This is a genomic window from Xylanimonas protaetiae, assembly GCF_004135385.1.
GTDB lineage: Bacteria > Actinomycetota > Actinomycetes > Actinomycetales > Cellulomonadaceae > Xylanimonas > Xylanimonas protaetiae.
In genome coordinates this window covers 173,015-634,387 of the sequence record NZ_CP035493.1, presented here as the reverse complement: position 1 = coordinate 634,387, position 461,373 = coordinate 173,015, and the positions used below count along the sequence as shown (strand labels likewise).

Below are 461,373 nucleotides of genomic sequence, written 5' to 3'. Positions count from 1 at the left end.
GAGCGTGACAGTGACGGCGGTCCGGTTCCAGCCAGCGGCGTTCGGCATGGGCCAGACGCTCGCCGTCGTCACCGGCGCGGTACCGTCCGGCGGCAGGATGCGCGCCTGGTCTGCCGGCGTCAGCTCTCGCGGGACGGAGGTGACCATCGGCGGCGGCGTGTAGCCACCGGCGCCGATCGCGCCGCCCCGGAGTCTGACGTTGAGCCAGTCGTTGCATGGCTGCAGATCGGCCTGAGTGCCGTCGCCGTTGACATCGAAGGGCACCGTGGGCTTGTCTGCGACGCCGTCGGCGTCCCAGTCGATCGGTCCGGCGGCGTTGGCGACGTTCACGAACGCGCCCGACGCCCCTCCCACGCCAGGGACCCACTTGGCCGTCGCGTAGCCGATCGCGCCGGGACCGAGCCCGACCGTCTCGTTGAGCGCGGCCTCCTTGAGCAACGCGAGAGCGACTCGGGAGTAGTCGAGCACGAACACGCCGCCGCGACTGATCCCGGAGAACTGCCAGACGTAGTTCATGACACTCGGGTAGTTCGGCTTGTTGTTCACGCCGTCGGTGCCGCCGTGGTCGAGCCCGAGGTTGTGGCCGAGCTCGTGCATGAAGGTGCCAGCCGTCTGCATGTCGGTGACGCCTGCGAACGTGCCGAGGCTGACGATGAAGTCCGACCCCGGTTGCCGGCCGACGCCGCTGTTGCCGGCCGAGGCCAGCTGGTGCGCCGCGACCGCGTACCGGAAGATCGGCGCGCGGCCGGACTTCACGACGCCGCCCGTGCGGTTCTTGAGCTTGTCGAACTCGGTCCAGTCGTAGTCGACAAGGCCGTTGTCGGCGTCGACGGTCCCGGTGCCCAGCTGGGTGACCTCGCCGACCGCCGCCGCCCGGCTGAGTCCACCCCAGGTGGCTCCGGTTCCGAAGCTCATGATGCTGCTCGGGCCGGCGTCGACGTGCAGGTTGATGCCGACCGCGCCGTTACGGGCGATGTAGGGCGCCGCCGCGAAGGCGTCGACGACTAGCTTGATCGCCGCGTCGCTGGGTCGGTGTGAGTGGGTGCCGTCCTCCATCCAGTCCAGGTGGACGAACAGGTCGGGCTTGCCGACCGTGGCGCCCATCGCGGGCAGGTCGACGAACTGCGGGCCGACGCCACCGCCGGGGTCGATCGTCGCCCCGGCGGTCTTCCAGGCGTCGGGGATGCCGTCGCCGGTGGTCGAGGCGTCGGCCACGACCCAGTGCGCGGTGGAGTCGTTGCCGGCGCCGTCGCCGACACGCACCACGCTCACGACCGCGGGACCGCCCTGGTCGTAGTTGTTACTGCCCACGTAAGGGTTGTCCCAGTGGAACCGCACGAGACCGGTCGATCCCGGGATGTCGAGGCGGTACCAGACGGTGCCCTCGGTGCCCGTCATGACGCCGTCCGACTCCGCCACCCCCTGGCCGGTGGTGCCGGGCTCGATACGCGGCGGCAGCGCGGTGCCCCAGGTGCCGTGCTGGATGCTGTCGTGGTCGGTCAACAAGGCGACGTCGAAGTCGTTCTGGATCTTGATCGTGACACTGCGCGCAGCCATGGGTGCTCCTTGAACGGGCGGGCCAGGACGCCCGCGAGTGGAAGGAGCGGTGGCCCGCCCAGGTGATACCTGACACCCGTAGGGCCCGGGCGATCGGACGAGAGAGCGGAACCCCGAGGCGCGCACGCGGCCGGGTGCCCGGGTGAAGTCCGGGCGCAGTCCCGCACGCCGGCCCTGACCCGCGCCGTCCTGTCGGCGTCGTCTGCTACGTTCTGCGACCAGGTCACGAGCTCAGCCCGCACGCCTCCGGACGTGGGCTGACGGCAACCGCGTTCCCGACACGGTGCCTTCCGGAGAAGACCCGGGTCGACGTCGTCCGACGTCGGCCAAGCACGGGGCAGCACCTCGCAGCAACGCGGGGTGAGCCTTCCGACGACGGAGGGACGCATGACGAAGTACACCCCCGGGTCCAGGTACGACTACCGGGTGGGCGACCACCGGTACGACCCCCGCGTGGTCGACGTGGGCGGGTCTCGGCTGCGCAGCGACCAGGCCGACTGGGCAGCATTCATGTTCGACGACGCGGCGCTCGGACGTCAGGCCGCGGCTGACAGGGCTGCCCTGGAGGCCGTCGTCGTCGCGCGAGAGGAGCAGGTGCACCGGCTCGTCGTCTGGACGCGGCTCGAAGGCCGGCGCGTGTGCACCTGCGGTCTGGTCCTCCAGATGCCCGAGCGTCTCCACGCCAGGACCGGCCACCGCGATCACCGGTGGGAGCACCTGACCGTCTATGTCGCCCAGGACGACGACGGTGCACCGTACCTCGCCTCGTGCGGGTCGTGCGGCGTGGCCGCCGAGACCACCGACCTGACCGAGGCGCGCGCGTGGTGCGCCCACCACGACTGCCCCTCAGCGCCACCGAACGACACCCAGGCGTCCGCCGCCGACGTCAAGACCAGCCCGACCGAGAAGGGAGCACAGGCTGTGGCAGCACCGACCAAGATCGTCGACGAGCGCGAGGTCATCCGCTGGATCGAGGAGGGTCGCACCTACCGCTGGATCCAGGAGGAGTACCGGCGCAAGTACGGCATCGAGACCGGCCTGGCGATGTGGTCGAACGTCAGGCTCCGGCGCGGCCTCGAGCCCCGCATCGCCCGCGACGACCAGCTCATCCCGTGGGAGGTCGCGCTCCAGCACCGGTCGAACTACAACCTGGCGATGTTGCGCGTCGAGGCACGCCGGAGGGCCGGTCTCGACCTGCGCGAGACCGACCAGCGCCGTCTCGACAGCTGGCTCCGCCATGTCGCCGAGGTCAACGCCGTCGTGCTCTACGACCCGCAGACGCCGGACGGGTTCTCCCTCGTCCCGCGCGAGACGGGCGACGACGACCTGATCCGCCAGCCGACCGACGCGCGGCTGCGGACGAAGCGGCACCGCGCCGACTGAGGCCCGCCTCAGAAGGCCGTTGGCCAGGAGGAACGTCCTGGTCAGCGGCCTTCCGTGGGCCCGGAACCTCTCGAACGCGGGACCGACCCAGTCGCGCCGACGTCGTCGTCGTGCGTCATCCAGCGACACGCTCCGTGCACGATCCGCCACGCCGCTACGGTGTCCGACTGGAAGCCGAGGACAAGGAGTGGTGATGCGCTGTTTCGACTGTGCGAGCGAGGCGACGGCGATGGCCGATGCCGTGGCGGTGTGCTCCAGCTGCGGTGCCGGGATCTGCCTCGAGCACACGCTCTCGGGCCACCAGGCGGAGCCCGTGACGAGCCCGGGCAACCCCTCGACCAGGCGGCTGCCGGGTCGTCGCCTGTTCTGCCGGGCGTGTGCCGACGGGTACGTCGTGGACAACGGCTTCGCCGAGCGGGTCGACGCCGCGCTCGTGCCCGCTGTCTGACGCCCTGAGGACGACGTCCCCTCGGCGGCGCACCCGTACCGCGCCGTCAGGTCACCAGCCCGCGTCGGTACGCGTAGACGACCGCCTGCACCCGGTCGCGCAGCTGGAGCTTCGCCAGGATGCGCGAGACGTACGTCTTGACGGTCTCGGGGCTGATGACGAGCGCGTCCGCGATCTCCCTGTTGGACAGCCCCTCGGCCACGAGGCGCAGCACGTCGAGCTCGCGCGGGGTCAGGGCGTCGTCCGGCCCCGCCTCCGCCGGGCGGATGCGGGCGGCGTACCTGCCGACGAGCTGCCGGGTGACCTCGGGAGCCAGGAGCGCGGCACCGGTGGCGATCGTGCGGATGCCGTGGAGCAGTTGGTCGGTGGATGCGTCCTTGAGCAGGAAGCCGCTGGCCCCGGCGCGCAGGGCCTCGTAGACGTACTCGTCGAGGTTGAAGGTCGTCACGACCAGCACCTTGACGGGGTGCGCCACGCCGGCGCCCGCGAGCAGGCGGGTGGCCTGGATGCCGTCGAGCACGGGCATGCGGACGTCCATGACGACGACGTCCGGAGCGAGCCGGCGGGCGAGGTCGACCGCCGTGCGGCCGTCGCCGCACTCCCCGACGACCTCCAGGCCGGGCTGGGCGTCGATGATGGTGGCGAACCCGGTGCGGATGAGCGCCTGGTCGTCGCAGACCAGCACCCGGACGGCCGCGGTCACGAGCGGCTCGCCCGGGGGATGCGGGCCCGCACGACGAAGCCGCCGTCGGGCCGCCGGCCGGCCGAGAGCTCTCCCGCGAGCGCCTCCACCCGTTCGCGCAGCCCGGTCAGGCCGCGCCCGGCTCCGGCGGGTGCCGGGCTCGGGGCGGTGGCAGGGTCGGTGCCGACCTCCACGGTGATCTCCTCTTCGTGCTGGTGGACGACGACGACCGTGCGGCTGCCGTGGGCGTGCTTGAGGGCGTTGGTCAGGGCTTCCTGCACGACGCGGTAGGCGGCGAGCCCGGCGCTCCCTGCGGCCGTCGTGGCGCCGAGGTCCTGGGTCAGCTCGACCGGCTGCCCGGCCCGGCGTGCCTGGTCGACCAGGGCGCCGATGTCGTCGACCGATGGAGCCTTGCCCGCGCCGGCCGCGGCCGGGCGGTGCGGGTCCAGCACGTGGAGCAGGTCCCGCAGGTCGGTGGTGGCGAGCCGGCCGGTGTCCGCGATCGCGTCGAGCGCCTGCTGGAGCCGGTCGGGTGTCGCGGTGAGGTAGCGGGCGGCCTGGGCCTGCACCACCATCGCCGTCACGTGGTGGGTCACGACGTCGTGGAGCTCTCGGGCCAGGCGCGTCCGTTCCGCGGCGAGCGCGTCGTCGGCGACGTGCCGTCGCCGCTCGGCCTCTCCGGCGCGGGCCGCACGGAGCCAGGCTCCGCCGACCCAGGCGAGCACGCCGAGCAGGAAGAAGGTGACGAACCCCGTGACCCCCTCGTCGGAGCCTCGCAGCGTGAGCCCTGCTGCGAGGGCGAGGTACGCGGCGGTCGTGGCGGCGGCGGTCGCGCGACGGTGACGCTCCAGGTGCAGCCCGGTGCTCGCGAGCGACAGCGCCAGCGCGGCGCCCGTGACCAGGTGGTACGCGCGCAGCTGGTCGAGGGCGAAGCCGCCCGTCACCAGCGTGAGGCTCGCCAGTGGCCACCGCCGTCGCAGCGCCAGGGGCAGGCACTCCAGGGCGAGCGCGACCGCGGCCAGCGCGTCGAGCGGGCGCGTAGGCAGGTCGCCCAGCTGCATGCCGTGCGGCCGGAGCGCGGGCACCAGCGAGGCGACCAGGAGCGCCAGCCCTGGCGCGAGGTCTCGCACGACGACGGGGAGCCGGCGCCAACGGCGCCGGCTCTCGGCCAGAACGCTCACCGGGAGAGGGTAGCGGCCACGGCTCGACGCCGGGGGAGCCGCATCGGCACCAGACGGCCGCGTCGTCGGGCGACGACGAGGAGCGCGGCCGCTGCCGTTAGGCAGAGGACCACGGCGTAGAGGCTGGCCTCGGGCCCGAACTCGCCGCCGGTCACGAGGACCGGTCCCGAGATCGTCGCGTCGAGGAGGCCTGTGTGCGTGCCGTTGCCGGACACCTCGGTGCTGAAGATGCCGGACTCGGCGAAGTTCCAGCCGAGGTGGAGCCCGATCGGGAGCCACAGCCGCCGCGTCGCGACGTAGGCGGCGGTGAGCATGCCACCGGCCTCGACGGCGATGGCGATCGCGCCCGCGAGCGTGGCGTGGGGGTTGGACAGGTGGACGAGGCCGAAGACGAGCCCCGTCGCGACGAGCGCGACCCAGGTGCCGCACCAGCGTTCCACGTGCCGGAAGAGGACGCCGCGGAACAGCAGCTCTTCGGTCGCCGCGGCCATGGCCATGATCCCGACGAGCCCCAGCGCGCCGCTCGGCGAGCCCAGGCCGGAGACCCGGTAGTCGCCGAGCGCCGCGATGGCCGCGATGACCAGCGTGAACAGGGCGACGCCGGCGAGCGTGCCCCAGCCGAGCCCCGAGACGGCGCCGGACCGGCTCACCTCGGACGCGGGACGCCGCTCGGTGCGGCGCACCACCCAGCCGTAGCCGAGCACGGCGCCCACGGCCACCGCTACGCCGACGACGAGCGTGAGCCAGGCGCTGGAGGCCACGGCGCCGAGGGCCAGGCTTCCGACGAAGGAGATCGCCACGACGGCGAGGATCTGCGCGAGGAGTTTCATGTCCTCGACGCTAGGGACGGGCCGCTCTCGTCACATCGCCCTGGGGTGGACGATCCGCGGTAGCTCCGACGGGGGACAGGCGGCCCGGGTGGCGCGTCCAGGGCCTTGTCGCGGCCCACGGCCGGCGGATGCGAGACTGCCCCGCGTGGATCCCCTGACCTTCCGTGCCGCGACCCTCGCCGACGTCGACGAGCTCGTCGGCTTCTGGCTGCGGGCGGGCGAGAACGCGTCCCGGCCCTCGGACCGGCCCGACCTGGTCCGGCGGCTGGTCGCCCGGGACCCCGAGGCCGTCATCGTCGCGGAGCTCGACGGCAGGATCGTCGCCACGGTCGTCGCCGGCTGGGACGGTTGGCGTGCCAACCTCTACCGGCTCGCGGTGGAGCCGGGCCTGCGCGGGCGGGGCCTTGGGCGCCGCATGGTCCAGCTCGCCGAGGCCCGGTTCCGGGAGCTGGGCGCCGAGCGGTTCAGCGCGATGGTCCTCGACCACAACGAGCTGGGCCAGTCGCTGTGGAGTGCCGCGGGCTACGTGGCCCAGGACGACTGGAGCCGCTGGGTGAAGGCGGCCGACGCCTAGGGACGCGGCAGAGCCGGCCTGCTTCTGCGCGTCTTCGCCAGGTACGCACCCGTCGATCCTGGGCGGCTCCAGTCGAACGGTGCGAACGCGGCGCCGAGCGCCGCCTCGTGCCGCGGCGTGTGCCCCGGGACGCGGGTGAGGATGCGCTCCACGGCGAACAGGTCGAAGAACCCGTCAGCGAGGGCGAACAGCTCGCGCAGGTGCTCGGGCGTCTCGAACGCGGGCGCCAGGTCCAGCCGGAGCAGGCCCCAGGCGACGTCGTTCCACGTGTCGGCGGGCCGGCCGAACATCTCCAGCGTGCCGACTGCCGTGCCGCTCGTCCGGTCCACGACCGCGAACCGCAGGTACCGGTTCGCCTCTCCGTCGGTGAGCCAGAACGCGATCGCTTCCTGAACCTGCTCCGTGTTGACGCAGCGGAAGTCGGACGTGCAGTGGTCGGTGTTGAACAACGGCCAGGCCTCCGGGGCCGCGTAGCAGGCGAGCAGGTCCTCCGCGTCGTCTTCGCGGACCCGGCGGAGAGTGAAGCTCGCCGTCCGGAGGACGGGCGGCAGGGCGTACGGGTCGACGCCGGGCGACGTCGCGATGCTGGCGAGCAGCCTGGACCAGCCGCCACCGGGCTGGGACACGACGCAGAACTCGTTCTGCTCCGGATCGTGCATCACGACGAAACCATCGCCGTCCTCGTCGTAGAACTCGTCGAGCCGTGTCGCGCCGAGCGACTCCGCGCGGGCGACGCCCTGGGCCAGGTCGTCGACCTCGACGTCGAGGTGCAGCCGGTTCTTCGGGGAGTTCTTCGGCTCGGGCACCACCTGGAACAGCAGATGCGTGCTGCCGGCGTCCACGACGCCGCCGGGTGCAGGGCGCCAGCCCCATGGACGCTCCAGCAGGTTGCCCCAGAAGCACGCCAACGTGGCAGCGTTCCGGCAGTCGAAGGAGATCTCCTGGATGGTTGCGCCGCTCGTCATCCGCAGAGTGTTCCAGGGCGGTCGTCGCGACGGCGACCACCTGGCGCCCCCCGGGCTCGCTCTCACGCGAGCAGCGCCGCGAGCGCCCGCGCGACGGACGCGCTCGACTGCGGGTTCTGCCCGCTGACGAGCCTGCCGTCGACGACGTGGTGGTCGCTCCACGGGTCGGCGACGTCGACGTCCGCGCCGAGCTCCCGCAGCCGTGACTCGACGAGGAAGGGTGCGAAGTCGGCGAGGCCTGCCTGCTTCTCCTCCGCGTCGGAGAACGCCGTCAGGCGGCGTCCGGCGACGGCGGCGCTGCCGTCGGGGCGGGTCGCCGCGACGAGCGCCGCGGCGCCGTGGCACACGATGCCCAGCGGCACGTCCCCGTCCAGGGCCGCGACGAGGAGCCGTCCGGACGCGGCGTCCGACGAGAGGTCCTGCATGGGACCGTGCCCGCCCGGGTAGTAGAGCGCGTCGTAGTCGGCGATGTCGACGTCGGCGACGTCGAGCGGGGCGTCGAGGCCCGGGACGGCGGCGAGGCGCGAGCGCTCGGCCTTCGCGTCCGCGGCGGCGGGGGACAGGCTGGCCTCGTCGACCACCGGTGCCACGCCGCCCGGCGTCGCGAACGCGACGCGGTGGCCAGCGGCCGTGAGCAGGCGGTACGGGGTGAGCAGCTCCTCGGCCCAGAACCCGGTCGGGTGCTCGGTGCCGTCGCTCAGGGTCCAGGTACGCGCGCTGGTCACGACGAACAGGATGGTCGACATGGCTGACTCCTCGCTTGGTGGGGCGTGCACGGTGCCGCCCGGCAGCCAGGTCAACCGGGCGCCGGCGATCGCGCTTCCGTTACCCTGCCGATGTGAGCCATCAGGATTCCGATGGGCTGGGTGACCTCACCCTGTGGCGCAGCTTCGTCGCCGTCCACCGCGCCGGGTCGGTGTCCGCGGCCGCCCGGTCCCTGGGCACCGCGCAGCCCACCGTGACCGGGCACCTCCAGGCGCTCGAGCGCGCGCTGGGCGAGGTGCTGTTCGAGCGCGGCGCCCGCGGCGTCGTCCCGACGCCCCGCGCCGACGACCTCGCCGGGCGCCTCGCCGCGCCGTTCGACGCGCTCGGCGCCGTCCTCGCCACGGCCCACGACGGCGGTGCCGCGCGCGACGGCGTCGCGGCCGAGCGCCCGGTCCGCCTCGGCGGCCCGGCCGAGTTCCTCGCGCACGTGGCGCTGCCGGCCCTCGGCCCGGACGTGGCGGCCGGCGTCCGCGTGCACGTCACCCCCGGCGTCACGACCGACCTGCTCGACCTCCTGCGGTCCGGGCGCCTGGACCTCGTCGTCGCCACGTCACGGCCGCCCGGCCGGCGGCTGGTCGCCGAGCTGCTCGGCGACGAGGAGCTCGTGCTCGTCGCCGCACCCGGCGTCGTCGACGGCGCCGCGGTCGAGCGGGACGGGCCCGCGGCGCTGGACCCCGTCCCGCTGCTCGCCTACGCGACCGACCTGCCGATCACGCGCCGCTACTGGCGCCACGTCTTCGGGCAGCGCCTCGAACGCGAGCCCGCGCTCGTCTCCCCGGACCTGCGGTCCCTGCGCTCGGCGGCCTGCGCCGGCGCCGGCGTCACGGCTCTGCCGCGCTACCTGTGCGAGCGCGAGCTCGCCGACGGCCGCCTGGTCCTCCTCCTCGACCCGCCGGACCCGCCCGTCAGCACCACGTACCTGGTGCGCCGCCCCGCGTCGGACGACGGGTCGCCGGGGCGCGCGCACCCGGCGCGGGTGCGGCGGGCGCTGCTCGCCGCCACCGGCACGTGGCGGTGACGGCGGCGTGTCGCCCGCCCGGCGCGCCGCCGGGCCGCCATGCTCGGAACCCTCGCGGGCGTCGCGCCCTTGTGGGGCGGCATTGAATCGTTTTACTCTCCGCTTACCGACAGCGTTGTCGAAGGAGGCCGCATGGCGGCGAACGGCACCCCGCCGGTGCTGGAGCTCGTGGACATCCGCAAGGCGTTCGGCCCGGTCGTCGCGCTGAGGTCGGGGTCGCTGAGGGTCCACGCCGGGTCGATCCACGCCCTCGTCGGCGAGAACGGCGCCGGCAAGTCCACCCTGGTCAAGATCCTGTCCGGCCTCTACCGCCGCGACGCGGGCGAGCTCCGGCTGGACGGCCAGGACGTCGACTTCGCGACGACGGCCGAGTCCAAGGCCGCGGGCATCGCCGTGATCTACCAGGAGCCCACGCTGTTCCCGGACCTCAGCGTCATGGAGAACATCTTCATGGGCCGCCAGCCGCTGCGGTCCGGGCGCCGCATCGACCGGGCGGCGATGCGCGAGCAGTCGGCGGAGCTGTTCCGCCGCCTCGGCGTCCACCTCGACCCGCTGCGCCCCGCCGCGGGCCTCTCCATCGCCGACCAGCAGATCATCGAGATCGCCAAGGCCATCTCCCTCGAGGCGAACGTGCTCGTCATGGACGAGCCGACCGCGGCGCTCTCGGGCGTCGAGGTGCGCCGCCTCTTCCAGGTCGCCCGCGGCCTGCGCGACGAGGGCAAGGCCCTCGTCTTCATCTCGCACCGCCTCGACGAGGTGTTCGACCTGTGCGACACCGTCACGGTCATGCGCGACGGCGCCTACGTCAGCACGTCGCCCGTCGCCGACACGACGGTGGGGCAGGTGGTCACCCACATGGTGGGCCGCACCGTCGACGACCTGTTCCCCAAGACGCCCGCGCCCGTGGGCGACGTCGTGCTCGAGGTGCGCGGCCTGGAGCGGGCCGACGTCTTCCACGACGTGTCGTTCGACGTGCGCGCGGGCGAGATCGTCGCCCTCGCCGGGCTCGTCGGGGCGGGCCGCAGCGAGATCGCCCGCGCCGTCTTCGGCGTCGACCGGTACGACGCCGGGACGGTCCGGCTGCACGGCACGGACGTGCCACCCGGCAGCCCGCTCGCGGCCGTACGGGCGGGCATGGCGCTCGTGCCGGAGGACCGGCGCCAGCAGGGGCTGGTCACGGACGCGAGCGTCGCGCGCAACGTCACCGCCGTGGTGCGCTCGCGCATCGCGCGCTGGGGCCTGCTCACCTCGGCCCGGGAGTCCCGCGCCGCCGCGCCCTGGGCGGCGCGCCTCGACGTGAAGACCAACGCGCTCGACATGCACGGCTCGACGATGAGCGGCGGCAACCAGCAGAAGGTGGTCATCGCCAAGTGGCTGGCCACCGAGCCCACGCTGCTCATCATCGACGAGCCGACGCGCGGCATCGACGTCGGCACCAAGGCCGAGGTGCACCGGCTGCTGTCCGAGCTGGCCGGGAAGGGCATCGCCATCCTCATGATCTCGTCCGAGCTGCCGGAGGTGCTCGGGATGGCCGACCGGGTGCTCGTCGTCGCGGAAGGCCGCATCACCGCGGACGTGCCCCGCGACCAGGCCACCCCGGAGACCGTCATGCACGCCGCGACCGCGACCCTGGAGCACCAGCCGTGACCGAGCAGCTCGTCGCCCCCAGCCGGCTGTCGCCGGCCCGCCGTGCCGTGCGCACCGTGCTGCGCTCGCGCGAGCTCGCCATCGTCATCGTGCTGCTGCTGCTCGTCGCCGGGACGACCGTCCGGACCGACGCCTTCCTGTTCAGCGAGAACAGCTGGCGCGACCTGCTGCTGACGCCGTCGATCCTCATGCTGCTCGCCGTGGGCGAGGCGGTCGTCATCATCACGCGCAACGTCGACCTGTCGGTCGGGTCGGTGCTCGCGCTCACCGCCTACCTCACGGGGCGGCTCTTCATCGCCCAGCCCGGGCTGCCCGTCGTCGCCGTCTTCGTCGCCGGGCTGCTCGCCGGCGGGGCGCTCGGCCTCGTCAACGGGCTGCTCGTCTCGCTGGGCAGGGTGCCCGCGCTCGTCATCACGCTCGGCACGCTCTACGTCTACCGCGGCGTGGTGCTCACGTGGGCGGGCAGCGACCGCGTCAACGCGTCCGACCTGCCCGACGGGTTCCTCGCGCTCGGCACGAAGACCCTCGCCAGCATCCCGGTGCTGACGATGATCGCCGTCGTCGTGCTCGCGGCCGTCGGGTACCACCTCCACACGGCCCGGGGCGGGCGCGAGCTCTACGCCATCGGGTCCGACCCCGACGCCGCCCTGCTGTTCGGCCTCCCGGTGCGTCGGCGCGTGCTCGGCGCGTTCGTGCTGAGCGGCGCGCTCGCCGGGATGGCCGGGGTGTTCTACGCGGCCCGCTACGGCACCATCAGCTCGGGCGCCGGCCTCGGGCTCGAGCTCCAGGCGGTCGCGGCGGCCGTCATCGGCGGCGTCGCGATCTTCGGCGGCAGCGGCACCGTCTGGGGCGCCGCGCTCGGCGCCGTCCTGCTCGTGACCATCAACCGGGCGCTGCCGATCCTCGGCATCTCCGAGTTCTGGCAGCAGGCCGTCGTCGGCGTCCTGATCCTCGGCGCGATCGTGCTCGACCGCGTGCTCGCGGCCCGCACCGCCCGCAGGCTCGCCGACGCGAGGGAGGCCTGATGGCCCGCACCTACCCCGCCCACGCCCGGCCGCTGTGGCAGCGCGTGCTGCTGACGCGGGAGATGGCGGTCGTGGCCGTGCTCGCCGGCGTGGTCGTGTACTCGGTGGCCCGCGTGCCGAACTTCACGGGCCCGCTCACGCTGCCCTACCTGCTGCTCGACACCGCGCCGATCCTGCTCGTCGCGCTGCCGATGACGCTCGTCGTCGCGACGGGGGAGATCGACCTGTCGGTGGCGAGCGTCGTCGGGCTGAGCAGCGTGACGGTGGGCGTGCTCGTCGACGCCGGGTGGCCCGTCCCCGCGGCAGCCCTGGCCGCGCTCGGGGTCGGGGCGGTGTGCGGGGCGCTCAACGGCTACCTCGTCGCGTACGTCGGGCTGCCCTCGCTCGCGGTCACGATCGGCACGCTGGCCCTCTTCCGCGGCATCGCCGTCGGGCTGCTCGGCACCCGGGCCGTGACGGACTTCCCCGACCGGTGGACCGAGCTCGCGACGGCGCGCATCGGCCAGACCCAGCTGCCGCTCGTGGTGGTCCCGATCGTGGTGCTCGTCGCCGTCTTCGCGGTGCTCCTGCACCTCACCCCGTTCGGCCGCGGCATCTACGACATCGGCCTGAGCACCGACGCCGCCCACTTCTCGGGCGTCGCCGTCGCGCGCACCAAGCTCGTGCTGTTCGTCCTCACAGCGGCCGTCGCCGCGTTCGCCGGCGTCTTCTTCACGCTGCGCTACGGCACCGCGCGCGGCGACAACGCCACGGGCCTCGAGCTCCAGGTGGTCGCCGCGGTGCTGCTGGGCGGCGTGTCGATCTTCGGCGGGCGCGGCGCGCTGCACGGCGTCGTCGCCGGCGTCCTGCTCATCGGCGTCCTCTCCAGCGCGCTGCGGCTGGAGAACGTGACCGTCAACGTCATCAACATCATCATCGGCGCGCTGCTGGTGGCGTCGGTGCTCTCCACGAGCGTGCTCGGCTGGCTCGTCCGGCGCCGCCAGCACAGCCCCCTTGCTCCAGCACAGCCACAGCCAGGAAGGGAAGAACGATGAAGTTCACCATGAAGCGGTCTGTCGCTCCGGCCGCGGTCCTCGCCGTCGTGCTCGCCGCGGGCGCCTGCTCCTCGGGCAGCAACGCCAACAGCGGCGCGTCCGGCGGCGCCTCCGGCGGGGGCGGCGACGTCTCCGTCGTCATGCTGCCGAAGAACCTCGGCAACCCGTACTTCGACACGAGCACCAAGGGTGCCAAGGCGGCGACGTCCGAGTTCGGCGGCACGTTCTCCGAGGTGGGCCCCGACACCGGCTCGCCCGACGCGCAGGTGCCGTTCATCAACACCGCGGCGCAGCAGGGCACCAAGGCCCTCATCGTGTCCGCGAACGACCCGAAGGCCATCTGCGACGCCCTCGACGAGGCGCGTCAGGCCGGCACCAAGGTCGTCACGTTCGACTCCGACACCGACGCGTCGTGCCGTGACCTGTTCGTCAACCAGGCCACCGCCGAGGGCATCGCCAAGGTGCAGGTCGACATGATCGCGGAGCAGATCGGCGACGCCGGCGAGATCGCGATCCTCTCGGCCAGCGCGAACGCGACCAACCAGAACGCGTGGATCGAGATGATGAAGAAGGACCTCGCCGACCACCCGAACATCACGCTGGTCGACACCGTGTACGGCAACGACGACGACCAGACCTCGTTCGACAAGACCGCGGCGCTGCTCCAGTCGCACCCCGACCTCAAGGGCATCGTCTCGCCCACCACCGTGGGCATCGCCGCCGCGGCCCGCTACCTCTCGACGTCGTCGTCCCAGGGCAAGGTGGCCCTCACCGGCCTGGGCACGCCGAACCAGATGCGCGACTACGTGGCCGACGGCACCGTCACCGAGTTCGCCCTGTGGAACCCCGAGGACCTCGGCTACCTCGCGGCCTTTGCCGCGGACGCGCTGGTCAGCGGCAAGATCACGGGCAAGGAGGGCGGCACCTTCACGGCCGGCAAGCTCGGCGACTTCACGGTCGGGGCGGACGCCACCGTGCTGCTGGGCGACCCGTTCCGGTTCAACAAGGACAACATCGACCAGTTCAACTTCTGACGGCCCGGGCCTCCGGCCGGGCCCACCGGCCGGAGGCTCACCTGCCGGGCGCCGGGGCGGCGAGCGTCCACCACTCCTCGTCGACGACGTAGCCGAGCGCGCGGTTCGCGGCGAGGCTCCCCGCGTTGTCGGCGGACCCGCCGGTGCGGAACGTGGCGACGCCCTCGGCGACGAGCGCCAGGACCGACGCGGCCTTGACCGCCGTGGCCAGCCCGCGCCGGCGCGCGCTCGCCGCGACGACCGTGAAGTCCGTCTCCGCGTGGGTGCCCGCGACGTCGGCGAAGGTCATGGCGACGAGCGACTCCCCGTCGAACGCACCCCACGCGCGCCGGGCGCCGTCCGGGGTCGCGGTCGCGGGCGTGAGCGGCGCGTGCGCGCTGGCGACGTCACCCGGGTAGTCGTCCGCCGTGGCGGCGTCCAGCCGCAGGACGGCGTCGGCGTCGCCCGCGCCGAGCTCCCGGACGCCCGGGACCAGCGCCGCCCGGAACCGGGCGTCGTCGACGTCGGCGGCACGCAGGCCCGCGCCCCAGGACCGCGCGACCACGGACCACCCGTCCGTCAGGAGGGTCGCCGCGTCGGGGTGGTCGCTGCGCAGCACGCGCTTGCCAGGAGCCGTCACCCGCACAACCTGACGGGTGCGCCCGCGCGAGGTCAAGCCGGCGGCCCGCTGCGCCGCCCCGCGCACCGACCTACGCTGGCCGTGCGGCCTCGGGACGAGGGGCACGAGTCGGCGGGGAGGGACCCATGACGACAGACGCACCGCACAGCGCCCTGGCCCGGACGGCCGAGGGGCTCGAGCAGGACGCGCGCCTCGACGGGCTGCGGTCCTGGTACCGCCGGCTCGCCGGTTCCCTGCCACCCGGGCGGGTGCTCGACGAGCTCCGCGGGCGCTCGCTCGGCCACCCGCTGCACCCGCTGCTGACGGACCTGCCCCTCGGGCTGTGGCTGAGCTCCGCCGTCCTCGACCTCACCGGCGCGGGACGTCATGCCGACGCCGCGCAGCGGCTCGTCGGGGCGGGGTTCGTCGCCGCGATCCCGACGGCGCTGAGCGGGCTCGCCGACTGGGGCGGCCTGCGGTCCGTCGAGTCCAGCCGCGTCGGCGCGCTCCACGGGGTGATGAACGCGGCCGCGACATTCACGTACGGCGCCTCGTGGTGGCTGCGCCGGCGCGGGCACCACCGGGCGGGCGTCGCGGTGGCGCTCGCGGGCGGGGCGACCGTGACCGCGAGCGGCTACCTGGGCGGCCACCTGACGTTGCGTCGCGGCGAGCCCGCGGCGAGCGGCGCCACGGTCTGAGCCCCGAGCGGCGCCGGGAGCGCGCGGCCGACCATGAGCGAGGGTCTTGACCGGGCACTTGTTTTTGCAAGTGTGGACGTCGTTCGCTGCTGGAACCCTGGTGGAACCACGAGAGGGAGCACACGATGACCGCGATGTTCGTCAACCTGCCGGTGACCGACCTGGAGCGCGCGAAGGCGTTCTACACGGCGCTCGGCTTCACCATCAACCCGCTCTTCTCCGACCACAACGCCGCCTGCGTCGTCGTCGAGGAGGACCACAGCTACTTCATGATCCTGGTGCGCGAGTACTTCCAGACGTTCACGGAGCGGCCGATCGGCGACCCTGCCGTGACCGTCTCGGCGTCGACGGCGATCTTCCTCGACAGCCGCGCGGCGGTCGACGCCGCCGTCGCCGCGGGCGTGGCGGCGGGCGGTGCCGAGCCGGGCCCGGCCACGGACCTCGGCTTCATGTACCAGCGCCAGCTCACCGACCCCGACGGCAACGTCCTCGAGTTCGGCTACATGGAGCCGGCCGCCGCCGAGCACGGCCCCGAGGCCTTCGCGAACCAGCAGGCCTGAGGTCGATGGCCGCGCGCGACTACGGGCAGTACTGCGCGATCACGCGAGCCCTGGAGCTCGTGGGCGAGCGCTGGTCGCTGCTCATCGTCCGCGACCTGCTCGTCGGGCCGCGCCGCTACGGAGAGCTCGCCGCGGGGCTCCCGCGCATCCCGAGCAACATCCTGGCGGCGCGGCTCAAGGAGCTGCAGGCGGCCGGCGTCATCCGCCGGGTGCCCCACTCGCGCGTCATCGTCTACGAGCTGACGCCGTACGGGCGCGAGCTCGAGCCCGTCGTGCTCTCGCTCGGCGCGTGGGGCTTCAAGGCGCTGGGCGACCCCCGCGAGGAGCAGGTCATCACGCCGGACTCGATGACGATGGCGCTGCGCACCGCGTTCCGGCCGCAGGTCGCCGCGACGCTGCCCGCGACCGCCTACGCCGCCCGCGTGGGCTCCGCCGGGCTGCTCGTCCGGGTCGACGGCCCCGCGCTGGAGGTGACGCGCGGCGACGGGCCGGCCGACCTGGCCTTCGCCGCGGGCCCCGCCATCCACCGGGTCATCTCCGGCGACCTCACCCCGGACCGCGCGATCGCGACGGGCGTCGTCGAGGTCCTGCACGGGCCGGGCGACCTCCTGGGCCGCTTCGCGACCACGTTCCACCTCGCCGCCTGAGACGGCCGCCTGAGCCGGCGCCTGAGGGGCCCGATCCTCCCAGCAGACCTCCGACCGCGGCGCGCAGCGTCAGCGGGCGTACCGCAGGCGCTCTCGCAGCGCCGCGGCCGAGGCAGCGGCCGCGAAAGCCCGCACGGCGGCCGAGTCGCGGGCCGCGGCGTTGACGGCGAGGACCACGGGGACCGTGATCTCAGGGTCCACCAGCGGGAGCGTCCGCAGGCCGCCCGCCGGGCCGACGAGGGTGTGGGGCACGACGGTGGCCCACTGCCCGTCCCGGACCAGCGCCAGGAGCGAGGCCACGCTCCCGGTGACCACCTGCGGGTCGACCTCGAGGCCGTGGGCCGCGAAGGCCTCGTCGATCACCTGGCGCACGCGCGTCCGCTCGTTGAGGAGCACGAGGGGCGCGGCGGCGGCGTCCGGCCAGGTCGACTGCTCGGCGCCGTCCGGCACGAGGGCGGGCACCCCGGCGAGCACGTAGCGCTCCTCGTACAGGGCGCGGACGTCGAGCCCGGCCTGGTCGCCCGGCGCGAGGTACGCGATGCCCGCGTCGAGGTCGAAGTCGCGCAGGTGCTGGTGGATCTCCGCGGCGTTGAGGTGCTCGATCACCTGCACGCGCACGAGGGGGTGCCGTTCGCAGAAGGCGTGGACCAGCGGGACCGCCGCGGTCGCCGTCGTCGGCCCGACGCCGAGCCGCAGCGTGCCGCCGACGCCGTGCTGCATCGCGCTGACCTCCGCCTTGAGGGCGTCGTGCTCGGACAGGATGCGCCGCGCCCAGCCGAGCAGGCGCTCACCCTCCGGCGTCAGGCCCTCGAACGTGTGGACGCGGTGGATGAGCGCGACGCCGAGCTCGGCCTCGAGCTTGGCGATGCCGGCCGAGAGCGCCGGCTGGGACACGAAGCACCGCTCGGCAGCGCGCGCGAAGTGACGCTCGTCCGCGACGGCGACGAAGTACTCGAGCTGCCGGAGCTGCACCCCAGCGATCGTAGGTCGGGCCGGGCGCGCGCGTCAGGCGGGGCCGTCCGGCGGGGGAGAAGCCCACCCGGTGGCGTTGACGGGCAGGTGCAGCTCGTAGTCGACCTCGCCCACCCGTGTCGCCACGCGCACGTAGCGCGGCGAGCGCTCGTCGACGCCGTGGTCGCCCGCGACCGTCACCATGAGCGCAGGGGCGCCGTCCGTGTACGGCAGGAGCGCGAAGGACGGGTTGCCCACGCTGCCCTCGTCGAAGCGGGCGACGTAGCAGCCCTCCGGGACGTCGGCCGGGGCCCGGATGCCGAGCGCCTCGGGGCGTACGACGTACGAGACCACGGTCTCGCGCGCCGTCACGACGTCGTCCTGCGGTCCGGCCTCCTGCGGTCCGGTCGTCTCACGGTCCATGGCAGTGGCCTCCCTCGTCGGACCCGCTCCCCTGCCCTTCCATGGTCCGCAGCGGTGGGAGGACGTGTCCAAGCGGCATCTCCGATGGGCTGACAACCGTTGGCTATCAGCGTCACCCGAGCACGGTGATCCCCAGGTGCGCGGCCAGCGCCGGCGCCAGGTCCGCGAGCTGCTCCGGGCTGATCGCCGTCCCGGCGAGCGCGTCCAGGCCGCTCAGCTCCTCCAGCCCGGCGCCGCGCAGGTCGACGTGCCGCAGCGTGGCGCCCTGGACGTCGAGGCGCCGCACCCGCGTGCCCGCGAACGCGACGCGGGTGGCCGTCGCCTGGACCAGGTCGAGCTCGTCGACGATGCAGTCGGTGAACCGGACGTCGTCGAGCGTCGCGCCGCGCAGGTTGACATAGCCGAGCTTGCAGCCGACGACGTCGACGCCCCGCCACCGCGACTCGTACAGCTCGGCCGACCCGAGCCGCGCGGTGCGCAGGCTCACGCCGCGCCACGTGCTGCGCACGGCCCGCACGACGGGCACGTCGACGCCGTCGACGACCGTGTCGACGAGCGTCGCGCCCGTCAGGTCGAGCTCGCCCGCCCGCAGCCCGGCGAGGTGTGACTCGTGGACACCCGCCCGGGCGAGGTTGATCCGGTCCGCCACGACGTCGGCGAGCGCGACGCCCTCGAGGTCGGTGCCGGGGCAGAGGTCCGCCGGGTCCCCGGCGACGAGGTCCGTCAGGACGACCTCGTCGATCGCCGGGCGTTCGGGGAAGGGCTTGGTCCGCGCCATCTGGGCAGCGTAGCCACACCCGCCGACGCGGGCCGTTCCGGCGCTCTGCCGGGCGGGTCCGGCGCCGCCGGGCCGTCTCCTTCCTGCCCGCGTCCTCCACAACCTCCCTTTCGATGTCGTACTTCCTTGCGCTTCGGCGGCCGGAACGCAAGGAAGTACGACATCGAAAGGGAGGTGCCGTCGCCGCCCGGGCCGCCGCTACGCCGCCCGGGCCCCGTTCCCCGCCCGCGTCAGGTACAGGGCCTCCCGGTAGCCCGTCAGCCAGGGGAGGCGCGAGCGGCGGCGGTGGTGCTCCGTGTAGCCCAGCCGCGTGTAGAGGGCGCGGGCCCGCTCGTTGGTGTCCGTCACCTCGAGCACGAAGTCGTCGTATGGGAGCGCGTGGAGGTGGTCCATCAGCGTCGTCGCCACGCCCCGGCCGCGGGCCGCGGGGTCTGTCGCGACGCACTCCACGTAGCCCGTCGACGCCGGGTAGGGGAGCCGGTGGTGGAACGTCCGGCCCATGGCGAGGGAGGCGAACGTCCCGCGCACGACGCCGAGGTGGCGGCGCAGCGCCCGCGGGTCGAGCCGCAGGGCGCGCGTCGTCCCGTGGGAGCAGGCCGCCACGCCCACCACCGCGTCGCCGTCGAGCGCGACGAAGCAGACGTCGGCCACGAACGCCGGGGCGAGCGCGGCCGCCCACCGCTCGGTGTCGCGCGAGATCGTGGCAAGGTCCGTGGCGTAGGCGGCGGCGAAGACGCGCGCCACCTCGGCGCGACGGTCCGCGGGCAGCTCCGTCAGAGGGAGGACGACGACGTTCGGCATGCCTCGACTGTCCCCGCCGGGCCACGGCACGTCCAGCCGTCGCCTCGTCAGGTCGCGGCTCGTGGCGCACCGTCGGGACAGCCCCATCGGGTACGTGGGGACCACCGGGCCGTGCGGACCGCCGGGGGAGTCAGCGCAGCAGCGCCAGCACCCGTGGCGACGGGTCGACGCGCAGCTCGGTGCGCAGCCGGCGCCGGAACGAGTCGAACGTCCGGCGCGCCTCTACCACGGACCCCTCCGCGAGGTGGAGTGCGATGAGCAACGCCGCCGGCTCCTCGCGCAGCGGGTCGAGGTCGGCCGCGGCCTCGGCCGCGCTGATGGCCCAGGCGGTCTCGCCGAGCCGCTTGAGCTCGCGCGTCAGCCGTTCGAGCGCGTGCAGGCGCTGTCGCTGGAGCCGCCGCCGCTCGACGTCGACCCAGTCGTCGAACTCCCCGAGCAGCAGCTCCGGCCCGGTGATCGCGTGGAGCGCCTCCAGCGCCCGGCGCACGGTCAGGCGCACGGTCCCGGAGAGCACCGTCTCGCACTGGTGCCGGACCTCCCAGACGTCGACGTCGAGGCTCGGAGCGAGCCCGAGCGAACCCGGCCCGCCCACGACGAACCCGTCGGGCAGCACCTGCCGCAGGGTGCGCAGGGACTGCCGCAGCGACGCCCGGGCGCGGTCCTCGGGCGTCTCGGGCCAGAGCGTCCCGGCGATGTGGCCCCGTGGTCGGGAGCCCTGGAGCGCGAGCAGCGACACGAGCAGCCGCTCGCGTCGCAGCAGCGGGACGGGGGCGCCGTCGTGCAGGACGGCGGCGTCGCCGAGCAGGTTGAGCCGATATCCGACGACGGCCGGCGCGGCCTCGTCGACGGTCATGGTCATGGTCAGTTACCCCGAGTCGTCCATCGCTCCCTCGCGACGGGTCCCGTCGCGGAGGTCTCACCAGACAAGAGGGCGGAGGAGGCGATCCGTGACACCTCGGACATCAGCGACCGATCGTGACGCACCCCTACCCCGAACCCCGAGCTCGCTTCACGGTAGAGCCGCAGGCCCGGTCGCGGTCGCCCCGTCACGTGCGGATCACGCTCCGGTCACGGGGCCATGACGCCATCGTCACGCCGAGACGACGCCGGGGTCACGTCGCGCGGCCTACGTTCACCCCGTCCTTCACCTGAGAGGGGGTGACAACACATGAACGAGATCACGCTCCACGAGCTCGAGGGAGAGTCGACGGAGCTGCTCCCCGAGCGGGAGACGCTCTTCTTCAACCGGGCCAACTGGGCGGGTATCTACGCGTCCAACTCGTCTCTGGCGCTCAACGCTGCGTCGCTGTTCTCCACGGCGGCCAGCAGCGCTGTCCAGACCATCGTCGTCAGCCAGGGCTGACCGGACGATGCACCGGAACGCCCGGTGTCGTCGTGCCTTGCGTCCGTACGGCACGCCGGGAGCCTCCTTACCCCGAGGGCACGCGTGCCGTGCCCGCGGCCGGCGGCACCGGGCCTCCTGCAAGCCCATCGATCCGAGGAAGTGAGTCCCTGTGCACGACCTCATCACCGCACGCGAGCTGGCGGACCAGTCCGTCGAGCTCCTCCCGCCGCGCGAGACGCTGCTGTTCGCGCGACGCTTTTCTCCGGTCGTGATCAACGTCAGCCCGGTGGTCGCGGTCAACGTGGGCCTTGCCCTGAACGCCGCGACGATCGGGTCGACGGCGGCCAGCACGATCCTTCAGGGCCTGTCCCTCCACGGGTAACCGCCCGCACGTCCGTCCCGCCGCCGCCGGGCCGTATCTCCGGCGGCGGCGGGCCGGCCGGGAGCAACCATGAGCACCACCATCGGGGTAGACGAACATCGCTGGGCCCGTCCCGTCGGCACCACCCTGCTCGGGGAGGTCGCCGGGTCGGGCCTCAAGGCGCCCGCGTTCCTCGTGCGGCGCCCGGACGGCCAGGTCGTCCAGGTGTCCGCGCTGGTCAACACGGTCCTGGCCCGGCTCGACCCGCGGCGCACGCCCGCGCAGGTCGCCGACGCCGTCAGCGTGTCCTACGGGCGCACCCTCACCGTCGAGGGGCTCGACCTGCTCGTCTCGGTCAAGCTCGCACCCGTCGGCCTCGCCGACGACGCCGCGCACGACGCCGGTGCCGGTGCCCGCGGCCGGGCCCGCAAGGCGCCGACCGCCAACCCGCTGCTGAGCCTGACGATGCGCGGCACGCTCGTGCCCGCGGGCGTCGTGCGCCGCCTCGCGCGCGTGCTCGCCCCCACCTTCCGGCCCGTCGTCGTCGCGCTCGTGCTGGCCGCCTGGGTGGCCGTCGACGTCATGATCCTCGCGGACGCCCAGGTCATCGACGCCCTGGCCGTCGTGCTGCAGACCCCGGTCGTCATGGTCGGGATCTTCGCGCTGACGACCCTGTGCGCGCTGGTCCACGAGCTCGGCCACGCCGCCGCCTGCTCGTACGGCGGCGCGACGCCGGGGCGGATCGGCGTCGGTGTCTACCTCGTCGCGCCCGCGTTCTTCACCAACGTCACCGACTCCTACCGGCTCGGCCGGGGCGGGCGGCTGCGTACGGACCTCGGGGGCCTCTACTTCACGGTGTGGTGCCTGCTGGCCGTCGGGACCGCGCAGCTCGTCACCGACAGCCCCGTGCTGCTCGTCGTGCTCGTGCTCATGCACGTCGAGGCGTTCGAGCAGCTGCTGCCCGCGGTGCGCCTCGACGGCTACTTCGTGCTCACCGACCTGGCCGGGGTGCCCGACCTGTTCGCCCGCATCGGCCCCGTGCTGCGCAGCGTGGTGCCCGGCCGGCCCGTCGACCCGCGCGTCGCCGACATGCGCCCCGGCGCCCGGCGCGCCGTCACCGCCTGGGTGCTGTGCGTCGTGCCGCTGCTCGCGGCGGGCGTCGTCTGGCTGGTCCTCAACCTGCCCGCCCTGACGTCGACGGCCGTCGACGCCGTCACCCACCAGTGGTCGCTGCTGTCCGCCGCATGGTCCGCGCACGACGTCGCGGCCGTGCTCGTCGGGATCGTCTCGCTCGCCCTGCTGGCCGTGCCCGTGGCCGGCCTGGCGGCGCTCGCGGTCCGCACCCTGCAGTCGGGGGCGGCCCTCGGCCGCCGGCTGCTCACCGCCCGTCGACCGAGGAGGCAGATCATGGACTCGACCCTCACCCCCGGGACCGCCCCCGGGGCCCACGCCGCGCCCGCGGCGGGCCCCGGGGACGTGCCCGACCTGCCCGCGTCCGCGCAGGGCTTCGACCTGCTCGCGGCGCTGAGCCGGTCCGCGTCGGTGCTCCAGGCGCCGGCGCCGTGGGCACCCGCCGCGCCGGGGCTCAGTGCCGCCGCGCCAGGGCTCAACGCCGTCGCGGGCCTGGAGATCCCGCGGTACGTGCCGGAACCCGAGCCGGAGCTCGTGCGCGGGCCGGACCCCGCGCCCGCCGCCGGCAAGCCCGCTGCCGAGCCGCCCGCCGGGGAGGCCGCCGAGCCGCCCGCCGGGGAGGCCGCCGAGCCGCCCGCCGCCGACGTCTTCGACCCGACGCGCCTGTCGGGCCTCACCGCCGCCGAGCTCACCGACGAGACCGTCCTCGGCGCCCCGCGGCGCCTCGCCACGACGGGCTGGCGCAAGGCCGTCCGCACCGGCACCCACGGCGCCGTCGCCCTCGGCCCCGGGAGGTCCGAGGTCCGCCGCGACACCCTGCACGACCGCGTCCGCGCCCCCATCGACGGCACGCGCCGCGTCGTCGTCATGAGCCGCAAGGGCGGCGTCGGCAAGACGTCGGTCACCGTCGGGCTGGGCGCCACGTTCGCCACCCTGCGCGGCGACCGCGTCGTCGCCGTCGACGCCAACCCCGACGCCGGCAACCTCGCCAACCGCATCGCCGGCGACTGCGACCGCACCATCACCGACCTCATCCACGACGCCGGCGCCGTCGACTCGTTCGCGACGATGCGGCGCTACACCTCGCAGTGCCCCGAGTCGCGGCTCGAGGTCCTCGCGTCCGACGACGACGCCCGCATCACCCAGGCCCTCGACCGGGCCGCGTACCGCAAGGTGGTGGGCGTCCTCGACCACTTCTACAACCTCGTGCTGCTCGACACGGGCACCGGCATCCTCGACAGCGCCAACCAGGGCCTGCTCGCCGAGGCCGACGAGCTCGTCCTCGTGCTGCGGCCCGCCCTCGACGGCGCCCGCGCGGGCGCGCAGACCCTCGACTGGCTCGAGGAGCACGGGTACCCCGAGCTGGTCCGCACCGCCGTCGTCGTCCTCAACGGCGTGACCGAGGCGGCCGACCCGGCCGTCCACGTCATCCGCGACCACTTCGCGCAGCGGTGCGCCCACGTCGTCGTCGTCCCCTGGGACAAGACCCTCCAGGCGGGCGGGCACACCACGCTCGCCGCGCTGCAGCCGCGCACGCGCGAGGCGTTCATGGAGGTTGCGGCGGCGCTCGCGGACTCCTTCCACACGAGCCCGAGGGCCGTGCGGTGACCCGCGGCCGCCGCCGCGGGCGCACGACCCGTCCCGCGCCCGCACGCCGGGCGACGACCCGCACCACCCGTCCCACGACCTGGAGGACTGCCGCATGAACCTCACCCGCATCCCCGCCGCCCGTGCGGCCGCCGGCATCGTCGCCGGCGTCCTGCTGGTCGCGGGCGGCGTGTCGTCCCGCTCGCACTGGTCCACGAGCGCGTCCGACGTCGACCTCGTGACCGCCGCGCACGCCGACGTCGGCCGCACCGCCGTCGAGGACGCCCAGGCCCGCACCGTCGCTGTGGCCCGAGGCGGGCACGCGACGGCGACGGCGACGGCGTCGACGGTGTGCGACGGCTGCAGCGGCCGCGCTGCGACCGTCCAGGTGGCCTACGTGGCGCGCGGCGGCATCACCGCCGACAACGTCGCCGCCGCGTGGGCCACCGGCACGTCGGGCACCGCCACGTCGGCGTCCGTGCAGGTGGTGATCCAGCGGCCGGGCACCGACGTCGTCGCGACGAACCGGGCGCTCGCCGTCGGGACGGCGTGCAGCGCGTGCACCACGGACGCGACGGCGGTCCAGGTCGTGGTGCTCAGCCGCCGGGACCGCAAGGTCTCGGTCCAGGTGCAGGCGCTGCTCCAGCAGCTCGCCGACCTGCTGGGCACCCCGGTGCCGACCGGCCCCCGGCTGCGCGAGGCGGGGCACCACCACGGCGCCCGCCAGGCGTCGTACCCGCTCGGCGGCTCGGCGCCCGCGCTGGTGACGTCGGCGGCGCTGCTCGCGGCGGCCGACGCGACGAGCCCGGAGCAGCAGACCCTGGACGCGCTCGTCGCCCAGCTCCAGGCGGAGTTCGGCGCGGACGCGGTCACGGTGGACGTCGACACGTCGGCGGGCTGACCGCCGGGGCCGCTGCACGACGAAGCCCTCGCCGTTCCGGGGAGGACCGACGAGGGCTTGGCCGTGAACGGGTGGGCGGGTCAGCCCTTCACGGCTCCCGAGAGGCCGTTGACGATGTACTTCTGCATGGCGAGGAAGAAGATCAGCGCCGGGATGGCGGCGAGCGTCGTGAACGCCATGATCGAGGTCATCGACGAGGAGAACTGCGTCTGGAACATCTGCACGCCCAGCGGCAGGGTGTGGCGGTTGGAGCCCGCGCCGCCCGCGCCGAGGACGAACAGCGGCAGCATGAACGCGTTCCACGAGCCGACGAACGCGAGCACGCCCACCGTCACCATGCCGGGCCGCGCGAGCGGCAGCAGCATGCGGAAGAAGAACTTCACGCGGCCGGCGCCGTCGATCTCGGCGGCCTCCTCGATCTCGCGAGGGATGGCCTTGACGAACGGTGTCAGGATCACGACCGTCGTCGGGAGCGCGAACGCCACCTGCGGGATGATCACGCCCAGCGGGTTACCCACCAGGTTGAGCTCGCCCAGGATGACCCAGGTGGGCAGGATGCCGATCGTCGCCGGGAACATCAGGCCCGCGGCGAAGATCGCGAACAGCGCGCCGGTGCCGCGCATCGGGAAGCGGCCGATGGCGTAGGCCACGGACGTCCCCAGCACCACCACGAGGGCCGTGGTGCCGACGGCGATGATCGCCGACGTCATGACCTGGCCCCAGAAGCGGCTCGCGAACTGACCCCAGAGGATGTCCGCGTAGTTGCTCCAGTTCCACGGGTTCGGCAGGCCGGCCGGGTCGGTCAGGAACTGCGGGTTGGTCCGGGCGCCGCCCAGCACCACCCACAGCACCGGGCCGATGGCCACGGCGCACGTCACCAGGGCGACCAGGTAGACCCAGGGCTGGCTCCAGGACCAGACCTTCTTGTGCCGGAGCTCCTGCTTGGCGGCAGGCGCGGGGGCCGTGCCGACGGTCGTCGCAGCCATCTCAGGCCTCCTTTCCGACGTCGCGCTTGAGGATGAACCGCTGGTACACCAGGGCGACGATCAGCGTGATGACGAACAGCACGACGGCGATCGCCGAGCCGTAGCCGACGCGGTTGCGGTTCATGCCCATCTGCACCATGTAGGTGGCCATGGTGTCCATGCCGACGATGGTCGGGTTCTGACGGGTCAGGATCCAGATCATGTCGAACAGCTGGAACGAGCCGATGATCGACAGGAACGCCCAGATGCGCATGGTCGGGCCGAGCAGCGGCAGCGTGATCTTGCGCTGGATCTGCCACCAGCTGGCCCCGTCGATCGACGCCGCCTCGGTGAGCTCCTCAGGGATGCCCGAGAGGCCGGCGAGGAACAGGATGATCGCCAGGCCGATGTACTTCCAGGTCAGGACGAACATGGCGACCCAGAAGGTGATCGAACCCAGGCCGCCGTTGCCGATGTCGGCGAGCCACAGCGTGTCCGCGAGGCTGCCGAGGCCCAGACGCTCGAGCCAGACGGCCAGGGCGCCGTTGGGCAGCAGCATCATCGTGAACATGACACCCGTGATGACCTCGGACAGCACGTACGGCACGAAGATGAGCGTGCGCACGAGGCCGCGGGCCTTCATCGGACGGTTGAGCAGCAGCGCGACACCGATGGCGAGCGGGCCCTGCAGCACCAGCGACAGGATCGCGATCAGGAAGTTGTTGCGGACGGCGTCCCAGAAGAAGGGCATGCCGAAGGTGCGTCCGCCGGTGAAGATCTCGGCGAAGTTGTCGAACCCGACGAAGTTGCTGAAGGGCTGCACCCGGTTGCCGTCGAAGAACGCCATGACGACCGCGAAGGCTACCGGGACGAAGACGAAGGCCACGTAGACCAGCAGCGCGGGGGCCGTGAACCCGGCCACCTCGAACCACCGGACCTTGCGCCGCGTCTTGCGCGTGAGGGGGGACGAGCCCCTGGCGGTCACCGCCAGGGGCTCGTCGATCTCGACGTTGGTCGACATCGGAACGTCAGCCGAACAGCTCGGTCAGCGAGTCGACGACGTCCTGGGCCGAGCCCTGGCCGCTCATGAAGGCCACGATCGCGCCGTTGAAGGCGCCGTCGCCGAGGGCGGTGTCGAGCCACAGCTGGACGGACGAGGCGCTGGCGACGGCCGCCGCGGCGTCCGAGAGCGGGCCCTCGGGCATCGAGGCGGTGGCACCGGCGTCGACCGGGATGTTGCCCATGGCGGCGTAGCGCTTCTGGACGTCGGTCGAGACGATGAACGCGAGGAGCTCGGCGGCCTCGTCCGGGGCGTCGGCGTGGACGGAGAAGCCGTCGACGCCACCCATGATGGCGGCCGGGTCACCGGCGGCACCGGGGACCTGCGGGAACGGGAACCAGCGGAGGAACTTCGCGTGGTCCTGGGCGTCCTCGTCGAGGCCCTGGGCCTCGTTGTAGATGCCGCCCATGACGCCGTAGTCCCAGGTGCCCATGAGCTGCATGGCGGCCTGGCCCATCACGACCATGCCGGAGGCCGACGCGGCGCCCTCCTGGGCGACGGTCGCCTGCCAGCCCGGGTTGAAGGCGTTCTGGTCGAGGATCGTCTGGAGCAGGTCGGAGGCCTGGATCCAGCCCTCGTCCGTGAAGTCACCCTGGGTGATCGCGGCCTGCATGGCGTCCGGGGTCACCGAGCGCAGCGCGGTCCAGTACCACCAGTGGGCGGCCGGCCACTGGGCGCCGCCACCGACGGCCACCGGCACGATGCCGGCGTCCTTCAGGGTCTGCCAGCGGTCGAACAGGTCGTCGAGGGTCTCCGGGAAGTCGGCCTCGGTCAGGCCGGCCTGCTCCCAGAGGTTCATGTTGACCCAGAAGCCCGAGGGCAGGGTGGTGTAGGGCATGCCGTAGATGCCGTCACCGATGCGGAACGCCTCGGCGGCACCCTTGACGGCCTCGGGGAGGAAGGACGAGATGTCCTTGACCTGGCCGGCGTCGTGGTAGCGGGCGAGCTCGCCGCCGCCCCACGACTGGAAGACGTCCGGACCGGTGCCGCCGGCCATGGCGGTCGGCAGGACGGTGTCGCGAAGCTGCTCGTTCTGGAAGGCCTCGACGTTGACCGTGACGTGCGGGTTCGCAGCCTCGAAGTCGTCGGCGACCTCACGCCAGAAGGAGAGCAGGGGCTCGCCGGTGCCGTTGTGCCACCAGGTGAGCTCGACGGCGTCGCCCGCCGGCGCGGTCTCGGTGGGGTCCGGGGCAGCGCCCTCGTCGGCACCGCCGCCGCAGGCGGCAGCCACAAGGGCCACGGTCGTCGCCAGGGCGACGATGCCGCCGGCGCGAAGCTTGGTCTTCATGGGATTTCCAATCTGGATCGGAACGCAACCGCTCGTTCGGCCGCAGCCCCAATCTCGGTGAGCCCTGGAAGGTCACCGCACCGGAGTGCGTGAAAACACGCACTTCTGTCACTGGACCGTTGTCTGGTGGGCCGCGGGGCGCCATGCACCGGGGCGCCGGGCGCCACGGGCGCGTCGGCCCCTACGGGCCGCAAACGATTGCGAGAGATGCGGCACCGTCGTGCAGGTCCGCTGGTCTCGCTTTGGCAACGACCCTTGACACCTGGGCGGAAACGATTGCAGGATCGTCCAGGCCGGCAACGACGCAGGCCAGGCGGCTGCGGCCGCCGACGAACGGGAGTCGACGATGACGAGCGCTCACGCGGTGGCACGCCTGGCTGGGGTGTCCGTCTCGACCGTCTCGCGAGCGCTCACGTCCCCCGACCAGGTCGCCCCCGCCACGCGCGAGCGCGTGACCGCCGCGGCGGCGCAGCTCGACTACCGCCCCAACCCGACCGCCCGCAGCCTGCGCCTGGGTCGCACCGAGACCCTCGGCCTCGTGGTGCCCGACCTCGAGAACCCGTTCTTCACGTCGATCGTCAAGGCCGTCGAGGCGCGCGCCCGCTACGGCGGCTACTCGCTCATCGTGTCGGACTCCGAGGAGGAGCCCGAGAACGAGCCGGCGCTCGTGGCCACGATGCGCCAGCGCACCGACGGCATCGTGCTCGCGTCCCTGCGCAGCGACGACGACGTCGTGCGCGCCATGGTCGGCACCACCCCGGCCGTCATCGTCAACCGGTACGTCGAGGGCCTGCCCGCCGTCACGGCCGACGACGCCGACGGCGCCGCGCAGGTCTTCGCGCACCTGCGCGCGCTCGGCCACCGCCGCATCGCCGTGGCCGGCGGCCCGGAGAGCTCGCGCTCCGGCGTCGAGCGCCTGCGGGGGCTGCGGGCCGCCGCCGCGCGGCACGACGACGTCGAGCTCGTCGAGCTGGGGTCGTTCCCGCCCTACTACTCGGGCGGCGCCGCCGCCGCCGACCTCGCCGTCTCGATCGGCGCCACGGCCGTCGTCGCGCACAACGACGTCATGGCGGCCGGGATCATCGGCCGCGCGCGCGACCGCGGGATCCACGTCCCGGGCGACCTGTCCGTCGCCGGGTTCGACGACTCGTCCGTGGCGACCGTGCTGTCGCCCGCCCTCACGACGGTGCGCGTGCCGCGCACGCGGCTGGGCCGCCGCGCCGTCGACCTCCTGCTCGGGCAGCTCGACGGGCGCGAGCGCGCCGCGCCGCCCACCGGCCCCCAGATCCTTGCCGTCGACCTCGTCATCCGCGGGTCGTCGGCAGAGCCAGGGAGGCGTCCGGTGTCACCGGGCGCGGACTTCCCGGACAGCGAGTAGGTCAGCTAGTACGCCATGCCATCTGTCAGGACCCGGCACCGACGCCGGGAGGAAGTGCAGGTCAGCACCATGCGCATCATCCGTTCGCACCGCACGCGGCTCGCCGCCGCCGTCGGCGCGGTCAGCCTCGGGCTGACGCTCGCCGCGTGCGCCCCGCCGTCGTCCGGCAACGACGCCGCGCAGTCCCCGGCCGCCTCCGGCGGCTCCGACGTGCCGGACAAGCCGTCGGCCCCCGTCACGCTCAACATCCTCGACGTCGCCGGCAACCAGAAGCTCACCGGCGGCATGGTCGACGAGTTCGTCAAGAACCACCCGGACATCATCTCGTCCGTCACGTGGGAGACCGGCGGCGCCCCCGACGTCACGGGCGTCGTCAAGCCGCAGGTCGACTCCGGCAACCTCCAGGTGGACCTCGTCCTCACGGGCAACGACGGCCTCTCGGCCGGCATCGAGCAGAACCTGTGGATCCCGATCGTCGACGAGTTCGGCGACCGCCTGTCCAACATGAAGAACTACATCGACCCGGCCCAGAAGATGCAGGACCTCGCGGGCAGCGACGGCGTCGTCGTCACGTACTACCCGTCGGGCCCGCTCCTCCAGTACAACCCGGACGTCGTCAAGGACGTCCCGTCGACGCCGCAGGAGCTGCTGGACTGGGCCAAGGCCAACCCCGGCAAGTTCGGCTACGCGCGCCCGGCGAACTCGGGCCCGGGCCGCACGTTCCTCATGGGCCTGCCCTACATGCTGGGCGACAAGGACCCGAAGGACCCGGAGAACGGCTGGGACAAGACCTGGGCGTACCTCAAGGAGCTGGGCCAGTACGTCGACAACTACCCGACGGGCACCGGCCAGGTCATCACGAACATGGCTGACGGCACCTGGGCCATGATCCCCACCACCACCGGGTGGGACATGAACCCGCGCATCACCGGCACCGAGCCGAACACGATCCAGGCGGCCCACTTCGACGACTTCACGTGGGTCACCGACGCGCACTACGCGGCCATCCCCAAGGGCCAGTCGGCCGACAAGATCTCCGCGATCCTGCTGCTCCTGCAGGACATCCTCACGCCGGAGCAGAACGCCAAGGCGTATGACCAGGGCTACTTCTACCCGGGCCCGGCCATCGAGGGCGCGACGCTCGACAAGGCGCCGAAGGAGACCCGGGACGCGATCAAGCAGTACCAGCGCGACTGGTTCGACGACCTCATCGAGGAGATGCCGAAGGAGACCCCGCTGGCCCCGGCCGAGCTGGTCAAGGCCTTCGACATCTGGGACCGCGAGGTCGGCGCCGGCAAGTACGAGGCCAAGTAGCACGACGTCCCTGGGACGGGTGCCCGCGCGCCGCGCGGGCACCCGGACCGCAGACCTGAGGAGGTCTCAGCGATGGCGATCAGCGCCACCACCTTCGAGTCGCTCGAGCTGCGCGGAGTCGGTCGCAGCTTCGGCGAGCAGAACGCCCTGTCGGGGCTCGACCTGACGGTCAGGGCCGGCGAGTTCATCGCCCTGCTCGGGCCGTCCGGCTGCGGCAAGTCCACCGCGCTCAACTGCCTGGCGGGCCTGCTGCCCCTGACGCACGGGCAGATCCTGCTCGACGGCAGGCGCATCGACACCCTGCCGTCCGAGAAGCGCGGCTTCGGCATGGTGTTCCAGAACTACGCGCTCTTCCCGCACCTGACGGTGGAGAAGAACATCGCGTTCGGCCTGCAGATGCGCGGCGTCCCGCGCCCGCAGATCGCCGCCCGGGTCAAGGAGGCGATCGCGCTGGTCAAGCTCGAGCAGCACGCCAAGAAGCTGCCCGGCCAGCTCTCCGGCGGCCAGCAGCAGCGCGTGGCGATCGCCCGCGCCGTCGTGCTCGAGCCGTCGCTCGTGCTCATGGACGAGCCGCTGTCGAACCTCGACGCCAAGCTGCGCCTCGACATGCGCACCGAGATCCGCCGCCTGCACCAGTCGCTGGGCCTGACCACGATCTACGTCACCCACGACCAGGAGGAGGCGCTCTCGCTCGCCGACCGCCTCGTCGTCCTGCGCGAGGGCCAGGTGCAGCAGATCGGCACGCCCGACGACCTGTACGACCACCCGCGCAACTGGCACGTCGCCGACTTCATGGGCTACCGCAACCTGCTCCCGGGCACGGTCGCGTCGGTCTCCGGCGGGGTCGCCCGCGTCGACCTCGGCGGGTTCACGCTCACGGGCGTGCCCGTCGGCTCGCTCACGGCCGGCGCCGCCGTCCGCGTCGCCGTGCGTCCCGACGACCTCGTCGTCGCCGTCGACGGCCAGCTCCGCGACGGCAACGACGTCGAGGCCACCGTCGCGACCGTCGAGTACCACGGGCGCGAGTTCGCCGTCTCGGCCACCACGGCGGGCGGCCGCACCGTGCACGTGCGCTCCGCCGTCGCGCCCGAGGTCGGCGACCGCGTGGCGCTCACCGCCCGCGCCCAGCGCGTGCTCGTCTTCCCGGAGGAGCTCACGAACGCCTCCGACGACGCCGCGTCGTCGTCGCAGGCGAGCCGCGAAGAGGTGCCGGCATGACGACGACGACGGCGGGGCGCGCGAGGTCGACCGCGAGCCTGCGCCACCGCCTCGCCGAGCGGGGCATCGACCCGCTGCTGCTGCTCGTCCTGCCCGCGCTGCTGTTCACGCTCGCGCTGTTCGTCTACCCGTTCGCCTACGGCATCGGCCTGACCTTCCAGCCGACGGCCGCGACGCAGGCGCAGTGGGGCGGCGGGGTGCTCGCGAACTACGTCGCGTTCTTCGGCGACCCGTTCGTGCGCGACTCCATCTGGATCACGATGCGGCTCGCCGTCCCCGCGGCGCTGCTCAACGTGGTGCTCTCGGTGCCGGTCGCGATGGTGCTGCGCCGCAAGTTCCGCGGCAAGCGCCTCATGTCGTCGCTGCTCGTGCTGCCCATCACGCTCGGCACGGTGCTCACCGCGCAGGGCCTGCTGATCTTCGCCGGGCGCCAGGGCTGGATCAACCGGTTCTTCCTGACGATCGGGCTGATCGACGAGCCGCTCAAGCTCGTCAACAACTACCTCGGCGTGATGTTCTCCCTGATCATCACCGGGTTCCCGTTCGCGTTCCTGCTGGTCAGCTCGTACCTGTCGGGCATCGACCCGTCGCTCGAGTCGGCCGCCCGGACGCTGGGTGCCGGGTGGTGGCAGCGGTTCCGCAAGATCGTGCTGCCCCTGCTCGCCCCGGGCCTCGCGACGACGTTCATCCTCACCTTCGTGCTCGCGTTCTCGGTGTTCCCGTCCGCGCGGCTCGTCGGTGACCCGGGCGGCGAGACGCGCGTCATGGCGCTCATGGCCTACCGCTCCTTCGGCGAGCAGCTCGACTACCCGATGGCCTCGACCATCGCGCTCGTCATGGGCCTCGTCGAGCTGGTCGTGGTCGCGATCGTGTTCGCGTGGCGCTCGCTGCTGTACAAGGGCTCGACTGGAGGCAAGGGCTGATGGCCACCACCACCGTTGCAGGGCGCCGCAAGGCGCAGACCCTGCCCGGCGAGCGGTCGCTCGTCGCGTCCCCCTCGACGTGGTTCGTCTGGGCCGGCATGGCCGTGTTCCTGGTGTTCCTCGCCGGCATCATCGTCGCCGTCGTCGTCGACTCGTTCGGCAAGCAGTGGTTCGAGGGCTGGCTGCCCGCCGCGTGGTCGACCTCCTGGTACTCGAGCGCCTGGGAGCGGTTCGAGCTCGGCGAGGTCATCGGCGTGACGGTCGGCGTGGCCCTCGCCGTCGTCGTCATCTCGGTGCTCGTGGGCGTGCCCGCGTCGTACCTGCTGGCGCGGCGGAGCTTCCCGGGCAAGAAGGCCGTCACGGCCCTCTTCCTGCTGCCGATCCTCATGCCGCCCATCACGTACGGCATCCCGCTCGCGACGGTCATGTACGCGTTCGGGCTGGGGCGCACGGTCGTCGCCGTGATCCTGGTGAACCTCGTTCCGTCCATCCCGTTCGTGATCCTGACGATGACGCCGTTCATCGAGCAGATCAACCCGTCGATCGAGTCGGCCGCGCGCATGTGCGGGGCCTCGATCCGGCAGGTGTTCACGCGCGTGCTCGCGCCCCTGCTGGTGCCCGGCATCCTCGCGGCGGGCATCCTCGTGCTCGTCCGCACGGTCGGCATGTTCGAGCTGACGTTCCTCGTCTCCGGGCCGGGGTCGGACACGCTCGTGGTGTCGATCTACCGGGCGATGACGTCGGCGGGCGGCGGCGAGGCGCGCCAGCTCATCTCCGCCATGGCCGTGATGTACACGGTCACCATGCTCGTCATCCTCGTCGTCGCGCTGCGGTTCGTGAACCCGACCCAGCTCGTAGCCCGCGTCAAGGACGCCCGCGAGGACTGACCGCAGCCCGGCAGTTCGTCGTCGACCCGTGCGCCCGGGCGCACGGGTCGACGACGAACTGCCGGACAGAGGTGCCACGCCTACTGTGGAGCCGTGAGCAGGCTCGATGACGTGATGCGCGCCGTGGTGGACGAGGTCGACGGCGCGCTCGGCTGTGCCGTGGCTGACCTGCGGACGGGCGAGCTGCTGGGCGTCGCGCACGACATCGCCTACTTCAACCAGACCTACCTCGAGGCCGTCGCCGCGGCGTCGGTGCAGATGTTCCGCGGGGCGACCGTCACCCACGTCGAGGACCTCATCTCGGCGCGGCGCGGCGTGCCGTCGGAGCACCTCATCGAGGAGGTGCAGATGACCACGCGCCGCACCGTCCACTTCATGATGATCCTGCCCAACCACCCCGAGGCCCTCGTCGTACTCATCGCGGACCGGCGCACGAACGTCGGCATGGGGTGGGCGGCCACGCGGCGCTCCGTGCTCGCGGTGGAGCCGATCCTCGACGCTGCGGCCGCCGGCGCCGGGGCCTGAGGGGCCACCCGGTGACCACGGGGCAGCAGCACGCCGACGCCCTCGCCGCCGCGCCCGCCGACGGCCGGTACGACCGCGTGGTGCGCCTCGCCCAGGCGATCTTCGGCGCGCCGATCGCGGCGCTCAACCTGCTCGGCGAGCACGAGCAGCACACCGTCGCGGCGGTGGGCACGCCGCGCGCGAGCTCGCCGGTCTCGGAGTCGATCTGCCGGTTCACGATCGAGCAGGACGACGTCGTCGAGATCGCGGACCTGCGCGCCGACGAGCGCTTCCGGCAGTACCCGATCGTGGCCGGGCCGCCGCGCGTGCGCTTCTACGCGGGGGTGCCGCTGCACGCCGCGAGCGGGGCCAAGGTGGGCGTGCTGTGCATCCTCGACCTGGTGCCGCGCGACCTCGGCCCGACCCAGCGCGAGATGCTCGCCGACCTGGGCGCGATGCTCGAGCGCGAGCTGTCGGTCCAGGAGGAGATGGCGCGGGCCGGCGAGGTGCAGCGGCTGCTCCTGCCGAGCGAGCCGCCCGCCCTGGAGGGCCTCGAGGTCGCCGGGCGCGTGCTCCAGGCGCGCGAGGCCGGCGGGGACTTCTTCGACTGGCAGGTCCAGCCCGGGGAGGGCGGCGACGAGCTGCGCCTCCTGCTCGCCGACGTCATGGGCAAGGGCCTCGCCGCCTCGCTCATCGCCTCCGAGGTGCGCGCGGTGCTGCGCACGCACGCGCGCTACGTCGGCGTCGCGGAGGCCGTGCGGCGCTCCGCCGAGACGACCGCGCGCGACCTCGACAGCAACGGCCGCTTCGTGACGCTGTGGGCGGGCCGCGTCGACCCCCGCACGGGGGACGTCGAGTACGTCGACGCCGGCCACGGGCTCGGCGTCATCGCGTCCCCCCGTGGCGTCCGCCGGCTCACGCAGGACCAGCTGCCGCTCGGCATGCCCGTGGACACGACGTGGACGTCGGCGCACGACGTGCTCGCGGAGGACGAGCTGCTCGTCGTCGTCAGCGACGGCGTGTTCGACGTCTTCGGCAGCGTGGAGGCCGCGCTCGACGGCGTCGAGCGGCTGCTGGAGCCGCCCATGAGCTGCGCCGACGTGGTCGACCGGATCGTCGCGTACGCGGCGGCGCGCGGCACGTCCGACGACGTCACCGCCGTCGTCGTCCGACGCACGGGGAGCGCGCCCGGCGCCGGGGCCACCCGGCAGGAGGAGGAGCAGGTCTGATGGACTTCCAGGAGCTGGACGAGGACGGGTTCGTCGCGATCGTGCCGCGCGGCAGGCTCGACCTCATCACGGCGCCGCCCGTCAAGGCGCGCATCGACGACCTGGTGCGCGAGGGCCGGTCGCGCATCGTGGTGGACCTCGGCGAGGTGGACTCCGTGGACTCCTCGGGGCTCGGCGCGCTCGTCGGCGGCCTCAAGTCGGCCCGGCAGGCCGGCGGGGACCTGCGGATCGCCCAGGCCGGGCCGCAGGTGCTCGCCGTCCTGAAGCTCACGAACCTCGACCGGATCCTCGCGCCGTACGACACCGTCGAGGAGGCCGGCCGTGAGTGGTGAGTCGCGGTACGTGCTCGAGGGGTTCGCGGTGCCGGCCCAGCTCGAGAAGGTCCACCGGCTGCTCGAGCGCGCCGGCGCCGACCACCCCGACGTGGACCCGACCGACCTCATGCTGTTCGAGACGGCCGTCATCGAGATCGCCAACAACGTCGTCGAGCACGGACGACCCGCGGGCGAGGTGCGGTGGCGCCTCACGCTCAAGGTCAGCGACGCGCAGATCGAGGCGGAGCTGGACGACACCGGCCAGGAGTTCACGCCCGGCCTGGACGCCGTGATGCCGGGGGAGGACGCTGAGTCGGGGCGCGGGCTCGCGCTGGCCGGGGCGGTGCTCGACATGATCGAGCTCGAGCGGGCCGGCGGCGAGAACCACTGGCGGATGGTCCGCCGGCTGGCGCCGCCGCCCGGACGCTGACGGCGCGACGCCGGCTACGCGGCAGGCCGCCGGGTCACGGCGCTCGCCCACACCCACACGAAGCCCTCGCGGCCGTGCGGGTCGTCGTAGCGCACCTCGACCTGCCGGTCCGTCCACGCGACGGCGAGCCCGTCGGCCTCGAACGTGCCCGTCTGCCGCTGGGTGACCCAGACGCGGACGGGCAGCGGCGTCTCAGGGCGCGTCACCCGCGCGGCGTCGCGCTGCTGCCGAGGCGCCTGCTCCGGCGCGTCCCGTCCCGGCACCCTGTCCATGCCACCCAGGATAGAACAGATGTTCGAACACGTCTGTGTCTATCGACACGGGGCGCCAGGGTCCCGCTCGGTACACGCCGGGCGCCGGAGTACGCGAGGATGGTCGCGTGGAAGAGATCACGGTCCTCGTCCTGGTCGTCGGCACCGCCCTCGTCTTCGACTTCACGAACGGGTTCCACGACACGGGGAACGCGATGGCCACGTCGATCGCCACGGGGGCGCTGCCGCCGCGCGTGGCCGTCGGCCTGTCGGCGGTGCTCAACCTCGTCGGCGCGTTCCTGTCGATCGAGGTCGCCAAGACCGTGGGCGGCGACGTCGTCGACCTCTCCCACGCGCAGGGCGAAGACCTCATGCTCATCGTCTTCGCCGGGCTGGTGGGCGGCATCCTGTGGAACCTGTTCACCTGGTTGCTGGGGCTCCCGTCGTCGTCGTCGCACGCGCTGTTCGGCGGGCTCATCGGGGCCGCGTTCGTCTGGGGCCTGGTCAACGGCGAGAGCGGCGTGAAGTGGGCCGGCGTCATCGGCAAGGTCATGATCCCCGCGCTGCTCTCGCCCGTGATCGCGGCCCTGGTGGCCGCCGTCGGGACGCGGCTGATCTACCGGCTCACCGCCCGCGTGCCACGGCACACCGAGGACCGTGGGTTCCGCTGGGGCCAGATCGGCTCCGCGTCGCTGGTCTCCCTGGCGCACGGCACCAACGACGCGCAGAAGACCATGGGCGTGATCTTCCTCGCGCTCGTCGCGCACGAGGCGCTCACGCCCGACGACTCGATCCCGTTCTGGGTCAAGGCGGCGTGCGCGTTCGCGATCGCGCTCGGCACCTACCTGGGCGGCTGGCGCGTCATCCGCACGCTCGGCAAGGGCCTCGTCGAGATCGCGCCGCCGCAGGGCATGGCCGCCGAGGCGTCGTCGGCCGCGATCATCCTGACCTCGAGCCACCTGGGCCTGCCGCTGTCGACCACGCACGTGGCCACCGGATCGATCCTCGGCACGGGCCTGGGCCGCAAGGGCGCCGAGGTGCGCTGGAGCGTCGCCGGCCGCATGGCCGTCGCCTGGCTCATCACGCTGCCGTCGGCCGGCCTGGTCGGCGCCGCGTGCTGGGCCGTCGAGACCGCGCTCGGCGGCGTCTGGGGCGTGGTCCTCGTCTTCGTCCTCCTGGTCGTGCTGTCCGGGTGGATGTACCTGCACTCGCGCAAGACGGCAGTCTCGGCGCACAACGTCAACGACGAGTGGGCGCCCGACGCGGCGACCACCCGCTGAACGGAGGGCCCCATGGACATCGACTTCCGTGCGATCGGCACGTCGATCCTGCAGGTGCTCGTCGTCGGGCTGCTGCTCGGCGCGGGCCTGCCCGCGCTCTTCGCGCTCGGCATGCGCTCGCTCGCGAACGTGCCGCCCGGCCACCCGTTCGACCCCGAGTCCGACGAGCGCCCGCCGACGACGACGGCCGGGCGCGTGGGCGCGGTCGTGTGCTTCGGGCTGTGCGTCCTGGTGGCGGCCTTCGGGGTCGTCGTCATCGTGTTCGGCAAGCAGATGTTCGGGAAGTGAGGTCGCGATGACGACGCACGAGAACCGGATGCAGCGGATCCTGGGCTGGCTGCGGGGGGGCTACAACGAGGGCGTCCCGCACCAGGACTACATCCCGCTGCTCGAGGTGCTGCACCGCAGGCTCTCCGACGCGGAGGTCGACGCCGTCGTGGGGACGCTCATCGAGGACGAACCGGAGCCGCTGAGCCGCAGCGCGATCATCGACGCGATGAAGCGGCGCGTCCTCGAGCGCCCGACGGAGGAGGACGTCGCCCGGGTCGTCGCGCGCCTGGCGAGCGCCGGGTTCGCCGTCGGCGACGACGGCGACGACCCGTCGGGCCGGTTCGCCGTGCGCGAGGACTTCTGAGGTCGGCCTGTCGGCGAACCTCGTGGGTCCCGGTTCGGCGACGATCCGTGCACGGCGTGGCGAGGCCCTCCGCGGATGGGTGAGGATGGGCACGTGGATCTCCGTCAGGTACGACTCGTGCGTCGCGCGGTGGTCGCCACCCTCGCCCTCGCCCTGACGGCCGGGCTCGTGGGCTGCGCCCCGGAGCCCGACGTCCCCACCGCCTCCCCGTCGGGCGCGCCCGCCGTCGAGGTCCGTCAGCTCCAGGACCACACGACGACGCTGACCGCGGCCGACCCGGCGGAGCTCGCCCTCGACGCGAGCCGGCTCGTGTTCGAGCGCGCGCCCGTCGTCGTGCTGGCGTCGTTCGGCGACGAGGCCGCGGCCCCCGTGCTGTCCGCCGTCGCCACCGCGCTCGACGCCCCCGTGCTGTGGGCGGACGGACCCGCCGACCGCAGCGTGCAGAGCGAGGCGGAGCGGCTGGGCGCGCGCGGCGCCGTCGTCGTCGAGGACGACCGGCTGCCCGTCGACGGCGACGCCACCCCGTCGGCCGCGACCGCCGCCGCCGACGCCGCGGGCCTGAAGGTCGTGCACCTCGACCCCGACGCGGCCGTGACCGACGGACCCGACGGGGCGCCCGTCATGGAGCACGCGGCCCTGGAGGACCTGCGCCACGCGCTCGGCGACACCCTGCCGACGACGCCGGCGACCCGGCTCACCGAGGTGCTCGCGCTCGTCGACCCCACCGACGGGCAGGAGGCCGCGCTCGCCACGCTGCGGGCGGCCGGAGCCGTGACGGAGGTCGTCCCGGGCGGCGACCTGGGCGCGACGGCCGCGTCCGTCCGCACCGTCAACGACGCGCAGGCGCTCACCGTCGTCGGCGTCGGGCCGGGCTTCGCCGACGCCGACGCGTTCGCGTGGCAGGTCGCCGCCGCCGAGACCGGGCAGGTGCTCCCGAACGGCACCCAGCGCCTGGCCGGCGCGACCTTCGCCGCGACCGCCGCCCGCGTGAGCGACGCGCCCCAGCAGATGCTCGCCGCGACCGACGACGACCCGCCCTCGGCCCCCGCCGACCCGGCCGCCTCGACGACGCTGCCGACCCTCGTGCTGCGGGCCTCGGCACGCGTGCGCGAGGCCGGCACGGACCGCACGTACCTGCGCCCCGAGACGGTCGAGACGCTCACCCCGCTCGTCGAGGCCGCCCGCCGCAAGGGCCTCTACGTCGTGCTCGAGCTCGAGGGCGGCAGCGCCACCCTGCTCGACCAGGTGCGGGCGCTCGACCCGCTGCTGAGCACGGGCGGCGTCGGCGTCCTGGTGCACCCGGAGCAGCGCCGCTCGGGCGCCGGGCGCGAGCGCGGCGGGGCCGTCACGGTCGCCGAGCTCCAAGAGGTCGTGGACCACCTGGCCGCGCTGACGGCCGACCACGCCCTGCCGCAGGTGCTGCTCGCCGTGCACTCGCTCGGCACCGCCGTCGAGGGCGGCGACGCCCTCGCCGCCCGGCCGCAGGTCGCGGTCGTCGACTCCGGGGTCCTGGAAGGACTGTGATGACTGCTGCGTTCCCGCTGGTCCCGTGGCCGACGACCGTGGAGCCGGGGGAGGGGACGCTCGACGTCGCGCGCGTCGTCGTGGTCAGCGACCACCCGCTGCGCTGGACGCCGCTGGCCACCGAGCTGCTCGCGCCGCTCGGCGTCGAGGTGACGGGCGCAGGCCCGCAGGTGCTGGCGAAGCGCGGCAAGGCGCCCGCGGGCACCGTGGTGGAGCTGGTGCTGGAGCCCGGCGCCGACGACGAGTCCTACGCGCTCGACGTGCGCCCGGACGGCGTGACGGTCACCGCCCCCGCCGAGGTGGGCCTGCTGCACGGCCTGCGCACCCTGCGCCAGCTCGTCGGCCCGGAGCGCACCGCCCCCGTCGTCGCCGTGCGCGACGCCCCGCGGTTCGCGTGGCGGGGGCTGACATTCGACGTCGCACGCCACTGGTTCGGGCCCGCGGTGCTGCGCCGCGTCGTCGACCTCGCCGGGGCGTACAAGCTGCGCGTGCTGCACCTGCACCTCACCGACGACCAGGGCTGGCGTATCGAGGTGCCGTCCCGGCCGGCGCTCGCGGACGTCTCGGGACGCACGCAGTCCGGCGGCCTCGTGCCCGACGGCGAGCGCGGCTACCTCACCCTGGACGAGTACCGCGACCTCCAGGAGTACGCCGCCGCCCGGTTCGTCGAGATCGTGCCCGAGATCGACCTGCCCGGGCACACCAACGCCGCCACGCACGCGTGCGGCGAGCTACGGCCCGACGGCGTGCCCACGCCCGCGTACGGCGGCATGGAGGTGGGGTTCTCGCGGCTGTGGATCGACAACCCCGCCACCGGGCCGTGGGTCCGCGACGTGCTCGGCGACGTCGCCGCCGCCACGCTCGGGCGGTACGTGCACGTGGGCGGCGACGAGTGCCACACGCTCGACGAGCCCGAGTACGTGCAGCTCGTCGACCTCGCGCTCGACGCCGTGCGCGCCGCCGGGAAGACGCCCGTCGCCTGGCAGGAGGCCGCGCCCGCGGACGTCGCGGGCGCGATCCTCCAGTACTGGGACCCGCGCGTGGATCCCGCACCGTTCTTCAAGGCCGCCGCAGCCGGCGCCAGGTTCGTCATGTCACCCGCGTCGCACGCCTACGTCGACCAGAAGCCCGAGGCCGGCCACCCGATCGGCCAGGACTGGATCGGGCACGACGTCGACCTCCACGACTCCTACGAGTGGGAGCCGACGGCGACCATCCCCGGCCTGCCCGCCGAGGCCGTCGCCGGCGTCTCCGCCGCGCTGTGGACCGAGACGATCGAGACCGTCGACCACGTCTTCTCGATGCTGCTGCCGCGCGTGCCCGCCCTCGCCGAGGTGGCGTGGACGCCCGCGTCGTCGCGCGACTGGCAGTCGTTCCGGACGCGCGTCGTCGCGCACGCCCGCACCTGGGACGCCGAGGGCTGGGCCTGGCACCGCAGCAAGGACGCCGCCTGGGCGCCCGCCGTGGGGGCCTGAGCCTTCGCGGGTGTCGACCGACGCGATGTTCGCATCACGGTGACGGACGGACGAGGCCCCAGGTCGTGCGGTTGCTCTCCCAGAAGAGCCTGTCCTCGACCTCTGCGGCGTCGACCCACCTGAAGTCGGTGTGTTCTTCGGGGTTGACCGTGACCTCGGACTCGTCCGTGCACAGCCTGAACAGGGCCTTGTTCACGGACAGGTCCGAGCTGATGGGCACGAGGATGTCCCGAGCGACGAGATCGAGGTCCGAGGAGGAAGCGATGAGCCCGGTCTCCTCTCGCAGCTCGCGCACGGCGGCTTCGCGAACGTCTTCCTCTCCCTCGACGCCACCCGTGACGGGTTGCCAGAAGGCCGGGTGATCGCGTCCTGCGGCGACGCGAAGCAGAAGGACCCTGCCGGCGTTCTCGACCCACAGCTCGATGCTCTGGCGGATCATCCGTTCCTCTCCGGTTCGGGGTCCTGACGTGGACTTCTCGTCCATGGCGGCCACGGACGCCAGCATGCGTCTGCGACCTAGATCCAGTTGCGCAGCACCATGACGTGGCGCCAGAACTGGAACGGCACGGGCTGGGCCGTCCACAGCGGGTAGAAGATCGCGGACACGGCCAGGATCGCCGCGACGACGGCGGCGATGGCCCACACCACCTTGCGGCGCGCCGCGGGCCTGTTCTCGGTGTGCTCCAGCCCGATGACGCCCACGTACACGAGCGTGAGCACCACCCACGGGGCGAACGCGATCGTGTAGAAGGTGAACACGGTGCGCTGCGTGCTGTCGTACGTGACGACCCACGGCAGCCAGCCCGCGATGGTCCCGGAGAGCACCGCCAACGCGCGCCAGTCGCGGCGCGTGACGCCGAAGACGACGACGGCGACGATCGCGAGCGCCGCGAGCCACCACAGCAGCGGGTTGCCGAGCGACGTGATGGCCTGCGTCGTCTCGCCCTGCGGGTTCCAGTAGAACGAGGTGGGGCGCCACTGGATGATCCAGCCGATCGGGTTCGACCGGTAGCTGTGCTCCGTCGTCAGGCCTGTGTGGAAGTTCCACATCTGCACGTGGTACTGCACGAACGAGCGCAGGGCCTCGGGCAGCCAGGTGACGCCCTGGCCCGGGTTCTGCGCGGCCCACTGGCGGCCCCAGGCGCCGGGCGTCGCGAACCACGACCACCACGTCGCCACGTAGACCAGCACGGCCGTCGGCACGATCTGCAGGAACGCGGGCAGCCCGTCGACGACGAGCGCGTCCTCCCACCAGCGGCCGATGCCGGCCCGGCGGCGCGCCGACAGGTCCCACAGCACCGTGAGGAGCCCGAAGGCGGCGACGAAGTACAGCCCCGACCACTTGGAGCCGCAGGCCAGGCCGAGCGACACGCCCGCGGCCAGGCGCCACCAGCGGAACCCCAGCCGCGGCCCGTACCGGTCGACGCTCCCGCCCGCGCCGAGGATCGACGCCACCCGTCCGGCCAGCCGCCGTCGCGCCCACTCGCGGTCCATGACCAGGCAGCCGAACGCCACGAGCGCGAAGAACATGACGTACTGGTCGAGCAGCGCGACGCGTGAGTGCACGATCGCCGCGCCGTCGACGGCGAACAGCAGACCCGCGACCAGGCCCATCGGCGTCGACGCGAACAGGCGGCGCGCGATCCGGATGATCAGCAGCACCGCGAGGATGCCGACGACGGCGTTCGCGAGCCGCCACGCGGCACTGGACGTGGCCCCGCCGCCCAGGTCCATGCCCAGCGAGATGAGCCACTTGCCCACCTGCGGGTGGACCACGTAGGCGGCCGTGTGGAGGTACGTCTCGACGTTCCCGGCCTCGAACGCCGGGTTCGGGTCCGGGGGCCACTGCGCCTCGAAGCCCAGGCGCCCCAGCGTGAACGCGTCCTTGACGTAGTACGTCTCGTCGAACACGAGCGAGCCCGGGCGGCCCAGGTTCTGCAGGCGGGTCACGGCGGCCAGGACGACGATCAGGACCGTGCCCACCCAGTCGACCAGCCGCTCGCGCCGCCCCGTGCCGAGCGCGAGCCGCTGGCGGCCCAGCAGGGCGCGCAGCAGGCGGTCGTGCGTGGGCTCGTCGACGACGGCGGTCGCGGACGTGGGCTCGAACAGCCCGCGCTCGGCCCGCTGCTCCGTCAGCAGCCGCGCGCGCACCGGCGGCGGCGCGTCGACCAGCGGCGACTCGAACGTGGTCGGGGCCGGCTCGCCGGGGCGGGCGTCCTGGGGGTCGGTCACCGTCGCATCGTAGGGGGCGTGGGATCGTAGGGCCATGAGCCTCACGCCGGATGACGCGCCCGGGACCGGAGACGACGCCGCGGACGCCCGCGTCTCCGGCGTCCCGGCGCGCGAGGCCGGCTCGCTCGTCCTCGCCGCGACCCCGATCGGCAACTCCGAGGACGCCTCCGCGCGCCTGCGCCGCCTGCTGACGACGGCCGACGTCGTCGCCGCGGAGGACACCCGGCGGCTGCACGCGCTCGCCGACCGGCTGGGCGTGCGCGTGGGCGGCCGGGTCGTGTCGTTCTACGAGCACAACGAGGCGGCCCGCGCCGACGAGCTGCTCGACGTCGTCGACGGCGGCGGCACCGTCGTCGTCGTGACGGACGCCGGGATGCCCGCCGTGTCCGACCCCGGGTTCCGGGCGGTCGCGCGGGCCGTGGAGCGCGGCGTGCGGGTGACGGCGGCGCCCGGGCCGTCGGCGGTGCTGACGGCGCTGGCGCTGTCGGGGCTGCCCACGGACCGGTTCACGTTCGAGGGGTTCGCGCCCCGCAAGCCCGGCGACCGGTCGCGCACCTTCGCGGCGCTCGCCGCGGAGCCGCGCACGATGGTGTTCTTCGAGGCGCCGCACCGCATCGCGGCGACGCTCGCGGCGATGTCCGCGGTGTTCGGGGCCGACCGCCCGGCGGCCGTGTGCCGCGAGCTGACGAAGACCTACGAGGAGGTGCTGCGCGGCCCGCTGTCCGCGCTGGTCTCCGAGGTCGAGGCCCGCGAGGCGGACGGCGGCCCGGGCCTGCGCGGCGAGATCTGCGTCGTCGTCGGGGGAGCCCCGGCCGCGGAGACGCCGTCGCTGGAGGACCTGGTGGGCGAGGTCCTGGAAAGGGTGGCCGCGGGCGAACGCCTCAAGGAGGCGGCCGCCGCGGTGGCGGAGGCCTCGGGCGCGAGCCGCCGCGACCTCTACAACGCGGCCCTCGCGGCCCGCTGACGTTCAGCCGGCACCATCGCTCGTCAAGCCGGCACTCTGTCGTCAGACCGGCACCCCGGGCGCACGGTCTGACGACAGAGTGCCGGGCTGTCACCCCTCGCTGGGGGTGAGGGTGACACCGGCGGCCTTCAGGGTCGCCTCTGCCTCTGCGCCCTGCTCCGGCGACACCGGGATCGTCAGGTCTGTCAGGACCGTCGTCGGCCAGCCCAGGCGGGCCGCGTCGAGGGCCGTGTGCTTGACGCAGTGCGACAGCACCAGGCCGACGACGTCCACCGCGTCGACGTCCTCGTCGCGCAGGAGCTGCTCGAGCGTGCGGCCCGACGACTCCACGCCGTCGAAGCCCGAGTAGCCGGGGTCGAACTGGCCCTTCTTGATCGACGCGTCGAACGTCAGCCCGGCGAGCGCCGGGTGCAGCTCGGCGTGGGGCGTGCCCGCGACGCCGTGCGGCGGCCACGAGTCGACGAAGTCCGGGTGGTCGCTGAAGTGGGGGCCCGGGTCGACGTGCCAGTCCTGCGTGGTGACGACGACGGCGTACCGGTCGCGGTGCGCGCGCAGGTACGCCGCGACGTCGTCGGCGACGCGGTTGCCGCCGTCGACGGCGAGCTCACCGCCCTCGCAGAAGGTGGGCTGGACGTCGACGACGACGAGGGCGCGGCGGGAGGTCATGCCACCAGCCTGTCATCCCGTGCCACGGGTGGAGAGCCGCCGGCCGGGTCAGGCCGACGGCGGCGGGTATCCCGGGCCGGAACCGGTCGGGTCCGTGGGCGGCATCCCCGGGGCGCCGCCGACGCCGGGCATGCCCGTGCCGGGGATGCCGGTGCCGGTGCCACGCGGCCCGCCGCGGTCGAGGCGCTCGTCGATCTCGCCCTGCACCTTGTCGGCGATCGGCCGGGCGGCCGCGACGAGCCGGTCGTCGACCATGTCGTAGACGATCGTGCCGACCCACACGATGAGCGTCGCCCACACCCACGTCATGAAGCCCGAGATCCGCATCGGGGTCAGGAGCGTCGTGACGATGAGGGACAGCAGCACCGTCGCCAGGCCGATCACCCACGTGTAGCCGTGGACGCTCTTGCCGAGCGTCCGGGTCAGCACGGGGCGGATCAGTGTGATCGACAGCGTGAACAGGGCCCACGCGAGGAGTCCCGTCAGGAAGGGCACGTGCATCCGGGACAGGACGATGTCCGCGATCGTCAGCGTGATGCCGTAGGCGATGGCGGCGACGACGAAGCTCAGCACTCTGGGGTTCATGGATCCTCCTCGACCCGATGATTCCGCTTCTGGCCAGCGTAGGCGCCTGGCGGGCAGGTCGCCCTGGGATGCGCTCCGGAGGGCGGACCGGTCACGATGGGTCGATGAGGCCCGCAGGCGGAGGACGGCGGCGACGGCCGGGGCGCTCGCGGCCGACGGCGGTCGCGGCGGGGCTCGCCGTGCTCGTCGCCGCGGTGGCCGCGGGGTGCGACGCGGGCGTCCCCGCGCCGCCGGCCCCGGAGGCGTCCGCGCAGGTCAGCGGCAGCCCTGGGACGACCGCCGACGCCGACCGCCCCGTGCTCGGCTCCTCCGCGCCGGTCACGGCCGAGGTCACGACGGTCGCCACCGGTCTGCCTGCGCCGTGGGCCCTCGCCCCGCTGCCCGACGGGCGCCTCCTCGTCACGCTGCGCGACGAGGCCCGCGTCGTCGTCGTCGACCCCGACGACGGGGACGTCGTGCGGGTGCGCGGCGACGGCGCGGACCAGCTCGCGCGGGAGACGCGGCCCGGCGGAGAGGCCGGCCTGCTCGGTGCGGCCGTCGACGCGTCGGCCGGAGAGGGAGCCGTCACCGTGTTCCTCTACCGCACGGGCGCGGACGCCAACGCCGTCGTGCGCGGGAGCCTGACGCTCGGAGGCGAACCCGAGCTCGGCGGGCTCACCACGGTGCTCGACGGCATCCCGAAGGCCGGCAACCACGACGGCGGCCGCCTCAAGCTCGGGCCGGACGGCTACCTCTACGTCACCACGGGCGACGCCGGCGACCGGCCGGCCGCGCAGGACCCGGCGTCGCTCGGCGGCAAGATCCTGCGCATCACGCCCGACGGCGACCCCGCGCCGGGCAACCCGGACCCGGGGTCGCCCGTGTGGAGCCTGGGGCACCGCAACGTCCAGGGCATCGCGTGGGACGCGGACGGCCGGATGCTCGCGAGCGAGTTCGGGCAGGACACGTGGGACGAGCTCAACGAGATCCGGCCGGGCGCGAACTACGGCTGGCCCGAGGTCGAAGGTGCCGGCCCGGAGTCCGCCCCGGGCCCGGTCGGCGGCCCTGCCGTCGCGGACGGCTTCGCCCGCCCGCTGGCAACGTGGCGCACGCGCGACGCATCGCCGTCGGGCCTCGCGATCGCGGGCGGACCGATCGTCGGTTCGGGGTCGGATCGTCGATCCGAACCGACGATCAGTCCCCGAACCGACGATCAGCCTGGGGTGGGTGCGGCCGCCTACCTCGCGTCGCTGCGCGGGGAGCGGTTGTGGCGGGTGCCGCTCGGACCGGGTGCGGGCGGGGGTGTTGCCGTTGGGGTGCCGCAGGTGGTGGTCGACGGCGAGGGGCGGCTGCGCGACGTCGTCGCCGCCCCCGACGGGTCGCTGTGGGTGCTGACGAACAACACCGACGGGCGCGGGAGACCCCGCGACGGCGACGACCGGCTGCTCCACGTGGTGATCGCGCCGGACTGACCGCGCGCGACGCATCTACCATGGGGCGCATGCCCGCGAAGCCGTTCTACCTGACGACGCCGATCTACTACGTCAACGACGCCCCCCACATCGGGCACGCGTACACGACCGTGGCGGCGGACGTCGTCACGCGGTGGCACCGCCAGCGGCAGGAGGACGTCTGGTTCCTCACCGGCACCGACGAGCACGGCGAGAAGGTGCTGCGCACCGCCACCGCCCACGGCGTGAGCCCGCAGGAGTGGGCCGACCGGCTCGTCGAGACCGCGTGGAAGCCCGTGCTGCACACGCTCGACGCGCGCAACGACGACTTCATCCGCACCACCGAGGCCCGCCACGAGACCGCGGTGCAGACGTTCCTCACGGACCTGCACGACAAGGGCGAGATCTACGAGGGCAGCTACGAGGGCCCGTACTGCGTGGGCTGCGAGGAGTACAAGCTTCCCGGCGACCTCGTCGACGGCACCGGCGACTTCGAGGGCCAGAAGGTGTGCCCGATCCACCTCAAGCCGGTCGAGATGCTCGCCGAGCAGAACTACTTCTTCCGCATGAGCGCGTACGCCGACCGCCTGCTCGCGCTCTACGAGGAGCACCCCGAGTTCGTGCAGCCGGCGTCCGCCCGCAACGAGGTCATCGGGTTCGTCAAGCAAGGGCTCCAGGACCTGTCGATCTCCCGCTCCACGTTCGACTGGGGGTGCCGATCCCGTGGGACGACAAGCACGTCCTCTACGTGTGGTTCGACGCGCTGCTCAACTACGCGACCGCCGTCGGGTACGGCGCGGACCCCGAGCGGTTCGAGAAGGTGTGGCCCGCGAGCGTCCACCTGGTCGGCAAGGACATCCTGCGGTTCCACGCGGTCATCTGGCCCGCCATGCTCATGGCCGCGGGCCTGCCGCTGCCGCAGCAGGTGTTCGCGCACGGCTGGCTGCTCGTGGGCGGCGAGAAGATGTCGAAGTCGCGCCTGACGGGCATCGCGCCGAGCGACATCATCGACACGTTCGGCTCCGACGCGTTCCGGTACTACTTCATGCGGACCATCGCGTTCGGCGGCGACGGCTCGTTCTCCTGGGAGGACATGGTCGCGCGCTACAACGGCGAGCTCGCCAACGGGTTCGGCAACCTCGCCTCGCGCGTCGCGGCGATGGTCGGCAAGTACTTCGGCGGGGCGCTGCCCGCGCCGGGCGTGCTCACCGACCTGGAGACCGGCCTGGAGGCCGTGGCCGCGCAGGCCGTCGCCGACGCCGAGGCCGCGATCGACAGGCTCGCCATCCACGACGCGCTCGCCGCCGTGTGGACGCTCGTCGACGCCGCGAACCTCTACATCACCGAGACGCAGCCGTGGAAGGTGGCCAAGGAGCCGGGCGAGACCGACGCCGACGGCCACGGCGTGGACGGCGGCCGCCTGGCGACGTCGCTCGTCACGGCTGCCGAGGCGCTGCGGGCGCTCGCGGTGCTGCTGCACCCGGTGACGCCCAAGGCGGCCGCCGCGCTGTGGGAGGCGCTGGGCGCCGAGGCCGCGCTCGGGTCGCTCGCGGCGCAGCCGGTGAGCTCGGCGGCGTCGTTCGGCGCGCTGCCGGCCGGCACGACGGTCACGAAGGGCGCGGCGCTGTTCCCGCGCCTCGAGGAGAGCTGACCCCAGCGCTCGCGCGCGCCGCGGACCGACGCACGAAGGAGAACCGTGGCACGCCAGCGTGAGCGGGGGTTCCCCGCGGACCCCGAGCCGTTGCCCGTCGCCGTCGCGGACAACCACACGCACCTCGAGTCGATCGCGCACGTCCTGCCCGACGACGCCGCGGTGCCCACGGTCGCCGAGCACGTCGCCTGGGCCGCGGCCGCGGGCGTCGACCGGATCGTGCAGGTGGGCTGCGACCTGCTCTCGGCGCGGTGGACCGACGCGCTGCTGCGCGGCGAGCTGTCGCAGTCTCGCGATGCGGACGCCCCCGACGTCCGCCGTGCGCTCGTCGGGGCGATCGCGATCCACCCCAACGAAGCCGTCCTGCACGCCGACGCCCACGACGTCGGGCCGGACGGGCAGACGTACGAGCGCGAGCCGCACCACCACGTCCCGCTGGACGACGCCGTCGCGGAGATCGCCGCGCTCGCCAAGGCCAACGACCGCATCCGTGCCATCGGCGAGACCGGGCTCGACAACTTCCGTACAGGTCCGCGCGGCGCTGCTGTACAACGCGAGTCGTTCCGCGCCCACCTGGCCCTCGCCAAGGAGCTCGGGCTGCCCGTCCAGATCCACGACCGGGACGCGCACGCGCAGGTCGTCGAGGTCCTGCTCGCCGACGGCGCCCCCGAGCGCACGGTGTTCCACTCCTTCTCCGGCGACGTCGAGATGGCCCGACTCGCCGCGCGGCACGGATGGTTCCTCAGCTTCGCCGGGCCCGTGACGTACAAGGCGAACGGCCATCTGCGCGAGGCGCTGCGCGCGGTGCCGCTCGAGCTCGTGCTCGCCGAGACCGACGCGCCGTACCTCCCGCCGCACCCGTTCCGCGGCCAGCCCAACGCCCCGTACGTCGTCGCGCACACGGTGCGGGCCATGGCGGACGTGCTCGAACGTCCGCTCGACGAGGTGTGCGCCGCCCTCTCGGCCACCTCCGAGGCGGTCTACGGGCTTTGGTGACGGGCCCGGCGACCCGATAGCCTCTGGTGCTCGTGGCACGAAGGGCGCGCACGAGACACACCGGCCGCAAGGGCCGCCGGTTCGCCGAGCCCGCTCCGCGACCCGTCGCCCGGCTCTCGCGCCGCGCCTCCCACCCGCAGGGCGTCGCCCGCGTGCTCCTCCACGCCCTCGTCGTCGTCGGCCTCGCCGGGGCCTCCTACGGCCTGGTCGAGTCGCACAAGACCGTGACGATCGACGACGACGGCCAGATCCGCCGCGTCTCCGCCTACGGCCGCACCGTCGCGGACGTGCTCGCCTTCCAGGGCATCGAGGTCCGGCGCGGCGACGCCGTCACGCCCGGGTCCTCGCACCGCGTGACGGACGGCTCGACCATCGTGGTCCGCTCCGCGCGCCAGGTCACGCTCGAGGTGGACGGGCACTCCTCCACCTTCACGACGACGGCGCTCACGGTCGGCGACGTCATCGCGGCGCTCGGCGCGCGCGGCGACGGGGCGCTCGCGACGGCGTCGCGCTCCGACATGCTGGGCCGCGAGCCCGTCCGGGTGTCCACGATGAAGACCGTCGACGTGTCGGTCGACGGCCAGGTGCTGGCGCTGCACACCACGGAGGCCTCGGTGCGCGGCGTGCTGCGCGAGGCCGGCATCACGCTCGCCGACGGCGACGCGACGTCCGTGCCGCTCGGCGCCGCGGCCGTCGACGGCATGGTGGTGGTCGTCGCGCGCAGCTCGATGGGCGCGGACACCGTGACCGAGGTGCTGCCCTTCGCGACGCAGACCATCGAGGAGCCCGCGCTGCCGCAGGGCTACCGCCACGTGCGCACCGTGGGCCGCGCGGGCCAGGCCACGACGTCGTACGCCACGAGGTCGCTCAACGGCACGGAGGTGGAGCGCACCGTCGTCGCGCGCGTGGTGACGCGCGAGCCGCGCGACGAGGTCGTCGTCGTCGGCACGATGCCGCCCAGCGCGATCAAGGTGGACCCGGGCTCGGCCAGGGCGACCGCCCGGGCGCTCCTGGCCGAGCGCGGCTGGGGCGACGACCAGTTCGCGTGCCTCGACAAGCTGTGGACCAAGGAGTCGGGCTGGCGGGTCGACGCTGAGAACGCGTCGTCGGGCGCGTACGGCATCCCGCAGGCCCTGCCCGGCAGCAAGATGGCGTCGGTCGCCGCCGACTGGCGCACCAACCCGGCCACGCAGATCACGTGGGGCCTCGGCTACATCGCCGGCCGCTACGGCACGCCGTGCGCCGCGTGGGAGCACTCGATCGACTCCGGCTGGTACTGACCCGCACGTCCTAGGTACCACGCACGCGGCGCGCACCCGGCGCCGTCGCACCGGTCGCGGCGCCCCGCTGCGCTTGGCAGCCCGGGCCGCGATCTGGCTACGGTCGCTGCCGTTCGTGCCCGACGCCCCCGGATTCCGACCGTGGGCGGCGACCGTCTGGATCCTTGTGACCGAGAAGCCCGACCATCACCCCGAGACCGTCGAGATCGCGATCGCCGAGACCGCCGTCGCCGGCGAGCCGGCGCCCGTGACCCGCGCCGTCCAGCGCGTCGAGGTCCGCCGTCGCAGCCGCCGCCGCGGCCTGGCCGTCACGGCCGCCGTCACCGCCGTCGCGCTCGGCGCCGGGGCCGTCGTCCTCGCCGACGCGCACAAGACGGTCACGCTCGACGTCGACGGCGAGGTCGCGCGCGTGTCCACGTTCGCGGGGTCCGTCGAGGGGCTGCTGCGGGCCCGCGACGTCGAGGTCGGTGAGCACGACACCGTGACCCCCGGGCCCGGCGCCACGCTGCGCGACGGCGCCGACGTCGTCGTCCGGACCGCGCGGGAGCTGACGTTCGAGGCCGACGGCACGCAGCAGACCGGCTGGGTGGCCGCGCTCGACGCCGACGACGCCCTGCGGCACCTGGCCTCGCGCGGCGGCGAGGTGCGCCTCGTCGCGTCGCGGTCGGGCGCCCGGCCGGAGCTGCCGCTCCCGCTGCGCGCCGACGGCGGGCAGGTCGACGTCGTCGCCGACGGCGAGACGTCCACCCTCGACTACGACGGCGCGGGCCTGGGCCAGGTGCTCACGCGCGCCGGGGTGCGGGTCGCCCCGGACGACGTCGTCAGCGTCGTCCCGGCCTCCCGCTCGGGCGAGCGCCCCGGCGTGGTCACGGTCGTGGTCCAGCGCGTCGTCACCGAGGACGTCACCACGACGACGCCGCTGCCCTTCACTCGCACCGAGCGCCGCGACGCGCAGCGGTTCGAGGACCTGCGCCCGCGCGTCGAGCGGGCGGGCGTCGAGGGCGTCCGCACCGTCGTCGAGCGCGTGACGACGGTCGACGGCGTCGAGACCGAGCGCGTGCTCCTCTCCGAGGAGGAGGTCGCGGCGGTGAACGAGGTCGTGGCGGTCGGCACGCGACCTCGCCCCGCGCCGCAGCCCGCGGCCCCGGTCCAGAGCGGCGTCGGCGACGACGTCTGGGTGCGCCTCGCGCAGTGCGAGTCCGGTGGGCGGCCCCATGTCGTCTCGCCCGGCGGCCGGTTCCACGGGCTGTACCAGTTCTCGGTGGCGACGTGGCGCTCGGTGGGAGGCCAGGGCCTGCCGTCGCAGGCGTCGCCCGCCGAGCAGCGCATGCGCGCGCAGATGCTCCAGGCGCGTTCCGGCTGGGGCCAGTGGCCGGCCTGCGCCCGGCGCCTCGGGCTGCTGTAGCCGGGAAGATTCCCGGGCATACCGGGACGGAGCGGCCGCTCACGGTTGGCGCTCGGTCACGACGCGGTTACGGTCGCTGGGATCTGCACGAGTCCGTGCGGTCCTGACCCCGGGTCTGGCCCACGGCACGACCGGCAAGGACCAGCGTGACAGCACCCCACAGCACCCACGCTTCTGCCCCTGCGAGCGCCGCCCCGGTGGTGCTCCCGATCGACGACGACCCGCGGCCGCAGCCGGCGGGTCGTCGGCGTCGAAGGCTCCTCGCTGCCGGCGTGGCCGCCGTGGCGCTGCTCGCCGGCGGCGTCACGGGCGCGGTGGCGGACGCGCGCAAGACGGTCAGCCTCGACGTCGACGGCCGCGTCGTCCAGGTCTCCACGTTCGCCGGGTCCGTCGAGGGGCTGCTGCGCGCGCAGGGCGTGCGCCTGGGCGAGCACGACGTCGTCGCCCCCGACCCGGGGGCGCGCCTGCGCGACGGCGCGGACGTCGTCGTGCGCTTCGGGCGGCAGCTCACGCTCGACGCGGACGGGCAGCGCCGGCAGGTCTGGGTCGCCGCGCTCGACGCCGACGACGCCCTGCGCAGCCTCGCCGGGCGCGGCGACGACGTGCGGCTGGTGGCCTCGCGGTCCGGGGACCGGCTCTCGCTCCCGCTGCGGCTCGCGGCCGACGGCGGCGACGTCGCCGTGGTGGCCGACGGGCAGACCCGCACCGTCAGGGACCCGGGCACGGGCGTCGACGCGGTGCTGGCCGAGGCCGGCGTGAGCGTGGACGACGACGACCAGGTCGACGTGACGCCCGCGGGGGCGTCGGCGGGGGCGTCGGCGGGCGCGCAGGTGGTGCTCGCCGTGCGGCGCGTGCTGACGCAGGACGTCCCGACGGTGACGCCGCTGCCGTTCGCGCGCGTCGAGCGACCGGACCCGGGCCGGTACGCGGACCTCGACCCGGTGGTCGTGCAGGCCGGCGTGGCGGGCTCGCGCACGCGCGTCGAGCGCGTGACCACCGTGGACGGCGTCGAGACCGCCCGCACGCTCGTGTCCGAGCAGGACACGAGCGCGCCCGTGGACGAGGTGGTCGCTGTCGGGACGCGCGCCCGGCCGGTGGCGCCGCCGCCCGTGCGACCGGCGACACCCGCCACGCCGGCGACGCCGGACGCGCCGCAGGCCCCGTCGGGCGACGTCTGGGCGGCGCTCGCCCAGTGCGAGTCGGGCGGCAACCCGGCCGCCGTCTCGTCGAACGGGCTCTACCACGGCCTCTACCAGTTCACGGTGTCGACGTGGCGTGCGATGGGCGGCAGCGGCCTGCCGTCGGAGGCCTCGCCCGCGGAGCAGACGCAGCGCGCGCAGGCGCTCCAGGCGCGCTCCGGCTGGGGGCAGTGGCCGGCCTGCGCGCGCAAGCTCGGGCTCCTGTAGCGGGGCGCCGCCCGGCGCGCCCGGGTCGTCCGATACGCGCCAGACCTCCCGTGGCCTTCGCCACCTTCGGGTACTGGGGGTTTGGAAAACGATAACGACTCGGTTACGGTCGAGTGTCCTCACCGGGTTCCAGCCCGACATGTGCGATCGCAGCGCGATCGCCGGAGGCAGGCCCGGACGCCGGGCCGCGACCGCCGGATCGGCCGGTCGAGTCCGCAGGAGCGGCCCGCACGGGTCGTGAGCGCGCCCGTGCGGCGTGCGACGCGGAGGCCCGTCGAGGCCCGCAGCTCGGCCGCCCGTGCCCGGAGACCACGACGTCTGGACCCCCGTGACTCTCGTTGCACCTCAGACCTCCGACGAGGTCGACGCCACCACCGACAGCACCCCCACCCCCGCGCCGCGCCCGAGCCGGCGCGGCCGCCTGCCCCTCGTCGCCGGGCTCGTGGCCGCCTCGCTCGCCGTGTCCGGCGGCGCCTACGCGGTCAGCGACGCGCACAAGACCATCACGCTCGACGTCGACGGCCAGACCACGCAGGTCTCGACGTTCGCCGGCTCGGTCCAGAACCTGCTCGACGCCCAGGGCGTCCGCCTCTCCGCGCACGACCTCGTCTCGCCCGCCGCCGACGCCTCCCTGACCGACGGCGCCGACGTCGTGGTGCGGTTCGCCCGCGAGGTCACCGTCCAGGCCGGCGGCCAGGAGACCACCACCTGGGTGACCGCCCTCGACGCGCACGAGGCGCTCTCCGCCCTCGCCGCGCGCGGCGGCGACGTCGCCCTCGTGGCCTCGCGCTCCGGCGACCGCGCCTCCCTCGGGCTGCGCCTCGACGCCGACGGCCCCGTCGCGGTCGTCGCCGACGGCGCCACCCAGGTCGTCGACGCCGGGACCGGCGCCGTCGACGACGTGCTCCGGTCCGCCGGCATCACGCTCGGCGCGTCCGACACCGTCCGCGTCCTCAGCCTCGCCTCCGCGGGCGTCGACCCGGCCGCCGCGCCCGGCACCGACGTCGCCGTCGTCGTGCAGCGCGTCGCCGAGCAGGACGTCACCACGACCTTCCCGCTGGCGTTCGAGACGCAGGACCAGGACGACGCCGGGCTGTACAAGGGCGAGTCCAAGGTCCTCCAGGAGGGCGCCGACGGCGTCCGCACCGTCGTCGAGCACGTCACGACGGTCGACGGCCAGGAGACCTCGCGCACCGTCGTCTCCGACGAGGTGACCACGGCCCCCGTGGCCAAGATCGTCGCCCGCGGGACCAAGGACCGCCCCGTCGCGCCGAAGGCGCCCAGCACGTCCGCCGCGAGCGGCTCGACGAGCACCGGCGGCACGACCGGCCCGGTCATGTCGGGCTCGCCCCGTGCGATCGGCCAGGAGCTGGCCGCAGCACGCGGCTGGACCGGCAGCCAGTGGCAGTGCCTCGACTCCCTCTTCCAGAAGGAGTCCGGCTGGAACCCGTCCGCGCAGAACAAGTCCTCGGGCGCCTACGGCATCCCGCAGGCGCTGCCCGGCTCGAAGATGGGCTCGGTCGCGTCCGACTGGCGCACCAACCCCGCCACGCAGATCACGTGGGGCCTCAACTACATCGCCGGCCGCTACGGCACGCCGTGCGGCGCGTGGTCCCACTCGCAGTCGTCGGGCTGGTACTGAGAGCCAGCGCCGCTGCGCGGTGGGCCCGCCTCGGTAGGCTCACCACCATGACTGACACCCCCAACGCCCTGCTCGGCCCTGCGGAGATCCGCGAGCTGGCAGGGCGTCTGGGCGTCCGGCCCACGAAGACGCTCGGCCAGAACTTCGTGCACGACGCCGGGACGGTCCGCAAGATCGTCCGCGCGTCGGGCGTGCAGCCCGGGCAGCGCGTCGTCGAGGTGGGGCCGGGGCTCGGCTCCCTGACGCTCGGGCTGCTGGAGGCGGGGGCGTCCGTCGTCGCCGTCGAGATCGACCCCGTGCTCGCGGGCGAGATCGCGACCACGGTCGAGCGGCACATCCCGGGGGCTTCGTTCGAGGTCGTGCTGTCCGACGCGCTCGACGTGCATACCCTGCCCGGGCCGCCGCCCACGGCGCTCGTGGCGAACCTGCCGTACAACGTCGCGGTGCCCGTGCTGCTGACGATGCTCGAGCGGTTCCCGTCGCTCGAGTCGGTGCTCGTCATGGTCCAGGCCGAGGTCGCCGACCGCGTCGCCGCCGGGCCGGGGTCGAAGATCTACGGCGTGCCGTCGGTCAAGGCGGCCTGGTACGCGCGGGCGTGGCGCTCGCTCACCGTGTCCCGCACCGTGTTCTGGCCCGTGCCCAACGTGGACTCGGCCCTGGTGGCGCTGGAGCGCCGCGACCCGCCGCCCACCGCGGCGACGCGCGAGCAGGTGTTCGCCGTCGTCGACGCCGCGTTCGCGCAGCGGCGCAAGACGCTGCGGGCGGCCCTCGCCGGGCTGTTCGGCTCCGGCGCCGCGGCCGAGACGGCGCTGCGGGCCGCCGGCGTGGACCCGAGCGCCCGCGGCGAGACGCTCGACGTCGTCGCGTTCGCCCGCATCGCCGAGCAGTGGGGCGGAGCCGCGACGCAGGCGGACGCGGCGGAGCAAGTCCTGCCGGAGTCGCGGCGCAGCCGCGCTGCGACCAGCAAGCCCGAGCAGTGGGGCGGAGCCGCGACGCAGGCGGACGCGGCGGAGCAAGTCCTGCCGGAGTCGCGGCGCAGCCGCGCTGCGACCAGCAAGCCCGAGCAGTGGGGCGGAGCCGCGACGCCGGACGGTGTGCAGCCTCCGGCGCCCCCTGGCACGGTGGACGAGTGAACCGCCCCGGACCGACGCGCACCCCCCGCCTGACCGCCGCGCCGCCCCCGTCCGTGCGGGTCCGGGCTCCCGGCAAGGTCAACCTGTCGCTGCGCGTCGGCGCGCTCGACGTCGACGGCTACCACCCGCTGGTCAGCGTGTTCCAGGCGGTCGCGCTGTTCGAGGAGGTCACGGCCACGCAGGCCGCCGCGGGCTCCGGCGTCTCCCTCACGGTGGACGGGCCGCAGGCCGAGGCGGTGCCGCTCGACCGGTCGAACCTCGCCTGGAAGGCGGCCGAGCTGCTCGCCGCGCACACCGGCGTCGAGCCCGACGTCGCGCTGCACGTGCGCAAGGGAGTGCCGGTCGCGGGCGGCATGGCCGGCGGGTCCGCCGACGCCGCGGCCGCGCTCGTCGCGTGCGACGCCCTGTGGGAGACGGGCCTGCCGCGCCCCAGCCTCGTCGAGCTCGCGGCGGCGCTCGGCTCGGACGTGCCGTTCTGCCTGCTCGGGCACACCGCCGTCGGCACGGGGCGCGGGCACCTGCTCACGCCCGCGATGACGCGCGGCGAGTTCCACTGGGTGTTCGGCGCCTCCGCCCGGGGGCTGTCGACGCCCCGGGTCTTCGGGGCGTTCGACGAGCTGACGGGCGGCACCGCGCCGCCGCCCGAGCTCGACGACGACACCGCGCTCATGCAGGCCCTGCGTGCCGGCGACCCGACGGCGCTCGGCGCCGCGCTGCACAACGACCTCCAGGACGCGGCCCTGTCGCTGCGCCCCGACCTGGCCCGCACGCTCGAGATCGCCCAGGAGGCGCACGCGCTCGGCGCGATCGTCTCGGGGTCGGGCCCGACGGTCGCGGCCCTGGCCCGGTCTCGTCAGCACGCCCTGGCCATCGCCGCGACGTGGACGGCCGAGGGCGCGGCGGACAGCGTCTGGACGACCACGGGCCCCGCGGCGGGGGCGCGCGTCGTCGCGTCCTGAGCGGTCATCTGCTCAGGACGCGTGCGTGCGGAGCCAGGCGAGCTGCTCCGGGAAGCGGTACGCCTGGCCGCCCTCGTGGTCGTTGTACGGGTAGACGTCGATCTTCTTCGTCACCTCGGCGCCCGTCTCGGCGCCCCACGCGTTGTACGCCGCGTACACCGTCGACGGCGGGCACGTGACGTCCATGAGGGCCACCGAGAACAGCGCCGGCGACGCCGCGTGCCGCGCGAGGTTGGCGCCGTCGAGGTACGACAGCGTGTTCCAGACGGTGGCCTCGACGGCGGGGTCGCGCCGGACCGACAGGTACTGCGTGATCTCGCCGTAGGGGCGCGAGTCGACGATCTGCACGGCCCGGCGGAAGTGGCTCAGGAACGGCACGTTCGGCATGGCGGCCGCGACGTCGTCGCCCACCATGGACAGGACCGACGCGACGGCGACGCACCCGCCGCCGCCCTGGCTCACGCCCGTGACGGCGACACGCGCCGGGTCGAGCCCCGGGACCTGCCGCACGGCGTCGACGGCGCGCACGCCGTCGGTGTAGAAGCGGCGGTAGTAGTGGTCGTGCGGGTCGTCGATGCCGGCGGTCATGAACCCGGCGACGCCGGCGCTGCGGCCCACCGGGTCTCCGGTCTCGCCGCCGGAGCCCCAGTGCCCGCCCTGCCCGCGCGTGTCCATGACCAGGTGCGCGACGCCGGCCGCGGCCCACGTGAGGTGCTCGTGCGGCAGGCCTCGGCCGCCGCCGTAGCCGAGCATCTCGACGACGACGGGCAGCGGACCGTCGGCACGCGCCGGGCGGACGAGCCACGCCTTGACGGGGTGGCCGCCGAACCCGGGGAACGTCACGTCGTCGACGACGACCTCCGTCAGCCCGGTCTCGACGCGCGCCAGCACGGGCGCGTCGCCGGTCGCGCGGGCCTCGGCGACCGTCGTCGTCCAGAACTCGACGAGGTCGGCCGGGCGCTGGACGTCGGGGGAGTACTGCTGGAGCTGCTCGAGCGGCAGGTCGAACTGGGCCATGGGCTGACCGTATCGGTTCGAGAGGGCGGACCCGCCACGCTGCGCTGGACGCCGGGGAGGGTCCGTACCCTTGTCCGGTGGCACATCTCCTCGGGGCGGAAGCCCTGCACCTCGAGTACCCGACGCGCGTCGTCTTCGACTCGGTGACCCTCGGCATCGACGAGGGCGACCGGGTCGGCATCGTCGGCCGCAACGGCGACGGCAAGTCCTCGCTGCTGGGCATGCTCGCGGGGCGCATCGAGCCCGACGGCGGCCGCGTCACCCGCCGCGGCGGCGTGCGCGTGGGCGTGCTCGACCAGGCCGACACCCTCGACGACGACACGACGGTCGGCCACGCCGTCGTCGGCGACCGGCCGCACCACGAGTGGGCCGGCGACGCCGGGGTGCGCGACGTCATCAACGGGCTCATCGCGGACCTCGCGTGGGACGCCCGCGTCGGCACGCTGTCGGGCGGGCAGCGGCGGCGCGTGGCGCTCGCGGCCCTGCTGGTGGGCGAGTGGGACGTGCTCATGCTCGACGAGCCCACCAACCACCTCGACGTCGAGGGCATCGCCTGGCTGGCCACCCACCTGAAGACCCGCTGGCAGCGCAACCAGGGCGGGCTGCTGCTCGTCACGCACGACCGCTGGTTCCTCGACGAGGTCGCGACGGCGACCTGGGAGGTGCACGACCGCATCGTCGAGCCCTTCGAGGGCGGGTACGCGGCCTACATCCTCCAGCGCGTCGAGCGCGACCGGCAGGCGGCCGCCGTCGAGCAGAAGCGCCAGAACCTCATGAAGAAGGAGCTCGCCTGGCTGCGCCGCGGCGCGCCCGCCAGGACGTCGAAGCCCAAGTTCCGCATCGACGCCGCCAACGCGCTCATCGCGGACGTGCCGCCGCCGCGCGACTCGCTCCAGCTCAACCGGCTCGCCGTCGCGCGGCTGGGCAAGGACGTCGTCGACCTGCAGGACGCCGGGGTGGCCTTCGACGGGCGGCAGATCATCGAGGGCGTCGAGTGGCACATCGCCCCGGGCGAGCGCACCGCGATCCTCGGGGCGAACGGCGCCGGGAAGTCGACGCTGCTCTCGCTCGTCGCGGGCACGCTGGAGCCCACGAGCGGGCGGGTCAAGCGCGGCAAGACCGTCCGGCTCGGCGTGCTCGACCAGCAGTTCACGCACCTCGACGAGATCGCCGACGACCGCGTCCGCGAGGTGCTCGCCCGCACGAAGACCACCTACGAGATCGACGGCAAGGACCTCACCCCCGCCCAGCTCCTCGAACGGCTCGGGTTCGCGCGCGAGCACCTGTCCGCGCGCGTCCGCGAGCTGTCGGGCGGGCAGAAGCGGCGCCTCCAGCTCCTGCTGGTGCTGCTGTCCGAGCCCAACCTGCTGATCCTCGACGAGCCCTCCAACGACGTCGACACCGACATGCTCGCCGCGATGGAGGACCTGCTGGACTCGTGGCCCGGGACGCTCATCGTCGTCTCGCACGACCGCTACCTGCTGGAGCGCGCCACCGACCAGCAGTACGCGATCCTCGACGGGCGGCTGCGGCACCTGCCGGGCGGCGTGGACGAGTACCTCGCGCTGCGCGAGGCGCAGCCCGCCGGCCGACCCGCGACGGCGTCGCCGGCCGAGCCCGCCGCGACCACCCCGCCACCCACGGACGCGTACACCCAGGCCGAGGTGCGCCAGGCCCGCAAGGACCTCGCGCGCATCGAGCGCCGCCTGTCGCGCATCGCCGACGACGAGGCCACGCTCCACGGCAAGATCGCCGCGGACCCGACCAACTTCGACGCCGTCGCCGAGCACGACTCCCGCCTGCGCGACCTCGCCGACGAGAAGGAGTCGCTCGAGCTGGAGTGGCTGGAGGCGGCGGAGATCGCGGGCTGAGCCTCCTGCAAGGGGCGGCCTGTTCCCGCGGACGTCCCGCGGGGCTACCGTGCGTCCGTGGTGCATCACAGCGACGCTTCGCGGACCGTCAGGTTCGACCTCGACCCCCGCCCGAGGACGAGCGAGGCGACGCGCCGGGCCTCGCCCCCGAGACGCCGGAGCCGGCTCGGACCACCCGCGCCGTCCGGGCCGTCCGCGCCTGGCCGCGACGCCGCAAGGTCGTCGCCGTGGGCGCCGTCGTCGGCCTCGTGCTCGCGGGCTCCGGGATCGCCGCCGCCGTCGACGTCGTGCGCGGCCACGAGCTGCGCGACCGGCTCGTCACGGCGCCCGGCGGCGTCGTCGGACTCGCCGCCGCCCCGGCGGAACGGTGGCGGACCGCGCTCGACCACCCGCGGGCGCTCGCGATCATGGACGGCCTGCTCGTGGTCGCCGAGACGGTACCGAACCAGGCGTTCGGCCAGGTCGTGCTCGACGCCCTCGACCCCGACGACGGCGCCGTGCGGTGGTCCACGCGCATCGGGGACGCGCACGATTGCGGTGCCGCGCCCGGTCCGGTCGGCGGCTGGGCGCCGGGTGTCGGGACGGCCGACACCGTGGTCTGCCTGACCGGTCCGGGCGCGGACGGCGTCGTCGTCGTCGTCGGGGCGGGCGGCGCGATCGTCGCGGACCGCCAGCTCGCGGGGAGCGCCCCCGGCGAGTACGACCTCGCGGCTCCGGGGGCCGTGGTGCGCGTCAGCCGCGTCGGCCCGCCGGCCGTGGCGCCGCTGGCCGCCGACGGTGCGCTGACCGAGGACTTCACGACGCGCGACATGCTCGTCCGGCTCGAGGACGCCGTGACGGGCGCGGAGCGCTGGTCCACGACCGTGCCCGGGGCGACGGCCCCCGCGGGCACCCGGGTCGACCGGATGACGCCGTGCGTCACATGGTCCGGCTCGGGCACCCCGGAGGTGACGAGCGACGAGAACGGGCTCTCGTCCGACGTCGGCGCGCAGCACGCGACGCTGGAGGCCTGCGGCGTCAGCGTCACGCTCGACCTCGCCACGGGCGCGGTCATGCGGTCCGTCGACCACTTCGACCCCGACCAGGCGTGGGACCCGGACGTCCGCCCCCTCGACGGCGGCGGCTGGGCGACGGGCGTCCCGGCCGCGGCCGTCGCGGGCTGGACGACCCGGGTCCAGCGGGACGACGGGACGGTCGTCGGCGTCGTCGACGGGGCCGTGCGGGCCCCCCTCGCCACCGACGGCTCACCGGCGGACGTCCTCCTGACGGACACGCACGGCCTCACCGGCGTCGACCCCGCCGACACGTCCGAGCTGTGGAACCAGCCCGGCGCGCACCCGCAGCCCCTCGTGCGCGCGGACGGCGTCGTCGTGGTCGCCTTCGAGACGTCGGTCGTGGCGGTGGACGCGCGCACGGGGCGTGAGCTGTGGCGCAAGGACGCGTTCCTGGCGGACGTCCGCGGGGAGCTGCTCGCGACGGCCTTCACGGACGGTCGCCGCGCGGTGATCGCCGAGCAGGTCGGCGACCTGCCCGCCGACGGCGCCCCCGGCACGCTCCGGCTGCGCGCCCTCGACCTGGCGACGGGCGACGTCACGTGGTCGGAGGAGAAGACGGCACCCGTCCCGCAGGCGGTCGGCGGGCGGCTCTACGAGCTCTCCGACGACGCGGTGACCGCTCTCGGGTAGCCCGGGCGCGGCGCCGTCAGAACCAGCGGCCGAGCACCGTCGTCGCCTGGTCCTCGTACCCCAGGCGCTCGTAGAAGCCGCGCACCTGTGCGTTCGTGGTGCGGACCATGAGCTGCACCTTGCGGGCGCCCGCGGCGCGCAGCCAGTCCTCGCCCGCCGCGACGGCGGCCCTGCCGAGCCCGCCGCCCTGGAGCGCCGGGGCGACGGCGACGTAGTACAGCCAGCCGCGGTGGCCGTCGAGGCCCGCCAGGACGCTCGCGACGACCGCGCCGCCCTGGTGCGCGACCAGCACCGTGGACGTCGGACCGCGGCGGGCGTCCGCGATGTCCACCTGCGGGTCGTTCCACGGACGTGTGAGCCCGCACTCCTGCCACAGCGCGACGACGCCGGGGACGTCGTCGTCGGTGATCTCGGCGAAGTCGGCGATGTCGGTAAGGACGCTGGTCGCGCGGGCGGTCACTGCGGCAGGCTAGCGCGATGGCCGAGCACCCTGTCGAGCGCCCCGTCGAGCCCTTCGCCGGGCCCCGTGTCGAGGTCTACGACGGCGACCTGTCGCGCGTCGCCGTCGTGCTGCCGGGCACCGGGTACTCCGCCGAGCGGCCGGCGCTCGCCTTCCCGAGCCTCGCCCTGCGCGAGGCCGGGTGGAGCCTGCGGACCGTCGTCTGGGGCTCGCGGCCCGACGCCGCCACCGGGCGCGCCGCCTACGAGCGGGTGGTGCGCGAGGCGCTGGCCGACCGGCCCGACGCGCGGCACCTCGTGGTCGGCAAGTCGCTCGGCACCTTCGTGCTGCCGCTGTGCGCCGCGCTCGGCGTCCCCGGGGCCTGGCTCACGCCGCCGCTGACCGCCGTCGCCGCGGCCGCGCTCGGGGCGGACGACGTGCCCGGCGCCGTCGCGCGGCTCGCCGCTCCCGCGGTGCTCGTGGGCGGCACGGCCGACCCTTTCTGGGACCGCGACGTCGCCGCCCGCGGGGGCGCGGACGTCGTCGAGGTACCCGGCGCGGTGCACACGCTCGAGGTGCCCGGGGACTGGCGGGCGTCGCTCGCGGCCGCCGGCGCGGTGACGGCCGCGGTGCTCGCCCTCGCGGAGCGCATCACGGCGTGACGCCGCCGGGTGCCGCGGCCGCGCGGCCGGCGGTATCGTCCCGCCCGTGGCCCGCAGACGCGCCGACGACGACTCCTTCGCCTTCGACCTCGACCCCGACGACGCGCCGCCCGTCGCGGCCGGGACGTCGCGCGCTGGGGCGTCGCTGGACCAGGCGTGGCAGGACCGGGCGTCGCGGGACGGGCTGCCGCGGACGTCGCCGCGGGTCGGCACGTCCCGGGCTGGGCGGGCGTCGGCGGGCGGCCCGACGATCCGGTTCGACCTCGTGCCCGACGACGAGCTCCCGGGCGGCGACCTCGCGGGCGGCGACCTCCCCGGCGGCGAGGAGCTCCCGCCGTCGCGCCTCGCCCTGGCCGCGGCGGCGGTCGGCGCGCGCGTGCGGTCCTGGCCGCGCCGCCGCGTCGTCGCGGTCGCGACCGTCGTCGCCGTCCTGGCCGCGGGCACGGTGACCGCCGACGTGCTCGTCTCCCGGGCCCGGCAGCGCGCCTGGGCGCAGGTCGCCGCGACGACGTCGGGCGCCGTCCTCGACCTCGGCCACGCCCCCGTCGAGGCGGCGCGCGTCCCGGTGGACACGCCGTCGCCCGTCGCGCTCGTGGGCGGCACGCTCGTGGTCCAGGAGCGGCAGGGCAGCGGCGTCGCCCCGCTCGGCGCGGCGCCGACGCTGCACGGCATCGACGTCGCCACGGGCGAGCTGGTCTGGACCACGCAGGTCGCCACGGCCGACGTCCCCCAGGGCGTCGGCACGTGCACCGCGGGCGCGCCCGACCTGACGTGGACGTCGATCGTGGCGACCCGCGTGGCCCGGGCGGCGTTCGTCGTGTGCCTGTCCGACGACCTGCGCAGGGTCGTCGTCGTCGACGGCGCCGGCAGGATCCTGGCGGGCCGCGAGCTCGACGACCTCCCGCAGGACGAGCCGGTCGTCGCCCCGGGCCCCGGCGAGAGCGTCGTCCTCGACACCTCGCCGAGCGCCGCGCACCGCATCCTCGTGACCGCCGACGGCAGCCTCCTGCGCATCGACCGGCTCGGTACCCCGCTCGCGCCGGCACGCGTCAGCCCGCTCGCCACGACCGCCGCGAGCGACACGTCGGTCGGCTCCACCACGCTCCTCGACCCGCTCGTCACGCGCGACGTGCGGGTGCGCCTCGAGGACGCCGTGACCGGCCGCGTGCGCTGGGAGACGGTGCTCGACAGCGCGGACCTGCCCGCCGGGAGCACGCTCACCGGAGGCTCGATGTGCCAGGCGTGGACCGGGATGGCCCTCGACCAGGACGACCTCGTCGTCGAGACCGAGAACGCGTGGAGCGACAACGTCACGTCGCAGCGCCTGCGCACCGTCATGTGCGGGCTCGACGTCGCGCTCGACCTGCGCACGGGCGAGGTCGTCGAGCAGCAGGACGTCTCGGCGCCCGGCTACGCCCCGGCCTGGGGGCCGTCCATCGCGCTGCCCGACGGCGGCTGGGGCGAGCTCACCCTCGTCGAGGACCCGTCGGACGGGATCCAGGACGCGTCGATGCACATCCTGCGCGACGACGGCAGCGTCGTCGGCGACATCCCCGGCATCGTGCTGCCGCCCTTCGCGACGGACGGCCCGTCGTCGGCGATGCTCATCGCGTCGGACCTGGGCGTCGTCGCGGGCGGCGGGTCCGGCGTCGCCGCGTACGACGCCGACGACGCCACGCCGCTCTGGACGGCCAAGACCGTCACGAGCGCGCGGGTGCTGGTCCGGACGGCCGACGTCGTCGTCGTGTCGGACGGGCGGGTGGTCACGGGCCTCGACCGCGCGACGGGCGCGGTGCTGTGGACGCACGAGCCGCACGTGACCGGACAGCGGCCGGAGGGCTTCTCCGGCGTCCTCGACGCGCTCACGGACGGCCGCCGCGTCGTCGTCGTCTCCGCGGCGAGCGAGCAGGAGACCGTCGACCCGATCGATGGCAAGAAGGTCACGACGGCGCTGGACCTGCGCACCGGCGCCGTCGTGTGGACGACGACGGCGTCGAGCCGGACGCCCTACGCGGTCGCGGGGCGGCTCTTCCGGTTCGACGCCGACGCCGTGGTGCTGCTCAGGTAGCGGGCCGCGTCGCGACCGCCATCGTGACGCCCATGAGAGCGAGCACGCCCAGCACGCCCGCGAGCGGCACGGTCCAGCCGCCGCTCGCGCCGTGCAGCGCGCCGAGCGCCGTGGGGGCCAGGGCGGCGAACGCGTACCCGACGGTCTGCACAACGGCGGACGCCCGCCGGGCCGCCGCGACCGACGGCGCCCGCTGCGCGATGAGCATGAAGATGACCGTGAAGTTGCCGCCCTGCGCGACGCCGGCGAGCGAGACCCACAGCAGCGCGGCGCCCGGGGCGGCGAGCATCCCGGCGGGCAGCGCGACCCACAGCGCGACCAGGGTCAGGGAGACGACGCGCAGCGGCACCCGCCGCGCGAGCGCGAGGGGCGCCCCGAGGGACCCGAGCACGGCGCACAGCTGGAACGGGGCGGACAGCCCGCCCGCGGCGGCGGTGTCCACCCCGAGCCGCGCGTGCAGGATCTCCGGCAGCCACGCGGTGACGGCGTAGTACGACGACGACTGGCCCGCGAACGCGACGCACAGCAGCACGGTCAGGACCGTCATCGCGCGGCCGAGGTGCGGCGGCCCGTCGGCGCGCCGGGGCGACGTCGCGGCCGTCCGGGCGGCGGCGACGTCGGTGCTCCCGCGGACGGCGAGGCCCCATACGACGAACGCGACGACCGCCATCGCGGCCCACCCGGCGAGCGCCCACTGCCAGCCCCAGGCGACGGCCAGCGGCACGGTGAGCGTGGTCGCCAGGGCCGAGCCGACGTTCATCATCGCGGAGTACGCGCCCGTCACCACGGCGGAGCGCCGCTGGAAGTCGCGCGCGATGACGACGGGCACGGCGACGTTCCCGATGGTGATCCCGGCGCCCAGCACCGCGGTGCCCACGAGCGCGAGCGGCAGCGACGTCCCGGCGGAGCGGACCACCTGCCCGGCGAAGACGCCCACGACGGCCGCGAGCACGGCCCGCTCCGGCCCGGCCCGCGCGACGAGCACGGACGCCGGCGGGGTGAGCAGCGCGAAGCACAGCACGGGCACGCTGGTGAGCAGCCCGGCCTGCGCGGGCGTGAGCGACAGCGCCTCGGAGACCTGCCCGACGACGGGCGGCAGCGACGTCAGCGGCGCGCGCAGGTTGAGCGCGACGAGCAGCAGCGCCACCAGGACGAACCCCCCGGACCGCGCCGACACGAGCGGTCGGGACGACAGGGCGCGGGGCACCCGGTCACGGTACCCGCTGCGGCGGGCCCACCCGCCTGCGGCGAGACGGCGGGGTCTCAGTCGTCGATGCGCAGCACGTCGTCGACGGTCGCGGCCCGCGCCCCGAGCGCGCGCAGCGCCGGGTCGGCGAGCAGTGCCCGGACGATCTCGGCCGACCCGCCGACGGCGATCTCCTCGGTGTAGACGGGCGCCCCGACGAACCAGGCCCGGTCGTCGGGCCACACGAGCGACGGCGGGCTCGCGTGCTCGTGGGCGAGGGCGCCGGCGGACCGCCACGGTCCGGTCCACAGGTGGTAGCGGCGGCCGGGCAGCTCGAGCGGCGGCGCCGCGGGCCGCGGGACGCGGCGGCTGCGCAGCTCCGTGAGCGCCTCCGCCCGGGCGGAGGCCGCGAGCGGCGTGCTCGTCGGCGTCTCGGTGTTGAACGGGGTCCCGTCGGACGCCCACCCGAAGACCGCCATGCTGCCCGCGAGCGGGTCCTCGTCGGGGTCGTGCAGGAACCCCCAGCCCTCCCACAGCGCGCAGTGCACGTCCTGGTTGCCGGTCCACCGGGCCAGGACGCTGAGGACGTCCAGGAGGACCGACAGCGGCGTCGTCGCGGCGCAGCACCGCCCGGAGCGCGGGTCGCCGCCGGCGTCGTCGTCGGGCCGCGGGACGGGGACGACGGCGTAGGCCGCGTACCCGTGCGGCACGGCGTGGCCGACGCTCGGGCCGAAGGGACCGAGCCGGGCGGCGACCCAGTCGCCCGCGGCCGGGGAGCCGTCCCAGCGGGCTCCGACGGCGGCGAGCCGGTCAGGCACGGGACGCGTCGTCGAACTGCGCGATGAGGGCGCGCAGCAGGCCGGCGAGCTGGGGCCGGTGCGCGGCGGGCAGGTCGGCGAGCATGGCGGACTCGTGCGTGAGCAGGTCGGTGAACGCGGCGTCCACGCGCGTGCGCCCGGCGGTGGTGAGCCGCACGACGACGCCGCGGCGGTCGTCGGGGGAGCGGTGCCGCTCCACGAGGCCGCGCCCCTCGAGCCGGTCGATGCGGTTCGTCATGGTGCCGCTCGTGACGAGCGTGGCCGTCACGAGCGCCCCGGGGGAGAGCTCGTACGGCTCTCCGGCGCGGCGCAGCGCGGAGAGCACGTCGAACTCCCAGCTGTCGAGCTCGTGCGTGCTGAACGCGGTGCGGCGGGCCAGGTCCAGGTGCCGCGCCAGGCGCGTGACCCGCGAGAACACCTCGAGCGGCTCGACGTCGAGGTCGGGCCGCTCGCGCCGCCAGTCGGCGACGATGCGGTCGACCTCGTCGACGCGCGACTCCTGCGGCTCCGGCGACGCGGGGACGGCTGACTCCATGGACCGGAGACTACCGCCGATCTCTCGACGTCAAGACTCTTGACCAGAGGTTCGCCGGCCGCGTGGCCGAGTCAGGAGGCGCGCAGCGCGTCCCGCAGCTTGATGCGGGCACCGGTGCGCAGCACGGCGTTGGAGTAGATCTTGCCCGCCAGCCACACGAGCACCGGGATCACCGCGAGCGAGAGCGCCAGGGCCACGAGCAGCTCCCACTGCGGTGCCACGCCCAGCGCCTGGCGCATCGGCATGAGGAACGGGGCGAAGCCCGGCACGAACGACAGCGTCGTCGCGAGCTGGTTGTGCGGGTCCCAGGGCAGCACGGAGACGCCCAGCACGTACGGCAGCACCATGAACATGATCGCGGGCGTGATCACCGAGCCCACCTCCTCCTGCCGCGAGACCAGCGCGGCCAGGGCGGCGAGGACCAGCGCGAAGGTGGCGAACCCGACCAGGAACCAGACCAGCGCCCAGGCGACCGTCGGGCCGAGGCGCAGGGTGGAGGTGTCCAGCAGCCCGGTGGCCGTCGCCGCGACGGCCGCCGCGGCGACGGTGAGCGCCACCTGTCCCAGCCCGAGCAGGCCGATGCCCAGCACCTTGCCCGCCATGAGCTGCGACGGCTTGACCGTGGACAGCAGCAGCTCGACGACGCGCGAGGTCTTCTCCTCGACGACGCCCTGCGCGACGAGCTGCCCGCCGATGATCAGCGCCATGTACATGAGGATGCCGACGAAGTAGCCGGCGAACACCTGCGTGAGGTCGCGCTCCTCGGGCGGGTCGAGCGCGACCACGTCGGCGTGCGCGCCCGCGAGCGCGGTCGCGACCTGCGCCGGGTCGCCGCCGAGCGCGGTGACCTGCGCGGCCAGCGCCTGCTGCTGCGCGATCCCGGTGAGCACCGGCTGGAGCTGCGAGTCGAGCGACGCGACGACGTGCACGGTGAGCGCGCCGTCGCCCCCCGCCTCGACGACGGCGTCGAAGCCGTCGTCGCGCAGCGCCGTCTCGATGTCGGCGTCGCTCACCGTCGAGACGTCGGCGGTGATCCCGGCGGCCTCGGTGGCCTGCTGGAGCACCGACACCGTGGCACCGTCGGTGGCGCCGAGCCGGACGTCCGACGACGCGCTGCCCGAGAGGGCGTTGGCCACGAGGATGCCGGCGACGACGGCGACGACGAGCAGCGCGGTCGTGATGATGAACGACCGCTGCCGCAGGCGGGTCATGAGCTCGCGCTCGGCGATGAGCCAGATCGCGCGGAACGTCGTCGTGGGCCGGGCCGGGGCGAGCGTGGTCATCGGGAGGTCTCCTCGGTCGCGACGACGTGGCGGAACAGGTCGGTCAGGGACGGGCGGGACGGGCCGAACTCGTGGACGGCGCCCGCGGCGAGTGCCGCGCGCAGCACGTCCTGCCCGTCGCCGTCGAGGGTCTCGATGACGGTCCGGTCGCCGTCGCGCGACAGGACCCGGGCCCCCGGCAGGGCGGCGAGCCACCCCGGGTCGGTCGGGCCGACCACCTCCCAGCGCGGCCGGTCGGTATGACGCAGGTCCGCGATGGAGCCGGTCGCGACCATGCGGCCCGACTTGATGATGCCGACGCGGTCGCACAGCCGCTCGACGAGCTCGAGCTGGTGCGACGAGAAGATGACGGGCACTCCGGCGGCCGACCGCTCGCGCAGCACGCCGGACATGACGTCGACGGCCACGGGGTCCAGGCCGGAGAACGGCTCGTCGAGCACGAGGATCTCGGGCTCGTGCACGAGCGCCGCGGCGAGCTGGACGCGCTGCTGGTTGCCGAGCGAGAGCTTCTGCACCTCGTCGCCCAGCCGCTCGGCCACGCCGAGCGTCTCCGCCCAGCGGGCCGCCGCCGCGCGGGCCCCCGCGGTGGTCAGGCCGTGCAGGCGGGCCAGGTACTCGAGCTGGTCGCGCACGCGCATCTTCGGGTACAGGCCGCGCTCCTCGGGCATGTACCCGATGCGGCGGCGGTCGTCGAGCGTGATGGGGCGGCCGTCCCAGCGCACGTCGCCGGCGTCGGCCGCGAGCACGCCGAGCACGATGCGCATCGTCGTCGTCTTGCCGGCGCCGTTGGAGCCGACGAAGCCGAAGATCTCCCCGGCGCCGACGCGGAAGGTGGCGCCGTCGAGGGCTTTCCGCTCCCCGTAGGACTTGGTGAGGTTCTCGAGCTCGAGTGCGGTCACGTCGTCGATCCTGCCCGAGACGTGGTCTGACCGCGAGACGCTGGCGGAAGTTGCTCCCGCGGGGCGGCCGGCCGGACGGGCGGGCTCGCGTCAGGGGCGGGGCGGCCGCGGCTTGGTCAGCTCGGGCTTCTTCTCCATGCCCTTGAGCCCGTTCCAGGCCAGGTTGACCAGGTGCGCGGCCACCTCGGCCTTCTTCGGCGACCGGGCGTCGAGCCAGTACTGCCCCGTCAGGGCGATCATGCCGACGAGCATCTGCGCGTAGAGCGGCGCCGTGCGCGGGTCGAGCCCGTTCTGGCGGAACTGCGCCTCGAGCAGGTGCTGCACCTGCGTGGCCACGTCGCCGATCAGGGAGGAGAACGTGCCCGTCGCCTGCGCGACGGGGGAGTCGCGCACCAGGATGCGGAACCCGTCCTCGTTCGTCTCGATGTACTCCAGCAGGGCGAGGGACGCCCGCTCGACGAGCACCTTGGGGTGCGCGGTCTCGGCCAGCGACCCGATGAGCGCGCCCGTCAGCGCCTGCACCTCCCGGTCGACGACGACGGCGTAGATGCCCTCCTTGCCCCCGAAGTGCTCGTACACCACCGGCTTGGACACCTCGGCGCGCGCCGCGATCTCCTCGACGCTCGTGCCGTCGAACCCCTTCTCCGCGAACAGGCCCCGGCTCACGGCCACGAGCTGCTCGCGCCGCTGGCTCGCCGTCATCCGGGCGCGCGGTGCGCGTGCGGTCGCTCGGTGCGGCTCGCGGCTCTCATGAGACATGGGGACCATTCTGCCCGGTAGCGGCCATCGGGACGGCTACGGCTGGTCGTGGCGACCTGCGGCGGCGCACTGCCAGGCGGGGTGAGATCCCGGGTGAGGTTGCCGCGAAGCCCTTAAGCCTCGTGCGGTCGTGCACCTACGCTCGCCGCATGCCCCGAGCCTTCATCACCGGGATCACCGGACAAGACGGCCTCTACCTGAGCGAGCTGCTGCTGCGCAAGGGCTACGAGGTGTTCGGGCTCTTGCGTGGCCAGAACAACCCCAAGGCGCAGCTCGTCCGTGAGGCGGTTCCGGGCGTCAGGCTCCTCACCGGTGACCTTGCCGACCTGTCGAGCCTGCTGCGCGCGTTGCGCGCGGCGCAGCCGGACGAGATCTACAACCTGGGAGCGATCTCGTACGTCGCGTACTCCTGGGAGAACGCGGACCTCACGACGGACGTCACCGGCAAGGGCGTGCTCAACATGCTCGAGGCGGCGCGCCTGTACGCGGGCGACGACCTGTCCCGTGTCCGCTTCTACCAGGCGTCGAGCTCCGAGATGTTTGGCAAGGTGCAGGAAGTACCGCAGCGTGAGACGACGCTCCTGTGGCCTCGCTCGCCGTACGGGGTGGCGAAGGTCTACGGCCACTACATGACGATCAACTACCGCGAGTCGTACGGACTGCACGCCTCCAGCGGCATCCTCTTCAACCACGAGTCGCCGCGGCGCGGGCCCGAGTTCGTCACGCGCAAGGTGAGCCAGGCCGTCGCGCGGATCGCGCTGGGTCTGCAGGACGAGCTCGTGCTGGGCAACCTCGAGGCGAAGCGCGACTGGGGCTTCGCCGGCGACTACGTGGACGCGATGTGGCGGATGCTCCAGCAGCCGGAGGGTGACGAGTATGTCGTGGCCACGGGCCAGACCCACTCGATCCGCGACCTGCTGGACGTGGCGTTCGGGTACGTGGGCATCGACGACTGGTCCTCCCTCGTGTCCCAGGACGAGCAGTTCATGCGCCCCGCGGAGGTCGACCTGCTCCTCGGGGACGCGACCAAGGCGCGCGAGCGGTTGGGGTGGACGCCGACCGTCGCGTTTCCCGACCTCGTCGCGATGATGATCGAGTACGACCTCGCCGAGCAGCGCAAGCTCGCCGGGCTGTAGCAGCGTGACGCGCGTCCTCATCACTGGTGTCACAGGCCAGGACGGCTCGTACCTGGCTGAGCGCCTCGTGGCCGAAGGCCATGAGGTCCATGGTGTCGTGCTGCCGTCAGAGGTTGACGTGCCGCTCGCCGAGGGCGTCGAGCGGCACGTCGCGGACCTGGCCGAGATCGGTGCGGTCGGTGCGGTCGTGAGCCGTGCGCGGCCGGACGCCGTGTACAACCTGGCGGGGATCAGCTCGGTGGCGCTGTCCTGGCGCGAGCCCGAGCTGACGGCGCGGGTCACGGGTGGTGTCGTGGCCGAGCTGCTCGCCGCGGTCCGCGAGGTCGAGGAGGGCACGGGCCGGGAGGTGCGCTTCCTGCAGGCGTCCAGCGCCGAGATCTTCGGCGCCCCGGAGACCTGGCCGCAGACGGAGGCCACGCCGGTCGCACCCGTGACGCCGTACGGTGCGGCGAAGGCGTTCGCCCATCACCTTGTCCAGGTCTTCCGCGGCACAGGGATGCACGCCTCGAACGTGATCCTCTACAACCACGAGTCACCGCGCCGTCCGACCACGTTCGTGACCCGCAAGATCACGAGCAACGTCGCCCGCATCGCCGTCCGGGGAACAGGAACGCTCGCGCTGGGCAACCTCGCCGCCGTGCGCGACTGGGGCTGGGCACCCGACTACGTCGACGCGATGGTCCGAGCACTGGAGCACGACCTGCCAGGGGACTACGTCGTCGCCACGGGCGAGTCGCGCACGGTCGGCGACTTCGTGCGAACATCCTTCGAGCACGTCGGGATCCAGGACTGGGAGAGCCACGTGGTCGTCGATACCCGCCTCCTTCGTGCGGCGGATGCACCCACGCTCGTCGGCGACGCGACACGTGCCCATGATGTGCTGGGCTGGAAGCCCATGGTGGCGTTCGAGGACCTGGTGTGCCGGATGGTCGACGCCGACCTCGAACGAGTGCGCGCCGAGCATCGCGGCTGAGGCCTGCGGAGGACGTCGAGGCCGTCACAGCCCCACCGACCTGGCAGACTGTCCGCGGACGTGGGACGGTGGAGAACCACCGCGGACCGTCCGTTCCGCCTTGGTGTAATCGGCAGCACAGGGGTTTTTGGTGCCCTTGGTCCAGGTTCGAGTCCTGGGGGCGGAGCACGCACGCTCGCGTACGCAGGACGCGCCCCTCAGCAGGAAGGCTCCCTAGTGACCGGATCGACCGCGACCACGACGCCGGGACCCGCCGCCGTCGTCATCCTGGCGGCAGGCCAGGGCACCCGCATGAAGTCGGCGCTCCCCAAGGTGCTGCACGCCGTCGGCGGGCGCTCGCTGCTCGGGCACGCCATGGTCGCCGGGCGCGAGCTCGCCCCGGCGCACCTCGCCGTCGTCGTGCGGCACGGGCGCGACCTGGTCGCGGCCGAGGTGGCGCGGCTCGACGCCGCGGCGGTCGTGGTGGACCAGGACGACGTGCCGGGCACCGGCCGGGCCGCGCAGGTGGGCCTCGAGGGCCTCGACGCGATCGCGGGGGAGGTCGAGGGCGCCGTCGTCGTCACCGCCTCCGACGTGCCGCTGCTCGACGGCGCGACGCTCGGCCAGCTCGTGGCCGCGCACCGCGAGGACGGCAACGCCGTCACGATCCTCACCACCGTCGTCGCCGACGCGACCGGCTACGGGCGCATCGTGCGCGAGGACGGCACGGGCGACGTGCTCGCCATCGTCGAGCACAAGGACGCCACCGACGCGCAGCGCGAGATCCGCGAGATCAACACGTCGATCTTCGTGTTCGACGCCGACGTGCTGCGCCGCGGGCTGCGGTCGGTCACGCAGGACAACGCGCAGGGCGAGATGTACCTCACCGACGTCGTCGCGTTCGCGCGCGGCGAGGGCCGCACGGTCCGCGCCGTCATCACGGACGACCCCATGACGGTCGAGGGCACCAACGACCGCCTCGCGCTGTCGGTGCTGGGTGCCGAGCTCAACCGCCGCACGCTGGAGCAGTGGATGCTCGACGGCGTCACGATCGTCGACCCGGCCACCACGTGGATCGACGTCGACGTCGAGCTCGCCCCGGACGTGACGATCCTGCCCGGCACGCAGCTGCACGGCGCCACCAAGGTCGGGACCGGCGCGACGATCGGCCCGGACACCACGCTGACCGACGTCGAGGTGGGCGAGGGCGCGACGGTGACCCGCACGCACGGCTCGCTCGCCGTGATCGAGGCGGGCGCGACCGTGGGCCCGTTCTCCTACCTGCGCCCCGGCACGGTGCTCGGGGCCAAGGGCAAGATCGGCGCGTTCGTCGAGGTCAAGAACTCCCAGATCGGCGCCGGCTCGAAGGTGCCCCACCTGTCCTACGTGGGCGACGCCACCATCGGCGAGGGCACCAACCTGGGCGCCGCGACGATCGTCGCGAACTACGACGGCGTGGCCAAGCACCGCTCGGTCATCGGCTCGCACGTGCGCACCGGCTCGGACACCGTGCTGGTGGCCCCGATCACGGTCGGCGACGGCGCCTACACCGCCGCCGGGTCCGTCATCACGCAAGACGTGCCCCCCGGCGCGCTCGGCGTCGGGCGCGCCCACCAGCACAACTCGCCGGGCTGGGTGAGCCGCAAGCGGGCCGGCACCGCCGCCGACGAGGCGTCGGCGGCCGCCGACGCGGGTGCATCAGCGGCTGCCGCCGCCGGTGCACCGCCGGCCGGGACGCCGCAGAATGCCACCACCGACGACGCCGCGAGCGAAGGGCACAGCCACTGATGAACACCTCGATCCACGGCACGGGTGACCGCGAGCTCGTCCTGGCCGCGGGCCGCGCCCACCCGGAGCTGGCCGACGCCGTCGCGCGCGAGCTGGGCATCAAGCTGCTGCCCGTGTCCGCGTACGACTTCGCCAACTCCGAGACGTACGTGCGGTTCGGGGAGTCGATCCGCGGCACCGACATCTTCCTGCTCCAGTCGCACACGCAGCCGGTCAACCAGTGGCTCATGGAGCAGCTGCTCATGGTCGACGCCGCGAAGCGCGCCTCGGCCCGCACCATCACCGCCGTCGTGCCGTTCTACGCGTACGCGCGCCAGGACAAGAAGAGCCGAGGCCGCGAGCCGATCTCGGCCCGCCTCGTCGCCGACCTGCTGCGCACCGCCGGCGCCGACCGCATCATGAGCGTCGACCTGCACACCCCGCAGATCCAGGGCTTCTTCGACGGCCCCGTCGACCACCTGTGGGCCATGCCCGTGCTCACCGACTACGTCCGCACGCGCGTCGACCTCGAGAACGTCGCCGTCGTCTCGCCCGACGCCGGCCGCATCCGCGTCGCCGAGCAGTGGGCCGCCAAGCTCGGCGGGTGCCCGCTCGCGTTCGTGCACAAGACGCGCGACGTCACACAGCCCAACAAGTCGCACGCCAACCGCGTGGTCGGCGACGTCGCGGGCAAGGAGTGCGTGCTCGTCGACGACCTCATCGACACCGGCGGCACCATCGCCGAGGCCGTCAAGGTCACGCTCGACGCCGGCGCGAAGTCCGTCATCGTCGCGGCGACGCACGGCGTGCTCTCGCCGCCCGCCGCCCAGCGCCTGCACGAGTGCGGCGCCACCGAGGTGGTCATCACCGACACGCTCCCCATCGAGCCCGCCAAGCGGTTCGCCGAGCTCACGGTGCTGTCGATCGCCCCCTACCTGGCCCGCGCGATCCGCGAGGTGTTCGACGACGGCTCGGTCACGAGCCTGTTCGACGGCAACAGCTGAGACGCTCGCCACAGCGGTGCCGGGGCGCCGCCGGCCACGGGTCTCCCAGGCAGCCCGAGTAGCCTCGTCCCCTGAGCGTGCGACAGGACGACGAGATGCGAGGGAGCTCCGTGCCGGCCGGGCGCCGGCGCTCGACGGTGCCGACGCGAGCTGACAGGAGATCGAGTCCACCCGGGTGAGAAGCCGAGGTGTGCGTTGACCGGCTCGGCCGCACCGGGAAAGTGTGTGTCGAAGCCTGTGGGAGGTGCCGTGTCCGTCATCGTCGTCGTGCCGACGTTCAACGAAGGGCCGAATGTCGCCGAGCTGGTGCGCCGGTTGGCTGCCGCTCTGCCTGAGCACGCCTCGGTGCTGTTCGTCGACGACTCGACGGACGACACCCCCCACGTGATCGAGAGCGTCGCCCAGAAGTCTTCGATGGTCGTACGGCTCCTGCACCGGGACCGACCGGAGGGTGGCCTCAGCGGTGCCGTCGTCGAGGGCCTGCGGGCCGCGGAAGTCGCAGGCGCCCGCTGGGCCGTGGTCATGGACGGCGACCTGCAGCATCCGCCTGAGCTCGTCCCGGCTCTCCTCGCGCGCGGGGACGCGGATGCCGCGGACGTGGTCGTGGCCTCGCGCTACACCGGGTCGGGAGACGCAGGCGGCCTCGACGGCTGGAAGCGAAGGCTTGTCTCGAAGGCGTCCGGCCTGCTGGCACGCTCGATGTTCCCCGTGCGGCTGCGCAACGTGACGGATCCCATGACGGGGTTCTTCGCCGTCCGTACCGGCCGGGTCGACCTCGGCACGCTCCAGCCACGCGGCTTCAAGATCCTCCTGGAGCTTCTGGCCCGGACAAGGCTCGCCGTCGTCGAGGAGCCCTTTGTCTTCGGCGAGCGTTTCGCAGGCGAGTCGAAGGCTTCGTTCTCGAACGGCTTGCGCTATGTGCAGCAGCTCTGGGCGCTGCGCTTCGGACGGCTGTCGCCGTTCGCCCTCATCGGCGCGCTCGGTGCGGTGCTCAACCTGGCGATCCTCGCAGGGCTGCAAGCGCTGGGCTGGCACTACCTGACGGCTGTGATCGCCTCCAACCTGCTCACGATCGCCACGAACTTCCTGCTCCAGGAGCGCTTCGTCTTCGGCGACCTGCGCGGGGAGGCGGGTTCGAGCGCCTGGCGCCGCTTCACCCAGTCGTTCGCGTTCAACGGCACCGAGGCGCTGGTCCGCACCTTGCTCCTGTGGTGGATCGTCGAGCGGGCGGTGCCGCACCCCGAGCTGGTTCAGGCCGCGCTGATCCTCATCGCCTTCCTCCTTCGGTTCGTGTTTCACGCCCAGGTCGTCTACCGACCCCGACGCACGGCGCCTCAGCCCACGTTCGACGACGTGGCTCCCCTCAGGGGCCTCGTGCCCGACGGCGACGACGAGTAGCCGCCAGCGCCCCCTCGTGGGGCGTCGTCGTCCTCGTGGTCTGGTCGACGGGGGACGGCCTGCGTGCCTTGTCCCACCTCGTCGGCGCACGCATGTCGCGGCCGCCACGGATGTAGCGCGTGCTCCGGTGGGCCGGGTATAGTGTCCAGGTTGCCTCGGCGAGGGACGTCTGGTGGGCCGCGACCATTCCACTGAGTTTGGCCGCACTGCTCCGTAGGACTCCGTGATCGACTGGGCGGTTCGGCGTGGTGCTCCGCACTCCCGCCGCCGCGCCCTGCGCGTGTCTGTCACGCGTCCCGCGCCGACGCGACCGCCCACTTGATGCAGAACTTCCGCTGGTTGCCCCAGCGGCACCACCAGCGAACCGTCAGGAGTACACCCATGGCTGAGATCAAGCTCGTCGCCGAGGCCCGTTCCGACTTCGGCAAGGGCGCCGCCCGCCGCCTGCGCCGCGAGGGCCAGATCCCCGCGGTCCTCTACGGCCACGGCTCGGACCCGGTCCACGTCGCCCTGCCGGGTCACCAGACGTCGCTGGCCCTGCGCCAGGCGAACGCCCTGTTCTCGGTCGAGCTCGACGGCAAGGCCCAGCTCGCCGTGGTCAAGGACGTCCAGCGCGACGCCATCGGCACCGTCATCGAGCACATCGACCTGCTCATCGTGAAGAAGGGCGAGAAGATCTCGGTCGACGTGCCCGTGCACATCACCGGCGAGTCGGCCCCCGGCACCATCCACATCGTCGAGGCGCAGACCCTGTCGGTCGAGGCCGAGGCCACGCACCTGCCCGCCGCCATCGAGGTCTCCATCGAGGGCCTCGAGGCCGGTGCCGTCGTCACCGCCGCCGACATCGCGCTCCCCACGGGCGTCTCGCTGCTCACGGACGGCGAGCACGTCGTCACCACCGTGACCGAGCCGCGCGGCGAGGCCGCCGCCGCGGAGGGCGAGGTCGAGGCGTCCGCCGAGGCCGCCGCCGAGTGAGCCTGACGCTCACCCGCTGAACCAAGCCGCGAGGGCGCCCGGTACCGTCAGGTGCCGGGCGCCCTCGCGCATACCCCTCCCGCGCCGATCGGAGACCACCAGACATGACCGACTCGCCCTGGCTGATCGTCGGGCTCGGCAACCCCGGCGCGCAGTACGCCGGCAACCGGCACAACGTCGGGCAGATGGTGCTCGACCTGCTCGCCGAGCGGGCCGGCGTCCGCTACTCGCGGCACGCGCGCGCGCAGGCCGTCGTCGGCGAGGGGCGGCTCGGCACGCTGCCCGGCGGCCGGCCCGGACCCCGCGTCGTGCTCGCGAAGCCGACGACGTACATGAACACCTCGGGCGGGCCCATCGCCACCCTCGCGAAGTACTACGGCGTCGAGGCCGACCACGTCGTCGTCGTGCACGACGAGGTCGACATCCCCTTCGACACCGTCAAGCTCAAGATCGGCGGCGGCGAGGGCGGCCACAACGGCCTGCGCGACACGAGCAAGGCGCTCGGCACGCGCGACTACGTGCGGGTCCGGGTCGGCGTGGGTCGCCCGCCGGGGCGCATGGACACCGCGGACCACGTGCTGCGCGACTTCTCCGGCACCGAGAAGAAGGACCTGCCGATCCTCGTCGACGACGCGGCCGACGCCGTCGAGATGGTGCTCACCGACGGGCTGCTCGCCGCCCAGGGCAGGTTCCACGCGCCCTCGGAGCGTTAGCATCCGGTCATGAGCAGCGACCCGTTCGGCACCGCCCCGTCCGACCAGCCGACGCCCCCGGAGCCCTCGGCGCCGGGGGAACCCGGGCCAGTTCCCGGCCCGCAGCCGTACGACCCGGCTGCGGCCGGGCAGGCGCCGTACCCGCCCTACGGCCAGACGCCGCCCTACGGCCAGCCGCCGTACGGGCAGCCCTACGGCGACCCCGCCGCGCAGCACGCCTACGGCCCGTACCCTCAGCAGCAGCCGTACCCCTACGCGCAGCCGGGGTACGCGCAGCCCGGGTACCCGCAGGGGCCGGGCACCGACGGGCTCGCGATCGGCGCGATGATCAGCGGCATCGCCGGGCTCAGCTTCCTGCCCCTGGTCGCCTCCGTCGCCGCCATCGTGCTCGGCATCATGAGCCTGGGGCGGATCCGCGCGAGCGGGCAGGAAGGCCGCGGCATGGCGATCGCAGGCATCGTGATGGGCGCGATCGGGGTCGCGCTCCTGCTCGTGGCGATCATCGTCGTCATCATCGCCCTCACCTACGCGGGCGCGGCGCACGTGGAGCTCGGGCGGCCGGTCTAGGGGGTCCCCGCAGACCCCGTGGCAGACCGCTCGTCACCGGGTGACCGGTGCAGGGCGAACCTGCAGAGCCGAATGCTCACACGGCCTCCATAGCACCTTGACATCCGCTCTGACCAGGTATTTCACCCGGGTGAGGACATCCGATCCGGTCATGGGCGACCCCTTGTGACGTCTAGCCTGACATGACCGCAGCGTCATGGCGGCGGCACGGAGCACGGAGGGTCGGATGACGGACGGCGTCGTTCTCGCGCACGACTATGCGACCCAGCGGGGAGGCGCGGAACGCGTTGCCCTCGTCATGGCCAAGGCGTTTCCCGGGTCGGCCATGTACACCACGCTGTACGACCCCGACGGCACACATCCTGAGTTCGCGGACGTCGAGCTGCGTCCTGGCCCTCTTGACAAGGTCCGGATGCTGCGCCACAACCACCGCCTGGCGCTGCCCCTGCTGGCACCCGCCGTCGATGCCCAGCGCGTGCAGGGCGACGTGCTGCTGGCAGGGTCGAGCGGTTGGGCGCACGGGTATCGGGGCGCTCGTCGGACCGTTGTCTACTGCTATGCGCCGGCACGGTGGCTCTACCAGCCGGACCGCTACCTGGGCGGCGCCTCTGGCCAGGTGCCGCGCGGTCTGCGTACGCGCGCGACGGCCACCGCGCTGGGCCTGCTGAGCCCGTCGCTGCGGGCGTGGGACGAACGCGCCGCAGGGCGTGCTGACCGGTATCTGGTGGTCTCCACCGAGATCCAGCGCGCCGTCCGGCAGGTGTACGGCATCGACGCCGAGGTCCTGAGCCCGCCACCCGCCTGCCTCCCGGGCGGACCGGAGACTGCCATCGACGGGGTGGCGCCGGGGTTCCTGCTCTGCGTCGCACGGCTGCTGCCGTACAAGAACGTCGACGTCGTGATCGAGGCGGCCGGACTGCTCGGCCGCCGGCTCGTCGTGGTGGGTGGTGGCCCGGACCGCAGCCGTCTCGAAGCGCTGGCGGCGGCCAAGGCCCCGGGGCTGGTCACGCTCGCCGGCAGGATCGACGACGCCCAGGTGCGTTGGGCCTACCGCAACGCGTCCGTTCTCGTGGCCGCCTCGTTCGAGGACTTCGGCCTGACGCCGCTCGAGGCGGGGGCGTTCGGCGCTCCCACGGCGGCGCTGCGCGCAGGCGGCTTCCTCGACTCCGTCGTCGAAGGGGTGAACGGGACGTTCTTCGACCGGCCCGTGGCGGCCGACGTCGCCGGTGCGGTGGAGTCCGTGCTCGGGCGGCCCTGGGACGCCGACGTGCTGCGCTCGCACGTGGACCGGTTCGGAGAGGACCGCTTCGTCGAGCGCCTTCGGGATATCGTCGCTGCAGAGCTCGGCGCGGGTTCTGGGACGACGGGGGTACTGACATGACGTTCCGTGAGTTTCTCCACGCGATCTGGTCGGGCCGGTGGTTCGTCCTCGCGGGGGTGGTCCTCGCCGTGGTCGCTGTCGCGGTCTACACGAAGCAGGCGGTCACCGAGTATCAGGCCACGGCGACGGTCACGCTCGAGTCGGCCGAGGGCACGGGAGTGGGCAACACCCCGGTGGCGGCGGACTCGAACCCTGCCACGGTGCTCTCCTTGCCGGTGATCGACGCGGCCGCGACGGCGCTGGCCGAGACGCCGGCCGAGGTGGCCGGCACGCAGATCGATCCGGTCCTGAACGGCTCCGACCTGAGCATCGCGGTCACTGACGCATCCCCGAGGCGCGCGGCCGCCGTGGCCAACGCCTTGGCCAACGCCTACGTCGCGAACCTGCCCGCGCTCGTCCAGTCGCAGATCGACAGCATCGACGTGCAGATCAAGGCCATGAGCGACCTGGTCCGCACGTCGAACGCCACGCTCGAGGCCGACGCGAGCGATCCGACCGCCGCCGCCTTGCGCGACGCGGCGCAGACGAACCTCAGCGGCCTCGCGCAGCGCAAGACACAGTTCCTGTCCCTGGTCCCGCCCGGAGAGGTCACCGTCCCGGCACGTGGCGCCCAGCCGGTGGGCATGGACGCCACGACGATGTTCGGGATCGCGCTTCTCGCGGGCCTCGTCCTCGGCGTCGGGCTGGCGCTCGCCCGGCGCGGCCTCGACCCCCACGTTCGGACCTCCGAACAGGCGGAGGAGTCGGCCGACGCGCCCGTCCTCGCGGAGCTCAGCGCGGTCAAGGAGGCACTGCGCTCCGCGGCGGCGGACGGCATGCTCCCAGTAGCGAGCCGGGCTGCGACGCCGTTCACCGAGTCGATCCGTGAGCTGCGCACCGCCGTCCAAGCCGCCGTGGGAGGTGACGACTATGTCGTCGTCTTCACGGCTACCGACCCGCGCGCGCCGCGGTCGTTCGTCGCTGCGAACTTCGCGGCATCGGTCGCATTGTCGGGCCGTCGGACGATCGTCGTCTCGGGGGACATGCGCCGACCCCAGATCGACGAGCTGCTGCCCGAGCCGGCGGGCCACCAAGCGAACGGCGGTGGGACGCGTCCGACCACGGTCACGAACCTCTTCCTCCACCCGGTTCCGGACCAGCCGCTGGACCCAGCCGACTTCCTGGCGACGGCGCGCGCGAGGTCATTGTTCGAGGCGCTGCGCGGCGACGCGGACGTCGTCGTCATCGACGCCCCGCCGGTGCTCGCGGCGGCCGACGCCACAATCCTGGGCGGCTACGCCGACGGCGTCATCCTCGTCGCCACCCAGGGCAAGGCCGAGCGCAGCATCCTCGCGAGCGCGGCGGACCGCCTGCGCACCAACGGCGTCTCGCTCGCCGGGGTCGCGCTCGTCGGGATCCAGGCGAACCGCCAGTTCCGCTACGCCGCGTCGTTCGCCACCCCGTCGTCCGGCCGGTTCCTGCACCGCCGCGCGCGCCGCCACGCCAGTGCCGCAGCGCCGCCCGCCGATGACACCACAGAACCTGCGGCGCTCACGGTGCCGGTGCCGCGGCTCGCCCGGCCGAACACTGCGTGGAGCACGCCGGGCGCCGGTGCGACCTCCGAGCCGACCCCGAGGCAGGACGCCCGAGCGGCGGGCCTCATCGTCGTCGGGGCGGCCGACGGCCGCCGGGCGCGGGCCCGCGCCGTCGCGCCCCTGCACTCGCGACCGACGCGGTGACCCGCTCGCTCCGCGTCCTCGCCCTCGACCACAGCGCGGCGTTCGGCGGCGGGGAGCTGGCACTGTCCCGGGCGATCGAGGCGATCTCGCCGGGCGAGGTCTCGCCGCGCGTCCTGCTGTTCGAGCACGGCCCGCTGGTAGAGCGGCTCGGTGCGGCGGGCGTGCCGGTGGAGGTGCTTCCCCTCGGGCGCGCCGGCACCGTCGACCGCGTGCGCGCGGGACGTGCCGGCATGCTCGTGCTGGTGCCCTCGATGGCCGTGTTCGTGCTGCGGCTGGCGCGCCGCATCCGCGCGCTGCGCCCGGACGTGGTCCACACCAACACCCTGAAGGCCGACCTGCTCGGGTGGGCGGCAGCCCGCCTGGCCCGTGTCCCCGTCGTGTGGTGGGTGCACGACCGCATCGCGGACGACTACCTGCCCGCTCGGACGGCGTGGCTGTTCCGGTGGGCGGCCACGCACCTGCCCGACGCGGTGATCGCCAACTCGGAGGCGAGCGCGGCGACACTGACGAACCGGCGCGGCGCACGGCCCCCCGTGGCGTACCCCGGTTTCGCAGCCGGGCAGGTCCGAGCGGACGCCCTGCAACGCTCGGAGCCGATCGACCCGGTCGTCGGGCTGGTCGGACGGATCAGCCCCACCAAGGGCCAGGTCGAGTTCCTGGATGCGGCCGCGGTCGTGCGCGGGCGCTATCCACGCGCGCGGTTCGTCGTCGCGGGGGCGCCGCTGTTCGGTGCCGAGGACTACGCGGACCGGGTGCGTGCGCGGGTCGGGGAGCTCGGCCTCGACGAGGAGGTCGCGCTGACCGGCCACGTCGACGACGTCCCGGCGCTGCTCGACGGCCTGAGCGTGATGGTGCACGCCTCGCCGGTGCCCGAGCCGTTCGGGCAGGTGGTGGTCGAAGCGATGGTCCGCGGCGTGCCCGTCGTCGCGACCGACGCCGGCGGCGTCCCGGAGATCCTGGTCGACCCTGACAACGGACAGGCCCTCGGCGAGCTCGTGGCGCCGGGCGACGCCCGCGCGCTCGCGGAGGGGATCCTGCGGCTCCTGGACGATCCCCTGCGCGCGCAGGCCCAGGCTGCCCGCGCCTACCGCAGCGTCGAGAGCCGGTTCGCGGCGACGCAGACGGCGCGGGTGCTCACGGACGTGTGGCGGGGCGTGGCGCGAGACTGACCTCGCCCAGGACCTCCGCGAACAGGCCCGCCTGCCGGTCCCACGTCGGCAGGTCTGTCACAGTCTCCGGCAGCGTGGCGCCCTGGTCGCGGCCCGCCCCGTCCAGGGCGGAACGGACCGCCGCGGCGAAAGCGTCCGCCGGCACCGCCCGCACCAGGGAGTCGGCACTGTCCCGGAACCCGGCGACCGGCGTTGCCACGACGGGGCGGCGGGCCGCCCGGTACTCGTACAGCTTGAGCGGGTCCAGGCTGTCGGTGAACGCGTCGACCACGTGCGGGACCACGAGCACGTCCGCGTGCCGCAGGTAGGCGGGAACGGCGGTGAACGGCCGGGCGCCGAGCAGCACCGCGCCTGCGGACCTCAGCCGGGCGGCGTCGTCGGCGCCGAGCGCGACCGGGCCGACGAACACCAGCCGGGCGCTCGTCCCGAGGCTCGCCTGGACGCGGACGCACAGGTCGACGTCGAGCCGGTCGCGGTGCAGCGTGCCGACGTAGAGCACCACCGGCCCGGACGGGAGATCCGCCGGCCGGGCCGCGGGCCGCCGGTATCGCTCGACGTCGACGCCGTTGGTGACGAGCGTGACCGGACCGTTCGCCTCCTTGCGGGCCAGGAGTGCCGGCGAGCACACCGTCACGGCCGCCGCCCGTTCCAGCAGCAGCATCTCGCCGCGCACGAGCCGGTCGCGCTCCGCGGCGGGCCGGTCGGCGACGACCCAGTCGTCGGTGATGTCGTAGACGGCGGGCCACGGGGTGACGTCCAGCAGGCCGGCGACGCGCGGGTCGTTGATCCAGAGCACCGGGTCCGTCAGTCCCGCCCGCCGCGCGGCACGGGCGGTGGCGCGGGCCCGGCGGCGGTCCCCGCCCGGGTCGACCCGCCGGGGGAGCAGCTTGGTGGGCTCGTACAGCCACAGCCGACCCGGCTCGACGCCGGCGATCCCGGGGCCGGGTCGCAGCCCCTGCCCGGGCCGCAGCGTCGCGCGTCGGACGACGTCGTGGGCGAGGTCGACCGGGGGCTCGACGAACAGGACGCGCGTCGCGGGGTCACGGCGCAGCAACCCGGTCACCAGGTGTTGGTTGCGGCGCCAGACGTCGTCCCACGACTCCAGCGAGGCGAGCACGACGTCGCGCACGGCGCTCATACGAGCACGCTCCGGTACACGAGATCGGTCGCCGTCACCTGCTGGTCGAGCGAGAAGTGCGTGCGCTGGCGTACCTGCAGGCCCGCTCCGTACGCGTGGGCCGCGGCCGCGTCGGTCGCGAGATCGCGCAGGACGGTCCCGGCCCGGCCGGGGTCCTGGCTCGGGTACAGCCCGGCGGCGTCGGTGCCCAACGTCTCCAGGTGCCCACCCGAGCCGTCCGCGACGACGGGCAGCCCGGCCGCCATCGCCTCGAGGACGCTCAGGCCGAAGTGCTCGCCCGGGGTCGGGGCCAGGAAGACGTCGGCGCCCGCCATGAGGTCCGCGACGTCCGAGCGCCGCCCCAGCAGGGTGACGGCCGCGGCCAGGCCGAGCTCCGCGACCAGTGCCTCGACCGCGGGCCGTTCGGCGCCGTCGCCGGCGACGAGCAACCGCCAGCCGAGGTCCGCCAACCCGGAGGCGGCGAAGGCGCGCACGCCCAGGTCGGCCCGCTTCTCGGCCTCCAGACGTTGCGCCATGAGGACGACGCCCGGTCGGCTCGTCGGCGTGGTGCGGTCGGGGCGGGCGTCGACGCCCGCGAGCACCACGGTGCTGGGGCCGTCGATGCGTTCCGCGGTGTACTGCGCGATCGCGATCTGCGCGGCGATCACCCGCGCGACGACGGGCGCCGTCAGGCGGCCGAGGGTGGTCCGCCCCCGGTGCTGGGCGAAGTGCCGTGTGCTGACCAGCGGCACGCGGCCGGCCACGACGGGCCAGACCGTGCACGCGACCAGCTCGGCGGCCGTCATGTGGGCGTGCGCGACGTCGGCCCGGGCGGTCAGGCGTGCCAGCGCAGATCGTGCCGACCGGAGGGTGGCCCCGGGGACCACGCGGACATCGGGACCGGCGGCGTCCGCCATGCGCTCGACGTCGCCCCCGACGACGACGACCTGGTTGCCGGCCGCCGCCTGGGCCCGGGCCAGCCGGGAGACGTGCGCCTCGACGCCGGCGAACGCGGACGAGACGACGACGTGGACGATGCGCATGTGCTCAGGTCCCTTGCTGGGCGGGGGTGACGGAGGGTGACAGCGGGAGGGAGGGCTCCTCGGACCGGCGCCGCTCGGCGTACGCGGCCGCGCCGACGCACACGCCCAGCACCACGAACGGGATCGAGACGTGCGCGCCGACCCAGAACTGGTCGAACTGGCTCTGCACGATCCGCTGCACGGTCAGAGCCGCGGCGAGCGTGCCGAACTCGCGCGGCAGCCGCCAGGCGATGACGACCGCCCCGATCATCATGACGACGAAGCCGGCCAGCCCCACGACGCCCACCGACGAGAGGGTCTCGACCACCGCGTTCGGGGGCTGGAACCCTGGATAGCCCCGGTCCGCCACGAACCAGCGCAGGCCGGCCCCGAAGAGGGGGTTGTCGTGCCAGGCCTGCCAGCCGATGTCGAGGCCGACGGCGCGTTCCGTGGTCGAGTTGAAGCCGTCGGCGTCGGTGAGGTCGGCGTTCACGCTGCTCATGACGTACAACGCCACGGGCACGATGAGCATCAGGAGGACACCGGCGCCACGGGGCCGCTGGCGCCCGGGCCGCAGCGCGACGACGAGCATGCTGACGCCCAGGCCGACGAGCGACTGGCGCGACTGGATGAAGAACACCCCGAGGAGGCAGATCACGAACGCCGGGACGGCGAACCGAGCTTTCCAGCCCAGCCACGCCGGACGGGCGAAGGCGATCAGCGTGCCCACGGCAACGGTGGGCCCGGCAAAGTTCTTGTGCAGCGCGAACGGCCAGGACGGGTAGACGGCGTGCAGGGGCCACACACCGCCGGAGAGCTGGACGATGCCGCCCTGGATGGCGTTGATCGAGATGAGCACGCACATGCCGACGAACAGGCCGAGACCCCACCCCGCCTTGCCGGAGGCACCGATGGCCCAGCCCACGACGAGGGCGCCACCGGTGATGAGGAAAGCGTGGAACCACTCGATGGTGTTCTTGGGGTACACGTGCGCGATGACGGCGAACAGGCTGGCCACCTGGTAGACGGCGACGCACCACAGGAGGTTGCGCAGCGTCCGGGAGAACGGGCGGCGCCCGAAGAGCACCGCGACCCAGAACGAGCCGAACAGGAGGAAGTCGCTGACGCTCAGGTCGCCGATCCGGTCGGCGTCGACCAGCAGCGGCATCGCCACCACCGGGAGCACCACCGGGTTCCACACCACGACGCCCACCAGGGCGATCACGACGGCCACGACCAGAGCCAGCGTCGTCGAGCGCGGCAGGAGGTAGGCGACCGCCGCCGCCCCCGCGAACAGCCCGAGCCATACCGTCGCGAGGTCGGGCCGCCGGGCGTGGAACACGTCCCTCACGGGGTGACGCCCGTCAGCGCGGTCTCGACCGACCAGGGACCGCGCACGTACAGCCGGAGGCGGTCGAGCTCCGCCGTGCGTGCTGCGCCCGTGCGCACGACGGCGCGCACGCCTGCTCCCGCGATGACCGCGAGCCGGGCGGCCGTCCAGCCGGCCACGCCGAAGTGCTTGCGGTAGTACTTCTCCTGCGATGCGTGGAAGTGCGCCTCGCGGCGTACGGGGTCGGCGCTCGTGGCGGCTCCCGTGTGGTGCGCGAGGACCTGGTCGACGACCCGGTGGCGCCACGCACGCCGGTGCGCGCGGTAGGCCCAGTCGGTCTCCTCGGAGTAGAGGAAGAAGCGCTCGTCGAACCCGCCGACGTCGGCCAGGGCCTCGGCGCGCAGCAGCAGGACGGAGCCGATGACGAACGAGCGGTCTCCCCGGGTGGGGAGCCTGCCCAGTCCGGCGGCCTCCGCCCATGCGCGGCCCGGCGACGGGAACGGCCAGCCGACCCGGGCGGCCGCTCCGGCGTCGTCCACCTGACGCGGGCCGACGCTGGCGGTCCGGGGATCGGCGTGCAGGGCCTCCTGGAGCGCCAGGACGCCCTCGGCGGTGATCCGTGCGTCGGGGTTGAGCAGCAGGACGTCGGAGCCCGGCGTCTGGCGGTGCGCGAGCGCGTGGTTGACTCCCGCGGCGAAGCCGCCGTTGCTGCCCGGGTCGAGGTAGCGCGCGCCCGCGAGCTCAGCGGCCTCCCGTACCGCGGGCAGCGACGAGTTGTCGACGATGGTCAGGGGCAGCTTGCCCACGAGCGGCTCGAGCGCCGTGCGCACCAGCTCGGGGCTGCCGTAGGCCACCAGCACCACCTCGGGCGGGGCGGGCGCCGCGGGGGCGGTCCCGTGCACGGGTGCGGCCCCCAGCGCCCGCCGGTACAGCTCCTCGTACTGGGCGGCGACCGCCTCCCACGAGCAACGGGCGGCGACCTCCAGGCCACGCTCGCGCAGCGTCGCGGCGAGCACGGGGTCCGCGGTCACCCGGCGCAGCGCGTCCCCCAGGGCCGCGGAGTCGCCCTGGGGGACGAGGATCCCGGCGTCGCCGACGACGTCGGGCAGCGCGCCCGACCGGCTCGCGACGACGGGGGTGCCGCAGGCCATGGCCTCGACCGCGACCCGCCCGAACTGCTCCAGCCAGCCGGGCGTGTCCAGCGACGGCACGGCGAGCACGTCCAGGCCGCGGTAGAAGCTCACCAGGGCGTCGCCCGACAGCGAGCCGACGAACGTGATGCGGGCGCCTGCGGGTGCGGCGAGCGAACGGAGCTCGGCCTCGAGAGGTCCGGCGCCCGCCAGGCGCAGCTCCAGACCGTCGTCGGCGAGCACGGCCCGCACGAGCACGTCGACGCCCTTGTAGTCGACGAGGCGCCCGGCGTAGCCGACGACGGCCCGCGCACCTGGTGCACGCTCCGCCGCGCGGCCGCCGGGTGCCGGCGCGAACACGGCGAGGTCGACCCCGAGCGGGATGTTGGGGACCGCGCACGTCGCGCCCTTGCGCCGTGCGATGCCCGCGGTGGCGTCGTTGCACACGTGCACGCCACCCGCGCGCCGCAGGACGGCTCGCTCCACGAGGCCGAACGGGACCGGGTAGCGCTTGTAGATGTTCTGCGCGGAGTAGACGAGGTAGGGCGCTCGCGGTCCGGGTCGTCGGCCCCGCAGCCGGTCCCAGGCGCGGCGCGCCGCGCGCAGGGCGAGGATCTCGGCCGTCACGAGGGCGTAGGGCTCCTCGTGGAGGTCGAGGACGTCGTGCGGACGGCCGAGCGCGCGCCACAGCGTGCGCGGGTCGAACAGGAACAGGGCCGGGTGGGACCCGAGGGTCCGGGCGCCGACGACGGGCTCGCCGGCCCGGGGCTCGAGCGGGACCAGGCGCCCTCCCTCGTCCCAGACGCGGGCGGAGACCAGGTCGACCTCCAGGCCGCGCCGCCGCAGCGCGCGCTCGCGTTCCCGCCAGGCGTCCACGACCGCGCTGTGCGAGACACGCAGAACCTTCATGGCCCGATTCTCGCCATGCCGGTGGTCGAACCGGGGAGCCGGAAGGCACAATCACCCCCGAATCACCCGGGCGGCCATGAACTTCATCCGGATCCCGTCTGCTAGGGATGCAGCGCGGCACCTATCTTCGGTCACAGCCCGAGACGTGTGCCCCGGGTTTCCTTCCGTGCAGCCGAGGGGTGTGAGGTCGTGAGCGGAGCGGGCCCGGGCACCAGGAGGGACCGGGGCGACGGGACGAACGTGGCCTTGAACGCGCTGCGGTTCGGGGCCGCGCTGGTCGTCGTCGTGAGCCACGTCCGGCCCCTGCTCTACGTCGACTTCAGCCAGGCGCTGGACGCCGGGCCGGGCCCGCGCGCGATCTACGCGGTGACGACCCTGGGGCACCAGGCGGTCATCGTCTTCTTCGTCCTGAGCGGGTACTGGGTCGGCGGGAGCGTCCTGCGCGGCCTGCGTGAGCGCCGGTTCGACGTGGCGCGCTATGCGACGTCGCGCGCCGTCCGGCTGTGGATCGTCCTCCTGCCCGCGATGGTGCTGACGCAGGCCCTCGACCGCTCCGGGACCTGGTTCTTCCCCGACAGCGACGTCTACGCCGGGTCGACCGCTTATCACCTCGTGGTGCCGCAGGACGGGGCGCTGCACCGTCTCGGAGCCCTGACCACGCTCGGCAACGCGGTCTTCCTCCAGTCGCTGGCCGTGCCGCAGCTCGGCACGGACACGCCGCTGTGGTCCCTCGCCCTCGAGTTCTGGTACTACGTGATCTTCCCGGCCGTGCTGCTCGCCGTGTGGCGCGGCGTCGCGCGGCGCGTCCGGCTGGTCGCCGCGCTCGTCGGGGCGGTCGGCCTGGCAGTGCTCTGGTACGGCCACACGCAGGGCTCCCAGGGGCTGGTGCTGTTCCCCACGTGGCTCGTCGGTGCCGGTGTCGCATGGGCGCTCGAGCCGGTCGGCCGGGCCCTGGGGCGCGTGCCGGCATGGGCGCTGGGGCCGGTGCGCGCCGCGACCGTCGTCGCTGTCGTCGGGGTCGCCCTCGTGCACCACGCGCTCGGTGAGGGGTTCGCGCTCAGCCTGGTGCTCGCGTTGGTCGCGGGCCTGCTCGTGGCGCTGCTGACGACCGACGTCCGCGGGGTGGTCCGCCGCTTCTGGAACCCCTTCTCGTGGGGTGCGGAGTGGTCGTACTCGCTGTACGCGACCCACGTACCCGTGATCGCGTTCGTCACCGCGATCCTCGCGCCGGTCGCCGCGGGGCGTCGGCAGCTGACGTGGGCGACCTTGCCTGTCGGGCTGGGGGTGGCCGCCGTCGCGGTCCTCGTCGCGCTCGCGGTCTACGCCGTCGCCGAGCGGCACACGGGAGCGCTGCGCGCGGTCCTGCTGCGGGCGGTCCCGCGGCCACGGCTGTTCGCACCGGTGCCGGCCGACGCCGGGACGAGGGTGGCGAATCACCCACCCCGGGCGGGTTTCCACCCTCTCGACCACTGAGATCCGCGCGGACTCTCGGTAACGTCGTGCCGACCGACCATCCACGAAAGGCTCTGCCATGCGGGTTCTCGTCACCGGTGACCGAGGCTACATCGGCGCGGTTCTCGTGCCGTTCTTCCAGGCACGCGGGCACGACGTCGTCGGCCTCGACGCGGGGTGGTACGACGGCTGCGACTTCGGGCCCCAGCCCGGCGGCTACGAGCAGCGCACGGGCGACGTGCGTGACGCCCGCCCCGAGGACCTCGAGGGGTTCGACGCCGTCGTGCACCTCGCGGCCATCAGCAACGACCCGATCGGGCACCTCAACCCGCAGGCCACCTACGACGTGAACTGCTGGGGTGCCGTCCACATGGCGAAGGCGGCCAAGGCCGCCGGTGTCGGCAGGTTCCTGTTCTCCTCGTCGTGCTCGCTCTACGGTGCGGCGGGCGACGCGCCCGTCAGCGAGGCGAGCGCCTTCCACCCGGTGACGCCCTACGGCGAGAGCAAGGTCATGGCCGAGCAGGCGATCTCGCCGCTGGCGGACGACGGCTTCAGCCCCGTGTACCTGCGCAACGCGACCGCCTACGGCTCGAGCCCGCGACTGCGCGCCGACATCGTCGTCAACAACCTCACCGGGACCGCGTTCACGCGAGGTGAGGTGCGGCTGCAGTCGGACGGCTCGCCCTGGCGTCCGCTGGTGCACGTTCTCGACATCTCCAGCGCGTTCCTCGCGGCGCTCGAGGCGCCGCGCGACACTGTGCACGACCAGGCGTTCAACGTGGGCCGCGACGAGGACGTGGTGCAGATCCGCACCGTCGCCGAGCAGGTCGCGGAGCTCACGGGCATGCCTGTGACGTTCGCCGAGGGCGCCGGCGCCGACGCGCGCAACTACCGTGTCGACTTCACCAAGATCCGCACGCTGCTGCCCGCGGCCGATCCCCGGTGGACGGTTCGGGACGGGATCGAGGAGCTGTGGCGCGACATGCAGGCGCGTGGGCTGTCGGCCGACGACTTCGAGGGGCCCCGGTACGTGCGCCTCGCTCGGATCCGCGAGCTCGCCGACGCCGGTGCGCTCGACCTGACCGAGCTGCGGCTGGCGGTCTCCGCATGATGCCGACGTGCCGGCTGTGCGGGGCGGGCCTGAGGCGGACGTTCGTCGACCTGGGCATGTCCCCGCCGTGCGAGAGCTTCCTGCCGGCCGAACAGGCGGACGCAGGCGAGACGTTCTACCCGCTGCACGTGCGCGTGTGCGAGCAGTGCCTGCTCGTGCAGCTGCCCGCCTACGTGCGTGCCGAGGAGATCTTCGACGACTACGCGTACTTCTCGTCGTTCTCCGACTCCTGGGTCGAGCACGCACGCCGCTACGTCGAGGCGGCCAGCGACCGGCTCGGGCTGGCGCCGGACCGGTCGTTCGTCGTCGAGGTCGCCAGCAACGACGGCTACCTGCTCCAGCATGTCGTCGCCCGCGGCATCCGGTGTCTCGGCATCGAACCGTCGGGCAACGTCGCCGAGGCGGCCGTCGCCAAGGGCGTGCCGACGCTCGTCGAGTTCCTGGGCGAGGAGACCGGCGCGAAGGTGCGGGCCGAGCACGGCCCCGCCGACCTCGTCGTCGCCAACAACGTCTTCGCGCACGTGCCGGACATCGTGGACTTCGCCAAGGGGCTGCGCGCGCTCGTGGCCGACGACGGCCGGGTGACGATCGAGATCCCGCACCTGCTGCGCCTCATCGCCGGCAACGAGTACGACACGATCTACCACGAGCACTTCAGCTACCTGTCGCTGCTGACCACGCAGCGCGTCCTGGCCGCAGCCGGCCTGACGGTCGTCGACGTCGAAGAGCTGCCGAGCCACGGCGGGTCGCTGCGCACCTGGTCTGCTCCCACCGAGTCCGTCGAAGCCGGCATCGCGCCCGCGCCCTCGGACGCGGTGGCGCGCGTGCTCGCCGACGAGGCGGGCGCGGGCCTGCACACCGTCCAGGGGCACGACGGGTTCGCCGAGCAGGTGGCCCAGGTGCGCGACGATGCGCTGCGGTTCCTCCTGGACGCCCGGCGTGCGGGCAAGCGCGTGGTCGCCTACGGGGCTCCTGGCAAGGGCAACACGCTGCTCAACCACTGCGGCATCCGCGCCGACCTCGTCGAGTTCGCGGTCGACCGCAACCCGTACAAGCACGGCCGCGTCACGCCCGGCACCCACATCCCCATCCACCCGCCCGAGGCGCTCGACGCCGCCCGGCCGGACTACGTGGTGGTGATGCCCTGGAACCTGCGGCGGGAGATCTCCGCCCAGCTTGCGCACGTCGCGGAGTGGGGCGGGAAGCTCGTGACGTTCCTGCCGCGGTTCGAGGTCTTCGAGCCCGGGACGTGACGGCGGCGCAGGGAGCCTTCGCCGCCGTGGCGCCGCCCGTGCCCGCCTGGCGGTGTCGGTGGTGCGGTGGACCGGACGGCACGATCGTGCTCGACCTGGGCGAGCAGCCCGCGGCCGACCACTTCCCGCGCCCAGGCGACCCGCCCGACCCGCGCTACTCCTTGCGCATGGTGCTGTGCGCCGCGTGCGGGCTCGCCCAGCTCGAGGCCGACCCGACCGGCGCGGAGGAGCCGCGCGGTCTCGAGCCGGCCGCGCTCGTCGCGCAGACGGGCCAGGCCGTCGCCGACCTGGCCGCGGGCGGGTTCGCCCACCCGGGCGCCGTCGTGGACGAGCACCCCAGCCCGCACGGCGGCTCGTGGCTGCCGTCGCTCGCCGCGCGAGGCATGCTGCCGCGCGCCGACGGGCCGGTCGACCTGCTCGTGGACTCCCTCGGGATGATGCACGAGCCGGATCAGCGCACCGCGCTCGTGGCCAGGGCCAGCAGGCTCGCGCCGGCGGGCGTGCTCGCGCTGCACGTCCATCCGCTGTCGACGATCCTGCGCGACGGCACGTGGAACGCGCTGCGGCACGGCCACTTCGCCTACTACAGCGTGACCTGGCTGACGGCCGCCGCGCAGGACGCCGGGCTCGTGCCCGTCGGGCTGTGGCACTACGGCCTCTACGGCGGGACCGTCGTCCTCGCCTTCGCCCGCGCCGGGTCCACCCTCGCCGCGGGCGTGCCCGCCCAGGGTGTCCCGGGCCTGGCGGCCGAGCTCGCGGCGGAGGCTGCCGCGGGGGTCGCCGACCCGGCTTCGGTGCGCGCGCTGCAGCGACAGGTCTCGCGCTCGACGGCGGCACTGCGTGCATGGCTGGACGAGCACGGGGCCGGCACCATCGGCTACGGCGCGGCGTCTCGCGCCGTCGCCCTGCTGGCTGCGGCGGGGGTGACGCGGCGCGACCTGGCCGCCGTCGTCGACGCGTCGCCCGCCAAGGAGGGCCGCGCCATGCCGGGCGGGGAGCCGGGGGACCGGGTGCCGATCCTTGCGCCCTCACAGTTGGCAATGCTGCGCCCGGACCACGTGCTCTTGTTCGTCCCTGACCTGCTCGATGAAGTACGGCGCGCCTACCCGCAGGTGGAGGCACGTGGCGGCCGGTGGGTCATCGCCGAACCCGTCCCGGTCGACGCCGAACCCGACGCGTGATCGTCAGTCAGGCCGATGCCCGCGTGAGGCCAAATCAGGCCTGACTTCGGTCAGGTTCTCCACAGCCCGCGATCCGCAGTTCTCTGACCTGCGGTGATGGTCGTGGCTCTGTGGGTTAGTGTCCTCCTGGAGGCACTAAGTACGCTGCCGGGGTGGTGTGGGTTCGGCGGGTGAGGACGGCGTCGGGTGCGACGGCGGTCCAGATCGTCGAGTCCGTGAACGGGCGGCGGCGGATCGTGCGGCATGTCGGGTCGGCGCATGACGAGGTCGCGCTCGGCCTGTTGATGGATGAGGCGGCCGATCTGATCAAGGGTGACCAGCAGTTGGAGCTCGACCTTGGCCTGCAGGCCGTGTCGAGGTACGCCCCGTTGATTCCCGTCCCGCAGCCGCCGGCCCTGTTCGGGCAGACGCCCTCCCGTGCGCGTGGGTGGATGCCCGCGCCCCTGCTGCGGCGCTCGTTCTCCCGGATCCTGTACGACGCGATCGGGGGCGTGTTCGACGAGCTCGGTTTCGACATCGTCGGCGACGACACCTTCCGCGACCTGGTGATCGCGCGGATCGTGGAGCCGACCTCGCTGCTCGACGTCGACCGGGTCCTGTCCGACCTGGGCCGGGTCGCCGCGTCGCTGTCCACGCGGAAGCGGACGTTGAAGCGGGCGCAGGACGGCCGGTACCGGGACCTGATCGCGAAGGCGTGCTTCACGTTCGCGCAGGCCAGCGATGATGTGTCCCTCGTGCTGTATGACGTGACCACGCTCTACTTCGAAGCGGAGAAGGAAGACGACCTGCGCAAGGTCGGCTACTCCAAAGAACGTCGCGTCGACCCGCAGATCGTCGTCGGCCTCCTCGTAGACAGGACCGGGTTCCCCCTCGAGATCGGCTGCTTCGAGGGGAACAAGGCCGAAACGCTCACGATCCTGCCCGTCATCAAGTCCTTCCAAGCCAGGCACGGCATCGAGGGCATGGTCATCGTCGCGGACGCCGGCATGCTCTCCGGTGCGAACCTGCGCGAGCTCGACGACGCCGGGTTCTCCTTCATCGTCGGCTCCCGCCAGACCACCGCGCCCCTCGACCTGGCCTCGCACTACCGGTGGCACGGCACCGTGTTCACCGACGGGCAGATGATCGACACGATCACCCCCAAGCACCGCGGCGCGACGCCCGTCAATGACGTCAACGTCAAGGCCGAGCCCGTGTGGACGAAGACCGGGACCCCGGCGTCATGGCGGGCCGTGTGGGCCTACTCCGCGAAGAGGTTCGCGAGAGACAACCGGACCCTGACCGCGCAGGAGGACCGCGCCCGATCAGTCATCGACGGTGACAAGCCCGCCCGCGCCACCCGGTTCGTCAAGACCACCGGAACCGCCCGCACCCTCGACGAGACCGCCCTGGCCAGGGCGCGGAAGGTCGCCGGCCTCAAGGGCTACGTCACGAACATCCCCGCCACGGTCATGGCCCCAGGCGAGGTCATCTCCAGCTACCACGATCTGTGGCACGTCGAGCAGTCCTTCCGGATGTCGAAGACAGACCTGCAGGCCAGACCCTTCTTCGCGAGGACACGCGACGCGATCGAAGCCCACCTCACCATCGTCTTCACCGCGCTGGCCGTCTCCCGCACGATCCAGGACCGCACCGGACTGTCCATCCGGAAAGTCCTGCGCGAGCTACGACCACTGCGCTCCGCGACCATCGAGATCAACGGCGTCATCCGCGACGCCGAACCCGCCATCCCCGCCGACAAGCAGGCCATCCTCGACGCGATCAGGAAGCCCGCAAGGCACTAAGGCTCTTGACCCAAGTCAGGCCGAACCCGTCCCGGTCGACGCCGAACCCGACGCGTGATCGTCAGTCAGGCCGATGCCCGCGTGAGGCCAAATCAGGTGGCGGGTCAGTGCTCGTCTGGGTCTGGGTCTGGGTCTGGGTCTGGGTCTGGGTCTGGGTCTGGGTCCGCGGTCATGCGGAGCCGCGTGACGAGATCCTGCCAGGACCCTGCGACCCGGTCGCGTTCGCTCACCACTCCGATCGGTACGGGCCATGGGATCGCAAGGTCGCCGTCAAGGTGGTGGACGGAGATGTCCTCGGCGGGGTTATGCATCGCGTCGATGCGATAGCAGAAGTCGGCCGTCGACGTCAGCGTCTGGTGTCCGTGCAGGACACCGCGCGGGATGTAGAGCGACGTGAACGTCTCGTCGTCGAGGATGAACGTCTCCACCTCGCCGAACGTCGGCGAGTCCGGCCTGGCGTCTACGACGACGTCGAACACCGCGCCGTGCGAGACCCGCACGAGCTTCGCCTCACCGCGGCCGACGCGGCCGTGCAGCCCGCGGACTACGCCGCGGCGGGATCTCGACTGGCTGTCCTGGAGGAAGGAGCCGGGGTCGATTCCCGCCTCGCTTGCGACCGCGGTGTCGAAGGTTCGCGTGAAGAGCCCGCGTTCATCATGGTGCGGTTCCGGGATGAGGCGGAGGAGCCCGGGTAGACGCGTAGTGGTGACGTGCACATGGCTACCGTACGGACCGTGGTCACGACATCACGGGTGAAGTGGCGGCGGACCAGGGATGAAATCAGGCTCACAACGTTGGCCAGGTCTGTTGCTCGATCGACACTTGCAGGCGTTCGACGACTTCGAGACCTGAGGAGGTCCATCCGTGGACGTCGGCTCGCTGCGCTTCATCGCGTCGTTGCCGCGCCTGGACCGCGACCCGCTCGCTTGGCGCGACTCAGTACGCCGGGTTGAGGCGCACGGCTACGACGCGATAGCGGTGTCGGAGCACGTCTCCGGTGGATGGCAGATGGACGCCTGGACTGGCCTAGCGGTCGCGGCCGGATGCACGGAGTCGATCAGCCTGGTGACGCTGGTACTCAACAACGATCTGCACCGTCCCGCGTGGCTGGCCAAGGCTTCGGCGACCCTCGACGTGTTGAGCGGTGGACGCTTCGAGCTCGGGATCGGCGCCGGCTGGCTCGCCGCCGACTACTCGGCGAGCGGTGTAGCGCTCGACTCGCCTCGGACTCGCGTCGACCGGCTCGTCGAGGCCCTGGAGATCCTTCGTCTGTGGCGCGAAGGCGGTCATGTCGACTTTGCTGGAGCGCACTATCACGTCGATGCGCTCGAGGTCGTCCCGCCCCCGACCCGCCCGGAGGGCGTCCCGATCTGGCTGGGGGCGTCTCTGCCTCGCATGCTCCGGCTCGCCGGCGAACGCGCCAACGTCGTCAGCGTCCACCCTGCGATGGGGGATCACAGCACTCAGGCGATGGTCGCGGAGATCGCGCCGGAGACGATTCGCGCGAAGATCGCGATGGCGCGGGACGCTGCAGCGGCAGCGGGCAGACCTGCGCCGGAGATCCAGCTCACCGTCCATGACATTGAGATCGACGGCCTCGGCTCCCGGTCGGGCTGGGTGGCTGAGGCCGTTGATGCCGGCGTCCTGGGCAAGACGCCGGCGTCGATGCGCGGGACCGCGCAAGACGTGGCCGACCAGGTGGCGTTCTGGGCGTCGGAACTCGGCGTGTCGCGATGGCGGCTCGGAAGCGACTCGGACCTGGCGGCCCCGGTGATTGCGTTGCTCGGAAAAGGAACCCCGACCGGGGACGTCGAAGGAGGCCCTTCGTGAAGGTTGTGTTGTTCTGTGGTGGGCTCGGCATGCGTATGCGTACCGGATCGGACTCATTGCCCAAGCCGATGATGCCGATCGGGACTCGACCGGTGCTCTGGCACATCATGAAGTATTACGCTCACTTTGGGCACACCGAGTTCATCCTGTGCCTGGGGTACGGCGCCAACTCCGTCAAAGACTATTTCCTCAACTACCAAGAGACTCATTCGAACGACTTCGTCTTGACGAAGGGAGGGCAGGAGGTCGAGCTGCTTTCGAGCGACATCAGCGACTGGCGCATCACGTTCGTGGACACCGGAATGGATACGGCGATTGGCGAGCGCCTGCGTCGCGTGCGCAAGTACCTTGAAGACGACGATGTCTTCCTGGCAAACTACGGTGACGTACTCACCGACGCCCCGATGAACCAGATCATCGATGAGTTCCTCGCGACGAACGCAGTCGGCAGCCTAATGGCGGTATCCCCTCAGGACTCGTTCCACGTGGTGCGGTTCGACGACGGTGGATGGATGAAAGACATCGAGCCTGTCGCAGACATGAGCATGTGTATCAACGGTGGTTACTTCGTGCTCCGGCAGGGCATCTTTGACTACCTTGACGAGGGCGAGGACCTCGTCGGGGACGCCTGCATCCGGGCCGCGCGCGACGGTCGGTTCCGCGTCCACCCCCACACCGGTTTCTGGGCGCCGATGGATACGCTCAAGGAGCGATCGATGCTCGAAGAGATGAACCGCGTGGGCAACCGCCCGTGGGCGGTCTGGGACGAGGCCTCTCAGGGCGGGCCGCGACGGATGCCCGATGTCGACGTGCCCGAGGTGACCGTACGGTGATCGCCCTGGGCCTCCCGTACGGCGAGCTGTCCGTGTTGGCGATCGGGGCTCACCCGGACGACATCGAAATCGCGTGCGGCGGAACGCTCCTGACGCTCGCTGACCGAGGAAAGGTTCGCGCGACGTTCGCAACGATGACGGGCGAGCCGGCGCGCAAGGCGGAGGCGATGGCCGCCGCACAAGCGTTCGTGCCGGGGGCCCGATCGCTGTTCTGGGACCTTCCGGACGGGCGCCTTCCGGCGCACTGGAGCGACGTCAAGGAGGCGCTGGAGAGCCTCGGGAGCGAGCTTCGGCCCGACCTTATCCTCAGCCCGAGCCGGGACGACTCGCATCAGGACCATCGGCTGGTGGCAGAGCTCATCCCCACTGTGTGGCGTGACACACTCGTTCTTGAATACGAGATCCCCAAGTGGGACGGAGACCTGGGGTCCGTGTCGACCTATGTACCGGTGGGCGACGAGATGGCGCACCGTAAGGTGGAGCTGCTGACGAAGCATTACGCATCGCAGATTGGCCGGGACTGGTGGGACGATGAGATGTTCCTCGGCCTGATGAGGCTGCGGGGCGTTGAGTGCAGGCATCGATATGCCGAAGGGTTCGTAGTCCGGAAGGTGGCACTTGATGTCGGTCATTGAAGGACGGTCTCGCGAACGATGGCACGAGACCGTCGTCATCGTGCCCGTCCTGAATGGAGCGGCCACGGTCGAGGAGCAGCTCCGGGCGCTGCTCGGCCAGAGGCGTGACAGTGACTGGTGCGTGGTCGTCGCCGACAACGGCTCTTCGGACGGGACCCAGGAGGTTGTCCGGGAACTGGCGCTCAGCGACGAACGCCTCCGTCTGCTTGACGTGTCCGATCGCCGAGGAGCCGCGGCCGCGCGCAACCTCGCCGTGTTGCGGACCTCGAGCGAGTACGTGCTGTTCTGTGACTCCGACGATGTCGTCGGAGTCGACTGGATACCGCAGATGCGCGGGGCTCTCTCTCGCAGCGCGATCGTGGCCGGCAGGCTCGATGGCACCCGGTTGAACCCTGTCCGTAGGCAGCGCTGGCGGCACATCCCGCAGACCGATGGGCTCCAGCACGCTGCGGCCCCAGAGGGACTGATGTCGGCGAGCGCCCAGAATCTCGGCATTCGCCGGGACCTGTTCGCGAGCCTCCGAGGGTTCGACGAGCGCTACGTCACCTATGAGGACAGCGACCTGTGCGTGCGCGCGCAGCTTGCGGGTGAGTCGATCGCATTCGTCCCGGGTGCAGTGGTTCACCTGAGAGTTCGCGGGACCCTCACTTCCGGTCTGCGGCAGGCATATCGATATGGTCGCGGCAGGAGGACCCTGGCTACGGCTTACGGGTCCGGCGACCCGGGCCGGGAGAGGTTCTGGTCCCGGGTCTTGCGCACGGTGCGCCCCCTCCTTGGTGCCGCGAAGGTCTCGGTGCTCGATCGCGAAGGTGCTGCGTCGGCACTATGGTTCGCGGTGTTCACGTGGGGATGCGAGTTCGGGTCAGTGTTCCCCGGAGCAACGAGCCGGGGCGATGGGCGTGTTGGGAGCCGGAAGCAAGCGTGAGATCACCCTCCGCCCGCCCGGATTCACCCCGTGGCCTTGGGGCCCGTGCGCGACGGCGAACATACGCTTCCAGCGTCGTCGGTTGTGGGCACGGGAGGAAACGTGATGTCAAGGCGCCGTTCGCCACGTGTGAGGGCCGTTCGCGCCGTCGGCTGGGGGCTTGCGCTCGTCGTCGGCGCCGTGGGCGTAGGCGACGCGGTTGCCTCCGCCGACACCGGGTGCGGTGGTTCGTTGCACGTAGTCGCGCACGAGGACGACGACATCCTGTTCCAGAGTCCCGATCTGATCGGCGACGTCCGTTTGGGATCCTGCTCGCAGACGGTGTTTCTCACGGCGGGCGACGCAGGCCGAGGGCGGCCCTACTGGGACGGGCGCGAGATGGGTGCCCGCGCCGCATACGCACAGATGGCGGGGCAGACCACTCCTGTCTGGACTCGCTCTGTCGAGACGTTCGCCGGTCACTCCGTGACGCGCGATCATCTCGACGGCACAGGTGTCGATTTGCTGTTCCTCCGGCTGCCCGACGGGAACAGCCGCGGCCAGGGTTTCCCGGCGACAGGGAGCGAGTCGCTCTACGACCTGTGGAGTGGCGAGATCCCTCAGACCGTCACCGTCGACGGCCAGGGCACCTACACGCAGGAGGAGTTGATCGACACCCTCCATGACATCGTCTCGTCCTTCGATCCGTCGCTCGTGCGCCTTCAGGACGATACAGACGACGATCCTTCCGACCATTTCGACCACCGGTACGGAGCACGGTTCGTGCTCGCAGCGCTCCAAGGGGTCGACACGCAGATCGTTCGGTACTCCGGCTATGGAACGCTCTCGCAGCCGGAGAACGTGACCGGAGTCTCCCGTTATGACAAGGCCGCCGCCTACCTTGCTTATGCGGTTCATGACGACGACGTGTGTCCCGTGCTCGATCCGTGCACGCAGGAGTACGACGAATGGATCGGGCGGCAGTATCGAGTTCAGGGACCCGTAGTCTTCCCTACCCCGACACCGCCCGCACAACCCCAGCCTGAGGGTCCGACCGGCATCACTACGCCGCCAGGAAACCTCGCGGGGCAGGCCACGGTGACGGCGTCCTCCGAAGACACGGCTGAGGGCTCCTTTGCTTCGGCCGCGGCGGACGGGGTGCTCGGTGGATATCCGCTCGACGCGACCAAGGAATGGTCGAGTCGTCTCGGTGGCAACGGTGAGTGGATTGAGTACGACTGGGCGTCGCCGGTGTTGGTGGGGTCGGTGGCGTTGTTCGATCGTCCGAATGCTGATGACCAGGTTCTTGGTGGTCGGTTGGTGTTCTCGGATGGGTCGTCGGTGGTGGTGCCGGCGTTGCCGAATGATGGTTCGGCGTGGGTGGTGGCGTTCTCGGGGCGGCTGGTGTCGTCGTTGCGGTTCGAGGTGACGTCGGTGTCTGCCTCGACGGTGAACGTGGGGTTGTCTGAGCTGGAGGTCTACGGTCCGGGCGAGGGTCCGTCGCCGTCGCCTGATCCGTCGCCGTCGCCTGATCCGTCGCCGTCGCCTGATCCGTCGCCGTCGCCTGATCCGTCGCCGTCGCCTGATCCGTCGCCGTTGGGGAATGTGGCTGGGTCGGCGGTGGTGTCTGCGTCGTCGCAGACGCCGGAGTGGGGGCAGCAGGCGGGTAAGGCTGTAGATGGTGTGGTTGATGGGCTCGAGGGTGTCCCGGGTGACTACACGAAGGAGTGGGCGACGCAGGCTGAGGGTGCTGGTGCGTGGCTCCAGTTGGACTGGGCGTCGCCGGTGTTGGTGGGGTCGGTGGCGTTGTTCGATCGTCCGAATGCTGATGACCAGGTTCTTGGTGGTCGGTTGGTGTTCTCGGATGGGTCGTCGGTGGTGGTGCCGGCGTTGCCGAATGATGGTTCGGCGTGGGTGGTGGCGTTCTCGGGGCGGCTGGTGTCGTCGTTGCGGTTCGAGGTGACGTCGGTGTCTGCCTCGACGGTGAACGTGGGGTTGTCTGAGCTGGAGGTCTACGGTCCGGGCGAGGGTCCGTCGCCGTCGCCTGATCCGTCGCCGTCGCCTGATCCGTCGCCGTCGCCTGATCCGTCGCCGTCGCCTGATCCGTCGCCGTCGCCTGATCCGTCGCCGTCGCCTGATCCGTCGCCGTTGGGGAATGTGGCTGGGTCGGCGGTGGTGTCTGCGTCGTCGCAGACGCCGGAGTGGGGGCAGCAGGCGGGTAAGGCTGTAGATGGTGTGGTTGATGGGCTCGAGGGTGTCCCGGGTGACTACACGAAGGAGTGGGCGACGCAGGCTGAGGGTGCTGGTGCGTGGCTCCAGTTGGACTGGGCGTCGCCGGTGTTGGTGGGGTCGGTGGCGTTGTTCGATCGTCCGAATGCTGATGACCAGGTTCTTGGTGGTCGGTTGGTGTTCTCGGATGGGTCGTCGGTGGTGGTGCCGGCGTTGCCGAATGATGGTTCGGCGTGGGTGGTGGCGTTCTCGGGGCGGCTGGTGTCGTCGTTGCGGTTCGAGGTGACGTCGGTGTCTGCCTCGACGGTGAACGTGGGGTTGTCTGAGCTGGAGGTCTACGGTCCGGGCGAGGGTCCGTCGCCGTCGCCTGATCCGTCGCCGTCGCCTGATCCGTCGCCGTCGCCTGATCCGTCGCCGTCGCCTGATCCGTCGCCGTCGCCTGATCCGTCGCCGTCGCCTGATCCGTCGCCGTTGGGGAATGTGGCTGGGTCGGCGGTGGTGTCTGCGTCGTCGCAGACGCCGGAGTGGGGGCAGCAGGCGGGTAAGGCTGTAGATGGTGTGGTTGATGGGCTCGAGGGTGTCCCGGGTGACTACACGAAGGAGTGGGCGACGCAGGCTGAGGGTGCTGGTGCGTGGCTCCAGTTGGACTGGGCGTCGCCGGTGTTGGTGGGGTCGGTGGCGTTGTTCGATCGTCCGAATGCTGATGACCAGGTTCTTGGTGGTCGGTTGGTGTTCTCGGATGGGTCGTCGGTGGTGGTGCCGGCGTTGCCGAATGATGGTTCGGCGTGGGTGGTGGCGTTCTCGGGGCGGCTGGTGTCGTCGTTGCGGTTCGAGGTGACGTCGGTGTCTGCCTCGACGGTGAACGTGGGGTTGTCTGAGCTGGAGGTCTACGGTCCGGGCGAGGGTCCGTCGCCGTCGCCGTGAGGCGGCCCGAAATGGGATGTGGAGACTACATCGGAACAGCTCTAGCCATCGTCGGCACGGCCAAGGGCCATCTGCGCGTCGTGTCGGCTCGGCATGGTGGCTATGGGGACTGCTGCACGCCGTCGGTCAGCGGGGGCGGGAGCGTCGTCGCTGGCCGGGGGCCGACTTCTGGTCGTTCCCAGCGTTCCCGTTGGGCAATAGGGGTTCGAGGGTCTCGGCGGGTAAGTCGCCCGACCCTCTTTCTTTGGTGCGTAACGCGAACCCGTTCGAGCTAGGGCTAGCGCTTCCGGCCCCGACGTGCAGAGCGATAGAGGACGTCCTCGACCGCGTCCGTCATACGTTCGATGGAGTACGCCTGATTCACGAACAGGTGGCGGTGTCTGGCTGCCTCGGCGTTGGCATCCATGGTGAGCTGCCTCTTGATCGCGGCCGCGAGTTCCTCGGGGGAGTCCGGCTCCACGAGTACGCCCTGGTCGCGCACGGTCTCAGGAAGCCCGTCGGTCCTCGTTGCGATGACGGGGAGTCCTGTCGACAGTGCCTCTACTATGGCGAGCCCGAACGATTCGTGGCGAGAGGGCAGAACAGCGAGATCGGCAGCCTGCAGCGGCGTGAGCACGTCCGCCCTCGTCGGCAACCAATCGATCCCGGGGACGTTGCGTGCGATAAGAGCGTTCTGGTAGGCGGTTGTGGCTTCATCCCATTCCTGAGACACCCCGACGATCATGAGCCGGTGTGTCTCAGGCGGGAGCGCCAGTCGCTCCCATGCATCGACCAGAACGTCGACACCCTTCTCGGTTGATACGCGCCCGCAGTAGTTCACGATGAACGCGTCTGGGCGGATGCCAAGTCTCTCTCGGGCGGTCGTTCGGGCAGGGCCGTCGGTGACGGGAAAGTCTCGAGTGTTGATACCGTTCGGAATCACCTCGATCCTTCGTGGATCCACATTTCCCTTCGCCACCCACTCATCAGCCGTCGCTTGGGAGACAGAGATGAACGCCTTGACGCCGCGGCTCTTGAGTTCGATCCGCGTGTGTCCGGAGAAGTAGTGCCAGTGGCAGACGATGGGCACCCCGGTCAACATGTGAAGGGGAAGCGCGAACGAGAGGTCCTCGAACCTGTTCACATAAACGACGTCAGGCGCATGTCGGACACCAGCCAGCACGGCCGGCGCCATCCCGCGAACTGCTCTGAGCGGATGCTCGAGGCGTCCATCCAGGTCGTTCGAATGGGTCATCGACGCTGCGAACTCAGCGACCGGCCAGACGGCCTCACGATAGACGAGGTCAACGCGGTGTCCGCGAGCTGACAAGCGTCTGCCCATCTCGATGGACATTCGTTCGACGCCGCCCATGCCGCCGACGCGGTCGACGCTCATAAGTACTCGGAGTCTGCTTCTCGTCACCTAGGTTCCTTGGCCTTCGACGCAGTGGAGCTCGGAGCGCTCCGGGGAGCCTGGGCCCACCGGCGGCCCTTCCCTGACCCTAGTCCAGAGATCGTCACCGACTCCGCCCGCGCTCGGGTGAACTCGGCTTCTGTGTGTCGGCGACCCGCGCATTGCAGAGCCTTCGTTGTATCGGCATCTGCGTAGGATTGGTGTGGGTTCATCGACCAGGGAGAGAGATCATGGCGGAGCTAGAGCATGCCGCGGTTCCTCGAGTCTCGATCGTCGTTCAGGCGACGGATGGTGACGCGGGCTTGCGCAGGGCGCTCGCGTCCCTGCTCGACCAGACGATGGAGACTTGGGAAGCCATCGTCGTCGACGGTAGCCGTGGCGACGACCTCGCATGGGTCGGCGAGGTCGACCCAAGAGTTCGGGTGCTCGGGGAGCGGTCATCCAATCTCTACGGAGACGTCAATCGAGCGATTGCCCAGTCGCGCGCACCATGGGTGGCGTTCCTCAGGTCCGCTGACACGTGGTCGGCGGAGAAGCTCGAGGTCCAGCTTGAACGAGCTTCTGGCAAGGATGTCTCCGTCGTCTGCTCGGCGTTCATCGACCCCGGCAGTCTCATTCACAGGTATGCGGCTCGTCTGACGTATGAGCGTCTGCTGGACGGGGATGACCTCTGCATCTCGACGGTGCTCGCTCGTACGGACGTGCTCGTCGGGCACGCAGGCTTCTCGCGGCGTGCGGCCTCGGCGGAGCCACTGGATCTCTGGCTGGGGTTGCTGTCGCGGGGCGTGGCATTCGACGTCGTCGATGAACCACTCGTCATGACCAGTGCGGCTGCGAACCCGCTCTACAGAGAGGAGTTCCGTGCCGCGCGCGCTGTGCTATCCCGCCACCGCCGGCACTCACGTGTCTTCGGTCTCGGTGAGGCTGCGGCAGCCGCCCGGCGAGGGATCAGGCGCAGGCGCGTGACGGCGAGGGCGCATGCACTCCAACTGGCGAAGGAGGACCTGCGTGGCAGACGGCTGACGGCGATGACACATGCTGCCTGGTACGGCGTGTGGCGACTCAGGGCGGCTCGCGGACACGGCCGTCTCGCATAGGGCGCCGTGCTGACCGGATGGCGTGTTGCCGTCCTCCTGCCCTTCTTTGAGCCTCTGACGAGCGGGTGCATCAGCGTCGCTGACGTGTGTCCGTTCGCCATCGCGGCAAGCGGTGGCGAACCCACTCGAACGGTGCGGTCGGAGCAGCCCGCACGCTCCAGAGCAGCTCGCCGAGAGCAGCGAGAACGTGCCCACTCTTGGCGAGTCGCCGCGCCGCGCGGGCTGACGACCATGCCGTGAAGCGCGCGTTCGCCCGCAGGCTGATGTCATGGTCGGCGACGATGTCCAAGCGGCCCTTCTCAAGGGCGTTCCAACGGTGCAGCCGGATGACATGGTCGATGCTGCGGACGAGCTCACGGTGGCGGCTGGTGTTGTTCCCGCTGTGCGTCCGGTAGTCGACGAGCGTGTCGGGGACGAAGACGAAGTCGCCTTCAAGTGCGGCCTTCAGGACGAGATCGAGATCCTGTGCGCGCCTGAACGCCGGGTGGAAACCTCCGACGCGAACGAAGGCCGACCGTCTGATCATGATGTTGGGCAGGATGATGCCGGTCCTCCGCTGCAGAACCTCGTGCGCATCGGCCACCTGGAACTGGTCGGCCGCGACGAGTTCGCTGCCATGGGCGTCGATGCTCCGCATCCCACAGTACGAGAGGACGGCATCGGGGTTGGACAGGAGGGCGTCGACCTGACGTCGGATCCGGTCAGGATGCCAGCGGTCGTCGTCGTCGAGGAACACAAGCAGGTCGCCGGACGTCAATGCGACACCCGCGTTGCGGGCGACTGAGACGCCGGTATTGCGCTGGCGTACGAGTCGGACACGCGGTTCCCTAGCGACGATCGCGGCGATCGTCTCGGGGTCGCTCGCCCCGTCGTCGACGACGACGATCTCGATCCGCCCGTAGGTCTGGCCGACCGCCGAGTGCAGCGCCTCGGCCAGGAACGGGCCGCCTCGGTCGGTGGCGACGACGACAGAAACGAGCGGTTCGTCAGTGTCAGACACGTGTGCTCCGGGTGAATCGGCAGGTGAACTCGATGTCGGACATAGCCCGGTCGCCTCTGAGCGGGCATCCTTCAGTTGGCCATGATGTCCCAGTGGGCATCGACGACGAGAGCATTGCGAGGGGATTCACCCGTGTCCGAGGGCGATTCACCCGTGAGGTGGAGCGACGCCAGGGGGCCTCGCGCGACCCCCGTAGTGACGGTTGGCGTTCCCGTCTACAACGGCGAGCGGTATCTCGCGCAGGCTCTCGAAGCGTTGCGCGACCAAGACCTGAGGGATGTCGAGGTTCTCATTGGCGACAATGCTTCGACGGATGGTTCTGCCCAGATCGCTGAGTCGTTCGTGGCCTCCGACCCGAGGTTCCGGTTCCTGCGCAGCGATGTCAACCGCGGACTCCCGTGGAACTACAACCGTCTCCTCGCCCAGGCGCGTGCTCCGCTCTTCATGTGGAACGCCTCAGACGATGTCGTACGCCCCGGTCATCTTGCCGCTTGTCGTGACGCGCTCCTTGCCCATCCAGACGCGACGGTTGCCTTCTCCCGGGTGCAGTTGATCGACGCACGGGGTGAGACGGTGGGCGAGATGGACGACTGGGGTCTGGACTTCTTGACGTTGGCGCCAGCACGCCGCCTTGACCTCTTCCTCGCGAGGAGGGTGTGGCAGGCTATCGGGTTCGGCGGTGTGATCCGGACGGCGGAGCTGCGCGATATGGGTGGACTTGGCATGTTCTACGGCCAGGACATCGCGCTCGGCACGAAGATGGCGTTGCGGGCGCCCTGGGTCGAGGTTCCTCAACAGTCGTACATGTCGCGTCGCCACGACGCACAGATGAACAAGCTCCAGGGCGGTGACCCGGTGCAGCAGGTAAGGGTCTTCAATCCTGCACACTCTCGGCCGGTGGCGTTTCCGCAGTGGTACCTCAACTACCGCATCTTCGCCGAGGTCGCGGCCGCACCGATACCTCTCGCGGAGCGCGCACGCGCCATGCGGGCGGTCATCACCCGATGGACCGCCCCGAACTGGCGCTTCTTCCCCTTCGATGTGAAGCGAAACGCCATCCGTCTGGTTCGCGGCCGGTATGTCGGGGCCTATCACTCATCCTGAGCCAGTGCGGGCGGTGCGACGTCGATACCGAGTCGCCCGAGCTCGCGGTCGAGGGTGCTTCGCGCCCAGGCCCAGTCGTGTGCAACGGCATGAACCCGCGCGGCTGACCGCTGCCGTGCCAGAAGCCCTCGGTCCGTGGCAAGTGCGTCAAGCGCCTGTGCGAGCGCGTCCGCATCCCCAGGTGAGACGAGGATGCCTGCGTCGGCGACGATGTCGGGGATTCCGCCAGAGCGTGCCGCGACCATCGCGGCGCCGGACGCCATGCCCTCGAGCACTGTGAGGGGGCACGGGTCGGGCCAGCGCGAGGGGACCACGGCGACATCCGCGGAGCGAAGGATCTCGGCGACGTCGGCGCGTGCCTTGAAGGGAAGCCAGGTGACCCTGTCCCCGAGCGGCGCGGCTGCGCGGCGAAGCTCTCGCTCGTACTCGGACAGAGGTGCGTCGGGCGCGAAGTTGACGGTCCCGACGAGCGTGACGTGGATGTCCGGGCGATTGAGCCGCACGAGGGCGTCGATCAGGACGTCCGGAGCCTTCTCCCGGAGCATCCTGCCCACGAAGACGACCTCGACGGTCTCGTCTGCGACTCGTTCATCGGGCCTGAAGAGCGTCGCGTCCACGCCGTTGCCGACCACGGTGACTCGATCCCTGAGGCGAACGGGAAGCCGGCTCGCTGTTCGCTCGGCGATGTACCGGCTCACGCAGACGATGGCACCGGCCGGGTCGAGGACTCTTGCGGCCTCTCGCGTCGAGTAGGTCCGAAGCAGCTCGTTGTGGACGTACAGCACAGGTGCGTGACGCGCGGTGTCAACCAGGGGAACGAGCTGGGGCATGTTGTGACCTATGACCACCGACGCCGGCCAGGTCTCCTGACCGGTCAAGGTGGCGGCGAGCACGCGCCGAGCGCCCCGCCGGGACAGGCCCAGCCGCGCTGCTGCCGCGTCGGTGTGGCGGTCCAGGCGGCGTAGGCGCACCTGGTCGTACTCCAGCACGTCTGCGGACGGGTATCGGTCCTCGTACGTCCCGCGCGCCACCGCGACTCGGGTACGCGGAGCCCCGAGCGGGGTAGCGCTTGCCAGGCCGTGGACGACAGTGGGCACCGCGCTGCCAGTCGACGGCGAGAAGTGGTCGCCCGGCGTGATCACGTGGACGGCGGGAACTGCCATGGCAGGCAGCGTAGGCGGCCGCAGACGACTGATCCGGGTGAATCAGGCTCGCGGCCGGCTGAATTCGGCTTGCCCTGCGGTTGCGATCCCTCGTCTCCGGCGCCGCTCGAGCCGGGGTGAGCCATCGGGTGAAGTCTCCTGCGCGTACCTGAACGGCGGGGCATGTTCCCCATAATGACTGCGTGACCAACACCCTGAACCCGCAGGCGTCGACCGTGGGCGCGCCGGGCCGAGTGCCCGGGCGCGAGGCCGCGATCCGCGTGAGCGGCCTGGGCAAGTCGTACCGGGTCGGTCACAAGGGCTACCGCCCCAGCACCATCACCGAGGCGGTGATCGAGCGGGCGAAGCACCCGTTCCGGCGTGCCGAGTACGAGGAGTTCCTGGCGCTCGACGACGTCTCGTTCGAGGTGCCGTGGGGGGAGGCGGTGGGGATCGTCGGGCGCAACGGCGCCGGCAAGTCCACGCTGCTCAAGCTCCTGACCCGGGTCACGGCGCCGAGCAAGGGGCGCGTCGAGCTGCACGGTCGCATCGGCAGCCTCCTCGAGGTCGGGACGGGCTTCCACGGCGAGCTGACGGGCCGCGAGAACATCTTCCTGTCCGGCTCCCTGCTCGGGATGCGCCGCAAGGAGATCCGGCGGCAGTTCGACAGCATCGTCGACTTCTCCGGTGTCGAGAAGTTCCTCGACACGCCCGTGAAGCGGTACTCCTCGGGCATGTACGTCCGCCTGGCGTTCGCTGTGGCGGCGCACCTAGAGACCGAGATCCTCGCGATCGACGAGGTGCTCGCGGTCGGCGACGCCGAGTTCCAGGCCAAGTCGCTCGCCAAGATGCGTGACGTGGCCAAGGACGGGCGCACGGTGCTGTACGTCAGCCACCAGATGCAGACCGTCACGGCGCTGTGCACGTCGGCGATCTATCTCGAGCACGGGCGCATCGGCTACTACGGGACGGTCGAGGGCGCGCTGGAACGCTACCGCAAGAGCTTCGCCTCGTTCGCCGCGCGCAACGCCGACCCCGCCCGGCGCCCCGGGAACGGCGAGCTGCGCGCCACCGAGGTCCGGGTCTCGGAGGACGCGTTCGAGCCTGCAGCCGACAAGGTGATCGAGATCCGGGTCGGCGACAATCCTGAGCTCCTCGGGCAGTACTTCGTCTCGTGCCACGTCAACGACGAGAACGGCGTCGTCGTCGCGCAGTGCGACTCCCGGAACGTCGGCGTCTGGCTCGACCCCGCGGCGCCGCAGGAGATCGACCTCACGATCCGCAGCCTGTGGCTCAAGCCCGGCAAGTACACGGTCGACGTTTTCGTGTGCAAGACGGGAATCCTCGACGCGTGGGAGGGCGCCGCGCAGTTCGAGGTGCTGCCCACCTCGCCGTACCCCGAGCTCGCGGGCGAGGAAGCACTGACGCGAGGCCTCGTCTTCGCAGACTTCAGCTACGACAGCCGGACCGAGAGGCGTCCTTGATGGTGGACATCGACACTCCGCGGGCCCAGGCCGTCCCCGCGAACAGACCCGTCCCGGCGATCGTGATCGTGCCGCCAGGCCGTCTTGCGCTGCCTCGCTGGCGCGAGCTCTGGGAGGCGCGGGAGGTCGCCTACAGGTTCGCGCAGCGTGACATCGTCCTGCGCTACCGTCAGACGGTCGTCGGCGTCGCGTGGGTGATCCTGCAGCCGCTCGCCGGTGCGGGCATCATCTCGATCGTCTTCGGCTCGGTGGCTCAGCTCGACAGCGGCGGCGTGCCGTACTTCATCTTCTCCTACATGGGCATGCTCGGCTGGAACCTGTTCGCCAACGTGCTGGGCAGGGTCGCTCCTTCGATGGTCGCCAACGGAGGGCTGATCTCGAAGGTCTTCTTCCCCCGGATGGTCGTCCCGATGGCGACGGTGGCCTCGGTGCTGCTCGACTTCGTCGTGGCGCTCGCGCTCGGCGTCGTGCTGCTGTTCGTCTACGGCATCAACCCGGGATGGCCCGTGCTGCTCGTCCCGGTCTGGGTCGCGGCCACGGTGCTGCTGGCCGGTGGTGTCGGGATCGCGTGCGCGGCGCTGCAGGTCAAGTACCGGGACGTCCAGTACGTCCTGCCCTGGCTCACCCAGATCCTCATGTGGGCCTCCCCGGTGGCCTTCGCGATCACCGCGGTGCCCGCCCACCTGCGGGGGCTGTTCGAGGCCAACCCGCTGACGTGGATGCTCGGCGCGTTCCGGTGGTCGTTGCTCGGCACGGCGCAGCCCCCGTGGTGGCAGCTCGCCGGGCTCGGCGTCGCCGCGTTGGTGGTGTTCCTCGCCGGCACCGTGTTCTTCCAGTCCTGGGAGCGCCAGTTCGCCGACGTCATCTGACGCCGCGCGGACGCGCCCGTGGGCGACCACGGAGACGGTCCACACGGGTGAACTGGACGGTTCACCCAGGTGCTGCCCCGAGGGGGCAGCACCCCGCGGGTAGCCTGCACGTGTGCCGACCGCCTCCGATCTGGGCTCCGTCGAGAGCGCGTGACCACGGGAAGGGGACGACGTGAGACTGGGCGTCTCTGTGCTCGCTGGCGACGCCAGCCGTTCCGCCGAGAACCTGAGGTCGTACTACCCGCGGGCGGGGTGCACCGTTGCGTCCTCCGACCGCGGGTCGACGCCGGGAGGTCTGCCGGGCATGGTGCGGGACCAGGCCGTGCAGGATCGGCGCCGGGTCGGGTGGCCCGCATGACGTTCTCGGCGCGAGCCGTCGCCTTCTACCTGCCGCAGTTCCACCCGATCCCGGAGAACGACGAGTGGTGGGGCGCGGGGTTCACGGAGTGGACCAACACCGCGCGTGCCCGGCGTCTCTACCCGGGGCACCAGCAACCCACGCTGCCGGGCGAGCTGGGCTTCTACGACCTGCGCCTGCCCGAGTCTCGTGCGGCACAGGCGGAGCTGGCGCAAGAGTATGGCGTCGAGGCGTTCGCTTACTGGCACTACTGGTTCGGCCACGGCCGGCGGATCCTGGAGCGGCCGTTCGCCGAGGTCCTGGCGAGCGGCGCGCCGGGGATCTCGTTCTGCCTGGCCTGGGCGAACCAGACCTGGAGCGGCATCTGGCACGGCGATGCCGACCGGGTGCTGATGCGCCAGTCCTATCCCGGCGCCGACGACTACGTCGCCCACTTCGAGGCAGTGCTCCCGGCGTTCCGTGACGACCGGTATCTACGCGTCGGCGGGCGGCCGGTCTTCTACGTCTTCCGGCCGGAGGAGCTTCCGGACGCGGCGATGTTCGTCGATCTGTGGCAGGACCTCGCGCGCAAGGCCGGTCTGGAGGGCCTCTACCTGGTCGCCGAGATGAGCGACCTGCGCGGCGCCGGGGTGCGCTATGACGCGGTGAAGGAGGACGGCTTCGACGCCGGCGTCTACATGCGGATGCCCGCCGGGACGTCACGGACCGACATGTTCCGCATGCGCGCCTTCCGCAAGATCGCCGGGGGCCCGGAGATCCACCCGTACAGCGTCGACTGGACGGCCCAGAACCGGGTCGGCGACCTGGTCCAGCCGTGCGTCTACCCGAACTGGGACAACACCCCGCGCTCCGGCCGGGGTGGCGTCGTCCTGCACGGCGCGACGCCGGAGAGGTTCGCTACCAACGTGCGCCAGGCCGTCGCCTCGGTCGCGCACCGTCCCATGGACGAGCGGCTGCTGTGGGTCAAGTCCTGGAACGAGTGGGCCGAGGGCAACCACCTCGAACCCGACCTGCGTTATGGCCGGGCGTGGCTCGAGGCGCTGCGGGACGGCCTGCGGTGAGCGCGCCCCTTCGGATCGCGATGATCTCGTACTACCTGCCGAGCACCAGCAAGATGGGCATCGGCTACCAGGTCCACGAGCTCGCCACGGAGCTCACGCGGCGAGGCCACGACGTGACCGTGTTCAGCGACTGTCCGGCCGTGGACGGTGCCGCGTACCAGCACCACCACGTACGGATGACGGGATCGCTCCGCACCTTCCGCTTCGCCCTGGCCCTGCGCCGCCTCGACCTGTCCGGGTATGACGTCATCCACGCGCACGGCGACGACTACTGGATGTGGCGCCGCCGCGTCCCGTCGCACGTCCGGACGCTGCACGGATCGTGCTTCGAGGAGGCGCGCACGATCCGGGGTGTCAAGGAGAAGGCCCGCATGGTGGCGCTCGGCCTGTCGGAGGTGCTGGCGAGCGTCGTGGCGGACCGGACCGTCGCCGTCTCTCCGGACACGCTCCGCTGGTACCCCTGGGTCCGGGAGGTCGTCCCCAACGGCGTCGACGTCGGGCGCTTCCACCCCTCGGCAGCGGCACGCTCCGCCCACCCGGTCGTGCTCTTCGTCGGGACCTGGTCGGGGCGCAAGCGCGGCGAGGTCCTCGCCCGGCAGTTCCAGGAGACGGTGCTGCCCCAGCACCCCGACGCCGAGCTCTGGATGGTCTCGCGCGACGCGCCGGCCGACGCCGGGCCGGGCGTCCGCGTGCTCGGTGCGGTCTCCCACGCCGAGCTCACGGCGGCGTTCCAGAAGGCGTGGGTGTTCTGCCTGCCGAGCGACTACGAGGGTTTCGGCATCCCGTACGTCGAGGCGATGGCGAGCGGGGTGCCCGTCGTCGCGACGCCCAACCCCGGGGCCCGCTACGTGTCCGACGGCGGCCGGGCGGCCGTGCTGGCGCCGCTCGAGGATATCGGGGCCGCGCTCGCGCAGCTGCTCGGCGACGTCGCGCGGCGCGACGAGCTCGCCGCCGCCGGCCTCGCGCGGGCCGAGACGTTCTCGCTGCGACGTGTGGTGGATCGGTACGAGGAGCTCTACCGCCGCGCGCGCTGACGACGGCGACCGCGCGGGGCCACGGCCGCGAGACATCCGCACGTCACGACGCCGACGAGCAGCACCGACGCGACGACGTCGCTCGGTCGGTGCGCGAACCCGTGGACCGAGGACACGCACGCGGACGCGATCAGGACGCAACCCAGCGCGGACGCCTCGACCCACCGTCGGCGCTCCCAGAGGACGACGGCCGCGACGGTGAGCGCGGCCGCAACCGTCACGTGGTCCGACGGCAGCGTGTTGTGGGCGTACCCGGGTACGCCCAGCGCAGGGCGCCGGAGCCAGTGTTGGAGCGCGATGGAGGCGGCCGTGGAGGCGCCCACCACGACCGTCGCCACGGCGACCCGCCGTATGCCGCGACGGCGGACGGCTCGGGCGGCAAGCACGATGTTCACGCTGCCGAGCCCGACAGGGATGACCTTCCGCAGGTGCGGGGGCCAGAGACCGCGCTGGGCCCGCCCGAGCAGGTGTTCGTCGAGGCGCTGACCCGGCACCGTGTGCACGGCGCCGAGCAGGAGCGCGACGAAGAGCACGGCGATCACCGCCGCGGCCGTCCACCAGACGAGGCGGGGGACGCTGCCGGGGTTCGGCACTCCCGGGGGTGTGGCGGCGGCCGGCCGGCGGCCTTCGGCGTACGTCATGGGACCTGCGGCCTACGGCGTCCCCGCCGCGGAGGAGCCGGCGCTCTCACCCGGTCACCTCGGCAGGCCGGGCGGGCGGTGCCGTCGTCCACCGCGCGGCGGCGCGCTCGACCCAGCGCGGGGCGCGGCCGTACCGCCGGACCGCGTGCGCCGAGACCGCCATCGCCAGCAGCAGCGCCCGCCGCAGCCCCTCCGCACGACCCGCTCGCCACGCCTGGCCGACGCCGGGCACCACCCTGTGCCGTACCAGCCGCGCCGTGCGCACCAGGCCGTTGCCCGTCAGCCGCGAGAACAGCAGCGCGTTGCGCGCGTAGTAGAACGTACCGAGGTAGGAGTACGCCCCGACGAACGACGCCGACACCGCGTGCCGCACCACTGCTGCGGGCGCCACCTCGAGCCGCACCCCGGCCCGCCGGGCACGCAGGCTCCACTCCGAGTCCTCGAAGTTCAGGAAGAACCGTTCGTCGAACCCACCCACGGCACGCCACGTCGCGGCGCTCGCGGTGATGCAGCAGCCGGCCAGCAGGTCGGTCGCGTACGGCAGGGTCGGGTCGGGCCCGCGCAGCCGGGCGACGCCATCGTCGTCCAGGTGCCGGGGGAGCCCGTCGAACGGGTCGACGTCGCCGCCGCCGAACCACACCCGCTCGGCGTCCTCGTAGTGCACGAGCGGGCTCACGGCCACCGCCCCCGCCCGTGCCCTGCCGGCCAGCACGTCCATCGCGCCCGGGTCTACGACGGTGTCGTTGTTGAGGACGGTCACGACGTCGGCCCCGTGCTCCAGCGCCCGGGCTACGCCCCGGTTCATACCGCCTGCGAACCCCAGGTTCGTCCCGTTCTGCAGGGTGTCTACGGCTGGCCAGCGCTCGGCCACCGCCTCCAGCACGCCGTCGTCGGACCCGTTGTCGACCACCAGCACCCCGTGCTCGGGCGACCCGTCGACGAGGGAGGCGACGCAGTCGAGCGTGTCGTGCCGCCCCTGGTAGCTGAGCACGACGACGACGCTGCGGGGGCCTGTGAGGTCAGCCATCGGCGGTTGGGGCGAGGCGCGGCCACAGGCCGCGCGCGAAGGGGTGCACGTCGCGCAGCAGCCGCCACGTGACTGGCGACGGCCACCAGACCGTCCAGTAGTAGCGGCCGTACGCCGCGTCCTTGGCGTGCCCCCAGGACCGCATCTTGGTGCGGATCTCCGCGGGGCTACGGGCCCACGAGTTGTGCACGATCGCCTGCTCCGGGCGCAGCGCCGCCATCCGGTGCTCGCCCTCCTCCGCGGGCCGGACCACCTGGAGCGACCGGTCGTCGCCCTCGACCAGCAGGCGCAGGTACGGCTCAGCGACCCGCCGCGCCTCGGCGAGCGTCGTCCCGGCCCGGACGGCGACCGTGCCCGGGTACTCGTAGCGCGGGCGGCCGTCGGCGGCGACCACCTCCAGGACCGTCCGGCGGGTCCGACGGAACAGGACTCGCATCGGCAGCTCGACGGCGTTCAGGCCCAGGCTCTCGGCACGGTCGACGGCCGTGTCCAGAACCTGCGGGTCGGGCAGCAGCTCGTCGTTGTCGAGCTGCAGCACCCAGTCGACGCCGTCGCCCAGCGCGGCGATCGCGGCCTGCCGTTGCGCGGTGTCGGCCGAGAGCGGGTCAGCTGGTGCGGTCCACTGGCCCTCGAGCACCTGGAGGATGCCGCGGGTGTCGACGCGGCGGGCGATCGCGAGGCACTCGGCCGCCGGGATCGGCGCGCCCGTCCAGCCGCGCCCGTCGACCGGGACGGGCATCACCAGGCGGTCGAGCAGCGGGTAGTAGCGGCTCAGCGTGCGCTCCAGCCACGTCGGGTCGCCCGGCAGCACGTAGGCGCCGTATCGGCGTCGAGTCCTCACCCCGTCAGTATCACCGCGCGGCCGAAGCGGAGGACAGGACGAAATCGGGCGCGCAGACGGTCACCACGGGTGAAACCAGGTGTCGGCGTGCCGTTGGCGTGGGCCGCGTGTCAGCGCGTACGGGGCGCGAGCAGCGTGAACCCGTTGACGGTCGCGACGGCCTCGTACCGCTCATGCACGGCCGCCACGGTGCCGGGTGCCAGGTCGGCCGCGGTCAGGTCGGTGCCCGGGAACGTCGCGGTGGTCAGCACCACCAGTGCGATGCGACCCGAGCGCACGTCGGCGGCCAGCTCGGCGTCGACCTGGGGCGTCGTGTACACGGGGTCCAGGTAGTCGTAGCGCGTGGGGTTCGGCCGGCCCGTGAGCGGGTACAGCAGCGGCGACGTCGGCAGCACCAGGATCGGCGCCCCGGGCGCCGCGTGGGCGTCGACGGCGGCCAGCAGGGCGCCGACGTCCGCGGGGCTCGAGGCCGGGGGCGCGGCATCCTGGAACGGCAGCCCGCCCACCGACGCCACGACCTGCGGCACGGGGCCGCCTACCTGGTGGGACAGCGACCGGACCTGGCTCCACGCCGGGTAGAGCACGAGCCACCCGGCGGCGAGCAGGGCCACCGCCCGGCCGGGCCACCGCGTGCGGCTGCGGCCCCCGACCTCGGCTCCGCTGCCGGCATCGGTCTCGCCACCGGCCCCAGCGTCGGCGTCGAGCCCGCGGCGGCGCCCGAGCGCCCACAGCGCGAGCGCGAGCCCCGCGGTGATCGCGGGCGCCGACGCCGACGCGAGCTTGGCCTCGTCCACCGAGGCCAGCATCACGCGCAGCTGCAGCGCTGCGTAGACGGTGAGCACCACCGTCGTCAAGGGCAGCGGCACGTGCGCCCGGCGGCCGATGCCCGCGCGCCGCAGGTGCACGACGGCGGTCACGACGCTGCCCGCAGCGACGAGCAGGATCGCGGGGAACGGCAGCACCCAGAACGCCAGCACGTACAGCGCGCGCGGCGGGCTGGCCGCGAGGGCCGACTCGACCAGGCCTGAGACGTACGCCGTCGCCGAGCGCTCGGTGTACCCGGTGTTGGGGAAGACGAACGTCCAGTACAGCCACGCGCCGAGCGCTCCACGCACCAGCATCCAGACGACGAACGGCGCGATGGCGGCGGCCACACCGCCGGCGTAGGCGCAGAACGCGCGCCAGTCCAGGCGCCGGGCGGCCGGGAACGCGAGCGACGCCGCCCAGACGAGGGCGATGGCGAGGCAGATCCATGCGCCGGCGTCCTGGATCCACAGCAGCCCGACGCCGCCGGCCGCGCCTGCGCCGACCGCCCAGCGCCGACGCCCTGTGGCCTCGAAGCGGGTCAGCAGCAGCACCGAGACGAGCGCGGGCAGGGTGCGGACGGTGGCCGCGCCGAGCATGGCGAGTGCCAGCGGCACGAGCAGGGCGGCGACCCGTCGCCCGCTGAGCCGCGCGGCGATCGCGTAGGCGACCACGCAGACCGCGACCGACTCGAGCAGCGCCTGTCCGAAGTCGGCGGTGGTGACGGAGCCCGTGACTCGGTGCGCGAGCCCGGGCACCAGGTAGGTGAGCGGCCCGTAGAAGGCGAAGAAGTCGGTGTACGGCGTCTCGCCCGCGAGGATCCGCTCGCCGCCCGCGATGGCCGTACCGGTCTCGAACAGGTTGAGCGCCCGGCCGAGCACGGTGTGCGCCAGCCACAGGAGCGCAGGGATCGCCACCGCGACGGCCACCGGCCAGCGGGACGCCGCCCGTGCGTGCGTCGTCAGCTCGCGTGTGCCGCGTGTCGTTGTCGTGACCACCGTCGGCCCCTCTCCATGATCGGCCGTTCCAGGAACCGGTAGCTCGCCTCCGTCAGCGCCAGGCTCAGCGCGAGCGCGAGCACGCCGTTCGCCGACCGGGACAGCGGGACGTGCTCGGAGCTGAACGCGTAGTAGAGCGGCACGTGGTACAGGTACAGCCCGTACGAGCGTGTGCCGAGCCATCGCAGCGGCGCGACCGAGAGCAGCCGGTTGAGCGGCGTCGGGCCTCCTTGCGCCGCGTGGAGCACCAGGCTGCCTGCGAGCGTGATGCCTGCGACCGCCGTGGCCTGGGCGGCCGCTGCCGGCCAGCCCTGCCGCTGTGCCACGACGAGCACCGTCACGAGCGTGAGCCCGGTCAGGGCGAGCGGCACGCTGCTCGCCCGGCGGACGACGGCAGGCGCGCCGCGCGTGACGAGCACGGCCGCGAGGCATCCCGTCGCGAGGGCGGTCAGGTGCCCCGTCGGCAGGAAGTAGTTCTGGCCCACACCGAACCATCGGGCCCCCGCCTCCGCGAGGACCACCCCGACGATCCACAGCCCGGCGGTGAACCCGATCAGCGGCACCCGGCGGCGGAACGCGAGCAGCAGCACGGCCGGCCACACCAGGTAGAACTGCTCTTCCACCGACAACGACCACGTGTGCCCGTACGGCTCGCTCATCGGCAGGTAGCCCGCGCGCGCGAAGTCGGCGACATAGAACAGCACGGACCCCGAGCTGGCCAGTGCGCCCCCGGTCGTCCCGATGACCCACGCCACGACCGGTGCCACCACGAGCAGGAAGACGCCGAGCGCCGGCAGCAGCCGCGCGGCCCGGCGCCCGTAGAACGCGACGAGGTCGACGGCGCCGTGCCGCTCTCGCTCGCCCAGGATCATCCGGGTGATCAAGAAGGCGGACAGCACGAAGAAGACGTCGACGCCGATCGCGCCGCCGGGCGCGACCTCGATGACGAAGTGGAAGCCGAGGACGGCAAGGATCGCCAGGCCGCGCACGCCGTCGAGTGCCGCGACGTGGCTGTCGCGGGGCCTCGACGCGGCGGGATGCGCAGCCGGTGCCGCGGCGTCGGGGACGACGCTCCCGACGCCGGCCGCGCGTGTCGGCTTGCTCAGGGTGGCTCCTTCGGCTGGGACGGCGATCCCCGCCGGCCCGCGCTGGTCGTGACGTGCTCGTGAGTCGAGGATCCGGTGCGCTCGGCCGGGAGTCGAGGATGAAACCGCGCGGGTGACGGGGCCTCGCCGGGTGAATCTGCCTGCGCCCCGGTGCCGTCGGTGCGCCTGCGCGTATCGTCGCGGCCAGGGCGTAGACGACGCAGCAGCGGAGACGACACACAGGAGGCACGCGTGGCCAGAACGGTGCGCGACGCGCTCAAGGGCCTCGCACCTCAGCCGCTGGTCCGGCTGGTGCGGTGGCGCCGGGAGGTGTGGGAGGACCTGCGCCTGCGGCTGCTCACCGACCTGGGGCACGTCCCGTCGCACCGTGTGCGCAACTTCTTCTACCGGCGCGCGGGCCTGCGCCTGCCGCGCACGTCGAGCATCCACTGGCGGGCGGAGTTCTACGCCCCCGAACGGATCGTCGTCGGGCAGAACACCGTCATCGGCGACTCGGTGTTCCTCGACGGGCGGTCCGGGCTGACCATCGGCGACAGCGTGAACCTCGGCAGCCACGTCACCGTCTACACGCGCCAGCACGCGGTGGACTCGCCCGACTTCGCGGAGGTGGGTGCACCCGTGGTGATCGGCCGGCACGCCTGGGTGGCCAGCCACGCCATCGTGCTGCCGGGCGTCACCGTCGGGGAGGGCGCGGTGGTCGCCGCGGGAGCCGTCGTCACCAAGGACGTGCCGCCGTACGCGATGGTCGCGGGCAACCCCGCCCGGTTCGTGCGCGAGCGCAGCCGCGACCTGCGCTACGAGCTGCGATACGCCAAGCGCTTCGTCTGAGGTCGGCGGGCGCGGGCGGTGCTCGCACGACCCAGGGCGAGGCGTCGCCGGCCGCCCGTCGCGGTCGCCCCTACCTCGAGACGGCGACCTCGGCTACGGTCGGTCCCGTCCCGGCGACGGAGGAGGTCACGTGCCACGGCACACCACGATCGAGCAGGTCCCGCTCACCCAGGAGCTGCCCGCGGTCCCGCGGCACGCGGCACCAGGGGTGCACGTCCCGACTCCCGAGCGCACGGACGGCCCGTCGGTCGCGTCGTTCGTGACGGCCCTGGTCGGCCTGGTGGTCCCGCTGCTGAGCGTCGTCGCGATCCTCCTGGGCGGCATCGGCGTGGGGCGGGCCCGCCGCCGGGGCACGCGCGGGCGCGGGCTCGCGAAGGCGGGCATCACGCTCGGCGTCCTGGAGGTCGCGGCGACGCTGGTGGTCGCCGTCGTCCTGTCGTGGGCGTGGAGCCAGTACGGCGACGACCTGCGCGACGGCCTGCACGACGTCTCCCGCGTGTCCGCGCAGTACGCCGGCCTCTCGGAGCAGGTCGACCGGCTCGCCGACGGCGACCTCGGCGCCGCCTGGGACCTGGTGCGCGACCTCGGCCCGAGCGGCGTCGCGCAGCTCGCCTCCGACGCCGGGGAGCTGCGCGACCTGGCGACCACCTGCCAGGACGGCGACACCGCCGCGTGCACGACGCTGCTCGACCGGCTCCCCGAGGGTCTCGCCGCGACGGCAGGCTGAGCCGCCCGGCCCGCTGTCACAGGCCCCGGCGTACGCTGGTCGCCGAAGCCCGAACCCCCGTCCGCGGGGATCTCGGGCCGTTGTCGCGCGCCCACCACCGGAGTGACCATGAACCTCACCGGCATCGTCCCCGCCCTCCTCGCCGACCCCGGCGCCGCCGCCGCCCTCGAGGACGTGCGCGCGCGGGGGTTCGTCGACGTCGTCGGGCCGCAGGGCGTGCGCGCCCCGCTGCTGGTGGAGGCCGCGAAGCAGCGCCCGGTCGTCGTCGTCACGGCGACGGGCAGGCAGGCGGACGAGCTCGCCGCGTCGGTGCGGGCCTACCTGCCCGACGAGCAGGCCGACGAGGTCGCCGTGCTGCCCGCGTGGGAGACCCTGCCGCACGAGCGGCTCTCGCCGCGTGCGGACACGGTCGCGCGCCGCATCGCGGTGTTCCGCCGCCTCGCGCACCCGGCCGCCGACGGCCTCGCCGGGCCTGTCCGCGTCCTCGTCATGCCCACGCGCGCGCTGCTCCAGCCCGTGGTCGCGGGGCTCGGCGAGCTCGAGCCCGTCACCTTGCACGACGGCGACGTCGCGGACCTCACCGACGTCGCCGAGCGGCTCGTCGCGGCCGCCTACTCGCGCGTCGACATGGTGGAGCGCCGCGGCGAGTTCGCGGTGCGCGGCGGCATCCTCGACGTCTTCCCGCCCACGGAGGACCACCCGCTGCGCGTCGAGTTCTGGGGCGACGAGGTCAGCGAGATCCGCTGGTTCTCGATCGCCGACCAGCGGTCGCTCGAGATCGCGCAGCAGGGCCTCTGGGCTCCGCCGTGCCGCGAGATCCTGCTGACGGCGCCGGTGCGCGCCCGGGCCGCCGCGCTCGTCGAGCAGATGCCGGGCGCCGTCGAGATGCTCGACAAGCTCTCCGCGGGCGTCGCCGTCGAGGGCATGGAGTCGCTCGCGCCGGCGCTCGTGGACGCGATGGTCCCGGTGCTCGACCTCGTGCCCGACGACGCGCTGCTCGTCGTCGACGAGCCGGAGCGCGTGCGCCGCCGTGCGCACGACCTCGTGGCGACCACCGAGGAGTTCCTCGCCGCGGCCTGGACCGGCGCGGTCGCCGGGGGAGCGGCCCCGATCGACCTGTCCGCGGCGTCGTTCGCGAGCTTCGCCGACACGCGCGAGGTCGCCGCCCGCCGCGGCCTGGGCTGGTGGACGCTGTCGGCGTTCGGCCTCGACCCGGAGGCCGACGACGGTGCGCCGGCCGGCGACGACGTCACCACCCACACGATCCGCGCCCGCGACGTCGAGTCGTACCGCGGCGAGCTGGAGCGCGCCCTCGACGACGTGCGCCGGCTCCAGCGCGACCAGTGGCGGCTCGTGCTCACCACCGAGGGCCACGGCCCGGCCAAGCGCATGGTCGAGCAGCTCATGGCGGCCGACTGCCCGGCCCGCCTCGACGCCGTCCTCGACGACGTGCCGGACGCCGGCGTCGTCCACGTGGTGCCGTCGCTCGTCGGCAAAGGCTTCGTCGCCCCGGACCTCAGGCTCGCCGTCTTCGCCGAGTCGGACCTCACGGGCCGTACCGGCACGGGCACGCGCGACATGCGCAAGCTGCCCTCGCGGCGCCGCAACGTCGTCGACCCCCTGCAGCTGCGCGCGGGCGACTACGTGGTGCACGAGCAGCACGGCGTCGGCAAGTTCGTCGAGATGGTGCAGCGCACGCTCGGCGCGGGCGCCAACGCGGCAACGCGCGAGTACCTGGTGCTGGAGTACGCGTCGTCGAAGCGTGGTCAGCCCGGGGACCGGCTGTTCGTGCCGATGGACCAGCTCGACCAGGTCACCAAGTACGTCGGCGGCGAGTCGCCGAGCCTGTCCAAGATGGGCGGCGCCGACTGGAAGAACACCAAGGCCAAGGCCCGCAAGCACGTCCGCGAGATCGCGGGCGAGCTCATCCGCCTGTACAGCGCCCGCATGGCCACCGAGGGCTACGCCTTCGGCCCGGACACCCCGTGGCAGCGCGAGCTCGAGGACGCCTTCGCCTACGTCGAGACGCCCGACCAGCTCTCCACCATCGACGAGGTCAAGGCCGACATGGAGAAGTCGACGCCGATGGACCGCCTGATCTGCGGCGACGTCGGCTACGGCAAGACGGAGATCGCCATCCGCGCCGCGTTCAAGGCCGTGCAGGACGGCAAGCAGGTGGCCGTGCTCGTCCCGACGACGCTGCTCGTCCAGCAGCACTTCGAGACGTTCTCCGAGCGCTACCAGGGCTTCCCGGTCAAGGTCGCCGCGCTGTCCCGCTTCCAGAACGCGCGCGAGTCCGAGGAGACCATCAAGGGCCTCAAGGACGGTTCGGTCGACGTCGTCATCGGCACGCACCGCCTCATCACGGGCTCCGTGCAGTTCAAGGACCTCGGCCTGGTCATCATCGACGAGGAGCAGCGCTTCGGCGTCGAGCACAAGGAGACCCTCAAGCAGCTGCGCACCAACGTGGACGTGCTCGCCATGTCCGCGACCCCGATCCCGCGCACGCTCGAGATGGCCGTGACCGGCATCCGCGAGATGTCCACGCTCCAGACGCCGCCCGAGGAGCGCCACCCCGTGCTCACGTACGTGGGCGCCTACGAGGAGCGGCAGATCTCGGCCGCGATCCGCCGCGAGCTGCTGCGCGAGGGGCAGGTCTTCTACGTCCACAACCGCGTCGAGTCGATCGACCGGACGGCCCAGCGGCTGAACGAGCTGGTCCCCGAGGCCCGCGTCGGCGTCGCGCACGGCAAGATGAGCGAGACCCAGCTCGACCAGGTCATCCGCGGGTTCTGGGAGAAGGAGCTCGACGTCCTGGTGTGCACCACCATCGTCGAGACCGGGCTGGACATCTCCAACGCCAACACGCTCGTGCTCGAGCGCGCCGACGTGCTCGGGCTGTCCCAGCTCCACCAGCTGCGCGGCCGCGTGGGCCGCGGCCGCGAGCGCGCCTACGCGTACTTCCTGTACCCGCCCGAGAAGCCGCTCACCGAGCAGGCGCACGACCGCCTCGCCACGATGGCGGCGCACACCGACCTCGGCGCGGGCATGCAGATCGCCATGAAGGACCTGGAGATCCGCGGCGCGGGCAACCTGCTGGGCGGCGAGCAGTCCGGCCACATCCAGGGCGTCGGGTTCGACCTGTACGTGCGCATGGTGGGCGAGGCCGTGCAGGCGTTCCGCGGCGACGCGCCCGAGGAGGCCCCCGAAGTCACCATCGAGCTGCCCGTCGACGCGCACCTGCCCGAGTCGTACATCGCCACCGAGCGGCTGCGCCTGGAGGCGTACAAGAAGATCGCGGCCGCGACGGACGCGGCGATGCTCGCCGAGGTGCGCGCGGAGCTCACCGACCGCTACGGCGCCCTGCCCGAGGTCGCCTCCGCGTTGTTCGACGTCGCGGACTTCCGCAACCACGCGCGCCGGGCGGGGCTCTCGGACGTCACCGCGCAGGGCAAGCACGTGCGGTTCGCGCCGGTGGACCTGCCGGAGTCGGCGCAGCTGCGCCTCAAGCGGCTCTACCCGGGCGTCATCCTCAAGCCGGCGATCCGCGCGTTCCTCGTGCCGTTCCCGACGACGGCGCGCATCGGCGGCCGCCCGCTGCGCGGCGCGGAGGTGCTGACATGGGCGCGGCAGCTCGTCGACGCGGTCGTGCTGGGCGACGTCGCGGCCGCCGCGGCGGTGGGCACGCGCTGACGCCGGCGGATCCGGTACCAGACCGTCGTCGCGGCGTCTCGCGAAGGCGGCGTGGTTCGTCGCGTTCAAGCGCGCGCAAAGCGTCCGGGTCGCCGTGGGTAGTTGGTGCTGGCGGAACCCCCGGCAGCCCGCCTGCCGGAGGGTCGCCCGCATCGGCAGGAACGGGCATCCGCGATCGGAACGTGGCTTCGGGATCGGAACGTGCGTTGCGATGCACGTCCCGATCCCGAACCCACGTTCCGATCGGCACGCTCAGGCGCGTGCCAGCGCCGCGTCCACCTGCCGCTCCAGGTGTCTCGCGATCTCCAGCGACGCCGTCGCGGCGGGGGACGGGGCGTTGACCACGTGCACCTGACGGGGTCCCGTCACCACGAGGAAGTCGTCGACGAGCCGGCCGTCGCGTCCGAGCGCCTGGGCGCGCACGCCCGCCGGCGCGGGCACCAGGTCGGCGGCCGTGATCTCCGGGACGAGCCGCGCGAGGGACCGTGCGAAGACGCGCCGCGACGCCGAGCGCACCACCTCGCGGGCGCCCGTGCCGACGTTGCCCTGCGCGAGCCGCCACAGCCCAGGCCAGGTCAGCGCGTCGAGCACGTCGGCGGGCACGACGTCGCGCCACCGGTAGCCCTCCCGCGCCAGCGCGAGGACGGCGTTGGGCCCGGCGTGCGTGCCGCCGTGCACCATGCGCGTCAGGTGCACGCCGAGGAACGGGAACCGCGGGTCGGGCACCGGGTAGACGAGCCCGCGCACCAGCCCGGCCGCGCCGGGCGCGAGCTCGAAGTACTCGCCGCGGAACGGCACGATGCGCGCCTGCGGGTCGACGCCGGACGCGCGGGCGAACCGGTCCGCGTAGAGGCCCGCGCAGGCGACCAGGGCGTCGGCGCGCAGCGGCTCGCCGTCCTCGACCGTCAGCTCGACGCCGTCGGGCAGGTCGCGCGCGGCCCGCGCCCGCACGCCGAACCGCACCTCGCCGCCGGACTCGCGCACCTGCCGCGCGAGCACGTCGCACACCCCGCGGTAGTCGACGATGCCGGTGGCGGGCACGAACAGGGCCGCGGCGCAGGCGACGTGCGGCTCGATCTCGCGCGCCTGCTCCGGGGCGAGCAGCCGCAGCCCGTCGATGCCGTTGGCGGTGCCGCGCTCGTGCAGCGCGCGCAGGCGCAGCACCTCCTCCTCGGACGTGGCGACGACGAGCTTGCCGCACACGTCCACGGCGACACCGTGCTCGCGCGCGAACGCGACCATCGACCGCGATCCGGCCACGCCGAGCTGCGCCTTGAGCGAGCCGGGGGAGTAGTAGAGCCCCGAGTGGACCACCCCGGAGTTGCGTCCCGTCTGGTGGGCGGCGACGCCGTCCTCCTTGTCCACGACGACGACGTCGTCGCCGCGGGCGGCGAGCCGTGCCGCCGTCGCGAGCCCCACGATCCCGGCACCGACCACCACAACCTTGCTCACGTCCGTGACGGTAGCGAACGCCGGGGCCGCGGGAGGTGCCCGTACCGGGTGAGATCCGGGCGAACCGCCACCGACGAGCGCTGCCGCGCCTGAGCAGCGCGAACAGGCTCGCGCACACCAGCCGGACGACGGCTTCTGAAACGTTGTCGAAAAGGTTATCCACCCCTAGTCTCCGATGCGTGGGCGCACGGCCGCGCTCGTGTGCGGGCCGCCCGACGGGCGGTCCGCGAGTCGCAAGGGAGCGATGGATGGGGAACTTCCGGACGCGAGGCAGGCGCGGTCGCGCACTCCTCGCGGGACTGACGGCGACAGCGGTCGCCCTGACCGGCGCGGTCGCGGCGCTGGTCGCCACCGGCGCGCCGGCGGCCGCCGCCGACACGGTGGTGCTGAACAGCGACTTCGAGGGCAGCAGCGCTGCCCCGTGGGCGGGGCGCGGCGCGACGGTGTCGCTCGACGCCGACGCCCACACGGGCGCGCAGGCGCTCAAGGTCTCGGGCCGCACGGCGGCGTGGAACGGCGCGCAGCTGCCCGTCACCACGCTCTTCACCGCGGGTGACTACCACGTCACCGGCTGGGTCAAGCTCGTCGCGGGCCAGCCCGCCGCGAAGCTCAACTTCGGCGCGCACCAGGCGGGCGCCGCCAACGAGTACCCGTGGGTGGGCAGCCGCGTCGACGTCACCGACAGCGCGTGGGTCAAGCTCGACGGCACCTACTCCGTGCTGCCGGCGACGCCCGCCGACATCCTCTACGTCGAGTCCGACTCCGCCACCGCCGAGTTCCTGCTCGACGACGTCACGATCACCACGCCGTCCGACGACGTCGTCGTCGCGGGCGCGACGTTCGACGACCAGACGCTGGGCACGGGCCTGCAGCAGTCCGGCGGCGGCGCGGGCACGCTCACGTACGCCGCGCAGGACGCCGGCTACGCGCTCCAGGTCAACGACCGCGCGAACGACTTCACCGGCATCCAGACGGCGCCGGGACTGCTCGCGACGGGCACGACGTACTCGATCTCGGCCAAGGTGCGGCTCGCCGCGGGCGCCCCCGCCACGCAGATCCGCTGGGTCGCCTTCAGCAACGACGGCAGCGACCACTACACCTGGGTGGGCAACACGGACGTCACCGACGCCGCGTGGACCACGATCTCGGGGCAGTGGACGGTGCCCCCGGGCTCCGACCCGGCAAAGTCGAAGGTCTACATCGGCGCCGGAGGGTCGGGCACCTACACCTACCTCGTGGACGACGTCGAGATCACGACGCCCCGCGTCACGGGCGACGGCCCGGAGCCGGGCACCGTCGTCGTCGACACCGGCTTCGACGACCAGACCACGCAGGGCTGGGCCCCGCGCCAGCCGAACGACACGGCGCCGACGCTGTCGGTCGTCGCGGGCGGCGCGGACGGCACCGCCTACGCGGCGCAGGTCTCCGACCGCGACTCGGACGGCGACGGCCTGCAGTACGACGTCGCGGCCGCCGGGGTCGGCGGGGCGACGCTCGAGTTCGAGGCGTGGGTGCGGTTCGCCGAGGGGCAGCCCACGGGGCAGATCACCCTGTCGGCGCGCACCGTCCGCGGCGGCGTCGAGACGTTCTCGAACCTCGCCGCGATCACGACGGCCCGCAACGACGGCTGGGTCAAGGTGGGCGCCCAGTTCACGATGCCGGCCTACGACAGCGCCGCCCAGCTCTACTTCGAGACGAAGTACAACAGCGGCAACGTGTCCACGTTCCTCGTCGACGGGGTGCGCGTGTGGGTGCCGGAACCCCCGGTGGTCGACACGTCGCTGACCCCGCTCAAGGACTCCGTGGCCATCCCGGGCATGGGCGTCGCCATCGACTCGCGCGAGACGACGGGCAACGCGTCCGAGCTGGTGCTGCACCACTTCGACCAGATCACGGCCGAGAACTCGATGAAGGTCGAGTCCTGGTACGACGCGAACCACGTCTTCCGCCGCAACCCGGACGCGACGACGCTGCTGAACTACGCCCAGGCCAACCACCTGCGCGTGTACGGGCACGTGCTCGTGTGGCACAGCCAGACGCCGGCGTGGTTCTTCCAGCGTGACGACGGCACGCCGCTGACGTCGTCGGACGCCGACAAGGAGTTCCTGCGCCAGCGCCTGCACGACCACATCTTCAACATCGCCGCGTCGATCGCCGGCGACTACGGGCCGTTCGGCTCGGCCACCAACCCGATGGTCGGCTGGGACGTGGCCAACGAGGTCATCTCCGACAACGCGACGGACGACGGAATGCGCCGCAGCCCGTGGTACCAGGTGCTCGGCGAGGAGTACGTGTCGCTGGCCTTCCGGTACGCGGACGAGGCGTTCAACCAGCAGTACGCCGCCGCGGGGTCCGACCGCCCGGTCTCGCTGTTCATCAACGAGTACAACACCGAGACCGACGGCGCGAAGCTCGAGCGCTACCACGCCCTCGTGCAGCGGCTGCTGGCCGCGGGCGTCCCGGTCGACGGCGTGGGCCACCAGTTCCACTCGTCCCTGACGACGCCGGCCTCCGGCATGGACGCGGCCCTGACCCGGTTCGAGGACCTGCCCGTCACGCAGGCGGTCACGGAACTCGACGCGACCGTCGGGACGCCCGTGACCGAGGGCAACCTCATCAAGCAGGGCCACTGGTACCGCGACGCGTTCGACGTCTTCCGCAAGCACGCGGACGACCTGTTCTCGGTGACGCTGTGGGGCCTGACCGACGCCCGGTCGTGGCGCTCGGCGCAGGCGCCGCTGCTGTTCGACGGCGGCCTGCAGGCCAAGTACGCCTACTTCGGCGCCGTGGGCGACGACGCGGGTGTGCCGCCGCTGCTCACCGCGGCCAACGTGTTCGGCGGCGACGTGCCGCTCGACGCCTCCGCGGCGGACTCCGTCGACTGGCGCAACCAGCCAGCGCAGGAGCTCACCGGCGGCGCCGGGTCGTTCGTCCCGCGCTGGACGGCCGACCACCTCACGCTGCTCGTCACCGTGGCGTCGGACGCCTCCGACGCCGTCGAGGTCTCCTACGCGGGCCAGACGTACGGGATCACGAAGGCGGGCGCCACCTCCGGCGGGGCGTCGGGCGTCGTGCTCGACGACGCCGCGGCGGGCTGGCGGGCCGTCCTGCACGTCCCGCACAGCGGCGTCGCCCAGGGCGGCACCGCCCAGCTCGACGTGCGCGCGCTGGCCGGCTCCGGCGTCGTCGGCGCCTGGAACAGCCCCGGCTCGACGGGCACGCTGACGTTCCTCGAGGACCTCTCGACCGTGGACGTGGCCGAGGCCGCGGGCGACGCGCCCGTGGTCGACGGCGTCGTCGACGACGCGTGGGCCGCGGCGAACGTGGTGCACACGGGCACGAAGGTCGAGGGCGCCGCGGACGGCGCGCAGGCCGACGTGCGCACCCTGTGGAAGGGCGACGACACCCTCTACGTGCTGTACGAGGTGACCGACCCGGTCATCGACGTCTCGTCCAGCGACCCGTGGAACCGGGACTCCGTGGAGCTCTTCCTCGACCTCGGCAACGCCAAGGCCGGCGGCTACGGGCCGAACGACTCCCAGATGCGCATCTCGGTGGACAACCAGACGTCGTTCGGCACCGGTGACGCGACCGCTCAGGGCGCGCGCCTCACGTCGGCGACGGCACGCACCGCCACCGGCTACGTCGTCGAGCTCGCCGTCACGCTCACCGGCCAGTCCGGCGGGCAGGACGACGTGCCGTTCGGCGGCGCGGACACCTTCCAGGGCGTCGACTTCCAGGTCAACGACGGCCGCGCCGGAAGCCGCTACGCCGTCCACACCTGGGCCGAGCCCACGGGCACCGGCTACCAGACCACCGCCCGCTGGGGCGTGGGCCACCTGGTGGCGGCTCCTCCCGTCGTCGTGACCCCACCGCTCCCGGCGGACCAGCTCACGAAGACGAACCGCGGCAAGGTCACGGCCGACGACATCGTGCGGGCCGGCTCGCCGCTCGCGCTCAGCACCGGGGCCAAGAGCACCGACGTGGACGTGTGGCTGTACTCCGACCCGGTGCTGCTGGGCTCGGTGACGACGGGCAAGAACGGCAAGGTCACCGTCCCCGTCGGGGCCGACGTGGCGCCCGGCGCGCACAAGGTCGCGGTCTTCCGCACCGACGGCACGCTGGTGGGCTGGGACGACGTCACGGTCGTCGGCGGGACGGCGTCCGCGGTGCAGGTCGCGGCGCCGGAGATCTCGGGCAAGGCCGAGGTCGGCTCCACGCTCTCGGCGTCGAAGGGCACGTGGGCCTCGCCCGACACGCTGGCCTACCGCTACCAGTGGCAGCGGGACGGTCAGGACGTCGCCAAGGCGACCGGCTCGACCTACGCGGTGACCAAGGCCGACGTCGGGCACGCGCTCACGGTGACCGTGACGGTGACCGCGAAGGGCCACGACCCGGCGTCGGCGACGTCGGCGCCCGTCACGGCGAAGGCCAAGCCCGGCAAGCCCGCCCACCCGGGCCACGGCACGCCGGGCACGCCGTCCCACGGGGGCCACGGCACGCCGTCCCACGCGGACCACGGCCACGCGTCGTCGGGCCACCACGGCACGTTCCAGGGCATCTGGCACACGGTGTCGTGCTGGCTGCGCCGCTGAGCGACACCTCGCGAGGCTGACCGCCTCGCAACCACCCACGTGCGGCCCCCGGGACCTCGTCCCGGGGGCCGCACGGTCGTCCGGGAACGTGGGCGCGCCACCGTCGTCCGTGCCTGGTCGGAGGCCCTGCACCGCGGTGCGTGCACCGTGAGCCTGAGCCCGGGAACGCGGGTGTGACGCGTGTTATGGTCCGACCACTCGTGAGTACGCCGTCGTCCGCCTGTGCGCGGGCGCACCGCGCCGCGTCAGGGCTTCGGAACTACGCTGACTCACGACCGCAAAGGCACCCAGCCATCCATTCCCAGAGGAGTTCCCGTGGCTAGCATCGAAGCCGTTGGCGCCCGCGAGATTCTTGACTCGCGCGGCAACCCCACCGTCGAGGTCGAGGTCGTCCTGGACGACGGTACGTTCGCCCGCGCGGGCGTCCCGTCCGGCGCCTCGACCGGCGCCTTCGAGGCGGTCGAGCTGCGTGACGGCGACAAGAGCCGTTACCTGGGCAAGGGCGTGGAGCAGGCCGTCAACCACGTCATCGACGACATCGCCCCCGAGCTCATCGGCTACGACGCCGACGAGCAGCGCCTCATCGACCAGACGCTGATCGACCTCGACGGCACCCCGAACAAGGGCAAGCTCGGCGCGAACGCCATCCTCGGTGTCTCGCTCGCCGTCGCCAAGGCCGCCGCCAAGTCGGCCGGCCTGGACCTGTTCCGCTACGTTGGCGGCCCGAACGCCCACGTGCTGCCGGTCCCGATGATGAACATCCTCAACGGTGGCTCGCACGCCGACTCGACCGTGGACTTCCAGGAGTTCATGATCGCCCCGATCGGCGCGGGCACCTTCAAGGAGGCCCTGCGCTCGGGCGCCGAGGTCTACCACGCCCTCAAGGGCGTCCTCAAGGCCAAGGGCTTCGCGACCGGTCTCGGCGACGAGGGCGGCTTCGCCCCCGACCTGCCCTCGAACCGTGCCGCGCTCGAGCTCATCATGGAGGCGATCGAGAAGGCCGGCTTCACGCCGGGCTCCGACATCGCCATCGCGATGGACGTCGCCGCCACCGAGTTCTTCAAGGACGGCGCGTACCGCTTCAAGAACGGCGAGGTGCACTCGACCGAGGACATGATCGCCCTCTACGCCCAGATGGTCGCGGACTTCCCGATCGTCTCGATCGAGGACCCGCTGTCCGAGGACGAGTGGGCCGCGTGGACCTCCTTCGTCACCGAGGTCGGCGACAAGGTCCAGGTCGTCGGCGACGACCTGTTCGTCACCAACCCGGAGCGCCTCGCCCGTGGCATCGAGGAGAAGGCCGCCAACTCCCTCCTGGTCAAGCTGAACCAGATCGGCACCCTGACCGAGACGCTCGACGCCGTCACGCTGGCTCAGCGCAACGGCTTCACCACGATGACCTCGCACCGCTCCGGCGAGACCGAGGACGTCACCATCGCCGACCTGTCGGTGGCCACCAACGCCGGCCAGATCAAGACCGGCGCCCCGGCCCGTGGCGAGCGCATCAACAAGTACAACCAGCTCCTCCGCATCGAGGAGGCCCTGGACGAGGCGGGCGTGTACGCCGGCCGCAGCGCCTTCCCGCGCTTCAAGGGCTGAGCCCAGCGCACCACGACGGCGGGCCGTCCCTCTCCGGAGGGGCGGCCCGCCGCCGTCTTCCCCCCGTTTCGATGTCGTACCTCCTTGCGTTCTGGGCGCCGTTCCGCAACGAACGACGACATCGAAAGGGAGGGTTGCGGGCGCGCCGCGACACGTCCGCCCGCCCGGCCCTCCCGGTCGGCACAATCGGGGCGTGACCGCCCGCCGCCCCACCTCGCCCCCGCACCGCCCGGCCTCCCGGCCGGCGGCACGCGGCGGCGCGTCGGGCCGCTCGCAGTCCCGCCCGACGACGTCGCAGCCGCGGACGACGGGGCGCGGTGCCGCCGCCCGGCCCGCGGCGCCGAAGGTCCCGCCGAAGGGGACGGCCAAGGTCACCGCGAACGGCTCCGTGCCCGCCTCCGCCCGCGGCACAGGCGCCCGCGCCATCCTCAACCGCCCGGGGGGCCCGCGCGCGGCGACCGTCGTCGGGCCCACAACGGCCTGGTGCTGCCCGAGGTCGTGACGGTCCGCCTGCTGGTCCTGGCCGTCGTCGTGCTCATCTCCGCCGTGCTGCTGGTGCCGACCGTGCGCGCCGCGGTGCAGCAGTCGATGGAGCTGCACCAGCTCCGGGGCCGGGTCGAGGCCCGACAGGCCGAGGCCGACCGCCTCCAGCAGGAGCTGGACCGCTGGAGCGACGACGCGTTCGTCATGGGTCAGGCGCGCGACCGCCTGCTGTTCGTCATGCCCGGCGACCAGGTGTGGCGCACCGTCGGCGGCGACCGGGTGGTCGAGGACATCGACCCCGCCACGGGCAAGCCGGTCGAGGCCGGCGTCGTCGGCGGGAAGAGCGACGCCGGGACGCCCTGGTACACGACGCTGTGGGACTCGGTGCAGGTGGCCGACGGCCCGCACGGCGCGCCGGACGGGACCGCGCCGGCCGACGGGACCGAGCCGGCGGACCGGCCGGACGACACCGGCCCCGACGACGGCGGCGCGGTCGAGGACCCGTCTGACACAATCGGGCAGTGAGCTACGCCGTCCCTGAGAACCCCACCGACGTCACCCCGGCCGACCTCGAGGTGCTCGCCGAGCAGCTCCAGCGCAAGGCGCGCGGGGTCGTGGGCATCGCCGCCCGGTGCGTCTGCGGCCGCCCGCTCGTCGCCCGCACGCTGCCGCGCCTGCCCGACGGCACGCCGTTCCCGACGACGTACTACCTGACGCACCCGGGCGCGGTCGCCGCGGCGTCGACTCTCGAGACCCGCGGGGTCATGAAGGCCATGACCGACCGGCTCCAGGAGGACGAGGAACTGGCGGCGGCCTACCGCGCGGCGCACGAGTCCTACCTCGCCGACCGCGCGGAGCTCGGCCACGTCGACGAGATCGACGGCATCTCCGCCGGCGGCATGCCCACGCGCGTCAAGTGCCTGCACGTGCTCATGGCCCACGCCCTCGCCCGCCCGGGCGTCAACCCGCTGGGCGAGGAGACGCTGGCGCTCGCAGCCCCGATGTGGTCGCGGGACCGCTGCACCTGCTGACCGTTTCGGCGTAGTACTTCGTTGCGTTCTGGGCCCCTGAACGCAAGGAGGTACTACAGCGAAAGGGATCACACGGTGCCGGAGGGCCACCGGGCGCACCGCGTCGGCCGGTGGTGAGAAGGTTGTCCGCGTGACTTCGCCTGCTGCCTCCCGCCGCGTCGCCGCCGTCGACTGTGGCACCAACTCGCTCCGCCTCCTGGTCGCCGACGTCGCCGACGACGGCACGCTCACCGAGGTGGACCGGCGCACGACGATCGTCCGCCTGGGCCAGGGCGTGGACCGCACCGGCGAGCTCGCGCCCGACGCGCTCGAGCGCGCGTTCGCCGTCACGCGCGAGTACGCGCAGGTGATCAAGGACCTGGGGGTGGAGGCCACGCGCTTCGTCGCGACGTCAGCGACGCGCGACGCCCGCAACCGCGACGTGTTCTTCGACGGCATCCGCGCCGCCATCGGCGTCGAGGCCGAGGTGATCTCGGGCGACGAGGAGGCGCAGCTGTCCTTCCGCGGCGCGACGGGCCCCATGAGCGCCACGCACCCGGGGCCGTTCCTCGTCGTCGACCTGGGCGGCGGGTCCACCGAGCTGGTGCTCGGCGGGTCGACGCCCGAGGCGGCCGTCTCGATGGACGTCGGCTCCGTGCGCCTCACCGAACGTCACCTGCACACGAGCCCCCCGACGGCGGACGAGGTCGCCGCGGCCCGCGCCGACGTGCAGGCCGCCCTCGACGCTGCGACGACCGGGCCCGGGGGAGTGCCCTTGGGTCGCACCACCACGCTGGTCGGCCTCGCCGGCTCGGTCACGTCCGTGACGGCGTACGCGCTGGGCCTGCGCGAGTACGATCGCTCGCGCGTCGGGGGCGCGGTGCTCACGGTCGAGGAGACGCTCGGCGCGTGCGAGCGCCTGCTCGCGATGTCGCGCGACGAACGCCTGGCCCTCGGCTTCCTCCAGCCCTTGCGCGCCGACGTCGTCGGCGCCGGCGCGCTCGTCTGGGCCGAGGTGGTCCGCCGGGTGCGCGACGACGTCGCGGCCGCGGGCGGCGAGCTGACCCACGTCGTCACGAGCGAGCACGACATCCTGGACGGCATCGCGCTGTCGATCCGCTGAGACGCGGCGGCAGGTCACCCCTTGTACTCCTTCCTCGCGTGTCGCATCGCACGGTAGTGCGGGGTGCGCAGTAGTGTGCGATTCGCAAGGTTGTCGTCGGGAGGGACGCGATGGACATGACACAGCTGCTCAAGGGGGTGCTCGACGCGGCGGTGCTCGCCGTCGTCGAGCAGGAGGACGGGTACGGGTACGACGTCGTACGCCGCCTGAGGTCGCAGGGGCTCGACGACGTCGGCGACGCCTCGGTGTACGGCACGCTCCGCCGCCTGTACGCGGCGGGCGCGCTGACCAGCTACGTGCTGCCCTCGGAGGAGGGCCCGCACCGCAAGTACTACGGCATCACGCCGCTCGGGCGGCAGATGCTCACCACCCAGCGCAAGGAATGGCAGGAGTTCGCGGGCGCGCTCGGCGGCCTGCTCGGCACCGGACGGAACGAGGCGGCGTGATGGCTGGTCAGACGATGCTCGACGCGCACGTGCGGGGCTACGCCCAGGCCGTGCGGCTCCACCTGGCCGACCTCGGCCCCGACGCCGTCGAGGACCTCGCCGGCGGGCTCGAGGCCGACCTGGCCGACGCGGTCGCCGACCGCGCCCTGCTCGCCGCCGACGCCACCGACGCCGACGCGACCGACGACGTCGCCCTCGACCTCACCAAGGTCTTCGGGCCGCCCGCGCGGTACGCCGCCGAGCTGCGCGCCGCGGCCGGGTTCCCGGCCCCGGCGGTGGTCGCGCCACGCCGCGGGCGGTTGCGCTCGGTGCTGCGCTCCGCGCTGCGCGCCCGGCGCACGCGGGTCGCCGCGGCGTGGTGGCGCGCCTGGGAGCCGCTGACGGCCACGCCCGCCTGGCGGGCGGTGCGCGAGGTGCTCGTCGAGCTCACCCCGGTGTGGTGGGTGGCCCGCGGCTGGCTCGTCGGGGCGTTCCTCGCCTCGCTGTTCGGCGGCCGGGGGCGGTTCTCCGTCGTCCCGCTCGACGGCGGCGCCCTGGCGGTCGTCGCCGTCGTGGTCGTCGTGAGCGTGCAGTGGGGCCGCGGCCGCTGGATGCCGTGGCGCTGGGTCCCGACGCTCGCCGGGGTGGCCTCGGTCGTGGCGCTCGTCGCGCTGCTGCCGATGTCGTTCGCGACGCGCGACCAGGTGCGCGCCGGCGACGGGTCGCAGTGGAGCGCGGGCTACGCCTCGGGCCTGAGCGACGCGGGGAGCGGCGGCGCCGCGCAGGGCGGCCAGGTGTCGTGGGGCGCCGCCTCGCCGTCGGGCCAGGACGGCGTGTGGGTGGACGGCATGCAGGTGTCCAACCTCTTCGCCTACGACGCGAACGGCGACCCGCTGCGCGACGTCCAGCTCTTCGACGACCGCGGCCGCCCGGTCCGCACCGTCCCGGTCGACGCCGAGTGGCAGCGGTGGTCGGTGCCGGACGTCGAGGGCCGGTGGATCTTCCGCCCGGGCCTGGCGACGGACGGCCGCGCCCGCTGGAACGTCTTCCCGCTGTCTGCGCTGCCTGAGAAGGACGTGGTGGTCGACGACTCCGGGCAGATGAAGCCCGCCGTCGGCGCCCGCGCGCAGCAGCAGCCGTGGCCGTTCCTCAAGGCGCCCACGGTGATCGAGCAGAGCGCCCCGAAGCCGAGCGCCGGCGCGCCGACGGAGCCCGACGCCACGACGCAGGACCCGGACGCCCCGGCGACCGAGGCACCCGAGACGCCCGCGCCGACCGAGGCACCCGAGACGCCCGCGCCGACCGCCCCACCGGGGGTCGACGCGCCGACGACGCCCCCGCCGGCGGTCGCCCCGTCGGACGGCGACGGCGCGCCTCCGGCCGGCGTGACCTCGGCGGACGGCGCCTGACGCCCCGCGCCGACGCGTGGCCGCGGCGCGCCGGATCTCACGGTCCGGCAGGCCGCGGCCACCGCCGCGCGACGGGTCTGTACCGCGCTGGGCGCCCCCGTCCGCGCGGCGGCGCACGCCGCGCCACGACCCATCGCGGGAGCGCGCGCAGGTTGCCTGTCTCGTTGTGATCAGGTAAACGGGGACTTTGGCCTCTGCCGCCCGGTGCCCTGGGTAGACTCACTCCATGCCTCAGAACGACCTGACCTCGGTCACCCCTGCCCAGGATGCGGCGGGGAGCCACCGCACCCGCAAGGTCCCGCGCATCGTGGTGCTCGGTGGTGGTTCCGTCGGGCTCTACGTCGCACGCCGCCTGCGCAAGAAGCTGCGCAAGGCCGACGCCGCCATCGTCGTCGTCGACCCGCGTCCGTACATGACCTACGCGCCCTTCCTCCCGGAGGCCGGCGCGGGCTCGATCGACGGCCGCGACGTCGTCGCCCCGCACCGCTGGGCCCTCAAGGGCGTCGACGTGCTCCAGGGCAAGGTCGTCGCGATCGACCACGCCAGCAAGCGCGTCACGATCGAGCCGGAGGCCGGCGACGCCTACGACGTCACCTACGACGAGCTCGTCGTAGGCCTCGGCTCCGTCTCCCGCACGCTGCCCATCCCCGGGCTCGCGGAGACGGCCATCGGCTTCAAGAACGTGGAGGAGGCCATCGCCGTCCGCAACCACGTGCTCAACCGCATGGACGTCGCCTCGTCCACGTGGGACGCGGACCTGCGCCGGCGCATGCTCACGTTCACGTTCATCGGCGGCGGCTTCGCCGGCGTCGAGGCGATCGCCGAGATCGAGGACATGGCGCGCTACGCGACGCGCAACTACGCCACGATCGACCCCGAGGACCTGCGCTTCGTCATGATCGAGGGCTCGGGCCGCATCCTGCCCGAGGTCTCCGAGCCCATGGGCCTGTGGGCCATGGAGGAGATGAAGAAGCGCGGCATCGAGTTCCACCTGAACACGTTCCTGTCGTCGTGCGTGGACGGTCACGTCACGACGTCGACGGGCGTCGAGTTCGAGTCGGACACCATCGTGTGGACGGCCGGCGTCAAGGCGAACCCGGTGCTCAAGGAGGCCTCGGACCTCCCGGTCGACAAGCTGGGCCGCGTCATCGTGCTGCCGACGCTCGAGGTCGCGGACGAGGACGGCAACGTCGTCGCGGACGCGTGGGCCGCGGGCGACTGCGCCGCCGTGCCGGACGTGCTCAACCCGGGCAAGTTCTGCCCGCCGAACGCGCAGCACGCGATCCGCGAGGCCAAGCAGCTCGCCGACAACATCGTGACCAAGCGCGCCGGCCACGTGCCGCACGAGTACAAGCACAAGAGCGTCGGCGTGGTCGCCTCGCTCGGCCTGTACAAGGGCGTCGCGGAGCTGTTCGGCTTCCTCAAGCTGCGCGGCTTCCTCGCGTGGGCCGCGCACCGCAGCTACCACGTGCTGGCGATGCCGACGGGCAACCGCAAGATCCGCATCATCATCGGCTGGCTCGGCCAGTTCATCATGGGCCGCGAGATCGTCTCGCTCGGCTCCGTGCACGACCCGCGCGACGAGTTCCGCAAGGCCGCCGTGCCGCCCGCGCCGCTCGGCGCGAAGATCGAGCAGAAGGCGGAGTCGTCCGCCGAGACCGCGGCCGAGGGCCACCCCGTCGAGGCCCAGTGACGCCCGCCGTCTAGGCTTCGAGGAGCACCGCACGCCCGGCGTGCGGTGCTCCTGCCGTCTGCGGCCCCCGTGGTCCGACGACGGCGACTGGCCCCCGTAGCCCAACTGGCAGAGGCAGTCGGCTTAAACCCGACCCAGTCCGGGTTCGAACCCCGGCGGGGGCACCGGGGCGCACGCCCGGGACGACACAGGCCCGCCGGGAGCGATCCCGGCGGGCCTGTAGCGCGGCGGTCAGGCGTCGCGGCGCTTGAGCACGAGGGCCGCGAAGGCCACCAGCACCACGGTGTAGAGGCCCAGGACGCCGAAGCCCTGCCAGGCGTCGAAGAGCGGCAGGCTCGTCCCCGGGCCGCCGGGCCCGTTGACCGACGCGCCGGAGCCGACCTGGGTGATGATCCGCTCGCCCGCCGCGCTGGGCAGCCACTTGTTGAGGTTCTGCGCCCACGCCGCGTTCGTCACGCCGGCGATGGTGCCGATGATGCTGGGCACCAGGAAGAACATCCCGACGACGATGACGATCGTGCCGGGCGTGTTCCGTACGAGCGTCCCGACCGCGACGGCGAGCACCGCGACGACCATGACATACAGCGGCACGCCGATCAGCGAGCGCAGCTGCTCGCCGTCGCCGAGGTCCACGGTGATGTCGTGGTTGGCGAGGACGGGGTGGGTCACCAGGTAGGCGATGGCCGTCGAGACGGCGATCACCACGAACGACACGACGGCGATGACGGTGATCTTCGCCCACAGCACCGGCAGGCGGGTCGGGGCCGCCGAGAGCGTCGCGCGGATCATCCCGGTCGAGTGCTCGCCCGTCATCGCGATGGCTCCGAGCGACGCCGCGACGAGCGTGGCGAACTGGTAGCCGGCCGTGATGAACGTGGTGGGCGGGATGCCGCCTGCGGCGGCGATCTCGCCCTGCGCGTCGGCGTTGTCGGCGACGAAGCTGGTGAACGCGGCCGAGAAGATCAGCGCGAAGCCGATCATGATGACGACGGCGATGCCCAGCACCCACCAGGTGGACCGCAGGCTCCACAGCTTGCGCCACTCGGAGACGAGCAGGCGGGGGAAGGTCACCTTCGAGCCGGCGAACGGCGAGGTGAAGTCCGGGCGGGAGAGGGTGGCGGCGCTCATCGCTGGCCTCCGGTGGTGGTCGTGGCGGCGTCGACGTGGGAGACGTCCTCGGTGCGGTACTCGACGGAGTCCTTGGTCAGCTCCATGTACGCCTGCTCGAGCGTGGACACGACGGGCGTCAGCTCGTGCAGCGCGACGCCGGCCGTCAGGGCCAGCTCGCCGATCGTGGGGGCGTCGAGGCCGGTGACCTCGAGCGTCCCGGGGACGGCGGGCGCCGCGGCGAGGGCGTCGTCGGCGGCGTGCCGGCCGACCGACGCCTCGCCGTCGGCCGCGACGGCGGTGCCACCGGCACGCTCGATCGCCGCGGCCAGCGCGGCGGCACCCGGGGTGCTGACCCGCACGGTCTTGCGGGAGGCGCCCGCGGTGAAGTCCTTGACGGACGTGTCGGCGAGGATCTTGCCCTTGCCGATGACGATGACGTGGTCGGCCGTGAGGGCGACCTCGCTCATGAGGTGCGACGACAGGAACACGGTGCGGCCCTGGCTCGCGAGGTAGCGGGCGAGGTTGCGGACCCAGAGCACGCCTTCGGGGTCGAGGCCGTTGACCGGCTCGTCGAGGATGAGCGTGCTGGGGTCGCCGAGCAGCGCGGACGCGATGCCCAGGCGCTGGCCCATGCCGAGCGAGAAGCCGCCGACGCGCTTGCGGGCCACCGACTCGAGGCCGGTCAGCTCGATGACCTCGCCGACGCGGCGGTCGGGGAACCCGTGCGTCGCGGCGAGCACGCGCAGGTGCTGCTCGGCCGAGCGGCCCGGGTGCACGGCACGCGCCTCGAGCAGGGCGCCCACCTCGGTGAGCGGCGAGCGGTGGTGGGAGTAGGGGAGCCCGTTGACGGTCACCGCACCGGCCGTGGGCCGGTCGAGGCCCATGATCATGCGCATCGTCGTCGACTTGCCGGCGCCGTTCGGGCCGAGGAAGCCCGTGACGATGCCCGGTCGGACGGTGAAGGTGATGTCGTCGACGGCGGTCTTGGGGCCGTAACGCTTGGTCAGGCCATGTGCCTCGATCATGGTCCCGAGCCTAACGGGGCACCGCGTCCGCAGAACCCTGAGCGACCCTGACGCGAACCCTGAGTCTGTCCACGAGACGGGCCAGGGGGTGGCGCGTCCCGCACCCGTGCGGCGAGGATGGGAACTGCCCGCGCCCCCGCCGCGTTGCACCGGGAGACGGGGTGACGGACGTGACCCCGCCCGGGGCCAGACCAGGAGGAGCCCGTTGAGCAACCCTTACTTCTCGAACAGCGACGTCTTCGGCGAGCCGAAGCGCCAGGGGGCGCAGCGCCGCGGCGGCGTCGGCACCCAGCAGGCGCCGGGCGCGACGGCGACGCAGCCCGCCCCGCAGTACGGGCAGGCCGGCTCGTACGGCGCGCAGGCCACCGACACCGCCTCGCTGGAGTACCTCTACGGCGCCCCGTCGGCGACGACGGCGGACACCAAGCGCCTCACATACGACGACGTGATCATCAAGACGGGCGGGCTGCTGGCACTGCTGGTCGTGGTCGCGGCCGCCACGTGGAAGCTCGCGCCCGGGATCTGGCCGCTCGGCATGGTCGTTGGGCTCGTGCTGGGCCTCGTGAACTCGTTCAAGCGCAACCCGAGCCCGGTGCTGATCAGCCTGTACACGGTGGCTCAGGGAGTGTTCCTGGGCGGCATCTCGAAGGCGTTCGAGGGTGGCGCGGTCGGCGGGCAGCCGATCCCCGGCCTGGTCGTCCAGGCCGTGCTCGCCACGATGGTGACGTTCGGGGCGGCGCTGTTCCTCTACAAGTCGGGCCGCGTCCGCGTGACGCCCAAGTTCACGCGCTGGCTCATCATCGCCATGGTCGGCTTCCTCGCCTTCCAGTTCATCAACCTCGTCCTGGTGTGGACGAACGTGCTGGAAGGCGCCGGTGCGCGTGGTGGCGGCCTCGGCGTCGTCGTCGGCCTCGTGGCCGTCGGCCTGGCGGCAGCCTCGCTGATCATGGACTTCGACTCGATCAAGCGTGGCGTCGAGCAGGGCGTCCCCGCCCGGTTCGCGTGGTCCGCGGCCTTCGGCCTCATGGTCACGCTGATCTGGCTCTACCTGGAGTTCCTGCGTCTGATCGCGATCCTGCAGGGCCGCGACTGACCTTCCCGTGCCAGGCGCTCAGGGCGCGTGGTGGGCGGCCTCGAAACGGAACCGCTCGCCACGCGCCCTCTCTGCGCGGACGACGTGCATGACGGCGTTGATGAGCGCCAGGTGCGTGAACGCCTGCGGGAAGTTGCCCAGGTGCCGGCCCGTGGCCGTGTCGATCTGCTCGGCGTAGAGGCTGAGCGGGCTGGCGTACCCCAGCAGGCGCTCGCACAGCGCGCGGGCACGGTCGGTCTCGCCGATCTCGACGAGCGCCGAGACGAGCCAGAACGAGCAGATCGTGAAGGCGCCCTCGTGGGTCCGGAGGCCGTCGTCGGTCTCCTCGACGCGGTACCGCAGCACCAGCCCGTCCTCGGTGAGCTCGTCCGCGATCGCCCGTACGGTCGCGACGACGCGCTCGTCGTCGGGCGGCAGGAAGCGCAGCAGCGGCACGAGGAGCAGGGACGCGTCGAGGGCGTCGGAGCCGTAGCGTTGGACGAACACGCCGCGCTCGTCGACGCCGCGCGCGAGGATGTCCTCGCGGACCTCGTCGGCGACCTCCTGCCACTGCGCGGCGACATCAGGCGCGTCGTAGAGGCGGGCCAGGCGCGCGCCACGGTCGAGCGCCACCCAGCAGAAGAGCTTGCTCGACGTGAAGTGCTGCGGGTCGCCGCGCACCTCCCAGATGCCGCGGTCGGGCTCGTGCCAGTGCCGCGCGGCCTCCTCGACCTGGTGCTTGAGGATCGGCCAGACCGACTCGGGCAGCTGGTCGCGCGACTTCGCGTGCACCCACACGGAGTCCAGCACCGTGCCCCACACGTCGTGCTGGTCCTGCTGGTAGGCGGCGTTCCCGACGCGCACAGGCTGCGCGCCCTCGTAGCCGGACAGGTGCGCGAGCTCGGACTCGTCGAGCCGCTGCTCCCCGCCCACGCCGTACATGACCTGGAGCTGGTCGTGGGCGACGTCCTGGACGAACGCGAAGAAGTCGTTCGCCTCACGGTCCAGGCCCAGGGTGTACAGGCCCCACAGGGCGAAGGTCGAGTCCCGCACCCACGAGTACCGGTAGTCCCAGTTGCGCGGCCCCTGCGGGGTCTCGGGCAGGGACGTCGTCGCGGCCGCGAGCAGGGCGCCCGTGGGGGCGTACGTGAGGCCCTTGAGCGTGAGCGCCGAACGCTGGAGGTAGGTGCGCCAGGGATGGTCCGGGAACACGCCCTGCGTGATCCAGCCCCGCCAGAACTGCTCGGTGCGCCACATCGCGTCGGCGGCGTCGGACCACGTCCGCGGCAGGGACTCCTCGCCCCACGAGAGCGCGACGAAGTGCTGGTCTCCCTCGGTCATGCGGCTGCGCGCGTTCGCGCGGCCCTCGCCCAGGCCGATGCGCAGGCTCGAGGTGAGGCGCAGGTCGGGCGGCGCGGCGCCGTCGGCGGCCCGGTCTGCGCCGTCGGCGGCCGGGGCGGCGTCCGGGCGGCCCACGGCCGTGTCGTAGCCGTCGCCCTCGTACTCCCAGCGCGTGGCGTCGCGCCCGTAGCCGGGCCGCGGCTCGCACACGACCTCGAGGTCGACCGTGCCGGACACGCACCTCACGGTGCGCAGCAGGAGGTGCTCGGCGTCGTCGTCGGTGGGGGTGCGGCGGTGGGTGGGCGAGCGGTGCGCGGTGTGGTGCCACGGGCCGAGCACCAGGGCGTCGCGCACGACGAGCCAGCCGGTCGACGTCTGCCACGTCGTCTCGAGGACGAGCGTGCCGGGCAGGTAGCGGCGGGCGACGGGCACGCGCACCCCGTACGGGCCCACGCGGAACAGGCCGGCGCCGCGGTCGAGCAGGGCCGTGAAGACGCTCGGGGAGTCGGGCCGTGGGACGCACATCCACTCGACCGCGCCCGACGGCGCCACGAGGGCGTTCGTCTCGCAGTCGGACAGGAACCCGTAGTCCGCGATCGCCGGGAACGGGCTGCGGCTGTCCGGCGTCGTGCCGGCCGCGGACCCGGCCGGTGCGGACAGGTGCGGCGTGCTCGACCCTTCGGGCGCCATGCACCCAGCGTGCACACGCCGGCGGGGCGCGGGCCAGCGCGGCTGCGGCCACCCGGGGGCCGCCGCGGGTGAGGGCGCCCCGTTCCCCGTAGGCTGGGCGGGTTCGTTCCCCCCCACCCGAGAGGTGTCCGTCGTGACCACTCTGCCCACCGCGTCCGGCTCGTTCGGCGACAAGCCCGAGCTGACCTTCCCCGAGGGCGGCGCGCCGTCCGGCCTGCAGGTGCAGGTGCTCGAGGAGGGCACCGGCCCCGTCGTCGAGGCCGGCCGCACCATCGTCGTGAACTACCTGGGCCAGATCTGGGACGGGCACGTCTTCGACAACTCGTACGACCGCCGCTCGACGATCGACTTCCCGATCGGCGTCGGCATGGTCATCGGCGGCTGGGACAAGGGTCTCGTCGGCCGCAACGTGGGCGACCGCGTGCTGCTCTCGATCCCGCCGGAGCACGGCTACGGCATGCGTGGCGCCCCCCAGGCGGGCATCGGCGGCACGGACACGCTGGTGTTCGTCGTCGACGTCGTCGGCGTCCGCTGACGCCCTCCCGCAGCGCCGCAGAGGCGGCCCGGACCTCGGTCCGGGCCGCCTCTCGCACGTCGGGACCGGCCGCGGTCAGCGTCGGGACCGGCCGCGGTCAGCGCCGGGGCGGCGCCGTCGAGGCCCGGACGACGAGGTCGGACGGGAGGATGATGCGCGGCGTCGCCGGGATGCGGCCCTGCGCGAGGTCCATGAGCAGGCGCGTCGCGACGGCGCCCTGCGTCGCGAGCTTCTGGTCGATCGACGTCAGGGTGGGGGAGACCCACTCGACGACGGGCACGTCGTCGTAGCCGACGATCGACAGGTCGTGCGGGATGGAGACGCCGAGCTCGGCGGCGGCCCGCATGACGCCGAGGGCCTGCATGTCCGACCCGGCGAAGATGGCGGTCGGCCGCTCGTGCTCCGGCAGCGTGAGGAGCTCGCGGCCCGCCTGGTAGCCGGCGCCCACGTAGAAGTCGCCCGACCGCACCAGGCGCGGGTCGGCGACGAGCCCCGCCTCGGTGTGGGCGCTGCGGAAGCCGTCGAGCCGCGCGCGCACGCACAGCATGTCCGCCGGGCCGCCGATCGCGGCGATGCGCGTGTGCCCCAGCGCGATCAGGTGGCGGGTGGCCAGCAGCCCGCCGGACCAGTTGTCCGTGCCGACGGTCGCGACGTCCTCCGGGGGCTCCCCGTCGGTGTCGATGACGACGAACGGGATCGACCGCCGCGCGAGGCGCTCGCGCTGCTCGTCGGACAGGTGGGCCGCCACGAGCAGCACGCCGAGCGGCGGGCGCGCGAGCGTCGTCTCCACCCAGGCGTCCGGCGGGCGGTGCTTCCCGCCCAGCTCGGTGAGGATCACCGACGCGCGGTGCTCCGCTGCGGCGTGCTCGACGCCCTGGATGAGCTCCATGGACCACGGTGACCCGATGTTGTGGAACACGAGGTCGATGAGCCCGGTGCCCGCGGCGGGCGGGCCGCTGCGGCGACGTCGGTAGCCGAGCCTGTCGAGGGCCTCCTCGACCCGGGCGCGCGTCGCGTCGGCGACGTCGGTGCGCCCGTTGATGACCTTCGAGACCGTCGGCGCCGACACTCCGACGGCAGCGGCGATGTCGGTGATCGTCGGACGTGGTGAGGACATCGGCGGGCTCCGGGTCGAAGGGTGCGGCGAAACTTTCGCCGTGTCCCGAGCCTATACAGGCGCACCAGGCCGTAACCAATTCGTTGCCAACCCATCGCGCATCCCGCACCAAGGGGCGGTGCAGATTCGGCCACCCCCCGAGATCGGCCGCCCGCCCGTCGATCGCGTCCTTCTCGCAATGTTCACGGCTGGGCATCCGAAAACTTCGGGGGACACCAAGCGGACCTACCTCCCGGTGGGCCGCACCAGCCACAGACCAAGGGCACGGATGCCCGGAACTGGAGTGCAGGGTGGCGCAACAGATCGAGACGGCCTCGGCCGTCGCACTCGCGGGGGCGGTGAAACCACCGACTCGCCGTTCACGGCACCCACCGTGAACCGGAAGCGCTCGTTCAAGAAGGCGCTGCGCCGCGACTGGCAGCTCTACGTGCTGGCCCTCCCGGCCATGGTCCACCTCGTCCTCTTCGCGTACGTGCCGATGTTCGGCGCGATCATCGCGTTCCGCCGGTTCCGCCCCGGTGGCTCGCTGATCGGTGACGAGTGGGTGGGCTTCCACTTCTTCGAGCTCGCCTTCAGCCAGCCGCAGTTCTGGCAGGCGTTCTGGAACACGGTGATCCTCGGCGGCCTCTGGTTCGTCATCGGGTTCCCGCTCCCGATCATCCTGGCGCTGCTGCTGAACGAGGTGCGCGCGCGCAAGTTCAAGCGCTTCGTGCAGACGATCACGTACCTGCCGCACTTCCTGTCGATCGTCGTGGTCGCCGGCCTCGTGCTGCAGCTCACCACGCGTGACGGCACGGTCAACCAGATGCTCGGATGGTTCGGCGTCGACCCGATCATCTTCATGCAGCACGCCGAGTTCTTCCGGCCGATCTGGATCATCTCCGAGGCATGGCAGACGGTCGGCTGGGGCACGATCCTCTACCTGGCGGCGCTGACCACGGTCGACGAGCAGCTCTACGAGGCCGCCCGCATCGACGGCGCGAACCGCTGGCGCCAGACCTGGCACGTGACGCTCCCGGGCATCCGCCCCACGATCGTCGTCCTCATGGTGCTCAACATCGGCACCTTCATGGCCGTCGGCTTCGAGAAGGTCCTGCTCCTGCAGAACCCGCTCATCTACTCGACCGCCGACGTGCTCTCGACCTACCTGTTCCGCATCGGCATCGGTGCCTCGAACTTCTCGCTGGCCACCGCGATCGGCCTGTTCCAGTCGCTCATCGGCCTCGTCCTCATCGTCAGCGCGAACTTCGTGTCGCGGAAGCTTGTTGGGAGCTCGCTGTGGTGACCGAATCCGTCCGCCCGGACATCGCCGGTGTGCGCAACTCCCTGACGACCGTCAAGGACACCCGCGGCACCAAGGTGTTCCGCTGGTTCAACTACTCGTTCCTGACGCTCCTCGTGGTCGTCACGCTCTACCCGTTCGTCAACCTCATCGCGATGTCGTTCTCGTCGGACGGCGCCATCCGCGCCGGGCGCGTGAACCTGTGGCCCGTGGGCTTCAACACCACCACGATCCGCGCGGTCATGGGCGACCCGATGTTCTGGATCAACTACCGGAACACCGTGTTCTACACCGTCCTGTTCACGATCATCGCGATGGTCATCACGACCTGCTTCGCGTACGTGATCAGCCGCCAGCACCTGCCGGGGCGCAAGCTCATGATCGGCATGGCCACCTTCACGATGTTCTTCGGTGGCGGCCTGGTCCCGCACTTCGTGGTCGTCGGCCAGTGGTACGGCCTGCGCAACACGATCTGGGCGGTCGTCCTGCCCGGTGCGCTCAGCGTATTCAACCTGCTCGTCATGAAGTCCTTCTTCGAGAACTTCCCCGGCGAGCTCGAGGAGGCCGCGTCGATCGACGGCCTGAACACCTTCGGGACGTTCCTGCGGATCGTGCTGCCGCTGTCGAAGGCGCTCCTCGCGACGATGACGCTGTTCTACGCGGTGACGATGTGGAACGCCTGGTTCGGGTCCTTCCTGTTCCTCGGCGACCGCAACATGCACCCCGTGACGATGTACCTGCGCAACCTCATCGCGGGGTCGCTGAACACGCAGGAGATCGCCGACACGGCGGACGCCGCCCAGGTCGGCGCGAACATCCAGGCCGTGACGATGCTGCTCACGGTGCTGCCGATCATGTTCGTCTACCCGTTCGTCCAGAAGTTCTTCGTGTCGGGCGTGATGCTCGGCTCGGTCAAGGGCTGACCCCTGGGCCAACCCCGGCCCGCACTCCAAGCTCCACCCCCGAAAGCGTCGTACAACGGCGTACCCCAGAAGGAGAAGCAAGTGAGGATGACCCGTAAGGCCGCAGCAGGTGCTGCGACCGCCATCACCGTCGCGATGCTCGCGGCCGCCTGCGGCGGCGGCGGCAACGAGGCCGGCTCCGACGGCGCCACCGACGACCCCAGCGTCCTGATCCCGGACTCGGGCCGCGTCGGCGCCATGGAGAACTTCGAGGCGGGGACGACCTTCCGCGCCACGGAGCCCATCTCCCTGGAGCTGCTCTACCGCGTGCACCCGAACTACCCGATCATGGACGACTGGCTGATCAACCAGGCGTTCGAGGAGAACCAGAACGTCACGTTCAACCGTGAGGACGTCCTCATGGCTGACTGGGGCCAGCGCCGGTCCATCCTCATCGGCTCGGGCGACTTCCCGTCGATCGTCCCGGTCGTGTGGCCGGGCGAGGAGACCGCCTGGGTCGCCGGTGGCGCCCTGCTGCGCGTGTCGGACTTCTTCGACTACATGCCGAACCTCCAGCACTTCATGGAGGAGTGGGACCTCGAGGGTGACTTCGAGACCCGTCGCCAGGAGGACGGCGGCATCTACATCCTGCCGGGCATCCGCCAGTCGCCGAACATCGAGCACTCGTTCGCGATCAACGTGGACCTCTTCGAGGCCGCCGGCATCACCGAGGACCCGAAGACGTGGGACGAGTTCGCCGAGCAGCTCCAGGCTGTCGCCGACGCGACCGACGTCGACTACCCGCTCTCGGACCGCTGGAACAACGAGTCGTCGGGTCCGCTCGGCGCCACGCTGAACATGGCTGCCGCCAACTTCGGCACCACGGCCGGCTGGACCCGTAACGTCGCCGAGTTCGACACCGACGCCGGCGAGTTCGTGCCGCGCATCACGATGGACGGCTACCGCGAGCTCGTGCAGTTCTTCGCCGACCTGCGCGCCGACGGCCTGCTCGACCCGGAGATCACGCAGACCGACGAGGCCGCGATCGCCAAGTTCATCAACGGTCGTTCGGCCGCGATCTCGACGAACGCCCAGCAGATGGCCCAGGCCCTCGTCCAGGGCGCTGCCGACCTCGGCATCGAGCTCAACACCCGCATGATCGTCGTCCCCGAGGGCCCGGCCGGCTCGAACGTCCAGGGCGGCCGCCTTGGCCCGGGCTTCGTGCTCAACGCCAACCTCGCCCAGTCGCCGAACTTCCTCGCGACGCTCCAGTTCATCGACTGGATCCACTACTCGGAGGAGGGTCGCGAGTTCGCCCAGTGGGGTGTCCGCGGCACGACCTTCGACATCGACGCTGACGGCAACCGTCACTACATCGGCACCGTCCAGGGTGCCGGCCCGGTCAACGAGGGTGCCGACGGCAACACGCCGCTCAACGCCACCTTCGGCTTCCAGGACGGCGTCTGGATGAACACGTGGGGCGGCTCGGACGAGCTGACCCGTTCGGTCATGCTCCCGGAGCAGATCGAGTGGCTCGAGGCCATGATGGACGCCAAGACCATCCTCCCGGTCAACCCGCCGACGCCGTTCAGCGAGTCGGAGACCGAGTCGATGAACCTCGTCAACGAGGCCGTCCAGTCCGCCACCGAGTCCGGCGTCGCCGCGTTCATCGTGGGCACGCGCTCGATGACCGAGTGGGACGCGTTCGTCCAGGAGATCCTGTCGCTCGGTGCCCAGCAGGTCGCCGACACGCACAACACCGCGTACCAGCGGACCCGGGACTGACCAGCCCCGGACGCCGATGAGGTGACCTGACACCCACGGGGAACCTCGCCGGGACGCGCGAACGGCCGTCCGCCAGCTACCGCTGGCGGGCGGCCGTTCGCGCACCCCGGCTGCTCCACGACGCCCGCATCCCCGCCCGACGATAGGTTCTGAACCATGACCACGAACGAGCAGCCGGTCCCGGCGCGCAACCCCTTCGAGCCGCTCGAGAGGTCGCCGCACAAGCCGGTCCCCGGCGAGCCGACGGAGGGCTTCCTCAGCAAGGCGACCCGGGCGATCTACTGGTACATCGTCCTCACGGCGCTCCTGGTCGTGGCGTGCCTGCCCACCATCGTGCTCGGGATGTTCCTCCCGCCGGACCCGTCGAACATCCCGCTCATCGCGCTCACCGGCCTCTTCGTCGGCCCGGCCCTGTCGGCCGGCCTGTACACCGTCCGGGCGCGGTACACCGACCTGGACCTCGCGCCGGCCCGCGCGTTCTGGCGGGGCTACCGCCTCAACTGGGCGGACGTGCTCAAGCTGTGGGTCCCGGCCATGGTGGTCCTCGGCATCATCGGCTTCACGCTCGCGTTCGGGGCGGAGGCCGGGATCGGCCCGATGTACCGCATCGCCCTCCTGGTCATCGCCGTCGTCGGGCTGATCTGGGCGCTGCACGCCGTCGCGATCGCGACGTTCTTCAACTTCCGCACGGGCGACATCGCCCGGCTCGCGGTGTACTACATGGCGTTCTCTGTCAAGTCGACGTTCGGCGTGGTCGCCATGGCGATCGTGGCGATCGGCATCGTGGCCTGGGCGTCCGCGGCGCTCCTGGGCGTCGTCGGCGGCGTCTGGGTGTGGTTCTGGTACCAGATCGACAAGCCCTGCTTCGTCGACATCTGGAACCGCTTCACCGCCAAGGAGCCGGCCGAGTGACGCGCCGCGGCTGCGAACGTTTGCAGCCGCGTGATCACGCGGGGCGCGAACCCCGGGTACCCTGACTGCGAACGTTTGCATCGGCGTCGAAGGAGCCCCCTCTGTGACCAGTCAGTCCCCGCGTCTCGGCGCCGGAACCACCCTGCCCGCCGGCGTCGTCGCGCCCCCCGTCGTGCCCACCGGCGTCGGCATCGTGCACCTGGGCTGGGGCGCGTTCCACCGTGCCCACCAAGCCCTGTACACGCAGGAGGCCATGGCGGTGTCGGGCGACCTGAGCTGGGGCATCCTCGGCGACGTCGAGCGCACGCCCGTGCTGGTCCCCGCGCTGCGCGAGCAGGACGGCCGCTACACCGTGCTGTCCGTGGGCCTGGTCGACGGCGAGCTCGTCGAGGAGGCGACCGTCGTCGCCTCGGTGCTCGACACCGCCTACCCGGGCGACGAGACCCCGCGCCTGCTGGCCGCCATGGCCGCGCCGACGACCCACCTCATCACGCTGACCGTGACCGAGAAGGGCTACTGCCGTGACCGCGACGGCCACCTCGACCTCGCGCAGGCGCAGGGCGACGTCGACGCGTTCGTCGCCGAGCTGGGCGGTGCCACCGAGCAGGTCCCCGCCGCCACCGCGATGGGCCTCCTGGTGCGCGGCCTCGCCGCCCGCTTCCTGGGCGAGGGCACCCCGGTGACCGTGCTGAGCTGCGACAACATGGCGCACAACGGCAAGGTCCTCAAGCGGATCGTGGACGAGTTCATCGCCGCCGCCGGCCCCGCCGCGGACGAGTTCACCGCGTGGCTGGCCGCGAGCACCACCTGGCCGTCGTCGATGGTCGACCGCATCACCCCGGCCGTGACCCCCGCGACCCTGGACCGCGTCGAAGAGATCCTCGGCGCCCGCGACGAGGCCGCCATCTCCGGCGAGCCGTTCCGTCAGTGGGTCATCGAGGACTCGTTCGCCGCCCCGCGCCCGCCGTGGGAGCTGGTCGGTGCCGAGCTCACCGATGATGTGGCCCCCTGGGAGGAGGCCAAGCTGCGGATGCTCAACGGCACCCACTCGCTCATCGCCTACTCCGGCCGCCTGTTCGGCTACGCCACCATGGCCGAGGCCGTCGTCGCCCCCGAGATCGCCGAGCACGCCCGAGCGTACATGTTCGAGGACGCCCTGCCGTCCGTGACCCCGCCGGCCGGTGCCGACCTGCCCGCCTACGGCGAGGGCCTGCTCGAGCGCTTCGCCAACCCGGCCACGGGCCACTCGACCCGCCAGGTCTCGACCGACGGCACCCAGAAGATCCCGTTCCGCTGGGGCGGCGCCCTCCAGTTCGCGCTCGAGTCCGGCCGCGTGCCCCAGGGCATCGCGTTCGGCCTCGCCGCCTGGTCCGAGTTCGTGCGTCGCGCGGTGCGCGACGGCGTCGACCTGGGCGACCCCGCGGGCGCCGCGGAGCTCACCGCTGTCGTCACGGCGCAGCACAACGACGTCGAGGGCATCGCCCGCGCGCTGCTCGCCGTGCCCGGCGTGCTGCCCGGCGACGCCGGCACCCACCCGGAGCTGGTCGACGCCGTCGTCCAGCACGCCCGCGCGCTCGCCGCGGCGAGCACCGGCCTCCTCTGACCCGCCCCACCCGACGAAGGACGCAACTGCCATGAAGATGGGCTTCCGCTGGTACGGCGACGGCAACGACACCGTCTCGCTCGACGACATCCGCCAGATCCCCGGCGTCGAGACGATCGTGTGGTCGCTGCACCACAAGCAGGCGGGCGAGGAGTGGACCGAGGAGGAGATCGCGGCGGAGATCGCCACGATCGAGAACCTCACCGACGAGCACCGCGCGCGCGGCATCGAGAAGACGTTCCGCGCCGACGTCGTCGAGTCGGTCAACGTGCACGAGTCGATCAAGCTCGGCAAGACGGTCCTCGGCGTCGACCGCGACACCGCGATCGAGAACTACAAGCTGTGCATCGAGCGGCTGGGCCGCGCGGGCGTGAAGGTCATCTGCTACAACTTCATGCCCGTCTTCGACTGGCTGCGCACGGACATGTTCCACCCGCTGCCCGACGGCTCGACGGCCCTCTTCTACGAGAAGGCGATCGTCGACCAGCTCACGCCGGAGTCGCTGATCGCCTCGATGAACTTGGATGACGGTGGCATGACGCTCCCCGGCTGGGAGCCGGAGCGGCTGGCCTCGTTCCAGGAGCTCAAGGAGGCGTATGTCGGCGTCACGCGCGAGGACATGTACGCCAACTACAAGTACTTCCTCGACGCCGTCATCCCGACGTGCGAGGAGTTCGACGTCAAGCTCGGCGTGCACCCCGACGACCCGGCGTTCGACATCTTCGGCTGGCCGCGCGTCGTCTCCCGCAAGGAGGACCTGGCCCGCGTCCTGTCGCTCAACGAGAGCCCGTACAACGGCCTCACGCTGTGCCTCGGCTCGTTCGGCTCGAACCCGGACAGCGACCCCGTCGACGCCGTCAAGACGTTCATGGACCGCATCCACTTCAGCCACGTGCGCAACATCAAGCACTTCGACAACGGCGACTTCATCGAGGTCGGCCACCGCGCGTGCGAGGGCTCGATCGACACGACGGGCATCATGAAGGCCTACGCCGAGGCGGGCTACGAGGGGTACATCCGCCCCGACCACGGCCGCCACTTGTGGGACGAGAACCGCGGCAACACCCCGCGCCCGGGCTACGGCCTGTACGACCGGGCGCTGGGCATCCAGTACCTGCTGGGCGTCTGGGACGCGTACCGCTACCAGAAGTGATCATCGACAACCCGGTCCTCCCGGGGACGTACCCGGACCCGACCATCTGCCGTGTCGGCGACGACTACTGGCTGGTGACGTCGACGTTCGCGTACGTCCCCGGGCTGCCGGTCTTCCACAGCCGCGACCTGGTCCACTGGGAGCAGGTCGGGCACGTCGTGGACCGCGACGGGATGGTCGACCTCTCGGGCGCGACGACGTCGGGCGGCATGTACGCGCCGACGCTGCGGCACCACGACGGCGTCTTCTACCTCGTGTGCACGCTGGTCAGCAACGCCGGCGGGGCACGCGGGGGCAACTTCGTCGTCACGGCCACGGACCCGGCGGGCCCGTGGTCCGACCCGGTGTGGTGGGAGGGCGGCGGCATCGACCCGTCGCTCTTCTTCGACGACGACGGGCGCGTGTGGGCGCACGGCACGCGCCTGGCGGAGCACCCGGAGTGGGACTCGCAGACCGAGGTGTGGCTGCGCGCGCTCGACCCGGAGACGCTCCAGCTCACCGGCCCGGAGCACATCCTGTGGACGGGTGCGGTCCGGGGCGCGGTGTGGGCCGAGGGCCCGCACCTGTACACGAAGGACGGCACGTACTACCTCCTCGCCTCCGAGGGCGGCACCGACTTCCACCACGCGCTCTCCGTCGCACGGTCCGCCACGGTGGAGGGCCCGTACGAGGGCAACAAGGGCAACCCGGTGCTCACGCACCGGCACCTGGGCCGTGGCGAGCCGGTGGTCGGCGTCGGGCACGCCGACCTGGTCGAGGGGCCCGACGGCTCCTGGTGGGCCGTGCTGCTCGGCATGCGCACCTACGGCGGCTACCACTACAACCTCGGGCGCGAGACGTTCCTCGTGCCCGTGGAGTGGCAGGACGGCTGGCCGGTGTTCGCGCCGGGCCAGGGGCGCGTGCCGCAGCAGGTCGACGTGCCGTTCGCCTCGCCGGTCGCCGTCGGGGCGCCGCAGCACGTGACCGCGGGCGTCGTGCGGCCCGACGACGTGCGGTGGACCGCGATGCGCCGGCCGCCGTCGGCCGTGGCCTCCCCGTCGTCGGACGGCGCGGGCTGGGACCTGCGCGTGCAGCCCGCGACGCTCGCCGACCTCGGGACGCCTACGTTCCTGGGGGTGCGCCAGCAGCACCAGGACGTCGACGTGCGCGCCGTCGTCCAGGTGACGGGGCTTGCCGACGGCGAGACCGCCGGCGTCGTCGTGCGGCAGTCGGAGAAGGACCACGCCACGCTCGGCGTGACCCGCACGGGCGACGCGTACACCGTGCGGGCGGTCCACCGCCGGGGCGGCGTGGACACCGTGCTGGGCGAGGCCCCGGCCGGCGTCGTCGACGGCGCGGTGACGCTCGGCGTCAGCGCCCGCGGGCAGGACTACGCGCTGGTCGTCGAGACGCCCGGGGTGCCGGGGGCCGCGCGGACGGTCGCGGTCGCCGACGGGCGGACGCTCGACAGCGTCGCCGCGGGCGGCTTCACGGGCGTCTGGCTGGGCGTCTACGCCACGAGCCACGGGACGCCGTCGACGTCGGTCGTGACGGTCGGGTCGTTCGCGTACACGCCGTACTGACAGGTCAGTAAGCAAGGCGCTAGGTTCTGTGTCGTGCCCACGACGCCGTGGGCACGACACAGAACCGAGGAGCCAGTCAATGAAGACTCGCCACGTCGCGCCCGCGGGCGCGCTGGCGCTCGCTCTCGTCGCGAGCGGCAGCTGGGCACCAGCGTTCGGAGCCCCCAAGGCACCCCCGTCGGGAGACCCGGACTTCGGCCCGAACGTCACCTTCGTCGACCCGTCGTGGACGACGGAGCAGATCAACGCCCTGCTCGACTCGATCAACGACGAGGGCGAGTTCTCGCAGAACCGCCACCAGGTGTTCTTCGAGCCCGGCGTCTACGGCAGCGCGGCCGGGCAGGACGACCCCGCCACGGCGACCGGCATCGTCAACCAGACGGTCGGCTACTACGAATCCGTCGCGGGCCTCGGCGCCCAGCCGGGCGACGTGCTCGTCAACGGTGCGTTCCAGGTCAACCCCGTGGTGCGTTGCCCCGACACGCCCTGGGCGTGCCAGGACCCGGGCTCCCTCACGCGCTTCTGGCGCTCGCTGTCCAACCTGGCGATCAACCCCATCCAGACGTCGGTGGGCACCGACCGCGACTACCCGTTCCCCCGGGCGCGGTCGACGCGCACCAGATGCGGTGGGCCGTGTCGCAGGCCGCGCCCATGCGCCGCGTCGACATCCGCGGCGACCTGACCGTGTTCGGCCAGATGGGCGAGTACGCCTCGGGCGGCTACCTGGCCAACTCGCGCGTCACCGGCACCCTCCAGACCGGCTCGCAGCAGCAGTGGTACTCGCGCAACTCCGAGGTGGGCCGCTGGGACGGCGGCGTGTGGAACATGGTGTTCTCCGGCGTCGTCGGGGCACCGGCCACGGACTTCGGCCCGCTCGCCGCGGGCGGCGTCGGCAACAAGACCACGCTCGACGCGACCCCCGTGAGCCGCGAGACGCCCTTCCTCTACCGGGCCGCGTCCGGCGGGCTCGAGATCTTCGTCCCGAACGCGAAGCGCGACTCGGTGGGCGTCGACTGGTCGACGTCGGCCGACGCCGGGACCTCGATCCCCATGAGCGACGTCTACGTCGCGCAGGCCGGGCGGGACACCGCGCAGACCATCAACTCCCAGCTCGCGCGCGGCAAGAACCTCATCCTCACCCCGGGCGTCTACGCGCTCGACAAGCCGATCGCGGTCAAGCGGTCCGGCACGGTCGTGCTGGGCCTCGGCTACGCGTCGCTCACCCCGACGCGCGGCAACGCCGCCCTGGAGATCGCCGACGTCACGGGCGTCAAGGTCGCCGGCATCACCGTGGACGCAGGCGTCCCCGAGTCCGACGTGCTCGTCCAGGTGGGCCCGCGCAACGCCCACAAGTCCGACGCCGCCGACCCGACGACGCTCAGCGACGTGTTCGTCCGCGTCGGCGGCCCGTGGGCCGGCCAGGCCGTCACGTCGATCGAGGTCAACAGCGACGACGTGCTGCTCGACCACATCTGGGCCTGGCGTGCCGACCACGGCACCGGCGTCGCGTGGGACTCCAACACGGGCACGCACGGCGTCGTCGTCAACGGCGACGACGTCACGGCCACGGGCCTGTTCGTCGAGCACTACCAGGGCACCCAGGTGCAGTGGAACGGCGAGCGCGGCACCACGGTCTTCTACCAGTCCGAGCTGCCGTACGACGTGCCGTCGCAGGCCGCCTGGTCCGACGGCGCCCGCGCCGGCTACGCGTCGTACCGCGTCGCGGACGACGTCCGGACGCACACCGCGTACGGCCTGGGCGTGTACGCGTTCTTCAACCAGGGCGTCGACATCCGCGAGGCGGCCGGCATCCAGACGCCGTCCGGGCCGGGCATCACGTTCCGGTCGATGACGAGCGTGTTCCTCAACGGGTCCGGCGGCATCGAGCACGTCGTCAACGACGTGGGCGCCCCGGCGGTCGGCTCGTTCGCGAGCCCGCAGGTGGTGGCGTACCCGGCGCCGTGACGCGACCCGGTGGTCGAGCCCGCCGGGCTCGACCACCGGGTCGTCTCGGCCCAGCCGTCTCAGGGGAGGCGGAGGAAGCCGTCCGCCGCGACCGTCCACGACTCCGGGAACCCCGGCGCCGGGCGGTCCGGGGCGCCGTCCCAGCCGCCCGCCAGGAGGGCGACCGCCGTCAGCAGGCCGCCGTTGCCCGGCAGGTACGCGGGCAGCGCGGGCGTCTGGTAGTTGTGCCCGTTGGCCAGGTGCTCGTTCTTGCCCCGCTCCTGCAGCAGCCAGTCCACGGCCGCCTCCGGGCGGCCCAGGCGGGCCGCCGTCATCGCCCCCATGGGGTAGTCCCAGCCCCACGTGGACTCCCACTCCCAGTCGCCGACGACGTCGTCGAGCGTCGCTGCCATGACGTCGCGGTCGACGAGCCCGGTGTTGGGCACGACGCCGAGGGCGGCGACCATCGACGGGTGGTCGGTGCGGATCGTCCAGGGCGCGACGCCGATCGCCGGGTAGACGCCGTCGTGCGGCTCGGGGCGCCACATCCCCGCGGCGACCTCACGCCAGAGCGGCGGCACGTCCTCGCCGAGCCGCTCGGACCACGTCACGGCCACGCCCAGCGCCCACGCCCAGTACGCGAGCTCGAACGTCGGGTCCTGGGTGGCGGCCCGCTGCGGCGCGTACGACTCCTGTGACGGCACCAGGGGCGCAGGCAGGTGGAACCCGTCGTCCTGCGGCCACGCGAACGAGGCCATGAACTCGGCCGTCTCGCGGACCAGCGGTGCCCAGCGCCGCAGCGTCGCCGCGGTCGGGTCGGCACGGTAGAGCAGCTCGGCCAGGTACACCGGGTGCGGCTGCTGCCACACCAGGAACGTGCCGATGCTCGACGGGGTCTCCCGGCCGGACGGGTCGGTCTGCTTGGGCCAGCGCGCGCCCGCGAAGCCCTGGCGGGCGGCGGTCGCGCGGGCGGGCTCGAGGATCGTCTCGTACCAGGCGAGCGTCCGCTCCAGCAAGGCGGGTCGGCCCCACAGCGGGAAGTGCGCGGTGTGCCACCACGTCATCTCGAGGTGGAACTTGCCGCGCCACGAGTTGAGCATGAGCCCGGTCTCGGCGGGCGGTGTCGACCCTGCGCAGTTGACCGCCGTCAGGTACTGGGAGAGCACGACCCGGCGCTCGAGCTCGACGGCGCGGGGGTCGTCCGTGCCGTCGAAGGAGATGGCGGCGCCGTCGGCCCAGAAGCGGGTCCACCAGGCGGCGGCGTCGTGCACGACGCCCGGGGCGCCGCCCACCGGGTGGTCGCGGCCCGCCTCGACGGCGGACGACCTCGCTCCCGCCGTGGCCGGGCCGTGGCGGGTCGCGCCGACGGAGCCGTCGGTGGCCGGCCCGTCAGCGGCGGGGGCGAAGGCGATGCAGGCCTGCACGATGCTGCCGTCCGCCACGAACCGCACCCGGTGCGGCGCGGGCTCGTCGAGCGACACGGACCGCGCGGCGACCGACACCGTGTACCGGGTCGAGTCGAGCACGCGCTCGACGAGGAACCCGCCGTCCACCGGGGTCACCCTGGTCGTGTGCGCCTCGGGCCGGTCCCAGTCCTGCGCGTTGCCCCAGGACTGCGAGCCGTACGGGAACGCGAGCTCGAGGCCGAAGGGCTCCGCGTCGCCGCCCCCGGTGCGGGCGACCTGCACCGCGAGCTCGTCGCGCTCGGGGTGCACCGCCGTCGTCACGCGGAAGCGCTGCCCGCGCACCGTGAAGCGGGAGGTGAGCACGCCGTGGGCGAGGTCGAGCCGCTGGTCGACGTCCGCGACGTCGTCGGCCGCGACGCCCCCGCGAGCCACAGGCCGACGCGGCCCAGGTCGAGACGGTGGGGGTTGTTGCGCAGCCACTCCTCGGCCACGCTCGCCGCGGAGGCCGACGTCCCTGTGGCGGTGCCCCACTGCTCGGCGGACAGGTCGACGTAGGGGACGGGGCCTCGGGGCGAGTCGTACTCGCGCAGCGCGGTCTCGATGGTCGGCGCCGGCGTGCCGGGGCCACGCCGGGCAGCGTGTCGAAGGGCACCGTGTGCCAGCCCCACTGCGCCATCGTGCCCAGCAGGGTGCCGATCGGCCGGCCCGCCTCGTCCGTGACGGGGTAGGCCTCGGGGAGCGTCTGGAGGCCCGTGACGTCCGCGGTGAACGCGAGCTCGCCGTTGCCCACCTGGAGCGGGGAGCGCGGGTCGATCGCGGTCACGCGCGGGGAGTGCCGGTCGAGCAGTGCCTCCCGGTCGACGGAGCCGTGCGCCGGGACCGCGTAGGGGGAGGTCACGACAGGTCGTCGCCCAGGTCGAGGTCGGCCACACGGACCGCCTGGCCGGTGCGCAGCGACTCGTTGGCCGCGATGCCCACGGCCACGGCGGCGAGCCCGTCCCGGTACCCGGCCGCACGGCCCAGCGGGTCGTCGCCCAGGCGCAGGTCGCGGCGGAACACGTCCATGAGCAGGATCGCGTCGCCGCCGCCGTGCCCGCCGACCCCCGCAGGGATGGGCCACTCGCGCGCGGGCTCCCAGTGCTTCTGCACGATCAGGTGCTCGGCCTCGGGCCGGATGCCCTCTGCGGCGAGCTTCGCCGCCTGCGTCGCCGGCGTCGCGGACGGGTCCAGCACCACGTGACCGCGGTCGTCGATGATGACGACGCCGCGCTCGACGACCGTGAGCTCCGCCCGGCCCTTCGTGCCGTTGACGGCCACCGTGTACCCCTCCCACGGCGCGTGCGCGTTGAGCGAGTACGTCATGGTGGCCCCGCGCGCGTAGTCCACGACGAGCGCCATGTTGTCGTAGATCGTGATGCCCTCGGAGAACACGTCCCGGTCGCGCAGGTACCCGTCGTGGTGCTCGGCGTCCAGGTAGAGCGCCTGGAGCCGCGGGTCGGCGGTGAGGTCGAACGACCACGGGTCGCCCACGACGCCCGTGCCGCGCGCCGGGCGCTCGCCCATCCCGCGCGCCGCCGCGTTCTCGGCGCCGTAGAAGCGCAGCCCGGCGCTCGCGAACACACGCGCGGGCACGTCGCCCAGCCACCAGTTGACCAGGTCGAAGTGGTGGGACGACTTGTGGATGAGCAGCGACCCGGAGTTCTCCCGCTGCCGGTGCCAGCGGCGGAAGTAGTCGGCCCCGTGCACGGTGTCGAGCACCCACTCGAAGTGCACGCTCGTGACGTCGCCGATCTCGCCGGACGCGATGACCTCGCGCAGCGAGGAGTTGCGCGGCGAGTACCGGTAGTTGAACGTCATGACGACGTCGCGCCCGGTCGACTTGACGGAGTCGGCGATGGTGCGGCAGCCGACGTCCGTGGTGGTCAGCGGCTTCTCGACGACGACGTCGGCGCCCGCGGCCTGCGCCCGCGCGACCAGGTCGGCGTGCGTGAAGTCGGGCGTCGTGACGACGACGACGTCGACACGCTGCTCGAGCACCATGGCCTCGAGCCCGTCGGGGCCGTACGTGGGCAGCCCGGCCGGCCCGTCGAGCCCGAGCGCCTGCCCCACGACGCCGTCGTAGTACGCCATGCGCGTCGGGTTGGAGTCGCACCAGGCGACGAGCTCGGCGACGTCGGCGTGCGCTCCCGTGATGGCGTCCACGTACATGCCGGCGCGGTGCCCCGTGCCGACGACGGCGTACCGGCGCCGGGGGCGGCCGGCGGGCACGGGCGCGAACTGCGGCACGACGGCGGGGTCGCCCGTCCCGGAGGCGGCGGACGCAGGCCGGGGGGCGGTGGGGTTCTGGTCGTGGGACACGGGTGCTCCGTTCGGGTCGAGGCCGGGGGTCACGAGACCGCCTTCAGGGCGACCGTGATGCCCTCCGTGAGGATGACGCGGGCGTGGGCGGCGGCCTCGGCGGCCAGGCGCGCGGCGAGGGCGCCGTCGTCGGGCGGGAAGAAGCCCGCGGCGTCGATGACCGTGCGCAGCCAGCCCTCGACGTCGCCGTCGGGCCCCGGGAACGTGTCGCGGACCAGCGCGACGAGCGCCGCGTCGTCGCGCGGCGCGAAGCCGGACGCGGCCACGCGGTCGGCGTCGAAGCCCTGGCCGCCGTAGAGCACGGCGAGCGCGGCGAACGCGAGCACCGTGAGGGACGCCTCGCGGCCCGCGGCCCAGGCGTCGAGCGCGACCGGGAGGTTGCGCGCCTGCCACTTCGACACCGAGTTGAGGGCGATGTCCGCGAGCCGGTGGTGCAGGAACGGGCTGGTGAAGCGCTCGGTGATGCGGTCGGCGAGCTCGGCCAGGGCCTCCGCGGCCTCGTCCGACTCCTCGTAGGCGGGGAGCGAGGGCAGCACCTCGCCGTGCAGCAGGTGCCCGAGGTAGGAGGCGATGGTGAGGTTCGCGGCCGCCTCGCCCACGGTCTCGCGGCCCGCGAGCAGGCCGACCTGGGCCATCGCGGTGTGCAGGCCGTTGAGGATGCGCACCTTCGTCAGGCGGACCGGGCGGATGTCGGTCACGAACTCGACCGGCTGGCCGGCGCGGTCGAGCGGCAGCAGGTCGCGGATCGCCTCGCCCCGCCCGCCGGGCTCGCCCGTGGCGATGGCCCACAGGCCGTACAGCTCGCCCTTGGTCGCGAGCTCGTCGCGGTACCCGGTCTCCGCCTGGATCGCGTCGATCTCGGCGCGGGGGAAGCCGGGCACGATGCGGTCGACGAGCGTGTCGTGGAACGCGCACGCCGTCTCGACCCAGGCGACGAACGCCGCGGGCAGGTCGTTCGCGGCCGCGTGCCGCAGCACGTGCTCGCGCAGCGCCGTGGCGTTGTCCTCGACGAGCTCGCAGCACACGACGTGCAGGCCCTTGTCGGGCGCGCCGTCGAAGTGCTGGAACCGGTCGAGGAGCAGCGCGGTGACCTTCGCGGGGAAGCTCGCGGGCGGCCGCGCGGTGAGGTCGTCGCCCTCCACCCACGCGATGCCCGCCTCGGTCGTGTTCGACACGACCGTGGTGAGCTCGGGCGACAGGTAGAGCGCCCGGTACGTGTCGAACTCGTCGTGCGCGCTCACCACGTGCGTGACGGAGTCGACGCGCGTGAGCTCGCGGACGGGCTCGCCGTCCCGCATGCCTTCGAGGAGCACGTGGAAGCGGCCGTCCTGCGCCCGCAGCCGGTCGAACGCGCCGCCCGTGCCGGGTGTGGCGCGCACGACGGCGATGCCCGCGTCCATCACCCCGCGCACGTTCGCCTCGTGGACCATGAGGTCGACGAAGGCGCGCAGGAAGTTGCCGCCCCCGAACTGCAGGATCGTGGTCGGTCGCGGGGGAGCGGGGGCCGTGGCGGCGTCGAGGTCGAGCAACGCGAGGTCCTTCGGTGGTGGTGGGTGGGTCAGCGGGCGGGGTCGATCCGGGCGGGGTCGATCCGGACGAGGTCCGACGACGCCGCGACGACGTCGCGCAGGCCGCCCAGCCCGCGCGGGCCGCCGTCGTCGTCCACGTCGTCGTCCACGAGGACGCCGACGGCGCGGGCCTGGACGAGGACGTTGCCGAGCGCCGCCGCCTCGACGGGCCCGGCGACGACGGGCAGGCCCGTCGCGTCGGCGGTGAGCCGGCACAGCAGCGCGTTCCGGGAGCCGCCGCCGACCACGTGCACCTGGGTGACGCGTACGCCGGCGAGCGCGGCCGCCTGGTGGATGGTGCGCGCGTACGCCGCGGCGAGCGAGTCGAGCACGGCCCGGGCCGTCTGTGCCCGGGTGGCGGGGACCGGCTGGCCGGCGCGGGCGGCGGCGTGGGCGACCCGTCGCGGCATGTCGCCGGGGGCGAGGAAGGCGGGGTCGTCGAGGTCGACGACCGTGCGGCCGCCCGGCTCGGCCGCGGCGGCCGCGAGCAGCTCGCCGAGGTCGACCGGGTCGCCCGTGCGGGCCCACTCTCGCCGGCACTCGTCGAGCACCCACAGGCCCATGACGTTGTGCAGGTAGCGCACGGTGCCGTCGAGCCCGAGCTCGTTGGTGAACCCGGCCGCGCGCGAGGCCTCGGTGAGCACGGGGGCGTCGAGCTCCAGCCCGACGAGCGACCAGGTGCCGGACGAGACGTAGGCGGCGACCTCGTCCCCCTGCCGCGCGGGCAGCGGGGTGCCGACGACGGCCGCGGCCGTGTCGTGCGAGGCGACGGCCACGACGGGCACCGGGCCGAGGCCGGTCCGTGCCCGCACCCACGGTCCGAGCTCCCCGACGACGGTGCCCGCCTCGACGAGCTCGGGGAGCAGCGCGGGGAGCCGTCCGAGGCCGGGATACTCCGCGGCGAGCCGCCCGAGCAGCGCGGACGACCAGGTGCGCGCGCGGGCGTCGAGCAGCCCGGTCGTCGACGCGTTGGTGACCTCCGCGACGCGGCGGCCGGACAGCCAGAAGGTGATGAGGTCCGGGATCAGCAGCAGGGTCCTCGCGGCGGCGAACGCCTCGCCCGCGCCGCCCGTGACCTCGTCGACGAGCTGGAACTCCGTGGTGAACGGCAGGTGCTGGAGCCCGTTGACGGCGTAGTGCTCCGACGCCGGGACGCGCTCGTAGACGCCGTCGGCGACGTCGAGGAAGCGCGGGTCGCGGTAGCAGCGCGCCGGGCGGACCAGGTGCTCGTCGTCGCCGACCAGGCCGTAGTCGACGGCCCACGAGTCGACGCCGACGCCGGAGAGCTCGACGCCGTGCGTCGCGGCGACGCGGCCGGCCTCGCGCAGGCCGTCGACGACGCCCTCCCACAGGCGCAGCACGTCCCAGTGCAGGCTCTCGCCGTCGGGCGCCGTGACCGGGCCGTTGGGGAAGCGGCCCGTCTCCACGAGGTCGACCGTGGCGGCGTCGCGGACCAGGCCGAGCATGACGCGGCCGGACGTCGCGCCGAGGTCGACCGCCGCGAAGGCGGTCAGCGTGGTCGGGGTCCGCACCATCGGTGCCACTCCTTCGTGCCGGGGTCGGATCGGTCGCGTCGTCGCGATCGAAACGTTTACATACGGCGGCGATGCTAGCCAACTCCGCGGGAGAGTCCACATCGCCGGGCCCGGTGCGCCGGGTGACGCGGCGCGCGGACCTCCTGCGGGGCGCGGCGGCGGAGGCGGTACGGTCGGCGGGCACCGGCACGCCACGGTCGGCCCCCGGCACGCCACGGTCGGCCCCCGAAGGAGGGAGCACGCATGCCTCGCCTGGACGAGATCCAGATCCGCGACCCGTACGTCGTCGACGAGGACGGCTGCTACTACCTGTTCGGCTCCACGGACCCGGACATCTGGAAGGCCGACGGCATCGGCTTCGACGCCTACCGCGGCGTCGCGCCGGGCGTCCTCACGGAGCTCGAAGGGCCGTTCCCGGCGTTCCGCCCGCCCGCCGGGTTCTGGTCGCGGAGGAACTTCTGGGCGCCCGAGGTGCACGCCTGGCAGGGCGCGCACTACCTCTTCGCCACGTTCCTGCCGGTCGACGGCCGCCGCGGGACGGCGGTCCTGCGCTCGACGGGCGGGATCCTGGGGCCCTACGAGCCGTGGTCGGACGGGCCCGTCACGCCTCCGGAGTGGGAGACGCTCGACGGCACGCTCCACGTCGACCCGGCCGGACGGCCGTGGATGGTGTTCTGCCACGAGTGGCAGCAGGTGGGCGACGGCACGGTCGAGGCCATGCGCCTGACCGAAGACCTGCGCGCGGCCGCCTCCCCGCCCGTGACGCTGTTCTCCGCCTCGCAGGCGCCGTGGGCAGCGCCGCTCGCGGGCCGGGCCCCGGGCTCGTACGTGACCGACGGCCCGTTCGTGTACCGCAACGCGGCCGGCGTGCTGAAGTGCCTGTGGAGCTCGTTCGGACCCGAGGGCGACTACCGCATCGGCGAGGCGACGTCGTCGGGCGGCATCCTCGGCGACTGGACGCAGGCGCCGGAGCCCGTCTTCGCCGCCGACGGCGGTCACGGCATGCTCTTCGACGGCCCGGACGGCACGCGCTACCTGGCCGTCCACACCCCGAACGCGACGCCCCGGGAGCGTGCGGTCTTCGTCGAGGTCGTCGAGGACGCGGCGGGCGACCTCCGCGCGACGGGCCGGGTCGTCCGCTGACCGGTGCGGGCAGGCGCGACCGCCGCCTGCCGAGCCTGCCCGCACCATCGGAAGGTCAGCGCGCCTCGTACGCCAGCCTCGGCAGGCGGTACGTCAGGTCGTGGGCCGTGTCGATGGCCTCGTCGAGGTCCAGGCGGTGCTCCGCGACCAGGCGGGCCAGGTAGCCCGAGTCGATGCGGCGGGCCAGGTCGTGGCGGGCCGGGATCGAGCAGAACGCGCGCGTGTCGTCCACGAAGCCCGACAGGTTGAGGAACCCGGCGGTCTCGGTGGCGGTCTCGCGGAAGCGGCGCATCGCCTCGGGGGAGTCGATGAACCACCACGGGGCGCCCAGGCGCATCGCCGGGTACACGCCCGCGAGCGGGGCGAGCTCGCGCGAGTAGACGTCCTCGTCGAGCGTGAACACGATGGTGCGGAAGTTCGGGTGGTGGCCGAACGCCTCCAGCATCGGGCGCAGCGCGCGCGTGTACTCGACCGCGAACGGGATGTCGTAACCCTTGTCGGCGCCGTAGCGGGCCGTCATCTCGCGCGAGTGGCCGCGCTCGACGCCCGGGTGGATCTGCATGACCAGGCCGTCCTCGCAGGCCATCTGGGCCATCTGGAACAGCATGTGCGCGGCGAACGCGGACACCTCGGCGGCGCTCACCGGCCGGCCGGCGAACGCGGCGGCGAAGAGGCGCGCGGCGTCGTCGTCGGGCAGCGGGGTGGTGTCCGCGGTGTAGTGGCCGTGGTCGGTGGCGGTGCCGCCGGCGGCCTTGAAGCGCAGGCGCTGGGCGCGCAGCGCGTCCAGGTAGGTGGCGTAGTCGACGACGTCGACGCCGGCCGCTGCACCCGTGGCGAGCACGTCGTGCGTGAACGTCGGGTTGTCGAGGTGCAGCACCGGGTCGGGGCGGAACGTCGGCAGGATGCGCGCGCCGAAGCCCTCGGCGGCCAGCGCGTGGTGGTGCTCCAACGACGCCCAGGCGGGGTCGGTGGTCCCGATGACCTCGATGTCGAAGCGGTCGAGCAGGGCGCGCGGGCGGAAGTCGGGCTTGGCGATCTCGGCGGCGACCTGGTCGTAGATCGTGTCGGCGGTCTCGGCCGACGGGCGCTGCGTCACGCCGAAGATCGTGACGAGCTCGTGCTCCATCCAGAAGCGCGTCGGCGTGCCGCGGAACGCCTTCCAGCTCGCGCAGAAGCGGCGCCAGATCGCGCGCGGGTCCGTCTCGGCCACGCCCGACCCGTCGAGCGGCTGCACGCCCAGCTCGGCCAGCGTCGCCGCGCCCTGCGACACGAGCATGCGCATGAGGTAGTGGTCGGGGGTGACGAGCAGGGCGGCCGGGTCCGGGAACGGGGTGTCGTCGGCGAACCACTCGACGGGTACGTGGCCGTGCATCGAGACGATCGGCAGGCCCCGGATCTCCTGGTAGATCTCGCGGGCGATCGGCCGAGTGACGGGGTCCGCGGGCAGGGCGCGGTCGTCGTGCAGGGTCCAGGGCTGGGTCACGTCAGGTGCTCCTCGGGGTGCTGGTCCGGGGCGCCGACGCCACGGATGCGAACGTTTTCAGTCTAGCGAGCGGAGGCGGGCGCGGCCGCGCCTCTAGGCTCGTCACGATCGGTCGCGCCGCCGCGATCCGACCGTCCCGCGCCCGACGAGAGGAACACCCGATGGTCACCGTCCACGACGTCGCCCGCACCGCAGGCGTGTCCATCGCGACGGTGTCGCGCGCGCTCTCCAACCCGTCCATGGTGGCCACCGCGACGCGCGAGCGCGTCGAGTCCGCCGCGGCGGCGCTCGGCTACGTGCCCAACCTCCAGGCCGCCGCCCTGCGCGCCGGCCGCACCGGCGCCATCGGCCTGCTCGTGCCCGACCTCGCCAACCCGTACTTCGCCGCGATCGCCCAGGGCGTCGCCGAGACAGCGCGCGAGCAGGGGCTCGGCGTGTTCGTCGTCGACTCCCAGGAGGACCCCGAGGCCGAGCCCGGCCTGCTGCGCCGCCTCGCGCGCCAGACCGACGGCGTCATCCTCGCCTCGCCGCGCGCCGTCGAGGCCGACCGCGCCGTCGCCGGGACGACGCCCGTCGTCGTCGTCAACCAGACCGGGCCGCGGGCCGTCGCCGCCGACTTCGCCTCCGGGGTGCACCAGGCGGTCGCGCACCTCGTCGCGCTGGGGCACCGCCAGATCGCCTACGTCGGCGGGCCCGCCGCGTCCTGGGGCGACGCGCAGCGCCGCACGGCGCTCGCGGCCGAGGTCCGCGACCGGGGCGCCGACGGCCTGGAGGTGCTCCTGCTCGGGGTGTTCGCCCCCACCGTCGACGGCGGCGAGTCCGCCGTCGACGCCGTCGCCGCGTCGTCGGCCACCGCCGTCGTGACCTACAACGACGTCGTCGCCGTCGGGCTCGTGCGCGCGCTGCGGGCGCGCGGCGTGCGCGTGCCCGACGACCTGTCGGTCGTGTCGTTCGACGACACCTACCTCGCCGGGCTCGTCACCCCGGCGCTGACGTCGGTGCGCACCGACCTGCGCGCGCTGGGCCGCTTCGCGGCCCGTCAGCTCGTCGAGCCGACGGACGCCGCCGAGCCGCTCACGCTGCACCCCATGCACCTTGAGGTGCGCGACTCGACGGCGACCCCGCGGGCCTGAGCCCTACTTGATGCCCGTCGTCGCGAAGCCCTTGACCAGGTAGCGCTGGCCCACCATGAAGATCACGAACAGCGGGATGAGCGAGACGATCGACATCGCGAACATCGCCCCGTAGTTCGACGACTCCTGCGAGTCGAGGAACCCCTTGAGCGCGATGGCCGCGGTGAACACGCTCGGCTTGCGCAGGTAGATGAGCGGGCCGAAGAAGTCGGACCACGTCCAGATGAACGTGAAGATCGCCGACGTCGCCAGGGCCGGCACCATGAGCGGCAGCGTGATGCGCGCGTACATGCGCGGGTGCCCGGCGCCGTCGATGCGGGCCGCCTCGAAGATCTCCTTGGGCAGCGCACGGATGAACTGCACCATGAGGAACACGAAGAAGGCGTCCGTGGCGAGGAACTTCGGCACGATGAGCGGCAGGAACGTGTTGAGCCAGCCCAGCTCCTTGAAGATGAGGAACTGCGGCACGAGCACCACGTGGAACGGCAGCATGATCGACATGAGCATGGCCGCGAACATGAGGTTCCGGCCGCGGAACCGCAGCCGCGCGAACGCGTAGGCGGCCAGCGAGCACGACACCAGGTTCCCGACGATCGCCGCGCCCGAGATGATGAGCGAGTTCATCAGGTAGTGGCTGAACGGGTACTGCTGGGCGTTCCACGCGTGCGGGTAGTTCGCCGTCGTGAGGTTCGTCGTGAAGATCGACAGGTCGCGGAAGATGTCCTCGTTGGGCTTGAACGAGGAGACCACCAGCCACACGAGCGGGTAGATCATCAGCAGGGCCAGCGCGATCAGCCCGGCGTGCTTGAGCGTGGTGGTGACCACGCGGCGGCGGCGGGCGCGCCGGATGCGCTCGTCGCTCGTGGGGCTCGTCGCCGGAGGGCGGGAGAGCGTCGTCGCGGTCATCGCCGGGGGCCTCTCGTGCAGGGGGGAACGGATGCGGACGTGCCGGGGCGCGGGTCAGTCGTCATAGAAGACCCAGAACTTCGACAGCCAGAACATCAGGCCCGTGAACGCGCCGATGATGAGGAGCAGCAGCCAGGCCATCGCGGAGGCGTACCCCATCTGCAGGTCGACGAACGCCTTGCGGTAGAGGTAGAGCGTGTAGAACATCGTCGAGTCCGACGGGCCGCCCGTGCCGCCCGAGACGATGTACGCCTGCGTGAAGCTCTGGAACGCGAAGATGATCTGGAGCACCAGGTTGAAGAAGATGATGGGCGTCAGCAGGGGCACCGTGATCGAGACGAACCGGCGACCCTTGCCCGCCCCGTCCATCTCCGCGGCCTCGTAGTACATCTCCGGGATCTGGCGCAGGCCGGCCAGGAAGATGATGAGCGGCGAGCCGAACGTCCACACGTGCAGCGCGATGAGCGTGCCGAGCGCGTAGTCGGGGTGGCCGATCCAGCCGGGGGCGTCGTGGATGCCGACGAGGCTGAGCGCCCCGTTGACGATGCCGTTCTTGCCGAAGACCTGGCGCCACAGGATGGCGATGGCCACCGAGCCGCCCAGCAGGCTGGGCAGGTAGAACACCGACCGGTAGAACGTCATGCCGCGCAGGCCGCGGTCCAGCAGGAGCGCCAGGCCGAGGGCGACGGCGAGCTGGAGCGGCACCCCGACGAACACGTAGGTGAACGTCACCTTGAGGGAGTGGGCCAGCACGGGGTCGTGGAGCATGTCGGCGTAGTTCTTCGCGCCGATCCACTCCGGGGGCTTGAGCAGCTTGTACTTGGTGAACGACAGGTACAGCGAGGCCAGCATCGGCCCGATGGTGAAGACGAGCATCCCCACGATCCACGGGGACAGGAAGAGATACCCGGTGAGGTTCTCGCGGCCCGTGATCTTCGGTTTCGCTGTCCGCCCGCGCCCTCGCCCTTGAGCGAGTGTGCGCAGTTCGCCGAGGCTACTCACGGGTGACGTCCTTGTCGTTCGTAGGGGGTCGGTGCTCGGCCCGGATCGGGCCGCAGGGTGCCGCGGGGCAGTCCCGCACCCGGTGGGCAGGTGCGGGACCGCCCCGCGGACGGTCGGGCTCAGCAGGCGTGGCTCAGCCGGCGGCGTTCAGGTCGGCCGCGAGCTTCTCCGTGAAGCCCTTGGCGGCGTCGTCGGGCGAGGCCTTGTCGAACAGCACGTCGGACTCGCCGTCCTGGGCGTACTTGTTCGCGTTGGCGCCACCGTTCGGCTGCGGCGGGGCGACCGTGCCGGAGTCGAGCGTCGTCTGGACGTACTCGGCGGCGGCCTTGGAGTCGCCCTGCAGGAGGGGCGTGACGACGGCGAGCGTGTCCGGGTTGAACGGCACGCCGCGCGTGTCGAGGATCAGCTGGGCGGCCTCGGGCTCGTTGAGGAACCAGTCGACCAGGAGCGCGGCCTCCTTCGGGTGCGCGGTCTTGGCGTTGATGGCCCAGAACGCCGACGGCAGCAGCGCGACGCCGGTCTTGTCACCCTTGTCGTGCGGCGGCAGCAGGATCTTGGTGGCGCCGCCCTTGGCGTACGTGCCGATGAGGTTGCTGTAGCCGAACGTGATGCCGGCCTGGCCGAGCGCGTACGGCTGCTGGTCCGAGCTGATGTTCCAGTTCTGGACGACGATCGACGGGTCCGGGAGGCCCTTGCCGTCGCGCAGCGCGACCTCGTGCTTGTACCAGTCCGCGATGACGGCCGGCTTGACGGAGAGCTTGCCGTCCCAGTCGTAGAAACCGTACTCGGTCTTCTGGCCGGCGTAGGTGCCGAGGATGTCCTGGACGCGCAGGTCGACGCCCATGATCGGGGCGCCCGTGTCCGTGGTCAGCCCGGCCGCGCCGATCTTGTTGGCGGCGGCGACGAAGTCGTCCCACGTCCAGTCGTCGGTGGGCACCTCGACGCCGGCCTTGGCGAAGATGTCGGTGTTGACGAACGCGGCGGTCGCGTTGCCGCCCGTGGGCAGGCCGTAGACCGTGTCGTCCACGGTCGCGTTCGTCAGCGAGAACTCCGGGTACTTGTCGAGCTGGACCGTGTCCTTGACCTCGGCCAGGTCGAGCAGCGCGCCCGCGTCGCCGTACTCCTGCGGCTTGGCCCCGCCGAGGGCGAAGACGTCGGGGGCCGTGTCGCCGCCCGCGGCGAAGTCCGTGGCGAGGCGGTTGAACAGCGTGTCAGGGTCGGGGACCGGCGTCTGGGTGACCGTGATGTTCGGGTACTTGGCCTCGAACGCCTTGACGACCTGGTCGAACAGCTTGGCCCGGTCGTCGTTGCCCCACCAGGACATCTCGAGGGTGACGGGCTCCGCCGCCGCCGACTCCTCGGGCGACTCCGAGCTGTTGCTCGACGCGTCCGAGGACGACGAGCACCCGGCAAGGAAGAGCACCGCGGACCCGGCCAGCGCGACGGCGGCCTTTCCCGCGGACGAACGATTTGCACGCGTCATTGCGTCCCATCCCATTCCTCGGTGCTGCGCACCGTCTCGATCGCACAGTTGATCGGGCGAGAGCGGGGCAGCGTCCGGGGCCGTTCCCGGCGTGCAACCGCTTTCTCGCGGGAGGCTAGACCGGGTCTGAAATCGTTGTCAAGAGTGTTGCGGGGCGCCGTGGGGGCGCGGCGGGGCGGTGGAGTCCCGGGGTTCTAGGCGTGGCGAGAACATCACGTCGTGCTCCGGGTCGCCGCCCGTGAGGAGCGCGTGCAGGCGTGCCCACGTGGCCGCGCCCAGCGCGTCGACCGGCACGGAGGCCGTGGTGAGCGAGGGGATGGCGTAGCGCGCCGAGGGGATGTCGTCGAAGCCGGTGACCGAGACGTCCTCGGGCACCCGCAGCCCCGCCGCGCGCAGGCCGCCCAGCAGCCCGACGGCCACGAGGTCGTTGAAGGCCAGCGCCGCGGTGGCACCGCTGGCCGCGACGGCGCCCGCCACCCGGTAGCCGTCCTCCGACGTGCTGCCCGCGGCGATCCGCCGGACCCGGATGTCGGGCTGCTCGCGCTCGACCTGGGCCAGGGCGTCGAGGCGGTGCCCGTTGGACGAGCTCGCCGCCGGCCCTTCGAGGTAGACCAGGTCACGGTGCCCCAGGCCCACCAGGTGCTGGGCCAGCGCCCGCATGCCCGCGCCGTAGTCGACCCCGACCGACGGCACGCGCGGGACGGCCGCCGGGCGGTTGACCAGCACCACCGGGCGCAGCGCGTCGAGCAGGCGCAGGAGCTCGGCGTCGGGCATGCGCGGGGCGCACAGCACGATGCCGTCGCACCGCCGGCGCGTCTCGAGGGCCAGGTGCGGCTCGGCCTGCGGCTGCTCGCCCGAGTCGGTGACGAGCAGCCGGTAGCCGTCGGGCGCGGCGGCCTTGCCGATGCTCGACAGGACGGCGTGGAACGACGGGTTGGCGAGGTCCGGGACCAGGAAGCCGACCGTCTGGGTGCGTCCCAGGGCCAGTCCGCGGGCCAGCGGGCTGGGCGTGTAGTCGAGCTCGGTGGCGGTGGCGCGCACCCGCTCGGCGACGGCCGGGTCGCCCACGAACCGGTCGTTCATCACCCGCGAGACCGTGGCGGGCGAGACCCCCGCGCGGCGGGCCACCTCGGTGATGGTCACGGCTCGCCGTCCACCTGCACGAGTCACGGGTGCTGCACCTGATCCCTCCGTTGGAACCGGGCGCCGTCGTCGGCGCGCGGGAAGGCCGACGTCTCCCTTGGCGTTCGGCGGCATCCTCGCCGTGAAAACGCTTCCACGCAAACCGCGTCGTCACGCGTCAGCGCGGACGCTTCGGGTCGCGCTTCGGGTCGCGCTTCGGGTCACGGTGAAGCGGGGGTCGCGCGACACCTGCTCGGTGGGGCCGACGGTCCGCTCGAGCGCCGGACGGTAGCGCAAGCCCGCGTTGTAGACGCACCACAGCTCGCCGCCGGGCCGCAGCATGCGCGCGGCCGCCGCGAACATGCGGTGCGCGGCGTCCGTGGACAGCGCGGCGCGGTCGTGGAACGGCGGGTTGCACAGCACCAGGTCGGCGGACCCGGGTGCCGCGCCCTCGCCGGCGTCGTCGCGCAGCACGACGACGCGCTCCGCGACGCCGTTCGCCCGCGACGTCGCGCGGGCCGACGCCGCGGCGGCGGCCGAGCGGTCGACGGCGACGACGCGCGTGCGCGGGTCGCGCAGCGCGAGCACGGTGGCGAGGAGCCCGGTCCCGCACCCCAGGTCGACGGCGTCGGCGGCCTCGGGCCAGCGGCCGGCGGTGCGCAGCAGGGCGCGCGTCCCGAGATCGAGCGTGGCCCCGGCGAAGACGCCGCCGTGCGCGACGACGGCGATCCCGGCGGCCGCGCCCTGCGCGTCGGCAGGCCTCCCGGCCACGGCCGGGGCGGCGTCGTGGCCTGTCGCGAGCCCGGCCGCGGCCAGCAGCTCGGGGTCGCGCAGCGTGGCGACCACCGGGAACGTCGGCGCCGCCGTGCGTGCGCCAGCCCGCGGGCGGGCGGCGACGAGCGCCCGCGACTTGCCCCGGGCGAGCGTCGCCCGGACGTCCTCGAAGCAGGCCGCGAGCACGTCGTTCATGGCGTGCGTCATGTGCTTGAGACGCCCGCCGGCCAGCAGCACGACGTCGTCGGCGGCCTCGCGGGCGACCAGCTCGGCGACCTCCTGCAGCTCCGCGAGCGAGCGGGGGAGCTGGAGCAGCACGAGGCGGGCGCCGCGCACGAGGGCGGGCTCGAGCGCCTCGTGGACGACCCACCGGTCGCCCGGCCTGCCGGTGCGCTCGTCACGCGTCGCGTCGGTGCTCCCGTCATCCTGCGCGCGTAGCGTCGCGGGACCGAGCAGCCCGCGCGCCCGGACCGCGTCGAGGTTCGCGGCCACGGCCCGCTCGGCCGTCACGGCGTCCGTGTGCAGGCGCACACAGGGGACGCCCAGCGCCAGCAGCCCCACGGTCAGCGCTCCGAACCGGTCCCCCATGACGACGACGTCCGCCGGCGTCCGGCCCGCCCCGAGCAGGGCGCGCGCCTCGAGCAGCAGGAGCCGGTCGGTCGCGTCGACGGCCACGGGCCCGTCGGCGCGCGTCCCGTCCTCGGGCCACGGCGTCAGCGCGGCGAGCGCCGCGGCGTCGTCGGGCGAGCCGATGCCGTCGGGTAGGCCGGCGTCGTCGGGCGAGCCCGCGCCGCCGACGGGCGAACCCGCCTCCACCTCAGTCGCGCGGCGCGGTCCGGCGGGCGGCGCGCGCCGCCTCCTTCGCCGCCTTCTCCGCGACGCGCTCGTCCTCCTCGCGGACCTTCGTGGCGATCTCGCGCTCGTGGACCAGCCAGGCGGGCGGGTCGGAGCGCAGCTCGTCGATCTGCTCGGTGGTCAGCGGGTCGGTGATGCCGCCGCGCGCGAGCCCGGCGATGGAGACGCCCAGGCGGCCGGCGACGACGGGCCGCGGGTGCGGGCCCTCGCGGCGCAGCGTCGCGAGCCACTCCGGCGGGTTCTTCTCCAGCTCCTCGAGCTGCTCGCGCGTGACGCCCTTCTCCTGGAAGTCCGGGGGAGTGGCGGGCAGGTACACGCCCAGCCGCTTGGCGGCGTTCGTCGGCTTGAGGACCTGCTGCGAGAAGGGAGTGGCCATGCGCCCAAGGTTACGTGCCCGAGGGCGCCTGCCGCGGTGCGTGGTCCCCGCGAGGCGCCTGCCGCCGGAGCCGGGGCGCCCCACGACGTAGCCTGGGCGCGTGAGCGAGCCCCGTGACGAGGTCTTCCGGCTCGGGTACGTGCCCGGCGCCACCCCGGCAAGTGGGCGCGCACGTGGCGCGAGCGCCTCGCCGCGCACCTCGAGCTCGTCCAGGTCGAGGCCGACGACGCCGTCGCCGCGCTCGACCGCGGCGACGTCGACGCGGCGATCGCCCGCCTGCCCGTCGACAAGACGCGCCTGAGCGCCATCCTCCTGTACGAGGAGCTCCCCGTCGTCGTCGTCTCGCGGGACCACCTGCTCGCCGCGACCGACGAGGACGAGGTGGTGGGCGCCGACGACGTCGCCGACGACGTCGTGCACCTGCCCGCCGACGACGTGCTCTACGCGCCGGGCACGCCCGTGCCCGGTCTGCGACCGGCCGCGTACCGCGAGGACGGGTCCGTGGACCCGTCCGGCGTCGCGGAGCGGCCGCCGACGACGGCGGAGGCGATCGCCTGGGTGGCCGCCGGGGCGGGCGTGACGATCGTGCCGATGTCGCTCGCGCGGCTGCACCACCGCAAGGACGTCACCTACCGGGTGCTCGACGGCGGCCCGACGGCGCCCGTCGGGCTGGTCTGGGTCTCGGAGCGCACCACCGACCTGGTCGACGAGCTCATCGGCATCGTCCGCGGGCGCACGGTCAACAGCTCGCGCGGGCGTGGCCAGCGGCCCGGCGACGCCGCGGGGCGCGGCGCAGACGCGGCCCGCGAGGGCGCGCCCTCCCGTCGCGACGGCGGGTCCTCCCGTCGTGAGGGCGCGGACGGTGGCCGCGGGCGCGACGCGCGGGGCGCCGGGCTCGGCGCCGGGCGAGCCGGTGGGCCGCGCGGCGGGAGCCCGCGCGCGGGTGCTCCGGGGGCGGGGCGCGGTGGCGGCGGCGGGTCGCGCGGAGCGGGTCCGCGCTCGGGCGGCGGGCCGCGGCCCGGCAAGGGTGGTTCCGGCGGGCGCCCGGCGGGCGGCAAGGGGCGTCGCGGGCGCTGATCTCCGGCACGCCGACGTGCATTTCGGCAGGTAAGAGGGATTTACGCGGTCCGTCCGCTTCCGCTATGTTGCCGCCCGGTGTGCCCACCCCGCATGCCGCGTCCCCCGTGCCAAGGAGCGTCCGTGCGCCTGCCCATCACCCGCGGAGCGACGTCGCTCCGCCGTCCCTCCGCCCGCCTCGCCGCCGTCGTCCTGCTCGGCGCGGGCCTTGCCCTCGTGGGCTCCTCCGCGTCGGCCGCGACGCTGCACGCCACCGGCGGCGGGTTCGACTGGCGGACCTACACCGCCTCGCACCAGCGGTGGGGCGGTGGCAGCGGCACGTCCGGCGGCATGAGCTACACCTGGCCCCAGAGCACCTACGACTACGACGCCAACGTCTGCCCCGACATGGACGAGCCCAAGTCCCAGGAGGTCGACGAGCTGACGGTGACGCTGCACGCGCCCGAGGGCAAGCTCATCTCGGCGTACTGCGTCAAGGCGGGGTCCGACAAGCAGGGCCTCGGCCCGAAGATCGTCGTGCTCGACACGCCGGCCGCCGAGGTCACGATCGCCTACGCCGACGTCGCGAAGCACAGCTGCAAGAAGATCTCGCACTACTCGGTCGCCTACGTCGACGCCCCGCCGACGTCCGCGCCGCCGGTCCTGACGGCGACGCCCGCCGCGTCGCCGACGCCCACGACGTCGGCGACCCCGACGCCCGCGGCGACACCCACGGCCACGAGGTCCGCGACCCCGACGCCCACCCCGGCGCCGTCGGTCTCCGGCAGCCCGTTCGCCGCGCCCAGCCCGGCGCCGGCCCCCTCGGAGGCCGCGCCGTCCCCGAGCCCGTCGGTCTCGCTCGCCCCGTTCGCCGCGCCGAGCCCGTCCGCGTCCTCCTCCTCCTCGTCGCCGGCGGCCGTCGTGCCGAGCAGCGCGCCGAGCCCCGGCGCCCGCCTCGCCGCGACCGACGACGCGGAGCGCGTCGAGGACACCGGCCGCCTGGCGTTCACGGGCGCGCAGGTCACGGGCGTCCTGGTGGCGGCCGTCGTCCTCGTGGCGCTCGGCACCCTGGCCGTGCACACGACGCGCAGCCGCCGCAGCACGCGCGCCTGAGCCCGCCGACCGTGGCGCCGTCCGGGACACCCGGGCGGCGCCACGGTCTCCCGCCTCGGGACGGCGCCACGGACGTCTCTCGCCTCAGGACGGCAGGGCCAGGGCTCGCACGGCGTCGAGCGTGTCCGCCTCGAACGCCGGCTTGTCGTCCCGGTAGCGCAGCACGCGCGCGAAGCGCAGCGCGACACCGCCCGGGTAGCGCGACGAGCGCTGGACGCCATCGAAGGCGACCTCGACCACCTGCTCGGGGCGGACCTTGACCACCCACCCGTCGGCGGGGCCGTCGGCGAGCGCGGTGAAGCGGGCGGTCTGCCACTCCAGCATCTGGTCGGTCATGCCCTTGAAGGTCTTGCCGAGCATGACCCAGCCGTCGGTGCCGTCCGGGCCGGCGCCGGGCACGCGGGCGCCCAGGTGGATGTTCGAGAGCCACCCCTCGCGCCGGCCCGAACCGCGCTCGACGGCGAGCACCACGAGGTCGAGCGTGTGCCGCGGCTTGACCTTGACCCAGGCGCCGCCGCGGCGTCCGGCGTCGTAGGGCGCGGCCAGGTCCTTGATCACGACGCCCTCGTGGCCGCTCGCGAGGACGTCCGCGAAGAACGCGCCCGCCTCGGCGGGATCGGCCGTCACGACCCTCCTGACCAGCGACGACGCCGGGGCGACGCGTTCGAGAGCCGCGAACCGGGCGGCCTCGGGCGCGTCGACCAGGTCCTCGCCGTCCAGGTGGAGCGCGTCGAAGAGGAAGGCGGAGAGCGGGACGCGCGCCGACTCGGCGGCGTCGTGGGTGCCCGTGCGCGACGCGGTGTCCTGGAAGGCCAGCGGTCGTCCGTCGGGACCCAGCGCGATCGCCTCGCCGTCGAGCACGGCCGCCTCCACGGGCAGCGACCGGAGCAGCGCGACGAGCTCGGGCACGCGGTCGGTGACGTCGTCGAGCGAGCGCGTGTAGACGGCGACGTCGTCGCCGCGCCGGTGCAGCTGGACGCGGATCCCGTCGATCTTCGCCTCCACGGCCACGCCCGCCCAGGCGGCACCCCCCTCGGCGGGCGCGAGCGACCCGACGGCCGCCGCGACGTCGGGCGCGGGCGAGGCGAGCATCGGCCGGACGGGCCGCCCGACCTCCAGGCGGAACGCGGCGAGCGCCTCGGCGCCGCCCGTGAGCGCGGCCCGAGCGATGGGCCCCGACAGCGCGCTGAACATCGCGGCGCGGCGCACGGCCGCGAGCGGCACGTCGGCGGCCGCGGCGACGGCGTCGAGCAGCAGGGAGTCGAGCGCGCCCTGCCGCAGCTCGCCGACGACGAGGCCGCGCAGATGCTGCTGCTCGTCCTCGGTCGCGGCCGCGAAGAGGCGGCGCAGGGCGCCGGTGCGCACCGCCGCCGACCCGGCGCCCTCGGCGTCGGCCATCGCCTGGAGTGCGGCATCCACGTCGAGCGGGGTCAGGGAGGGCTCGGCCGCCGCGGGCGGCAGGTCGGCGAGCGACCGCCAGCCGACGCCCGTGCGCCGCTGCCGCACCCGCCCGGACAGGAACGCCGCGACGACCTCGACGAGCTCGCCGGACGCGTCGTCGTCCGCCGCGGCGGCGCGCAGCGCGCCCGCGAGCAGCGCGCGCTTCGCGAGCCGCGAGCGGGTGGCGGCCACCTGCGCGGACGTGCGCACGACGTCGTGGAACAGCACGAGACCGATGCTGCCATCGGCCGCCGACAGCCGCGCCCGGGGGTCGCGGCGCGCGCGACCGGTGCCTGGAAGGGCGCGGCGGGCGCGGCCCGTGCTGGGCGCGGCCCGTTCTGGACGGTCGCGGCGGGCGCGGCCCCGCTGAGAGGCCTCGACGTGCCGACCCACGCCCGGCGCCTCGACGGGGCGCGGTCGGCGCTCCGCCGGCCGAGCCCCGTCGAGGCCCAGGGTCCGTCAGGCCGGGTAGGCCAGCCCCGTCGTCGCGTGGCAGCGGTACCCGTGCGGGTTCTTGGCGGCGCTGAGGTACTGCTGGTGGTAGTCCTCGGCGTAGTAGAACGGTCCCGCCTCAGCCGCCGGCTTCAGCTCCGTGGTGATCGGGTCGTACCCGGCCGCCGTCAGCGCCGCGCCGTACACCGCGGCCGACTCGCGCACCGCGGCCTCCTGCTCCGGTGTGGTCCAGTACACGGCCGAGCGGTACTGCGTGCCGACGTCGTTGCCCTGCCGCATGCCGGACGTCGGGTCGTGCCGCTCCCAGAAGGTGCGCAGCAGCTCCGCCTCCGTGACGACCGTGGGGTCGTACGCGACGAGCGCTGTCTCGGCGTGCCCCGTGCGGGCCGTGCACACCTCCTCATAGGTGGGGTTGGGCGTCATGCCGCCCATGTACCCGACGGCGGTGGACACCACGCCGGGCACCTGCCAGTAGATCTCCTCGGCACCCCAGAAACAGCCCATCGCGAGGTAGAGCACGCGCGTCCTGTCGGGCCACGGCCCGGCGATCGGCGTCCCGAGCACGGTGTGCGGGCGGGGCGCGGGCAGCACCGGCGTCGTGCGGCCGGGCAGCGCGTCCTGCGGCGCGACCAGAGTCTGCTTGTCGCCGCCCAGCAGGCGGTCGAAGATCGAGCTCACTTGCGGTTCCTCCTCCACGGGAGCGCTACGACGATGCTCCCGGACGGTCCAACACGGCCCGCGGCACCCCTGTTCCCCTCCCTTTCGACGTCGTACCTCCTTGTGTTCTGGCGGCCATGACGCAAGGAAGTACGACGTCGAAAGGGCGCGTAGCGTGCGGACATGGCCTCCAGCCCGCCGCCCACCGACGTGCTCCTCCTGCCCGACGCCGCCGCGTGGCGCGCCTGGCTCGACGCGCACGAGGGCGACGACGACGGCGTCTGGCTCGTGCTCGCCCGCAAGAACCGGCCGGCCCCCACGGCCCTCACCTACGACCTCGCCCTCGACGAGGCCCTGTGCTCCGGGTGGATCGACGGGCAGGGGCGTGGCCGCGACGCCGACACGTCGCTGCAGCGGTTCACCCCGCGCCGGGCCCGCAGCATCTGGTCGGCCCGCAACGTCGGCATCGTCGCGAGGCTGACCGAGGAGGGCCGCATGCGCCCGCGCGGCCAGGCCGAGATCGACCGCGCCAAGGCCGACGGCCGCTGGGACCGCGCCTACGCGGGCAGCAAGGACATCGCGGTGCCCGACGACCTGGCGGCCGCGCTCGCGGCGAGCCCGCTCGCGGCCGCCAACTTCGAGCTCCTCACCGCCCAGAACCGGTTCGCGATCCTGTTCCGCCTCACGCACGCCAGGCGGCCCGAGACCCGCGCGCGCAACGTCGAGCGGTTCGTGGGCATGCTCGAGCGTGCCGAGACCGTCTACCCGCAGCGACGTGCGCTGACGCCGCCCCCTACTGTGGAGCCGTGACCACGCACGACTGGACCCAGGCCGGCTTCTCGACCCGCACGATCCACGCCGGCCAGGACCCGGACCCCACCACCGGCGCGGTCGTCCCGCCGGTGTACCTGACGAGCACGTACAAGCAGGACGGCGTCGGCGGCCTGCGCGGCGGGTACGAGTACTCGCGCTCCGCGAACCCCACCCGCACCGCGCTGGAGACGGCGCTCGCGAGCGCCGAGGGCGGCACGCACGGCTTCGCGTTCGCGTCCGGCCTGGCCGCCGAGGACACGCTGCTGCGCGCGGTGCTGCGCCCCGGCGACCACGTGATCCTCCCCGACGACGCCTACGGCGGCTCGTACCGGCTCATCGCCCGCGTCTTCGGGGCGTGGGGCGTCGAGCACACCGCCGTCGACCTCACCGACCTCGACGCCGTCGCCGCCGCCGTGCGCCCCGGGATCACGCAGGTCGTGTGGGTCGAGACGCCCACCAACCCGCTGCTCGGCATCAGCGACGTCGTGGCGCTCGCGGGCGTCGCGCACGACGCGGGGGCCCTGCTCGTCGTCGACAACACGTTCGCGACGCCGTACCTGCAGACGCCGCTCGCGCTCGGCGCCGACGTCGTCGTGCACTCGACCACCAAGTACGTGGGCGGGCACAGCGACGTCGTCGGCGGGGCGCTCGTGGTCGGCGGCGCGGCGCTGCCCGGCGGGCGCACCGCGCCCGACGGCACGGGCGACGTCGCGGGCGCCCTGCGGTTCCACCAGAACGCGTCGGGCGCCGTCGCCGACCCGTTCGCCGCCTGGCTGACGCTGCGCGGGCTGAAGACCCTCGCGGTGCGCATGGACCGGCACCAGGCCAACGCGCTCGCCGTCGCGACCTTCCTCGAGGCGCACCCGCGCGTGACGCGCGTGCTCTACCCGGGCCTGCCGTCGCACCCCGGGCACGAGCTCGCGGCGCGCCAGATGCGCGGCTTCGGCGGCATGCTGTCGTTCCAGGTGGGCAGTGAGCAGGCGGCGCTCGACGTCGTCGCGCGGGCCCAGGTGTTCACCCTCGCCGAGTCGCTCGGCGGCGTGGAGTCGCTCATCGAGCATCCTGGGCGCATGACGCACGCCTCGGTCGCCGGATCCTCCCTCGAGGTGCCCGCGGACCTGGTCCGCGTCTCCGTAGGCATCGAGGACGTCGACGACCTGGTCGCCGACCTCGCGAACGCGCTGGAGGGCACTGCATGACCGACGAGCGACTCACCGACGGGGCGCAGTCCGTGCCGCCGTCCATCCGGGCCGCCGCCGCGTGGTCGTGGCGGCTGCTGCTCATCGCCGCGGCCGTCGCGAGCGTGATGTGGGTGCTGGGACAGCTCAAGACGATCATCGTGCCCGTCGCGGTCGCGCTGCTGCTCACCGTGCTGCTGCGGCCGTTCCGCGACGGCCTCGAGCGCTGGTTCCGCCTCCCGCGCGGGCTCGCGACGGCGGCGTCCGTCGTCGGGCTCGTCGCGTTCGTCGCGGCGCTCGTCTCGCTGGCCGGGCGGCAGATCGTCGCGGGCTTCACCGAGCTGGCCGACCAGGCCGTCGCGGGCTTCGACGAGGTGCGCGAGTGGCTCGCCCAGGGGCCGCTGCACATCGACACGCAACAGCTCAACTCGTACTGGGAGCAGTTCACGAGCTCGCTGACGAGCGGCGGGCCGAACGGCATCCTCTCGGGCGCGCTGGGCGCGGCGACGACGGTGGGGCACGTGCTCGTCGGGGCGCTCATCGCCCTGTTCTGCCTCATCTTCTTCCTCGTCGACGGGCGGACCATCTGGACGTGGCTCGTCAACCTGCTGCCGGTCAACGCGCGCGAGCGCGTGCACCAGGCGGGACGCCGCGGCCTGGTCACCCTCTCGGCGTACGTGCGCACGCAGATCCTCGTGGCCCTCGTCGACGCGGCCGGCATCGGCATCGGTGCCGCGTTCTTCGTGCCGAAGCTCGCGCTGCCGCTCGGCGTGCTGGTGTTCGTGGGCTCGTTCGTGCCGATCGTCGGCGCGATCGTCACGGGGGCGATCGCGTGCGTCGTCGTGCTCGTGTCCCAGGGATGGGTCGCCGCGCTGATCATGCTCGCGATCGTGCTGCTCGTGCAGCAGATCGAGGGGCACGTGCTCCAGCCGTTCCTCATGGGGCACGCCGTGTCGCTGCACCCGGTGGCCGTGGTGCTCGTGGTGGCGGCGGGCTCGCTCGCCGCGGGCATCATCGGCGCGCTCTTCGCGGTGCCGCTCGCGGCCGTGCTCAACACGGTGATCCTGTACCTGCACGGCACGGACAAGTTCCCGGCGCTCGGCACGGACGACCACGTGCCGCTGCTGCGGCGCCCCATCCTGCCCACGATCGCCCTGACCGGCCGCGCCGCCGGCCTGCGCCGCGCGCGCGGCGAGGCCTCCGCCGTCGCCGACGACGCCGCGGACGTGGGCGGCGTCCCGCCCGCAGTGCCGGAGGCCGGGCACGACGGCGGTGCGCGATGAGCGCCCCGTCCGTCACGCTCGCCGACGTGCGGCGGGCCGCGGCGCTGCTCGAGGGCGTCGCCGTCCGCACGCCCGTCCAGCCGTTCCGCGCCCTGGCCGAGCTCGCGCACGCGCCCGTGGTGCTCAAGCTGGAGAACCTCCAGCGCGCCGGCTCGTTCAAGGTGCGCGGCGCGTACACGCGCATCGCCCGGCTCACCGAGGCCGAGCGCGCCGCGGGCGTCGTCGCCGCGTCCGCGGGGAACCACGCCCAGGGCGTCGCGCTCGCCGCGCAGCTGCTCGGCATCGACGCCGTCGTCTACATGCCCGTGGACGCCCCGCTGCCCAAGCTCGCCGCGACGCGCGGGTACGGGGCCGACGTGCGGCTGGTCGGCACGAGCGTCGACGAGTCCCTCGTCGCCGCGCGCGAGGAGGCGGCCCGCACGGGCCGCGTGCTCATCCACCCGTTCGACCACGCCGACGTCGTCGCCGGGCAGGGCACGGTCGCGCTCGAGATCCTCGAGCAGGTGCCCGACGTCGGCACCATCGTCGTGCCGCTGGGCGGCGGCGGGCTGGTGGCCGGCATCGCCACGGTGCTGGCCGAGGCCGCGCCGCACGTGCGCGTCGTCGGCGTCCAGGCCGAGATCGCGGCGGCCTACCCGCAGTCCATCGCCGCGGGCCACCCCGTGTCGCGCCGCCTCGGGCCGACGATGGCGGACGGCATCGCCGTCGGGACGCCCGGCGTCGTGCCGTTCGAGATCCTCGAGCGGCTCGGGGTCGAGGTGCGGACCGTCACCGAGGAGTCGCTCTCCCGGGCGCTGCTGCTGGTCGCCGAGCGGGCCAAGCTCGTCGTCGAGCCGTCGGGTGCGGCGGGCGTCGCCGCCGTCATGGACGACCCGGCGGGCTTCCCCGGCACGGTCGTGCCGCTGCTCACGGGCGGCAACGTCGACCCGCTGCTGCTCATGCGCGTGATCCAGCACGGCATGGTCGCGGCCGGTCGCTACCTGCAGCTGACGATCCGGGTGACCGACCGGCCCGGCTCGCTCGCCCGCGTGGTCCAGACCGTCGCGGACGCCGGCGGCAACATCATCCGCGTCGAGCACTCGCACACCGACATCACCCTCGGCGTCTTCGACGTCATGGTCGCCCTCCAGATCGAGGCGAAGGGGCCCGAGCACTGCGCGCAGATCGCCGAGAGCCTCACGGCCGCCGGGTTCGAGGTCCGCACGCCGCGGGCCTGAGGCGCCCTCCCCGCAGAAGGACGAGGCCCCGCACCGGTCGGTACGGGGCCTCGCGTGCAGCAGGGTCAGCCCTGGTAGGGCTTGGCCCCCGTGATCTCGACGGTGAACACCTTGCCGTTGGGCGCGGTGTAGCTCACCGTGTCGCCGATGGAGTGGCCGTCGATGGCCGCGCCGAGGGGCGAGGTGGGGGAGTAGACGTCGACGTCGGTGGTGCCCGCGATCTCGCGCGAGCCCAGGAGGAACGTCATCGGCTCGCCGGCGAGCAGGACGTCGACCAGCATGCCCGGCTCGACCATGCCGTCGTCCGGCGGGGTGCCGACCCGGACGGTGCGCAGCTTGGCCGTGAGCTCCAGGATGCGCGCCTCGTTCTTGGCCTGCTCCTCACGGGCCGCGTGGTAGCCGCCGTTCTCCTTGAGGTCGCCCTCGTCGCGGGCAGCAGCGATGCGCGAGACGATCTCGGCGCGGGCGGGCCCGGAGAGGCGCTCAAGCTCAGCCTTCAGCTGGTCGTGAGCCTCCTGGGTGAGCCAGGTGACCGTGGTGTCGCTCACTTCGGCTCTCCTTTCGTGGTGCTCGGTTGGCCTGGCCCCAGGCCGCACAGAAGCGCACCGACGGCGTCGGCACGCGCGTCGGCTGGTGTCAGGACAGCGTGTGAATCCCCCAGGGTAGCCCGTGCCCCGGCGCCCGGGGCAAGTTGCTCAGCCGGAAATGCACCTGTCGATGACCGCCGCGTCCGCCTTCTGCGTGGTCCGCACGGTCACGGTGTAGCGCGCGGTCGCCTTCGTGCTCGGACCCACCGGGACCTGCAACGACCCCACCTGGGCGAAGCTCGGGGACAGGGCGCCCACGGTGCACACCGCCGTCGTCCCCGGGGGCATCGACACCTGGAAGTCGATCTCGATCTCCTCGGCGCTCGTGACCCGGAACGAGACGACGTCGGCGGTCACGGGAGAGCGCTGGTACTGGGCCAGGGCGAGCCAGGCGGTGAGGGCGACGGCGACCGCCAGCGCGACGCCGATCGCGACCCGGGCCCCACGGGACAGGCCGGCGGACCGGCGCCCGTAGCGGTCCACGGGTGGCGTGGGCGGGACGACGTCGCTCATGGAGCATGATTGTGGTCGATACGCGCGCCACATCGTGCATGGGGGTGCGCCAGGACCGTGTGACGTTGCTCGTCTTCGATGGAGGTCACCCTTGACCAGCGCCCCGCTAGGTACGGACGGCAGGCTGCGGCTCATGGCCGTGCACGCGCACCCCGACGACGAGTCGAGCAAGGGCGCGGCCACCATGGCCAGGTACGCCGCCGAGGGTGCCGAGGTGCTGGTGGTGACGTGCACGGGCGGCGAGCGGGGCGACGTGCTCAACCCGACGTTCGAGGTGCCCGCGGGCCACGAGTTCGCGTCGATCGAGGGCAAGCGCGCGGTGCGCCGGCTGGAGATGGCCGACGCCGCGGCGGCGCTCGGCGTCGCGCAGCACTGGCTCGGCTTCACCGACTCCGGCCTGCCGGAGGGCGACCCGCTGCCGCCGCTGCCGGACGACGCGTTCGCGCGCGTGCCGGTCGAGCAGGCCGCGGCGCCGCTGGTCGAGGCCGTGCGCCGGTTCCGCCCGCACGTCATCACCACGTACGACCCGTCGGGCGGCTACCCGCACCCCGACCACATCTACTGCCACACCGTGTCCATGGAGGCGTGGGAGGCCGCCGGCGACCCGCACCGCTACGTCGTCGACGGCGGTGCCGCCCCGTGGACTCCGCTCAAGCTCTACTACAACCACGGCTTCTCGCTGCGGCGGCTGCGCGCCGTCCACGAGGCCATGGAGGGCCAGGGGCTCGAGTCACCGTTCGGCGACTGGATCGAGTCGCGCACGGCGCGCGAGATCCCGGAGCGGCAGGTCACGACGCTCGTGCCGGTGGCCGGCTACTTCCCCGCGCGCGACGCCGCGCTCACCGCGCACGCCTCGCAGATCGACCCGGAGGGCTTCTTCTTCGCCGTGCCGCGCGACATCGAGGCCGACGTCTGGCCGTGGGACGAGTACGAGCTCGCCGCGAGCCGCGTGCCCCCGGCCGTCGAGCGCGGGGCCGTCGAGGACGACCTGTTCGCCGGCATCCGCGGGACGGAGGTGGCCTCGTGATCGCCCTGCTGCTGGCCGCGGCACCCGCGCCGTCGCCCTCGCCCGCCGAGCAGCTCGACGCGGCGACGGTGACGCCCGGCATCGTGGGCTTCCTCGTCACGTTCGCGGTGGTGCTCGCCGCCATCGGCCTGTTCCAGCTCATGACGCGCTCGCTGCGCCGCACGGCCCGCAACGCGCGGTCGCAGGGCCTGGAGCTCTCCGAGCCGGCCCGCGTGGGCCACGGCTTCCCGCTGCCGGTCCGGGCACCCGAGCCCACCGTGCCGGGCGTGCTCGACGGCGGGACGCCGTTCGGGGACACGACGCCGGGGCACGGCCCGACGCCGTCGCACGGCGTGATGCCGTCGCGCGGCGTGATGCCGTCGCACGCGCCGACGTCTCGCACGACGCACGGTGGCTTCGACGGCGGTGGCGTCGACAGCGGGTCTGCAGGGGACGGTGGCGGTGGCGGCGACTGACCCGGGCGCCGTCCGGGTCGCGATCGCACAGGTCGAGGTCGCCGCGGACCATGCGGCCAACCGCGACGCCGTCGCGCGCGTGGTGCGGGAGGCCGCCGGGGCGGGCGCCGACCTCGTCGTGCTGCCCGAGTACGCGTCGGGGTACGAGCCCCGCGGCGTCGGGGCCGAGCACGCCGAACCGCTCGACGGGCCGTTCGTCACGCTGCTGCGCGGCCTGGCCCGGGAGCACGGGCTCGCGGTCGTCGCGGGGACGGTCCTGCCGGGCGCGACGCCCGAGCGCGGGTCCAACGCCGTCGTGGCCGTCGGCGCCGACGGCGAGCTCGCCGGGACGTACCGCAAGGTGCACCTGTACGACGCGTTCGGCGCGCGCGAGTCGGACCGGCTCGAGGCGGGTGCGGCGGACGCCGAGCCGCTCGTCCTCGTCGTGCGGGGGATGCCGTTCGGCGTCCTGACCTGCTACGACCTGCGGTTCCCGGAGTCGGCGCGCCGTGTCGTCGACGCGGGCGCGCACGTGCTGCTCTACCCGGCCGCGTGGGCCGCCGGCCCGCTCAAGGCCGACCACTGGCGCACGCTGCTGCGCGCCCGCGCGCTCGAGAACACCGTCGTCGTGGTGGGCGTCGGCATGGCGGGGCGCACCGTGACGGGCCGCTCGCTCGTGGCGGGCCCGGACGGCGTCGTCGCGCTCGAGCTGGACGAGGCGCCGCAGGTCGCGGTGACGACGCTCGACCCGGCCGCGATCGCCGCGGCGCGCGCGACGAACCCGTCCCTGGAGAACCGCCGCTACCGCGTCACGCCGGCCTGAGGCCAGCGGGCCGGGCCGTCGCGCCCAGCGGGCCGGGCCGTCGCGTCAGCGGGCCGCGACCGCCGCGATGAAGATGGCGACCGTGTGGCAGGCGAAGCCGGCCACCGTCAGCGCGTGGAAGATCTCGTGGAACCCGAACCAGCGCGGCGACGGGTTGGGGAACTTGGCGCCGTAGATGACGGCGCCGAGCGTGTAGGCGATGCCGCCGGAGATGATGAGCCAGACGACGGCGGGGCCGCCCGCGGCCCAGAACTGGTTCATGTACGCGACGGCCGCCCAGCCCAGCGCGACGTACATGGGCACGTACACCCAGCGCGGCGCGGTCATCCAGAAGAGGTGGGCGAGCAGGCCGGCGGCCGCGCCGCCCCACACCAGGAGGAGCAGCACCGTCGCGGTCTCGGGGGCAGCAGCAGCACCGCGAGCGGGGTGTAGGTGCCCGCGATGATGAGGAAGATGTTGGCGTGGTCGATGCGCCGCAGCACGGCGTGCACCTTGGCCGACCACCGCCCGCGGTGGTAGATCGCGCTCATCCCGAACAGGGACAGCGACGTCACCATGAAGATGGTCGCCGCGACCCTCCCGGCCACGGGCGGCGACAGCACGATGAGCACGATCCCGGCGGCGAGCGCGAGCGGCGTCGTCACGGCGTGGATCCACCCGCGGAGCCTCGGCTTGAGCTGCGCGACGGCGGTGCCGACCGTGGTGGAGACCGACCTGGCCGTGTGGGAGACGGCAGTGCGGGCGGCGTCGATCGAGTCCGGCACGACGTCGCGGCCGGAGCGGGGGTCGGCGTGAGCTGACACGGGTGGTCTCCTCGGTGGTGGGCCGTAGGCAGGATCGCAACCTACGCTTGCGTAGGTTACGTCACCGTAGCCTTGCGGTGCCAGGCGAGCGAGGCGCATTGCGTGCCCGACCGGTGAAGATCCGTCGCCCCGTGCGGTCGCACGACGTGAGACCGTCCGGCGGGGGTTGCCGGGGCCGGTACCGTGGACGCGTGCGCCTGCCCCACACGCTCTACCGCCTGTACGAGCGTCGCCTCCTCGCCGCCGGGCTCACCCCCGACCGCCTGCCTCGGCACGTCGGCGTCATCCTCGACGGCAACCGTCGCTGGGCGAAGTCGTTCGGCGAGACGGCGGCCACCGGGCACCGGCGCGGGGCCGACAAGATCACCGAGTTCCTCGGCTGGGCCGAGGACCTCGGCATCGAGGTCGTCACCCTGTGGATGCTCTCCACCGACAACCTCGCCCGCTCGGCCGGCGAGCTCGACGACCTGCTCGACATCATCGAGGACGCCGTGCGCGGCCTCGCCGACTCCCGGCGCTGGCGCGTGCGCGTCGTCGGGCGCCTGGACCTGCTGCCCGAGCGGCTCGCCGTCGCGCTGCGCCAGGCCGCCGACCAGACCGTCGGCGTCCGCGGGCTGCAGGTCAACGTGGCCATCGGGTACGGCGGCCGCCACGAGATCGCCGACGCCGTCCGGTCCTGGCTGCGCGAGCAGGACGAGGCCGGCGCGACGATCGCCGAGCTCGCCGAGCGCATCGACGTCGACGACATCGCTGGCCACCTCTACACGGCCGGGCAGCCCGACCCCGAGCTCGTCATCCGCACGAGCGGCGAGCAGCGCATCGGCGGGTTCCTCATGTGGCAGTCGGCGCACTCCGAGCTGTACTTCTGCGAGGCCTACTGGCCCGACTTCCGCCGCGTGGACTTCCTGCGCGCGCTGCGCGACTTCACGCGCCGCGAGCGCCGGCTCGGTCGCTGAGGCCGGCCCGTGGCCGAGCAGCACCCGACGTCGGACCGCCGCGCGGCCGCCACGTGGGAGGCGCTCTTCCGCACGCAGGCCGAGCTGCTGCGCCGCCTCCAGGAGGACCCGATCTGGCACGAGGTGTCGCTGCGCGAGTACGACGTGCTGTTCGTCCTCACACAGGCGGGCGGCGCCCTGCGCCTGCGTGACCTCACGGGCCGCCTGTTCCTGGTCCAGTCGTCCGTGTCCCGCCTCGTGGAGCGCATGGAGTCGCGCGGCCTGCTGACGCGCTCCACGCCGTCGGACGACGCGCGCGGCACGCTCGTGACGCTGACCGCGGAAGGGCGCCGGCTCCAGCACGACGTCGGCGCCCGGCACCAGGAGGCCATCGGCCGGTTCGTCGGGGGCGCGCTCGACGACGACGAGCAGCGCGCCCTGCGCGGCCTGCTGGAGCGGCTGCGCTCGGCGCAGGCTGGCATCGCGGCCCCCGACAGGTCCTGAACCGGGCACGGCGCCCTCCCTAGGGTGCGCACCCCGGGCGGACCTCGGGGTGACCCCCCTGCGAAGTCGGGGGATCCCTGGTTACGGCGGGCCAGGACGCGGCGGCAGCCTGAGAGGGCGCCACGTCTCTTCCACCACTCCGCCACGGGAGACTCCCATGTCCGCTGTGCCCCGCTGGATCACGCACCGCCTCGCCAAGTGGCTGATCGTCGCCGCGTGGGTCGCCGCCGCGGCGCTCCTGAGCCCGCTCGCGGGCACGCTCACCCAGCACCAGTCCAACGACTCCAAGGCCTGGCTGCCCACGAACGCCGAGTCCACGGAGGTGCTGGACCGCACGCAGGCGCTCGGCGAGGAGGACGTCGCGACCGCCGTCGTCGGCTATGTGCGCGACGCGGGCGTCACACCCGTCGACCTGGCGAAGGCCACCGCGGACGTCGCGGCGTTCGCGGCGCTCGCCGGCGTCGACGGCGACGTGATGGGCCCGTTCCTGTCGCAGGACGGCAAGGCGGTCCAGGTCATCGTCCCGTACACGATGGGCGACGCGGGCTGGGACGCCGCGCCCGGGTTCGTCGACGAGGTCCGGGCGATCGCGCAGGACGGCGCCGACGGGCTCCGTGTCGGCATCACGGGCCCCGCGGGGATGGCGGCGGACTCCGCGACGGCCTTCTCCGGCATCGAGTCGACGCTGCTGTACGCGGCCATGGGCGTCGTCGTCGTCATCCTGCTGCTGACGTACCGCAGCCCCGTGCTGTGGGTGCTGCCGCTCGTCTCGGCGGGCGTCTCGCTCGTGGTGGCGCAGGCCGTCATCGCGGTGCTCGCCCGGGAGGGCGTCCTCGAGGTGAACGCGCAGTCGCAGGGCATCCTCACGGTGCTCGTGTTCGGCGCGGGCACCGACTACGCGCTGCTGCTCGTGGCGCGGTACCGCGAGGAGCTGCGACGGCACGCCGACCGGCACGAGGCCATGGCCGTCGCGCTGCACCGGGCCGCGCCCGCGATCATCGCGTCCGGCGCGACCGTGGCCCTCGGCATGCTGTGCCTTGTGCTCGCCCAGCTCGCGTCGACGTCCGGGCTGGGGCCGGTGGCCGCGATCGGCGTCGTCGTGGCCGTCGCCGTCATGCTCACGCTGCTGCCGGCGCTGCTCGTGGTGTGCGGGCGGTGGGTGTTCTGGCCGCGCGTGCCCGCCCTGGGCGCGCCGGAGCCGACCGCGCACGGCATCTGGGCGCGCCTGGGCGCCCGCATCAGCAAGGCGCCGCGCCGCACCTGGGTGACGACGTCGCTCGTGCTCGCGGCGATGTCGGTCGGCGTCGTGCAGCTCTCCGCGACGGGCCTGACCGCCGAGCAGTCGTTCCGCGGCGAGCAGCCGTCGATCGTCGCCGGCAAGGAGCTCGCCGCGCACTTCCCCGCGGGGGCGGGGCAGCCGGTCGTCGTGGTCGCGGACGCCGACGCCATCGGCGCGGTGACCACGGCGCTGGCCGGCGTCACCGGGCTCGACCCGGCCTCGATCACCGACCCCGTCGTCTCCGGCGCGGACGCCGTCGTGGAGGCCACGCTGCTCGACGCGCCCGACTCCGAGGCCGCCGAGGCGACCGTCGACCGGGCGCGCGACGCCGTCCACGCCATCGAGGGCGCGGACGCCCAGGTGGGCGGCGCGACCGCCACCACGGTCGACACCCTGGCCGCCGCGAGCGCCGACAACCGCGTCGTCATGCCCGCGATCCTCGTCACCGTGCTCGTGGTCCTGGCCCTGCTGCTGCGCTCCCTCGTCGCGCCGCTGCTGCTCATGGGCACCGTGGTCCTGTCCTTCGGGGCCGCGCTCGGCGTCAGCGCCCTGGTGTTCCGGCACGTGCTCGACTTCGCCGGGGCCGACCCGTCCATGCCGCTGTTCTCGTTCGTGTTCCTCGTGGCGCTCGGCATCGACTACAACATCTTCCTCATGACCCGCGTGCGGGAGGAGTCGCTGCTCCACGGCACCCGGCAGGGCGCGGTGCGCGGGCTCGCGGCCACGGGCGGCGTCATCACGTCGGCCGGCCTGGTGCTCGCGGGCACCTTCGCGGCCCTGGCGACCCTGCCCGTCGTGAGCTTCGCCGAGATCGGGTTCACCGTCGCGTTCGGCGTCCTGCTCGACACGATCGTCGTGCGGTCCGTGCTGGTCACGGCCCTGACGCTCGATGTCGGGGACACGATGTGGTGGCCGCTGCACCTCGTGCTCAAGCCCGCTCCGCGGCTCACGAGCGAGTTCGTCTCGGTATCGTCGACCGAGTGACCAGCACCGCAGGCACCGGTCCGCACGTCGTCGTCGCCCCCGACTCCTTCAAGGGGTCGCTCGCGGCGGTCGACGTCGCGGCCGCGCTCGCCGCCGGCGTCCTCGCCGCCGTCCCCACCGCGCGGGTGACGCGCCTGCCGATGGCGGACGGCGGCGAGGGCACGCTCGCGGCGCTCGCCGCCGCCTGGGACGTGCCGCAGCACGCCCTGGCCACGGTCGACGCCCTCGGGCGGCCGACGACGGCCTTCTGGGCCGCGTCGCCCGACGGCCGCGTGGGCGTCGTCGAGCTCGCCTCCGCCTCCGGGCTGCCCGCCGTGAGCGACGTGCAGCGCCAGCCGCTGCACGCGCACACCCGCGGCACCGGCGACGTCGCCGCTGCGGTCCTCGACGCCGGCGTCGAGGAGGTCATCGTGTGCCTCGGGGGCTCCGCGTCCACCGACGGCGGCGCCGGCGTCCTGACGGGCCTGGGCGTCCGCGTGCTCGACGCCGCGGGCGAGGAGGTGCCCGACGGCGGCGAAGGGCTCGCGCGCGCGGCATCGCTCGACCTCACCGGGCTGCACCCGCGGGCGCGCGCCGTGCGGTGGCGGCTCGCGGTCGACGTCACCAACCCCCTGACGGGCGAGCACGGCGCCGCCGCCGTGTTCGGGCCGCAGAAGGGCGCGCAGCCCGGCGACGTCGTGTTCCTCGACGAGGCGCTCGCCCGCTGGGCCGGGGTGCTCGAGCGGGAGACGCGGGTCGCCGTCCGCGAGCTGCCCGGCGCGGGCGCCGCCGGCGGGGTGCCTGCCGCGCTCGTCGCGGTGCTCGGCGCCACGGTGGAGCGCGGCGCCGACCTGGTCGCCGAGGCCGTCGGGCTGCCCGCGGCGCTCGCCGACGCCGCCCTCGTCATCACGGGGGAGGGGTCGTTCGACTCGCAGTCGGTGCGCGGGAAGGTGCCCGACGGGGTCGCGAGGGCCGCGGCCGCGTCGCCCGCGCGGCCGCCCGTCGTCGTCGTCGCAGGTCAGGTGCTGCTGCCTGCCGCGCAGGCGCGCGCGGCGGGCATCCGGGCGGCGTTCTCGATCGCGCCCGGGCCGACGACGCTCGACGACCTGCTCGACCGCACCGCACAGCGCCTCACGGACGTCGCGTCGTCGGTGACGTCCCTGGTCCTGGGCCCGTAGCGGCGCCGGGAATACCCCGGAGGGGGATTGCGCTTCCCTTCACGAGGTCGCCGGTGCGTCACCACCGGCGTCCCGAGAGGGAGGTAGTGCATGTCCGGCCGCAGCACCATGCGCGTCGAGTTCGAGGAGGCGGGCGAGCGCGTCGTCTACCGCCGTCACCGCAACGGCGGCGGGCTCGTCTCGCCGCAGGCGAGCGTCGACGCGACCGCGTTCGTCGCGCGCGACGCCTGGGTCGAGCCCGGCGCGCGCGTCGAGTCCGGCACGACCATCGCGTCGGGCGCGTGGATCGACGCCGACGCGCGCGTCGGCGAGGACGTCGTCGTGGGCAAGTACGTCCACGTGGGACCGGGGGCGACCGTCGGCGACGGCGCGCGCCTGGAGAAGGGCGTGCGCCTGGGCGCGAACGCCCGGGTGGAGCCGCGCACGCGGATCCCCGAGGACGAGACCGTCGCTGCCGGCGACGTCGTCACGCGCGCCCGCTTCGGCATCGCAGCCTGATCGAGCGCGCCCCGGGCGCCCGCGCCCGATCGGAACGTGCTTGCGGGATCGGAACGTGCGCCCACGTGCACGTTCCGATCCGGGAGGCACGCTCCGATCAGCGCGACGGCCACGTCCAGGGCGGCTGGTCGAACCGGCCCTCGCGGCCCGCGACGCGTGTCTCCCCGAAGTCCTTCACCAGCTCGACGCGCGCGACGCCGTCGCCCGAGCCCATCGCCGCGACGAGCGGCGCCGAGTGCGTCACCACCACCACCTGGGTGCGCTGCGCCGCCTCGCGCACCAGCTCGCCCAGCGCCGGCAGCAGGTCCGGGTGCAGGCTCGTCTCCGGCTCGTTGAGCACGAGCAGCTCGGGCGGGCGCGGTGTCAGCAGCGCGGCGACCCACAGCAGGTAGCGCAGCGTCCCGTCCGACAGCTCCGCCGCCGTCAGCGGGCGGAGCAGCCCGTGCTGGTGCAGCCTCACCTCGAACCGACCGTCGCGCGCGTCGACCGCGAGCCGCGAGCCCGGGAACGCCCGCGACACGGCCCGCTCCAGGTCAGAGCCCAGGCCCAGGTCGGCGATCGTCGCCAGGGCCGCCGCAAGGTCCGCGCCGTCGGGCCCGAGCACGGGCGTGCGCGTGCCCACCTGCGGCGTGCGCGCGGGGGCGTCCAGGTCCGTGCGGAGCTGGTCGTAGAACCGCCAGCCGCGCAGGCGCTCGCGGACGTCGAGCAGCTCCGGCGCCCGCGCGGGGTCGACCACCTCGGTGAGCATCGACTCGAACGTGCGCAGCCGCCCCGGGCGGGGCTGCCAGGCGCCGTCGTCGCCGCGGACGCGCACCGCGGGGCCGCGACGCTCGGCGGCGAGCGCCGCGGGGCGTGGGACCGGGCCGGTCCAGACGGCCTCGACCTTGATCTCGGGGTCATTGGCGAACGGGTGCCGGGAGCCGTCCGGGAGCTTCTGCTGCTGCGGCAGCCCCAGGTCGACGGCGTAGCCGAGGTCGTCCGACGCGAACCCGAGCCGCAGCGACACCGGGCCGCTGCGGACCGTCCCCTGGACGGGGTGCCGGCCCTCGCGGACGGCGCGGCCGATGACCTCGGGCCCCGCCCACAGCGTCGAGGCGAGCCCGCCCTCGCGGGCCACGGCCCCGACGACGCCGCCCGCCGCGCACTCCGCCAGCAGCCGCAGCGACCGGTACAGCGACGACTTGCCCACCCCGTTGGCGCCCGTCACGACGGTGAGCCGGTCGAGCGCCAGCACGAGGCTGCGGACCGAGCGGTACCCGTCGACGGCGAGGGTGCGGATCACGGTCGCTCCGGGCTCATGCGGCCCACGGTAGGCGTGACCACCGACAACGCGCGTGGTGACGTCACGTCGCAACAACGTCACATCCCTTCCGCGGCATCGTGGTCGGAACTCCGAGGCGCCGGTGGGAGGATGCGGGGCATGCCTTCGTTCTCCGCGGATCACGGGGCGCGCCCCTACGACGCCCTGCTGCTGTACTCGTTCGGCGGCCCCGACAAGCCCGAAGACGTGGTGCCCTTCCTGCGCAACGTCACCGCCGGCAAGGGGATCCCCGACGCCCGCCTCGAGCAGGTGGGCGAGCACTACTACGGATTTGGCGGCAAGAGCCCCATCAACGAGCAGAACCTCGCGCTCAAGGGCGCGCTCGAGAAGGAGCTCGCCGAGCGCGGCATCGACCTGCCGGTCGTGTGGGGCAACCGCAACTGGGCCCCGTACACCACCGACGCGGTCGACGAGCTCGAGGCCATGGGCGCGACGCGGGCCGTGGCCCTGGTGACCAGCGCGTACTCCTCGTACTCCGGCTGCCGCCAGTACCGCGAGGACCTCGCCGCCGTGCTCGACCAGCGCGGCCAGCTCGGCCCGGACGGCTCCACCGGCGTCCAGTTCGACAAGCTCCGCGCGTACTTCAACACCCCCGGCTTCGTCCAGGGCAACGTCGACGCCGTCGTCGAGGCGTTCGCCGCGCTGGCCGAGGCGGGCGGCGACGCCGCCGCCGCGCGGCTCGTCTTCGTCACGCACTCCATCCCGACGACGATGGAGGCCGCCTCCGGCGTCGGGCACGCCACCTACGCCGAGCAGCACCTCGACATCGCAGCCCTCGTCGCCGCGCGCGTGGGCGAGGCCCTGGGCCACGCCGTCGCGTGGGAGCTCGCGTACTGCTCGCGCTCGGGCCCGCCGCACCAGCCGTGGCTGGAGCCCGACGTCAACGACCTGCTGGGCTCGCTGGCGGAGAGCGGCCTGCGCGACGTCGTCCTCTCGCCCATCGGGTTCGTCTCCGACCACATGGAGGTCGCCTACGACCTCGACACCGAGGCCCTGGCCACGGCTCGTGACCTCGGCATGACGGCCGTGCGGGCCGGTACGGTCGGCACCCGGCCGGTGTTCGTCAAGCAGCTCGTCGACCTCGTGCTGGAGCGCGCCGCGCTCGCCCGCGGCGAGCGGGTGGACGAGGCCGTCGTCGGGTCGTTCCCGGCCTTCCCGTCCGTCACCCCGAACGACTGCTGCCTGCGCGTCCACGAGCAGCCCAGCGGCGTTCCCGCACTCTGCAGCGAGGACATGCACCGATGAGCGACACCACCCACGTCCACGGCGACACCCCGGGGTCCCCGCGAGTCCCCGCAGCGAAGCGAGGAGACTCGGGGGTGGGGGCACTGGCGCCGACGTCGACACGACGGCGATCAACGCCTCGATCCGCTACGCCCTGGTCGCCGCCTTCGCGACGACGCAGGCGCTCCCGTCGGACCTCATGGAGCGTTCCGCCGTGGTCGCCGCCGCCGAGGACGCGCTGTGGGACGGCCAGCCGTCCGCCGACCGTGACCCCGCCCGCGCCACGGGCGACGTCGTCGTGCGCGGCACGTACGACGTCGCCGGCCTGCGCGCCGACGCCGACCTCATGATCTGGGTGCACGGCCCCTCCGTGGAGTCCGTGCAGGGCGCGTTCCACCGCCTGCGGGCCTCGGAGCTCGGCGCCGCGCTGGAGCCCGTGTGGTCCGTCGTCGCGCTGCACCGCGCCGCCGAGTTCAACCGCGGGCACGTGCCCGCGTTCCTCGCCGGCGAGGCGCCGCGCGACTACGCGTGCGTCTACCCGTTCGTGCGGTCCTACGACTGGTACCTGCTGCCCGACGACGAGCGCCGCACCATGCTGCGCGACCACGGCATGGCCGCGGCCGGGTACGCCGACGTGCGCGCCAACACCATGTCGACCTTCGCGCTGAGCGACTACGAGTGGCTGCTCGCGTTCGAGGCCGACGAGCTGCACCGCATCGTCGACCTCATGCGTGACCTGCGCGCCACGGAGGCCCGCCGCCACGTGCGCGAGGAGGTCCCGTTCTTCACAGGCCCGCGCGTCACCCTGGCGACGTGGGCGGCCAACCAGCCGCTCGCCTGACGTCGCCGCCGCGGGCCTGGGTTCTGGGTCCCGCGCGAGACGAGGTCGCGCCGACGTTCAGCGGGCGGCCGTCGCCGTGACCACGGTGGCGCCCGTCTCGTCGTCCTCGTGCACCGTCGCGCGCAGGCCCTCCCGCGCCAGGAGGGCCTGCGCCGTCGTGCGCTGGCGCTCGTCGCCCAGCTCGAACAGCAGGGTGCCGCCCGGTGCCAGCCAGGCCGTGGCCTCTCCGATCGCGCGCCGCAGCACCTCCAGCCCGTCGGGGCCGCCGTCGAGCGCCGTGAGCGGCTCGTGCTCGCGCGCCTCGGGCGGCAGGAGCGCGATGGCGGCCGTCGGCACGTAGGGCGCGTGGCACAGCAGCAGGTCGACCCGGCCGCGCAGTCCCGGCGGCAGGGCGGCGTACAGGTCGCCCGTGTGGACCGCCCCGCCGAACGGCGCCAGGTTCTCCGCGGCGCACGCCGTCGCCGCCGGGTCCAGGTCGGCGGCGTGCAGCTCGACGGCGGCGCCGTCGTCCCGCAACGCCGCCGCGACGGCACCCCCCAGCGCCCCCGTGCCGCAGCACAGGTCGACGACGACGGCCGACGTCGTCGAGCGCACGGCCGACATGGTCGGGCGCACGGCCGCCAGGGCGAGGTCGACGAGCAGCGCGGAGCGCTGCCGCGGCACGAACACCCCCGGCGCGACCGCCCACCGCCGCCCGGCGAACGCGACCCAGCCGAGGACGTGCTCGAGCGGCTCGCCGGCGACGCGCCGCGCGACGAGCCCCTCGAGCCGCCCCTCGGCGTCGATCGGGACGTGCGCCGCGGATCGGGACGTGGCGTGCGCCGCACGCTCCGATCCGGGGGGCACGTCCCGACCGACGGCCTCGAGCAGCAGCGCGGCCTCCTCCTCGGCGAAGACGCAGCCCGCCGCGCGCAGCCGCGACGTCACGGCTGTGTGGAGCTCGCCCGCGCGTGACCCGGTCAGGGGTACAGGCCCCGGATCGAGTGCGCCTCGGCGACGCGCTTGACGGCGATGACGTTGGCGGCCTCGCGCAGCGAGAGCCCGTCGCGGCGGGCGAGCTCGGCGACGGCGTCGTACGCCATGACCATGCGCTGCTCGAGGCGCTCGTCGATCTCCTGCGCGGTCCACCAGTACACCTGGTTGGCCTGCACCCACTCGAAGTAGGAGACGACGACGCCCCCGGCGTTCGCGAGGATGTCGGGGATCACGGTGATGCCGTTGGCCTCCATGACGGCGTCGGCCTCGGGGGTCGTGGGGCCGTTCGCGCCCTCGACGACGAGGCGGGCCCGGACGGTCGGCGCCGTCTCGGCCGTGAGCACGTTCTCCATGGCGGCGGGCACGAGCACGTCGACGTCCATCGCGAGCATCTGGGCGTTCGTGATCGGGTCCGCGTCGGCGAAGCCGACGACGGTGCCGGCTGCCGCGACGTGGGCGAAGAGGCGGTCGATGTCGAGGCCCGCGTCGTCGCGGACGCCGCCGTGGACGTCGGAGACGGCGACCACGCGTGCGCCGCGTGCGGCGTAGATCGCGGCGGCGTGCGAGCCGACCTTGCCGAAGCCCTGGACCGCGACCGTCTTGCCGGCGACCTTCTCGCCCTGCGCCTCGAGCGCGGACTGGGTCACGTGCACGACGCCCGCCGAGGTGGCCACGGCGCGGCCCAGCGAGCCGCCGATGGCGATCGGCTTGCCCGTGACGACGGCGGGGATGGTGTGCCCGCGCGACGTCGAGTAGGTGTCCATGACCCACGCCATGGTCTGCTCGTCGGTGCCCATGTCGGGGGCCATGATGTCGGTCTCGGGGCCGATGAGCGGCATGATCTCGGTGGTGTAGCGGCGGGTCACGCGTTCGAGCTCCGCGGCGGAGTGCTCGGCCGGGTCGATGGTGACGCCGCCCTTGGCGCCGCCGTACGGGATGTCGACGACGGCGCACTTCCACGTCATCCACATCGCCAGGGCGCGCACCTCGTCGATGTCGACGTCGCGGCTGAAGCGCAGCCCGCCCTTGCCGGGGCCGCGCGAGACGTTGTGCTGCACGCGGTAGCCGTGGAAGAGCTTGAGGTCCCCGGCGTCGGTGCGCAGCGGCACGGCGACGTGCAGCTCGCGCCGGGGCGTGCGCAGGTGCTGGTGGAGGCCCTCGTCGTAGCCGAGGTGCCGGACCGCCGCCGCGAGCTGGGCGTAGGCGCTGACGATGGGGGAGGGCGCAGAGGTCACGACTGCCACGGTAGTGACGCGGGTGGTCCACGCCACACAGGACCGGCGTGCCCGGGTTCGTGTCGCGCGCAGGGGGCGTTCAGGGCGGCTCAACAGACCAGGCGGCGGCCGCCCCCGGGCAGGGGAGCGGCCGCCGCCGGAACGGGCTCAGTGGCCGAACACGTCCGAGTCCGTCACGCCCGCCTCGCCCCGGTCGAGGGCGTCGATGGCGGCGACCTCGTCGTCGGACAGCGTGAAGTCGAAGACCGCCAGGTTCTGCGCCTGCCGCACGGGGTCGGCCGACTTGGGGATGGGAACGTAGCCGTGCTGCGTGCTCCAGCGCAGGGCGACCTGCGCGGGGGTGACGCCGTGCGCCTCGGCGGCGCGCACGATCGCGGGCTCGGCCAGCATCGAGGCGGGCTTGATCGGGCTCCAGGCCTCGGTGACGGTGCCGAGCGCGGCGTTGGCGGCCACGGATGCGGCCCGCTGCGCGTACGGGTTGAGGTTGATCTGGTTGACGTCCGGCGCGACGCCCGTCGCGGCGACGACGCGGTCCAGGTGCGCGGGCTTGAAGTTCGACATGCCGATGGCGCGGACCTTGCCCTGCTCGAGCAGCGCGACGAGGCCCTCCCACGCGGTGACGTACTGGTCGTGGTCGGGGTTGGGCCAGTGGATGAGGAACAGGTCGAGGTACTCGACGCCGAGGCGCCGCACGCTGTTCTCCCACGCCCCGCGCACGTCCGTGTGCCACGCCCGGTTGAGCTTGGTGGTGACGAACACGTCCTCGCGCGCGACGCCGGAGTCCCGCAGGCCCTGCCCGACGCCGGTCTCGTTGCCGTAGTTCTCGGCGGTGTCGACGAGGCGGTAGCCGGCCTCGAGGGCGGTGCGGACGCCGACGGCGGCCTCGGCGTCGTCCATGGGCCAGGTGCCGAGCCCGAGAGCGGGGAGCGCGGCGCCGTGCGGGAGCGTGATGGTGGGAACGGTCATGGTCACAACCTAGGGCAGGCCAGGGGGCCGCGGTCTGCGCCACAGTGGGAGGCATGGCAGTCACGAAGCAGGACGTCGAGCTCGCCCATCTCGTCGACGACGCCGTCGCGCTGGCCGGCCGCTGGGCCGCGGCGTCGGGCGCCGACCGCCGTGCGGCGCGCGACGCCGCCCGCCTCGGCCGGCTCGTCGCCGACCCGGCCGGGCTCGAGCTCGCGGTGCGGTTCGTCGACGACGTCGCCCGGCCGCAGGACGTCCGCGTGGCCGCGAAGGCGCTCGCCGCGCTCGGCGCGAGCGCCGGCGACGCGCTCGGTACGAGGGCCGGCGCCGCCTCGTTCCTCGGCCGCGGCGACCGGCTCCTGCTGCGCGCGGGGGCGCGCCTCGCGCCGAGGCTGCCCCAGGTCGTCGTGCCGGCCGCGCGCGCCCGGCTGCGACAGCTCGTCGGGCACCTCGTCGCCGACGCCGGCCCCGGCCTGGGCAGGCATCTGGCCCGCACCCGCGCCCAGGGCTTCGCGCTCAACGTCAACCTGCTCGGCGAGGCCGTGCTCGGCGAGGAGGAGGCCCGCGCCCGGCTCGCGCGGACCGTCGCGCTCGTCGAGCGGCCCGACGTCGACTACGTGTCGGTCAAGGTCTCCTCGGTCGCCGCGCAGCTCGTCACCTGGGACCTGGAGGGCTCGCGCGAGCGCGTCGTCGCGCGGCTGCTGCCGCTCTACCGCGCGGCGCAGGAGCACGGCGTGTTCCTCAACCTCGACATGGAGGAGTACCGCGACCTCGCGCTGACCACCGCGGTGTTCCAGGACGTCCTGGGCCGCGACGAGCTCCGCGGGCTCGAGGCGGGCATCGTGCTCCAGGCCTACCTGCCCGACGCCCTGGGCGCGCTCGACGAGCTCACCGCGTTCGCCGCCGAGCGGGTCGCGCGCGGCGGCGCCCGCGTCAAGGTGCGCCTCGTCAAGGGCGCCAACCTGGCGATGGAGCACGTGGAGGCCGAGCTGCACGGCTGGGCCCCGGCCCCGTACGACACGAAGCCCGCCGTCGACGCCAACTACCTGCGCATCCTCGACGCCGCGCTCACGCCCGGGCGCACCCGCGCGGTGCGCCTCGGCGTCGCGTCCCACAACCTGTTCGACCTGGCCCTCGCCGTGCTCGTCGCCCGCGGACGCGACGTCATGGAGGCGCTCGACCTGGAGATGCTGCAGGGCATGGCCCCCGCCGAGGCCCATGCGGTGCGCGACGAGGTCACCCCGCACGGTGGCCGGGTGGTGCTCTACACACCCGTGGTCCGCCCGCAGGACTTCGACGTCGCCATCAGCTACCTGGTGCGGCGGCTCGAGGAGAACGCCGCCCCGCAGAACTTCCTCCACGCGGTGACGGCCCTCGGCGCCGGAGCGATGGCCGCCCAGGAGACGGCCTTCCGCGCGTCGGTCGCGGCGGCCGTCCCGTACACGCCCGCCGACGTCGCCCCCCGCCGCCACCCCCACCCCCAGCCCCCACCCACCCCGGCCAACCACGGTCGAGCGACCCTGGATGTCCGCGATACGCCCCCGAACTCCGGACATTCAGGGTCGCTCGACGGGGGGTTCCGCGGGTTTTCCAACGCCGTTGACATTGATCCCGCCCTTGCCGTGAACCGGGCGTTCGCCCGGCGCATCCTCGACCGGGCGGCCAGCGGGTTCGTTCCCGTCAAGGCCGCACCGCTCGGCACCACCGCCGCCGTCGACGACGCCGTGGCCCGCGCCGTCGAGGTCCAGCGCGCGTGGGCCGCCGTGCCGCCCGCCGCCCGCGCGGCCGGGCTGGACGCCGTCGGAGCCCGTCTCGAGGAGCGCCGCGCCGACCTCGTCGCCGCCATGGTCCACGAGGCGGGCAAGACCGTCGCCGAGGCCGACCCCGAGGTCAGCGAGGCCGTCGACTTCGCGCACTACTACTCCCGCTCGGCCCGCGCGCTCGACGACGTCCCCGGCGCCCGGTTCACCCCCGACGGCGTCACCCTGGTGACTCCGCCGTGGAACTTCCCCGTCGCCATCCCCGCCGGCGGCGTGCTCGCGGCGCTCGCGGCCGGGTCCGTGGTGCTCGCCAAGCCCGCCTCGCCCACCCCGCGCTGCTTCGAGCTCGCGATCGAGGCGATCCACGCGGGCCTGCTCGACGCCGCCGCCGCCACGGGCCTGACGCCCGGGCAGTCCCGGCACCTCGTCCAGTTCCTGCGCGTGCACGACCGCGGCGTCGCCCGCCACCTCGTCACGCACGACGACGTCGCCCGCGTCATCCTCACCGGGTCGATCGAGACGGCCGAGCTGTTCGCCGGCTGGAAGCCCGAGCGCCCCGTGCTGGCCGAGACCAGCGGCAAGAACGCGATCGTCGTCACGCCGTCGGCCGACCTCGACCTCGCGGTAGCCGACCTGGTGCGCAGCGCCTTCGGCCACGCCGGGCAGAAGTGCTCCGCGGCCTCGCTCGCGATCCTCGTCGGCCCGGTCGGCGACCCGTCCACGCCGACCGGCGAGCGGTTCCGCCGCCAGCTCGTCGACGCCGTGCGCTCGCTGCGCGTCGGCCCGGCCACCGACCTGGCCACGGTGATGGGCCCGCTCACCGAGCCCGCCGCGGGCAAGCTGGAGCGCGCGCTCACGACGCTCGAGGACGGCGAGACCTGGCTGGTGCGCCCCCGCCGCCTCGACGCCGAGGCCGCCGCGGCGGGCCTCGACCCGCAGCGCCTGTGGACGCCCGGCCTGCGCGAGGGCGTCGCGCCCGGCTCGTTCTTCCACCTCACCGAGGTCTTCGGCCCCGTGCTCGGCCTCATGACGGCCGACGACCTCGACGCCGCGATCGCCCTGCAGAACGGCGTCGCGTTCGGCCTCACCGCGGGCCTGCACTCGCTCGACGACGACGAGGTCGCCACGTGGTGCGACCGCGTCGAGGCGGGCAACCTCTACGTCAACCGCCACATCACGGGCGCCGTCGTCCGCCGCCAGCCGTTCGGCGGGTGGAAGGCCTCCAGCGTCGGCCCCGGCGCCAAGGCGGGCGGCCCGCACTACGTCGCCCAGCTCGGCGCGTGGTCCGACGCCGCGGACGTCCCCTCGCGCACCGCCGACCCGGCCGCCTGGCTCGCCTGGGCCGAGGCCGACGACGAGCGCGCCTGGGCCCACCTCGCCGCCGGGCACGACCCGTCGGGCCTGCGCGCCGAGGAGAACACGTTCCGGATGCGCCCCGTCGACCGGGTGACCGTCCGGGTGGGGGACGGGGCGCTGCCCGTGGAGGTCAGCCGGGTGCTCGCGGCCGCGCGCCGCGCCGGGGTGCCCGCCGTCGTCGTGCCCGCCGCGGACCACGGCTGGGGCGTGCCGCACGAGGCTCCGGCGAGCGACGCGGACTTCGCCGCCGCGGTCGCGTCCGGGCAGGTCGGAGGCCGGATCCGGGTGGTCGGGGCTGCGCCCGGGCTGCGCGCGGCGGCCGCCGCCCACCCGGGCACGACGACCGTGCTCGACGCTCCCGTCGTCGCGTCGGGCGAGCGTGAGCTGCTCGCGTTCCTGCGCGAGCAGGCCGTCAGCCGCACGCGGCACCGCTACGGCCACGTGCGCCGCTGACGGATGAGAACGTTTGCAGGAATGTTTGCTACGGTCACTCGCCGCGTGGCGAGAGTCACGCGGGACGTCCGGCCGAGGGGGCCCGGACGCACGACCCGAGCGACGAGGCGAGGCAGACGTGAGCACGACGAAGGACCTGACGACGGCGCGGGTGTACACCGCGCGGCCCATCACCCTGGCCCGGAGCCTCGGCTTCGGCGTGCTGGACTTCATGGGCGGCGGCTGGAACACCATCGTCGGCGGCCTGATGCTGTACTTCTTCACGACGTACGGCGGCGTCAGCGTCGGCGAGAGCGCGACCATCCTGTTCGTCGCCCGCATCGTGGACGCCGTCGCGTCGCTGCTCATCGGCCCGGCGACCGACAACTTCTACCGCACCCGGCTCGGACGCCGGTTCGGCCGCCGGCACTTCTTCCTGCTGGTGGGGGTGCCCGCGCTGCTGGTCGTCTTCCCGCTGCTGTGGGTCTCGGGCGGGGGCTTCTGGTACTACCTCGTGGTCTACCTGGCCGTCGAGATCGTCATGGCGTTCATCCTCATCCCGTGGGAGACGCTGCCCACCGAGATGACCGACGACTACACCCAGCGCACCAAGCTCAGCTCGACGCGCATGTTCCTCTCGGCGACCGGCACGTTCGTCGTCTTCTTCGTGCCCGCGATGGTCAAGGAGACGGGCAACCCGCACGCGTTCACCATCACCGGCACGATCTTCGCCGTCCTGTTCGGCGCGGCCGTGCTCACCACCTACCTGACGACGTGGGAGCGCGAGCTGACGCCCGAGCTCGTCGCCGAGCTCGATGCCCGCCCGCGGCTGACCGCGCGCGAGGCCGTCGCCACCACCCTGCGCGACTTCGGCTCGACGTTCCGCAACGCGAGCTTCCGCAAGCACCTGACGATCTACCTGTTCTCCTTCACCGGCAAGGACGTGTACGCCTCGGCGCTGACGTTCTTCACGGTCTACGCGGTGACGATCCCCGACGGCGAGCAGATGGGCTTCATCCTGCAGACCCTGTCGATCGTCGGCCTGCCCGTCACGGTCGTCGCGGGCTTCCTCATGGTGCGGAAGGGCCCGCGCTTCCTGTGGGCGACGTCGTACTCGCTGATCCTGCTGTCCCTCGTGGCCACGGGCGCGATCTACCTGCTGCGGCCGGGCGCCGTCGTCGTGCTGCTCGTCGTGGTCAACGTCGTCTACCAGGCGGGCCGCGCGCTGCTCGAGTTCACGCCCTGGAACGTGTTCCCGTTCATCCCCGACGTCGACCGCGTCATGACGGGCAAGGACCGGGCGGGCATCTACGCGGCCGTCATGACCTTCGGCCGCAAGTCGACGGGCGCGCTCGCCACGCTGCTGGTGGGCTGGCTGCTCGAGCTCGGCGGGTTCGTCTCGCCCGGGTCCGACGGCGAGCCGGTCGCGCAGACGGCGGGCGCGCTGCACACCGTCGTGCTGGTCACCGTGCTCGCTCCCGCCGTCCTCATCCTGGTCGCGTTCGTCGTCTCGCGGCTCTTCCGCCTCGACGCCGCGTCGCACGCCGTGCTCCGCGCCGAGATCGACCGGCTCGAGGCCGGCGGCGCCAAGGCCGATGCCGCGCCCGAGGCTCGCGCGGTCGCCGAGCAGCTCACGGGCCGGCCGTACGACGAGCTGTGGCCCGCCGAGGGCGCCGACGCGAAGGCCGCCGTCCTGGTGTGACGGCGACGGGGGTTCCCTACTCACATGCTGAACGCCCCGTTCACGATTCGAGATCACTACGGTAGGGTCTTGCGGCGCCCGCAACCCCGGCGCTCTGCGCACCGCCGACGTCTCGACGCGCTGCGCACGATGCGAACGAGCAGGAGAGGTACCCGCATGCAGCTCATGCGCCGGCGGTCGATCGAAGCCACGATCGCCGCATCCGACGAGCCGGAACGCCACCTCCGCCGCACCCTCGGCGCCTGGGACCTCGTGGTCCTCGGGATCTCCGTGGTCATCGGCGCGGGCATCTTCTCGAAGGCCGCGATGGTCTCGGCCACCCAGACGGGCCCCGCCGTCGTGCTGTCCTTCGTCATCGCGGGCGTCGTGTGCGCCCTGGCGGCCCTGTGCTACGCCGAGTTCGCGTCGCACATGCCGGTCGCGGGCTCGGCGTACACGTTCTCCTACGCGTCGATGGGCGAGCTCGTCGCCTGGATCATCGGCTGGGACCTCATCCTCGAGATGTTCTTCGCCTCGGGCGTCGTCGCCAAGGCGTGGGGCCTGTACCTCGACAACGTGCTCAACCTGTTCGGGCTGGGTGGCGTCGACGAGCACGGCGTCGCCTCGGGGATCCACAACACCGTCCAGCTGCCCGGCGGCATCACGTTCGACTGGGGCACCGTGGTGCTCATCGCCGTCCTCGCAGCGATGCTCACGATCGGCACCAAGCTCTCGACGCGGTTCACGGGCGTGCTCACCGCGATCAAGGTCGGCATCGTGCTGCTGATCATCGTCGTCGGCTTCTCCTACTTCTCCGCGTCGCGGCTGAGCCCGTTCATCCCGTCGACCGAGTCCTTCGGCGAGTCCGCGACGCACGGCACCGTGTGGACGCAGACGCTGTTCTCGTTCTTCTCCGGCGCCGAGCTGTCGGTCGGCGGCGTGTTCGGCATCCTCGCGGGCGCCGGCACGGTGTTCTTCGCGTTCATCGGCTTCGACGTCGTCGCCACCGCCGCGGAGGAGACGCGGGACCCGCGCCGCAACGTGCCCCGCGGCATCCTCGGCGGCCTCGCCATCACCACGGTGCTGTACATCCTGGTCTCGCTCGCGCTGTCCGGGATGGCGACGCCGCAGCAGCTGCGCGACGCGACGCCCGACGGCGGCGCGTCCGCCACGATCATCACGGCGTTCCAGCTCCAGCCGAACGCGCCCGAGTGGGCCACCAAGGTCATCGCCGTCGGCATCCTCGTGGGCCTGACCACCGTGGTCATGGTGCTCATGCTCGGCCTCACGCGCGTCGTGTTCGCGATGTCGCGCGACGGCCTGCTGCCGCGCAGCCTCTCGAAGACCTCCGAGCGCTTCGGCACCCCGGTGCGCCTCCAGGTCGGCGGCGCGGTCCTCATCGCCCTCGTCACGGCCTTCACGAAGGTCGACGTGCTGGGCAACATGGTCAACATCGGCACGCTCTCCGCGTTCGTGCTCGTGAGCTTCGGCGTCCCGATCCTGCGGGCGCGCCGGAAGAAGGCCCTCGCGATCGAGGGCAAGGAGGAGACGGACCACTTCCGCGTGCCGTGGTCGCCCGCGCTGCCGATCATCTCCGGCGTCGCGTGCATCTGGCTCATGCTCCAGCTCGACGTCGAGACCTGGGTGCGGTTCGTGGTCTGGCTCGCCGTCGGGTTCGTCATCTACTTCGCGTACGGCTACCGCAGCTCGCAGCTGCACAAGCACCCGCAGGACATCGCGGCGGACTACCGCGAGGCGCGTCAGGGGAGCCTCGGCGCCGAGCCGCGCCCCTGACCTCAGCGTTCGCGGGGTGGTCGCCTTGGGCGGCCACCCCGCGTTCGTCTTCCCTGGCCCCGATCACGACGGCGTGGTTGGCTGGAATCGCTTCCACGCTATGATCGGCGCGATCGTGGGAACGCTCCCACACCCCTTCTTCTCGCTTACGACGCCCTGGAGGCGCAACGATGCGTTACGGCCACTTCGACGACTCGGCGCGTGAGTACGTCATCACGACGCCCCACACGCCGTACCCGTGGATCAACTACCTCGGGTCGGAGCAGTTCTTCTCGCTCCTGAGCCACCAGGCCGGCGGGTACTCGTTCTACCGCGACGCGAAGCTGCGCCGCCTCACGCGCTACCGCTACAACAACATCCCCACCGACGTCGGCGGCCGCTACCTGTTCGTCAACGACGGCGGGGACGTCTGGACGCCGTCCTGGCTGCCCGTCAAGGCCGACCTCGACCACTTCGAGGCCCGCCACGGCCTGGGCTACTCGACCATCACGGGCGAGCGCGGCGGCCTGCGCGTCGAGTCCACGTTCCTGGTACCGCTGGGCGAGACCGCCGAGCTCCAGAAGGTCACGTTCACCAACACCTCGGACGCCCCGAAGTCCTTCCAGGCGTTCCCCTACGTCGAGTTCTGCCTCTGGAACGCCGAGGACGACCAGACCAACTACCAGCGCAACCTGTCGATCGGCGAGGTCGAGGTCGAGGAGACGACGCCGTCGGGCGGCTCCGCGATCTACCACCGCACCGAGTACCGCGAGCGCCGCGACCACTACGCCGTCTTCGGCGTGAACGTGCCGGCCGCCGGCTTCGACACGGACCGCGACACGTTCGTGGGCGCCTACAACTACCTGGGCGAGGCCGCGGTGCCGCGCGCGGGCAAGGCCGCGAACTCGGTCGCGTCGGGCTGGTACCCGGTCGGCTCGTTCCAGGTCGACGTCGAGCTCGCCCCGGGCGAGAGCAAGGACGTCGTCATCGTCCTGGGCTACGTCGAGAACCCGGACGAGGAGAAGTGGGCCGACGACGCCCACCAGGTCGTCGACAAGCAGCGTGCGCACGCGCTGCTCGAGCGGTTCGCCACGGGCGCGTCCGTGGACGCCGCCGTGACCGCGCTGAAGGAGCACTGGACCAACCTGCTCTCGTCGTACTCGGTGCGGTCGTCGGACGAGAAGCTCGACCGGATGGTCAACATCTGGAACCAGTACCAGTGCATGGTCACGTTCAACATGTCCCGCTCGGCGTCGTTCTTCGAGACGGGCATGGGCCGCGGCATGGGCTTCCGCGACTCGTCGCAGGACCTGCTCGGCTTCGTGCACCTGGTCCCGGAGCGGGCGCGCGAGCGCATCGTCGACATCGCGTCGACGCAGTTCCCGGACGGCTCGGCGTACCACCAGTACCAGCCGCTGACGAAGCGCGGGAACCACAACCTGGGCTCGGGCTTCAACGACGACCCGATGTGGCTCGTGGGCGGTGTGGCCGCGTACATCAAGGAGACCGGCGACTGGGGCATCCTCGACGAGCCCGTGCCGTTCGACAACGCCGAGGGCTCCGAGGTGCCGCTGTTCGAGCACCTGGTGAAGTCGGTCGACCACGTGCTGACGCACCTGGGACCGCACGGGCTGCCGCTCATCGGGCGTGCCGACTGGAACGACTGCCTCAACCTCAACTGCTTCTCGACGACGCCGGGCGAGTCGTTCCAGACCACCGGCAACAAGACGGGCGGCGTCGCGGAGTCGACCTTCATCGCCGCGCAGTTCGTGCTCTACGGCAAGGAGTTCGTCGCGCTCGCGCGGCACCGCGGCGACGAGGCGCAGGCCACGCGGGCCGCCGACGCCGTCGAGGCCATGACGCAGGCCCTGCTCACCGACGGCTGGGACGGCCGCTGGTTCCTGCGCGCCTACGACTACTACGGCAACCCGATCGGCACCGACGCCCACGACGAGGGCAAGATCTGGATCGAGCCGCAGGGCTTCGCGATCATGGCCGGCGTGGGTGTCGAGTCCACGGACCCGACGTCGCCGCAGTGGGCCGCCTCGCCCGCGGGCAAGGCGCTCACGGCGGTCGAGGAGATGCTCGGCACGGACCACGGCATGGTGCTCCAGTACCCCGCGTACACCACCTACCAGGTGCACATGGGCGAGGTCTCCACGTACCCGCCGGGCTACAAGGAGAACGGCGGCATCTTCTGCCACAACAACCCGTGGGTCATCATCGCCGAGACGGTGGCCGGCGCCGGTGCGAGCGCGTTCGACCACTACAAGCGCATCACGCCCGCCTACCGCGAGGACATCTCCGACGTCCACAAGCTGGAGCCGTACGTGTACGCCCAGATGATCGCGGGCAAGGAGGCCGTGCGTCACGGCGAGGCGAAGAACTCGTGGCTGACCGGCACGGCCGCCTGGAACTTCGTCACGGTGTCGCAGTACCTGCTCGGGGTGCGCCCCGACTTCGACGGCCTCGTCGTCGACCCGCAGCTCGGCCCCGACCTGCCGGAGTTCACGGTCACGCGCGTGGCCCGCGGCGCGACCTACGAGATCACGGTCACGAACAGCGGCACCCCAGGCAGGCGAGCATCGCTCACGGTCGACGGCGCCCCGATCGAGGGCCGCACGGTCCCGTACGCCCCGGCGGGCACGACGGTCCGCGTGGCGGCCGTCCTCTGACGCCTCCGGGACGCACGAAGGCTCCGGGACCGCGCGGTCCCGGAGCCTTCGTGCGTCCGCCGTGCGAGGCGTCAGGCGCTCTCGCCCTCCACCAGGTATGGGGTGAAGATCTGTGGGGCGGCGGGCACCGGGGCTCCCGCCAGGAGGCCCAGGAGGGTCGCCGTGGCCGCCATCGTCGTGGCCACCACGGGGTTGTGCACGGTGGTCAGGCGCGGGGTGGTGTGCTGCGCGACGCCGAGGTCGTCGAAGCCGACCACGGCGACGTCGTCGGGCACGCGCTTGCCGCGCGAGTGCAGCGTGCGCAGCACGCCCTCGGCCATGAGGTCGGACGCCGCGAAGATGCCGTCGAGGTCCGGGTGCTCGTCGAGCAGCCGGGCGGCGGCCTCCCCGCCGCCGACGGCGGTGAAGTCGCCGTGCGCGACGGCCTCGGACGGCAGCCCGGCCGCCGCGAGCGTCTCGCGGAAGCCGTGGAGCCGGTCGATGCCGGCGGACATGTCCTGCGGGCCCGTGACGGTGCCGATGCGGCGGCAGCCGCGCTCGACGAGCCGCTGCGTCGCCAGGCGCGACCCCTCGACGTTGTCGACGTCGACGAAGTGGTGCGACATCTCGCCGAACGGGCGGCCCACGAACACCGCCGGGAGGTGCGACCTCGTCAGCGCCGCCTCGAGCTGGTGGCGCTCGTGCGCCGAGGCGATGATCGCCCCGTCCACGTGCCCCGACCCGAGGTAGCGGGCGATGCGGCCGGGAGCCTCGTCCACGCGGTTGAGCAGCAGCACGAGCTGGAGGTCCGTGCCCGCGATGCCGTCGGTGACGCCCCGCAGCACGCCCGTGAGGAACGGGTCCGTGAGCATCATCGTGTCGGGCTCGGGCACCACGAGGGCGATCGAGTCGGTGCGCCGGGTCACCAGCGAGCGGGCCGCGCGGTTGGGCGTGTAGCCGAGCCGGGCGACGGCGGCGTCGACGGCCGCCTGCGCCTCGGGCGAGACGCGGTCCCCGCCGTTGATGGCGCGCGACGCCGTCGAGCGGGAGACGTTCGCCTCCCGGGCGACGTCGTCGAGGGTGGGGGCGCTTCCGAGGGTCACGACGGCTCCTGGTCCGGGACGACGTTCGTGCGAGCCACGTCGCCGTACCAGCGGCCCGAGGCCTTCACCGTACGCTCCTGCGTCGCGTAGTCGGTACGGACGATGCCGAACCTCTTCGAGTACCCGTGCGCCCACTCGAAGTTGTCGAGCAGCGACCAGGCGAAGTACCCGCGCACGTCGGCGCCCGCGTCGATGGCGTCCTTGACGGCGCGCAGGTGGGCGTCGAAGTAGGCCAGCCGGTCCGACGTGTCGTCCACGAAGCCGGACTCGTCGGCGACGTCGTCGAACGCCGCGCCGTTCTCGGTGACGTACAGCGCGACGCCGCGCGGGCCCGTGTAGTCGCGGTGGAGGCGCGTGAGCAGGCGGGTCAGGCCCTCCGGCTGTACCTCCCAGCCCATCGCGGTGCGCGGCAGGCCGCGCGAGCGCCACCAGATGCCCTCGGGCGCCGGGGTGGGCGGGAGCGTCGTGCGCGCGTGCGCGTCCTCGTCGTCGCGCACGCCGCCGGCCTGGACGGTGAGCGTCTCGTCGGCCACGGGCTCGGGCGTGCCCGCGAGGCAGGAGCCGTTGTAGTAGTTGACGCCGAGCGCGTCGATCGGCGTGGAGATGATCTCCAGGTCGCCGTCCTTGACGACGTCGTCGAGCCCGTACGGGGCGAGCCACTCGCGCACGTCCGCCGGGTAGGCGCCGCGCAGCACCGGGTCGATGAAGGTGCGGTTGAACATGCCGTCGTGCTTGGCGGCGGCGGCGACGTCGGCCGGGTCGTCCGGGTCTGCCGGGTCGGGCACCGTGAGGTTCACGGTGAGGCCGACGACCGCCTCGGGGTCGACCTCGTGGATGGCCGCGGCGGCCAGGCCGTGCGCGAGCAGCAGGTGGTGGGCGGCGGCGACGCCGTCGGTGCGCGACATGCGTCCGGGGGCGTGCTCGCCGCCCGTGTAGCTGAGGAACGACGAGCACCAGGGTTCGTTGAGCGTGGTCCACACGCGCACGCGGTCGGACAGCGCCTCGTGGACCGTCATCGCGTAGTCCGCGAACAGGTACGCCGTGTCGCGGTTCGGCCAGCCGCCCTTGTCCTCCAGGGCCTGCGGCAGGTCCCAGTGGTACAGCGTGACCCAGGGGAGGATCTCGGCGGCGAGCAGCTCGTCGACGAGGCGGTCGTAGAACGCGAGGCCCGTGGGGTTGGGCGCACCGCCGTCGGGCCGCACGCGGGCCCACGACGTCGAGAAGCGGTACGCGCCCAGGTGGAGGGACCTCATCAGGGCGACGTCGTCGCGGTAGCGGTGGTAGTGGTCGCAGGCGACCGACCCGTCGTCGCCGCCGGCGACGGCGCCCGGCACGCGGGCGAACGCGTCCCAGATCGAGTCCGTCCGGCCGTCGGTCCACGTGGCGCCCTCGATCTGGAAGGCCGCGGTGGCGGCGCCCCACAGGAAGCCCTCGGGGAAGGCGACCTGCCCGGTCGCGTTCGGCGTCGTGCCCAGGGGGGCCGACGGCGTGAACGGGACGGTGGTGCCCGGGGCGGGGCGTCGGGCTCCGGTGCCCGGCACGACGATCGTCATTGATGCTCCTCCATCAGGTGCGGCGCAAAGGCGTCTGGCCCATCTTCACAGGCCGGGGACGAGAACGGCCGACGGCGCGGACGCCGGCGGCCGTTCTCGTCGGTGGATGGTGTGCCGGGCTCAGCCCTTGACGGCACCGGCCATGATGCCGGAGACCAGCTGCCGGCCCATGAAGAAGAACAGCAGGACCAGCGGGAAGGCCGTCAGGACGACACCCGACATGATGAGGGTGTAGTCGGTGAACCGTGAGGCGCGCAGGGCCGCGGCGGCGGTCGTGAGCACGGCCTTCTGGTTCGAGCCGAGGATCAGCATGGGCCAGTAGTAGTTGGTCCACTGCGCCACGAACGTGAACAGGAACAGCATCGCGGCGGCGGGGCGCGCGGCCGGCACGGCGATGTTCCAGAACGTGCGGATCATCGACGCGCCGTCCACGCGGGCGGCCTCGATGAGCTCGTAGGGGAGCGCGCCCTCGAGGTACTGCGTCATCCAGAACACGCCGAACGCCGTGACGAGCGCGGGGATGATGACGGCCCAGAGCGACCCGAACAGGTGGATCTTCGACATCATGAGCCACAGCGGGACGACGGCGAGCTGTGTCGGGATGGCCATGGTGGCGATGACGAAGAACAGCAGCGGGCCGCGGCCGCGGAACTGCAGCTTCGCGAACGAGTAGCCCGCGAGCGTCGAGAACAGCACGGTCGAGACCGCGCAGAGCGTCGACACCAGGACCGTGCCGCCGAGCGCGTGCCAGAAGTCGAGCTCGTCGAACGCCGCGCCGAGGTTGCGGAAGAGCGCCGGGCCGAGCCTGAGCGCCTCGACGCCGTACTGCGTCGAAGTGTCGGCCTGCGAGGCGATCGACACCGCGTAGTACAACGGGAAGACCGAGACCAGGATGACGACCGTGAGGATGGCGTACGAGACCCAGCCGGGGCGGCGGCCCTCGGAGGTGACGCCGAGCTTGCGCCGGCGGGCGGCGGCGTTCGCGACGCCGTTGCCGCCGTACTGGCGCAGGGCGGCGACCGAGACCTGGTTGCTGCTCATCGGGCCAGCTCCTTCTTCGCGGACTTCTTCTTCTTCGTGGGAGCCCCGGACGTCGACGCGATCCGCCGCGTGATCAGGAAGTTCAGGATCGCGATGACGACGACGATGATGAACAGCAGCCACGCGACGGCGGCCGCGCGGCCGAGGTTGGGCTGGCCGATCGTGGTGCGGTTGAAGCCGAGGTCCCACAGGTACAGCGACACGGTGAGGTAGTGCTTGTCGGGCCCGCCGGGCGTGCCGGTGTTGCCGAACATCTGCGGCTCGTCGAAGATCTGCAGGCCGCCGATGGTCGACGTGATGATCACGAAGATCAGCGTCGGGCGCAGCATCGGGATCGTCACCGAGAGGAACTGCCGCACGCGGCCGGCGCCGTCGACGACGGCGGCCTCGAACACGTCGCGCGGGATGGCCTGCATCGCCGCCAGCAGGATCAGCGTGTTGTAGCCCGTCCAGCGGAAGTTGACGATCGTCGCGATGGCGACGTGGCTCGCCAGCTGGCTGGCGTGCCACTGGACCGGTTCCAGCCCGATCCCGTCGAGGATCGTGTTGATCACGCCGAAGTTGTCCGAGAAGACCTGCGAGAAGATGATGCCGGCGGCCGACGGGGCGATCACGTACGGCAGCAGGACGCCCATGCGCCAGAAGGTCTTGGCCTTGAGGTTGGCGTCGAGGATCGCCGCGAGGATCAGCGCGCAGATGATCTGCGGGATCGTCGACAGCAGGAAGATCGAGAACGAGTTGCGCAGCGCGAGCCAGAAGTCCGGCTGGTGGAGCACCCACTGGAAGTTGCCGAGCCACGACGGGTCCGTCGAGTCGCACAGCTTGCCGCAGATGGCCCAGCCCGCGTCGCCCGTGCTCGTGTTCCACTGCCGCGTCGCGATCCACGCCGTGTAGATCAGCGGGAACAGGCCCGTGACCAGGAAAAGCAGGAAGAACGGCGAGATGTACAGGTACGGCGAGACCTTGACGTCGAAGCGGCCGCGGCGGCCTCGGGACAGGAGCTTGCGCTCGTAGGCCTCGTCGCGCGGTGGTGGCGGGCTCTGCGTGGTCTTGTCGGGGGCGACAGGTGAGGCGGTCACGGCACTTCCTTGTGGAGGCGGCTTGCCCGTGTGGCGGCCGGCGGGTGGGCGGAACGGGAAGGTCCGGGGGTACCCGCCTGGGGCGGGCGGGGCACCCCCGGACCGTGGTCGGTCAGACCCTCAGGCCCGACCGGCAGGGCTCACTGGAGGCCGGCGACGTCCTGCAGCCACTGGTCCCACGACTGCGCAGGGGTCTGCGTCTTGGTGACGTCGACGCGGTTGAGCGCGTCGGCCAGCTTCGTCTGGATGTCGAAGTACTGGGCGCCCTTGAACGGGGTGACCGTCACGGCCGCGGCACGGTTCTTGAAGATCTCACCCACCGGGGCGTCGTTCAGGAACGCGTCGACCTTGCCGGCCACGGCCGGGTCGGCCTGGGCGGTCGGCGACGACGGGTAGTTCGAGGCGGCCGAGAAGACGGCGACCTGCTGCTCGGGGGCGCTCAGCCACGCGGCGAGCTTGGCGGCCTCCTCCTTGACCTTCGACTGCTCCGGCACGACGAGGTACGAGCCGCCCCAGTTGCCCCCGCCGCCGGGGAAGACGTCGGCGATGTCCCAGCCCTTGAAGTCCTCGCCCGCGTTGCCCTTGATGTTGTTGATGAACCACGCGGGGCACAGCGTGGTGGCGAACTTGTCGGTGTTGAACGCGGCGTTGAAGTCGTCGCTCCACTGCGCCAGGCCGGCGGACTGGCCGGCGAGGGCGGCCGCGGTCAGCTGGTCGAAGTCGGCCTTGACCTGCTGGGCGCCCTTGGCGTCGGTGCCGGCGATGATCTCGCCGTCCTTGGAGACGTGCGACTCCTCGATCTGGTTGACCATGCCCTGGAAGACGGCGGCCGACGAGTCGAACCACGCCTTGCCGCCCGACTTCTGGACGTACTGCGCGCCGAGCTCGAAGTACTTGTCCCACGTGGCGTCCGCGCCGCCGAGCGCCTCCTTGAGGGCGTCACGGTCGGACGGCAGGCCGGCGGCCGCGAGCAGGTCGCTGCGGAAGCAGATGCCCTCCGGGCCGATGTCGGTGCCGGCGCCGACGAGCTTGCCGTCGTCGGTGGTGGCGCCCTGGGTCTTCCAGTCCAGCCAGTCGTTGTCCTTGACGTAGTCCGTCAGGTCCACGAACTTGTCGGGCTGGGCCATGATCGACGGCATCCAGTCGACGTCGACGGCCTGGATGTCGAAGGCGCCCGAGCCGGTCGCGATGGCCGTGTTGAACGCGGCGCGCGCGTCGTCGGACTTGGCCGCGACGGTCTCCTCGATCTTGACGTTCGGGTGGAGCGCCTCGTACTTCTTCCAGAGGTCCGCACCCGGCTTCTGGGCCGTGGGGGCGCCGAAGCCGAAGTTGTTGAACGTGCTGACCTTGATGACGACCTGGTCGTCCGAGCCGTTGCCGCCGTCGGCGGCGTTGTCGCCGCTCCCACCGCAGGCGGTGAGGGTGAGGGCGATGGCGGCGATACCCGCGGTGGCGGCCAGGCCGCGGCGCGTGCGGATGCTACCCACTGTGACTCCCTTGTCTTGTCTTGTCCGAACATGTCGGTGCGACGGTGCTGACAGTTCTTGGTAGCGCTCCCACCCGCAGAGTGGTAGCGCTTCCACAACGGGAGGGACTCTGGCGCGTCCCGACTGCCGATGTCAAACGGCCGGCAGGGTGAGAACGCTCCCACACCGGCATCGTCGCAGGTCGGAGCGTTTCGGCCGTCTCAGTCCGTGATCAAAGCGTTATGCGTCGCTGGCGCGTCCCAGCCACTGGACGCCCGCCTCGCCCTCCGCGAGCAGCGTCGAGCGCACCGACCGTGCTGCGGCCTCCTCGACCACCGCGCCGAAGAGGGGCACCGACGCCCGCACCTCGCCGTCGTACACCTGGCGGGTGCCGCCGTCGGGCAGCGGCTCGAGGCGCACCGTGCCCGTCACGCGCACGGGCGCGCCCGCGATCTCCAGCGCCACCGTGCCCACCACGTGGTCGCCCTGGGGCGCCTCCCAGACCTCCGCCTGGCGCACCTCGAGGCGGTCGCCGACGAACGGGCGCACCTGGGGCGGGATGAGGTCCGTCGGCAACGTGCGGCGCACGACGACGGTGAAGCCGTCCGCGACCGTGCCCGAGAGGTCCGCCTGCTCGACCGTGCCCGTGCCCGTGCTCCGCCGGGCGCGCCAACGGACGAACTCCGCGTCGGCGAGCATGGCCGCCACGACGTCGACGCTCGCGGGATAGGTCAGCTCAACGGTGAGACGCACGGGGGCCTCCTGGCCAGGACGCACCGACGGCCGTCGGGTGCTGCGGACGGAGGCAGCCTACCGGGGGCGCGGCCTCGCAGCGCCGGGCACGGCGTACGGAGCGGCGCCGCCGGAGCCTCGGCGCGGCACCGAACCGTAGGCTTGCCCCGTGTCCGCCATGAGTGACCTCATCGCCCAGCACGCCGACCTCCCCGCGGGCGACGTCGAGTGGCTGCACCTGCTCGTCGGCGACTGGCAGGTCGTCTCCGACCTCGCCTTCGCCGACCTCGTCCTGTGGCTGCCCTCGCGCGACGGCGGGTTCGTCGCCGTCGCGCAGTGCCGGCCCTCGACAGGTGCCACCGTGCACTACGACGACGTCGTGGGCTCGATCGCCTCCGAGGGGCAGCGGCCGCAGCTCGAGGCGGCCCTGCGCGAGGTGCGCTCGCAGCGGCCGCGCGAGCCTCGCTGGTTCGGCGCGTACGCCGTGCGGGAGGAGGCCGTGCCCGTCGTCAACGCCGGGCGCGCCGTCGCCGTCGTCGCGCGCCAGACCAACCTCGGGTCCGGTCGGACGCCCTCGCGGCTCGAGCTCAACTACGTCGAGGCCGCCGACGACCTCATGGCGATGATCGCCCGCGGTGAGTACCCCGCGGCCAACTCGGCCACCGGACCGCGGCGCGGCGCGCCGCGCGTCGGGGACGGCCTCATCCGCCTCAACTCCGAGGGCGAGGTGCTCTACGCCTCCCCGAACGCGCTCTCGTGCTTCCACCGGCTCGGGATCATCGGGCCCCTCGTCGGGCAGTCGCTCGTCGAGGTGACGAGCGGGATCATCGAGTACAAGTCGACCGTCGACGAGGCGCTCCCGCTCGTGGTCATGGGGCGCGCGCCGTGGCGCACCGACATCGAGACGCGCGGCGTCGCCCTGTCGCTGCGCGCGCTGCCGCTGACCGACCACGGGCACCGCATCGGCGCCGTCCTGCTGTGCCGCGACGTCTCCGAGCTGCGGCGCCGCGAGCGCGAGCTCATGTCCAAGGACGCCACGATCCGCGAGATCCACCACCGCGTGAAGAACAACCTCGCGACCGTGGCCGCGCTGCTGCGCCTCCAGTCGCGCCGCGTGCAGATCCCCGAGGCCCGCGAGGCGCTCGACGAGGCCACGCGGCGCGTCGCGACCATCTCGCTCGTGCACGAGTTCCTGTCGCAGACGCTCGACGAGCACGTGGAGCTCGACGGCATGCTCCAGCGCGCGCTGCGCATGACGGCCGAGGTCGCGTCGACGCGCACCTCCGTGCGCACCGTCCAGAACGGGTCGTTCGGGCTGGTCCCGGCCGAGGACGCGACGCCGCTCGCGCTCGTGCTTACCGAGCTGGTCACCAACGCGGTCGAGCACGGCTTCCCCGACGAGCGCGAGACCGGCACCGTGCAGATCGACGTCCAGCGCAGCGGGTCCCGGCTCACCGTGCGCGTCGCCGACGACGGCGTGGGCCTCGGGCAGGAGATCTCCGAGGCGGGGCGCGCGTCGAGCTCCGGGCTCGGCAACCAGATCGTGCGGACGCTCGTGGCCAACGAGCTCGGCGGGTCGATCGACTGGCGCGAGCGCGAGGGGGGCGGCACCGAGGTGATCATCGAGGCCAACCTGCGCGACGGCAGCCGGGGCTGAGCCCGTCCGCTGCGGTGCGTCGCGCTGCGCTGCGTCGCAGCGTTTGTCTGCTTGTCTGCTCGTCTGCTCGTCTGTGACCTGGCTGGACAGCACCGTGGCCCGGCACCTCGCTCGGAGGCGCCGGGCCACGGCGTGGTCTGTGCGGTTTCAGCCGGTGCGCGGTCAACCGGTGCGGCGGGGCGTCAGCTGGTGCGGGGCGTCAGCCGGCGCGGCGGGCGCGGGCCGTGCGGCGCTTGAGCGCGCGGCGCTCGTCCTCGGACATGCCGCCCCAGACGCCGGCGTCCTGGCCCGACTCGATCGCCCACTTCAGGCACGTGTCGATGACCTCGCAGCGACGGCAGACCTGCTTGGCCTCCTCGATCTGGAGGAGGGCAGGGCCGGTGTTGCCGATGGGGAAGAAGAGCTCGGGGTCCTCGTCGAGGCAGGCAGCCTTGTGGCGCCAGTCCATGTCGTTCTCCTTTGGAGTCGAGGGGGTTTCCGGTACCGCAGCTCTCCGCGGGCCGACAGAAGCCGGACGAAGGCGCAGGTGAGCCGGTGCGATGGGACGGGTGGGAACTGATTCAAGATTCACACCTCGTGAAGCCGTGCACAAGAGGTGACAGGAAGGTTTCTGGCGCGTAAACCGTGAGGTTTTGCTCACACTGTCGTGAAGTCGCAGGTCACGGGTACGCTTTTCGGTCATGCCGAAGCGTCCCCAGCCAGCGCCAGGTCCCGATCAGTCCGGCGCAGACATCGATCATCTCGCGCCAGCGCGCGCCGTGCGAGCCCTCCGCGGCGCGCTCCTCGTCGAGGCCGTGATCCTCGCCGCCGCGGCCGTCGGCGTCCTCGTGGACCTCCTGGCCCGCCGCGACTTCGCGGGGCGCGAGATCGGCATGGCGGTGTTCCTCGTGGCGTGCGCGCTCGGGTTCGCGTGGGCGCTGGTGGCGGCGGGGCGACGGCTGCTGGAGGGACGGCGCTCCGGGCGCGCGCTGGCCATGACCTGGCAGCTGTTCCAGGGGATCGTCGGCGTGACGGCCCTGGCCACAGGGTCCGCGTGGTCCGTGGCGATCGGCGTCGTGCTGCTGGCGCTCGCGGTCGGCGTGGCCGCAGGGCTGCTCATGCCGCGCGTGGTCGACGCGACGACGCGCCGCTGAGGTCGGGGGCGGCGACGCTGACCTTTGGAGCGGCGCGCCTGGCCTCGGGGGTCGCGCCGACGGCCCCTGGGGCGGCGTCGCGGGTCTCGGGGATGGTGCCTGGTGCGGCGTGCGCGGGGAGTGGTGGCGGGGCCGCGAGCTGGACCGCCCTGACCACGCCGTCGACCACGAGCGCCCCGCGACCTGGCCATCGCACGCCGGGCTCTGCGGCGTCGTCGAGCGCGGTGCCGAACACCTCGTCCGCGCCACGGTCGGCCGGGGAGAGCACGACGCCCGCGCGCCCGGCCCGCAGGTGGGCGAGCAGGCCGCGGTGCGCGATGCAGGCCGCGAGGGTCGTCGAGGAGGCGACGACGGCGACGAGCCCGTCGGACGCGAGGTCGGCGAGGCGGTCCGTCTCCAGGGGCGCGACCTGGGCGAGGGCGTCGGCGTCGTCGACCAGAAGCGTCCGCGGGCGCCCTCCCGTGCCGTGGGCGAGGTCGTCCAGCAGGGCACGCAGCGCCGACGCCGTCGGGGCGACGACGCGGGCACCGCGGTGCGTGGCGTCGGCGACGAGCGCCCTGTCCCGGGCGACGACGAGCGCGTCGGCGGGGTTCCGCAGGGTTCCGAGGAGGACGCGCAGGGCCGACGTGCGACCGCCGCCGCGGGGACCGGCGACGAGCGCGCCGCGCGCGAGGTCGAGGTGCACGGGGCCGGCGTCGTCGCCGCCCAGGCCGACGGCCGCCAGGGTCGCGGTTGCCAGGTCTGCCGGGTCGACCGCGCGCGGGATCTCCCGGACACGGACGGGCTCGAGGACTTGGACGGGCTCGAGTTGTTGGACGGGCTCGAGTTGTCGGACGGGCTCGGGTTGTTGGGCGAGCTCGGCGAGGTGGGCGGGCGTGGGAGCTGGTGCAGGCGTCGGACCGGCGGCGGGCGGCGCACCTGTCGCAAGCGTCGGACCGGGGAGGACGACCTGGCACTCGAGCGGGTCGCCGCCGCCGAGCCACACGCCACGGCCCGGCGTGCGGCCCCGGCCCGCGAACGGCGTCGGGGCGCCGAGCATCGAGTCGGCGGTGGTGTCGGCGGACAGGAGCACGAGGCGTGGCCCGAACCGCGCGGCCAGGCCCGCGAGCCCGGCCGACTCGGCCGACACGGCGAACGTGGCGCCGCGTGAGGCGAGGGCGGTCGCGAGCGGGTCGTCGGTGGGCGACGCGACCGCGGCGCGCAGCTCCTCGATCCTGTCGACGAAGACGAGCACGCGCGGCCCGCCCGGTGCCCGGCGCCCGAGCAGGCGCAGCAGGCGGGCGGCCCGGCGGGGATCGTCCGGCCCAGCGAGCGTGCCGAAGCCCGGGTGCGCGGCGAGCGGCTCGAGCGCGGCGGCGGCCGCCGCCGGGACGAGGGCGTGCACGTGCCAGCCCGCGGCCAGCGCCCCGTGGGCGAGCGAGCGCAGCGCGGTGCTGCGACCCGACCGAGCCCTGCCGAGGATCGCGAGGTGTCCGGCGGCGGGGTCCCAGGCGACGGGGACGCGTGCCTGTGCGGCGGGCGCGTCGCCGAGCGCGAGCGGGAGCGCGCCCGGAGGGACCGCGCCGACGTCGGCGCGTGCGACGGCTGTAGGCAGGGGCGGCAGCCAGGGGGCTGGCCACCGCGGCGACGCGGCGACGCTCGCGGCCGCCCGGACCCGGGCCACCAGCGCCGCGACCGGGTCGGCGGGACCGGGGTCGGCGGGACCGGGGTCGGCGGGGACGGGGCGGACGGGGCCGGGGTCGGCGGAGTCACCGCCGACTGGGTGGTGACCGGCCGGGACGTGCACGGGCGACGCGGGCCGCATGCCCGCCCCGGCCACAGCGGCGCCGGGCGGCCGGGCAGAGGCGAGGTCCGCCCACGTCGGCGCCCGACGGACGGTCGCGCCCGCGCCGTCGGGGAGGGCGCCCGCGTACGCGCACTGGAGCGCGACCGGGGGCGCCGCGTCGACCCGCAGGACGGCCCGGCCCGGCACGCCCGACGGCACGTGCGCCGCCGCGGGGGAGTCGATCACGTCGTGCGAGTCGGCCGCGTCGACCACGCGCAGCGCGAGGCGCGCCGAGACGTTGGCGCGCACGTCGGCCGAGACGGCACCTGCCGGGCGCTGGGTCGCGAGCACGAGGTGCAGGCCCAGCGACCGCCCCTGGGCGGCGACGCGGAGCAGTCCCGGCAGGAGGTCGGGCAGGTCGTCGGCGAGGGCGCGGAACTCGTCCACCACGACCACGAGCCGGGGGAGCGTGCCCCGCGGCAGGGCGGCGACGTCGGCGACGCCATGCGCGGCAAGCACCTCCTTGCGGCGTCGCAGCTCGGCGCGCAGCCCGTCGAGCGCCCGCGCGGCGAGCCCCGCGTCGAGGTCGGTCACCTGCCCGACGACGTGCGGCAGTCCCGCGCACGCGCCGAACGACGCGCCGCCCTTGAAGTCCACGAGGGCGAGGGCGAGCTCGACGGGCGTGCGCCGCAGCGCGAGCGCGAGCACGAGGGCTTGCAGGAGCTCGGACTTCCCGGACCCCGTGGTGCCCGCGACGAGCAGGTGCGGGCCGTCCGCGACGAGGTCGAACCAGACCGTGCGGCCCTCGGCGTCGACGCCCAGGGGCACGGCCCACGGGGCATCGGCCCCCAGCGAGGGACGCGAGGGACCGGGCCGTCCCGTCGCCTCAGGCGTTCCCGGAGGTTCGGCGGTCCCCGCCCACATGGCGATCTCCGCCTGCACAGCGATCTCCGCCTGCACAGCGGTACTCGCCTGCACAGCGGGAGGCCCGTCCACGAGCCCCGTCAACGGGACGACGGTAGGCAACCGCGGATCGGCCGGGTCGGCCCCCGGTGGCAGGCTGCCGCCTCCCAGGGTCTCCGGGGCCGCGTCCACCCACAGCGCCCCGACGTCGTGGCCGAGCCCGCGGGCTCCCGCGACCCGGCGCGCGAACCGCTCCGCCCACGCGGCGCTGATGCCGACGAGCGGATCGACCGACGACCCGCCGCCCGGCGCCGTGCGGCGCACGCGTGCGGGGCGCCCCGGCGTCGTCTCGACGTCGAGCACCGCGCGGCACCACGGCGGGAGCGGCGCACCGCCAGGCAGGCAGAGCACCACCGCGATGCCGGCCCGGTGAGCGGCATGGGCGGCGTCGAGGTCAGTGGGGGAGGGAGAGTCCACGACGAGCACGGTCGCCGCACCGTCGAACCAGCGGCACCAGGACCACTCGTCGCGCGCGGCACCCGTCACCCGCACGGCGGCACCGCGAGCAGCGATTCCCGCGACCACGGCACGGGCCGCCGCGGCGACCTCCGGCCCGGGCCCGCGGACGGCGACCGCGCCGTCGGCCAGGAGCGGCGGCGCCGCCGCGGCCCGCGCTCCCGACGAGGACGCGCGCGCCCGGAGCGCGTCCCGCCAGGCGACGCCGGGCGCGTGCCACGCCGCAAGCGCGGCGCGGGTCAGACGGTCGGGCCGCAGGTCGCCCGGCGTCGTTCGGCTGGGACCGGGTGACCCCGCCGCCGGGCCGTCCCCGGACGGGCCCGCGCGGTGTAGCCGCGCCGCCGCGCTTGTCCGGCGTCGCGCCATCCCCGCCAGTTGAGGGATCGCCGCGAGCAGGCCCACGAGGGCGAACAGGGCATAGCCCGGCTGCCGGAGCGCGACCGCGAGCACGATCGATCCCGCCCCCGGCAGCAGGACCGTAGCGAACGTGCTCGCGAGGCTCGGCCCGCCGGCGGATGACGCGGCCGGCCCGGCGGTGGGGGCGAGGCCCTCGAGCAGCGTGACGGCGTCTCCCGACGCGTGCAGCGCGTACCGGGAACCCACGTCGAGCACCTCGCCAGGCCGCCACCGCCGGCCGAGCAGCCCGACGCGGCGCCGCGCCCCACCGGGCCGCCGCAGGACTGCGCGACCGCGACCGCCGCGCGACCCGTCGCCCCGCACCACCGCCGTGCGGACCCGCAGCCGCCCGCCTCGCGTCATCCGCACCACCACTCCGCCCGACAGCGCGAGCAGCGTCCCGGGCCACAGGCCGGCCAGCTCCCCGGCGTCGGCGCCCGTCTCCCGCGCGACGAGCCAGGGCGCCCGCAGGGCCGCGTCGTCGGACCACATGGGCCAGCCGCCCCGTTTCGATGTAGTACCTCGTTGCGTTCTGGGCTCCGGAACGCAACGAGGTACTACATCGAAACGGGGGTCCGTTGCGTGCGGGCCGGCGTCGGCCCGCAGCACCGCGCCCGGCAGCAGCGGCCGCTCGCCGACGACGCTCCCCGATGCGACCTCCACGCCGTCGGCCCGCAGGCGGGTGTGCCGCAGCTCGGGGCGCCGCAGCAGGTCGGCGAGCGGCTCCCGCAGCGCGGCGAGCGGGACGCCGGCGGGCAGCAGCACGTCCTCGCCGGGGTGCATCGTGAGGCGGACCGTGGCGGGCATGGCGCCCAGGATGCCCGCGGGAGCGGCCGTCGGCGGACCGCCTGTGGACAACCCCGCGCAGGCGCGAGGCCCCCGGCCCAGATCCCCGAGCCGGAGGCCTCGTCCCGCGACGCGGTCCCGCCGCTACTCGGTGGCGAGCGCCGCCACCGGAGAGGTGCGGGCCGCGGTGCGGCCCGGGACGACCGACGCGACCAGCCCCGCGACGAGCGCGATCGCCAGCGCGAGCGTGACGTCACGCCAGGGGACGGTGAGGACGGCGTGGGCCATCTGCCCGAGGATCGCCTCCGCGCCGGCCCAGCCGTACAGCAGGCCGAGCACCACCCCGCACACGGCGCCGACCAAGGCGATGAGCACACCCTCGATGGCGAGCATCCCGCGCAGGCGGCCCCGTGAGAGGCCGATGGCCCTGAGTGTCGCCGACTCCTTCCGCCGCTCGATGACGCTGAGCGAGAGGGTGTTCGCGACACCGATGAGGGCGATGATCACGGCGGCCGCGAGGAGTCCGACGACGACGGCGAGCATCGTGTCGATGACCCGCTCGAACTGCGCCCGCTCCACGGCGGCGCCGTCGAGGCTGACCGTGCCCCCGGTGTCGGCCAGGGCGTCCTCGATGCGCGGGGCGACGCTGGCGGCGTCGGCGCCCTCGTCGAGGCGGGCCCACACCTGGGTGGCCTCCGCGTGCGCATCGAGGCCCGCGAGGGTCTCGGGCACGACGAGGGCCTCGCTGGCCCGGGAGCCACGCAGGGCGGTGAGGCGGACCGTCAGCGTCTGCTCGCCGGTGGGACCGGTGAGCGTCACCTGCTGGCCGTCCGTGTAGGACTCGCTCCACCACGCCGCGGACAGGGCGAGCGTGCCGGGTTCGAGCCCGTCGGCGAGGGCGTCCGTCCGGCCGACGGCGAGGGCGTCCGACCGGGTGATGCCGCGCACCGTCATCGTGCGGCCGTCGTCCACCGCGACGGTCGTCGCCGGGACCGCGACGAGGGTCGAGACACCGTCGACGCGTCGCACCGCGTCGATCGCCTCGGCGGGGACGGCCTCGGCGGAGGCCGGGTCGGTCCAGCTGTCGGTCGACAGGATGGCGTCGGCGAAGTACCGGTCGTCGAGCTCGGCGTTGAGCGTCGCCCGGGCCGAGGCGGCCCCCGTCGACATCGTCGCCACGAGGGTGACGCCGATGACGAGCGCCGTCGACGTCGCCGCGGTGCGGCGCGGGTTGCGCAGCGTGTTCGCAGCAGCCAGCCGGGCCGTCGGGCCGGACAGGCCGACCAGGCGGCCCGCCAGCGCGACGACCTTGGGCAGCCAGAACACGGCGCCCACCACCACGCCGACGAAGCTCAGCGCTCCGCCTGCGACGGCGATCAGCACGCCGACGTCGAGCGAGCTCATCTGCCCGGAACCGAAGACGCCGACGCCGAGCAGCGCGAGCCCGCCGACGACGAACAGCAGCGAGACGACGAGCCGCGCGCGGCCTGCCGGGTCCGCGACGGTCGGCGCGTCGGACGGGCGCAGCGCCTCGAGCGGTGCGACGCGCGTGGCGGCGCGTGCCGGGGCCAGAGCCGCCAGGACGGTCACGACGGTGCCGACGGCCAGGGGGAGCAGCACGACCGGCGCCGTGACCGAGATGGTCGAGGGCAACGGCACGCCCAGGTCGAGCGCGTCGCCGCCGACGAGCGCCACCTGCGCCAGCAGCGCGCCCAGAGCCACGCCGGCGGTCGAGGCGATCAGCCCGAGCAGCAGCCCTTCGAGGAGCACCGAGCCGCGCAGCGTCCGCTTGTCGGCACCCACGCAGCGCAGCAGGGCGAGGGTGCGGGTGCGCTGGGCGACGAGCACCTGGAAGGTGTTCGCGATCACGAGGCCCGCGACGAGCAGCGCGATGGCGGCGAAGACGAGGCCGAACACCGTGAAGACCATGTCCTCGCCGCCGGTGATGGCGCTCGTGATGGATGTCGCGTACTCCTGCGGCGTGACCACGTCGGCGGCGGCTGTCGTGTCGCCGGCCCGGACGGCGTCGAGGACGGCGGCGCGCAGCGTGTCGTCCACCGGCCCGTCGGTGCTCAGGAGCAGTGCCTCGAACGTGAGGTCGACGGGTGCGCCCGCGGCGACCTGCGCGCGCTGCTCGGCAGCGCTCATCGCCCTCCACTGCGCCGCCGACACGCCGGCGACCTCGTTGGCGTCGGCCGCGGTGGACCGGAAGCCCGGGAGGCTGAGGACACCGGCGCCGTTGGACGACCGGAACGCACCGTGCGGGTCCGTCGTCGTACCCGTCACCGTGTAGGGCGTGTCGAGCGCGAACTGCGTCTCGTCGTCGGCTGCGTCCGTGAGCACGACGGTGCGGACCAGGTCCACGGTGTCGCCGACCGTGACGCCGAGCCGGTCCGCGACGTCGACCGGCAGCGCCACCTCGTGGTCCGACGTCGGCAGCTCGCCGTCCTCGACGGCGAGCGGGAGGAGCGCGGGATCGTCGGTCGCGGGCAGGACGGGCGTCATGACCGTGCGGCTGCCGTGCGTGAACTGCTGCCACGAGGTGGCCTGGCCGTCCGCGGCGGCGACACCGGGCACAGCCCGGACGGCGTCGAGTGCCGCGGGGGTGAGCGGGGCGTCGGAGCTCGCGACGACGAGGTCGGACTGCGCGTACTGCGCGGCGAGCGTGGCGGTGCTGGTCTGCCGCACGGCCGTGGCGGCGAGCAGCGTGAGCGCCACGAAGGCCGTGCCGATGACGATCGCGAAGCCCGCGGCGGCGAGCCGCCCGGCCGAGCGACGCATCTGGGCGAGGGTGAGGCGCAGCATCAGCCGTTCACCTCGGGCCCGTCGATCGTGTCGTCGAGCGAGCGCAGCGCGTCGAGGCCTGCGAGCACGGCCTCGGGCGTCGGGTCGGTGATCTCGCCCGCGATGCGGCCGTCGGCGAGCAGCACGACGCGGTCGGCGTACGCGGCCGCCGCGGGGTCGTGGGTGACCATGATGATCGTGCGGCCGAGCTCGCGCACGGACCGGCGCAGGAACGACAGCACCTGCGCGCCGGCGCGCGAGTCGAGGTTGCCGGTGGGCTCGTCGGCGAACACGACGTCAGGCTTGGCGATGAGCGCCCGGGCGATCGCGACGCGCTGCTGCTGCCCGCCGGACATCTCCGACGGGCGGTGCGTGAGGCGGTCCTCGATGCCGAGCGTGCGGGCGAGCGTGCCGAACCACGCGCGGTCCACGGTGCCGCCCGCGAGCTCCACCGGCAGGGTGATGTTCTGCTCGGCGGTGAACATCGGCAGCAGGTTGAACTGCTGGAACACGAACCCGACGCGGTCGCGCCGCAGCAGCGTGAGCTCCTTGTCGCCGAGCCCGGTCAGCTCGGTCGTGCCGATGAACGCCTGGCCGGACGTCGCGCTGTCCAGCCCGGCGAGCAGGTGCATGAGGGTGGACTTGCCCGAGCCCGAGGGGCCCATGATCGCGGTGAACCTGCCGGCCTCGAAGTCGACGTCGACGGCGTCGAGCGCGCGCACCTGCGCGGCGCCCTTGCCGTAGGTCTTGGCGAGCGAGCGGGCGCGGACGGCGGCCACGCCGGCGGTCGTGGCGGTCGCGTCGATCGGGACGAACACAGTGGTGTCCACGGATATCTCCGGTTCGGTGGGCGGGAGTCGTTCTGGAACGGTCCCCACGCTACGAAGCCGCAGGTCCGGGACGCGTCGCCCCGCAGGCTGGTCCTGGCGGCCCGGACGTCATACCCAGGTCGTACGCGCTCACGCGCCGGGTCGCACCACGCCCGTCTCGTAGGCCAGCACCACGGCCTGCACGCGGTCGCGCGCGTCGAGCTTGGCCAGGATGCGGCCCACGTGCGTCTTGACGGTCGCCTCGGCCACGTAGAGGTCCGCCGCGATCTCCGTGTTGGACCGGCCGCGGGCCATGAGCCCGAGCACCTCGCGCTCGCGGTCCGTCAGGGTCGCCAGGGCCCGGTGCGCGGCCGACGGCGGCGCGTCCGGCGTCGGCAGCGCCGTGACCAGGTGCTCCAGCAGGCGCCGGGTCGACGACGGCGCGATCACCGCGTCGCCCGCGTGCACCGTGCGGATCGCGGCGAGCATCTCCTCGGGCGGCGCGTCCTTGAGCATGAAGCCCGACGCCCCGGCCCGGATCGCCTCCAGCACGTACTCGTCGATGTCGAACGTCGTCAGCACGACGACGCGCGGCGCGTCCGCCTCCGACGTCAGCGCGGCCGTGGCCGTCAGCCCGTCCATGCGCGGCATCCGCACGTCCATGAGCACGACGTCGGCGCGCTCGCGGCCCAGCACGCGCAGCGCCTCGACGCCGTCGCCCGCCTCGGCGACCACCGTCATGTCCGGCTGCGAGTCGATCACCATCCGGAACCCCGCCCGCACCATCTGCTGGTCGTCCACCAGCACCACCCGGATCGCGTCGCTCACGCCAGCTCCTTGATCGTCCGCATCAGACCTCCGTGCTTGTCTGGTCGGCCTGATGCTGCGCTCCGCTGCGGCGAGTGCCTCGTTCCTCGGCCCTCACCTCCGCTGCGCTCCGCATCAGACCTCTCTCGTCCCGGCAGGCAGCGGCATCGTGAACCGCACCCGCCAGCCGCCACCGGGCCGTGGCCCGGCCGTCACCTGGCCGCCGAACATCGCGGCCCGCTCCCGCATGCCCAGCAGACCGTAGCCCGCGGCGGCCTCGCCCGCCGGGCCTTCGGCCGCGGCTGCGCCGCGTCCGTCGTCGGCCACCTCGAGCTCCACCGACGTCGTGCCCCAGCGCACCACGACCGTGACCTTCACGCTCGGTCCGCCGTGCTTGCGCACGTTGGTGAGCGCCTCCTGGCAGATGCGGTGCAGCGTGAGCCCCGCGCCGGGCGGCAGGCGCCGCGGCTCGCCCACGCGCACGAACGACACGGTCATGCCCGCCCCGCGCGCCTGGTCGAGCAGGGAGCCCAGGTCGGCGTCGTCCGGGTCCGAGACCAGCGGGGCGACCGCGTGCGTCGTCGGCGACATCCCCGGCTGCGGTGCCCGCGGCGCCCGCGTGGTCCCGGCGTCGCCGACGACGACGTCGCCACGCGCACGGGTGCCGCGCGCGCCGCCGTCGCGCGCACCGCCGTCGTCGGACCGCAGGACGCCGAGCAGGCGGCGCATGTCGGCGAGCGCGGCGCGGCCGGTCTCCGCGATGACCTCGAGCGCGCGCTCGGCCGCGGCGGGGTCGGCGGCGGCGGCGTAGCGGCCGCCGTCGGCCTGCGCGACGACGACGGAGAGCGAGTGGGCCACGATGTCGTGCATCTCGCGCGCGATGCGCGCGCGCTCGGCGGCCGTGGCGATGGTGGCCTGCTGGTCGCGCTCGATCTCGAGGCGGGCGGCGCGGTCGCGCAGCGCGTCCACCATCTCGCGGCGCGAGCGGCGCACGAGCGCGAGCGCCCACACGGCGAGGGCGAGCACGGCCGACATCGTGGCGAGCGCGGTCGCCGTGGCGACGTCGGACGCGCTCCCGCCGATCACCGCGACCGCCAGGCCGAGGAGCCCCGCCCCGCCGAGCGCGGCCGCCATCGCCGTGCGGTGCGCCCACGCCGGCCCGTACACGGTCACGGACCACAGCGCCACGAGGATGGCGATGTCCGCGGGCAGCAGCAGCGGGCTGCGGCCGACGACGACGTGCCCGGCGGCGGCGAGCGCGACGACGGCGGTCGACTCGACGGGTCGCACGCGCCGCCAGGCCAGGGGAGCGACGAGCAGCACCGCCCAGAGCATGGTGGCCGTGCCCCCGCGGGCCTCCCACGACAGGCCGAGGCCGCGGACCGCCGTCGTGAGCAGGACCGTGGGCAGCCCGAGCACCGCCGTCCACATCGCGTCGATGCCGAAGCGATGGTCCTCCGCCCACGTCGAGGCGCGCTCGTACCAGCCCATGCCCCGAGGCTAGGGTGCCCGACGGCGCCGCGGCGTCCGCCTGGGGTCGCCTCGCCGCGCGCGGGACGTCAGACCACGGTCTGACGCGGAGTCAGGAACGTCACGCGCCAGGACCACGGCGTGCCGGGCCCGTGCGGGAGCCGCCACCTGCCGAGATGGCGCTACCATGCCGGAATGACCCACGTGTTGCTAGCCGAGGACGACCCGGCGATTGCCGAGCCCTTGGCCCGGGCCCTCACGCGTGAGGGTTACGACGTGATCGTGCAAGGAACTGGTCAAGGGGCCATCGACAACGCGGGATCCGCCGACGTCGTCGTTCTCGACCTGGGCCTGCCGGACATGGACGGCCTCGACGTCGCGCGCGAGCTGCGCGGCAGCGGCCTCGGTGTCCCGATCCTCGTGCTGACCGCCCGCGCCGACGAGGTCGACCTCGTCGTCGGCCTCGACGCCGGCGCGGACGACTACGTCACCAAGCCCTTCCGCCTGGCCGAGCTCCTCGCCCGCGTCCGCGCGCTGCTGCGCCGCACGCACGGCGAGACGGCCGAGGAGGAGGAGCTGCGCGCCCAGGACGTGCGCGTGGACGTCTCCGCGCACCGCGCGTTCCAGGGCGACCGCGAGCTGCACCTGACCACCAAGGAGTTCGACCTCCTCAAGGTGCTGGTCGCGAACGCGGGCTCCGTCGTCGTGCGCGACACCCTCATGCGCGACGTGTGGGGCTCGGACCCGGTCGGCTCCACCAAGACCCTCGACATGCACGTGTCGTGGCTGCGTCGCAAGCTCGGCGACGACGCGAACGCGCCGCGCTACGTGTCCACGGTCCGCGGGCTCGGGTTCCGGTTCGAGGCCGGAACGGCGTAACCGGTGCGCCGGCGGGTCCTGCTCGCGTCGATCGCGGCGGTCGCGGCCGCCGTCCTCCTGCTCGGTGTACCGCTCGGGATCTTCGGTGCCCGCTACGTCATCGCGAGCGAGCAGCAGCGGCTCTCGGACCGGCTCGACCGCCTGGTCTCGAGCGTGCAGCTCGCGCAGGAGGCCGGCCGCGACATCTCCGACGGCGCCATGCAGCGCGCCGTCTCGGGCCGGGAGGGGGACATCCCCGCCCACGTCACGGTGCTGCTGCCCGACGGCAGCCTCGTCGAGGCGGGGGACCGCGTCGAGGGCCCCGTCATGGAGCAGGCCGACTCGACGGAGGCGCTGGCGAGCGTCACGCTGACGATCTCGAGCTGGGCCGCGTGGATCAAGGCCGCCCAGGTGGTCGTGCTCGTGTGCGCCGCGGGCGTCGTCGCGATCGGTGCGGGCGTCGCCATCGGCGTGTGGCAGGCCAACCGCCTGTCCGCGCCGCTCGTGTACCTCGCGGCGTCCGCCGAGCAGCTCGCGGGCGGACAGGTGCGCCCGCGCATGGAGCCCAGCGGCGTCGAGGAGATCGACCTCGTCGCGGCCGAGGTGGCCCGCACGTCCGACCGCCTTGCCGCGCGCCTGGCCGCCGAGCGGCAGTTCACGTCCGACGCCTCCCACCAGCTGCGTACCCCGCTCACGGCCCTGACCATGCGCCTGGAAGAGATCCAGGCGGCGTCCTCGGAGCCGGACGTGCAGGAGGAGGCCCGCATCTCGCTCGAGCAGGTGGAGCGGCTGGTCACCGTCGTCGACGACCTGCTCGCGGCGTCGCGCCGCTCGCAGGGCGGCACGACGGAGCCCGTGCGGCTGCTCGACGTCGTCGTGCAGCAGGCCGAGGAGTGGGGCCCGACGTTCGAGCGCGAGGGGCGCCGCCTGGCGGTCGAGGTCCAGCGCGACCAGCGCGTCCTCGCCACCCCGGGCGCGCTCGCGCAGGTGCTCGCCACCCTCCTGGAGAACTCGCTGCGGCACGGCGGCGGCACGACGACGGTGCGCTCGCGCCCGTCCGGCACCACGGGTGCCGTGCGCGTCGAGGTGGCCGACGAGGGCCCGGGCGTGCCCGACGACATCGCGGGCAAGGTCTTCGAGCGCGGCATGACGTCGGGCGCGGGGACGGGCCTGGGCCTCGCCCTGGCCCGCGACCTCGCCGCGGCCGACGGCGGCCGGCTCGAGCTCGCCCAGCGCCGCCCGGCCGTGTTCGCGCTGTTCCTGGCAGGCGTCCCCAAGACGCTCGACCCGGGCGTCGTGCTCCCGCCGGGGACCACGATCTCGTCCCGGGGGCGGCGGGGGAGACGCCGCGTCGACGACTGACGCGGACACGCCGGCGGGCGGGGCAGCTGCGGCCGGTAACCTTGCACACCGTGACAGCACCCGTGATCGCCGTGGTCGGCGGAGGACAGCTCGCCCGCATGATGGCCCCGGCCGCCGGGGAGCTCGGCGTCCGGCTGCGCGCCCTGGTCGAGGAGCCCGACGGCTCCGCGGCGCAGGTGCTGACCGACACGCAGGTGGGCGCCGCGTCCGACGAGGCCGCGATCCGAGCGTTGATCGCCCCTGCGGACGACGACGCAGCAGCCGTCCTGACCTTCGAGCACGAGCACGTGCCCAACGCCCTGCTCCAGGACCTGCTCGAGCACGGCACGCCCGTGCACCCCGGGCCCGACGCCCTCGTGCACGCGCAGGACAAGATCGTCATGCGCACCCGCCTCACGGAGCTCGGCCTGCCGTGCCCGCGCTGGGCGCCCGTCCCGCTGGACCCCGCCGAGGCGCGGTCGGTGATCGCCGCGTTCCTGGCCGCCGAGCCGGGCGGCGAGGCCGTCGCCAAGACGTCCCGCGGCGGCTACGACGGCAAGGGCGTGCGCGTCATCGCGTCCCCCGACGACGTCACCGACTGGATCCAGGCCGCCGCCGCCGGCGCCCCGCAGCTCCTCGTCGAGGAGAAGGTGCCCTTCACGCGCGAGCTCGCCGCCCTGGTGGCCCGCCGGCCGTCCGGCGAGGTGCGCACCTGGCCCGTGGTCGAGTCGATCCAGCGCGACGGCGTCTGCTCCGAGGTCATCGCCCCCGCGCCGGGCCTCTCGTCCGCGCTCGAGGCCCAGGTCCGCGACCTGGCCGCCCGCGTCGTCGACGGGCTGGGCGTCACGGGCGTCCTCGCCGTCGAGCTGTTCGAGGCGCCGGGGCCGGACGGCGGGCCGCGGGTGCTCGTCAACGAGCTCGCCATGCGCCCGCACAACAGCGGCCACTGGACCATCGACGGCGCCGTCACCTCCCAGTTCGAGCAGCACCTGCGCGCGGTCCTCGACCTGCCCCTCGGGGCGACGGACGCCGTCGCCCCCTGGACCGTCATGGCCAACGTGCTGGGCTCGTCGCTCACCGAGCTGACCGACGCCCTGCCCGCCCTCATGGAGCGCTTCCCCGAGGCCAAGGTGAACCTGTACGGCAAGGGCATCAGGGCCGGGCGCAAGCTCGGCCACGTCAACGTGAGCGGCTCCGACCTCGCCACGGTCCGCGCCCGCGCCGTGGAGGCGGCAGCCCTCCTCCGCGGCGAGTCGCTCTGACCACCCCACCACCCCAAGGAGCAGCACAGATGACCACCCCCGTCGTCGGCATCGTCATGGGCTCTGACTCCGACTGGCCCACCATGGAGGCGGCCGCCACCGCGCTGGACGAGCTCGGCGTCGCGTACGAGGCCGACGTCGTCTCCGCGCACCGCATGCCCGTCGAGATGATCGAGTACGGCCGTTCGGCGTCGTCGCGCGGCCTGCGCGTGATCATCGCGGGCGCTGGCGGCGCCGCGCACCTGCCGGGCATGCTCGCCGCCGTGACCCCCCTGCCGGTCATCGGCGTGCCCGTGCCGCTGCGCTACCTCGACGGGATGGACTCGCTGCTGTCGATCGTCCAGATGCCGGCGGGCGTGCCCGTGGCGACGGTCTCGATCGGCGGGGCCCGCAACGCGGGCCTGCTCGCCGCCCGCATCCTCGGCGCCGCGGCCGACGAGGAGTCGCTCGCGCTGCGCGCCCGCATGGAGGCCTTCCAGGCCGAGCTGGGCGAGGTCGCGCACGCCAAGGGCGCGGCGCTCCGGGCCCGCCGGTCCGCCGGCCCGGCGGGGTTCTCCGCCTGACTGCTCAGCAAGAAGGCCTGGGGAGCGCCACGGCGCTCCCCAGGCCTTTCTTCTGTCTGCGTTCGCGCGTCTACTGCGGCACGCCGCCGACGACGCCGGGCTCCAGCGTGCCGTCGCGCAGCCCCGTCCACAGGGCGGCGTTGCGGTCGGCGTCGAGCTGGACGGTCGAGCCGACGTTGTGCCCGGGACGGAAGTCGAGGCTGCGGATCCACGGCGTGCCCGTGATGCCGCCCGGGCCGTTGGCGGCGCGGAACGCGAGCGCGAGGCTCGCGAAGTCGAGGATGTTGGTGCCCTCGCTGACCGTCAGCGACCCGATGCCGGCGTCCGCGAGGGACACCTGCTTGCCCGGCCGGACAAGGAGGCCGGGGTCGGCGATCTTCGACGACACGGCCGCGATGAGCTGCCGCTGCCGCTCGGTGCGCCCGATGTCGCCCTTCGGGTCCGAGTAGCGCATGCGCGAGAACGCGATCGCCGTCGTCCCGTCGACGTCGTGGCAGCCGGACGTCCAGACCAGGCCGCTGTTCGCGTCGTTGACGTCGAGGTCGAGGCACAGGTTCACGCCGCCGACCGCGTCGACGACATCGGCGATGCCGCCGAACCCGACCTCGACGTAGTGGTCGACCGTGAGCCCGGTGAGGTGCTCGACGGTCTGGACCAGGAGCGGGGCGCCGCCCCACGAGAACGCGGCGTTGAGCTTGTTGGACCCGTGCCCGGGGATCTCGACGAACGAGTCCCGGGGCAGGCTGATCAGGGCGGCGGGCCCCGAGGAGGGCTTGTGCAGCAGCATGATCGTGTCGGTGCGCGAGCCCGTGGTCTCGTCCTCGATGCCGCCGCTGCCGCGCTCGTCGGAGCCGGCGAGCAGGTAGGTGGTGCCAGGCGTGTTGCCGGCGCCCGAGAGTGCCTCGGTGTGCACGATCTTGCCGTTGGCCCAGATCAGCAGGCCGACCGGCCAGGCGAGGACGAGCAGGAGCACGAGCACCGACACGAGGGCGACGACGCGCCGCTTGCGGATGCGCAGGCGCGGCGGGGTGCGCGGGGGGCCGGACGCGTCGGGGCGCGGGGCGCGGCTGGGGTCCACGCCGGGGCGGGTCTGCGGCCGGGTGGCCGGGCGTGTCGCCGCGGCGTGCGCCGCCGGTGCGCCGGACGAGCCGGCACGGCGGGCGCTCTGTTCGGCCGGGAGGGCGCGCGAGCCGGCGGCCCCGAGCGCGTCGGGACGGGGTGGGATCGCCCGCGGCGTGGCGGCCCGCGCCTCGGCACCGCGGGTGCCCCCGCCGACGACGCGCGGTGCGGCGCCGCGGGGAGCCGCACCACGGGGCGCGGAGCCGGGCTGGACGGACGCGGGGCGCGCCGCCGAGCGGCGGGGTGCCGGGGTCACGGGGATCTCGCGGGACGACTGCCGGCGCACGCGCGGCTCGCTGCTTGCGGGGACGGCGTCGTCGGGCCGCTCGTCGGGGCGCTGGATGCGGCGCTCGGGGTGCGGTGGGTGCTGCCCGCGCGGCCCCACGGTCACGGCGTCGTCGGAGGCCGGCGGGCGCCGGCTGCCGCTGCCCGACGGGATGAACGACGGAGGGATCTGCCGGTCGCTCATGAGGTCGGCCCGCAGACGGACGTGGTGTCGGCGCCCGTGAACGCCTCCTTGCCGGCCTGCTTGGGCTCCGGCGCCGCAGTGGGGGTGGGAGCGGCCGACTGGCCGGCGGGGGGTGCGGTCGCGGTGTCGGCCGACGCCGGTGGCGCTGCGGTGGCGCTGCCGGTGTCCGTGCTGCCTGCGTCGGTGCCAGCCGCGTCGGCGCCGCCGGTCGCGCCCGCCGTGGCGGGCGGTGTCGCGGCGGCCGTCGGGCCGCCCGCGGGCGTCGTCAGCGGGACGTCGTTCTTCATGTTCGCCCAGATGGTGTCGGCGTCCTTCGTCCACACCACGGTGTTGGGGTCTGCCGGGTTCGACTTCCACGGGACCGTCATGAAGCTGATCGTGTCAGGCCGGACGTTGCGCAGGCTGTAGGCGAGCCCGGGGAGTCCGGTCAGCGAGGCGAAGTTGCTCGACATCGTCAGCGAGCTCGTCACCGCGTTGAGGAACGACACGAGCTTCGGGGAGTCGGTGAGCAGGTTCGCCGACAGCACCTCGCGGGCGATCGCCGCCATCATCTCCTGCTGGCGGCCGATGCGGTCGGTGTCGGACCCGTTGCCGAGGCCCTCGCCGGTGCGGGCACGGGCGTACTGGAGGGCCGTGGCGCCGTCGAGCGTCTGGTTTCCGGCGGACAGACGCAGGTGGTTGGCCTTGGCCGAGTAGATGTCGTTGGGGATGCACATCGTCACGCCGCCGAGGGCGTTGATCATGTTCAGGAAGCCGGCGAAGTCGACGACGATGAAGCCGTCCATGCGCACGTCGGTGAGCTGCTCGATCGTCGTCATCGTGCACAGGGCGCCGGACTGGACGTCATGACCCTTGGTGACGCCCTGCGCGAACGCGGCGTTGAACCGCGTGTTGCCCCACGCGGCGGAGAACTTGCCCGGCGTCGACGTGGGGCACTTCGGGATGTCCACGATCGAGTCGCGCGGGATGGACACGACCTCGACGCGAGATCGGTCCGCCGAGATGTGCATGACCATCGTCGTGTCGGACCGCTGGCCCTCGGCCTTGCCGCCCAGCTCGGCGTTCTCGCCGGAGCGGTCGTCAGAGCCCATGAGGACGATGTTCAGCGGGGCGCCCGCGTTCGGGTCGTCCGGGACCACGACCTCGGGGCGATCGACCTGGGCCAGCGCCTTGTCGGCGTCGACGGTCGCGATGTTGCCCGTGACCTTGAGGGCGACGGCGGTGCCGCCGGCCAGACCGAACGCGAGCACTCCCGTCAGGCCCATCGCGATGCCGCGCGCGACCTTGTGGGTGCGCATCGAGCGGGCGTGCGAGGGGTGGCGGTCGCTGCCGGGCGTGTCCACGGGCGCCGTGCCGGGCAAGGCGGGCGCCGCGGCGGCGCGTGCTCCAGTGCGCGCGTGACGGGGCGTCGCGGCGCGGAAGTCAGGGCTGGTCACGGGGACTGAGCATACGTGGCAGGTGTCGGGGGCTTCCGGCCCCGACGAGCGCAACAGGTGCAGGGTTTGTGAAGCGCGGCGCGCTTACGGAGCTGGACGCGTCGACGGGCCCGACCGCGGAGGCGGTCGAGCCCGTCGACGTCGGTCAGGCGCGGGTCACTGACCCTGGGCCGCGTACTTCGCCTCGGTGGCCTGCTTGGCCGGGCGCCACCAGGCCTCGTTGGCCTTGTACCAGTCGACGGTCGCCTCGAGGCCCGAGCGGAAGTCGGTGTACCGCGGCGTCCAGCCGAGCTCGTCGCGCAGCTTGCTCGCGTCGATGGCGTAGCGCAGGTCGTGGCCCGGGCGGTCGTTGACGTGCTCGAAGTCGGTCTTCTCCAGGCCGAAGATCTCCAGGAGCGTCTCGACGACCTCGAGGTTGTTCTTCTCGCCGTCGGCGCCGATGAGGTAGGTCTCGCCGATGCGGCCCTTCTCGATGATCGCCCAGACCGCCGAGTTGTGGTCCTCGACGTGGATCCAGTCGCGCACGTTCTGGCCGGCGCCGTAGAGCTTGGGGCGCACGCCGTCGATCAGGTTGGTGATCTGACGCGGGATGAACTTCTCGATGTGCTGGTACGGCCCGTAGTTGTTCGAGCAGTTCGAGATGGTCGCCTGCACGCCGAACGAGCGGACCCACGCGCGGACCAGGAGGTCCGAGCCCGCCTTCGTGGAGGAGTACGGGGAGCTGGGGTTGTACGGGGTGGTCGGCGTGAACTTCGCCGGGTCGTCGAGCTCGAGGTCGCCGTAGACCTCGTCCGTCGAGATGTGGTGGAAGCGCACGCCGTGCTTGCGGACCGCCTCGAGCAGCGTGAACGTGCCGATGAGGTTGGTCTCCACGAACGGGGTGGGATCGTTCAGCGAGTTGTCGTTGTGCGACTCGGCGGCAAAGTGGACGACGAGGTCGCTGTCCGCCACCAGCTCGTCGACCAGGGCGGCGTCCGTGATCGAGCCCTCGACCAGGGTGATCTTGTCGGCCACCGGGGCGAGCGACTCGCGGTCGCCGGCGTAGGTGAGGGCGTCGAGGACGGTCACCTGGACCTCCGGGCGCTCCCGGACGGTCTGGTGGACGAAGTTGGAGCCGATGAAGCCGGCTCCGCCGGTGACGAGAACTCGCACGTTTCCTCCGCTGGTGGATGGGGACTGCAGCCAAATCTACCGGCTCGGGTGGTGACGTCGATCCTGAAGGCGTCCCGCAGAGAGGGCACCCGGGCCCTGAGCCGCGCCGGGCGCCAGCCTCCCGGCAGAGGACACCGCTCCGGCTTAGCCTGGGCGAGCCTTCCCCTCGGCTAGTCCAGGTCGTCCAAGGAGGTCTGCGATGCGCAGGCAACTGACCCGTTCCATCATCGTTAGCGGTTCGCTGCTTGTCGCAGCGGCTCCCTTGAGCGCATGCGCCGGCCTCCTGGCAGGCGGTGCCGGCGCACCGACCGAGTCGGCGCCCGCCTCGTCTGAGCCCGCGGCGCAGCCCGACGAGTGGGCGTCGTCCGTCCCGTCGGATCCGGCGTCGCCTGAGCCGGCAACGTCGGCTCCGGCGTCGCTCGAGCCCGCGCCGGCGCAGTCGATCGTGGCGTCGTCCGGCCCGACGGCGCCAGAGACAACAGAGAGTCGCAAGCCAGTTACCGCGATCGCCATCGGCACCTTGGCGTCCGAGGACGTTGTCTCGGCAGGTGGGTTCGTACAGGACGCCATCGAGGCGGGGGGTACGTGCACCTTCACGCTCAGCCAGGACGACAGGACCGTCACGGGCGCGTCCGAGGCAGAGGCCGATGCAACGGTCACCTGGTGCGCCAACGTGGACCTCGCGCTCCCGGAGCCAGGGAAGGCGTGGACCCTTGAGCTCAGCTACGAGTCGCCGATGTCGGTGGGCGCCGGGAGCGTCACGTCTGACGGGACGCAGCATTGACCGCGCGGCGGCGGCTCGCCGCGGTCTCGACCGCGGTGACGGGCGCTCTCGTCGCGGTCCTCCTCCCCCTGAGCGCGGTCGAGGCGGCCACTGTCCCGGCCGCTGTCACTGCCACGCAGTTCACGCCTGGCAACATCATCTCTGACGCCTTGTTCTACGACGGGGCGGCGATGACGGCAGCGCAGGTGCAGAGCTTCCTGAACGAGAAGGGTTCCGGCTGTGTGGCCGGGAATGCGCCCTGCCTCAAGAACTATGTGGTGACGACGCCTTCCATGGCCGCCGACTCCTACTGCAAAGCCTACGCCGGTGCCACGAACGAGAGTGCCGCCAGCATCGTCGCCAAGGTCGGTCAGGCTTGCGGCGTAAGCCAGAAGGTGCTGCTCGTCCTGCTCCAAAAGGAGACGTCGCTCGTCACGAAGTCCGCTCCGACAACCGGGAACTATGACCGGGCCACCGGCTATGGGTGTCCCGACACAGGTCCGGGCGGCACGGCGAACTGCAACACCAACTACTACGGGTTCTTCAACCAACTCCGGCTGGCTGCGCGCCAGTACAAGGTCTACCGGGCGAACGCGACGCGCTATGCCTATCAGGCGGGGCGTGTCAACCAGGTCCAGTACAACCCGAACACGGCGTGCGGCACCGCGTCAGTGTTTATCGAGAACCAGGCGACTGCGGGACTCTACATCTACACCCCGTACGTCCCGAATGCGGCGGCTCTCGCCGCCTATCCGGGCACCGGCGACTCGTGCTCGTCGTACGGGAACCGGAACTTCTTCATGACGTATGGGGCCTGGTTCGGCGACCCACGTGGCTTGGTGACGGGAGCGCTGGTCAGGGCCGCTGGGACAGCGCCCGTCTACCTCATCGACGGTACAGGCAAGCGGTACGTCCCAGACGTCGGGATGCTCGAGGAACTGACAACGGCTCTCGGGAATGTCACGGAGGTGCCGGACTCGGTGCTGGGAGGCTATGCAACGCTGCCAGCGGTTCAGAGGCTCGTGCACAACCCTGCCACGGACGAGCTCCTCTGGCTGTCGCAGGGACGGCTCAACTGGTTCGGTTCTATGCCGGTCGTGTACGCGTGGGCGGGCACATCGGCGACGTGGATCGATGTCGACCCGGCGGTTCTCGCGCGGTTCCCGCGCGGTCCCGGCATCCCCAGCGTTACGTCGGGCGTCGTGTCTGTCGGTCGTGTCGACGGGGGATGGGGTTCGTGGGCGTTGCCCGGCGAGACCATCGGGACGACTGGCCAGTCGAAGCCTCTCCAGGCGATCTCGGTCAACTATGTCGGTTCACCGGGGTCTTCTCTCACGTGCACCGCGGCGGTGTCTGGGTCGGGGTGGGCAGGCGCCGTCAAGCAGAGTGCGACCTGTGGGACGACGACCATCCAGCACCTTGAGGCCGTGCAGCTTCGCCTCGCCGGCCCGGACGCGTCGACCAAGTCAGTCGTCTATCGCGCCTACGTCACTGGTCGGGGCTGGACCGGATGGGCCGCTAACGGTGCGACAGCAGGCGCACCGGGGCTGACCGTCGAGGCAGTCCAGGTTCAGGTGGCGACGAAGCCCCAGATCACGGGCGCGGCGCAGGTTGGCGCCTCGGTCACTGTGACACCTGGCGCTGTGCCGGCCGGAACCACTGTCGGCTACCAATGGTTGGCAGGCGGCGCGGCGATCAGCGGCGCAACATCGCCGACGTACGTGGTCGCTCCGACGGTTGTGGGGAAGGCCCTGACGGTTGAGGTGACAATGACCCCGCCGGGCGGGCAGCCTTTCCTCGTCACGTCGGACGCGACAGGCGCGGTGGCGCCTGGCGTGCTGTCGGCGCCAACGCCGACCATCGGCGGGACGGCGCGGGTTGGGTCATCGCTGTCGGTGACGACGGGATCGTGGACCACCGGGGCGCAGCTCTCGTACCAGTGGAGCGCCGGATCCACGCCCATCCCTGGGGCGACGGCGACTACCTACACGCCGACGGCCGCAGACCTGGGCAAGACGATCACTTTCGCCGTGTCGGGCACCCTTGCCGGATATACGTCGGTGCAGCGTGTGTCGGCGCCGACCCCTGCCGTGGCGCAGGGTGTGCTGACGGCGCCGCTGCCGGTCACGTCAGGCCCGGCGATGGTTGGCCTGGTGCAGCTGGCCACACCCGGGACTTGGACCGTGGGTACGGCACTGACGTATCAGTGGCTGAGCGCCGGCGTCCCGATCGCTGGTGCGACGGGTGCCTCGTACAGCCCGGTCGCAGCCGACGTCGGCAAGGCCCTGTCAGTGAGGGTGACTGGAACCCAGGCTGGGTACGCGACGGTCTCCCAGGTCTCCGCAGCGACGACGACGGTCGTCCCGGCATCGGCAACTCCGCCGCCAGGGAGTTTGAAGGGCTTCACCCCTGGTCAGAGCACCCGTCTGGCGGGACCGACGCGTTACGAGACCGCCATCGAGGTCTCCCAGCGGTTCTCCCCCGGTGTGCCAGTGGTGTACGTCGCGACCGGGGCGGACTTCCCTGACGGGCTCGCGGCGGCGGCGGCGGCGGCAGTTCGAGGCGGTCCGCTCCTGCTTTCGATGCCGACATCGTTGCCGGGTGCGGTCCGTGCGGAGATCGAGCGCCTGGCCCCGAAGCAGATCGTGGTCGTTGGCGGACCTAGCGTGTTGAGTGACGACGTGGCGGCCGCACTCGGCATGATCGCGCCGACCATTCGGGTGTCGGGGGCAGATCGGTATGCGACCGCACTCGCCGTGTCTGCGGCCTTCACCCGGGCTTCCGAAGCGTTCGTCGCGACTGGTGAAGACTTCCCGGACGCGCTCGCCGCCAGCGCCGCCGCTGGCGCTGCGGACGCGCCAGTGTTCCTGGTCGAAAGCTCCGCGCAGGTGGCGCCGGGCGCTCTCGTCTCGCGGCTGCGGGAGCTGGGCGTCACGACAGTGAGGCTCGCGGGCTCACCCGCGGTCGTGTCCCGTGGCGTCGAGGACAGTCTGCGGTCCCAGGGGATGACGGTTCACCGCTACGGCGGGGCCGACCGGTACGCGACGGCCGCAGCGATCGCGACACTCTTCCCTCAGGGCACCTCGACGGCGTTCTTCGCGACAGGCGCTGATTATCCAGACGCCCTGGCCGCCGCAGCGCTCGCCGGCCGACTCCGGTCACCTGTGCTGACCTCGGTGCAGCAATGCATCCCGGCCTCCGGCTCGGACGTGCTCGCGGCGCTCAGCATCAACACTCGAGTCGTGCTGGGAAGTGAGCCGGTCCTCTCGGACGCCGTGCTCCGAGGCCAGCGATGCGCAGGCTGAGTGAAAGTGGCCAGTGTCACGGTGCGGCTCGGCGCAGCTCGTCCTCGGCCTCGAGGATCGCAAGGCGCCGGGTGGTCAGTGTGATCATTCGTCCAAGTTCGTTCGAGCGCCGCGCATGCATCGCGAGCGTCCCGATGAACGCGATGACCAGGCAATAGAGGAGGAGATCCGCGCCGCGTCCGACTCCGACTGCCTGGGCAATCCGCGACAGCGCCTCAGGGAAGGCGATTGCGAGTACGGACGCCACCGCGAACGCGAGAAGGAAGAGTCGGCGCATCGCCAGGTGTCTGACGTTGCGTGTGGTGCGCCCGAGAAGGACGACGACCGCCACGATCGCGGCGGCGAGGAAGAACTGGATGAGCATCAAAGACCTATCGGATGAGGAGGTCGACAAGGATGTTGACGGAGTTCCAGAGGCTCTGACCCTTGCTGCGCGAGTAGTCGGTGTAGAGCACGTGGACCGGGTACTCCGCCCAGGGTTGCTTGGAGCGACCCAGTTGCGTGACGATTTCGCTGGCGTGAGCCATGCGATTCTGGCGGAGGTCTATCGCTCGGGCGACGTCGGCGCGGATCACCCGTAGCCCGTTGTGGGCATCCGTGAGTTTCATGCCGGTCGACTGACGCGTGAACCAGGCCGCGAACCGAAGCACCATCTTCTTGATGCGGCCAGTCTGGGTGCGGTTGTCGAGAAAGCGTGAGCCGAACACGAAACCGAGCCCGTCCTCGACGGCGAGATCAAGCATGGCAACGGCGTCGACGAGGCGGTGCTGTCCGTCGGAGTCGTAGGTCACGATGTAGGAAGCTCCTCGCCGGAGCGCGAACTCGATCCCAGTCTGGAGCGCCGCTCCCTGACCGAGGTTCGTCGCGTGGCGCGCGACCACGGCGCCAGCGGCGCGTGCTATCGCACCTGAGTCGTCGCTCGAGCAGTCGTCGACGACGACGACAGAGAACCCCTGGCCGCAGATCTCGCCGACGACGTCGCCGATGACCTGGGCCTCGTTGAAGGTGGGTACGACGAACCATGTGTCGGCGCGAGCCTCGTCGGGGCGTGCGGTGGTGGACATGATCGCCATTCTCCCAGGTTCGATGGCTCCCGGATGGGCACGGGTGTTCGGATAGTGTTTGCCGTCGGATCGGAGGTATGACCACCTTCGCCGTCACGTTGTCTCTCCACGGAGGAGTCCCATGGCAGTGCGAGTCGCGCCGAGTGCGGATGTGTCCGACGACGCCGTCGTTGGCGACGGATCGTCGATCTGGCACCTGGCGCAGGTCCGCGAGCGGGTGACGATCGGCAGGGGGTGCATCGTCGGGCGAGGTGCGTACCTCGGAACCGGTGTGCACCTGGGAGATCACTGCAAGGTTCAGAACTATGCCCTCGTCTACGAGCCGGCGATACTCGGCAACGGTGTGTTCATCGGTCCGGCAGTCGTGCTGACGAACGACCAGTACCCGCGTGCGGTCAACCCCGATGGGTCACTGAAGAGTGCAGACGACTGGCACGCCGTCGGCGTGACGATCGGCGACGGAGCATCGATCGGAGCGCGCGCGGTGTGCGTCGCGCCGGTGACGATCGGGGCGTGGGCCACGGTCGCGGCAGGAGCCGTCGTCACGCGCGACGTCCCTACACACGCGATCGTCATGGGCGTGCCGGCTCGGCAGGTCGGCTGGGTCGGGCACGCCGGCGCGCCACTCGTGAAGGACAGAGACGTCTGGAGGTGCCCGCAGACCGGTACGGTCTACGAGGAGTTCGACGGAAGCATCCGAGAGGTGGCCAGCAAGTGAGCACGTTCATCCCCCCGCCAAGCCAGTCATCGGTGACGAGGAGCGCGCGGCGGTCGATCGCGTCATGCGATCCGGCATGATCGCGCAGGGTCCCGAGGTTGCGGCCTTCGAGAAGGAGTTTGCCGAGAAGATGGTCGCCGGCCGTACGTCGGTCGCCGTCAACTCCGGCACCTCGGGCCTCCACCTTGGCCTCCTCGCCGCAGGCATCGGTCCGGGGGACGAGGTCATCGTGCCCTCGTTCACGTTCGCCGCGACGGGCAACTCGGTCGCCCTGGCGGGTGCGTCACCAGTGTTCGCGGACATCGACCCGCGCACCTTCAATCTCGATCCCGCATCGGTTCGCGCCGCGATCACGCCGCGCACGAAGGCGGTCATGCCCGTCCACCTGTACGGCCAGGCAGCCAACATGTCGGCGTTCACCTCGCTCGCTGAGGAGTTCGGCATTGCCGTCTTTGAGGACGCAGCCCAGGCGCATGGTTCGACGTGGATGGGCCAGCCGGTCGGCACCTTCGGCAGTTTCGGTGTGTTCTCCCTGTACCCGACCAAGAACATGACGTCGGGCGAGGGGGGCATGGTCTCGTGTGTCGACGAGATCGCACACGGCGTCCGTCTGTTGCGCAACCAGGGCATGGAGAAGCAGTACGCCAACGAGGTCGTTGGCTTCAACGCACGCATGACGGACATCCACGCTGCCATCGGACGGGTCCAGCTCACCAAGCTGGAGGCGTGGACGAAGACTCGCCAGGAAAACGCGGCGATTCTTGACGCCAACCTCCACGGGGTCGTCACGCCGTACGTCGACCCGAGCGCGACGCACGTCTACCACCAGTACACGATCCTTGTCGACGACGACCGCGATGGCTTTCAGCGGGCCCTGCGCGAGGAGTACAACGTCGGTTCGGGCGCGTATTACCCCATCCCGAACCACCGTCTTGCCTCGCTCGCGCCCTACGCGCCGGGTCTCGACCTACCGAACACAGAGGTCGCGGCGAGATCCGTGCTCTCGTTGCCGGTTCACCCGTCGCTCACGCAGGACGACCTCGAGCGGATCGTCGCTGGCGTCAACGCCACCGCGAAGGCGGGCGCCTGATGGGAAACCTGCGTGCGGGCTTGCTGGGCATCGGATCGATGGGTCGCCACCATGCTCGTGTTCTGCGCGAGGTGGACGGGGTCGACCTGGTCGCGATTGCTGACCCGGGCGGTGACAGGTTCGGCGTCGCGCACGGTGTCGAGGTGCTGCCCGATGTCGAGAGCCTGATCGCCGTCGGGCTCGACCTGGCGGTGGTGGCCGTCCCTACGGCGTTTCACGAGGACGCAGCGCTCAAGCTGGCCGCTGCTGGCGTGCACACGATGGTGGAGAAGCCCATCGCCGACACGTCAGGCGCGGGCGAGCGCATGGCGGCGGCCTTTGCGCGGGCGGGCCTGGTCGGTGCGGTGGGTCACGTCGAGAGGTACAACCCCGCCCTTCAGGAGATGCGTCGACGGATCGAGGCGGGCGAGCTCGGCGAGGTCTACCAGATCGCCACGCGTCGGCAGGGCCCGTTCCCGGCCCGCATTGCCGATGTCGGAGTGATCAAGGACCTTGGTGCGCACGACTTCGACCTCACGGCGTGGGTGGCCCAGAGCGAGTACGCATCGCTGTCGGCGCAGACGACGCACCGTTCGGGGCGCCAGCACGAGGATATGGTCGTCGCGACGGGTCGTCTCAAGAACGGCGTGATGGTCAACCACACCATCAACTGGCTCTCCCCGATGAAGGAGCGCCTCTGTGTCGTGACCGGCGAACGAGGCGCCTTTGTGGCGGACACGTCGACCGGTGACCTGACCTTCTTCGCCAACGGTCTCATTCAGACCGAGTGGGAGGCCGTCACTGCGTTCCGCGGCGTCTCTGAGGGCGACATCACGCGGTTCGCGTTTGCTAAGCGGGAACCTCTGAGGGCCGAGCACGAAGCACTCCGGGACGCGGTCTTGGGCGTCCAGAATGACATTGTCACCATGGAGCAGGGCGTCATGACGTTGCTCGTCTGCGAGGCGGCCCTCGCGTCTGCTGCGAGCGGGAGCTCGGTCTCCCTGTGACCAAGGGACGGCCGCGCGTCGCCGTCGCGACTCGGATCTTCCTTCCAGAGGCCGCGGCTGCGTCGTTCCGTCTCTCCGCGCTGGCGTCGGCGCTGGCGGGCGAGGGGGCCGCGGTCAGCGTGATCACCACGACGGTCCCGGGCGACGACTCCGTGCCATTCGACGAACGGGTCATGATCCGTCGCTGGCCCGCCCTGCGCGACAAGGCCGGGTACATTCGCGGCTACGTCCAATACATGAGCTTCGACCTGCCGCTGTTCTTCCGGTTGCTCTTCGGGCCCCGCGTCGACGCCGTCGTCTCGGAGCCCCCGCCCACGACGGGCGTCGTCGTCAGGCTCGCCTGCGCCGTGCGCCGAGCCCCCTACGTTTACTACGCAGCGGACGTCTGGTCCGATGCAAGCGCATCGATGGGGGCGTCGGGGCTGGTGGTGCGTGTCCTGCGAACACTCGAATCGTTCGCGATGCGAGGCGCGCAGCGAGTCATCGCGGTGTCGGATGGCGTGGCCGAACGCGTTGCGGCACTGGGCGGCCGCAACATCACCGTGATCCGCAACGGCATCGACACTGCTGTCTTCCGGCCGCTTGACGAGGTAGTCGACTCACAACCCACCGCCGTATACGCCGGTACGGCCTCGGAGTGGCAGGGCGCTTCGGTGTTCGCGCGTGCATTCGCCCAGGTCCGCGTGGCCGTCCCGGGTGCACGACTGGTGTTCATAGGGCAGGGGAGCGAACTCGATGAGATCCGACGGATAGCGGCTAGTCTGCCGGACGGCGCCATCGAAGTCCGCGGGCCCGTTCCTCCCGCGCATGCGGCCGAGATCCTCGGCTCGGCAAGAGCGGGGCTCGTGAGTCTGCGGCCCGGACTTGGCTACGACTTCGCGTTTCCGACCAAGATCTTGGCCTCTGTCGCGTGTGGGACGCCAGTAGTCTTTGCGGGTCCCGGGCCAGGGTACGAGGCGGTACTGGACGGCGACCTCGGCTGGGCGACGGATTACGACGACAATGCCGTGGCCGCCGCAATGATTGAGGCGTTGTCCGACGCGCCCACCCGGGAACGCCGCGCCGAACTCGCAGCATGGGCAGCGGCCAACGCCTCAGTCCAGGCAACTGGTGCCCGCGCGGCGCAGGTGGTGCTCGAGTCACGCCGTCTGCGCACCTGAAGAGGGTTATGCGGCGTGACTGCTTCCGCGCGCCCGCAACCCGAGGAGGCCAAGGATCGCCGCTCTATCCGGCATCGCCACGAGGACCGACCAGAGTGCGAGGACCGCGAGGGTCATTCCGAGCGTGAGGATGATGCCTTCATTCGTGGCGGCCCCGTGGATCGCCAGTGCGGCTGTTGCGACCAGGACGACACCGTGGCGAAGCGCGAGACCCCGCCAGTCGAACCGCTCGGCGCGGGCTACGAGGACGCCCATGGAGGCCAGCGCGGTGACGTTGCCGGCGAGGACGCCGAAGGCGACCGCGGTGATCCCGTAGCGCGGCCCAAACGCGGCCCAGACGACGACCCCGAGCACGGTCGCGATGACGGAGATCACCGTCGTCGTGCGGACGCCCCGTGGCGATCGGACGATGAGGGCGTTCATCAGAGGCATCGTCGCGGTCATGGTGAGCATCGCGACCGCAAGGATCGCGAGGACTGGAGCAGCGTCTTCGAACCCGTCGCGGTACAGGAGCGGGACGATGATGGAGCTGAGGCCGGCGACGAGGCCGAAACCTGCGAGCGACACGGCTGAGACGCCTCGGACCGCCTCGTCAACGAGATGCCTGAAGCGCGCGTCGTCGGACCCGCCGACGGCGGCGCCCATCGCGGGCACCACGACCATGCTGATCGCCGTGGACAGCATCGAGAGCGGCGTGGCGAGCGAGAGGGCTGCGGCGTACTGGCCCGCTTGCTCGCTCGTACCGATCACTCGAGCCGTGATCATCGACAGCTGGAGGAACCCGCCGGTGGCGAGCGCGCCGATGCTCCCGATCGCGATGAACCTGCGCAACTCGGCCCTGAGCCCGGGGGAGATCCGGGTGTCGCGGCGCGGCCAGATGCTTGACGCGGCTACGCCGTAGCCGAGGGCGAGCGGGAGCAGGATCAGGGAGTCGAGGTGAAGAGTCAGGAATGCCACGAGAAGGGCGAGGGCGACGACGCCGGCCACGAGGTCTGCGCGCGCCGCCCGAACTGCACGAAAGGTCGCGAACTGGAGTGCGCGCGCAAAGATGTAGGCGGAGTAGCCGATCGTCACCAGCGCGGTCATGACCGCCGCCGTCGGCCCGGTCGCCAGCACGAAGTACGCGGTCGCGCCCGCGCCGATCCCGACGAGTGCGGCGGCACTCACGAGGTATCGCGCCAGATACCACGCAACTGCGGGTGCGGCGTCGCAGTCCTGGTGTCGTGGCGATGCGCCTGCGGCCCTGGGCACGAAAGTGGTTGCTGCTGTAGCGACGGCCTGTGGTTGGACGATGGCCGCGAACATCGCGACGGACAATGCGCTGCTCGCGTTCCCGAGGAACGTCGCACCACGCAGATTACCGAGCAGGACGTTGTAGAGCAGTCGGACGACGCCGCTCGCGATGGTCCCGGCGGTCGACAGGGCGAGGTCGAACCTGCCCGGACGACCCGTGCGCGTGTCGCGACGCTTCTCGCTCATGGGTGCACGAGCTGGCCATACACGGCCATGAGACGATGAGCGACCGCCTCGGAGCTGAACGCACCACGGACGGTGCCCGCGATGTCGGCTGCGGACATCCGCGCTGTTCGCTCCCTCAGCGACACCACGGCGTCGGCGTAGGCGAACGCGTCCCTGCTCTCCACGAACTCGCTGACCGCGGCGACCGCGTAGTCGACCGCTCCTGTCGACGCCCCGCTGACCACGGGACGGCCGTGCGTCAGCGCCTCTGCGACCACGACGCAGAAGTTGTCACCGCTCGTCGGGAGGATGAACATGTCGGCCGCGTCGAGCTCGGCTGCGACCTCTGCGGGAGGCAGCGCACCGGCCAGATGCACGTCTTCCTCGAGCCCCGCCTCTTTCGCCGCATCGAGCACCGCTTCGCGGAGCGGCCCCGTTCCAACCCACGTCAACTGTGCGGGCATCCCGCGCCGGCGGAGCTCCGCGACGGTTGCGAGTGCGGTCAGCGGGCCCTTCCGGTCGATCAGACCTCCGACACCAACGAGGCGCAGAAGGTGCGGATCGCGCGTTGCTTCTCGGACCTGAGGTGGGTCGTCCACGACGCAGGGCACCACTTCGACACGTCCTCGTCGTAGCGCCCCGATCGGCTCGGCGAGTCGACGACAGGCCACCACGACGACGTCCGGACGCCGCAACACGGGAAGGAGGAGCCGTCTCATGACGCGCTCCGCGCGTCCGAGCGTCTCCGAAGCGGTCAGCCCGGACCAGTGCTCGGTGTGCACCCACGGCGAACGTGCCGGAGCAGGGCGCCCAACGAGGAACGGGACGAGTCCAGTGAGGGCATGAGTGTGCACGACATCCGCCTGACGCGCTGCCGCGCGGACGTGCTTTCGCGCCCGAAGATATGCGCGTGGGTCGCGCCGGTCGAGCCGCACCCGCTGCACGCGGATCGCAGGATCGATCCCGGCAAGGCTGGTCGTGTCACTGTTCCAGTCGAGATGGAGCACTGACACGTCGGCGACCATGGCCAGGGCCAGCGCGTCCCGGAGCACGAAGAGTCCGGACTCGGGCGCCACGGTCGTCGGGAACCATGGTGTGACGAGGAGAATTTTCATCGGCGCGACGCCGCCAGTACCTCGACCACACGCCGCGCTGCGTGTCCGTCACCGTAGGGCTGCTCCGACGTTGGCGTGGGCATCGGACGCGCCACGGCTTCCCGGATCTCGTCGGCCGTGTTGGCCAGGACGTTCCATCCCAGCGCGACGGTCTCCACCCACTCCGTCTCGGGTCGAATCGTGGTGCAGGGGGTCCGCAAGAGGAATGCCTCCTTCTGGAGGCCGCCCGAGTCCGTGACAACCCCGGCCGAGGCCAGTACGGCGGCCACGAGGTCCGGGTAGCCGAGTGGCGTGTGCAGGCGCAGTGCGCCTCGTTCGAGCGTCAGGCCGTGCTCCGTCGCCTTCGCAACGACGCGCGGGTGTGCGAGGAGGACGACGGGGTGGTCGAGCTCGCTGAGGCCTTGGATGACGGCGTCCAGACGCGCCGGGTCGTCCGTGTTCTCCGCCCTGTGGAGGGTGGCAATGTAGAAGCCCTGGCGTTCCAGGCCCAGGTCATCGAGCAGCGGTACTTCGCGGTCGGCCACGGCATCGCGGACCTGGAGGAGCACGTCCGTCATCACGTCGCCGACGAGGATGGAGTGATCGGCAAGGCCCTCGTCCACAAGGTGCTTCATGCCGACCTCTGTCGGGGCCAGGCACAGGTCCGCAGCGTGGTCAGTTAGCACGCGGTTGAGTTCCTCTGGCATCCGCCGGTTGAACGAGCGGAGCCCGGCCTCAAGATGCGCCAGGGGATAGTGGAGCTTGACCGCGGCGATCGCAGCAGCCAATGTCGAGTTCGTGTCGCCGTAGGCGAGCACCCAGTCTGGCCGATGCTCCTCCAGCACGCCGTCGAGGGCGCCCAGGATGGCTCCAGTCTGGACGCCGTGACTCGCGGAGCCGACACCGAGGTGCACGTCCGGGTCGGGGATGCCGAGCTCACGAAAGAAGACGTCGGACAACATGGGGTCGTAGTGCTGCCCGGTGTGGACGATGACGTGGTCTACGCCTGCGTCGGTGGCGGCACGAGCGATCGGTGCGAGCTTGACGAACTGCGGGCGTGCACCGACGACGCTGAGGATCTTCACGGGCACCGATGCTAGCCGTGCTGCTTTGGCTGCGGACGCGGTTCCCCGGCGCGCCTCGGTTCGCTATGTTCGTCACACGTCGTCACTTGCAGCCAGCGCGAAGCACGTCCACTTGGAGCCACGTTGAGACACGAGCTAGGGCCAGCCCGTCGCACGACGAGCACTGCGGGTCGCGGATCACGGTTGTCCGTGAAGGCCCCGGGTGCCGCGGCCCGAGGGGCGCTTGCAGTCGGCAGTGCCGCCGTGATCGCGATGTCTGCGTCAGCCGTCATCACCGCGGCGCCAGCGGCGGCGGCACCGCATCGCGTGCAGGGCACCTCGGACCAGGCGGGCGCCACGGACTCCGTCCTGCCTGAGGCGGGCCCGACAGCGGCGGACGTCGAGACAGTGGACGCGAACGCGGAGGCGCCGATGGAGGTTGCCGAAGGCTTCCAGACTGTCGGTGTGAGCTGGCCCGCTGACGTCGACAGCGCGATGCCAGATCTTCAGGTGCGGGTTCGTGACACGGATGGCGCCTGGGGAGGATGGACCCATCTAGAGAGGGAGACAGACGGACCCGACCGGGAGACGAGGACTGTCTCGTCGAGCCCGGTCTACGTGGGGGAGTCCGATGCGCTTGAGATCGCGACGGTCGACGCCGCGCTCACCGTTCCCTCCGGTGTGCAGGTCACCACGGTGTCCTCGGACAAGGTCGACGCACCTGCGGCGACGAGTGCTGGCGTGGTCGCTCCTGCTGGGACCACCGCTGGTCCCACCATCATCACTCGCAGCGAGTGGCGAGCTGCGCCCGCCTGCGCGTGGCCCGCAGCGTCCGCACTGAAGGGCGCGGCGGTCCATCACACCGACAATGCGAACAGCTACAGCTCGGTGGCGGAAGCGATGCAGCTTATCCGCAACGATCAGGCCTACCACCAGAACTCCAACGGCTGGTGCGACATCGGCTACAACTTCATCGTCGACAAATGGGGCAACATCTACGAGGGCGCCGCAGGCAGCGTTGACGCCCCGATCATCGGGGCGCACACGGGCGGGTTCAACACGGGCACCGTCGGTGTCGCAATGCTCGGCAGCTACACCACCGCGGCGGGCGTGACGCCCTCAGCCGCGCAGCAGGACGGTGTTGCCAAGATCATCGGGTACCGCCTCGCTCAGTATGGCGTCAACCCAGCGGAGTCGACGACCTTCACTGCCGCCAGCCAGACCGCGGGCGGCCGGTTCGTTGCGGGCCAGCAGGTCGTCCTGCCACGGGTGTTCGCTCACCGCGACACCCACCAGACACAGTGCCCTGGTGACCTGGGCTACGCAGTGCTGCCCGGCATCCGAGCAGCTGCTGCCCAGTACGCGGGCCTCTATGCCCCCTACTTCGCCGGGGTGACCCGTCTTGCTGGACCGGATCGGTACTCGACTTCAGCGGCGATCTCGGCGGCGACTTTCGCGCCAGGTGTGCCAGTGGCCTACGTCGCCGTCGGAACGGACTTCCCCGATGCGCTGTCGGGTGCTTCTGCGGCGGCCGCCGGGAAGGGCCCGGTGTTGTTGGTCGAGACCAACGGGGTTCCGAGCGTTGTCGAGGGAGAGCTGCGGCGTCTGCGTCCGGGTCGGATCGTGGTGCTCGGTAGTGCGGGCGTGGTTTCGGACGCGGTGGCTACTCGGTTGAATGGGCTGACCTCCGGTGGGGTGACTCGCCTTGCTGGACCGGATCGGTACTCGACTTCAGCGGCGATCTCGGCGGCGACTTTCGCGCCAGGTGTGCCAGTGGCCTACGTCGCCGTCGGAACGGACTTCCCCGATGCGCTGTCGGGTGCTTCTGCGGCGGCCGCCGGGAAGGGCCCGGTGTTGTTGGTCGAGACCAACGGGGTTCCGAGCGTTGTCGAGGGAGAGCTGCGGCGTCTGCGTCCGGGTCGGATCGTGGTGCTCGGTAGTGCGGGCGTGGTTTCGGACGCGGTGGCTACTCGGTTGAATGGGCTGACCTCCGGTGGGGTGACTCGCCTTGCTGGACCGGATCGGTACTCGACTTCAGCGGCGATCTCGGCGGCGACTTTCGCGCCAGGTGTGCCAGTGGCCTACGTCGCCGTGGGAACGAACTTCCCGGACGGTCTGTCTGGGGCGCCGGCCGCGGCTGCCGGCGGCGGGCCGGTGCTCCTGGTGACGACCAGCGCCGTTCCCGAGGTCATTGCGGCGGAACTGCAGCGCCTAGCGCCGGCACATGTCGTCGTGCTCGGCAGTTCTGGCGTGGTCTCGGACTCTGTGGCCGCGACCCTCGCCGGTTACGCCCGCGGTGCCGCCGGCTCGTGACGTGCCGGCTCGCGTTCATGGCGTCAGGTGTCTCCCCGATCGTGCGTCTTCATGCGGGGTAGGCGACGGATGGCGGCTAGGGGCAATGCCGCGAAGTTAGGTGGGCGTCGGTTTTGTCAAGATCGTGATGGTCAGGGTGGTCTTGTAGGTCTTGCGGTCGATGTTGGGGCCGCGGGCGTTGTACTTGGAGATCGCTCGTTTGACGGTGCGGGCGTTCGTGCGGGGGCGGGTTGCTGGCAGTGGTCGTGCGGTGACCGCGGCGCCGATCACGCCGAGCAGTTCGATCGGGGGATCGGTGGCGTCGGCGTGCCGGTTGGCGGTGATCTGGTCGCGTGCGGCGTTCAGCGCGATCGTGAAGCTGGCGCGGTCGGGCGGGATCGCGGTGGTGGTGGTCGCGTCGGCCAATGGCGGTGCGTAGGGCCTGGTAGGCGATGAGCAGGGCGTAGACCTCTTGCTCGATCCCGTCGGGGGTCCGGGCGCGCAGGACCCGCCCGCCCAGGATGGTCGACTTCAGCTCGAGGTAGGCGGTCTCGACCTGCCAGCGTTGGTGGTACAGGCCCGCGAGCTGGTCGGCCGGGTGGGTGCGGGGGTCCAGGAGCGTGGTGACCAGGCGGTAGTGGCTGGTCGTGGTCGCAGCCGTCGTGGCCGAGGTGATCTGAGCGTCGATGACGCGCACCCGTGTGGCGCCGAGCATCGACAGCCACGAACCATCGTCCAGCGCTCGGGTGACGGGCAGGGCGGGACCGTTGGCGGCGGCGGTACGTGCTCGCACCAGCACGTGGGCTCCCCTCGCGTGGGCTGCGGCGACCAGCGCCGCCGAGCTCAGGCCGCGGTCGGCCAGCAGCAGCATCCCGGCATGCAGCGAGCGAGTCAGGACCTGCGCGTAGACCGTCTCCCCGGTCGTGGTCGGGCCGAACGTCGCATCGATCAGGGTGCGGGTCCCGCACGCGACGAGCGCGACCAGCCGCAGCCCGGGGTAGGACCCGCCGCCGGTGGGCCCGCCGCGCTGCTTGACGTACCGGATGGTGTTGGCCGGGCTGTCAGGCACCGAGGTGACCGTCCCGTCCAGCGCGCACACCAGCAGTCCCCGCCACCGGGTCGAGCCTGGTGCCGGGCAGGCCAGGACCTCGAACAGCGACCGCAACGGGCCGGGCCCGACCCGGCGCAGCGCGAGCGCGATCGCGGTGCGCGACGGACAGGAATCGACATGCCCGAGGCCGGCGACCAGCCGGTCCCAGACCTGCTGCCAGCCCAGGCCCGCGAACAACGCACCCGCGACCAGCAGGTAGACGACCACCCGTGAGGGCAGCAGCCGTACGCGCTGCTCGGTCGCCCGGTGACGGGCCAGCACCTCATCGACGAGCTCGACGGGAACCAGGGCGCTCAACTCGCCCAGGTGCCCCGGAGCGAAGGCGCGAGCGACACGATCGATGGCAGACTGCGGCACGGCAAAGCTCCTGTGGTGAAGGCATGTCTTGGCGGACAGCCCTCAACTACAGGAGCTTCGCTGCTATGACCAGCACCAACACCCCTTGACAGCCAGGTCAGAGCCCTAACTTCGCGGCATTGCGGCTAGGGGGACAGAGGTCGGGTCCGACTCCCGCTAGCCTTCTCCCGTGCGAGCGCAACCCGACCGACATCTTGCCCTCCAGAACTGGAACGCTCGGAGGCGTCACACACCGGTTCGTGGGCGCCGAGCGATCTGGAGTGTCGCATGATGACTGTCAGCATCGCGCGGTACCTCGTCGCCGGGGGGCTCGCATTCGCCGTCGACTTCGGCTTTCTCGCGCTGCTTCGTGAAGGCCTGGGCTGGCCGACGGGCGTTGCCGCCGCGGTGGCTTTTCTGCTCAGTTTTGCTTTCACATACTCGGTGCAGCGCAGGATCGGGTTTGCGTCGCGAGCCCCGCACGGTCGCGCGCTGGTGCGGTACACGATCCTCGTGGCGGTCAACACCGTCGTCACCGCCGCGGTCGTCGCGCTGATCGACCAGACCTCCGCAGGCTGGGGCATCGGCAAGGTGGTCGCGACGATGGTCACGACGGTCTCGAACTTCTTCGCGTACCGCTGGTGGGTGTTCGCCGCCGACGCCCACGGGGCCGACGGCACGCGACTTCGACAGAGGGGGTCTGATGGTTTTTGAGGGAGCGCGCATCGCTGCGATCGTGCCTGCATACAACGAGGCGAAGATGATCACGACGGTCATCGAAACAATGCCGGACTTCGTCGATCACATCATCGTGGTCGACGACTGCAGCCCCGACAACACAAGCGAGGTCGTCCGCGCTTCGACGGACCCGCGCGTCGTGCTTCTCCGGCACGAGGTGAACAAGGGCGTCGGCGGAGCGATCATCACGGGCCATCGCCACGCGATGGATCTTGGGGCCGACGTCAACGTCATCATGGCGGGTGACGCTCAGATGGACCCGGCCTACCTCCCCTCGCTCCTCGAGAGGGTGACGACCCAGGGATACGGCTTCGCGAAGGCCAACAGGTTCTTCGCGCCCGAGTCGTTCCGTGGTATGCCGAGGTACCGGGTATTCGGGAATGTCGTTCTCTCCTTCATGACGAAACTCGCGAGCGGGTACTGGCACCTGTTCGACCCGCAGAACGGCTACACGGCGATCCGAACGCAGGTACTTCGACGCCTCGACCTTGACCGTGTGGCGTCGCGGTACAGTTTCGAGAACGATCTGCTCGTTCACCTGAACATCCTTCAAGTCCCGGCTGTCGATGTGCCGATCCCGGCGGTCTACGGGGATGAGGTGTCAAGCATCCGCCTGAGTCGAGTTGTGCCGGAACTCCTGGCGCTTCTGACGAAGGGCTTCTGGCGTCGCATCTGGTATCGCTACGTGCTCTGGTCGTTCTCTCCCATCGCCCTGCTACTGGCACTCGGCCTCCTGCTTTTCGGGTTCGGTCTGGTCGTCGCGATCTGGGTCTGCTTCCAAGTCGCGAGCTCATCCGTGGCGACGGCCGCGACGGTGATGTTGGCCGCGCTACCACTCATGATCGGCACACAGATGCTCCTCAGCGGACTCCAGCTTGATATTCAGGCCAGCCCTTCGACACCTGACGGAGAGCCGTTCGAGCGGGTCGTCCGGAGTTGACGCGGTCCGTGCTCGCCGCATCCAAGGGTGCGCCCGAGCCGCCGCCGATTGTCGCGTATCCTGCTGGTGGACCGTTGGCGACGTCTTGCAGCCACGAACGCGCCCGTCCCGACGAATAAGCCGGACCCCTGCCGCCTCCTCTCCGGAAGGACCCCTTGATGCGCATTGCCGTCATCGCTCTGGGCAAGATTGGACTCCCGCTGGCCGCGCAGTTCGCGAGCAAGGGCCATGAGGTTGTCGGTGTCGATGTGAATAACGAGACCGTCGCGACGGTGAACGCAGGAAGAGAGCCATTCCCGGGGAGGCACACCTGGCCGAGAAGCTCGCTGAGCTTGTCCCTGCCGGCCGCCTTCGCGCCACCACCGACTACGGTGACGCCGTACCGGGCGCCGACGCAGTCGTGCTCGTCGTACCGCTCTTCGTCGATGAGGAGACAGCCCAGCCGGACTTCGGGTGGATGGACGAGGCCACGAAGTCGCTCGCCGCGCACCTGACCCCGGGCACACTGGTGTCTTACGAGACAACCTTGCCCGTTGGCACCACGCGTCACCGGTGGATGCCGATGATCGAAGAGATCTCCGGCCTCAAGGAAGGGGAGGACTTCCACTTGGTCTTCTCGCCCGAGCGGGTCCTCACCGGTCGCGTGTTCGCCGACCTCCGCAGGTATCCGAAGCTCGTCGGGGGACTCAGCGCAGTCGGCGCCCAGCGCGCGCGCGCATTCTACGAGGCGGTTCTCGACTTCGACGAACGTACTGATCTGGCCCGACCGAACGGCGTCTGGGATCTCGGTTCAGCCGAAGCATCCGAGCTTGCGAAGCTCGCCGAGACCACGTTCCGTGACGTCAACATCGGCCTCGCGAACCAGTTCGCGCTCTTCGCCGACAAGGTGGGACTCGATGTGTACGCGGTCATCGAGGCCTGCAACTCACAGCCCTACAGCCACATCCACCGCCCCGGGATCGCAGTCGGCGGTCACTGTATTCCTGTGTACCCGCGCCTCTACCTGTCAGTGGACCCTGACGCGACGATTGTGCGCGACGCTCGCCGGGTCAACGCGGAGATGCCAGAACGCATGGTCTCGCGCGCCGAGGAGATCCTCGGCGACCTGAGCGGCCTTCGGGCCGTCGTGCTGGGCGCGGCGTACCGCAGCGGAGTGAAAGAGACTGCGTTGTCCGGTGTGTTCGCGACGTCCGACGCGCTGCGCAGGCGCGGCGCTCAAGTGCTCGTTCACGACCCGCTCTTCACTGATGCGGAACTGCTGAAGCTCGGTTTCGACGTCTACCACACGGGTGAGCCGGCCCATCTTGCGGTGGTGCAGACCGATCACGCCGATTACCGAACGCTGACGCCCGCGGACATCCCGGGCGTGCGGCTTCTCGTCGATGGGCGTCGTGTCACGGACGGCGCCCTCTGGGCAGGGACGCCCCGCATCGTGCTCGGCGAGGGATCGCGCGCCTGACTTGAGGTCCGCCGCCCACCTGTCGAAAGCGTCGTGCCCGCCTGCCGGGCGGTGGCCTACCTGACCGACTCCGTCGCGGGAAGACGAAGGGCTTTCTCGCCAGCGACGTCCCCGCCCGGCGCCTGGCGTCCGCTGCCGTGTACAAGCGGGAAGCCGAGGGCGGCAAACGCCAGCGAGCCGACCAGCCAGGTCGCCATCGGGGACGGGCCGGCGTGCCACCACTCGACTTGTGCGTTGAGATTCAACTGCAGCACGTCGAGGCCTGTCACGTACCGACGGATGAATGTGTGCAGGGCAACGGAGTGGGCCACCACGATCAGGATGTAGGCGGAGGCGGCCTGCGTTCGCGTCAGTCGGATCGACCATCCGGAGTCGGCAGCGCGGGAGACCGCAATGGCGAGAATGACGGGGACGAGCGGCAGGGTGTAGCGGCTCTGGTAGCCGGACGAGAGCTGGAGGAAGTAGATGGGGATTGCCACGTAGACCAGCATGGTCCCGCTGAGCGCGACGGCCTTGCGCAGGTTCATTGTGCGGAGGCCCGCGAAGAAGACGCCCCCGGCGGTGGCCACCATGAACACGTACACCAACGATGGTGCTTGGACCCCCTGCGCGAGTTGCGAGAAGAACTCGAGCTGTATCGCGGGAAGAGCGAAGAGCGTTGACAGCAGCCGGCTGTACGGGGGCATCGGCAGCCCGGTCGCGGGGTCGACTTCGCCGGATCCAATTGGGTGTGATCCGAACCCGGATTGTATGGAACCTGAGTTGGCGGCGCCGAGGAATCCGATCGCGGCGAGGATCACGACGGCGACTGCACACACCGCAGGAATCACCCATCGCCGTGATCGGTAGAAGTTGAGGGCAACGACGGCGCACAGCATGACCACCAGGAACGCCGCGGCATCTGCGCGTGCTACCGCCGCCATGGCCGCGCCAACGATGCCGAGGCTCCCAAGGGCGACGCGTCGCCATCGTTCCGGCGCTCGGAGCGCGCCGTTGAGGCTGAACCACGCGGCAATCGTGCCGCTCACTGCCCAGCTTGACGGGTTGACGGAGCTGATGAGCGAGACGACGAAAGGGACGGAGACGGGTAGGACTGACAATGCCATCCACCGCCGCCCGCCCTGCGGCAGCAGCGCGGCGATCGCTCCGATGAGCAGGACAGCGAGTGTCCCGTTGAAAAGTCGGATCGCGACTACCGACCGGAAGACGTTCGGGCCGACCAGGTTGTGAAGCACGGTGTAGTAGATGCCGAGGTACTCGCCGTCGTTGACCCTGCCCCACCATTCGGTTCCATCGCCGACGTCGAACGAGCAGGCGGCTGACTCGTCGGTCGACACGCCATAGCAGAACCACGGCTGACGTAGCCTCTTCGGGATCTCCACCTCGGTGCGGCCCGTGGTGGGATGGTTGACGTTGCAGACCTCGCCGGTCAGCGACGGGCACCAGATGCTTGCCAGGTGGAAGTCCTCGTCGGGGAAGGACCCGACAGGCGACGATGTCGACCATGCGACGACGGTTAGCAGCGCCGCGGCAATGAGGGCAAGCCCGGCCGTGACGCGCGTGACGCGTCCACGCCCGAGCTTCGAACCCATGTGTGCCCGCCTTGTCAATGCGGCCCGTCGAGTGGCGCCCGCCGAACCCGCCGGAGCCGTCTTTGAGCGCCTCACGCGGGCTGGTACTGCGGGTATGCGACCGCGTTGGCGAGAGCGATGGACTCGGGCATGCAGGGACTCCAGACGGAGGGGGCGCGTACGTCCGCATCATACGATCACGCGGCCGACGCGAGGAGGCACCGGCGTATGTCGGTTGCCTCAGGTGGGGCGCACGACACATCGTGTGTTCGTTCTGCCGTCTGTGTCTCTGGCCAAGCGCCTCGCAAGGTAGTCTCGCTGCGTGGAGTTTGGGCCCGTACAAGGTGAGCGGACAGCTCAAGTGGACCGCGAGATCGCCAGTCTTGGAGCACGGGAGGCGCTCGTGTTTCGCGACCACGTCATCGGCCTAGAGGCGACCGTCGGCCGGTTGCGCAGAGACCTCGTCGTCGCCCGGTACGAGGCAGAGGTCAAGGCCGAGTCCGAGACGAGAGCCATGGCCGAGGCTGACCGCTTGCGTGGCGAGGTCGACGAACTGCGCAGGCAGTCGGATGCGCTGCGCGCAGACACGGCGGTCCTGCGTGCGGAGATCGCCTCCCTTGAAGGGCGGGTCGCCTCCTTGCTCGCCTCCCGCTCGATGAAGCTTGGGCGCCTTGCCACCTCCCCGGTCCGCCTGGTGAAGAGGCTCGCCAAGTGACAGGGACGGCTCCGCTGTTCTCGATTGTCACCCCTGTCTTCGACCCGCCCGTCCAGGCGTTGACAGAGATGATCGATTCGGTACTGGCGCAGACATTTCTGGACTGGGAGCTTGTTGCTGTAGACGACGCCTCGACGAACCCCGAGGTCCGCATGATTCTCCGTGCTGCGGCTGCGCGCGACGAGCGCATCATCGTGGTCGAGCGCGAGTCCAACGGGCACATCGTGGCTGCGTCGAACGACGCCGTCGCTCGAGCGCGGGGGGAGTTCATCGCGCTCGTGGACCACGACGACCAGCTCGCACCCACGGCGCTAGAGCGGATGCGCGCCGCAATCCACGAGCGCCCCCGAGCGGACTACCTGTACTCAGACGAGGACAAGATCGGCACCGACGGACGGCACTACGACCACTTCCGCAAGCCCGAGTGGTCTCCTGTCCTCCTTCGGGGTCAGATGTACACCGGTCACCTCCAGGTGCTCCGGACGTCGCTTGTGCGAGATCTCGGCGCGTTCCGCCCCGGGTTCGAGGGGTCGCAAGACCACGACCTCGCCCTGCGCGTCACAGAGCGGGCGCGTGAGATCGTCCATGTACCCGAGGTTCTCTACCACTGGCGGGTGGTGCCAGGTTCGGCCGCCGGCGACGTCGACGCGAAGCCGTACGCGTGGGTCGCCGGTCGCAAGGCTGTCGATGAGCACCTGCAGCGGCTCGGGGTGTCGGCCCACGCCGAGTACGGCGACTGGGCGAGCTGCTACAAGGTGCTCTACGACCCGCTTCCTGCGGACCTGCTCGTCTCGATCATCATCCCGACGCGAGGCGGAACTGGGTATGTCTGGGGCAGCGAGCGGGTCTTCGTCGTGGAAGCCGTGCGATCGCTCGTCGAGTTCGGCGGCCATGAGAACATCGAGATCGTCGTCGTATATGACACGCCCACGCCATCTGATGTGCTCGACGAGCTTCGGCGCGTGGCGGGCGACCGCCTGGTGCTCCTCGAGTTTACGGAGCCCTTCAACTACTCCAAGAAGTGCAACGACGGGTTTGTCGCCTCGCATGGTGAGGTGATCGTCATGATGAACGACGACGTCGAGCTTCTCGAGCCCGGGCTGATCCCTCGGCTCGTGGCGCCGCTGTCGGAGCGGGGTATTGGGGTGACCGGTGCCAGGCTGCTCTACGCGGATGGCACCATCCAGCACGCCGGGCTCGGAGTGTGGACGCGGTACTTCTGCCACCCCTTGCGGTTCACACCGGGCGACGAACCGGGCCCCAACGCTGTGCTCAAGGTGAGTCGTGAGACCAGTGCCGTGACGGGCGCGTGCCTTGCCTTGACCCGGGCGACGTACCAAGCCGTCGGAGGGTTCACGGAGCGACTTCCGGCGAACTTCAACGACGTCGACTTCAGCCTCAAGGTCCGACAGCTCGGGCTGAGCGCGGTGTGGGTCCACGACGCGACGGCGTACCACTTTGAGTCGCAGACGCGTGTCGTCGAGGTCTTCGACTACGAGGTCGACTTCATGACGGACCGCTGGGCTCTCCCGCAAAGCCTTGACCTCTACATGCCAGGGATTCTTCCCGGCTGACCGCTGCACGCTAGAGTGCTGCGCCGGGGTCGCGCCCACCCCAGATCAGTTCAGAAGGAGCGGTCACCCATGACCACCGAAGTACCGGACCGCGCGGCTGCGCTTGCCCTGGAGCCGATGCGTCCTGCCGGACCGCGCAAGGGCTTCGTCGGCGGGACCATCGCATCGATCAAGGACGTCGTCGCCCATAGGGAACTCCTCGACCTGCTCGTTCGGCGAGAGCTCAAAGCGCGGTACAAGGACTCGGCGTTGGGCTTCCTCTGGAGCCTCGCGCGACCGCTTGCGATGCTCCTCATCTACTACGTGGTGCTCGGCCAGTTTCTCGGTCAAGCTCGCGGACTCCCGGGCTTCGCCGTCTTCATCTACTCGAGCCTCACGGCATGGGGGTTCTTCTCGGAGGCAGTTTCCGCCGCGACCGGGTCGGTCGTCAACAACGCGGGTCTGGTCAAGAAGGTCTACATGCCGCGAGAAGTGTTCCCGCTCGCGGCGATCGGTTCAGCGGCGTTCAACTTTGCAGTCCAGCTCGTTGTGCTCTTCGCTGCCGTGACATTTTTCGGCGAGTTCCCGACGGGCGCTCGATGGATCTACTTCCCTCTGTCGCTCGTTGTGCTGTTCGCCTGGGGAACAGCTATCGGTCTGATCCTGGCCGCGGTGAACGTCTATCTCCGCGATGTCCAGTACCTCGTCGAGATCGCGATCATGATCTTCTTCTGGGCGTCGCCCATCGTGTACTCGTGGACCTTTGTCCAGAGCTCGTTGCAGGGTTGGGTCTCCGAGCCCGTCGCGAGGCTGCTCATGAACATCTATCTGTCCAACCCCGCGACGACCGCTGTGCTCGGCTTCCAGAGGACGTTCTGGGTTGCCGGGGACGGCACACCAGACAACCCGCTGCCGCAGGTGTCGCACCTTGGTCTCCGGCTGACCATCGTCGCTGTCGTCGGAATCATCTTCCTGTGGGTCGCTCAGCGGATCTTCGCCCGCCTGCAGGCCAACCTCGCCCAGGAGCTGTGACGTGACGTCAGTCATCGAGATCGCCGACCTGTCGAAGAAGTTCACGGTTCGCAAGGAGAAGTCGCTCAAGGAACGTATCGTCAACTTCGGGCGCTCTCAGCTCCACAAGGAGGAGTTTTGGGCGCTGCAGGACGTGTCGCTTACTATCGAGGCTGGTACGACGATCGGGCTCGTCGGCCACAATGGCTCGGGCAAGTCGACGCTGCTGAAGATGATCGGCGGCATTCTTCAACCCGACACAGGCTCGGTCAGCCTCCGGGGTCGGCTCGCGGCGCTCCTCGAGCTGGGCGCGGGGTTCCACCCCGACCTCACCGGACGAGAGAACGTCTACCTCAACGCCTCGATCCTAGGTATCAGCCGCCAGGAGATCGACAAGTACTTCGATGCGATCGTCGACTTCTCGGGGATCGAGGAGTTCATTGATACCCAGGTGAAGTTCTACTCTTCAGGCATGTATGTGCGGCTCGCATTCGCCGTCGCCATTCACGTCGACCCTGACATCCTGCTTGTGGACGAGGTATTGGCCGTCGGCGACGAGCCGTTTCAGCGTAAGTGCTTGGAGCGGATCCGTCAGTTCCAGGCCGAGGGCCGGACGATTGTGCTCGTGACCCACGGTCTGGACCAGGTCAACGAGTTCTGTGACCGCGCTGTCGTCCTCGACCACGGCCGGATCGTGTCCGACGACGAGCCACTGACAGCGCTTCAGAAGCTTCGGGCCGACTGGGAGGAGGAGCGTCAGGAAGAGCGCTCCCGCCTTGCGGCTGAGCAGGCCGAGGACCGGCCGGAACTTGCTGCGCGGTTCGAGGGGATCGCGCTCTGGGCGGACTCCGGCCACGGTGGCGAGCCCGAACTCGGCCCGGACGAGGGTGTCGAGGTCACGATGCAGCTTGCGTCGCCTGTCGCATTCGACGATGCCGTCATCAGTGTCGGCGTGACGACGCCGATGGGGCACCCGGTGTACTCGACGACGACGACACTGCTCGGCACGAAGGTCTTCGTTCGCCGCGGAACGAACAAGTGGGCAATCCACCTCAGCGCCATGGGTCTCAACGAGGGTGACTACCTAGTCACTTGCGGTATCGGGACGGCGGACGGCGCAGAGGTCCACTTCGTTCCTGCTGCGTGCCGGTTCAGTGTGCGTGGCGACGGGCGATCCCTCGGGATCATCCGCGCGGACGCGCGGTGGCGCGAGGTTCCGCTGGGTTAGTGTCCGTGTCGCGCGCGCCGGACTGCGGCAAGCGCCCGAGAGAGGGTACGGGTCGCGCGCCAAGTGCGCGAGGCTGTGATCGCGCTCAACTCTTCCTCTGCGACCCTAGCCCGCTCTACCCATGCCAGACGTTCGGCCTCTGCTGACCTGGCGCGCGCAGACCAGGCGTCGCGTTCGACGGCGAGATGGTCGGTGGCGCGGAACAACGCGGCCACAAGCTGGATCTGGGGCTGCTGCGGCGTGGTTGCACGGTCGATCGCGTCGACCAGCGGCTGGGTAACCCGAGGCAGTGTCAGATCATCGAGGACCCGCTGCTGCACGTCTGCCGCCTTGTCGTGCGCGGCCGCGATGTCTGCAAGCTTGGCAGCGATCCGCTCGGCCCCGGCCTCGACGTCGCCGGCTGGGTACACGTCCGCATCGTCCAGGAAGCCAAGGTCGATCATCGCTCTGGTCGCTGGATTGGTCGCGGCGACTATGGCAAAGCCCCCTTGAGCGTCTCGGTCAAGGTTAGGGAGAAGGTCTCGAGGTGCGACGTGTGCACGACCACGTCATTCTGACGCACTCCCGCCCAGTTCGCTGCCGGGTCGGACGCGAAAGTCACGCCGCCAAGCCCTCGCTCGGCGATGTAGGTGCGGACGACGTCGGCGTACGCGGGTTCATTGACGCCGCCCCGAATCTCAAGAGTTAGTTCCGGAAACCGACGGCGGACCAGTTCGTACACCTTGACGAGCTCAAGGGTGTTCTTGCCTTCGCTGACATGATTGACGGAAACGAGCCGCGGGGCCCCGTTACCGCCGCCTGGTGCGAGACCGGGCGCGTCGGTGTACGGCAGGAAGTAGTTGACCGGTGTGTGACTGACGTACTCCGAGAGCTCCCGGGCGAGGAGCGGGCTTGCGGCAAGGATCTCGTTGGAGAACGCCTCAACGAATGGGTATGCCGCCCGGGTCGAGGCGAACTGCCCGCTCGGGAACTCGTGGATGAGCCACAAGTGCGGCACGCCGGCACCAGCCGCGGCGATGGCGAGCCAAGGCATGTGAACCGTGTTGGTGATCGCGACATCGAAGCGTTCGCGGTCGAGCAGGACCGCAAGTGCGCCGACTACAGCGGCGTCGCGCATTGCCTGGCCGTCCTCCGCCAGATCGCCCCACCAACCATAGTCGAGGACATGTGACGCAATGCCATGGTCGTCGAGGAACCGCGCGTACTCGGCAGTGTGTGGAACCCGGACGACAAGAGTGACGTCGTGGCCGAGCGCCCGGAGGTGGACGATCTGGTGGTTTGCCGCGATGTCGGCGCCGTTGGACGTACCCCCCACGGGTGCCAGGACGATGATCTTGGTCATGTGGTCGCGCCACCTAGGCTTCCGCGAACGCAGGGCGTTCGATCTCGGGCTGTGCGCTGCCTGCGGTGTCGGGGCGCCGCACCAGGAAGAGCGCGGCAGCGAGCATTGCGAATCCGAGACTGCCCAGCAACCAGGTGAACATGGGACTGATCGGCGACGCCCACCACTCGACGTACCGGCTGAGGTTGAGTCCGTGGACGTCGAGCCCGGTGACGAACCTGCGAATCTGCACGTGCAGCATGACGCTGTTCCCGACGACCAGCGTGAGGTACGCGAGGATAGTCTGCGGAACGGTGAGCCGGAACGTGCCTCGGGAGGATGGGTTCCACAGGGCCGTCGCCATGATCACGGGTACCAAGGGCGCGATGTATCGTGCCTGCACCTCCACGCCGACCCACATGCCGGAGCGCTGCAGGAGGAGCACAGGCAGGACGACGTACACGCTGACAAGCCCGAACAGGGCAAGGCCCTTAGGTAGTTCGACGGAACGCATCCCGAAGAGTGCCAGCGCACCGGCCAGCAGGACGCCCGGGACCCAGACGATGGCCGGAACAGGTGTGTCGACCCAGTTGAGGGCCTCGGCCTGTGCGCCGATCAGCAGCTGAGGCAACGCGAGGACGTTCGAGAAGAGGAGATCCCCGTCGCCCGGACCTGTTGTTCCTGCCATTCCGCCGAGCGCGTCGGTCTGACTGGCAGACAGGAACCCGATGAGGCCGATGAAAGTGACAGCCGCCGGGAGTGCCACGATCCACAACTTTTCCTTGACTGATCGGAAGTGGAGGGCGACGATCCCGGCTGCGGCAACCCCGAGGTATGCGCCGGCGTCCGCGCGGGCTAGAGCTCCGATCAAGGCCCCGACGAGAGCGAGCCCCGCGAGGGCGTAGCGCCGCCTGCGGTGCGGTTGCGTGACGAAGCCATGCATGCCGGCCCAGGCCACGGCGACCCCTGTGAAGGCCCAGCCAGACGGGTTGATGGAGGCGATCAGATATGTCGCCATCGGCACAGATACGGCGAGGTACCCATAGGTGACGAGGCGTCGTGAAGGCCGCGGAAGCAGCAGGGCGGTTGCGGTGAAGAGCGCGATGGCCAGCACACCGTTCGCAATCCTCATCGTGGTGACTGAGGCTTGGACGTCGGGACCGACGAACCAGTGCATGACGTCGTAGAAGCCGCCCGGGTACAGCCCGTTGTCCACGCGACCTGTCCAGTACAGGTTGTTGGTGAGGTCATCGACGCAGGCCCCGGAGTTCTCGGGGTGGAATGCAGTACAGATGGCAGACGCAAGCACGACCTGCGGGACCAAGACCTGGGTGCGCGACTCGCCCGGTTGCAGTTCTCCTTCAGCGATGCGCGTGTCGCACGAACCATCGAGCGGAGTCGGGCACCAGATTGAGGCGAGATGGAAGTCCTCGTCCGGGGATGACCCGGGCGGCGACGCCGTCGCCCAGGCGATGACCACGAGCAGCGCGCCCACGACGAGCAGCAGAGCCCAGACGAGAGTTTTCGACGATGGCCGGCGCGGCGAGCGGATGTCCTGGCGCAAGCCAGTGTGCGGGGCGGTCACCGTAGAAGGGTACTGGCGGAATGTCATCGCCGCGGTCCGCTGGCAGATCGCACGGTGGACAACCGGCGGATGGGGTCAGCCGGGTTGCATAGGATCAGTCCCGACGCTCACGACGCGTGTGCAGTCTGTGCTGTCGGATGATCCGCGATCATGAAGGAGACCCTACTCGTGGCCATGTCGATGTTGAACACCGTCCGACGACTGTCGCGAGCGTCGGTGCGCACTGTGCGTCAGGAGGGTGTCGGCTCGCTCGTCCGCAAGGCCACGATGCTGGTCCGCGGGCGTGTCGGTGACACAGCCGTGGCGGCAGTGTCGTTGGTGAGCCACCGCCATGAACTCGGCAAGCTCCCGCTGATGCCCCAGCTCGCCGACGTCCTCACCGTCGATCTCGACAAGCCCGCAGCGACTCCCTCGCTTCGTGAACCGGGCGCTCGGCTCTCCATCGTGTGGGTGACGCCGCCTGTCGGTGCGCGTGGCGGTGGGCACACGACGATCTCCCGCTTCGCCAAGTACTTCCAGGCCCAAGGCCATGACGTGTCGTTCGCCGTGTACGAGAACAACACGATGCCGCAGACCTCCGACGCGGCGCGTGCCATGCTGAAGAAGTCGTATGGGCTCGATGTCGATGTGGTCGGCATGGACGAGCTCGGCGGTGCCGACGTCATCATCGCTACGAGCTGGGAGACGGCGTACGGCGTGTACAACGCCCCCGACACCGCGCACAAGTTCTACTTTGTGCAGGATTTCGAGCCGTCGTTCTTCGGCGTCGGGTCCCGTTACAAGCTTGCGGAGGCAACGTACCGGTTCGGGTTCTACGGCATCACGGCCGGCAAGTGGCTCACGCAGCGCGTCGCGGAGTACGGCATGGAGGCAGACTGGTTCGACTTCGGAGCAGACCTGGACGTCTACGCGCCGCCCTCAGGAGCGGTTGTAACCAAGAAGAAGCAGATCGCGTTCTACGCCCGGCCGTCCACGGAACGTCGTGGGTTCGAACTGGGCATGCTTGCCCTGGAAGTCTTCGCCAACCGCCACCCTGAGTACGAGATCGTGATCTTCGGCTCCGACCTCGTGGGTTGGCACGTTCCGTTCCCGCACACGAACCTCGGCCTTGTCGAGGAGCACCAGCTCGCCGAGATCTACCACGAGTCTGTCGCGTGCCTGGTCCTGTCGTTGACGAATGTCTCCCTGCTGCCGCTCGAACTCGTGGCGGCGGGCTGCGTCGCAGTGGTGAACGAAGGCGAGAACAACACGATGGTGCTCGGCCACGTCGACGGCATCGAGTACACGGACGCTTTGCCGACCAGCCTCGCGGCGGGACTGAGCCGGGCGGTGGAGCGAGCTGACGCCGAGAGCTGGGCGGCGCACATCGCGGCGTCCGTGGGTGACCGCTCGTGGCAGCAGGGCGTCGAGAAGGTGGAGAAGATCATCGTGGGGAGGGTGACCGGTGTCGCAGCCTGACGCACCCGGGCGGAGCGCCGTGCGGGCGACGGTTTTCATCCCCGTGTACAACGGCGTCGGCGATCACCTGGAGGAGACCCTCGCGGCGCTGTTCGCACAGCGACCCCCATTCGAGTGGAACGTGCTCGCCATCGACTCGGGGTCGTCCGACCGCTCAGTCGGGGTTCTTGAAGAGTTCGCTGCACGTGAACCACGGCTGACCGTCAAGCAGATCCCTAACAGTGAGTTCTCCCATGGCCGGACGCGGCAGCAGGCGGCCGAGCTGGCTGACGGTGAGTTTGTGGTCTACCTCAGCCAGGACGCCGTTCCTGAAGGCGAGCATTGGCTGGAACGCATGATTGCGGCGTTCTCCGTCGCAGACAACGTCGTGGGCGTCCTTGGGAGGCAGGTTCCGCGACCAGGCTGTTTCCCGCTCCAGAAGCGTGACATCCTGACTGCCTTTGCTGCCCAGGGTGTCGACCATACCTACACCGTGTACAACGGCGAGTCGCTCGATCTAGGGCGGGCCAAGTTCTACTCCGATGTGTGCTCCGCTGCGCGTCGCTCGACGCTGCTTGGCGACGTGCCCTACCGTGACGTCGCCTATGCAGAGGACCAGGCATTTGGCACTGACCTCATCGAAGCCGGGTACGTGAAGGTCTATGCGGGTGCTGCGGCGGTTATCCACTCTAACGACATAGCGCTGCGCGACTACAAGCGCCGCATCCTCGACGAGTGGGCGGGCCTTGAGTCCACCGGCATTACGCTCGGTCACCCGGGACGCAAGTGGCTGCTGCGCGAGCTCACCGTCGTGACGGCACGCGACATCGTCTTCACCCTTCGCGACTCGCAGTACACGTGGAAGCAGAAGGTGCGGTACGTCCTGACGGCACCGGCCTATCGCTACAGCCGCTGGAAGGGCATGGTTCTCGCGTACGAGGGCGCCCACCACCACTCACTCGAGGCGCGCAAGCGTTCCTAGTGCGGTAAAGCAGCGTTTGGATCGACGACAGACCCCTGCTGAGATCACACTGAACCGCCCTGGGTCTGATGGAGGCTCGGGGCTTGACCCCGAGTAGTGGACACGCTGGATCCAGGTTCGTCCTGGAGGAAGCGAGAAGATCCACTCATGGCGAGGAAGAACTACTCCGAGGAGTTCCGCAGTGATGCGGTCGAGCTCTACCGGAGCACGGCGGGCGCCACGATCAAGCAGATCGCGGACGAGCTCGGGATCCATGACGCGACGTTGTCGAGTTGGCTCAAGACGGCGGGTGTGTCCGTGCGTTCGGTCTCCTCGGCGTCCGTTACGTCGCCGCCGTCGTCTCGTGGCGGTGGGGTCGAGACGCCCGAGCAGGAGAACGCCCGACTGCGCGCCCAGGTCGCACGCCTGGAGGCAGACCTCAAGCGCACCGAGGTCGAGAAGGACATCCTGAAGAAGGCGGCGAAGTATTTCGCCGCGGAGACGAACTGGTGAGCCGCTTGCTCCGACACCTTCGAGGTGAAGCGGCTGTGCGAGGTCCTCGAGATCGCCCGTTCCTCGTACTACAAGTGGGTCGCCGCAGCGGAGGCAAGGGCTGCCCGCCAGGCCGCCGACGACGCCCTGGCCGCACGGATCGTGGCGGTGCAGAAGAAGGACCCGACTTTGATCACGGATCGCCGGTTCTGACGGGTGCGGGTCGCTGACCTGCGGGTTCGTGGGCGCGGGCGCTGGAATCTGTGCACTAAGCGGCGGTCCTAGAGTGACGTGGTGGCTCCGCACATCCGAACTGTGACGACCGCGTCCGGCGCGCGGGCGGTGCAGATCGTGTACTCGAATCGCAAGGGCGCCCGGGACATCAAGCACATCGGGTCCGCGCACGATGACCTCGAGCTCGAGCTGTTGAAGACGGTCGCGCGGCAGGCCCTCGCGGGCGGGCAGGACGAGCTCGACCTCGGTCTGCAGCCGCCGCCGCAGGCCGGTGGCCCGTTGCCCGTCACGTCCTCGCGGATGGGTCACCTGTGGGACGCGTTGTCCAGTGCGTACGACGTTCTCGGGTTCGGTCCGGCCTCGGGCGGCGACGAGGTGTTCCGGCATCTGGTCCTGGCCCGGATCATCGAGCCGACCAGCAAGTTCGACTCGCTGCGCGTGCTGGCCGAGGCCGGGATCGAGACGGTGTCCTACCCGACGATCACGCGCCGACTGCGGGTCTACGCCGCCGAGGGGTGGCGTGAGCAGCTCGCCGCCGCGTGTGCCAGGCACGCGAACCTGGGCCCGGCCACGCTCGTGCTCTACGACGTGACCACGCTGTACTTCGAGACCCACGAGGGCGACGGGTTCCGCGAGTCCGGGTTCTCCAAGGAACGCCGCATCGAGCCGCAGATCACCGTCGGCCTGCTCACCGACGCCGCCGGGTTCCCGCTGATGGTGAACGCGTTCGAGGGCAACCGTGCCGAGACCACGACGATGCTGCCCACCCTCAAGGCGTTCATGACCGCCCACCACCTGCCCGACGTGGTGATCGTCGCGGACGCCGGGATGATCTCGGACGCGAACAAGCGCGCGATCGAAGCCGCCGGACTCTCGTTCATCCTCGGCGCGAAGACACCCGAGGTGCCCTACCAGATCGACAAGTGGCAGAGGGAGCACCCGGGCGAACCCATCCCGGACGGACACATCTTCACCCAACCCTGGCCCGCGCAACCCAGCGATAAGCGTCGTGACCAGGTCTTCTACTACCAGTACTCCCACGACCGCGGCCGGCGCACCCTGCACGGCATCGACGAACAGGTCCGCAAGGCCGAGGACGCCGTCGCCGGCAGAACGTCGGTCAAGCGGAACCGGTTCGTCCAGCTCACCGGTGCGACCAAGGCGGTGAACCGCGACCTGGAGGCCAAGGCCAGAGCGCTGGCCGGGATCAAGGGCTACGTCACGAACATCGCCAACCCGAACCCCGAGATGGTCATCGGCGCCTACCGCCGCCTGCTCCAGATCGAGAAGTCGTTCCGGATGGCGAAGTCCGACCTCGCCGCACGCCCCATCTACGCGAGGACGCGCGACTCAATCGAGGCGCACCTGACCATTGTGTTCGCCGCGATCGCCGTGGGCAGGTGGATCGAGGAGACCACCGGCTGGTCCCTGAAGAAGTTCGTCAAGACCGCCCGCCGCTACCGCACCTACGAGATCAGCCTCGGCGACCACACCATCAAGGCCGCCGACCCACTACCCGACGACCTCCACGCCGTCCTCGAGGCCATCAACGCTCGAACCGCTGGACACTAACCTGATCAAACTCGGGTTCCACGCGGACCACGGGTCGGTCTACACGTCCAAGGACTACGCGGCAGCCTGCGCCCGGCACGGGGTGCTCCAGTCGATGGGCGCCGTGGGCTCGAGCGCGGACAACGCCCTCGCGGAGTCGTTCAACGCGACGATGAAACGCGAGACCCTCGCCGGCGCCCACGCCTACGACGGACCACGCCACGCCCGCCGGACCGTGTTCCGCTGGATCAACCACTACAACCAGCGCCGCCGCCACTCCAGGTGCGGCTACACCAGCCCGATCACCTACGAGACCACGACCACCGCTACTCTGCGGCTGGCCGCCTAACCACCCAACGCGTGTCCACTACACGGGGCAAGGCCCCTCTGGTCGCTTGTTCGGGTCTGTACGGTCTTCGGCTCTGTCGCACTTTCGAGGGAGGGTGGCGGTCAGGTGTGCAGGATGCGGTGGCGGAGGAGGTCGAAACCGGCTCTGCCGTACATCTGTCGTTTGAGCATCTTGGTGCGCGTGTTGACGCCCTCGGTGCGCCCGTTGTGGTAGCTCGTGGTGAGCGCGGCGACGACGGCGTCGTGGTCCTGCTCGACGCCGCGGACGAACGAGTGGACGTGGGGCAGGTCGAGTGCGCGGGCCTGGTCCAGCCAGACCGTCAGCGCGTCGGCGTTCGCGGGGTCGGGGACGAGGAGGGCCGCGAACGAGCGCACGAGGCCGCCAAGCGCCGTCATCTCGGGGCAGGCCGCGACGAGCCGGGCCAGTCGGGTGGTCTGCCGCTCCGTGAGGTTCGACGGCCTGGTCAGCATCAGTCGGGTTGCCCGTCGTGGTGACAGGTGCGGGTCGGTGTCCAGGTGCCGCTGCTGGTTGAGGTACCGGTAGAGCAGGTTCTGGCTCCCTGCGTAGCCGAGGGCGCGGATCTCGGTGAGCAACTGTTGGACGCTCACCCCGGGGTCGTCCTGTCGGCGCTGGCGCAGGTGGTCGCGGTGGGGGTCGACCAGGGTGGTCCGGTAGCGCGGTGGGCGGGTGATCTGCTCGGGCTTGGCGGCCCGGTCGTACCGCTTGACGGTGTTCAACGCGATCCCGAGCCGGCGCGAGCAGTCGAGCAGCCCGACCCCGGCGTCACGCAGCTCGCGCACCTGCGCCCAGCGCTGCGCGGTGGTCTCAGCGATGCGGCCGGTGCGCATCCCGGTCGCGGCCGCGGCCGCCCAGCAGGCGGCGTGCGCGGCGACTTCCTTTCCGGCCGCGTCGGCCAGGTTGTGCCACAGGTGCCACCGGTCGGCGACCTGAACCGCGTGCGGGAGGGCCTCGCGCACGGCTTGGGCGTAGACGGTCGACCCGTCCCGGGTGACAACCTGCACGCCTGGGTGCTCGCGCAGCCACGCGGTGACGACGTCGGCGCCGCGACCCTCGACGACGTCGACGCGCCGGCCGGTCTCGGCGTCGATCAACACGGTCGCGTAGACCTGGCCGCGGCGCAGCGCGAAGTCGTCGATCCCGAGCACCCGAGGCACCACGAGATCCGGCAGCGCGACGGAGCGCAGGACCCGCAGCGCGGTGTCCCGCCGAAGGTCGATCCCGAGCCCGGGGGCGACGCGCACGGTGGCGCGGCCGGCCAGCTCGACGGTGAGCGTCTCGAGCGCGGCGTGCAGCCGTGCCGTGCGCCGCTGGTAGCGCTCCAGAACGCCCGGGATCTGCTCACGGAACGTGCGCCGCGGACACGCCGCCACCGGGCAGATCAGGCGCCGCACCCGCACCCGCAGCTCGACCCGCACGCCCGCCACGGGAAGGTCCGCCGGGCAGCGGACCGCCCGATCGTGGACACGTGCAGACGGTGTCGCGCACATCGGGCACACCGCCGGGCCACCCGACGTCACGAGCGTGACGACCAGCCCATCGTCACGCTCGGCGATGTCCTCGACCACCAGACCCCGCAACCCTCGAAACACCGCCCTGACCAGCACCTTCGCATCGAGCACGGCAGATCATGGCAGCACCGGGTGCGCACCGCCACCCTCCCCCGAAAGTGCGACAGAGCCGGAAACTGGACAGACCCGGACGACTCCACCGGCGACCTCGTCACCGGGAAGGTTGCGGCCCACCAGGAACAGCGACAGTGCGAGGAGCGCGAACCCAAGGCTGCCGACCATCCATGTCGCCATCGGTGAAACGGGAGACACCCACCACTCGATGTTGGTGTTCAAGTTGGGGGAGCTCACGTCCAACCCCGTGACGAACCGGCGGATCTGGGTATGCAGAACAGCGCTGTGCCCGATCGAAAGCGCGCCGAAGACCAGGGCTGACTGTGTGAACGTGAGTCGTGGTACTCGTCGCTGCAGCGGGTTCCACAGTGCGGTCGCCATGATCACCGGGACAAGTGGGGTGAGATAGCGCGCCTGTACGTAGGTGCCCACCGGTGCGCCCGAGATCTGGAGCATATAAAGCGGGAGTGCGACGTACACCCCGACCAGGCCGAGCAGCGCAATGGTCTTGGGCAGGTTGAGCGCGCGCAGGCCGAGGAACGCGAGCGCGCCGGCTGCGAGCACGATCGGGACCCACGTCAGCGCAGGGACCGGTGTGTCGACCCAGTTCAGCGCATCCTTCTGCGAACCGATGAGCAGATCTGGAAGCCCTAGGAAGTTGTCCACCAGCAGGGCGCGGCCGCCGGGAGTGCGGTTCACCACCAACCCGCCCTCCAGCGCCCCGGACTGGCCGCCGTAGAGGAACCCGATGACGCCGATGACGGCAACGAGCACGGGCGCCAAGACGTCGCGGAGCCTGGTCCTGAGCGCGGGGAAGTGCAGTGCGACGATCGCCGCAGCGACCACGCCGAGAAACGCACCAGCGTCGGCACGGGCCATGGCAGCGAGTCCGGCACCGGTGAGAGCGAGGCCAGCGAGGGCGTAGCGGCGCCGTGGCTCCGGCTGGGTGAGGAACCCGTGCAGGCCCGCCCAAGCAACGGCGACCCCCGTGATGGCCCAGCCGGACGGGTTCACCGAGGCGATCAGGTAGATCGCCATCGGGACGGAGATGGTCAGGTAGCCGTACACCAGGACGCGACGCGCCTGTGGCGTCGATAGTGCTGTTACGGCGGCAAAGAGAGCGATGGCGAGCACTGCGTTGGCTATGCGCATCGTCATGACCGACGCGGCGACATCGGGGCCCACAAACCAGTGCATGACGTCGTAGAAGCCGCCCGGAAAGCCACCGTTGTCGACACGGGCGCCCCAAACAGGCTCTTTGTCGAGGTCGGCGACGCACTCACCCGACGCAGACGAGTCGAAGGCGATGCACAGCGACGCATAGGACACCGCTCTGGGAACCTCGACCAGCGTAGTCCCGTCGTCGCGCACCTTCGTGGCGCACGATTGGTCGAGCGGCGTCGGGCACCAGATCGATGTGAGGTGAAAGTCCTCGTCGGGTGACGACCCGTGCGGCGAAGCCGTCGCCCACGCAAAGGAGGCAAGCAGTGCTCCGACGATCAGCACGACGCTCCACAGGGCAGCACGGGCGCGGGGAGGTCGGCGCTTCGCGCGTCTTGGGAAATTCACGGGCTCAGCCTAGTGGTGAACTCATCCACCTGAATCCGTCGAAGCGCGATTCCGACCCTCAGCAGTGCCATCGCGAGCGAGACCACCACCAGCCCGCCGACGGCGCCCACCGCACCGAACGCCGCGGTCATCGCGGCGACCAGCGGAAGCCCGATGACGATGTTCAGCGCCGACGACGCGGCGAGCGCTCGCTGCGCCCGCATCGCAGCCAGCACGGCCATTGCGGTGACGTGCGAGACGGCGTCGAAGAGGAAGGCGGCACCGACGAGAGCGGCGATGCCGAAGGAGAGCACCACCTTGCCGTCCGTGAGCAGGGATGAGGCCGCGGGGGCCAGGAGGGCGATGGCTCCGCCGCCCACGACGCCCATCGCCCCTGCGACGAGCAGCGCCTGGCGGGCGCGCACCCGGACGGACGACGTCCCCGCCTCCGGGAGCCAGCCCTGCACCGCCTGGAGCACCGGGCCCACCGCGAGGGCACCGAACTTGAGGAACCGGTCAGCGACTCCGAAGAGCGTGACGGCCGTGGGTGCGATGAGTTGGACGAGGACGATCGGCAGCGCCGACCAGGCCGTCCACGACGCCGCGGCCGCGAAACCCGGGATCTGCGCCTTGAGGGTCGTCTGCCAGCGGCGGTGCGCTCCGCGCGCGGGGCCGTCCTCAGGTCGTCTCAGGACGTAGAGGGAAGACCCGACGACTCCCACGAGGGTGAAGGCGGCCGTGGCGGCGAGGTAGGCGTCGAGCGTCCCGAACCTGACGACGGCGAGGAGCCCCGCCACCTGGCCGAGCGTCGCGGGGGCGCCGTCGAACGCGAACAGGGCGATCGGCCGGTTGGTACCGATGAGGTACCAGCTCGCGTTGGCCGCCGGAGCGACATAGGTCAGGACGGCGAGCAGTGTGGTGCTGACCGGCAGACCCGTCAGGGCGGTGCACGCCACGACGGCGAGCGGCGCGATCACCACGAACGCCACCCCGCGGATGCGCAGCGACTCGGCGTACGTCGCCTTGCGCTCGCGCGTCGGCAGGGCCGACACCATGCTCGGTCCAGTCGCTCCCCACCCGAGGCCGACCATGAGGTTGAACGCCAGGCACGCGCCCTGGATCGTGGCGAGGAGCCCCCACTGCGTCGCGCCGACGTGACCCATGATGACGGGGATCGAGACGAGGCCGACGAGCGCCGCCGCGACGACCGGCAGCGTGAACAGGGCGCTGCGGCGCACGAGGTCGTGCTGGAGGATCTTCTTCATCCGTCAGCCGATGATCCCGAGATCGGAGTAGAGATCACGCAGGCGCCGCGTGAAGGCCGCGTTCCCGTACGTGTCGTTGGCCCACGCTGCGGCATGGGTGGTGCGAGCATCGTCGGGGTTCGTCAGAGCGTCCGCGACGAGGTCCGAGAATGGTCCCGGCGAGTTTGCGACGGAAAGCAAGGAGGCGCTGTTCGCGATTCCTTCCGCCCCGACGTCGGTTGCGACCACGGGCACCGAGCGCAGGAGTGCGTCGATGGTCTTGAACTTGACCCCTGCGCCGTTGAAGATCGGCGCGACGAACACGCTCGCGGACGCGTAGTACGGCTCGAGGGAGTCGACATATCCCGTCAGCGTCGCCCGCTCGGACCGAGCGACGAGCTTCTCGAGCGCGGGCTTGGGGTGGGCGCCCGCCGCGACGAACCGGGCGGAGGGAACCCGCGCGAGAACGGAAGGCCATACCTCCGTGAGGAACCACGTGACCGCCTCGTGGTTGTCGGGGCGGCTCAGCGCGCCTGTGAACAGGACCACGGGTTCCGAGACGTCGGGGGTGCGGGCGAGCATCTCGCCCGGAGCGGGTCCCAGCCCGGGGAGCACGACCTCGGCGCGGGTGTGCGGCGAGATCTCGCGCACCAGCGCGGCGTCCTTCTCGCTGAACGCGATGACGAGGTCGAGCGCCGCGAACGACTCGCGCTCGCGCGCACGGCTCCGGTCCGCCGCGACCCGGTACGCCAGTGACACGGGCCACGAGCTCGTCTCGGCGGCCCGCGCCCAGCGCTGCGTGATGACGTCGTGCGCGATGCCGACCAGGCGGGCGTGGGGGAGGCGGCGGCGCACCGCGGGGGCGAGCGCCATGAGCTCTGACCAGTGGAGTTCGATGCCGGCGGCGCGCTCCAGCAGGGGCCACGGAGCGGCGTCCGACGCGAACGTCCGCCGCACGTCCTGCGTGACCGCGCTCCCGGACCATGCCGACTCCAGGTCGCCCAGCTGCTTGAACCGCCCGCCGCGGAAGAGTCCCGGGCCGGTGACGAGCTCGATATCGTCGACATCGGTCCGCAATGTCATGGCATGCCGATTTCTCGGCGTATCCGGTGCGATTTCTGAAATGGTGATGAGATCGCGCAGGGCTGCGTAGTGGTGAAGCACGTACTGGCCGCCCGCATGGGCGATTCCTTCGTGTGCTATATACTTCGTCAGGCTCGCGAGCGACCTCGGCCCCGCAAAACGGGGGTCATTACTCGGCATCGGGTCTGTCCTCATCCCTTCGCGATCACAGGCCAGCGCACATGGAACCTTACGCCACCGTCGTCATCAGCTACCGCGACCCCGGGCTCCTGACCGGCGTCCTTGCGCGACTCGGCGCACAGAACGTCCCCCCGGCCCTCGTCGTCGTCGTCGACAACGGCGGCGACCTCCCGGCGGACGTGGTCGAGACGAGCCCGCTCGCGCAGAGCACGGTGCTGGTGCGCCGGCCCGAGAACCCGGGCTATGGCGCCGCCGTCAACGTCGCGCGTGCCCTCGTGGTGCAGCGAGGCATCGGCCGACTGCTCGTCCTGACGCACGATGCCGTGTTCGGCCCGGACCTCGGCACGGGCCTCGGCGGCGCGCTCGACGACGACGGCACCGGCGCCGTCGGCCCGCTGCTGCACTGGGTGTCGGACCCGAGTCGCGTCTTCACCGCCGGGGGGCGGCTCACCCGTGGCGGCCGCGCGTGGAACACCGTCGTGCCCCGCTCGGTGACCGAGCCCTATCCCGTCGACTGGCTCGACGGCGCGATCGTCATGTACTCCGTGGCCGCGCTCGACCGGATCGGGTGGCTGGACGAGGCGTACTTCCTGTACTTCGAGGACGTCGACACCTCGTGGCGCCTCCGGCAGGCCGGGTTTCAGGTCGCCGTCGCGCCGGCCGTCGTCGCGCAGCAGCAGCCCGGCGCGCACCCCATGCGGCTCGGCATCCGCAACATGACGCTCTTTGCCCGCAAGGCGCGTCTCCCGCTCGTGCCGCACCTGGGCGCTGTTTCGCGACGCACGGCGGAGGAGGCCGTCTACCGGGTGCTCCACCGTCGGTCGCCCGACGTCCTCGATGCGTGGCGGGGCTGGCGCGAAGGGCGCCGCGGGATCACCGGCAGACCGGTCTGACGGTCAGCGTGCGACGAACCGGGACGCGAGTCGCCAGTAGCCGCGCAGCAGCCCCTCCAGGGGTGCCGCGGCCGAGGGCAGCGGCGTCTGCGCCGGGTCGAAGGTCGCGGTGAAAAGCCTGACCAGGGCCGCGTCAGGCACCGTACGCGTGCGCTGCACCAGCGTCCGGCGCTCGCGTATCCAGCGCGCGTGCGTGAGCACCCACCGCCACCCGGCTGCCTTCTGTCGGCCCCAGCCCTGCGCCAGGGCGACCACGGACAGCGCGAGCTCGAAGGCGAGCAGCGGCAGCGCGACTGCGGCGAGCGTGCGCTTCTCGAAGCACGTCAGCAGGAACAGCCACCGGTTCCGTTCGACGAGGTACATCTTGAGCGGGCTGCGCGAGAACTCGTAGTGGTGCCGCACGCGTGCGCCGCCGAGCACCTGGACGCCGAGGCCCGCCTGATGGGCGCGCCAGCTCAACTCCATGTCCTCGAAGTACGCGAAGAACTGGTCCGGGAACCCGCCGAGCGCCTCCCACAGGCTACGGCGCAGCACCATCGTCGCCCCGCTCACCGACGCGACGTCGGCGACCGCCGGAAGCGACGCGACGGGCTTGCCCATCTGCCCCGCCCAGCTCAAGCCCAGCACGTGCAAGGGGTTCCCGGCCGAGTTGATCGTGCCTGGGTCGTCGGCGAGCACGATCGTGGCGCCCACGACGCCCACATCGGGGTGTCTGTCAAGGTGCTCGACGAGCAGAGCGAGCGTTCCCGGCTCGACGATCGCGTCGCTGTTCACCGTGCCGACGTACGTGCCGCGCGCGTGCCGCGCACCCAGGTTCACGCCGCCCGTGAACCCGAGGTTCGTGCCGGGGGTCAGCAGTGTGATCCGGTCGTCCGCGGGCAGGGAGCGCACGACGTCCGACGTCGTGCCGTTGTCCACGAGGACCAGCTCGAGCTCGGCGCCCTCCGACGCCAGCACGGCGGCCAGGGCGTCGCCGAGATAGGGCTCCTCGCCGTAGGCGAGCATGACGATCGTCAGCTTGGGCATACGTCAGGCTTCGGGCGCCGCCGGCGGCACCGGTGCGGGGGCGGCAGGAACGGAGGCGGCCGAGCTCAGCTTGTCGACGTCGGCGCGGAGCAGCGCGAGCTCCTCGGCGAGCGTCCGCGTCTCCTCCTCCAGCGTCGTCGCCTCCACGCTCAGATGGACGCACACGCCCAGCAGGATGACGAGCGCCCCGGCGAAGAGCAGGTTGGAGGGCGTCTCGACGCCGACCACACGGGCGAGCCACGCGACCAGGTCGGGGAAGGCGCCGATCACGACGACGAAGACAGCGAGGACCAGCCACGTTGCCGCGTATTTCTCCCGCAGGCGCCGCTGTCGCAGCAGCACCATGAGCAGCACGGCGACGACGATGGCGACGGTGAGCGCGAACCAGTAGCCGGACATCAAGCACCTCTCCGCGAGATGGGACGGGTCAGGGCCACGGCGAGAGCGAGGACTGCTCGGCCCAGGTAGACGGCGGCCTTGAACGGGTTGTGCGAGGGCGTCCCCGCTGCGCGCTCACGCATCTCGACCCCGACCTGGGTGACGTTGAGCCCTGCGCGGGCTGCGATGACGAGCGCCTCGACGGTGTCGCCGAGGTACTCGGCCGGGTAGTCACGGGCGAACAGTTCGATGGCGCGACGGCCTGACGCCTTGAAACCGGACGTCGTGTCCGTCAGCCGCGTGCCGACGATGCGGGACAGCGACGACGAGAGCAGCCGCATCGCCCAGCGACGCGGTCCTGCGACGACGTACGTGCCGGTGCCGGCGAAGCGGGCCCCGATGACCAGGTCGGCATCACCGTCGTTCAGCGCCGCGAGCAGCCGCGGCACCGCTGCCGGATCGTGCTGGCCGTCCGCGTCGAGCTGGACGGCGACGTCGTACCGCTGACGCAGCGCGTACTTGTAGCCCGCGCGCATCGCGCCGCCGACGCCGAGGTTCAGCGGCAGGTCGAGCACCGTGGCGTGTCCCGTAGCGCGTGCGACCGCGGAGGTTGAGTCGGTGGAGCCGTCGTTGACCACGAGCACGTCCATTGAGGGCAAGGTGGTCGCCACCTCTTCGAGGACCGCGGCGATAGCGGCCGCCTCGTTCCAGGCGGGCAGCACGACGAGCACGCGCAGGTCGTGGGATGGGTTCACGCCGGAATCCTACTGTCGTTGTGCACTAGGTCGTGGAGCGGTGGACGCGTGATACCGCCGGGTGTGGCGCCCTGCCAGCCCGTCGAGCGTGCCACGCAGCGCGGCGACCGACTTGCGCCCTGAACGCTCCTTCAGCAGCGCAGCCGTGACCGGCTTGACAGTGGCGAGCAGGCCGGCACCTGCGGCCCACCCGAGCAGGTGTCCCGTCCGCCGGGCAAGGAGCAGTCGGTTGCGTGCGTGGTAGTAGTAGCCGACCGCGCTGCGCCCGGAGTCGCCGTCCTGTGCGCTGGACGCGCCCTCGGCGTGCCAGACGACGGCGGCGGGCACCAGCCCGAGGCGGAGCCCGGCCTGGGTGGCACGCCACGACAGGTCCGAGTCCTCCCAGTACAGGAAGTACTCTTTCGCGAACCCGCCGAGGGCCGCCCAGGCGTCCCGGGTGACGGCGAGCGCGGCCCCGGTCAGGAAGGTGCACTCCACCGGCGTCGTCGGGGCGGCGGCCGCCGGCGCGCCGAGCAGGTCGTGCCGGGCGCGTCCTGCGCGCAGGTCGAACGTACCGCCGCCGAACCAGATCGTCTCTTGCCCGCGCGGTCCCGTGGTGAGCAGCGGCGAGGCGAGGGCGTAACCCTCTGCACGCATCGCCTCGACGAGGGTGCGCGCGCTGCCCGGCGCCGCCACGGTGTCCGGGTTGACGAACCAGAGCACGTCCGCGTCGGTCGCCGTGGCCGCACCGGCATTGCACGCCCCGCCGAAGCCGAGGTTGCGCCCCGTCTTCATGTGGCGCACGACGCCCGGGGAGGCGTCGCACAGCGCACGGATCGCCGCGGCGTCGCTGTCGTCGTCGTCGTTGTTGTCGACCAGGACGACGTCATCGACTCCCGCGGCCAGCAGCGCCTGCGTGCACGCGGCCAGATATGGCGCCGACCGGAACGCGACGACGACGGCGCTCACGTGGTCGCGGCGAGGGGAGGTCAGCACGGGAGCCAGGCTATCGGGCCGCCGGTCCGCGCTGGGTGCCGCGTAGGGTTGCCCTCTGACTCGCCCGACCACCCCCGACGGACCCGGAGATCCCCCGTGCACGTCCTGCTCGACGCCACCGCCGTCCCCGCCGACCGGGGCGGCGTCGGCCGGTACGTCGACGAGCTGGTCCCCGAGCTGGACCGCGCCGGGGTGCGGCTCACGATCGTCGCCCAGGCCCGTGACGGCGAGCTGTTCGGGCGTCTGGCGCCGCACGCCGACGTTGTCACCGTGCCGGTGGCGCTCGAGAGCCGGGCGCGCCGCATGGCCTGGGAGCAGACCGGCCTGCCCGCGCTGGTGCGCAAGGTCCGGCCAGACGTCGTGCACAGCCCGCACTACACGATGCCGCTCGCCGCGGGAGTACCCGTGGTCGTCACGCTGCACGACGCGACGTTCTTCACCACGCCAGAGCTGCACCTGCGGTCCAAGGCGGTGTTCTTCCGGAACGCGATCCGCGTCGCGTCACGGCGCGCGGCGGCCCTCGTGACGCCCAGCAAGGCCACGCGCGACGAGGTCGTCCGCCTGGTCGGTGCGGACGCCGCGAAGTTCCACGTCGCCTACCACGGCGTCGACCACGAGCGGTTCCACGCCGTGCCGGACGCCGGCGCCGCACGCGTGCGCGCGACGCTCGACATCGGCGACGCCGCGTACGTCGGGTTCCTCGGCACGCTCGAGCCGCGCAAGAACGTGCCCGCCCTCGTCCGTGGCTGGGTGCGTGCGTGCGAGGGCCTCGACTCGCCGCCCGCCCTCGTCCTTGCCGGCGGCAAGGGGTGGGACGAGGCCATCGACGACGCCGTCGCGCGGGTACCCGACCGCCTGACGGTGCGCCGCCCCGGCTACCTCCCGCTGGACGACCTCCCCGGCTTCCTCGCAGGCGCCCAGGTGCTCGCCTACCCGAGCCTCGGCGAGGGCTTCGGCCTGCCGGTGCTCGAGGCCATGGCGTGCGGCGCTACGGTGCTGACGACGCGCGAGCTGTCCCTGCCGGAGGTGGGCGGCGACGCCGTCGCCTACTGCGGGACGGACGACGCGTCGATCGGCAGGGAGCTGCGGGCACTGCTCGACGACGCCTCCCGGCGCGCAGCGCTTGCGGCGGCGGCCGCGACGCGGGCCGGAGAGTTCACGTGGGCGGCCGCGGCGCAGACCCACGTCGAGGCGTACGAGGCGGCCCTCACCGCCCGGTGAGCGACGGCGTGCGGTCGCCGTCTCCTATGCTCGGACCATGACCGACGCCCTGGACACCGGCACGATCGACGACTTCTACGCGATCATCCCCGCGGGCGGGGCGGGCACTCGTCTGTGGCCGCTGTCCCGGCAGGGTGCGCCCAAGTTCCTCCACGACCTCACCGGCTCGGGGCAGACCCTCATCCAGGCGACGCTCGCGCGTCTCGCCCCGCTGGCCCGCGGCAGCGTGCTCGTCACGGGCGAGAAGCACGTGGCGGCGTGCCGGGCCCAGCTCCCGCAACTGTCCGACGCCGACGTCCTCGCCGAGCCGCTGCCGCGCGACTCCATGGCCGCCATCGGGCTTGCTGCCGCCGTGCTCCAGCAGCGGCACGGGGACGTGGTCGTCGGCTCGTTCGCGGCCGACCACGTGATCAGCGGGACCGCGGCCTTCGAGAACGCCGTCCGTGAGGCAGTCGCGGCAGCCCGCGAGGGCTACGTCGTCACGATCGGCATCGCGGCCTCGCGCCCCTCGGTGGCCTTCGGCTACGTCCGGTCGGGCGCGTCGCTCGGCATCGCCGGAGCCCCGACCGGTCTGCACGCCCTCGGCTTCACCGAGAAACCCGACGCGGTCACCGCACGCGACTATGTCGCGTCAGGCGACTACCGCTGGAACGCGGGGATGTTCGTGGTGCGTACCTCGGTGCTCCTCGGTCACCTCGCGACACTCCGCCCGGCGCTGCACGCGGGCCTCGTCGAGATCGCCGCCGCGTGGGACTCCGACACGCGGACCGAGGTGGTCAACCGCGTGTGGCCCGGTCTCGAGAAGATCGCCATCGACCACGCCATCGCCGAGCCGGTCGCCGCAGAGGGCGGCGTAGCCGTCATCCCGGGCACGTTCGGCTGGGACGACATCGGCGACTTCAACTCGCTCGCCGCGCTGCTGCCCAGCGTCGACGACACGGGCAACAAGGTGGTCGGTGACGGTAGCGAGGTCGTGCGCATCGAGGCAGGCGGCACCGTAGTGGTGCCGGCGTCGGGGCGGGTGATAACGCTGCTGGGTGTCGACGACCTCGTCGTCGTCGACACCCCGGACGCGCTCCTCGTGACGACGCGGTCGCGGGCACAGCAGGTCAAGACCGTCGTCGACGAGGTCCGGCAGGCTGGGTTCGTCGAGCTGCTCTGACCCGCGGTGCGTGCGTCAGGCCGTCGTCAGGCCTTCAGCGACGCGACGTACGCGAGCACCCGCTCGTAGTCGGGCAGCAGGCCCTGCTCGGCCGCGTCGGCGAGCGACGGCGCGGCGGTGTCCTTCTCCGAGAGCAACGGCGTGATCGGGTTGCCGGCACGGTCGGTCGTCGGCCACTCGAGGCCGATCGTCTCGTCGAGCGGGTTGATGCCGTGCTCGCCCGTCGGGTTGTAGCCGGTCGAGCACAGGTACATGACGGTCGAGCCGTCCTCGAGCGCCATGAAGGCGTGGCCGAGACCCTCGCCCAGGTAGATCGCGCGGCGGTCGACGTCGTCGAGCAGCACCGAGTCCCACTGCCCGAACGTCGGCGAGCCGACGCGGATGTCGACGACGACGTCGAGGACCGCGCCCTTCGGGCAGGTCACGTACTTGGCCTGGCCCGGGGGGACGTCGGCGAAGTGGATGCCGCGCACCACGCCCGCGCTGGACACGGAGAGGTTGGCCTGGGCGAGGTCGAGCTTGTGCCCGACGGCCTCCTCGAACGCCGGCGCCTTGAACCACTCGAGGAAGACGCCGCGGGGGTCTCCGAACTGCTTCGGGGTGATCTCGAAGGCACCGGGGATGCGAAGCTCGCGGATCTGCACGGGATGGCTCCTCGTTCGGGGTAGGGGTCGCAGGCCCTAGGATCCTACGCGTGACTGATTCTGCGACCCCTCAGACCGTCCTTCTGTCCGGCCGCTGGCTCGTCGTCGGCGCGCACGGCATGCTCGGCCAGGACATGGTCGCCGCCGCCCGTGCCGCCGGTGCGCACGTCGACGCCGTCGACCGCGACCACGTCGACATCACCGACTTCGCCGCGACGGTCGCGGCCGTCCAGGGCTACGACGTCGTCGTGAACTGCGCGGCGTGGACGGCTGTCGACGCCGCGGAGGACCAGGAAGCCGCGGCCTTCGCCGTCAACGCCGTGGGGCCGCAGAACCTGGCGCAGGCTGCCGCGCTGGCTGGCGCGCGCATCGTGCAGATCTCGACCGACTACGTGTTCGAGGGCCACGCGACCACGCCCTACGCCGAGGACGCCCCGATGGCGCCGCAGGGTGCGTACGGGCGCACGAAGGCCGCGGGGGAGTGGGCCGTGCGGGCCAACAACCCGGCGCACTACATCGTGCGTACCGCGTGGCTGTACGGCGCGGGCGGGCCGAACTTCCCCAAGACGATGGCCCGCCTGGGCGGCGAGCGTGACGTCCTCACGGTCGTCGACGACCAGCAGGGCCAGCCGACGTGGACCGTCGACCTCGCCGACCTGATCGTGCGGCTCGCCGCCGCGGACGCGCCGTCCGGCACATACCACGGCACTGCGCAGGGTGCGGTGACCTGGAACGGGTTCGCCCAGGCGGTCATGGCGGCCGCGGGTCTCTCGGCCCGCGTCGACCCGGTCAGCTCTGCCGCGTTCGCGGCGAAGGCGCCGCGCCCGTCGTACTCGGTGCTCGGGCACGACGCGCTGCGTGCCGTCGGTGTCGAGCCGATCGGCGACTGGTCCGAGCGCTGGGCCGCGGCAGCGTCGAGCGTGCTCGGCCTGGACGGCTGACACCGGCGCCGGCGACAGACGAAAGGGGGGCGTGGCCGTGGCCACGCCCCCCTTTGTCGTCTGTGCTCAGTGGTCGAGCAGGCCCAGCAGGTAGGTGCCGTAGCCCGACTTGACGAGCTTCTCCGCACGCTCGCGCAGCTCGTCGTCCGAGAGGAACCCGCGACGCCAGGCGACCTCCTCCGGCGAGCCGATCTTGAGGCCCTGGCGGTGCTCGACGGTACGGACGAAGTCCGACGCCTCGAGCAGCGAGTCGAACGTGCCCGTGTCCAGCCAGGCGGTGCCGCGGGGCAGCACCTCGACCTGGAGCTTGCCAGCCTCGAGGTAGTGGCGGTTGACGTCGGTGATCTCGTACTCGCCGCGTGCCGAGGGCTGGAGGTTCTTGGCGATCTCGATGACGTCGTTGTCGTAGAAGTAGAGGCCGGGGACGGCGTAGTTCGACTTCGGCTGGGCGGGCTTCTCCTCCAGCGAGACCGCCTTGAAGTCGTCGTCGAACTCGACGACGCCGTACGCCGTCGGGTCGGACACGTGGTACGCGAAGACGGCGCCGCCGTCGATGTTCTCGAACCGGGTGAGCTGCGTGCCCAGGCCGTGGCCGTAGAAGATGTTGTCGCCCAGCACCAGCGAGGCGGTGTCCGTCCCGACGAAGTCGGCGCCCAGCACGAACGCCTGCGCCAGGCCGTTCGGCTCCGCCTGGACGGTGAACTCGAGGTTCACGCCGAACTGCGAGCCGTCGCCGAGGAGCCGACGGAACTGCTCGGCGTCGTGGGGCGTCGTGATGATCAGGATGTCCCGGATGCCGGCCGCGATGAGCGTCGACAGCGGGTAGTAGATCATCGGCTTGTCATAGACCGGCACGAGCTGCTTGCTCACGCCCATGGTGATCGGGTGCAGCCGGGTGCCGGAGCCGCCGGCAAGGATGATTCCGCGCATGGTGCCTCATTGTGCCCGACGGCGCGGCAGGACAGTAGCGGTCGTCTCAGGGGCCTGAGGGGGACGTCGCCGCTCGCGCTCCGACAACGCGACCTCCACCCGCTCCCGCGCCCACAGCCCCAGCCCGACCGCGAGCCGCACCGGCGCCTGCCACCACGCCCCCACCGGTCGAACAGGTACTGCTTCGCGCTCGCGTGGTGCGCCCGGATCATCGGTGCCGGCGACGACTTCCACGAGACGCCCTGCACGTGCGTCACGCGCGCGGCGGGCACGTAGACGTTGTGCCATCCGGCCTTGCCGAGCCGGTCGCCGAGGTCGACGTCCTCGAAGAACATGAAGTACCGCTCGTCGAACCCGCCCACCTGCGCCCACGCTGCGGGGCGCACCACGAGGCACGCCCCGGAGAGCCAGCCGCACGCGCGCGGCGACGTCGCGGCCACGGCCTCCTCGGCCTGCTTGTACTCGCGGGTCCACGGGTTGCCCGGCCACACGGTGTGCAGGAGCGCGTGCCCGGCACCCACCGTGAGCGAGGGCAGCGCACGCGCCGACGGGTAGGTGGAGCCGTCCGTGTTCAGGATGCGCGGCCCGAGGCTTCCGGCGCCGGGGTCGGCCTCGCCCGTGGCGAGCAGCTCGTCGAGCGAGCCGGGCTCCCACTCGACGTCGGGGTTCGCGACGACGAGCCAGTCGGCGGTGGAGCCGGCCGCGCCGAGGTTCGCCGCGCGGCCGTAGCCGACGTTGCCGTCGGGGTGGCGCAGCACGACAGCACCCTCGCGGGCGAGGGCGGAGACGACGTCGGTCGGTCCGCCGTTGTCGACGATCACCAGCTCGACGGGGTGGCGCGTGGCCGTGGCCAGGGTCGACGCGAAGACGCGGAGGTCGTCGCCGGGGTTGTAGACGACGCAGACGACGCGGACGACGGGCGGGTGAGCGGGCAGGTCGGACATCGGGACAGGAGCCTAGCGGGGCTCCCTGGGGCCGGGCGCCGCGATGAGTCGCAGCCGGTCATCCAGCGAGCGGCGAGCCCCGGGAGACGACGGCGCTGTCACACTAGGCGCCGACGGCACACTGAGGGTGTCGGTACCAGGCGGGACGCGGCAGGCGAGACACGACGGGCAGGACGCGATGAGCACAGGCGGGGCGCACCCCGACGCCGTCTGGCACCGTGCCCTGGCGGCGCTGCTGGTGCTCGTGGCCGCCTGGGGGACGGTCTGGGCGCTGCTGACGCCCGCGTTCCGCTCGCCGGACGAGCAGACGCACCTCAACTCCGTGCTGCGGCTCGCCTACGGCGGTGGGTGGCCGGCCCCCGGCGAGGCGTTCGTCGCCCCGGTGATCGAGGCCGCCGAGCGCGAGGCGGGCTGGCCGGGCGACCTGCCCGGCCGCCGCACGCCCCGCCCCGGCGTGCCGCAGTTCGTCGACCTCCAGCCGTCGGTGCGGGCCGAACGCACGCGCATCGACGCGAGCAACGCCCTGCCGGCGCTGCCGCCCGGCCCCGGTGCCGTCGTGGACCAGATGTCCCAGCACCCGCCCGCCTGGTACGCGCTGGGTGCCGCGGTGCTGCACGCCACCGGGCTCGTGGACGCCCGCTGGGACCAGGCGCTGCTCGCGCTGCGCCTCCTGGACGTGGCGCTGCTCGTGGGCACGATGCCGTTCGCCGTCGCGGCCGCCCGACGCCTGACGGGGTCCTGGCCGGCCGCCCTCGTGGCGGCGCCCTTCCCGCTCTTCGTGCCCGAGATCGGCAACATCCTCGGCTCCGCCAACAACGACGCGCTCGTCGTGCTGGCCTGCGGTGTCGTCACCTGGCTGAGCGTGCGCGTCGTCACGGGAGACACCCGCTGGCGCACCACCGTGGCGCTCGGGCTGGTGCTGGGCGTCGGGCTGCTCGCCAAGGTCATGCCCGCGTTCGCCGTGCCGGGCGTCATCGCCGCGTACGCGCTCGCCCCCTGGGGGCGTCCCGGCATCCGCTCGACACGCGTCCGCACGACATGGTGGCCGACGACGTGGTGGCCGCGCCTCGCCCGCCTGGCCACGGCGGGCGTCCTCGCCGTCGCCGCGGGCGGCTGGTGGTGGGTGCGCAACGTCCTGACCACGGGCGCCGTCCAGCCCGTGGGTCGGCCGCGCGACGTCAGCGGCCTCACGCCCGTGCCCGCCGACCAGTGGTTCCCGGTCTCGCTGCGCCGCGTCGCCCAGTCCTTCTGGGGGCACCTGTCCTGGCTCGAGGTGTGGATGCCCTGGCGGCTCGTCCAGGTGGCGTCCGTGCTCCTGGCGGTGATCGGGCTCGTCGCGCTCGTCCGCCGCGGGGCGCGCCGGGGGGCGTTCGTGCTGGCGCTCCTGCCCACGGCCCTGACGGCGGGCGTCATCTTCAACGCGTGGCAGGGCTGGTCGCAGACGCAACGGCTCGTCGCCCTGCACGGGCGGTACGTGTACGGCGCCATCGCCGCGCTCGCGGCGCTCGTCGCCGTCGGCCTGTGGCAGGCCGTCGGGAGGCGCGAGCGGCGTGCCCGCGTCGTGCTGCCCGTGGCGACCGCGCTGGCGCTCGCGGCCGGCGTCGTCGGCCTGGTGTGGGCGTTCGGCGCGTTCTACCGCGGGGCGGGGGAGTCGCTCGCCGACGCCGCCGCCCGCTGGGCGGGGTGGAGCCCCGTCGGCCCGACGGCGCTCGTCGTCGTGGTGGGCGCGGCCGCCGCGGCAGGGCTCGCCGCCCTCGGCGTCGTCGCCCACGCCGCCCTGCGCCGCCGTCGTCCTGAGCTCGAACCCGTCCTCCCCGAGGGGCCCGCATGAAGCTGTTCGTCCAGATCCCCTGCCTGAACGAGGAGGCCACCCTGCCCCTCGTCCTCGCGTCGATCCCGCGTGAGATCCCCGGCATCGACGAGGTGCACGTCGTCGTCATCGACGACGGGTCCACCGACCGCACCGTCGAGATCGCCCGCGCGCTGGGCGTGCAGCACGTCGTGCGGCACACGCGGAACCTGGGCCTGGCCCGCTCGTTCCGCGACGGCGTCGACTACGCGCTGGCGCACGGCGCCGACATCGTCGTCAACACCGACGGCGACAACCAGTACCCGCAGGAGATGATCCCGGACCTCGTCGCGCCCATCCTGCGCGGCGAGGCCGAGATCGCCATCGGCGACCGCCAGACGGCGACCATCGAGCACTTCTCCCCGTTCAAGAAGCTCATGCAGCGCGTCGGGTCGCGCGTGGTGTCGGCCGCCGCGGGCACGTCGCTGCCCGACGCCGCCTCCGGGTTCCGCGCCTACTCGCGCGCGGCGCTCATGCGGCTGGCCGTGCTGACGCAGTTCAGCTACACGATGGAGACCATCATCCAGGCGGGCAACAAGCACCTGCCCATCGCGTCGGTGCCCGTGACCACCAACGCCAAGACGCGCCCGTCGCGCCTGTTCCGGAACATCTGGCAGCACATGGGCCAGTCCGGCAAGGCCATCGTGCGCAGCTACGTCATGTACAAGCCGTACGGCGTGTTCGTCACGCTCGGCGTCGTGTTCGGCGTCGCGGCCGTCATCCCGCTGGTGCGGTTCCTGTTCCTGTGGGCCGACGGCCGCGGCGACGGGCACGTGCAGTCCGTCATCTTCGGCACGACGATGCTCGTCGGCTCGCTGCTGTGCTTCGCGCTCATGGTGATCGCGGACCTGCTGCGCACCAACCGGACCATCTCCGAGGAGATCCTCGAACGGACCAAAGAGCTCCAGTACGGGCCGGCGCAGCCCGCCGTGAGCCGCGCCGCGGCGGCGCCCGCTGCGGCCTCTGGTGCGCCCGCCGCCGCGGCGGACGACGCAGCCTCCACCCCGGCCAGCCGCCGGTGATCGTCGCCTTCGGCACGTACGACGCCGCCCGCCACCCGCGGGTCGGCGTCCTCGTCGCCGGGCTGCGCGCGCACGGGCACGACGTCGTCGAGCTCGACCGGCCGCTCGGCTTCACCACCGCCGAGCGCGTGCGGATGCTGCGCGAGCCCTGGCGGCTGCCGCTGCTCGCCCTGCGCCTGCTGGCCTGCTGGGCGGCGCTCGTCCGCGACGCGCTCGCCCTGCGCGCCCGCCGCGGGGCGCCGCGCGCCGTCGTCGTCGGCTACCTGGGGCACTTCGACGTGCTGCTCGCGCGCGTGCTGTACCCGCGCACGCTCCTGGTGCTCGACCACCTCGTCTTCGCCGGCGACACCGCCACCGACCGCGGCGCGCGCGGCCTGCGCGTCCGGCTGCTGCGCCTGCTGGACCGGGCCGCCACCCGGGCCGCCGACGTCGTCGTCACGGACACGGCCGAGCACCGCGCGATGCTGCGCGACCCGGGCAAGGGCGTCGTCGTGCCCGTCGGGGCGCCCGACGCGTGGTTCGCCGCGGGCGAGTCCGACGCCGCTGCGGGTTCGCCCGCGCCGGGCGGGCCGCTGCGGGTCGTGTTCTTCGGGCTGTACACGCCGCTCCAGGGCGCGCCCGTCATCGCGCGGGCGCTCGCGCTCGCGGCCGCCGCGGGGACGCCGCTCGAGGTCTCCATGATCGGGACGGGGCAGGACCTCACGGCGACGCGCGCCGCGGTCGACGCCGCGGTGCCGCGCGACGCCTCCGTGCGGGTCACGTGGCACGACTGGGTCGAGCCCGACGCCCTGCCCGCGGTCGTCGCGGGCCACCACGTGTGCCTCGGCATCTTCTCGGACACGCCCAAGGGGCTGCGCGTCGTGCCCAACAAGGTGTTCCAGGGGCTCGCCGCGGGCCGGGTCGTCGTCACGTCCGACACCGCGCCGCAGCGCGGGCTGCTCGGCGACCACCTGGAGCTCGTCCCGCCGGCCGACCCGGCGGCGCTCGCGGCCCAGCTCGCCGAGCTCACCGACCCCGCGCGGTACGCGGCCGCCGCGACGCGGGCCCGGGCGGGCCGCGACGCCGTGCGCCCGGAGGCGGTCGTCGAGCCGCTGCTCGCGCGGCTGTCCGAGGAGCACCCGTCCGACGGGCGCCTGTCCGAGGAGCCCCTGTCCGCGGCGCGGCGACGACCCCGGGGGCAGCGAGGCGGCGCCGCGTGACCGCCCTCGTGCACCGGGTCCTCGCCGTCGTCCGCTCCCCGTTCGTGCGGTGGGCGTTCCTGCTCGGGGCCGTCGCCCTCGCCGTCGTCGCCGTCGTCGGGGCGTGGGACGAGCTCGCCGCGGCCGCGCACCGGATGCCGGCCACGAACCTGGTTGCGGCCGCCGCGGTGGCCGTCGCGTACGTGGCGGCCACCTTCCTGTCCTGGCGGGCCGTGCTCGCCGACCTGGGCTCGCCGCTCCCGCTGCGGCCCGCGGTCTCCGTGTTCGGCATCAGCCAGATCGGCAAATACGTGCCGGGCGGCGTGTGGAACGTGGTGGCTGCCGCCGAGATCGGGGCCGACCACAAGGTGCCCCGCGCGCGCTCGCTCGCGGGGATGGCCCTGGCCGTCCTGCTCGGGACCGTCTCGGGCGTCGTGGTCGCGGCGGTGTGCCTGCCCGTCGCGGGCGCGGACGCCCTGGGCGACTGGGTGTGGCTCGCGTGGGCGGCGCCCCTGCTGCTGGTGCTGCTCCTCCCGCCCGTGCTGAGCAGGCTCGTCGGGCTCGGCTTCCGCCTGCTGCGCCGCCCGCCCCTGGAGCGTCCGCTGACGTGGTCCGGCCTGGGCGTCGCCGTGGCGTGGTCGGTGCTGAGCTGGGCGCTCGCCGGGCTCGCCGTGTGGCTGCTCGCCACGGGCCTGGGGCTCGAGGCCGCACCGCGGACGCTCGTGCTGCTCGTCGGCGCGTACGCGATCGCCTGGGTGGCCGGGTTCGTCGTCGTGCTCGTGCCCGCGGGCGCGGGCGTGCGCGAGGCCGTGCTGCTCACGCTGCTCGCGGCGTCGCTGCCGCACGCCGCGGTGCTGCTCGTCGTGCTGCTCGCCCGCGTGCTCCTGACGCTCGTGGACCTGCTCTTCGCGGCCGTGGGCGTGCTGGTCCGGCCGGCGCGCGGGCGGTAGCGCCCCTCAGGCCGTCACACCCTCCTGAGCCACCAGGCGCTCCCGGCGCTCCCCGTCGGCCTCGAGGGCGGCCGCCGTCGCGGCCGACGTGAGCACCACCGACCCGCCCGCGGCCCACGTGCCGATCATCGTCGCGAGCGCGTCGAGCACGGGCCGGCGCCCGTCGAGCAGCAGCCGCGCGCCCGCCTCGGGCGACGTGCGCTCCGCCCACGCCAGCAGGTCGCCGTGCAGCACGCCCTGCACCGGGGCCGTCGCGGCCGGCGCCACGAGCGCGGGCTCGGACGGGTCGGTCTCGGACGTCCACAGGATCTGGTCGGCGTACGTCATCACGGCGCCGGCCGCGTCGACGGCGCCGGGCGGCAGGTCGCCGTCGAAGCGTCGCGCGAGCGCGGGCAGCGCCACCGCGACGACGTCGCCGGAGTGCTCCTGGGGACGCGTCGTCACGACGACGTCGACGCCCCGGCCGTCGGGCGCGGAGCCGTCGTCCGCGGGCAGCACCACCGTCGCGCCCGCGCGCAGCGCGCCCAGCGACCAGACGGCCGTCCGCCAGTGCAGGGGCAGATCGATCAACGTGCGACAACCGGGCGCGGCGTCGAACTCCTCCACCAGCAGGTTCGTCGTCTTGCTGACCCAATTCACGAGCACCGCGCCCGAGAGCTCGACGCGTTCTCCGTCGTCGCCGTACCACGTGATCCGGGGCCGTCCCGGCTCCCTGAGCAGCACATTCATCAGCTGGGCAACGGTCGCGGGCGCTCCAGGTGCGGTGTTCACGGGCCCAGGGTATAAGGCTGGGTGAATGGCGTCGGAAGGAGCGCGATTCGGCGCCTCGCTAGCACATTCCGGCTTGACGTGTCCGAAAGACACGCGTGTAATTCCACGTATGCGGTTTCCGTAAAAGCACCTGGAGGGCCCGCCATGTGGAACTTGCTCGACGAGGACGACTTCCCGTCCGACGCCCTGCGTGCGCCGGAGCGTGTCGCCCCGGTCCTCCCGCTGTTCGGCACGCCTCTCGAGGACGAGACGCTGCTCGGATGGCAGGACCGCGCGCTGTGCGCGCAGACCGACCCTGAGGCGTTCTTCCCCGAGAAGGGCGGCTCGACCCGCGAGGCCAAGAAGGTCTGCAGCGGGTGCGAGGTGCGCGCCGAGTGCCTCGAGTACGCGCTCGCGAACGACGAGCGCTTCGGCATCTGGGGCGGCCTGTCGGAGCGCGAGCGCCGCAAGCTCAAGCGCCGCGCCGTCTGACCCTGATCTCGACGTCGTCGGGTGCGGCGGCCGACGCCGCCCGCACCGTGGCGACGACGCACGTGACCAGCGCTGCCGCGGCCGCCGTCAGCACGATCGCCTGGACGCCCGTCCCGAACGGGTAGAGGTGCGACGCGGCCCGGGCGGCGTCGGCGAGCGACCTCCCCGGGGCCGTCCAGTAGAGCTGCCAGACGTCCACCTGGTACGCCGCGTGCACCACCAGGGCGACGCCGAGCACCCCGAGGGAGACGAACCGGCGACGGCGCGGGGCGAGCGCCCCGGCCGCGGCCAGCGCGGCCACGGCCATGCCCGCGAGGCCGCCGTACAGGTAGCGGCCCTGCATGGCCGCCATCGTGTGCACCGTCGTGAACGTCTCCCACGACCCGGCGGCCACGATCCCCCCGAGCGCGACCGTCGGGAGCACGAGCACCGCCACGTCGGCGCGGCGCAGCGCGCCCCGGGCCAGGGTCAGCGCCAGCCCCGCGAGCACGAGCACGAGGAGCACGTGGGCTCCCCACCACGAGGCGTCGCGGGCGAGGCGCGCGGACCCGTCCTGCACGGCGAACGTCGTGACGAACCGGTCGAGCAGCCGCCCCAGCCAGTGCCAGCCGCCGTCGGACCACGAGTACAGGGGCTCGGGCGAGACCTGGTGGACGCGGTTCCCGGCGGGCTGCACGCGGCCGAAGAGCACCAGGTTGCGCACCCACCACAGCGCGCCCGGCACGGCGCACGCGGCAGCGAGGCCCAGCGCCACCACGGGCGCGCGGGTCCGGCTGCGCCACCACAGCACCGCGTACGCGAGGGCGATCCACGCGGGCAGCAGCAGGGCGAAGCCCTTGGTGAGCAGCGCCGCCGTCGTCAGGACGCCCAGCAGCACGCCCGTGCGGCGCGAGGCGTCGCCCGTGACGACGCGCGCGAGCAGCACCGTGACGACGGCGAAGAGCAGCACGAGCAGGTTGTCGTTGTTGACCGACGCCGCCAGGCGCGTGAGCTCCGGCACGGCGAAGGGCACGAGCGCCGCGGCGACGGGCAGGGGTGCCGGGAGCCGGAGGCGGCGCGCCACGGCCCACACCAGCAGGGGGAGCGGGGCCAGCAGCAGGGCGTTGGCCCAGCGCAGCGTGAGCCACACCTGGTCGAAGGGGGCGTGCTGCCAGTCGGGCCACAGGTTCAGCAGCGCGCCGCCGGCCAGGTAGTACAGCGGCGGGTGCTGCACGAGCTGGTTGCGCACCGCGCGCGTGACGCCGTCGGCGCGCACGGACGCCCAGGGCTCGGCGCCCCCGGCGTCCAGGTACGACGCGCGCTCCCCACGCGCCGGGACGTCGACGAGCGGCAGGTGCTGCGGGCCGTCGAGGCGGTTGGACGGCAGGAACTGCGACGCGCCCGAGCCCGTCGCGATGGTGGCGGTGCCCGGGTCGGGCCACGGCCACGCCTGGCCCGTGGCGGCCTTGACCACCAGGTCGACGTGCTGGCGCTCGTCCGGAGAGCGCCCGTTCGGCAGGACGAGGGTCTGGGCGAGGCTCGTCGTCAGGAACAGCGCGACGGCGAGCCACACGAGCACGGGGACAGCGGCGAGGGCGCGGCGCACGACGGCCACGCTACGTGGCCGACCCGCCGGGGCCGTCAAATGCCCAGGATTCGGCACAGCCCGACCGATCATCGAGGGGCGATGACTGCCACCGACCTCACCCAGCTCCGCGGCCTCCCCGGGGAGGGTTCCACCCCCGGCGACGCCGCTCTCGACGTGGTGCACGCCCTGACGGGCGTGATCCCCCAGGTCGTGACCGTGACGGCTGTCGTGGTCACTCGCGGGCGCAGCCCGTTCCTGCCCACCACCCTGGCGGCCGTGCGCGCCCAGGACCGCGCGGTCGACGACGTCGTCGTGGTCGACGTCGACGCGCCGCGGTCCACGGGGACGACGCTCGGCCTGCGCCTCGACGCCGCCCGGTTCGTGCCCGCCGCCGGCGCGCGCACGTTCGGCGACGCCGTCGACCTCGCGCTCGCCGCGGGCGCCGCGACCCCGCACGGCTGGATCTGGCTCCTGCACGACGACTCCGCCCCCGACCCCGGGGCGCTCGCCGCGCTGCTGCGCGCCGTCGAGCACACCCGGGCCGTGGCGATCGCCGGGTGCAAGCAGCGCCGTTGGCCGCTGGCCGACGACGGCGCACCGCTCGAGCCGGGGTCGGGCGGGCAGATGCTCGTCGAGGTGGGGCACACGGTGTCCCCGCTCGGCCGCCGCATGACGGGCATCGACGACACGGAGATCGACCAGGGCCAGCACGACGCGCGCGAGGACGTGCTCGCCGTCGGGCTCGCGGGCGCGCTCGTGCGCACCGAGGTGTGGCAGGAGCTCGGCGGCACGGACCCCGAGTACGGGGCGTTCGGCGACGGGCTCGACCTGTGCCGGCGGGCGCGCCGCGCGGGGCACCGCGTCGTCGTCGTCCCCGAGGCCGTGGTGCACCACGCGCAGGCGTCGCTGCTCGGGCTGCGGGGCGAGCCGGGCCGGGCGCCCGACGAGAGCGCGTCCTACCTGGCCCGACGCCGCAGCCAGGTCCACCACCGGCTCGCGCACGTCCCCGCGCCCCTGCTGCCGCTCGCGATGCTCGGGATGGTGCTGTGGGCGCCGCTCGCCGCGATGTACCGGCTCGCGCTCAAGCACCCCGGCGAGGCGCGCGACGAGATCGTCGCCGCGCTGTGGAACCTGCTGCGGCCCGGGCCGCTGCTTACCGCGCGGCGCGCCGCCGCCCGCACGGCCCGGCTCCCACGACGAACCCTGCACCCGCTGCTGGCGAGCTGGCGGCAGGTGTACACCGAGCGGCGCGACGTGCGGCTCGCGCGCAACGAGGCCAACCGGACCCGGTGGGCGCCCACCGAGCTGGAGCGCGTCGAGCTGCGCAGGCTCGCGCTGCGGAGGCGGACGGGGCTGCTCGTGACGCTGCTGGCCACGGCCGCGCTCGCCGTGGCGATCTTCGGGGCCTGGCAGGGCGTGCTGGCCCAGGGCGGGCGCATCGTCGGCGGGGCCCTGCTGCCCGCGCACGGCTCGGCGGGCGACGTGTGGTCGGCGGCGACGTCGGGCTGGGTGGCCAGCGGGCTGGGCGAGCGTGCCCCCGCCGACCCGGTGCTCGTGCCGCTGACGGTGCTCGCATGGCTGGCCGGCGGCTCGCTCCAGACGGCGGTCAACGTGCTGTTCGTCGCCGCGCTGCCCCTGGCCGCGCTCGGCGCCTGGTTCGCGACCGGGTCCGTGACCCGCTCCACGTGGGCGCGTACGGTCGGCGCGCTCGCCTGGGCCGGGTCGCCCGCGTTCCTCGCCGCCGTCCAGACCGGGCGGTACGGCGCCCTGCTGGCCCACCTCGCGCTGCCCTGGGCCGCGCTCGCCCTCGTGCGCTCGGTGGGCGCGCAGGCCCGCGACGAGGTCGAGGTGCCCGAGTCCGCCAACCCCGACCCCGAGGCTCGCGCCCGGCAGGTGTGGCGCTCGGACCGCGTGCGCCGCGGGTCGCTCGGAGCGGCCGCCGCGGCCGGCCTCCTGCTCGCCGTCGCCGTGGCCGGCGCGCCCGTGCTCCTGCCGGCCGTCGCCGTCGTCGTGGTGCTCGGCATGCTCGCCGCGCCCCGCGACCGGCGGAACCTGCCGCTCGCGCTCGTGCCCTCCGTCGTCGTCGCCGCGCCCTTCTGGCTGCACGTGCTGCGCACGTGGGACGCCGGCGGGTGGCGGCTGCTGCTCGCCGAGCCGGGCGCCCCCGTGCCCGCCGGCGAGGCGCCCGCGGGCTGGCAGCTGCTGCTCGGCCACGCGCAGGTCCCGGGTGCCTGGTTCGCCGTCGACGCCGGGGCGCACCCCGTGCTCGCGCGGCTCGCCGACGCGGCGCCCTGGGTCTTCGGCGCGCTCGTCGTGCTCCTCGCGCTCGCCGCGCTGGCCCGGCCCCGCGTCGTCGGCGGGGCGCGCACCGCGTGGCTCGTCGCCGCCGTCGGGATGGTGGCCGGGATGCTCGCCGCGGCGCAGGGCGCCTGGCCGGGGGCCGGTGCGAGCCTCGTGCTCCTGGGGCTCGGCGGTGCCGCGCTGCTCGGCGCGCCCGTGGCGCGGGAGGCCCTCGCCGACGCCGAGCGCACGGGGTGGACGCGCGCGCGCCGTGGCGTGGGGCTCGTCGCCGTCGCGGTGCTCGTGCTGCTCCCCGGCGCCGGCGCCCTCTCCTGGACGCTCGCGGAGTCGCACGGGCGGGAGCTCGGCGACCTGCACGCCACCTCCGCGGCCGTCGTCCCCGCCGTCGGGCGCCAGATGCAGGCCGAGCCTCGCGCCGCCCGCGTGCTCGAGCTCGGGCACACGGGCGACGGCGTCGTCGGCTACACGCTGCTGCGCGCCGACGGGTCCGCGCTCGTCGACTCGTCGGCGGTCGTGCGGACGTCGCCGGCGGCCGCCGACCGGCTCGACTCGCTCGTCGCGGCGCTCAGCGTCGGGCAGGAGGCGGGGCTCTCCACGCAGCTCGCGGACCTCGGCGTCGGCGCCGTGCAGGTGCAGGCCCACGCCGACCCCGACCTCGTGACGACGCTCGACATGGTGCCGGGGCTCGAGCGCGTCACCGAGGGCGACGGGACGCTGCTGTGGCGCGTCGCCGTCGAGGGCGAGCCCGCGCCGGGCTGGGCGCGGCTCACCGCCGGGCCGCCGTCCGCCGACCACCGCCCCACGACCCTGGCGGCCGTGCCGTCCGACGGACGCACGGTCGACACCGACGTGCCGCCCGCGGACGCGGTCGCCCCGGACCGCACGCTCGTCCTCGCCTCGGCGGCCGACCGCGGCTGGCGCGCGACGGTCGACGGGCGGCGCCTGCCCGTCGTCGACGCCGACGGGCTCCAGGCCTTCGCCGTCCCTGCCGCCGGCGGCCACCTCGAGGTGGAGCACGCCGTGGTGCGGCAGCCGCTCTGGCTGGGGATCGGCGGCGCAGTCCTGCTCGTGTACGTGCTGCTGGCCCTGCCCGTCGGGCGCCGGAGGGGGAGGTGACCATGGCCCGCAAGCCAAGCCAGAAGCCGGTGCGACGCCGGGCAGGACGCGCGCTGCGCGTCGTCGGGGCGACGTCGACGGGCGTGGTCGCCGTAGGTGCCCTGGCGGCCGCGACGCTGTTCGCCGGCCCCTGGGCGAGTGCGCTCGGCACCGCGCCCGCCGTGAGCACCGTGCACGACGTCGCGGTCGCCCCGGCGCCCGCGCTGCTCGTCTGCCCGCCGCCCGCGGCGCTCGCGGAGGGCGCGAACGTGGGCGACTCGCAGTTCACGGCCACGCCGGTGGAGACGCAGTCGACCGTCGTCGCGGGCGTGCTCGGCACGGGCGGCGACGCGACCTGGTCGCCGTCCGGCGGCGACCCCGCACCGCTCGCCCGCGGCGCGGCCGCCGCGGCGGGGACGGCCCCGGCGACCGCCGGGACCGTCGTCGCGGCCGTCCCGGGCGCCGGGGAGCCGCTCCGCGCGGCCGGCGCGACGACGTCCCTGACCACCGCCGGCGACCTGCGCGGCCTCGCGAGCGCCCCGTGCGTCCCGCCGGCCATCTCGCAGTGGATCGTGGGCGGGGGCACCGAGGTCGGCACGACGGCCGTGCTCGTCGTGCAGAACCCCAGCGAGCGCAGCGCGACCGTCACGCTCGACGTCTTCGGGCCCGCGGGGAAGGTCGCGCTCGGCAGCCGCGGGACGTTCCTCGTCGGCCCGGGCGAGACGACCCGCGTCAACGTCGGCGCGGCCGCGCCGGACCAGCGCCGCATCGCCGTCCACGTCGCCTCGACGGGGGCCCGCGTGGCCGCGAACCTCCAGGTGCAGTCGCTCGCCGGCCTGCTGCCGCGCGGCGTCGACCTGCTCGCGCCCGGGGCCGCGCCCGCCCGCAGCGTCACCGTCGCCGGCGTCGTCTCGGACGGGCAGCCGCTCGACGACCCCGACGCGCCCGTGCTGCGGGTGCTGGCACCCGAGGGCGGGCCCGGCACCGCGCGCGTGAGCATCTACGGGGAGGACGGCATCACACGCCTGCGCGGCACCGAGTCCGTCGAGCTCCAGCCGGGCGTCGTCACCGACGTGCCGCTCGGCGGCCTGCCCGCCGGGGGCTACGTCGTCGTGGTCGACGCCGACGTCGACGTCGTCGCCGCGGCCGGGTACTCGCGCGCCGCCGCGACCTCGCCCGACGACGTCGTGCAGGGCACGATGCTCGACGTCGCGTGGGCCGCCGGCCAGCCGCTGCCCGGTCCGGGCGACCACGGCCTGGTCGCCGTCCCGGCGGGCACGCGGCCGATCCTGACCGTCGGCGCGCTCCCCGAGACGCGCGACGGCTCGGACCCCACCGGAGACCCGGTGCGCGCGACCGTGCGCGTCTACGGGCTCGACGGGGCCGTGCTCACGGAGGTCGGGCTGGACCTGACGCCCGGCACGGTGCAGCGCACCGCGGTCGCTGACTGGGTCGGGGAGAGCGCACCCGCGCTCGTGTCGGTCGACGTCGACGGGAGCGCGGAGGGCCGTGTCGCCTGGGCGCTCGAGCTCAGCGCGGGGTCGGACCTGCTCGTGTCGTCGGTCGCGCCCACGCCGACCGCCGAGGCGGCCGACCGCGTGCGGGTGCAGGCCGTCGACGCGCAGGACGCGCGGCGCTAGCGTCCCTCGAAGCCCGGGTCGATCTCCTCCGGCGTCCGCGCGAGCAGGTGCGCCACCTGCTCCACGACGACGTCGTGCACCAGGTCGGCGAGGTCGTCCTCGTCCTCGGCCCGCAGCTCGACCGGGCGCCGGTACACCACCACCCGGGCGGGCTGCCCCGACTCCGCGGGGAAGCAGCGGCCCAGCGGCACGCCGCCGTCCTCCCACGGCGCGGGGTCCGACGGCGGCACGTCCTCCACCGCGAACTCCGTGCCGGCGAGCTGCCGCGCCCAGGTGCGCTCGAGGTCGTCGACGGCGTCGAGCACCAGGTCGTCGAACTGGTCGGCGCGCGTGCGGTGGGCCGGCAGGGTGGCGGGCATCAGGGGACCGCGCAGCCCGCGGCCCCGGCGGTCGCGGCGACGCGGCGGCGCCGGCGGGAGGTCGGCGCCGGTCGTCGCGACGGGATCGCCCACCTCGGGGGCGGGCGCCGCCCCGGTCCGCAGGCGGCGCGAGTGCCCGTGCGGCCGGGGCGCGGGCCCGGAGCCGCGTGACGAGCCGAAGATTCCCACCCCGCGAGCCTACCCGTGCCCCTGCAGCCAGCCGGGCGAGCGGCGCCGGTCACGGTGCGGTCACGCGCGGCGTGGAGCCGCGTGGCCGGGCCCGCCGGGGCGTAGGGTCACGGCGTGAGATCGGTTCGGCAGTGCTCGCGCACGGCCTGCACGCGTGCGGCCGTCGCGACGCTCACCTACGTGTACGCGGACTCCACCGCGGTCCTCGGCCCGCTGGCACAGCTCGCGGAGCCCCACAGCTACGACCTGTGCGCCGACCATGCCGGGCGCCTCACGGCGCCGCGCGGCTGGGAGGTGGTGCGGCTCTCCGCCGAGTACGCCGACACGCGCCCGACGCCGGACGACCTGTCCGCGCTCGCGGAGGCCGTGCGCGAGGCAGGGCGCGCCCGCCCGACGACGCCGGCCGAGCCCGCCTCCGTCTCCGAGACCGCCCGCCGCGGGCACCTGCGAGTGCTGCGCGCGCAGCAGCAGGAGCCACCGGGGCTCTAGGGTCTCGGCAGGGTCCTGCGCAGAAGGGCCGGGCCCTACGGCACCCAGGCCACGACGGCCTGGCCGTCGCCCGAGAGCGTGAGCGGCCCCGCCGCGTGGGCGACGAACACGGACGCCCCCGCGCGAGCGTGACCCGCTCCGCCGCGGCCGCCACGGTGATCTCTCCGTCGAGGCACAGGACGGTCCGCGGCCCCGACGCCGCGACGTCGAGAGCCTCGGCGGCGTCGACGTCGACGAGTGTGAGCGCGAACTCGCGCACGGGCGGGCGGAAGGTGTGGACCTGGCCCCGCGAGCCGGCGGACTCCGTCTGCGGGACGCGGGGCGGGTGCGGGTCGAACGACGCCGCCTCGAAGAGCGCGGGCACGTCGACGTGCTTGCTCGTCAGGCCCGCGCGCAGCACGTTGTCGCTGCTCGCCATGATCTCGACGCCGACGCCGGACAGGTAGGCGTGGATCTCGCCCGCCGCGAGGAACAGGGCCTCGCCCGGTGCGAGCGTGACCCGGTTGAGCAGCAGGGACGCGATGGCTCCCGGGTCGTCCGGGTGCTCGTCGGCGAGGCGGAGCACGGTGGCGTCGGCCTGCGCGTACGGCGAGCCGGTGGCCACGCGCGCACGGACCGACGCGAGCGTCTCCGCGATCAGGTCAGGGCACGCGGCGTCGGCGCGGGCCGCGATGAGGTGGCCGAACGCCGCGCGGATCCCGCGTGCGGACCTGTCGCGCGTCAGCTCGGCACGGACGCTGTCCACGAGCGGTCCGGCGAGGCCGTCCAGGACGGCGAGCGCGGCCCTGCCCGGGCGGAACCCGGCGAGCGCGTCGAACGGCGACAGCGCGACGATCATCTCGGGCTTGTGCTGGTCGTCGTGGAACGAGCGGGTCGGCGAGTCCGCGGCGATCCCGAGCCGGTTCTCCCGGTTGAACCCGGCGCGAGCCAGGTGGGGCTTGGGGTGGACCTGGAGCGAGAGGGCCCGGTCCGCGGCGAGCACCTTGAGCAGGTAGGGCAGGCGTGGCCCGTACTCGTCGGACACGCGACGGCCGAGCATGTAGCCGGGGTCGGCGCGGATCAGGGCGTCCAGGGCGACGTCGCCGTCTCGCGTCCGGGCGCGCGACGGCGCGGACGGGTGCGCGCCCAGCCACAGCTCCGCCGCCGGCCGCCCGTCCGGAGCGTCGCCCAGCAGCTCGTGGAGACGGGTGCGGGACCCCCAGTCGTAGTGCTGGACGGTGTTCGCGAGCGGGAGGATCGCGGCTGCGGTTCCCGGAGTCGTGGTAGCCATGGCGGGTCAAGGCTCCCACACCGTCCCGCGAGCCGGTCGTCGTCGCCACGCCGGGTCGGGCCGGAGGAGCAGCACGTACTCTTGCGACGTGACGAGCATCGATCTCACCACGATCATCAAGGCCTATGACGTCCGCGGTACCGTCCCGGACCCGTTCTCCCCGGCGGTGGCCGAGGCGGTCGGCGCGGCGTTCGCGCGCGTCGTCGTGCTCCCAGGCTCAGGCGACGGCGCGACGCGCCCCGAGGTCGTCATCGGCAACGACATGCGCGACTCGGGCCCCGAGCTCGTCCAGGCCTTCGCGCACGGGCTGACCGACGCGGGTGTCGACGTCGTCCTCATCGGCCTGTGCTCCACGGACGGCCTCTACTACGCGTCGGGCGCGCGCAACGTGCCCGGTGCGATGTTCACGGCGTCGCACAACCCCGCCATCTACAACGGCATCAAGCTGTGCCGCCCCGGCGCCCGCCCCGTGGGCGAGGCGACCGGCCTCGCCGAGGTGCGCTCGCTCGCCCAGACGTTCCTCGACGAGGGGCTGCCCGCCCCGGCCGAGGAGCGGGGCACGGTCTCCGAGGTCGACCTGCTCGGCGAGTACTCAGCGTTCCTGCGCTCGCTCGTGGACCTGTCCGGCATCCGCCCGCTCAAGGTCGTCGTCGACGCCGGCAACGGCATGGGCGGCCACACCGTGCCCGCGGTGCTGGGCACGGGCGCCGGCCTGCCGGCCCTGCCGCTCGACATCGTGCCGCTGTACTTCGAGCTCGACGGTTCGTTCCCGAACCACGAGGCGAACCCGCTCGACCCGAAGAACCTCGTCGACCTGCAGGCGGCCGTCGTCGAGCACGGCGCCGACCTCGGGCTGGCGTTCGACGGCGACGCCGACCGCTGCTTCGTCGTCGACGAGAACGGGCGTGCGGTCTCGCCGTCGGCCGTGACGGCGCTCGTGGGCCTGCGCGAGCTGGCCAAGGAGCTCGCCGAGGGCCGCCCCGCGACGATCATCCACAACCTGATCACCTCGCAGGCCGTGCCCGAGCTGCTCCAGGCCGCGGGCGCGACGACGGTGCGCACGCGCGTGGGCCACTCGTTCATCAAGGCCGAGATGGCCGAGCACGAGGCCGTGTTCGGCGGCGAGCACTCCGCGCACTACTACTTCCGCGACTTCTGGTTCGCGGACACGGGCATGCTCGCCGCGATGCACGTGCTCGCCGCGCTCGGCGGGCAGGAGCACCCGATGTCGGCGCTCTCGGAGATGTACGAGCCGTACGTCGCCTCGGGCGAGATCAACTCGCGTGTGCCCGACGTCGCCGCCGCGCGCCGGCGCGTCCTCGACGCCTACCTGGCCGCCTACCCGGACGCGACGCTCGACGAGCTCGACGGCGCGACCGTGTCCCACTGGGACGCGACCCCGCGCTGGTGGTTCAACCTGCGCGCCTCGAACACCGAGCCGCTGCTGCGCCTCAACGTCGAGGCGGCCGACGCCGACATCATGGAGAAGGTGCGCGACGACGTCCTGTCGCTCGTGCGCGCCGAGGGAGGAGAGCCCGCGTGAACCTCATCGCGCCCTGGGTCCGCGAGATCCTGCGCTGCCCGGTCACGGGTGCCGAGCTGGTCGACGGCGTCGGCCCGGACGGCGAGCCGGAGCTGCACTCGACCGACAAGGAGCGCCCGCTGGCCTACCCGGTCCGCGAGGGCATCCCCGTGCTGCTGGAGTCGGACGCGCGCCCGCTCTGAGGCGACGCCGGGTCCTGCGACGCGCCGCGCGCAGGATGACGGGGCGCTCCGTCATCCCGCGTGGAGTCGCAGGACCCGGCGCTCACCCGTCAGGAGACGATCCCCGCCGCGCGCCGCGTCGTGCGGTTGGCGTGGACGGTCCACCGCGGCACCCAGCGGGCGAGCGCCGCGGCCGCCGTCGGGGCGAGCGCGGCCGTGGCCCAGATGCCCGCGGCGAGCGAGCCGAGCGCGGCGCCCGCGGACACGACGAGCGGCCCCACGGCCGACCCCGTGTCCTGGAGCACGCGCCACAGCCCGAGGAACTGCGCCCGCCCGTGCGCGGGTGACGCGTCCGAGCCGAGCGTCATGAGGATGCCCGAGCCGATCCCGTTGCCGAACCCGAGCGCCATACCGACGACGGCGAGCGACGTCGCCCCGCCCGTGAACGGCAGCAGCACGAGCGCGACGCCCATGAGCAGCATCGACGGGATCGCGATCCAGTTGCGGCCCATGCGGTCCATGACCTTGCCCGCCGGGTAGAACAGCAGCATGTCGACACCGCCCGCGACGCCGAAGATCACCGACGCGACGGCCGGGTCGAGCCCCAGGTGCTCGCCCCACAGCGGGATGACGGTCTGCCGCGCCCCGCGCACGGCCCCGATGAGCAGGCACGCGACGCCGAGCGTCGTGAAGAGGGCGCGGTGGTCGCGCAGCACGGACCCGAGCGTCGCGCGCGGGGCGTCGCCGCCCGACGACGTGCCGCCCGACGACGCGACGACAGCCGACGCGACGACAGCCCTTGCCGGGACCGGCGTCGGGATGTCGTCGCGGACGAGGACGACCGTGACGGTCGCGGCGACCGCCGCGACCGCGGCGAGCCAGTACGCGCCGTGCAGCCCGACCCGGTCGATGACGAGCGCGCCCGCGAACGGGCCGACGAACTGCCCGATGCGGTGCACCCCGCCGAGCGTGGACATGACGCGCGCCCGCTTGAGCGGCGGCGTGATCTCCGTGAGGTACGAGTGCCGGGCGAGGTTGAACACGGCCTCTGCGGCACCGAGCACGAGCACGGCGCCCGCCAGGACCACCAGGCTGGCGGCCAGCGCGGCGAGCGCGAACGCGACCGCGCCGACGACGCCCGCGATGACCATCGCGACGCGGTCGCCCACCTTCGCGGCCAGCGCCCCCGCGGGCAGGTCGGCCGCGATCGTGCCGATCGGCAGCAGGGCGGCGACCACGCCCGCGACGGCGAGGCTCGAGCCCAGGTCGGTCGCGGTGGGCGCGATGACCGGCAGCAGCGCGCCGACGCCGACGTCGAACAGGAACGCGGGCACGAACGCACCCAGCACCACGGTCCGGAACGGGAAGAGCGGAGGATTGGTTGCGTCAGGCATCAGGGCCCATCATCCTCCGTGCCGGGACCGCGACGCGCCGGCCCCGGGCGTGCCGGGACCCCGACGCGCCGGGGCCCGGGACGGGCCGGCAGATAGGCTGGGCCACGAGCGCACACGGGAGCCCCCAGCGCCACCCTCACTGACGCCTGTCCCTCGGAGGTTCTTCCGTGTCCACGTTCGACGAAGCCCCGGGCCGCTACAAGGTCCGCTCCCTGGCCCTGGCCGAATCCGGCCGTCACCAGATCCGCCTGGCCGAGCACGAGATGCCGGGCCTCATGGCCCTGCGCGCCGAGTACGGCGAGGACAAGCCGCTCGCCGGCGCCCGCGTCGCAGGCTCGCTGCACATGACGGTGCAGACCGCCGTCCTCATCGAGACGCTCGTGGCGCTGGGCGCCGAGGTCCGCTGGGCGTCGTGCAACATCTTCTCGACGCAGGACGAGGCCGCTGCGGCCATCGCCGTCGGCCCCACAGGGACGCCTGAGGACCCGCAGGGCGTGCCCGTCTTCGCCTGGAAGGGCGAGACGCTCGAGGAGTACTGGGACTGCACCGAGCAGATCCTGCTCTGGCCCACCGCCGACGGAGCCCACCAGGGCCCGAACATGATCCTCGACGACGGCGGCGACGCCACGATGCTCGTCCACCTGGGCCTCCAGTACGAGCGGGCCGGCGTCGTCCCGCCGAACACCCTGCCCGGCGAGCCCGACCACACGCACGAGATGAACGTCGTGCGCGACGTGCTGCGCCGCGCGCTCGAGGCCGACCCGCTGCGCTGGACGGAGATCGCCGGCGAGATCAAGGGCGTCACCGAGGAGACGACCACGGGCGTCCACCGCCTGTACCACCTGGCCGAGGCGGGCGAGCTGCTGTTCCCGGCCATCAACGTCAACGACTCCGTGACCAAGTCGAAGTTCGACAACAAGTACGGCATCCGCCACTCGCTGCCGGACGGCATCAACCGCGCCACCGACATCCTCATCGGCGGCAAGGTCGCGTTCGTCGCCGGGTACGGCGACGTCGGCAAGGGTGCCGCCGAGGCGTTCCGCGGGCAGGGCGCGCGCGTCATCGTCTCCGAGGTCGACCCCATCTGCGCGCTGCAGGCCGCCATGGACGGTTTCCAGGTGGCCCGTATCGAGGACGTGCTCGACGAGGCCGACTTCTTCATCACCACGACCGGCAACAAGGACATCGTCCTGGCCGAGCACATGCAGCAGATGAAGGACAAGGCCGTCGTCGGCAACATCGGCCACTTCGACAACGAGATCGACATGGCCGGCCTGGCCGACGTCCCCGGCGTCGTCAAGACGGAGATCAAGCCGCAGGTCCACGAGTGGACGTTCCCCTCGGGGAAGTCGGTCATCGTGCTCTCCGAGGGCCGTCTGCTCAACCTCGGCAACGCGACCGGGCACCCGTCGTTCGTCATGTCGAACTCGTTCTCGAACCAGACGATCGCGCAGATCGAGCTGTTCGTCGACGCCGCCAAGCCGGAGTCCGACCGCCAGTACGAGCGCCAGGTGTACCGCCTGCCGAAGATCCTCGACGAGAAGGTGGCCCGCACCCACCTCGACGCCCTGGGCGTGCGCCTCACGGAGCTGTCGAAGGAGCAGGCCGAGTACATCGGCGTCCCGGTCGAGGGCCCGTACAAGCCGGAGCACTACCGGTATTGAGGCTATGCGCCGCCCGCCCTCGCCGTCCTGCGACCTCGCGCAGGACGGCGAGGGCGGCCCGCGTGACCGCCGTCACGGGGGACATCCCCCGCCGGGACGGCGGACGCCCCCGTGTTCTCCGACGCCCCCGGCCGTGAGGCTGGTTGCATGAACACCGTGCCCCACGCCCTGTCCGCCCGCACCTGGCGCGAGTACGGCTACCTCTGGGTAGCGCTGCTGCTCGCGCCCTTCGGCCTCGCCTACGCGCTGCTCGTCCCCTCGCTGGGCGCCGGGCTGCTCGTCACCGTCGTCGGACTGTTCCTCGTGGGCGGGCTCGTGCTGGGCGGCCGGGGCTGGGGCTCGGCCCATCGCGGCCTGGCGCGCTCGGCCCTCGGTGTCGACGTCGACGCCCCGCCGGCGTTCGTCCGCCCGCGCGGGTTCTGGCGGTCGCTCGCCGCCATGCTGTTCGACGGCACCGGCTGGCGCGCCCTGCTCTTCCTGTTCGTCACGTTCCCGTTGACGATCTTCTCGTTCGTCGTCTCGACGACGTTCTTGGCCGTCGGCCTCGGCGGCATCACGTACTGGACGTGGTGGTGGTCGCTGCCGCTGCAGGGCTTCCCGGGCGGCGCGCGCGAGCGCGGCTTCTCCATCCAGAACGGCCACTGGTACTGGGTCGCCAACACGCCGCCCCGCATCGCCCTCGTGGCCCTCGGCGGGCTGGTCTTCCTGCTGGTCTGGCCGTTCCTCACGCACGGCCTCACCTCGCTGCACCGCGGCCTGGTGCGCGGCCTGCTCGGCCCGACGTCGGGGTCGATCCGCGTGGCCGCGCTGCGCGCCTCGCGCGCGGCCGCCGTCGAGGACGCCGACGCCCGCCTGCGCCGCATCGAGCGCGACCTGCACGACGGCACGCAGGCCCGGCTCGTCGCCGTCGCCATGCAGCTCGGCGAGGCGCGCGAGCAGCTCGCCGCGGGCGGCGACCCCGCGCTCGCCGCCGATCTGCTGGACACCGCGCACGCCTCCACCAAGGAGGCCCTGACGGAGCTGCGCGAGATCGCGCGCGGCATCCACCCGCCGGCCCTCGACGACGGCCTCGCCGTGGCGCTCGAGACGCTCGCCGCACGCGCCCCGCTGCCCGTCACGGTCGACGTCGACGCGTCCGTCGACGACGCCGTGCTGGCACCGGCGGTGCGCTCGATCGCGTACTTCACCGTCGCCGAGCTGCTCACCAACGTCGCCAAGCACGCCCGCGCGACGGGCGCCTACGTGCTGGTCGACCGCCCCGACACGGCCACGCTGCGGCTGCGCGTGCGCGACGACGGCCGCGGCGGCGCCGTCGTCGTGACCGGCGGCACGGACGGGGAGCGCACCGGGCTGGCCGGCCTCGTGGAGCGGATCGCGTCCGTGGACGGGACGTTCCACCTGTCCAGCCCCGAGGGCGGGCCTACGGTGGTGGACGTGACGCTGCCGACCAGCACCCGCGCATGACCGCCACGCCCGCCGCGAGGCCGTTGCGCGTGGTGATCGCCGAGGACTCGGCGATCCTGCGCGACGGCCTCGTCGCGCTGCTCGCCCGCCGCGGTCACGACGTCGTGGCTGTCGGCGACGGCGACGCCCTCGTGCGGGAGGTGTCGCTGCGGGCCCACGACGGGGCGCTGCCCGACGTCGTCGTCGCCGACATCCGCATGCCGCCCACCTTCACCGACGAGGGCATGCGGGCCGCGACCGCGCTGCGCCAGGCACACCCCGGGCTGCCCGTGCTCGTGTTCTCGCAGTACGTCGAGACCCGGTACGCGTCCCAGCTCCTCGCCGGCGGGGCCGGCGGCGTCGGGTACCTGCTCAAGGACCGCGTGGCCGACGTGCGCGACTTCCTCGACGGGCTCGCGCGCGTCGCCGACGGGCAGACCGTGCTCGACCCCGAGGTGGTCACCCAGCTCATGGGCTCGACGGCGCAGGGCGACCCCGGCCTCGCGCGGCTCTCCCCGCGCGAGCGCGAGGTGCTCGCGCTCATGGCCGAGGGACGCAGCAACGGCGCCATCGCCGAACGGCTCTTCCTGTCGTACGGGGCCGTCGAGAAGAACGTGGCGGCGATCTTCGCCAAGCTCGGCCTGGAGGCCGACGCCGCCGACCACCGCCGCGTGCTGGCGGTGCTGCGCTACCTCGGCGCGTAGGGGGGACAACCCCCGCACGGGCTCGGGGGGCGGCCCTGGCAGGGCCGGGGGTCGTCCCTGACGGGTTCGGGGGTACGCCCGGTTCAGGATGAAGCCGCAGGTCAGCAGGCTCAGAGGGTCAGAACCGCCGACCCGAGGAGCCCCCGATGGCCGCCCTGCTCGTCCCGCCGACCGCCGTCGACGACCCCGTCGCCGTGCCCCGCCGCACCCCCGGCCGCGACGTGGTCGCCGGCCCCCGTGCCGGCCGCGACGTGTCCGCCCGCCCCGCCCTCGGTCGCGACGTGTCCGCCCGCCCCGCCCTCGGTCGCGACGTGCTCGTCGACGGCGTCCGGGCGCTGGCGACCCTGGGCGTCGTCGCCGTGCACTGGCTCATGCCGGAGGCCACGTTCGACGGCGACCGGCTGTGGGTCGGCAACGCGCTCGGGCACGGCGGGGCGTGGGTGCTCACCTGGGTGCTCCAGGTGCTGCCGCTGCTGTTCTTCGCGGCCGGGGCGTCGGCGGCCTACCAGCACGCGCGGCTGCCGCGGGGCCGCGGCTGGGCGGGGGCGGTGGGCGCCCGCGTGCGGGGCGTCGCGCGGCCCGTCGCGGCGTTCGCGGGGGCGTGGGTGGTGGCGCTGGCACTGCTGCTGGCCACCACGCTGCCGGACACGGCGGTGCTGCGGCTGGCGCGGATGGCCCCGCAGCTCCTGTGGTTCCTCGCGGTGTGGGTCGCGCTCGTCGCGCTGACGCCCCTGGCGCGGGCGGCCTGGCAGCGCTGGAGGTGGTCCGCGCTCGCGGTGGCCTTCGCCGCCCCGCTCGCCGTGGACGCGCTGCGCCTCGGCGCCGGACTCGAGCGGGCGGCCTGGGCCAACGTGCTGCTCGTGTGGGCGGTGCCGTTCCTGCTCGGCGTGGCGTACGCCGACGACCGTTCCGGGTGGGCCGCCCCGGAGGTCCGGCCGCTCGTCGTCACGCACCGCATGCTCCACCGGCGGTGGGCCCGGACCGTCCCCGTCGACGCGCTGCCGCGCCCGCTCCTGGCCGGCGTGGCCGTGCTCGCCGTCGGGGTCATGGCTGCGCTCGTCGCCTCCGGGCCGCACCCGGCCAGCATGATCGGCATGCCGGGTGACGCCCTCTCCAACCTCGCCCCGCCCACCGCCCCGATCGTGGCGCAGTCGGTCGCGCAGGTCGCCGTCGTGCTGCTCGCCCGCGACGTGATCGTCCGGTGGGCGCGGGGCCGCGGCCGCGGCGTCGTCGGCGTGCTGGCCCGCCGGTCCATGACCGTCTACCTGTGGCACCTGACCGCGATGTTCGTCGTCGTCGGCGGGGTGCTGCTGGGGCTGCACGAGACGCTGCCAGCACCGTGGAGCACCGACTGGTGGGCGAGCCGTCCCCTGTGGTGGGGTGCGTTCGCCCTCGTGCTGATGGGCCTCGTGCGGGTGTTCGGCCGGTTCGAGGCGCCACGCGGCGCTCAGTCGGCCGGGTCGGCCATCGCGTAGGGCAGGCGACGCAGCGCGGCCGCCTGCTCGGCGGCGCGGTCGCGCTCGCGCAGCCCGCGAGCCAGCTCCCGGTCGCGACGCTCGTACAGCACGGCGTGCAGGAACGCCTCCGCCGGCGTCCCCCGGGGCGGGGCGGGCGCCACGTAGGGCTCCACGCGCGCGGCGAGCTCGTCGGCCAGCGCCGCCCGCGACGACGGCGCGAGGCGCGAGGCGCGGTCGAGCATCTGCCGCGCGGCGAGGGCCAGGCCGTCGGGCAGGCGGCGCATGTCGGCCGTCGACGCCCAGCCGGCGAGCTCCGGGGGCATGGCGAGCGGCACCTGCCAGCCCTTGCCGCCGCGCACGCGGATCGCGTAGGTGCCGGCCACCATGTCTCCGAGCCGCTTGCCCTTCGCGTTCGCGAGGGAGGCGATGAGCGCGATGCCGCCGAACGTCATCCACAGCTCGACGACGCCGACGAGCGCCCGCACGAGCGCGTGGCGGAACCGCACCGGGCCGCCGTCGTCGCGCACCACGCGCACACCCGTGGCGAGCTTGCCCACCGAGCGGCCGCGCGACAGCGTCTCGACCGTCACGGGGATCCCGACGAACGCGACGACCAGGAGCACGACGCCGCCCGCCTGCGCCCACTGCGCGTCGACGTCGTTCAGGCTCACCCCGACCAGCAGGCCCGCCCCGAGCAGCACCGCGACCGTGGCGAGGCCGTCGAGGATGCCGCCGAGCGCGCGTGTGAAGAACGACGCCGGGCGCGCGTCGAGGACCACGCCCTCACCGATGAGGATGCCGTCGTGCACAGGAGCCTCCCTGGTCGCGAGTGTCTGTGGCAGGGTATCGGCCGTGGACCTCGACGCCTTCACGACTGTGCACAGCCCCGCCTGGGAGCGGCTCGCTGTGCTGGTCGGGCGGCGTCGGCTCGACGGCGCGGAGGCCGACGAGCTGGTGCGGCTCTACCAGGAGGTCGCCACGCACCTCTCGACGGTGCGCTCCGCCGCGCCCGACCCGGTGCTCGTGACCCGGCTCAGCGACCTGCTGGGCCGGGCACGCACCCGCATCTCCGGCGCGCACGAGCCCGCCTGGTCGGACGTCGTGCGCTACGCCGTCGTGGCGGTGCCCGCGGCGCTGTACCGGATCCGCTGGTGGACGCTCGCGGTGACCGTCGGCTTCCTGCTGGTGAGCGTCGTCGTCGGCGTCCACGTGGCCACCGACCCCGACGCGCTCGCCGCCATGGGGACGCCCGAGCAGCGCCGGCAGTACGTCGACGAGGCGTTCGCCTCGTACTACGACCCGGGGGCGTCGTTCGCGGCGCTCGTGTGGACCAACAACGCGTGGGTCGCCGCGCAGGCCGTGGCGTTCGGCGTCACGGGCGTCTGGCCCGTGGTCGCGCTGGTGCAGAACGCCGTCAGCGTCGGCGCGACGGGCGGGATGATGGCGAGCTACGGGGAGCTCGGCACGTTCCTCACGCTCATCGCCCCCCACGGCCAGCTCGAGCTGACCTCCGTGTTCGTCGCCGGGGCGGCGGGCCTCAAGACGTTCTGGACGCTCGTCGACCCCGGCCCCCGGCGGCGCGCCGTCGCGCTCGCGCAGGAGGGCCGGGCGCTCGTCACGGTCGCCGTCGGGCTCGTCGGCGCGCTCGCCGTCGTGGGCGCCATCGAGGGCTTCGTGACCGGCTCGGGGCTGCCGTGGTGGCTCAAGATCGTGCTCGGCACGCTCGCGCTGACCGCGTTCTGGCTCTACGTGCTGGTGCTGGGCCGCCGTGCGGTGCATGCGGGGGAGACGGGCGACCTCGACATGGAGCGCGCAGGCGCCGTGCTGCCCACGGCGGCCTGAGCGACGGCGGACCGGGCCTCGCCCGGCCTGGCCTCGCGGTGACCGACCTGCGGTGACTGACCGGCGGTGACCGACCTGCGGTGACTGACCGCCGGGGGCCCGGCCCCGCCCAGCCCGTGCTGTCAGAGGCGCCCGGCCGCCTTGAGCGCCAGGTACGTGTCCGCCAGCGCCGGCGGCAGCGCCTCCGGCAGCGCCTCGACGACCTCCGCGCCGTGCCGGCGCAGGACCCCCGCGACGGCGGAGCGCTCCAGGTCGCCGCGAGCCGCCGCGGCCGCGTCGTAGACGGCGGAAGGCCCCCGCGCGGCCCGCAGCGCGGCCACCTCGGCGTCCGCGACGCCGGCGACGACCACCTGATGCGTGCCCGCGAGCTGGTCGACGACGGTGAGCAGCCCCGTCTCGACGGCGGCGGGGTCGAGCGCGGTGAGCAGCACGACGAGCGCGCGCTGCGACACGTGCGCCGTCACCTGCCCGACGAGCCCCGGCCAGTCGGTCTCGAGCAGCCGCGGCTCGACGCCGGCCAGCGCCTCGGCGAGCTCGGGCAGCAGCCGGGCCCCGGACGCCCCCGCGACGCGCGCCCCGAGCGCCCGGTCGTAGGCGAGCACCTGGACGCGGTCGCCCGCGCGGTCGGCGAGGGCGGCGAGCAGCAGCGCGGCCTCGATGGAGGCGTCCAGCCGTGGCGCGGCGACGCCGCCCGTCCCGGTGCCGATGCGGGTGGCGGAGGTGCGTCCGGTGTCGAGCACGACGACCACGCGCCGGTCCCGCTCGGGCCGCCACGTGCGCACGACGACGTCGCCGCGCCGCGCGGTGGCCCGCCAGTCGATGGAGCGGACGTCGTCGCCCACCACGTACTCGCGCAGCGAGTCGAACTCGGTGCCCTCGCCGCGCACCTGGACGGCGGAGCGGCCGTCCATCTCGCGCAGCCGCGCGAGGCGCGAGGGCAGGTGGCGGCGCGACGCGAACTCGGGCAGCACGCGCAGCCGCGCCGGCACGTCGAGCGAGGCCTGGCGGCCGGCGAGCCCCAGTGGGCCGAGCGAGCGCACGGTGACCCTCCCCGCGTCCCGGTCGCCGCGCCGCGTGGGCAGCAGCGGCGTCACGAGCCGGGTGGCGTCGCCGTCGCGCAGGTCGACGTCGTGGCGGGCGGAGGCGACCGTCGTCGCGAGCGACGCGCCGACGATGGCGCCCGCGGGCGCGACGGCCCCCGGGCCGGCAGCGTCGGGGCCGCCGTCGTCGCGACCGGCAGCGGCGCGGGCGTCCTCGACCGCGACGGACGGCGGCCACGCGTCGCGCACGACGGCTCGCAGCCGCCGCCCCGACACGTTCGCCACGGTGAGCCGGGAGCGCGTGGGCTCGCCGAGCCGCACGGACGAGGGCACCTCGCGCGTGAGCGCCACCTTGCGCGGGGACGCCGCGAGCAGCGCGTCGACGACGCAGGCGAGCACCACGACGCCCGCCCACAGGACGACGGTGCCGGTGGCCGGCCACAGCAGCACGGGCACGATCCCCGCCGCGGCGAGCGCGAACGCCCGCCCGGTGACGGTCATCGCGGGACCGGCACGGTGGCCAGGATGCCCGAGAGGATCGTCTCGGCGGTCACGCCCTCCAGCTCGGCCTCGGGGCGCAGCTGCACGCGGTGGCGCAGCGTCGGGTGGGCGAGGGCCTTGACGTCGTCGGGCGTGACGAACGCGCGGCCGTTGAGCCACGCCCACGCGCGCGACGTCGCGAGCAGCGCCGTGGCGCCGCGCGGCGAGACGCCCAGCGACAGGGACGGGGACTGGCGCGTCGCGCGGCACACGTCGACGGCGTAGCCGAGCACCTCGGGCGCCACCTCGACCTGCGTGACGGCGGCGCGGGCCGCGGCGAGGTCGGCGGGCCCGGCGACGGCGCGCACGCCCGCGGCGGCGAGGTCGCGCGGGTCGAACCCGGCGGCGTGCCGGGCGAGCACCTCGATCTCCTGGTCGCGCGGCGGCACCGCGAGCACCACCTTGAGCAGGAACCGGTCGAGCTGCGCCTCGGGCAGCGGGTAGGTGCCCTCGTACTCGACGGGGTTCTGGGTGGCGACGACGGCGAACGGCTCGGGCAGCGGCCGGGGCGACCCGTCGACCGACACCTGCCGCTCCTCCATGGCCTCGAGCAGCGACGCCTGCGTCTTCGGGGGCGTGCGGTTGATCTCGTCGGCGAGCAGCAGGTTGGTGAACACCGGGCCCTCGCGGAACGAGAACTGCGCGGTGCGCGCGTCGTAGACGAGCGAGCCGGTGACGTCGCCCGGCATGAGGTCGGGCGTGAACTGGACGCGCTTGGTGCCCAGGTCGAGCGAGGCCGCGAGCGTGCGCACCAGGAGGGTCTTGGCGACGCCCGGCACGCCCTCCAGCAGCACGTGCCCGCCGCACAGCAGCGCGATGAGCAGCGAGGTCACGGCACCGTCCTGCCCGACGACGGCCTTGCCCACCTCGGCACGCACGGCGTTGAGGGCGCGGCGGACCTCGGCGGCACCGGCGGACGGCGCGGCGGCCGGGGCAGGCGCGGGGGCGGGCACCGTCGTCCCGGCAGCGGGCTCCGGGTTCAGGTCTTCAGGGTTCGTCACGGGCGGTGAACCTCGCTCTCCAGCTGGTCGAGCCGCTCCGCCAGCGCGGACAGCGCGGCGTCGTCGGCGGGTGAGGGGCCGTACAGCAGGTCGTGGACGGCCTGCGGGTCGCGGTCGGTCGCCCGCGCGAGGGTGTCGACCAGGGTGGCGGGTCCCGCCGAGCGGGGCACGCCGAGGCGCCCGGCCATGCGCTCGGCGGCGGCGGCGCGCAGCGCCGTGGCGGCGTGCCCGCGCGAGCGCGCGCGCCGGTACAGCCGCCCGCGGCCGCGCGTCGCCTCCGCGGCGGGCACGATGACGGGCAGGTCCTCGGTCACGAGCGGGCCGAGGCGGCGCGCGCGCCAGGCGGCAGCGACCAGGACGCACAGCAGCGCCCACAGCGCGACGGGCCGCAGCCAGCCGGGCAGCACGCCCGACCCGGGATCGACCTCGGCGCCCGTGGACACGTCGAACGGGTCCTGGACGAACCAGACGAGCCGGTCGTGCTCGCCCAGCAGGGTCAGGGCGAGCGCCGCGTTGCCCTGGGCCGTCACGTCCCCGTTCTGCAGGAAGGCCGGGTCGTCGACGGCGGTCACGGTGCGTCCGGCGACCTCGACCTGGACGAGCGCGGCGACGGCGTCGACGCCGTCGCCGCCCCGGTCGGCGTAGCACGGCACGACGGCGGGGGACCCGGGTACGAGCCCCCCGTCGAGGTCGAGCTCGCCCGCGGCGACCGCGGCCGGGACGTCGCACCCGGGTGCCCGCCGTCCCGGGACGGCGACGGGCGCGATCGTGACCTGCCCGTCGGTCGCGAGGTCGAGCAGCGTCCCGCCCGGCCTGACCAGCACGAGGTCGGCACGGGTGGCGGCGAGGGCCTGCGCCTGGCCGTCCTCGAGCATCGGCGCGGGCGCGACGAGCAGCGTGGTGCCCGCGCCGGCCGCGCGCACGGCCTCGTCGACCGTGGTCACGTGCCGCACCTCGACGCCCTGGCGCTCGAGCACGCGCGCCACCGCCCGGGCGCCTGTCGGCGCGGTCGAGTCCGGCGCCCAGGGCGTCTCCGACGTCGGCGGGCGCGAGACCGCCAGGACGGCGACGACGAGCGCCAGCGAGGCCAGCACGAGCACCGTCCACCGGGCGCGCCGCCAGCGGCGCCCGGCGCGGGACGCCGCCGTGGTGCCGTCGCCGACGACGGTCAGGGGCGCGCTCACGCCGGGTCACCGCTGGTCGCGTCGGGGTGCGCGGGGGCGTCCGCGTGCCCGGGCCCTCCGGTGCCGCGCGTCGCGGAGGCCGCGACGCGGGCCGCGGTCAGGCGGCTGTCGAGCGCGCGCAGCGCGGCGTCGTCGGCCTCGCGGGCGCTGCGGTGCCCGTAGACGACGCCGTCGAAGAGCGTCGCCGCGACGGTCAGGTCGCGTGCGTGCTCCGGCAGGCGCTCCCCGGCGTCGGAGGCGGCCTCCTGGGCGGTCCGCCCCGGGCGCTCGTCCAGCACCGTGCGGTCCTCCAGGGCGCGCACCACGGCCCGGAAGCGTTCGGCCACGGCCAGCGCCCAGTCGCCGCCCGCCGCGGCGGCGTTGGCCGCGGTGCGCAGCTGTGCCGCGGTGCGGGCGTCGTCGGCGGCGGCGACGACCGCGCTGCCCCGGGTCCGGCGCGCGAGCCGGACCGGGCCCGCCACCCAGCGCGCCACGACGACCACCAGCGCGACGGCGACGAGCACGCCGACGAGCACCTGCCACGGTGGGGCGTCGAGCCCGCGCAGGCCGTCGAAGAGCCCGAGGAACCACTCCCACAGCCGTTGGAGCAGGCTGGGCTGGGTGCCGTACTCGGGACGGGCGAGCTCCTCGGCGAGCCACCGCCGTGCGGTGTCCCGGTCGGGGGTGACGGGCACGTCCGCGGCGAGGCGTGCGGTGACCGTCGCCGCGAGGAGCACCGGGCTAGCCCCGCTCGGCCGCGGCGGCCGTGAGCTGGACGTCCAGCCCCTCGCGCCGCATGCGCAGGTCGATGTAGAGCAGCGCGGTGACCCCGGCCAGGAAGATCGTCTGGATCGCCGCGGTGACCACCCCGACGACGATCGAGAGCACGAGGGCGGCGCCCATCGTCGCGCCCGGGTCGGCCGCCCCGAAGGCGCCCGCGACGAACGAGACGGGCACGGAGATCACCTGGGCGATGAACCCGACGATGATGCTCGCGAGCAGGTAGATGCCGAGCGTGCGCCAGAACGAGCCGCGCGTCAGCAGCCACGCGCGCCGGACCGTCGCGCCGAGCCGAGCGCCCTCGAGCGCGAGGGCCGGCGGCACGAGCAGCAGGCGGACGAAGAGCCACAGCAGGACGGCGAGCGCGCCGAGGCCGAGCACGATCCCGACGAGCGCCGCGGCGCCGCCCGAGACCTGGGACACCGCGACCACGATGGCGACGACGGCCAGCACCAGCACGAGGCCCACGACGAGCAGGCCGAGAGCCTGGAGCAGCGACCACCCGATGAGCACCCAGGCGCGGGGCGCGACGCGGGCCCACACCTGGCGCACGGTGGCCTTGTCACCGAGCACCGACCGGCTGATCGACACGGTCAGGACGCCGTTGACCACCGGCCCGGCCAGCAGCGTCGTGAGCCCGAGCCCCGACGCCGAGCCGTAGATCTGCGCCATGCTGCCCGCGGTGAACCCGAACGAGGCGCCGGCGTCCCGCAGCTCCGGGTCGTCGAAAAGCGGGCCCAGCACCCCCGTGAACGCGGGCACGAGCAGCTGGCCGACCAGGACGCCGACCACCGTCGCGACGAGGAGCACGAGCGTCGCGAGCCCCAGCATCACCGCCGGGTTGTGCCGCACCGCGCTGAAGGCGCCGTCGTAGATCTCGCCCAGCGTCAGGGGACGCAGCGGCACGATGCCCGGCTTGACGGCCGCCGGGCGGTACGGGGCGCCGGGCAGCGACCCGTACGGCGTCGGCGCCGGCTGCGGGGGCACGGGGCCGGGGTGGCCGTACCGGGGCTGCTGCCCGTACTGGGGCTGCCCGTACTGGCCGTAGCGGGGCGTCTCCCCCCATCCGGACGACGGCGGGGGGACGGGCGCGACAGGGTCGACCGGGGGCACCGGTGGTGTCGTGTCGGGACGGTCAGGGCCGGGCTGCTCGGGCGTGCTCATGATCTCCCCGCATGGGCTGGGCGGTCGGTCCGGCCACGATAGCGCGCCCGGCCTGGTCACAGGCCCGCCATCCACACGTTCCGACTGGCAGACTGGGCGCATGAAGTCCCGTGTCCTTGTGGTCGATGACGACACCGCGCTGGCCGAGATGATCGGCATCGTGCTCCGCACCGAGGGGTTCGATCCGGTCTTCTGCACCGACGGCGACGGCGCCCTCGCGGCGTTCCGGTCCGCCCAGCCCGACCTGGTGCTGCTCGACCTGATGCTGCCCGGCAAGGACGGGACGCAGGTGTGCCGCGAGATCCGCGCGGAGTCCGGCGTGCCGATCATCATGCTCACGGCCAAGTCCGACACGGTCGACGTCGTCCAGGGCCTCGAGTCGGGCGCCGACGACTACGTGCCCAAGCCGTTCAAGCCCAAGGAGCTGGTGGCGCGCATCCGCGCGCGGCTGCGCAACACTCAGGAGACGGGCCCCGAGCGGCTCCTCGTCGGCGACCTCGAGATCGACGTCACCGGGCACACCGTGACGCGGTCCGGCGTGCGCATCAGCCTCACCCCGCTCGAGTTCGACCTGCTGGTGGCCCTCGCCCGCAAGCCGTGGCAGGTGTTCACACGCGAGGTACTGCTCGAGAAGGTCTGGGGCTACCGGCACGCGGCCGACACGCGCCTCGTCAACGTCCACGTGCAGCGCCTGCGCTCCAAGGTCGAGCGCGACCCGGAGAACCCGGAGATCGTCCTGACGGTCCGCGGCGTCGGATACAAGGCGGGCGCACCGCGGTGATCGCGCCGTGATCGCTGCGCTGTGGCGGCAGGTCGCCGCCGTCGTCGGCCGCGGGTCCCGGGGCGCCGTGCACCGGTGGCGCTCCTCGATGCAGGCGCGCGTCGTCACCTCGGCGCTCGCGGTGGGCGTCGTCGCCGTCGCCCTGCTGGGCGGGTTCCTGTCGTCGTCGGTGCGTGACGGGCTGTTCGAGCGGCGCGTGCAGCAGCTCGACGTGGAGGCGGGCCGCTCCGCGGCCTGGGTGCGCGACCAGTTCCAGTCGTCGCCCGCGACGTCGTTCGCCGAGGTCCAGGCGCTGGCCAACACGCTCGTCGAGCCGAGCCGCAACGGCGCCACCGGGGCTCGCGGGTCGATGCTGCTCCCCGCCGGCGACGGCCCCGCAGCGATCAACGGCACGTTCTCGTTCCAGGGCATGGTCGAGCTCGTCTCACCCGAGCTGGAGAAGGCCACGCTCGACGCCAACCGTCAGGTGTGGCAGTCCGTGCGCATCCCGGCGTCGGTCACGGAGTCGGGCGTCGACGAGCCGGGCGTCGTCTTCGGCGCGCAGGTCGAGGTGCCGACGGCGGGGCGCTACGGGCTGTACACGCTGTACTCGCTGCAGCCCGAGCAGGAGACGCTGCGGTTCGTGCAGCGCACCCTGCTGGTCGGCGGCTTCGCCATCCTCGCGCTCATCGGCATCATCACGTGGCTGGTCACACGCCAGGCGGTCACGCCGGTGCGGCGCGCCGCGGCCACGGCCGCGCGCCTCGCGGACGGGCACCTGGCCGAGCGCATGCCGGGCAAGGGGTACGACGAGATGGCCACGCTGGCCCGCTCGTTCAACGAGATGGCCGCCAGCCTCCAGGACCAGATCCGGCGCATGGAGGAGCTCTCCACGGCGCAGCGCCGCTTCGTCTCCGACGTCTCGCACGAGCTGCGCACGCCGCTGACGACGATCCGCATCGCGGGCGAGCTCATCCACGCCTCGCGCGACGAGCTCGACCCGGTGGCCCGGCGGTCCGCGGAGGTGCTCCAGACGCAGCTCGACCGCTTCGAGGAGCTCCTGGCCGACCTGCTGGAGATCTCCCGGTTCGACGCCGGCGCCGCCGTGCTCGACGTCGAGCAGTGCGACCTGGAGAGCATCGTGTTCGGCGTCGTCGACACCGCGACGCCGCTCGCCGAGCGCAAGGGCGTGTTCCTCTCCGTCACGATGCCCGAGGAGCCCGCGGTCGCCGACATCGACCGCCGCCGCGTCGAGCGCATCCTGCGCAACCTCGTCACCAACGCCATCGAGCACGCCGAGGGCAAGCCCGTCGAGCTGACCGTCGGGGCGAGCCCGGCCGCCGTCGCCGTCGTCGTGCGCGACCACGGCATCGGCATGACGCCCGACGAGGTCGCCCACGTGTTCGACCGGTTCTGGCGCGCCGACCCGGCGCGGGCCCGCACCACGGGCGGGACCGGGCTGGGGCTGGCGATCTCGCTCGAGGACGCCCACCTGCACGCGGGGCGGCTCGAGGCCTGGGGCAAGCCGGGGCACGGGGCGAGCTTCCGGCTCACGCTGCCGCGCCGGGCCGGCCTCTCGGTCGAGGACCCGCCGCTGCCGCTCGTGCCGGAGGCGCGGGCCATGCACGGCCTGCCCACCGGGCAGATCCCCGTCGTCCTGCCCGCCGCGGGCGCCTCGCCGACGGCGATCCCCGACCTGGCCGAGGTGCCGGCCGACCCGATCCCGGGCGCCTCCGTGCCCGGCCCGACGACCAGCGGCCTGGAGGTACGCCGGTGAGCCTGCGCACGCGAGCCCGCACCGCCGCGGCGGCCGTCGCGGCGCTCGCCGTCGCCGTCCTGGCCGGCTGCGCGTCCATGCCCGTCTCGGGCGCCGTCAACCAGGGCGGCGACGACGTCCCGCGCACCGGCGACTTCGGCCAGATCGCGTTCGGGCCCACCGCCGACGCCGATCCCGAGGCGATCGTCCGGGGCTTCCTGCGCGCCACCCAGGCGGGGCCGACGTCGGCGGCGTCGTTCGCCGTCGCGCGCGAGTACCTGACGAAGAGTGCCGCCGAGACGTGGTCGCCGAGCAGCCGCGTGCTCGTGACCGACGTGCTGCCGCAGCCCGTCCTCGCCGACGGCTCGGACCCGACGTCCGACCGCGTGGTGGTGCACGCCAGCGCCACCGTGGTCGCGTCGCTCGACGAGCGCGGCGTGTTCAGCGAGGAGCAGGGCGGCGTGGAGACCACGTTCGAGCTGGCGCGCGAGGGCGGGCAGTGGCGCATCTCCCACCTCGACGACGGCCTCATGGTGCCGTCGCCGACGTTCGGCTCGACGTTCCACGTGACGACGCTCTACTTCCCGACGCCGGACCTGAGGTCCTGGGTGCCGGACGTGCGCTGGTTCCCGCAGACGACGTGGCGCACGAGCGCCGTCCAGCAGCTGCTCGCCGGGCCGCCCGAGTACCTGGCCGGGGCGGCGTCGGCCATGCTGCCGGTGGGCACGGGGCTGTCGGCGTCGGTGACCGAGGGGCCGGACGGCACCTTCCAGGTCCTGCTCACCGACCAGGCCTCCGAGGCGTCCGGGACGGCGCGCGGCGTCTTCGCGGCGCAGGTGCGCGCGACCCTCGCCGAGGGCCGCGGCGCGGCCGACGTGGTCCTGTCCGACCGCAACGGCCCGATCGTCCCGACCGAGGTGGACGTGCCGGAGCTCCCGCACACCCCCGGGAGGGCGGTCGCGCTGCAGGGCGGCAAGCTCATGAACGTCACGGGCCGCACGCTCGAGCAGTCCGAGCTCGTGGTGCACCTCGAGGGGCTCGACCCGCAGGCGCTCGCGGTCAGCCAGGCCGGGGACACCGTCGTCGTGCGCGACGGCGTGGGCCGGCTCGTGCGGGTGACGGGCCAGAGCCCGTCGGAGCTGCTCACGGGCACGTGGCTGCTGCCCCCGTCGATCGACCGGGTCGGCACGGTGTGGACGGGCGACCGCGGCGGGCCGCTCGTGGTCGTGACGCCCGCCGGCGACCGCTTCGCGCTCGACGTGGACTGGCTGGAGGGGCGCACCGTGACGTCGGTCCGCGTGTCGCCCGAGGGCGCCCGGGTGGCCGTCGTGTCGAGCGGGGAGGGCGGGAGCACCGTGCAGGTCGCGGGCATCGTCAGGGACGCCCGCGGCGTGCCGACCGCGCTGGCGTCCCCGGTGACGGTCGGCGCCTCGGTGACCGGTGTCGAGCAGGCCGTCTGGCAGGAGGAGTCGGTGCTCGCCCTCCTCAGCCGCGACGAGTCGGGCGCGACGTCGGTGTACCTCGCCGGGGTGGGCGGCCTGCACCTGGCGGTGGGCGGGCTGCCGCGCCGCATCGGCGGGATCTCCGACCCGACGTGGCTCAGCGCCTCCGTCGGGTCCGGCGACCTGCTCGCGATCGACGGCGCGGGCGTGCTGCACGTGCGCCAGACGACAGCGCTGTGGCCCGTCGTCGGCACGGGCGTGCAGCTCGCGGCGTTCGCGGGCTGACCTGCAGGGACGTCCTTCCTCCACAGGCGGTCCGCGGTCCACGGCCCGGACCGCCAGGATGGGCCGGTGCCCTTGCGAGAGCTCGCCCGCCTGCTGGTCCCCGTCGCCTGCCCCGGCTGCGGGGCACCCGACGTGCGCTGGTGCGCCGCGTGCGCGTCCCTGCTCGCAGGCGCGCCCGCCCGCGTCGAGGCGGACGTCCCGCGCCTCGACCGGCTCGACGGCGTCGGAGCGCTGCCCGTGTGGGCGCTCGCCCGGTACGAGGGCCCGGTCCGCGGCGTCGTCGTCGCGTGGAAGGACCGCGGGCGGGCCGACCTCGACGGGCTGCTCGGGCCCGCGGCCGCGCGTGGCGCGGCCGGGCTGCGGGACGCGCTCGCGCACGCCGTCGGGGAGCGGCCGCTGCTCGTGGTGCCGGCGCCGTCGAGCGCGGCGTCGCGACGGGCCCGTGCGCGCGAGCACCTGACGCCCGTGGCGCGCGCCGTCGCCGGCGCCGTGGGGGGAGTCCCGGCTCCCGCGCTGCGGCGCGTGCGCGGCACGGACCAGGTGGGCCTCGGCGCGCGCGCCCGCGGCGGGAACGTGGCCGTGCGCGTCGACGGGCGCGCGCTCGCGCGGGCCGCCGGACGGCCGCCGCGCGGCGCCTGCCTGCTGGTCGACGACGTCGTCACCACGGGCGCGACGCTGGCCGTCGCCGAGCGGGCCCTCGAGGCCGCCGGCGTCGACGTCGTCGGGGCGTTCGTGCTGGCCGCGACGCCGCCGCCGGGCGACTCCGCGCGACGCCGGAGGGCCGCGTCGGGGCGGCCCGGGGATCCGTTCGCGCCAAGGCCGCCGTAGCGGTGTTGCGGAGCCAGGACCGGGTCTAGTCTGAGGGCTCACCGAGGGCGTCAGAACCGCTCTCGGGCCGCCGCAGGCCCGGTTTCCGGGCGCGTCTTGGAGGTGGTGCCGTCATCGGCATCCGTGGTCACGGATGCCATCGAAGAGCACACCGGGCGCCCGCGGAGGCGGGTGCCCTCCCGAGGAAGGGAGCACACGATGGAGATCGTCGTCGTCGGTAGGCACACGGATGTGCCGGAGCGGTTCCGCCGCCACGTGGAGGACAAGCTCACCAAGGTCACGCAGCTGTCGCCGTTGGCCCAGCGCGTGGACGTCGAGGTCACGAAGGAGCGCAACCCCAAGCTCGCCGCCGTCGCAGAGCGGGTCGAGCTGACGGTGCGGGCCAAGGGTCCCGTGATCCGCGCGGAGGCCGCCGCGGACGACCGGTACGGCGCCCTGGACCTCGCGATCGACAAGCTGATCGAGCGCCTGCGCCGCACCCGTGACCGCCGCAAGGACCACCGCCGCACGTACGTGACGGCGCCGGTGGACGTGCGTCCCTACGACGAGGTCATGGCCGCCGAGCCCGAGCCCGTCGCTCCGCCCACCCCGCTCGTCGCCGACGGCGACGCCGTCGAGCACCAGCTCGGCGACTCGCCCGTGGTGATCCGCCAGAAGCTGCACTCCGCCGACGCGATGACCGTCGACGACGCCGTCTACGAGATGGAGCTCGTCGGGCACGACTTCTTCCTCTTCATCGACAAGGAGACCGCACGACCGTCGGCCGTCTACAAGCGCAAGGGCTGGACCTACGGTGTCGTCCAGCTCGACCAGCAGTGCGAAGGCGTGCTGCCGGTCACGAGCCTGACGTGAGCCTGTCGGTGGCGCCGAGCATGCTGGACCGGTGACCACCACCATCGACGTCGACCGAGGCGCTCGGCGCGCGACCCCGCGCGCCGAGCGCCTCTCCCTGTCCCAGGCGCGCCGCGCGGCGCTCGCGGCGCAGGGGCTGCACCGCGAGCGGCCCGCCGTCGAGCCGGGGTTCCGGCAGGTCACCGCGGCCGTGCGCCGGCTCGGGCTGCTCCAGATCGACTCCGTGAACGTGCTCGCCCGCGCGCACCTCATGCCGCTGTACTCGCGGCTCGGGCCGTACGACGTCGGGCTGCTCGACCGGCTGCACTCGCGCACCCCGCGACGGCTCGTCGAGGCGTGGGCGCACGAGGCGTCGTTCGTGCCCGTCGAGACGTGGCCGCTGCTCGAGTGGCGGCGCCGCGCGGTGCGCGACCACGCGTGGGGGGCGATCAGCCGGGCGGCCGAGGAGCACCCCGGCGAGCTCGCGGCCGTGCGCGAGATCCTCGCGGAGCGGGGGCCGGTCACGGCGGCCCAGGTGCACGTCGAGCTCGAGGCGCGCGGCGGGCCGGGCCGCCGCACGAACGACGAGTGGGGCTGGAACTGGACCGCCGGGAAGCGGGTCCTGGAGTACCTGTTCTTCACGGGCGAGGCCGTCTCGGCCGGGCGCACGGCGCAGTTCGAGCGCCGCTACGACCTGGCCGCGCGGGCGCTGCCGCGCGACGTGGTCGAGGCGCCGCCCGTCTCCGACGGCGAGGCGATCCGGCGCCTCGTCGAGATCTCCGCCCGCGCCCACGGCATCGCCACACCCCGCGACCTGCGCGACTACTTCCGTCTCCTCCGCGGCGTCACCAAGACCCTCCTGCCCGCCGCGGTCGCCGAGCTCGTCGAGGACGGCGTGCTCGTCCCGGTCGACGTCGAGGGCCTGCGCGGCCCCTGGTACCGGCACCGCGACGCGGCCCTCCCGCGCCGGGCCACGGGTGCGGCGCTCCTGAGCCCGTTCGACCCGCTCGTCTTCGAGCGCTCGCGCCTCGAGGAGCTCTTCGGCACCACGTACCGCATCGAGATCTACACCCCCGCGGCCAAGCGGCAGTACGGCTACTACGTGCTGCCGTTCCTCGAGGACGAGCGCGTCACCGCGCGCCTCGACCTCAAGGCCGACCGGCAGGCCGGCGTGCTGCGCGTCCAGGCCGCGCACGCCGAGCCGTGGTCGACGCCCGCGACGGCGGGGCGGCTCGCGTCGGAGCTGCGCACGATGGCCGCGTGGCTGGGGCTCGACGACGTCGTCGTCGCGTCCCGCGGCGACCTCGCCCCGGCGCTCGACGCGGCTCTGAGGCCCTGACGCGCCGGACGGTGTTACCCCGTGCGCGAACCCTGGCAATCGGTCAGGTCGCCCCGTCTAGGATGCTGGGGTGTGACTCAGGGCGTGGGCGGTTGTGCCCCCGATCCTCTCGATATGACTTAGGAGAACCGCGTGCCTGCGATCCTCGAGAAGGTGCTCCGGTTCGGCGAGGGCCGGACCGTGAAGAAGCTGCAGGGGCTGGCCCAGCAGGTCAACGCCCTGGAGTCCAGCTTCACGGACATGAGCGACGAGGAGCTGCGGGAGGAGACGGACCGCTTCAAGGAGCGCCTGGCCCGCGGCGAGAAGCTCGACGACCTGCTCCCCGAGGCGTTCGCGACGGTGCGCGAGGCCGCGCGCCGCACGCTCGGCCAGCGGCACTTCGACGTCCAGCTCATGGGCGGCGCCGCCCTGCACCTGGGCAACATCGCCGAGATGCGCACCGGTGAGGGCAAGACGCTCGTCGCGACGACGGCCGCCTACCTCAACGCCCTCGAGGGCAAGGGCGTGCACGTCGTCACCACCAACGACTACCTGGCCAAGTACCAGGGCGAGCTCATGGGCCGCGTCTACCGGTTCCTCGGGATGAGCACGGGCGTCATCCTCACGGGCCAGACGCCGGCCGAGCGCCGCGAGATGTACGCCGCCGACATCACGTACGGCACCAACAACGAGTTCGGCTTCGACTACCTGCGCGACAACATGGCGTGGTCGACCGACGACCTCGTGCAGCGCGGTCACCACTTCGCCATCGTCGACGAGGTCGACTCGATCCTCATCGACGAGGCGCGCACCCCGCTCATCATCTCGGGCCCGTCGGGCGGCGACGCCAACCGCTGGTACACCGAGTTCGCCAAGGTGGTGCGCCGCCTGACCCCGGAGAAGGACTACGAGGTCGACGAGAAGAAGCGCACCGTCGGCGTGCTCGAGCCGGGCATCGCGAAGATCGAGGACTACCTCGGCATCGACAACCTGTACGAGTCGCTCAACACGCCGCTCATCGGGTTCCTCAACAACGCCATCAAGGCCAAGGAGCTCTTCAAGCGCGACAAGGACTACGTCGTGCTCCAGGGCGAGGTCATGATCGTCGACGAGCACACGGGCCGCATGCTGCCGGGCCGCCGCTACAACGAGGGCATGCACCAGGCGATCGAGGCCAAGGAAGGCGTCGAGATCAAGGCCGAGAACCAGACGCTCGCCACGGTCACGCTGCAGAACTACTTCCGCCTCTACTCCAAGCTGTCCGGCATGACCGGTACGGCCGAGACCGAGGCCGCCGAGTTCCAGGGCACCTACAAGATCGGCGTCGTGCCGATCCCGACGAACCGCCCGATGGTCCGCATCGACCAGCCCGACCTCGTCTACAAGAACGAGGAGGGCAAGTACGCGGCCGTCGTCGCCGACATCGTCGAGCGCCACGCCAAGGGCCAGCCCGTCCTGGTGGGTACGACGTCGGTCGAGAAGTCCGAGTACCTGTCCGGCCTGCTGCGCAAGGCCGGGGTGCCGCACTCGGTGCTGAACGCCAAGGAGCACGAGCGCGAGGCCTCCGTCGTCGCGCTCGCGGGCCGCAAGGGCGCCGTCACCGTCGCCACCAACATGGCCGGTCGTGGTACCGACATCATGCTCGGCGGCAACGCCGAGTTCGTCGCCGTCCAGACGATGACCGATCGCGGCTACGACGCCGTCGAGCGCCCCGAGGAGTACGAGGCCGCCTGGCCCGAGGTCCTTGAGCACGCCAAGGACGCCGTCAAGGCCGAGCACGAGGAGGTCACCGAGCTCGGCGGCCTGTACGTGCTGGGCACCGAGCGCCACGAGTCGCGCCGCATCGACAACCAGCTGCGCGGTCGTTCCGGCCGTCAGGGCGACCCGGGCGAGTCCCGGTTCTACCTGTCGATGCAGGACGACCTCATGCGCCTGTTCAACTCCGGCCTCGCCGAGTCGATGATGAACCGCGCCGGGTTCCCCGACGACGTGCCGCTCGAGTCGAAGATGGTCACGCGCGGCATCCAGTCCGCGCAGTCGCAGGTCGAGGCCCGCAACTTCGAGATCCGCAAGAACGTCCTCAAGTACGACGACGTCCTGTCGCGCCAGCGCGAGGTCATCTACGCCGAGCGCCGCCGCGTGCTCGAGGGCGAGGACCTCGCCGAGCAGATCACGCACTTCCGCAACGACGTCATCACCGCGTACGTCGACGGCGCCACCTCCGAGGGCGCGCCCGAGTCGTGGGACCTCGAGGGCCTGTGGACCGCCCTCAAGTCGGTCTATCCCGTGACCATCTCGGTCGACGACGTCGTCGAGGAGGCCGGCGGCATCGGCCAGGTCACGCGCGAGATGGTGCTCGAGGAGCTGAAGTCCGACGCCCAGGTCGCCTACGACACCCGCACCGAGGCGCTCGGCGAGGACGGCATGCGCCAGCTCGAGCGCCGCGTCGTGCTCTCCGTGCTCGACCGCAAGTGGCGCGAGCACCTCTACGAGATGGACTACCTCAAGGAGGGCATCGGCCTGCGCGCGATGGCCCAGCGCGACCCGCTGGTCGAGTACCAGCGCGAGGGCTTCCAGCTCTTCTCGGCCATGACCGACGCCATCAAGGAGGAGTCGGTCGGGTTCCTGTACAACCTCGAGGTCCAGGTGCAGCAGGCGCCGGCCGTCGACGCGGCGTCCGCCGCCGCGGCGGCCGTCTCGGCGCCCGCGCTCGCGGTGGAGGCGCCCGAGGCGCCCGCGAAGGAGGCTCCCGCTGCGGAGGCTCCCGCGGTGAAGGCTCCCGTCGAGGAGGCCACGGCGGCTGCTCCTGCCGCGGCGCCCGTGGCCGCGGCTCCCGCGCCGGCGGCTGCTCCCGCTCCCGTGCTGCTCGGCAAGGGTCTGGACGGCCCGGCCCGTCAGGTGCCGCTGTCGTACAGCGGCCCGAGCGAGGGCGGAACGGGCGCGTCAGCGGCGGGCGGAACGGGCGCGTCCGCGGCGGGCGGCGACGACGCCCGCCGCTCGCGCCGCGCCCTGCACGGCGAGGCCCAGGCCACCGAGGCCGACGGCCGCACCTTCCCCGGCACGCCGCGCAACGCGCAGTGTCCGTGCGGCTCCGGCAAGAAGTACAAGGTCTGCCACGGCCTGAACGAGGCCTGAGGGCACTGACGAGGCCCCGTCCCGCGTTCGCGGGACGGGGCCTCGCCCATGCCCGGGTCCGGTATGGCTGGCCTGGTGCGACCGGGCTGGGTCCGGTTCGTCTCGGCTGAGACCGACCCGGTCCGGGTCCCGCCCGGGTCGGTCTCAGCCGAGCTCGAGGACGGCGAGGCGCCACTGCCCGCGGCGCGCCTCCAGGCGGACGGCGGCCGCACGGCACCGCCCCCGGTCCTCGACGACGACGGTCGCCTCGGCGGTGTCGCCGCGCCGTTCGAGCCGGATGCGCCGCACCTGCACCGGCCGGGCCCCCGGCCCGGGACCGTCGGACGCCGCGGCCTCGCGCAGCAGCCGGGCGCGCTCCGTGAGCTGCTCGAGCACCGTCGGCGTGAGCCAGCGCGCGAGCTGCGCCGCAGGCCGGTCGCCGCGGAGCACCTCGACCGCCGCCCGCACCACCGTGGCGCACATGGCGGTCGGGTCGGGGAGGGGCGGCACCGGCTGGTCGGCGACGGGCCGTGCGGCCGCGAGCTCGGCGACATCGGCGTCGTCCGCGTCGGCGAACGTCCGGTCGGAGCCGAGGCGCAGGCGGCGCACGCGCGGCGGATGCGTCGGGGCTTGCGGCGGGCGCCCCGGCCGCTGCGGCACCCCGACGACGCGGAGCGGGCGGGCCGTGCCCGGGACGGTGCTGGACATGCGTGCCTCCATCGGAGCGCAGGGAAGAAGGGGTACGTCGGGAGGACGTCAGGCGGGCGGGGCGAGCACCTGGCCGGGAAGGATGACGTCGGCATCGGCGCCGATCACGGCGCGGTTGGCGGCGTGCCACCGCACGGTCGCCGCCATGACCTCGGCGTCGGTGGGGTCACCGCCCAGCCACCGGGCGGCGATGTCCCACAGGGTGTCGCCCCGCAGGACGACGACGGAGCCGTCGGCCTCGGGCGCGGCCAGCGGGCGCGACACGGGAGCCGGCGCCGCGGCGACCGGGGTACGGGTGCTGGGGGCGGCGATGACGAGGGCCTCGGCGGCGGGTGCAGGCGGGGCAGAGGGAGCGGTGGTGGGCGCAGTCGCGGCGGTGGTGGTCCGCCTGGGTGTCGGAGGCGTCGCCGCGCCGGTGCCGGTCTCGACGGTGCCCGTCTCGACCGGAACGGTCTCCGCTGGAGCGCTGACGGCCGGTGCTGCCTCGGCAGGGGCAGCCGCCGTCGGCTGCCACGCCAGGTCGATGCCGAGGCTCACGCCGCCCGCGCTCACGCCGCCCGCGATCGCCGAGCCTTCCGGCCCGCCGCCCTCGGCGGCGACGCTGACCGGCGCCGCGGGCGCCGGGGCCGCCGCCAGCGCCGTGCTCGGCGCGAGCATGAGCCCGGTGCCGACACCGACGCCGATGCCGGCACGCACCAGCCGGCGCACGAGCCCCGGGGCGAGCAGCCGCACCGCGGCCTCACCGGCCCGCCAACGGGACCCGACCCGGGCGGCGGCGACGACCGCCAGCCCCAGCAGCGCCCCGAGCGCCACCCAGGCGGCGGCCACCGCGGCCCCGCCGACGACGGCGAGCTCGACCCAGTCCTCCACGCCTGCCGCAGGGGAGCCGGCCGCCCCCGCGACCGTGAACGCACGGCCACCGAGCGCCGCGGCGGCCGTGCCGAGCGCGAGGCCGAGTGCCAGCAGCTGCCATGCGCTGCCGCGAGATGTTCGTCGTCCCATCTGAGCCTCCGGTGATGACGTTTGATGTCGTTTGATGCCCTGCGTGGGCGCAAGACAACCACACGTCATCCGGGCTGTCTACCTCACAGGATGGACAGTTGTGGATGAACCGCGTCGAACCCCTCCGGGGTCTGGCACTCTGTGCCCGGGCCTGCACGGGCACGGCCCACCCGGGGGAAGGGGAGGGATGGCCGCCGACGGCTCCAGGCGCTGGGAGGCGCTGTTCGCCGACCTCGAGGCGCAGCTCGCCGCCCACGAACAGGGCGAGCGCGACGGCGAGGTCGCCGAGCTGACCCGCGCCGAGCACGCTGCCATCACGCTGGCCGACCGGCTGCGCGCCGTCGTCGGCAGGCCCGTGAGCCTCGAGCTGCTCGACGGCGAGACCGTCACGGGGACGCTGGCGACGGTGGCCGCCTCGTGGCTCGTGCTCGCGGGGCGCGGCGCTGTGGGACCCACCGAGCACCTGGTCCCCGCGACCGCGGTCGCGGCGGTCACGGGCCTGGGTCGTCAGGGCGTGCCGTCGACGTCGCGTCTGGACGCGCTCGGGCTGGGCACCGTCCTGCGCGAGCTGCAGCGGGACCGCGCCCGCGTCGTCGTGCGCACCGCCGCGGGCCAGGCCGTGGGGCGGCTCGCGCGCGTCGGCCAGGACCATCTCGACCTCGAGGAGCTCGACCGCGCCCCCGTCAGGGTACGGACGGTGCCGTTCCTCGCGGTGCTGCGGGTGAGCCGGGCGTGACCGGCCTAGACGTCGCCGGAGGCGATGCGCTCGCGCGTCTTGGCGTACTGCCCGGCGATGTACTCCTCGAGCACCGCGGCCTCGACGCGCCACACCCCCTTGCCCCCGATCTGGATCGCGGGCAGCTCGCCGCTGCGGACCAGGGCGTACGCCTGCCGGGACGAGATCGCGAGCAGCTCCTCGACGTCGGCGAGGGAGAGGAATCGAGCGGCCATGCCGCCAGTCTTGCACAGCACCATGTGTTCATGGGGTTCGTTTGTCCACAGGTGGAAACTCTTCGCGACGTTTGGCACCCCAAGATGACCTCTGACGCAGCAGCCCCCGAAGGGACCCCCTGATGAGCATCGACACCCTGCCCGCTCCCGTGGCCGCGCGCCTGCGGCGCCCGTCCTGGCGCGACCCGCGCCTCGTCGTGGGCGTCGTCCTCGTCGCGCTGTCCGTCGCGCTCGGCTCCTGGGCCGTGTCGGCGGCGTCGCGCACCACGCCCGTGTGGGCCGCGGTGGGCGCGCTGACCCCGGGGGACGTGCTCACGGCCGACACCGTCCGCGCCGTCGACGTCCGGCTCGGCACGGGCGCCGATCGCTACGTGCCCGCCGACGAGCCGCTGCCGGAGGGCCTCGTCGTCACGCGCGTGATCGGCGACCGCGAGCTCGTCGCCCGCTCGGCGCTCGGGGACGCGGAGAGCCTCGACCTGCGGTCCGTCGCCGTGGAGGTCGACGGCGCGCTGTCCGAGCGCGTGCGCAAGGGCGCCGTCGTCGACGTGTGGTTCGTGCCGGAGCCCGGCGTGGGCGCCGACGCCCGGACGCCGCAGCCGCGGCAGGTCGTCGCGTCGGTGCTGGTCGAGCAGGTCGCCGACGCCGGCACCGGTCTCGTCGTCGGCTCCACGACGACGCTGCACGTGCTCGTGCCCAGCGACCAGCTGCCCGTGCTGCTCGCGGCGCTCGGTGACGACGGCACCATCGACGTCGTCCCGGTGGCGGGCAGGGCGTCCTGATGGCCGCGCCCGTCACCGTCCTCGCCGCCGTGCGCGGCGCCGCGGAGACGCAGGTGGTGCTCGCCCTCGGCGCACCCGGGTCCGGCGCCACCGTGACGCGCCGGTGCGGCGACGTCGTCGAGCTGCTGGCCGCGGCGGCCGCCGGGGCGGGCGCGGTCGCGGTGATCTCCGGCGACCTTCCCGGGCTCGACCGCGAGGCGGTCGCGCGGCTGCACGGCGCGGGCGTGCGCGTGGTCGCGCTCGCGGACGGGCTCGGCGGGGAGCGCCTGCGGGCCCTCGGCGTCGACGCGGTCCTCGACGGCGGGCCCGCCGCCGCGCTGGGGGACGGCCTCCTCGACGCCGTCCGTGCGGCGGCCGACGGCCCGGGCGACCCCGAGGTGCCGAGCCCGGAGGACGAGCCCTCCCCGCCGCCGGAGGGCGCCCCGGCCGCGCCCGGACGCGTCGTCGCGGTCTGGGGTCCCGTCGGCGCGCCCGGCCGGACCACCGTCGCCCTCGAGCTCGCCGCCGCCCTGGCCGGCCTCGGCACGTCCGGACGCCGCGGTCGGGGCGCGCGCCACGCGCCCGGCCCCGAGCGCACGGACCCGCGCGACGTCCTGCTCGTCGACGCGGACACGTACGGGTCCTCCCTGGCGATGCGGCTCGGCCTGCTCGACGACGCCCCCGGGCTGGCCGCCGCGTGCCGCGCGGCCGGACAGGGGACGCTCGACGTGCCCTCGCTGGCCCGGCAGAGCCCGCTCGTCGCCCCCGGCCTGCGTGTGCTGACGGGGCTGACGCGTTCCGCGCGCTGGCCCGAGGTGCCCGCGTCGTCGCTCGAGGTGGTGCTCGACCGGGCGCGCGAGCTCGCGTCGTGGACCGTCGTCGACACCGCCGCGCCCGTCGAGGCCGACGAGGTGCTCATGTACGACACGCACGCGCCGCAGCGCAACGCCGCGACGCTCGCCGCGCTCGCCGCGGCCGACGACGTCCTCGTGGTCGGCACGGCCGACCCGGTGGGCATCCAGCGGCTCGTCCGGGCGCTCGAGGACCTGCGGGAGGCGCCGGTCGTCGTGCGGACGCCGTCGGCGGTCGTCGTGAACCGGGTCCGCGCGGCCGTGGCCGGCGCGCGCCCCGAGGCGGCGGTGCGCGAGGCGATGGCCCGCTACGCGGGGCTCGACGACGTCGTCGTCGTGCCGGACGATGCCGCCGGCCAGGACGCCGCGCTGCTCGCGGGCCGGGCGCTGGCCGAGCACGCGCCCGGCTCCCCGGTGCGGGTGGCGGTCGCCGCGCTCGCCGAGCGGCTGCGGGTGCCCGAACGGCGGCTGTCCGAGGGAGTCGGGTGAGATGGCGTGACCTTGGTGTCGCCTTCGCCACAAACGGCCAACTTCGGTTGTGGTCAGACCACGCACGGGGTGACCCTAGATGGGGCCCTCGTCGGGCCGCCCGTCACGAGGGGGAGACAACCACTGCCATGAGCACCACGATCGACCAGGTTGGAAGCGCTGCCACGACGCTCACCGCTCCCGGTGAGGCGCAGGGCTTCTACCGGCTCACCTGGATGCAGCGCATCGGCTTCGGCTCGGGTGACCTGGCCCAGAACCTGATCTACAACACCGTCTCGACGTACCTGCTGTTCTTCTACACGGAGGTCTTCGGGCTGTCGGCGGGGCCGCGGCCACGATGTTCCTCGCGGTGCGCCTGGTCGACGTGGTGTGGGACCCGATCGTCGGCACCATCGTCGACAAGAACACCACGCGGTGGGGTCGCTACCGCGGGTGGCTCGTCATCGCAGGCATCCCGCTGTCGGCGCTCGCGGTGCTGGTGTTCTGGACGGGCATGTCGGGGTCGCTGCTGTACGCCTACGTCACGTACGTCGGCCTGTCGATGCTCTACACGCTCCTGAACGTGCCCTACGGCGCCCTCAACTCGAGCCTCACGCGCGACAACGACGAGATCTCGGTGCTGACCACCACGCGCATGTTCCTCGCCAACATCGGCGGCCTCGCCGTCGCGTTCGGCGTGCCGGTGCTCGTCAAGATCTTCTCCGCCGACGGCCAGTGGGACACGCCCGAGTCGGCCGGCGGCTGGCTCACCACGATGGCGATCTACGCCGCCATCGGCCTCGCGGTGCTGGTCTTCACGTTCACGCAGACCAAGGAGCGCGTCGTCATGGACGACGCCGCGGCCGAGCAGGTCAAGGTCACCGACCTGGTCACCGAGTTCAAGCGCAACAAGCCGCTGCGCACGGTCGCGTTCTTCTTCATCACCGCGTTCGCCATGATGTCGGTCGGCAACGCCGGCGCCGCGTACTACATGAACGACGTCGTCCGCGCCTCCGACCAGGTGCAGTGGTTCAACGCCCTCGGCGTGCTGCCCGCCTTCGTGTTCCTGCCGCTCGTGCCGCGCATCAAGCGCTGGATCGGCAAGAAGGCGCTCTTCACCCTCTTCCTGTCGATCGGCATCGTTGGCCTCGCGCTGCTCTACTTCATCCCGAACCCGTCGCAGCACGTGGGCCTCGTCATGATCGCCCAGTTCGTCCGCTCGACGGGCGTGATTGTGGCGACGGGCTACATGTGGTCGCTCATCCCCGAGGTCGTCTCGTACGGCGAGTGGCGCACGGGCCGCCGCATCTCCGGCATCGTCAACGCCCTGACCGGCATCTTCTTCAAGGCCGGCATGGCGCTGGGCGGCGTCGTCCCCGGCCTGGTGCTCTCGCTGACCGGCTACCACGCGGAGCGCTCCCACCAGTCGGCGACCTCGACGCAGGGCATCCTGTGGCTGGTCTCCGTGATCCCGGCGGTGCTGCTCGTCGTCGCGATGGTGATCATCCACCGCTACGACCTCACCGACGAGCGCCTGGACGAGATGAACGCCGAGATCGAGGCCCGCGCCGCGCTCGCGGCCTGATCAGGAGCGCTGCGGCACAATCGGGGCATGCGCCTCTACGTGCCCGCCACGCTCGACGAGCTGGACTCCGCCGCCGTCACCGCGACCGCCGCCACCTGGACCGTTCCGGGCCGGCAGGCCCACGCGGTGACGGCGGCGCTGTCGTCGTCGCTCCCCGACGAGGACGACGAGGGCCTCGAGTGGCACGCGTTCCTCGCCGCCGCCCACGACTCGCTGCTGCTGGTCGCCGGGTCGCCCGGCGTCGTCCCGCTGCGGGTGGTCGTCACCGTCGAGGTGCCCGACGACGCCGTGGTCGTCGCGCGCGACACCGACGCCGCGCCGTCGCAGGTCCGGCTGACGGGGGACGTCCCCGGCACGGTCCTGGTCGCCGTCCACGTCGACGAGCCGACGGCGTCGCCCGACGTCGTCGACGTGCTGGAGCTGGCGGTGAGCGACGCACCGGGCGCAGACGCGGCCCTCGACGCCGCGATCCAGCGGATCACGGACCGCGACCTCCTCTGGTACGCCCCCCGGAGCTCCGCACGATCCCCCGCACATGACCGCCCCTGCCGCGCGACTCTGAATGTCCGGTTCTGGGCACGCGTACGCGGACGTTCAGAGTCGCGCGACGGCGGGCGTATCAGCCCAGGTAGACCAGCACCTCGTCGTGGAGGTGGCCGTTCGTCGCGAGCGCGTTGCCGCCCCACGGGCCCTCGGCGCCGTCGAGCGACGTGAAGCGGCCGCCCGCCTCGGTGACGATCGGCACGAGCGCGGCCATGTCGTAGACCTCGAGCTCGGGCTCGGCCGCGAGGTCGGCGGCGCCCTCGGCCACGAGCATGTACGACCAGAAGTCGCCGTAGCCGCGGGTGCGGTAGCAGCGACGCGTCAGGTCGAGGAACCCGTCGAGCTTGTCGCGCTCCTCCCACCCGCTCAGCGACGAGTAGCTGAACGAGGCGTCCTCGAGCCGCTGGACCCCCGAGACGGACAGGCGCGTCGCCGACGACAGCGACCGCCCGGTCCAGGCGCCCGAGCCCTTGGCGGCCCACCAGCGCCGCCCCAGCGCGGGCGCGGAGACCAGGCCCATGACGACCTCGTCCCCGTCGGCCAGCGCGATGAGCGTGGCCCACACGGGCACGCCGCGCACGAAGTTCTTGGTGCCGTCGATCGGGTCGACGATCCAGCGCCGGGCACCGTTGCCCGCGGAGCCGTACTCCTCGCCGACGACGGCGTCGCGCGTGCGGGCCCGCTTGAGCTGGGCGCGGATGAACTCCTCGGCGGCCTTGTCGGCGTCGGAGACCGGGGTGTTGTCCGGCTTGGTCTCGACGTGCAGGTCGAGGGCGCGGAAGCGCTCCATGGTCAGGGCGTCGACCTGGTCGGCGATGACGTGCGCCAGCCGCAGGTCGTCCTCGTACGTGCGAGCGGGGTTCACGCCCCCACGCTAGCGGTGCGCGAGGCCAGGACCCGGCGGAAGCTCGCCAGGCGGGCCTCGCGTGTCGCCCGCGTGTCGGCGTCGGGGGAGGCCTCGATCCACTCGTCGAGGGCGCAGTCGGGGGCGTCGGTCAGGTGCGTGCAGCCGCGCGGGCAGTCCTGGGCGGCGTCGTGGAGGTCGTCGAAGGCGGCCAGCACGTGGTCGACCTCCACGTGCGCGAGGCCGAGGGAGCGCACGCCGGGAGTGTCCACGACCCAGCCGTCCCCGTCCGGGAGCCGCAGCGCGACCGCCGACGTCGAGGTGTGCCGGCCGCGCCCCGTGACGTCGTTGACGTGCCCGGTCGCGCGGCGCGCCCCAGGCACGAGCGCGTTGACCAGCGTCGACTTCCCGACGCCGGAGTGCCCGAGGAACACCGACACGCGGCCCTGCAGCTTCTCGCGCACCCGCTCCACCGAGGCGGCGTCGAGGCCGCGGCTCCCGCCCGCCCCGCCGTCGTCGGACGCCCCGCCGTCCGCCGGGGAGGTCACGACGACCTGGACGCCGAGCGGCTCGTAGAGCCCGCGCAGCTCGTCCGCGGGCGCGAGGTCCGCCTTGGTGAGGCACAGCAGCACGTCCATCCCGGCGTCGTACGCCGCGATCGCGGCGCGGTCGATCATGCCGGTGCGCGGCTCGGGCTGGGCGAGCGCCGTGACGATGACGAGCTGGTCGGCGTTCGCGACGACGATCCGCTCGTAGGGGTCGGTGTCGTCGGCCGTGCGCCGCAGCACCGAGGTGCGCTCGGCGATCCGCACGACGCGGGCCAGCGTGTCCTTGTCTCCCGTGGTGTCGCCGACGACGTCGACGCGGTCGCCGACGACGACGCGCGTGCGCGAGAGCTCGCGCGCCTTCATGGCGAGCACGGAACGCTCGTCCGCCAGCCCTTCGTCGAGCAGCAGCGTGTACCGCCCGCGGTCGACGCCGGTGACGAACCCGACGACGGCGTCCGCGTGCTCGGGACGCTGCTTGGTGCGGGGCCGGCTGCCACGCTTGGAGGGACGCCCGAAGCCCTCGTGCTCGTCGCCGCCCCGGCGCCCCATCAGAGCATCGCCTGCCAGAGACCGGCGAAGCCGGGCAGCGTCTTGGCCGTCGTCTCGACGTCCTCGACCTGCACGCCCGGCACCCGCAGCCCGAGCAGCGCGCCCGACGTCGCCATGCGGTGGTCGGCGTAGGTGCGCCACACGCCGCCGCGCAGCGGGCGCGGCGTGATGACGAGGCCGTCGCGGGTCTCCTCGGCCTGGCCGCCGAGCCGCGTGATCTCGGTGGCGAGGGCCGCGAGCCGGTCGGTCTCGTGGCCGCGCAGGTGCGCGATGCCGCGCAGGCGGCTGGGGGAGTCGGCCAGGGCCGCGAGGGCGGCGACGTTCGGAGCGAGCTCCCCCGCGGCGTGGAGGTCGACGTCGATGCCGTGGACGGTGCCGTCTCCGGTGACCGTCAGGACGCCGTCGGTCAGGGAGGCGGTCCCGCCCATCTGCTCCAGCAGACCCGGGACGAGGGCCCCCGGCTGGGTGGTCGACGCCGGCCAGCCCGGGATCGAGACCGACCCGCCGGCCACGAGCGCGGCAGCCAGGAACGGGGCGGCGTTGGACAGGTCGGGCTCGACGCGCACGTCGCGCGCGGCGATCGGCGCCGGCTGCACCACCCAGATGCCGTCGCGCGAGTCGTCGACGACGACGCCGGCCTCGCGCAGCGTCGCCACCGTCATCTCGATGTGCGGCAGGCTCGGCAGCGTGGTGCCGATGTGCCGCAGCGAGAGCCCTTCGTCGAACCGGGCCGCCGCGAGGAGCAGGCCCGAGACGAACTGTGACGACGCCGACGCGTCGACGTCGACCTGCCCGCCGCGCAGGCCGCCGCGGCCGCCGATCGTGAACGGCAGCGTGGCGGGGAACGCGCCGGCGGGGCCGGTGACCTCGACACCGAGGGCGTGCAGCGCGTGCAGCACCGGGAGCATGGGACGCACGCGCGCGTGCGGGTCGCCGTCGAACCGGACCGGGCCCGTGGCGAGGGCCGCGACGGGCGGCAGGAAGCGCATGACGGTGCCGGCCAAGCCGCAGTCGACGTCGACGTCGCCGGTCAGGGGGCCGGGCGTGACGTGCAGCGTCGAGGGGGCGTCGCCCTCCGTGATCGTGACGCCGAGCGAGCGCAGCGCGCCGATCATGAGGTCCGCGTCGCGTGAGCGCAGCGCCCCCCGCAGCACGCCCGGGCCCTCCGCGAGCGCGGCGAGCACGAGCAGGCGGTTGGTCAGCGACTTCGACCCCGGGATCTCCACGCGGGCGTCCAGCGGGCCGGACGCGAGCGGTGCCTCCCAGCGGGGCAGCGCGGCGGGGTCGGCGGTGGGGGTCGACGTCATGGGCCCCAGGCTATCGGGCGGGCCCCGGCCGACGCGGGAGCGTCCGCCACGGTGTCCGTGCCGTGTCCGCTCGGTCGCGTCTGCTCGGTCGCGTCTGCTCGGCGGTGTCCGCTCAGTCGTCGGCGTGCCGGGCCGACTCCACCTTCGCCACGGCCTTCTTGCGGGCCTGGCTCACGCGCCACGACACGCCGGGCCTGCCCTCGGTGTCCACGCCGGCGATCAGCGCGGCGCCCACATAGCCGACGGCGCGCACGAAGCGCCCCGTCTTCTGCGCCCGCTCGGCCCCCTTCGACGTGAACGGCTGGTGCACGACGGCGAGGGGCGCCGTCAGCGCGGCCAGCTTGAGCGAGGCGACACGCGGGAAGAACCCCGCGGCCAGCGCGACGCCGAGCACCGCCGTCAGCCCGCCGTGCACCCGCACCGCGAGCGTGAGCTGCTCGTCGCTGAGCCGCTTCACGCCCACCCGGTCGGTCACCGTGTCGGTGAGCCCCCGTGCGGCCGCGACGTGCTCGGCGGGATGCAGCGCAGCCTGCACGCCGTCGTACACGAACGGTGCGGCCAGCAGGGGACGGGCGACGCGACGCAGCAGCATGGCTCCACCATTCCACCGGCGGGGTGCGGATGCATCCGGCGTGTCGTCGTCCCGGGGGCGGTGCCGCCCCGGGACGACGTCCGGGGTCAGCTGGTGCGCACCACGCGGCCGTCGGCGGCGACGTACACGTCGACCTCCGAGCCGTCGGGCCGCGTGACCTCGATCTCCCAGCGGGCGCCGTGGTCGTTCTCGCGCTCATGCCAGGTCACGCGGCCGCCGCCGACGTGGGCGACGGCGATGCGCTTGGCCTCGTCCAGTGTCACGTCACCCGACGGCGCCGGCTCGGGGGCCGGTGCGGGCGCGGCCTGCGCGGGCTGCTCCGCCTGACGCTCCCCGGTGTTCACGACGCGGCCGTCGGCGGCGACGTACACGTCGACCTCCGAGCCGTCGGGCCGCGTGACCTCGATCTCCCAGCGGGCGCCGTGGTCGTCCTCGTCGTCATAGCCGGTGACCTGGCCCTCACCGACGGACGCGAGCGCGACGGCCTTCGCCGCCGCCAGGGTGATCGGCGCGTCCGCGTCCGCCGCCTCCGCCGAACCACCGGCGTCGGTGGTCTCCGGCGCCGGCGTCTCCGCGGCCGGGGTGTCCGAGACGGGGGCGCCCGCGTCGGAGCGGTCGGTGCCGCAGCCCGTCAGGACGAGGACGCCGCCGAGCAGACCCGCCGAGACGGTGGCGAGAGCTCGGGCACGCGCGAGGGTACGGGTGGTCATGAGGCCTCCTGGAGCCGGGGTGTCGGACCCGGGCTCGTGGCGTCCCGGTGACGTGACCCAGTCGACGACAGACCGTGGAAGCACGGATACGTGTCGCCGGCTGGTGCGTAGGCCTGCGCGCGATTTCCCGCACACGACGCCGGGGGTCCCGGTAGCCGGTGCGCCGAGGAGAGTGGCACGCGACGGCTACTCAGGGCGTGCGAGAGGGGCGGCGGGCCCGCGGGAATGCATCCGTGGTCCCGCGGCGTTCCCCTGGACGATGTCGTACGCACCGTGCCCCCGAAGAACGCCGCCTCCGTCGAGGACCTGCCGCTGTTCGCGCTTCCGTCGCAGGTCGACGGTGTGGCCAAGCCCGCCAAGTCGGCGGGCGCCTGGCCTGCCGTCGCGATCAGCCCCGCAGGCCCGCAGGGACTAGGCTCGGCCGGGATGAGCGACGACCTGAGCGACCAGCCGAACGACGTCGTCGACGACCTCGACGACGGGACCGACCGCGCCCCGGACGACGAGAGCCCGGCGGCCCGCGCGGCGCGCTTCGAGCGCGACGCCCTGACGCACCTCGACCAGCTGTACTCCGCCGCGCTGCGCATGACGCGCAACCCCGCGGACGCGGAGGACCTGGTCCAGGAGACGTTCGCGAAGGCGTTCGCCGCGTTCCACCAGTACCGCCCGGGCACCAACCTCAAGGCGTGGCTGTACCGGATCCTGACGAACACGTTCATCAACAGCTACCGCAAGAAGCAGCGCGAGCCGCAGCAGTCCCAGGCCGAGGAGGTCGAGGACTGGCAGATCGCCCGCGCGGCGTCGCACACGTCGTCGGGCCTGCGCTCGGCCGAGGTCGAGGCGCTGGACCACCTGCCCGACTCCGACGTGAAGCGCGCCCTGGCGGCGCTCCCGGAGGACCGGCGCATGGTCGTCTACTACGCGGACGTCGAAGGGTTCCCCTACAAGGAGATCGCCGAGATCATGGGGACGCCGATCGGGACGGTGATGTCCCGGTTGCACCGCGGTCGCAAGCAGCTGCGCGAGCTGCTCGCCGACTACGCGGCGGAGCGCGGCCTCATCGCGGCGAGCACAGCGGCGCAGGCCGACGGAGGTACGAAGTGAGCGAGCCGATCCCGCACGACGTCGCGGGCGAGAACGAGTGCGAGCACGCGCTCGTGCACCTGTACGAGTACCTGGACTCCGAGATGACGCCGGCCGACGAGCGCCGCATGCGCGATCATCTCGCGCACTGCTCGCCCTGCCTGGCCGAGCTGAGCGCGGAGGAGCTCGTCAAGAAGCTCGTGCGCCGGTCGTGCGCCGAGCGCGCGCCGGAGGCGCTGCGCCTGCGCATCCACACGCAGCTGACGGTCATGACGGTCGACTGAGCTCGGGCGATCCTGGACATGCGAGAGGCCGCGGTCCCCGGTGACGGGGCCGCGGCCTCTCGCGCGTCTGGTGCCTGTGCTCAGGCAGTTCTTGTGAACGCCTGAGCCTGCGGTTCCGCTCCGGGCGAGTGCCTCGTACCTCGGCCCTCACCCTTCGCTTCACCTACGTCTCAGGCGTTGGGACGCTTGCCGTGGTTGGCGCCGTTGCCCTTACGGGTGCGACGCTTCCGACCGCGCTTGCTCATGGTTGCTCCCACTGATGGGTGGACGGGTAACGGTCCATGATCCCACACCGGCTTGGCAGGTCGCGAAACGCGATATATCGTGAGTGCCACGCGATATATCGCGTCTTGACCCCCATCGAGCTGGACGGAGCACCACCATGACCGAAGAGCGCTGGACCGTCACCGGTCCGCAGACCATCGAGCTCGACGCCGTGACCTCGTTGTCGGTGCGCTGCGTCGACGGGCGCGTCGACGTCGTCGCCCACGACGAGCCCGTGACGCGCGTCGAGGTCCACGTCGTCGACGGCAGGCCCCTCGAGGTGCGCCTGGGCGACGACGGCCGGCTCGTCGTCGGGCACGAGACCCTCAGCGGCTGGAAGGCCTTCTTCGAGAACTTCAGCGACTTCAGCGGCCGAGCCCGTGCCGACCTCCACATCGCGGTGCCGCGCAGCGTGCCCGTGAGCCTCGGCCTGGTACGCGGCGAGTCGCTGCTCGCCGGGACGCGGGCCGCGAGCCGCGTGCACACCGTCTCCGCCACCGCGCTCGTCACCGACGTCGAGGGGCAGCTCGACGTCAACACCGTCTCCGGGGAGATCACCGTGAGCGACCTGCGCGGCGACGTGCGCGCGAACACCGTCTCCGCGGACCTCACCGTCACCGGTCGCGTGCCGTCGGTGGACATCGGCACCGTCTCGGGCACCGTGACGCTCGACCTGCACGAGCAGCCGCGATGGGTGCGCTGCAACGCCGTGTCCGGGTCGTTCGTGGTACGCCTGCCCGACGCCGCGGCGGTCCGGGCCCGGCTCACCGGCGTCGGGGGCCGCCTCGTGCTCGACGGCGTCGAGGCGAGCGGGTTCGGCACCAAGACGCTCGGCGCGACGTCGCCGGCCACCACCCTGGAGGCCAACGTCGTCACCGGCGACGTCACCATCATCGGGGTCCGGGCCGAGGTCCGCTGATGCCGCCCGTCTTCGCCCACGGCGAGCTGCGGCTCTACCTGCTGGCGCTGCTCGAGGACGCTCCCCGGCACGGTTACGAGCTCATCACCGAGCTGTCCGCCCGGTTCGGCGGCACGTACCGGCCCAGCGCCGGCACCGTCTACCCGCGCCTCGCCCGCCTTGAGGAGGAGGGCCTCGTGCGCCGGGCCGACGCCGGCCGCAAGTCCCCCTACGTGCTCACGGACGTCGGCCGGGCCGAGCTCGACGCCCGCCGCGACGACCTGCGCCGCCTCGAGCACACCGTCGCCGAGACCGTGCGTGCCCGCGCCGACGAGCTGCGCGCCGACGTGCGCTCCACGATGCGGGGCCTGCGCGCCGAGCTCGCGGCTGCCGCGCAGGAGGTCCGGGTGCGTCCGGCGCCAGACACCCCGCCGGACCCGCGCCGCGCGCGGTCGGACGTCCGCCGGCACGAGGCCGAGGCCCTGGTTCAGCGGTTCCGCGCCGACGTGCTCGCCGACCTGCGTCGCGCCGACGTCACCGGCGCCGTCGGGACCCTCACCGTCGAGACGGTGCGCACCGTGCTCGACGGGGCCCGCGCGGCGATCCGCGCGACGCTGCCGTGAGGAGCTGTCAGTCCGCGCGCGCCTGGTCGGACTGAGCCTGCGCTCCGCTCCCGCTCAGTCCTCGAGCACGTGGTCCGACTGAGCCTGCGCTTCGCCGCGGGCGGATGCCTCGTGCCTCGGCCTCCACCCCTCCGCTGCGCTCCGGCTCAGTCCTCCGACGGCAGGCCCAGCCAGGCGTGCCAGCCCGTGTGCAGCACGAGCCAGGCCATGAGGCCGTAGCCCGCCTGGCCCGGGTAGAGCGTCCCGTTCTGCGCGAGGTCGGCCAGCCACTGCTCGTGGTGCGCCAGCGGAGAGTACGTGTCCACGTACGGCACCCGACGTCGCGAGGCGACGTCGGCGAACGCGGCCGAGAGGTCCTCGATCGCCCCGGCGTCCTCCGGGCGCCCGGGCGGCGGTCCGACGACGAACGTCTGCACCTGGGCCGACGACGCGAGGTCGAGGACGTTGGCGAGGTTGAGCCGCGACCGTGCGATGGACAGGCCCTGCTCGACGTCGTGCCGGCCGAGCGCGATCACCAGGCGGTTCTCGGTCTCGCGCCCGAACCGTGCGGCCGTCTCCGCCTCCCACCGCGCGCCCAGCCCCGACGAGTTCTCGCCCGGCACGGCCAGGGTGAAGTGCATCGCGGGCCGGTCGAAGTGCGACCGGGCCATGACGCGCCCCACCCAGCCGAGGGCGCGGGCGTCACCGACTCCCACGCTCAGCTCGTCGCCGACGACGCAGATGCGCGTCTCGCGTACCGTCACGGGCTCACTCCCTCGCTCTGGCTGCCCCCTGGACCTGCGCCGCCATTCTCGCGTGCCGGCACGACGTCGGGAGGGATGTCAGAGCAGCGTGGCGCCCCAGCGCACCGTGTGCACGTCGCCCGGCGCCAGGTGGACGAGGCGCTCGCCCGTGTTGAACGCGTCGGCGACGCAGCTCATCGGCTCGGCCGCGAGGCCACCGCGCAGGAAGTGCGGGATGTGGTCGGCCGAGCACACCTGCCAGGTGTCCATCGACCCGTCCATCCAGACCGCCGGGGTGCGGCCGTCCGGGCAGCCCAGGCGGCACCAGGAGAGGCCGTCGGCGTCGCGCGTGACGTCCACCCAGGCGTCGTCGAGGTCCAGGCCGGCCAGGGAGCGCACCTCGCGCAGGTCGTACGGTCCGGCGACGGGCTCGGTGCCCGTGGGCAGCAGGCGCGCGTCGACGGTGACGTGGGTGGTGGCGTCGAGCTGCACGGTGCACGCGTCGAGCGCGGCGCCCGCGGCCGACAGCCACGGGTGGAAGCCGATGCCGTAGGGGGCGGTGCCGCCGCCCACGTTGCGCGTGGTGACGACGACCTCCAGACCGGCGTCGGACAGGCTGTAGCGCACCTGCGTGACGAGCTGGAACGGCCAGCCCTTCTGCGGCGCGAGCGCCAGCTCGAGCGTCACGGCGTCGTCGGAGTGCTCGACGAGCGACCACCGCACCCAGCAGGCCAGGCCGTGCAGCGCGTTGGCGCGGTCCGGCTCGGAGTGCGCCACCTCGTACGTCACGCCGTCGACGACGTAGGACCCGTTGCCCAGGCGGTTCGGCCAGGGGAGCAGCACCGCGCCGTTGAACACGGGCGCCACCTCGTCCTCGCCGAACGGGACGAACACGTCGCGGCCCCCGACGGCGTACTCGCGCACCATCGCGCCGACCTCGGCGACGACGGCGCGGTGCTCACGGAAGGAGATGACGTACTGGGCGCCGGACACGGCGGGCGTGGGAGAGATGTCGCTGGTGGTCACGGGTGACACCGTAACCGTCGCGGCAGGCCGGTGCGTCGTACTGTGTGAGCAACTGTCCGACAGGTGGAGGATTCGATGGAACAGCAGGTACTCGGCCGCACCGGCCGCCTCGTCTCGGTCGTGGGCCTGGGCACCTGGCAGCTCGGGGCCGACTGGGGCGAGGTCAGCGACGCGGACTCGCGCGCGGTGCTCGAGGCCTCGCTCGAGGCGGGGGTGACGTTCTACGACACCGCCGACGTCTACGGCGACGGACGCTCGGAGCAGGCCATCGGCGCCTTCGTCAAGGACCACCAGGACGCCGGGATCACCGTGGCCACGAAGATGGGCCGCCGCGTCGACCAGGTGCCCGAGAACTACGTGCTCGCCAGCTTCCGCGAGTGGACGGACCGGTCGCGCCGCAACCTCGGCGTCGACACCCTCGACCTCGTCCAGCTGCACTGCCCGCCGACGGCGGTCTACTCCACGCAGGAGGTGTACGACGCGCTCGACACCCTCGTCGCCGAGGGCGTCACGGCGAGCTACGGCGTGAGCGTCGAGACCACCGCGGAGGCGCTCGAGGCGATCAAGCGTCCCGGCGTCGCGTCCGTGCAGATCATCCTCAACGCGTTCCGCCACAAGCCGATCGAGGAGGTGCTGCCCGCGGCGTCGGCCGCCGGCGTCGGCATCATCGCGCGCGTGCCGCTCGCCTCGGGCCTGCTGACGGGGCGGTACACGAAGGACACGACGTTCGCCGAGAACGACCACCGGACGTACAACCGCCACGGCGCGGCGTTCGACGTCGGCGAGACCTTCTCGGGCGTCGACTACGAGACGGGCGTCAAGGCGGCCGCCGAGTTCGCCGACCTGGTCGCCGCGCTGCCCGGGGACGTCACCCCGGCGCAGGCCGCCATCGCGTGGGTGTGGCAGCAGCCGGGCGTCTCCACGGTCATCCCGGGCGCGCGCAACCCCGAGCAGGCCCGCCTCAACGCGGCCGCCGGGTCGGTGCCGGTGCTCGGGCCGCTGTTCCGGTCGGACGTCCGGGACCTGTACGACACCTACTTCCGCGAGGCGGTCCACGGGCGCTGGTGACCCCGGTCGCAGCACGCACGAGGCCCGGCACCCTGGAGGGTGCCGGGCCTCGTCGCGTCTCGGGTCAGCCCGCGAACGCCTCCGCGAGGAGCGTCTCCTGCTGGGCCGCGTGGAGCTTGTGCGTGCCCGCGGCCGTCGCCGCCGACGCCGGACGCGAGACGACGCGGACGGACGTGCGCAGCTCGGACGGCATCGCCAGGTGCAGGTACGACCACGCGCCCTGGTTCTGCGGCTCGTCCTGCACCCACACCTGGTCGGCGCCCGGGTACTTCGCCAGCTCGGCGACGAGCTCCTCGGTGGGCAGCGGGTAGAGCTGCTCGAGGCGGACGAGCGCCGTCGTCGTGTCGCCGCGGCGCGTGCGCTCGGCGAGCAGGTCGTAGTACACGCGGCCAGAGGAGAGGATCACGCGCGTCACGCCCGACGCCGGCACGGCGTCGTCGGCGATGACCGGACGGAACGTGCCCGAGGTGAACTCCTCGACGCCCGACGCCGCCGCCTTGAGGCGCAGCAGCTGCTTGGGCGTGAACACGACGAGCGGCTTGCGCGGGCGCTGGTAGGCCTGGCGGCGCAGCAGGTGGAAGTACGACGCCGGGGTCGACGGGTGCGCGACCACCATGTTGTCCTCCGCGGCGAGCTGCAGGAAGCGCTCGATGCGGGCGGACGAGTGGTCCGGTCCCTGGCCCTCGTAGCCGTGCGGCAGCAGCATGACCAGCGACGACGACTGGCCCCACTTCTGCTCGGCGGAGCTGATGAACTCGTCGATGACGGTCTGGGCGCCGTTGACGAAGTCGCCGAACTGCGCCTCCCACAGCACGAGCGCGTCCGGGCGCTCCACGGAGTAGCCGTACTCGAAGCCGAGCGCCGCGTACTCCGACAGCGAGGAGTCGTAGACCCAGAACTTGGCCTGCTCGCGGGTGAGGTAGCTCAGCGGCGTCCACTCGGCACCGTTGGTCCGGTCGTGGAAGACGGCGTGGCGCTGCGTGAACGTGCCGCGGCGCGAGTCCTGGCCGGCGAGGCGCACCGGGGTGCCCTCCATGAGCAGCGAGCCGAAGGCGAGGATCTCGCCGAAGCCCCAGTCGATGCCGCCGTCCTTGGACATGAGCTGGCGGGTCTCGAGCAGCTTGGCGAGCTTCGGGTGCACGGTGAAGCCCTCGGGCGGCGCGGTGTGCGCCTCGCCGATGCGCTCGACGATGGCGTGCGGCACGGCCGTCTGCCAGCCGACCATCGTCCCGGCGTCCTCGCGCTGCGACTCGGGGAGCTCCAGGCCGCCGACGTGCTCGGCCGTCGGCTTCGCGGCGACGCCCTGCTTGGTCTCGGTGAACACCCGCTCGAGCTGGAGCTGGTAGTCCTGCAGGGCCAGCTCGGCCTCCTCGACGGTGATGTCGCCGCGGGAGACGAGGTTCTCCGTGTACAGGCGGCGCACCGAGCGCTTGGCCTCGATGAGGTTGTACATGAGCGGCTGCGTCATCGACGGGTCGTCGCCCTCGTTGTGGCCACGACGGCGGTAGCAGATCATGTCGATCACGACGTCGCGGTCGAACTGCTCGCGGTAGGCGAAGGCCAGCTCGGCGACGCGCACCACGGCCTCGGGGTCGTCACCGTTGACGTGGAACACCGGGACCTGGAAGCCCTTGGCGATGTCCGTGGCGTACGTCGTGGAGCGCGAGCTCGACGGCCCGGTGGTGAAGCCCACCTGGTTGTTGACGATGACGTGGATCGTGCCGCCGGTGCGGTAGCCGCGCAGCTGCGCGAGGTTGAGCACCTCGGGCACCACGCCCTGGCCGGCGAACGCGGCGTCGCCGTGCACGAGGATCGGCAGCACGGAGAAGCCGTCGCCGCCCAGGTCGATGCGGTCCTGCTTGGCGCGCACGATGCCCTCGAGCACCGGGTCCACGGCCTCCAGGTGCGACGGGTTCGCCGCCAGGTGCACCTTCGTCGTCGCGCCGGTCTCGGCGGTGAAGACGCCCTCGGTGCCCAGGTGGTACTTGACGTCGCCGGAGCCCTGCACGGAGCGCGGGTCGAGCTGGCCCTCGAACTCCTTGAAGATCTGGCCGTACGACTTGCCCGCGATGTTGGCGAGCACGTTGAGGCGGCCGCGGTGCGACATGCCCAGGCCCACCTCGTCGAGCCCGCTCTCGGCGGCCTTCGACAGGATGGCGTCGAGCAGCGGGATGAGGGACTCGCCGCCCTCGAGCGAGAAGCGCTTCTGGCCCACGAACTTGGTCTGCAGGAACGTCTCGAACGCCTCGGCCGAGTTGAGGCGGCGCAGGATGCGCAGCTGGTCCTCGCGGGGCGTCTTGGCGTAGCCGGTCTCGATCCGGTCCTGGATCCACTTGCGCTGCACGCGGTCGGCGATGTGCATGTACTCGATGCCGATGCTGCGGCAGTACGAGTCGCGCAGCAGGCCGAGCGTGTCGCGCAGGGTCGCCTTGGGCTTGCCGCCGAACCCGGCCGTGGGGAACGTGCGGTCGAGGTCCCACAGCGTCAGGCCGTGGTTCTGCACGTCGAGGTCCGGGTGCTTGCGCTGGCGGTAGGCCAGCGGGTCGGTGTCGGCCATGAGGTGGCCGCGGGACCGGTAGGAGTGGATCAGCTCGGCGATGCGCGCGGGCTTCGCAGCCTCGTCGTCGGCGTCGTGCACGTTGTCGCGGACCCAGCGGATGGGCTCGTACGGCACGCGCAGGGACGTGAAGACGCGGTCGTAGAACCCGTCCAGGCCCAGGAGCTTGTCGCCGATGATCTTGAGGAACTCGCCGGACTGCGCGCCCTGGATGATGCGGTGGTCGTAGGTCGACGTGAGCGTCATGACCTTCGAGACGCCCATCTTCGAGAGCTGCTCGACGCTCGCGCCCGCGAACTCGGCGGGGTAGTCCATCGCGCCGACGCCGACGATCGTGCCCTGGCCCTGCATGAGGCGCGGCACCGAGTGCACGGTGCCGATGCCGCCCGGGTTGGTCAGGGAGATCGTGGTGCCCTGGAAGTCCTCGACGGTCAGGCGGCCGTTGCGCGCCTTGCGCACCAGGTCCTCGTAGGCCGCGACGAACGCAGCGAAGTCCAGCGAGCCGGCGTCCTTGATCGACGGCACCAGGAGCTGGCGCGAGCCGTCCTCCTTGGCCAGGTCGATCGCCAGGCCGAACCCGACGCCGGCCGGCTGCACGATGCCCGGCTTGCCGTCGACGAGCGTGTAGTGGGCGTTCATGACCGGCATGTCGGCCAGGGCCTCGACCAGCGCGTACCCGATGAGGTGCGTGAACGAGACCTTCCCGCCGCGCGCCCGCGTCAGGTGGTTGTTGATGACGATGCGGTTGTCCACCATGAGCTTGGCGGGCACGGCACGCACCGAGGTGGCCGTGGGGACCTCGAGGGAGGCCTCCATGTTGACGACCACGCGAGCGGCCGGGCCGCGCAGCTTGCTCGTCTCGTCGGACGTCCGGGCCGGGCGCGGCGCCTTGGCCACCGCGACCTCCGCGTAGGGCGCCGAGGCCGGCTGCGCGGTGGCGACGGGGCGCTCGGCGGGCAGCGGCTCGACGACGCGGGCCACCGGGGCCGGCACCGGGGCGGCCACCGGGGCCGGGGCGGCCACCGGGGCCGGCTGCGCGGGAGCGGGGACGGCGGCGGCCGGAGCGGGCGCCGGGGCGGTCGCGGCGGGGGCGGCGGCCGTGGCGGCGCCGTTCGCCGTCGGGACGTAGCCCTCGAAGAAGTCCCACCACGCGGGGTCCACCGCGTCGCGATCCTTCAGGTACTGCTCGTACAGCTCGTCCACAAGCCCTGCATTGGCTCCGAACGATGCTCCGGCGCTCTCGCTGATCGACGCTGACTCAGCCTTCGAGGACACCACGCGGTCTCGCCCACCTTCACGTGTTGCTGTATAGGGGTTCGTGGCAGCAGGTGAGATTCGTGGCACACCCGCCGACGGTCCCCCAGCCTATGCCTTGCAGGACGGCCGCCCGCGGCCGTCCACGGGCCGTCTGCGGGCCGATGACGGGCGTGTTGCCGGAGGGTCGGCGAAGGGCAAAGCCCGGGCAAGCGAGGCCCCCGGGCGACGGGTGAATCGTCAACCGTCGGCAACCGGCGCCCCCGCGGGCGCGCCCCCGGGGGCGACGCGTGTGACGCATGTCACGCGACCGCGTCTCACCGGCGGTCCCGACGGCTCAGGTGTCGGTGGCCGTGGTGACCCCGGGCGCCGGGTGCGCCTTGGCCGGGAGCACGAGCCGCATCACGGCGCCCGTGCCGTCGGGGGAGTCGGCGACGGCGACGTGCCCGCCGTGCAGGTCCACCGCCCACCGGACGATCGCCAGCCCGATCCCCGTGCCGCCGCTCGCCGTCACCTTGCCGCGCGCGAACCGCTCGAAGACGCGCTCGCGGTCCTCCTTGGCGATCCCCGGCCCGTCGTCGGCCACCTCGATGACGACGTCGTCGCCCTGCGGGTAGGCGTCCAGCCGGATCTCCCCGCCGGCCGGCGAGTGCCGGATGGCGTTCTGGAGCAGGTTGACCACGATCTGCCGCAGCCGCTCGGCGTCCGCCTCGAGCACGAGGTCCGCCGGTGTCACGTCGACGACGTAGCGCAGGTTCTTGACCGCCTCGACCATGCTCAGCGCGTCCGCGCACTCCTCGAGGAAGTCGCCCACGGCGATCTCGCCGATCGTCAGCGCCGACGCGCCCGCCTCCACCCGCGAGAGGTCGAGCAGGTAGGTGACGAGCCGGGTCAGCCGCTCCGTCTGCGCGAGCGAGAGCTCGAGCGTCGCGGGTGTCGGCTCCGTGACGCCGTCGACCATGTTCTCGAGCTGCGCCTGGAGCGCCGCGACGGGCGTGCGCAGCTCGTGCGAGACGTTCGCGATGAGGTCGCGCCGCGTGCGGTCCGACGACTCGAGGTCCTGCGCCATCTGGTTGAACGCCGCCGCGAGCGTGCCCACCTCGTCGCGGCTCGTGGCCGTGACGCGCAGGTCGTAGTGCCCGCTCGCCATGGCCTCGACCGCGGCCGTCATCTCCCGCAGCGGCGACGTCATGCCCCGCGCGAGCACCTGGGTCAGCACCAGGGACAGCACGATCACCAGCGGGAACGTGCGGCTGGGGCCCAGGTGCACGCGCAGCCCCAGCCACGTCATCGCCGCGGCGAACGTGACGGCGGCGACCACCAGGACGCCCAGCTTGATCTTGATCGACCTCAGCGGGTCGAGCGGACGCAGCGCCATGAGCGTCGGGTCAGGCGGCGGGCGGCTCGAACGCGTACCCGACGCCGTGCACCGTACGGATCAGGTCCGGGCCGAGCTTGCGGCGCAGCGCCTTGATGTGCGAGTCGACCGTGCGGGTCCCGCTCGCGTCCGCCCAGTCCCACACCTCGGCGAGCAGGCGCTCGCGCGTGAGCACCGTCTTGGGGGAGGAGGCAAGCATGACCAGCAGCTCGAACTCCGTCGGCGTCAGGTGCACCTCCTCGCCCGCCCGGTGGACGCGGCGCTGCGCCTTGTCGATCGTCACGTCGCCCATGACGAGCGGCGGGTCCGCGGGCGCGGCAGCGGACGCGCGCAGGGTCCGCTCGGTGCGCCGCAGGAGCGCCTTGACGCGCGCCACGAGCTCGCGCATCGAGAACGGCTTGGTCATGTAGTCGTCGGCGCCGACGCCGAGGCCCACGAGCATGTCCGTCTCGTCGTCGCGCGCGGTGAGCATGAGGATCGGCACGGGGTTCTCGGCCTGGATGCGCCGGGTCACCTCGAGCCCGTCGATGCCGGGCAGCATGACGTCGAGGACGACGGCGTCGGGCCGCAGGCGGGCCGCGGCGTCGACGGCGGACAGGCCGTCGCGGGCGACCTCGACCCGCCAGCCCTCCGCGGTCAGGCGCTGGGCGACGGCCGTGGCGATCGCGGGCTCGTCCTCGACCACCAGGATGGTGGCCGCCGAAGCGTTCGGGGAGTTCAGCGGGGTGACCTCGGGTGCCATGCCTCAAATGTGGCACACGAGCGCACGCGAAGCCGGGTGCCTGGCCGTTAACATCGAGCCACCATGGATGATCCCCGACATACGAACGTCCCCCGGAGCCGTGCATGACCGGCGAGTGGCTGATGGTCGCCCTCGGTGTGCTGCTCACCGCCGGCACCGCGCTCTTCGTCGCCGGCGAGTTCGCCCTGGTCACGCTGGACCCCGCGACCGTCGGCGACCGTGACGGCTGGCGGGACCGGTCCGTGCGCGACGGGCTCAAGCACCTGTCGATCGAGCTCAGCTCCGCCCAGGTGGGCGTCACGATCACCACGATCCTGCTCGGCTACACGGCGCAGCCCGCGCTGCTGAACCTCTTCTCGGCGGGGCTGCAGGCGACGCCCGTCGCACCGACCCTCGCCGCGGTGCTCGCCGGGTTCTTCGGCCTCGTCGTCGTGAACGTGTTCTCGATGGTCGTGGGCGAGCTCATCCCCAAGAACTTCGCGCTCTCCGCGCCGTACGCCACCGCGCGCCAGGTGGTGCCGCTGCTGCGCGTCTTCACGCGCACCGCCAAGCCGCTCATCCTGCTGCTCAACCGGTCGGCCAACGGCTTGCTGCGCCGCGTCGGCGTCGAGCCGCGCGAGGAGCTCTCGGGCGCCCGCTCGGCCCCCGAGCTGCTCTCGCTCGTCAAGCGGTCCGCCCAGGAGGGCACCCTCGACGTCGGCGTCGCGACGCTGCTGACCAACTCGATCGAGCTCGACGAGCTCTCCGCCCGCGACGTCATGACCGACCGCCTGCGCATGGCCGTCGTCGGGCGCGACGACTCCGCCGACCAGGTCATCGCGCTCGCGCGCCGCACGGGGCACTCCCGGTTTCCCGTCATCGGCGAGGACCGCGACGACGTCGTGGGCATCGTGCACCTGCGCCGCGCCGTCGGCGTGCCGTTCGAGCGGCGGGCCGAGGTGCCCGCCGCCGCGCTCATGGGCGACGCGCCCCGCGTGCCGGAGACGGTGCGCCTGGGGCCGCTGCTCGTCGAGCTGCGCTCGTTCGGCCTGCAGATGGCGGTCGTCGTGGACGAGTACGGCGGCACGTCCGGCATCGTCACGCTCGAGGACGTCGTCGAGGAGCTCGTCGGCGACGTCGCCGACGAGCACGACCCGCGGCGTGCCGGGGCCGTGCGGGCTGCGGACGGCTCGTGGGTGGTGCCCGGCGTCATGCGGCCCGACGAGCTCGAGGAGACCACGGGGCTCCTCGTGCCCGAGGACCCCGCCTACGAGACGCTCGGTGGCCTGGTCATGGCCCGCCTCGGCCGGCTGCCCGCCGTGGGCGACACCGTCGAGGTGACCGAGCGCGGGCACACCGTGCGGCTGCGCGTCGAGTCCATGACCGGGCGGCGCGCCGAGCGCGTGCGCGTGCTCGGCCTCCCGGCGGAGGTGGCCGAGTGACGCACGAGATGAGCACCCCCCTCGCCATCGTCATCGGCGTGCTGCTGCTCGCCGGCAACGCGTTCTTCGTCGGCGCCGAGTTCGCCATCATCTCCGCGCGCCGCTCCGCCATCGAGCCGCGCGCCGCCGCGGGGGAGCGGCGCGCCCAGGTGGTGCTGTGGGCCATGGAGCACGTCTCCCTCATGCTCGCCGCCGCCCAGCTCGGCGTGACCGTGTGCTCCACCGGCCTGGGCATCGTGGCCGAGCCCGCCGTGGCCGCGCTGCTCGAGGGGCCCTTCCACACGCTCGGCGTGCCCGAGAGCCTCGTGCACCCCGTCGCGTTCGTCGTGGCGCTCGCCGTCGTCGTCTACCTGCACGTGGTGCTCGGCGAGATGGTGCCCAAGAACCTGGCGGTCGCCGGGCCCGAGCGCGCGGTGCTGTGGTTCGGGCCGCCTCTCGTCATGGTGGCCCGCGTGATGCGGCCCGTCATCGTGGCCCTCAACTGGGTGGCCAACCACGCGGTGCGGCTCGCCGGCGTCGAGCCCAAGGACGAGATCGCCTCCGCGTTCACCGCCCAGGAGGTGCAGTCGATCGTCGAGCACTCGCAGGCCGAGGGACTCCTCAACGACGAGCAGGGCCTGCTCGGCTCCGCGATCGAGTTCTCCGCGCGCACGGCGGGCGACGTCATGGTCCCCGTCGAGAGCCTCGTGACGGTCGCCGAGGGCGTGACGCCCGACGACGTCGAGCACCTCGTCGCCCGCACCGGGTTCTCGCGCTTCCCGTTCGTGACCCCCGGCGGGGCGTCGCCCGACGTCGTGGGCTACCTGCACCTCAAGGACGTGCTCTACGCGACCGGCGGCGACCGGCACACGCCCGTGCCGACGTTCCGCGTGCGGGCGCTCGCGACGGTCGCGCCCGGGGACGAGGTGGAGGACGCGCTGCGGGCCATGCAGCGTACGGGCGCGCACCTGGCCCGCGTCGAGGGTCCCGCCGGCGTCGCCGGCGTGGTGTTCCTCGAGGACATCCTCGAGGAGCTCGTCGGCGAGGTGCGCGACGCCATGCAGCGGCGGCTCCCGCGCGGCTGAGCGCGCCGCCGCGGGCCGACGGTGGGCCGGCTGGGATCCGCTGCGCCCCGGCGTGAGATGGGTCACGGCGGGCGCGACACGCCGCAGGCCGCGCCGGGCCCGGGCCGTGGACCTGGTTCCAGGGGCTTGGCTTCACCCGGCCGGGCCGTTATGGTTCCGTGACGGACGGCCTGGGCATCGTTTTCCACCGTCCTGACCAGCAGCACAGCGAACGCAGCGAAGCGCGGCGCCCGGCGACGGGCGACCTGGACGGGAGGTGGACGTGGAGCCAGCGAGCGCCACGTCGGGCTCCCGCCCGGCCCTGATGACGCGACGCGAGCGCCGCGAGGCCGAGGAGCGGGCCCGCGAGGAGGCGCTGCGGGCCGGCGGCCACTCCGGGGACACGGTCGTGGTCGGCGGGATCCGGTTCCACGGGCCCGCGCCCGTCAGCCCCGTCCTCGGCAACCCGGTGGTGCCGTCCGTGTCGGTGCGCCGGCCGGTCGCCGCGCCGCAGGCCTCTCCGTCCGCGCCGCGCCAGACGGCGGCCCCGCAGCCCTCGCGCGTCGCGCCGCCGGCGTCCCCCTCGGTCGTCGTGCCGGCCCCCGCCTCCGCGCCGCGTCTGGCGCCCGCTCCGGCGTCGCGGCCCGCGGCCCCGCCGGTGCCGGCTCCCGTCCGGCCCGCCGTCCCGCTGCAGGCTCCGGCCCCGCTGGGGGCTCCCGCCCGTGCCTTCTCCGCGCCCGTCCACGCCCCGGTACCCCTGGCGGCTCCGGCTCCCGTTCTCTTCCCTCGGGCCGACACCGCGGTCGCCCCGGCGCCCGCCCCCGAGGCGGACAACCCCGCGCCGATGTCGACCCCGGTCGCCGCCGGGCTGCCCTCGCGGGCCGAGCGGGCCGGCCGCGAGCCGGCGACCGAGCGCGCCGAGGAGCCCGTGCGGCACCGCGCCTGGCTGCCGCGCGTCGCGGTGCTCGGCGCGCTCGCCGCCGCGACCATCGCCGCGCCCATGGCGCCGGGCGGTCCGGTCGTGGGCAGCGGCAACGGCACGTCGCCGTTCGCGCTGGACCTGGCCCCGTCGGGCCCCTCGACGCTCGACGTCGTCACGGCGCGCGCCGCGGCGCCGAAGATGGCCCCGGGCATCATGGCGGCCGCGCCCGACGTGTCCCGCGAGGTGTCGGCGGCGTCGCGCTCGGAGGACCGGGACGACCCGCTGCCCGGCTGCGACCCCAACGTGACCGTGACCAGCACGAACGGACACCTCACGGACGCCGAGCTGTGCGACCTGCCGTTCGCGCCGGGATACCAGCTCTCGACGCGCGCCGCGGTCGCGCTGACGGCGCTCAACGACGCCTTCCGCGACGAGTTCGGCCAGGACATCGCGCTCGTGGACAGCTACCGGTCGCTGGGCCGCCAGTACTCGGTCAAGGAGTCGCGCGGCTACCTCGCGGCCAAGCCCGGCACGTCGATGCACGGCCTCGGCCTGGCCATCGACCTCGCCGGGTCGGTCACAGGTAACACCGCCGCCTACAAGTGGCTCGTGCAGAACGGCGCGGCGTACGGCTGGGAGAACCCGCCGTGGGCGCGCCGCGGCGGCCAGGGCAACTACGAGCCGTGGCACTTCGAGTTCCGGCCCGGCGTCGAGCAGATCACCACCTGGCACTGAGGCCAGCGCCGAGCGGCCGGGGCGCTACGCCTCGAAGGTCGTGTTGGCCCCGAAGTCCTGGCGGAACGCCGGACCCGTCGTCGCGAGCTCCCGCGCGAACGACGTCGCCCACTGCGAGTACGGGTCGACGGCGAGCGACTCGTTCGAGAACCGCCGGTCGTCCGTGAGCTCCGTGACGCAGAAGTCGGGGATCTGCAGGTCGACGACAGGCCCCGAGCGCTCGACCTCGGCGACGAGGAGCGGGTGGTTGGTGCCGCCGAACTCGTCGATCACCCAGCCGTCCTGGCCCAGCCAGGTCGCGTAGCGCGTCTTGAGGATCTGCGCGCCCCCGCGGCGGACCAGCTCGACCCCGACGCTCGGCTCGAGCTCGCGCTCGGCCTCGTAGCGCGTGCCCCCGACGCTCGGCCCCTTCACGGTGACGGCGGCGAAGTCGAAGGCGGACGTGTGCCGCGCGAGCACGTCGCGCGCGTCGGACGACGCGGTCAGCCGCGCCTCGACGCCCGACGCCTGGACCCGCACCCGGAGCGCGTACCCGCCGTCGGACAGGAAGTAGCTCTGGACGATGAGCGCGGGCGTGTCTCGCAGCGGGGCGGGCAGCTCGCGCACCAGGAACCGGCGCTCGAACTCGAAGTCGGCGTAGCCCGGGGTCTCGTCGGTCATGCCGCCAGCGTAGCGATCGACCGGGCGACGGCCTCGGCGCCGAACCCGAACGCGTCGGCGGGGTCGCCGCCCAGCTGGAACGCCCCGGAGAGCTCCATCGTGAGGAACCCGTAGGCCCAGGCCGTCACGGTGCGGGCGGCGTCGAGCGCGCGGGCGGGCCCGACCATCTCCTCGCAGGCGCGCAGGACGGCGGCGCTCGCCGGCAGGAGCGCGTCGCGCGGGGGAGCGGCGCCGGCCGGGAGCGGGGCGAAGAGCAGGCCGAAGAGGCGCGGGTGCGCGTGGGCGTGCCGCCGCAGCGCGCGGGCGAGCGCGACGATCCGGCGGGCGGGGTCCGGCTCGGCGGCGGCCGCGGCGTCGAGAGCCGCGGCCAGCTCGCGGGTCGCGCCGTCGACGACGAGGCCGAGCAGGTGCTCGCGGCTGCGGACGCGCTTGTAGAGCGAGGGTGCGCGGACGCCGACCTGCGCGGCGACCGCCTGCATGGTCAGCGCGTCGGGGCCGCCGGCCTCGACGAGGGCGCGGGCGGCGGCGACGACCTCGTCCGTCGTGGTCCTTCCGGGCGTGGGCATCAGGGATCCTTCAGGGGCATCTCGGAGGCTATTGACATTAGCCATGATGGCTACTTAGCGTAGCCATCATCGACCGTACCTGCTCGCGAAGGGAGCCGGCCGTGCAGCTGGCACCGAACCTCCACCGTGTCGGGAACGACCTCGTCGCCGCCTACGTGGTCGCGGACGACTCCGGCGTCACGCTCGTCGACGCCGGGCTCGCCGGCCAGCTCCGCGACCTCCGGCGCGAGCTCGCCGCCATGGGCCGCACGCTCGCCGACGTCCGCGGCGTCGTCCTGACGCACGGCGACACCGACCACATCGGCTTCGCCGAGCGGCTGCGGCGCGAGCACGGCGTCCCCGTGTTCGTCGGCGAGGCCGACGCCGCGCGCGCCCGCGGCGAGGAGTCGACCAAGCCGGCCTGGGGCCGGGTGCGCGTCGGCGCCGTCGCCCGCTTCCTCTGGTACGCCGCCCGCAAGGGCGGGCTGCGCACCACCTACCTGACCGAGGTCACGCCCGTGCACGACGGCGACGTGCTCGACCTGCCCGGCGCACCCCGGATCGTCGCGCTGCCGGGCCACTCGCCGGGCAGCGTCGCCGTCCACGTGCCCGCCGTCGACGCCGTGTTCGTCGGCGACGCGCTGACGACCCGGCACGTGCTCACGGGGGAGCCCGGACCGCAGCCCGCACCCTTCACCGACGACCCGGACGCCGCCCGCGCCTCGCACGCCCGGCTCGCGACGGTCGACGCCGCATGGGTGCTCCCCGGGCACGGCACCCCGTGGCACCGCGGGACGCGCGAGATCGCGGACGTGCTCGCGCGCTTCAGCGGCTGACGGGCACGTCCCGCTCGGGCACGCCGTCGTACGCGGCCAGCGGCCGGATCAGGGCGTTGTGCTCCTGCTGCTCGAGGACGTGCGCGGTCCAGCCGACGACGCGCGACGCCACGAACAGCGGCGTGAACGTCGGGGTGTCGAAGCCCATGAGGTGGTAGGCGGGGCCCGACGGGAAGTCGAGGTTGGGGTAGATGCCCTTGCGCTCGACGAACTCGCGCTCGAGGGCCTCGTAGAGGGCGAGCAGGTCGGGCCGGTCGTAGTGCTCGACGAGCGCCCCGAGCGCCGCCCGCATCGTGGGGACGCGCGAGTCGCCGTGCTTGTAGACGCGGTGCCCGAACCCCATGATCTTGCGGTGCTCCGCGAGCGCCGCGTCGAGCCACGGCCCGACGGCGTCGGCGGTGCCGATCTCGTCGAAGACGTGCATGACCATCTCGTTGGCGCCGCCGTGCAGCGGGCCCTTGAGGGCCCCGATCGCCCCGACGACGGCCGAGTGCAGGTCGCTGAGCGTCGACGCGATGACGCGCGCGGTGAACGTCGAGGCGTTGAAGGAGTGCTCGGCGTACAGGATCATCGACCGGTTGAACGCGTCGACCACCACGGGGTCGGGCAGCTCGCCGTGCGTCATCCACAGGAAGTTCTGCGCGTACGTGAGGGACTCGTCCGGCGGGACCGGGGCGAGGCCGTGCCGCCGGCGCTGCCCGTAGGCGACGATCGCGGGCAGCGCGGCGAACAGCCGCAGGGCGCGGGCCACGTTCTCCTCGCGCGTCGCGCCGCCCTCGTGCAGCGACTCGCCCTCGCCCTCGCGGGCGCCGATGACGCTCACGGCCGTGCGGATCTCGTCCATGGGGTGCGCGCCCGGCGGCAGGGCGTCGAGCGCGGCGCGGACGTCGTCGCGCAGCGGGCGGTGCGGGCGGCCGTTGACGCGCAGCCACTCGAGCTCGTCGTCGGTGGGCAGCTCGCCGTTCCACAGCAGCAGCGCGACGGCCTCGAAGGACTGCGTGTCGGCGAGCTGCTGGACGGGGTAGCCGCGGTAGAGCAGCGAGTTGGTGTCGGGGTTGACGCGGCTGATCGCGGTGGTGTCCGCGTAGACGCCCGCCAGGCCGGGGTGGATCTCGGGCTCGGTCCTCGGGTCGGACATGGGTGGTTCGGACATATGGCGGCGCTCCTTTGCGCGGGGCGTGTCGAGGGGGGCGGGTCAGGCGCTCAGGGGGCGGACGGGTCGCCCGCCGCGCGAGCGACGCCGTCGTCGAAGCCCGCGTAGCCGGCGTAGTCGAGCAGCTCGTAGAGCCTGGCCCGGGTCTGCATGGCGGGGACCTGCGACGCGAGCGAGCCCTCGGCGCGCAGGGCGTCGAGCGCCCGCTCGGCCGCGCCCATCGCCACGCGCAGCAGCGAGACGGGGTAGATGACGACGGCGACGCCGGCGTCGCGCAGCTGGTCGCGCGTGTACAGGGTGGTCTTGCCGAACTCGGTCATGTTCGCCAGCACGGGCACGCCGAGCGCCGCGAACCGCTCGTACTCGTCGAGGCCCGTGAGCGCCTCGGGGAAGAGGGCGTCGGCTCCGGCGTCGACGAGCGCCCGCGCCCGGTCCACGGCGGCGTCGAGCCCGAGCACGCCGCGCGCGTCGGTGCGGGCCATGACCAGCAGGTCGGGGTCGCGGCGCGCGCCGACCGCGGCGCGCACCCGCTGGAGCGCGACGACGTCGTCGACCACCTGCTTGCCGTCCAGGTGGCCGCAGCGCTTGGGGTTGACCTGGTCCTCGACATGGAGCCCCGCGACGCCCGCGTCCTCGAGCGTCTGCACCGTGCGGGCCATGCTCATGGCCTCGCCGAAGCCCGTGTCGGCGTCGACGAGCGCGGGCAGGTCCGTCATCCGGGCGATCTGGCCCGCGCGCGTCGCCACCTCGGTGAGGGTCGTGAGCCCGACGTCGGGCAGCCCCAGGTCGGCGGCGACGACGGCGCCCGAGACGTACACGCCGTCGAACCCCTTGTCCTGGATGAGCCGGGCCGCGAGCGGGTTGAACGCCCCGGGCAGCTCGAGCAGCTCGCCGGAGCGCAGGCGCGCGCGCAGGGCGCGGCGCTTGGCCGACGGCGTCAGCGTGGAGTACAGCATCGGCTCCTCCTCAGCGCGCTTTCGATGTCGTCGTTGGTTGCGGTATGAGCGCCAGAACGCAACGAAGTACGACAGCGAAACGTCGGGGCGGCATCAGAAGATGCCCCGCGTCGTCGGGGCGCTCGCCGCCGGGTCCACCAGCGGCGTCACCGTCAGGCCCGCCAGCTCCTCCGGGCGCAGCTCCGGCAGGCGCTCCGCGAGGGCGAGGAACCGGTCGACCTCCTCGTCCGCGAGCACCCCGTCGGCCAGCGTGCGCAGCTTGCGCACGTAGTCCGCGCGGGCGAACGGTCGGGCGCCCAGCGGGTGCGCGTCCGCCACCGCGATCTCCGCCGTGACCGTCTCGCCGCTCGTCAGCACGATCTCCGCGCGCCCCCCGAACGCCTTCTGCGCCGGGTCCGTCGCGTGGTAGCGGCGGGTCCACTCGGGGTCCTCCGCCGTCGAGATCTTGTGCCACAGCGCCACCGTGTCGGGCCGCGCCGCGCGCTCCGGCGCGTACGACGTGACGTGGTGCCACGCCCCGTCCTGGAGCGCCACCGCCACGATGTACGGGATCGAGTGGTCGAGCGTCTCGCGCGACGCACCTGGGTCGTACTTCTGCGGGTCGCCCGCCCCCGAGCCGATGACGACGTGCGTGTGGTGCGACGTGTGCAGCACGACCCGGTCGACGTTCGCCGGGTCGCGCAGCTCGGGGCGCTCGCGGCCCAGCCGCCGCGCGAGGTCGATCCAGGCCTGCGCCTGGTACTCGGCCGAGTGCTCCTTCGTGTACGTGTCGAGGATCGCGGTGCGGTCCTCGCCCGGCCCCGGCAGCGCGACGTCGTACGCGCCCTCCGGCCCGTCGAGCAGCCACGCGATGACGCCGTCCTCGCCCTCGTAGATGGGCGCCGGGCTGGTCTGCCCGCGCATCGCCCGGTCCACGGCCTCGACGGCGGCCTTGCCCGCGAACGCCGGCGCGTACGCCTTCCACGTGGAGATCTCGCCCTTGCGCGACTGGCGGGTCGCCGTCGTCGTGTGCAGGGCCTGGGCGACCGCCTGGGCGATCGTCCCGGCGTCGAGGCCCAGCAGGGTGCCCAGCCCGGCCGCCGCCGACGGCCCGAGGTGCGCGACGTGGTCGATCTTGTGCGCGTGCAGCGAGATCGCACGCACCAGGTCCACCTGCACCTCGTACCCCGTCGCGATGCCCCGCACGAGCGACTCCCCGTCGAGGCCGCAGTGCTGGGCCACCGCGACGAGCGGCGGGATGTTGTCGCCCGGGTGCGAGTACTCCGCGGCGAGGAACGTGTCGTGGTAGTCGAGCTCGCGCACCGCGACCCCGTTGGCCCACGCGGCCCACTCGGGGCTGGTGCGTCGCGGGCTCCCGAGCACCGTGGCCCCGCCGCCGCCCGACGACGGCGCGTGCGCCTCCGCCTGGGCCCGTGCGGCCAGCACGGGTGCGCGCCCCAGGCTCGCCGTCGCGACGGCCGCGTTGTCGATGACCCGGTTGACCACCATGGCGACGACGTCGTCGGTCGGCTCGACGTGCTCGGCGGCGACCTCCGCGATGCGCCACGCGAGCTGCTTCTCGCGGGGCAGCTTCTCGTCGCTGCGGTGCACACGGACGTGGTGGGTGATCATGCGGCGGGTCCTCCGGGGCCTGACGACGGTGTCGGGACTCCGTGCAGGCTACCCCCGCCGCACCCCGTGCCGGGCACGGGTCCGAGGTCAGCCCTGGCCGCGCGCGTCCAGGGCGAGGTTCAGGGTCACGACGTCGACGCGCGGCTCCCCGACGAAGCCCAGGTCGCGGCCCGACGTCGCGTCGGCGACGTACGCCCGCACGTCGTCCTGCGACATCCCGCGCGCCGCCGCCACGCGCGCGACCTGCACCTCCGCGTACGCGGGGCTGATGTGCGGGTCCAGCCCGGAGCCCGACGCCGTCACGGCGTCGGCCGGCACGTCCGCCTCGGGCACGCCGTTGAACGCGGCCACGGCCGCGCGCCGCTCGGCGACCGAGGCCACCAGGCCGGCGTCCTCGGGGCCGAGGTTGGAGCCCGACGACGCCGTCGCGTCGTACCCGTCCCCGGCGGCCGAGGGGCGCGGCTGGAAGTACCGGGGGAGCGGCTCCCCGTCGTCGTCGGCGAAGGACTGGCCGAGCAGGGCGGACCCCCGGACGTCGCCGGCGGCGTCGCGGACCAGCGACCCGGCGGCCTGCGACGGGAACGCGACGCGCCCGATGCCCCACACGACCGCGGGGTACGCCACGCCGAGCACGAGGGTCAGCACGAGCGTGAGCCGCACGGCGGTCCACAGGGAGCGGGCGAGGCGGGAGGAACGCATCAGTACCCCGGGAAGAGCGAGACGACGAGGTCGATGAGCTTGATGCACACGGCCGGGAACACGATGCCGCCGACGCCGTACCAGAGCAGGTTGCGGCTCAGCGCCTTGCCCAGGTCGGCCGTGCGGTACGGCACGCCCACCATGGCGAGCGGGATGAGCACCCCGATGACGACGACGGAGAAGATCAGCGTCGAGATCACCGCGGACGCCGGCGAGCTGAGCCGCAGCACGTTGAGCGCGTCCAGCCCGGGGAACGTGCCGACGAACAGCACGGGGAACAGGGCGAAGTACCGCACCAGGTCGTTGGCGATGTTGAACGTGGTCAGCGCGCCGCGCGTGGCCATGGAGCGGCGGCCGATCTCGATGATCTCGACGAGCCTGGTGGGGTCGTCGTCGAGCACCACGACGTTCGCCGCCTCCCGGGCGGCGGCCGTCGCGGAGTTCATCGCGACGCCGACGTCGGCCTGGGCGAGCGCGGGGGCGTCGTTGGTGCCGTCGCCGCTCATCGCGACGAAGTGGCCCCCGGCCTGCTCGGCCTTGATGAGCGCGAGCTTGGCCTCGGGCGTGGCGTCGCCGAGATAGTCGTCGACGCCGGCCTCCGCGGCGATGGCCTGGGCAGTCAGCGGGTTGTCGCCCGTGACCATGACCGTGCGGACGCCGAGCGAGCGCAGCTGGGCGAACCGCGCGGCCGCGCCCGTCTTGACGACGTCCTTGAAGTGGATGACGCCCAGCACGTGACCCGGCACGTCCGGCGCCTTGACGGCCACGACCATCGGGGTGCCGCCCGTGCGGGCGATCGCCGACGTCTCGGCCTGCAGCGCCGCGACGACGCCGCGCGGCTGCTGGTGCCCGGCGTGCTTGAGCCACGCGAGCACGGCGGACTCGGCGCCCTTGCGGACCATGGTCCCGTCGGGCAGGTCGACGCCGGAGAGGCGGGTCTGCGCCGAGAACGGGACGGCGCGCCCGACGCCGGGGGCGGCGTCGGGCATGAGGGTGCCGGCGCGGGCGAGGTCGAGCGTGGACCGGCCCTCCGTGGTGGGGTCGTCGAGCGAGGCGAGCACGGCCGCGCGCACGAGGGCGTGCTGCGTGGCGTCGCCGACGGGCACGAAGCGCGCCGCGCGCCGGTCGCCCTGCGTGATGGTGCCCGTCTTGTCGAGCAGCACCGTGGTGATGTCGCCCGCGGTCTCGAGCGCCTTGGACGACGAGACCAGCACGTTGGACCGCAGCAGGCGGTACATGCCGGCGATGCCCGTCACGGAGAGCAGCGCGGCGATCTCGGTGGGGATGAGCGCGGCCACGAGCGCCGCGAGGATCGGGATGGACACGGGCGCGGCGACGGGGGAGGCGGCCGCGTCGAGCGTCAGCGCGATGAGCAGGAACGAGATCGTGAAGCTCGCCAGCAGCGCCATGAGGGCGAGCTCGTTGGGCGACTTCTGCCGGCGGGCGCCCTCGGCGAGCGCGATCATCTGGTCCACGCGCGTGTCGCCGCGCGGCACGGTCACGCGGCACACCACGCGGTCCGACAGGACGCGCGTGCCGCCCGTGATGCCCGAGCGGTCGCCGCCGGACTCGCGGATGACGGGCGCGGACTCGCCCGTGATCGCCGACTCGTCGATCGACGCGATGCCCCAGACGACCTCGCCGTCGGCGGGCACCGTGTCGCCCTCGACGCAGACGACGACGTCGCCCGGCCGCAGCTCCGCGGAGCTCACGACGTCGACGGCGCAGTGCTGCGCGGCGGCGTCGGCGAGCCGGTCGTAGCGGCGGACGCGTCGGGCGGTCGTGGTGGCCTGCGCGGCGCGCAACCCCGCGGTCTGGGCGCGGCCGCGGCCCTCGGCCAGCGCCTCGGCGACGTTGGCCGTGTACAGCGTGAGCCACATCCAGGCGGCCGCCGCCCCGTGGAAGCCGGTCGGCAGGTCGCCGCCGCCGGACGTCGGCGTCGTCCCCGTGACGAGCTCCCACAGGGCGTAGACGGTGGCGACGAGCGCGCACGCCTCGACGACCATGAGCACCGGATTGCGCCACTGGACGCGCGGGTCGCACTTGCGCAGGGCGTCGAGCAGGACCCTCATCGGCCCACCCCCTCGGCGAGCGGGCCGAGCATGAGGTACGGCAGGAACATCGGCAGGGCGACGAACAGCACGACCGCCACGAGCAGCCCCGCGAACTGCGGGCGGTGCACGGGCAGCTCCACCGACGCCGACGTCGTGGGCTCCTGGCGGGCGAACGACCCCGCGAGCGCGAGAGCGAGCGCGATGGGCAGGAACCGCCCGAGCAGGATGAGGACGGCGAGCGACGTGTTGAGCCAGGGCGTGTTCGCGGACAGCCCCGCGAAGGCCGAGCCGTTGTTGATCGCCGCCGAGACGAACGCGTAGATGACCTCGGACAGCCCGTGGGCGCCCTCGTTGCCCATGCCGGCCACGATCCCGGCGCGCACCGACGGGATGCCGAGGCTCACCGCCAGGCCGCCGAGCGCGAGCACGGGCATGACGAGGATGAACAGGCTGACGAGCTTGAGCTCGCGCACCCCGAGCCGCTTGCCCAGGTACACCGGCGCCCGCCCCAGCAGCAGCGCCGCGAGGAACACCGCGATGACCACCATGACGAGGATCGCGTGGATGCCCGACCCCGCCCCGCCCGGCGCGACCTCTCCCATCATCATGTTGAGCAGCAGCATCAGGCCGCCGAGCGCCGTGTACGAGCCGTGCATGGAGTTGGCCGCGCCGCCCGTGGTGCCCGACGTCGCGGTGCCGAAGAGCGTCGACCCGACGACGCCGAAGCGCTGCTCCTTGCCCTCCAGGGCACCGCCCGCGAGCTGCGGGGCGGTGCCGGCCCCGGCGAGCTCGAACGCCGTGAGGGCCACGTACACGAGCAGGAACAGCGCGACCATCGTCCACAGCAGCACGCGCCCGGCGCGGTGGTCGCCCACCATGGTGCCCAGCGTGCGCGTGAGGCACACGGGGATGACGAGCAGCAGGAACACCTGGAAGAGGTTCGTCCACGGCGTCGGGTTCTCGAACGGGTGCGCGCTGTTGGCGTTGAAGAAGCCGCCGCCGTTGGTGCCGAGCATCTTGATCGCCTCCTGCGAGGCGACGGGCCCGCCGGGGATGCTCTGCGTCCCGCCCGCGACGGTCGTGACGTCGGTGAACCCGCCCCAGCTCTGGATCACCCCGCCTGCCAGGAGCACGACGGCGGTGACGAGCGCCATCGGCAGCAGGATGCGGGTGACGGACCGGACGAGGTCCACCCAGAAGCTGCCGACCGTGCCCGTGGCGTGCGCGGCGAGCCCGCGGACCAGCGCGACGGCCACGGCCATGCTCACGGCCGCCGAGAGGAACATCTGCACCCCGAGCCCCGCGGCCTGCACGGTGTACCCGACGGTCTGCTCGGGGGAGTAGGACTGCCAGTTGGTGTTGGCCACGAAGCTCACGGCGGTGTTGAACGCGAGGTCGGGCGCGATGCTCGGCAGGCCAAGGCTGTACGGGAGCAGGTGCTGGGCGCGCTGGAGCGCGTACAGCAGCACGATGCCCACCGCGGAGAAGAGCAGGATCGCGCGCAGGTAGGCCTGCCACGTCTGCGTGCCCGCGGGGTTCACGCCCGCGACCCGGTAGAGGAGCCGTTCGGGCCGGGTGTGCGTCTCCGACGTGTAGACGTGGGCCATCCAGTCGCCCAGCGGCCGGTACGCCAGCGCGAGCACCAGGACGAGCGTCGCGAGGTTCGCCGCGGCGAGCGCCCAGCCCGTCATCAGAACTTCTCCGGGCGGCACAGCCAGACGAACGCGTAGACGACGGCCGCGACTCCGGCGACGACGGCGAGCACGCCCAGGACGGTCACAGCTTCGTCAGCGCCTTCCCGAACGCCCCGACGAGGGCGAGCAGCGCGACGACGAGAACCAGGTACGCCAGGTCGAGCACGTTCCCCTCCGGCGGACGCCACCGGGCCACCGTGACCCGATGGGAGGGGAGCCTACCGAGGCCCCTGGGGAGGCAGGCGCCTGGCCCTCAACGATCGGTGCGGAGGGGCGCGCTCACACCAGCGCGGCCTCCCGGCGGGCCGCCCGCTCCGCCTCGACGCGGTCCGTCGTGCGGACGCGCACCCAGACGAACAGCGCGACCAGCTGGAGCGAGTACAGCACCACCAGCGTCAGGTAGAGGTACTGCGCGCCGGGGCCGTCGAGGAAGAACGACGAGATCTGGTTGCCGACCAGGCCCGCGGCCGCCCACGCGCTGAGGATCAGGCCGTGCACGGTGGAGAGCCGGGAGATGCCCCAGTTCTGGTGGAGGACGTTCGGGATGCAGGCGAAGCCGACGCCGAACATGAACTGGATCACGATGACCAGGCCGAACGTGACGGTGATCGAGTCGGCGAACAGGGCGGCGAACGCGGTCGCGGCGATCGAGACGATCGTCATGACGTAGAACGGCTGGTGCTTGTTCGCCGTCCGGTCCTGGTAGGCGCCCAGCGCGACGCGCCCGATGACGTTGCTCGCCGCGGTGACCATGACGAAGAGCAGGATCATGCCCATCGCCGTCTGGCCGGCGGCGTTGTAGAGCTGCTTCTCGTGGCTGATGAGCGCCAGGCCGCCGGTGATGTTGAGGAAGAAGACGATCCACAGGAAGACGAACTTCTTCGACAGGACGACCGACCTGACCGAGAACGTGGCCGTGGCGACGGACTTCTCGGCCTCCATGTCCTCCTGCGACGCCGGCGGGCGCCACAGGAGCCGGGCGGCGGCGAACAGGCCGACGCCGAAGATCGCGGCGAGCGCGTAGAACGCCGTGTAGACCGCCAGGCGGTCGAGCAGGAACGCGACGAGGGGGTTGATGAGCACGCCGGACACGCCGAACGCGGCGATCGAGAGCCCTGCGGCGAGGCCCTTGCGCTTGTCGAACCAGATCATCATCGTCTTGACCGGCGTGATGTACCCGAGGCCCAGGCCGATGCCCTGGATGACGCCGAAGCCGAGGATCGTGACGAGCGCCGAGCGCGTCTGGATGCCGAACCCGGTGACGAACCAGCCGAGCGTGACCATCACGAAGGTCCAGAACGCCGACCGGCGGGGGTTCTTCTCGACGAGCTTGCCGCCGAACGCGGCCGACATGCCGAGCACGAAGATGGCGATGGAGAAGCTCCACGACGTCACCGCCGGGCCGAAGCCCGTGTGCGCCCAGATGTCCGCCTTGAACAGGGTCCAGCAGTAGACGGAGCCGATCGCAAAGTTGATCAGCGCCATCGGCAGGACGCCGTTGAGGTACTTGTTCTTCGCCACCGTTCAACGTTACGGAGAGCGGGCCTCCGACCTGACCAGATGGCTCGTTGCGGCGCCGGTTTCGGCGCGCAACCGGAGGGCCGGGCTCAGGCCGCGTGGCGCCGCGAGCGCAGCGCGAAGAACGCTCCCGCGCCGAGGGCTCCGACGCCGGCGGCGCCGAGCCCGACCGCCAGCGCGGCGGGAAGCCCGGCGGGGTCGCCGGCGGCCCCGGCGTCGACGACGGCATCCGTGGCGGCGTCGGTGGTCGCGGGCTCGGGCGCCGCGGGCTCGGGCGTCGCGACGTCGACGCCGAGCGGGGCGATCGCGGGCGCGACGGACTGCTCGGGCACGCCGGAGCGTGCGGGGGCGTCCGCGACACGGCCGGAGTCGTCGAGCCGCAGCGGCTCGTGCGCGCTGACGACGGGGTCGGCGGTCCACGCCGAGGCCTGCGAGAACCCGACGCCCGCGAGGACGACGAGGCCGAGCGACGCGGTGGCGACGGACCGGCGGCGGTCGCGGCGGCGGCGTCCCGTGGACACGACCCGGGAGGTGTCGACGTCGATGGTCGGCGCGGCGGCGGCGAGCCGGCTGAGGGTCGCGACGAGGGCGTCGTCGTGGGCGGTCATGGCGTCCTCCTTGCTGTGCCGTCGTGCTGTGCCGTACCGGGGTGCGGGGAGCGGGCGGCGTCGTCGGCGGACTCGAGCACCGCGCGGAGCTGCGCGAGGCCGCGCGACGAGGTCGACTTGATGGTGCCGAGCGAGACGCCGAGGTCGTGGGCGACCTCCTGCTCGCTCAGGCCGATGAGGTGGCGCAGCACGACGATGCGTCGCTGCCGCGGGGTCAGGGTGGCCAGGGCGCGCACCAGCCGGTCGCGGTCGATCACGGCGTGCTCGCCGCTCTCGGCCGTGCCGTCCGGCAGGGCGGGCGGGTCGTAGGACCGCTCGCGCTGCCGCTTGACCTTGTCGTTGAGCCGGCGCCCGACCAGGACCCGGCGCGCGTAGGCGTGCGGGTCGCGGGAGCGGACCTTGTGCCACGCGAGGAAGGTGCGGGTCAGCGCCTCCTGGACGAGCTCCTCGGCCTGGTGCTCGTCGCCCGTGAGGAGCCACGCGGTGTGCGCGAGGCCCGGCGAGGCGTCGGCCATGAAGGCCGCGAACTCGTCGTCGGTGGTGGTGGGCACGGTGGGTCCGCTCGGGGGCGCGTCGAGGTGCGGCCGGTCGACCGCGACTCCCATTGTCATCGACACTCCCGCGGGTGTGGCGCGGCGGGGTGCGACGGCGTGGCCGTCGCACCCCGCCGGGCGGTCACGTCAGGCCTTGGCCTTGCGGGCGCGCAGGCCCAGGCCGGCACCGGCGCCGACGACGGCGACGCCACCGGCGGCGATCGCGACGATCGCGGCGGTCGGCAGGCCGCCGCCCACCTCGGCGGAGATCGGGGCGATCTCGAGGGAGACGGGCTCGGCGTCCTCGGTCAGCGGGTCGATGCCGCGGCGGTTCAGCTCCGAGCGGTCGACGACGTCGACGTCGCGGTCGACGACGTTGCCGTCCTCGTCGATGAACTCGACGTCGGACTGGACGTCGGCGTCGGCGTCGTCGAGGTCGAGGGAGAGCGGGGCGATGCCCAGCTCGTCGTGCACGGGGTTGGTCTCGACCTCTTCGCCTTCGACGTGCGCGATGGCAGCGGCGGAGGGAGCGAGAGCGACGGACGCGGCCACGGGCACGACGGCGAAGGCGCCGGCGAGCAGTGCCGCACTGATACGGGGGAGGCGGTTCTTCGTCATGACCATGAAGTTACGGACTCTTTGCCGAGCGTCCTAACCCGGGCGCGGCAGGCGTCGCACAGGTGACGAAAACTTGGCCCAAACTGCTCTCAACCATTCCGTGACCACCTATGACCGCAGGTCAGAGGGCTATGCAGATCGGCTCACGGAAGGCAACTACAGCGCGGTCCCCAGCTCGTGCGAGAGGTCCTCGAGCTCGCTGCCGCCGGCCATGAGCGCCGTGAGCTCCGCGGCCGTCACGTCGCCCTTGAGCCAGCTGCCGATGCTGCGCCCGCGGCGCAGCACCAGGAACCGGTCGCCCACGAGGTAGGCGTGGTGCGGGTTGTGCGTGATGAAGACGACGCCGAGCCCGCGGTCGCGCGCGGCGGCGACGTAGCGCAGCACCACGCCGGACTGCTTGACGCCCAGCGCCGCGGTCGGCTCGTCGAGGATGAGCACCTTCGCACCGAAGTGCACCGCCCGCGCGATGGCCACGCACTGCCGCTCGCCGCCCGACAGCGTGCCGATGGGCTGCTCGACGTCGCGCAGGTCGATGCCCATGCTCGCGAGGTCGTCGCGCGTGACCCGCTTCATCTCGCGCACGTCGAGGCGCCGCAGCGGCCCCGTGCCCTTCGTCAGCTCCGAGCCGAGGAAGAAGTTGCGCCACACGGGCATCATCGGCACCACGGCGAGGTTCTGATACACCGTCGCGATGCCCCGGTCGAGGGCGTCCTTGGGCCGCTGGAACGTCACGGCCTCGCCCTCGACGAGCAGCTCGCCGGAGTCGTGCGGCTGCGCGCCCGCGAGGATCTTGATGAGCGTCGACTTGCCGGCGCCGTTGTCGCCGAGGATGCACGTGACCGCCCCGGCGTCGACCCGCGTCGACACGTCATCGAGCGCGACGACGTTGCCGTAGCGCCGGCCCAGCCCGCGGGCCTCGATGAGCGCCGTCACCGCAGGCCCTCGGCGCGCTCGCGGATGTAGTTGTTGAGCAGCACGGCGAGCAGCAGCATCACGCCCAGGAACGCCTTGAGCCAGTTGTTGTCCCACCCGGCGTACACGATGCCGAGGTTCGCCATGCCGTAGATGAGCGCGCCGAGCGCCGGCCCGATGGCGGACCCGACGCCGCCCGTCATGACGCACCCGCCCACGACGGCGCAGATGATGTAGACGAGCTCCTGCCCGATGCCGGACGAGCTCTGCGCGGTGCCGAACCGGAACAGCGCGACCTGCCCCACGAACCACCCGCAGAACGCCGTCGCCATGAACAGCGCCACCTTGGTGCGCTTGACGGGCACGCCCACCTCGCGCGCCGGCTCGAACGCCCCGCCGACGGCGAAGATCCAGTTCCCGTACCGCGTGCGCGTGAGCACCCACGTCCCGAGCGCGACGACGAGCAGCCACCACCACACGGCCGCCTGGACCTGCATCCCGCCGATGGCCGTGCGCGACGCGAGCACCCACTGCACCGACCGGAAGCCGGGCACCTGGTTCATGCCCTGGATCGACACCTGCCCGATGATCGCCTTGAGCAGGGCGAGGTTGATGCCCTGGAGCACGAAGAACGTGCCGAGCGTGACGATGAAGCTGGGCAGCCGCGTGCGCGTGACGAGCAGCCCGTTGAGCGTCCCGACGGCGACGCACATCACCGCGGAGATCGCCATCGACAGCCACACGTCCACGCCGTAGTGCGTGGTCAGCACGCCGGTGACGAGGCCCGAGAACCCGACCATGACCCCGGCGGACAGGTCGAACTCGCCGGCCGTCATGAGCAGCCCGACGGGCACGGCCATGATGCCGATGGTCGCGGCCGACTCCAGCCACGTCGCGGCTCCCGCCGGGGACGCGAAGGTGGTGGTGGTCAGGGAGAAGAAGACGAAGATGACCAGGGCGGCGACGCCCGCGCTCACGGCCGGGCGGCGCAGCAGCCGGGTCAGGGGCGAGGTCGGCGCGAGCCGCTCGTCGTGGACGGCCTCGCTCATCGCGTCCCCCGCTCGGCGTAGGTGAGCACCTGCTGGGCGTTGTCCTTGGTGACGAACGCCGGCCCGGAGTAGACGGGCTGCCCGCCGCCGACGTCGTTCCCGTTGAGCGCGTGCAGGTACAGGGTGGTGACGCCCAGGTACCCCTGCACGAACGGCTGCTGGTCGATGGCAAAGCTGATCTGTCCGGCGAGGATCGCCTTGAGCACGTCGGTGGACAGGTCGAACGTGGCGATCGTCGCGTCGCTGTGCGCCTCGCGCGCCGCCTGCACGGCCTGCACGGCCACGGCGCCCTGGAGCGTGAGGACGGCGTCGATGGTCGGGTCCTGCTGGAGGCTCGCCGTGATGGTGCTCGCCACCGCCGTGGGGTTCCCGACGTCGACCTGGACGTTGCGCATCCGGCCGCCCATCGCCTGCGCGGCCGCGCTGCACCGCTGCTCCAGCCCGACGTTGCCCGCCTCGTGGATGACGCAGATGGCGTTCGTCGCGCCCTCGTCGCGCAGGCGGCCTGCCCGGCGATGGACTCGCTCTGGCCGATGTGCGTGATCGCGCCGAAGCGCTGCCAGTCGTCGAGCCCGGAGTTGATGCTCACCACGGGGATCCCGGCCGCGACCGCCTGCCGCACGCTCGTCTCGAGCCCGTCGGGGTTCGCCATCGAGACGACGATGCCGTCGACGTGCGAGGCCACCGCCTGGTCGACGAGCAGCGACTGCTGCCCGGGGTCGGGCGACGACGAGTACTGCACGGTCACGCCGTAGTCCGCCGCCGCCTGCCGCGCCCCCGACTGCACGCGGTCCCAGAATTCGTCGCCCGATCCGGCGTGCGTGATGACGGCGAAGGTCAGGTTCTCGACGTCGCGGGCCTGGCCCGTGGCGACGACGCCCGGCGCCGTCGCGTCCGGCAGGCTGCACGCGCTGAGGAGCGCGAGCGGGAGGGCGACGGCGAGCGCGACGAGACCACGCGCCCTCGGTCGCGTGCGATGCATCCCTCGACGGTAGCCGGAACGCCCGAGGACCGCCCCAGCACGTGGCGGTGCACGCCTGTCGCGCCGGAGGCCCTCCGGCGAAGCGAGACGGCCCGTGACCTGGGATGCAGGTCACGGGCCGTCAAGAGAAGTGCGCCTGAAGGGACTCGAACCCCCGACCTTCTGCTCCGGAGGCAGACGCTCTATCCACTGAGCTACAGGCGCGGAGCCGCCCTGACGGGCAGCGGGCACGAGACTACCAGCCCCGCCGCCTGCGTCGGGCATCGACCCCCGCGGGCGCGGTCACCCCGGCAGTTCGTCGTCAGACCGTGCGCCCGGGTGCACGGTCTGACGACGAACTGCCGGGCAGAAGTCACCTCCTCGCGCCCACGTAGAATCGGCCCGTGACCCCCGACGAGCTCTCCGGAGCGCTCAGCGCCGCCCTCGCCTCGGCTGTTGCCGACGGCACCCTCGCCCTCGACCCCGCCGCCGTCCCGGCGTCGGTGCACGTGGAGCGACCGCGGCAGCGCGAGCACGGCGACTGGGCCACCAACGTCGCGCTCCAGCTCGCGAAGAAGGCGGGCACCAACCCGCGCGCGCTCGCGGAGCTGCTCGCGGCCCGCCTCGCGGCCGTCGCAGGCATCAAGCAGGTCGACATCGCCGGCCCCGGCTTCCTCAACATCACGCTCGACGCCGCCGCCGCGGGCGAGCTCGCCCGCTCGATCGTCGAGGCGGGCGAGGCCTACGGCCACAACCAGGCCGAGGCCGGCAAGCACATCAACCTCGAGTTCGTCTCCGCGAACCCGACGGGCCCGATCCACATCGGCGGCGTCCGCTGGGCCGCCGTCGGCGACTCGCTGGCCCGCGTGCTCGAGGCGTCGGGCGCCCAGGTGACGCGCGAGTACTACTTCAACGACCACGGCACGCAGATCGACCGCTTCGCGCGCTCGCTGCTCGCCGCGGCCCGCGGCGAGGCCGCTCCCGAGGACGGCTACGGCGGCGCCTACATCCAGGAGATCGCCGACGCCGTCACGGCCGCCGCGGTCGCCGACGGCGAGCCCGCGCCGGCCACGCTGACCGACGACGCCGCGGCCCAGGAGGCCCTGCGCGCCCGCGGCGTCGAGATGATGTTCGGCGAGATCAAGAAGTCGCTCCACGAGTTCGGCGTCGACTTCGACGTCTACTTCCACGAGGACTCGCTGCACGAGTCCGGCGCCGTCGCCCACGCCGTGGAGCGCCTGCGCAAGGAGGGCCACGTCTTCGAGGCCGACGGCGCCACCTGGCTGCGCACCACCGACTTCGGCGACGACAAGGACCGCGTCGTCATCAAGTCCGACGGCGACGCCGCTTACATCGCGGGCGACATCGCCTACTACCTCGACAAGCGCGAGCGCGGCGCCGACGAGGTCATCATCATGCTGGGCGCCGACCACCACGGGTACATCGGCCGCATGATGGCCGTCTGCGCCGCGTTCGGCGACGAGCCGCACAAGAACCTGCAGATCCTCATCGGCCAGCTCGTCAACCTGGTCAAGGACGGCCAACCGGTCCGCATGTCCAAGCGTGCGGGCAACGTCATCACGATCGACGACCTGGTCGACGCCGTCGGCGTGGACGCGGCCCGCTACTCGCTGGCCCGCTTCGCCGCGGACTCCACGATCGACCTGGACCTCGACCTGCTGGCCAGCCAGAAGAACGAGAACCCCGTCTACTACGTGCAGTACGCGCACTCGCGCACGGCCGCCGTGGACCGCAACGCCGCCGACCGCGGCGTGGTGCGTGCGGACGGCTTCGCGCCGGCGCTGCTCGACCACCCCAGCGAGGCCGTCGTGCTCGGCCGCCTGGCCGAGTTCCCGCGCATCGTCGCCGAGGCCGCCGCCCTGCGCGAGCCGCACCGCGTCGCGCGCTACCTGGAGGCGCTCGCGGGCGACTACCACTCCTGGTACCAGGCCAAGGACGAGTCGGGCGCCCAGCGCCGCGTCCTGCCGTACCCGGACGAGGCCGTCACGGACACGCACCGGACGCGCCTGTGGCTCAACGACGCCGTCCGCCAGGTGCTCGCCAACGGCCTCGGCCTGCTCGGCGTGTCCGCGCCGGAGCGCATGTGAGCGGCCAGCCCGTGGCCAGCCCGTCCGGCACGCCCTGGCCACGCTCTGCCGTGCGCGACGACGACGCCGGTGCGCTCGTCGTCGCGGGCGTCCCGGCGCCGCGCGTCGCGGCCGAGCACGGCACGCCCGCCTACGTGCTCGACGAGGGCGAGTTCCGCGCCCGCGCCCGCACCTACGTGGACGCCTTCGGCCGGGCCTTCGAGGCCGTCGGCACCGGCGTCGACGTCTACTACGCGGGCAAGGCCCTGCTGACCAAGGCGGTCGCGCGCTGGGCGCGCGAGGAGGGCCTGCGCGTCGACACGGCGTCGGGCGGCGAGCTCGCCATCGCGCTCGCGGCGGGTGTGCCCGGCGCCGAGCTGGGCCTGCACGGCAACAACAAGTCCGACGCCGAGCTGGCGGCCGCGCTCGACGCGGGCGTGGGCCGCATCATCGTCGACTCGTTCGGCGAGATCGACCGTCTCGCGGACCTCGCCGCGGCCCGCGGCGTCGTCGCCCCCGTCATGGTCCGCGTGACCACGGGCGTGCACGCGGGCGGCCACGAGTACATCTCGACGGCGCACGAGGACCAGAAGTTCGGCCTGTCGGTCAACGCCGGGCCCGAGGGCGGCGACTCGCCCGCCGTGCTCGCGCTGCTGCGCATCCTGGAGCGGCCCTCGCTGCGGCTCCTGGGCATCCACTCGCACATCGGCTCGCAGATCCTCGACGCCGCCGGCTTCGCGGAGGCCGCCCGCACGGTGCTGCGCCTGCGCGCGCACCTGGGCATCCGCACGGGCGTGCTGGTCGACGAGGTCGACCTGGGCGGCGGCTATGGCATCGCCTACCTGCCGCAGGACACCGAGCTGGACCCGTCCCAGGTCGCGCGCGAGATCGCCGAGGCGGTCGCGGAGGCGTGTGCCGAGCTCGGCACGCCCCTGCCGCGGATCTCGATCGAACCCGGCCGCGCGATCGTCGGCCCGGCCGGCATCACGGTCTACACGGTGGGCACGGTCAAGCCCGTCCTCGTGACGGCCGACGACGGCTCGACCTTCACGCGCCTCTACGTCTCCGTCGACGGCGGCATGAGCGACAACATCCGCACCGCCCTGTACGGGGCGGCGTACCACGCGGAGATCGCGAACCGCCGCTCGGACGCCCCGCTCGCGCTCGTGCGCGTCGTGGGCAAGCACTGCGAGTCGGGCGACATCGTGGTCGACGAGGTGCTGCTGCCCGGCGACGTGCGCCCGGGCGACCTGCTCGCGGTCGCCGCGACGGGCGCCTACGGCCGCTCGATGGCGTCCAACTACAACCTGCTCACGCGCCCCCCGGTCATCGGGGTGCACGAGGGCGCCACGCGCGTCCTCGTGCGCCGCGAGACGGTGGAGGACCTGCTGGCCCTCGACGTCGGCTGATCACAGGTCCCCGAGGTCGCCGGGTCGGTGGTTGTGTTCCGGGTCGGTGGACGTATCCGCCGACCCGAAGCGGAGCCGCCGACCCGAAGCGGATCCGCCGACCCGAAGCGGAACCGCCGGCCCGCGCCTGCCGCCCGGTGACCGGGTGCCGGACGGCGCCCGTCCCGGTCCGCGGGACGCCCTATCCTTGCCCCGACATCCCCGTCGACCCGGAGGTGCTCCGTGCCCGAGACGTCCAGCCCGGCCCCTGTGCGCGTCGCACTGCTCGGTTGTGGGGTGGTGGGCAGCCAGGTGGCGCTCGGCATCGTCACGAACCCGATCGACCTCGCGGCGCGCGTCGGCGCCCCGGTCGAGCTGGTCGGCATCGCCGTCCGCTCGGTCGACCAGGAGCTCGACGCGCGCATCCCGCGCGCGCTGCTCACCACGGACCCGGTCGAGCTCGCCGGCCGCGCCGACATCGTCGTCGAGGTCATGGGCGGCATCGAGCCGGCCCGCACGGCGATCCTGCGCGCGCTCAGGTCCGGCGCCGCCGTCGTCACCGCGAACAAGGCGCTCCTGGCCCAGCACGGCCCCGAGCTCTTCGAGGCCGCCGACGCCGCGGGCGTCGACCTCTCCTACGAGGCCGCCGTCGCCGGGGCGATCCCGATCATCCGGCCGATCCGCGAGTCGCTCGCGGGCGACCACGTGCGCCGCATCCTCGGCATCGTCAACGGCACCACGAACTTCGTGCTCGACAAGATGGCGAGCGAGGGCCTCGAGCTCGAGCAGGCCGTCAAGGAGGCCCAGGCGCTCGGCTTCGCCGAGGCCGACCCGACGGCCGACGTCGAGGGCTACGACGCCGCCGCGAAGGCGGCCATCCTGGCGAGCCTCGCGTTCCACACGCGCGTCTCCCTCAAGGACGTCGCCCGCGAGGGCATCAGCGGCGTGACCGCCGCCGACGTCGAGTGGGCCAAGAAGACCGGCTACGTCATCAAGCTGCTCGCGGTCGCCGAGGTGCTCGGCAAGGTCGACGACGGCGAGATCTCGGTGCGCGTCCACCCGGCGCTCGTGCCGGACACGCACCCGCTGGCCAGCGTGCGCGGCGCGTTCAACGCCGTCTTCGTCGAGGCCGACGCCGCGGGCGACCTCATGTTCTACGGCCAGGGTGCCGGCGGCCGCCCCACGTCGTCGGCGGTGCTGGGCGACGTCGTCTCGGCCGCGCGCCGCCGTCTCACGGGCGGCAAGGGCCTGCGCGAGTCGAAGGACCAGCGCTTCCCGGTGCTGCCGCCCGAGGCCGCGATCACGCGCTACCAGGTGCGCCTCGCGGTCGCCGACCGGCCGGGCGTGCTCGCGCAGGTCGCGGGCGTGCTGGCCGACCACGGCGTCTCGATCGACACGGTCCGCCAGGCGTCGTCCCACACCGAGGACGAGTCCGGCGCCGCGACCCTCATCATCACCACCCACGCGGCGCGCGAGGCGTCGCTGGCCACGACGGTGGACGCCGTCGCGGCGCTGGAGTCCGTGCGGAAGATCATCTCCGTGCTGCGAGTCGAAGGAGCCTGAGTTGGCACATCAGTGGCAGGGCGTCATCCGCGAGTACGCCGACCGGCTGCCCGCCCACGTGCAGCAGACGATCGTCACGCTGGGGGAGGGCGGCACGCCGCTCGTCGCCGCGCCGGCGCTGTCGGCCCGCACGGGCGCCGACGTGTGGGTCAAGGTCGAGGGCATGAACCCGACCGGCTCCTTCAAGGACCGCGGCATGACGACGGCCATCTCGGCCGCCGCGGGCCGCGGCGCGAAGGCTGTCGTGTGCGCCTCGACGGGCAACACGTCCGCGTCGGCCGCCGCGTACGCGACGCGTGCGGGGATGACCTGCGCGGTGCTCGTGCCGGACGGCAAGATCGCCATGGGCAAGCTCTCGCAGGCCATCGCGCACGGCGCCCTGCTGCTCCAGGTGGACGGCAACTTCGACGACTGCCTCATCGCTGCCCGCAAGCTCGCCGAGGCGTACCCGGTCGAGCTCGTGAACTCGGTCAACCCCGACCGCATCGAGGGCCAGAAGACGGCCGCTTTCGAGATCGTCGACGCGCTCGGCGACGCCCCCGACATCCACGCGCTGCCGGTCGGCAACGCGGGCAACATCACCGCGTACCGCAAGGGCTTCGTGGAGTACGCCGCGGACGGCCCGGCGAGCAAGGCCCCGGTCATGTGGGGCTTCCAGGCCGCGGGCGCCGCGCCGCTCGTCAAGGGCTACCCGATCGACGAGCCCGAGACCATCGCCACCGCGATCCGCATCGGCAAGCCGGCGTCCTGGGACCAGGCCGTCGCGGCGCGCGACGAGTCCGGCGGCGTCATCGAGGCCGTCACGGACGAGGAGATCCTCGCCGCGCACCGCATCCTGTCGGCCGAGGTCGGCGTCTTCGTCGAGCCGGCGTCCGCCGCGGGCGTCGCGGGCATCCTCAAGCGGGCCGCCGCGGGTCTCGTCCCGGCCGGGTCGCGCATCGTCGTCACCGTCACGGGCCACGGCCTGAAGGACCCGTCCTGGGCGCTGCGCACGCCCGACGGCGGCGAGGTCACCCCGACGCGCGTGTCCGCCGACGTCGTGAGCATCGCCGACGCGCTGGGTCTGGAGTAACGGGTGCAGCTCGGAGCCGACCACGTCATCGTCCGCGTCCCGGCCACCAGCGCCAACCTGGGCCCGGGCTTCGACGCGCTCGGCCTCGCGCTGTCCCTCCACGACGAGCTCGAGGTGCGCCTCGTGGCGTCCGACGACGTCGTCGTCGACGTGCACGGGGAGGGCGCGGGGCAGGTGCCCACGAACGAGGACCACCTCGTGGTGCGCGCGCTGCGGCACACGCTCGACCTGCTGGGCGCGCCCCAGACCGGGCTGCGCATGACCTGCGCGAACGCCATCCCGCACGGGCGCGGCCTGGGGTCGTCGGCGGCCGCCGTCGTCGCGGGCGTCGTCGCGGCGCGGGCGCTGCTCGCCGACCCGCGCTCGCTGGACTCGCGCGCGGTGCTCTCCATCGCGACCGAGTTCGAGGGCCACCCCGACAACGCCGCCCCGGCCATCCTGGGCGGCGCCACGGCCGCCTGGTCCGACGACGACGGGCCGCGGGCCGTCGGCCTCGAGGTCGACCCGTCGATCGTCGCGACCGTGCTGGTCCCCGACGCGCGCCTGGCCACGTCGCGGGCCCGCGCGGTGCTGCCGGCGACCGTGCCGCACGCCGACGCCGCGTTCAACGCCGGCCGCTCGGCGCTGCTGGTCGAGGCGCTCGCACGCCGCCCCGAGCTGCTGCTCGACGCCACCGAGGACCGCCTGCACCAGAGCTACCGGGCGGGCGTCATGGCGGCGTCGGCGGAGCTGCTGCGCGCGCTGCGCGCCGAGGGGTTCGCCGCGACGATCTCCGGCGCGGGCCCCACGGTGCTCGTGCTCACGCCGGACGACGCGGTCGCGGACCTCGACGCGACGCTCGCGGGGCTGGTCGACGGCGTCGCGGGCTGGCGTGCGCTGCGGCCGGGCGTCGACCCGCACGGTGCGCGGGCGCGCCGCGTCACGGCGTCGTCCTGAGGCATCACCTCGGGTGTTAGCATAGGGGGAGCCTTCAGGCATCGGCCGACTCCATCAGCGACTCGGGCCGACCTCGGAGCCATCCCCACCGAACCGCGCGGTTCCAGTATTTCTTTCGTCTTGTCCCGTGCGCGGACGAACCGGTGCCGAGGGAGAAGGCCGACGAACCCCCGCAGTGACGTCGACGTACCGCTGAGGTGAGGTTCACGGGCCTGGCGACACCGCCGGGCCCCCGCGAACGAGGGGGAAGGGTCCTTCGTGACTGACACCACCGAAACCCGGGGCACCGGGTCCCTGAGCTCGATGAAGCTCGCCGAGCTCCAGGCTGTGGCCTCCCAGATGGGGGTCAAGGGAACGTCCAAGATGCGCAAGGGTGACCTCGTCGAGGCCATCCGCGGCGCGCGCAGCGGCGGCAGCGCCGCCTCGGCGCCGGTCGCCGCGGCGCAGTCCGCTGCGCCGGTCGTGCGCTCCGACGCTCCCGAGGCAGCCCCGGCCGCGGGTGCGCAGCGGCGGTCGCGCCGCGCGACCCGCCCCGCGGGCGCCGAGGGCGGCGACCAGGCCGCCCGCACCGAGCAGCCGGCCCGTACCGAGCAGCCGGCCCGCGCCGAGCGCGCCGAGCCGGCGTCCCGTGACGAGCAGCCGGCCCGTGCGGAGCAGGCGCAGCGTGCGGAGCAGGCGCAGCGCGCGGAGCGCGCGTCCCAGCCCGCCGACGCCGACCGCGCCGCGCGCCTCGAGGCGCTCGCCGACGCGGTCGCCGCGCCGCGCCAGCGCCGCCAGGGCCAGGGCAACCAGCAGAACCAGGGCAACCAGCAGGGCCAGCGCCAGCAGCACGACGGCGAGGGCCAGCGCCCCGAGGGCGGCCAGCAGCGCCAGGGCGGCCAGCAGGGCCAGCAGCAGCGCCAGCAGAACCAGGGCAACCGCCAGGACGACTTCGGCGACGGGGACGGCTCGCGCCGCCGCCGGGGCCGTGACCGCGGCCGGGACCGCAAGCGCGGCCGCACCGGCGGGCGCGGCGGCCAGGTCGACGTGATCGGCGGCGAGGACGTCGAGGTGCGCGAGGACGACGTCCTGCTGCCAGTGGCGGGCGTGCTCGACATCCTCGACAACTACGCGTTCATCCGCACCAGCGGCTACCTGCCGGGCCCGAACGACGTCTACGTGTCGCTCAACCAGGTCAAGCGGGCCGGGCTGCGCCGCGGCGACGCCGTCGTCGGCGCGATCCGCCAGCCGCGCGAGGGCGACCCGCAGCCGCAGGGCAACAGTGCGCGCGCCAAGTTCAACGCGCTCGTGCGCCTCGACTCGGTCAACGGCATGACGCCGGAGGAGTCGCGCCACCGCGCCGAGTTCACCAAGCTCACGCCGCTGTACCCGCAGGAGCGCCTGCGCCTCGAGAACCCCGAGGCCACCAAGCTCACGCCGCGCGTGATCGACATCGTCGCCCCGATCGGCAAGGGCCAGCGCGGCCTCATCGTCGCGCCGCCCAAGGCCGGCAAGACGATCATCATGCAGCAGATCGCGAACTCGATCACCGCGAACAACCCCGAGGTCCACCTCATGGTGGTGCTCGTGGACGAGCGGCCCGAAGAGGTCACCGACATGGAGCGGTCGGTCAAGGGCGAGGTCATCGCCTCGACGTTCGACCGCCCGGCGAGCGACCACACGATCGTCGCCGAGCTCGCCATCGAGCGCGCCAAGCGTCTCGTGGAGCTGGGTCAGGACGTCGTCGTGCTGCTCGACTCGATCACCCGTCTGGGCCGCGCCTACAACCTGGCCGCCCCGGCGTCGGGCCGCATCCTCTCCGGTGGTGTGGACGCCGCGGCGCTCTACCCGCCGAAGAAGTTCTTCGGTGCCGCCCGCAACATCGAGAACGGTGGCTCGCTGACCATCCTCGCCTCGGCGCTCGTGGAGACCGGGTCGAAGATGGACGAGGTCATCTTCGAGGAGTTCAAGGGCACCGGAAACATGGAGCTGCGCCTGTCCCGCAACCTCGCGGACAAGCGCATCTTCCCGGCCGTGGACGTCAACGCCTCGGGCACGCGCCGCGAGGAGATCCTCATGGGCCGCGACGAGCTCCAGATCGTCTACAAGCTGCGCCGCCTGCTCGGCGCGCTCGACACGCAGCAGTCGATCGAGCTGCTGCTCGGCCAGCTGAAGAAGACGAAGACGAACGTCGAGTTCCTGCTCCACGTCCAGAAGACGACGCCGGGCAGCCTCCAGGACGAGAACGCCGGCGAGACCATCTGATCCCGCCCGCGGACGCGGAAGGCCGCAGCACCCCCGGGGTGCTGCGGCCTTCGTCGTCGGGCGGGACTGGCGTCAGTCGTCGATCCCGAGCAGCCGCCGGCACGTGGCCCCCACCTGGTCCCACTGCCACCCCGCGTGCACCCACGCGCGCCCGCGCTCGCCCATGGCCGCGGCGCGCTCCGGGTCCTGGAGCAGCTCGACGACGCGGGCCGCAATCTCGGCCGGGTCGGTCGGGTCGACGACGTAGCCGCTGACGCCGTCCTGCGTCGCCTCGGGCGCCCCGCCGCTGCGGCCCACGATGACGGGCTTCTCGCACGCCGCCGCCTCGAGGAACACGATCCCCAGGCCCTCGGGCTCCAGCCCCAGCAGCCGCGACCGCGACGGCATCGCGAACACCGTCGCGGCGTCCATGAACCCGGGCATGCGGTCCCACGGCACGGAGCCCACGAACGTCACGGCGTCCGCGACGCCGCGGCGCACCACGAGGTCCTCGAGCTTCGAGCGGTACGGGCCGTCGCCCACGATGACGAGCCGCGCGTCGGGCACCTCGCGCAGCACCGCGGGCCACGCCTCGACGAGCATGTCCTGGCCCTTGCGCTTGACGAGCCGCGCCCCGCAGACGACGACCGGCGTCGTCGGGGTGAAGCCGAGCCGCTCGCGCACCGCGGCGCCGCCGGAGCCCGGCTGGAAGTGCGTGGTGTCGACGCCGGGCGCCATGCGCGTCTGCCTCGCCCGCCCGGCGGGCGACAGTGCCTTGCCGATCTCGGCGCGCGTCCAGTCGGAGATGTCGGTGAGGACGTCGACGGCGTCGCCGACGCGGCGCAGCGCCTGCCGGGCGCCCGGCATCCGCGACCACCACACCTCGTGCCCGTGCGTGACGGCGAGGATCTTCACGGCCCCGGCGGCGCGCAGCGCCGGGGCGAGCAGCCCGAGCGGCACCGACGAGCCGACGAGCACGCGGTCGCACCCGTGCTCCCGGAACGCCGCGACGACGGCCTCGCGCACGCGGCGCGTGGGCAGGAGCGTGCCCGACCGGTCGCGGACCACGGGGTAGGGGAGCGCGGCGTCGACCTCGGCGTCGCCGGGCATCGAGGCCGTGTAGACGACGACGTCGCCCAGCCGGTCGGCGAGCGCCCGCACGAACGACTCGATGCCCCCTCGGCGCGGCGGGAAGTCGTTCGTGACGATGAGCGTCCTCGGCATGGCCGGATCCTACGGGTGCGGGCCCACGGTTTCCGACTTCGGGGCACCGTCTGGCACAATGTCCTGTCGGCTTTCCGGTTCACGGCCTGCAGTCAGCGGGACGACCCGGGGCATCATCCCAAGGAGCATCATGAAGTCGGGTATCCACCCCACGTACGTGCCCACGCAGATCACCTGCACGTGCGGCAACACCTTCGTCACCCGTACCACCGAGACCGGCGGGTCCATCTCCGTCGAGGTCTGCTCGGCCTGCCACCCGTTCTACACGGGCAAGCAGAAGATCCTCGACACCGGTGGCCGAGTGGCCCGCTTCGAGGCCCGCTACGGCAAGAAGGCCGCCAAGTAGCTTCCCTCCAGCGCCGGTGATCCCGGACCGACAACCTCTCCAGGGGCAGTCGGCGACGGATCACCGGCGCTGTTGCGTTACCCAGCACTGCTCGACCACCGCCGAAGCCGGAGTGTGACGTGTCCGATGCCTTTGCCGCCGTGCGGCCGCTGCTCGCGGAGCACGCCGAGATCGAGCGGGCGCTCGCCGACCCGGCGGTGCACGCCGACCAGGGGCGCGCGCGCACGCTGGGGCGCCGCTACGCGGAGCTGAACCAGGTGGTCGGCGCGTACCGGACCTGGGAGTCGGCCCGCGACGACGCCGCCGCCGCGGCCGAGCTGGCGGACCTCGACGACGAGCTCGCCGCCGAGCTGCCCGGCATGCAGGCCGCCGAGGCCGAGGCCGCCGAGCACCTGCGCCGCGTCCTCATCCCGCGCGACCCCGACGACGGCCGCGACGTCATCCTGGAGATCAAGGCGGGCGAGGGCGGCGAGGAGTCGGCCCTCTTCGCGGGCGACCTGCTGCGCATGTACCTGCGCTACGCGGAGCGCAAGGGCTGGTCGACGCAGGTCCTCGAGGCCACGGACACCGACCTGGGCGGCTACAAGGACGTGCAGGTGGCCATCAAGGCCCGTTCCGTCTCCGACCCGGGTGACGGCGTGTGGGCTCACCTCAAGTACGAGGGCGGCGTGCATCGCGTGCAGCGCGTCCCCGTCACGGAGACGCAGGGCCGCATCCACACGTCGGCCGCCGGCGTGCTCGTCTTCCCCGAGGTCGACGACCCCGGCGAGGTCGAGATCGACGCCAACGACCTGCGCATCGACGTCTACCGGTCGTCGGGCCCCGGCGGGCAGTCCGTCAACACGACGGACTCCGCCGTCCGCATCACGCACCTGCCCACGGGCATCGTCGTCTCGATGCAGAACGAGAAGTCGCAGCTGCAGAACAAGGAGCAGGCCATGCGCGTGCTGCGCGCCCGCCTGCTCGCGGCGCAGCAGGAGGCCGCGGCCGCGGAGGCGGCCGACCTGCGCCGCTCGCAGGTGCGCACCGTGGACCGCTCGGAGCGCATCCGCACCTACAACTTCCCGGAGAACCGCATCGCGGACCACCGCACGGGCTACAAGGCCTACAACCTGGACGCCGTGCTCGGCGGCGACCTGGAGCCCGTGGTCCGCTCGGCGATCGACGCCGACGAGGCCGCCCGGCTCGCCGCGGTCCATGAGTGACCGGCCCCGGTCGCTGACCGACGCGGCCTCCAGGACGCTGGCCGCGGCCGGGGTCCCCTCGCCGCGCGTGGACGCCGAGGTGCTGCTCGCGCACGTGCTGGGGGTCTCGCGCGGCGCCCTCGCGTCGCTGCTCGTCCTGGACCGGCCGCTGCCCGACGACGGCGCGGCCGACGCCTTCGCGGCGCTCGTCGGACGACGCGCCTCCCGGGAGCCGCTCCAGCACCTGACCGGCACTGCCCCGTTCCGGCACGTCGAGCTGGCGGTCGGCCCGGGCGTGTTCGTCCCGCGTCCCGAGACCGAGGAGGTCGCCCAGGTCGCGATCGACGAGGCGCTGAAGGTCGTCGAGGCGCGGGGCTCCGCCGTCGTCGTCGACCTCTGCACCGGGTCGGGGGCCATCGCGCTCGCCGTCGCCACCGAGGTGCCCGGCGCGCGTGTGCACGCCGTCGAGCTCGACGCCGCCGCCCACGCCTGGGCCGCGCGCAACCTCGCCGGCAGCGGCGTCGACCTGGTCCGGGGCGACGCGCGCACCGCGCTGCACGCCCTCGACGGGACCGTCGACGTCGTCGTGAGCAACCCGCCCTACGTGCCCTCGGACGCCGTGCCGCGGGACCCGGAGGTCGCCCGGCACGACCCCGCCGTCGCGCTCTACGGGCTCGGCGCCGACGGGCTCGAGGTGCCCCGCGGCGTCACCGCCGCCGCCGGACGCCTGCTGCGGCCCGGCGGGCTCTACGTCATGGAGCACGCCGAGGTGCAGGACGCCGCCGCGCGTGCCATGGTCGACGCCACCACGCTGTTCGAGACGGCGACGACACGCGACGACCTCACCGGGCGTCCGCGGATGGTCGTCGCCCGGAAGTCGTCCTCGCCCGTGGAACACTGACCCTGTGAGTTGCATCGTCGCCGCCCGCCAGGGCCTCGCACGAGTGGACCGGTGCCGCGGTGAGTAGCGCGCCCGACGTCGTCCACGACGTCACCGACCCGAACGCCTGGGGCGCCGCCATCGACGAGGCCGTCAACGCGGTCCGCCGCGGCGGCCTCGTCGTGCTCCCCACGGACACCGTCTACGGCGTCGGGGCCGAGGCGTTCGACGCGGACGCCGTCGCGGCGATCGGCACGGCCAAGGGGCGCGCCGACGGCACCCCGCCGCCCGTGCTCGTGCCCGACCTCCGCACGCTCGACGGGCTCGCCACCGACGTCTCGGCCGACGCGCGGGCGCTCGCGGCCGCGTTCTGGCCCGGTGCGCTCACGCTCGTCCTGCGCGCCCAGCCGTCCCTCCAGTGGGACCTCGGCGACAGCCGCGGCGTCGTCGCGCTGCGCGTGCCCGACCACCCGGCCGCGCTCGCCCTGCTGCGCCGCACCGGACCGCTCGCCGTGACCGGCGCGCAGCGGGCCGGGCAGCCCGCCCCGCGCGACGCCGCCGCCGCGCGCGAGCAGCTCGGCGACGCCGTCGCCGTCTACCTCGACGGCGGGGCCGTCCCCGGCGGCGGGTCCACCGTCGTCGACGCGACCGTGACGCCGCCGCGCCTCGTGCGCGCGGGCGCGATCGACCTCGCGCGCCTGCGCGAGGTCGTGCCCGCGCTGGCGGACGCCGAGGCGTCGGCCCCCGGCGCCGCACCGCCCGCCGACGTCGCCGCCGCGGCCCCCGGGCCGACCGCGTCGGCCGCCACGGAGGGCGACGGGTGAGGGTCTACATCCTCCTGATGCTCGTCGCGGCCGCCGTCACCTACCTGACGACGCCCGCGGCGCGGTGGGTCGCGCGGCGCACGCACGCCATCTCGGACGTGCGCGCCCGCGACGTCCACACGGTGCCGACGCCGCGGCTCGGCGGCCTGGCCATCATGGCGGGCATCGTCGTCGCGGTCCTCGTGGCGTCGCGCATGCCGTTCCTCGACGACGTGTTCGCCAAGAGCGACGTCTGGGGCATCGTCGGGGCCGCGCTCATCGTCGCGCTGCTCGGGTGGGCCGACGACGTGTGGGACCTCGACTGGATGACGAAGATCGCCGGGCAGATCCTCGCCGGCGGCTTCATGGCGGCCATGCAGGTGCAGCTCGTCACCTGGCCCATCCCGGGGCAGCTGACCATCCCCGGGTCGCGGCTGTCGCTCATCGTCACCATCGTCGTGGTGGTCGCCACGATGAACGCCGTGAACTTCGTCGACGGGCTCGACGGGCTCGCCGCGGGCGTCATCGCCATCGGCGGCACGGCGTTCTTCCTGTACACGTACGGCCTGACGCAGCAGGCGACCCCGCTGGACTACTCCTCGCTCGCCTCGCTCATGGTGGCCGTGCTGGTGGGTGCCTGCCTGGGCTTCCTGCCGCACAACTTCTACCCGTCGCACATCTTCATGGGCGACTCCGGGTCGATGGTGCTGGGCCTCGTGCTCGCCGGCGCGACGATCTCCGTGACGGGCCAGTCCGGCGTCGACCTGACGAGCGGCCCCCAGGCCGTGCCCGCGTTCGTGCCGCTGCTCCTGCCGGTGGCGATCCTGCTCCTCCCGCTGCTCGACATGACGATGGCGGTCGTGCGGCGCCTCGCCAGCGGCAAGTCGCCCTTCCACCCCGACCGCATGCACCTGCACCACCGGATGCTGGCCCTGGGGCACTCCCACCGCCGCGCCGTCGTGATCCTCTACGTGTGGACCGCCGTGTTCGCGTTCGGCGGCGCCGCGCTCGTGCGCTGGGAGTGGACGGTCGTGCTGGCCGGCACCGCGGTCGCCGCCCTGGTCGCGCTCCTGCTCACGCTCGGCCCGCTGCGCACGCGCGGCCGCATCCTCGACGACGACGTCGCCACGGGCGCCGTGTCCGCCGTCGCGACGCCGCCTCCCGCAACCCCCGCCCGCCCGCCAGCCCCGAACCGAGGACGGACCCCGTGACGAACGCCCCCACCCCCACCCCGGACCCGCACGCGCCCGAGCGGCAGGTGTTCCGCAGCGCGCTGCGCGCCACGCTGCTCCTGCTGGGCGGGCTGACCGTCGTCGGCGTCGTCGTCGGGCTGCTGGTCTCCGGCACGCAGGGCGTCTGGGGCGCCGTCATCGGCGTGCTCCTCGCGGGCTTCTTCTGCGCGACGACGATCTGGTCGCTGCTGCGCACCGTCGGGTCGTCCCCGACGGCGATGGCCGGGTTCGTCATGGGCTCGTGGATGGTCAAGATCGTGGTGCTCGTCGTGGTGCTGGCCGTGCTGCGCGGGCGCGACTTCTTCGACCCGTACGTGCTGTTCGGCGTCGTCGCCGTGGGCGCGATCGGGTCGGCCGTGCTCGACTACCGGGCCGTCACCCGGGGTCGGATCCCGTACGTCCAGCCCTGACTCAGGCGCCGGGTGTACAAGGCCGGACGGCAGGTCAGAGGCGCAAAGATGCGCCGATTTTCACAAGCCGCGGGATTCCGCTCATCTCGCGCCATCTCGGCAGACGGACCACGCCACATCATCTAGTAGGCTGTGCCGCGAATCCTTGACGGCCTGGTCCGACGGCGTACCCCGCGGTGGTAGACACTGCTGCGGTCTGCTCCGGACCTCTCGATCCCCGGGAGTCCTCCTGTTCACGCCAGCGACGCCCCTGCTGCTCGCCGCCGCCGACGGCGGCGAAGGTGGCTTTCACCCGCCGTCGATCGGTGACTTCTTCCCGCCCGCGATCCTGTTCGAGGGCACGCCGTTCCAGATCGACCGCATCTGGATCATCCGCATCGTCGCGACGATCGCGCTGCTGACGGTCTTCACCCTCGCCGCGCGCCGCGCCAAGCTGGTCCCCGGCCGGTTCCAGGCGGCCGTCGAGTACCTGCTCGAGTTCGTCCGGGTCCAGGTGGCCGAGGAGATCCTGGGCAAGGCGCACGCCAAGCGCTTCCTGCCGATGCTCACCACGATCTTCTTCTCGATCCTGGCGTTCAACCTGACGTCCGTGATCCCCGGCCTGAACCTGGCCGGGTCCTCCCGCATCGGCATCCCGCTGCTGCTCGCCGTGTGGGTGTTCGTCACCTACTGGGCGGTCGGCATCCGCAAGCACGGTCTGGGCGGCTACCTCAAGGCGAACCTGTTCCCGCCGTCGATCAAGGACATGCCGTTCCTGTACGTCATCGTCACGCCGATCGAGCTGCTGCAGATCCTGGTCATCCGCCCCGCGTCGCTCACGATCCGACTCGTGGCCAACATGGTCGCCGGCCACATCATGCTCGTGCTCTGCTTCGCGGCGACCCAGTTCTTCCTGGTCGACAGCGGCGGTGCCATGAAGCCCTTCGGCGTCCTGACCTTCGCCGGCGGCATCTTCATCACGCTCTTCGAGGTGCTGGTCGCGTTCCTGCAGGCGTACATCTTCAGCCTGCTGGCCGCCGTCTACATCAACATGTCGCTCGAGGAGGAGCACTGACGCTCAGCGCCAGGCTCCCAGCGCCCGCACCACCCCACAACTGATCCTTTAGCCACACAGACCACGAGACGCCGGCACACCCGATCCGGCGCCCAACGGAAGGAACCCACGTGGACGTCACCACTCTCGCCGAGCTCACCGGCAACCTGAACTCGGTGGGCTACGGCCTCGCGGCCATCGGCCCGGGCATCGGCCTCGGCATCCTGATCGGCAAGACCATCGAGGGCATGGCCCGCCAGCCCGAGGTCTCCGGCCAGCTGCGCGCCACCATGTTCCTCGGTGTCGCGTTCGTCGAGCTGCTCGCGCTCCTCGGTCTCGTCGCCGGCTTCCTCTTCCCGGCGGCGTGATGTCGGCGCTGCAGAGCGCCGCCCTCGTGATGGCGGCGGAGGAGGAGCACCAGGGCATCGACCTGTTCCTCCCGGAGCCGGCCGACCTCTTCTGGTCGCTCGTGGTCCTCGTGCTCATCGGCGTGGTCTTCTACAAGTTCGTGCTCCCGAAGATGACCGCGATCCTCGACGAGCGCTCCGAGAAGATCGAGGGCGGCCTCGCCAAGGCGGAGCAGGCCCAGGCGGCCGCCGCCGACGCGCGCGAGCAGGGCGAGGCCCTGCTGGCGGAGGCGCGTCACGACGCCGCGCGCACGCGTGACGAGGCTCGCGAGGACGGCAAGGCGATCGTCGCCGAGCACCGCGTGAAGGCTCAGGAGGAGGCGGCCCGCATCGCCGAGGCGGCCCAGCGCCAGGTCGAGGCGGAGCGTCAGGCTGCCGCCGTGTCGCTGCGCACCGAGGTCGGCGACCTCGCCACCCAGCTCGCCTCGAAGATCGTGGGCGAGGAGCTCGCCGACAGCGCCGCCCGCGCGCGCGTCGTCGACCGCTTCCTCGACGACCTCGAGACGCAGCAGACCGTGGCGGCCGGCCGGGCGAGCAGGGAGGGCTGATGCGCGGGACGTCCGGAGCATCGCTCGACGCGGCGCGCGAGCGCCTCGAGCCGGTGCTGCGCGCCGCGGGGGAGGAGTCGCTGACGCTCGGCGAGCAGCTGTTCGCCGTCGTCGACGCGCTCGACTCCTCGGCGGCCCTGCGTCGCACGCTGTCCGACCCGTCGCTGCCCGCCGAGGTCAAGTCCGGCATCGCCGGGCAGGTCCTGGCAGGTGGCTTCGACCCCCGCGTGGTCGAGCTCGTCCGGTCGCTGGCCGCCGCCCGGTGGTCGGCCGACAAGGACCTGCCCGACGCTGTCGAGCGGCTCGCGCTGAACGCCGTGATCGCCTCGGCCGAGGCCCGCGGTGCGCTCGAGACGATCGAGAACGAGCTCTTCCGCATCACCCGGGCCCTGCAGGGGCAGCGGGAGGCGCGGCAGGTGCTGTCCGACCCGACGACGAAGGTCGAGCGCCGCGTCGCCCTCGTGGACGCGCTGCTCGTCGGCAAGGCCGACCCGATCACGGTCGTCCTGGCCCGCCGCGCGACGGCGGCCCTGCGCGGCCGGCGCTTCGTGCGGACGCTCCTGAGCGTCGGCACCGTGATCGCGGAGCGCCGCTCGCTCCTCGTCGCGACCGTGACGAGCGCGATCGAGCTCTCGGAGGCGCAGGAGCAGAGGCTCGCGTCGCTCCTCGAGCAGGCCTACGGCCAGGCCGTGGAGCTCTTCGTGACGATCGACCCCGCAGTCGTGGGCGGCCTGCGCATCAGCGTCGGCTCCGACGTCGTCGACAGCACCGTGCTGTCCCGCCTGGCCGACGCCCGCCGCCGGCTGGTCGGCTGAACCCGACCGCTGCACCCGACCAGCGAAACCACAGAACGTTCGGCCGCCCAGCGGCCACGACAGGAGAGAAGCAATGGCTGAGCTGACGATCCGGCCGGAGGAGATCCGGGCCGCGCTGGACAGCTTCGTGAAGTCCTACGAGCCCGACGGGCCCGTGACCGAAGAGGTCGGCCGCGTGACCCTCGCCGCCGACGGTATCGCCAACGTCGAAGGCCTCCCGGGCGCGATGGCCAACGAGCTCCTGCGTTTCGAGGACGGCACGCTCGGCCTCGCGCTCAACCTGGACGTGCGCGAGATCGGCGTCGTCGTCCTGGGCGACTTCACGGGCATCGAGGAGGGCCAGGAGGTCCGCCGCACCGGCGAGGTGCTCTCGGTCCCCGTGGGCGAGGGCTACCTGGGTCGCGTCGTCGACCCGCTGGGCAACCCGATCGACGGCCTCGGCGAGGTCACCGGCATCGAGGGCCGCCGCGCCCTCGAGCTGCAGGCCCCCGGCGTCATGCAGCGCAAGTCGGTGCACGAGCCGCTGCAGACCGGCATCAAGGCGATCGACTCGATGATCCCGATCGGCCGCGGCCAGCGTCAGCTGATCATCGGCGACCGCCAGACCGGCAAGACGGCCATCGCGATCGACACGATCATCAACCAGAAGGCCAACTGGGAGTCGGGCGACCCGTCGAAGCAGGTCCGCTGCATCTACGTCGCCATCGGCCAGAAGGGCTCGACCATCGCCTCCGTGCGCGGCGCCCTCGAGGACGCCGGCGCGCTGGAGTACACGACCATCGTCGCCGCCCCGGCCTCCGACCCGGCCGGCTTCAAGTACCTGGCCCCGTACACCGGCTCGGCCATCGGCCAGCACTGGATGTACGACGGCAAGCACGTCCTGATCATCTTCGACGACCTGTCGAAGCAGGCCGAGGCCTACCGCGCCGTGTCGCTGCTGCTGCGCCGCCCGCCGGGCCGCGAGGCCTACCCGGGCGACGTCTTCTACCTGCACTCGCGCCTGCTGGAGCGTTGCGCGAAGCTGAGCGACGACCTGGGCGCGGGCTCGATGACCGGTCTGCCGATGATCGAGACCAAGGCGAACGACGTCTCGGCCTACATCCCGACCAACGTCATCTCCATCACGGACGGCCAGATCTTCCTGCAGTCCGACCTCTTCAATGCCGACCAGCGTCCCGCCGTGGACGTCGGCATCTCGGTGTCCCGCGTCGGCGGTGACGCCCAGATCAAGGCCATGAAGAAGGTCGCCGGCACGCTGAAGCTCGAGCTGGCCCAGTACCGCTCGCTCGAGGCCTTCGCGATGTTCGCCTCGGACCTCGACGCCGCCTCGCGCGGCCAGCTGGCCCGTGGCGCCGCGCTCATGGAGCTCCTCAAGCAGCCGCAGTACACGCCGTACCCGGTCGAGGAGCAGGTCGTCTCCATCTGGGCCGGCACCAAGGGCCGCCTCGACGACGTCCCCGTCGCCGACATCAAGCGCTTCGAGGCCGAGCTGCTCGACCACCTGCGCCGCACCGGCGACATCCTGCCGACGATCGCCACCTCCGGGAAGCTCGAGGACGAGACGGAGTCGGCCCTGTCCGACGCCGTCGAGGCCTTCCGCCAGGGCTTCCTCAAGGGTGACGGCACCCCGCTCGTGGGCAGCGCCCTCGAGGACGCCGAGGTGACGATCGAGCAGGAGCAGATCGTCGCTCAGAAGAAGGCCTGACGCATGGCCGGAGGATCCCAGCGCGTCTACAGGCAGCGGATCAAGTCGACGCAGTCGCTGAAGAAGATGTTCCGCGCGCAGGAGCTCATCGCCGCGTCCCGCATCGGGCGCGCCCGCGCCCGGGCGACGTCGGCGACCCCCTTCGCGCAGGCCATCACGCGGGCCGTGTCCGCGGTGGCGACGCACGGGCACGTCGACCACCCGATGACCGAGCCGCGCAACGACACCAACCGCGTCGCGGTGCTCGTCGTCGCCTCGGACCGTGGCATGGCGGGCTCGTACTCGGCGGCGATCATCCGTGAGACCGAGCGCCTGCTCGAGCGCCTCGAGCGCGAGGGCAAGCAGCCCGAGCTCTACGTCGCGGGCCGTCGTGCGATCTCGTACTACCGCTACCGCGGCCGCACCCTGCGCGGCCAGTGGGCCTACGGCTCGGACAGCCCGAACGTCGAGGTCGCGAACGAGATCGCCGACGCCCTGCTCACCGCGCACAACGCGTCGGCGCAGGACGGCGGCGTGGCGGAGCTGCACGTGGTCTACACGCAGTTCGTCAACATGGTCACGCAGCGTCCCCGCGTGGTGCGCATGCTCCCGCTCGAGGTGGTCGAGGGCGTCGTCGAGCACGACGAGGTCGAGCCGCTGTACGACTTCGAGCCCTCGGTCGAGGTCGTCCTCGACGCGCTCCTGCCGCGCTACGTGCGCAGCCGCCTGTTCAGCTTCCTGCTGGAGGCGGCCGCCTCGGAGCTGGCCTCGCGCCAGCGGGCCATGCACACCGCGGTGGACAACGCCGAGGACCTCATCCGCAACTACACCCGTCTGGCGAACCAGGCCCGCCAGGCGGACATCACCCAGGAGATCAGCGAGATCGTCTCGGGTGCCGACGCACTGGCCGCGGCCAAGTAACAGACCCCTAGACGACCTTTGAAGCGAGGCAACCAATGACCGCCACCACCGTGGACTCCTCGGTCGAGCGCACCAACGGGCCTGCGACGGGCCGCGTCGCTCGAGTGATCGGCCCCGTCGTGGACATCGAGTTCCCCGAGGACTCGATCCCCGACATCTACAACGCGCTCACCGTCGAGATCGACCTCTCGTCGCAGGGCGAGGGCGAGAAGAGCTTCACGCTCACGCTCGAGGTCGCCCAGCACCTGGGCGACTCGCTCGTGCGCGCCATCGCGCTCAAGCCCACCGACGGCCTCGTGCGCGGCGCCGTCGTGACGAACACGGGCGCGCCGATCTCCGTGCCCGTCGGTGACATCACCAAGGGCCACGTGTTCGACGTGACCGGTAACGTCCTCAACCTCAAGGAGGGCGAGAAGTTCGAGGTCACCGAGCGCTGGCCCATCCACCGCAAGGCGCCGGCGTTCAAGGACCTCGAGTCCAAGACGTCGATGTTCGAGACGGGCATCAAGGTCATCGACCTGCTCACGCCCTACGTGCAGGGCGGCAAGATCGGCCTCTTCGGCGGTGCGGGCGTCGGCAAGACGGTCCTCATCCAGGAGATGATCCAGCGCGTCGCCCAGGACCACGGTGGCGTGTCGGTGTTCGCCGGCGTCGGCGAGCGCACCCGTGAGGGCAACGACCTCATCCACGAGATGGAGGACGCGGGCGTCTTCGACAAGACGGCGCTGGTCTTCGGTCAGATGGACGAGCCGCCGGGCACGCGTCTGCGCATCGCCCTGTCGGGCCTGACGATGGCGGAGTACTTCCGCGACGTGCAGAAGCAGGACGTGCTGCTGTTCATCGACAACATCTTCCGCTTCACGCAGGCCGGTTCCGAGGTCTCCACGCTGCTCGGCCGCATGCCGTCCGCGGTGGGCTACCAGCCGAACCTCGCCGACGAGATGGGCATCCTCCAGGAGCGCATCACCTCGACGCGTGGCCACTCGATCACCTCGCTGCAGGCGATCTACGTCCCGGCCGACGACTACACCGACCCGGCCCCGGCCACGACGTTCGCGCACCTGGACGCGACGACGGAGCTCTCCCGTGAGATCGCGTCGAAGGGTCTGTACCCGGCCGTCGACCCGCTGACGTCGACGTCGCGCATCCTCGACCCGCGCTACGTGGGCCAGGACCACTACGACACCGCAACCCTGGTGAAGTCGATCCTGCAGCGCAACAAGGAGCTCCAGGACATCATCGCGATCCTCGGTGTGGACGAGCTCTCGGAGGAGGACAAGACGGTCGTCGCGCGTGCGCGCCGCATCCAGCAGTTCCTCTCCCAGAACACCTACATGGCCGAGAAGTTCACGGGTGTCGCGGGCTCCACGGTGCCGCTGACGGAGACCATCGAGGCGTTCCAGAAGATCGCCGCGGGCGACTTCGACCACGTCGCCGAGCAGGCCTTCTACAACATCGGTGGCCTCGAGGACCTCGAGCGCAACTGGGCCCGCATCCAGAAGGAGTACGGCGCCTGATGGCCAACCTCAACGTCGACCTCGTCTCGACGGACCGCAAGGTCTGGTCGGGGATCGCGCGTGCGGTCAGCGCGCCGTCCGTCGACGGGCAGATCGGCATCCTGCCGGGCCACACGCCGATCCTGGCCGTGCTGCGTGCCGGCACGGTCCGGGTCACCTCCGACGACGCCGCACCGTTCGAGGTGCACGTCTCCGGCGGCTTCGTGTCGGTCGATGACAACCTCGTCACCGTCGTGGCCGACGAGATCACGCCCGTCACCGGCGCGGAGGCCTGACGCCCGTGCCCGCCGCCCTCACCGTGCTCCTGGTGGTCCTCGCGATCGCCGCGCTGGTGCTGGCGGCGGGCGCGTCGCGGCTGCACTCGCTGTCGCGACGCGTCGGCTCGTTCACGTGCAACGCGCGCGCCGCCGGGGCGCCGGCGGTGCCGTTCACCCTGGGCATCGCGCACTACGCCGTCGGGCGCATCGAGTGGTATCGGTGCTGGTCGCTGTCCTGGCGGCCGGCGCGCACCTGGGTGCGCGACCGTCTGTCGGTCACGGGCCGGGTGCCGCTCGAGCAGGCCGGCCAGGCCGACCAGTACCTGGTCCGATGCCGGTACGACGACGTCGACTTCGAGCTGTCGATGTCCACGGCCGCGTACGCTGGGCTCGCCTCGTGGCTCGAGGCGGCGCCGCCCGGGCGGCGCGACCTCGTGCTGTAACACCGATCGCGATCCCGCTGCACGCCGCCTCCGGGCAGGACCTGCCCTGCTCCTCGGCCGCGTCCGCGGGATCGCTCGCTAGGAGAGAGACCCCGTGCGCCTCGTCGTCGCCACGTGCTCGGCCCGCTACACGGGCCGCCTGAACGCCCACCTGCCGCTCGCGACGAGGCTGCTGGTGGTCAAGGCCGACGGCAGCGTCCTGCTGCACTCGGACGGCGGGTCGTACAAGCCGCTCAACTGGATGAGCCCCCCGTGCACCTTCAAGGCCGCGGAGCCCGACGCCGCGGCCTTGGAGCGCGGCGTCACCCAGGTGTGGACCGTCCAGCACGCCAAGTCCGACGACCGGCTCGAGATCGAGCTGCACGACGTCGTGCACGACTCGTCGCACGAGCTGGGCGTCGACCCCGGCCTCGTCAAGGACGGCGTGGAGGCCCACCTCCAGGAGCTCCTCGCCGCGCAGATCGCCCTGCTGGGCGACGGCCACTCGCTGGTCCGCCGCGAGTACATGACCGCGATCGGCCCGGTCGACATCCTGGCCCGGGCGCCCGAGGGCGGGCACGTCGCGGTGGAGATCAAGCGGCGCGGCGACATCGACGGCGTCGAGCAGCTCACCCGCTACCTCGAGCTGCTCAACCGCGACCCGCTGCTCGCCCCCGTCCGCGGCGTCTTCGCCGCCCAGGAGATCAAGCCGCAGGCGCGCGTGCTGGCCACCGACCGCGGCATCGGCTGCCTGGTGCTCGACTACGCGGCCATGCAGGGCGTCGACGATGCCGACTCCCGCCTCTTCTGACCGGCTCCGGGCGGGCAGTCCTGACCGGCCCCGGGTGGGCAGTCCTGACCGGCCCCGGGTGGGCAGTCCTGACCGGCCCCGGGTGGGCAGCGTCGCGGGTCCGCCGCGGGCCCGCGCGGTACGCCAAGATGGCCGCATGACCTCCGCCTCCGCCGCGCCCACCGTCCTGCGCGGCCGCCTCGTGCTGCCCGACGCCGTCCTCGAGGACGGCGTGCTCGTCCTGGACGGCGACCGGATCGCCTACGCGGGCGCTGCGTCGTCGGCGCCCGTGACGCCGCCCGGCGCGACGGACGACCTGCTCCTGCCGGGCCTCGTCGACGTCCACAACCACGGCGGCGGGGGAGCGAGCTTCCCGGACGCCACGACGGCGGACCAGGTGCTCACGGCCGTCCGCGAGCACCGCGCCCAGGGCACGACGACGATGCTCGCGTCGCTCGTCACCGCGGACCGCGACACGCTCGTCGCGCGCGCGGAGCTGCTGGGGGCGCTCGCCGAGGCCGGGGAGATCGCGGGCATCCACGCGGAGGGGCCGTTCCTGTCGTACGAGCGCCGCGGCGCGCAGAGCCCCGAGCACCTGGTCGCGGGCGACGCCGGGCTGGTGCGCGACCTCGTGGCGGCGTCGGGCGGGCACCTGCGGTCGATGACGGTGGCGCCCGAGATCCCGGGCGTGGCCGGGCCCGGGGGCGCCGCCGAGGTGCTCGTCGAGGCGGGCGTGGTGCCCTCGCTCGGGCACACCGCGGGGGCCGCGGAGCAGGCGGAGGCGCTCATCGCCCAGGTGGCCCCGGCACTGCGCGAGCGTGGTCGGGAGATGACCGTGACACACCTGTTCAACGGCATGCCGCCCTTCGAGGGCCGGGCTCCCGGACCGGTCGCCGCGTGCCTCGCCGCGGCGGCGCGGGGCGACCTCGTCGTCGAGCTCGTCGCCGACGGCGTCCACGTCGCCCCGGCGACGGTCCGCGCGGTCGTCGACATGGTGGGCGCGGACCGGGTCGCGTTCGTCACCGACGCCATGGCGGCCGCGGGCATGCCCGACGGCGACTACGTGCTCGGGCCGATGGCCGTGACGGTGGCGGGCGGCGTCGCGCGGCTGACCGACGGGGGAGCGATCGCGGGCGGCACCGCGCGCCTCCTCGACGTCGTGCGCACGTCCGTCGCGGCGGGGGTCCCGCTGCACGACGCCGTGCGCGCGGCGTCGTGGGTCCCGGCGCGGGCGCTCGGCCTCGCCGACGTCGGGGGCCTCGTGGCGGGCCGACGCGCCGACGTGCTCGTCGCCGACGCCGCGCTGCGGCCGCTGCGCGTGCTGCGCGCGGGCACCGCGGTGCGCTGACCGCGCAGCCCTCTGACCTGGGGTTGTTTTCGAAACTCCTCCGCTTGACGGCGGCGGTCGTTGCCGAAATCGTTCGTGATCAGCGGTGGGCCAACGGAGGTCCGCCGCCCTTCTCGAAGGGACGACGATGAACCACAAGCACCACCGTCGTGGGTTGCGAGCGGTTGCAGCAGTCGCACTGGCCTCCGTTGTCGCCGCCATGGATGTGGCGACGTCCGAGGCAGCAGGAGCCACGCTCCAGGCGGCCGCCTCGAGCGCCGGGAAGTACTTCGGCACCGCGATCGCCGCGAGCAAGCTCTCCGACTCGACCTACTCGACCATCGCGAACCGCGAGTTCAACATGGTCACGGCCGAGAACGAGATGAAGATGGACGCCACCGAGCCGTCGCAGGGCACCTTCAGCTTCACCAACGGCGACAAGATCCTCGACTGGGCCACCGCGAACGGCAAGAAGGTGCGCGGTCACGCCCTCGCGTGGCACTCGCAGCAGCCGTCGTGGATGCAGAACCTGTCGGGCACCGCGCTGCGCACCGCGATGCTCAACCACGTCACGGGCGTCGCGACGCACTATAAGGGCAAGGTCTACGCCTGGGACGTGGTGAACGAGGCGTTCGCCGACGGCTCCACGGGTGCGCGCCGCGACTCGAACCTCCAGCGCACGGGCGACGACTGGATCGAGGCCGCGTTCAAGGCCGCGCGCGCCGCCGACCCGGGCGCGAAGCTCTGCTACAACGACTACAACATCGACAACTGGTCCTGGGAGAAGACGCAGGCCGTCTACGCGATGGTCAAGGACTTCAAGGCCCGCAACGTGCCGATCGACTGCGTCGGCCTCCAGTCGCACTTCAACTCGGGCAGCCCGTACCCGAGCAACTACCGCACCACGCTGCAGAGCTTCGCCGCGCTGGGCGTGGAGGTCCAGATCACCGAGCTCGACATCGAGGGCTCGGGCCAGACGCAGGCCGACACCTACGCCAAGGTCGTGGCGGACTGCATGGCGGTCAGCAAGTGCGCCGGCATCACGGTGTGGGGCGTGCGCGACTCCGACTCGTGGCGCTCCAGCGGCACCCCGCTGCTGTTCGACGCGTCGGGCAACAAGAAGGCCGCCTACACGTCGGTGCTCAACACCCTGAACGGCGGCTCGACCCCGACGCCGACCCCGACCCCGACGCCGACCCCGACGCCGACGCCGACGCCCACGCCGACGAACCCGCCGGCGACGGGCTCCTGCACGGCCACGATGAAGATCGTCAACTCGTGGCAGGGCGGCTTCCAGGCCGAGGTCACGGTCAAGGCCGGCGCCGCGCGCACGTCGTGGACGACGTCGTTCACGACCAGCGCCGTCGTCCAGGGCTGGAGCGGCGTCTTCTCCGTCTCCGGGACCACGGTCACGGTGAAGAACCAGCCGTACAACGGCACCCTCGCCGCGGGCGCCTCGACGACGTACGGCTTCACGGCCACGGGCACGGCCCCGAGCGCGCCGCTCCCGGTGACCTGCTCCTGAGCGCGTGACGCACGGCGGTGGGCGGAGGGCCGTGACGGGCTCCGTCCACCGCCGTGCCTCGTCCCGCGGACCCCTTGACGGAGCCGGGGTCGCACGGGGCACACTCGGGCGCGTGACTGATGACACCTTTGCCCGCACGTTCCCGGCCGGGTTCACCTGGGGCACGGCCACGGCGGCCTACCAGATCGAGGGTGCTGCGGCCGAGGGCGGCCGCACCCCGTCCATCTGGGACACCTACGCCCACTTCTCCGGCCGGGTCGACCGGAACGACTCCGGCGACGTCGCCGACGACCACTACCACCGCTGGGCCGAGGACGTCGACCACCTCGCGCAGCTCGGCGTGGGCGCCTACCGCCTGTCGATCTCCTGGTCGCGCGTCATCCCGACGGGCCGGGGCCCGCTCAACCCGGAGGGCGTCGCGTTCTACCGCACGCTGCTCACCGCGCTGCGCGAGCGCGGCATCCAGCCGTACGTGACGCTCTACCACTGGGACCTGCCCCAGGAGCTCGAGGACGAGGGCGGCTGGACCGTCCGCTCCACGGCGGAGGCGTTCGCGGACTACGCGCGGGCCGTGGTCGCCGAGCTCGGCGATCTGGTCAAGGTGTGGACCACGCTCAACGAGCCGTGGTGCAGCGCCTACCTGGGCTACGCCTCGGGCGTCCACGCCCCGGGGCGTAGCGAGCCCGCCGGCGCGCTCGCCGCGGTGCACCACCTCAACCTCGCGCACGGCCTGGCAGCGCTCGCGATCCGCGAGGTCGAGCCCGACGCCCGGGTGTCGGTCACGCTCAACCTGCACGTGCTGCGCGCCGCGGACCCGACGTCGGAGGGCGACCTGGACGCGGTGCGGCGCATCGACGCCCTCGGCAACCGGGCGTTCCTCGCGCCGATGCTGGAGGGGGAGTACCCCGCGGACCTGCTCGCGGACACCGCCGCGGTCACGGACTGGGGCTTCGTGCAGGACGGCGACCTGGAGATCGTCCGGCAGCCGCTCGACGTCCTCGGGGTGAACTACTACTCGACGACGACGGTCTCCGCGGGCGACGCCGCCGCGGCCCCGGAGGACCTGGGCGTCGAGTCGACGGCCGCCGACGGGCACCGCCCGTCGAGCCACTCGGCCTGGGTCGGGTCCGAGGACGTCAAGTTCGCCGCCCCCACGGGGCCGCTCACGTCGATGGGCTGGAACCAGGAGCCTGCCGGCCTCACGGAGCTGCTCGTCGAGCTCGGCAAGCGCTACCCGGGCCAACCGCTCATGGTCACCGAGAACGGCGCGGCGTTCGAGGACGAGGAGTCGGTCGACGCCGTGGGCCGCCGCCGCGTGCACGACGCCGCCCGCGTCGCGTACCTGCACGACCACGTCGACGCCCTGGGGGCCGCCATCGACGCCGGGGCCGACGTGCGCGGGTACTTCGCGTGGTCGCTGCTCGACAACTTCGAGTGGGGCTGGGGCTACTCCAAGCGCTTCGGCATCATCCGCGTGGACTACGACACCCTCGAGCGCGTGTGGAAGGACTCCGCGCACTGGTACCGCCGCCTGTCGACGACGGGCGCGCTGCCCGCGGTGACGGAGGTCGACCCCGCCTGACAGGACCGCCACCAGGCCGGGCGCGGTCTCCCTCCCGGGGGCCGCGCTCGGCCTTTTCCGCGTGGTTCCGCGCCTTGTCGGTGCCTGGTGGCATGATCGTGGGCATGCTCACACGGACACGTCCAACCACAACATCTCGTTGTGGCGCGCGGACGAGACACAAGGTGTAGTGTTTGGGATCTGCGGACCGCCAGGGCCTCGCGTGAAACACATCGTCGTAACTTCACGACTGTCAGTCCAGGTCAGAGGCACCGGCCTCGTCCGCACCACGAACGCAACTCACGAGGGCACCACCGCCACGAGGGCAACACAGGGGAGACGAACATGAGCATCACGGTCTACAGCAAGCCGGCCTGCGTGCAGTGCGATGCGACCTACCGCGCCCTCGACAAGAAGGGCATCGAGTACACGGTCGTGGACATCACGAAGGACGCCGAGGCGCTCGAGATGGTCCGTGGCCTCGGGTATCTCCAGGCCCCTGTCGTCGTCGCCGGCGAGTCGCACTGGTCGGGCTTCCGCCCCGACCAGATCGGTGCGCTCGCCCGCACCGTCGTCGGCGCCTGATCGCGACGGCCTGACTGTCGCCCACGGCGTCCGCGGAGGACGCCGCCACGAGGGAGCACGACATGGTTGCTCTTGTCTACTTCTCTTCGGTCTCTGAGAACACGCACCGGTTCGTCGGCAAGCTTCACCTCGACGAGCTCGGCATCGCGGTCCACCGCATCCCGCTCCGCCCCGCGGACGGCTTCCTGACGGTCGACGAGCCGTACGTCCTCATCGTCCCCACCTACGGCGGGGGCAACGAGGGCGGCGCCGTCCCGCGGCAGGTGCGCCGGTTCCTGGGCGACGAGCACAACCGGTCGTTGATCCGCGGCGTCATCGCCGCCGGCAACACCAACTTCGGCGCTGCCTACTGCATCGCCGGCGACATCATCAGCGCGAAGTGCCGGGTCCCGTACCTGTACGCCTTCGAGCTCCTGGGCACGGCAGAGGACGTCCAGCGCGTCCGTGACGGATTGGGACGATTTTGGCAACGGCAATCACTGAGGTCGGCGTGAGCGGCACCACCCTGGGGACGGCGCTGCCGGTGCAGAACCTCCAGCTCGACTACCACGCGCTCAACGCGATGCTGAACCTGTACGGCGCGGACGGGCAGATCCAGTTCGACAAGGACCGCGAGGCCGCCCGCCAGTACTTCCTGCAGCACGTCATCCCGAACACGGTGCAGTTCGACACGCTGGAGGCCAAGCTGGCCTACCTCGTGGAGAACAAGTACTACGAGGCCGCGACGCTGGAGAAGTACACGCCGGCGTTCGTCAAGGAGCTGTTCCAGCTCGCGTACTCCAAGGACTTCCGCTTCGACACGTTCCTGGGCGCGTTCAAGTACTACACGTCGTACACGCTCAAGACGTTCGACGGGAAGAAGTACCTGGAGCGCTTCGAGGACCGCGTCTCGATGGTCGCGCTGGGTCTCGCGGACGGCGACGAGCAGCTCGCGCGCGACATCGTCGAGGAGACCGTGGCCGGGCGCTTCCAGCCCGCGACCCCGACCTTCCTCAACGTGGGCAAGGCGCAGCGCGGCGAGCCCGTCAGCTGCTTCCTGCTGCGCATCGAGGACAACATGGAGTCCATCGCGCGCGGCATCAACTCCGCCCTGCAGCTCTCGAAGCGCGGCGGCGGCGTCGCCCTCCTGCTGAGCAACATCCGCGAGCACGGCGCCCCGATCAAGCACATCCAGAACCAGTCCTCCGGTGTCATCCCCGTGATGAAGCTCCTCGAGGACTCGTTCAGCTACGCCAACCAGCTCGGCGCCCGCCAGGGTGCGGGTGCCGTGTACCTGCACGCGCACCACCCGGACATCATGCGGTTCCTCGACACCAAGCGGGAGAACGCGGACGAGAAGATCCGCATCAAGACGCTCTCGCTGGGCGTCGTCGTCCCGGACATCACGTTCGAGCTCGCCAAGCAGAACAAGGACATGCACCTGTTCTCGCCGTACGACGTCGAGCGCGTGTACGGCGTGCCGTTCGCGGACATCTCGATCTCGGAGAAGTACGACGAGCTCGTCGCCGACGACCGCATCCGCAAGACGACGATCAGCGCCCGCGACTTCTTCCAGACGCTCGCGGAGCTGCAGTTCGAGTCCGGCTACCCGTACATCATGTTCGAGGACACGGTGAACAGGGCGAACCCGATCAAGGGCCGCATCACCCACTCGAACCTGTGCTCGGAGATCCTCCAGGTCTCGACGCCGTCGACGTTCAACGAGGACCTGTCGTACGACCACGTCGGCCGCGACATCTCCTGCAACCTCGGCTCGCTCAACATCGCCAAGGCGATGGACTCGCCCGACTTCGGCAAGACCATCGACACCGCGATCCGTGCTCTGACGGCCGTCTCGGACCAGACGTCGATCGAGTCGGTGCCGTCCGTGAAGCTCGCCAACGAGCTCGGCCACGCCATCGGCCTCGGCCAGATGAACCTGCACGGCTACCTCGCCCGCGAGCGCGTGTTCTACGGCTCCGAGGAGGGCGTGGACTTCACGAACATCTACTTCTACACGGTGGCGTTCCACGCGATCGCGGCGTCGAACCGCCTGGCGGTCGAGCGTGGGCGCGCGTTCGGCGGCTTCGAGGACTCGAAGTACGCGACGGGGGAGTACTTCGACAAGTACACCGAGCAGGAGTGGAAGCCCGCCACGGCCCGTGTCGCGCAGCTGTTCGCGGACGCCGGCGTCGCCATCCCGACGCAGGACGACTGGCGCGCGCTCAAGGCCTCGGTCATGGAGCACGGCATCTACAACCAGAACCTCCAGGCCGTCCCGCCCACGGGCTCGATCAGCTACATCAACAACTCGACGTCGTCGATCCACCCGGTGCCGGCGAAGGTCGAGATCCGCAAGGAGGGCAAGCTGGGCCGCGTCTACTACCCGGCGCCCTACATGACGAACGACAACCTGGAGTACTACCAGGACGCGTACGAGATCGGCTACGAGAAGATCATCGACACGTACGCCGCGGCGACGCAGCACGTCGACCAGGGCCTGTCGCTGACCCTGTTCTTCAAGGACACGGTCACGACGCGCGACGTCAACCGCGCCCAGATCTACGCCTGGCGCAAGGGCATCAAGACGCTGTACTACATCCGGCTGCGCCAGCAGGCCCTCGAGGGGACGGAAGTGGAGAACTGCGTCTCCTGCATGCTGTGAGGTTCGCCCTCTTGCGCGGAACCCGCGCGAGCGCGAACCCTGTATCGGCAGCCCTGCACCACGAGTAGTCACGAAGGAACCCCCATGGCCCCCACCGGGAAGCTCAAGCTCATCGATCGCGTGTCCGCGATCAACTGGAACCGCCTCGAGGACGAGAAGGACCTGGAGGTCTGGGACCGCCTCGTCGGCAACTTCTGGCTGCCCGAGAAGGTGCCGGTGTCCAACGACATCCAGTCGTGGGCCACGCTCAGCGAGGCCGAGAAGCTCATGACCACGCGCGTGTTCACGGGCCTCACCCTGCTGGACACGATCCAGGGCACGGTCGGCGCGGTCTCGCTCATCCCGGACGCGCTGACCCCGCACGAGGAGGCGGTGTACACCAACATCGCGTTCATGGAGAGCGTGCACGCGAAGTCGTACTCCTCGATCTTCTCGACGCTCATCTCCACCAAGGAGATCGACGAGGCGTTCGCGTGGTCGGAGGCGAACCCGAACCTGCAGCGCAAGGCCGAGATCGTCCTCGAGTACTACCGCGGCGACGACCCGCTCAAGCGCAAGGTCGCCTCGACCATGCTCGAGTCGTTCCTGTTCTACTCGGGCTTCTACGCGCCGATGTACTGGTCGAGCCGCGCGAAGCTCACGAACACGGCCGACCTCATCCGCCTCATCATCCGCGACGAGGCCGTGCACGGGTACTACATCGGCTACAAGTTCCAGAAGGGGCTCGCGAACGAGTCCCAGGAGCGTCAGGACGAGATCAAGGCCTACACGTTCGAGCTGCTCTTCGAGCTGTACGAGAACGAGGTCGAGTACACCGACGCGCTCTACGGCGAGCTCGGCCTGACCGAGGACGTCAAGAAGTTCCTGCGGTACAACGCCAACAAGGCCCTGATGAACCTGGGCTACGAGGCGCTGTTCCCCAAGGAGGACACCGACGTCAACCCGGCCATCCTGGCCGCGCTGAGCCCCAACGCCGACGAGAACCACGACTTCTTCTCAGGGTCGGGCTCGTCGTACGTCATCGGCAAGGCGGTCGACACGACGGACGACGACTGGGACTTCTAGGAGCTCCTCCTAGCCCGTTCGAGCCGAAGGGCTGATCAGAGGCCCGGAGCCGCAGAATTCTGCGGTTCCGGGCCTCTTTGCGTGCCTCCCGACCAGACACACAGGAGGTCACCAGTGATCAGGGGTACTCGTTCGGAGTGGCACGCAGGTGGCACGCGCACACCTGACAGACGGGTGAGAGCTCGCACCAGGACCGATTTCCGGTTTGGCCCCGTCAGGGGCCGTGCCACAGCGTGCATCACGAACCGCGTCTTGAACGCCAGCAATCCGCAGAATCCTGCGGTTTCTCGCCCATCCGTCCGTGCCACAGAGGCTGTGGCACGGAGGTTCGGAGCGGCGATCTGGAGGGCGCGATGAGCACGGCACGCGAGACCTGGGGCAGCTTGCGTAAGCTGCCGTCGGGACGTTGGCAAGCCCGCTACCCGGGACCTGACGGGCGGACCTACCCGGCGCGAACCGAGGACGACCAGGCGCTGACGTTCCAGACCAAGTCGGATGCGCGGGGATGGCTTGCACGAGTGCAGGTGACGATTGCCGACGGCCGCTGGGAGCCGCCGGCTGCGGCGGCCGCGCGCCGGCGTGCGGAGAGGGCGGCGGAGGCGGCCAGGAACGTCGGCTTCCGCGCCTATGCCGAGCAGTGGATCGACATGGTGAGGACCACGCCGAGCCGTTCGGGGAAGATGCGCTCGGCAGGTACGGTGCGCAGCTACCGGAGCAAGATCACCGGCTACCTCATCCCGGAGTTCGGGGACATCCCCGTCCGGGAGATCGACATCGTGCGCATCCGGCAGATGGTGTCGAGGCTCGACACGATCCCCGCTGAGGTCAACCGTAAAGCGGAACACAACGGGATCACTCGGCCGGTGCTGGTCGTTCTGATGATGATCCTGCGCCAAGCGGTTCGCGACGGGACCATTCCCGCCGCGCCAGCCGTCTCGATCCCGAGGCAGAAGTCGGTGCGACACGGGGCGGACCACGACCCGAGCGACGACGTCATCGACCCTTGGAAGGTCGAAGAGATCTACGAGGCGACGCCGCCTGAGTGGCGGATCCTCGTCCTGTTGGCCGCCTGGTGTCAGCTGCGGCGCGGGGAGGCACTTGGGCTGCAACGTCGGGACATCGTGTGGCACGACGATGGCACCGCCACGCTGAACGTGCGGCGTCAACTGAACGCCAACACCGGTGACTACACGGATCCGAAGACGGACGCGGGCAAGCGAGCCATGAGCGTCCCGAAGATCATGCGGGACAGGCTTGCTGCACATCTGTCGGCGTACGTCGCCCCCGAGGCGAAGGCACCAGTCGTACCGAGCAGAGCGTTCGGCAAGCTGCCGTTGTCCAACACCAAGTGGGGCTACATCTGGGCCGAGTCGCGCGACAGCGTCCTCGACCTGCCCACGGGGTTTCGGTTCCATGACCTGCGGCACACAGGCTTGACGATCTTTGCCCAAGAGGGTGCGACGCTTGCGGAGCTGATGCGTCGCGGAGGCCACTCGGATATCCGGGTCGTTCTGCGTTACCAACACGCGACGATGGAACGTGACCGCGAACTCGCCGAGCGGATGAGCGACCGCGCCCTGGTGAAGATCGCGGCAGCCAAAGAGGCGGCCGCCAAGGAGGCCGCAGGACAGTCGTGACAGCACATGGGCTCCGGGCCGTTGAGACCCGGAGCCCATGGTGTTGTTGGTCATGCCGTTCGATGCACCGACGGGATGGCGATGAGCAACTTCTCGGTGAGCTCGGCGATGTCGACGCGCACCAGTCGGCCGACCCGGTATCCCGTGATGGTGCCGTCCGCGATCCTTCGCCGCAGGGTCTGGACCGAGACATCGAAGCGCTCGGCAGCGGATCCGAGCGAGATCAGTTGCGGTGCGCGCTGCGCCGGTGGTGAGGCGATGTGAGCCATGTCGAGTTCCTTTCGTCAGCAGACGGTTGCCCGCCGTCGTGTGCAGCTACAGGTCGATGGCGGGTGGGTCGAGGCTGGGGCGCAGCCAGTGCTCGGGTGCGGGTGTTCGTCCGCGGTAGGCGTCGACGTCGAACAAGGCGGGCAGGTATCGGCGGGCGCTGTCGATGACCCACCCACCACGAACGTCGGGCCTGGTCGCAGGGCGGGCCCCCGGCGGGTCGGCGAGCCCGTCACGGGCGGCGTCGTCGGTGAGCTTGGCGAGCGCGGTGCGCAGGTCCTGGGCGAGGTGGGTGAGGTCGCCTGCGACGGTCATGACGGGTGGTCCCCAGACGCGGGCTTCGACGTCGATGGAGCCGAGCAGGTGGTCGGGGTGGTCGTCGAAGTGCTGGTTGAGGGTGACGGGCTGCGCGCCGATGTTCACGGTGACGGTCGCCTCGAAGGGGCGGGAGGTCTCGTGTGGTCCGGGGGTGCGGGTCTTGAGGAGGATGAGGTCGACAACGTTGTCGGTGCCGGCTTGGGGGCGTAGGGCTCCGGCGGGCAGGCGCACGGCGCCGAGGAACGTGGCGTTGCTGAGGATCGCCCGCCGCGGTGCCGGGTTGGGTGTGTCCATGAGGTCGTGGGTGGTCATGACGGCCACGAGCCCGCCGGGCCGGGCGAGACGGGTGGCGGCGATCGTCATGAGCAGGTGGCGGTGCAGGCGGGTGGACCAGCGGGCCGGGTCCCGCAGCTGGACGTCGGCCCAGGGTAGGGACGCGATGACCAGGTCGTAGTCGCCCTCGCCGCCGCGTGGCGCCGGCTGGTGCTGCGCGTCGGGGTCGAGGCGGTCGAGGCGTGCCAGGTGCGCGGCCAGGAAGTCTTCGGGGATCTCGGGTGCACCGGGCATCTTGAGGAGGGTGGGTGCGCCGCCGCCCTGGATCAGGACGTCGCCGCCGTCGAACCCGAGCCTGTGCAGGGCGGGCCACAGCGCGTTGCGCACGGCGACGTACGCCTGGTGCGGGTTGGTGCGGATGTGGTCGGCCATCGCGGTCAGGTCCGCGGTTTCGCGCTCGAGAGCGCCGGGTAGCCGGTGCATCATGCACCTGCCGATCCGGGGGCGGCGGTGAGGCGGTGGGTGTCGAGGACGGCCTGGCGTTCGTGGACGTCGGCGAGGACCATGGCGCGGAAGTCGGCGTCGCGGTCGGTGATCGGGTGGGCGGGCTCGACGTCGCGGGCCGGTTCGCCGGGCCAGACCGCGATGAGGGTGGGCCGGTCGGAGGTGGTCTGGGTGCCGCAGGCGGCGACCCACTCGCGCAGCCGGATCCGAGCCTCGCGTAGGTCCTTGTGCCACTGCAGCGGTGCGGAGGGTGCGGCACCGTCGCCGTAGCAGGCCAGCCAGTGCAGGTGGAGGGCGGACAGCTCCCAGACGAGCTCGTCGTGGCGGTGCCAGAACGGCGGGACCTCGAGCACGGAGAGGCCGTAGGCGGTGCGTAGCCAGGTGACCCAGGCGTCCAGCTCGGCCCAGGCGGCCTCGGCTTCCTCGGGTCGCAGGGTGTTCCAGTTGATCGGCCCGGGCGGCTCGGCCTCCGGTCCCCCGAAGCCCGGGGCGGGTGGTTCGGGGCGGCGGCGGGCGCGCGGCGGCCGGTGCCGGGCGGGCTCGTGTGACTGCGCGTCGACCATGGCGGGTCCTCAGGCTGCCGGAGCGGGGTCTGGGGCGACGAACCGCGGGACCGGCGGCGGCGTGGGGGTGCGAGGCCGGAACGGCAGCCGGACGCGCGTGGGGGTGCGGGTGACGGTGTACTCGGTGTGCCGCGCCTCGTGTCCCCACCAGCGCGCGACGAACTCCTCACCGTTCCCGGTCGTGTTCGCGCGCACGTATCCGGCGGCGACGATGAAGTCGCCCTGCCGCAGCCGGGTGCGGCTCCGCTCGGCCACACCCCCGAACATCACCAACGCGTGCGTCGTGGTCTGCGGGTCGGAGTAGGTGCCGTCGGGCAGGCGGCGGCGGGCGGTGACCGTGATCCGCGCGTACAGCCGCTTGGAGCCCGTCACGGTGCGGGACCACTCTGGCCGTGAGGCGACCTCGCCGACGATGCACTGCCTGGTCGGGATCGACATCGGACCCTCCTGCACGCCACGCGACCTCCAGGTGGTGGTCGCTCTGTTGCCCAGAAGGTGTGCGCGTCGTGCTACCGGATTGCCTGTCTGAGGGGCGCGTCGCGGCAGTCGAGGGGTGGGCTCACTGTCAGAGGGGGAGGCGGGTGTGGATGCGCTCGGCGAACCTCGGCGCTCCGGCGTTGGCGATCATCGCGGCGAGCTCGACGGTGCTGACCGGAGGGTTCTTCCGGCTGGCGGCGGTGCGGGTGAAGGACTCGGTGGTGGCGTGGGGGTGTCGGGCGAGCAGGGTGCACAGGTAGTCGTCGGACCTGGTCACGTGGACGCCGGCTGCGGCCAGGGCGGGGGCCTGGAACCCGGTGGCGTCGCGGGTGAGCAGGACGTCGACGTCGCCGTAGATGCACGCGGCGGCGTGGGCGCGGTCGCCGGGGTCGCTCGACAGGTCTTCGGTGATCTGGTGCCGGTACCGGGCGGGATCGATGCGGTAGCGGCGGAAGTGGGTGCGCACGGCGCCGGTGACCGAGCGGGGCGACGCGGCGGTGCGCACGCCGTCGTCGACGATGACGCGCTCCCACTCGTCGAGGACCTCGTCGGTCCAGACCCAGGTGAACAGGAGGTCTTCGGACAAGGTGAGCAGCACGTCCATGATCGTGAACGGGTACAGCTCGCTGGTGTCGATGAAGACCCGCTGGAGGCGGGCCACTGCGGTCAGCCTTGGTCGAGGCCGGCGTCCGAGATCGCCGTGCGCAGCGCCTCGGCTCCGGTGCGGCGCTGCTCGCGCTCGGCGGCTAGGTCGAGGACGTCCTGGACGCGGACACGGCGGTGCCGGCTGCCGGGCAGGCGACGGAACGTGAGGGCGCCGTCCGCGGTGAGCCGGTCGACGAACTGGCGGGTCACCCCGAGGAGCTCGGCCGCTCGGGCGGGGGTCACCTCGTCCTGCGCGCGCAGCACCACGACGCGGGCGCCGTGGGCGACGTCGTCGAGCATCGAGCGCACGACTGCCTCGACCGGGGTGTCGTCGTTCAGGCGGTCGGCGAGCGCCCGGGCTGCCGCACGGACCTCCGGGTCGACCGGGTCGAGGGTCGTCGCGACGCGGTGAGAGGCCATGAGACCAAGCCTACCGATATCTGCAATAACAGCAACCATGGTGGGTCCTTGTCGTGGGTGCGGGGTGGCATGGAGAGAGCTCACAGCGCGGGTCCTGCCGACGCGAGCGGATCGGGGGTCGTCGCGCTCGGCTGGGTGAGGGTGACGACGGTGGGGCGGTGGCCGTCGCGCGCGAGGAGGCCTTCGTCGGTGAGGCGTGCGAGGGCGTAGGTGACGGGCTTGCGGCCGGTGGCGTACTGGCGGGCGAGGTGGTCGAGGGTGGGCAGGTATCCGGTGAGGGTGCCGGTGGTGATGCGGTGGCGCAGGTCGTCGTAGACGTCCCAGCGCCGGGAGCGGACCTGGCGCCGGTTGGGGGGTGTGATGAAGGTGCCGCTGCGGATGCCGTCGTTGACGGTGTAGATGCGCCCGTGGGCGGTGAGCTGGCGCAGCGCCTTGTAGACGGGTGCGCGGGTGGTGTGGTGCGCGGCGACCAGGTCGGGGACGGCGGGGAGGCGGCCGGTGTAGGTGCCGTCGTCGATGCGGTCACGGATCTGCTGGTACACGCTGGTCCAGGTCTCGCCGCGGGGCGTGGGCGGATCCGATGTGGCGACGTAGGCGCCGGCGGTGGGGCCGGTGCCGGTGACCAGGGTGATCAGGCCGTCGTCGGCGAGGCGGCGCATGGCTTGGGCGGGCGGGCCGGTGCTGGTGTTGTAGGCGCCTGCGAGGTCGCGGCGTGAGGGCAGGCGTCCGGTGAGGGTGCCGTCGGTGATCTGGGCGCGCAGGTCGGTGTAGATGGTGCGCCACACGGCCGGATGCTCCCGGTCGGTCGGGGCGGTGACGTGCAGCCCGCGCTGGTTGCCGCTGATGCGGTGGGTGAGCAGGCCATCGGCGGCGAGCTGGGCGACGGCGCGGGCGGCGGTCGCCACGTCGGTGTCGTGGGCACGGGCCAGGGCGGCGGGGGTGGGCAGCCTCCCGGACAGTTCGCCGCGGGCGATCCGGGTGCGCAGCGTGTCGGCCAGCGCCTGCCACGGGCCGGGGTCGGTCTCGACGGGTGCGACGTAGGTGCCCCCGTCGGGGCCGCCCGGGCGTTGGTAGGTCAGGCCCTCGCCGGTGAGGTGGATGACGGCCTGGTGCACGGTGGAGACGCTGACCTCGTACTGCTTCGCGAGCACGCTCATGGCGGGCAGCCGTCCGGTGAGGGTGCCGCGGGTGATCTTGTCGTGCAGGTCGGTGTAGACCGCCCGCCATCGCGCGGTCGGTGCCGGGGTGGGGGTGGTGTCGGCGGTGAAGGTGCCGCCGTACCTGCCGCGGACCCGCACGACGAGCCCCTGCGCCGCGAGTGCTGCTTCGGCGGTGTGGATGACGGTGGTCGACACGCCGAGCTCGGCGGCCAGGGCCCGGGTGGAGGGCAGGCGTCCGGTGTACACGCGGTCGGTGATCCGTTCGCGCAGCCGGTCGGCCACCCCCGCCCAGGTCGGCGGGCCGGGGCGGCGGACGGCGGCGGCCGGGCCGAGGCCGGGTGGGTTGATGGTGATCAGGTGCTCCGCGGCGAGCCGGGCCAGGGCTTGGCGGGCGGCGGCGGTCGAGCCGTCCTTGACGCGGTGGGCCAGGCTCGCCGCCGGGGGCAGCGCGCCGGTGTAGGTGCCGTCCGCGATCCGGTCGCGGACGAAGGCGTAGATCTTCGCGACCTGCGGTGCCGTAGCGGGCGGGGCCGGTCTCGGCGTCCAGGGTGTGGTGGCCTCGCTGACGGTGGCCACCAGCCGTCCCAGCCGGACCCGGGCGCCATCAGCGACGTCGACGGCGAGATCCTCAGGGGTGGCGGGTCGGTGGCGGGTGGCGGCCTCGACGCTGGCGAGGGCGTCGTGCAGCTTGGGCGCGGTGGCTGGCGTCGCGAACTGGTGGACGGGGACCAGGGTGCGGGTCGCGCGCACGACGGGGCCGGGCCGGTAGTCGACGATGACCGTGTACAGGTGGGTGCCGATCGCGAACGCGACACTGCGGGCCAGGGCGTGTGCCGTGTCGTGCACGGCCGTCAGGAGCCGGGTGGCGTCGTCGGGGTCGAGACGGGTCAGGGCGGTCAGGGCTCGGGCGGCGTCGTCGGCCAGGGGGGCGGCGGCCCGGGAGCCGGCACCGCAGTGCACGTCCTGCAGCTCGAGCCACAACGCGTCGAGCGCGGTCGCGTGGGTAGACCAGGCACCGGTGCGGGGGTCGAGGGCGGCGGCGCGGTGGCTGATGCGGGTCAGGGCGGCGGCGACCTGTTCGGCGGCCCGCGCGTGCGGTGTCGCCCGCCCCAGGCCCAAGGTGATCTGCCGCAGCGCCCACACCGTCTCGCCGAGGCCGTCTCCCGTCACCGGCCGGGGCGGCGTGGGGTGGTGGCCGAGGTGGTCGATGCCTGCCGTGGTGGCGTCGGGGTCGGCGGGGATGTTCGGGAGGGCGGGCCATGGCTGGTGGCCCGCCGTGCGAAGCGGTGCGGCCCAGAAGGTGTCGAGGAGGGTGAGCGCGTCACGGACCTGGGCGGCGTCGTGGGTCAGGGCGACCTGTTGCTCGACGGTCATCCAGCCGAGTGCGGGCAGCTCCCGCTCGGTCAGCAGGATCGCGGCACGGGCGGCGGCCTGCCAGGTCGCGACGACGGGGATCGGTGAGCCGTCCAGGTCGGCGGCGTGCGTGGTGCGGGTCAGCGCCTGGAGCTGTCGGGCGCTGGTGGCCAGGGCGGTGGCGGGGGCGTGCTCGGGCAGCCGGCCGGCCAGTGCCGGGTCCGCGAGCCGGCGTGCGTCGGTCAGATCGGCGCCGGCGGCGACACGCTCGGTCGCGCGGCGCACGAGCGTTTCGGTCACGGTCTGCGGCGAGGGGACGGCGCCGTCAGCAACCGCGAGGTGTCGGGTGGCCGCGGCCGCGGCGTGGCGTGCGATCTGATCGGCGAGGCCTCGCGGGGCGGGGGAGGCGAGCGCGGCTGCGATCTGCGTCCCCGCGCGGGCTCCGTGACGTGCCGCCTGCTGGGCGACTTCGCGCTCGTAGGTGGCCTCGGCGCGGTGCCGGGCCTCCTCCCCGGCGGCGAAGGTGACCAGGCGTGCCAGGGCGCGCGCCACCGGCTCACGCAAGCCGGTGACCTGTGCCAGGACCCGCTCACGCGCGGCGGTGTCGCCGTGGGTGGCGCGGTCCAGCAGCACGGGGGTGCGGCGGGCGTCGGCGACCAGGGTGTGCAGGGCGTCGAGCAGGTCGCCCATCACCGGCCCGTACGTCATCGCGCGTCCCGCGCCTCGGCCTCGCCGGCGACCGCCGCCCGCAGCGCGGCCACGACGACGGCGACGTCGTCGGCGGGAGCGCCCAGATCGGCCAGTCGCTGCAGGGCGGCGTGGGCGGCGGCGACGAGCTCGGGTCGTGTCCCGGTCGCGGGTTCGACCCGCCGCCGCCCGTCGTCGGCGTCCAGCCGGTCGAGGAGGGTGACGACGTCGCGGTACCGCCACCCGGCCGGGCGCGACGGTGCGCCCAGGTCCAGGGCACGCAACGCCGAACGGGCGACGCGGTGCGCTTCGCGGTGCGCGGCGGTGAACGGTGCCCGGTCAGGCAGGTGCGACGACCGGTCGAGGACGAGCGGGTGCATCGGAGGCCTCCTGCACGCGGCGGCACCCGGGCGGTGCCGCTTCTGCGATGCAGGTGTGCCACACGCACCGACCGCCAGGGCCCGCGCCCACGGTGCTCGGAGGGGGTCGGGCAGCGCGCCTCACAGGCCAGAGATCTGGGCCTCGACGTCCTGCTTGTCGGCGCGTAGCTGCTTGCGGTCCGGGCGGGCGGTCCAGGGGCGCAGCCGGGCCCGGATCGGCTTGAGGGACCGGGTGAGGATCAGGGCGTGCCCGCGGGGCTGGTTGCGGATCTGCTGGGGCGACATCACCGGCACGCGGCGCAGCGACGTCTGGGTGGACCGGCCGCCGTCCGCCCCGACGGACGTCGAGTGCGTGGTCTCGTCGCGCTCGCCGAGCAGCGCGGCCAGGTCTTGCAGGTCCCGTGGGGCGGAGGAGCCGCCGAGAATGATCTTGGTGATCGCGGCATCCCAGACGGTGCCCGTCTGGTGCTCACCCCACCCGGTGCGGGCCTGGGCGAGGGACTGCAGGACGGGCATGACGGTGATGCCCGACCCGCCGCCGTCGGACATCAGCATCGGCAACGACGGCAGGGGTGCAAGGTTGCCGATCTCGTCCAGCGCCAGCAGCAGCGGCGGGTCGAGGCGCCCACCAGGGGAGCGGGCCGCGATCCGTTTCGCCGTCTCGGTGAGATCCTCGACGAACGCCGCGACCAAAGGTGCGACCCCGCCGGATCCGGCGCTGGTGGCCAACAGGTACAGGGTGCCGCCGTCGCGGATGAACGCGTGCGGGTCGAACTCTTCCCCGGGGCGGGGGCTGACCGCGTCGAGCACCCGCGGCTGGGACAGGGCGGCCAGGGCGACCTTGACCCCGTTCCACACGGCGTCGCGGGTGCGCGGGTCGGCGTTGATCGAGGCGTTGAGGTTCTCCCCCCACCGGGGTGCCGCGCCGGGGTGGGAGGTGAGGATCGCGACGGCGTCCGCAGCGGAGGCGGGGTGGGAAGACCAGGTGTGCAGGTCTGCTGCGGTGCGCCCGCCCAGGGCGGCGGCATGCAGGAGCTGTTCGAGCACGGAACGGGTCAGCGACTCCCAGTAGCCGCCGTTCTCCGTCCCGGTCCCGAACCCCGAGGCTGCCGCCAGGCCGCGGGCGCGCACGGCGGCGGTCTGCGGGTCTTGGCACCCGCGCACCGGTGACCAGCGCATCCCCACCGGCAGGCCGGGCGCCATCTGCTGGGGGTCGAACACCGCGACCGGGCCGCGCCGTTGCCGTGCGGCCAGTGTGACCGCGATGGTGTCGGGGCGGGTCGCAGTGGTGATGACCGCGCCCGGGGCGTCCAGGATCATGTTGATCACGACGTTGTGCCCCTTGCCCGAGCGGGGCGGGCCGATCAGCAGCAGCGAGTCCTCGACCGACGCCCACACCTCCTGCCCCTTGAACGACCCCAACCGGTACCCGACATCCGCCGGCCTCGGATGGGACAGCGTCGGGCGCAGGTGGGCGGCGGCCCGAACGACCGCGCGCGCCGAGACCGACCGGGCGACCTCCGTGCGGGTGGCAAACCCGTCACCGGTGGCCGGCGCCCGGCGGAACACCCGCCACGCCCCGACCGCTGCCGCCCCCGCGGCCACGGCCAGCACGGCGACGACCAGCCAGTACACGATCGGGTTCAGGCCCGGCGCCCCGAGCGCCGCCCCCGGATCGGCTGGGGCGGCCAGGACGCGCGCACCCCCGAGCAGGCCCCCGGTTGGCGGGTCCGCCCGGGTCGCCCAGGCAGTGATCGACCCGGCCGCCCGCAGCACCCCGACCACGGCGACCCCGGCCACCAGGAGCCCGATGCCCAGGGTGGTCACCGCGTCGTTCCCCACCCGGGACGGTGTCGTGACCCTCATGCCGCACCCGCCTGCCCGGCGGCCAGGGTGGGGTCGTGGACGACGAGGTAGCCCGAGTCGTGCCCGAGCAGCACCATCGTGAACGGCCTGCGCGCCAGGAGGCCCGGTGGCATCCGCAACGCCGCCACCCCCTCACGCGTCGCGACCGACGAGGCGACGACGACGGCGATGCTCACCTTCTCCCCGGGCCGGAACCCGGGCTCGGCAACGCCCAGGAACGACCCGCCCGCCGACGTCGGCACCGGCCCACGCACAGGTGCGGGCGGGGGTGCGTCGGTGCGGGCGCCGGCCGCGGGCTCGTCGGGGGTGACGATCTCCGACATCGTCGACCCGTCCGGCATCGTGACGTCCACCCGAGCGACCTGACCCACGCGCGCGACGGCGGCGTCCATGACGTGACCGATCGCGTCCAGACCCAGGTTCGCCCACTCCGGCTCGACCGGGAACGACGCGTCGTCGACCGTCACGGCCAGCTGCTCGTCCTCACCGACGACGATCCGCACCCGCGGCAAGACGACGGGGATCCGCGGCGGCCGTCTCACAACGACACCCCCACCACCGGGTCGGCGTCCGGCACGGCCGCAGGAGAGAGCCGTACGGCCTCGGCCAGACCGGGCGGTGCACCCCCACCGACCTGCACGGTGTCCAGACGATCCAGGATCGCCAGCGCCGTGCGCCGCACCCGATCGAACGTAGACGTTACGACCTGCACCGGGTCCGCCGAGACCGACGACGCCCACTCCGCCACGTACGGGACCGTGTACCTGGAGGTGTCGACATCGTGAGAGGCGAGCGTCATCAGCGCGACCGCCTCGGCCTCGACCTCCGCGACCCCGCGATGCATCCCCGCCTCCTCATTCCCCGGGCCGTGGAGCATCACGTGAGCCAGTTCGTGCGCGAGCGTCTTCGCCCGGGCGGCGTCGTCCATGTCCGCGCGGACCGTGACGGTTGCGTCCCGGTAGTCGGTCAGCCCGTTCGCGCCACCGATCCCGGCGGCATCAGGAACCTCGCGCATCGCGAAGCCGTGCTCAGCGACCTGCGTGGCCAGCCCGTCCCACAACCCGGCTGGAGCTGCCCCCTCGAGCAGGTGCGGCGCAGGCGGAACCGGGAGGGGGTCGCCGTCGGTCTGGGACACATCCCACACGTACGCCGGGCGCGTGCCGACCAGACGGGTACGCACCGTCTCGCCCGGGTCCGGTCGCTCACCGCGACCCAGCTCCCGCCACGGCCCAGCCTGCGGGTTGGCCGCGACCATCCGCTTGGTCACCGGGGCGAAGATCATGTACCCGGACTGCCCCTTGAGCACCTGCCGGCCCAACAGCCTCCACTGCCCGTACCCGGCCACATACGTCGGCGTCGGCTCCGGGACGCGCCCCGCCTCGTACGCCGCCGAATGTTGGACGAAGATCAACATCGAGTTGCCGAAGCTGCGCTGACGGAACCGCGCGGCGAACTCGATCGCCCGCCGCCAGTCCGCCTCGGTCGTCAGCGCACCGACCGCGTCGGCCAGCCTGGCATGCAGCGCGTCGAGCTTCGCCTCACGGTCCTCGACCTGCGTGTGGTTGCGGTACATCACGAGCCTCCCGGGGCTGGGTCTCGTGATCAGGTGTGCGTGGCGGTTGGCCTGGAGACGGAAGCGCCGGCCTTCGAAGACTCAGGGGGGAGAGGCACCGCGAGAGGCGAACCGCCGGAACACGTTGGACTTCAGCCCCAAGCGCCTGTCTCGCGGCACGCACACAACCGCCCGACGCAGTCATCACGGAGCGCGTCGCGTGATGATGGGAGCGAGCGCAACCGAGGCAACCGTGTCGTGGACGGCCAAGGGAGAGACGGCTCTTGAGCACCGACGAGTGCTGCGGCCGATCGCAGGGCTGGCCTGAAGGGCTTCGATCTTCCCCACGCTTGGCAACCTCACTCCATCCGTCCGTGCCAGGTGCGTTCGGGATGTAGCCGGTGAGGTCGCACCGGACAGGTAGGCCAGGGCAGTCGTACCCGCGGCTACCGACGCGGCCACGGTCGGCCCGGATCCAAGCACGTTTTCATCTCCTACGTGCGCGAGGAGAACGACGCCGTCGACGAGCTCTGTGCCGTGCTCGACGCTGCCCAGATCCCGCACTGGAGCGGCCACAGATTCAGTTGGCCTTGGGGTCGACGAGCCGGACATTCCCGAGGTCCGAGTACGCCACTCTCGCCGGCCGAGTAGTCCCGCAGGCGCGCGCTGACCATCAGGGACGCATCCAATCCTCGCCCGCGACGAGGTTACCCACCCGATCGTCAGTTTCTCGTGTGGAGCCTTCGGCGGGCTTCCTGCTCGCGCCGTGTGGCGTCGCCGTTCGCGTGCACTGCGGCCTCCCGTCATCGCCTGAGAGGCTTCCGTGGATCGCCCCGGAGCAGATTGCCGCTCGGGGTCTCTCCATGTTCGTCAGGCGGCGCCCGGACGCTGACATGCCGAAGCGGTCCGGACTGTCAAGCCATGGGTGTGGCGGGTTCTCGTCATTGCCTGGGTGTGCGGTGGGTCTCTACGTTGCGGTTGCCGTAGGCGAGGAAAGCGATCGCTCGATGGCTGCTGATTCTCCTTCTTGTTGTGCCGGTTCCGCGGAGAGCGGGGTCGGCTTCTCCTTGGGCGGTGCGATGAAGGCTGTCTACTCTCTGTCCCGACGTGCTACGGCGATGACCGCGGTGCTGGCCGTGTGCGCGGTAGGTGCCCTGGGCGCCAGCCCCGCGGTCGCGGAGGAGACGGATGCGAGTGCATCAGTGCCGTGTGCCGATGCCGCTCCGACCATCGAGGAGGCCGGGGCTCTCGCAGGGGCCTGCGGGACGGATGTCGTCGTGTCGGGCCTGACCGATCCGTGGTCGAAGACGACGGTCCTCGCTGATGGTCTGGTCCAGTGGTCGACGACGGTTGAGGCGGAGCGGTCGCTGACGGCCGACGGTCAGTGGGTCCCGGTGGACACGTCGTTCAGGGCCCCTCAGGACGGGCGCATCGGACTGGCGGCGCCGGCAGTGGCGATGTCGTTCTCGGACGGCACGCCGGGTCAGCCGCTGGCCGTCGCGGCAAAGGACGGGCACGAGCTGACGTATGACATGCCGTTCGACCTGCCCGCCCCGGTGGTGGACGCCGATGCGGGTCAGTTGACGTACGCGGGTGTGCTGGACGGTGTCGACCTGATCGTGACGGTCGCGTCGGACGGATCTGGCTTCTCCGAGGTCCTGCGAGTCGAGTCGGCGGAGGCGTTGGCGCAGCCGGGGCTGGCAGACCTGGTGATCCCGGTGGACCTGTCCGAGGGATTGTCGTGGGACCAAGGCGCCAACGGTGACCTGGACGCAGTCGACGAGTCGGGTGATGTGGTGTTCACGGCCCCGGCGCCGACGGCGTGGGACTCGTCCGCGGACACGCTGCCCTCGGCAACCGCCCCAGTGCAGGGGCTCTCACCTGCGCTTGCTCCGCTCTCCGCACCGTTGGCTGCTGAGATGCTGGCTGACGAAGGGATCGTGGGGGCGGACCCATCTGACCTCGGTGAGCTGGAGCCGGCTGACCGGGATGCTGCGCCGGTCGACGGCGACACGGTTGCCCCGCTCGAGGTGACGATCGGTGGTGACGGTGAGGACCTGGCGCTCGGGATCGACGAAGGCCTCGTCGACGACGCAGTGTTCCCGCTGTACATCGACCCGTCGGTGTCGGGGTCGGTGACGGGGCGCGCCTACGTGCAGTCGGGTTGGCCGACCACGGCGCACTGGAACGACGTGACGAACTACGGGGTGGGGCGCTGCGACCCCAACCTGGGCTGCTCGGGCGTGAACATCTACCGCTCGTACTTCCAGTTCAGCGCGGCGGGCCTGAACGCGGCGCAGAGCGCGGACATTCAGTCGGCGACGCTCACGCTCTATGGTCAGCACTCGTACTCGTGCACGGCCACCCCGGTGAATATCTGGCACACGGGCGGCATCAGTTCGGGCACGACGTGGAACGCGCAGCCGTCCCACATCAGCGTGCAGGCATCCGCGTCGCTGGCGCACAAGGCAGCATGCTCCAACGCACGGGATGTGTCGTTCAGCGTCCTCGGTGCCGCACAGTACTCCGCAGACGCGAACTCCGACCAGATCACGCTGGGCGTGTTCGCAGCCGATGAGGGCACGATCACTGGCTGGAAGCGGTACGAGAACCCGCGCCTCTCGGTGACGTGGAACCGTCTGCCCAACGCACCATCGGCGTACTCGATGACGTCGCCGTCAGGCAAGGCGTGCGGCACGTCGGCGTCCCCGGCGCTGATCAACGACTCGACGCCGAGCTTCTCGTGGACGGTCTCGGATCCGGATGGCGGGAAGGTGATCCGCAACTTCGACCTGATCAACCCGGCAGGCACGAACGTCAACAACCTGGCTGAGGACACCCAAGGCAACACGTTCACGCACACGGTCCCGGCGGGGGTCTTGGTCACGAACACGAAGTACAACTGGAAGGTCGGCGGCCGTGACGTGGCCGCTCGCGCGGCAGGCGTGTACGGGCCGATGGCGAGCTGCTGGTTCACCTACGACGGCACGGCGCCGGCGAACCCGTCGGTGACGTCGGCGAAGTTCAGCCAGACGCTCGTCGTCCCGATGCCGGCGGCCGCTGACCGTACGTTCACTGTGACCGACACGGCGACGGATGTGGCGGGATACAAGTTCGTGTTCGACGCCGATGACCCATCTGGCAAGACTGCCTCGGCAGCCGACGCGAACCAGGACCTGAAGATCACGCTGCCGTCGACGATCACGTCCGGATCGCACCGCCTCGTAGTGATGGCGGTCGACAAGGCGGGCAACGTGTCGGGCAAGACGACGTTCCGCTTCGCGATCGCGGCGCCCCCGGTTGCCGCGTACTGGACGATGGACGCCGCCGCTGCCACGATCCCGGACTGGTCACCGTCTGCCCCGGACCGCGCCGGTGAGACGCCGATGAAGGACACGACCGTCCAGAACCTGGTGTTCGCAGCGAGCCCGGCCCGGACGACTGGCGTCTACCAGTCCTGGGGCCTTGCCGGGACGACCGACCAAGCGCTCAACCTCGTGGCCGGTGCCGCTTCCGGGGTCGCGAAGGACTCAAACGGGTTCGTCGCGCCGGTGATCGAGCGTCCGGGTGACGGGTTCACTGTCACGGCATGGGTCAAGCCGTCGACGCTCACGCCGGCCACCGACGGCGTGGTGGTCTCTCTGGACGGCACGAAGACGTCGGCTTTCACCCTCGGTCTCGTCAAGGGCGGCACCGGGTGCGCCACCGTGTGCTGGGCCTTCACCAAGACGACCGCTGACACTGACGCGGCTGCGACCGGCGTCACCCGCGCCGTCTCGCCGATCCCGGTGACCAACACGTGGGTTCTGATCGCAGCCCGCTACACCCCGGCGACCAGCACGATGGAGATCGTGGTGTGCGACCCGAACTCCACGGATCGCACGTGCCGACCAGAGCAGCTGGCGGACAGCATCAAGCCGACCACGGGCGTACCCGTCCCGACGTGGGCCTCCTACGGGGCGATGCGCGTGGGACAGGGCATCGTGAAGAACTCCGCTGGCGCGTACGTTCCGGGCAACGGGTTTGTCGGCGCGGTCGATGACGTGCGCGTGTACAAGGCGCCCGTGAAGGACGAGCAGATCATCCGGATCGCGCAGCTCTCCGACCAGGGCGCCTGAGGACAACCACCATGAGGAACAACGTGCGATCCGTCATCCCCACAGGTCTTCGCTCGGTCGTCCGCAGCGTGACTGCGGCAACCACCACGGCGGCGCTCCTGGCTGCGGGGCTGGGCGTCCCGGCGCAGGCGACACCAGAGTCGCAGGAGGAGCGAGAGGCGTGGACGCTCCAAGAGCGCACCGCGCACGGTGAACAGCTCGCGCAGAGCGACTCTCACGAGCGCAACGCCGACGAGCTGTTCCCCGCGATCGACGTCGAACCGACCGCCCTGGGGGGCATCGCCGGGCCGGGGACAACGGCCGACGCGGCAGCTGACCCCGCCGCTCCGGTGGAAGGGCACGCGCTCGAAGAGTCCACCGCGACCCTCGAGCTCGGGCAGACACCCGACGACGGGTTCCCGGTCGCGGTGTCAGCACCCGACGTCCGAGGTCGGGGGGCGTCCGCGAACGCGCTGAGCCGGGTCTCGGCTCAGGTGCACTCGCTGGCGGATGCGGCAGCCCACGGCCTGGACGTGGCGATGGTCTCGCTCGCCGTGCAGACCGATCCCGACGGCGTGGTGGCGGACCCGCGGGACGTCCGTGCGCCTGTAGGTGGGGGAACCGCTTCGCCGCTGGCGAAGAGTAAAAGCCTGGGTGCGACCGACGAGACGTCGACCGGATCACAGGTGCAGCTCTCGATCGACGTCTCCGATGCGGTCGCAGGTCAGTCGCAGGACTACCTGTCCCGGCTCCGCCTGGTCACGTTGCCGGCGTGCGCGGCGACGACGCCGGACGACCCCGAGTGCCTGGTCGCGACCCCGGCGTCGGACCAGTCTGTGACCGACGGCGTGTTCACCGGGACGGTCACGCTCGCGGCCGCACAGGTCGGCGGGGTGGAGCCAGCGGCGTTGATCGCGGGCGTGTCTGCCGGGGTGGGAGGCGCGGCGGGCAACTGGGGCGCCACCCCGCTGTCGTCTGCGGCGTCGTGGGGGGTCTCGGAGCAGACCGGCTCCTTCTCCTGGTCCTACCCGTTGCGGGTGCCGTCCACGCCGGGCGGGCTGGAGCCCGAGGTGGCACTCACCTACGACTCGGGGTCTCTCGATGGTCGGACGACGGGCACGAACAACCAGTCCTCGGCGGTCGGTGACGGGTGGGACCTGTCGACGGGCGGGTACATCGAACGCAAGTACATCCCCTGCAACGACGACAAGTCCGGCGGCAACAACGCGTCGTTGACGGTCGGCGATCTGTGCTGGGACTCCGACGGCGCGACCCTGGTGCTGGGCGGGCGGGCGACCGAGCTGGTCAAGACCGGGCCCGACTCGTTCGTCGCCGCGAACGACGACAACACGCGGGTCACCCGTCTGCGCCTGCCCTCAGGGTGGGGTAACGGTGACACCGACGGCGAGTATTGGCAGGTCACCACCCCAGACGGAGCTGTGTACACGTTCGGGCGGTCCAAGCGGGTCGCCGACGACGCCGAGCAGTACTCGGCGTGGACCGTGCGGGTCTACGGAAACCAGCCTGGCGAACCCTGCTATCAGGCGGACTTCGCTTCCTCGGGCTGCAACCAGGGGTGGCGCTGGAACCTGGACTACGTCCAGGACACGCTCGGCAACTCCATGTCGCTGTTCTACAGCCGCGAGTGGAACCGGTACGGGTACAACAACGGTCAGGGCGTCACCAGCTACGTCGCCGGTGGCAACCTCGCACGTCTCGAGTACGGAACTCGTGCCGGGACCGAGAAGGGTCAGGTCGCACCGGCTCGCGTGAGCTTCTCGCTCGCGGAGCGGTGCCTGGGCGCGTCCGCCGACTGCGAGCCCGCCGACCTGACGGATGCGACCAAGGCGTCCTGGCCCGACGTCCCGTTCGACCTGATCTGCGCCGACGGGGCAACCTCGTGCCCCGGGCAGACGGCGCCGTCGTTCTTCACCCGCAAGATGATCACCAAGGCCACCACCCAGGTCGTCACCGACCCGGCCGCAGGCACGTTCCGCACCGTCGACACCTGGACCCTCGGGCACGAGTTTCCCGACCCTGGCACGGGCGACCTGTCCGACAGGGTGCTCTGGCTCTCGTCGATCACCCATCAAGGCAACGGAGCCTCCCCGGCCGTGACGCTCCCGGCCACCACGTTCGTGGGCTCGCAGATGCCGAACCGGGTCGACGCACTGAGCGACGGTCGGTCGCCGATGACCCGGTTCCGGCTCACGAGTATCGTCTCTGAGTCCGGCGCGGAGACCTCGGTGGTCTACACCCCCGAGGACTGCGTGAACGACGGCTCGAGCGTCTCCCTACCGTCGAGCCCGGAGTCGAACGACCGCCGGTGCCTCCCGGTGTGGTGGACCCCGGCAGGCTCGAGCGGGCCGGTCATGGAGTACTTCCACAAGTACGCCGTCGCGCAGGTCACCGAGCAGCCCCGCGACGGGCGCTCGGACGCGACCCGCACGGACTACGAGTACGCCGGACCCGCGTGGGCCTACACCTCGGACGACCTGACGCCGGCGAAGCACCGGACGTGGTCGGACTGGCGCGGGTTCAAGACCGTCACCGTCCGCCAAGGCGAACCAGCGCTCGGTGCAGCCCGCGGCAAGACGGTGTCCACGTTCTTCCAGGGCATGGACGGCGACCGGTCGAGCTCGACCGACGCTCAGGCCAAGCGCACGATCGCGATCGACGGCATCACCGATCTCAAGCAGTTCGCCGGCCAGCCGCGTAGCACCACGGTCTACTCCGACGGTGGCTCGACGGTCGTCTCGACCACGACATCGACGCCGTGGCGTTCGGCGGCGACTGCCACCGCCGTTAGCGACGCGTCCAAGCAGGCGTTCCACGTCGGCGTCTCGCGCACGGACGTGGCGACCCCGATCACCGGGGGCACGCGCACGACGTCGACGGTCGTGACCTACGACTCCTACGGCATGCCCGCGACCGTCGACGACCAGGGCGACACCGCGACCACCGCCGACGACCGGTGCACCCGCACCACCTACGCCCGCAACACCGACGCCAACATTCTGTCCACCGTCTCCCGCGTCGAGACCGTCGGGGTCGCCTGCGCCGCAACCCCGGCGCGTCCCGCGCAGGTCATCTCGGACACCCGGACCGCGTACGACGGCGGCGCGGTCGGCGCCGCACCGACCAAGGGCCTGATCACCACGGTGCAGTCGGTCAAGGCGTACTCCGGAACCACCGCCAGCTACGTCACGACCGCGACGACGACGTACGACGCGGTCGGGCGCCCGCTGACCGTCACCGACGCGCTCGGACGCAAGACCGCCACGACCTACACCGACGCCAACGGCCTGACGACCAGCACCGCGACCACCACCCCTGACCCGGACGGCACCGGCACCGCCACCGCGCTGACGACAACGACCGTCCTGGACCCGGCGTGGGGTGCACCGACGAAGACGACCGACGCGAACGGCAACGTCACCACCGGAACCTACGACGCCCTCGGCCGGCTGACCAGCGTATGGGAGCCGGGGCGTGTCCAGGGCACGGACACCGCGACGACCACCTACGCCTACACCGTCGCCGCATCCGGCATCAACGCGGTCGTCACCAAGACGCTGAACACCGCCGGCACCGGCTACATCGCATCCTCGACGATCTACGACGGGCTCCTGCGCCCCCGGCAGACCCAGACGACATCGCTGGACGCGGCCAACCCCGGCCGCGTGATCACCGACACCATCTACGACTCGCGCGGCCTGGTGAAGGAGACCGACACCGGCTGGCTCACCACCGGCACCCCGGCCGCGACTCTTCTCGGATCTCCCGGAGCGGGCGCCCTGCCGTCCGTAACCGAGACCACGTATGACGGTGCGGGTCGGGCCACGGCCGCGATCTTCAAGGTCCAGGGAACCGAGAAGTGGCGCACCACCACCACCTACGGCGGCGACCGTGTCACGGTCGACCCGCCCACCGGAGCCACCCCCACCACGACCGTCTCCGACGCCCGCGGCAACACCACCCAGCTCATCGAGTACCTCGGCGCCTCCCCATCGGGTTCCTCGCAGACCACGACGTACACCTACGACGTCGCAGGCCGCCTGGCTGGCATGAAGGACGCAGCCGGGAACACCTGGACGAACACGTACGACCTGCTGGGCCGCCCGACCACCGCGTCGGACCCGGACAAGGGCACCACGACCACCACGTACGACGACGCCGGACAGGTCATCACGACCACGGACGCGCGCGGGAAGGCGCTCGCCTACACCTACGACGCCCTCGGCCGGCGCACCACCATGCGCGACACCTCGACCACCGGGACCGTGCGCGCCTCCTGGGCGTACGACACCGCTGCCAAGGGCAAGGGTCTGCTCGCGTCCTCGAGCCGGATCGTGGGCTCGTCGACCTACACCACCGCCGTGAGCGGGTACGACCACCACGGCCGCCAGCTCGGCACGTCCGTCACCCTGCCGACCTCGGCGGGCGCACTGGCCGGCACCTACACCTCGACGGTGACGTACAACGTGGACGGCACCATCGCCACGCAAACCGTCCCGAAGGCGGGCGCGCTGACCGCCGAGACCGTGTACACGAACTACGACGCTGCGGGCATGCCGAGGGACATGACCGGCTCGGCGCCCAACGGCGTGTACGCCCTGTCCTCGACGTGGACTGCGTTCGGCGAACCGGTCTACCAGGACCTGGGGTCGAACTACTCGGTCCAGCCGAACTGGTCCTACGAGCTCGGCACCCGACGGCTCGCCTCGACGTGGGTGCTGCGTGACGGGCAGACCGGGTACGACCAGTCCGTCACGTTCACCTATGACCAGGCGGGGAACCCGACGTCGGTGTTCGACGTGCCGACCAACACGAGCGCTCCGAAGGACCGTCAGTGCTTCACATACGACGGCCTGCGCCGCCTGGTCAACGCGTGGACTCCGACATCGGTGGCGTGCTCGACGGCGCCGACGGTCGCGGCGCTCGGCGGGGCGGCGAAGTACTGGAACACGTACGCGTACAACACGGTCGGCGGCCGGACCACGGTGACGTCGCACAACACGACAGACACCATCACGACCTCGACCTACCCGACCGCGGGCGCGTCGGGCCGTCCGCACGCGGTCACCAAGACGACCGCCGTGACCGGCACGACGACGAAGACGAACACGTACGCCTACGACGCTGCGGGCAACCTGACCGGTCGGACCCTGTCCGGGGCGAAGCTCCAGACCCTGACCTGGGACCCGGAGGGCGAGCTGGCCTCGGTAGCCCAGGACGGCAACGGTGACGGCGACACCGCCGACGCCGCCGAGACCGACTCGTACGTGTACGACGCGGACGGGAACCGGCTGCTGCGTGTCCAGGATGGCAAGACGACCGCGTACCTGCCTGGGGGGACCGAGGCGACCTTGTCGGGCACGACGGTCACCGCGCAGCGGTACTACACGTTCGCGGACAAGCCCGTCGCTCTGCGCACCGGGGTGGGCGCGGCGGGGACGACCACGCTGATCTCGGACGGGCACCAGACCGCGGTGTTGCAGGTCAACCAGAACGGCAACGTCCTGACCCGCAACTACACCGACCCCTTCGGTGGCCGGCGTAACGCGACCACCTTGGCCGGCGACCATGGCTTCCTGGACAAGCCCGTCGACACCACCGGTCTGACCCAGGTCGGGGCCCGCTACTACGACCCGACCCTCGGGGTGTTCGTCAGCGTCGACCCGATCATGGACCTGGCCAACCCTCAGCAGTGGAACCCATACACGTACGCGAACAACAACCCGTTGGCGTTCTGGGACCCGGCCGGTACTCGACCCCTGGGCCCGACCGACAACCCTAACGACGCCAGCGGGTGGAAGAAGACCAGCTCCGGCTGGAACTGGACCCAACCCAAGGCGAAGCCGCCCGTCGCGGCGCAGGTACCGGTGCGGCATGCGCCGAGCCACAGCAGCGGGGTCAACTGGCGCCACGTCCTGGGCATTGCCGGCGGTATCGCCGCTGGTATCGGTATCGGCATCGGTGTTGCCGCATGCATCGCCGCAACGGCAGGTATCTGCGCTGGTGTGGCCGCCGGGGTTGGTACCGCTGTGGCCGGTGGTGCTGCAGCTGGCGGGGTGGGAGCGGCAGTCACCTACGGGGTGACGGGCGACAACGGCCGGTACTCGTGGTCCGGCTTCGGACGGACGGTCGGGACCGGCGCCCTCGCCGGCGGCATCTTCGGCGGCGCCGGGTACGGGGTCACGGCCGGACTCACCCGCGTGACGGCGCTCAACGGCACACGTACACTCGCCGCAAACACCGCAGAGGACGGTGTGAGTCTGTCGCTGCGATACAAGGACGGTTGGACGGCTGCGCAGCGTGCTGCGGCGGACGGCAAGGTGGCGGCGCTGAACAATGCGGCGCAGGCTGGTCAGTTGCGGGTAACGGCGGCGCAGCGGTCGGGGACGTCGGCGTCATCGCGGTATCGAAGTGCTGGCAACACGGTTCCGCGTGGTGCGGATGTCGACCACACGATTGATCTTCAGCTTGGTGGCCTCGACGACATCTCGAACATGAGCCCGCTCGACCTGTCCGTGAACCGGAGCCTGGGCTCGCAGATCGGGCATCAGTTGCGCGGCGTTGCCCCGGGGACCTGCGTGGTCGCTGTAGGGATCTGTTGAAAGGACTGCTGATGTTTGAACGTTTCCGATCCGAGTTCGCGCCGCTTCGTGACGCGACGCCCGTGGTGGGTTCGGCGTGGCGGGACGACCGGCTCATCGGCGTTGCCGGCTATGTGGAGTTCGTCGGCGAGTTCGGCGGCGCCTCGTTCGGCGGTGGTCTCTACCGTGTGCACGACGATCAGACCGGCCCGCGCGCCCTCGAGTTGGTGGTGGAGGCATTTCCGGAGTTCGCCGGCCGGATGCGTCCGTTCGGATACGACTGGCTCGGTCGGCAGTTCGCGGTCGACTTCGGGCGAGACGATGCCGGGCAGCCGCACGTTCTGCTGCTCGAACCGGGTACGGGTGAAGCACTGGAGATCCCCCTGTCCTTCGCGGCCTTCCACGATGAGGAACTGATTGAGTACGCGGACGCTGCGTTGGCGGCCGGGTTCTTCGAGGACTGGTCGGCAGGACACGGCGACGTGCTGCCGCTGGAGCGGAACGCGTGCGTTGGCTATCGGGTTCCGCTCTTTCTGGGCGGGCGAGACGTCATCGAGAACCTTGAGCTCAGCGATCTGGACGTCTACTGGTCGATCTGTGGGCAGCTCCGTCGCGGGACGCTGAACCTCCCGCCGGGGACCTCTGTTAACCAGGTTGCCAGCGACGGTTGACGTCTGAGGTTCGTTTCGTGCGAGAGGCCCTGTGCCAGCGTCTGCGCTGGTCGCGGGGCCTCTTGTTTACTACCCGGCTTTGCCGGTGATGAGGCGGCGCCTGGCATCGGCGACGAGGGCATCGATGACCTTGGTGGTCGTGGCCCGCTCGTCGTCGTGAGCTGATCGAGGTTCTGCGAGGCGGACGTCGAGGTGGCCGCTGGGGGCGTTCAGCGAGCGGTCTCGGCTCCCTCGACGAGCAGGTTGTCGGTGACGTTGGAGACCTGAGGGATCGCGGCCGTCTCTTTCGTGCTCGATCGCAATAGCAGGGCCGCCTGCCATAGCCGGTGGTGCGCTTCACGTCGGTGGCTCCGCGTCAACTCGCGGGATGAGCGTGCCCGGCGTCGTCGGGGCCGTTTGACCGCGAGCGCCATCGAACCCCAACCGATCCTTTGGCGTCGGCCCGTGGATCGCCCTGCTTCAAGCACGTTACCGCTTAGCCGCGGGGGGGTGCCCCTATCTCCTTCGGGTGTCAAGCGGCGGCGGGTCGGGTGGCTGTGGGCGGGTCGTAGAAGGCGCCGTCGCGGAGCATGGCGAACAGGACGTCGCAGCGTCGGCGGGCGAGGGCGAGTAGGGCTTGGGTGTGGGTCTTGCCTTGGGCGCGTTTGCGGTCGTAGTAGGCCCGGGACCTGGGGTCGCGGAGGGCGGCGAAGGCGGAGAGGAACAGGGCGCGTTTGAGGATCTTGTTGCCGCGCCGGGAGGTGTGCTCGCCGCGGATCGATGACCCAGAGCGCCAGGTCACGGGGGCAAGGCCGGCGTAGGCGGCCAGGTGCCCGGCGGTGGGGAAGGTCTTGCCGACGACCTCGGTCAGCAAGCGGGCCGCTGTCCTGACTCCGACTGCTGGCATCGAGGTCAGGACTGGGGAAAGAGGGTGGGCCTCCACGAGGGCCTCGACCTGTTCGGCGACGTCGTCACGTTGTGCGCGCAGCAGCTCGAGCTGCTTGGCCAGGCGGGGGATGACGGCCCCGGCCGCGTCCGTGCCCGCCACGACGACGGTCTGCTCGCCCAGGGCGGTGAAGACCGTCTCGGCCCACCGCGCCCCAGCCCTGGGGGCGCGCTTGCGCAGACGGTCGGCGACCTGCCTCTTGCCGGCCTTCTGGAGCGCGGCGGGTGTGCCCCAGCGGGCCAGGAGGTCGACCATCGCGGGGTGGTCCAGGTGCGGGCCGACCGCTCGTTCGAGGGCGGGGTGGATCTGGGTGAGCAGCCCGCGGATCCGGTTGGTCACTCTCGTGATCTCGCCGGTCAGGTCGTCGTCGAAGCCGCACAGCATCGTCAGCTCGGCGACCTGCTCGTCGCCGAGGTCGACGCTGCGCAGAGTGTGCGGCATCGTGCGGGCCGTCTCCGCGATGATCAGCGCGTCGCGGGCGTCGGTCTTCGCCTCTCCGGGGTGCAGGTCCGCCACACGCCTCATCGTCAGGCCCGGCAGGTAGCCGACGGTCACACCCTGGGCTTGGGCGACCGCGACGGGCAGCGCGCCGATCGTGGCCGGCTGGTCCACCACGAGGAGGACCCGGCCGCGGTCCATGAGCGGCTCGAGCAGCGCCCGCAGCCTCGCCTCGGAGTTCGGCAGCGGCTTGTCGAACAGCCTCTCGCCCGCCTTGTCGAGGGCGACGGCGTGGTGCTCACCCTTGCCGACGTCCAGGCCAATGAAGACCGCGATGTCGTCGTACCCAACGATCTGCGAGACCACCTGTGCATCCTCCCAGCCGGACCGACACGAGGCGGTGGTCGACCGGCAGGACGTCTCGGCATCCACATTACGAGCGACCTGAGCGGCGCCGACGCGCCCCTCTAGCCTTGCCCCTATCAGCGATGACGACCTGCCAGCCGAGCCCGGTGACAACACCCCCCGGATCATGTCTCGCGACAGGGGGCAGCAATCATGCCGGGCCCGGCGGCCACCACGCGCATCCTCACGCGGCAACCCGGTCAAGAACCGGAGCCTCGCAGGACCCGCCAGGAAGTAATGGGGGCAGTCACGTCGCGGTTGCACGGCCTCTCGCGACGGCTTCCGCCACGAGTTGGTAACGCGAGTTCACTCCGTAGCGCTGTCGGAGCGTGCTCAACGTCCGCTGGACCGTTCGCTCATCGACTCCGTGCTCGCGGGCGATAGCGCGGTCCGTCTTGCCTGCTATCACTGCGGCGAGGATTGAGGCTTCTCGCGCGGCGCCCGGTCGGATCGCCGCGTCGGTGGAGATGGTGCCGGAACGCGCCCATAGGAGCGCGAAGTACGACGACATTGCGGAGATGACCCCGGACGTCCGCGTGACGAGCGCCGCAGGTGTCGCTGATGAGCCGCTCGTCACGGCCGAGATGACAGCCACGGAGCTGTCGAAGAGCACCATGCGGACCTGCCCGACCGCGCCGTGTCGCACCTCCACGCCGTAGCGGCCGACATGCTCGGCATAGTCCGTGATGCGGGTGGCCTCTTTGGCGTGGTCTGGGAAGAGGCTTCGCAGGCGAACGCCCCGTTCCACCATCCGTAGGTCACTCGCAAGCGAGCTCGTGAGCGCCTCGGTCGACGGCACGGTCGGGATCAGGGAGTCGACTCGCTCGCTTGCTGTGGCGCTGATCTCTCGTAGGCAGGTGCGGATCTCGTCGGCACCGGACAGGCGAAGATCACCCGCGGATGGCGAGTACCCGACATCGGCAAAGGTGCGGTCGGAAGTAGCGGAGACTGTGTCCGCAGGCCCAACACTGGAAGGAACCACGATGCCCGCAATCCTCTCCACGCTACTCGCCCTCACATTCGTCCTCGCCCCGAGCGCTGCGCTGGGCGGGCATGTCGCCTCGCCCGTCCCGACCTGTGCCGACTGCTGGGAGTATGTCTGACGGGTCCCGGAGTGCTGGATGATAGTGCTCAGAGGCGATGCGAGGGCAAGTGGCGCCCGGAGTCCCTCGGCGACCCGAATGCCCTTTACTTGCCGAGCGACGTCTTGAGGAGCGAGCGCGACCGAGAGTTGGTCACCGTCGATCTTGTCCAGTGAGTGCAGTCGTCGGCTGCATGGACCACCTACCTACCCGCGCGAGCGGGGGCTCTTCGGCGTCCGCCGCAACACGTGCCCTTGGGGCTCTCCGCGATCGCCGCCGGTGTCGAGACGTCCATCTGGACGTCCCCGAGGTGCCTGTCAGCGGGCAACACGGGCACTGACGACCTGCGGTTGCGTGTACTGAACTCGGGCACGGAAGTTCGAGCCCCGCCTCGTCGCTATCGTCGTTCGAAGTTGGACGCCGCAGGCGGAATGTTCAACGGAGCCTCGCGTCGGTCCCGAAGAGCTCGAGCTCGGCGGGCAGCATCTGGTGCGTCACCAGGAATGACCGGTCGCGGATGCGCCACAGCCCCTGTCCCTTGCCGAGCTGGGGGAGCAGCTCGCGTTCAGTGCGGGTCAGGCCGAGGGCGGTCGCGGTGGGTCCGAGCTGGTCGGATTCTTGGCGGTAGATCACGCGGGTCTCGGCGTTGGCGAGCAGAGATGCGGCCAGGGCGCGCATCGCGGACCCTGAGTCGCCGACGTTGTCGAGGTCGGACAGCTTGTGGAAGATGAGCACGTTCGCGATCCCGAGGTGGCGGGCCAGGCGCCAGTGGGCGTCCATGCGGCGCAGGAGTGCGGGGTGGGCCATGAGGCGCCAGGCCTCGTCGTAGATGACCCAGCGCTTGCCGCCGGTCGGATCGTCGAGCGCGGCCTCCATCCACGCTGAGGCGCACGTCATCAGCAGCGACAGGGCGGTGGAGTTCTCCGAGACCGCTGACAGGTCCAGGGACACCATGGGCAGGGTCGGGTCGAACGCCACAGTCGAGGGTCCGTCGAACATCCCGGCGAGGTCTCCGGCGACGAGGCGCCGCAGGGCGTGGCCGGCGAGGCGGCCGTCCTCGGCGAGTCGTGCGCCGTCGGCCGGTGCGGGTTGGAGCAGTCGGTCGACGACCATCGGCAGGATCGGGACCTCGGCGCAGCGGACGGTGTCGGCGAGGGCGACGTCGATGGCGGTGTGTTCGGTCGGGGCGAGGCGTCGTTCGAGCACGGTCTCGGTCAGGGCGCCGATGAGGTCGCGGCGTCGCGCGGTGACCTGCGCGGCCCAGGTGGTGTCGTCGATGCCGGTGGGTCGGTGGCCCTCGTCGAGCGGGTTGAGGCGGGTGGGTGAGCCGTGGCCGAGGGCGATGGCGATCCCACCGACGGCGCGGGCGACGGCGGTGTGCTCGCCCTTCGGGTCGCCGGGAACGTACACGCGCTGCCCGAACGCGATGGACCGGGTGTACAGCGACTTGGCCAGGGCCGACTTCCCGGCCCCGACGATCCCGGCGATGACGAGGTTCGGGGCGCTGATCAGCTGCCTCTGGTAGAGCACCCAGGGGTCGTAGACGAACGGCGCCCCGGAGCCGTGGTCCTGCCCGACGAACACGCCGTCGGCGCCGAGACCGCTCTCGGTCTGGAAGGGGTAGGCGCCCGCCCAGGTGGCCGTCGTGTCCTGATGCCGGGGGATACGCAGCCGCCCAGTCGTGCGCAGCGCGGCGCGCCGGCGCTCGCCCGCCGCGGGCAGGACGCGGGTCGCGCGCCGCTCGTCACGCTCGGCCCGGGCGCCCGCCCGTTGCGCGTCGTGCTGGACGGCGAGGGCTGCGGCGGCGTGCTCGGCGGCTGCCCGACGCCGGGCTCTGGCCGCACGACGTCGCTCACCGGCCGGGGCGAGCAGGACCGCGGTGTGGACCCGCTCGTCGGTCACAGTCCCGGCTCCACGTACGGCGGCTGCGGCTCGGGGCGGCCCCCTCCGGTCAGCGGGACGACCTTCGCGTCATTGACCGCGCGGGGGACGAGGGTGCGCCGGGCGGGCACGTCGGCGTACCACGCGATGCGGCCCGAGGTCCGGGAAGCCTCGTCCAAGCGCCGGTACCCGTCGCCGAGCGCGAGAGCGGCCTGGTGCAGGTTCGTCGCGGCGGACAGCCCGAACGCCCGGCCCGCGGTGCGACGGCCGTCGTCGTCGTGCGCGCGGTCGATCTGGGCGCGGTGGGCGTCCGCGACCTGCTCGAGCACCTGGATGAACCGCGACGTGATCGCCAGGATGTTGCCGAGCGTCCAGTACGTGTCGGCCGGGTCTTCGAACGTGCGGGTCGCGTGGGCAAGGGCCCGCATCGCTTCGGCCGCGTTCTCGGCAGCGGTCACAGGGTCGTCGTCGTGCATCGCGGCCTCCAGGTGACAAGGGTCGTCACACGCAGGTGTGCGCGATCAGTTCACCAGCGCCTGGAGGACGACGGCGAGGTACAGGCCTGCGACGAGGAACGGGCCGAACGGGATCGGCCCGCGACGACCTCGGACCAGCTGCCAGACGGCGAACGGCGCCGCGAGCAGGTGCGCGGCGATGATGAACCAGGCGACCATCGGCCAGCCGGCCCACCCGGCGACCAGCCCCAGGACCGTCGCCAGGCGCACGTCGCCCAGACCCAGCGACGCGAAGCGCCACAGCAGCAGGTACAGCACGCCGACGCTGACAGCGGCAAGGATCGCGCGGCCGAGCCGCGCGACATCGCCCAAGAAGGTGGTGCCCACGAGGAGGATGGCGAGGGCCAGCATGAGCGTCAGAGCCACGATCGGTGTCGGGATCCGCTGGCACCTGACGTCGATCACGGCGGCGGCAGCGGCGAATGGGGCCACGCAGACCAGCACGGTTGTGGTCCAGGAGTCGGCGCCGAATGCGAGCGCGACGGCGGTAAGTGCAGCGGCAACGACAAGGACTGCGGCTCCATGCCGAGACGCCAGTGCTGCTGCTTGGGCGGTTGGGGTTCCGGCTGGTCCTGACGGCTCGGCGTCCATCTCGGCCATGACGCCGAACATACTGATGCACATCGCGGATGTACCAGACTGCAATCGATGCCCGTGAACGATATGCACTGGGCGGATGGCCGTGCTGGCAGGCTGCTTGCGAACGGGGACACCGTCGTCGCCGACGCGCGGAGGACTCTTCCGATCTCCAATCAGTGGATCGACGCGCTCCTGCAAGACGCCGATCCTGGGCCCGAGCATCGTGGCGCGATGGAGACGGCCATCTGTCGCGACGGCACGGCCAGCGACAACGCCGAACCAGGGGGTAAAGGGTGAGTCGCTGCGACCTGCCAGCGACGCCAGCGTCGCTCTCTTGACGAGGAGGGCTGGAGCTCTGATCGGTGCGGGCGTCCAGGTGGTTTCAGCACGCTCGCAGGGCGTTCCCGGAATCGCTTCCTCCGGAACTCGCCGACGCTCCCGAGGCGCAGCGCTCCGAGTTGGGTCGGGGCACAGATCGGCTCGTGCCAGAAGCTATCGGGGCGGTCCATGTGCCCGAGAGACTCGAACATGACCTACTCGAAGCGACGTCTGCACCCCCGTCTTCCCCGAGTCACTGCAGCGCTTGTTGCACTTGGCGTGTTGACTGTCGGCCTGGCCGCTCCTGCTCAGGCTTCATCTCCGGACGTCATGCCGTTGAGTTCAGCGTCGTGTCTCGCTGGTCGCTTCTGCCTGTGGTCAGGCAGCATGTACACGGGCGGGTTCTTCGATGCGACCGGCAACCAGAACGTGACCGGAGTGTCGCGAGCGATGTCGGTGTGGAACCGGTCAGGGCGAGCTGTTCGCGTGTTCTCGGGCGCAGGCGGCACCGGGACGTCTCAATGCTTCGCTGCCGGGGTGCAGTCTGCATCCGTTTCGGTACCCGCTGGATCGGTGCGGTTCTTGACCACGACGTCGTGCTAGATCGCTTCCGCCTCGGTCACGGCCCTCGTGCTGAGTTCGAGGAGTTCGCACGCTCTACGTACTCCGATCTCCACGGGTATGTGCTGCGTCAGGTCGGCCCGAACGACGTCGCCGATGTGGTCTCCGAGGCTTTCACCACGGCGTGGCGGCGTTGGGGCGACCGTCCGCCGACGCAGGACCGGTGGCGGGCGTGGGTGTTCGGGATCGCCCACAAGAAGATCCTCGAGCTGTACCGCACGCACGCTCGAGACCGGCGCGTCGAGGCTTCCGTCGCCGCTCAGCCGCACCGTGCATGCGAACCCGCTGACGGCGTCGTCGCGACAGACCGGGTGCAGCGGTGGCTGGGCGAGCTCCCTGCCCATGAACGGGCGCCGGTGTACCTGGTGACGATCTCCGGGTTCACGTTCGCCGAGGCCGGAGCGATCCTGGGACACCCCACCTCGACGATCAGCACGCGTGTCTCCCGGGCACTGCAGCGGCTGCGTCCGCTCGTCGACGCCGAGACGGAAGGGATCAGACGTGGCCTCGAACGATGAACGGCTTGTCGCCGAGCTGCGCGCGCTCCTGCACGAGCAGGGCGTGCTGCCGTTGCCGGAAGACCACCTCCCCGACCAGGGCGACGTGGAGCAGATGCTGTGGCAGATCCGTGCGGCCGATCGGCGCCGGACCGCCAGGCGCAACGCGTGGCTCGCGTCGGCAGCAGCCGTCGTCACCGCGGTCGCGCTCGCGACGACGATGGTGTTCGCGCCCGCCCCCGCCGTGGCTTTCCCGGCGCTGCTGGAGTACACGACCGCCGCGCCCCAGAACGCTGCCGATGCTCCGGTCGCCTCCGCGGAGCTTCGCGAGGCGGCCCTGGCTGCGAGGGACCATCCGGTGTCGGGCACGGGAGACGTGCAGTACGTCGCGCGTTCCGGGTGGCTGATGTCCGTCCATGCGGGCGACGACGTCGACGCCGATCTGATCCCGACGGTCACTCAGATGTGGTTGGGACCAGACGGGGCCGCGCGCATGGACCAGTCGCGCGGCGCAGCCCTCGACCTTGACGGCCGCCTGAAGTCGACCGCTACCCCGAAACCGGATGTGCTGCGCTCCACGGACACCGCACCAGCAGGAGCCTTCGACCCAAGCCTGCCCGACATGCTGCCCCGCGACCCGCAGGCCCTCCGCGCGGCCCTCTTGGAGCGTTGGGCCCTACCGGCAACCGCAGGCGCTGACGAGCAAGCCTGGACGCTCGCTGCCGAGATCGCGGACCTTCACGGTCGCTTCGTGATGCCCGCCGATCTGGCCGCGGCCATGTGGGACGTCCTCGCCGGTGAGCCCACAGTCAGGCACCTCGGGCACACCACGGCACGCGACGGACAACCCGCTGACGGGTTCGCCATTGACTGGGACCGGCCCGACACCGGTATCCACCAGGTCTTCGTGCTCCACGTCTCCACGATCACCGGTCAGCTCATCGGCACCGAGACCATCACCGTCACAGACCCAGCGCTCGACATCACCGAACCCACCGTGACCGGGTTCGAGGTCTGGCTCCGCACCGGGATGGTCGAAACGATCGGCGCACCCGCGACCACCGAACCATGACGTGACACACGCCACACGAGATTCTGCGTAAATCCGCGGCCGGAATGTCACCTACAGGGTGAGCGGGCCAACCGGCCACGCGCACCCCGAACACGCAGGCATGAGCGGCAGTGTTACCCGATCCGCACCATCATGCGCTGCGAGGAAGGATCAGGAAGATGAAGAAGTCTGTGTGTCGACTCATCGGTGTCGCCGTTGCTGGCGCACTCTCGATCGGCGGCATGGGTGCCGCCCACGCGCTCACGGCGACGGTCAGCGTGGACGGCGTCGTGCGGGCCACGGCAACGACTGGTACCAAGTCGGTCTCCGTCAAGGACAACAGCGACGACGGCCGCTGGGTTCAGGCGCAGTACACGGTGAGCGGTAGCGGGGGCACCGTCTACGCCTTCAACAACAAGAGCGGCCCCGGCGCGACGGCGACGAAGACGGGCCTCGCGAACAACGTCAACGGGCTCCTGGCGTGCCGCTCAGGAGCGCTCCTGGGCGGGATGCAGTGCGGCAGCTGGAAGTAGCAGCACTGTCTGCCAAAACAGCGTGAACGATGCTCAGGTGTAGTCACTGCAACGGCAACAGGGCTGCTAGGGCGATCCAGTGCCGGTTGACGCCCGTGTCCTCGGGTGCCAACCGGCATTGGCTCACGGTGAAGACGCGGGCCTTGGATGTCTGAGAGAGGTGCAGAGCGATGGAACCCATGCTCGATGTCCGGGAGGTCACCTTCCGGTTTGGTGAGCGAACGATTCTTGACCAGGTCTCCCTGAGCGTGGAGGCCGGTGAGGCAGTCGCGATCATGGGTCCGTCGGGGGCAGGGAAGTCGACGTTTCTCAACGTTCTGCTGGGCCTGATGGCCCCGGCGAGCGGGACGATCAACATCGCCGGCCAACCGATGGACGGCGGGCGGCGGCGTGCTGCCGCGAGAATGCGGCAGAAGCACGTCGGATCGGTCTTTCAGCACGGCGAGCTGCTGCCCGCGTTGACGCCGCTGGAGAACGTCATCGTGCCCGCGCTTCTGGCCGGGGTGCCGACCGCCGAGGCGAGCGCACGTGGCCGCGAACTCCTGGAAGCGGTGGGGGTAGGCGACGTCGATCTGTCGTCGGACCGGCTCTCTGGTGGTGAGCGACAGCGCACCGCGCTGGCGCGGGCGTTGATCAACCGTCCGTCGCTGATCGTGGCTGACGAGCCGACCGGCTCTCTCGATGTCGACTCGCGTGACGAGATCGCCGATGTCGTGTTTTCGGCGCCGAAGCAGTGGGCGTGCGCGCTGGTAGTGGTGACCCACGAACCTCTTGTCGCCGCCAGGGCGCAGCGCACCGGGGTTCTTCGTGCGGGAGGGCTGGAATGGCAGTGACCTATCCGCACAAGGCGGCGGTGCTCGCGCGACTGGTCCGGCCGCGTGGCCCGGTGCGGTGGATCCGTGCGTTCGTGATCGCCCTGGCGGTGCTGACGATCGGGAGCGTCGCGGCGAGCGCGGTCATCGCGTCGGCGGTGTACGACGGGCGCATGGACCGCGCGCTCGCCCGCTCGGGCCAGATGACCGAGTCCGAGGCGGTGCCACCGATGGCGTTGCTCGCCACGGGGTGGGAGTTCATCGACCACCAGTACATCGGCGTGTACTACTACGTGCGGGTCGATCCTGGTGCGCCTCCTCCTCCAGGGCTGACCGAGTGGCCCGACCCAGGGCAGATCGCCGTGTCCGCCGCCCTAAAGGACCTGGATGAAGGCGGGCTCATCGCCGCACGGTACGGGCCGATCGCGGCGGTCATCGATCGCGCCGCCCTGGTCAGCCCAGGCGAGCGACTCCTCTACGTGTTCCGCTCGGCCGAGCAGGTCGACGAGTCGAGCTTCGTGCCGATCAGCGCCTGGCACGGCGGCGGATCGGTCGTCGGGGAGATCCTCTACCAGCAACCGCTGACGACATTCCTTGCCGCAATGGTGCCCTTCCCGCTCATCGGCGGCGTCGTCCTGGCCGTCGGGGGTGCTCGCCTGGGAGATCGCGACGTCGGTGGTGCACTGAGGGTGCTCGAGCGGATCGGGGCCTCCCCATGGCAGCGCGCGCGGGCGATCCTGGCCGGTAACGCGTGGGCCTTGCTCGCCGGAGCCACAGCAGCAGTGGCTCTTGCCGCCTGGGCAGTGACCTCGGGTCTGCACCTGCCCATGGTCGGCTTCGAGATCCTGGCCTCGGACCTTCGCCCCCACGCGGGGGCGGTTGTCGCAGCCGCCGCCGTCGGGTGCATGGTTGCTGCCTGTGCTGTCGCTCTCGCCTCCGCCCGCCGCCACCAGCCGACCCGGGTACGCAAGGCCGGGCGTGCACGCCAGCGCTCACGATTCGGGTCCGCTGCATTGTGCGTGACCATGCTCGGCGCTCTCATCCCGATCGCACTACTGAGCGTGCGCACAGATCTCGACTGGGCCCAACCCGTCATCCTGTTCGCGACCGTGGCGATCACCGTCGGCATCCTCGTGACCCTGCCCGGGCTGATCGATGCGATCCTCGGGCTGGCCGTCCGCGGGCTGTCGGCGTGGGTGCGCCGCCGCGGGGGAGCAGGGCAACTCATCGGAGTCCGCCAGCTCGAGCGGCATCGCAGTGCAAGCGTCCGCGTAGGTTCCGTGGTCGCCGCCGGCACGGTCATCGTCGTGCTCCTGTCGTCGGTCGCCATGAGCTTCGGGGTCGACCGCGACGCGGCGGCGACGGCCGCCGCCCTCGACGGGCACCTCGTCGCCGCAACCGCACGAGACGGTCGCAGCTCCCTGCATGCACTGGACAACCTTCCGAGCGGCTTTGTCGCCGTCGACTTCTGGCTCGATGGTCTGGACAGTGACACGGAGATCGTCCAGCGTGCAACGACCAGCGACGAGGTTCTCGAGCGCCTCGGGCTGACGGCGGGGAGCACAATCGACCAGGCACGGGCCGACATCGACCCGGTCGCGCTGGACTACCTCGTCAGCGTGGGGCTTGGCGCAACGCCCATCGAGACAGAGTCGGCACCCGCCGGAGGCAGCCTTGAGACGTACTTCTTCCGCATCGACGGCGGACTGATCGACCGGGTGGAACTCGCAGTGGCCGTCACCGACGAGATCGCACCACTCCCCGTGGTCGAGACGCCGGGGGACTCCTGGTTGGTCGGTTCGATGGTCGCCTACGACCAAGCACGCTGGCTCTCGTTCTTCGGGCTCGTCGGGGTGCTCCTAGTCCTTGTCGGGGCATTCGCGAACACCACCGCAGAGATCATCCGATCGGCCGACGAGATCGCACCGCTGACCACCGTCGGCATCGACAGGAGTGCCATCACCACCATCATCGGAGTCCGGCTGATGCCCGCGGTCGTCATAGGGCTCGTGCTGGCAGTAGCCGCCAGCGCCGTGACCGCATACCCCATCCGCCCCTCCGTCTACGGATACGAGCTTCCCTGGGCCGTCATCCTCGGCACCGCCGCCTTCGCCGGACTGGCATCACTCGCCGTCTGGTGGGTCGTGGCCGCCATCGTGAGCACGGCCGCACGTACCTGGCTCCCCGGGCAGTCCGTACCCGACGACCTCACCATCTGACGGGCGCGCCTGGCCGGGGGAACTCGGACCATTGCGGGTTCATCCAGTTGCTGCGCTCAGGCAGTTCCCGTCCGGAGCCGCCTTCTCGCTCACCGAGGTGATCGTCGAACGCCGTCCACGGGCGCGATCTCAAGGCCTGGGACTGAGCGGCCAGCGTAGTGGACTCGAGTTTGCGCTGTGGCAGAGCGGCAGCGCCGCCACTGTGAACACCTGTGCTTGCTGTCCCCACAGGCGGCGGGTCTCGCAGTAGGACTGGACAGCGGCCTGCTCGATGACGGCAACGGACCGTTCGAGGTCGTCAAGGCTGGGGGCGCTGACGGTGACGAGGCCAATGGCGCGTAGGAGGCCGTGGCCGGTGGTGAGGTCGGCTTCTTGCTGGAGGACGTCGGTGTACTCGGCGGTCTGGGTGGCGTCTTCGATCTGCCCGATGCGGGCGCGTTGGGCGGCTTCGGAGATGTACTCGGTCTTCTTCTTGCGCAGGTCGCGTGCGGCGAGGTCCGCCCGGACGGGGGTGAACAGCAGCGTGAACGCGTGCTGCACGCCGGTCGAGGTGAGCAGGGGTTGCAGGAAGGCGGGGCTGACGAGGGTGCGTGGCCACTCGGAGATCCACAGCACGGCGTGGTAGGCGGAGTCCGAGCGCAGGTGCCCCCAGGACTCGGTCACCGATAGCGGCCCGGCGGTGGCGAGGTCGCGGCCGAGGTCGCCGTGGCGTTCGAGGGTGGCGGCGACGGCGGGGTCGTAGGCGGTGCGCAGCATGATGGCCAGGTCGCCTGGGCCGAGCGGGGCTGTGGCGGTGATGTCGGCAGCGGCCAGCGCCATGGTCATGGTGTCGAGCTCGTGGCGCAGCACCGCTGCGGCGCCGCGCAGGCCACCGCCGGCGGCTCGGATCGCGCGGGAGGCGGTGCGCGTGTCGATGGCGATGGAGATGGTGGAGGCGTGTCGTTGCCCGGCGGGGCCGGCACGGTCGACGAGCTGTTCGTAGATCTGGGCGGCCCAGGAGCCGTCGCGGGTGCCGTGGGTGTGCCACCAGTCGGCGAGGGACTTTCCCGAGTCGGGCAGGGTGCGCCCGAGGATCTGGACGGAGGCGATGCGGCCGGTGCGGCAGGCGGTGGCCAGGGCGCGCCCCCACGCGGTCACGCGGCGGTCCTGCTCGGTGGGGTCCAGGAGCACGAAGCCGGGGTGGGTGACCTGGACGACGGCGGTCAGGGTTCCCGCGTGGGGGTCGTGCACGTATGCGGCGCCGGTCTGCGGATCGAGGTACTCGCGCAGCCGGGCGGCGTCGCCGGGCAGGGCGAGCGTCCCGGTCGGCCGGGGTTGGCCGATGCGCGCGCGGAACTCAAGCTGGCCGGTGATGGTGCGCCGAGCCCACCGCCAGGCGATGGGAGCCCATGCGGTCAGGGGCCGCCCGCCGGCATGGGCGAAGGCGACGGCGATCAGGACGGCGAGCACCGGGATGGCGGCGGCGACGGCGTTCCCGCCGGAGTACAGCGCGGCCACGAGCAGCAGGGCGGCCACGCCGAGGACGTTCAGCTGCGGCCCGGACAGCCCGAGCAGGATGCCGCGTCGGGCCAGGCGGGAGAACTTCACGGCGCGGGGCTGGGTCTCGGTGTCGGTCATGTCCGGTCCTCCTGTCGTACGGCGTCGGTGAGCCCGGTGGTCTGGCGGGCGACGAACCGGCCCGCCTTGGGTCCTGCGGCGACGGTCTCCTTCGCGACGACGGCGCCGACGGCGATCGGCCCGGCCGCTGCGGCGCCCGCGCCCGCCGAAGCACCGCCGGTGCCTGCGGCTGCGGTTCCGGAGGCCGGTCCCGAAGCGGCGGGTCCGACGGAGACCGGGCCGGCTGGTGCCGGAACGCCGCCACGTGGGCGGGGTGGTGTCGGGCCAGTGGTCCCGCCGTCGAGGATGCGCGTGGTCTCGCTGCGGTTCATCCACTTCGTGGGTATCGGCACCGGCCGGTTGAGTGCTTGTTTCGCTTCTTGCTCGGCGGACATCGCGTGGTACATGTCGAAGCCCATGAAGTTGATCGCCTTGTAGGTCAGGTACGGGGCGAACCCGGCGACGAGCAGCAGCACGACCCCGGTGATGGGGTCCGACAGTGAGGCCAGGTCCGTGCTGATCGGCGCGGTCAGCTGCGCGGTCGCCAGCAGCAGGAACACCACGATGACGACCTTGGAGACGATGAGGGCGACGACGAAGCTCGCCCACCGGCCCAGCCACCCGCGGGTGGCGTCCCAGGACGCTCCGGCCAGGGCGATGGGTGCGAACACGATCGCGACGAGCAGCAGTGCTTTGCGGATCAGGAGGCTGAACCACAGGATCATCGCCGCGGTCCCGACCAGGCCCGCCAGGAGCAGCGCGATCATCATGGCGCCGCCGGGTCCGCCCGCGAGGGTGGCGGTGGTGCCGGCGGTGAGCAGGGTGATGCGGTCACCGACGTCGGCGAGGTTGGTGCCGGCGGCGGCGATGATGCCCAGGCACAGCCGGTCGGTGATCTCCAGGGCGGTGGCGAGCAGGGTGAGGGCGACGAACGAGCCGAGCACCGCCTTGGCCAGTCCGAGAGCGGCCCGCGACAGGGCGGCCGGGTCGCGGTGCAGCATGCCGGTGATGACCTGGATGAGGAAGAAGCCGAGCATGACGAACACGGCGACGCCGAACACGATGTTGTACACGCCCGTGAACGCCCCGCTCGTGACGTCGACGAAGGTCGTGGTCTCGAACAGGGCCCACATGCCGTGCATGAGGGTGGCGGCCGCGCCTGCGACCTGGTCGGTGATGAACTGCAGGGTCGCCACGACGACGGTCGCGGTCGCGTGGTCGGCGGCCTGGCAGAACACTGCGAGCGGTGGGATCTCGCACACGTCCATGAGCGGTCTCCTTTCCCGGTCGTGCCGGGTCAGACGGACTGGCCGACGTCCCAGAAGAAGTTGACGAGCGTGACCGCGGCGCCGCAGATGGCGGCGGCGCCGGCGGCGATGAGCACGCCGGACTTGCCGCGCCCGGCCAGGTGCGGGTTGGAGGTGTTGGACCCCAGCGCCCACACGATCGCGGCGGCGATCACCGCGAGGACGGCGAGGATCAGGCCGACGGTCATGACGGCGCCGACGATGGTGCGCAGCGCGGCGATGCCGGGCAGCCCGTCGGTGTTGGGGTCGATGGAGATGTCGGCCAGCACGGCCGAGGCACGGCCGAGATGGGCGGGGCCGAGGTGGGTGGGGTCGGGGTGCATCGCGGTACTCCTTGCGTCGACGTCGGGAGGGCAGGCTGCAGGCGGGGCGGGGGCTAGAGGGCGGCGCCGGTGTTCAGGAGCCAGTTCGTCCATGCGAGGGCGGCGCCCGTGAGGGTGGCGCCGGCGAGGGCGACCAGGACGCCGGTGCGGGCGCGTGTCGCGGTCTGCCAGGCCCCGGTGCCGGTCGCGATCGCCCAGGTGACCGCGGCGACGATGAGGACACCGATGGCGGTGATCAGGGCGACGGTCAGGAGCCCGCCAATCAGGTGTGCGATCTGGTCGGTGTTGGTGACGGCCCCGAAGTCGGGCCGCACCGCCCCGCCCCTCACGCCGCCACCGCCATCGGCTTTGTCACCGTCGGCTCGGTTGCCGGGCCGGGCGCCGGCGAGCACAGGGCGGGGGAGGAGGCGGGTAACGCGTCCAGGGCGGCGACGGTGTCGCGGGCGTGGGTGGCGGCGAGCCAGTCGGTGGGGTCGATGGCGGGGTGGTCGAGCCCGCCGGGGCGCAGCTCGAAGTGCAGGTGCGGGCCGGTGGAGTTGCCGCTCGAGCCGACGTCGGCGATCCAGTCCCCGGCGGCGACCTGGTCACCGACGCTCACGTGAGTCCCGTGGTCGCGGATGTGCCCGTACACCGACACCAGCACCTGCCCGCCCGAGTTGTGGGTGATGGCGACGGCGTTGCCGAGCCCGCCGAGCGGCCCGGCGTGGACCACGGTGCCTGCCGCGGTCGCGAGGATCGGGGTGCCCGCGGGGGCGGCGAGGTCGACGCCGGCGTGCAGCCGCCACACGTGCAGCACGGGGTTGAGCCGGTTGCCGAACCCGCTGGTGCGCGTCCACGTCCCAGCGGGCAGCGGGAACACCGTCTCGGACACCGGCGGACCCGTGACAGGCGGGGCGTGGGTCGATGCGGTGGCCGCGACCGCTGGTGCGGGGTCGCCGGCCGGTGTCGTGGTGAGCGCGGTGAGGATTGCCTCGGCGACCGGCTCGTACCGGGCGTACCGGTCGGGGTAGGCGGAGACCTCCACGGCCTGCGCTGCCGCGCCCTTCGGCAGGCTTTGCCAGCCGGGGATGTCCAGCAGCCCGCGCGGGGACCCGTGGTTGGGGCCGGTCGGCCCGCCGAGGAACGCCCGCACCTGGTAGGCCGGGTCCATCAGCTCGGGCACCGACCCCCAGCCCGCGGTGGGGCGCACCTGGAAGATGCCGAGCGAGTCATGGTCGGCGCCGTCGGCGTCGTGCGGGAAGCCAGCGGAGGCGGGGTAGGTGGTGGTGTTGGCGTACATGCGCAGACGCGACTCGGTCAGCCCTGCCATCAGTGCGACCAGCAGCCCATCGCGCCCGACGCCGCGGATGCGCCCGCCGACCTCGACGATGGTCGCCGCGTGGGCGAGCTGGGTCTGGTCCAGCCGGACGGTCGTGCCGTCCGTGGTGGTGGCCTCCAGGTGGTCGGGCACTGCGGTGAGGGTGGGCGCCGGGGTGCACCAGGTCTGCCCGGCGTGCACGAGCCCGACGGCGAGCACCCCGACCAGGAGGGTGGGGAGCACGGCCGTGGCGATCGGGACCAGGAGGAGCAGGCGGCGCATGACGGTCACCGCATCGGGGTGTCGAGCCGGCCGACACGCAGCAGGTGACAGGCCGGGTAGGTAGGTGGGCACACGACCCAGACGGTGAACGCGACGTCGAACCGGTCGGTGACCTCGCGCCCCTCCCATAGGCCGGCGCGGTGGCGCACGCCGTCGATCGTGACCGCCGTCGTCCCGGGCGCGAGCGCGCCCTCAGGAGTGGAGGCGAGGACGTGGGCCCACTGCTCGGGCACGACGGCGCCGGTCACGGTCAGCCACTGCCGGGTCGAGTACCGCGCGAGCTGCGCCCACGCCGCATCCGTGGGCAGGTAGGCGGTCAGGTCGGCGACCAGGCCGGGGGTCTCGAGCCCTGCAGGGTCCCCGACGGTGACGATCCGCTGCACGTACGCGTCCCTCGCGATCGGCGCGGAGGTGTCCCACGCGAACAGGGCCGTGACGGCGTCGACCGCGAAGCCGACCGGGTCGGCGGACGCGGGAACGGGCTCAAGCACGGTCGGCGCCGGCGACGGTGGGGGAGCGGCCGCCGTCGCGCCGGCGTCAGGGGAGGCGACAGTGACCGGTGTCGTCGGGTCGTCGGATGCGGGTCGGTGCCACAGCACCGCGGAGGTGACGACGGCACCCAAGCCCAGCACGGCCGCCAGGGCCGCGACCAGGATGCGGTGCACGCGGTACGAGCCATGAAGGCAGGCGCCGGCCGCGGCGATCATGGCTGCACCCGGTGGGCGTCGGCGGCCGCGCGGCCGGCGCGGGCGACGACGGCGAACTTGCCCAGGGCGTCCAGGACCCGCTCGAAGGTGGCCCACTCCTGGGCGGACAGGCCGCGGCCGATCTGGTCGGCGTCGAAGGTGTCGGTCCACCCGTCCAGGGAGTTGACCATGAGCAGGAACCTGCGCACCGTGCCCTTCGTCAGCCCCGGTCTACCCCCGTCGGACGTCGCCGTCCCCGCCGCCCGAACCTCCCTGTCGGGGTCCGGGGTGGGGCGGGCGGGGCCGTAGACGTTGGTGGCTATCTCGGACTTGATCAGCTCGTACAGCGGCAGCACGGGCGCCCCGGCCTCGACCTTCTCCAGCGCCTCGGCCGCGTGCTGGCGGATCTGCGGGCGCTGCTGGGCGTCGTCACGGATCCGCTCGAGGCGGCCCACGGCCTCCAACCGCTTGTACGCGGCGGACCCGGTCGCCAGCCGCGCAGCCTGCGTGCGCGACTTGGCGGCGTCCCTCGACGGTGGTGGCAATCTGCCACCACCGTCAGCCGGGCCGGTGATGCGGCCGGGCTGACGTGCGGTCGAGAACTGTGTGCCCGCCTGACGTCGGGCGGCGTCCTCCGCGAGCAGAGTCTTGATCTCCCGGTACACGGCGGCGGCCTCGACAATCGACAGCGGCTTGTGCAGCGTGTTCTCGTCCTTCTCCGCCAACAGGTGCTGCACTCCGGTCGAGATCCCGGTGCGCACCCACACGCGGGTGGTGCGCATGCCGAGCTGCTTGATCGCGGCCAGGCGCCGCAGCCCGCACACGAGCACCCCGTCGGGGGTGACCGTGATCGGCTGCAACAGACCCAGGGTGCGGATGGACTCGGCAAGGGCGTCGATGTCGCCCAGGTCGTGACGGTGGCGGGCACCGACCTGGATCGAGTCGACCGCCCGGTCGACGTCGAGGTACCCGCTGGCGGTCTCATTCATCAGCGACCACCCCCGACGTCGTCGCGGGACGGCCCGGATCCGAGGCCATGAGCAGCGCGGCGAGGCGTTCGTCGCGCAGCAGGTCCCAGGCCGGCTGCCCGAGGATGAGCCGCATCAGCAGCCCCTGACCGGTCGCCGCGACGTTCAGGCCGGGGGCGGGAGTGCCGAGCACGGCGGCAAGCAGGGCCAGCCACTGGTGCTGGGAGATGTCCAGCAACACCAGCGCGTGGGCGTCCTTGCGCAGGTACGCGTGCGCTCGGTCCAGCGACCCGGCGGAGGTCAGCCGGTCGGTGATGTAGTCCATCGCAACTGCCGCCGTGCGCGGATCCCACCCGGTCGCGGCCAGCACCCACACCGCCGCGCGCACCGCGTCGTCGACCTCCCCGGGCGCGACCTGCCCGGCGCGCGTCGCGCAACCCGTCTCCGGTGCGGGGGTGTGCTCGGTGGGCAGGACGTCGGCAAGGACCGCCCACGACTCGGCGTCCAGGCGCCGCGCCTCGTGCACGTCCGCCGGTTGCCGGTGGCGTGCGGCGCGTTCCCCGACGAGCAGCTCGTCGCCGCGCTGGGCGGCCTTGAGCGCCGCCTCGACCGAGGTGGTGACGAACCCCCACGGGTCGTCCTTCTCGAGTAGCCGCGGGCGCCGCAGCTCGAAGAACGCAGCCACCACGGCGTCGTGCGGGCTCTGCCCGTACGAGCGCGCCAGGGCGGCATACTTGCCAGCGCAGAACTCCATCAGAGCCGCGGCGTCCGGGTCGCTCGACCACGAACGGGCCGGGTTCGTGCTCAGCTCCCACAACAGCTCGCGCAGCCGGTCGCGATCCGCGAGATCCCGGGTGGTCGCCGCCGTTGTCATCACAGCGACACCCCCGGTGCTGGTTCCATCCGAGTGGACGATGTCGACAGGCCCAGCGGGGCCGACGGCGTCCTCTCTGCGCGGTCGGTGGCGCCGCTACGCATCGCGTTGACCGCATCGACCGGCAGTCGGTTCACCCGGCGGGCCAACGCCAGCTCCAGGCTGATGCCACGCCCAACGACCGACTGGCCCGCCGCCAGCGACAGGTCCGCCAGACGCACCCACTGGTAGTCCCCACGTACCCGAGCGCGCGAGGCGAGCGTGGCGCCCGTCGCCGACGGCTTGCGCGACGGGTCGCGGTGGACCGCCATCGGATCGGGGGTCGTGACGGCGGGCTCGCGCGCCGGCATCGGGTGCGGCGGCGGGCCGGACTTCTCGCCGGGCGCGGGCTGGATCTCGCTCATCAGGACACCTCCGGGGTGGTAGCCGGGCGACGTGCACCGTCGCCCAGGTCGGGAAGGGGAGCGGCGCGGCGGAACGCCGACCGGATCGTCGTCTCGATCTCCCGGGCCGCCAGTCCGGCATGCTGGGCGGCCTCGCCCAGCACGCCGACGGTCGAGCGCACGTCGAAGCCGGACTCGACCATCCGGCACGCCGCCCAGAACAGGCCCGCGTTGCGTCCACCCTCGGGCCGGGTCGCGACCCACGCGGCCAACCGCTCGGGGCTCGCACCCACTCCGGGTGCTGTCGATGACGGGCCGCCCGCAAAGGTCGAGAGACGCGGCGGGTCCAGGAACGCCCGCAACGCCGCCGCGTCCACCGGACCGGCCGCGTGAGGGGACGCCGTCACGAGCTCGTAGGCGCGCACGCCGGCGGGCGTCACGCACAGCGACGGGGGAACCACGACGTACCCGCCGTCGCCACGGAAGTCCACGTGTGTGCGCGGCGAGGTCCATGACCGCTGCTCGACACCGAGCGTGTGCGCGAAGTAGGCGTGGATGCCGCCCGACGGCGTCCGGACCACCGTCGCCCACCCCGACACCAGGCCCCGCCGGCGGGCCCGCTCGAACGCCGGGAACCCCGAAGCGTCGGGCTTGAGGTCGATATCTACGACGTCGAGCCCCGACCGCTCACCGGTTGGCACGCCGATGTTCGCGTCCGGCCGCTTACGCCACCACGACGCCACCTGATCCGGGTCCGTCGTGGCATCCAAGAACCCACGCTGCGTCAGCGGGAACTTGGCCGTCGGCGCACACGGGAACACCGGGACACCCGCAGCCGCGAGCCCCGCAGCAGCCGCGGGCAACGACGCGGTCCGCGCGGCACGAAGCAGCGGCGACGGATCCGCCAGCGTCGAGGCCGAGTGCCTGTCCATGACCGCCACGTTCGCCAGGTCGTGCACCCCGTACACGACCACGTGCACGACCACGTGCACGCCACCACCCGCGGTATTCGTGCAGGTCAGACCCGCGCTCGTAGGAAGGGCCGAGTTCCTTGACTACAGGCCTTTGGCGGTCGGCCAATGGGCCCCTGGGAGCGCTCACCGGGTCGAGGTACGAGCGGCGGTGTCAGAGACGCCGGCTGATGGATAGTTCTTCCTGGCCGTCGCCTCGAGCCGTCCCACGGTTGCCTCACCGCCTCACGGGCGGGCCGTTTCTGGTCGGTGGGACGCCACGATGAGCGCTCTTGTCACCGAGCGCTGGTGTGATCTAGCACATGGATCTCTCCTCTCTCTACGGCGCGGCGATCGTTCCGGTTGCCGGTGCGGTTGCGGCTGCGCTCCTGGCAGCCGTGCAGGACCTCTCACTCACGCGACGGCTCCGTCGACAACTCCATCAAGAGACCACGCTCCTCGGGCAGTTGCCGGATGGCCCGGCCCGCACGGCACTCGCTGAGCAGGTTGAGGAGCGCTCGCTCCTTCTGGTGTCCGCGTTGAAGTACCCGCCGGTGGTTCTGCGGGACGTCGCCCGGGCAGTCGGGTTCTCCGCGCTCTTGGTCTGTAGCGGCCTCGCAGTCAGGACGGCGGATATCCACCTGCCAAAGTCCGAGGTCGACGCAAGCGCCGTAGTGTTGGGCGAGGTGCAGACCGAGGCCTGGAATGCTGCGATCATGGCTTGGCTGTTCCTAATCCTCGCCGTGAGCGTGCTGGCCATCGCCTTGTCCGCTTGGCACGGGCGCACCGTCGACCGCATCGAGTTCGTGACCAGATGGGTTGGTCCCGTGGCGGCCGCCGATCTCGGGCACCGCCTCGCCCTCTTCCGATCCCTGATGATGATGGCGCCATTGTTCGGTATCTTCGCGGCCGCGATCTTCCCGCTAGCTCCGCTCCACGGCGTCGAAGCCATCTCCAGCGCCGGCCAGAGTATTGCCCTCCTCGCCGCCTTCGCGGCCTGCATCGTCGCCGGGTTTCTCGTGCACTACAAGTCAAGCCTCGGCACGCTTCTCAAACAGCTACAGCGCGGTGCGCCAGCCGCTCACGCCGAGGAAGTCGTGATGCCGCGGACGGCGCTGCCAGGGTTCTCAGCACTCCAGATGGCGATGCTCTTCGTTGCCGCATGGTCTTTGTCTACTCATCGGCGTCAAAGACGCCGGTGAGGGGCTACGCCCTCTCCGACGTCGAGAGGATCGCCGCTGGGATCGAGCCCGACCACACCGACGAGGTCGACGAGGAGGGCGACGCCAGCCAGTGACCTCTCACCAGGTGGCCGTGCAACCCGCCCGGCCACCCACCCCGGCGCGGCGCGGTCGGGCCACCGGTCACCTCGAGCTGCCCCTCGCCCATCCTGGGCACGCCACGAGTCCCCCCGCTGCGCGACTCGTTGGCGAACACCGGATGGACGACTGGACCCACAAGTCGCTCGCACCCTGCCCGTACTTCACGTGCCGCAGCCAGCTCACGATCCGTTCGCGCGGCCCGGGCACGAGCTCGCACACGCCGTTGGACGCACTCGACGTCGAAGCAATCAAGCGGGCGGGGCCACCCGCGTCCCTCTCGCCGCATGCGGAACCGCGACCACGGCCGCACGCCTGAACGCGCTGCGCGCGATCCGATCCGACGCGTGCGCAGATCTCGTCGAAGCGGTCGACCCCGACGACGCCGGGCGGGCCGCAGCCGCCCGGCTCTGGCACGAGCTCAACGCTGCTGAAGCTGGCGCCGCGACTAGGCGGACTCGCGTAGCGCGTCGACGGTGAGCACCAACTTAGCCTCCGCCGCGGTGAGCTCGATGTCGTCGGGCTCACCGGATACCAGAGGGGCGCAGAGTTCCGGCCAGAACGCTATCCGCATCTCTTAGGCGTTTGAGATAGTCGTCACATCGAGGCGAGAGTGGGAGGCGAGAGCGGCAATTGCTGCTTTCGTTGAGCCAATACCCGCCCAGTTCGGATCGACGTCGTGTGCCAGACACCAGAGTCGGTCGTCCGGCCAGATGAAGGCTGGTTCGGGCATGCGCTTCCCCAGCATGGCCTCCCATTGCTCAGCGACGCCACCCGCAACAAACATTGCAAGGTCAATCTGAAGGAGGACATACGCCCGATTCGGGACCGACACTCGTGCTGTGCGCCAGATCAGCGGAGGAAATGCGCGCTCTCCCCACCCCTCCCAGATAAGCAGGTGGCCTCTGCTTGACGACCGGGTGAAGTTGGTCAGAAGGCTAACGGCGGTGCTAACGATCCGAGTGTTGTGCGATACGTCGCCGTCCGCAAGATCGAGTTGCGCGTAGGCATCGAAGCCTGCGGGGCCGTAGGTGACGAGTCGTTCCCACGGCTGCTGGTCTGTTGTGATCCAGTCGGCCGCAGATGGGCAAGGCAACGTCTCAAAATCCACGGTAGCCAGTCACTCTCCGACTCTAGTGACACCCGCGAACCGCCGGGCGGGCAGAGATCGACACCGGTCTCTGCCCGCCCCACGAACGATCGAGGGTCCGGGCTGTTCTACTTGTACACCCGGCAGTTGATGTTTGACGTGGACTGTGCGGTCTCGCTTGTGTCGACCATGCCGTCGACATCAGTGTCACCGACTGAGAGCCAACCAGTGACATTATCGTCTGCGCAGTCCACGCCCGCAGTCGTACGATTGCCATTGGTTCGACTCGGCTTAAGTTGCGATGTAGCGCAACCCTCCAGCACCCAATAGTCACCTGCGCTCGTCGTGTAGTACTCATAGAGGCAGACCTGAACGTGTGCCGTCGTTGCGGACGTGCAGGTTCCGAGGTCCCACGTTCCATGCGACTGGACCCTCGGGACCGTCGAGGTCGACGAGCGGTGCGGGTAGTCAACCGCAGTGATCGGGGTGCATCCGAGTGCGGCGGCGGCAGGCGAAAGACCCGTCGGACTCTGACTGGCGATCCCTGCTGGCGAGGCGGGGTTGTCGAGGACGACCCCGTCTTGGTTCACGAAGATGGCCGATGCGCCATCTATGGGCGCGGGCGAAGGATGTCCGATAGAGAGGTCAACTGTCGTCGTACTCTCTGGCGTGCTCGACGGCGAGTCACTGATCGCCGCGCTGGCGCCCGGTGCGAGACCGATGAGGCCGCCTACTGTCGCTAACGCCACGCCTGACCAGATGAGATGTTTGCGCAACCCTTCCTCCTTGATGGGTTCCGGTGGGGCCGTCTCCATCGATTGCCCCGGGTAACTGGACAATGGCACGAAGCCGACGAGTAAACAACCCGTAGCAGGCTCTCAGAGGACATCCTGCTTGCGTCTTGGCCGTGTCTCCAATCTGTGGCCGCCGGCTCGTGAGCGCCTGGGCGCGGGCGACCCGCGCCCAGGCGCCGCACCCAGATGTCCGTCAGCACGAGCTCGGGCGCCTGCCCGACGCGTGTGACTGCCCAGGAGTGACCACCACCGCGAGTGGGCGTCCCCGCCCGTCGACGTGGTGGATCTTGCTCGTCAGCCCACCACGGGACCCGGCCGATGCCGTGACCTCAGCCCGCCTCAAGTCAGCGTTGGGGGACACACTCTAGTCGCCGTCGCCAGCATCCCCATCCGACGCGCCGCCCTCCCCGACGAGTCCCGCTCCGGCATCGCCGCGGCCGAGTAGGGCCACTGGTCCCGCTGCCGCGGACCGGTGGACCATGGCTCGTGCTGGTCGCGCACACCCAGCTGCGCCTGGCCCGTTCCAACGCCACCGACCACCGGCTGCCCTACCAGCCGACCACCCCTGCAGACGCGTCGTTCGCGGCCCTCCTTGTCCCGGCCCCGCGAACGCCGGGGCGCCTGTCAGTTCGATTCCGGGCGCTGGCGCGCATGCGTGCGAATGACCGTCGCGGAGCGTGGTGTCGGGTCGATCGGTGGGCGATCGTCGTCGGTGCGGCCGAAGACCTCGGCCCGGCGTAGCCGTTGCGCTTCGGTGTGGTTGCCGGCGGCGTCCTCTACCTTGGCCAGCGCCAGCCGTGCGGGCTCGTCGTAGGGGGAGGCGAGCAGCGCTGCAGTGGCAGCGTGGTGGGCGGTGCCGAGGTCTGGCGGATCGGCGTGCAGGGTGGCGGCGTGGACGAGCAGGGCGGTGTCGACGATGGCGGCGGCGATCTCGTGGTCGATGCGTTCACCTTCGTGCATCCACACCCATGCGCCTTCGCGGTCGTCCGAGAACGGTTCGCCCTGCACGAGCCCGAGTGCCTTGACGAGGTAGTCGATCCCGTCAGGCTTGCCGTCTCTCGCGCCGAGGGCCAGGCCGCGGGCGCGGAGGCGGCGGAAGAGGTCGAGGTCGACGAGCACGTCGCGCAGGTGGGCTCCGGGCCACTTCTCGGTGCCGGCTTGTCCGCCGCGTGGTGCTCGGGGGACGTGGCGTTCGCCGAAGCTGGTGCGAAGGTTTCCGACGTCGGCGCGGGCGCGTCCGTCCGTGCAGTTGAAGGCTTCGCCGATCTGGGAGGAGCGCACACCGCCGGGGTGCAGCCACAGGTAGGCGGCGAGCTCGGCGTGGTGTCTCTTGCGGTCGGAGACGGCGGGTGCTGCGTGCAGGCCGTGGATGTCTACCGGGCCGAGGAGTATGAGGCGCGGGACGGGGCAGCCGGATCCGCGGGTCCACCATTCGTGGTCGCGGTCCAGGTGTGGGTCGGCGGCCAGGACCTTGGACGTGGTCGCGTCGGGGACGGCGGGTGCGAGGGCGCCCACGTCCTCGACGGTCAGGGCGGCGTCGGCGGCGTACTGGTCGGCGGGGTCGGGCAGCAGCGAGGTACCACCGGCCGGTTCGTCGTCGGCGGGTCGCGGCTCGACGTGCTCGGCGCGGATCGCCCCACCGGCATCGATCAGGGCGGCGAGCCCGTCGGTCGCCGTGGGGTCCACGGGCATGGGGATGTTCTCGTGGGTGTCGGTGACGCTGAGGAGGTCGGCGGTCGTGGCGGCCTCTGCGGCGGTCAGCAGCGCGGCCTCGACGTCGATCCCGAGGGACCGGATGTGCAGGCGCCGGTCGGTGGTGATCTCGGCGGTGACGGCGCCGGTGATGGGTTCGTCGGGGTTGAGAGCGATGAGGCTCACGCCGGGGCGCGCGGTGTGTTCGATGATCGCGGTGGCCAGGCGCTGCACGCTCGCGGCGTCGGCGCTCGCGGGGCCGAGCACGAGTGTGGTGAGGTCCTCGGGGTCCCAGTCGCCGGTGTCGCGGGAGGCCTCGATGTCGGCGGCGAGGTCGTCGAGCGGGGTGAGGTCCCCGGCGGGTGAGTGGCGCACCCGGCCAGCGTTGAACGCGTCCAGTTCGCCGGTCAGGCCGACGACGTGCACGTCGACCAGGAAGGACCAGGGGCTGACGGCGAGCTCGGCTGCGACGTGGCGGGCGAAGGCTGCGACGTCGGCGGGCGTCCCGGTGACGGTCAGGGTGCCGAGTCGTTCGAGGTTGACCATCCACAGGGTGCCGTCGGCGGCTTGCCCGACCGAGACGAGCATCGGGTAGGGCGGGATCATCTCGACGCCGGGCAGCCTGGCGTCCAGGGGCGCCGACCAGGTGGAGCCCTCTCCGGTCCAGGGTTGGGGGAGCGTGGTGTCCTCGGCAAGGTGCACACGGACCCGAGCCTGGGTCAGTTCGACGGCGACGACGGGCGGGTAGCAGGAAGGTTCGAGGAACGCGGCCGCAAGGGTCTGGAGCGCGCGATCGAGTGCTTGGACGGCGTCGGCCATCCGTGTTCCGGCGGCGCGGGCGGTTTCGTCGGCGGGGACCAGGGCGGCGGGGATCGGTGCGATGACGTGGGCGGGGATGCGGGAGCGCAGCTGGGTGCGGCGGTGGGCGCGCACCGTGAGGAAGACTCCCGCGCCGAGAAGGGATCCGGCCCCGCTCAGGCCGGGGACGAACCAGGCGGGCAACGATCTGCCGTGGTCGGACGTGTCTGCGGGCGTGGTGGTCTCACGGGATGGCTGGTCGGCGGGTGCGGCGCTGCGTGGCGTGGCAGGTGTCGGTGGCGTGCCTGCAGCGGCGGGTGTGGGCGCGGTGGCCGACGTGTGCGGTTCGAGGGCGGGCGGCGACGCGGGCCCGGGTTCGTGCTGCGGTCCGGCGGTGATGGGTGGCTTTGCCTCGGCCTCCGGGGTGGCCGTGGTCGAGGGAGCAGCCGTTGCGGTGGTCGGGTCCGCGTCGGGGGTGATGTCGACGGTCCAGCCGGGCTTGATGAGGTCGGGGTCGGTCAGGTGCTCGCCGCCGGGCTGAGGAATGTCCTCGGACGACTCGACGATCTCGGGGTAGCGGGCGGCGTCCCCGAGCTCGTCCCGGGCGATCTGGGAGAGTGTGTTTCCCGGCTGCACGACGTACGTGCCGTTGTCCAGGGTCGTGGTGATGGGCGGCTCGGGCAGGAGCAGGAGCGTGCCGGGGGTGATGAGGTCGGGGTCGGCGCCGAGCGTGGCCCGGTTCAGGGCGTGGATCTCGGTCCACCGGTGCCCGTCGCCGAGCTGCTGCTCGGCGATGCGCCACAGGCTGTCCCCGCGCCGCACCGTGTACGGGGCGGTGCCGGCTCCGGGGTCGGGTGCTGCCGTCGAGGGCGTGCTCGCCGTCGCCGTGGGGGCGTCCGACGGTGGGGGAGCCTGCGCTGCGGGGCTCAGCGGCTGGGTGACTGTGACGGCAGGGGACGCGGCGGCGGGGGTGGCCGCGGTGGCGAGCGAGGGCATCGCGACGAACGCGAGGGCTGCGACGTCGAACATGCGGCGGGCCACGGCCTGGGACAGCCCGAAGCCGTGCACGTGGGGCGGGCGGGTGTCGCGGATGCGGGCGGCGGCTTCGGCGACAAAGGAGACGGTGAAGTAGGCCCAGCCGAGCCACGCGAGCAGCCCGAGGAACAGGACCAGGAGGGTGCCGTTGTCGGCGATGGTCAGCCGCTGGGAGACCATGGCCCAGTTGGTGGCCCACGGCGCGATCCGAGCGGCGAGCAGGATCGCGGGGACGCCGACGACGAACGCGACGATCGCGGCAAGCCCGGCCACGCCCTGGAGCCGGTGAGCGAGCCTCATTGTTCGATGCCTCCCAGGGTCCGCACGGTGCGGGACGTGGCGGTGGCCGTGACGTCCAGGGCGTTGATGCCGATGACACCGAGGATGACGGTGTCGTAGGTGCCGGTCACGGTGACGGTGACCCGGGTGCCGTCCGAGACGGTGACGGTGCCGGTGGCTCCGGCGGCTTCGAGGTAGCGGGTGGCTTCAGCCTTGGCCGCGGTGGTGTCGACGGTCAGGACGTCGCCGCGCATCGCGTGCGCTGCGGCGAGTGCTTGCCCGCCGGCGCGGGCGGCCTGCTGTGCCAGGTCGTGGGTGCGTTGGAGGGTGTGCACCTGGCCGCCGAGGTCGACGGCCAGGCCGGCGCACAGGATGAGCCCAAGGGTGCAGATCGCGGCCCACGCCGAGACCGAGCCCCGCTCCGGGTCGCGGGGACGTCGCTTGTGCTGGTCTCGTGTCACTGGGATCGCCACCTGTCGATGGGGCTGGTCATGGTGGCCTCGACGGTCCTTGTGCCGGGCAACCCGGGGATGGCGGTCAGGTCGGCGAGGTCGACGGCACAGCTCACGGTGACCGTCACGGTGGAGGCGGCGCCCGGCGGTGCGTCGAACCCGGTCGCCTCGACGGTGACATCGACGTGGGCGCAGTCGAGCTGCTGTCCGGCCAGGGTGAGCGTGGCGGCGTCGGTGGCCGCGTTGTGTGCGGTCGTGGTGGTGCGTTCCAGGGACGCCGCGCGGGCGGCGTCGGCCGCGGCGGACTGCACGACCTGGTGCGCGAGGGCGATGCGGCCACCGAGCACGACCAGCAGGACGAGCAGCCCGAAGGCGGGCACGAGGATCGCCGCCTCGATCGTGGCCGAGCCGCGCTCGGACTCACGCTCCGCCCGGCGGAGCACCGACAGGTGGGGCTGCCTGGTCATGGTCATGGTGTGGGCCGTTCTCGTGGCGTGGTCGCGTGCTGGCGGACCTCGGGGTCCCAGCCGGGTACGAGCGACAGGGACCTGCCGGTGACCACGAGGGTGACCGCGTCTGTCGTCATCTCGGCGGTGGTGGCGACGTCGGGCAGGACGTCGTCGCCACCGGCCTCGGCGACGAACGCGAGGGCGGCGGCCTCGCCGTCGGCGGTGCGCCCGTCGAGGACGGCTGCCGCCTTGGCGCCCTCGGTCGCGGCGGTGATCGCGACGGTGCGGGCGTGGAAGTACAGCGCGGCCTGCACGCCGAGGAGCATCAGCACCATGAACGCGGGCAGCACGATGGCGAGTTCGATCGTGGCCGAACCGCGATCCGAACCCCATTCCGGTCGCCGGACCCGCGCCGCCGCGCGCCGCCGGGGGCGTCGGCGGCTACTGGATCCGTGCCGCGGTGGCATTGACGTAGCTGTTGATGGCCGCGTAGACGACGCCTGCCAGGACGAGAACCGCCGCCGCCCAGAACACGATCTCCAGGGTGCTGCCTGAGCCACGCTCGGGCTCGGGGTCCTCGAGCTTTGTGAAAACGTACGCTTTGAGGGTCGTCAGGGTCGCGATGAGCCGGTACATGGTGGTTCCTTCCTAGGGCTGGTGACTGTCAGGTGTGCGTGAACATCCGCAGGAGCGCGGGTGCGATGAGCAGCGCCATGAAGACGACGCCGAGGACGGCGCCGGGGATCGACATGCGTTCGCCGGTGGCGTTGGCTTCGGTGAGCTCCTCACCGAGCAGTGCTGTGCGCATCGAGTCGGCTCGTGCGCGCAGGTTCGTGTAGACCGCGGCGCCCTGTTCGCCGGACAGCCGCATGATGTCGGCGAAGTCGTGCAGCTCGGGCAGGGCGAGGTCGTCGCCCAGGGTCCGTAGCGCGGTCCAGGGCGCCACCCCGGACAGGCGGGAGCGGGACAGCTCTTCGTCCAGCCGGGTGAACACCCAGGTGTCGCCGACGCCGGCGGCGGCTTCCATCGCCTGACGCACCCCGGCACCGTTGGTCCGTTCCAGGGCGACGAGCTCGATGTAGGCGCCCAGGGCGCGGCGAAACTCGGTGCGCGCCTTCTTCGCGTCCTGTACGGCGGTGCGGTTCGGGGCGAAGAACAGCACCGCCGCCAGCCCGAGTGACACCACGGCGGGCAGCGCGACGGGCGGGTGCAGGCCCAGGGTCGTGTAGAACGTCGCGAGCGCGACGGGCAGCACGAGGCCGACCGCCGCGAGGGCGAGCTTCTCGCCGTAGAACTGCGACAGCGGCCGGTCCAGCAGCGCGAGCTCGCGATGCGGGGTGCGGACCCACAGGCCGGTGGGCAGGTTCGCCATGGCCCACCGCCCCACCCGGTCGGTGCGGGTCGCCGCGCGGGCGTCGGCTCGCGCCATGGTCGCGGTGTGGCGAGTGGGGGAGAGGCGTTCCAGCGCGCCGGGCAGGTCGGCCTTGGCGGGCAGGATCTGGGTGAGCAGCAGCGCGACCCCCAGGCCGACGCTGGCGCCGGCGATGATCGACATGACCAGCCCGGTACTCATGACCGGCTCCCGGCTTGCCGGCCCAGGATGCGTGGTGCGGGACGCCCGGCGGCCGTCTTCTTGAGCCACACGAGGCAGCCCACGTACGCCGACAGCAGGGCGACCAGGACGACCTGACCCAGCGGCGTGGCGTACGGGCGCACGTAGTCTCCGGAGATCGCGAGGAACGCGATCATGGCGGCGCTGATGATCGTGACCCAGCGGGCGGTGGTCCGCGGCTTGGCCCGGTCGGCCTCGATCTGACGGCGGTTGCGCACGTCGTCGGCGACCGACGCGGCCAGCGCTTCGAGCACCGTCGACAGGCCGTGGCCGCGACGCCGGACGGCGAGGATGAGGTTCGCGGCGACGAGGTCGCCGGTCGCGTCGTCCAGGTCGTCGGCGAACGCCCGGATCGCCTCCTCGGTGTTCCACCGGGCGCGCAGCCGCGCGACGAGCCGGTGCACCTCGGGCGCGATCGTGGCCGGTGCCGAGCGCGCCGAGGCGGCGAGAGCCTCCTCCAGGCCGATCCCGACGTGCAGCACCCCAGCCAGCGAGCGGGTCCAGTCCTCCAGCGCCTCCAGCCGGGCGATCGTCGCCTGCGCCCCCTGGGACGACAGCAGCCACGGCAGGCCTAGGGCGGCCAGCGGCACCGCGACGACGGCGATGACCCACCCGGTGACCTGCCACGCGGCGATCCCGGCGACCACCGATACCCCGAGCAGACCCCACGTGCGCCGTGCGACCCGTCGCAGGCGTCCCAGCGGTGAGCGTCGGCTCGGCGGGCGCGGTGCGGCGGCCTGGTCGAGCTGCCCGGTCAGGGCCAAGACACCGAGCGTCAGCCCGCCCGCGACCAGCAGCCCGGCGGCGACGTATCCGGCGAGGTGCCCGGGCATCTCAGGCCACCTCGCCGCGGCCGGCGCGCAGGAAGGCGTCCAGGTCGAACCCGTACCGGGCCAGGGCGCGGTACTCCTGCGGCAGCACGTGCGGGAGGCCGGGGCCCGCGCCGTCGGACCTGAACACGTGCGTGACCGCGTACCCCGGGGCCTGCTCACCACGGTTGACGGCGATGATCTCCGAGACGGTGCGCCGCGGGCGAGCTTGCCCAGCGGCACCGGCACCGGCACCGGTGCCAACTGTGAGGTCGAGGTCGACGTGCACGATCAGGTCGATCGCCTGCGCGAGCTTGCGGGTGGCGAGGTCGGGGGTGATGCCCGGGCCGGCCTTCATCGCGCACGTGACGAGCTTGTGGATCGCGTTCTCGGCGTCGGTGGCGTGTGTCGTGGACAGCGAACCGGACCCGGACTCCATCGCCTCGAGCATCGCCCACACCTCGGCGCCGCGGACCTCCCCGACGATCTGCCGTGACAGGTTCTGCCGGTAGGAGTTGCGCAGCAGCTGGTCGATCGAGTACTCGCCGGCCGGGCGTCCGTCCGGGCCGACCTCCCCAGCGCCGGGACGGGCCTCGAAGTGGCGGACCATCGCGTGCCGGTCGGGCATCTCGTGCAAGAACAGCTCGTACTCGGTCTCGAACGTGCCGATCGACTCCTCGTACGGGATCTCGCCGCACAGCGCCCGCATCAGCGTCGTCTTGCCCGCGCCCTGCGCCCCGGAGACCACGATCGACTTGCGTGCCCGCACTGCCGCGCGCAGGAACGACGCCTGCACATCCGTGAGGGTGCCGTTCGCGGCCAGGTCGTCCAGGGTGACGTCGACGAGGCGGTGCAGCCGGATGGTGACCTGCGGGCGGGTGGACACCCATGCCGTTGCGGCCAGGCGGGCGCCGCCGTCGAGCCGTAGGTCGAGGTTCGGCTGGGCGGGGGAGAAGGAGCGGGCGCTGGTCTCCGAGCGTGAGGCGAGGAACACCAGGAAGTCGACGAGTTCCTCGTCCGAGTCGGCCACCGGTGGGCCAGCCTCGTAGGAGCCGTCGAGCAGCTGCAGGCGCACGTGGTCGTGCCCGGCGATCTCGATGTTCTCCACGTCGGGCCGGTCCACCAGCGGCTGCAGCCGGCCCAGCCCGAACAGCGAGTCCCGCACCGCCTTGGTCAGGGCGTGCAGATGGGCCGGTTCCCAGGCCGGTGACCCGGCGTCGACGCGCTCGGTGTTCGCGGAGGTGACCAGGTCGATGACGATCGCCAGGCCGCGCTGCTTCTGGTCCGCCCTGTCCGACGGGGTGCCGTCGGCGTGCTCGGCGCGCGCGATCTGCTCCGAGGCCCGCTGGCGCAACCGGGCCACGAGCGACCAGTCGACCTCGACGGCCTCGACGGCCTCGACCAGATGCGCCGGCAGCGGCGGCAGCGGCGGCTCGGGCAGCGGCTCACCCGGCCGCGGCGGCAGCGCGCCGCGCGTGGCGCGGGCGCGGGCGGGAGGCGAGGGGTGGGGTGGCTGGGTGAACAGCGGGACTGACGACAGGCGGCGGGGTCGCTTGCCCGGCTCGTCGGGTCCGGTCGCAGGCGTCGGCGGGGTCTGGGTGTCGTTCGTCATGGCGTGACCTCCGTGAGCAGCTCGGCTCGCCCGCGGGCGATGCGTGTGGTGATGGCCTCCCGGGCGGCCTGCACGCTGCGCACGTATGGCCCATTGGCCCACCTGCGCCCAGCTGGGGCGCCGTCGCGGTACACGGCCGCGCCCGCGGCGTCGTCCTTCACGGTGGCGACCACGGGAAGGTCCAGGTGCTTGCCGACCTCCTTGGCCGAGTACGGCTGCCCGGCACCGACCAGCAGTAGCCCGGCGTCACGCCAGGCCGGTGAGCCGTCGCGCAGCGCGGCCGCCCAGGTCCGCACCGCCGACACGGCCACCAGGTCGGTGCGGGCCACGATCAAGGTCAGGTCCGCCAGTGCGAGCAGCGGCTCCGGCGACCCGCGCATCCCCAGGCGGCCGGCATCGACGATGACGTCCTGCCCCGACCCGTCCAGGTCGTCCAGCGCGTCGACCAGCCGCGGCCACAGCGGCTCGAGCCCGGGGACCTGCACGTGCGAGCGCGGACCCGCGACCAAGGAGATCCGCGTGCCCTCGACCTGGTCGGCGACGTCGGTCAACGCGTCCCGCAGGTCCAGGTTCGTCGTGGCCAGCTCGACCAGCCCCGCCCGGTACTCGCGCATCCCGGCGAACGTCCCGGCCAGGATCGCGGAGCCGCCCACCGGGTCGGCTTCCACGAGCATCACGGGCCGCTGCCAGTTCCACGCCAGGGCCACCGCCGTCGTCGTCACCCCCGGCGAGCCCGCCGCCGAGCACAACGTGATCACCGCCATCGCACGCTCACCGGTCCCTGGACCGGAGAACGACGGCGAAGTTGCCCGACGCCACCCGGGCGGCGAGCACCGGCGCCTGCGCGTCCGGGACCACGAGGTCCAGCACCGTGTTGCCCGTCTCGGGGTCGGTGCGAACACCCGCGATGTCGGCGTCGGTCGTGTCCGGCACCTTTCCGCTGTCGGTCGGCGAGGCCGGGGTGACCACGACCGTGACCTTGTCCCCGACGAGCAGCTCCATGCCCGGCGCCTGCTTGGTCTCGAGGGTCACGCCGACGACGGCGAACCCGTCCCCCGGCACGGAGGCCTCCGCGACCGCAGCGGCGGAGATCGCGGTACCCGCCGCGACGTCGAGCGCGGCACGCTGCCCCACCACATCGTCCAGACGCGAGGCCGGAAGCACAGACCAGCCCAGGTCGTCGGGGATCCGCTGGATCGCCAGGTCCGCCTTGTCGATCACCTCGCCCCGCGCGATCGGCGCCCTGGCCGCGAGCACCTCGATCGTCGAGTCCTCGGAGCTCCACACCATCCAGCCGGCGACGGCACCCAACGCCAGCAACGTGACGGCGACAACCGTGATCGCCGGACGCCGTCGAACCCCCGGCGGAGCCGCGCTGAGCTGCATTGACGAAGTCGGGCTCGCGCCCGGCTTCGGTGTGCGGGTGGTGGTCTCGGACATCACGTCCTCCCCTTCCCGCCCAGGTGCAGGGGCCTACGAGGTCACGAGCACCTGAGCCTCTCCGACCGCGATCCGCACCGAGCGCTGCAGCTCGTCCATGCGGATCGTCCCGGTCTGGCCTGCGCCTGCCCAGTCGATGACCCAGTCCGACGTGGCAGTCACGGTGAACATGTCACCCGGCAGACCAGCGCTGGACGTGGTGTAGACGTACCCGCAATCC

Annotated in this window: 396 protein-coding genes, 3 tRNA genes, 9 pseudogenes and 1 riboswitch (2 of these 409 only partly in view); of the genes and pseudogenes, 224 read left to right on the top strand and 184 right to left on the bottom strand. The window is 72.7% G+C overall.

Features of this window, described 5'->3' with window-relative positions:
• Positions 1 to 1,557: the 5' portion of an OmpL47-type beta-barrel domain-containing protein gene (locus tag ET471_RS02780; protein ID WP_129186501.1), read on the bottom strand. Its footprint begins 969 nt before the window's first position; 1,557 of the gene's 2,526 nt are visible here — the first part of the coding sequence; the start codon lies at positions 1,555 to 1,557; the stop codon falls past the left edge of the window.
• A gap of 221 nt (positions 1,558 to 1,778) precedes the next feature.
• A riboswitch (SAM riboswitch) is annotated at positions 1,779 to 1,896 on the top strand.
• Positions 1,897 to 1,944: 48 nt separating this feature from the next.
• Here ET471_RS02780 and ET471_RS18130 point away from each other — a divergent pair.
• Both ET471_RS18130 and ET471_RS02770 read left to right on the top strand, forming a co-directional pair.
• The gene (locus ET471_RS18130) at positions 1,945 to 2,940 is read left to right on the top strand and encodes a hypothetical protein (protein WP_207207318.1); all 996 of its coding nucleotides are present in this window, start codon (positions 1,945 to 1,947) and stop codon (positions 2,938 to 2,940) included.
• Positions 2,941 to 3,133: 193 nt separating this feature from the next.
• Positions 3,134 to 3,388: a DUF2180 family protein gene (locus tag ET471_RS02770; protein ID WP_129186500.1), complete on the top strand. Its 255-nt coding sequence runs from the start codon at positions 3,134 to 3,136 to the stop codon at positions 3,386 to 3,388.
• Positions 3,389 to 3,434: 46 nt separating this feature from the next.
• On the opposite strand, the gene ET471_RS02765 is transcribed toward ET471_RS02770, so the two are convergent.
• The 3 genes from ET471_RS02765 to ET471_RS02755 are packed head-to-tail and all read right to left on the bottom strand — an operon-like array spanning position 3,435 to position 6,081.
• On the bottom strand, positions 3,435 to 4,091 hold the full coding sequence (locus ET471_RS02765) for a response regulator (protein WP_129186499.1): 657 nt from the start codon (positions 4,089 to 4,091) through the stop codon (positions 3,435 to 3,437).
• Positions 4,088 to 5,251 (bottom strand): sensor histidine kinase, encoded by a 1,164-nt coding sequence (locus tag ET471_RS02760; protein ID WP_242496394.1) that lies wholly within the window; start codon positions 5,249 to 5,251, stop codon positions 4,088 to 4,090. The genes ET471_RS02765 and ET471_RS02760 overlap by 4 nt, the downstream gene beginning before the upstream one ends.
• Positions 5,248 to 6,081, bottom strand: a complete 834-nt coding sequence (locus ET471_RS02755) for a CPBP family intramembrane glutamic endopeptidase (RefSeq protein WP_129186498.1) — start codon at positions 6,079 to 6,081, stop codon at positions 5,248 to 5,250. Before ET471_RS02755 ends, ET471_RS02760 begins: the two co-directional genes overlap by 4 nt.
• Between ET471_RS02755 and ET471_RS02750 the strand changes: the two genes are divergently transcribed.
• Positions 6,080 to 6,655 (top strand): GNAT family N-acetyltransferase, encoded by a 576-nt coding sequence (locus ET471_RS02750; RefSeq protein WP_129186497.1) that lies wholly within the window; start codon positions 6,080 to 6,082, stop codon positions 6,653 to 6,655. The genes ET471_RS02755 and ET471_RS02750 overlap by 2 nt on opposite strands.
• Here ET471_RS02750 and ET471_RS02745 read toward each other — a convergent pair.
• Positions 6,652 to 7,620 (bottom strand): VOC family protein, encoded by a 969-nt coding sequence (locus ET471_RS02745; RefSeq protein ID WP_129186496.1) that lies wholly within the window; start codon positions 7,618 to 7,620, stop codon positions 6,652 to 6,654. The two genes, ET471_RS02750 and ET471_RS02745, sit on opposite strands and share 4 nt — an antisense overlap.
• 62 nt (positions 7,621 to 7,682) lie before the next feature.
• Positions 7,683 to 8,366, bottom strand: coding sequence for a type 1 glutamine amidotransferase domain-containing protein (locus ET471_RS02740; RefSeq protein WP_129186495.1), 684 nt, complete (start codon positions 8,364 to 8,366; stop codon positions 7,683 to 7,685).
• 92 nt (positions 8,367 to 8,458) lie between these two features.
• On the opposite strand from ET471_RS02740, the gene ET471_RS02735 reads away from it, so the two are divergent.
• The 5 genes from ET471_RS02735 (at position 8,459) to rhaS (ending at position 14,143) form a co-directional block, all read left to right on the top strand.
• Positions 8,459 to 9,403 (top strand): LysR family transcriptional regulator, encoded by a 945-nt coding sequence (locus ET471_RS02735; RefSeq protein WP_129186494.1) that lies wholly within the window; start codon positions 8,459 to 8,461, stop codon positions 9,401 to 9,403.
• A gap of 132 nt (positions 9,404 to 9,535) precedes the next feature.
• Positions 9,536 to 11,050, top strand: a complete 1,515-nt coding sequence (locus tag ET471_RS02730) for a sugar ABC transporter ATP-binding protein (RefSeq protein WP_129186493.1) — start codon at positions 9,536 to 9,538, stop codon at positions 11,048 to 11,050.
• Positions 11,047 to 12,075 carry an ABC transporter permease gene (locus ET471_RS02725; RefSeq protein ID WP_242496392.1) on the top strand — a complete coding sequence of 343 codons (1,029 nt, stop codon included), beginning with the start codon at positions 11,047 to 11,049 and terminating at the stop codon, positions 12,073 to 12,075. The genes ET471_RS02730 and ET471_RS02725 overlap by 4 nt, the downstream gene beginning before the upstream one ends.
• Entirely contained in the window at positions 12,075 to 13,109 is a 1,035-nt protein-coding gene (locus ET471_RS02720) for an ABC transporter permease (protein WP_129186492.1), read from the top strand. The genes ET471_RS02725 and ET471_RS02720 overlap by 1 nt, the downstream gene beginning before the upstream one ends.
• A complete protein-coding gene (gene rhaS / locus ET471_RS02715; RefSeq protein WP_129186491.1) occupies positions 13,106 to 14,143 on the top strand; it encodes a rhamnose ABC transporter substrate-binding protein in 1,038 nt (345 codons plus the stop codon). Before ET471_RS02720 ends, rhaS begins: the two co-directional genes overlap by 4 nt.
• A gap of 37 nt (positions 14,144 to 14,180) precedes the next feature.
• Here the strand turns inward: rhaS and ET471_RS02710 are convergent, their stop codons facing one another.
• A complete protein-coding gene (locus ET471_RS02710; RefSeq protein ID WP_242496391.1) occupies positions 14,181 to 14,762 on the bottom strand; it encodes a GNAT family N-acetyltransferase in 582 nt (193 codons plus the stop codon).
• A 125-nt stretch (positions 14,763 to 14,887) separates the two neighbouring features.
• On the opposite strand from ET471_RS02710, the gene ET471_RS02705 reads away from it, so the two are divergent.
• The 3 genes from ET471_RS02705 (at position 14,888) to ET471_RS02695 (ending at position 16,646) form a co-directional block, all read left to right on the top strand.
• A complete protein-coding gene (locus ET471_RS02705; RefSeq protein WP_129186490.1) occupies positions 14,888 to 15,439 on the top strand; it encodes a DUF2231 domain-containing protein in 552 nt (183 codons plus the stop codon).
• Positions 15,440 to 15,564: 125 nt separating this feature from the next.
• The gene (locus ET471_RS02700; protein WP_129186489.1) at positions 15,565 to 15,999 is read left to right on the top strand and encodes a VOC family protein; all 435 of its coding nucleotides are present in this window, start codon (positions 15,565 to 15,567) and stop codon (positions 15,997 to 15,999) included.
• A 5-nt stretch (positions 16,000 to 16,004) separates the two neighbouring features.
• Positions 16,005 to 16,646, top strand: a complete 642-nt coding sequence (locus ET471_RS02695; protein WP_129186488.1) for a winged helix-turn-helix transcriptional regulator — start codon at positions 16,005 to 16,007, stop codon at positions 16,644 to 16,646.
• Positions 16,647 to 16,715: 69 nt separating this feature from the next.
• On the opposite strand, the gene ET471_RS02690 is transcribed toward ET471_RS02695, so the two are convergent.
• The 5 genes from ET471_RS02690 to ET471_RS02670 form a co-directional block, all read right to left on the bottom strand.
• A complete protein-coding gene (locus tag ET471_RS02690) occupies positions 16,716 to 17,618 on the bottom strand; it encodes a LysR family transcriptional regulator (protein WP_129186487.1) in 903 nt (300 codons plus the stop codon).
• 33 nt (positions 17,619 to 17,651) lie between these two features.
• Positions 17,652 to 18,020, bottom strand: a complete 369-nt coding sequence (locus ET471_RS02685) for a hypothetical protein (RefSeq protein WP_129186486.1) — start codon at positions 18,018 to 18,020, stop codon at positions 17,652 to 17,654.
• Between the two features lie 112 nt (positions 18,021 to 18,132).
• Positions 18,133 to 18,798 carry a pentapeptide repeat-containing protein gene (locus ET471_RS02680; protein ID WP_129186485.1) on the bottom strand — a complete coding sequence of 222 codons (666 nt, stop codon included), beginning with the start codon at positions 18,796 to 18,798 and terminating at the stop codon, positions 18,133 to 18,135.
• 198 nt (positions 18,799 to 18,996) lie between these two features.
• Positions 18,997 to 19,599 carry a GNAT family N-acetyltransferase gene (locus tag ET471_RS02675; RefSeq protein ID WP_165350382.1) on the bottom strand — a complete coding sequence of 201 codons (603 nt, stop codon included), beginning with the start codon at positions 19,597 to 19,599 and terminating at the stop codon, positions 18,997 to 18,999.
• Positions 19,600 to 19,729: 130 nt separating this feature from the next.
• Positions 19,730 to 20,452, bottom strand: a complete 723-nt coding sequence (locus tag ET471_RS02670; protein WP_165350381.1) for an AfsR/SARP family transcriptional regulator — start codon at positions 20,450 to 20,452, stop codon at positions 19,730 to 19,732.
• A gap of 315 nt (positions 20,453 to 20,767) precedes the next feature.
• On the opposite strand from ET471_RS02670, the gene ET471_RS02665 reads away from it, so the two are divergent.
• From ET471_RS02665 to ET471_RS02650, 4 genes are all read left to right on the top strand, one after another.
• Entirely contained in the window at positions 20,768 to 20,962 is a 195-nt protein-coding gene (locus ET471_RS02665) for a hypothetical protein (protein WP_129186482.1), read from the top strand.
• A gap of 151 nt (positions 20,963 to 21,113) precedes the next feature.
• Positions 21,114 to 21,326 carry a hypothetical protein gene (locus tag ET471_RS02660; protein WP_129186481.1) on the top strand — a complete coding sequence of 71 codons (213 nt, stop codon included), beginning with the start codon at positions 21,114 to 21,116 and terminating at the stop codon, positions 21,324 to 21,326.
• Between the two features lie 69 nt (positions 21,327 to 21,395).
• Complete coding sequence (locus tag ET471_RS18740; protein WP_129186480.1) at positions 21,396 to 24,044, top strand: MinD/ParA family ATP-binding protein; 2,649 nt, start codon at positions 21,396 to 21,398, stop codon at positions 24,042 to 24,044.
• 94 nt (positions 24,045 to 24,138) lie between these two features.
• The gene (locus tag ET471_RS02650; RefSeq protein ID WP_129186479.1) at positions 24,139 to 24,924 is read left to right on the top strand and encodes a hypothetical protein; all 786 of its coding nucleotides are present in this window, start codon (positions 24,139 to 24,141) and stop codon (positions 24,922 to 24,924) included.
• 80 nt (positions 24,925 to 25,004) lie between these two features.
• On the opposite strand, the gene ET471_RS02645 is transcribed toward ET471_RS02650, so the two are convergent.
• Genes ET471_RS02645 through ET471_RS02635 form a run of 3 tightly spaced genes read right to left on the bottom strand, consistent with a single transcriptional unit; the run spans position 25,005 to position 28,237 of the window.
• Positions 25,005 to 25,910 carry a carbohydrate ABC transporter permease gene (locus ET471_RS02645; RefSeq protein ID WP_129186478.1) on the bottom strand — a complete coding sequence of 302 codons (906 nt, stop codon included), beginning with the start codon at positions 25,908 to 25,910 and terminating at the stop codon, positions 25,005 to 25,007.
• A gap of 1 nt (position 25,911) precedes the next feature.
• The gene (locus ET471_RS02640) at positions 25,912 to 26,910 is read right to left on the bottom strand and encodes a carbohydrate ABC transporter permease (RefSeq protein WP_129186477.1); all 999 of its coding nucleotides are present in this window, start codon (positions 26,908 to 26,910) and stop codon (positions 25,912 to 25,914) included.
• A 7-nt stretch (positions 26,911 to 26,917) separates the two neighbouring features.
• Positions 26,918 to 28,237 carry an ABC transporter substrate-binding protein gene (locus tag ET471_RS02635; protein ID WP_129186476.1) on the bottom strand — a complete coding sequence of 440 codons (1,320 nt, stop codon included), beginning with the start codon at positions 28,235 to 28,237 and terminating at the stop codon, positions 26,918 to 26,920.
• A gap of 346 nt (positions 28,238 to 28,583) precedes the next feature.
• Between ET471_RS02635 and ET471_RS02630 the strand changes: the two genes are divergently transcribed.
• The 9 genes from ET471_RS02630 to ET471_RS02590 all read left to right on the top strand — a co-directional run bounded on the left by ET471_RS02630 (position 28,584) and on the right by ET471_RS02590 (position 36,434).
• Complete coding sequence (locus tag ET471_RS02630) at positions 28,584 to 29,615, top strand: LacI family DNA-binding transcriptional regulator (RefSeq protein WP_129186475.1); 1,032 nt, start codon at positions 28,584 to 28,586, stop codon at positions 29,613 to 29,615.
• A gap of 69 nt (positions 29,616 to 29,684) precedes the next feature.
• Positions 29,685 to 30,929, top strand: coding sequence for an extracellular solute-binding protein (locus ET471_RS02625; RefSeq protein ID WP_129186474.1), 1,245 nt, complete (start codon positions 29,685 to 29,687; stop codon positions 30,927 to 30,929).
• A 72-nt stretch (positions 30,930 to 31,001) separates the two neighbouring features.
• Positions 31,002 to 32,147: an ABC transporter ATP-binding protein gene (locus tag ET471_RS02620; protein ID WP_129186473.1), complete on the top strand. Its 1,146-nt coding sequence runs from the start codon at positions 31,002 to 31,004 to the stop codon at positions 32,145 to 32,147.
• Complete coding sequence (locus tag ET471_RS02615; RefSeq protein WP_129186472.1) at positions 32,144 to 33,070, top strand: ABC transporter permease; 927 nt, start codon at positions 32,144 to 32,146, stop codon at positions 33,068 to 33,070. The genes ET471_RS02620 and ET471_RS02615 overlap by 4 nt, the downstream gene beginning before the upstream one ends.
• A complete protein-coding gene (locus ET471_RS02610) occupies positions 33,070 to 33,957 on the top strand; it encodes an ABC transporter permease (protein WP_129186471.1) in 888 nt (295 codons plus the stop codon). The genes ET471_RS02615 and ET471_RS02610 overlap by 1 nt, the downstream gene beginning before the upstream one ends.
• A gap of 93 nt (positions 33,958 to 34,050) precedes the next feature.
• Positions 34,051 to 34,482 (top strand): hypothetical protein, encoded by a 432-nt coding sequence (locus ET471_RS02605; protein WP_129186470.1) that lies wholly within the window; start codon positions 34,051 to 34,053, stop codon positions 34,480 to 34,482.
• Positions 34,483 to 34,493: 11 nt separating this feature from the next.
• Entirely contained in the window at positions 34,494 to 35,690 is a 1,197-nt protein-coding gene (locus ET471_RS02600) for a PP2C family protein-serine/threonine phosphatase (RefSeq protein WP_165350380.1), read from the top strand.
• A complete protein-coding gene (locus ET471_RS02595; protein ID WP_129186468.1) occupies positions 35,690 to 36,022 on the top strand; it encodes an STAS domain-containing protein in 333 nt (110 codons plus the stop codon). Before ET471_RS02600 ends, ET471_RS02595 begins: the two co-directional genes overlap by 1 nt.
• Positions 36,012 to 36,434 carry an ATP-binding protein gene (locus ET471_RS02590; protein WP_129186467.1) on the top strand — a complete coding sequence of 141 codons (423 nt, stop codon included), beginning with the start codon at positions 36,012 to 36,014 and terminating at the stop codon, positions 36,432 to 36,434. Before ET471_RS02595 ends, ET471_RS02590 begins: the two co-directional genes overlap by 11 nt.
• A 14-nt stretch (positions 36,435 to 36,448) precedes the next feature.
• On the opposite strand, the gene ET471_RS02585 is transcribed toward ET471_RS02590, so the two are convergent.
• Positions 36,449 to 36,706, bottom strand: a complete 258-nt coding sequence (locus ET471_RS02585) for a hypothetical protein (RefSeq protein ID WP_129186466.1) — start codon at positions 36,704 to 36,706, stop codon at positions 36,449 to 36,451.
• Positions 36,707 to 36,813: 107 nt separating this feature from the next.
• On the opposite strand from ET471_RS02585, the gene ET471_RS02580 reads away from it, so the two are divergent.
• The 5 genes from ET471_RS02580 to ET471_RS02560 all read left to right on the top strand — a co-directional run bounded on the left by ET471_RS02580 (position 36,814) and on the right by ET471_RS02560 (position 41,598).
• Complete coding sequence (locus ET471_RS02580; RefSeq protein ID WP_207207317.1) at positions 36,814 to 37,965, top strand: inorganic phosphate transporter; 1,152 nt, start codon at positions 36,814 to 36,816, stop codon at positions 37,963 to 37,965.
• Positions 37,966 to 37,977: 12 nt separating this feature from the next.
• Complete coding sequence (locus tag ET471_RS02575; RefSeq protein ID WP_129186465.1) at positions 37,978 to 38,253, top strand: hypothetical protein; 276 nt, start codon at positions 37,978 to 37,980, stop codon at positions 38,251 to 38,253.
• A 7-nt stretch (positions 38,254 to 38,260) separates the two neighbouring features.
• Complete coding sequence (locus tag ET471_RS02570; protein WP_207207316.1) at positions 38,261 to 38,599, top strand: DUF3349 domain-containing protein; 339 nt, start codon at positions 38,261 to 38,263, stop codon at positions 38,597 to 38,599.
• A gap of 93 nt (positions 38,600 to 38,692) precedes the next feature.
• Entirely contained in the window at positions 38,693 to 40,123 is a 1,431-nt protein-coding gene (locus tag ET471_RS02565; RefSeq protein ID WP_129186464.1) for a hypothetical protein, read from the top strand.
• Complete coding sequence (locus ET471_RS02560) at positions 40,123 to 41,598, top strand: family 20 glycosylhydrolase (RefSeq protein ID WP_129186463.1); 1,476 nt, start codon at positions 40,123 to 40,125, stop codon at positions 41,596 to 41,598. Before ET471_RS02565 ends, ET471_RS02560 begins: the two co-directional genes overlap by 1 nt.
• A 34-nt stretch (positions 41,599 to 41,632) precedes the next feature.
• On the opposite strand, the gene ET471_RS02555 is transcribed toward ET471_RS02560, so the two are convergent.
• Both ET471_RS02555 and ET471_RS02550 read right to left on the bottom strand, forming a co-directional pair.
• On the bottom strand, positions 41,633 to 42,082 hold the full coding sequence (locus ET471_RS02555; protein ID WP_242496490.1) for an NUDIX domain-containing protein: 450 nt from the start codon (positions 42,080 to 42,082) through the stop codon (positions 41,633 to 41,635).
• A 32-nt stretch (positions 42,083 to 42,114) separates the two neighbouring features.
• Positions 42,115 to 43,830, bottom strand: a complete 1,716-nt coding sequence (locus tag ET471_RS02550; protein ID WP_242496390.1) for a dolichyl-phosphate-mannose--protein mannosyltransferase — start codon at positions 43,828 to 43,830, stop codon at positions 42,115 to 42,117.
• Positions 43,831 to 43,864: 34 nt separating this feature from the next.
• On the opposite strand from ET471_RS02550, the gene rsmI reads away from it, so the two are divergent.
• Complete coding sequence (gene rsmI, locus ET471_RS02545; protein WP_129186460.1) at positions 43,865 to 44,794, top strand: 16S rRNA (cytidine(1402)-2'-O)-methyltransferase; 930 nt, start codon at positions 43,865 to 43,867, stop codon at positions 44,792 to 44,794.
• A 90-nt stretch (positions 44,795 to 44,884) separates the two neighbouring features.
• Here the strand turns inward: rsmI and ET471_RS02540 are convergent, their stop codons facing one another.
• Together ET471_RS02540 and ET471_RS02535 are read right to left on the bottom strand one after the other, a co-directional pair.
• Entirely contained in the window at positions 44,885 to 45,460 is a 576-nt protein-coding gene (locus tag ET471_RS02540) for an isochorismatase family protein (RefSeq protein WP_129186459.1), read from the bottom strand.
• Between the two features lie 48 nt (positions 45,461 to 45,508).
• The gene (locus tag ET471_RS02535) at positions 45,509 to 46,045 is read right to left on the bottom strand and encodes a hypothetical protein (RefSeq protein ID WP_129186458.1); all 537 of its coding nucleotides are present in this window, start codon (positions 46,043 to 46,045) and stop codon (positions 45,509 to 45,511) included.
• A 104-nt stretch (positions 46,046 to 46,149) separates the two neighbouring features.
• Between ET471_RS02535 and ET471_RS02530 the strand changes: the two genes are divergently transcribed.
• The 9 genes and pseudogenes from ET471_RS02530 to ET471_RS02490 all read left to right on the top strand — a co-directional run bounded on the left by ET471_RS02530 (position 46,150) and on the right by ET471_RS02490 (position 57,947).
• Positions 46,150 to 47,496 carry a PQQ-dependent sugar dehydrogenase gene (locus tag ET471_RS02530; RefSeq protein WP_129186457.1) on the top strand — a complete coding sequence of 449 codons (1,347 nt, stop codon included), beginning with the start codon at positions 46,150 to 46,152 and terminating at the stop codon, positions 47,494 to 47,496.
• A 20-nt stretch (positions 47,497 to 47,516) separates the two neighbouring features.
• Positions 47,517 to 49,126: pseudogene (metG, locus tag ET471_RS02525) on the top strand (methionine--tRNA ligase).
• Between the two features lie 45 nt (positions 49,127 to 49,171).
• The gene (locus ET471_RS02520) at positions 49,172 to 50,122 is read left to right on the top strand and encodes a TatD family hydrolase (RefSeq protein WP_129186456.1); all 951 of its coding nucleotides are present in this window, start codon (positions 49,172 to 49,174) and stop codon (positions 50,120 to 50,122) included.
• Positions 50,123 to 50,154: 32 nt separating this feature from the next.
• A complete protein-coding gene (locus ET471_RS02515; protein ID WP_129186455.1) occupies positions 50,155 to 51,402 on the top strand; it encodes a resuscitation-promoting factor in 1,248 nt (415 codons plus the stop codon).
• A gap of 166 nt (positions 51,403 to 51,568) precedes the next feature.
• Positions 51,569 to 52,807: a resuscitation-promoting factor gene (locus tag ET471_RS02510; RefSeq protein WP_242496389.1), complete on the top strand. Its 1,239-nt coding sequence runs from the start codon at positions 51,569 to 51,571 to the stop codon at positions 52,805 to 52,807.
• Positions 52,808 to 53,079: 272 nt separating this feature from the next.
• On the top strand, positions 53,080 to 54,213 hold the full coding sequence (locus tag ET471_RS02505) for a resuscitation-promoting factor (RefSeq protein ID WP_242496388.1): 1,134 nt from the start codon (positions 53,080 to 53,082) through the stop codon (positions 54,211 to 54,213).
• 328 nt (positions 54,214 to 54,541) lie between these two features.
• Positions 54,542 to 55,855, top strand: a complete 1,314-nt coding sequence (locus tag ET471_RS02500; RefSeq protein WP_242496387.1) for a resuscitation-promoting factor — start codon at positions 54,542 to 54,544, stop codon at positions 55,853 to 55,855.
• A 47-nt stretch (positions 55,856 to 55,902) separates the two neighbouring features.
• Positions 55,903 to 56,748: pseudogene (gene rsmA / locus ET471_RS02495) on the top strand (16S rRNA (adenine(1518)-N(6)/adenine(1519)-N(6))-dimethyltransferase RsmA); the annotation flags it as partial.
• Positions 56,749 to 56,984: 236 nt separating this feature from the next.
• Positions 56,985 to 57,947, top strand: a complete 963-nt coding sequence (locus tag ET471_RS02490; protein WP_129186452.1) for a 4-(cytidine 5'-diphospho)-2-C-methyl-D-erythritol kinase — start codon at positions 56,985 to 56,987, stop codon at positions 57,945 to 57,947.
• 12 nt (positions 57,948 to 57,959) lie between these two features.
• Here ET471_RS02490 and ET471_RS02485 read toward each other — a convergent pair whose 3' ends face one another.
• Positions 57,960 to 58,964, bottom strand: coding sequence for an acetylxylan esterase (locus ET471_RS02485; protein WP_129186451.1), 1,005 nt, complete (start codon positions 58,962 to 58,964; stop codon positions 57,960 to 57,962).
• A gap of 77 nt (positions 58,965 to 59,041) precedes the next feature.
• Here ET471_RS02485 and ET471_RS02480 point away from each other — a divergent pair, with 77 nt between their 5' ends.
• Both ET471_RS02480 and ET471_RS02475 read left to right on the top strand, forming a co-directional pair.
• Positions 59,042 to 60,835 carry an ABC-F family ATP-binding cassette domain-containing protein gene (locus ET471_RS02480; RefSeq protein ID WP_129186450.1) on the top strand — a complete coding sequence of 598 codons (1,794 nt, stop codon included), beginning with the start codon at positions 59,042 to 59,044 and terminating at the stop codon, positions 60,833 to 60,835.
• Between the two features lie 227 nt (positions 60,836 to 61,062).
• A complete protein-coding gene (locus ET471_RS02475) occupies positions 61,063 to 62,520 on the top strand; it encodes an outer membrane protein assembly factor BamB family protein (RefSeq protein ID WP_165350378.1) in 1,458 nt (485 codons plus the stop codon).
• Between the two features lie 16 nt (positions 62,521 to 62,536).
• On the opposite strand, the gene ET471_RS02470 is transcribed toward ET471_RS02475, so the two are convergent.
• Positions 62,537 to 62,980, bottom strand: coding sequence for a GNAT family acetyltransferase (locus ET471_RS02470; protein ID WP_129186448.1), 444 nt, complete (start codon positions 62,978 to 62,980; stop codon positions 62,537 to 62,539).
• A gap of 17 nt (positions 62,981 to 62,997) precedes the next feature.
• Between ET471_RS02470 and ET471_RS02465 the strand changes: the two genes are divergently transcribed.
• A complete protein-coding gene (locus ET471_RS02465; RefSeq protein WP_129186447.1) occupies positions 62,998 to 63,621 on the top strand; it encodes a hypothetical protein in 624 nt (207 codons plus the stop codon).
• A gap of 46 nt (positions 63,622 to 63,667) precedes the next feature.
• Entirely contained in the window at positions 63,668 to 65,689 is a 2,022-nt protein-coding gene (locus ET471_RS02460) for an outer membrane protein assembly factor BamB family protein (protein WP_129186446.1), read from the top strand.
• Here ET471_RS02460 and ET471_RS02455 read toward each other — a convergent pair.
• The 6 genes from ET471_RS02455 to ET471_RS02430 form a co-directional block, all read right to left on the bottom strand.
• On the bottom strand, positions 65,682 to 66,896 hold the full coding sequence (locus ET471_RS02455) for an MFS transporter (protein ID WP_242496386.1): 1,215 nt from the start codon (positions 66,894 to 66,896) through the stop codon (positions 65,682 to 65,684). The genes ET471_RS02460 and ET471_RS02455 overlap by 8 nt on opposite strands.
• Positions 66,897 to 66,952: 56 nt before the next feature.
• Positions 66,953 to 67,693: a hypothetical protein gene (locus ET471_RS02450; RefSeq protein ID WP_129186445.1), complete on the bottom strand. Its 741-nt coding sequence runs from the start codon at positions 67,691 to 67,693 to the stop codon at positions 66,953 to 66,955.
• The gene (locus ET471_RS02445; RefSeq protein ID WP_129186444.1) at positions 67,686 to 68,228 is read right to left on the bottom strand and encodes a MarR family winged helix-turn-helix transcriptional regulator; all 543 of its coding nucleotides are present in this window, start codon (positions 68,226 to 68,228) and stop codon (positions 67,686 to 67,688) included. The genes ET471_RS02450 and ET471_RS02445 overlap by 8 nt, the downstream gene beginning before the upstream one ends.
• A gap of 71 nt (positions 68,229 to 68,299) precedes the next feature.
• Positions 68,300 to 69,511 carry an ABC transporter permease gene (locus tag ET471_RS02440; protein ID WP_129186443.1) on the bottom strand — a complete coding sequence of 404 codons (1,212 nt, stop codon included), beginning with the start codon at positions 69,509 to 69,511 and terminating at the stop codon, positions 68,300 to 68,302.
• A complete protein-coding gene (locus ET471_RS02435; protein ID WP_129186442.1) occupies positions 69,508 to 70,410 on the bottom strand; it encodes an ABC transporter ATP-binding protein in 903 nt (300 codons plus the stop codon). Before ET471_RS02435 ends, ET471_RS02440 begins: the two co-directional genes overlap by 4 nt.
• A 90-nt stretch (positions 70,411 to 70,500) precedes the next feature.
• On the bottom strand, positions 70,501 to 71,112 hold the full coding sequence (locus tag ET471_RS02430) for a TetR/AcrR family transcriptional regulator (RefSeq protein WP_207207367.1): 612 nt from the start codon (positions 71,110 to 71,112) through the stop codon (positions 70,501 to 70,503).
• 206 nt (positions 71,113 to 71,318) lie between these two features.
• On the opposite strand from ET471_RS02430, the gene ET471_RS02425 reads away from it, so the two are divergent.
• From ET471_RS02425 to ET471_RS02375, 12 genes are all read left to right on the top strand, one after another.
• The gene (locus ET471_RS02425; RefSeq protein WP_129186440.1) at positions 71,319 to 72,305 is read left to right on the top strand and encodes a GDP-mannose 4,6-dehydratase; all 987 of its coding nucleotides are present in this window, start codon (positions 71,319 to 71,321) and stop codon (positions 72,303 to 72,305) included.
• A gap of 4 nt (positions 72,306 to 72,309) precedes the next feature.
• Positions 72,310 to 73,278 (top strand): GDP-mannose 4,6-dehydratase, encoded by a 969-nt coding sequence (locus tag ET471_RS02420; RefSeq protein WP_129186439.1) that lies wholly within the window; start codon positions 72,310 to 72,312, stop codon positions 73,276 to 73,278.
• 94 nt (positions 73,279 to 73,372) lie between these two features.
• Positions 73,373 to 73,444 (top strand) — tRNA-Gln (locus ET471_RS02415).
• 125 nt (positions 73,445 to 73,569) lie between these two features.
• The gene (gene glmU / locus ET471_RS02410; protein WP_242496489.1) at positions 73,570 to 75,045 is read left to right on the top strand and encodes a bifunctional UDP-N-acetylglucosamine diphosphorylase/glucosamine-1-phosphate N-acetyltransferase GlmU; all 1,476 of its coding nucleotides are present in this window, start codon (positions 73,570 to 73,572) and stop codon (positions 75,043 to 75,045) included.
• Positions 75,045 to 76,028: a ribose-phosphate diphosphokinase gene (locus ET471_RS02405; RefSeq protein WP_129186437.1), complete on the top strand. Its 984-nt coding sequence runs from the start codon at positions 75,045 to 75,047 to the stop codon at positions 76,026 to 76,028. Before glmU ends, ET471_RS02405 begins: the two co-directional genes overlap by 1 nt.
• A 249-nt stretch (positions 76,029 to 76,277) precedes the next feature.
• Entirely contained in the window at positions 76,278 to 77,426 is a 1,149-nt protein-coding gene (locus ET471_RS02400; protein ID WP_129186436.1) for a glycosyltransferase, read from the top strand.
• Positions 77,427 to 77,807: 381 nt separating this feature from the next.
• Complete coding sequence (locus ET471_RS02395; protein WP_129186435.1) at positions 77,808 to 78,401, top strand: 50S ribosomal protein L25/general stress protein Ctc; 594 nt, start codon at positions 77,808 to 77,810, stop codon at positions 78,399 to 78,401.
• A 104-nt stretch (positions 78,402 to 78,505) separates the two neighbouring features.
• Complete coding sequence (gene pth / locus ET471_RS02390) at positions 78,506 to 79,114, top strand: aminoacyl-tRNA hydrolase (protein WP_129186434.1); 609 nt, start codon at positions 78,506 to 78,508, stop codon at positions 79,112 to 79,114.
• A 9-nt stretch (positions 79,115 to 79,123) separates the two neighbouring features.
• Positions 79,124 to 79,681 (top strand): DUF4190 domain-containing protein, encoded by a 558-nt coding sequence (locus ET471_RS02385; protein WP_129186433.1) that lies wholly within the window; start codon positions 79,124 to 79,126, stop codon positions 79,679 to 79,681.
• Positions 79,682 to 79,979: 298 nt separating this feature from the next.
• Positions 79,980 to 81,062, top strand: coding sequence for a glycosyltransferase (locus ET471_RS02380; protein ID WP_242496385.1), 1,083 nt, complete (start codon positions 79,980 to 79,982; stop codon positions 81,060 to 81,062).
• Positions 81,059 to 82,780, top strand: a complete 1,722-nt coding sequence (locus ET471_RS17860) for a polysaccharide biosynthesis tyrosine autokinase (protein ID WP_165350377.1) — start codon at positions 81,059 to 81,061, stop codon at positions 82,778 to 82,780. Before ET471_RS02380 ends, ET471_RS17860 begins: the two co-directional genes overlap by 4 nt.
• Entirely contained in the window at positions 82,777 to 83,949 is a 1,173-nt protein-coding gene (locus ET471_RS02375) for a glycosyltransferase (protein WP_165350376.1), read from the top strand. The genes ET471_RS17860 and ET471_RS02375 overlap by 4 nt, the downstream gene beginning before the upstream one ends.
• On the opposite strand, the gene ET471_RS02370 is transcribed toward ET471_RS02375, so the two are convergent.
• From ET471_RS02370 to ET471_RS02355, 4 genes are read right to left on the bottom strand one after another with little or no spacing between them, the layout of a single operon-like run.
• Entirely contained in the window at positions 83,915 to 85,087 is a 1,173-nt protein-coding gene (locus tag ET471_RS02370; RefSeq protein ID WP_129186430.1) for a glycosyltransferase, read from the bottom strand. The two genes, ET471_RS02375 and ET471_RS02370, sit on opposite strands and share 35 nt — an antisense overlap.
• On the bottom strand, positions 85,084 to 86,109 hold the full coding sequence (locus ET471_RS02365) for a glycosyltransferase family 4 protein (RefSeq protein WP_129186429.1): 1,026 nt from the start codon (positions 86,107 to 86,109) through the stop codon (positions 85,084 to 85,086). Before ET471_RS02365 ends, ET471_RS02370 begins: the two co-directional genes overlap by 4 nt.
• A 4-nt stretch (positions 86,110 to 86,113) precedes the next feature.
• On the bottom strand, positions 86,114 to 87,439 hold the full coding sequence (locus ET471_RS02360; protein WP_129186428.1) for an O-antigen ligase family protein: 1,326 nt from the start codon (positions 87,437 to 87,439) through the stop codon (positions 86,114 to 86,116).
• Positions 87,436 to 89,457 (bottom strand): glycosyltransferase, encoded by a 2,022-nt coding sequence (locus ET471_RS02355; RefSeq protein ID WP_129186427.1) that lies wholly within the window; start codon positions 89,455 to 89,457, stop codon positions 87,436 to 87,438. Before ET471_RS02355 ends, ET471_RS02360 begins: the two co-directional genes overlap by 4 nt.
• Before the next feature lie 240 nt (positions 89,458 to 89,697).
• On the opposite strand from ET471_RS02355, the gene ET471_RS02350 reads away from it, so the two are divergent.
• From ET471_RS02350 to ET471_RS02330, 5 genes are all read left to right on the top strand, one after another.
• On the top strand, positions 89,698 to 90,930 hold the full coding sequence (locus ET471_RS02350; RefSeq protein ID WP_165350375.1) for an acyltransferase family protein: 1,233 nt from the start codon (positions 89,698 to 89,700) through the stop codon (positions 90,928 to 90,930).
• Between the two features lie 58 nt (positions 90,931 to 90,988).
• Positions 90,989 to 92,020 carry an NAD-dependent epimerase/dehydratase family protein gene (locus ET471_RS02345; protein ID WP_129186425.1) on the top strand — a complete coding sequence of 344 codons (1,032 nt, stop codon included), beginning with the start codon at positions 90,989 to 90,991 and terminating at the stop codon, positions 92,018 to 92,020.
• Entirely contained in the window at positions 92,017 to 93,273 is a 1,257-nt protein-coding gene (locus ET471_RS02340) for a class I SAM-dependent methyltransferase (protein WP_242496384.1), read from the top strand. The genes ET471_RS02345 and ET471_RS02340 overlap by 4 nt, the downstream gene beginning before the upstream one ends.
• Complete coding sequence (locus ET471_RS02335) at positions 93,270 to 94,454, top strand: methyltransferase C-terminal domain-containing protein (protein WP_242496383.1); 1,185 nt, start codon at positions 93,270 to 93,272, stop codon at positions 94,452 to 94,454. Before ET471_RS02340 ends, ET471_RS02335 begins: the two co-directional genes overlap by 4 nt.
• A 152-nt stretch (positions 94,455 to 94,606) precedes the next feature.
• On the top strand, positions 94,607 to 96,238 hold the full coding sequence (locus tag ET471_RS02330) for an IS1634 family transposase (protein WP_129186106.1): 1,632 nt from the start codon (positions 94,607 to 94,609) through the stop codon (positions 96,236 to 96,238).
• A gap of 104 nt (positions 96,239 to 96,342) precedes the next feature.
• On the opposite strand, the gene ET471_RS02325 is transcribed toward ET471_RS02330, so the two are convergent.
• Entirely contained in the window at positions 96,343 to 96,954 is a 612-nt protein-coding gene (locus ET471_RS02325) for a dTDP-4-dehydrorhamnose 3,5-epimerase family protein (protein ID WP_129186424.1), read from the bottom strand.
• Positions 96,955 to 97,102: 148 nt separating this feature from the next.
• Between ET471_RS02325 and ET471_RS02320 the strand changes: the two genes are divergently transcribed.
• The 5 genes from ET471_RS02320 to ET471_RS02300 all read left to right on the top strand — a co-directional run bounded on the left by ET471_RS02320 (position 97,103) and on the right by ET471_RS02300 (position 103,593).
• Positions 97,103 to 98,068 (top strand): LLM class flavin-dependent oxidoreductase, encoded by a 966-nt coding sequence (locus ET471_RS02320; RefSeq protein WP_129186423.1) that lies wholly within the window; start codon positions 97,103 to 97,105, stop codon positions 98,066 to 98,068.
• Positions 98,065 to 98,901: a sugar phosphate nucleotidyltransferase gene (locus ET471_RS02315; protein ID WP_129186422.1), complete on the top strand. Its 837-nt coding sequence runs from the start codon at positions 98,065 to 98,067 to the stop codon at positions 98,899 to 98,901. Before ET471_RS02320 ends, ET471_RS02315 begins: the two co-directional genes overlap by 4 nt.
• Positions 98,898 to 99,536, top strand: coding sequence for a PIG-L deacetylase family protein (locus tag ET471_RS02310; RefSeq protein ID WP_129186421.1), 639 nt, complete (start codon positions 98,898 to 98,900; stop codon positions 99,534 to 99,536). The genes ET471_RS02315 and ET471_RS02310 overlap by 4 nt, the downstream gene beginning before the upstream one ends.
• Before the next feature lie 40 nt (positions 99,537 to 99,576).
• A complete protein-coding gene (locus tag ET471_RS02305) occupies positions 99,577 to 100,461 on the top strand; it encodes a glycosyltransferase family 2 protein (protein WP_165350374.1) in 885 nt (294 codons plus the stop codon).
• A gap of 129 nt (positions 100,462 to 100,590) precedes the next feature.
• On the top strand, positions 100,591 to 103,593 hold the full coding sequence (locus ET471_RS02300) for a DUF7402 domain-containing protein (protein WP_165350373.1): 3,003 nt from the start codon (positions 100,591 to 100,593) through the stop codon (positions 103,591 to 103,593).
• 277 nt (positions 103,594 to 103,870) lie between these two features.
• Here the strand turns inward: ET471_RS02300 and ET471_RS02295 are convergent, their stop codons facing one another.
• A complete protein-coding gene (locus tag ET471_RS02295; RefSeq protein WP_129186418.1) occupies positions 103,871 to 104,968 on the bottom strand; it encodes a glycosyltransferase family 4 protein in 1,098 nt (365 codons plus the stop codon).
• Positions 104,969 to 105,216: 248 nt separating this feature from the next.
• On the opposite strand from ET471_RS02295, the gene ET471_RS02290 reads away from it, so the two are divergent.
• Positions 105,217 to 106,083: a glycosyltransferase family 2 protein gene (locus ET471_RS02290; RefSeq protein ID WP_129186417.1), complete on the top strand. Its 867-nt coding sequence runs from the start codon at positions 105,217 to 105,219 to the stop codon at positions 106,081 to 106,083.
• A 70-nt stretch (positions 106,084 to 106,153) separates the two neighbouring features.
• Here the strand turns inward: ET471_RS02290 and ET471_RS02285 are convergent, their stop codons facing one another.
• Positions 106,154 to 107,083, bottom strand: a complete 930-nt coding sequence (locus ET471_RS02285) for a glycosyltransferase family 2 protein (protein ID WP_165350372.1) — start codon at positions 107,081 to 107,083, stop codon at positions 106,154 to 106,156.
• 132 nt (positions 107,084 to 107,215) lie between these two features.
• On the opposite strand from ET471_RS02285, the gene ET471_RS02280 reads away from it, so the two are divergent.
• Positions 107,216 to 108,187 carry a glycosyltransferase family 2 protein gene (locus ET471_RS02280; protein WP_165350371.1) on the top strand — a complete coding sequence of 324 codons (972 nt, stop codon included), beginning with the start codon at positions 107,216 to 107,218 and terminating at the stop codon, positions 108,185 to 108,187.
• On the opposite strand, the gene ET471_RS02275 is transcribed toward ET471_RS02280, so the two are convergent.
• Positions 108,175 to 109,350: a glycosyltransferase family 4 protein gene (locus tag ET471_RS02275; protein ID WP_129186414.1), complete on the bottom strand. Its 1,176-nt coding sequence runs from the start codon at positions 109,348 to 109,350 to the stop codon at positions 108,175 to 108,177. The two genes, ET471_RS02280 and ET471_RS02275, sit on opposite strands and share 13 nt — an antisense overlap.
• A gap of 182 nt (positions 109,351 to 109,532) precedes the next feature.
• On the opposite strand from ET471_RS02275, the gene ET471_RS02270 reads away from it, so the two are divergent.
• The 4 genes from ET471_RS02270 (at position 109,533) to ET471_RS02255 (ending at position 114,135) form a co-directional block, all read left to right on the top strand.
• Positions 109,533 to 110,813 (top strand): ABC transporter ATP-binding protein, encoded by a 1,281-nt coding sequence (locus ET471_RS02270; RefSeq protein ID WP_129186413.1) that lies wholly within the window; start codon positions 109,533 to 109,535, stop codon positions 110,811 to 110,813.
• Complete coding sequence (locus ET471_RS02265) at positions 110,813 to 111,682, top strand: ABC transporter permease (RefSeq protein ID WP_129186412.1); 870 nt, start codon at positions 110,813 to 110,815, stop codon at positions 111,680 to 111,682. Before ET471_RS02270 ends, ET471_RS02265 begins: the two co-directional genes overlap by 1 nt.
• Positions 111,683 to 112,036: 354 nt before the next feature.
• Positions 112,037 to 113,101 carry a glycosyltransferase WbsX family protein gene (locus tag ET471_RS02260; protein WP_129186411.1) on the top strand — a complete coding sequence of 355 codons (1,065 nt, stop codon included), beginning with the start codon at positions 112,037 to 112,039 and terminating at the stop codon, positions 113,099 to 113,101.
• The gene (locus ET471_RS02255) at positions 113,098 to 114,135 is read left to right on the top strand and encodes a glycosyltransferase family 4 protein (protein WP_129186410.1); all 1,038 of its coding nucleotides are present in this window, start codon (positions 113,098 to 113,100) and stop codon (positions 114,133 to 114,135) included. The genes ET471_RS02260 and ET471_RS02255 overlap by 4 nt, the downstream gene beginning before the upstream one ends.
• Here the strand turns inward: ET471_RS02255 and ET471_RS02250 are convergent.
• The 5 genes from ET471_RS02250 to ET471_RS17855 form a co-directional block, all read right to left on the bottom strand.
• The gene (locus ET471_RS02250; protein WP_129186409.1) at positions 114,117 to 114,776 is read right to left on the bottom strand and encodes a phosphatase PAP2 family protein; all 660 of its coding nucleotides are present in this window, start codon (positions 114,774 to 114,776) and stop codon (positions 114,117 to 114,119) included. The genes ET471_RS02255 and ET471_RS02250 overlap by 19 nt on opposite strands.
• A 46-nt stretch (positions 114,777 to 114,822) precedes the next feature.
• The gene (locus ET471_RS02245) at positions 114,823 to 115,803 is read right to left on the bottom strand and encodes a glycosyltransferase family 2 protein (RefSeq protein ID WP_129186408.1); all 981 of its coding nucleotides are present in this window, start codon (positions 115,801 to 115,803) and stop codon (positions 114,823 to 114,825) included.
• Entirely contained in the window at positions 115,796 to 116,644 is an 849-nt protein-coding gene (locus tag ET471_RS02240) for a hypothetical protein (RefSeq protein WP_129186407.1), read from the bottom strand. The genes ET471_RS02245 and ET471_RS02240 overlap by 8 nt, the downstream gene beginning before the upstream one ends.
• Positions 116,645 to 116,754: 110 nt before the next feature.
• Positions 116,755 to 118,446, bottom strand: coding sequence for a hypothetical protein (locus ET471_RS02235; protein WP_129186406.1), 1,692 nt, complete (start codon positions 118,444 to 118,446; stop codon positions 116,755 to 116,757).
• Positions 118,410 to 119,552 carry an acyltransferase family protein gene (locus ET471_RS17855; RefSeq protein WP_280949929.1) on the bottom strand — a complete coding sequence of 381 codons (1,143 nt, stop codon included), beginning with the start codon at positions 119,550 to 119,552 and terminating at the stop codon, positions 118,410 to 118,412. Before ET471_RS17855 ends, ET471_RS02235 begins: the two co-directional genes overlap by 37 nt.
• 231 nt (positions 119,553 to 119,783) lie before the next feature.
• On the opposite strand from ET471_RS17855, the gene ET471_RS02225 reads away from it, so the two are divergent.
• The 3 genes from ET471_RS02225 to mfd all read left to right on the top strand — a co-directional run bounded on the left by ET471_RS02225 (position 119,784) and on the right by mfd (position 124,800).
• On the top strand, positions 119,784 to 120,380 hold the full coding sequence (locus ET471_RS02225; protein WP_165350369.1) for an acyltransferase: 597 nt from the start codon (positions 119,784 to 119,786) through the stop codon (positions 120,378 to 120,380).
• A 130-nt stretch (positions 120,381 to 120,510) separates the two neighbouring features.
• Positions 120,511 to 121,107 carry a DUF4190 domain-containing protein gene (locus ET471_RS02220; protein ID WP_129186404.1) on the top strand — a complete coding sequence of 199 codons (597 nt, stop codon included), beginning with the start codon at positions 120,511 to 120,513 and terminating at the stop codon, positions 121,105 to 121,107.
• A 108-nt stretch (positions 121,108 to 121,215) separates the two neighbouring features.
• Positions 121,216 to 124,800, top strand: coding sequence for a transcription-repair coupling factor (mfd, locus tag ET471_RS02215; RefSeq protein WP_129186403.1), 3,585 nt, complete (start codon positions 121,216 to 121,218; stop codon positions 124,798 to 124,800).
• A gap of 252 nt (positions 124,801 to 125,052) precedes the next feature.
• Here the strand turns inward: mfd and lhgO are convergent, their stop codons facing one another.
• Positions 125,053 to 126,252 carry an L-2-hydroxyglutarate oxidase gene (gene lhgO / locus ET471_RS02210; protein WP_129186402.1) on the bottom strand — a complete coding sequence of 400 codons (1,200 nt, stop codon included), beginning with the start codon at positions 126,250 to 126,252 and terminating at the stop codon, positions 125,053 to 125,055.
• Between the two features lie 248 nt (positions 126,253 to 126,500).
• On the opposite strand from lhgO, the gene ET471_RS02205 reads away from it, so the two are divergent.
• From ET471_RS02205 to ET471_RS02165, 10 genes are all read left to right on the top strand, one after another.
• On the top strand, positions 126,501 to 130,847 hold the full coding sequence (locus ET471_RS02205) for an endo-1,4-beta-xylanase (protein ID WP_129186401.1): 4,347 nt from the start codon (positions 126,501 to 126,503) through the stop codon (positions 130,845 to 130,847).
• A gap of 315 nt (positions 130,848 to 131,162) precedes the next feature.
• The gene (gene eno / locus ET471_RS02200) at positions 131,163 to 132,446 is read left to right on the top strand and encodes a phosphopyruvate hydratase (protein ID WP_129186400.1); all 1,284 of its coding nucleotides are present in this window, start codon (positions 131,163 to 131,165) and stop codon (positions 132,444 to 132,446) included.
• A gap of 193 nt (positions 132,447 to 132,639) precedes the next feature.
• A complete protein-coding gene (locus tag ET471_RS17850; protein ID WP_165350368.1) occupies positions 132,640 to 132,948 on the top strand; it encodes a hypothetical protein in 309 nt (102 codons plus the stop codon).
• Positions 132,930 to 133,454, top strand: a complete 525-nt coding sequence (locus ET471_RS17845; protein WP_165350367.1) for a septum formation initiator family protein — start codon at positions 132,930 to 132,932, stop codon at positions 133,452 to 133,454. The genes ET471_RS17850 and ET471_RS17845 overlap by 19 nt, the downstream gene beginning before the upstream one ends.
• A complete protein-coding gene (locus tag ET471_RS02190; protein WP_129186398.1) occupies positions 133,451 to 133,960 on the top strand; it encodes a DUF501 domain-containing protein in 510 nt (169 codons plus the stop codon). The genes ET471_RS17845 and ET471_RS02190 overlap by 4 nt, the downstream gene beginning before the upstream one ends.
• 130 nt (positions 133,961 to 134,090) lie before the next feature.
• Entirely contained in the window at positions 134,091 to 135,062 is a 972-nt protein-coding gene (locus ET471_RS02185; protein WP_129186397.1) for a Ppx/GppA phosphatase family protein, read from the top strand.
• Positions 135,063 to 135,172: 110 nt separating this feature from the next.
• Entirely contained in the window at positions 135,173 to 135,508 is a 336-nt protein-coding gene (locus ET471_RS02180; protein ID WP_129186396.1) for a PadR family transcriptional regulator, read from the top strand.
• Entirely contained in the window at positions 135,508 to 136,896 is a 1,389-nt protein-coding gene (locus tag ET471_RS02175) for a hypothetical protein (protein ID WP_129186395.1), read from the top strand. The genes ET471_RS02180 and ET471_RS02175 overlap by 1 nt, the downstream gene beginning before the upstream one ends.
• 226 nt (positions 136,897 to 137,122) lie before the next feature.
• Positions 137,123 to 138,589, top strand: a complete 1,467-nt coding sequence (locus ET471_RS02170; RefSeq protein ID WP_129186394.1) for an NAD(P)/FAD-dependent oxidoreductase — start codon at positions 137,123 to 137,125, stop codon at positions 138,587 to 138,589.
• A 90-nt stretch (positions 138,590 to 138,679) separates the two neighbouring features.
• Positions 138,680 to 138,753, top strand: a tRNA-Leu gene (locus ET471_RS02165).
• Between the two features lie 67 nt (positions 138,754 to 138,820).
• Here the strand turns inward: ET471_RS02165 and ET471_RS02160 are convergent.
• Together ET471_RS02160 and ET471_RS02155 are read right to left on the bottom strand one after the other, a co-directional pair.
• Positions 138,821 to 139,717 carry an ABC transporter permease subunit gene (locus ET471_RS02160; RefSeq protein WP_129186393.1) on the bottom strand — a complete coding sequence of 299 codons (897 nt, stop codon included), beginning with the start codon at positions 139,715 to 139,717 and terminating at the stop codon, positions 138,821 to 138,823.
• Entirely contained in the window at positions 139,714 to 140,724 is a 1,011-nt protein-coding gene (locus tag ET471_RS02155; RefSeq protein WP_129186392.1) for an ABC transporter ATP-binding protein, read from the bottom strand. Before ET471_RS02155 ends, ET471_RS02160 begins: the two co-directional genes overlap by 4 nt.
• A gap of 205 nt (positions 140,725 to 140,929) precedes the next feature.
• Between ET471_RS02155 and ET471_RS02150 the strand changes: the two genes are divergently transcribed.
• A complete protein-coding gene (locus ET471_RS02150; protein WP_129186391.1) occupies positions 140,930 to 141,817 on the top strand; it encodes a Bax inhibitor-1/YccA family protein in 888 nt (295 codons plus the stop codon).
• 18 nt (positions 141,818 to 141,835) lie between these two features.
• Here the strand turns inward: ET471_RS02150 and ET471_RS02145 are convergent, their stop codons facing one another.
• Positions 141,836 to 143,827: a glycoside hydrolase family 15 protein gene (locus ET471_RS02145; protein WP_129186390.1), complete on the bottom strand. Its 1,992-nt coding sequence runs from the start codon at positions 143,825 to 143,827 to the stop codon at positions 141,836 to 141,838.
• A 133-nt stretch (positions 143,828 to 143,960) separates the two neighbouring features.
• Here ET471_RS02145 and ET471_RS02140 point away from each other — a divergent pair, with 133 nt between their 5' ends.
• Positions 143,961 to 144,362: an FKBP-type peptidyl-prolyl cis-trans isomerase gene (locus ET471_RS02140; RefSeq protein WP_129186389.1), complete on the top strand. Its 402-nt coding sequence runs from the start codon at positions 143,961 to 143,963 to the stop codon at positions 144,360 to 144,362.
• Positions 144,363 to 144,459: 97 nt separating this feature from the next.
• Here the strand turns inward: ET471_RS02140 and ET471_RS02135 are convergent, their stop codons facing one another.
• Positions 144,460 to 145,479 carry a LacI family DNA-binding transcriptional regulator gene (locus ET471_RS02135; protein ID WP_129186388.1) on the bottom strand — a complete coding sequence of 340 codons (1,020 nt, stop codon included), beginning with the start codon at positions 145,477 to 145,479 and terminating at the stop codon, positions 144,460 to 144,462.
• Between the two features lie 268 nt (positions 145,480 to 145,747).
• Between ET471_RS02135 and ET471_RS02130 the strand changes: the two genes are divergently transcribed.
• The 9 genes from ET471_RS02130 to ET471_RS02095 all read left to right on the top strand — a co-directional run bounded on the left by ET471_RS02130 (position 145,748) and on the right by ET471_RS02095 (position 156,643).
• On the top strand, positions 145,748 to 146,764 hold the full coding sequence (locus ET471_RS02130; protein ID WP_129186387.1) for an ABC transporter permease: 1,017 nt from the start codon (positions 145,748 to 145,750) through the stop codon (positions 146,762 to 146,764).
• Positions 146,758 to 147,684 carry a carbohydrate ABC transporter permease gene (locus ET471_RS02125; RefSeq protein ID WP_425356566.1) on the top strand — a complete coding sequence of 309 codons (927 nt, stop codon included), beginning with the start codon at positions 146,758 to 146,760 and terminating at the stop codon, positions 147,682 to 147,684. The genes ET471_RS02130 and ET471_RS02125 overlap by 7 nt, the downstream gene beginning before the upstream one ends.
• Positions 147,685 to 147,771: 87 nt before the next feature.
• Positions 147,772 to 149,448, top strand: a complete 1,677-nt coding sequence (locus tag ET471_RS02120; protein ID WP_242496488.1) for an ABC transporter substrate-binding protein — start codon at positions 147,772 to 147,774, stop codon at positions 149,446 to 149,448.
• 156 nt (positions 149,449 to 149,604) lie between these two features.
• The gene (locus ET471_RS02115) at positions 149,605 to 150,360 is read left to right on the top strand and encodes a DUF624 domain-containing protein (protein WP_129186384.1); all 756 of its coding nucleotides are present in this window, start codon (positions 149,605 to 149,607) and stop codon (positions 150,358 to 150,360) included.
• Between the two features lie 103 nt (positions 150,361 to 150,463).
• Positions 150,464 to 151,963, top strand: a complete 1,500-nt coding sequence (locus ET471_RS02110; RefSeq protein WP_129186383.1) for a mannitol dehydrogenase family protein — start codon at positions 150,464 to 150,466, stop codon at positions 151,961 to 151,963.
• 31 nt (positions 151,964 to 151,994) lie between these two features.
• The gene (uxuA, locus tag ET471_RS02105) at positions 151,995 to 153,116 is read left to right on the top strand and encodes a mannonate dehydratase (RefSeq protein WP_129186382.1); all 1,122 of its coding nucleotides are present in this window, start codon (positions 151,995 to 151,997) and stop codon (positions 153,114 to 153,116) included.
• The gene (locus tag ET471_RS02100) at positions 153,113 to 154,678 is read left to right on the top strand and encodes a glycoside hydrolase family 43 protein (protein WP_129186381.1); all 1,566 of its coding nucleotides are present in this window, start codon (positions 153,113 to 153,115) and stop codon (positions 154,676 to 154,678) included. Before uxuA ends, ET471_RS02100 begins: the two co-directional genes overlap by 4 nt.
• 79 nt (positions 154,679 to 154,757) lie before the next feature.
• Positions 154,758 to 155,360, top strand: a complete 603-nt coding sequence (locus ET471_RS18320) for a hypothetical protein (protein WP_242496381.1) — start codon at positions 154,758 to 154,760, stop codon at positions 155,358 to 155,360.
• Positions 155,330 to 156,643, top strand: a complete 1,314-nt coding sequence (locus ET471_RS02095) for a hypothetical protein (RefSeq protein WP_242496380.1) — start codon at positions 155,330 to 155,332, stop codon at positions 156,641 to 156,643. The genes ET471_RS18320 and ET471_RS02095 overlap by 31 nt, the downstream gene beginning before the upstream one ends.
• A gap of 59 nt (positions 156,644 to 156,702) precedes the next feature.
• Here the strand turns inward: ET471_RS02095 and ET471_RS02090 are convergent, their stop codons facing one another.
• The 4 genes from ET471_RS02090 to ET471_RS02075 form a co-directional block, all read right to left on the bottom strand.
• Complete coding sequence (locus ET471_RS02090; RefSeq protein ID WP_242496379.1) at positions 156,703 to 158,460, bottom strand: hypothetical protein; 1,758 nt, start codon at positions 158,458 to 158,460, stop codon at positions 156,703 to 156,705.
• A 462-nt stretch (positions 158,461 to 158,922) separates the two neighbouring features.
• Positions 158,923 to 160,386 (bottom strand): Gfo/Idh/MocA family protein, encoded by a 1,464-nt coding sequence (locus ET471_RS02085; RefSeq protein ID WP_129190638.1) that lies wholly within the window; start codon positions 160,384 to 160,386, stop codon positions 158,923 to 158,925.
• A 29-nt stretch (positions 160,387 to 160,415) separates the two neighbouring features.
• Positions 160,416 to 161,915, bottom strand: coding sequence for a tagaturonate reductase (locus tag ET471_RS02080; RefSeq protein WP_165350366.1), 1,500 nt, complete (start codon positions 161,913 to 161,915; stop codon positions 160,416 to 160,418).
• Between the two features lie 29 nt (positions 161,916 to 161,944).
• Entirely contained in the window at positions 161,945 to 163,489 is a 1,545-nt protein-coding gene (locus tag ET471_RS02075) for a rhamnulokinase (protein ID WP_129186379.1), read from the bottom strand.
• Between the two features lie 243 nt (positions 163,490 to 163,732).
• On the opposite strand from ET471_RS02075, the gene ET471_RS02070 reads away from it, so the two are divergent.
• Entirely contained in the window at positions 163,733 to 164,632 is a 900-nt protein-coding gene (locus ET471_RS02070) for a glycoside hydrolase family 43 protein (RefSeq protein ID WP_129186378.1), read from the top strand.
• Positions 164,633 to 164,687: 55 nt separating this feature from the next.
• Here the strand turns inward: ET471_RS02070 and uxaC are convergent, their stop codons facing one another.
• A complete protein-coding gene (gene uxaC / locus ET471_RS02065) occupies positions 164,688 to 166,115 on the bottom strand; it encodes a glucuronate isomerase (RefSeq protein WP_129186377.1) in 1,428 nt (475 codons plus the stop codon).
• 161 nt (positions 166,116 to 166,276) lie between these two features.
• On the opposite strand from uxaC, the gene ET471_RS02060 reads away from it, so the two are divergent.
• Positions 166,277 to 167,248 carry a LacI family DNA-binding transcriptional regulator gene (locus ET471_RS02060; protein ID WP_129186376.1) on the top strand — a complete coding sequence of 324 codons (972 nt, stop codon included), beginning with the start codon at positions 166,277 to 166,279 and terminating at the stop codon, positions 167,246 to 167,248.
• 3 nt (positions 167,249 to 167,251) lie between these two features.
• Here the strand turns inward: ET471_RS02060 and ET471_RS02055 are convergent, their stop codons facing one another.
• The 6 genes from ET471_RS02055 to ET471_RS02030 form a co-directional block, all read right to left on the bottom strand.
• Positions 167,252 to 168,154: a carbohydrate ABC transporter permease gene (locus ET471_RS02055; RefSeq protein ID WP_129186375.1), complete on the bottom strand. Its 903-nt coding sequence runs from the start codon at positions 168,152 to 168,154 to the stop codon at positions 167,252 to 167,254.
• 54 nt (positions 168,155 to 168,208) lie between these two features.
• Positions 168,209 to 169,156, bottom strand: coding sequence for a carbohydrate ABC transporter permease (locus ET471_RS02050; protein WP_129186374.1), 948 nt, complete (start codon positions 169,154 to 169,156; stop codon positions 168,209 to 168,211).
• A gap of 133 nt (positions 169,157 to 169,289) precedes the next feature.
• Positions 169,290 to 170,639, bottom strand: coding sequence for an ABC transporter substrate-binding protein (locus tag ET471_RS02045; protein ID WP_165350365.1), 1,350 nt, complete (start codon positions 170,637 to 170,639; stop codon positions 169,290 to 169,292).
• 138 nt (positions 170,640 to 170,777) lie between these two features.
• The gene (locus ET471_RS02040) at positions 170,778 to 171,782 is read right to left on the bottom strand and encodes a LacI family DNA-binding transcriptional regulator (RefSeq protein WP_242496378.1); all 1,005 of its coding nucleotides are present in this window, start codon (positions 171,780 to 171,782) and stop codon (positions 170,778 to 170,780) included.
• Positions 171,783 to 171,932: 150 nt separating this feature from the next.
• On the bottom strand, positions 171,933 to 173,351 hold the full coding sequence (locus ET471_RS02035; protein ID WP_129186371.1) for a class I SAM-dependent methyltransferase: 1,419 nt from the start codon (positions 173,349 to 173,351) through the stop codon (positions 171,933 to 171,935).
• Position 173,352: 1 nt separating this feature from the next.
• A complete protein-coding gene (locus ET471_RS02030; protein ID WP_129186370.1) occupies positions 173,353 to 173,766 on the bottom strand; it encodes a DUF5997 family protein in 414 nt (137 codons plus the stop codon).
• A 255-nt stretch (positions 173,767 to 174,021) separates the two neighbouring features.
• Between ET471_RS02030 and ET471_RS02025 the strand changes: the two are divergent.
• Positions 174,022 to 174,843: pseudogene (locus tag ET471_RS02025) on the top strand (LysR substrate-binding domain-containing protein); the annotation flags it as partial.
• A 123-nt stretch (positions 174,844 to 174,966) separates the two neighbouring features.
• Positions 174,967 to 175,935 carry a hypothetical protein gene (locus tag ET471_RS02020; protein WP_129186369.1) on the top strand — a complete coding sequence of 323 codons (969 nt, stop codon included), beginning with the start codon at positions 174,967 to 174,969 and terminating at the stop codon, positions 175,933 to 175,935.
• A gap of 84 nt (positions 175,936 to 176,019) precedes the next feature.
• On the opposite strand, the gene ET471_RS02015 is transcribed toward ET471_RS02020, so the two are convergent.
• Entirely contained in the window at positions 176,020 to 177,603 is a 1,584-nt protein-coding gene (locus ET471_RS02015; protein WP_129186368.1) for an ATP-dependent DNA ligase, read from the bottom strand.
• A 231-nt stretch (positions 177,604 to 177,834) separates the two neighbouring features.
• Positions 177,835 to 178,506 (bottom strand): peptide-methionine (S)-S-oxide reductase MsrA, encoded by a 672-nt coding sequence (gene msrA, locus ET471_RS02010; protein WP_129186367.1) that lies wholly within the window; start codon positions 178,504 to 178,506, stop codon positions 177,835 to 177,837.
• Between the two features lie 162 nt (positions 178,507 to 178,668).
• Between msrA and ET471_RS02005 the strand changes: the two genes are divergently transcribed.
• Genes ET471_RS02005 through ilvA form a run of 4 tightly spaced genes read left to right on the top strand, consistent with a single transcriptional unit; the run spans position 178,669 to position 182,976 of the window.
• A complete protein-coding gene (locus ET471_RS02005; protein ID WP_129186366.1) occupies positions 178,669 to 179,295 on the top strand; it encodes a YdeI/OmpD-associated family protein in 627 nt (208 codons plus the stop codon).
• Positions 179,292 to 180,497, top strand: a complete 1,206-nt coding sequence (locus tag ET471_RS02000; protein WP_129186365.1) for a cystathionine gamma-synthase — start codon at positions 179,292 to 179,294, stop codon at positions 180,495 to 180,497. Before ET471_RS02005 ends, ET471_RS02000 begins: the two co-directional genes overlap by 4 nt.
• Positions 180,494 to 181,759: an AI-2E family transporter gene (locus ET471_RS01995; protein WP_129186364.1), complete on the top strand. Its 1,266-nt coding sequence runs from the start codon at positions 180,494 to 180,496 to the stop codon at positions 181,757 to 181,759. Before ET471_RS02000 ends, ET471_RS01995 begins: the two co-directional genes overlap by 4 nt.
• On the top strand, positions 181,756 to 182,976 hold the full coding sequence (gene ilvA, locus ET471_RS01990; protein ID WP_129186363.1) for a threonine ammonia-lyase: 1,221 nt from the start codon (positions 181,756 to 181,758) through the stop codon (positions 182,974 to 182,976). The genes ET471_RS01995 and ilvA overlap by 4 nt, the downstream gene beginning before the upstream one ends.
• Positions 182,977 to 183,041: 65 nt before the next feature.
• On the opposite strand, the gene greA is transcribed toward ilvA, so the two are convergent.
• Together greA and ET471_RS01980 are read right to left on the bottom strand one after the other, a co-directional pair.
• Positions 183,042 to 183,524: a transcription elongation factor GreA gene (gene greA / locus ET471_RS01985; RefSeq protein WP_129186362.1), complete on the bottom strand. Its 483-nt coding sequence runs from the start codon at positions 183,522 to 183,524 to the stop codon at positions 183,042 to 183,044.
• Between the two features lie 147 nt (positions 183,525 to 183,671).
• A complete protein-coding gene (locus ET471_RS01980) occupies positions 183,672 to 184,076 on the bottom strand; it encodes a DUF4307 domain-containing protein (protein ID WP_129186361.1) in 405 nt (134 codons plus the stop codon).
• 133 nt (positions 184,077 to 184,209) lie between these two features.
• Between ET471_RS01980 and mca the strand changes: the two genes are divergently transcribed.
• The 3 genes from mca to ET471_RS01965 are packed head-to-tail and all read left to right on the top strand — an operon-like array spanning position 184,210 to position 186,360.
• Entirely contained in the window at positions 184,210 to 185,103 is an 894-nt protein-coding gene (gene mca / locus ET471_RS01975) for a mycothiol conjugate amidase Mca (protein WP_129190636.1), read from the top strand.
• Positions 185,100 to 185,558: a hypothetical protein gene (locus ET471_RS01970; protein WP_129186360.1), complete on the top strand. Its 459-nt coding sequence runs from the start codon at positions 185,100 to 185,102 to the stop codon at positions 185,556 to 185,558. Before mca ends, ET471_RS01970 begins: the two co-directional genes overlap by 4 nt.
• The gene (locus tag ET471_RS01965; protein WP_129186359.1) at positions 185,545 to 186,360 is read left to right on the top strand and encodes a carbon-nitrogen hydrolase family protein; all 816 of its coding nucleotides are present in this window, start codon (positions 185,545 to 185,547) and stop codon (positions 186,358 to 186,360) included. The genes ET471_RS01970 and ET471_RS01965 overlap by 14 nt, the downstream gene beginning before the upstream one ends.
• A gap of 45 nt (positions 186,361 to 186,405) precedes the next feature.
• Here the strand turns inward: ET471_RS01965 and trhA are convergent.
• Positions 186,406 to 187,124 (bottom strand): annotated as a pseudogene (gene trhA / locus ET471_RS01960) (PAQR family membrane homeostasis protein TrhA).
• Positions 187,125 to 187,354: 230 nt separating this feature from the next.
• Between trhA and ET471_RS01955 the strand changes: the two are divergent.
• The 5 genes from ET471_RS01955 (at position 187,355) to ET471_RS01935 (ending at position 192,520) form a co-directional block, all read left to right on the top strand.
• Positions 187,355 to 188,119, top strand: a complete 765-nt coding sequence (locus ET471_RS01955; protein ID WP_129186358.1) for an isoprenyl transferase — start codon at positions 187,355 to 187,357, stop codon at positions 188,117 to 188,119.
• Positions 188,120 to 188,128: 9 nt separating this feature from the next.
• Positions 188,129 to 188,602: a MarR family winged helix-turn-helix transcriptional regulator gene (locus ET471_RS01950; protein WP_129186357.1), complete on the top strand. Its 474-nt coding sequence runs from the start codon at positions 188,129 to 188,131 to the stop codon at positions 188,600 to 188,602.
• Between the two features lie 157 nt (positions 188,603 to 188,759).
• Positions 188,760 to 190,865: an MMPL family transporter gene (locus ET471_RS01945; RefSeq protein ID WP_129186356.1), complete on the top strand. Its 2,106-nt coding sequence runs from the start codon at positions 188,760 to 188,762 to the stop codon at positions 190,863 to 190,865.
• Positions 190,862 to 192,022: a glycerate kinase gene (locus tag ET471_RS01940; protein WP_129186355.1), complete on the top strand. Its 1,161-nt coding sequence runs from the start codon at positions 190,862 to 190,864 to the stop codon at positions 192,020 to 192,022. The genes ET471_RS01945 and ET471_RS01940 overlap by 4 nt, the downstream gene beginning before the upstream one ends.
• A 90-nt stretch (positions 192,023 to 192,112) precedes the next feature.
• Complete coding sequence (locus tag ET471_RS01935; protein WP_129186354.1) at positions 192,113 to 192,520, top strand: LbetaH domain-containing protein; 408 nt, start codon at positions 192,113 to 192,115, stop codon at positions 192,518 to 192,520.
• A gap of 97 nt (positions 192,521 to 192,617) precedes the next feature.
• On the opposite strand, the gene ET471_RS01930 is transcribed toward ET471_RS01935, so the two are convergent.
• Complete coding sequence (locus ET471_RS01930; protein WP_129186353.1) at positions 192,618 to 193,802, bottom strand: AAA family ATPase; 1,185 nt, start codon at positions 193,800 to 193,802, stop codon at positions 192,618 to 192,620.
• Between the two features lie 138 nt (positions 193,803 to 193,940).
• On the opposite strand from ET471_RS01930, the gene ET471_RS01925 reads away from it, so the two are divergent.
• Together ET471_RS01925 and hemQ are read left to right on the top strand one after the other, a co-directional pair.
• Complete coding sequence (locus ET471_RS01925; protein WP_129186352.1) at positions 193,941 to 195,086, top strand: ferrochelatase; 1,146 nt, start codon at positions 193,941 to 193,943, stop codon at positions 195,084 to 195,086.
• A gap of 178 nt (positions 195,087 to 195,264) precedes the next feature.
• On the top strand, positions 195,265 to 195,906 hold the full coding sequence (gene hemQ / locus ET471_RS01920; RefSeq protein ID WP_242496377.1) for a hydrogen peroxide-dependent heme synthase: 642 nt from the start codon (positions 195,265 to 195,267) through the stop codon (positions 195,904 to 195,906).
• A 57-nt stretch (positions 195,907 to 195,963) separates the two neighbouring features.
• Here the strand turns inward: hemQ and ET471_RS01915 are convergent, their stop codons facing one another.
• From ET471_RS01915 to ET471_RS01905, 3 genes are all read right to left on the bottom strand, one after another.
• Positions 195,964 to 196,833 (bottom strand): putative protein N(5)-glutamine methyltransferase, encoded by an 870-nt coding sequence (locus ET471_RS01915; RefSeq protein ID WP_165350364.1) that lies wholly within the window; start codon positions 196,831 to 196,833, stop codon positions 195,964 to 195,966.
• Between the two features lie 32 nt (positions 196,834 to 196,865).
• Positions 196,866 to 198,116: a Glu/Leu/Phe/Val family dehydrogenase gene (locus tag ET471_RS01910; RefSeq protein WP_129186350.1), complete on the bottom strand. Its 1,251-nt coding sequence runs from the start codon at positions 198,114 to 198,116 to the stop codon at positions 196,866 to 196,868.
• A gap of 147 nt (positions 198,117 to 198,263) precedes the next feature.
• Positions 198,264 to 199,082, bottom strand: coding sequence for an aldo/keto reductase (locus ET471_RS01905; RefSeq protein WP_129186349.1), 819 nt, complete (start codon positions 199,080 to 199,082; stop codon positions 198,264 to 198,266).
• Positions 199,083 to 199,135: 53 nt separating this feature from the next.
• Here ET471_RS01905 and ET471_RS01900 point away from each other — a divergent pair, with 53 nt between their 5' ends.
• The 4 genes from ET471_RS01900 (at position 199,136) to ET471_RS01885 (ending at position 208,756) form a co-directional block, all read left to right on the top strand.
• Positions 199,136 to 202,648 (top strand): bifunctional proline dehydrogenase/L-glutamate gamma-semialdehyde dehydrogenase, encoded by a 3,513-nt coding sequence (locus tag ET471_RS01900; RefSeq protein WP_129186348.1) that lies wholly within the window; start codon positions 199,136 to 199,138, stop codon positions 202,646 to 202,648.
• A 118-nt stretch (positions 202,649 to 202,766) separates the two neighbouring features.
• Positions 202,767 to 204,329: an MFS transporter gene (locus tag ET471_RS01895; RefSeq protein ID WP_207207314.1), complete on the top strand. Its 1,563-nt coding sequence runs from the start codon at positions 202,767 to 202,769 to the stop codon at positions 204,327 to 204,329.
• A gap of 156 nt (positions 204,330 to 204,485) precedes the next feature.
• Positions 204,486 to 206,102: an APC family permease gene (locus ET471_RS01890; protein ID WP_242496376.1), complete on the top strand. Its 1,617-nt coding sequence runs from the start codon at positions 204,486 to 204,488 to the stop codon at positions 206,100 to 206,102.
• Positions 206,103 to 206,272: 170 nt separating this feature from the next.
• Positions 206,273 to 208,756, top strand: coding sequence for a glycoside hydrolase family 94 protein (locus ET471_RS01885; protein ID WP_129186346.1), 2,484 nt, complete (start codon positions 206,273 to 206,275; stop codon positions 208,754 to 208,756).
• Positions 208,757 to 208,827: 71 nt separating this feature from the next.
• On the opposite strand, the gene ET471_RS01880 is transcribed toward ET471_RS01885, so the two are convergent.
• The 6 genes from ET471_RS01880 to ET471_RS01855 all read right to left on the bottom strand — a co-directional run bounded on the left by ET471_RS01880 (position 208,828) and on the right by ET471_RS01855 (position 215,730).
• Positions 208,828 to 209,838 carry a LacI family DNA-binding transcriptional regulator gene (locus ET471_RS01880; RefSeq protein ID WP_129186345.1) on the bottom strand — a complete coding sequence of 337 codons (1,011 nt, stop codon included), beginning with the start codon at positions 209,836 to 209,838 and terminating at the stop codon, positions 208,828 to 208,830.
• A complete protein-coding gene (locus ET471_RS01875) occupies positions 209,835 to 211,391 on the bottom strand; it encodes a glycoside hydrolase family 1 protein (RefSeq protein WP_207207313.1) in 1,557 nt (518 codons plus the stop codon). Before ET471_RS01875 ends, ET471_RS01880 begins: the two co-directional genes overlap by 4 nt.
• 120 nt (positions 211,392 to 211,511) lie before the next feature.
• A complete protein-coding gene (locus tag ET471_RS01870; RefSeq protein ID WP_129186344.1) occupies positions 211,512 to 212,432 on the bottom strand; it encodes a carbohydrate ABC transporter permease in 921 nt (306 codons plus the stop codon).
• Entirely contained in the window at positions 212,429 to 213,511 is a 1,083-nt protein-coding gene (locus ET471_RS01865; RefSeq protein WP_207207312.1) for a carbohydrate ABC transporter permease, read from the bottom strand. Before ET471_RS01865 ends, ET471_RS01870 begins: the two co-directional genes overlap by 4 nt.
• A gap of 140 nt (positions 213,512 to 213,651) precedes the next feature.
• The gene (locus ET471_RS01860) at positions 213,652 to 214,998 is read right to left on the bottom strand and encodes an ABC transporter substrate-binding protein (RefSeq protein WP_242496375.1); all 1,347 of its coding nucleotides are present in this window, start codon (positions 214,996 to 214,998) and stop codon (positions 213,652 to 213,654) included.
• 219 nt (positions 214,999 to 215,217) lie between these two features.
• Positions 215,218 to 215,730 carry a DUF2505 domain-containing protein gene (locus tag ET471_RS01855; protein WP_129186343.1) on the bottom strand — a complete coding sequence of 171 codons (513 nt, stop codon included), beginning with the start codon at positions 215,728 to 215,730 and terminating at the stop codon, positions 215,218 to 215,220.
• Between the two features lie 157 nt (positions 215,731 to 215,887).
• On the opposite strand from ET471_RS01855, the gene ET471_RS01850 reads away from it, so the two are divergent.
• Positions 215,888 to 217,366 carry a sensor histidine kinase gene (locus ET471_RS01850; protein ID WP_129190624.1) on the top strand — a complete coding sequence of 493 codons (1,479 nt, stop codon included), beginning with the start codon at positions 215,888 to 215,890 and terminating at the stop codon, positions 217,364 to 217,366.
• Between the two features lie 199 nt (positions 217,367 to 217,565).
• Here ET471_RS01850 and ET471_RS01845 read toward each other — a convergent pair whose 3' ends face one another.
• Positions 217,566 to 217,814 carry a WhiB family transcriptional regulator gene (locus tag ET471_RS01845; RefSeq protein WP_129186342.1) on the bottom strand — a complete coding sequence of 83 codons (249 nt, stop codon included), beginning with the start codon at positions 217,812 to 217,814 and terminating at the stop codon, positions 217,566 to 217,568.
• A gap of 310 nt (positions 217,815 to 218,124) precedes the next feature.
• On the opposite strand from ET471_RS01845, the gene ET471_RS01840 reads away from it, so the two are divergent.
• Complete coding sequence (locus ET471_RS01840) at positions 218,125 to 218,499, top strand: hypothetical protein (protein ID WP_129186341.1); 375 nt, start codon at positions 218,125 to 218,127, stop codon at positions 218,497 to 218,499.
• Here the strand turns inward: ET471_RS01840 and ET471_RS01835 are convergent.
• The 5 genes from ET471_RS01835 to ET471_RS01815 form a co-directional block, all read right to left on the bottom strand.
• Complete coding sequence (locus ET471_RS01835; protein ID WP_129186340.1) at positions 218,462 to 222,886, bottom strand: FtsK/SpoIIIE domain-containing protein; 4,425 nt, start codon at positions 222,884 to 222,886, stop codon at positions 218,462 to 218,464. The two genes, ET471_RS01840 and ET471_RS01835, sit on opposite strands and share 38 nt — an antisense overlap.
• 123 nt (positions 222,887 to 223,009) lie before the next feature.
• A complete protein-coding gene (locus tag ET471_RS01830; protein WP_129186339.1) occupies positions 223,010 to 225,670 on the bottom strand; it encodes an ABC transporter permease in 2,661 nt (886 codons plus the stop codon).
• A complete protein-coding gene (locus ET471_RS01825) occupies positions 225,670 to 226,479 on the bottom strand; it encodes an ABC transporter ATP-binding protein (protein WP_129186338.1) in 810 nt (269 codons plus the stop codon). Before ET471_RS01825 ends, ET471_RS01830 begins: the two co-directional genes overlap by 1 nt.
• A gap of 129 nt (positions 226,480 to 226,608) precedes the next feature.
• Complete coding sequence (locus ET471_RS01820) at positions 226,609 to 227,286, bottom strand: response regulator (protein ID WP_129186337.1); 678 nt, start codon at positions 227,284 to 227,286, stop codon at positions 226,609 to 226,611.
• Between the two features lie 114 nt (positions 227,287 to 227,400).
• Complete coding sequence (locus ET471_RS01815) at positions 227,401 to 228,756, bottom strand: sensor histidine kinase (RefSeq protein WP_129186336.1); 1,356 nt, start codon at positions 228,754 to 228,756, stop codon at positions 227,401 to 227,403.
• Between the two features lie 174 nt (positions 228,757 to 228,930).
• Here ET471_RS01815 and ET471_RS01810 point away from each other — a divergent pair, with 174 nt between their 5' ends.
• From ET471_RS01810 to purE, 4 genes are read left to right on the top strand one after another with little or no spacing between them, the layout of a single operon-like run.
• Positions 228,931 to 229,614, top strand: a complete 684-nt coding sequence (locus ET471_RS01810; RefSeq protein WP_129186335.1) for a response regulator transcription factor — start codon at positions 228,931 to 228,933, stop codon at positions 229,612 to 229,614.
• Positions 229,615 to 229,617: 3 nt separating this feature from the next.
• The gene (locus tag ET471_RS01805) at positions 229,618 to 230,955 is read left to right on the top strand and encodes an ATP-binding protein (protein ID WP_129186334.1); all 1,338 of its coding nucleotides are present in this window, start codon (positions 229,618 to 229,620) and stop codon (positions 230,953 to 230,955) included.
• Positions 230,956 to 231,005: 50 nt separating this feature from the next.
• Positions 231,006 to 232,196 (top strand): 5-(carboxyamino)imidazole ribonucleotide synthase, encoded by a 1,191-nt coding sequence (locus tag ET471_RS01800; protein ID WP_129186333.1) that lies wholly within the window; start codon positions 231,006 to 231,008, stop codon positions 232,194 to 232,196.
• 29 nt (positions 232,197 to 232,225) lie between these two features.
• Positions 232,226 to 232,759 (top strand): 5-(carboxyamino)imidazole ribonucleotide mutase, encoded by a 534-nt coding sequence (gene purE / locus ET471_RS01795; RefSeq protein WP_129186332.1) that lies wholly within the window; start codon positions 232,226 to 232,228, stop codon positions 232,757 to 232,759.
• Between the two features lie 70 nt (positions 232,760 to 232,829).
• Here the strand turns inward: purE and ET471_RS01790 are convergent, their stop codons facing one another.
• The 3 genes from ET471_RS01790 to rfbB form a co-directional block, all read right to left on the bottom strand.
• A complete protein-coding gene (locus ET471_RS01790; protein WP_129186331.1) occupies positions 232,830 to 234,347 on the bottom strand; it encodes an LCP family protein in 1,518 nt (505 codons plus the stop codon).
• Entirely contained in the window at positions 234,344 to 235,783 is a 1,440-nt protein-coding gene (locus tag ET471_RS01785; RefSeq protein ID WP_242496374.1) for an LCP family protein, read from the bottom strand. Before ET471_RS01785 ends, ET471_RS01790 begins: the two co-directional genes overlap by 4 nt.
• A gap of 156 nt (positions 235,784 to 235,939) precedes the next feature.
• The gene (gene rfbB, locus ET471_RS01780) at positions 235,940 to 236,935 is read right to left on the bottom strand and encodes a dTDP-glucose 4,6-dehydratase (protein WP_129186330.1); all 996 of its coding nucleotides are present in this window, start codon (positions 236,933 to 236,935) and stop codon (positions 235,940 to 235,942) included.
• Between the two features lie 199 nt (positions 236,936 to 237,134).
• Here rfbB and ET471_RS01775 point away from each other — a divergent pair, with 199 nt between their 5' ends.
• Positions 237,135 to 237,719 (top strand): hypothetical protein, encoded by a 585-nt coding sequence (locus tag ET471_RS01775; RefSeq protein WP_129186329.1) that lies wholly within the window; start codon positions 237,135 to 237,137, stop codon positions 237,717 to 237,719.
• A 35-nt stretch (positions 237,720 to 237,754) separates the two neighbouring features.
• Entirely contained in the window at positions 237,755 to 241,003 is a 3,249-nt protein-coding gene (locus ET471_RS01770; RefSeq protein ID WP_129186328.1) for a cell wall-binding repeat-containing protein, read from the top strand.
• 16 nt (positions 241,004 to 241,019) lie between these two features.
• On the opposite strand, the gene ET471_RS01765 is transcribed toward ET471_RS01770, so the two are convergent.
• Positions 241,020 to 241,367, bottom strand: a complete 348-nt coding sequence (locus tag ET471_RS01765) for a DUF2304 domain-containing protein (protein ID WP_129186327.1) — start codon at positions 241,365 to 241,367, stop codon at positions 241,020 to 241,022.
• 7 nt (positions 241,368 to 241,374) lie between these two features.
• Positions 241,375 to 242,067: a glycosyltransferase family 2 protein gene (locus ET471_RS01760; protein ID WP_207207311.1), complete on the bottom strand. Its 693-nt coding sequence runs from the start codon at positions 242,065 to 242,067 to the stop codon at positions 241,375 to 241,377.
• 121 nt (positions 242,068 to 242,188) lie between these two features.
• On the opposite strand from ET471_RS01760, the gene ET471_RS01755 reads away from it, so the two are divergent.
• From ET471_RS01755 to ET471_RS01740, 4 genes are read left to right on the top strand one after another with little or no spacing between them, the layout of a single operon-like run.
• Positions 242,189 to 242,785: an acyltransferase gene (locus tag ET471_RS01755; protein ID WP_129186325.1), complete on the top strand. Its 597-nt coding sequence runs from the start codon at positions 242,189 to 242,191 to the stop codon at positions 242,783 to 242,785.
• Between the two features lie 28 nt (positions 242,786 to 242,813).
• Positions 242,814 to 243,875 carry a DegT/DnrJ/EryC1/StrS family aminotransferase gene (locus tag ET471_RS01750; protein WP_280949928.1) on the top strand — a complete coding sequence of 354 codons (1,062 nt, stop codon included), beginning with the start codon at positions 242,814 to 242,816 and terminating at the stop codon, positions 243,873 to 243,875.
• Positions 243,875 to 244,861 (top strand): Gfo/Idh/MocA family protein, encoded by a 987-nt coding sequence (locus ET471_RS01745; protein ID WP_129186323.1) that lies wholly within the window; start codon positions 243,875 to 243,877, stop codon positions 244,859 to 244,861. Before ET471_RS01750 ends, ET471_RS01745 begins: the two co-directional genes overlap by 1 nt.
• Positions 244,858 to 246,021, top strand: a complete 1,164-nt coding sequence (locus tag ET471_RS01740; RefSeq protein ID WP_129186322.1) for a glycosyltransferase family 4 protein — start codon at positions 244,858 to 244,860, stop codon at positions 246,019 to 246,021. Before ET471_RS01745 ends, ET471_RS01740 begins: the two co-directional genes overlap by 4 nt.
• Before the next feature lie 6 nt (positions 246,022 to 246,027).
• On the opposite strand, the gene ET471_RS01735 is transcribed toward ET471_RS01740, so the two are convergent.
• From ET471_RS01735 to wecB, 3 genes are read right to left on the bottom strand one after another with little or no spacing between them, the layout of a single operon-like run.
• Positions 246,028 to 247,500 (bottom strand): lipopolysaccharide biosynthesis protein, encoded by a 1,473-nt coding sequence (locus ET471_RS01735; RefSeq protein WP_129186321.1) that lies wholly within the window; start codon positions 247,498 to 247,500, stop codon positions 246,028 to 246,030.
• Positions 247,497 to 248,594: a glycosyltransferase family 4 protein gene (locus ET471_RS01730; protein WP_129186320.1), complete on the bottom strand. Its 1,098-nt coding sequence runs from the start codon at positions 248,592 to 248,594 to the stop codon at positions 247,497 to 247,499. The genes ET471_RS01735 and ET471_RS01730 overlap by 4 nt, the downstream gene beginning before the upstream one ends.
• Entirely contained in the window at positions 248,591 to 249,658 is a 1,068-nt protein-coding gene (gene wecB / locus ET471_RS01725; protein ID WP_129186319.1) for a non-hydrolyzing UDP-N-acetylglucosamine 2-epimerase, read from the bottom strand. Before wecB ends, ET471_RS01730 begins: the two co-directional genes overlap by 4 nt.
• Positions 249,659 to 249,910: 252 nt before the next feature.
• Between wecB and ET471_RS01720 the strand changes: the two genes are divergently transcribed.
• Complete coding sequence (locus ET471_RS01720; protein WP_242496485.1) at positions 249,911 to 251,950, top strand: cell wall-binding repeat-containing protein; 2,040 nt, start codon at positions 249,911 to 249,913, stop codon at positions 251,948 to 251,950.
• A gap of 76 nt (positions 251,951 to 252,026) precedes the next feature.
• Here the strand turns inward: ET471_RS01720 and ET471_RS01715 are convergent, their stop codons facing one another.
• Entirely contained in the window at positions 252,027 to 253,397 is a 1,371-nt protein-coding gene (locus ET471_RS01715) for an IS4 family transposase (RefSeq protein WP_280949896.1), read from the bottom strand.
• 267 nt (positions 253,398 to 253,664) lie between these two features.
• On the opposite strand from ET471_RS01715, the gene ET471_RS01710 reads away from it, so the two are divergent.
• The 3 genes and pseudogenes from ET471_RS01710 to ET471_RS01700 all read left to right on the top strand — a co-directional run bounded on the left by ET471_RS01710 (position 253,665) and on the right by ET471_RS01700 (position 256,513).
• On the top strand, positions 253,665 to 254,090 hold the full coding sequence (locus tag ET471_RS01710) for a GtrA family protein (protein WP_129186317.1): 426 nt from the start codon (positions 253,665 to 253,667) through the stop codon (positions 254,088 to 254,090).
• Positions 254,080 to 255,054 (top strand): glycosyltransferase family 2 protein, encoded by a 975-nt coding sequence (locus tag ET471_RS01705; protein ID WP_129186316.1) that lies wholly within the window; start codon positions 254,080 to 254,082, stop codon positions 255,052 to 255,054. The genes ET471_RS01710 and ET471_RS01705 overlap by 11 nt, the downstream gene beginning before the upstream one ends.
• Before the next feature lie 158 nt (positions 255,055 to 255,212).
• Positions 255,213 to 256,513 (top strand): annotated as a pseudogene (locus ET471_RS01700) (nucleotide sugar dehydrogenase).
• Positions 256,514 to 256,569: 56 nt separating this feature from the next.
• Here ET471_RS01700 and ET471_RS01695 read toward each other — a convergent pair.
• Positions 256,570 to 258,105 carry a DUF2142 domain-containing protein gene (locus ET471_RS01695; RefSeq protein WP_129186315.1) on the bottom strand — a complete coding sequence of 512 codons (1,536 nt, stop codon included), beginning with the start codon at positions 258,103 to 258,105 and terminating at the stop codon, positions 256,570 to 256,572.
• Positions 258,106 to 258,445: 340 nt separating this feature from the next.
• Between ET471_RS01695 and ET471_RS01690 the strand changes: the two genes are divergently transcribed.
• The 4 genes from ET471_RS01690 (at position 258,446) to ET471_RS01675 (ending at position 262,591) form a co-directional block, all read left to right on the top strand.
• The gene (locus ET471_RS01690; protein ID WP_129186314.1) at positions 258,446 to 258,799 is read left to right on the top strand and encodes a hypothetical protein; all 354 of its coding nucleotides are present in this window, start codon (positions 258,446 to 258,448) and stop codon (positions 258,797 to 258,799) included.
• Positions 258,796 to 260,373: a glycosyltransferase family 2 protein gene (locus ET471_RS01685; protein ID WP_129186313.1), complete on the top strand. Its 1,578-nt coding sequence runs from the start codon at positions 258,796 to 258,798 to the stop codon at positions 260,371 to 260,373. Before ET471_RS01690 ends, ET471_RS01685 begins: the two co-directional genes overlap by 4 nt.
• A 69-nt stretch (positions 260,374 to 260,442) precedes the next feature.
• On the top strand, positions 260,443 to 261,384 hold the full coding sequence (locus tag ET471_RS01680; protein ID WP_129186312.1) for an ABC transporter permease: 942 nt from the start codon (positions 260,443 to 260,445) through the stop codon (positions 261,382 to 261,384).
• Position 261,385: 1 nt separating this feature from the next.
• Entirely contained in the window at positions 261,386 to 262,591 is a 1,206-nt protein-coding gene (locus ET471_RS01675) for an ABC transporter ATP-binding protein (RefSeq protein ID WP_129186311.1), read from the top strand.
• Here the strand turns inward: ET471_RS01675 and ET471_RS01670 are convergent.
• Genes ET471_RS01670 through ET471_RS01660 form a run of 3 tightly spaced genes read right to left on the bottom strand, consistent with a single transcriptional unit; the run spans position 262,588 to position 265,497 of the window.
• Positions 262,588 to 263,034 (bottom strand): hypothetical protein, encoded by a 447-nt coding sequence (locus ET471_RS01670; protein ID WP_129186310.1) that lies wholly within the window; start codon positions 263,032 to 263,034, stop codon positions 262,588 to 262,590. The two genes, ET471_RS01675 and ET471_RS01670, sit on opposite strands and share 4 nt — an antisense overlap.
• Positions 263,035 to 263,063: 29 nt before the next feature.
• Positions 263,064 to 263,933, bottom strand: coding sequence for a glycosyltransferase (locus tag ET471_RS01665; RefSeq protein WP_129186309.1), 870 nt, complete (start codon positions 263,931 to 263,933; stop codon positions 263,064 to 263,066).
• A 13-nt stretch (positions 263,934 to 263,946) separates the two neighbouring features.
• The gene (locus tag ET471_RS01660) at positions 263,947 to 265,497 is read right to left on the bottom strand and encodes a DUF2142 domain-containing protein (RefSeq protein WP_165350362.1); all 1,551 of its coding nucleotides are present in this window, start codon (positions 265,495 to 265,497) and stop codon (positions 263,947 to 263,949) included.
• Positions 265,498 to 265,647: 150 nt separating this feature from the next.
• Here ET471_RS01660 and ET471_RS01655 point away from each other — a divergent pair, with 150 nt between their 5' ends.
• The 6 genes and pseudogenes from ET471_RS01655 to ET471_RS01635 all read left to right on the top strand — a co-directional run.
• The gene (locus ET471_RS01655; protein ID WP_207207309.1) at positions 265,648 to 266,955 is read left to right on the top strand and encodes a rhamnosyltransferase WsaF family glycosyltransferase; all 1,308 of its coding nucleotides are present in this window, start codon (positions 265,648 to 265,650) and stop codon (positions 266,953 to 266,955) included.
• The gene (locus tag ET471_RS01650) at positions 266,942 to 267,916 is read left to right on the top strand and encodes a glycosyltransferase family A protein (protein WP_129186307.1); all 975 of its coding nucleotides are present in this window, start codon (positions 266,942 to 266,944) and stop codon (positions 267,914 to 267,916) included. Before ET471_RS01655 ends, ET471_RS01650 begins: the two co-directional genes overlap by 14 nt.
• A 147-nt stretch (positions 267,917 to 268,063) precedes the next feature.
• Positions 268,064 to 268,408 (top strand): transposase, encoded by a 345-nt coding sequence (locus tag ET471_RS01645; protein ID WP_129186306.1) that lies wholly within the window; start codon positions 268,064 to 268,066, stop codon positions 268,406 to 268,408.
• Positions 268,409 to 268,432: 24 nt separating this feature from the next.
• Complete coding sequence (locus ET471_RS17840; RefSeq protein ID WP_165350361.1) at positions 268,433 to 268,600, top strand: hypothetical protein; 168 nt, start codon at positions 268,433 to 268,435, stop codon at positions 268,598 to 268,600.
• An 81-nt stretch (positions 268,601 to 268,681) separates the two neighbouring features.
• On the top strand, positions 268,682 to 270,193 hold the full coding sequence (locus ET471_RS01640) for an IS1634 family transposase (protein ID WP_425356565.1): 1,512 nt from the start codon (positions 268,682 to 268,684) through the stop codon (positions 270,191 to 270,193).
• Between the two features lie 16 nt (positions 270,194 to 270,209).
• Positions 270,210 to 270,521, top strand: a pseudogene (locus tag ET471_RS01635) (integrase core domain-containing protein); the annotation flags it as partial.
• Between the two features lie 101 nt (positions 270,522 to 270,622).
• On the opposite strand, the gene ET471_RS01630 reads toward ET471_RS01635, so the two are convergent.
• From ET471_RS01630 to ET471_RS01615, 4 genes are read right to left on the bottom strand one after another with little or no spacing between them, the layout of a single operon-like run.
• Positions 270,623 to 272,161, bottom strand: coding sequence for an ISL3 family transposase (locus ET471_RS01630; RefSeq protein WP_129186304.1), 1,539 nt, complete (start codon positions 272,159 to 272,161; stop codon positions 270,623 to 270,625).
• A 6-nt stretch (positions 272,162 to 272,167) separates the two neighbouring features.
• Complete coding sequence (locus tag ET471_RS01625; protein ID WP_165350359.1) at positions 272,168 to 273,670, bottom strand: DUF2142 domain-containing protein; 1,503 nt, start codon at positions 273,668 to 273,670, stop codon at positions 272,168 to 272,170.
• Positions 273,671 to 273,729: 59 nt separating this feature from the next.
• Positions 273,730 to 274,977 (bottom strand): polysaccharide biosynthesis protein, encoded by a 1,248-nt coding sequence (locus tag ET471_RS01620; RefSeq protein ID WP_129186302.1) that lies wholly within the window; start codon positions 274,975 to 274,977, stop codon positions 273,730 to 273,732.
• 3 nt (positions 274,978 to 274,980) lie between these two features.
• Entirely contained in the window at positions 274,981 to 276,219 is a 1,239-nt protein-coding gene (locus ET471_RS01615) for a glycosyltransferase (RefSeq protein WP_165350358.1), read from the bottom strand.
• Between the two features lie 41 nt (positions 276,220 to 276,260).
• Here ET471_RS01615 and ET471_RS01610 point away from each other — a divergent pair, with 41 nt between their 5' ends.
• Complete coding sequence (locus tag ET471_RS01610) at positions 276,261 to 277,112, top strand: glycosyltransferase family 2 protein (protein ID WP_129186300.1); 852 nt, start codon at positions 276,261 to 276,263, stop codon at positions 277,110 to 277,112.
• Between the two features lie 3 nt (positions 277,113 to 277,115).
• Here ET471_RS01610 and ET471_RS01605 read toward each other — a convergent pair whose 3' ends face one another.
• Genes ET471_RS01605 through ET471_RS01590 form a run of 4 tightly spaced genes read right to left on the bottom strand, consistent with a single transcriptional unit; the run spans position 277,116 to position 280,246 of the window.
• Positions 277,116 to 278,138 carry a glycosyltransferase family 2 protein gene (locus tag ET471_RS01605; protein ID WP_129186299.1) on the bottom strand — a complete coding sequence of 341 codons (1,023 nt, stop codon included), beginning with the start codon at positions 278,136 to 278,138 and terminating at the stop codon, positions 277,116 to 277,118.
• Between the two features lie 3 nt (positions 278,139 to 278,141).
• On the bottom strand, positions 278,142 to 278,537 hold the full coding sequence (locus ET471_RS01600; protein ID WP_129186298.1) for a DUF2304 domain-containing protein: 396 nt from the start codon (positions 278,535 to 278,537) through the stop codon (positions 278,142 to 278,144).
• Positions 278,537 to 279,271: a glycosyltransferase family 2 protein gene (locus ET471_RS01595; protein WP_129186297.1), complete on the bottom strand. Its 735-nt coding sequence runs from the start codon at positions 279,269 to 279,271 to the stop codon at positions 278,537 to 278,539. The genes ET471_RS01600 and ET471_RS01595 overlap by 1 nt, the downstream gene beginning before the upstream one ends.
• 9 nt (positions 279,272 to 279,280) lie before the next feature.
• The gene (locus ET471_RS01590; protein WP_165350357.1) at positions 279,281 to 280,246 is read right to left on the bottom strand and encodes a glycosyltransferase; all 966 of its coding nucleotides are present in this window, start codon (positions 280,244 to 280,246) and stop codon (positions 279,281 to 279,283) included.
• Between the two features lie 96 nt (positions 280,247 to 280,342).
• Here ET471_RS01590 and ET471_RS01585 point away from each other — a divergent pair, with 96 nt between their 5' ends.
• Entirely contained in the window at positions 280,343 to 281,467 is a 1,125-nt protein-coding gene (locus ET471_RS01585; protein WP_129186295.1) for a glycosyltransferase family 4 protein, read from the top strand.
• A 37-nt stretch (positions 281,468 to 281,504) separates the two neighbouring features.
• Complete coding sequence (locus tag ET471_RS01580) at positions 281,505 to 282,629, top strand: mannose-1-phosphate guanylyltransferase (protein WP_129186294.1); 1,125 nt, start codon at positions 281,505 to 281,507, stop codon at positions 282,627 to 282,629.
• 26 nt (positions 282,630 to 282,655) lie between these two features.
• Here ET471_RS01580 and ET471_RS01575 read toward each other — a convergent pair whose 3' ends face one another.
• Positions 282,656 to 283,273, bottom strand: a complete 618-nt coding sequence (locus tag ET471_RS01575) for a dTDP-4-dehydrorhamnose 3,5-epimerase family protein (protein WP_129186293.1) — start codon at positions 283,271 to 283,273, stop codon at positions 282,656 to 282,658.
• 50 nt (positions 283,274 to 283,323) lie between these two features.
• On the opposite strand from ET471_RS01575, the gene rfbD reads away from it, so the two are divergent.
• Entirely contained in the window at positions 283,324 to 284,214 is an 891-nt protein-coding gene (gene rfbD, locus ET471_RS01570; RefSeq protein ID WP_129186292.1) for a dTDP-4-dehydrorhamnose reductase, read from the top strand.
• 66 nt (positions 284,215 to 284,280) lie between these two features.
• Here rfbD and rfbA read toward each other — a convergent pair whose 3' ends face one another.
• Together rfbA and ET471_RS01560 are read right to left on the bottom strand one after the other, a co-directional pair.
• Positions 284,281 to 285,144, bottom strand: a complete 864-nt coding sequence (rfbA, locus tag ET471_RS01565) for a glucose-1-phosphate thymidylyltransferase RfbA (RefSeq protein ID WP_129186291.1) — start codon at positions 285,142 to 285,144, stop codon at positions 284,281 to 284,283.
• Positions 285,081 to 286,088, bottom strand: coding sequence for a glycosyltransferase family 2 protein (locus ET471_RS01560; RefSeq protein WP_242496373.1), 1,008 nt, complete (start codon positions 286,086 to 286,088; stop codon positions 285,081 to 285,083). Before ET471_RS01560 ends, rfbA begins: the two co-directional genes overlap by 64 nt.
• 178 nt (positions 286,089 to 286,266) lie before the next feature.
• Here ET471_RS01560 and ET471_RS01555 point away from each other — a divergent pair, with 178 nt between their 5' ends.
• Genes ET471_RS01555 through ET471_RS01540 form a run of 4 tightly spaced genes read left to right on the top strand, consistent with a single transcriptional unit; the run spans position 286,267 to position 291,087 of the window.
• A complete protein-coding gene (locus tag ET471_RS01555; RefSeq protein WP_129186290.1) occupies positions 286,267 to 287,919 on the top strand; it encodes a DUF2142 domain-containing protein in 1,653 nt (550 codons plus the stop codon).
• A complete protein-coding gene (locus tag ET471_RS01550) occupies positions 287,916 to 288,959 on the top strand; it encodes a glycosyltransferase family 2 protein (RefSeq protein ID WP_242496372.1) in 1,044 nt (347 codons plus the stop codon). Before ET471_RS01555 ends, ET471_RS01550 begins: the two co-directional genes overlap by 4 nt.
• On the top strand, positions 288,956 to 290,158 hold the full coding sequence (locus tag ET471_RS01545; RefSeq protein WP_129186289.1) for a glycosyltransferase: 1,203 nt from the start codon (positions 288,956 to 288,958) through the stop codon (positions 290,156 to 290,158). The genes ET471_RS01550 and ET471_RS01545 overlap by 4 nt, the downstream gene beginning before the upstream one ends.
• Complete coding sequence (locus tag ET471_RS01540) at positions 290,155 to 291,087, top strand: lysylphosphatidylglycerol synthase domain-containing protein (RefSeq protein ID WP_242496371.1); 933 nt, start codon at positions 290,155 to 290,157, stop codon at positions 291,085 to 291,087. Before ET471_RS01545 ends, ET471_RS01540 begins: the two co-directional genes overlap by 4 nt.
• Positions 291,088 to 291,093: 6 nt before the next feature.
• On the opposite strand, the gene ET471_RS01535 is transcribed toward ET471_RS01540, so the two are convergent.
• Positions 291,094 to 291,858 (bottom strand): TIGR03089 family protein, encoded by a 765-nt coding sequence (locus ET471_RS01535; protein WP_242496370.1) that lies wholly within the window; start codon positions 291,856 to 291,858, stop codon positions 291,094 to 291,096.
• A gap of 144 nt (positions 291,859 to 292,002) precedes the next feature.
• On the opposite strand from ET471_RS01535, the gene ET471_RS01530 reads away from it, so the two are divergent.
• Positions 292,003 to 292,329 (top strand): WhiB family transcriptional regulator, encoded by a 327-nt coding sequence (locus ET471_RS01530; RefSeq protein ID WP_012879306.1) that lies wholly within the window; start codon positions 292,003 to 292,005, stop codon positions 292,327 to 292,329.
• Here ET471_RS01530 and ET471_RS01525 read toward each other — a convergent pair.
• The gene (locus ET471_RS01525; RefSeq protein WP_129186288.1) at positions 292,310 to 293,914 is read right to left on the bottom strand and encodes a glycosyltransferase family 39 protein; all 1,605 of its coding nucleotides are present in this window, start codon (positions 293,912 to 293,914) and stop codon (positions 292,310 to 292,312) included. The genes ET471_RS01530 and ET471_RS01525 overlap by 20 nt on opposite strands.
• 81 nt (positions 293,915 to 293,995) lie before the next feature.
• Here ET471_RS01525 and ET471_RS01520 point away from each other — a divergent pair, with 81 nt between their 5' ends.
• Together ET471_RS01520 and ET471_RS01515 are read left to right on the top strand one after the other, a co-directional pair.
• Positions 293,996 to 297,313: a glycosyltransferase gene (locus tag ET471_RS01520; protein ID WP_165350356.1), complete on the top strand. Its 3,318-nt coding sequence runs from the start codon at positions 293,996 to 293,998 to the stop codon at positions 297,311 to 297,313.
• Between the two features lie 2 nt (positions 297,314 to 297,315).
• Entirely contained in the window at positions 297,316 to 298,932 is a 1,617-nt protein-coding gene (locus ET471_RS01515; RefSeq protein WP_129186286.1) for a DUF5719 family protein, read from the top strand.
• Here the strand turns inward: ET471_RS01515 and ET471_RS01510 are convergent.
• Positions 298,929 to 299,480 carry a metallopeptidase family protein gene (locus ET471_RS01510; protein ID WP_342586061.1) on the bottom strand — a complete coding sequence of 184 codons (552 nt, stop codon included), beginning with the start codon at positions 299,478 to 299,480 and terminating at the stop codon, positions 298,929 to 298,931. The two genes, ET471_RS01515 and ET471_RS01510, sit on opposite strands and share 4 nt — an antisense overlap.
• Before the next feature lie 114 nt (positions 299,481 to 299,594).
• Between ET471_RS01510 and ET471_RS01505 the strand changes: the two genes are divergently transcribed.
• Entirely contained in the window at positions 299,595 to 299,969 is a 375-nt protein-coding gene (locus ET471_RS01505; protein ID WP_129186285.1) for a DUF3499 domain-containing protein, read from the top strand.
• Positions 299,970 to 300,138: 169 nt separating this feature from the next.
• On the opposite strand, the pseudogene manA reads toward ET471_RS01505, so the two are convergent.
• Positions 300,139 to 301,239 (bottom strand): annotated as a pseudogene (gene manA / locus ET471_RS01500) (mannose-6-phosphate isomerase, class I); the annotation flags it as partial.
• Positions 301,240 to 301,327: 88 nt separating this feature from the next.
• On the opposite strand from manA, the gene ET471_RS01495 reads away from it, so the two are divergent.
• Entirely contained in the window at positions 301,328 to 302,782 is a 1,455-nt protein-coding gene (locus ET471_RS01495; protein WP_242496369.1) for a phosphomannomutase/phosphoglucomutase, read from the top strand.
• Complete coding sequence (locus ET471_RS01490; protein WP_129186283.1) at positions 302,779 to 302,964, top strand: Trm112 family protein; 186 nt, start codon at positions 302,779 to 302,781, stop codon at positions 302,962 to 302,964. Before ET471_RS01495 ends, ET471_RS01490 begins: the two co-directional genes overlap by 4 nt.
• A gap of 89 nt (positions 302,965 to 303,053) precedes the next feature.
• Here ET471_RS01490 and ET471_RS01485 read toward each other — a convergent pair whose 3' ends face one another.
• Positions 303,054 to 304,337, bottom strand: a complete 1,284-nt coding sequence (locus tag ET471_RS01485) for an MFS transporter (RefSeq protein WP_129186282.1) — start codon at positions 304,335 to 304,337, stop codon at positions 303,054 to 303,056.
• A 167-nt stretch (positions 304,338 to 304,504) separates the two neighbouring features.
• Here ET471_RS01485 and ahcY point away from each other — a divergent pair, with 167 nt between their 5' ends.
• The 4 genes from ahcY to ET471_RS01465 all read left to right on the top strand — a co-directional run bounded on the left by ahcY (position 304,505) and on the right by ET471_RS01465 (position 309,623).
• Positions 304,505 to 306,001 (top strand): adenosylhomocysteinase, encoded by a 1,497-nt coding sequence (gene ahcY / locus ET471_RS01480; RefSeq protein WP_129186281.1) that lies wholly within the window; start codon positions 304,505 to 304,507, stop codon positions 305,999 to 306,001.
• Positions 306,002 to 306,148: 147 nt separating this feature from the next.
• The gene (locus ET471_RS01475) at positions 306,149 to 307,465 is read left to right on the top strand and encodes a sensor histidine kinase (protein ID WP_129186280.1); all 1,317 of its coding nucleotides are present in this window, start codon (positions 306,149 to 306,151) and stop codon (positions 307,463 to 307,465) included.
• The gene (locus ET471_RS01470) at positions 307,462 to 308,148 is read left to right on the top strand and encodes a response regulator transcription factor (RefSeq protein WP_129186279.1); all 687 of its coding nucleotides are present in this window, start codon (positions 307,462 to 307,464) and stop codon (positions 308,146 to 308,148) included. The genes ET471_RS01475 and ET471_RS01470 overlap by 4 nt, the downstream gene beginning before the upstream one ends.
• Before the next feature lie 146 nt (positions 308,149 to 308,294).
• Positions 308,295 to 309,623 (top strand): acyltransferase family protein, encoded by a 1,329-nt coding sequence (locus ET471_RS01465; protein ID WP_129186278.1) that lies wholly within the window; start codon positions 308,295 to 308,297, stop codon positions 309,621 to 309,623.
• Here the strand turns inward: ET471_RS01465 and ET471_RS01460 are convergent.
• Entirely contained in the window at positions 309,596 to 310,414 is an 819-nt protein-coding gene (locus tag ET471_RS01460) for an RDD family protein (protein WP_129186277.1), read from the bottom strand. The genes ET471_RS01465 and ET471_RS01460 overlap by 28 nt on opposite strands.
• A gap of 43 nt (positions 310,415 to 310,457) precedes the next feature.
• Here ET471_RS01460 and ET471_RS01455 point away from each other — a divergent pair, with 43 nt between their 5' ends.
• Positions 310,458 to 311,447, top strand: a complete 990-nt coding sequence (locus tag ET471_RS01455; RefSeq protein ID WP_129186276.1) for a stage II sporulation protein M — start codon at positions 310,458 to 310,460, stop codon at positions 311,445 to 311,447.
• A gap of 122 nt (positions 311,448 to 311,569) precedes the next feature.
• On the opposite strand, the gene ET471_RS01450 is transcribed toward ET471_RS01455, so the two are convergent.
• Genes ET471_RS01450 through ET471_RS01430 form a run of 5 tightly spaced genes read right to left on the bottom strand, consistent with a single transcriptional unit; the run spans position 311,570 to position 317,135 of the window.
• Positions 311,570 to 312,988 (bottom strand): DUF58 domain-containing protein, encoded by a 1,419-nt coding sequence (locus tag ET471_RS01450; RefSeq protein ID WP_129186275.1) that lies wholly within the window; start codon positions 312,986 to 312,988, stop codon positions 311,570 to 311,572.
• Positions 312,985 to 314,028, bottom strand: a complete 1,044-nt coding sequence (locus ET471_RS01445; protein WP_129186274.1) for an AAA family ATPase — start codon at positions 314,026 to 314,028, stop codon at positions 312,985 to 312,987. Before ET471_RS01445 ends, ET471_RS01450 begins: the two co-directional genes overlap by 4 nt.
• Positions 314,025 to 315,212, bottom strand: a complete 1,188-nt coding sequence (locus tag ET471_RS01440; protein ID WP_129186273.1) for a DUF4350 domain-containing protein — start codon at positions 315,210 to 315,212, stop codon at positions 314,025 to 314,027. The genes ET471_RS01445 and ET471_RS01440 overlap by 4 nt, the downstream gene beginning before the upstream one ends.
• A complete protein-coding gene (locus ET471_RS01435) occupies positions 315,209 to 315,928 on the bottom strand; it encodes a DUF4129 domain-containing protein (protein ID WP_129186272.1) in 720 nt (239 codons plus the stop codon). Before ET471_RS01435 ends, ET471_RS01440 begins: the two co-directional genes overlap by 4 nt.
• 4 nt (positions 315,929 to 315,932) lie before the next feature.
• Complete coding sequence (locus tag ET471_RS01430; RefSeq protein ID WP_129186271.1) at positions 315,933 to 317,135, bottom strand: glycerophosphoryl diester phosphodiesterase membrane domain-containing protein; 1,203 nt, start codon at positions 317,133 to 317,135, stop codon at positions 315,933 to 315,935.
• A 100-nt stretch (positions 317,136 to 317,235) separates the two neighbouring features.
• On the opposite strand from ET471_RS01430, the gene mtrA reads away from it, so the two are divergent.
• From mtrA to secA, 7 genes are all read left to right on the top strand, one after another.
• Positions 317,236 to 317,916 carry an MtrAB system response regulator MtrA gene (gene mtrA / locus ET471_RS01425; protein WP_129186270.1) on the top strand — a complete coding sequence of 227 codons (681 nt, stop codon included), beginning with the start codon at positions 317,236 to 317,238 and terminating at the stop codon, positions 317,914 to 317,916.
• Positions 317,917 to 317,923: 7 nt separating this feature from the next.
• Positions 317,924 to 319,672: an MtrAB system histidine kinase MtrB gene (gene mtrB / locus ET471_RS01420; protein WP_342586060.1), complete on the top strand. Its 1,749-nt coding sequence runs from the start codon at positions 317,924 to 317,926 to the stop codon at positions 319,670 to 319,672.
• Positions 319,669 to 321,378: an LpqB family beta-propeller domain-containing protein gene (locus ET471_RS01415; protein ID WP_129186269.1), complete on the top strand. Its 1,710-nt coding sequence runs from the start codon at positions 319,669 to 319,671 to the stop codon at positions 321,376 to 321,378. Before mtrB ends, ET471_RS01415 begins: the two co-directional genes overlap by 4 nt.
• Before the next feature lie 66 nt (positions 321,379 to 321,444).
• Entirely contained in the window at positions 321,445 to 322,206 is a 762-nt protein-coding gene (locus tag ET471_RS01410; protein ID WP_129186268.1) for a ComF family protein, read from the top strand.
• Positions 322,207 to 322,404: 198 nt separating this feature from the next.
• Entirely contained in the window at positions 322,405 to 323,058 is a 654-nt protein-coding gene (gene hpf, locus ET471_RS01405) for a ribosome hibernation-promoting factor, HPF/YfiA family (RefSeq protein ID WP_129186267.1), read from the top strand.
• Positions 323,059 to 323,089: 31 nt separating this feature from the next.
• Positions 323,090 to 324,376, top strand: a complete 1,287-nt coding sequence (locus ET471_RS01400; protein WP_242496368.1) for a winged helix-turn-helix domain-containing protein — start codon at positions 323,090 to 323,092, stop codon at positions 324,374 to 324,376.
• A gap of 132 nt (positions 324,377 to 324,508) precedes the next feature.
• Positions 324,509 to 327,490, top strand: a complete 2,982-nt coding sequence (gene secA / locus ET471_RS01395) for a preprotein translocase subunit SecA (RefSeq protein WP_129186266.1) — start codon at positions 324,509 to 324,511, stop codon at positions 327,488 to 327,490.
• 144 nt (positions 327,491 to 327,634) lie between these two features.
• On the opposite strand, the gene ET471_RS01390 is transcribed toward secA, so the two are convergent.
• Positions 327,635 to 328,177 carry an Rv3235 family protein gene (locus ET471_RS01390; RefSeq protein WP_242496367.1) on the bottom strand — a complete coding sequence of 181 codons (543 nt, stop codon included), beginning with the start codon at positions 328,175 to 328,177 and terminating at the stop codon, positions 327,635 to 327,637.
• 48 nt (positions 328,178 to 328,225) lie between these two features.
• Positions 328,226 to 329,179, bottom strand: coding sequence for a LysM peptidoglycan-binding domain-containing protein (locus tag ET471_RS17835; RefSeq protein ID WP_165350355.1), 954 nt, complete (start codon positions 329,177 to 329,179; stop codon positions 328,226 to 328,228).
• A gap of 187 nt (positions 329,180 to 329,366) precedes the next feature.
• Here ET471_RS17835 and ET471_RS01380 point away from each other — a divergent pair, with 187 nt between their 5' ends.
• A complete protein-coding gene (locus ET471_RS01380) occupies positions 329,367 to 329,915 on the top strand; it encodes a hypothetical protein (RefSeq protein ID WP_129186265.1) in 549 nt (182 codons plus the stop codon).
• 5 nt (positions 329,916 to 329,920) lie between these two features.
• Here the strand turns inward: ET471_RS01380 and ET471_RS01375 are convergent, their stop codons facing one another.
• Positions 329,921 to 330,130 (bottom strand): helix-turn-helix domain-containing protein, encoded by a 210-nt coding sequence (locus tag ET471_RS01375; RefSeq protein WP_129186264.1) that lies wholly within the window; start codon positions 330,128 to 330,130, stop codon positions 329,921 to 329,923.
• Between the two features lie 122 nt (positions 330,131 to 330,252).
• Here ET471_RS01375 and ET471_RS01370 point away from each other — a divergent pair, with 122 nt between their 5' ends.
• The 4 genes from ET471_RS01370 (at position 330,253) to ET471_RS01355 (ending at position 334,506) form a co-directional block, all read left to right on the top strand.
• On the top strand, positions 330,253 to 330,909 hold the full coding sequence (locus ET471_RS01370; protein ID WP_129186263.1) for a hypothetical protein: 657 nt from the start codon (positions 330,253 to 330,255) through the stop codon (positions 330,907 to 330,909).
• Positions 330,909 to 332,228 carry a CpaE/TadZ family protein gene (locus ET471_RS01365; protein ID WP_129186262.1) on the top strand — a complete coding sequence of 440 codons (1,320 nt, stop codon included), beginning with the start codon at positions 330,909 to 330,911 and terminating at the stop codon, positions 332,226 to 332,228. The genes ET471_RS01370 and ET471_RS01365 overlap by 1 nt, the downstream gene beginning before the upstream one ends.
• Before the next feature lie 349 nt (positions 332,229 to 332,577).
• Complete coding sequence (locus tag ET471_RS01360) at positions 332,578 to 333,792, top strand: MFS transporter (RefSeq protein ID WP_242496366.1); 1,215 nt, start codon at positions 332,578 to 332,580, stop codon at positions 333,790 to 333,792.
• 27 nt (positions 333,793 to 333,819) lie between these two features.
• Positions 333,820 to 334,506: a DUF6912 family protein gene (locus ET471_RS01355; protein ID WP_242496365.1), complete on the top strand. Its 687-nt coding sequence runs from the start codon at positions 333,820 to 333,822 to the stop codon at positions 334,504 to 334,506.
• Here the strand turns inward: ET471_RS01355 and hisN are convergent.
• The 5 genes from hisN to ET471_RS01330 all read right to left on the bottom strand — a co-directional run bounded on the left by hisN (position 334,412) and on the right by ET471_RS01330 (position 338,885).
• Positions 334,412 to 335,200: a histidinol-phosphatase gene (hisN, locus tag ET471_RS01350; protein ID WP_129186261.1), complete on the bottom strand. Its 789-nt coding sequence runs from the start codon at positions 335,198 to 335,200 to the stop codon at positions 334,412 to 334,414. The two genes, ET471_RS01355 and hisN, sit on opposite strands and share 95 nt — an antisense overlap.
• On the bottom strand, positions 335,197 to 336,276 hold the full coding sequence (rsgA, locus tag ET471_RS01345; protein WP_129186260.1) for a ribosome small subunit-dependent GTPase A: 1,080 nt from the start codon (positions 336,274 to 336,276) through the stop codon (positions 335,197 to 335,199). The genes hisN and rsgA overlap by 4 nt, the downstream gene beginning before the upstream one ends.
• A complete protein-coding gene (aroA, locus tag ET471_RS01340) occupies positions 336,276 to 337,583 on the bottom strand; it encodes a 3-phosphoshikimate 1-carboxyvinyltransferase (RefSeq protein WP_207207308.1) in 1,308 nt (435 codons plus the stop codon). Before aroA ends, rsgA begins: the two co-directional genes overlap by 1 nt.
• A gap of 112 nt (positions 337,584 to 337,695) precedes the next feature.
• The gene (locus tag ET471_RS01335; protein ID WP_129186259.1) at positions 337,696 to 338,175 is read right to left on the bottom strand and encodes a DoxX family membrane protein; all 480 of its coding nucleotides are present in this window, start codon (positions 338,173 to 338,175) and stop codon (positions 337,696 to 337,698) included.
• Positions 338,176 to 338,261: 86 nt separating this feature from the next.
• Positions 338,262 to 338,885 (bottom strand): PepSY domain-containing protein, encoded by a 624-nt coding sequence (locus ET471_RS01330; protein WP_129186258.1) that lies wholly within the window; start codon positions 338,883 to 338,885, stop codon positions 338,262 to 338,264.
• A 273-nt stretch (positions 338,886 to 339,158) separates the two neighbouring features.
• On the opposite strand from ET471_RS01330, the gene ET471_RS01325 reads away from it, so the two are divergent.
• Positions 339,159 to 339,989, top strand: coding sequence for a sigma-70 family RNA polymerase sigma factor (locus ET471_RS01325; RefSeq protein WP_280949895.1), 831 nt, complete (start codon positions 339,159 to 339,161; stop codon positions 339,987 to 339,989).
• A complete protein-coding gene (rsrA, locus tag ET471_RS01320; protein ID WP_129186256.1) occupies positions 339,986 to 340,252 on the top strand; it encodes a mycothiol system anti-sigma-R factor in 267 nt (88 codons plus the stop codon). The genes ET471_RS01325 and rsrA overlap by 4 nt, the downstream gene beginning before the upstream one ends.
• Positions 340,253 to 340,422: 170 nt before the next feature.
• On the opposite strand, the gene ET471_RS19070 is transcribed toward rsrA, so the two are convergent.
• Positions 340,423 to 340,497, bottom strand: a complete 75-nt coding sequence (locus ET471_RS19070) for a 50S ribosomal protein bL37 (RefSeq protein ID WP_425356579.1) — start codon at positions 340,495 to 340,497, stop codon at positions 340,423 to 340,425.
• 137 nt (positions 340,498 to 340,634) lie between these two features.
• Here ET471_RS19070 and ET471_RS17830 point away from each other — a divergent pair, with 137 nt between their 5' ends.
• Positions 340,635 to 341,435, top strand: coding sequence for a DUF4097 domain-containing protein (locus ET471_RS17830; RefSeq protein ID WP_165350354.1), 801 nt, complete (start codon positions 340,635 to 340,637; stop codon positions 341,433 to 341,435).
• Complete coding sequence (locus ET471_RS01310; protein WP_129186255.1) at positions 341,435 to 342,037, top strand: PadR family transcriptional regulator; 603 nt, start codon at positions 341,435 to 341,437, stop codon at positions 342,035 to 342,037. The genes ET471_RS17830 and ET471_RS01310 overlap by 1 nt, the downstream gene beginning before the upstream one ends.
• Positions 342,038 to 342,183: 146 nt before the next feature.
• Here ET471_RS01310 and ET471_RS01305 read toward each other — a convergent pair whose 3' ends face one another.
• Complete coding sequence (locus ET471_RS01305; RefSeq protein WP_129186254.1) at positions 342,184 to 342,780, bottom strand: GDSL-type esterase/lipase family protein; 597 nt, start codon at positions 342,778 to 342,780, stop codon at positions 342,184 to 342,186.
• Between the two features lie 78 nt (positions 342,781 to 342,858).
• Complete coding sequence (locus ET471_RS01300) at positions 342,859 to 343,785, bottom strand: aldose 1-epimerase family protein (protein WP_129186253.1); 927 nt, start codon at positions 343,783 to 343,785, stop codon at positions 342,859 to 342,861.
• A 75-nt stretch (positions 343,786 to 343,860) separates the two neighbouring features.
• Here ET471_RS01300 and ET471_RS01295 point away from each other — a divergent pair, with 75 nt between their 5' ends.
• Positions 343,861 to 344,853 carry an aldo/keto reductase gene (locus ET471_RS01295; protein ID WP_129186252.1) on the top strand — a complete coding sequence of 331 codons (993 nt, stop codon included), beginning with the start codon at positions 343,861 to 343,863 and terminating at the stop codon, positions 344,851 to 344,853.
• Positions 344,854 to 344,917: 64 nt separating this feature from the next.
• Here the strand turns inward: ET471_RS01295 and ET471_RS01290 are convergent, their stop codons facing one another.
• The 3 genes from ET471_RS01290 to ET471_RS01280 form a co-directional block, all read right to left on the bottom strand.
• Positions 344,918 to 348,688 carry a multifunctional oxoglutarate decarboxylase/oxoglutarate dehydrogenase thiamine pyrophosphate-binding subunit/dihydrolipoyllysine-residue succinyltransferase subunit gene (locus ET471_RS01290; protein WP_129186251.1) on the bottom strand — a complete coding sequence of 1,257 codons (3,771 nt, stop codon included), beginning with the start codon at positions 348,686 to 348,688 and terminating at the stop codon, positions 344,918 to 344,920.
• Between the two features lie 313 nt (positions 348,689 to 349,001).
• Complete coding sequence (locus ET471_RS01285) at positions 349,002 to 350,042, bottom strand: HAMP domain-containing sensor histidine kinase (protein ID WP_129186250.1); 1,041 nt, start codon at positions 350,040 to 350,042, stop codon at positions 349,002 to 349,004.
• A gap of 10 nt (positions 350,043 to 350,052) precedes the next feature.
• Positions 350,053 to 350,784: a response regulator transcription factor gene (locus ET471_RS01280; protein WP_129186249.1), complete on the bottom strand. Its 732-nt coding sequence runs from the start codon at positions 350,782 to 350,784 to the stop codon at positions 350,053 to 350,055.
• Positions 350,785 to 350,888: 104 nt separating this feature from the next.
• On the opposite strand from ET471_RS01280, the gene ET471_RS01275 reads away from it, so the two are divergent.
• The 3 genes from ET471_RS01275 to ET471_RS18315 all read left to right on the top strand — a co-directional run bounded on the left by ET471_RS01275 (position 350,889) and on the right by ET471_RS18315 (position 354,905).
• Complete coding sequence (locus ET471_RS01275) at positions 350,889 to 352,205, top strand: hemolysin family protein (protein ID WP_129186248.1); 1,317 nt, start codon at positions 350,889 to 350,891, stop codon at positions 352,203 to 352,205.
• An 8-nt stretch (positions 352,206 to 352,213) separates the two neighbouring features.
• A complete protein-coding gene (locus ET471_RS01270) occupies positions 352,214 to 353,269 on the top strand; it encodes a hemolysin family protein (RefSeq protein WP_129186247.1) in 1,056 nt (351 codons plus the stop codon).
• A gap of 262 nt (positions 353,270 to 353,531) precedes the next feature.
• Complete coding sequence (locus tag ET471_RS18315) at positions 353,532 to 354,905, top strand: M15 family metallopeptidase (protein ID WP_242496364.1); 1,374 nt, start codon at positions 353,532 to 353,534, stop codon at positions 354,903 to 354,905.
• A gap of 24 nt (positions 354,906 to 354,929) precedes the next feature.
• Here the strand turns inward: ET471_RS18315 and ET471_RS01260 are convergent, their stop codons facing one another.
• Together ET471_RS01260 and ET471_RS01255 are read right to left on the bottom strand one after the other, a co-directional pair.
• A complete protein-coding gene (locus ET471_RS01260) occupies positions 354,930 to 355,565 on the bottom strand; it encodes a CYTH domain-containing protein (protein WP_129186246.1) in 636 nt (211 codons plus the stop codon).
• The gene (locus tag ET471_RS01255; RefSeq protein WP_129186245.1) at positions 355,562 to 356,131 is read right to left on the bottom strand and encodes a TetR/AcrR family transcriptional regulator; all 570 of its coding nucleotides are present in this window, start codon (positions 356,129 to 356,131) and stop codon (positions 355,562 to 355,564) included. Before ET471_RS01255 ends, ET471_RS01260 begins: the two co-directional genes overlap by 4 nt.
• 101 nt (positions 356,132 to 356,232) lie before the next feature.
• Between ET471_RS01255 and ET471_RS01250 the strand changes: the two genes are divergently transcribed.
• Positions 356,233 to 356,946: an MBL fold metallo-hydrolase gene (locus tag ET471_RS01250; protein ID WP_129186244.1), complete on the top strand. Its 714-nt coding sequence runs from the start codon at positions 356,233 to 356,235 to the stop codon at positions 356,944 to 356,946.
• Here ET471_RS01250 and ET471_RS01245 read toward each other — a convergent pair.
• The 15 genes and pseudogenes from ET471_RS01245 to ET471_RS01175 all read right to left on the bottom strand — a co-directional run bounded on the left by ET471_RS01245 (position 356,936) and on the right by ET471_RS01175 (position 371,537).
• Positions 356,936 to 358,084: a bifunctional 2-methylcitrate synthase/citrate synthase gene (locus tag ET471_RS01245; protein ID WP_129186243.1), complete on the bottom strand. Its 1,149-nt coding sequence runs from the start codon at positions 358,082 to 358,084 to the stop codon at positions 356,936 to 356,938. The two genes, ET471_RS01250 and ET471_RS01245, sit on opposite strands and share 11 nt — an antisense overlap.
• Before the next feature lie 65 nt (positions 358,085 to 358,149).
• Positions 358,150 to 359,055 carry a methylisocitrate lyase gene (gene prpB / locus ET471_RS01240; RefSeq protein WP_129186242.1) on the bottom strand — a complete coding sequence of 302 codons (906 nt, stop codon included), beginning with the start codon at positions 359,053 to 359,055 and terminating at the stop codon, positions 358,150 to 358,152.
• 93 nt (positions 359,056 to 359,148) lie between these two features.
• Positions 359,149 to 360,666 (bottom strand): MmgE/PrpD family protein, encoded by a 1,518-nt coding sequence (locus ET471_RS01235; RefSeq protein WP_129186241.1) that lies wholly within the window; start codon positions 360,664 to 360,666, stop codon positions 359,149 to 359,151.
• An 87-nt stretch (positions 360,667 to 360,753) separates the two neighbouring features.
• Positions 360,754 to 361,365: a potassium-transporting ATPase subunit KdpC gene (gene kdpC / locus ET471_RS01230; protein ID WP_129186240.1), complete on the bottom strand. Its 612-nt coding sequence runs from the start codon at positions 361,363 to 361,365 to the stop codon at positions 360,754 to 360,756.
• Positions 361,365 to 363,437, bottom strand: a complete 2,073-nt coding sequence (gene kdpB, locus ET471_RS01225) for a potassium-transporting ATPase subunit KdpB (RefSeq protein ID WP_129186239.1) — start codon at positions 363,435 to 363,437, stop codon at positions 361,365 to 361,367. The genes kdpC and kdpB overlap by 1 nt, the downstream gene beginning before the upstream one ends.
• The gene (gene kdpA / locus ET471_RS01220) at positions 363,434 to 365,110 is read right to left on the bottom strand and encodes a potassium-transporting ATPase subunit KdpA (protein WP_129186238.1); all 1,677 of its coding nucleotides are present in this window, start codon (positions 365,108 to 365,110) and stop codon (positions 363,434 to 363,436) included. The genes kdpB and kdpA overlap by 4 nt, the downstream gene beginning before the upstream one ends.
• A 282-nt stretch (positions 365,111 to 365,392) precedes the next feature.
• The gene (locus ET471_RS01210; RefSeq protein ID WP_129186236.1) at positions 365,393 to 366,634 is read right to left on the bottom strand and encodes an MFS transporter; all 1,242 of its coding nucleotides are present in this window, start codon (positions 366,632 to 366,634) and stop codon (positions 365,393 to 365,395) included.
• Between the two features lie 86 nt (positions 366,635 to 366,720).
• Positions 366,721 to 367,239: a hypothetical protein gene (locus tag ET471_RS01205; protein ID WP_129186235.1), complete on the bottom strand. Its 519-nt coding sequence runs from the start codon at positions 367,237 to 367,239 to the stop codon at positions 366,721 to 366,723.
• A complete protein-coding gene (locus ET471_RS01200) occupies positions 367,236 to 367,850 on the bottom strand; it encodes a SigE family RNA polymerase sigma factor (RefSeq protein WP_242496363.1) in 615 nt (204 codons plus the stop codon). Before ET471_RS01200 ends, ET471_RS01205 begins: the two co-directional genes overlap by 4 nt.
• 69 nt (positions 367,851 to 367,919) lie before the next feature.
• Complete coding sequence (locus ET471_RS01195) at positions 367,920 to 368,390, bottom strand: hypothetical protein (protein WP_129186234.1); 471 nt, start codon at positions 368,388 to 368,390, stop codon at positions 367,920 to 367,922.
• A 156-nt stretch (positions 368,391 to 368,546) separates the two neighbouring features.
• A complete protein-coding gene (locus tag ET471_RS01190; protein WP_129186233.1) occupies positions 368,547 to 369,323 on the bottom strand; it encodes an ATP-binding cassette domain-containing protein in 777 nt (258 codons plus the stop codon).
• A complete protein-coding gene (locus ET471_RS01185; RefSeq protein ID WP_129186232.1) occupies positions 369,320 to 370,351 on the bottom strand; it encodes an ABC transporter permease in 1,032 nt (343 codons plus the stop codon). Before ET471_RS01185 ends, ET471_RS01190 begins: the two co-directional genes overlap by 4 nt.
• Positions 370,348 to 370,758: a substrate-binding domain-containing protein gene (locus ET471_RS18735; protein WP_280949894.1), complete on the bottom strand. Its 411-nt coding sequence runs from the start codon at positions 370,756 to 370,758 to the stop codon at positions 370,348 to 370,350. Before ET471_RS18735 ends, ET471_RS01185 begins: the two co-directional genes overlap by 4 nt.
• Before the next feature lie 152 nt (positions 370,759 to 370,910).
• A pseudogene (locus ET471_RS18730) lies at positions 370,911 to 371,333 on the bottom strand (substrate-binding domain-containing protein); the annotation flags it as partial.
• Between the two features lie 131 nt (positions 371,334 to 371,464).
• Positions 371,465 to 371,537 (bottom strand) — tRNA-Arg (locus ET471_RS01175).
• A gap of 179 nt (positions 371,538 to 371,716) precedes the next feature.
• Between ET471_RS01175 and argS the strand changes: the two genes are divergently transcribed.
• The 6 genes from argS to rho all read left to right on the top strand — a co-directional run bounded on the left by argS (position 371,717) and on the right by rho (position 380,602).
• Complete coding sequence (gene argS / locus ET471_RS01170) at positions 371,717 to 373,420, top strand: arginine--tRNA ligase (RefSeq protein WP_129186231.1); 1,704 nt, start codon at positions 371,717 to 371,719, stop codon at positions 373,418 to 373,420.
• Positions 373,421 to 373,470: 50 nt separating this feature from the next.
• Positions 373,471 to 374,808: a diaminopimelate decarboxylase gene (gene lysA / locus ET471_RS01165; RefSeq protein WP_242496362.1), complete on the top strand. Its 1,338-nt coding sequence runs from the start codon at positions 373,471 to 373,473 to the stop codon at positions 374,806 to 374,808.
• A gap of 222 nt (positions 374,809 to 375,030) precedes the next feature.
• On the top strand, positions 375,031 to 376,350 hold the full coding sequence (locus ET471_RS01160) for a homoserine dehydrogenase (RefSeq protein WP_129186230.1): 1,320 nt from the start codon (positions 375,031 to 375,033) through the stop codon (positions 376,348 to 376,350).
• 1 nt (position 376,351) lies between these two features.
• A complete protein-coding gene (gene thrC, locus ET471_RS01155) occupies positions 376,352 to 377,422 on the top strand; it encodes a threonine synthase (RefSeq protein WP_129186229.1) in 1,071 nt (356 codons plus the stop codon).
• 3 nt (positions 377,423 to 377,425) lie between these two features.
• Positions 377,426 to 378,358 carry a homoserine kinase gene (gene thrB / locus ET471_RS01150; RefSeq protein WP_129186228.1) on the top strand — a complete coding sequence of 311 codons (933 nt, stop codon included), beginning with the start codon at positions 377,426 to 377,428 and terminating at the stop codon, positions 378,356 to 378,358.
• A gap of 258 nt (positions 378,359 to 378,616) precedes the next feature.
• Positions 378,617 to 380,602: a transcription termination factor Rho gene (gene rho / locus ET471_RS01145; protein ID WP_129186227.1), complete on the top strand. Its 1,986-nt coding sequence runs from the start codon at positions 378,617 to 378,619 to the stop codon at positions 380,600 to 380,602.
• A gap of 72 nt (positions 380,603 to 380,674) precedes the next feature.
• Here rho and ET471_RS01140 read toward each other — a convergent pair whose 3' ends face one another.
• Positions 380,675 to 381,805: a glycosyltransferase family 4 protein gene (locus ET471_RS01140; RefSeq protein WP_129186226.1), complete on the bottom strand. Its 1,131-nt coding sequence runs from the start codon at positions 381,803 to 381,805 to the stop codon at positions 380,675 to 380,677.
• Between the two features lie 130 nt (positions 381,806 to 381,935).
• Between ET471_RS01140 and rpmE the strand changes: the two genes are divergently transcribed.
• The 24 genes from rpmE to ET471_RS01020 all read left to right on the top strand — a co-directional run bounded on the left by rpmE (position 381,936) and on the right by ET471_RS01020 (position 405,398).
• A complete protein-coding gene (gene rpmE, locus ET471_RS01135) occupies positions 381,936 to 382,151 on the top strand; it encodes a 50S ribosomal protein L31 (RefSeq protein ID WP_129186225.1) in 216 nt (71 codons plus the stop codon).
• Positions 382,152 to 382,270: 119 nt separating this feature from the next.
• Positions 382,271 to 383,356: a peptide chain release factor 1 gene (gene prfA / locus ET471_RS01130; RefSeq protein ID WP_129186224.1), complete on the top strand. Its 1,086-nt coding sequence runs from the start codon at positions 382,271 to 382,273 to the stop codon at positions 383,354 to 383,356.
• Complete coding sequence (prmC, locus tag ET471_RS01125; RefSeq protein ID WP_129186223.1) at positions 383,349 to 384,236, top strand: peptide chain release factor N(5)-glutamine methyltransferase; 888 nt, start codon at positions 383,349 to 383,351, stop codon at positions 384,234 to 384,236. The genes prfA and prmC overlap by 8 nt, the downstream gene beginning before the upstream one ends.
• A gap of 59 nt (positions 384,237 to 384,295) precedes the next feature.
• Positions 384,296 to 385,039: an L-threonylcarbamoyladenylate synthase gene (locus ET471_RS01120; RefSeq protein ID WP_129186222.1), complete on the top strand. Its 744-nt coding sequence runs from the start codon at positions 384,296 to 384,298 to the stop codon at positions 385,037 to 385,039.
• The gene (locus ET471_RS01115; RefSeq protein WP_129186221.1) at positions 385,036 to 386,229 is read left to right on the top strand and encodes a glycosyltransferase family 4 protein; all 1,194 of its coding nucleotides are present in this window, start codon (positions 385,036 to 385,038) and stop codon (positions 386,227 to 386,229) included. The genes ET471_RS01120 and ET471_RS01115 overlap by 4 nt, the downstream gene beginning before the upstream one ends.
• Entirely contained in the window at positions 386,226 to 386,660 is a 435-nt protein-coding gene (locus ET471_RS01110) for a Cg1360 family ATP-synthase-associated protein (protein WP_129186220.1), read from the top strand. Before ET471_RS01115 ends, ET471_RS01110 begins: the two co-directional genes overlap by 4 nt.
• Positions 386,661 to 386,805: 145 nt before the next feature.
• Entirely contained in the window at positions 386,806 to 387,714 is a 909-nt protein-coding gene (gene atpB / locus ET471_RS01105; protein ID WP_342586059.1) for a F0F1 ATP synthase subunit A, read from the top strand.
• Positions 387,715 to 387,824: 110 nt separating this feature from the next.
• Positions 387,825 to 388,061 (top strand): ATP synthase F0 subunit C, encoded by a 237-nt coding sequence (locus ET471_RS01100; RefSeq protein WP_129186219.1) that lies wholly within the window; start codon positions 387,825 to 387,827, stop codon positions 388,059 to 388,061.
• On the top strand, positions 388,061 to 388,648 hold the full coding sequence (locus ET471_RS01095) for a F0F1 ATP synthase subunit B (protein WP_129186218.1): 588 nt from the start codon (positions 388,061 to 388,063) through the stop codon (positions 388,646 to 388,648). The genes ET471_RS01100 and ET471_RS01095 overlap by 1 nt, the downstream gene beginning before the upstream one ends.
• A complete protein-coding gene (locus ET471_RS01090) occupies positions 388,648 to 389,463 on the top strand; it encodes a F0F1 ATP synthase subunit delta (RefSeq protein ID WP_129186217.1) in 816 nt (271 codons plus the stop codon). The genes ET471_RS01095 and ET471_RS01090 overlap by 1 nt, the downstream gene beginning before the upstream one ends.
• A 73-nt stretch (positions 389,464 to 389,536) precedes the next feature.
• Entirely contained in the window at positions 389,537 to 391,168 is a 1,632-nt protein-coding gene (gene atpA, locus ET471_RS01085; protein WP_129186216.1) for a F0F1 ATP synthase subunit alpha, read from the top strand.
• Between the two features lie 3 nt (positions 391,169 to 391,171).
• Positions 391,172 to 392,068 (top strand): F0F1 ATP synthase subunit gamma, encoded by an 897-nt coding sequence (locus ET471_RS01080; protein WP_129186215.1) that lies wholly within the window; start codon positions 391,172 to 391,174, stop codon positions 392,066 to 392,068.
• A 35-nt stretch (positions 392,069 to 392,103) separates the two neighbouring features.
• Positions 392,104 to 393,585, top strand: coding sequence for a F0F1 ATP synthase subunit beta (gene atpD / locus ET471_RS01075; protein ID WP_129186214.1), 1,482 nt, complete (start codon positions 392,104 to 392,106; stop codon positions 393,583 to 393,585).
• Positions 393,585 to 393,860, top strand: coding sequence for a F0F1 ATP synthase subunit epsilon (locus tag ET471_RS01070; RefSeq protein ID WP_129186213.1), 276 nt, complete (start codon positions 393,585 to 393,587; stop codon positions 393,858 to 393,860). The genes atpD and ET471_RS01070 overlap by 1 nt, the downstream gene beginning before the upstream one ends.
• A gap of 5 nt (positions 393,861 to 393,865) precedes the next feature.
• Positions 393,866 to 394,285, top strand: a complete 420-nt coding sequence (locus tag ET471_RS01065) for a DUF2550 domain-containing protein (protein WP_129186212.1) — start codon at positions 393,866 to 393,868, stop codon at positions 394,283 to 394,285.
• Between the two features lie 94 nt (positions 394,286 to 394,379).
• On the top strand, positions 394,380 to 395,075 hold the full coding sequence (gene nucS, locus ET471_RS01060) for an endonuclease NucS (protein WP_129186211.1): 696 nt from the start codon (positions 394,380 to 394,382) through the stop codon (positions 395,073 to 395,075).
• A 136-nt stretch (positions 395,076 to 395,211) separates the two neighbouring features.
• Positions 395,212 to 396,402 carry an N-acetylglucosamine-6-phosphate deacetylase gene (locus tag ET471_RS01055; RefSeq protein WP_129186210.1) on the top strand — a complete coding sequence of 397 codons (1,191 nt, stop codon included), beginning with the start codon at positions 395,212 to 395,214 and terminating at the stop codon, positions 396,400 to 396,402.
• A 127-nt stretch (positions 396,403 to 396,529) separates the two neighbouring features.
• Positions 396,530 to 397,906, top strand: a complete 1,377-nt coding sequence (locus tag ET471_RS01050) for a glycoside hydrolase family 10 protein (protein ID WP_129186209.1) — start codon at positions 396,530 to 396,532, stop codon at positions 397,904 to 397,906.
• A gap of 112 nt (positions 397,907 to 398,018) precedes the next feature.
• Positions 398,019 to 399,488, top strand: a complete 1,470-nt coding sequence (locus ET471_RS01045; protein ID WP_129186208.1) for a glycoside hydrolase family 1 protein — start codon at positions 398,019 to 398,021, stop codon at positions 399,486 to 399,488.
• 324 nt (positions 399,489 to 399,812) lie between these two features.
• The gene (gene nrdH / locus ET471_RS01040; protein WP_129186207.1) at positions 399,813 to 400,052 is read left to right on the top strand and encodes a glutaredoxin-like protein NrdH; all 240 of its coding nucleotides are present in this window, start codon (positions 399,813 to 399,815) and stop codon (positions 400,050 to 400,052) included.
• A 62-nt stretch (positions 400,053 to 400,114) separates the two neighbouring features.
• Complete coding sequence (nrdI, locus tag ET471_RS01035; protein ID WP_129186206.1) at positions 400,115 to 400,546, top strand: class Ib ribonucleoside-diphosphate reductase assembly flavoprotein NrdI; 432 nt, start codon at positions 400,115 to 400,117, stop codon at positions 400,544 to 400,546.
• Positions 400,543 to 402,696: a class 1b ribonucleoside-diphosphate reductase subunit alpha gene (nrdE, locus tag ET471_RS01030; protein ID WP_207207307.1), complete on the top strand. Its 2,154-nt coding sequence runs from the start codon at positions 400,543 to 400,545 to the stop codon at positions 402,694 to 402,696. The genes nrdI and nrdE overlap by 4 nt, the downstream gene beginning before the upstream one ends.
• Before the next feature lie 84 nt (positions 402,697 to 402,780).
• A complete protein-coding gene (nrdF, locus tag ET471_RS01025; protein WP_129186205.1) occupies positions 402,781 to 403,761 on the top strand; it encodes a class 1b ribonucleoside-diphosphate reductase subunit beta in 981 nt (326 codons plus the stop codon).
• Between the two features lie 353 nt (positions 403,762 to 404,114).
• Positions 404,115 to 405,398 carry a tyrosine-type recombinase/integrase gene (locus ET471_RS01020; RefSeq protein ID WP_129186204.1) on the top strand — a complete coding sequence of 428 codons (1,284 nt, stop codon included), beginning with the start codon at positions 404,115 to 404,117 and terminating at the stop codon, positions 405,396 to 405,398.
• 50 nt (positions 405,399 to 405,448) lie between these two features.
• Here the strand turns inward: ET471_RS01020 and ET471_RS01015 are convergent, their stop codons facing one another.
• The 11 genes from ET471_RS01015 to ET471_RS00965 all read right to left on the bottom strand — a co-directional run bounded on the left by ET471_RS01015 (position 405,449) and on the right by ET471_RS00965 (position 415,884).
• Entirely contained in the window at positions 405,449 to 405,667 is a 219-nt protein-coding gene (locus tag ET471_RS01015; RefSeq protein WP_129186203.1) for an excisionase family DNA-binding protein, read from the bottom strand.
• A gap of 46 nt (positions 405,668 to 405,713) precedes the next feature.
• Positions 405,714 to 406,688 carry a class I SAM-dependent methyltransferase gene (locus ET471_RS01010; protein ID WP_129186202.1) on the bottom strand — a complete coding sequence of 325 codons (975 nt, stop codon included), beginning with the start codon at positions 406,686 to 406,688 and terminating at the stop codon, positions 405,714 to 405,716.
• 50 nt (positions 406,689 to 406,738) lie between these two features.
• Positions 406,739 to 407,323 (bottom strand): hypothetical protein, encoded by a 585-nt coding sequence (locus tag ET471_RS01005; protein ID WP_242496360.1) that lies wholly within the window; start codon positions 407,321 to 407,323, stop codon positions 406,739 to 406,741.
• A gap of 9 nt (positions 407,324 to 407,332) precedes the next feature.
• Entirely contained in the window at positions 407,333 to 407,761 is a 429-nt protein-coding gene (locus tag ET471_RS01000; protein WP_129186201.1) for a single-stranded DNA-binding protein, read from the bottom strand.
• A gap of 127 nt (positions 407,762 to 407,888) precedes the next feature.
• The gene (locus tag ET471_RS00995) at positions 407,889 to 408,461 is read right to left on the bottom strand and encodes a PIN domain-containing protein (RefSeq protein ID WP_129186200.1); all 573 of its coding nucleotides are present in this window, start codon (positions 408,459 to 408,461) and stop codon (positions 407,889 to 407,891) included.
• Between the two features lie 5 nt (positions 408,462 to 408,466).
• A complete protein-coding gene (locus tag ET471_RS00990; RefSeq protein ID WP_165350353.1) occupies positions 408,467 to 408,865 on the bottom strand; it encodes a helix-turn-helix transcriptional regulator in 399 nt (132 codons plus the stop codon).
• Between the two features lie 80 nt (positions 408,866 to 408,945).
• Complete coding sequence (locus tag ET471_RS00985; RefSeq protein WP_129186198.1) at positions 408,946 to 412,086, bottom strand: GntR family transcriptional regulator; 3,141 nt, start codon at positions 412,084 to 412,086, stop codon at positions 408,946 to 408,948.
• A complete protein-coding gene (locus tag ET471_RS00980) occupies positions 412,083 to 412,445 on the bottom strand; it encodes a hypothetical protein (protein WP_129186197.1) in 363 nt (120 codons plus the stop codon). Before ET471_RS00980 ends, ET471_RS00985 begins: the two co-directional genes overlap by 4 nt.
• Before the next feature lie 120 nt (positions 412,446 to 412,565).
• Positions 412,566 to 414,311 (bottom strand): type IV secretory system conjugative DNA transfer family protein, encoded by a 1,746-nt coding sequence (locus tag ET471_RS00975; RefSeq protein ID WP_129186196.1) that lies wholly within the window; start codon positions 414,309 to 414,311, stop codon positions 412,566 to 412,568.
• Positions 414,308 to 414,778 (bottom strand): hypothetical protein, encoded by a 471-nt coding sequence (locus tag ET471_RS00970; RefSeq protein ID WP_242496359.1) that lies wholly within the window; start codon positions 414,776 to 414,778, stop codon positions 414,308 to 414,310. Before ET471_RS00970 ends, ET471_RS00975 begins: the two co-directional genes overlap by 4 nt.
• 71 nt (positions 414,779 to 414,849) lie before the next feature.
• Complete coding sequence (locus tag ET471_RS00965) at positions 414,850 to 415,884, bottom strand: ArdC-like ssDNA-binding domain-containing protein (RefSeq protein ID WP_129186194.1); 1,035 nt, start codon at positions 415,882 to 415,884, stop codon at positions 414,850 to 414,852.
• A gap of 1,097 nt (positions 415,885 to 416,981) precedes the next feature.
• On the opposite strand from ET471_RS00965, the gene ET471_RS00955 reads away from it, so the two are divergent.
• The 3 genes from ET471_RS00955 to ET471_RS00945 all read left to right on the top strand — a co-directional run bounded on the left by ET471_RS00955 (position 416,982) and on the right by ET471_RS00945 (position 427,230).
• A complete protein-coding gene (locus ET471_RS00955; RefSeq protein ID WP_129186193.1) occupies positions 416,982 to 419,981 on the top strand; it encodes a DNRLRE domain-containing protein in 3,000 nt (999 codons plus the stop codon).
• Positions 419,982 to 420,049: 68 nt separating this feature from the next.
• Positions 420,050 to 426,580, top strand: a complete 6,531-nt coding sequence (locus tag ET471_RS00950; RefSeq protein ID WP_129186192.1) for an RHS repeat-associated core domain-containing protein — start codon at positions 420,050 to 420,052, stop codon at positions 426,578 to 426,580.
• 11 nt (positions 426,581 to 426,591) lie between these two features.
• Positions 426,592 to 427,230: a T6SS immunity protein Tdi1 domain-containing protein gene (locus tag ET471_RS00945; protein ID WP_129186191.1), complete on the top strand. Its 639-nt coding sequence runs from the start codon at positions 426,592 to 426,594 to the stop codon at positions 427,228 to 427,230.
• 511 nt (positions 427,231 to 427,741) lie between these two features.
• On the opposite strand, the gene ET471_RS00940 is transcribed toward ET471_RS00945, so the two are convergent.
• The 5 genes from ET471_RS00940 to ET471_RS00920 all read right to left on the bottom strand — a co-directional run bounded on the left by ET471_RS00940 (position 427,742) and on the right by ET471_RS00920 (position 433,076).
• Positions 427,742 to 428,947, bottom strand: coding sequence for an IS110 family RNA-guided transposase (locus tag ET471_RS00940; RefSeq protein WP_129190590.1), 1,206 nt, complete (start codon positions 428,945 to 428,947; stop codon positions 427,742 to 427,744).
• A gap of 298 nt (positions 428,948 to 429,245) precedes the next feature.
• Positions 429,246 to 430,001 (bottom strand): LuxR C-terminal-related transcriptional regulator, encoded by a 756-nt coding sequence (locus ET471_RS00935; protein ID WP_129186190.1) that lies wholly within the window; start codon positions 429,999 to 430,001, stop codon positions 429,246 to 429,248.
• 514 nt (positions 430,002 to 430,515) lie between these two features.
• Positions 430,516 to 431,982 carry an ATP-binding protein gene (locus ET471_RS00930; protein WP_129186189.1) on the bottom strand — a complete coding sequence of 489 codons (1,467 nt, stop codon included), beginning with the start codon at positions 431,980 to 431,982 and terminating at the stop codon, positions 430,516 to 430,518.
• Positions 431,979 to 432,419, bottom strand: a complete 441-nt coding sequence (locus ET471_RS00925; protein ID WP_165350352.1) for a hypothetical protein — start codon at positions 432,417 to 432,419, stop codon at positions 431,979 to 431,981. The genes ET471_RS00930 and ET471_RS00925 overlap by 4 nt, the downstream gene beginning before the upstream one ends.
• Positions 432,420 to 432,482: 63 nt before the next feature.
• Positions 432,483 to 433,076, bottom strand: coding sequence for a prepilin peptidase (locus tag ET471_RS00920; RefSeq protein WP_165350351.1), 594 nt, complete (start codon positions 433,074 to 433,076; stop codon positions 432,483 to 432,485).
• A gap of 48 nt (positions 433,077 to 433,124) precedes the next feature.
• On the opposite strand from ET471_RS00920, the gene ET471_RS17825 reads away from it, so the two are divergent.
• The 7 genes from ET471_RS17825 to ET471_RS00890 all read left to right on the top strand — a co-directional run bounded on the left by ET471_RS17825 (position 433,125) and on the right by ET471_RS00890 (position 439,106).
• The gene (locus tag ET471_RS17825) at positions 433,125 to 433,352 is read left to right on the top strand and encodes a hypothetical protein (protein WP_165350350.1); all 228 of its coding nucleotides are present in this window, start codon (positions 433,125 to 433,127) and stop codon (positions 433,350 to 433,352) included.
• A gap of 210 nt (positions 433,353 to 433,562) precedes the next feature.
• Entirely contained in the window at positions 433,563 to 433,976 is a 414-nt protein-coding gene (locus tag ET471_RS19065; protein WP_129186186.1) for a peptidase inhibitor family I36 protein, read from the top strand.
• Positions 433,895 to 434,512 carry an RNA polymerase sigma factor gene (locus ET471_RS00910; RefSeq protein ID WP_129186185.1) on the top strand — a complete coding sequence of 206 codons (618 nt, stop codon included), beginning with the start codon at positions 433,895 to 433,897 and terminating at the stop codon, positions 434,510 to 434,512. The genes ET471_RS19065 and ET471_RS00910 overlap by 82 nt, the downstream gene beginning before the upstream one ends.
• Positions 434,496 to 435,563, top strand: coding sequence for a hypothetical protein (locus tag ET471_RS17820; protein WP_165350347.1), 1,068 nt, complete (start codon positions 434,496 to 434,498; stop codon positions 435,561 to 435,563). Before ET471_RS00910 ends, ET471_RS17820 begins: the two co-directional genes overlap by 17 nt.
• 158 nt (positions 435,564 to 435,721) lie before the next feature.
• Positions 435,722 to 436,075 (top strand): hypothetical protein, encoded by a 354-nt coding sequence (locus tag ET471_RS00900; protein ID WP_129186184.1) that lies wholly within the window; start codon positions 435,722 to 435,724, stop codon positions 436,073 to 436,075.
• A 170-nt stretch (positions 436,076 to 436,245) separates the two neighbouring features.
• Entirely contained in the window at positions 436,246 to 436,908 is a 663-nt protein-coding gene (locus ET471_RS00895; protein ID WP_129186183.1) for an ABC transporter ATP-binding protein, read from the top strand.
• Positions 436,899 to 439,106 carry a hypothetical protein gene (locus ET471_RS00890; protein WP_129186182.1) on the top strand — a complete coding sequence of 736 codons (2,208 nt, stop codon included), beginning with the start codon at positions 436,899 to 436,901 and terminating at the stop codon, positions 439,104 to 439,106. The genes ET471_RS00895 and ET471_RS00890 overlap by 10 nt, the downstream gene beginning before the upstream one ends.
• A gap of 129 nt (positions 439,107 to 439,235) precedes the next feature.
• Here the strand turns inward: ET471_RS00890 and ET471_RS00885 are convergent, their stop codons facing one another.
• From ET471_RS00885 to ET471_RS00840, 10 genes are read right to left on the bottom strand one after another with little or no spacing between them, the layout of a single operon-like run.
• On the bottom strand, positions 439,236 to 440,723 hold the full coding sequence (locus tag ET471_RS00885) for an SCO6880 family protein (protein WP_129186181.1): 1,488 nt from the start codon (positions 440,721 to 440,723) through the stop codon (positions 439,236 to 439,238).
• Positions 440,720 to 441,970 carry a TrbL/VirB6 family protein gene (locus tag ET471_RS00880; RefSeq protein WP_129186180.1) on the bottom strand — a complete coding sequence of 417 codons (1,251 nt, stop codon included), beginning with the start codon at positions 441,968 to 441,970 and terminating at the stop codon, positions 440,720 to 440,722. The genes ET471_RS00885 and ET471_RS00880 overlap by 4 nt, the downstream gene beginning before the upstream one ends.
• Before the next feature lie 29 nt (positions 441,971 to 441,999).
• Complete coding sequence (locus ET471_RS00875; protein ID WP_242496357.1) at positions 442,000 to 442,332, bottom strand: DUF6112 family protein; 333 nt, start codon at positions 442,330 to 442,332, stop codon at positions 442,000 to 442,002.
• Between the two features lie 53 nt (positions 442,333 to 442,385).
• Complete coding sequence (locus tag ET471_RS00870) at positions 442,386 to 442,646, bottom strand: DUF6112 family protein (protein WP_129186179.1); 261 nt, start codon at positions 442,644 to 442,646, stop codon at positions 442,386 to 442,388.
• A gap of 11 nt (positions 442,647 to 442,657) precedes the next feature.
• Positions 442,658 to 443,911, bottom strand: coding sequence for a M23 family metallopeptidase (locus tag ET471_RS00865; protein ID WP_129186178.1), 1,254 nt, complete (start codon positions 443,909 to 443,911; stop codon positions 442,658 to 442,660).
• 5 nt (positions 443,912 to 443,916) lie between these two features.
• Positions 443,917 to 444,618, bottom strand: a complete 702-nt coding sequence (locus ET471_RS00860) for a hypothetical protein (protein ID WP_129186177.1) — start codon at positions 444,616 to 444,618, stop codon at positions 443,917 to 443,919.
• The gene (locus tag ET471_RS00855) at positions 444,615 to 445,586 is read right to left on the bottom strand and encodes a ParB N-terminal domain-containing protein (RefSeq protein ID WP_129186176.1); all 972 of its coding nucleotides are present in this window, start codon (positions 445,584 to 445,586) and stop codon (positions 444,615 to 444,617) included. Before ET471_RS00855 ends, ET471_RS00860 begins: the two co-directional genes overlap by 4 nt.
• Positions 445,579 to 446,439, bottom strand: coding sequence for a hypothetical protein (locus tag ET471_RS00850; RefSeq protein ID WP_129186175.1), 861 nt, complete (start codon positions 446,437 to 446,439; stop codon positions 445,579 to 445,581). Before ET471_RS00850 ends, ET471_RS00855 begins: the two co-directional genes overlap by 8 nt.
• Positions 446,439 to 446,843, bottom strand: a complete 405-nt coding sequence (locus ET471_RS00845; RefSeq protein WP_129186174.1) for a hypothetical protein — start codon at positions 446,841 to 446,843, stop codon at positions 446,439 to 446,441. Before ET471_RS00845 ends, ET471_RS00850 begins: the two co-directional genes overlap by 1 nt.
• A complete protein-coding gene (locus ET471_RS00840; RefSeq protein ID WP_242496480.1) occupies positions 446,843 to 447,754 on the bottom strand; it encodes a bifunctional DNA primase/polymerase in 912 nt (303 codons plus the stop codon). The genes ET471_RS00845 and ET471_RS00840 overlap by 1 nt, the downstream gene beginning before the upstream one ends.
• A 341-nt stretch (positions 447,755 to 448,095) precedes the next feature.
• On the opposite strand from ET471_RS00840, the gene ET471_RS00835 reads away from it, so the two are divergent.
• Positions 448,096 to 448,974 carry a hypothetical protein gene (locus ET471_RS00835; protein ID WP_129186172.1) on the top strand — a complete coding sequence of 293 codons (879 nt, stop codon included), beginning with the start codon at positions 448,096 to 448,098 and terminating at the stop codon, positions 448,972 to 448,974.
• Between the two features lie 694 nt (positions 448,975 to 449,668).
• On the opposite strand, the gene ET471_RS00830 is transcribed toward ET471_RS00835, so the two are convergent.
• From ET471_RS00830 to ET471_RS00770, 13 genes and pseudogenes are all read right to left on the bottom strand, one after another.
• Positions 449,669 to 450,202, bottom strand: a complete 534-nt coding sequence (locus ET471_RS00830) for a hypothetical protein (protein ID WP_129186171.1) — start codon at positions 450,200 to 450,202, stop codon at positions 449,669 to 449,671.
• A 916-nt stretch (positions 450,203 to 451,118) separates the two neighbouring features.
• Positions 451,119 to 451,285 (bottom strand): annotated as a pseudogene (locus ET471_RS19060) (IS5/IS1182 family transposase); the annotation flags it as partial.
• 314 nt (positions 451,286 to 451,599) lie between these two features.
• Positions 451,600 to 454,800, bottom strand: a complete 3,201-nt coding sequence (locus ET471_RS00820) for a LysM peptidoglycan-binding domain-containing protein (protein WP_129186170.1) — start codon at positions 454,798 to 454,800, stop codon at positions 451,600 to 451,602.
• Positions 454,797 to 455,240: a pilus assembly protein TadG-related protein gene (locus tag ET471_RS00815; RefSeq protein WP_129186169.1), complete on the bottom strand. Its 444-nt coding sequence runs from the start codon at positions 455,238 to 455,240 to the stop codon at positions 454,797 to 454,799. Before ET471_RS00815 ends, ET471_RS00820 begins: the two co-directional genes overlap by 4 nt.
• Positions 455,237 to 455,698 (bottom strand): TadE/TadG family type IV pilus assembly protein, encoded by a 462-nt coding sequence (locus ET471_RS00810; protein WP_129186168.1) that lies wholly within the window; start codon positions 455,696 to 455,698, stop codon positions 455,237 to 455,239. The genes ET471_RS00815 and ET471_RS00810 overlap by 4 nt, the downstream gene beginning before the upstream one ends.
• A gap of 2 nt (positions 455,699 to 455,700) precedes the next feature.
• Entirely contained in the window at positions 455,701 to 456,147 is a 447-nt protein-coding gene (locus ET471_RS00805; protein WP_129186167.1) for a TadE family protein, read from the bottom strand.
• A complete protein-coding gene (locus tag ET471_RS00800) occupies positions 456,122 to 456,316 on the bottom strand; it encodes a hypothetical protein (protein WP_129186166.1) in 195 nt (64 codons plus the stop codon). Before ET471_RS00800 ends, ET471_RS00805 begins: the two co-directional genes overlap by 26 nt.
• A 28-nt stretch (positions 456,317 to 456,344) precedes the next feature.
• Positions 456,345 to 457,253: a type II secretion system F family protein gene (locus tag ET471_RS00795; protein ID WP_129186165.1), complete on the bottom strand. Its 909-nt coding sequence runs from the start codon at positions 457,251 to 457,253 to the stop codon at positions 456,345 to 456,347.
• Positions 457,250 to 458,125 (bottom strand): type II secretion system F family protein, encoded by an 876-nt coding sequence (locus ET471_RS00790; protein ID WP_129186164.1) that lies wholly within the window; start codon positions 458,123 to 458,125, stop codon positions 457,250 to 457,252. The genes ET471_RS00795 and ET471_RS00790 overlap by 4 nt, the downstream gene beginning before the upstream one ends.
• Before the next feature lies 1 nt (position 458,126).
• Positions 458,127 to 459,713 (bottom strand): TadA family conjugal transfer-associated ATPase, encoded by a 1,587-nt coding sequence (locus ET471_RS00785; protein ID WP_129186163.1) that lies wholly within the window; start codon positions 459,711 to 459,713, stop codon positions 458,127 to 458,129.
• Positions 459,710 to 460,477 (bottom strand): CpaE/TadZ family protein, encoded by a 768-nt coding sequence (locus tag ET471_RS00780; protein WP_129186162.1) that lies wholly within the window; start codon positions 460,475 to 460,477, stop codon positions 459,710 to 459,712. Before ET471_RS00780 ends, ET471_RS00785 begins: the two co-directional genes overlap by 4 nt.
• Positions 460,478 to 460,484: 7 nt before the next feature.
• Positions 460,485 to 461,024: an SAF domain-containing protein gene (locus ET471_RS00775; protein WP_165350346.1), complete on the bottom strand. Its 540-nt coding sequence runs from the start codon at positions 461,022 to 461,024 to the stop codon at positions 460,485 to 460,487.
• 162 nt (positions 461,025 to 461,186) lie between these two features.
• Positions 461,187 to 461,373, bottom strand: the 3' portion of a protein-coding gene (locus ET471_RS00770; protein ID WP_129186160.1) for a hypothetical protein. 458 nt of this gene lie beyond the right edge of the window; 187 of the gene's 645 nt are visible here — the last part of the coding sequence; its start codon lies beyond the right edge, outside the window; the stop codon is at positions 461,187 to 461,189.

Coding starts and splice junctions, on each gene's coding strand:
- ET471_RS18130 (WP_207207318.1), top strand. CDS start 1,945: ATGACGAAGTACACCCCCGGGTCCAGGTACGACTACCGGGTGGGCGAC.
- ET471_RS02770 (WP_129186500.1), top strand. CDS start 3,134: ATGCGCTGTTTCGACTGTGCGAGCGAGGCGACGGCGATGGCCGATGCC.
- ET471_RS02750 (WP_129186497.1), top strand. CDS start 6,080: ATGTCCTCGACGCTAGGGACGGGCCGCTCTCGTCACATCGCCCTGGGG.
- ET471_RS02755 (WP_129186498.1), bottom strand. CDS start 6,081: ATGAAACTCCTCGCGCAGATCCTCGCCGTCGTGGCGATCTCCTTCGTC.
- ET471_RS02745 (WP_129186496.1), bottom strand. CDS start 7,620: ATGACGAGCGGCGCAACCATCCAGGAGATCTCCTTCGACTGCCGGAAC.
- ET471_RS02740 (WP_129186495.1), bottom strand. CDS start 8,366: ATGTCGACCATCCTGTTCGTCGTGACCAGCGCGCGTACCTGGACCCTG.
- ET471_RS02730 (WP_129186493.1), top strand. CDS start 9,536: ATGGCGGCGAACGGCACCCCGCCGGTGCTGGAGCTCGTGGACATCCGC.
- ET471_RS02720 (WP_129186492.1), top strand. CDS start 12,075: ATGGCCCGCACCTACCCCGCCCACGCCCGGCCGCTGTGGCAGCGCGTG.
- rhaS (WP_129186491.1), top strand. CDS start 13,106: ATGAAGTTCACCATGAAGCGGTCTGTCGCTCCGGCCGCGGTCCTCGCC.
- ET471_RS02705 (WP_129186490.1), top strand. CDS start 14,888: ATGACGACAGACGCACCGCACAGCGCCCTGGCCCGGACGGCCGAGGGG.
- ET471_RS02700 (WP_129186489.1), top strand. CDS start 15,565: ATGACCGCGATGTTCGTCAACCTGCCGGTGACCGACCTGGAGCGCGCG.
- ET471_RS02695 (WP_129186488.1), top strand. CDS start 16,005: ATGGCCGCGCGCGACTACGGGCAGTACTGCGCGATCACGCGAGCCCTG.
- ET471_RS02685 (WP_129186486.1), bottom strand. CDS start 18,020: ATGGACCGTGAGACGACCGGACCGCAGGAGGCCGGACCGCAGGACGAC.
- ET471_RS02680 (WP_129186485.1), bottom strand. CDS start 18,798: ATGGCGCGGACCAAGCCCTTCCCCGAACGCCCGGCGATCGACGAGGTC.
- ET471_RS02675 (WP_165350382.1), bottom strand. CDS start 19,599: ATGCCGAACGTCGTCGTCCTCCCTCTGACGGAGCTGCCCGCGGACCGT.
- ET471_RS02670 (WP_165350381.1), bottom strand. CDS start 20,452: ATGACCGTCGACGAGGCCGCGCCGGCCGTCGTCGGATATCGGCTCAAC.
- ET471_RS02665 (WP_129186482.1), top strand. CDS start 20,768: ATGAACGAGATCACGCTCCACGAGCTCGAGGGAGAGTCGACGGAGCTG.
- ET471_RS18740 (WP_129186480.1), top strand. CDS start 21,396: ATGAGCACCACCATCGGGGTAGACGAACATCGCTGGGCCCGTCCCGTC.
- ET471_RS02650 (WP_129186479.1), top strand. CDS start 24,139: ATGAACCTCACCCGCATCCCCGCCGCCCGTGCGGCCGCCGGCATCGTC.
- ET471_RS02645 (WP_129186478.1), bottom strand. CDS start 25,910: ATGGCTGCGACGACCGTCGGCACGGCCCCCGCGCCTGCCGCCAAGCAG.
- ET471_RS02640 (WP_129186477.1), bottom strand. CDS start 26,910: ATGTCGACCAACGTCGAGATCGACGAGCCCCTGGCGGTGACCGCCAGG.
- ET471_RS02635 (WP_129186476.1), bottom strand. CDS start 28,237: ATGAAGACCAAGCTTCGCGCCGGCGGCATCGTCGCCCTGGCGACGACC.
- ET471_RS02630 (WP_129186475.1), top strand. CDS start 28,584: ATGACGAGCGCTCACGCGGTGGCACGCCTGGCTGGGGTGTCCGTCTCG.
- ET471_RS02625 (WP_129186474.1), top strand. CDS start 29,685: ATGCGCATCATCCGTTCGCACCGCACGCGGCTCGCCGCCGCCGTCGGC.
- ET471_RS02620 (WP_129186473.1), top strand. CDS start 31,002: ATGGCGATCAGCGCCACCACCTTCGAGTCGCTCGAGCTGCGCGGAGTC.
- ET471_RS02615 (WP_129186472.1), top strand. CDS start 32,144: ATGACGACGACGACGGCGGGGCGCGCGAGGTCGACCGCGAGCCTGCGC.
- ET471_RS02610 (WP_129186471.1), top strand. CDS start 33,070: ATGGCCACCACCACCGTTGCAGGGCGCCGCAAGGCGCAGACCCTGCCC.
- ET471_RS02595 (WP_129186468.1), top strand. CDS start 35,690: ATGGACTTCCAGGAGCTGGACGAGGACGGGTTCGTCGCGATCGTGCCG.
- ET471_RS02585 (WP_129186466.1), bottom strand. CDS start 36,706: ATGGACAGGGTGCCGGGACGGGACGCGCCGGAGCAGGCGCCTCGGCAG.
- ET471_RS02575 (WP_129186465.1), top strand. CDS start 37,978: ATGGACATCGACTTCCGTGCGATCGGCACGTCGATCCTGCAGGTGCTC.
- ET471_RS02570 (WP_207207316.1), top strand. CDS start 38,261: ATGACGACGCACGAGAACCGGATGCAGCGGATCCTGGGCTGGCTGCGG.
- ET471_RS02560 (WP_129186463.1), top strand. CDS start 40,123: ATGACTGCTGCGTTCCCGCTGGTCCCGTGGCCGACGACCGTGGAGCCG.
- ET471_RS02555 (WP_242496490.1), bottom strand. CDS start 42,082: ATGGACGAGAAGTCCACGTCAGGACCCCGAACCGGAGAGGAACGGATG.
- rsmI (WP_129186460.1), top strand. CDS start 43,865: ATGAGCCTCACGCCGGATGACGCGCCCGGGACCGGAGACGACGCCGCG.
- ET471_RS02540 (WP_129186459.1), bottom strand. CDS start 45,460: ATGACCTCCCGCCGCGCCCTCGTCGTCGTCGACGTCCAGCCCACCTTC.
- ET471_RS02535 (WP_129186458.1), bottom strand. CDS start 46,045: ATGAACCCCAGAGTGCTGAGCTTCGTCGTCGCCGCCATCGCCTACGGC.
- ET471_RS02530 (WP_129186457.1), top strand. CDS start 46,150: ATGAGGCCCGCAGGCGGAGGACGGCGGCGACGGCCGGGGCGCTCGCGG.
- ET471_RS02485 (WP_129186451.1), bottom strand. CDS start 58,964: ATGGCCCAGTTCGACCTGCCGCTCGAGCAGCTCCAGCAGTACTCCCCC.
- ET471_RS02465 (WP_129186447.1), top strand. CDS start 62,998: ATGGCCGAGCACCCTGTCGAGCGCCCCGTCGAGCCCTTCGCCGGGCCC.
- ET471_RS02445 (WP_129186444.1), bottom strand. CDS start 68,228: ATGGAGTCAGCCGTCCCCGCGTCGCCGGAGCCGCAGGAGTCGCGCGTC.
- ET471_RS02440 (WP_129186443.1), bottom strand. CDS start 69,511: ATGACCACGCTCGCCCCGGCCCGGCCCACGACGACGTTCCGCGCGATC.
- ET471_RS02430 (WP_207207367.1), bottom strand. CDS start 71,112: ATGACGGCGAGCCAGCGGCGCGAGCAGCTCGTGGCCGTGAGCCGGGGC.
- ET471_RS02425 (WP_129186440.1), top strand. CDS start 71,319: ATGCCCCGAGCCTTCATCACCGGGATCACCGGACAAGACGGCCTCTAC.
- glmU (WP_242496489.1), top strand. CDS start 73,570: ATGAAGTCGGCGCTCCCCAAGGTGCTGCACGCCGTCGGCGGGCGCTCG.
- ET471_RS02405 (WP_129186437.1), top strand. CDS start 75,045: ATGAACACCTCGATCCACGGCACGGGTGACCGCGAGCTCGTCCTGGCC.
- ET471_RS02395 (WP_129186435.1), top strand. CDS start 77,808: ATGGCTGAGATCAAGCTCGTCGCCGAGGCCCGTTCCGACTTCGGCAAG.
- pth (WP_129186434.1), top strand. CDS start 78,506: ATGACCGACTCGCCCTGGCTGATCGTCGGGCTCGGCAACCCCGGCGCG.
- ET471_RS02385 (WP_129186433.1), top strand. CDS start 79,124: ATGAGCAGCGACCCGTTCGGCACCGCCCCGTCCGACCAGCCGACGCCC.
- ET471_RS02380 (WP_242496385.1), top strand. CDS start 79,980: ATGGCCAAGGCGTTTCCCGGGTCGGCCATGTACACCACGCTGTACGAC.
- ET471_RS17860 (WP_165350377.1), top strand. CDS start 81,059: ATGACGTTCCGTGAGTTTCTCCACGCGATCTGGTCGGGCCGGTGGTTC.
- ET471_RS02370 (WP_129186430.1), bottom strand. CDS start 85,087: ATGAGCGCCGTGCGCGACGTCGTGCTCGCCTCGCTGGAGTCGTGGGAC.
- ET471_RS02365 (WP_129186429.1), bottom strand. CDS start 86,109: ATGCGCATCGTCCACGTCGTCGTCTCGTCCGCGTTCGCCGGCGTCGAG.
- ET471_RS02355 (WP_129186427.1), bottom strand. CDS start 89,457: ATGAAGGTTCTGCGTGTCTCGCACAGCGCGGTCGTGGACGCCTGGCGG.
- ET471_RS02345 (WP_129186425.1), top strand. CDS start 90,989: ATGCGGGTTCTCGTCACCGGTGACCGAGGCTACATCGGCGCGGTTCTC.
- ET471_RS02340 (WP_242496384.1), top strand. CDS start 92,017: ATGATGCCGACGTGCCGGCTGTGCGGGGCGGGCCTGAGGCGGACGTTC.
- ET471_RS02295 (WP_129186418.1), bottom strand. CDS start 104,968: ATGAGCGTCGACCGCGTCGGCGGCATGGGCGGCGTCGAACGAATGTCC.
- ET471_RS02290 (WP_129186417.1), top strand. CDS start 105,217: ATGGCGGAGCTAGAGCATGCCGCGGTTCCTCGAGTCTCGATCGTCGTT.
- ET471_RS02275 (WP_129186414.1), bottom strand. CDS start 109,350: ATGGCAGTTCCCGCCGTCCACGTGATCACGCCGGGCGACCACTTCTCG.
- ET471_RS02265 (WP_129186412.1), top strand. CDS start 110,813: ATGGTGGACATCGACACTCCGCGGGCCCAGGCCGTCCCCGCGAACAGA.
- ET471_RS02260 (WP_129186411.1), top strand. CDS start 112,037: ATGACGTTCTCGGCGCGAGCCGTCGCCTTCTACCTGCCGCAGTTCCAC.
- ET471_RS02250 (WP_129186409.1), bottom strand. CDS start 114,776: ATGACGTACGCCGAAGGCCGCCGGCCGGCCGCCGCCACACCCCCGGGA.
- ET471_RS02245 (WP_129186408.1), bottom strand. CDS start 115,803: ATGGCTGACCTCACAGGCCCCCGCAGCGTCGTCGTCGTGCTCAGCTAC.
- mfd (WP_129186403.1), top strand. CDS start 121,216: ATGAACCTCACCGGCATCGTCCCCGCCCTCCTCGCCGACCCCGGCGCC.
- ET471_RS02205 (WP_129186401.1), top strand. CDS start 126,501: ATGGGGAACTTCCGGACGCGAGGCAGGCGCGGTCGCGCACTCCTCGCG.
- ET471_RS02180 (WP_129186396.1), top strand. CDS start 135,173: ATGGACATGACACAGCTGCTCAAGGGGGTGCTCGACGCGGCGGTGCTC.
- ET471_RS02175 (WP_129186395.1), top strand. CDS start 135,508: ATGGCTGGTCAGACGATGCTCGACGCGCACGTGCGGGGCTACGCCCAG.
- ET471_RS02170 (WP_129186394.1), top strand. CDS start 137,123: ATGCCTCAGAACGACCTGACCTCGGTCACCCCTGCCCAGGATGCGGCG.
- ET471_RS02160 (WP_129186393.1), bottom strand. CDS start 139,717: ATGAGCGCCGCCACCCTCTCCCGCCCGGACTTCACCTCGCCGTTCGCC.
- ET471_RS02155 (WP_129186392.1), bottom strand. CDS start 140,724: ATGATCGAGGCACATGGCCTGACCAAGCGTTACGGCCCCAAGACCGCC.
- ET471_RS02145 (WP_129186390.1), bottom strand. CDS start 143,827: ATGGCGCCCGAAGGGTCGAGCACGCCGCACCTGTCCGCACCGGCCGGG.
- ET471_RS02135 (WP_129186388.1), bottom strand. CDS start 145,479: ATGTCCTCACCACGTCCGACGATCACCGACATCGCCGCTGCCGTCGGA.
- ET471_RS02130 (WP_129186387.1), top strand. CDS start 145,748: ATGCCCGGAACTGGAGTGCAGGGTGGCGCAACAGATCGAGACGGCCTC.
- ET471_RS02120 (WP_242496488.1), top strand. CDS start 147,772: ATGACCCGTAAGGCCGCAGCAGGTGCTGCGACCGCCATCACCGTCGCG.
- ET471_RS02115 (WP_129186384.1), top strand. CDS start 149,605: ATGACCACGAACGAGCAGCCGGTCCCGGCGCGCAACCCCTTCGAGCCG.
- uxuA (WP_129186382.1), top strand. CDS start 151,995: ATGAAGATGGGCTTCCGCTGGTACGGCGACGGCAACGACACCGTCTCG.
- ET471_RS18320 (WP_242496381.1), top strand. CDS start 154,758: ATGAAGACTCGCCACGTCGCGCCCGCGGGCGCGCTGGCGCTCGCTCTC.
- ET471_RS02095 (WP_242496380.1), top strand. CDS start 155,330: ATGCGCCGCGTCGACATCCGCGGCGACCTGACCGTGTTCGGCCAGATG.
- ET471_RS02075 (WP_129186379.1), bottom strand. CDS start 163,489: ATGGTGCGGACCCCGACCACGCTGACCGCCTTCGCGGCGGTCGACCTC.
- ET471_RS02070 (WP_129186378.1), top strand. CDS start 163,733: ATGCCTCGCCTGGACGAGATCCAGATCCGCGACCCGTACGTCGTCGAC.
- ET471_RS02060 (WP_129186376.1), top strand. CDS start 166,277: ATGGTCACCGTCCACGACGTCGCCCGCACCGCAGGCGTGTCCATCGCG.
- ET471_RS02055 (WP_129186375.1), bottom strand. CDS start 168,154: ATGACCGCGACGACGCTCTCCCGCCCTCCGGCGACGAGCCCCACGAGC.
- ET471_RS02045 (WP_165350365.1), bottom strand. CDS start 170,639: ATGACGCGTGCAAATCGTTCGTCCGCGGGAAAGGCCGCCGTCGCGCTG.
- ET471_RS02030 (WP_129186370.1), bottom strand. CDS start 173,766: ATGGCCACTCCCTTCTCGCAGCAGGTCCTCAAGCCGACGAACGCCGCC.
- ET471_RS02005 (WP_129186366.1), top strand. CDS start 178,669: ATGGCCTCCAGCCCGCCGCCCACCGACGTGCTCCTCCTGCCCGACGCC.
- ET471_RS01995 (WP_129186364.1), top strand. CDS start 180,494: ATGACCGACGAGCGACTCACCGACGGGGCGCAGTCCGTGCCGCCGTCC.
- ilvA (WP_129186363.1), top strand. CDS start 181,756: ATGAGCGCCCCGTCCGTCACGCTCGCCGACGTGCGGCGGGCCGCGGCG.
- ET471_RS01980 (WP_129186361.1), bottom strand. CDS start 184,076: ATGAGCGACGTCGTCCCGCCCACGCCACCCGTGGACCGCTACGGGCGC.
- mca (WP_129190636.1), top strand. CDS start 184,210: ATGGCCGTGCACGCGCACCCCGACGACGAGTCGAGCAAGGGCGCGGCC.
- ET471_RS01945 (WP_129186356.1), top strand. CDS start 188,760: ATGTCCGCTGTGCCCCGCTGGATCACGCACCGCCTCGCCAAGTGGCTG.
- ET471_RS01935 (WP_129186354.1), top strand. CDS start 192,113: ATGTCCGGCCGCAGCACCATGCGCGTCGAGTTCGAGGAGGCGGGCGAG.
- ET471_RS01925 (WP_129186352.1), top strand. CDS start 193,941: ATGCCTTCGTTCTCCGCGGATCACGGGGCGCGCCCCTACGACGCCCTG.
- hemQ (WP_242496377.1), top strand. CDS start 195,265: ATGGAGCGTTCCGCCGTGGTCGCCGCCGCCGAGGACGCGCTGTGGGAC.
- ET471_RS01905 (WP_129186349.1), bottom strand. CDS start 199,082: ATGACCGTTCCCACCATCACGCTCCCGCACGGCGCCGCGCTCCCCGCT.
- ET471_RS01900 (WP_129186348.1), top strand. CDS start 199,136: ATGGCAGTCACGAAGCAGGACGTCGAGCTCGCCCATCTCGTCGACGAC.
- ET471_RS01890 (WP_242496376.1), top strand. CDS start 204,486: ATGCAGCTCATGCGCCGGCGGTCGATCGAAGCCACGATCGCCGCATCC.
- ET471_RS01885 (WP_129186346.1), top strand. CDS start 206,273: ATGCGTTACGGCCACTTCGACGACTCGGCGCGTGAGTACGTCATCACG.
- ET471_RS01875 (WP_207207313.1), bottom strand. CDS start 211,391: ATGACGATCGTCGTGCCGGGCACCGGAGCCCGACGCCCCGCCCCGGGC.
- ET471_RS01870 (WP_129186344.1), bottom strand. CDS start 212,432: ATGAGCAGCAACCAGGTCTCGGTCGCCGCCCTGCGCCAGTACGGCGGC.
- ET471_RS01850 (WP_129190624.1), top strand. CDS start 215,888: ATGAGTGACCTCATCGCCCAGCACGCCGACCTCCCCGCGGGCGACGTC.
- ET471_RS01845 (WP_129186342.1), bottom strand. CDS start 217,814: ATGGACTGGCGCCACAAGGCTGCCTGCCTCGACGAGGACCCCGAGCTC.
- ET471_RS01835 (WP_129186340.1), bottom strand. CDS start 222,886: ATGCCCGCCACGGTCCGCCTCACGATGCACCCCGGCGAGGACGTGCTG.
- ET471_RS01830 (WP_129186339.1), bottom strand. CDS start 225,670: ATGCTGCGCCTCACCCTCGCCCAGATGCGTCGCTCGGCCGGGCGGCTC.
- ET471_RS01815 (WP_129186336.1), bottom strand. CDS start 228,756: ATGGGCTGGTACGAGCGCGCCTCGACGTGGGCGGAGGACCATCGCTTC.
- ET471_RS01810 (WP_129186335.1), top strand. CDS start 228,931: ATGACCCACGTGTTGCTAGCCGAGGACGACCCGGCGATTGCCGAGCCC.
- purE (WP_129186332.1), top strand. CDS start 232,226: ATGACCACCCCCGTCGTCGGCATCGTCATGGGCTCTGACTCCGACTGG.
- ET471_RS01790 (WP_129186331.1), bottom strand. CDS start 234,347: ATGAGCGACCGGCAGATCCCTCCGTCGTTCATCCCGTCGGGCAGCGGC.
- ET471_RS01775 (WP_129186329.1), top strand. CDS start 237,135: ATGCGCAGGCAACTGACCCGTTCCATCATCGTTAGCGGTTCGCTGCTT.
- ET471_RS01765 (WP_129186327.1), bottom strand. CDS start 241,367: ATGCTCATCCAGTTCTTCCTCGCCGCCGCGATCGTGGCGGTCGTCGTC.
- ET471_RS01760 (WP_207207311.1), bottom strand. CDS start 242,067: ATGTCCACCACCGCACGCCCCGACGAGGCTCGCGCCGACACATGGTTC.
- ET471_RS01755 (WP_129186325.1), top strand. CDS start 242,189: ATGGCAGTGCGAGTCGCGCCGAGTGCGGATGTGTCCGACGACGCCGTC.
- ET471_RS01745 (WP_129186323.1), top strand. CDS start 243,875: ATGGGAAACCTGCGTGCGGGCTTGCTGGGCATCGGATCGATGGGTCGC.
- ET471_RS01735 (WP_129186321.1), bottom strand. CDS start 247,500: ATGAGCGAGAAGCGTCGCGACACGCGCACGGGTCGTCCGGGCAGGTTC.
- ET471_RS01730 (WP_129186320.1), bottom strand. CDS start 248,594: ATGAAAATTCTCCTCGTCACACCATGGTTCCCGACGACCGTGGCGCCC.
- ET471_RS01720 (WP_242496485.1), top strand. CDS start 249,911: ATGTCTGCGTCAGCCGTCATCACCGCGGCGCCAGCGGCGGCGGCACCG.
- ET471_RS01710 (WP_129186317.1), top strand. CDS start 253,665: ATGATGACTGTCAGCATCGCGCGGTACCTCGTCGCCGGGGGGCTCGCA.
- ET471_RS01705 (WP_129186316.1), top strand. CDS start 254,080: ATGGTTTTTGAGGGAGCGCGCATCGCTGCGATCGTGCCTGCATACAAC.
- ET471_RS01695 (WP_129186315.1), bottom strand. CDS start 258,105: ATGGGTTCGAAGCTCGGGCGTGGACGCGTCACGCGCGTCACGGCCGGG.
- ET471_RS01680 (WP_129186312.1), top strand. CDS start 260,443: ATGACCACCGAAGTACCGGACCGCGCGGCTGCGCTTGCCCTGGAGCCG.
- ET471_RS01670 (WP_129186310.1), bottom strand. CDS start 263,034: ATGATCGACCTTGGCTTCCTGGACGATGCGGACGTGTACCCAGCCGGC.
- ET471_RS01665 (WP_129186309.1), bottom strand. CDS start 263,933: ATGACCAAGATCATCGTCCTGGCACCCGTGGGGGGTACGTCCAACGGC.
- ET471_RS01655 (WP_207207309.1), top strand. CDS start 265,648: ATGAAGGAGACCCTACTCGTGGCCATGTCGATGTTGAACACCGTCCGA.
- ET471_RS01645 (WP_129186306.1), top strand. CDS start 268,064: ATGGCGAGGAAGAACTACTCCGAGGAGTTCCGCAGTGATGCGGTCGAG.
- ET471_RS01620 (WP_129186302.1), bottom strand. CDS start 274,977: ATGAAGAAGATCCTCCAGCACGACCTCGTGCGCCGCAGCGCCCTGTTC.
- ET471_RS01615 (WP_165350358.1), bottom strand. CDS start 276,219: ATGCCGAGTAATGACCCCCGTTTTGCGGGGCCGAGGTCGCTCGCGAGC.
- ET471_RS01610 (WP_129186300.1), top strand. CDS start 276,261: ATGGAACCTTACGCCACCGTCGTCATCAGCTACCGCGACCCCGGGCTC.
- ET471_RS01605 (WP_129186299.1), bottom strand. CDS start 278,138: ATGCCCAAGCTGACGATCGTCATGCTCGCCTACGGCGAGGAGCCCTAT.
- ET471_RS01600 (WP_129186298.1), bottom strand. CDS start 278,537: ATGTCCGGCTACTGGTTCGCGCTCACCGTCGCCATCGTCGTCGCCGTG.
- ET471_RS01580 (WP_129186294.1), top strand. CDS start 281,505: ATGACCGACGCCCTGGACACCGGCACGATCGACGACTTCTACGCGATC.
- rfbA (WP_129186291.1), bottom strand. CDS start 285,144: ATGCGCGGAATCATCCTTGCCGGCGGCTCCGGCACCCGGCTGCACCCG.
- ET471_RS01560 (WP_242496373.1), bottom strand. CDS start 286,088: ATGTCCGACCTGCCCGCTCACCCGCCCGTCGTCCGCGTCGTCTGCGTC.
- ET471_RS01555 (WP_129186290.1), top strand. CDS start 286,267: ATGAGCACAGGCGGGGCGCACCCCGACGCCGTCTGGCACCGTGCCCTG.
- ET471_RS01550 (WP_242496372.1), top strand. CDS start 287,916: ATGAAGCTGTTCGTCCAGATCCCCTGCCTGAACGAGGAGGCCACCCTG.
- ET471_RS01530 (WP_012879306.1), top strand. CDS start 292,003: ATGTGGAACTTGCTCGACGAGGACGACTTCCCGTCCGACGCCCTGCGT.
- ET471_RS01520 (WP_165350356.1), top strand. CDS start 293,996: ATGACTGCCACCGACCTCACCCAGCTCCGCGGCCTCCCCGGGGAGGGT.
- ET471_RS01515 (WP_129186286.1), top strand. CDS start 297,316: ATGGCCCGCAAGCCAAGCCAGAAGCCGGTGCGACGCCGGGCAGGACGC.
- ET471_RS01485 (WP_129186282.1), bottom strand. CDS start 304,337: ATGCCTGACGCAACCAATCCTCCGCTCTTCCCGTTCCGGACCGTGGTG.
- ET471_RS01475 (WP_129186280.1), top strand. CDS start 306,149: ATGAACACCGTGCCCCACGCCCTGTCCGCCCGCACCTGGCGCGAGTAC.
- ET471_RS01470 (WP_129186279.1), top strand. CDS start 307,462: ATGACCGCCACGCCCGCCGCGAGGCCGTTGCGCGTGGTGATCGCCGAG.
- ET471_RS01465 (WP_129186278.1), top strand. CDS start 308,295: ATGGCCGCCCTGCTCGTCCCGCCGACCGCCGTCGACGACCCCGTCGCC.
- ET471_RS01450 (WP_129186275.1), bottom strand. CDS start 312,988: ATGACCGTCACCGGGCGGGCGTTCGCGCTCGCCGCGGCGGGGATCGTG.
- ET471_RS01430 (WP_129186271.1), bottom strand. CDS start 317,135: ATGAGCACGCCCGAGCAGCCCGGCCCTGACCGTCCCGACACGACACCA.
- mtrA (WP_129186270.1), top strand. CDS start 317,236: ATGAAGTCCCGTGTCCTTGTGGTCGATGACGACACCGCGCTGGCCGAG.
- hpf (WP_129186267.1), top strand. CDS start 322,405: ATGGAGATCGTCGTCGTCGGTAGGCACACGGATGTGCCGGAGCGGTTC.
- ET471_RS01390 (WP_242496367.1), bottom strand. CDS start 328,177: ATGTCCAGCACCGTCCCGGGCACGGCCCGCCCGCTCCGCGTCGTCGGG.
- ET471_RS17835 (WP_165350355.1), bottom strand. CDS start 329,179: ATGGGACGACGAACATCTCGCGGCAGCGCATGGCAGCTGCTGGCACTC.
- ET471_RS01380 (WP_129186265.1), top strand. CDS start 329,367: ATGGCCGCCGACGGCTCCAGGCGCTGGGAGGCGCTGTTCGCCGACCTC.
- ET471_RS01375 (WP_129186264.1), bottom strand. CDS start 330,130: ATGGCCGCTCGATTCCTCTCCCTCGCCGACGTCGAGGAGCTGCTCGCG.
- ET471_RS01370 (WP_129186263.1), top strand. CDS start 330,253: ATGAGCATCGACACCCTGCCCGCTCCCGTGGCCGCGCGCCTGCGGCGC.
- ET471_RS01365 (WP_129186262.1), top strand. CDS start 330,909: ATGGCCGCGCCCGTCACCGTCCTCGCCGCCGTGCGCGGCGCCGCGGAG.
- ET471_RS01355 (WP_242496365.1), top strand. CDS start 333,820: ATGCGCCTCTACGTGCCCGCCACGCTCGACGAGCTGGACTCCGCCGCC.
- rsgA (WP_129186260.1), bottom strand. CDS start 336,276: ATGGGGCGCCGGGGCGGCGACGAGCACGAGGGCTTCGGGCGTCCCTCC.
- aroA (WP_207207308.1), bottom strand. CDS start 337,583: ATGACGTCGACCCCCACCGCCGACCCCGCCGCGCTGCCCCGCTGGGAG.
- ET471_RS01335 (WP_129186259.1), bottom strand. CDS start 338,175: ATGCTGCTGCGTCGCGTCGCCCGTCCCCTGCTGGCCGCACCGTTCGTG.
- ET471_RS01330 (WP_129186258.1), bottom strand. CDS start 338,885: ATGACCACCCGTACCCTCGCGCGTGCCCGAGCTCTCGCCACCGTCTCG.
- ET471_RS17830 (WP_165350354.1), top strand. CDS start 340,635: ATGACCGAAGAGCGCTGGACCGTCACCGGTCCGCAGACCATCGAGCTC.
- ET471_RS01310 (WP_129186255.1), top strand. CDS start 341,435: ATGCCGCCCGTCTTCGCCCACGGCGAGCTGCGGCTCTACCTGCTGGCG.
- ET471_RS01295 (WP_129186252.1), top strand. CDS start 343,861: ATGGAACAGCAGGTACTCGGCCGCACCGGCCGCCTCGTCTCGGTCGTG.
- ET471_RS01285 (WP_129186250.1), bottom strand. CDS start 350,042: ATGGCGCTGCGTCCGCTCGACCCGCTGAGGTCGATCAAGATCAAGCTG.
- ET471_RS01280 (WP_129186249.1), bottom strand. CDS start 350,784: ATGGCACCCGAGGTCACCCCGCTGAACTCCCCGAACGCTTCGGCGGCC.
- ET471_RS01275 (WP_129186248.1), top strand. CDS start 350,889: ATGACCGGCGAGTGGCTGATGGTCGCCCTCGGTGTGCTGCTCACCGCC.
- ET471_RS01270 (WP_129186247.1), top strand. CDS start 352,214: ATGAGCACCCCCCTCGCCATCGTCATCGGCGTGCTGCTGCTCGCCGGC.
- ET471_RS01260 (WP_129186246.1), bottom strand. CDS start 355,565: ATGACCGACGAGACCCCGGGCTACGCCGACTTCGAGTTCGAGCGCCGG.
- ET471_RS01255 (WP_129186245.1), bottom strand. CDS start 356,131: ATGCCCACGCCCGGAAGGACCACGACGGACGAGGTCGTCGCCGCCGCC.
- ET471_RS01245 (WP_129186243.1), bottom strand. CDS start 358,084: ATGTCCGACCCGAGGACCGAGCCCGAGATCCACCCCGGCCTGGCGGGC.
- prpB (WP_129186242.1), bottom strand. CDS start 359,055: ATGCTGTACTCCACGCTGACGCCGTCGGCCAAGCGCCGCGCCCTGCGC.
- ET471_RS01235 (WP_129186241.1), bottom strand. CDS start 360,666: ATGATCACCCACCACGTCCGTGTGCACCGCAGCGACGAGAAGCTGCCC.
- kdpC (WP_129186240.1), bottom strand. CDS start 361,365: ATGCGTTCCTCCCGCCTCGCCCGCTCCCTGTGGACCGCCGTGCGGCTC.
- kdpB (WP_129186239.1), bottom strand. CDS start 363,437: ATGAGGGTCCTGCTCGACGCCCTGCGCAAGTGCGACCCGCGCGTCCAG.
- kdpA (WP_129186238.1), bottom strand. CDS start 365,110: ATGACGGGCTGGGCGCTCGCCGCGGCGAACCTCGCGACGCTCGTCCTG.
- ET471_RS01205 (WP_129186235.1), bottom strand. CDS start 367,239: ATGACCGCCCACGACGACGCCCTCGTCGCGACCCTCAGCCGGCTCGCC.
- ET471_RS01200 (WP_242496363.1), bottom strand. CDS start 367,850: ATGACAATGGGAGTCGCGGTCGACCGGCCGCACCTCGACGCGCCCCCG.
- ET471_RS01195 (WP_129186234.1), bottom strand. CDS start 368,390: ATGACGAAGAACCGCCTCCCCCGTATCAGTGCGGCACTGCTCGCCGGC.
- ET471_RS01185 (WP_129186232.1), bottom strand. CDS start 370,351: ATGAGCGAGGCCGTCCACGACGAGCGGCTCGCGCCGACCTCGCCCCTG.
- ET471_RS18735 (WP_280949894.1), bottom strand. CDS start 370,758: ATGGGCGGCCGGATGCGCAACGTCCAGGTCGACGTCGGGAACCCCACG.
- ET471_RS01140 (WP_129186226.1), bottom strand. CDS start 381,805: ATGCCGAGGACGCTCATCGTCACGAACGACTTCCCGCCGCGCCGAGGG.
- rpmE (WP_129186225.1), top strand. CDS start 381,936: ATGAAGTCGGGTATCCACCCCACGTACGTGCCCACGCAGATCACCTGC.
- prmC (WP_129186223.1), top strand. CDS start 383,349: ATGAGTGACCGGCCCCGGTCGCTGACCGACGCGGCCTCCAGGACGCTG.
- ET471_RS01095 (WP_129186218.1), top strand. CDS start 388,061: ATGTCGGCGCTGCAGAGCGCCGCCCTCGTGATGGCGGCGGAGGAGGAG.
- ET471_RS01090 (WP_129186217.1), top strand. CDS start 388,648: ATGCGCGGGACGTCCGGAGCATCGCTCGACGCGGCGCGCGAGCGCCTC.
- atpA (WP_129186216.1), top strand. CDS start 389,537: ATGGCTGAGCTGACGATCCGGCCGGAGGAGATCCGGGCCGCGCTGGAC.
- ET471_RS01080 (WP_129186215.1), top strand. CDS start 391,172: ATGGCCGGAGGATCCCAGCGCGTCTACAGGCAGCGGATCAAGTCGACG.
- atpD (WP_129186214.1), top strand. CDS start 392,104: ATGACCGCCACCACCGTGGACTCCTCGGTCGAGCGCACCAACGGGCCT.
- ET471_RS01070 (WP_129186213.1), top strand. CDS start 393,585: ATGGCCAACCTCAACGTCGACCTCGTCTCGACGGACCGCAAGGTCTGG.
- ET471_RS01055 (WP_129186210.1), top strand. CDS start 395,212: ATGACCTCCGCCTCCGCCGCGCCCACCGTCCTGCGCGGCCGCCTCGTG.
- ET471_RS01050 (WP_129186209.1), top strand. CDS start 396,530: ATGAACCACAAGCACCACCGTCGTGGGTTGCGAGCGGTTGCAGCAGTC.
- nrdH (WP_129186207.1), top strand. CDS start 399,813: ATGAGCATCACGGTCTACAGCAAGCCGGCCTGCGTGCAGTGCGATGCG.
- nrdI (WP_129186206.1), top strand. CDS start 400,115: ATGGTTGCTCTTGTCTACTTCTCTTCGGTCTCTGAGAACACGCACCGG.
- nrdF (WP_129186205.1), top strand. CDS start 402,781: ATGGCCCCCACCGGGAAGCTCAAGCTCATCGATCGCGTGTCCGCGATC.
- ET471_RS01020 (WP_129186204.1), top strand. CDS start 404,115: ATGAGCACGGCACGCGAGACCTGGGGCAGCTTGCGTAAGCTGCCGTCG.
- ET471_RS01015 (WP_129186203.1), bottom strand. CDS start 405,667: ATGGCTCACATCGCCTCACCACCGGCGCAGCGCGCACCGCAACTGATC.
- ET471_RS01010 (WP_129186202.1), bottom strand. CDS start 406,688: ATGGCCGACCACATCCGCACCAACCCGCACCAGGCGTACGTCGCCGTG.
- ET471_RS01005 (WP_242496360.1), bottom strand. CDS start 407,323: ATGGTCGACGCGCAGTCACACGAGCCCGCCCGGCACCGGCCGCCGCGC.
- ET471_RS01000 (WP_129186201.1), bottom strand. CDS start 407,761: ATGTCGATCCCGACCAGGCAGTGCATCGTCGGCGAGGTCGCCTCACGG.
- ET471_RS00990 (WP_165350353.1), bottom strand. CDS start 408,865: ATGGCCTCTCACCGCGTCGCGACGACCCTCGACCCGGTCGACCCGGAG.
- ET471_RS00985 (WP_129186198.1), bottom strand. CDS start 412,086: ATGACGTACGGGCCGGTGATGGGCGACCTGCTCGACGCCCTGCACACC.
- ET471_RS00980 (WP_129186197.1), bottom strand. CDS start 412,445: ATGCACCCGCTCGTCCTCGACCGGTCGTCGCACCTGCCTGACCGGGCA.
- ET471_RS00975 (WP_129186196.1), bottom strand. CDS start 414,311: ATGAGGGTCACGACACCGTCCCGGGTGGGGAACGACGCGGTGACCACC.
- ET471_RS00965 (WP_129186194.1), bottom strand. CDS start 415,884: ATGTACCGCAACCACACGCAGGTCGAGGACCGTGAGGCGAAGCTCGAC.
- ET471_RS00955 (WP_129186193.1), top strand. CDS start 416,982: ATGACCGCGGTGCTGGCCGTGTGCGCGGTAGGTGCCCTGGGCGCCAGC.
- ET471_RS00945 (WP_129186191.1), top strand. CDS start 426,592: ATGTTTGAACGTTTCCGATCCGAGTTCGCGCCGCTTCGTGACGCGACG.
- ET471_RS00920 (WP_165350351.1), bottom strand. CDS start 433,076: ATGGCCGAGATGGACGCCGAGCCGTCAGGACCAGCCGGAACCCCAACC.
- ET471_RS17825 (WP_165350350.1), top strand. CDS start 433,125: ATGCCCGTGAACGATATGCACTGGGCGGATGGCCGTGCTGGCAGGCTG.
- ET471_RS19065 (WP_129186186.1), top strand. CDS start 433,563: ATGTGCCCGAGAGACTCGAACATGACCTACTCGAAGCGACGTCTGCAC.
- ET471_RS00910 (WP_129186185.1), top strand. CDS start 433,895: ATGCTTCGCTGCCGGGGTGCAGTCTGCATCCGTTTCGGTACCCGCTGG.
- ET471_RS00900 (WP_129186184.1), top strand. CDS start 435,722: ATGAAGAAGTCTGTGTGTCGACTCATCGGTGTCGCCGTTGCTGGCGCA.
- ET471_RS00895 (WP_129186183.1), top strand. CDS start 436,246: ATGGAACCCATGCTCGATGTCCGGGAGGTCACCTTCCGGTTTGGTGAG.
- ET471_RS00890 (WP_129186182.1), top strand. CDS start 436,899: ATGGCAGTGACCTATCCGCACAAGGCGGCGGTGCTCGCGCGACTGGTC.
- ET471_RS00885 (WP_129186181.1), bottom strand. CDS start 440,723: ATGACCGACACCGAGACCCAGCCCCGCGCCGTGAAGTTCTCCCGCCTG.
- ET471_RS00880 (WP_129186180.1), bottom strand. CDS start 441,970: ATGGACGTGTGCGAGATCCCACCGCTCGCAGTGTTCTGCCAGGCCGCC.
- ET471_RS00875 (WP_242496357.1), bottom strand. CDS start 442,332: ATGCACCCCGACCCCACCCACCTCGGCCCCGCCCATCTCGGCCGTGCC.
- ET471_RS00865 (WP_129186178.1), bottom strand. CDS start 443,911: ATGCGCCGCCTGCTCCTCCTGGTCCCGATCGCCACGGCCGTGCTCCCC.
- ET471_RS00860 (WP_129186177.1), bottom strand. CDS start 444,618: ATGATCGCCGCGGCCGGCGCCTGCCTTCATGGCTCGTACCGCGTGCAC.
- ET471_RS00855 (WP_129186176.1), bottom strand. CDS start 445,586: ATGAATGAGACCGCCAGCGGGTACCTCGACGTCGACCGGGCGGTCGAC.
- ET471_RS00850 (WP_129186175.1), bottom strand. CDS start 446,439: ATGACAACGGCGGCGACCACCCGGGATCTCGCGGATCGCGACCGGCTG.
- ET471_RS00845 (WP_129186174.1), bottom strand. CDS start 446,843: ATGAGCGAGATCCAGCCCGCGCCCGGCGAGAAGTCCGGCCCGCCGCCG.
- ET471_RS00840 (WP_242496480.1), bottom strand. CDS start 447,754: ATGGACAGGCACTCGGCCTCGACGCTGGCGGATCCGTCGCCGCTGCTT.
- ET471_RS00835 (WP_129186172.1), top strand. CDS start 448,096: ATGGATCTCTCCTCTCTCTACGGCGCGGCGATCGTTCCGGTTGCCGGT.
- ET471_RS00820 (WP_129186170.1), bottom strand. CDS start 454,800: ATGAGGCTCGCTCACCGGCTCCAGGGCGTGGCCGGGCTTGCCGCGATC.
- ET471_RS00810 (WP_129186168.1), bottom strand. CDS start 455,698: ATGACCAGGCAGCCCCACCTGTCGGTGCTCCGCCGGGCGGAGCGTGAG.
- ET471_RS00805 (WP_129186167.1), bottom strand. CDS start 456,147: ATGCCACCGCGGCACGGATCCAGTAGCCGCCGACGCCCCCGGCGGCGC.
- ET471_RS00800 (WP_129186166.1), bottom strand. CDS start 456,316: ATGTACCGGCTCATCGCGACCCTGACGACCCTCAAAGCGTACGTTTTC.
- ET471_RS00795 (WP_129186165.1), bottom strand. CDS start 457,253: ATGAGTACCGGGCTGGTCATGTCGATCATCGCCGGCGCCAGCGTCGGC.
- ET471_RS00790 (WP_129186164.1), bottom strand. CDS start 458,125: ATGCCCGGGCACCTCGCCGGATACGTCGCCGCCGGGCTGCTGGTCGCG.
- ET471_RS00785 (WP_129186163.1), bottom strand. CDS start 459,713: ATGACGAACGACACCCAGACCCCGCCGACGCCTGCGACCGGACCCGAC.
- ET471_RS00780 (WP_129186162.1), bottom strand. CDS start 460,477: ATGGCGGTGATCACGTTGTGCTCGGCGGCGGGCTCGCCGGGGGTGACG.